Raw genomic sequence first — 461,373 nt, forward strand, 5'->3', positions numbered from 1 at the left:
CGATAAAGTCGCTGGCTCGGGTGCCGATGTCACAGCAGAATTTTTTGCGGCTCTATTGCTCCAGGTCGACCCCACTTTGAATAAAAATAAAGTCTGGTCCGTCATTGCGGCAAAAGAAAATCAAGTGTTAACAAGGGCTCAAGTGGCTGTTGTGCTGGATCTTATCCTAAAGCCGTTTGAACGGCCGGTGGATTTTACCGGCCAATTTATAGCAACAAAAAAATGATTTCCGAACGCATAGAAAAACGAGATGATCCCAATTTTACCAAATTCTACAACGACTCCACAGCAGCGAAACGATAGTTTGGATGTTCTGCGGGGAATTGCCATCCTTTTAATGGTGCTTTCATCGAGCATTTCATTTGGAAACCTTCCTGCTTGGATGTACCATGCACAGGTGCCCCCGCCCAAACATGTATTTGATCCCAGTATAGCAGGTATAACCTGGGTAGATGTGGTTTTTCCGATTTTCCTTTTTACGATGGGGGCGGCCATCCCATTGGCTATGCGGAAAAAAGTGGCTAACCTAAACGCTTTGCCTATCGTGGGTACAATTTTTAAGCGTTTTGTTGCTTTATTCTTTTTCGCCTTATTTTCTTTTTATATGCGCGCTTGGGTTATGAGTGGAGAGCCTGCTACGTCACAGTATATCTTGTCAATCGTGGGGTTTGTCCTGCTCTTTGCACTCTATGCCGATTTAAAGTCGTATTTACCGATGCGGACCGCGAGACTTGTTCACATAGTGGCCCTGTTGCTATCTGTAGGGATGCTATATCTGTTGTATGCACAAACGGATAGATTTACCCTCCAGAAGACAGATATTATTATTCTGGTACTGGCCAATATGGCTTTGTTTGGAACGCTGTGGTGGTGGCTGACGGCAAAATCCATCTGGTTACGTATGGCGATTTTACCATTTATTATGGGCGTTTTTTTGGGATCCAAAGAAGTTGGTAGTATCAACGAATTTATCTACAAACTCAGCCCTGCGACTTGGCTTTATCAATTTTATTACCTCAAATACCTCTTTATTATCCTTCCGGCTACAGTTGTCGGCGAGTGGATTATTGCTGATACGTCGTTGGCCGACAAACCCAGGATGCAGCGGTCTCAACTGGCATTACAAGGCTTGCTCTGTGCACTTCTAATTGGGCTGAATGTCTTCAATCTATACATGCGCTATCTCGATATCAATATGGGAGTTACCCTGATGTTGATCTTTTCGCTATGCTTCTGTTCAGGTGTTTTTCGGAAGGGCGAAGTACTGACACTGCAGGCAAAAATGGCTGTGCTCGGAAGCTATCTGCTTTTTTTAGGACTGATCTTCGAAGCGTATGAGGGGGGGATAAAAAAGGATTATTCCACATACAGCTATTATTTTGTCTGTACGGGCTTAGCCTGTTATGCGCTAACAATGCTGTGTTGTATCGAGAAACTTGCTTTTGGAAAATCGCTGTTTCGAGGTATAGCACTGGTTGGTAAAAATCCGATGGTCGCCTATACCGCAGGAAATCTATTGTTGATCCCACTATTGGCGCTTACGGGACTACAGAGCGCTCTTGATCAGATGGGGGCGCAGGGTGTTTTTGGGGGAGTGATGCGCGGTGTATTATTCACTGGAATCGTGGCGCTGTTGACGATCGTGAGCAGCCGGTTAAAACTTTATTGGAAGTCATAAAATGAATGAATTATTAGAACAAACGGTGGAGCTTCGCAAAGGGCGTAAGGCACTTCCGCCTATTTTTTGGATCTCCACAACGTGGTTTGCCATGGGGCTACCTTTTGTTGCCCTTTCGGGTGCGAGCTCCATTATGTATAAAAATTTGGGGGTTTCGGACGCACAGATTGCTTTTTGGACCTCATTGATTATGCTGCCCTGGACAATAAAACCTTTATGGGGGCCTTTTTTGGAGCTGTATAAGACCAAGAAATTTTTTGTCTATACCACGCAGATACTCACGGGGCTACTCTTTGGTCTGCTTGGTCTTACGCTACAGTTGGATCATTTCTTTAGCTTCTCCATTGCCTTATTGACACTGATCGCATTCAGTGGCTCCACACATGATACCGCAGCCGACGGGGTATATTTGAATGAACTGAATGCAAAACAACAGGCAAAATATGTCGGCTGGCAAGGTGCCTTCTATAATGTGGCCAAAGTTTTTTCTGGCGGCGTACTCGTTTATTTGGCGGGGCAATTGGAGCAGGAAATCGGCATTAAATCCGCGTGGATGGTGGTGATGTTTGCTTATGGATTTATTATGTTGGGGATAGGATTGTACAGCATACGTGCTTTACCTGCTCACGATGAAGCTCCCAAATCCACTTCTTTAAAGGAGGGAATGGATACGCTTAAAGACGTTATCATAACTTTTTTTCAGAAAAAGAATATTTGGTTTAGTTTGCTTTTTATTGTCTTTTATCGTTTTGCTGAAGGGCAGGCCATTAAGATCACCCCCTTATTTTTTAAAGCGCAACGTACCGAAGGTGGCCTTGGCCTGAGTACTTCGGAAATTGGATTGCTTTATGGTGTATTTGGTGCCATAGCTTTTGTGTTGGGGTCGATTGTCGCAGGGCACTTTGTATCCAAAAAGGGCTTAGACCGGAGGACACTTATGATCCTTTGTGCCTTCTTTAATGTTCCATTTGTAGCTTATGCATTTCTTGCCATCACATTGCCGACGAACCTTTATCTCATAGCTGCTGCTGTCGCCATCGAGTACTTTGGATATGGTTTTGGCTTTATCGGAATTATTCTTTTTATCATGCAAAATATTGCCCCAGGCAAATATAAGATGGCACACTACGCTTTCGGAAGTGGACTTGTTAATCTGGGGTTTATGATTCCTTCGATGATCAGCGGCTGGCTGAGTGATCATTTGGGCTATAAAGAATTTTTTATCTGGGTGTTGATTTCTACTATTCCAGCCTTTTTGGTTTCCTGGTGGGTGCCATTGCGAAAACCCGAAAAAGAGCATACCGACGAAAATAATTAATGCATATGAACAGACTTTCTTATAGGAACTGGAAGGCCCTATTGTTGCCTTTTTTTTTACCGGCATTGACTTTAGCGCAATCAAAGGGTATTGATTCTACGTTTGATAATCAGCATTATCGCGCAAGGCTTGAGTTTTTTAAAGCGATGCCCAATCAGAAGGACGAAATCGTTTTCCTTGGCAATAGCATTACCGAAGGTGGAAAATGGCAAGAAATCCTCCAGCGGAAGCATGTGATCAATCGTGGGATTAGCGGCGATGTGACTTACGGTATTTTAGCACGACTAGACGAGATATTAGCGTCCAGACCACGAAAAATATTTCTGCTCTGTGGGGTGAACGACATGAAAAGAGGAATACCACTTTCCATTATTTCAACGAATATAGAGCGGATAATAAAGCAGGTTAAAAAGCAGTCGCCAAATACAGCGCTTTTTGTGCAGGGACTTCTACCTGTGAATGAATCTTTACTGCCAAAAATCTATGAAGAGGTTCGGAATGACAAGATCGTGCTATTGAACAAAGCTTTGAAAGAATTGTGTACGGCACATCAAGTTCGTTTTGTAGACTTACAGCCGATATTGGTAGATGGTAAAGGGGAACTAAAAGCTGAGCTAACAATTGATGGCTTACATCTGAAGCAAGCCACCTATTTAATTTGGGCCAATTATTTAAAACAGCAAAAACTATTATGAGATCATTGGAATTTTTTAAGCGGTATCGTGTTTTCCAAGGTTGCTTCCTCATTGGAATATGTCTATCGGTATTTTCCCAGTCCCTCTCAGCTCAGGAGACTAAAATAGATAGCAGTTACGCCAACTGGTATTATCAACAACGAATGGCCTATTTCGAACAAAGTCCAACAATTAAAGGAGCAATCGTGTTTTTGGGAAATAGTATTACTGAACGGGCAGAATGGCAGGAATTGCTTGCAGATTCAAGATATCCTGTACTGAACAGGGGGATAGGCGGAGATAATTCGTTTGGGATTCTTGCGCGTATAGATGAGGTGTTGCGCGGACGTCCACGGGCAATTTTTCTGATGGATGGCATTAATGACCAATTCCGAAAGCTTCCGCAGGAAGTGTCGGTCAATAACTACAAGCGTATCATTAAACGAATAAAAAAGATCTCACCAAAGACCCTTATCTATCTTCAGAGTGCTTTACCGATCAATGAAGAACGAACAAAAGAGCCTTATACAAAAGGTAGAAATGTGTTGGTTCCGATCTTAAATGAAAAACTAAGACAGCTTGCAGCAGATGAAAATATCCCATTTGTTGATCTCTGCCCACTTTTTCAGGACAATGAGGGAAAACTTAACGCAATTTACTCAGCTGATGGTGTGCATCTGATACCCAGTGCCTATATAAAATGGGTACAATTATTAAAAGAAAAGAAATATTTATGAGAATTACAGGAACATTTATTGACGAGATTTCCCACGATATTCCGCACCAGAATTGGGGTCCGGAAGAGTGGGATCGGGATTTTGCATATATGAAGGCAATTGGTATAGACACTGTTATTATGATTCGCAGTGGCTATCGTAAATTTATAACCTATCCATCGGCTTATCTGATGGACAAATATGGCTGTTTTAAACCATCGTTGGATCTTGTAGAGCTTTATCTGCAGCTTGCAGACAAGTACGACATGAAATTCTATTTTGGACTTTATGACAGCGGTATTTATTGGGAGACAGGAGATCTGAGTCACGAAATCGATGCCAATCAATATGTAATTGAAGAGGTTTGGGCTAAATATGGGCATTATAAAAGCTTCGGTGGATGGTATATCAGTACGGAAATCAGCCGTAAAACGAAAGGGGCTGTTCATGCTTTTCGTACACTTGGGTTACAGTGTAAGGCCGTCAGTGGGGGCTTGCCGACATTTATATCGCCCTGGATTGATGGGAAAAAAGCTGTGCTTGCCGCTTCTCCCGAGCTTAGTAAAGCCGATGCAGTTTCGGTATTGGAACACGAACGGGAATGGGGCGAAATTTTTGAAGGTATACAAGGAGCTGTCGATGCAGTGGCCTTTCAGGATGGACACATTGATTACGATGAGCTTCCCGATTTCTTTGAGGTCAATAAGAAATTGGCTGATAAATATGGTATGGCCTGTTGGACGAATGCCGAATCTTTTGACCGGGATATGCCGATCAAATTTTTGCCGATCAAGTTTGATAAACTAAGGCTAAAACTTGAGGCTGCAGCAAAGGCGGGTTATGATAAGGCTATTACTTTCGAATTTGCTCACTTTATGAGTCCACAGTCCGCTTATTTACAGGCAGGACACCTTTACAATCGGTACCGGGAATATGCCTTGAACCACAATTGGTGATAGGGATCGCGTGTTTACAGCACGCGAAATGACGACAAAAGCAATCTCGAAGAAGTCAGAGAACAAGAAATAGCATTATTGATAAGAGTAGGCCAGAGATTTTAAATGGCCTTTAAAGAGCAAATTCATTTATACATGAATCATTATAGTACAATTTATAAAGACGAATTATTTAATCATATTCTTCCTTTCTGGACGGAGCATTCGCTCGATAGGGAGTATGGGGGCTATTTTACCTGTCTGGATAGAAGAGGTGGAGTTTTTGATACGGATAAGTTTATGTGGCTGCAGGGGCGGCAAGTTTGGCTCTTTTCGAGTATTTACAACAAAATTGAAACACGGTCATCCTGGTTGGATATTGCAGTTCATGGTGCCAGCTTCATGGAAAAACATGGACGTGACGAAGATGGAAACTGGTATTTTTCGCTTGATCGACAAGGGAAGGCACTTGTGCGGCCCTATAATATTTTTTCCGATTGCTTTGCTGCCATGGGATTTGGTGCCCTGTATACAGCAACCCAGGAGCAGCGTTACGCGGAAATTGCGCAAGACACCTTTCATAATATATTGAAACGTCGAACACATACCAAGGGCATATACGATAAGGCTGTATCAGGGACACGTCCATCAAAGAATTTTGCTTTGCCTATGATCTTGAGCAATCTCTCCATCGAACTGGAGCATTTATTGGAACCTAACCTGGTGCAGGAATTGATTGAGGATATCGTGGTGGAGGTAATGGATGTATTTTATAAAGAGGAGCAGGGGCTTGTCTTTGAAAATGTAAGTCCCAATGGTTCATTGCTGGATAGTTTTGAAGGAAGATTGCTCAATCCGGGACATGCGATAGAGGCCATGTGGTTTATGATGGATCTGGGAGAAAGATTGCAGCGACCAGCGTTGATTGAAAAAGCCATGCGTATTGGTCTTCGTATGTTGGAGCATGGATGGGATGAGAAATATGGAGGTATATTCTACTTTATGGATGCGCAGGGTAAACCGACCCAGCAGTTGGAATGGGACCAGAAGTTATGGTGGGTGCACTGTGAAACACTGGTATGTATGGCGAAAGCTTGGGTACTAACGGGAAATGAAGAGGCTAAACGTTGGTTCGAACGGGTTCATGAATATACCTGGACGCATTTTAGGGACCCCGAACATGGCGAATGGTTTGGCTACCTCAATCGAAGAGGTGAGGTATTGCTCGATCTCAAAGGCGGAAAATGGAAGGGATGCTTTCATGTACCTCGTGCCTTATGGAAGGTATATGAGGTGTTTGAAAAAGCAAAAATAATCGTGTAACTTAACTGGTATGGATGCTCTCAATGGAATAAATGCGTTGACCTTAGTTTTCGCAGCGATATTGATCTTTGCGATCGCGTATCGTTTTTATGGCTTGTTTCTAGCAAATAAGCTGCTCAGGTTGAATGGAAGTCGCCAGACACCGGCGGTGGAGTTTGCTGATGGCCATGATTATGTGAAAACCGATAAAAAAGTGTTGTTTGGCCATCATTTCGCAGCGATAGCTGCGGCAGGACCACTAGTTGGTCCAGTTCTCGCGGCACAGTTTGGTTATCTGCCGGGCGCTCTGTGGATATTAATTGGTTGTGTATTAGGTGGCGGTGTGCACGATATGGTCGTGCTTTTCGCTTCTGTACGACATAAAGGAGAAAGTTTGGCAACCATTGCCTCCAAGGAGGTCAGTAAACCTATTGGCACTATTGCTGGTATCGCCGTACTTTTCATTCTGATCCTAACGTTGGCTGGACTATCGCTGGCCTGTATCAGTGCAATGCACGAGGCACCATGGTCTTTATTTACGATTGTACTGACAATGCCCATTGCTATTTTAATGGGCTTGATGATGCGCTATCGGGAGGGCTCGGTGACCTTGGCGAGTATCATTGGTGGTATCTTGCTTATTGCAGGTATTATAGCCGGTCATCACCTGATGCAGGTTCCAACTTTTCACGCACTTTTCAACTGGGATGTGAAAACGATCTCTATCGGTATTACTGTATATGGTTTCTTCGCTTCAGTATTGCCCATCTGGCTATTATTGGTTCCGAGAGATTACCTGTCGACCTATCTCAAAATAGGTACAATTATTATGCTGACGGTAGGAATATTTTTTGTTGCACCAACAATTCAGATGCCCGCCTTGACCTCATTTATCCATGGTGGCGGACCTGTAATTTCAGGACCTGTCTTGCCCTTTATCTTTATTGTGATTGCCTGTGGAGCCATATCAGGGTTCCACGCTATTATCGCAACCGGGACGACGCCCAAAATGATCGGTAATGAACGTGAGATCTTGTTTGTGGGGTATGGCGCCATGCTTGTTGAGGGCTTTGTTGCCTTGATGGCCTTGATTGCAGCTTGTACGTTGATGCCTGGTGATTATTTTGCAATCAATACGCCGGTAGCCGATTATGCACAGTTTCTAACGCAGCACCCCCATCTTTCAGCTGTGGATTTACCACATTTTATAGACAGAATAGGTGTAGATCTGCACGGTAGGACGGGCGGGGCAGTGTCGTTGGCTGTAGGGATGGCTCATATCTTCGATAAGGTTCCTTTTATGAACGATATAATGGCCTATTGGTATAATTTTGCTATCATGTTTGAAGCTGTTTTTATTCTTACAGCGATTGATGCAGGTACCAGGGTGGGACGTTTTTTTCTACAGGAAATGCTTGGAACTGTTTTTCCTAAATTTAGCGATAAAAACTGGAAACCAGGTGTATGGATTTGCAGTGCCCTGTTTACGTTTTCCTGGGGATATTTGGTTTATACCGGTAACGTAAGTAGCATTTGGCCATTATTTGGTATTAGCAATCAGCTCTTGGCAGCCTGTGGTCTGATTGTATGTACAACGATGCTCATCCGGATGAATAGACGAAAATATGTCTTGTTTGCAGCCGTTCCCGGTGTCTTTATGGCCGTGATTACATTTTGGGCCGGCTATCTTCAGGTGGTACAAGGATATGTGCCTAAAGGACAGTACCTACTGGCGGGCTTGGCCGTAGCAGCGATGTCATTGATGGCGATTGTATTTATCGGAACGTTTAAGAAGTGGATATACCTTGCACAAAGGAAAGAGCAGGTGAAAGATCAATATGGAGAGGTTGTGAAGGAGATTGTAGAAAGATAAAGTAGCGTGGATTTCAGTGAAATCCACGCCTTATGTCTTAATCGATAATAGAAAGCAGACGGTCCCGAATGAGAAGGCAAGCTCCAAAGGCCGCAAGTTTTTCCCCATTATTTGAATAAGCAAGTTTGGTGTCCTTGTTGACAATGGATAATGAAAACTTATTGACTGCATTTTTCAGCGGTAACATCAGGTATTCCTCACTCTTGGCTAAAATACCACCTACGATGATGATTTCTGGATTGAAAATATTGATCAATGTAGCAAGTCCACGACCTAATTTTTCCCCAAGTTCATTGATCAACTCAATAGCGAGATTGTCATCTTTTTTTGCAGCAGCGATAATATCGCTGAGCCGGATATCTTCCAGATCATTGAATTTTTTTGTTAGGATGCTCGTTGCGCCATTTTGCAGTGCTGCTATTACACGGTTTCTAAGTGCAAAACCAGATGCTTCCGTTTCGAGGCAACCCTTTTTTCCGCAGCGACAGATGATATCGTTGTCAAAAATGGGAATATGTCCAAATTCACCCGAGAAACCCGATTTCCCATAATAGATCTTTCCGTTGATTAAAATACCCAATCCGATACCGTTGTCTACATTGACAAAGAGTGCATCTTTCTCGTCTTTTAAAATTCCGCTGGAAAATTCGCCATAAGCAAGCGCCTTACTATCGTTTTCAAGATAGGTGCGCAATTGCAGCTCCTGTTCGAAATATTTCGATAAAGGATCTTCATAAAAATTAAAATAACTGTAGGAATAACCTGTTCGATAGTTGATACGACCAGAAAGATTGATACCTACACCCAATATTTTATCCTTTTGAATCTGATGTGTGGCAATAAACTGATTGATCTCCCGGCATATATTCTGGAGTGATTCCTGATTATTCTCCAAACGATGTGGAATTTCCTCCTGGCTGGCAATAATGTCTTTTTTCATATTCATGACCACGATACTGAGATGATCATGGCTTACCTGAACACCGACAAAAAATGCTGCATTTGGAAGTAGACCGTAGGAATTCGGTTTTCTGCCAATTCCCGAAGTCGATTTTCCATTGTCCTGAACCAATGCGTCTTCGATGAGTTCATTGATGCATTCGTTAATCTTGGGAATGCTAATGTTGAATTCCTTGCTTAATTCAGGAATTGTCGAAGGACCTTTGGTCGCAAAAAAGGTTAAAATTTCCTTTTTAAGTAAAATGTTTTTATACGCTACACCGCTATAGCTCGCATCATGTAAGTCACTCAAAAATTTTATACCCATAACTTTGTTACGTTAACTTCAGGGTAAATATAGTAAATATCTCATCATCGCAAATTAAGTTTATGTTTTTTCTTCTTTAGTCTGTTTGAATTAATAAAAAAAATTAGAAATAATTTGAATATTTAAAATTTTATTTCTTATTTAGTGTTGTATAAATAATATACCTAATAATTGTAAACCAAAATACGTTGCCTTGTCCGTGTCAGAACGTTGCGTGTTTTATCCAATGGAAAACGTCTGATCATGGTGTAGGTAACCGAGTGACCATAAATACTATTTTTTAACATAACACTATTTTTTCATTCCTAAATTATGAAACCAACACATGTAAAACGCAGGTATCTTTTTAAGGCATTGGGATTACTTATTGTTTTTATGCAATCCGCAATAAGCTTTGCTCAATCCATTGTAAATGGTACCATACGAAATCGCGATGAACAGCCTATTGCTGGGGCGACGGTTAAAGTAGTGGGGACTTCTGTAACAACACGTACGGATCAAAAAGGGAGTTTTACCGTGCAGGTAGACCGACTTCCGGCTGAACTTCAGGTTAGTTATATCGGCTATTTGTCGCAGTCGCGGAAGATCACAGTTGCCGGTACACAAAGTTTTGTTTTGCAGTCCGATGAACGTCAGATTGACGAGGTCGTTGTTGTGGCTTATGGTACGCAAAAGAAGAACAACGTTGTTGGTTCTGTCGTACAGATCGGAGGTGATCAGCTCAAGAAAGCCCCGTCGATGAATTTGACCAATGCACTTGTCGGACGTGTTCCCGGATTGACAGCATTACAACAATCAGGACGCCCGGGGGCAGATAATGCGACCTTGTATCTGCGCGGAGTTGGAACTTACGGCGGTAATCGAAGTCCTTTGGTGATTGTCGATGATATCGAAAGACCGCTTTCTACCTTGGCTTATCTGGACCCAAGTGAGATAGAAACGATTTCCTTTTTAAAGGATGCAGTTTCCACGGCCGCTTATGGTGTACAGGCCGCCAATGGTATTATATTGGTTAAAACAAAAAATGGACGAAAGGAACAGACCAAAGTAACCTATGACTTTGGATACAGCATTGGCCAAAATACCCGCTTTCCAAAATTCCTCAATGGACCGGATTATATGAACTGGTATAACAAAGGAACAGAACTGGACAATGATTTTCTCCGAAATACGAAGCAGACTGAAGCACCTTACATCTACACGCAGGAACTCATCGATGCTGTGGCAAATGGAACCAATACCAATCCGTTATTTGGGAATACAGACTGGATTGGCCTATTGGCAGATAATAATAGCTATTCGCAACATCATGCCGCAACAATTTCTGGTGGAGCGAGCAAAACGCAGTATTTTGCTTCGGTCAGCCATATGAACCAGGACGGGGTGATCGACAATACCAATTTTAAACGCTACAATATCCGTACAAACCTTAAAAGTGAGCTTAACGAATACCTGACGGTTGGTTTGAACATTGGTTTGCGTAATCAGAATACCAATTTACCCGGTATTTCACCCGATAACTCGGCCTATATGAATCCATTTTACCAGGCTGTTCGGATGCTCCCGAATCTGCCTATGTATGCCCCAAATGGACTTCCGGTAGCATATCAGGCCGGAGCAGGTTGGGTCAACCCAATTGCTTCCGTTGCAAATTCGGGATACCAGAAGCTCAAAAGCAATATCTTTCAGGGAACAGCAAACATCGATTTTAAAGTTCCGGGAGTAACAGGTTTGCTGGCAAAAGTTCAGGGCGCATACGACTATAATTCGGATGAATCCAAATCTTGGCTGACACCCTATCCGACGATGGGAAGACAGCGGGACCAGGTTGCAGGCGATTTCGTGGCCATGACCACTTTGCCTGGAATCACGAAGACTTCTCTTCGTCAGAGCTTTGCTGCAAGCTATCGCAGCACCTGGCAGGCCAGTTTAAATTACAACCGCACTTTTGGTGATCATAGCATCGGTGTGTTAGGTTTATATGAATATGCAAAAACTCATGGTAATCAATTTAGTGCCGGCGCAAGTAATTTTCCGATCAGTATTATTCAGGAAATAAACTATGGTTCGGCTTCCCAAGAAGACATCATCAAGTCTACAGGCTCCAGCGATCCAGAATCTGCACGGGCGGGATTTGTGACGCGGCTGAATTATGCTTTCCGCGATCGTTATTTGGTGGAGTTGGTGTCGCGTTGGGATGCCTCCGCTAACTTTGCCAAGGAAAACCGCTGGAAATCTTTCCCGGCCATTGGATTGGGTTGGGTTGTCTCAAATGAGTCTTTCTTTAAGGAAGCTGTCCCTTTTGCAGATTTCCTTAAATTAAAAGGGTCTATTGGGCGTACAGGCAACGATCGTGCACAAGTGGGTAGTTTCCCTTACATTAATACCCTTTCGCAAAATACAACACCAGTCATCGTCATAGACGGCAAGCCGGCCAAAGCCTTATATACCAATGCACCTCTAAATCCACTATTGAAATGGGAAGAATCCACCACATCCAATGTTGGATTTGAATCGCGGTTTTTAAATGGAAAATTTGGTTTTGATTTCGAATGGTTTTACCGTTATACTTCCGGTATTCTGGGACAGGTAGGAAACCTTTATCCAGCGTCGATGGGTGGTTATTTTCCGAGTTTGGCTAATATTGGCGAAGTTGATAACCGGGGTTTTGATGCTCAATTGCGTTATAGCGACCGTTTTGGTGAATTCAAACTGGGCGTAACCGGCAATATCAACTGGGCGAAAAACAGGTATCTGAAACTGGATGAAGCGAATGGTATCCCTTCTTGGCAGAGTCTCATTGGCAAGCCTATCGGAACAAAAATTGGATTTGTCAAAGAGGGGATGATACAGACCTGGGAGGAAGCACGCAATACCCCTTCACCAAGTTCGGGATTTATGGCGCCCGGTTTTTTCAAATTTAAAGATTTGAATGGCGACGGCCGGATTACCCGAACAGATGATATGACCTATATTGGACGCTCCAATGTACCTGAATTAACATTCGGTTTGAATTTCGATATGGCTTATAAAGGCTTCGACTTTTCAGCATTGTTGCAAGGTGCTGCACGTGTTGATGTTGCCCTAGCAGGAGCCTACGAAGGATCGTCCGGAACTTCAGGGGTAGAGGATAATACACCTTTTACGCGACCTTTTTATAATTATGGAAACTCCCCTTATTTCTTGGTTGAAAACTCATGGCGCGAAGACAATCCGAATGCCGAATTTCCACGAATGAGTGCCTATAAAGCAACAGGCATGTCGACGAACAATGCAAATGCCAATTCAGGATGGATCAGAAAAGGAGATTATCTGCGGCTTAAATCCGTGCAGTTGGGCTACACTTTCCCGAAAGGATTGCTGAATGCAGCGAAGATTGAACATGTACGTGTGTTTGCTTCGGGCTCAAACCTTTTCACATGGGATTACTTGAAATACCTCGATCCCGAAATGCCAAATGTCAATAATGGATTTTATCCGCAGCAACGGATTTTTGAATTTGGTTTAAGCGTTACTTTTTAATCTCCTAAAAATTATTATTACAGATGAAATCAACTCTATATACCAGCTGTCGGCAGCTTTCATTTTTAGGCCTGTTGTTTATGGCGTTGGAAGGTTGTTCTGTCGATCTAATTCCACAGGACCGGATCGCAGAAGAGAAAGTGTGGGCTGACCCCAATTCGGCCGAACTATATGTGTCGGGTATCTATGCTGAATTTAAAAAATTCCAGTTTGGTCAATTTCCCAATTTAGGCTATGACAATGCAATGGATGCCTTAGCCGATGGAATGAAATTTACCTCAAATACGGCTGGGAATGGTACCGTCAATATTCTTGTATCCAACTCAAACCAGTTTTCTTCCGCAAGTGTGGGCCTGAATTATTGGGCGAGCGGATATGAACGTATCCGTCGTATCAATGAAATGATCAATGGGATTAACACCAAGTCCAGCCTTTCCGATGCTCAAAAACAGGTTTATGAGGCTGAGGGCAGGTTCGTGAGAGCATATGCTTATTTCTGGCTGGTAAAGATCCATGGAAGCGTGATTCTATTCAAGAGTATGGATCAGTATACTGAAAAAGATCACGAACGCTCGAGTGAGGAAGCCGTTTATGATTTTATCCTGGAGGATCTCCAATATGCGGTGGATCATCTTCCGCTCAACAATCTTGCTGGCCGGGCTACCCAGGGCGCGGCCTATACCTTGATGGCACGTGTAGGACTGTATGCAGGCTCTATTGCTAAATATGATCTCAAGCAGTTCAATCAGGATCCTTTGACGGGCATTTCACAGGCGAGGAGCGCGGAGTATTTTAAAAAATCAGCCGATGCAGCGCAAAAAGTCATCGATATGGCTAATGGGGGACTCTATGCCTTGGACGATAATTTTGCAAGCATTTTTACCAATAAAACTACAAAGGAAGCAATCTTTCGGGTAGATTTTGCAGCACCTGATGTCACGCATCAATACGACCTGGGCTATGCCCCACCTCGAGATGCTCCGGGTAATACATTGGTTTATGGTGTACCAACCGCGGAATTGGTCAATGAATTTGAAATGGCCGACGGATCCAAATTCTCCTGGCAGAATGCTGCGCAGGCAGCGGCTCCCTATACAAATCGTGAACCTCGTTTCTATGCGACGATCTTATACAATGGTGCAACCTGGAAAGGAAGAACACTGAATACGTCGACGACCGATGCGATAGAAGGATTTACAACATTTGGCGCGAGTGGTGACCCCAAACGTACCGTTACGGGATACTATGTACGCAAAATGCTTGATCCTACAAATACGACATTCGTTCAAAATAAAAGTACACAAAGCTGGATCGAAATGCGCTATGCCGAGGTCTTGTTGATTATGGCGGAAGCGAAAGCGCAATTGGGCGATTTTGCGACTGCAACTACCTACATCAATCAGCTCCGTCAGAAGCGTGGACTTAATGCCCTTAGCCTTGCCAACAATAATCAGGCAATGGCCGCAGTGGAGCACGAGCGCAAAGTTGAACTGGCTTTCGAGGGACATCGTTTCTGGGACTTGCGCCGTTGGAGAAAAGCTCACCTCCTGTTAGATAATGTGAAGTTTACAGGGCATAAGATCAGTCCGAACGCAACAGGATTAACGTATGAAGTTGTCTCAGCAGACGCAACCAACAGAAGTTTCAGTACAAAATTATATTATCTGCCCATACCTGAAAATGAAGTGCAGTTGAACGGCGCTTTGACTCAAATTAAAGGTTGGTAAAAACATGAAAGACTAGCAATGGACAAAATAAAATTTTACAGTTTATGGGCCTGTGCGAACCTTTTGGGAGGATGTCAAAAACCTAATTATCTGGAGCGGAATGTGAAAAATCAATTGATGGATTTTTACGCTACGATTGATGGGAAAGGGCAAGATCGGCTCTTCTTGAGCACGATCAGCAATGATACGGTGTATTTGCACGTAGATTATTATTATCCGATCGATTCGGACAATGAAGTAGATCTTTCACGACTGATGTTACGCGCTTCCGTTCCGGCTGATGCCCAGGTGACGCCGGGATTAAATGGATTTACAGACTTGACGGCACCCAAGAAAATTACTGTCACCGCGGGAAACGGTGACGCAAAGGATTATGTGGTTATTGCCGAGAAGAAAGGCAATACAGATATTTCAGGAATCAAAATTACATTTAAAGACAGCGAACAAAAGGAAAATGAGGTTGAGGGGATCTTAAATGGGAATACGGTGACGTTTTATGTGGTGCCGGGTATGGATCTTTCACAATCTACGCTGAGTTACGTTATTAATAAACATTCCAGTGGTTCTATAGCAAGCGGAGCTCAGGTCAATTTAGCAAACGGTGCAGAAGTACCCCTGACGATTTCTGGAGCCGGAAATATCAAGCGGCAGCTCAAATTGGTTGTCAAAGAACCTGTCAAACTTGAAAAAGGGGTGGGCATTAACCGGCGCTTGTTCCTGAAGAAAGCGGCAGACTTGGGCTTCACTGCAAATAGTGAAACGTCCTGTTTTGTGAGTGGCGATTACTTGGTGATTGTGAGCCGGACTTCACCATCTGTATTTAAGGTATATAACCGTTTCACAGGAGCTTATTCCCATAACCTAACAAATCCTTTCCCGGCAGGTCGTTTGATCTTCCAAGGCGTGAGCGATGAAAAAGGACGATTTATGTTAGGAACTTATACGCCGAATGGACAGAGCTTTGTGCTATACAAATACAGAGATGTTTTTGATACCAGTCCTGCCAAGCTATTGGATCTACCTTATAGCAAACCTGCTGCGGTAGCTGCCGGCGATGGCAATATCGGTCGTAAACTTAACTGGGTAGGGGATATGGACGGAAACGGTCAGTTACTTGCTTCGGTTGCAACCAGTCGTTACCTCCTGCGTTGGACAGTCGAAAATGGCCAGATAAAATCTACTGCGGCCGATGTCCTGGAATATAAGGATGGTGCGACATCATTGGGCTTCCTTCCGGAATATCTTCCTTTAGGGGTCGGCGCTAACGCCGAACTGATCGCGAGCACTAACGCCGAACTTGCTTATGTTTCGGGAAGTACCTGGGGGCGGCTAGCAGCATTCCCGGCAATTACCGGTACTGCTATGAATGGTGGTATCGCCTTTCAGCGTTTTAACAACGCAGATATTTTGGCTCAGGTCAAATTGTTTGGAAGCAATGAGATTGGTCAGATGTATGTTTATGATATTAGCGATCGAGCCCGCATTGGTACCACACTGAGTTCACCGACCTATAACCAATTACGTGTTTATGAGTCCGAACTGTTTACTGGCGGTACCAATGGTAATGCAACCAGCGACATCTGTATGGGAACTTCAGAAAATGGACAAAGGCTTCAGGTGTATATGTTGACGACCTTTGGTTATCTCGTTGCGCAGGAGTTTACAATTTATGCCGATTCAAATTAAAATAATCGTTCCTTCACGCAGCTTGTGTTGCAGTGGAGGAACATTGTATTCATTCGTAAAAAAATAAAATTATGAACAAGCACATCAAAACAAGCTTATTGTTGATGTTAGGTTTAGTTTCGTGTAAAGTTGGATTTGCACAAAAAAATGATTTAAGTAGCGTGTCCAAAAAGATTGTAAGCGCAAATAAAGGCGATATCGTCTTATTGGAGGATTTTCTAAAAACGGACTTTCCCAAGTTGCCTTACACAAAGACCGTATTACCGGGGCCGCAGTATATCATATCTGATGATCCCGAGTATATCCGTGTTCCGGAAGCCATTGCACTACAGGAGACGGTTGATCCCGGAGCAGTTAGGTTGTATGTCTATAACGTCAATGGTGTCAAAGAACCTCAAAAAATGCCCCGTAAGATTTCGGCGGTCATAAAAAACCTGGGGCATGAAAATATGCATTTTCGCATGTTGAAGTATGCTTCACAAAAACCGAGTTCAAACTATTTTGAAATTGGAAAGAAAGGGCTTGAGGACTACTTTTTATCTGCTGTAGACAATCAGGTGAAAGTGCTTAAACCGGGGGAAGTGATGGCTATCGATGAAAAACTGGAAAAACAGCTGGTACAATACGATGAACTTGTCCATGGATTCTATGAATTTGTGGTAGACCAGCCCGCGCAGATCGCTGTCATACAATTTGCCCCAAATGAGTCTGGACCAAAAGTGTTTCCGCGGATAAAGACCCTGATTCCACATAGTCACGCAAACGCTGGGCGTGGTATTTTTCCAATTTCCAATTATCAGATTAATCCGAAAGATACGCTTGACACCAAAAAAGGAGCAGTGCAGCTGATTGTTGCCGACGGGCAGGACGATCCATGGATCACGGGAACGATTGGCGCGAAAAAGGAATTTGCCAAGAATGCCGGAAACTACGGTGTGCTGTATAAAACAAAGATCAAATGGAAGAGTACAGACGGAAAAGGATTGGCTTTGGTCAGCTGGAACAGCCGATCTGGTGACAACCAATGGTGTGGAGGTATGGGGCTGACAATGGAACTTGTGGGGCAAGACGGTCAAAAGACGGTGATGCAATATCCCAGAAATGCGCTGATTACAAAAGGTTATCCAGAGGCAATTCTCATCGAAACTTATTGGCCCGACCCGAAGAAGGAAATACAGGAAATTGAATTTACCTATTCTCCTCCGGGAGCTTCCTGCCTACCGACCCCATTAATTTTTGTACCCATTGATCCGAAGAAATAATGAAACATATGCTCTTACTTTTTTTACTAGGCTTGACCGCCTGTAGTGCAAAAAATGAATTTGTTAAACCAGAATTTCCGGTTGTAGGTGTTGATGGAAATGAGTATCTCAAAAATGAGGTGCGTCCGGCTTCTTCAAAAGCTTGTTTTCAAGGAGCCTACTATCGAAAAGTCGTTTCCAGTACAGATGTTTGGGTCGGCATTCAGGCCGAAGTTACCTTACCAAAGATGGAATTTGATCCAGCGCGGTTGAACCCGAGTAAACCCAAGCAATACCTGGATAATCCCTCTGTTTATATGGGTGGTAACATGGGGGGACAGGAAACGGATATTGGTCTTACCTGGGAAGTTATTAAGGATGAAAAAGGAAATGTGACCGAAGACAGGCGAGCTTTCAGACCATTTTTACGAAGAGCTGCACATAGCTCTGGCCAGGCAAGTCTTTACCAAAATGCACCCGCACAGGACGAATATTATTGGTATCCTGGAGAAAAGGTGCTGATGACATTGGAAATTGTTGGTCCGGGTATGTTAAAATTTGCTATACAGGGTAACGGCAAGAAATATGAAGCTACGTTTGAAAGTGCTGGATATACCCTGGGTGGATTGGGTGAGTTTAAGCGGGTGAACGCTATCGATCAGGTGGCCAATGAAGGCAAACCTGTACAGGCAACAAAAACGAAAGTATTGGAAGCGATTTGGTCCTACACCACTTTACTCCGCTATGATGCAAAGCAAGTGATCGAAGTGCCTATGCATGCGGGACGGATGACGCAGATGGCCTGCCCAGCGGCACAATATTTTAAAATCCAACAGGATGCAGCTAACCTCAAAAAAGGAGGGGAGAATGTACAGATAAATGGAGCTGGTTTTTAAATATTGCTCACAAAAAATATAAACGGTCAAAGCCAGCTGCATGCAGCTGGCTTTTTTTTGAAAAGCCTAATTTTTTAAAAAGGACAGTTATCATTAGCGTTATCGCAAATTTAATGTAAAATAAATTTGTCTTTATGTAAAATATATTTGTCATAATGTACGATATTTTTTACATTTGAATGAACTGATAAACTTATAGTATTATGAAAAAAATCCCTTTATTGCCCCGTTATTTTCGCTGGATTGGCTTCTTGTTTGTTGCAATCAGTCTAGGACTGTACTTTTTGGATTCGTTTCGGGATCGATCTGATCCGGGTGGAATATTTATTAAAACCTTTGTTTTCATCAATGATACGCCACTGACTCCAATTGGATTCTTTGAGATTATGGAAGTTGATGTTTTGTTGACCCTGATCATGTTGACAATGCTGCTCGGATTATCATGTTTTGCTTTTACACGACGTAAAGTGGAAGATGAAATGATCAATTCAATACGCTTGTATAGTTGGTCATGGGCAGTAATCGTCATGATTGTATTGAGTACGCTTGTTATGATATTTGTTTATGGAAAAACGTTTGTTAGTTTTTCGTTTCTATTTGCACATTTATTATTGCTTGCCTATATTACGATTTTTAAGGTAAATATTTGGAAGATGAATAGGAGATCGGAACATGAAGAATAAGATAAGAATCCATCGATTAATAAAAAACTACTCGCAGGAACAGCTCGCAAATTTGGTGGGTGTAAGCAGGCAAACCATCAATGCGCTGGAAGCCGAAAAATATATTCCTTCCACTGTACTTTCGTTAAAAATCTCCCATGTACTTGAGCGTAGTGTGGAAGAATTGTTTGAACTTGAAGACAAAGATTAAAGTCATTTTGCAAATGGTTCTTGTCATGAAGAAGTTGCAGGGAAGTTAGATTTCAATTGGCAGGGGATGCTGATATTTTATCAAAGAATAAGTAAGTACTGTTGTCATCGAAACAGTCCTTACTTATTTTTTGATTAGTTTATTGCTAGGAATTGCGCAATAGCGCAAACAAAGCTTTAGCAGTTTCTTCCGAAGACCCAGGGTTTTGCCCGGTAATGAGATGACCATCTTTGACTACATAACTATGCCAATCTTCCCCTTTGCTGTACTGACCACCCAATTTTACGAGTTCATCTTCCACTAAAAAGGGAACAACATCCGTTAGTTGAACCGCCTCTTCCTCGCTATTTGAAAATCCGGTAACTTTTTTGCCTTTGACCAGTGGCTGACCATTACTATCCTTGACATAGCGAAATACAGCTGGGGCATGGCATACGGCGGCGACAGGTTTGTTGTGAGCCCAAAATGATTCGATCAATGCAATGGATGTCTTGTCGTTGGTCAAATCCCACAATGGACCATGGCCCCCAGGATAGAAAACGGCATCATAATCCTGCTCATTGATATGATCCAAAGGAATGCTATTTGACAATTTTATTTGAAGCTCCTTATCGGCATCAAAACGTTTGGTTGCTTCGGTTTGAAAATCTGGAAGTGCACTTTTAGGGTCTATCGGAGGCTGTCCTCCTTTTGGAGATGCGATTGTGACGTTCACTCCTGCATCTTGTAAAACATAGTAAGGCGCTGCAAATTCCTCAATCCAAAAACCTGTTTTTTCTCCTGTATCTCCCAATTGGTCATGTGATGTCAATACAACCAATACTTTTAATTTGTCTTTTTTCATATTAAATAACCAAGTCTGTTAAAAAATTATATGTTTAAAACGATAGTACAAAGTAGGGGATAAATTGCCAGAGCCCTATGTGATATACATCACAATTTAGCGAATGGTTTTGCTTTTGTGATATAGATCACATTATTTGGCTTGGTATAGCCTGCTCAGTGTTTCGCGCGAAACACCCAGATATGCTGCAATCAAATGTTTGGGAACGAGATTATAGAGTTCGGGATATTGCTGCATGAGTTCCTCGTAGCGGCTCCGAGCATCATTGTTCAGCAGTGACAGGATTCTTTTTTGTAGCCCAATATATCCTTTATTGGAACGCCATCTAAAAAAGGTTTCAACTTCGTGAATTTCCTTACATACTTTTTCACGGTCCTCGTTCGATAAGCAAAGAGTGTCTGCATCGCTGACACAATCTAAATTGACTGTAGCTGGGCCTTGGTTATGCAATGCATTATAATCGGAAGCCCACCAGGTTTTTGTGGCGAACTGTAAGATATGCATCTTTTGTTCATCGTTGGTGAAATAGGTCTTTAGACAGCCATTGAGCACAAAATACTCTTGTTCCACAAAGTCTCCTTGACGGATAATCATTTGTTTCTTTTTAAAGGAGATCGGTTTAAAAAAAGAAAAGAAGTAGTCGAATTGTTCGTCGTTTAACTGGACGGTCTTGTCGATATGTTGTCTCAGAATTTCACGCTCGGTCATAGCTAATAGTTACTTGATCGATTTAAAATTAAACAAAATCTCACAATGATAGCGAAGGGCTGCATCAAGTTCTCCTCAGATTCAAAATTAAGAAGGGAATAACACTACTTTTACAGGGGAGTAACAAGGGGTTAGTAGGGGGGATACCCCTGCTAACCCCTTGTTATACCCCTGTTAACCCCCTGTAATATCCCTGTTAATCTAAAAGATTATATGAATTTAATTTTAACTTGTACAAAGACAAAAAGAAGGGCTTGACAACGTTAGCCGCGCCGCTAAATTTCCCTGTTTAACCGGTTTAGTGATTTCAGAAAAAAGATTTTTTTTCGATTTTATTTTGTTTATACAAAGTTATTTTCTATTTTAGTGTTGCCCATTCAAGGGCACTTTTCATAAAATAGGTTAATAATATGGCTAAAACACCCGGAGTACCCCATGCTTTCGGGTGTTTTTTTTTAAAACTATTTTTATCTACTCCTTGTTTCTACAATCTTATAATACCTGCAAGTAGCTTTAACAACAAAGATCGGGATATTTTTGCTTGAGCTTTGTCGCTGTGAAAACCTATATTCCGACCTGTGAATCCTAATCATTGGACTTGTCATAGATTGGTACTCAATACATAATTGGGCCTGCTCTTATCCAACGGCTTCTCTTGCTTGTAGATACAAACCCTTCCCTTTATTTGTGACGAATTCAGTAAAGTTCATCTATTTTTTGAACGGTGTCGCTGAACTCTTTTTTGTACCACATAAAATATTTTTAAAAAAAACACAAAACGTATTAGGGATGCCAGTCCTTCAATCGTCTACTCAATTAAGGAAGATAGACCCGGGTGTCGATTTACTAAATATAACCTGTATAAAACTACATTTAAACCAATATATAACCTTTGATTAATACTAATTTAATATTAGTATATTTACTTTGCCTTTCAATTAATAATAACAAATATTTATGAAAAAACAACAATTTCAATCCTTAGGGAGGAATCGCAATTTCAAGTATCGGCTGGGGCTGGTAGTTGGAGCCGTTTGTCTTGCAGGTGTGGTTCATGCACAGGACCTTGAAACACATGGTAAGGTAACGGATCGAAAAGGAGAGCCCATTCGTGGGGTGACGATTTCCATAAAGAACATTCCGAATTCGGGTATGTCGACGTCAAACAAAGGAACCTACGAATTGAATAAACTCAAAAAAAATCAAGTATTACTATTTACTTCGGTCGGCTATAAAAGTATAGAGTTAACCTATCAAGGGCAGAAAGAACTGAATGTACAGTTAGAGGAAGATTTGGCTAATTTGGACGAGGTTGTTGTGGTTGGTTTTGGTACAAAGCAAAAGAAGAACCTTACAGGTGCTGTTGATCAGATCTCGGGCAAAGTATTGGAATCTAGGCCTATTTCTAATGTGATGCAAGGATTACAGGGGGTAAGTCCGGGTTTGAATATTACCTATGGTAATGGTACACCAGGGGGAATTCCAAATATCAATATTCGTGGAACCACTTCCATTAATGGTGGATCACCTTTGTTTGTAATTGATGGCATTCCAGCTACTGATGCTAACGATTTAATTCGCTTAAATCCCACTGATATTGAATCATACACGGTATTACGTGATGCAGCTTCATCAGCAATTTATGGTGCCAGAGCGACCTATGGTGTAATTTTGATTACCACCAAATCCGGAAAACTAGGTAAGCAATCCGTTTCTTTTAATACAAATTCGGCTTGGGGAAAACCAACAGAAATGCCCGATCCAGTCACTGATCCGTATATCTTCTCTAAACTTTTGGAATTATCGACAAATAATACCCCTTGGGACTATGTCAATTATAGTGATGAACACTACCAATGGGCAAAGGAACGTTCTGATAATCCTAGTTTGGAAGATGTACGTCTAGATCCCAAAGATCCAAAGCGCTGGGCTTATATGGGAAATAACAATTGGAATAAGTATTTTCTAAATAACTCTGCGCATTCTCAGTCCTACAATTTGACTTTTTCAGGTGGAGCGAAGGTGAATGAACTTCCTTTTAAATATTATTTGTCCGGTGACTATACGAAGGAAAACGGTTTGAGTAAATTGGCCGCCGACTATTGGACACGTAAAGGACTACGTGGAAGGATAAATATTGCACCATTCAAATGGTTGCAGTTGGATAACAATGCTAATTTGTACAATACGCACAGAGAGAGTCCGGCTGCAAGTTTGACCGATATCTATTATTTAACGCCTATTCAGGTTGCTAAAAACCCGGATGGCACTTGGGCAAATACGGATGCGGGAAGATTGGCTGCTCGTCTATCTGACGGTGGAAAAAGCAATGGTGACATGTTTGGTTTCCAAAATACCTTCAATGCGACAGGTACATTTTTAAATGGCGATCTAAAAATCTCTGGCGATGCAAGTGTTAAAAGGGAATACTACAAAGGCAATGGTTATGCCAAAAAATTCAAGATTGGTTTTGGTCCGAATGACATCCGTGAAGAGGGGGGGACTGGCTATGTGAATGAATCGCGAGCCGATATGAAAAATACAGTATTTAATCTATATGCGAATTACAACAAAACAATTGGCAAACACAATTTTGGTGCAATGGTGGGGTATAACCAAGAAGAATATATTTATTCGTCTACCTATGTCAACCGAAATAATCTAATTTCTTCTACTTTACCTTATTTAGGTTTGACGACGGGAGAAATGACACTCAATGCTGGTTATAGTTCTTATGCGACGCGAAGCTATTTTGGGCGATTGAATTATACGTTTAATGAGCGTTATATCTTGGAAGGTACAGGTCGTTACGATGGGTCTTCCCGTTTTCCTAAGGCAAGTCGCTGGGGATTTTTTCCGTCCGTTTCAGGGGCTTGGATCGTTAGTAATGAATCCTTTTTCGAATCACTAAAACCGAAAGTATCCAATCTAAAGTTAAGAGCATCATACGGTAGTTTAGGAAATCAAAATGTAGGTGACTTCTCTTATATCCAGACAATGGGAACCAGCCTTTCGGGGTACCTCATTAATGGAAATCAACAATATGTCGTGAATGGGGCGCCGCCGTTGACAATTGATCCAAACTCATATACATGGGAAAATGTGTCTACTTTAAACTTCGGTGCTGATTTGGGGCTATTCAATGATAAGTTTTTTGTTGGCTACGATAATTACATCCGTAATACAACCGGTATGTTGACTGCTGGGCAGGAGCTTCCAGGTGTATTGGGAACAAGCGTGCCAAGGCAGAATGCAGCTGATTTGCGTACAAAGGGTTGGGAGCTTTCAGTGACTTATAAGGATCAATTTGAATTAGCAAATAAGCCATTTTCTTTTGATGCAAAGGTTGTTTTGTCTGATTCACGTGCTAAGATTACAAAATTCAAAAATGATGAACGTCTTCTTTCGACGTATTTCAATGGCTATGAATTCGGTTCAATCTATGGCCTACAGGGAGATGGTCTGTTTAAAAGTGCCGATGAAATCAAAGCATTGGATGAATCAGGCATAGTACCTTGGGGAGCGTTAAATATTGTAAATGGTTGGCCAAAATTTAAGGATATCGACGGAAATGGTAAAATTGAAAGAGGGCTGACTGAAACGAATTTGAAAGATCTTCAGGTAATTGGTAATTCTGCAGATCGTTATCGTATCGGTTTTAACCTCAACATGAACTGGGGCGGATTTGATGCCTCAGTATTTCTACAGGGTGTATTAAAACGAGATTTCTATCCGCGGCATTATTTGTTCTGGGGACCTTATCAGCAACCTTACGCAAATATATACCCATGGCATTTGGATTTTTATAGAGAAACAAGTGATACAGCAGAAGAACGAGCAAAACACTCTCAGGCGTACCTGAATGCAGGCTTAGCGGATGCTAATCATGACGCACGTTATCCGGTATTACAATCTTGGTTGGCCGATGTCAATGATGGAAAAGGATTGGCTATTCCCAATACACAGTATATGTTGAACGGTTCTTATCTGCGTTTGAAGAATATCACTTTTGGGTATACCTTGCCACATGAGTTGTTGGAAAAATGGAAAATTCAACGTTTGCGTATTTTCTTTTCGGGAGAAAACCTATTTGAATTCTCACAGATCAAAAAATATGTTGATCCTGAGGCGATCAACAACGGAACCGATGGTAGCGCCTGGGCCTACCCATTCCAACGTAAGTTTTCAGTTGGTTTAAACTTAGATTTTTAACAATTAGCAGTACACAGAGATGAATGTCAAATCAAAAATAATATTGGGAATTATAAGCGGCGGTTTTATATTAACAATGAGCGCTTGCCAAAAGGATTTTCTGGATCGATTTCCCCAAACTTCGATTACACCTGAGGTTTTCTTTAATACCGAAGAGGATCTTTCGCTGTATATCAATGGGATGCTGAGTATGAACGATCGTTGGACTTATGTAGGGGATCAAAGTTCGGACAATGCGGCTACAACAGCTGCCGTAACGCTTAAGACAATGATGACCAGCAAAACAGAGCCAACATCTGAAACAGCTGGAGGGGATTGGTCTTGGGGACGTTTACGCACAATAAATTACTTTTTAGAAAACTATCAGCGTGCGAATGTTGCAGCGGATGTTAAAAACCACTATGCAGGTTTGGCACGTTACTATCGCGCTATTTTTTACCATGGCATGGTCAAGCAGTATTCGGATGTACCTTGGTATAGCAAAACATTAACCCCAAGTGACGAAGCTTTACGTGACGGGCAATCTCCTCGTACATTGGTTGTCGATAGTATCATGGCAGATTTGGATTTCGCAGCAAAAAATGTTAAAGAACAAGTTGCGCTTGGAACGCCAGGTAGAGATGCCGTATTGTTGATGCAGGCTAAGATTGCATTGCATGAAGGGACGTATCGATTGTATCACGGTGAGCTAAATTTGGACAAAACGGCGAAGAATTACTTTGACATTGTAGAGAAAGCAACTTCACAAATCATCGCTACCAATAAATATAGCATATATTCTACCGGTAAACCGAATGAGGACTATGCTGCATTATTTGAATCACAAGATCTTTCCCAAAATAAAGAAGTAATCTTGTTGAATGCTTTTGATCAAAACAAAAATAGGGGACAGGCGCTTAACGGTTATGTTTTTGGTGATTATGAACAATCGCCTTCACGTGACTTGATACAGACGTACCTGATGAAAGATGGCTCGCGTTATACAGATATCCCCAATTACGACAAGATGCTTTATGTCCAGGAATTTGAAAACCGTGATCCACGTCTGATGCAGACTTTGGTCTATCCACAATGGCTGAGACAGCCTGATAAATCAAATTACGTACAAAAGCTGAACAAAAACTTTTCAGGTTATCATCAGTTGAAAGGCTATGTCAATTCATCCGATCAAATTATTATGAATGGCGTTGATTTTCCTGTGCACCGTTATGCTGAGGTTCTATTGATGTATGCTGAAGCAAAGGCTGAACTTGGAACATTGACACAAGCAGATCTCGACAAGTCTATCAATCTATTGCGAAGAAGGGTAGGAATGCCCGATCTAAAAATGGATATAGCAAATGCGAACCCCGATCCAAAATTGGCGGCTGATTACCCCAATGTGAAGGGCGCCTTCCGGGGAGTAATTTTTGAAATCAGACGCGAAAGACGTGTTGAGTTTGCCTTCGAGAATTCACGTTATGATGACCTGATGCGCTGGAATGTGGGTAAGCTGCTTGAACGTATACCGGAAGGAATGTATTTTCCGGGAGTGGGTAATTACGATATGACGGGCGATGGCGTTGCCGATATCAAATTGATCCCCGATGGACAAACCATTCCTACCGATCGCGAAAAGAATTCACTTGGCGTACCACTTGTCTACTATACCATTGGAAATTTTGGCGGTAATGCCGGTGTTTATCTTAAAAATGGTGTCAATGGTGGAACAATGGTAACAGATGTCAATGTCCGTCGGTTTGTAGAACCGATGTATTATTATCGTCCGGTTCCTGCAAAACAGATCATTCTTAATCCAAATCTCAAACAGGTATTTGGTTGGAAGTAACATATAAATAACATATAATATACATGAAATCAATTTTTTTAACGGTAAGTCTGTTCGTTACAACAGTCTTAGTACATGCTCAGCAGAAATTTTCATTTGCGTTTTTTACAGATTTACACCTTAATACCAGTGCAGAAACACATTGTTTTGAAGGCCTGGATAAAGCTATTCAAAATGCCAAAAGCAAAAAAGTTGACTTCGTGCTAAATGGTGGAGACAATGTGGATGTCGATGCTTATAAGGCCGAACAATTGCCTTTAGCGAAAAGCATGTTTCAAAAGTATAAGGACCAAGTGGATGCATCGAAGCTGAAATGGTATTATGCTATCGGCAATCACGATCGTTTTTGGCATTATGACGGAAAGGATGGGGCCGGCCTTTTTGAATCGGTTTTTGGAAAGAGCTACCACAGCTTTGTGCATAAAGGCTGGCGTTTTATTGTGTTAAACTCTACGGAAATATGCAATGGCAAATACTGTGTGAGCGAAGAACAACAAGCTTGGTTAAAACAGGTGCTTGCTGAAACGCCAAAAACGCAACCAATTGTTGTTGTTGCACATGTGCCGTTTTTGTCTTTGTATTATCCTGTATTGGATGGTCACTATACGGATGCAGATACATTTACCAATCAAAAAGCGATTTTGGATCTATTTGGAGGACATAATCTGAAGCTTGTTTTGCAAGGACATCAGCATCTTTATGAAGAAATCAAAGTGAAAGGTGTACAGTTTATTACAGCAGGAGCGATCTGCGCAAGTTGGTGGGGTGGTGCCTTCAATGGTACCCAAGAAGGTTACCTAAAGGTTGACATCAATGGCGACCAGTTTAAGTGGGAATACATTGATTACGGCTGGACGGTGAAAGGAAAATAGGAGCATCATTCTATCAGGTAGGTAGTTTAAAATGATCGCCCGCCCACTTCAATGTGTGGCGGGTGTTTTTGTATTCTTTATTTGGGTGCAGTGGTTGCAGCAGTAACTAGCCGATATGGGTTTCGATAGATTATCGAACTTGCTGTTAATTGTTGATCACCTCTTGAAATTGCCAGTAAAAATGTGGATAGATCAGCATTCTTACTGGCAATTATAATATAAACTATTTTTTTAAATAACTCTTTAAATGGAATTTTCCTAAGCTGTCTACCAAATAGAGTTTCCATGCTTTGGTGCCAGTTTGCTCCAAATGGTATTGGTTTTCCTCTTTCTGCATTTCTAGTTTAAGTTTTTTAGAGAAAACGTTTGCTTCGCGTGCATTTTCCCATGCGCGGAAAGTGGTGAAAATCTCCTTCTTATATGGATTTTTTTCAACAACATCCTCGCTGATCCCAAACATATAAGTCGCATCCCAGGCAATGGCTTTTGCCTGTAGGTTTTCGACCATTTGCACAGTCCAGTCCGGTTTAAGGTATTGGATACCGAAAGTCGGCGGAAAGTAATTGGATGCCCACGAATACCGGATATCTTTTCCTTCAATGCCCCATTTATTGGTGCGGGGATTGAACATGTGGTCGCCACCACCAATATTACAGGTTGTCATGTAATGCCAGTTCCCTTCAAATACACAGGATCCCATGACCTGAAGATAGTCGCCACCCAAAGATTTGAAATCATCGAACAGTTTACGCATAAATCGCTTAAAGGCATATTGTCCATGTCCCGTATAGACGAAGCTCTCAAAACCATCAAAATCGATATAGTTCATGCCCCCATCGCGAAGCAGTTTGGCATAAAAGTGTGCATACTGATCTTGAAGTCTCATGTCGGGGATAAATCCTGAATAGCAGTTAACTTGTAATTTAGCGATGGTATCACCCTGTTGGTGTGCTGTGGCAATGGTTTTGAAGGCTCCGCGTTCAACTCCGGTCAGCATATAAGGCGGTTTTCGTGTTACTCCTTTATATTTAAGTAGTTCTTTGCCAATTTTTAGCACGTTAGTTCCATTGTCGTCCCAACCACCATGCTCATTGAGATAGGAGGTGTCTTTGACTACAATGGATTTATCATTAGGGCCAATATTTACGGCTAATATGGTCTTGAGTACCGTGCAAAGGCTGTCATTGGCATAGGGATGCACGTCGCTGCTATGCGCTTGGATAAATTCTGTTAGCGTATGGAGGCCATAGGCGATCCCTTGCGGATTGGTTTGTGCTGTTAGTGCAGTAATAGGCTGTTTTTTGCCGTCTAAGGTTACTTTTTTGCCAGCCCAACGATCCCCTGGATTAACATAATACTCGCCTAAACCTTCATCCTGAACCGCCTTCAGATTGAGTTGATTGGCATAGGAAACTAAGCTGTCATGCTTGCCGAACCAGGCAATGTCAACTTTGAAATTCTCTGGCCGGCGGACCCATTTTCCATTGCGTGTAACATAAGGTAGCCCTTCCTTGCGTACAATCTGCTCGATTACATCCAATCCTCTTGTATCAGGGCAAGCGTAGAACGCTATTCCAGATGTACTGAAATCTACTGGTATGGGTTCAACATCCATATGCCGAGGTGCTTTTATCGATGGAAAATCATTGAAGTGAGGGAAGAAGATGGTTTGTCGTCTGCGTCTATTGCGCGCATGCAAAGTGAGCGAGATTCCATATTCCGGCATATATTCGGCACCGTTACCGTTCATAAATCGATAGTATTCTTCTGGATGGGAGTAAAACGCTACGTCATTGATCCCATCGCCGCCGATGCGAAATCGTTGTCCTGCTTTCAACGAAGATGGAATCGGAAATTTATCGGGGTCGGGGCTATGGATGATATAAGAACCTTGTCCCATATCTCCCGCAACTGGAGGCCCACTCGTCGTATTGTCATCCAATGCCATAATCCCAACAGCATATTCATCGTCCCGTGCAACAGAAATAATTTCGCCGATAGTTTTATGGATATTGGTCTGATAGGGTCCCCATATAATATTGTCAATGTCAGCCCCGGTGTTCAGCGACTGAAATTGAAATTTTAAGTAATCGCCCTTCTGCTCAATTTTTATTGTTGCACTATAGGAATCAGGATAACTCAACGTTAGTATTCCTTTTGTAGGTTCATAAATGGCGGTCTGGGGTAACAAACTTTTACCATTTTTGTCCAGCGTAAGGAGCGGAGAAGCATGTCCCTTTACTGCGTAATCTTTTTTACTGCCTTTTCCGATGATGTTAACAATGTAACCACGTTCATCGATGGTTAAGGTCATGTATTTTGTGCCGAATTTGTACAAGGGGCGAGATGCTCCATAAGCACTTAAAAGACAAAAAAAAGCCGATAGAAAGAATAAGATTTTAATACGTTTCATATTGATTTATCCAAAGAATGTTTCTTATGTTAAAGCCTATATATTGAGTCGCTTGAATGCGGCATATCCCTAGCACGAACCTTAAAATTGGGAAGTAAAAGGGCGCTTTTTTCAATTATTTTTATTTCCCGATTAGGGATAGGCGATGTTCAGTCGTCTTAATGAAAAATGATCGATATTTGATATAAGATAAACCTACTATTATCCATGAAACGCAGAAAATTTTATTGTTCTTGTCTCCTTGTGCTCACGACCTTTTTCGCCGTTGGACAGACACCGAATGATGCTGTAAAAAATGATGCTGTAAAAAATGATGCTGTACAAAAGGTACACCTGATCTTCAAAACACATCTCGATATTGGATTTACCGAACTTAGTTCTGTTGTAGAGCAGCGTTATATGAACGAATTTATTCCCAAAGCCATTGCTGTAGCTGAAGAGCTTCGGAATTCCGGAGCCAAAGAGCGGTATGTCTGGACCACGGGCTCTTGGTTGATTGCGACTTACCTGGAACAGGCGAGTCCGGAAAATAAAGCAAAATTAGAGGCTGCAATTCGTCGCGGAGATATTGTATGGAATGCAATTCCCTATACCGTAGAATCCGAATCCCTCAACAAAGCCCTGTTTGGGACAATGTTGCAATTATCCAGGAAGCTGGATCAGAAATATGGTAAACAAACAAGAGCCGCAAAGATGACCGATGTTCCGGGGCATACCAGAGGAATTGTTCCCTTGCTTCAAAAGAGCGGCATAGATTTTTTGCAGATCGGTGTGAATCCAGCAAGTAAAGTCCCCAACGTCCCGGCGTTGTGCCGCTGGAAAAGTCCAGACGGAAGTGAAGTAACCTTGATGTACCAAAAAGATTATGGTAGTGATATGATATTGCCTGATGGAAAGACGGCTATGGTCATTGTTTTCACCGGCGATAACCACGGACCACATACCGTACAACAGGTCAAAGAAATTTATGCGTCTATTCAGAAGCGTTACCCTAATGCTACATTACAGGCTTCGACCCTGAGTGATGTAGCGGCGGTTTTGCGTCCCATGAAGGATAAACTTCCATTGGTGACACAGGAGATTGGCGATACTTGGATACATGGTTTCGGCAGTTCTCCGCTGATGATGGCCCGATTTAGGGCATTGGCAAGATGTTATGAAAGCTGGGTGAAAGATGGACGCATCAATCCAAATAGTGATGCAGCTATTCGATTCGCCATCAAATTGGGCCTGGTCGCAGAACATACCTGGGGATTGGACGTGAAAACTCACCTTCAACATTGGGATACTTATCGTTTTACTGATTTTCAAGCCGCCTTGAATTTACCGGCGTTTAAAAAGATACAAGCATCATGGGCCGAAAAGGAAGCCCATATCAATCAATCGTTGCAATATCTGCCAAAAGACCTGCGTGCCGAGGCCGAAAATGTTTTACGGCAATTGGCATTAGTCCCTAAACCTACTTTTGAAGGAGTGGACGCATCGCAGCAATTTTCAAACGATGGATCGTTCCAGCTGAATAAAGGAGGCTTTCAGATGAAAATGGGAGAACTCAGCTATCAGAGTTTTTCGACAGCTGATTTTGAACGTTTCAGGGATTCCTACATCACCCAAAAAGTAGACTGGGCAATCCAGGATTTTGGAAAACCGGGCCTGACTCCGGACATGGCGGAAAGCCGAACCTTATTGGCTACTCTTCAAAAATCAGTCTATAATAAAGCTAAAAATGAGCTTTATAGCCAATTGAGTTTAACAGGGGCTGGGAAAGTTGAACAGCAGGTTTTACCCAAACAGATCTTTAGCAGTTACCGTTTCGATGAGAATACAAAACATATCGAACTGTGTTATACTTTGGTGGATAAGCCGGCCAATCGTCTCCCGGAAGCATATTGGTTAAGCTTCTATCCAGAAGGTGTTGTGGACATGCTCGTGGAGAAAGTAGGTCAGCCTGTGCGCGTATTGGATGTTGTTGAAGGTGGGAATAGACAGATGCATGGACTGGACCATTATGTAGATATTGTAACGGATGCCGGTAAAATTCGTATCCGTAGCAATGATGCCTTGCTGGTAGCAATCGGCAAACGGGATTTGTTGAACTATTCTACAGATCAACCTGATTTACGTGGAGGGCTGCACTTTTGTCTCTATAACAATGTTTGGGGAACAAACTTTAGCATGTGGTTTGGTGGAACAGTGAATTATAGGTTCGATGTTGAACTGATCCCGAATAACAACTAATCGACTTCTATAGGGTCGTCATCCAATTGAAATAAACACCATGAATGATTATTTATACATGAATAAATTAGATACGCTGAAAAATATTACGTTGATAGCTGGCCTGTTGATTGCTGGATTTGGAAATCCTGTAGTGGCACAAGAAATAAAAACGACTCTGACACAGATACATTTTGACCAGCAGGGTTTCTATACGTCCATTAAGGTAGATGGTAAAGAGCTTTTGGAGGCGGGTAAATATCCGATCGTATCTGTCTATAAAGACAAAAAAATTATACAACCGAAAGCGCTAAAGGTTAATGGCGATCGTTTTTCGCTCACGATGGAAGATGGACAAGCTGTGGAACTGAAGGTGGGCCAACAAAAGGAAGCAATAACATATGAAGTCCTCAAGTTGTCACCTGCCTATAAGGTATTGGTTTTTGGGCCGGTTAAGATCAAGCTTCATGACGTCGTGGGGGAAGTGGTTGGTGTGGCCCAAGGGGAGGATCTCGCATTTGGTATGCAAGCATTGCATGTTAAAACTGTGGCAGGTATTCCCGAAGATTATGTTGCGGCATACAGTACAAAATTTGGCTACCAAGGACAGAATAGCAATCTTTCGGTGGCCAGTATTTCTTTTGGTCATTTTGCAGCAGTAGATGCCGGGAACGGAGCTGTGTTTCAGCTGTCGGCCAAAAATCGAAGTACCAAAGAAGTGCAAAGTGTCAAGGGGCTAAATCATATGGTGACTTTGCCTGTTGAAGGTGCCGATGGTTTAATTATTGGGGCCAAAGTGGCACTTTTCGGAGATAAAAAAACTCAGATATTGTCACGGATAGGAAAAGTTGAAGTAGAACAGGGCTTACCCCATCCAATGATTGCAGGTGAATGGGCTAAGGTATCTCGAAATGCGATGGGCTCCTATCTGATCACCAATTTCTCTGCGGCCAATCTGGATTTTGCACTGGAAAAAACAAAACGTGCGGGATTTAAAAATCTCTACCATCCCGATCCCTTCCTGAACTGGGGGCATTTTGAATGGCGGAAGGAATTGAGTACAGAATCGGATGCAGGTATGAAGAAGTTAGTCGATAGGGCTGCGCAACAGGGGATCAATATCGGTATACATACACTTTCCAATTTTACGACAACAAACGATCCTTATGTGACACCAGTCCCAAGTAAGCATTTGCTAAAACAAGGTGAATTGAAACTTACAGCTGCACTAAACGATAGCCAACAGCAGATTGTCGTGGAGAATACCGAGTTATTTTCACTGCCTTTGACACTCAATACACTTCAGATAGAAGACGAGTTGATCACCTATGGTAAGGCCGAGAAGAAGGGCGAACAATGGGTATTGACAAACTGCGTGCGTGGCGCTTTTGGTACGCATAAGGCAACTCATGGTGTTGACAAAGTCGTTTATAAATTGTGGGACTATCCCTATAAGACATTATTCCCAGATTTAACACTTCAGGACGAATATGCCAAAAGATTAACGGATATTTTTAATAAAACCGGGGTGAAACAGATTTCATTTGATGGTCTTGAGGGGTGTATGTACACGGGGCAGGATTACTATGCAACGGGCAAATTCGTTTCTGATTTCTATCAAGGTCTTACGAATAAGACTGATCTGATCAACGATGCCAGTCGTCTCGATCATTACCTATGGCATATTCATACGCGGATGAATTGGGGTGAACCCTGGGGCGAGGAGATGCGTGCTGGACAGGTTGAAAATCGAATCAAGAATCAGGCTTACTTTCAGCGGAATCTATTTCCGCGCATGCTTGGCTGGTTTTTGGTACGTTTAGCGGATCGTAAATTTGAGGCTACTTCCCTCGAAGATCTCGAATGGGCACTCTCCGAATCTGCAGGTTTTGACTCAGGATATGCGATGAGTATTGATATGAAGACTTTACAGCAGCATGGACAGATAGACTTATTATTGGAAAGCATGAAGAATTGGGATCAATTACGACTTGCCGATGTTTTTACGGCCGGACAGAAACTCAGGTTGAAGGATCCAAAGACCGAATGGCATCTGGAAAAGATGGATGACACTAAATTTATGCTTTATCCATTATTTGTCTCCAAAAGATACCATTGTGATCTCTCTTCGATGCAGCCGGGACAACCTGGGGGAGCAGACTGGTCATGGGAATCTCCGGAAGAGAGTTCGTTTGCCTTACGGATAAAAGTTGAAGGTGACGGTATCATTGAAAATCCATCTTTTAAAACCGATAAGGGGATTGTCAAAATCTTAGGAAAATTAGAAAAGGACCAATATATCCTGTTGGATCATAAAGGGAAAGCAACATTGACAGACAAGAATTATGGTTTTATTGCTGATCTGACTGTACAAGGGACTGCCATTCTACCAAAAGGCGGTTCCGCAGTAGCATTTTCTTGTGATATAAACGGGGATGAAAAACCGGAGGTCATTGTAAGGTACAATACTCGGATGACAGGAGAACCATTGAATTTAGTTAAAAAATAGGGCATTGAATAGGGACAAGGGGAGGGCTTTTATTTAGCTTTGAATAGCCAATATGAAAATTGATTTTGAAATGATCGTTTAGTTTGCTAAGATTGTGACTTAACCAACAAAATTTCATTCGCAGCATGCGCAGATCTACCGTCGTCGATAATGCTAAAGCAACAGTTGAATTGGATATCTCAGCACTTTATCATGAGTATTGGGAGAGCCTATTCAAACAGATGATGCGCATTCTTTTGGACGAAGATGAAGCGGCGGACGTGGTGCAACAAACATTCTTGGACCTCCTTGAAATGAAAGAGAAGATTCCCGAAATCAAATCGGTCAAATCTTTTCTTTTTATCATGGGCAGGAACTTGGCTTTCAAAAAACTCAGAAGAAAACTTTTAAACGATACTTATCGTGACTTTTATGCAAGTCAATATAAAGAAGCGTCCTCTTTAATTGAAGAATGGATTGTGTTTAAAGAGTTGGATGGTCTAATCGAGAAGGAAATCGATAAGTTGCCCAATAAAATGAAGGAAATTTTCATTCTCAGCCGCCATTTTGAGCTTTCTCATGCTGAGATTGCAAAAAAATTAAATATATCTGATAAAACAGTTAAGAAGCAGATTAGTAATGCGTTGAAGCTTGTTCGTCTTAAAGTGGATAAGGATTATCAACCGCTACTTCTTGCGATTTTACTGACAGATTTACTTTTTTAATTTTTTTTCTACTACCTAACCCCTACTTAAGGCTCTTTTCTTTATAGACCTAAAAAATCTGACAGAAGAGACTATGAATAAAGATGAACAACTTAAAAAAGTTCTATCGGACTATGCAGCAGGACGTCTGTCTGCAAGAGAAACAAAAAAACTAGAACATCTAATTCTAAAGTATCCTTCCGGCGAATCTTGGGATTGGAAAGATAGTCGCCACAAGGAGGCTGTGAAGGATCGGATTCAAGCCGGGATAGCAGCACATAACAATAGCAAAGCTAAAATAAGAAGGATTAATATCCGAATTGCTGTCAGCATTGCGGCAGCATTTGTCTGTTTCTTTATCTTTTTATACCTGTATTTAATTCCAAGCGCAACAGATACTTTTTATACAATTGCCCAGTCAAAATCGTATAGCAGTGATAAAGTTGTCCTGATATTGCCCGACGGAAAACAATTTCCGCTAAAAGATTCGGCCTCTTTTACGCAATTAAAGGGCGAATTGGGATTGCAGATGAAATCTTTGGGTTTAGAAAACAGGATAACGGTGAGTGTGCCTGACCAAAAACAGTTTAAGTTGACACTTGAAGATGGAACGAATGTTTGGCTAAACGCAGGATCTACGTTAAGGTTCTCCTCCAACCTTTATAAACAAACAGCAAGAAAAGTACAGCTCGAAGGCGAGGCATATTTCGAGGTCGCATCAGATAAGGTACACCCTTTTCATGTTTTTGGAGGGGGGGCTGAGGTTAAAGTTACAGGAACGAAATTTAATGTACAGGCTTTTGAAAGTGATCATTTCGTCCGGACTTCCTTGGCTGAGGGGATCGTAACCTTCTACATGGATCACAAGGCTTATAAATTGGCGCCCGGTATGGAGGTCATTGCTGATACTGAACGAAAAAATGTAAGCGCTCAATCATTCGACATTGATAAACTCCTGTCCTGGAAAGAAGGATATTTTGTATTCGATAATATTGAGCTTGTGGATGTCATGAAGGCTGTGTCACGTTGGTATAATATAGCTGTAGTGGCAAAGTCGCCGGTCAAAAGCAAGAAAATAGGCGGTACATTTCCTAAGAATGTACCATTGATCGATTTTTTAAATGATTTGACACTCCTTAGTGGCGTTGAGTTTAAAATAAATGGAAAGGAGGTAGAGATTCTAAACTAATACAATCCCTAATTCAAAATCGATCAAATCATATAAAATACAGTGTTTCAAACACCTTTATGGTAATGATGAAGTCGATTTCAATATGTTGAAAACCAATTAATTATTATTAATATCTAAATCAAATGAATAGAAAATATATAGCATATTTCAATCGATACGATTATGCTTTAAAATATCTCAATAGGACTAAGGTCACTGTGCTTACTATGCTGTTGATGAGCAGTCAGGTAAATGCCAATGTTTTTGGACAGCGGGTTAGCCTTACGACAAAGACTGCTTCATTGAAGGAAGTGTTTGCTAAAATTAGTAAACAATCGGGTTACCACTTTTTGTATTTGGAAGAGGACCTAAGGGGCAGTGGAAATAAACTCTCCTTAAAATTGGAGAATGTGCCATTAAAACAGGCTCTTGATAAAGTGTTGGTAGAAAATGGGTTGACTTACGTGATTCGTGACAATAGAATTATTGTTGAAAAAATAAACCATAGCGTATTAACAGCTAAAAATGAAGGTGTCAAAATTCAGAAACGAGTCATTAAAGGGACTGTTTCTGACGATAAGGGAAATAAGCTGTCAGGGGTTACGGTCAAAGTCATTCATGGGGCTGCAACAGCAACAAATGAAAATGGGGAATTTGAAATTCAGGTCAAAGAGGGGGATCAACTTCAATTCGATTTGATCGGTTACGGTCAATTTATAACCACTATTGATAATCGCAGTATTTACCAAGTGACGCTATCCGAGAAGGTCGGTGATTTACAAGAGGTTGTTGTGGTTGGTTATGGAACACAACGAAAAGTCAATTTGACAGGTGCAGTTGCGACAATTTCTCCGAAACAATTGGAAAATAGACCGATCAGCTCACTTTCGGCGGGACTTCAAGGTCTGGTTCCCGGAATGACAATCACACAGGGGAGTGGCCAGCCCGGCAAAGATAATGGAACAATTCGCGTTCGTGGGGTTGGGACATTGAATAACTCCAATCCCATGGTGCTGGTTGATGGGATTGAATCGTCGATGGAAAATGTCGATCCCAATGATGTTGAATCGATATCTGTACTGAAAGACGCGGCTTCTGCGTCAATCTATGGATCTAAGGCTGCTAATGGAGTAATCCTTGTGACAACAAAAAGAGGTAAAGAAGGGAAGACAACCATCAATTATAGCAATTTCTTTGGTAAACAAAATGCGACGAATATGGCCGAGCGCCTGAACTCATGGGAATATGCAGAACTGTATAATGAGGGATTGCGGCTAGACGGGAAAAAGGAGCGTTTTACAGCGGAAGATATTAAAGCATTTAAAGATGGAACAGATCCATATAAATATCCAAATACAAATTGGCACGATTTACTTTTGAAGGGATCGGGCTTTCAGCACCAGCATAATCTTAATATTTCCGGCGGTGCAGAGAAAGTCCGCTATATGGGGAGCGTAGGCTATCAGGGACAAGACGGTATTATTAAGTTGACTTCAAAAAAGCAATTTAATGTCCGTACAAATTTAGATATGACTCCAATAAAAAATCTGGATATCGGTTTGTCAATGTACTTATCGAACCGTAAACTTCAGGAACCCACCAATCCATATGTAGGTGGTATGGGCCAATACTTTCGTCTAGCCAACCAAATGGCACCATGGATACCATATAAAGACGCAAATGGTAACTATGGTACAATTAGTGATGGAAATCCAATTGCCTGGATGGAACAAGGCGCAACTACTGATGAAGTACAACGTCGTTTTAATGCGATCGGTAGTGTGCAATATAAATTTATCGACGGTCTTTCTTTAAAAGCACAGGGATCTTATAGGCCGTCAACGGATGATTCGCATGAATTTAGAAAAGACATCTGGTATAATCCCTCGAAATATCAGGGTCCAAATAAGCTTTTCGAGAAAACAACGATATCAACAATGTACACCGGTGACATTACCTTAAATTTTGATCGTACATTTTCAAATCATCATATTGGTGCATTGGCTGGTTATCATGCTGAGCAATATGATTATAAATATGGAGAGATGTATCGTCAGAATTTTCCAAATAATGATCTAACAGACATTGATGCTGGCGACACAAATGGACAAACCAATAAAGGTGATACAAAACACCTGAACATGCTTTCCTATTTTGGGCGTGTTAATTATGATTATAAAGGTATTTATCTTTTCGAAGCGAATGTTCGCCGAGATGCTTCTAGCCGTTTTTCCGAAGGTTATCGTTGGGGAACATTTCCATCCTTTTCAGCAGGCTGGCGGCTCTCTGAGGAATCCTTTATGGAATTCGCGAAATCGACTTTTAGCAATATTAAACTTAGAGGATCCTGGGGGCGTTTGGGGAATCAGAGTGCTTTAGAATACTATCCTTCAATTCCTGTAATTGGTTTGGGGAAGGATTACGCCTATCCGTTTAATAATGTGATTTATCCGGGAGCGACACTAAAAAAAGCCAATAAACGTAGTATTACTTGGGAGAAGACCCGTACTTGGGATTTGGGATTGGATGTTGGTATCGGAAACAATCTAACACTTACCTTGGATTATTACGATCGCTTGACGACTGACATCCTTATGGACGTTCTGGCTCCGGCGACCTATGGACTGAGTGGATATGTAGATAATGTTGGACGCATGACAAATAAAGGTTTTGAGGCCATTGCGACCTACAGAAAACGTCTAGGTGCAGTTGATTTTAGTGCAACGGCTAATTTTTCTTACAACAAAAACCGTATTCTCGACCTTGGTGGAGATTCTTACCTTTTGGACGGAAGTTGGAAAATCAAGCAAGTCGGAGCACCCATCAATTCTTTTTATGGATACCAGACTGCAGGACTTTTCCAAAGCACAGAAGATATTCAGAACTGGGCACAATATAAAATGGCAAGCAACAAAGTGCTACCAGGTGATCTCCGCTACGTTGACCGTAATGGAGATAAGAATATAACCGCTGATGATCGTACAATACTCGGCTCCACTGATCCGAAGTATACTTTTGGCTTAAACCTCAGTGCCGCATACCATGGTTTTGATATTCAGGCATTTTTTCAAGGTGCATCGGGCGTATACGGTTATGTTGAATCATCGGGTATAGGTGAGTTCAGTGGTGACACAGGAAGTCCATTACGTTTTTGGCTTGACCGTTGGACGCCTGATAATCCAACAAGCACAATCCCACGTATCCAGAACAATAATGGAATAAGTAGCCCTAATCGAATTGTTTCAGATTACTGGGTACAAAACGCAAAATATGTACGATTAAAAAATCTGCAAGTGGGCTACACGTTTCCGGATACCTGGGCAAACCGAATAGGAGCATCCAAGGTCAAGTTATTTTATAGTGGACAGAATTTATTGACAATAACCAAATTCTTAAAGGGTTATGATCCGGAAATGCCTGCGGGGTCTGGGTCGTATTATCCACAGGTAAAGGTAAATACTGTCGGAATGAATATTACATTTTAGTTGAGAGGGTTTATACAAATGAAAAAGATATATTTATTAATTATGCTGGCGACAGCTAGTTTACAGTCATGCTCGGACTTCTTGGACAAGTTTCCCGGAGATGCATTGACACCAGAGACATTTTGGAAAACAGAAGCGGATGCCAAACTTGCTTTAGTTGGTTGTTATCGTGGCTGGGAATCCGAAGAGGTTCTGTATCGCGATTGTGCATCTGATAATGCGTATAGCTTCCACAAACACGAAGGTTGGCAGGTGATCGGAAATGGGGGGATGAGTTCTGCCGATCCAGGTGCTGACCTATACGATTACACGACAATTAATCGTTGCAATGACTTTTTGGAACACATTGATGCGATCAGTTTTAAAGATGCGAGTTTGAAAGAACGGTATAAAGCTGAAGTTCGTTTTCTACGAGCTTATCGTTATTTCCTATTGACCAACAACTATGGTGACGTGCCACTTGCAACTAAAACTTATGCGACTATTGAGGAGGCACGGTTGACGCGTACACCAAAAGCTGAGGTTGAGAAGTTTATTTTAGAGGAATTGAAAGCTGTTGCCGCAGTACTTCCTGAAAAATATAGTGCTGCAGAAATAGGACATATTACGAAAGGCGCAGCGTTGGCCATTCGTATGCGTTTTAACCTCTATTTGGGTAACTATGAGGAAGCTTTGACTGATGCAACAGCAATTAAAGCTTCAAACGTGTACCAATTGTTTCCAACCTATGATGGTACTTTCCAATTGGCGAATGTGAATAACAAAGAGGTTATCCTTGATGTACAATACAAGGCAAATGACTTGGAAAACTGGCTTATCGCAGCATTGTTTCCGAATGGAGACGGAGGTTGGTCTTCTATCGTTCCTATTAAGGCCTTGGTAGACGCGTATGAAATGAAAGATGGAAATACTGTTGACGAAGCTAAATTAACTGGGGCATACGACAGTAGATATCCTTTTCTAAATAGGGACCCACGACTGAAAATGTCTATTCTTTATCCAGGACAGGATTGGAATGGCCGTGTCTTTGATCCATTGGCAAAAAACATCAATGAAGATGGAAAAGCGGTAAGTAATCCAGATTATTTTAATGGAGCCAATAACGCTTCAAAGACAGGATTTTCGTTCAAAAAATATACAGCTCCGATTTCCCAATACGATGATCCATGGAATACAAGCATGAATTTAATTGTTAGTCGTTACGCTGAGGTTTTATTGACCATTGCAGAGGCTAAGATAGAATTGGGACGCTTGGATGAAGAAATGTACCAAAGTTTGGATATGGTTCGTGAGCGTGCAGGTATGCCGAAAGTAAACCGGATTAAATATGCATCGAAAGACAAGTTAAGAGAACTGGTTCGCCGGGAACGTCGGGTGGAATTTGCCTTTGAAGGATTGAGAAGAGCAGATATTATCCGTTGGGATATTGCCAAAAACGTATTGAACGGAAAGACAGAGGGTAGTTGGATGGGAGTTATTAATACGAATGAATCTAATGAGGATAAGCGATTAACACAGATTGGAGAACCTATCTTAGTAGAAACGAGACAATTTCAACCATTTAATAGGTATTTGCCGATTAGCCAACAGCAGATCGATCTCAATAAAAACCTGACGCAAACTCCTGGTTACAATTAGCCTCCAAAATAAAGTTTTACACCGATAAAAAGGTGTAAAACTTTGTTAGATTGCTTACAATCAATTTTAAACCAGATTGGGTTAAAAAAGGCCTAATAAAGATGAATCAACTAACCTGTCAGCGAGAACAACATGTGTAGCAAGAAGCCGTAAAAAGCCCTTAGTATTAAATCAAATATGAATATTTTCAAATTAACTTTTAGTAGAAAGGAGACGCTCTTTTTGGTGTTGCGTTTGACTTTCTGCTCGATTATTTTTTATGCTTCAATGGCATTTGGACAACATGGTGAACAGGTGCGTCCAGTCAAAAAATTTGCCCAGCCAGAACGGATTCGTTACGATGGATCCTGTATGACTATTGAGGGAAAGGACGTTTATATCTATAGCGCGGCTTTCCATTACTTTCGTTGTCCAGAGGAATTGTGGCGTGATCGTTTTCAAAAAATAAAGGAAGCGGGTTTCAATACGGTAGAAACTTATGTACCCTGGAATTGGCATGAACGCCATATTCCAAGAGATATGCAGGACCAATCCAAATTTGATTTTTCCGACCTCAAAAGATGGCTAAAAATGGCGCAGGAAGAGTTTGGTTTTTATACTATTGTTCGTCCCGGTCCTTTTATTTGTGCTGAATTTTCCGGCGGTGGTTATCCGAGATGGCTAGCCAAATACCGCCCCGACAATCTGGAAGGTTTTTGGTTGCGAGGGAATGACGAACAGCATATTGCCTGGTCCCAGCATTGGTTTAATGCGGTATGTAAAGAGCTGGTTCCTGAGCAGATCACACGTAAGGAAAAGGGTAAAAAAGGGATTATCATGATCCAGATTGAAAATGAATATGATGCGCATTGGAGTCCCGGAAAAGATAAAGTGCTGAAGGCCCTCAATGAATCGGTGAAGAAAAGTGGAATGGATATTCCGGTTTTTACCTGCTTGACCAATGAAACAAGAGGGAGCAAAGATCCGGAACTATCGCAGGTTTTCGATTGTGATAATTACTATGTAAGCGGGCCATCGGACGCACCAAGCTGCGCTTATCGCATGATGGATCTACGCCAAAAGCAACCTGATGCTCCGGGGTTTGTGACTGAACTACAAGGTGGGTGGTTTTCGCTGGTCACGGGGAGATTGAGTGAAGAACATTATTCCGACGATCGGCATTTCAAGGCTATTGGTTTAATGACTATGCTAGGAGGTGGAACGGGTATCAATTACTATATGTTTTTTGGTGGTACACATTTTGATGGCTGGGGAGCGCGGGGTATGACCACGAGTTATGACTATAATGCCGCTATTCATGAAAATGGGGCTATTGGCCCTAAATTCCTCGCTGCAAAAGAAATAGGGGCATTCATTCAACAGTTTGAATCCAAATTGGTCCGCACGCAGGGAGGTCCTTGTGAACTGCAAGGCGCGCCAAAATCATTATTTGGAGGAGTGAGAGTGGCCAGTGATGGTACAAAGTTTATATTCCTGCACAATACGGACCCTAAACAAGCAATCAAGGGAAAAGTAACCCTATTGCCAAACAGTGTCAATCTTGTTAAAGATCCGATCTATAATGTCAATCAAAATGGGGAGAAAGTACTAATCAAAACCGATGATCAGCTGGTCAATCAGGTTCAGCAAATGGAGAAAATTGAAGTAGATTATGATCTTGCGGGGTTGGAATCAAAAATATTGGTTGTGGCAAAAGGGCAATCGGCAAATAAGGGCGATTGGTGGCCCAAGAAGGCTGCTGTCATTGAACGGCCTTCCAAAGTACCGGCGGGAATCCGTATCGGTACAGCCCGTAAGGCTGAGGACGCTATAGGGCAGGCCGATTGGAACACGATGCCACAGTTGGTCAGTCTTTCTGATATGGACATCAACGACTTTAGATACAGCAGCTATCGCAGTCATGTGGTCCTGACGGCAAAACAAGCGGAACGTGAACATTATTTACTGTTCAATATGTATACCCGGGATATTGTATCGGTACTCGTTAATGGAAAGCCTGCTAAGCGACTTTTTCCAGACCGTGCCGATGCGCAAAGCTGGACAACGCGCAACGCCTTTGAGCGTATTCGCGCGGACGAATACGACAACCGCTTTGATGTTGCCGGCTTATTGAAAGCTGGAGAAAATGAGATTGTTGTGGCTTACGAAAACCTGGGCCACGCACATGGTTATGTACCGATGGAAGAGTTGGCAGGTATTCATCAGGCGGGACTCTCGTTAAGTGAAACAGCACTTACGCATCCTTTGGAATGGGAGTTTTCGACAGATCTTGCCGGTGTGCAGCAAGGCTGGAACTTACCCGATTTTGATGATACAAGCTGGGCTACAGTTTCTCTGGAAACAAAGAATGAAATTCCACGCAAAGGTAATCAAGTACAACCCAAGGGTAAACAGGACGGTCTCGTTACCTGGTACCGTGTTGAATTTAATCTGGACAAACTCCCGAAAGACCTATGGGTGCCCTGGATGGCTAAGGTCAATGCTTCGGGCAACGGTTATATGTGGCTCAATGGACACAATATTGGACGTCATTGGGAGGCAGGACCTCAACGTGAATTTTTTCTTCCGGAATGTTGGCTGAATTTTGGTGCAAAGAAAAATGTACTCACTTTTGGGCTGAGGCAGACAGAAAACGGAGCACTTTTACAGGCATTGGAAATCGTACCTTATCCTAATACTGCTGAGGTAAGAAAAGGTAAATAATCAATACTTATGAAGAATGAATAAGTTTTTAACAGCATTACCAATCCTGCTTTTATTGGTATGGGGATCCTGCCTCCAGAGTTTTGGGAAAAAGCCAACGAGCCGTATTGAGTATCAATTAAACACGAATTGGGCCTTTTATCGTGGCGATCTTAAGGGTGGGGAAGGTATTGGTTTGGATGACTCCAAATGGATCCCGGCAGTATTGCCACACGTGATGCAGCTCGAGAAGAAGCACAACGGTGGTGATGCGATATATGATGGGATAGGTTGGTATCGACGCTATTTCAAGCTCTCTGATCAGTATCGTGGTAAGAAGGTCTTTGTGCAGTTTGAAGGTGTGATGAACAGCTGTGAGGTATTTGTCAATGGTAAAAGCGTTGGTAAGCACCGTGGTGGATATGTTGGCTTTACGTTGGATATCACGGATCAGCTTCATTTTGATCAGACAAATAACTTGATTGCAGTTCGGGTGTCGGCTGAGTACGATCCATTGACACCTCCGGGTAAGCCACAAGATAGACTTGATTTCTATTATTATAGCGGAATCTATCGGGATGCCAAATTGGTAGTTTCCGATCCCTTGCGCATTACCGATGAATTGGAACCAGATGCAACCCAGAATTCGGGTGTTTTTGTGCATTATCCTAAGGTAGATAAAAGCAATGCCACGGTCGCTATAAATACGGAATTGAAAAATGAGGATAAAGCGGTCAAGAAGGGGTACCTCTTGACCTTACTGAAAGATATCCAAGGAAAAGTTGTGGGCCAGCAGCAGTTACCATTTGAGCTGAAACCACAAGAACGTCGGCGGATAGACCAACTGATAGAAGTCAAAAATCCTCAATTGTGGCATCCCTATCATCCGATCTGTTATAACCTGGAAAATAGGGTGTACCTTGCCAATGGTGTCGAAGTGGATCGCCGTACCGAGCAGATTGGTATCCGCCAGATTCGGTATACCAGAGATGGTGGTTTTTTTATTAATGGCGAACATCTTTATATGGTTGGGGCCAATCGTCATCAAGCCTATCCCTATGTCGGTGATGCAGCATCCAATTCCGTACAGGAACGGGAAGTGATCGATATGAAACGCGGTGGGTATAATGCTGTTCGGGCAGCACATTATCCGCACGACCCTGCATTTTTGGAAGCTTGTGACCGCCATGGCCTCTTGGTTGTCGAATGTGTTCCGGGATGGCAGTATTTTAATAAGGCAGCAGAGTTTACAGATCGTTTGGAATCCATAACGCGCAGTATGATCCGTCGTGATCGAAACCGACCTTCTGTTATTCTGTGGGAGACCGCATTAAATGAAACCAGTTACCCCCTGTCGGTGGTGAAGCGTATTGCTGAAGCCGCACATGCTGAATATCCCGGGGATCAGTTTTATACCGCCGGTGATTATTTTAGTCATGAAGAAACGGAACCTTATTATGATGTTTTCTACAAACAGGTGTCCAAATACCCCAAAGATGGTAACGTGATGAGCAATTATCTTGAAGATCAAATAGCCGTTAAACCTTTGTTGACCCGGGAATGGGGCGATGGTGTGGGGGAAAAGCCAAGGGTAAGCCTGACGGAAAACGAATATGAGCAAATGCGGCAGGGGCGCAGCCGATTACATCAACTGAATGGAAATGGCTATTTCGATTGGTGTATGTTGGATGCCAACCCGCGCATGGGGGGGCACTTTATGTGGAGTTATAACGATTATACCCGTGGTGCCGAGGAAGAGACGATGTATTCAGGAGTGGTCGATGTAAACCGATATCCTAAGTTTGCCTATTACATGATGCAGAGCATGCGTCCCTATCGGCTGAATCAAAAGGACGTCTTTACAGGCCCTATGGTATTTATTGCCTCTTATAATTCGCCGGAAAAACTGAAGACATCAAGTACAGAAATCACGATTTATTCAAATTGTGAAGCAGTTGAACTCTACAGAAATGGAAAGTTTATAGCGCGGCAAACCCGTGAAGAACGAGCCAAGGTCTACCCGTACATCGTGGGAAAAGGCGGTAGTCCAAGTTTTGTTTTTGATGCAGGCGGATATGAAGCCGGTGAACTGAAGGCATTAGCCTATGTAAAAGGCAAAGTGGTCGCACAACATGCTGTGCATACAGCCGGTGTAGCTCATCATATTGAAGTCCTGGTGCCGGAATATGGCATTCAGCCAGTTGCGGACGGATCCGATATGATTCCGGTGTATTTTAAAGTATGTGACAAAGAGGGCAACCTGTTGCATGATGCACAGACAGCGATCCGTATTCAGGTTACAGGTGAAGGATACTTAATAGGGGATGGTTCGGCACGTATCGCAGTAAATCCACAGGTCGTTGAAGGCGGAATTGGATTTGCTTTTGTGCGTACCAGCAAAAAAAGTGGGACAATTCATATCGGCGCAACAGCTGAAGGCTTGGAAAGCGGAAGCAAAGCGATCAGATCGATCCGACCTACATCCAGGGAAATCCCTGATGGTGATCACGCTGTCTTTTGCGGAAAGGAAGAAGATCATGCGGTTATTAAACCCACGAAATGGGACAAAGAACTGTTGGCCCGACCAAAGGTAAAATTCAAAAAGCTGACAGCAACGTCTGCACATGCTGATTTTCCGGTCACTCAGGTGATCGATGGCGACGACTATTCGTGGTGGATTGCAGATCAGGATAAGTTCCCGCAGGTTGTCACCTTTGAACTGGACCAAGCAACCAAGGTGGTCGGTGCTCGTGTACGTTTGCAGAAAGATAGCTCCAAATATCGCTATAAAGTTGAAGGGTCGTTAGATGGGACGACATGGGAGGAACTGTATGAAAAAGAATGTACGGGCTGGGAGTTTAAACCGGTCAAATTGGATAATGTGCTGAAATTTATACGGGTCAGTATTTTGGAAGTTTCAGAAGGGCGCGCAGGATTGGCTGAAGTGACCCTATTTCAATAATTAATAACAAGGAATTAAAAATAACTATGAATACGATTATAACGAAGCGCTATGGTAAGCCGTCCACGAAGCTGGGGCTTGCATTAGCCTTGACACTATCACTTTTTGGTCAAGCGTCGGCGCAGCAGGTATGGAGTCCTGACAATGGTAATGGTACATTCACGAACCCTTTGCTTTGGGGCGACTGGCCCGATCCTGATGTGATCCGTGTGGGAGACGATTTTTACATGATCTCGACGAGTATGCATTATGTGCCGGGAGCTCCGATTGTGAAATCCAAAGATTTGGTAAACTGGGAAATGGTGGGCTATGCTCTTGATCATTATGATGAAGATCCGCGCTATAATATGGAGGGCGGTACATTGTATCTCAATGGTTCATGGGCAGCAACCTTAAAGCATCACAATGGGAAGTTCTATGCTGGATTCTGTACACCGTATGGTTGGGGACGTGAAAAGGGTAATTTCTCGATCTGCGAAGCGGATAAGCCAGAAGGGCCATGGAAACGGACAATCTTTCCCGAATACCTGTATGATCCTGGATTGTTCTTTGATGATAACGGTAAAGTTTATGTCGTACATGGTCAAGGTACATTATACCTAACAGAGCTGAATGCAGACGTTAAATCGGTCAAGAGTGATAAAGTCAAAATCTGGCAAGGTAGCTTCAAAAATGCGAACGAACTTGGTGGTCATTTTGGAATGGAAGGAGCGCATATGTACAAGATCAATGGCAAGTACTATATCACCTGTCCGGCGGGAGGAACACAGGGCTGGCAGATCTGCTTGCGCTCAGATAATATCTATGGACCTTATGAGCATAAATTGATTCTCAATGATAACAGTTCCTATCCTGATAACGGCCTACACCAAGGTGGAATGGTGCAATTGAAAAACGGGGACTGGTGGTTTATTATTATGCAAGATCGTGGTGCAATTGGTCGGGTTCCCCATCTTTTACCTGTCAAATGGGAGGATGGATGGCCAATGCTCGGAACCGGTAACAAGGATGTGATTACCTATAAGAAACCAAATGTCGGAAAGACTTACCCCATAAAAACTCCGGCTACGACTGATGAGTTTAATGGGACAAAACTAGGATTGCAATGGCAATGGAATCATAACCCTGACAATAGCAAATGGTCGCTTCAAGAACGTAAGGGATATATGCGCTTGCATGCCTCCCGTGCTGATTCTTTAAAAACCGCCCGCAATACGCTGACACAACGGGTACAGGGACCGAGTTCGGAAGGGACTGTTGAAATCGATCTGAAAGGATTGAAAAATGGTAATGTGGCTGGTTTTGGCATCTTTGAATTTCCATATGCTTTCGTCGCCGTGGAACAGGTTAATGGCAAACGTAAAATTATTATGAGCAATGATGACAAGATTATCGAAAGCAAAGAAAATTTTGATGGCGATAAACTATGGGTGCGGGCACGCATTACTGATAGGGGGGGCATAGCAAAATTTTATTATAGTACTGATGGTGAAAATTTTTATGTTATTGGAAATGATTTAACGATGCAGCTAGGGCTACCTTGGACAGCAAATCGTTTTGCATTGTTCAATTATAGTAAAACAGCAGAAGGGGTAGATGGTTATGCCGACTTTAATTGGTTTAGGTTTACCAATAAGTAAGACAAAGCCTATTGTGTAATAAATGCTAGTTATAAGAGAGTCTAGTATCATTTGACGATACTGGGCTTTTTTTTCAGAAAGTGTCTGATGTTATTGGCCCGAGAGAATCTTCAGTTCGCTATCAGAGTTGCTGAAGTCTGCGAAATCGTGAAGGTTTTGTCTTTTGTAAACTACATAATTATCCTGATACAGTTTTGTTAATGACAATGACTTTGAGTAAGTTTAAGGAAAGAGCCACAATAAATAAATTATGTCGATCGTTGACAAGCAGACTTTAACGGATTTAAATGTTACCAACAATAGGTATAAGGATATGGTCGATTTCTTCGATTGTACAGTTACACTAGGTGGGCGGGATATGTTGTATAGTTATTTTCTTGAACCTCTTTCCTCTAAATGGGAAATAGAATGCAGACAGCATTTAATTCTTTTTATGCAAGAAGTTGAGATTTCGGATCTACTGGATAAGTATATGATGCAGGATCTCGAGCAATATTTGTCTCTGCCGCGAGAACCCTATTCTCCTTCACGGGCTACTTATTATCTGGAAATGGTGTCAACGAATTTTTTGTCTTTGGATTTTAAAAAACGCGAGATACTTGTTAAGCGATCTATTCACGAAATAGCAAAGATCGCGGATGGTCTTGCTATTTTTTTAGCATCTGCAAAATCAGAAGCTCATAGTTTAGCTATTCTCAAAGAGTACCGTAAGCACATCGATTGTGTTTTGGAAGATATCGATCGGGATGAATTTAAACAGTTGCTGAGTAACAAATTTTCTAAGGAGCTGATGATCAAATACGATTATCTTTTTAGAAATATAAAACGAAATGCAATACGTGAGATTTTTGGTGTTTTGTATCATTTGGACGCCTTATTCAGTGTAGCGAAAAATATTAAAGGAAAGAATCTTGTATTTCCTCAGGTGGAGGAAAAGACAGGCGGTGAGGATATGATCACCATACGAGGAGCCTATAATTTATTTATTGAAGATGCCATTAAAAATGACGTCGAAATAAAAAAAGAAAACAACCTTTGGTATTTGACTGGAGCAAATATGACCGGCAAATCTACCTTATTGAAGACAATTGGAAGCTGTGTATATCTGGCACATCTTGGTTTTCCGGTCCCAGCGGACGCAATGAAGACCGTGCTTTTTGATGGAATATCAGCGACTATAAATTTAGGTGATAATATTAATGCAGGTGCAAGTCACTTTTTTAATGAGGTATTACGGGTTAAACATTTGGCGGAGTTACTGACATCTGGTAAGCACATGTTTGTTCTGATGGACGAGTTATTCAAGGGGACAAACCATAGTGATGCCAGTGAAGCAACCTTGGAGTTAGTTAACTGTTTGAAAGGATACAAGAACAGTGTATTCTTATTGTCCTCACATATTACAGAAATTTGTCCCATACTGTATAAAGATGGTATTGCGCTGAAATATTTGGGAGTCCAGTTGGATGAACAGAAGGGGATTGTCTTTACATACCGACTTTTGGATGGTGTTGCCGAAGAAAAGTTAGGTATGTGGTTATTGCATAAAGAACGGGTATTTGAGATGCTTCGGAAAGTCAATTTGGAGACAGGACAAAATTGAATCCTTTGGATCGTATTCGGATTGTGTTCGTATCAGTTTAGTAAGTAGAGTTATTTACTTTAGATATTGATCAATCCCAAAACAGATTTTTTCTATTTTGAGATTGATCAATATTTTTGTCGGAATCAGGATCTATCCCTGATCCGAAGCTGGCTCTAGTTATTCCGAACGGAACATTGCGGTAGTTGCTTTATATTAGTACTCCACATGGTAGTCTTTTTTGAATGTTTGTCCTGACCAGGCTCTCTTTGCTGTCCGAAGGGAACTGTATTTTGGTCTTCTTCGTGTTAAATAATCTTATTGGTTTTTAAATTTAGCGAGCATTTCTAACATTTTTACCCTACTTATAGAGATAATTCGACCTTATAATTCTTTACTGTTAGGCAACATATTTTATACAGTATCGAGTAGTCCGGTTATTTATTTAACGCGATACCTATATTGATCTATCTTTCTACTGTTTACTAGGGTATAGTATGTTTAATTCGACTTATAGCGGGAGGACTCTACTATAAACTCACTTTTTCAATATATTAAATGCTAATTTATGTTTAGATCGATTTTAATAACCTTATTTATATCCTGTGCTATAATTGTGCAAGGTCAAAAATTAAGATTGGAAAGTCCGAATAAGGTGCTGTCGGCCGAGGTCCACCTTGCTTCGGGTAACAATACGATACATTTATCTTCAGCCTCCCAAACGTTGACGGACATCAGGATCTTGGATTTTGACTGGACCGAAAATATAGTCCAAGGTGACTGGCAGCTGATAAAGAGCGATAAACGGACAGTAAACCGTAAATGGAAGCCTCTTTTTGGCGAGCGTAACACTATCAAAGACAACTATAATGAAATTGAGTTACAATTACAGTCCAGCGGAAATCATAAAAAAATGCGTCTCTATGTGAGGCTTTACGATGAAGGAATCGCGTTAAAATATGGATTTGACAAAAATGACTTTTCTGGATTAACCATCAAATCCGAATCTACGGCTTTCCATTTTAGTAGCGATGCTACAACCTGGGTCGCGGGAGCGGCACAAAGTGCTTATACAAAAACAACCTTGAGCCAGCTGAAGGGTGAGTTTGAAAGACCTTTGGTGGTTAATCCCGCGCCGAAATTATTTATGGCGATTGGTGAGGCTGCTTTGGTTGATTTTGCACGCATGAAGTTTACTTATCAGGCTGACGCGAAAAGTTATATCGTTCAATCTGCATTGTCTGGCCCCGTAGCGCTTGATAAAGCAGCCTACGAAAGTCCGTGGCGCTATGTAATGGTTGGAAAAACAGCGGGAGAATTGGTCGAGAATAACTATTTCGTCCTCAATTTAAATAAGCCGAATGAGATAACGGATAGCTCCTGGATAAAACCAGGTAAAGTATTACGTGAAGTGACATTAACGACAGCTGGGGGGGGTGCTGCGGTGGACTTCGCAGCACGTAACCAGATTGACTATGTCGAGTTCGATGCGGGATGGTATGGCCCTGAAGAGTCTACGGCTTCGGATGCGTCTCGTGTAAATGTCGATCCAGCACGTTCCAAAGGTCCATTGGATTTACAATCGATAATTGATTATGCGCGTAAGAAAAATATAGGCATCTTACTTTATGTCAATAAAAAAGCTTTGGAAACACAATTGGATCAGATCTTACCGATCTATCAGAAATGGGGTGTCAAGGGACTTAAATTTGGTTTTGTCAATGTCGGTAGTCAACAGGCTACAGCCTGGTTACACGAAGCGATCCGTAAGGCCGCCCAATATAAGTTAATGGTAGATGTACACGATGAATACCGACCTACCGGATATTCACGGACTTTTCCCAATCTCATTACGCAAGAAGGCATCCGTGGCGATGAAGAATCACCGAGTTCTGAACAAAGTCTGATTACGATGTTTACACGTGCTATTGCGGGCGCTGGTGACTATACCAACTGTTACCATGCTGTTCGCGTAACGACCAAAATGGGGGGAAAGGCTGCCCAAATGGCTAAAGCGGTGATGTTGTATAGTCCATGGCAATTTATCTATTGGTACGATCGCCCTGCAGATGCGCCACATAAGGCGGGTGGAGCCGGAGGAGAGCACGAAACGCTGATCGATGAATCCGAAAACGCAGTAGCGTTCTATCGTAGCCTTCCTGTCACATGGGATGAAACTAAAGTGCTCAAATCGGACATTGGTGAATGTGGAATTATTGCACGTCGCTCGGGTAATCGCTGGTATATTGCGATGCTCGGAGCAAAGGTAAAACAGGATATCAAAATTGATCTTTCCTTTCTTGGAACACCTGATTGTTTCAAAGCGCAGTTGTGGAGCCAAGATGAGCAGGGATTGGCTAAAAATACGGTCGATAGGAAAGAATTTGGACTTACATCCAAAGTTTTTACCACAACATTGGAGCCCAATGCCGGTGCAGTATTGATCTTGGATAAAATAAAATAAAAGCGTACAACCTTAACAATTCAAAACAGCTGTGGACGTCTTTGTTCGCAGCTGTTTTTTTGCTATTATGGTCTTTTCCTTTTCTATTTTGCTCCTTTCCATTTTTAAATAAAACCATGGATGACCGATGGATAGCAAAAAATAGAGAATAGTTATACGAAGGATGATTAGAGAACTTCCTTTAATTTCTCCCATAATTCGTTTCCTTTTAGATTCCGCCCAATAATCTTACCCTCCTTATCCAGTAAAAAATTCATCGGAACATGTGTTATTCCGTATTTTTTTCCTGTTTCACTTTTTATTCCTTTGAGGTCTGAAAGTTGTAACCAGGAAAGTTTATCTTCCGAGACTGCTTTCTGCCAGGCATGCATATCGGTGTCTACAGAGATGCTGATGATTTTTAAACCTTTAGGAGCATAGTTATGCTGGACCTTGACTAAATTCGGATTTTCGAGCCGACAAGGACCGCACCAGCTCGCCCAAAAATCGATAAGTACATACGATCCCCGATAGTTTGACAATGCATGTAACTGTCCGCTGTGGTCTGGTAAATTAAATGGCGGCGCAGTATGCCCTATTCCAGTGGGTTCCTTTAACAAAACAAACTGCAGTAGCTCTTTCCCATATTTTGATTCTTTGATAGTACTGTCGAGAAGTTCATATATGGCTCGGCTGATAAGGGGATCTGTATTGGCTAGATTTGACTTTGCGATGTAAGCAGCAACTTGTGAAGACGAATTCTGGCTGACATGCATCCGAATAGCATCATTAATTTCATTTTCAATGGATACTAATTCTGCATTTAGTTGATCACTTAATTTCCTTTCGGTCTTTTTTAAATTATTCTTTTTTCTTTTGATTTGCTGTGATCTCTCAAAGAGGACGTGCAGTTTGGATTTATAACTGTTGTATTCATCCTGCTCTTTTGTGCCCGAAAAAGTCCAAAAATTGGGTGATTCAAATTTACCTTCCCCATAGAGTTTTCCAGGCGATAGTATAAATGGCCCTTGATATTGCCTCGATGGAAGTATATTGCCTTTATTATCTTTGAAATGAACCCCCAACATAAAGGGTTCAATACCACTGACTTTTCCATTAAATGTGAATTCTCCATGAATAATTTTGGTAGAGTCAATTTGCTGTCCCTGTTTTAACCCCTCACCATGTCGGAGGTAGATCCAGCCACTGTCGTAGTCCTTTAATTTCCCCGATACAGTGTAATTTCCAGTGGAGTCTTGTAATGATGAGAAATGATTAGCTTGTGCCAATTGGAGAGACAGTATTGCGATCACTGGAATTGTTACTAGTTGAGACAGTGACCTTGTTTGTTTGAATAGGCTTATTTTCTTCATAAAGTTAATTTTGAACTTAGTGCTCATTTTGATTGTTTTGGTCTGTTTTTATTTTAAATTCTATCTAATTGGTTTAATAAAGGTCGATTTGAGCACCTATATCCCTAGTTTATTTTTAATTGAAACGTTAAATAATATGGAGCGGTGTAATTTGCGCTTGCAAATAAAACACCGATAATGGTCAAATTTGACCTAGTTGTGTCGCGTGTATATTTTAAACTTTACATAAAAATAGATGGGATTTGGTTTGCCCTTTCCTATTCCCCAATGATGTAATGAAACAGGTAGCACAGCATTTTGATCAATTATTTAAAGAATATCATCAGCAATCCTTTTTGTTTGCGAAATCTTTTGTCCATATTGATGCCGTGGCAGAGGATATTACTGCTGATTCCTTACTGGCGACCTGGGAACGGATGCAGGTGGAGACCTTACTCTCTCCAAAATGTTTTTTATTGCGTGTTATTAAAAATAAGGCCTTAGATTATTTGAAACACCAACGCATTCATCGCCAACTGATAGAACCGTTGGACAATTGTGATGAAAGAGAACTTCAACTGCGTATTGATGGCTTGAATGAATTAAATGAGGGCCGTATTTTCTTCAAAGAAATCCAGAAAATTACAGCTCAAACTTTAGAGCAGATGCCTACAAAAACAAGGGAGGTGTTTGAACTGAGCCGTCATCAATACATCAGTGGTAAAGAGATAGCTCAACAAATGGGGATTTCCGTAAAAGGGGTGGAATATCATATTACAAAGGCACTTAAAGTCCTAACTGTAAATTTGAAGGATTATACGGTTGCTTCTTAGTAATTTAGATCTTAGAATTCAAATAGAATGCAATGTATAATTTAGGAATCGATAAAGTAATATTAGGTACAGCGGGACTGGGTGGTGTATGGGGGAAAGTAGATCCTGAAGAATCTGTGCAGACTATTCTTGAGGCCTTATCTCATGGCATAGGTGCTTTGGATGCAGCTCCGGCTTATGGAGATGCGGAGTCCATTGTCGGTCAGGCTCTAGAGCTGTGGACCGGTGAAAGGCCTGTAATTAGCACAAAAGTTGGTCGATTAAAAAGTTATGTCGCTACCGAAGCAAAATATGATTACTCGATTGCTGGTATGCAACGTAGCGTCGACGAGAGCTTAAGGACACTTGGGGTATCAACTGTTGATGTACTTTTTTTACATGAACCTGCTGTACTAACTGTAAATAACGCTGAAAGGGTAGTTTCAGCCATAGAGCATTTTAAAGAAAAGGGATTTGCCAAAAAAATTGGCATTGGCGGAAATCCCCCCGATTGGTTCCTGCCATTTTTGGAAGAAGGTCGATTTGATATTCTGATGGAGTACAATAAGCTGAATGCTTGTCGTGTAGATGCGCTCCAAAATAGTATACCGAGATGCCAGCAGACCCAAACGGAATACTATGCGGCGAGCCCACTGAATATGGGACTTTTAGGCTGTAAGTTTCAAGAGTTTTCACGGTGCATACCTGATTGGCTCGACGTTGGAACGGTTGAACAGGCACGACGAATTCAGGCTATTGCAGAACGGAATAACTTACCATTGGAAGTGCTCGCATTACGGTTTCTATTGAATTTGAATGTCGAATTTAAATTAGTCCTGGGAGCTGCTAACAGGCAACAACTGCAGAATTCTTTAGGCGCAATCAATCAGGGCAAATTGCCAGTCAAAATTTATAAAGAAATCCTTCAAACGTTTAATGATAATAAATGAATAAAATAGATCAGGAGATTTTTAATATCCAAAAAGTCAGTATTCGAGTTTTGGAACCTGTAGCTAACATAACTCCTTTTCAGGATGCAACAATGGGACCATTTTCAAGTTTTGGCATATCCGTTATTCGCATTGAAGATGCTGAGGGATTTGTCGGCGAAGCACCTGTTTATAATAGTTATACCAATATCTTGGAAACCTGTATATTCCCCATATTGTTTCATTGTGAAGGTTTAACCTATGCAGAATTTTTTCCTAAGCTATATTGGTCTATTCGAAATGAAGGATTCAAAGGTGCGGCGTCGGCGCTACTGGGACAGGTCGATATGGCTTTATATGATTTGGCAGCCAGGCGCCGCAATCTACCATTATATCGTTATATCGGAGGCAATCGGAATAGTGTAAAAATCTATGGAAGCGGTGGTGGAACCAATTATACATTGCAGGAACTGGATAAGGAAGTTGCGCTTTTCCTGGATGCTGGAGTAGATTGCTATAAGATGAAGATTGGGAAGGAATTCGGTACAAATGTGGCTGCTGATATTGAACGTGTAAAACATGTACGCAAACTGGCGGGAAAAGATATGCAGATCGCCGTGGATGTCAACCAGATCTGGTCTTGTGAGGATGTATTTAGATTTTTAGATGCCATTGGTGAAGATGAATTGGCCTGGCTCGAAGAACCGATACATTCTGCGGCCTATGATCAGATTGAGGAGCTTTGCAAGCGTACTTCTGTTCCTGTAGCTTATGGCGAATCTGAGCGGACCTCTAAAATATTTCCTATGTTGGCCAACTGTGGAGTAAAACACTTACAGCCTGTTCCGACACAGTTCGGTGGAATAAAGGAATGGATGGAAGTCCGGGATTTATGTACAAATCGCAATTTGCAACTTTCTTCTGGTGGTTATTCCTTATATTCGAGCTTTTTAATGACTACAGCTAACGAAACTGGCATGATAGAATACCTGTATTCACTGATGTATGGCTTGGAAAAGTATTTTTTAATTCGCCCATCATTGGAAAACGGGCAGTTCCATTTACCAGAATCGGATGGATTGCCTGTACGTATCGATTGGGAATATTGCCTGAAGGAGAATAAGGTGGTAAGGGAGCAGGTCTGGTTAAAGCAGGATGTCCCAGGATATAATCCATTGGTTAGTATGTAATACAATAAAAAGCGAACCTGATTATGAATTTATCATTTAATTATATTGATTATCTAGTTTTAACAATATATGCTTTAGTTCTTTTGTATGTGGGGTTTCGTTTTTCAAGAAGAGAGAAAAATCAACAGGATATATTTCTGGGCGGGCGTTCGTTAAAATGGTGGCAGATTGGATTTTCTATCTTTGGAGCTAATGCCGGACCAACGATGTTAATTGGCTTTGCCAGCATTGGATTTTCCCATGGAATTGTCGCAAGTAATTTCGAATTATTGGCTTGGATCTTTCTGATGTTATTGGCCATGGTATTCTTGCCTTATTATCTAAAAACCAAGATTAGTACAATACCACAGTTTCTGTTGATCCGTTTTGGTAAAAGGTCTTATAATTTTCTGATCGTCTATAGCCTGATTTCCATTTTAGTCGTTTGGCTGGGCAGTGCCCTATATGCTGGCGGTTTGCTTATCTCAGGTATTTTCGGCTGTCAGTTGTTTACAGCAATCGTCATTATTGGTGTCATCGCAACAAGTTTTACTGCGATAGGGGGATTGAAAGCTGTTGTCCGTACTGGCGTTTTCCAGTCCATTATTATTATTGTATCGTCTATCATTTTGACCTTCCTTGGTTTTCAGAAGATTGGACATCTGGATACGTTGATCAGTCAAACTCCAGCATCCTATTGGAAATTATTTTTACCAGCATCAAATCCCGAATACTCATGGGTTGGGATCGTGTTAGGCTATCCTGTCGTAGCCATATATTATTGGTGCGCTGATCAGACGATCGTACAGAAAGTTTTAGCTGCGAAAGACTTAAAAGAGGGACAGTATGGAGCTCTATTTATCGGTGCACTTAAGATTATCATGCCGATTATATTTATTTTGCCTGGTATCATGTGTTTTGTATTATTCAAAGATACCGCGCCGGATAACGCCTATATAACTATGATCAAACAATTGATGCCGCATGGTCTTTTGGGATTGAGTATTGCAGCGCTGATTGCGTCTTTAGTAGATACGGTATCATCAAGCTTGAATTCATTTTGTACCGTGTTTACGTTGGATGTTGTACCGCAATTTAAAGTGTTGGATAATAATCAGCAGCGGCGTATGGGGAAATGGGTAACTGTTATAGTTGCGTTGGTTGGAATCGGCATAGCGATGCTATTTTCTTATTCCGGAAAAGGTTTTTTTGACCTAACACAAGGTTTGGTTTCCATTTTAGCACCACCATTGGCAGTTGTTTTCCTGTGGGGAGTAGTCTGGCGTGGAATTAATGGGAAAGCAGCCGAAGCTGTCTTATATGGAGGTGGTCTAATTTGTTTAATACTAGGCGTTTGTCATGTCTTAAATTATCCTTACCGAGGCTTTTGGCCGCATTTTCTGATGCTATCTTTTTATATTTTTGTAGCTTTGAGTGTGATCATTGTGCTGGTCTCTTTCTTGACCAAATCCAATGCAAATTCGCAGCTGCCGACCTTATTTGATGGATCGAATGCAAAAGAGGCTGGTCAATCCCGTTCAGTTTGGTTGACTTGGGTTGGACTGGCCTTCGTCATGATCCTGATTTATATTTATTTTAACTGACCTTATTCGTGGATAATGTAGCTGGCCAGTTATTAATATGGCGAAGGAACGATTGAATAGAAGGAGGCTCATTTAGTAAAAAATTAAACAAAAGTAACGATGAAAATGCTTATTCGCCTACTTATATTATGCACTTCAATGGCATTTACTATGTGCAAAGGGGAGGGGCCAAAATCGACTATACCGAAATACGAAGAGCATGTCTTTGTGGTTAATATTGTCGACAATCCAGAAAAATTAAAGGAATACCTGACTTACCATAGTCATGTTTGGCCAGAAGTGGAGGCAGGTTTTAAGAAAGCAGGCTATGAACGGATCGCATTATATCGTTTCGATAAGCTGATTGTCATGACAGTTAGCGTCCCTGCGGGGGCTAACCTTGATCAGATGGGGAAGCTTGCCGAATCCTACAGTCCGAAATGCGCCGAATGGAACGCGTTGATGAATACCTATCAACAAGGTGTCAGCGGTACCGAAGCAGGACAAAAATGGGCTGAAACGAAACTTTTTTACCAATTTAAACGCAGATAGCTTCCGGTGTGCGATACTGCTTTAGAAAATCTCGGGGCGTACTACCCTTAACATCTTTAAAATGTTTGTTAAAATTTGAAATATTATTGTAACCACTTTTGTAGCAGGTCTCTGTGATATTGTATTGTCCTTCCATCAATAATTTTGCCGCGTGACCAATGCGTATCTCTTTGATAAAATCTACTAAGGTCCTGTTTGTTTGCATTTTGAAGAAACGACAAAAGGCAGAGGAAGACATAGGTACTATTGAAGCTACATCCTGTAGGGTTATATCCTCTCTAAAATGCTTGAATATATAGTCGAAAACTCGGTTAATACGATTGGCATCTGTCGAATTTTCAATGATATTGAAGGATGGTGAAGATAATGTCCTATAGGAATTGGATAAGGCCAATTTGTCTAAAAGCTGTAGCATCAATACCGCTCGGGACAGCCCTGAGGCAACCAGCATCTCATTGAGAATATCTTTAGCCTGTCTAACTATAGGCCCTGAAAACAACACTCCTTTTGCTGCATTAATAAACAACTGGTTCAGAAGAATTGCTTCGGGCTTGGTCAGAAAATCTTTACCCAAAAAATCAGGATAAAAATGAACGATGGATGCCGTGGCCGGTTTATCCTTATCGAGTGTATTGTAATATTGCCAGCAATGCGGAAGATAGCTTCCTAACAATACCAGTTCGTCACCTTCAAAATCCTCAATGTGATCCCCTATGAATCGTTTCCCCATACAATTACCCAATAAGACAATCTCAAAGTTTCGATGTGACTTTAATGAAGTGTATTTTTTGATTTCAAGTTCTTCGCTACGGACAGTAAATGACTGATCCGGTGGGAAAGTAAAGTTTTCATAAATATGCTGCATCATAATAAAAGCCTTTAACGGGTTTAAAAATTACCAGATTATAGCAACCGGTTGCATAGCTTAGTTAAAGGTAAGAAAAAAAAATATGAAAGTATAAAATTGGCGCATCTTGTATGTAAAATCTTTAGTGCAAAAAAACATTACAAAAGAGCAAATTACTGGTGGTTCTCGCTATTTAATATCCTGAGATTTATTCCTGTCATCATTTGTGAAAAATAAAGACTTATAAATAACCAAGTTCACTATTGTCTTTTCTTTCGAGACTAGGGGACCCTGAATACAGATAATTATGAAAAAAGCGAAATTAACACAGTTTCAAAATTGGCACAAAAGCACAAAAAATGTTGTGCTCTTTTGTGCTTTGGCTGTCGCCTGCAGCCCTAGAGAGGCGGTAGCGAGAGCATTATTAATGGAGGGCGAGCATCGGGAAATGGTTCCGTCTGAACTTACTCAGGAAGATATCATTGTAAATGGTCGCGTGATTGACAGGGACGGGAAACCGATGATCGGAGTGTCCGTTTCAGAAAAAGGGAAGCGAAATCAACAGACTACGGATAAAGATGGTCATTATCAGATCAAAGTTGCTTCATCGGCAATATTGGTTTTCACCTATGTTGGACATGAAACCGTCGAACAAGCAGTTGCTGGACAGAAGACGCTCAATGTTTCTTTGAAAGTAGGAACGAACGATCTGAATGAGGTTGTGGTAGTTGGATATACTTCGCAGAAAAAATCTTTGATTACCGGATCTATTTCAACAATGAAAGTGGATGAGCGGATGAATGCGATTCCAACGACCTCTGCGGGAAATCTTCTCATCGGTAAGCTATCGGGTGTTAATGTAAGTACAGTTAATGCAATCCCGGGATCACAACCTGCAATCAGTGTGCGGACAAAGTCTTCGCTTAATGATCAAAATGTTATTTATGTAATTGATGGTGTTGTTCGGGGATCGGGAGATTTTAATAACCTGAGTCCAAATGAAATCGATGAGATTTCGGTGTTAAAGGACGCAGCTTCAGCAGCCATTTATGGGGCTCGTTCGGCAGGAGGTGTAATCTTAGTGACCACTAAAAGAGGAACGCAGGGTAGGCCGGTCTTTAACTATTCAGCAGGATATAGTATCGACACGCGAACAAAGAATGTAAATCTAACGAGTGCCGTGCAGGCCGGTGAACTTTATACGCGTATTAATGGTGCTGCTGACCCTGCGGGATGGGCCTGGTCTCAGGAGGAACTAGATCATTATAAGACAATCAATAATGGTTGGGGCTACGATCAGCTGGAAACAGTATGGCGCAATCCATCCACACAAACACACAATCTTAGTGTGAATGGTGGGAGTGATAAGGTGCGATATTTTGGTGCTGCATCATATGTTAAGCAAACAGGATTTTTAGATCCGCTTACCTATGATAAGTATAATATTCGGATGAATGTAACTGCCGATATTACGAAGGATCTTGAAATATTTTCAGGTTTTGCGCTTTATAACAACTTTACTGGAAATGCTGTTTTTGAAGATGCAGCGGCCAATTATGGTAAGTTGCGCGTATGGCAGCCTGATCAGCCGGTATACACGGATAATGGTCAATACATCGATTATGGGTGGATTGCCAATATGGGGGCGAGTGTAGATGGAACTGCTGGTTATAATAAGGCAAAAATGTTGAAACCACAATTGATTATAAGCGGAACTTACAAGGCTCCGTTTTTAGATGGGTTGAAAGCCAAAGTGTCGTATGCAAGAAGCTGGTCTAATGAAATTACTCAAAAGTTTTATAAGAACTATCCATTATTTTTAATGAAAAGAAGTGGTCCAAATAATCGTATTATTTCGACTGCTGACAGCGATATTGTTGGAACGAGAAAATCAACTTGGGTTGGAAAGGATTTTATTGAACGAAAATCGACCTATAGTGACGATAAACAGTTCAATGTTCAGCTGAACTACGATCATGTATTTAATGGTGTACATCGGGTATCTGGAGCTTTGGTTACAGAGTGGTATGAAGGTGGAGGAGCAGGCATCACAGGTGGAAGGGAAACTTTTCCGGTGTATCTAACTGACCAATTTTGGGCGGCTAGTAGTGCACGTGCTGATGGTTGGGCTGATGGTGATACAGACTTTCTCAATGGGCGGATGTCTTATGTCGGACAGTTTAATTATGCCTATGCGGACAAATATTTAGTTAATTTTTCTTTCCGCGAAGATGGTTCCATGCAATTTGCACCGAATGAGCGCTGGGGATTCTTTCCAGCAGGTTCGGTCGGATGGGTTGCTTCGGAAGAGAAATTTTTCAATAAATCAGTGATCCAATTTTTGAAATTCAGGGGATCGGTCGGTTTGACAGGGAATGATGCAGTTGGAGGTGGAGGATGGCAATGGCAGGAAGCTTATAAAGCCGGAAGTTCAGCTTATTTTGGCACAAGCCCTTCTCCTTCTGTCGGAATCGGCTACGGTCCTGTGGTCAACCCTAATTTGACTTGGGAAAAATCATTGAGTTACAATTTTGGAGCGGATATGAATTTTCTGAAGAATTGGAATATTTCACTCGATTATTGGTATCGGAATACCTATGATATTTTGAAGAATCGTCAATTATCCCTTCCGACAACTTTTAGTTTGTCTATGCCAGATGAGAACTACGCAAAAGTCAAAGCACAGGGATTCGATCTGCAGTTGGGGTATCGTAAGGATCGGCCGGATTTCTCCTATTATGCAAATCTGACGATGTCCTATGGCTGGAATAAGGTAATTACACAGGATTATGCGCAGAATGCACAGACGATTGATGTGCCTGTTGGCAAATCGTTGAGTTATATCACAGGTTGGCAGTATGATCGTATCTTGAGAACTCAAGCAGATGTGGATGCCTTTGTTGCCGCAAATCCGAATTATAAGCATAATGGTTTGTCTCCGGCATTAGGGATGATGGTGTACAAGGATTTGAGTGGACCTGATGGTAAACCGGATGGAAATATCGATGATTGGGACCGCGTGATGTTAAAACCAAATAATAATCCTGTTGTATATGGTCTAAACCTAGGTGGGAGCTGGAAAGGATTTCATGTGGATATGATGCTTTCAGGACGTTTGGGAGAGAAAAAATGGATGAATGATCTTGCTGGAGGGGTAGAATGGAACCGCATGTGGGATCAATGGTATTCGGACAGCTGGACGCCGGAGAACCCAAATGCGACTTTGCCGAAGCGTGTGAGTGCCAATAATGCAAGTACATATCAAACAAACAGTGCCTATTGGTTGAAAGATGGCAGTTTTATGCGGATGAAATACCTGACTTTAAGTTACGATTTACCAAAGGGGAAATTTTATAATAAAGTTTTTGATAACATAAGGATTTTCGCTACAGGGACCAATCTCTTTGTGCTTAGCCCATTCAATAAATATTATGATCCGGAGATTGGTGGTGGCAATGCATTCCCTGTATTGCGTTCATACAATTTTGGTATCGATGTTAAATTTTAAATCTTTTGCAAAATGAAAACTAGAAAACTAATATATGGACTCTGTTTGGCGATGCTAACCAGCTGTAGTTTAGATTATAAAAATACGGGTGTCATTAATCCAGACAACGTCTGGATGGATAAGACCATGATTAATTCCTATTTGTCCGATGTTTACGGTAAGATGATGCCAGGGTGGCCAATTGCGGCTAACGGAACAGATGAGGGTATGAATCAACCGACGGACATGGGAAATTTTCCAAGGGGTTTGGTTACGGTAGATAACCAAGGACAAGAGTTAAATTACGCTAATATTGACCGGATCAACTTTTTCCTGGATAAAATGGCAACGGTTACTGTACTTTCTGATGCTGAAAAGAAACCGTTGGTCGGTCAAGCACTATTTTGGCGTGCATGGGATTATTGGGGAAAAGTGTGGAATGTGGGTGGTGTACCGTTGATTCTTCACTTTCAGGATGTGACCAATGTACCTTCATTATTTGTAAACCGTAATTCAACAACGGAATGCATGACGCAGATTTTGAAGGACCTTGATGATGCCATCGCAAATCTTCCGGATGTTTGGACCGGAAGTGACTATGGACGTATTGATAAAGGTACGGCAATGGCATTTAAGGGACGTATACTATTACGTTATGCCAGCCCTTTATTTAATCCTAACAATGATCAAAAACGTTGGGAATCAGCCTATAAGGCTAATAAAGATGCGGTTGATTTCTTAAAGAGCATGGGCAAGGGCTTATACGAAGGTAAATTTGAAGATATCTGGTATAACGAGCGCAATAAGGAAGTCATTATGCTGAATCAGTTTTATAAACCTGATCATAAATTAGATCAAAAAAATGTTCGTCCCGGGCCGCTAACCAAAGATTATGCTAATGATAACCAGGCAATTCTTCCCTTATTGATGGCTTACCCCAAAAAGGATGGAACGCCCTTAAAGTTGGATCTCAATCGCTTGGCCAATGATCCAGTATATAATGAGCAATTTATGACTGATTTTTATGTCGGACGTGATCCTCGATTTTATGCAACAATCTTTAGTCCAGGTACGGCTTATCCGGCAAGCGATAAGTTAGTAGGAGGGATGAAGTATTGGAATACGATGAAAAAGGTGCCGGATGCAAGCTCTGCTACTGGATTTAGGTATGTGAGTTTAATAAATGATGAACTGAAAGTAGGAGATGTATATTCTTCCGGATATTATCAACTTAAAGGAATTGATAAATCATTAACGCAGGCTACTGTATATGATGCAGAGACAGATTGGGTAGAAATCCGCTTCGCAGAGGTATTGATGAACTATGGTGAATGTGCCAACGAAACAGGAAAGTCGGCGGAAGCGCTAGGAGTTTTGTATGATATCCGTAAAAGAGCTGGTATCGAGGCTGGAAGTGGAAATTATGGTATCACGGCTAATTCTCAGACAAGCATCCGCCAAGCCTATATGGATGAGCGTTTTATTGAATTTGCTTACGAAGGGATGCGTTTCACTGATTTGCGTCGTTGGAAAAAATTTGACCTCTTGAATTCCCTTAAATATCGTTCAGGACTTTATGCTGTTATTAAAGATCAAGCAAATATAGCTTCTTTTGATTGGACCAAAGATATGTATGATCCTACCGTACGCAAGCTTTTCCGTTTTGAATATGTTCAGAATTTAGATGGCGATAATCAATATCAATTTAATGTCAACTTACAGCATTGGTTCTATCCACTGCAAAAGCAAGTAATCGATAGAAATTCAAAAATTGAACAAAATAATGAATGGGGTGGAAGTTTTAATCCATTGAAATAATTATAATTTAAAATTAACATAGAGTGGTTTAGGTGTATCCTTTAGTTAGTGTTTTTTTAGTTGGGCTGGCTATGCAGTCCAACTCTTTTACGATTATTTATAGGGAATTATCAAGAGTCCGATGAAAGCGAAAATACTATTATTTATATTCTTAAATTTATTAGGACATGTTTTATTTGCACAGAAGAAGGCATTAAATGATTATGATATAAATTGGACAAGTCCTGGTCTAAATTCTCAAGGTTCTATGCCTATTGGTAATGGTGATATTGGTGCTAATGTTTGGGTAGAAGATAATGGTGATTTAGTGTTTTATATTTCGAAAACAGATGCCTGGAGTGAAGTGGGAAGAATACTGAAATTAGGAAGAGTAAGAGTATCAATCCAACCTAGTTCTATTAAAAAGAGCGGATTTTTGCAAACTTTAAAATTGCAGTATGGTGAAATGAAAATTAATTTGGGGGACACACAAATTAATTTTTGGGTCGATGCCAATAATCCTGTTATTGAAATGGATATTAAGAGCCCGAATGCCACAAAAGTTAAAGTGCAATATGAAAATTGGCATAAAGAAAGAAGATTGATAGCTGGTTCAGAAGGATTTTCAGTCTCTGGATTTGGAGAATCTTTAGGTGAAGTATTCCAAGAACCAGATATCGTTGTATCTAATAATTCTGACAAAATTGTATCGTATCATCACAATAATTATTCGATTTGGAAAAGAAATCTTAGCATACAATCCCTAGAGAACACCTTGCAAAATAACAGCGACCCATTATTAGGTTTAACCTATGGTTTGTTGATTCAGGGAAATGGATTAAAAAATGTTAACGATACTATTTTGGTCTCCAGTCGGGAGAGAAAGCAGCATCGAATTGAAATATTTCCATTTACAAAGAAAATCAATCCTGTTATCTGGCAAAATGAGTTAGTAAAAAGAGCTCATTTTATCGAAAGTCTCTCGTATCAAAAACGGTTGACGGCTCATCGAAAATGGTGGGTGGATTTTTGGAATCGATCTTATATTTTTATTACCGCAAATGATGAAAAAAATAGAGAAGATGCGGAGAAAGTAACTCAAGGTTATATTTTGCAGCGGTTTATCAATGCATGTGCTGGTAGAGGTAACTTTCCGATTAAATTTAATGGAAGTATTTTTACAGTTGATACCTATAACAGAAAGGGAGAACGGCCAAATATGGATGCCGATTACCGCTCGTGGGGTGGTAGTTATTGGTGGCAAAATACGCGACTCATCTATTGGAGTATGCTATTGTCAGGCGATCTTGATTTGATGAAACCCTTTTTCAAGATGTATTTTGATGTATTGCCAATTAGAAAGGAAGCAACGAGAAAATATTATCAACATGAAGGTGCGTTTTATCCTGAAACAATGGATTTTTGGGGGACATATAATATTGGAGATTATGGAAGTAATAGAGCAGGCTTAAAAGAAGGTTTTACGATAAATCCCTATGTAAGGTATTATTGGTCAGGTGGATTGGAGCTGTCACTCATGATGTTAGATTATTATTCATTTACTAAAGATGCCGAATTTTTGAAAAAGATGGTACCTTTTGTATCTGAGATTTTAACGTTTTATGATCAGCATTGGAAAAGAGGTGTTGACGGTAAAATAAAATTTGATCCTGCGATGTCTCTGGAAACCTATCATACTGCAATAAATCCTTTACCGGAAATTGTAGGGATAAGGACGGTTGCTCAAAAAATGATGAATCTTCCGCAGAGTCACATATCAGCTTTAGATCGAGAAAAATGGTCAAAATTGATTGCTGATTTGCCGGCTCTTCCTATACACATTGTAAAGGGAGATACTTTACTTGCCCCTGCGCATGAATTTAGCAATAAAGCAAATGCGGAGAGTCCTGAACTTTATGCTGTGTTTCCCTATCGCGCTTACGGGTTGAAGAGGCCGAACCTAGCATTAGCCAAAAGAACTTTTCGTGCAAGAAATCATAAGGAGAATGGTGGTTGGCAGCAAAGTTCTATTCAAGCCACTCTTTTAGGCTTAACAGAGGAAGCAAAAAATATGATCATACAAAGTTATTCAAGCTGGGATAAGAATTTTAGATTTCCAGCTTTTTGGGGACCAAATTACGATTGGACACCCGATCAATGTCATGGGAATGTTGCCGCGATAGCATTGCAACGTATGATCATCCAATATGAAGATGCTAACGTCGATTTGTTTCCCTCTTGGCCCAAAGAGTGGAATGTACGTTTTAAGTTAATGGGGCCAAATAAGCATATTTATGAAGGAGAATACAAAAAAGGAGTATTAAAACTCAAGTCAAATCCGTAAAAATAAAAGACTAATACGATCTTTTACGTTCATAAATGAGTATAATAATAAAGTGGTTTATATGATTTGTTATTCGAGATTTTCAGTAAATAGTGAGTGTATATTTATATAGTTCTCTAGTTTTAATCAAACTAAAATAAATAAAAGGATGAAAAAAATAGTAGGAAGTTTTCTACTTTGTGCATTAGCGCTAAATAGTTTTTCGCAAGACTGGATCCCTCAAAAGCGGGATAAAAATGTGCTGTTCAGATTGCTGGATTGCCAATATGAAGGAGCAAAATTGGTAAATAGTTCGACAATAGGAGGGCGTTCGGACAATTGGAATGTCACGCAGGAGGTTTTGAAAAAGAAGGGAACCAATGAGGTGACCTACCGATTTACCTTTAAGGCGAAAAGAGCGATGAAGGATGCGGGGGTAGCTGTCGCTTTTGATGCTTATGACTGGTCGAGCGATAATTTTGTGATGATTCCCGCGGTTGTTTATAATGGCAATCGCCAACGGATCGTCAACCGGGAATATGCAACTGGTCTCGACAAAACAGATTATTACCGAAAAGATCTAGCACTAACCTCCAATCCGATCCCACAACTTTCACCAGAATTCGGTGCAAAGTCAAAATTGGAAGTGAATATCAGTAATACAAGTACACCCGTAATGGCCTACTTAGACCGAAAACAACAGAAGGGCGTTTTCCTGTTTACTGATCAGGGAATTACTTGGAAAAATGAGGTAAAAGACCATGCATTGATTGTTGAAGAAAGTAAGGATCGAAGTGTCGCAAGTTTTGTCGTCAGTGCGCCGGGTGTGCGGTCGCGGAAACCCGAATTTATCGGTTTTAGCGAAAGCCCTGATCGGGGAATATCGGTCGCCCAAGGTGATGAATTGCAGATTCGCGTTACACGATTAGAATTTCAGTCCGCAGATGTACCGTATTTGTACACTCGATTTATGCAAGAACGAAAATTGCATATCAAGGAAGCTACTCCCCGCAATTTAATGCCGATGAGTGAGGTTTTTACGCGTATGGCAAAAAATATTGATGAACGCTATTATGCAAAAGACGGTGTTGGATTTTACTGCCCTGAGAATGCAGATTGGATGTCCTATGGCTGGGTGGGTGGATTGATCAATACCTATCCTATGCTGGCTTTGGCAGATACGACACATTTCAATCGTGTAAGGAATACCTTTGATTTTGCCCTGCCAAAAGGCCGGGGAGCAAGCGGATACTACTATGATGTACTTGGTGCGGATGGGAAGGTGATCTACCGTGATGGCGCCAAACTAAATCCAGGTATCGGATTGACGCGTAAAAATGCGGATGTACTGTACTGGATGGTGAAACAATTTATGCTGCTGAAAAAGCAGGGCAAATCTTCTTTGATTTCCAAAGAGTGGGAAAACTCAACCCGGCAACTTGCGGATGCCTTTGTAAAGACTTGGCAAGAAGAAGGAACCTGGGGTAATTATATAGCGGTTGAATCGGGTAAAATTGCGGCGTATAACACGACAGGTGGAGCGATGGCTGTTGCTGGCTTAGCCTTGGCAGCTTCTTATTTCCATAACGATCAGTATCTCAACGTGGCAAAAGAAGCTGCGAATAAATATTACGATGAGTTTGCCCTGGTCGGATTTACTTCGGGTGCTTGCGGGGATATTCTCCAAAATGCCGATTCGGAAACTGCAATTGCATTGACGACTTCACTAATGACGCTTTTTGAACAAACTGGCAAACGCGAATACCTGGATCAGGCCAAAAACCTAGCGAATTATACCGCGTCTTGGACAGTATCTTTTCCTTATCAGCTACCTGAAAATACAGCTTTGGCAAAATTGGGCGCTAATCTTACAGGGGCGGTTTGGGCGAGTACACAAAACAAACATGGTGCCCCAGGGTTTTGCACACAATCTGGCGACGCACTGTTCAAGCTTTTCCGTGAAACTGGAACGAGCTTATATGCCGATTTGATACGTGATGTAATCCACGCACACGCCGAAGGCATACAACCCAATGGTAAGATCACCGAACGTTTGACCTATTGTGATGCGGATAGTCGGGGATCACGTGGCGATGGCGGTAAAACAGGCTGGAACGAAACAAATGGAGCATTGATGGCGCTAGAGATACCCGGACTTTACGTCCGAAAGGACAAAGGGACAGCCTATGCCTTTGACCATATCGTTATCAAGACGATAAAGAAAACGAATCAGGGGCTGTCGCTGACACTATATAATCCCACGAGCTACGATGCAACTGTAACGGTGTTGGCTGAGGATGCCCATGAAGCCGCGCGACCTTTGGGAGAAAATGCTTTTTGGGACTGGAAGAACAAAGTCAACATCAAAGCTGGAGAGTCCGTTGCTGTTGATCTATAAATGAAAGCTAAAAAATACGATACGTTAAAATTAAAGGGAATGAAATTTCTAAAAGCTAAATTGCTATGTCTCGGATTGACTGCCTTGTCAACGATGGGCTATAGCCAAACAACATTAAAAACCAATTATTTCAAAATCGTGATTGACCAGAAAGGTTATATCACGAGCATGCAGAACATTACAAAAAAATCGAGTCCGGAATTTAGTCCCTCCGATAAACCGTCCCCGTTGATGGTGCTATATAATGCAAAAAAGAGGGTATATACCTATCCAAATCAGGCAAGCTATTCTGCAAGTGATAAAATCATGACTTTGCGTTATCCGAACGGTTCGACCGCGCGCATCAGCATCTTACCTCAGGCGAAGTACTTCAAGATGAAACTCCTTTCTTTGACCAATTCGAAAGAAATTGAGGCAATACAATGGGGATCCTATCATACCAACATAACTAATTTACTGGGCGAGATTATTGGTGTCAGTCGGGATACAAGTAAAGCGGTCAATTACGCGATTGGTATGCTGGCGCTCAATGATAATACATTGGGTGGAACAGCAGATATTCAAGGTGATGCAGCGCCATTTCAGTATATTATCCATTCACCGGATGCAGCGCGTTTTCCATTGCCAAATGACTTGCATGAAGGCCAAATATTTACTTTAGGAGGAAATGGTATCAGCGATGTCGCCTTTTATGCACACAAAGAACCATATTATCGGATTATGTACGGAAATGCGGCTGAGGTGGATAAAAATGGACGAATATCTATTAGCTACCAATCTAGGGACCGTAGAAGTCCGCGCGAGGTGTATTATTCGTTGATTCCCAATATGCCTTCAAACAAGCCAAATCATCTGCAGGTTCAACCCCTACCCGGTGTCGATTACATCGGGTCTAGTATCGCTTTTTGGGGCAGTCCGGATAGCACAGCCCTGATGGACGTGGTTCAGGATATTGTGCTTAAAGAGGGTTTGCCACATCCGACAGTCAATGGAAAGTGGATCAAAGATCCGGCGGCCTTTGTACCTGATGTGTTGACTGAGGGGGGACAATATGACAATATGATAGAATATGCTGACCGATTGGGATTTAAGGCAATCAGCCTGTACGACCAAGGGTTTTTGCGGCCTGATCGCGGGAATGCAGGTTATATTGACGGTAAAAACTTCGATCATAAGCCGCTTAAGTTCGCCGATGGGAAAGCACTTTCTCACAAGGAATATGCGATGTTGGCAGCCAAGCACAACCTGGTTATCGGTCGTACCCCGATAACGAATGCCCTGGCTCCGGGCACGAAAGATGCCAGTCCGGTTCCGAGCGATAGTATCTGGTATCAACAAAAACGTCCGCTAGCAAAGGCTATTAGTGCTACAGATACACTCATCTATGTGGATGACCCGACGCATTTGGAGGAAATAGGCAGTTGGGAAGGACACGTCAAAAGCTTAAATATCATTAAAATCGGCAAAGAGCTTATCCATTATTTAGGTGTGAGCGATACCAAACCTTATCGTTTACTCAATGTGAAACGAGGCTACTGGAAAACAACAGCTACTGCGCATAATGCACAGGATACTTTGTACAAACTACAGGTTACCATTGACTATGGTTATGATGGTCTGATTCCGAATATTCAGTTGCAAGATAAAATAGCCGAATATTATGCCGATGTCTGTGCAATCAATGGTTTGGGCTACTATGATTTTGACGGTCAGGAATTCTTGTTCAACAATGGTCATGGTTACTATTCGGCGAAACGTTTTTTTCGTAAAATGTTCGAACGTGCGAAACAACATGGATTGGCAGATATTCGTTTTACAGGGGCTACTTTATCCGAAGGATCATGGCATTATCAAAGTATATGGAACGTAGGTGGCGGTAAAAACTTATATGATGCAGAGACGCGGGAATGGGGAAGTGCGACAAGTCAAGGAAAAGATTTACGTGATGTCTCCTACGCTAATTTTTTCCCTGTCGGAATGGGCGGGAATTTCCCGATTACCGAAAAGTCTACTGTCGAGGAATATGAGCATATGCAGGCCATGTCTGTGGGTACGGGATCAACTTATAGTTTAAAACTGAATCAAAAACAGGTAGAAAGTTGTCCACAGAAAGATGCTATTTTCCAAGCGATCCGCACCTGGGAAAATGCCCGGAGGGCAAATGCTTTCCCACGCTGGGTGAAAGAGTATCTGGTGGATCCAACGCAGAGTTTTAGATTAGAAGAACTCGATAAAGATCACTGGAATCTTTATCGTATCAATAGGGATGGTTCGGGTAAGAGACTATTAACAAAATTGACAAGAGCAAAAGGATATTAAAAAAACTATATCCGGCCTATTCAGGCCGGATTAGTTTTTATAGCATTAAACTGATTAAAATGAAAATTACTTTTTTCTTAACCTGTATTTTCGTTTTGGGATTTGGAACCTCGTCGGCGCAGGTAAAATCGGAACCTCGGGAATACCATGTTGCGATCACTGGAAGTGATACGCAGGCCGGCACTCCTACAAAACCACTCCGTACTATAATGGCTGCAGCCAAACTTGCAATGCCAGGTGATATCATCACGGTTCACGAAGGGGTATACCGCGAAAGTATCGTTCCACCACGTGGTGGTTTTTCGGCAAAACAACCGATTACTTACCGTGCAGCAAAAGGTGAAAAAGTGGTTATTAAAGGCTCGGAAGAAGTGAAGGGCTGGAAGCTGATTGGTGACGATATTTGGCAGCTCGAATTGCCGAATTCATTCTTTGGTACATTCAATCCCTATCAGGAGGAAATCCGCGGGGACTGGTTTTGGCCAACACCGAAAGAAAGAAAATATCACCGCGGGGCAGTTTATCTTCATGGTCATTGGCTGATGGAAGCTTCTTCTAAAGAACAGCTCTTAGCCGATCATTCGCCGAAAGGGGGATGGTGGGCGTCGGTTGATGGGGAAAAAACGGCTATATGGGCCCGGTTTCCAAAGGTTGATCCGAACCTGGAACAGGTAGAAATCAATGTTCGACCTCGGGTATTCTATCCGGATCGTCCTTTTGTCAACTACATCAACGTGGATGGTTTTGTGATGGAACAGGCCGCGACTAACTGGGCACCACCCACTGCCGAACAGGAAGGACTTATCGGTACACATTGGAGTAAGGGCTGGCGTATAGTCAACAATACCATACAATATTCGAAATGTGTTGGAATTGCCCTAGGGAAATATGGTGATGCCTATGATAATAAAGATACAGAGTCCGCTGAAGGGTATGTGGGCAACATAAAAAGAGCGTTGGCTTTTGGTTGGAACAAAGACAGTGTCGGCAGTCATTATGTGGGAAATAACAAGATAGCCTATTGCGAACAGGCCGGTATTGTGGGCAGTATGGGCTGTTCATTCAGCACGGTAGAGCACAATACAATACATGATATCCATATCGAGCGCCTTTTTACCGGCGCTGAAATGGCAGGGATTAAATTTCATGGCGCTGTAGATGTTAGCATTCGAAATAATCGGATTTATCGGACGAATATGGCAATTTGGTTGGACTGGATGGCGCAAGGCGCACAGATTATGAATAACCTGTTTTATCAAAATGATCTCGATATATTTTTGGAGGTAACACATGGGCCTGCGTTGGTTGCCAATAATATTATGCTTTCCCCTAAAAATTTGTCAATGAATGCGCAAGGAGCGGCATTCGCGCATAATCTTTTTGCCGGAAAAATCGAAGTTATTGCATACGATAGCCGATTGACGCCATATCTGAAACCGCATGCAACTGGAATTGTTGCATTAAAGGATAATCCGGCAGGTGATGTGCAGTTTGTCAATAATATTTTTACAAAAGGATCTGATGTCAGTGATTATTATAAAGCGTATCTTCCCGTGTTGTTGGATGCTAATGTCTATACTAAGGGTAGTATTGCTGTTTCAACTGCCAAAGTAAATGCACGAATGGGGGAAATACATGCCAACGCCGAGCAGCAGATGAAGTCTTATGTGAGCAAACTTGCAGTAGAACATAATGCGTTGATCGATACGAATGAGGCTGTTCTTGTCAATTTAGTGGAAAAACAAGGTAAGCTCTACTTGGACTTTCCGTTTCAAGCAAAATGGTTGCAACAGAAGAGAGATTTGGTGACTTCAAGATCGTTAAGTCCAACGGTAATATCCGAGTTGCCATTTGAGGATCGAAATGGACGGCCTTTGCAGATTGACCGGGACTACTTCGGTAAAGCTCGAAAAAAATCCAATCCGTCTCCAGGTCCATTTGAATATACATGGAAGAAGGAAGAAAAAATAACATTGATTTATGAATAGAAACCGAATAATACCATTAAAATCTTACGGGATGCTGTTGAGCATCCTTTTTTGCGTTTTGTTCGAATAGCAAAGTAATAATCGATTTGAAAGGTGATAATTCGTCGCCGTTGGTTGATAAGAAAGTAAATTTATAGTCTTTGGCAAACTTTTGGTCGAACATAACCAATTGTCTGTATCTTATCGGATTCCGAAGAGCGAATGAAGTAATGTAAACCATTTTTTATGATAAATCGTATTCAGTTTAGTATCATTTTATTTTTTGTAGTTTTCAATTGCTATGCTCAGTCCAGGTATGTTAATCCGTTTATCGGTGCAGTTACCAGTGGTGAGAAGGCCGAAACCGGTGGACATGGTTTCGGTAAAACTTTTCCGGGTGCAGCAACTCCATTTGGCTTAACACAGGTTAGCCCCAACACGATCACTGGTGGAGATAATGGTTCTGGATATAACTACGAGCATACCTCCATCGAAGGCTTTGCCTTTACGCAAATGAGTGGGATAGGCTGGTACGGTGATTTAGGTAATTTTTTAGTTATGCCGACTACAGGAGAATTAAAAACTTCGGCAGGTAGTGCCGAACATCCAGAAAATGGCTACCGCTCCCGTTTTTCCAAAAAAGATGAAAAAGCAAGTGCAGGTTATTATGAGGTGGTGCTTTCAGATTATCATATAAAAGCAGAAATGACTGCTGCACCACATAGCGGGATGCTTCGGTTTACCTTTCCCAAACATAAAAAGTCGCGGATTCAGATCGACTTAGCACGACGGGTAGGTGGTACATCTACGGAACAATATGTGAAAGTGGTGGACAACCATACCATCCAAGGATGGATGAAGTGTACGCCCGAAGGTGGCGGTTGGGGAAATGGCGACGGGAAGGCAAATTATACGGTCTATTTTTACGCCCAATTTAGTAAGCCTTTTACCGAAACGGGAGTATGGAGTTGTGCCATTCCCGAGGGACAAAAACGGAAATTGGAGGATGTCACAAGTGCCAGTTATCAAGAGATGGTTTCCAAATCTGTCGTCACAAAAAATATCGGCATTATGGAAGGTAAACATTTGGGGTTTTATACCGAATTCCCTACACAAGCAAATGAGCAGGTCTTAATGAAAGCTGGAATTTCATTTGTCAGTATGGAGGGAGCCAAAAATAACCTTGAAACAGAAATCAAAGATTGGAACTTTAACAATGTATTGGAGCAAACGCAGAAACGATGGGATGATGCATTAGGGAAAATCGAGATTCACGGTGGGACAGAAGACGAGAAAACTGTTTTTTACACGGCTTTGTATCATTCGATGATCGATCCGCGAGATTTCTCGGATGTAGATGGAAAATACGTTGGCGGTGACGGACATATTCACCAAACGAAAGATTTTACCAAGCGAACAGTATTTAGCGGCTGGGATGTTTTTCGAAGTCAGTTTCCTTTGCAAACGATTATTAATCCGACTATCGTAAACGATATGATCAATTCTTTGGTCACATTGGCCGAAGAAAGTAAACAGGATTATTTAGAGCGCTGGGAATTTTTGAATGCGTATAGTGGCTGTATGATCGGAAACCCTGCCGTATCGGTTATTACGGACGCCTATATGAAAGGGATATCCAACTTTGATGTAGAAAAGGCATATAAATATGCACGACAGACAGTTGAAAAATTTGGCAATGGAGAAAAGGGAACTACAGGAGAAATTTCGACGACATTGGAATATGCTTACACAGAGTGGTGCCTGTCTCAATTAGCAAAACGATTAAATAAAACGGCTGATGTGGATTTATATGCTCATCGTGCGCAAAGTTATAGAAATCTCTTTGATCCGACAGTTGGTTGGTTTCGACCGAAAGAACAGGATGGTACATGGAGTAAATGGCCAGAAATGGGACGCTTAACCCAAAATTATGGCTGTGTTGAGAGCAATCCTTATCAGCAGGGATGGTTTGTCCCCCATGATGTGGATGGACTTGCAGGCCTTTTGGGTGGTAAGCAAAAAACCATCGCGGATCTCAACAGTTTTTTTGAACTCGCTCCGCAAGATATGATGTGGAATAATTATTATAACCATGCCAATGAACCGGTACACCATGTACCCTTCTTGTTTAATCGTTTAGGAGCACCATGGCTCACACAAAAATGGACGCGTGAAATTTGTTCACGTGCCTATCATAATTCAGTTTATGGTCTGATAGGTAATGAAGATGTGGGGCAAATGTCCGCATGGTATGTATTGGCGGCATCTGGAATACATCCTATTTGCCCAGGGGACACACGTTATGAAATCACAAGCCCTGTATTTAATACAGTCACCTTTAAACTTGATCCCAAATATGATTCGGGGGCACAGTTTGTAATTAAAACAGAAAATAATTCGCCTGAAAATCGCTATATCCAAAAAGCTGAACTTAATGGTGTCCCTTATAATAGCTGTTTTATAGATCACAATGAAATTATGCGAGGGGGAACCTTGGTGCTATTTATGGGGAGAGAACCGAATAAACAATGGGGGCTGGGTAAAACTTTTGAAACACAATAAATACTAGGGAGATGATGGTTGTTAATCGTCTTATTGTAGAATATGACTAAAGATTTTATTTTATGATAAAAAAACTGAAAGCTTTCCTCGTGGCGGTTCTTCTGCCTGGCGGCACTGCATTCGGACAGCAAGCACCAGCACCATTTTTGCCTATTCCAAATCCCGCACAATTGCGATGGCACAAAGCCGAATATATTATGTTTGTCCATTTTGGCATGAAGACATTTTATCCGAGTGACAACCACATGGGGACGGGAGATGAAGACCCAAACCGTTTTAATCCCACACAATTCAATACCGATCAATGGGCTAAAGTGGCTAAAGAAGGTGGGTTTAAGGGGATGGTGCTAACGACAAAACATCACGATGGATTTGCAAATTGGCAGACTTCAACCACCGACCATGGGGTCGCTTCTTCGGCTTGGCGAGCAGGAAAGGGAGATGTCGTACGCGATCTGGCTAAATCTTGTCGAGAGAATGATCTCTATTTTGGATTATATGTCTCTATTATCGATCATCATTTTAACAAATATGGCTCTTCGAAACATCAGTCCTATGGCGATTATTACTTTAACCAAATTGAGGAGTTAAGTACCAAGTATGGCCCAATCGATGAATATTGGTTCGATGGTTTTAATGCCGATAACCTAAAAATGGACTATCCTAAAATTGGACGGATGATTGTCGAGAAACAGCCCGATGCGGTGGTCTATGATTCGGGTGTTTTGGTCAACACTATCCCTGATCGCTGTATAGCATGGCCAGGAAATCATGGCGGAATTACGCCAGATCAAAACTACCGCCAATTAATCGATGGCGTAATGCGCTGGTACCCCAACGAAGCTTCAATTATTTTGCAAGGCAATTGGTTTCACATTGGTCAACCTGCCGTGAGTCTAGAAAAGATGAAAGAGTATTATTTAACCTCAGTTGGTTATGGCTCAACGCCTTTAATGAATGTTTCTCCAAATGCAGTGGGATTGATGGATGAAGCAACAGAAAAGATTTTGATCGCGTTTAAATCCTGGGTCGATCAATTGCACAATAGTAATCCGGCATTCAAAAAAAAGGCAACAGACGACGGTCATCGTGGCAATTCGAAAAAGTATGCAGCTTCACAGGTCAACGATGGAGATTATAATAGCTATTTCGCAACAGATGATAGCGATGATAAAGCGAGCATAACCATCGACTTGGGTAAGAAAACAAAAATTGATGGTTTTATCTTGCAAGAATACATTCCGCTCGGTCAACGGGTGGATGAATACAGCATTGAATGCCGTGTGGACGGGAAATGGGTTGAAGTTTTCCAAGGAAAGAAAATTGGGTATAAGCGTATCATATTGGCAGGAGCGGCTTCGGCCAAGGATATTAAATTTCCAGTCTCAGATGCGGTGCGACTGCATGTCAATAAGAGTTTGGCTTGCCCATTAATCAATAATTTTCAAGTGATTGCTTTGGGAGGAATCGATAACCAATCGCTTAGATCAAATCCATACAAATGAAATATGTTAGATGGCTTGCCTGCATGGCCTCCTTGTTCTATGCCGGAATAGCTCAACCCGTAGTTGCTCAGCAGGCTACTGCACTTCCTGTAACAATTGAACAAGGAAATCAAGATCGTGAATATTGGACAGAGTTACTTTACAAAATTGTATCTCCAGTGATCCATAACCTCGCTTCGGGAACACTGAAAAAGAATATGCCTCTGGAAAAGGCTCCAGGGTATATGTTAAATGCTGAGCAGGTTACCTACTTGGAAGCTGTGGGGCGTACCATGGCCGGTGTTGCGCCTTGGTTAGCACTTCCTGATGACAATACACAAGAAGGAAAACAGCGTAAAGAATTGCGCTTGGCATTGCTAAAGGGAATTGCCAATGCAGTGAATCCAAAAAATCCCGATTGCTTGGATTTCAGTAAGGAACAACAGCCGATTGTTGATGCGGCCTTTATGGCTCAAGGCTTTTTAAGAGCGCCTCAAGCGCTTTGGGAACCCTTGGACGCAACGACAAAATCAAGGATTATCAATAATTTTAAAAGTCTGCGCAATCGTGCCGCCTACTATAATAATTGGTTGTTATTTTCGGCATTGACAGAAGCCTTTTTGTTACGGATAGGTGAAGATGCTGACCCCATGCGTATTGATATAGCGCTGAAGAAAATGGAGGAGTGGTACCTAGGGGACGGCTGGTACAGTGATGGACCTCATTTTGCCATGGATTATTATAATAGCTTTGTCATTCAGCCGATGTTGGTCGATATTTATCGTACGCTTGCGGAGGTAAAGAAGACGGGGCGCACGGAATATGATTTGGTCCTAAAACGTATGCAGCGTTATGCGACATTTCAAGAACGGATGATCGGTGTGGATGGAAGTTTTTCGCCTTTTGGTCGTTCGATAACCTATCGAACTGGTGCTTTCCAGGCTTTGGCACAAGTGGCACTATTGGGTAAGTATCCAGAGGGACTGTCTCCGGGACAGATTAGAAGCGCAATGACGGCTATGCATCGTCGAATGTTCGATTCCTGTTCGAACTTTGATTCAAATGGATGGTTACTGTTGGGATTCTGCGGCGCACAGCCGGAAGTTGCGGATACCTATACTTCCACAGGAAGTTTATATATGACCACACTCAGTTTTTTACCGTTGGGATTGCCTGCAAATAATCCATTTTGGACAAATAAACCCGAGGACTGGACAACAAAGAAAGCTTGGCAAGGTCAGGCGTTTAAAAAAGATTATAAAGTTGGCTATTAAGTTTTTTTTATAAAAGTACTAGGGATTCGTTAGCCTAAGTCGTCTTTTAAGTAAAGCATGATCATGAAACCGCCAAATCTTAAGCTCGTTTTTTTTACCTGTTTTCTTGGCTTTTGCTCCTTTGGGCAAAGTCTGGCTCAACGAAGTCTGATACCGTCAGGTATGTTGGATAGGAGCAAAGCTGTTGTATCACAATATGTAGCCCAATTCGATCGTCCTGCAATACGAATACCATCCCAAGTAGCCGTGGATGCTCCTTTGTTGGGTAATGGCAGTACAGGGGTAGCAATTGCGGGTACAGCTGATAGGCAGACCTATTACCTGGCGAGAAATGATTTTTGGCGGTTAAAATCTGGATTTAACGAGTCTTATCCTGCCGTATTAGGTAAAGTAGAAGTGGCTATTCCAATGTTAAAGAAGGCGAGTTATCAGGTTGATGTGGATCTATATACAGCAATTGCAACCTCAACCTTTCAGGCAGGAGATACGCTGCTGGAGATCAAATCATTTGTTTCCGAGAAAGATGACTGCTTGATTTTACAATTTCAAAACAAAGGAAAGCAACAAATCAACGGGCAGATTAATCTGCTTCTCCCTGCGGAAGACCAATTTAAAAATAATCCACCAGCCGAGTCACTTTTCCCTGCTGTCACGCAGCAGGAGACGAGAGGAAATGGAACAAAATTGATCAGCAGGGGCTTTAATGAGTTGGTAGATATTCCGACAAAGGCTGCCGCTGCTGGAAAAATAATCGGACAACAGCAAGCTGATTTCAACTTACATGCAGGCGAATCACTAACTTATGTATGTGCCTTATCTTCCAATTTCAAAAGTAAGAATTGTGCGGAAAAGGTGCTTAAGACCGTGGATGGTTTAGATCTGAAAAATGTAAAACTGCTCGAACGCGAACATAAAAAGTGCTGGGCAGATTTTTGGTCGGACTCTTATGTTGAAATTCCTGATAAAGTGATCGAAAAACAATATTACCTGTCTCACTATGTGATGGGATCCTGTAGTCGCGATCCGCAATTTGCCCCACCCATCTTTGGAACATGGATTACGCGGGAGATTCCCAATTGGAATGGTGATTACCATTTGAATTATAACTATATGGCGCCTTACTATGGACTTTATTCTTCCAATCATCTTGCTGCAGCAGGTTCGTATGAGCAACCTTTGCTCGACTTTATGGAACGGGGAAAGTTCTATTCGAAAGAAATAACAGGGATTTCAGAGGGATTGTTATATCCGGTGGGAATAGGCCCGAAAGGGATGGAAACAACCCGTCAAAATGCAATCATGGAAAGTGTATTTGGTGGGTATATCCAAGGTGGACAGGTGGAGCATAAAGGTTTGTTCTTTGGTCAGAAAAGCAATGTGTCCTATGGTGTCACCAATATGGCTACAGCGTTTTATACGACTTATGATCGCAATTATGCACGGAAAATATATCCTTATGTGCGTGGTGCAGCTGTGTTTTGGACCAACTATGTCAAGAAAGATGAAAATGGTCGTTATGTGATTTTTAACGATGCCATTCACGAAGGGACGGTCGGGGATAGTAATCCAATTCTAAGTCTTGGACTGGTAAGGCAGACATTGCAGCTGGCTGCCGATTTGAGTGCCTATTTGGATGTGGACCGTCAGTTGGCGGCGAATTGGATACAGGTAAAGGCGAATCTCGCTACTTTTCCGGTTCAGGAAAAAGAGGGGAAATCAGTCTTCCGTTATACCGAAAAGGGGCCAGCATGGTGGAATGATAATACACTGGGCATACAGCATATTTTCCCGGCCATGCAGATTGATCTGGAAAGTGATCAGCGTTGGATCACTATTGCACGGAACACGATCGAAAAAATGGGACGTTGGACAGATAACAATGGCACCAATAGTTTTTTCCCTGCAGCGGTTCGTGTAGGCTACAGTGCCGATAGTATACTATATCATTTGCATCGATATAGTCAACATACTTATCCCAATGGATTTCAACGGAACAACCCGCATGGTATAGAAAATTGTAGTACAGTACCGACAACCATTAATCAGATGTTGTGTGGTGTCCATCAGCAGGTGCTAAAATTATTTCCTGTATGGCCCAAACAACAGCATGGGCAATTTGGCAACTTACGTGTTGACGGCGCCTTCCTCGTGTCATCAAAACTCGAAAATGGGGCTGTTACTTATGTAGAAATCTTAAGTGAGCAAGGACGGAATTTGATTCTTGACAATCCTTGGCCGGGACGTAAAATTTCCTGGCGCAAAAATGGAAAAATAATGCAGCCTTTGGAGGGCGATCGCTTGCGTATAGCAACGAAAAAAGGGGATCGTATTTACTTGCAAGTTGCTATCTAGTTAAGCCGTAGGGAACTGTTGCTGTTTGAGAAATTAGAAAGGTATACCTGATAAAATAAAACTATAAAATGAAATTTAACCGTTGTTTTTTGAGACTGAATGTCCTGTTTTTGTTGATTATTGCTGGCGGAAAGCAAGTGACCATGGCGCAAAGCAAAAGTTACGCTTTTCTTGATGTAAAAAGAAGTCGGGAGGAACGTATTCAGGATCTGATTGCGCGACTGAGCCTATCGGAAAAGGTGCAAATGATGAAGCACGAGTTTAAGGGCGTTCCACGATTGGGCATTCCAGCATACGATTGGTGGAATGAGGCGCTGCACGGTGTTGCACGGACAGAAGAAAAGGTAACTGTGTATCCGCAGGCTATAGGCATGGCGGCTACTTTCAATTCGGCTGCTGTCAAACAGATGGGGGATTATACGGCAACAGAAGGTCGCGCATTATTCAATGAAGATCTCAAAGCCGGAAAAACAGGTAAACGCTATCGTGGACTGACCTATTGGACGCCCAATATCAATATTTTTCGTGATCCACGCTGGGGAAGAGGGCAGGAGACGTATGGTGAAGACCCTTATTTGACAGGGCAGATCGGAACAGCTATCGTGCGCGGGCTGGAAGGTGATGATCCACAGTATTTGAAGGCAGTTGCGGCAGCTAAGCATTACGCTGTACACAGCGGACCCGAGCATAATCGACATTCTTTTAATGCAGAAGTCTCAGCTTATGACCTTTGGGATACCTACCTGCCAGCATTTCGGCAGTTGGTCATGAAAGCTAAAGTGCATGGGATCATGTGTGCCTACAACCGCTTGGATGGAATGCCCTGTTGCGGCAATAATGTGTTGCTCAATACTATCTTACGCCATCAATGGGGCTTTAAAGGCTATGTAACTTCGGACTGTGGGGGTATCAATGATTTTGCCAGCGGACATAACACACATCCGGATAATACAGCGGCCGTCAGTGCTGCAGTTTTGGCCGGAACAGATCTCGAATGTGGTAATCTCTATCAATTGTTGGAACAGGGGGTAAAACAAGGTGCATTATCCGAAAAGGATATTGATGTTTCATTAGCCCGACTTTTGCAGATCTGGTTTCAATTGGGAATGTTCGATCCACAGGAACTGGTACCATACGCAAAGATTGGTCGTGAAGTAATTGAAAGTAAATCGCATAAGGCACATGCCTATAAAATGGCGCAGGAGGCTATGGTACTGTTGAAAAATGAGCATAACATGCTGCCCCTTGATCCCAATAAAATAAAAAGAATTGCTTTGATCGGCCCCAATGCCGATAATGGACATGCGCAGTTAGCAAATTATTTTGGTACGCCTTCGGAAATTGTCACACCGCTGAGCAGTTTACAAAAGCGTTATGGAAAGCAAATCGCGATAGATTATCTTCCGGGAACAGAAATCATGAAAAAAATTGATGGCGGTCCTTCTTTTGAAGAAATTGTTAAAAAAGCTGCGGTAGCAGATGTTATTGTTTTCGTTGGCGGTATAACGGCAGACTACGAAGGTGAAGCCGGTGATGCTGGTGCAGCGGGATATGGCGCTTTTGTGAATGGAGACCGTTCGACGATGGCTTCTCCTGAAGTGCAGACGACACTTTTAAAAGAACTGAAAAAAACAGGGAAACCACTTGTATTGGTCAATATGTCGGGATCGGTGATGAGCTTTGATTGGGAATCACAGCATGTAGATGCGCTATTGCAGGCATGGTATGGTGGACAGGCGGCCGGCGATGCTATAACGGATGTGCTATTTGGTCGCTATAATCCGGCAGGGCGTATGCCTTTGACGACGTATAAAAGTGATGCGGACTTACCTGATTTTGAGGATTACTCGATGGCAAACCGCACCTATCGTTATTTTAAGGGGGAGGTACGTTATCCATTTGGTTACGGCCTAAGCTATACAAAGTTTGACTATAAACAATTGCATGTGCCTAACCTTGTCGAAACGGGTACTGATGTTCAGGTCACTGTACAGGTAACAAATAACGGCCAGCGCGACGGTGATGAGGTCGTCCAATTATATGTTGTTCATCCAAAAGAAGGCAACTATAAAGTGCCTAATAGTGCTTTAAAAGGTTTTAAGCGCGTATTTTTCAAAAAGGGTCAGTCGCAGAAAATAACCTTCACCTTGACACCGGAAGATCTGGCTTTGGTGAGCGAAAAAGGCGAGTTGATACAAAAAGGTGGCGCTGTCAAAATATATGTTGGTGGTGGTCAGCCGGGGAAATCTGTAGGTGTCGAGACCGAAATGGCAATGCAAGGAACAGCGTATCGACCATATTAAGGCAAAATAGAAGAAGGTTAGTATGGATCTTACTGTTAAATAATCAACGAATAAATAAGAATAAATGAAAGTAATTTTCGGAATGTTTCTCGCTATGTTATCCTTCTCCTTATTTGGACAACAGCAGGAAATTACACGCATGGGAAACGCGCGTGTAGCGCTCTTTGATCGGGACTGGAAGTTTTCCCGCTTTGGTTTGCAGGCTGATGGGAATCAATTGGCTGAACCTAATGATTTGTATAAGACCGAATGTAATGATGATACTTGGCGTAGCTTGGATCTACCGCACGATTGGGCTATCGAAGGGCCATTCCGTATTGAGTTGGCCAGTGAATCCGGAAAGCTGCCTTATAAAGGAATAGGCTGGTATAGAAAACATTTTAAAGTCGAAAACCTTCAGGTTGGCGAGCGTGTTTATCTGGATTTTGATGGCGCCATGGCGAATGCTAAAATTTGGTTAAATGGGCGTTATGTGGGAACTTGGCCTTATGGGTATAGTTCCTTTCGTATGGACTTGACACCTTACCTAAAAAAAGATGGAGAGAATGTTCTGGCGGTACGTTTGGATACCGAAAATTGGGAATCAAGGTGGTATAGCGGAGCTGGAATCTATCGTCACGTATGGATGGTACGTACTTCGGACGTACATGTCGCACATTGGGGAACCTCGATTACAACACCTGTTGTCAACGATCAATATGCAACGGTGAAGAATGAAGTGACACTGGATAACTTTCGTTTTTTTCCAGTACATGCTGAGGTCAAAGCGACTTATTTCGAGTTGGATGCACAAGATAAACCTGGAAAACAGGTGGCCACCGCCAGTGGATTTGTTGATCTGCACGCCAATGCAAGTGGCAAACTGAATCTTGAAACGCGTATCAATCAACCGAAACGATGGGATATTTTATCGCCAAATCGTTATGTAGAAAAGATCGAAGTCATCGTTGACGGCCAAACAAGGGATACGTATTACAGCCCTTTTGGTGTACGGACTATCGCATTCACAGCAAATGAAGGCTTTAAGTTAAACGGCCGTCGCGTAGATATAAAAGGGGTATGTAACCATCATGATTTGGGATCATTAGGGGCTGCCTTTAATAAAAGTGCCTTGGAACGTCAGCTCAAAATGTTACAGGCCATGGGTATGAATTCCCTGCGCACATCACACAACCCACCAGCACCAGAATTATTGGAGTTGGCTGATAAAATGGGGATTTTAATTTGGGATGAAGCTTTTGACGCTTGGCGTACAGGTAAGCGCGCAAAAGATTATAATAAATTGTACGATGAGTGGCATGAACGCGATCTGTTGGCCATGGTACACCGCGACCGAAATCATCCGTCGGTATTTATATGGTCCATTGGTAATGAGGTGCTTGAGCAACAGGATGTCAACATGACTAGGCATCTGGCCGATATTATTCGTCGGGCAGATCCAACACGACCAGTTTCCAATGGTTATAATGACCCGGATGGCGGCCGTGAGTCGGGCGCAGCAACCGCTTTGGATATCATGGGCGTGAATTATTTCTTCAGTCAACAGGGGCGTTGGGATAAAGATTCGCGTTATCAGAATATGCCAACTTTGGGCAGTGAAACTTCTTCCTGTGTTTCCTCCCGCGGCGAATATTTTTTTGGAACCGATTACGATGGCTGGCAGGTCACCTCTTACGACCGCGCTGCTCCGGGATGGGGCTGTTCACCGGATGCACAGTTCCGGATATTGGCTCAGTATCCAAACCTGCTGGGAGAATACGTTTGGACAGGTTTTGATTATCTGGGCGAACCGACACCTTATAATTCGGCGGAGACCAATTTGTTGAATTTTAGAACGGATCCTGCGAAACGTGCTGAATTGGAAGCCGCATTGGAAGAATTGAAGAAGAAAAATCCGCCCTCAAGGAGCAGCTATTTCGGTATTATAGACCTTGCCGGTTTTCCAAAAGATCGGTTTTACCTCTATCAATCCCATTGGCGACCAGACTTACCAGTGACGCATATCCTACCGCATTGGACATGGACAAGCAGAAAAGGAGAGATTACACCGGTACATGTGTATACCTCCGGTACAGAAGCAGAACTTTTTGTCAATGGAAAAAGTCAAGGACGTAAGAAGAAGGTTGCGGGACAGGATTTTCGGTTGCAATGGGATAGTGTGCGTTACGAACCGGGAACGGTCAAGGTAATTGCTTACAAAGACGGCAAGGAATGGTCCAAAGCAGAAATCCAAACCGCTGGAAAGGCCGAAAAACTCCAGATGGAAGCAGATCGTGCGACGATCGATGGCGGACGCTCTGAACTTGTTTTTGTGTCGGTAAAAGTGACTGATAAAAGGGGAACCTTGGTGCCTCAATCGGAGGCGTTGATTGATTTTTCGGTCGAAGGTGCAGGTGAAATCGTATCCACAGATAATGGAAATGCAATTGATTTTACCTCGTTCCAAAGTCATTCGCGTAAAGCGTATAATGGAATGGCATTGGTCATCGTAAGAGCAAAAAAAGGCGCGCAGGGCGCAATCCGGATCAACGCATCGAGTAAGGGTTTGAAAGTGGCTACTGTACAGGTATTGGCAAAATAAAAAGATGAATTACTTTAAAAAACAACTCTATATCCTTTGTCTATTGGGCGTACTGGGCCAGGCAAAGCAGAGCTATAGTCAGCAGCTGCCGCTATTTAGCAAAGAAAGCAACAGCCTGTCTGGAGACTGGCTAATAGGAACTCCCCAGGCGAAAGCAGGGCTTTTCAAGACAAAAGAAGGTCATTTGGTCTTTTCCAATGGTTTGGTCAGCCGTACATTTACGACTTTTCCAAATGTGGCCAGTATTGGTTTGGATGAATTGACTGGAAATACAGCATTTCTACGGTCGATTCGACCTGAGGCCAGCGTAACAATCGATGGGTTTACCTTTGATGTCGGCGGATTGGAAGGACAGAAGGTACATAATTATTTACTGAAAGAATGGATCCCGAGTTTAAAGGCAAACCCTATGGCTTTTAAATTCCATGACTATAAAATTGAAGATACAAAACCCCGTTTTGGCTGGAAAAAGAGACCAAACTGGATGCCCAAAGATATGCCTTGGCCTGTGCCGGGCAAAGAGCTGACATTTACCTATACATTGGATCAGCAGGCGATCGATGCGCTTGCCGCAAAGAGCAAAAGTGACCAAAACAGGGCATTGCTGTTGGAAGATAAATTTCAGCATCTGGATTCCGGATGGAAGTTGATGGTTTCAAAATCACATGCGCGTAATTCCTTTGTCAATGAAGGAAAAGTGGGCGAAATTATGGCACTTGAAAATGCAGCTGTGTTCGCTGAAAGAACAGTTCCTCAGGAGGTAAAGGTACTCGTAGCCAAGATGAATAAAGGTACTGATCACTCCAACGATTGGGGATTGGGTTTTGGACTAAGCCTAACGAATGGTAATCCCAGGCTTTATTGGCGAGCAAGCGAAGGCAAGGTTGTTTTTTTTGATGGCAAACGCGATAACGGAACTTTCGATGTTGGTAAAGCCGATCAGCTATGGTTTAGATATGAAATAGCGGATAAAGAATTAGTGGCACAAGCCTCTTTGGACGGACAACAATGGCGTACTGTTGGTCATCTTCCACTAAAGTCGGGTGATAAGATACAACTGGTCCGTGTTGGAAAAATGGATCCAAACGGCGGGAATAAGGATGGTAAGGCTTCGACAAAGGAAGGTCGCTCCAAAATAGAAGGTTTTTGGGCATACGGTGATTTTCCATCCCAATTTGCAGGCGATCTGTCCAGTAAACTTGCTTATATGAAAAACGTTACGGTACAGGTTCATTATGATCTTTATGATGACATGCCGATCTTTAGTAAGTGGATTACCGTGCAGAATCAGTCGGACCGAGAAATTGTGGTTAATAGCTTTAAGAGTGAGCAATTGGCTGTATTTGAGCCCGAAAGTTCGGTGGACCATAGAAGCCGTTGGTTATACCCTAATATCACCGTGGAAACAGATTATACATTTGGCGGTATGAGCGAGGAAGTCGTTTATTCCTCGAGTCTGGAGTGGAAAAAAGACCCGCTCTATACGACGCAGGTACACTACGACCGGGAGACACCCTGTCTGTTGGAAGTTGCACCTAAAATGGGGCCTGAACAACAGGTTGCCGCCGGTGCGGAATTTGCGAGTTATCGCGTTTGGGAGCTGTTGAACGATAGCTGGGAACGGGAACGTAAGAGCCTTGGATATCGAAAAATGCTGCGCTCCATGGCGCCATGGGCAACTGAAAATCCAATATTGATGCATGTACGGAGTTCGGACAACAAGTCGGTGAAAAAGGCAATTGATCAAGCCGCGGAAGTTGGTTTTGAAATGGTGATTATGACCTTTTGGTCTGGATTCAATGCCGAAGATGATTCTCCCGAAAATCTCAAGCGTATGAAGGAGCTTGCTGACTATGCACATAGCAAAGGAATTGAACTTGGGGGCTATTCGCTCCTTGCCAGTCGGCATATTGATGCTAAAAATGACGTTGTGCTACCTGAAGGCATGCATCCTCGCTTTGGAAGTTCACCCTGTATTGAGAGTGAATGGGGGCAGGCTTACTTCAAAAAGCTGTATAACCTGTATGAAAGTTCGGGATTGGGCGTATTTGAGCACGATGGATCCTATCCTGGAGATTGGTGCTATTCCACCGATCACCCCGGGCATCATAATGAAAAAGACTCGCAATGGAATCAGTTTAAACGGATCACTGATTTTTACAAATGGTGCCGTGAAAAGGGAATCTACCTGAATATTCCGGATATGTATTTCTTGAATGGCGGCAACAAGGTCGGGATGGGCTACCGTGAGGCAAACTGGTCGCTTCCGAGGGCACAACAGGAGATTGTGGAAAGACAGAATATTTTTGATGGTACCTGGGCAAAGGCGCCGTCTATGGGCTGGATGTTTGTTCCTTTGGTAGAATATCAAGGTGGGGGCAAAGAGGCGACGATCGAGCCTTTGAAGGATCACCTACCGCATTACGAGCAACGGCTAGCCAACTTGTTTGGTGCAGGTGTACAGGCCTGTTATCGTGGACCACAGCTTTATGACTCCCCAGAGACGAAAAACGTAGTGGCCAAATGGGTGAATTTTTACAAGAAACACCGCGAAGTTTTGGACAGTGATATTATCCATGTGAGACGTCCTGACGGGATGGATTATGATGCTATTTTGCACGTGAATCCGGCTGGAAAAGAAAAAGGATTACTAATGATCTATAATCCATTGGACGAAGCGATAAAACGAAAAATTAAGGTCAACTTATATTATACCGGCCTGAAAGGAAATGTGCAAGTGGTTGAGCAAGATCAGAACAGTAGGACAATGCCATTAAATGCAGCCTCGGAAGCGATCTTTGAGGTTAATATACCGGCAAAAAGTCAAACTTGGTTTGTCATTAAGTAAGTCGTTGGGCGAACGTTTCGGATCAAGATTTCAATTTTTTAAAGAGTCTTCTCATCATTATGATGAGAGGACTCTTTTTTTGGACTTGAATTACGTGTTATTTTGTGTTCGACTTTATCGGATTGACAAGAATTCACCACATGTGTCTTTTCGGATCAGGTTTGTCGTCGTTTACGCAATGGGATAAGCTATGCGATACGTTATTCAATATGGAGCAATTTTTTGTGCTGTTGCGAATGACCGTTTTCATTAAAAGCCTCTACCGAAAAATAGTAGTCCTGACCGCTGTTGAAACTACGGCCATCAAATTTGTTTTCATAGACCACGATCGCATTGTATAATTTGTCGGATTTAATGCCCCAACGGAGAATATAACCTTTGGCATTTGGCGATGTCGGCCAATGTAGTGTAATCTGGCGACGATCTTTTGTATTGCGTTTTCCTGTCAAGGTGTTGATTCCCTGTGGTTTTTGACCCAAACCATGACCGAATATTCGAAAATCATAAAGCGAAAATTTACCGGGGATCTCTTTCTTATTGGTCAGGCGGACATAACGTGCGTTGACTTTGCGATCGAGGTTAAATAATTCATGCGGGTGATCTTTTGTGTTTTTGCTTTGGTCTATCAGTGGGAGCCATTTTTTGCCATCGCTGGAGTATTCGATCACATATTGGTAGCAATAAGACTGGGGTGCTTTAAGCTGGAAATCTTGATCGGCGAAATTCACCTGTAGGGCACGGATGGACATGTTCTTTTCGAGGTCAATCTGTATATATTCACCGATAGCGCCCGAAGCTGCCGACCACCAGCTTTCTATCCGTTCATCGTTAGCGTAAATTTTGGGGAATTTATCCAGTTCACTGGATACCTGAATGGGCTTGTTTTGTGATAAAAGGTTGTACGGTAGAGAAAGATCTCGCTTCTCGAGATCGACTTTTGTATTGGGGATGTGAAAGGGGAGATCGGTATATACCGTTTGCGCGTAAAGCTGACCTTCCTTGTCAAAAAATGCTGGAAAAAGACCGATACGTCGTTCAAACCAGTCTCGCACCGAAATTTTCATGGTCGCTACATGCCAATAGTTGCCCAGCTTGTCCTGAAAGGTATGTCCATGACCTGCGCCTGCAATAAAACCACCTGGTTTATAAGAAAAAGGACTATTGGCTTCATAGCGAAACGGTCCCAAAGGAGAATTGGCAGTGTAAACACCATCGGCATAACTTCTGAATTGCGTGCCCGGAGATGCGTATTGGAGATAGTACACTCCTTTGTGTTTAATCATTGTCGCCCCTTCGTTCCAACCTGGAGTTCCCAGTTCGTTATGCTCACCCTGTACTTCCCAGCCATATTGTTTTTCATGATGTTGAATCAAGACTTGTGGGGTACCAATGGGTTTGAAACCATCGTTAGGATCTACCTCCACGCCCATGATGGGATCAACGTTTGAACATCCCCAATACAGATAGACTTTACCAGTATCGTCCTTGAAGAAGGCTGGATCTGTCATGCCAATGGTAAATTTGGTCGGTATGGGTTCCCACTGATCCTGATCAGGATTGGTTGTTTTATAAATTTGGGGTTTTCCACCCGAAGCCAAAAAGTAAAGTGCACCATTGTAATTTAATACAGTAGGTGCATAAGCTTCAATGCTGCCAATACTTTTGCAAGGGATATACAGCCAGTCTTTTAAATCTGAGGAGCGCCAATATCCACCGGACTTCGACGCAAATAAATAATATTGGTCGTTGAAAAGCTCGATGATGGGATCTGCTGCTTCCCGTCTACTGGGACTTTCGGGCATAAAACGATATTCCAATGCCAAAGGATTAGCGATGATTTTTGTGGTCTGTTGTCCAAAAACAAGCCCAGAAAGAGCGCTTGTACCGAAAAGAATCGCTATAAAAGTCTTCCTGAACCTATTTTTGATTGCTGTTGCAGTTTGCTGTTTTATGGGTTTATCTATTGGCTTTTGCATAATTTTCTCTTTCTAATAAAGACGATTGAAAGGGGTAGTTCCCTAAAATTTGCAATATACTTCCTGATGTCAAAAATGAAATAAATCCAGGATTTGAAATTTTCCATTGGACTATTTTATCCCTTTTTTGATTTCATCATAAAATGTTGTCAGCTACCTGCTGTCCTCTTTCTTGGGAGGCCAAGCAACAAACACGCCCGTTTCGAGTGTAAGTTCACCAGTTGCAGCATTATAACTATCCTTGGATAGGATAGGGATTTCACCGGCTACTTTACTTTGTTCGGGATTGTGTGTACGGTTATGGTAAGTCGGCACTTTTTCAAGCTTGACCAATTTACCATTGATGCGTAGGTTTTTTTGAATGATGGTTACTTTAGGCAATTTGTCGTATCGGATGACATTCAACCCTTCGAGGTCCCGCGGTCTTTGGGCGAAATCGATAAAATATTTGTATTGCTCCAAGAACGATGTAATATGTTCTTTCATCTGGATCTTTTTACCTGGGAAGGCTAGGGATCCTACATTGACCACTTTTTTTGTGCTTAAATCTTCGACATACATGGTGACCCAGGTATGTTCATAATCGCCCCAGCTGAAATAGGTTTCTTTGGGATTAATTGTATCTGGTACTGCTTTGCCAGCAATATAGCCTTCTTTTTTTAATGTGATGCGATAAGAACCTTTGTGCCAGCCTACGGTATTGCGGACACTGATAAAATCACCCTCCGCATCTGAACTGGCATAATATCCTGTAGTTTTTAATGCCTTTTTTGTCCGTTCAAACCAACGGGAAAAGATGCCATTAAATTTGATATCCTCTTCTTTGCCTGTCTTAACACTGATGCCGCCACCTGCCGATTGAATACCACAATATAAAAGGATATTATTTAGGGATATATTAAAGGGTGAAATATAAAATGAATAGTGGTCGGGGATGTCATCTTTTACAATAATATCAATGGAAATAGAATGGAAATCATTGACGGCAGAGTCCAATACATAATAGGAATTGGTATAATGTAAAGGAGGTAAGATGAGACTGTCGGGATAGACATATTCCGTAGCCATCTTCTTCTTGAGTTCTTCATCTATACTGCTATTTTCATATTTTTTTTTTAAGCTCCTCTTTGGTTTGGGAAAAGGCCGTGCCACTGAATAAGGTAAGCGGTACAAGCACCGTCAAAATATTTTTTATCAATTTCATAAACAGTTTTAATTGTGTCTACCAATATACTTTTTTTTCTTTTGAGGTTAAAGAGCTAATTAACCAGCTGATTAAAATAATACAACAGGCGAATCGTAAATCATTTTTGGCGAATTGTAAACGGTGGGCTGAATCTCTGGTCTAGTACTTTATATTTGGTTCCAAGAAATGCTAAAATGTAGATTGAAGCTTTTTCAAAGAAGGAAATAGGCGGTATTAATTCGCTAATTTGTTGTGTTGTAGGTGTATGTGGGGCATTTTAATTTTAATTGTCATAGTAGATAGTGCCTTATACTTAAGGTGAATGTTTTTCATAGGTAGTAAGCCGTAAAGGACTCCCCGTTCTTACGGCTTTTTTTGTTTACTGGCCATTTTCAGCGTGACTGGTTAGCATATTGCTATATTTCATCGCTGTCTAGACTCTATCTTTTTTTGGTGGTTTGAGACTTGGAAAGAAAAAAATAAAAAAAGTCAAAATTTCTTTAGGACGTTTTGTTTTTCCCGTTGTCATCCTTGTATAAATGGAGATTTTGGCCGTTAAAGATCCATTTGCAATGCAACTACTATGAAATTTTAGCCTATTAATAAATTTAGCATGGCACTGACTAATAAAATATTCCAGCAAAGTGAGATTGAAAGTTTTGAATTCAATCACAAAGTTTTAAAAAATTGCTCATTTATCGACTGTACGATAAAGGGAAAAAATTTCATGAACTCCATGTTTCGTGATTGCAAGTTTATTCGATGTACGTTTGTGGACTGTAATTTTCAGTCTGTTGTTTTTCAGGAATCTGGGCTTTGGGTGGAAAGTACATTCGAAGCGAATGATTTTTCAAAAGCCATCATCGGAAATCTAAAAATTGAAAAGTCGTCATTTCTTCACAATACATTTGACAAAACAACCTTTGACGGTACTGCTTTGGTGCACGTAGTTTTTAAAGGAAAGATCAATTCTTCGTGGTTCTATGGCATTCCTTTTACGGAAGATTTATACTCCACCAATCTTTTTATTCTCAAAAAAGCAAAACCATTAAAGACCCCATTAGTCAATTTTGGTCATGCTGAACTGAAGGACGTTGTGTTTTCTCGAGGCTTAGATCTCTCTAGTACGGTTTTTCCAAACCAGGAACATCTTAAAATCATCAATAATCCAAGACGTTTTTTTGATAGTTTTCTCAAAAGGTCAAAAGAAGTATTTACGGATAATGAGTCGCTGGTTTTTTGTCGGGATCTGGTGGATAACGTATTGTATAAACCGGAAAATAGAGGGATGCCCATCCTATTGGTGGACTTAAATCAGTTTTATCCGTCGTTGAATGAAAATAGGGATCGCTTAATTGTTGATCTCCTGAAAGCAGGATAATCATATCATTCTATATATAATTGTTAGTGCAAAGCCGTTTAGAGTTCCCAGCTCTGGCGGCTTTTTCGCTTCATCCTTGCTTATGGCATTGTTCGCTCTTGCTAGTGCCTTTGTTCGCTCTTGTTCCTGGTAGGCACTTACCTGAGATCTAGTGTTTACCTAGTGAACTAGGTAAACACTAGGTGAACATTAGGTGATTCATAGAGATTTGGTCGATTATTTCCAAAAGCAGGGCAAAAGCAGGGCAGAAGCAGTCCAGTCAAAAGGCTGTACAGGGGCCATAGCTGATGGCGGCGGTCAAAATACAACCTGCTGTATCATAGTTTTTTTATATTTTGTATATATAAGAAAATTAGGTATATTTAGTTAATTGTTTAAGAGGAAAAAATGAAAGATACGAAGTTATTAAAAGGCACTTTACAAACGATTATTCTAAAGCTATTGTCTGGAACAAAAAGAATGTATGGCTACGAAATGACTCAACAGGTAAAACTCTTAACCGAAGGGGAGTTTATCCTGACGGAGGGAGCGCTCTATCCGGCATTACATAAGCTAGAAGCGGAAGGACTCCTGGATACAACAATCGAAGTAGTCGATGGAAGAGCAAGAAAGTATTATTCCTTGACCGTGAAGGGAAAAAAAGCTCAAGTAAGTAAAATGAAAGATGCGTTGACCTTTGTGGAGAAGTTGCAGGTTATCTTGAACACTAAACCAATTGTATCATGACAGAAAAGAAATTGACCAAAGCGGAATTGGGTGTTCTAATGGATTTTATTCGTTCTAAAGGATATCCTTATGTTGATGTTCAGCTTGAAATTTTGGATCACTTTGCTTGTAAGGTAGAGGAACTGATGTCTTCAGATGCCAATATATCTTTCAATCGAGCCGTTGATCTCGCCTATGCCAATTTTGGACCGTCGGGCTTTGGAGGCATCGCAGCCAGTTATGAATTGAATCTGGAACGTAAACAGATCAATAAATTTCCTGCTGATTTTTTACAATTCGTCAAGCATTGGCATAGTGCAATTTATATCCTGTACTTCACATTGTTCTATTATTTTGTGCCGCTCGATGCAGATGCTTTTTGGACGGGATTAAAATTAGGGATGATCGGTACACTGGTTTTTTATATTCCTGTATACGTGTTGCGGCATCGGCCTAGAGGGAGCAAATACTACGTTTATCGCAATTATCTTGGTTTAACGATACCGATTATGGTTTTGATCATTGGGTTGGTTTCTTCGGAATGGATCGTTAATTATATTCCTTTAGCTTTGTATCGTGTTGTTATTCTTATTTTTATGTATGTTGGATTAGGAATTTTGTATATATTTGAGAAGAATCTAAAGGCCATTGTCCGACGGGTAGATGAGATCGAAGTGCTGCACCAGAGCTGACGATTAATTTTTTAAATTATGAAATATCTTTTCCTGTTGTTACTAAGCATTTGTTTTTTGTCCAGCTGTGACAAAGAAGAGGCTGACTTTGACTCCATGGAGATCGATGGTGGAGCTACAGCGAAAAGATATCAATTTGTAGGACGTTCCGTCGGATTTTCGGTTAGTCAGATCTACGTGGATGGTACTACAGACAAGAACTTCTATTTGGGGACAGTTTGGGGATTAAAAGATACCACTCCCCAGCTAAAACTAGCCTCTCTTCGCAATCATTTTAAACCTTTCAAAACCGCAATTTCATCTACACAGCCAACATTAGCTGCTATTCGTACCATTCCTGGATTTGATGCTGTTCGAGTTTTTGCGAAGAAAAGCAAGGGCGAACCGGCTGTTTTGGAGCAGTCGTCAGTAGGGGCATTTTTCGATTATAGGGCGATACGTTACCATCTTAATAATAGCCCCGACGTAGATAGTGTCTTGAAATTGGTCCGTCACCAGGATTCCACCACGATAAAAAGAGCAAATAGCCTGCTGTTGCGTCGCGAACATATTACTTTTAGTCTCCATGTAGACCAAGCGGATTATGCAAAGGCTTTTAACAAGGATGAACTTGGAAAGTTAAAAAAGACAGGATATAATCCCTACTATGTTTCGTCAGTCAACTACGGTACACACTCGATCATGATGGGAGAAAGTGATTTTCCACGTGGTGATCTTAAAATTGTATTGGAAAAATTGCTGTACAATCAATTTCTGACGAAAACCGACGAAACGGTATTAAAAGGATCCGACGTATTGGTTTATCTGCGTGGCGGACGTCAAACAAGTTTTATTAGACGTGCGACAGGTTTAGACGCAATTAAAAAACTTGTGGCTGATTATAAAAATGAACTGGAACTGCAACAAAATAGCTTTGATTACCCCGTTAGCTATAGCTTAAGAGGTCTCGATTCCTATGGGCATCTGAAATTCTGGTACTCTTATGATTTTCTCGTTCGTGAGGAGAAGGAATGATTTTTAATTAAGTGTATAGATAATTAAAGGTTTTTTTTACATTTGGGCTATTGTCGCAAACGGCATTATAGCGTTGTTTTTGTCTATCTATTTTGAACAAGGCATAACCATTAGCCTTTTTGCCTAAATACCATTATTAGCTATAAACAATTATTAAAGAAGAACTATGGAAGAAACAATTAAGACATTGATCTACGTTCACGCATTTTTTGGTGGGGTAGGTTTGATTACTGGCCTGATGAGTGTGGCAATAAAGAAGGGGGGAGCGGGGCATAAAAAAATGGGGATCATATTTTCCTATGCGATGGTGATTAGTTCTTTAATTTCTCTCGTAATTGCGAGGATGCCGGGCCACGAGAACATATTTTTATTTTTGATCGGTATTTTTACTATCTACCTCATTCTGGCGGGTAACCGTGCTTTGACTTTGCGCAGTAAGATTAAAGAACAGGCCGATTGGAAAGACAAACTGATTTCCGGCACAATGCTTCTTGTATCGGCCGGTATGTTATGTCTTGGTCTAATTGGATTGGTACAACAAGTAGGCAATTCGATTTTATATGTTTTTTTTGGTGGTTTTGGTGCATTTATGAGTATTCGGGATTTTCAGTTATTCAAAAGTTTCAAAGAAAAGAAAAATGCCTGGCTGGTGAGTCACCTAGGTCGTATGGTAGGCGCTTTGATTGCATCAGTCACTGCGTTTTTAGTTGCAGGCATTCAGCTTGGTTCCACGCTCGTTTGGGTTATGCCAACGATATTAGGTACCTTATATATTATTTATACCAGTCGAACTTTGAACGGAGGAACGCAAGTTGCTACAGAAAAATAGAATTACTATAAAACTAAAGGGGTTTCCATACAATATTATATGGAAACCCCTTTCGTTTTATACGTTGTTAAAACGAAGCGGATTACCAGCCTGGATTTTGTTTCAGTTTGGGATTCAAAGTTAATCGGCTCGTTGGGATTGGAAGTAAATAATCCTGTTTTTGATCCAATCCAACGCAATAGCACTTGGTTCTGCGGATGCTGAAAGGCTTGTGTTGTGCCCTAGTAAAGGAAATAGACAATACTCAAACGGTTTTCCTTGAACTTTTAGTGCATTTAGATTTCCTATAGATAATCCTACAGGTATTTGGATATCTCTGGATCCAAAAAGCCAGAGACCGGGCGTTGATATCGTTTTGAGCGATGTTATCGGATCGGTATTTGTAAACTGATAACGATCTGGATCATTCTCGATGTGTTGACGAGCCTCGGATTCCGTATGTTTATCCCAAAAATCATTTCTTCCATTGGTGAAGAACTGGAATCGGAGTTGTTCTCGTGCAGGGATAACAGCACCACTATACATTACAAAAAAGTCGACCAACGGATTTTGCTGAGTCGCCAAGGGAATGATCCAACCCGCCTGGCTAAATCCCAGTAATCCCATTGGAATGTTCGGATTTTCCAGTTGCTGATGGAATACTTGTACCGCTGCTCGTGCATCTTTGGCGAGTAGATTGAGATTAGCGGAATCGATATTATTGGTACCGACTTCAGGACCAGCATAAGTTCCCTCAGATTTTCCCGCTCCGCGCTTGTCATATGTAAATACAGCAATGCCATTTTTCGCTAAAAATGAGGCAAATTCCATCATCCTGGCTTCTTTTCCTGAGCCATGCACGAGGACAATGGCTGCGTGAGCTTTACGGGGTTGTAGCATTGAACCGGACAACTTAATCCCCTCACTTTTGAATACGATATCCTTTGTTGACCAGTCTGACGATTGTGCATGTACGCGATCTGAAGCGAGTATAAAAACAATAGCGAGAAATGAGAACAGGGTATGACGTGTGATACGCAGCAAGGTTGTAGAGTCTTCTACGAAATAGTTTAATGAATGGATTTTGGGCATAATGAGTTCGATGATAAATTTATTTTTATCGAATTTACCCACTGGCTTGATCAATGGCTTCTATTTTTCGGCGGATTGTCGGTTTAACTCGGTAAACAGACTTGTTTTTGCCGTAAGCACTTTGACTAAAATAATAACAATGCGAAGACAATGGCCACAAGGATAAAAATAGGGGTAAGTAAGGTTAGAATAGCTTTCGGGATGCTGAAATTATTAACCGTGGCAATACCAACGACAAGGAATACGACCATATTGATTCCAGCTAAAGCATTTACTAGTCTTATTAACCATTTGAAGATAGTCTGAACAGGATTAATATCGATTTGCCAAAATGAATTTGTAAAGAATGGGAGACCATAAAGAATCGCACCAATAACGTAGAATAGTAAAGAAAAAACAGCGGGAAGAGAAGAATAGGAAATGACACGGAGGGTATCGGCCGCGGGCGCTTCTCCTTTAAAAAACTTGCCAACAGCTGAAAGAATATACGCTCCAATAATATAAAAGAGGACTGTCAATCCAGATCCTAAAGTTATGATCTGAAAAAACAATCCTGACCAGCTTTCTATTGTTGTTTTTGTACTTGATATTCTTCCCAACTGACTGACGAGTGCAGCGATATAGAGCAAATGCCAGGCATATTTACCATAGTAGTTTTCCTGCGTAAATTTAAAAAACCAGGTCGTTCGTGTATACAGGTTTTTAATGATAAACTTTAAATCATTACTAGTTTCAAATGGGTCTGAATTCATGGTTAAATGGTCTGCTTTTATTCGTATAGTTAAATATAAACATTTGTATTTATCTTTAGCGTTTTTGATAATCCTTTTTATTTTTTTTTAAAGTAATTAGGGGGACCATCTAGGAGGTATATGGCCTATTATTATTTTTCAACTGTATGAACAACCTTCGTTAACAGTGTTTTAAGTTTTTCTTTCCTGCGGTATAAGGTAATGTTTCCTTCACCCAAAGTTAACATGTGAAAATTACTTTTGAGCTGAATGAAACGCTTGTTCTTCCAGTAGTTGTCCTTAAGGATAGCTCAGGAAAGGACAACCATAAATTTTATGAAAGAATAATATGCAAATTTTCTGCAACATGATTCCCCTTTTGGGTGAAACCGATCTAAGTACTGGACTTCTTATTGTCTTTGCTCTTTGTATACTTGCTGTCGTCGCGTTTGAATTTGTAAATGGCTTTCACGATACGGCAAATGCTGTTGCAACGGTGATTTATACAAAAGCACTTAAACCCATTGTTGCAATCCCTTGGTCTGGTCTTTGGAATTTTCTAGGTGTTTTTGCTGGAGGGATAGCTGTAGCCATGGGAATTTTAAAATTGGTGCCTTTGGATACCTTGATGGTACTACCGGTTTCTGTAGGTGCTTGTCTGGTACTTTCCGTACTGTTGGCTGCTATTATATGGAATTTGGGGACTTGGTATTTCGGTATTCCCTGTTCGAGTTCGCACACCCTGATTGGTGCTCTTATCGGGGCTGGTATTGGCTTTACCTGGTATTATGGTGGAAGTGGCGTCAATTGGCATAAAGCAGAAGAAATTGGTCTTTCGTTGATTTTATCGCCCTTGATTGGATTTGGTCTAGCGGTGTTATTGATGTTGTTTTTAAAGCATGTCGTCCGTTATAAAGCACTTTTTCACATTCCACAAGGCGAGGATGACAGACCTCCATTTTTAGTACGTGGTATTTTGATACTAACCTGTACATTGGTCAGTTTTTTTCACGGGAGCAACGATGGTCAAAAAGGAGTGGGGTTATTTATGTTAATCCTAATTGCATTTCTGCCTGCCCGTTTTGCAATAAATCACACCATTCCAGATGCAGCAGTCATAAAAACGCTCGACCAAACGGAAATCGTATTGCAGACAATTGCATCAACTAATGTGGCTGAGAGAACAATGTTTGTGCAAGTCAATCAGGAGATTGAGCAAGTCAAGTTGCATTTGATGGATAAAAGTGTAACGGATAAAGCCGGGACTTTTAAATTCAGAAAAGAGGTTGAAGGTTTAGTTAAATCCATTGCTACATTAGAGAGCAATAAACAGATCGATATCAATCCTGAAAATCGATTGGAGCTCAACCGTAAGCTTGGCGAATTGAAAAGTCTTACCGACTTTGCACCAATATGGGTCATCTTGACTATTTCAGTTGCTTTAGGCTTAGGAACAATGATCGGTTGGAAACGTATTGTAGTAACGATTGGTGAAAAAATAGGAAATGAACATTTGAGTTATGCTCAAGGAGCCTCAAGCGAGATTGTTGCTGCTTCGACAATTGGTATCAGTACTGTATTGGGTTTGCCCGTTAGTACAACGCACGTGCTTTCAAGTGGTATTGCCGGTTCAATGGTCGCTTCTGGAGGAAAGAGCAATCTGAATAAAGGGACACTCAAAAGTATCGGTCTGGCCTGGGTACTTACTTTACCCGTGTCAATTGGCTTGGCATTAGTACTATTTGTATTCTTCCATCTTTTTATTTAGTTGATTGTTATCTGAATGTTTTTGTCATCCAATGCATGTGTACACATGGCTATTGACAGGTTAATATTAAAAACTTAAAAAATGAAACAAATTCTTGTTGCCTCCGATTTTTCAATCAATGCAAGTCATGCTTTGCGTTACGCCTTGTCTTTGGCTTCTCGTTTGAATATGGAAGTTGCTGTTGTACATGCCATACACCCGACAGAAGGGATCAACAACAGTACTTATAACGCGATCTTTATAGAAGATTATTACGCTAGAAAACGTGCTGCTTTGCAAGAATGGACCAATCAGGTTGTTCAGGAAAATAAATACAATGACCTCAAAGTGCGAACCGTTGTGGAGGTTGGTTATCTGCGTAATGTGGTGACGAAGTATGTTGAATATACAGATGTTTCTTTTTTGGTCATGGGAATTACCGGTGCAACGGGTATTAAAGAAATTGTCGGTAGTAATGCGAGCATGGCTGTGACAAAATTGCGCATTCCGACCCTGATCGTACCACCTGACAGTAGTTTGTCGCCCATTCCTGTGATTACCTTGGCGACGGATTATAAAACAACTAAATTGTCTGTTCGCGATGTCAAAGCGCTCAATCGTATTTTAAAGCTTTCGGAGCCCAAGAAGTTGGAAATTCTACACGTCTCAGAAAGGGATTTGGACGAAAACCTGGTGCGTAATGGGGAGAAAAAAATGCGTCAGTTGCTTCCTAATGTAGCGATTAACTTTAATTATGTGGATGAAGATGATACACGTCCATCGCATGCGATCATTGACTTTGTTGAAAACAATCAGACCGATATTCTGTGTTTGGTCAAACGCAACCACAATATGATTTACCGTTTATTTGCAAGTAGTACGGTGAATGAAGTTTTGAACCGATCAGTTAAAGCGATTTTGGTTTTGCATGAATAATCTGAATGGAAACTTTTTTACGCTATATATCAAGCCGTTTTGGATTTTCCTAACGGCTTTTTTGTTGACTTTACCAATGCTGCAGAACGCGTTGGCGCGGAAAATTCGAGTTGTCTGATCCGTCGTTTATACACGATTGGTACATGTAATGGGTTTACTTGAGGAGCAAGCCTCGGCACTGAGCTTTCGATTTTTTTTTGCATTCTTGGAATGAATTTGTTTAACTTGCAATGCGAATAGCAACGTAACCAATGTATTTGAAACCTTTATCTCCTGAAAATAAGAAGAATATTGCCATTGATCGAGATGAAAGCTCCTTCAAGGCCTATTTCGTGGCTAATTATGGAGTTTTGAAAAGCAATGCTATTTCTTTTATCAAGGATAAACAGCTGGCCGAAGATGTAGTTTCTGAAGTCCTCTGGAAAATTTGGTATTTGGGGCCCGATCTGATGAACATCGCAAATGTCGAGGGCTATTTGCTTCGGGCGATTAAGAACAAATGCCTTAACCTTCTGCGCATTCGCCAGGTCATACTTACCGACGGAACGGAATATCAGGATACGTTGATCGATAAAAATACCCCGGAACAAATTTTAATATCCACAGAAAGCATACAACGTATTCAACGGGCTGTTGAAGGGCTCCCGCCCAAAACTAAGGAGGCTTTTAAACTGGTGAAAGAGGAAAGAAAAACGTATTTGGAAACTGCGGAAATGATGGGGATATCCAAGAAAACGGTAGATAGACACATTCAAATTGCCTTAGAAAAGCTGTGGTCCTGTATTAAAGAAAAAAAATAATTTTTCTATTGGGGGTTTTGGTTTCTTTTGGTGTCTCTACTCCAAATAGACCGAATGCACATGTTTTCATCTGAAGAACAATACTTTTTATTTTTAGCGGCTAAGTTACTAGCGGGAGAACTCACAACGGAGGAGAGAATCGCGCTGGACGACTTGCTACGTGCCGACAAAAGTAAGCGGGAGTTATTGGCCTATTTAGAGCAGAAGCATGGGGAAGAAGATCTGGAAGCTGAAATAAGCTATGAAAAGTCAAGACCAATAGAACTTACTGCTGTCGAGGATGTAACCGCCCGTCCATTTATAGATCGCCATAAAGTTAAGCTACTATCCATTGCGGCTAGCCTATTTATAGTTTTTGGCGTATTGTCCTTTTGGTTTATCAAAAATGATAAAAAGGTAGCTGAAGATACGGAATGGCAGACGATTGCTACCGGAAAGGGCGAGCGTAAATCGATCAAATTGAGCGATGGCTCGGAGGTATGGCTTAACAATGAAAGTGTATTGCGATTGAAGGCTGGATTTGGTAAAACTGATCGCGTATTGGAATTGGTTGGCGAAGGGTATTTTGCTATTGCCAAGAATCCCAATTTACCCTTGAAGATCAAAACTGCCTACGCGGAGGTACAGGTCTTAGGAACAAAATTTAACCTTCGTGCGCTTCCGGATGAGAACATGACGACGACCTCCCTGATCGAAGGGAAAGTACGACTGAAGGTTATGGAAAATAAGCAGGAGAAGTTGTATGAACTCCTGCCGGGTAATAAGGTGTCTGTGATCAATCAACCTGTATCAACGAATGATCATCGGAGCAAGCATGTAGTCCTGCAACCAAAAGTGACCTTTGCAAAGCTTGATCTCGTTGATGCCGAAGTTACTGAAACACTTTGGATGAAAAATAGATTGGTTTTCAATGGCGAAGGTTTTGAAGTGGTTGCGAAGAAGATGGAGCGTTGGTTCGGTAAACCCATTGTCGTCGAAAATGAGCGGCTCGGAAAAGAGCCCATCACCGGTATATTTGACGAAACAACCTGTGAAGAAGTCTTGAATGTCATCAAGCGCACAGGTACTAAACTAAATTATTATACCCAAAATGATACGCTTTATGTAAAGTAATATAAAAAAAGGGTATCCCTCATAGTGAGCAATACCCAATGTTTTAACCAATGGCATCGGACCCTAGGAAAGTAGGATGCCAATCGATTATTTCTTAAATACCAAAATTATGAAAAAAAAATCACATGTTCTTTATCATGTGCCTATCTCGTATTATCTAAAATGGTTGTTAATGGCCAAGTTTGTAATCATTTTCTTATTTGCATGTGTTGCCACTGGATTTGCAAAAGAGTCGAAAGCGCAGAAAACAGTTTCTTTACGTTTTGAAGAGATCCGACTCAAGAACCTATTGACTTCCATTGAAGAGCAGACCAAGATCAATTTTATCTACAACGATAATACGATCAATGCGATTAAAATAAAACAGGTTGACGTCCGCAATAAAAAATGGACCGATCTTTTGTTGCCTATTTTGGCCAAAGAATCCTTGGAAATGGATATGGTCAGCGAAAACCGTATCATTATTCGTTCCATAGCGAAGGTTCAGGACAGGATCGCTTCCGGTACGATCAAAGACCAGCAAGGAAAACCTTTGGCAGGCGTATCTGTACGTATAAAAGGTACAGATAAAATGACGCAGTCGAATAGCGACGGCCAATTTTCGCTGGTTGTTGAAAAAGAAAATAGTATTTTACAATTTTCTTATTTGGGATACCTTTCCCAAGAGATTGCCTATCAGCGACAGGCCATTGATGTCGTTCTCCAGGAAGATCTCGCACAGCTTGAAGAAGTTGTGGTCATTGGGTACGGAACACAGAAGAAAGCAACATTGACTGGCTCGGTGAGCCAGGTTTCAGGAAGTGAGCTGCAGCGATCTCCTGCGCCGAATTTGTCCAATTCCCTAGCAGGAAGAATGCCGGGTGTAGTGGCAAATAATCGCTCAGGTGAACCTGGAAATGATCAATCGCAGATCTATATCCGCGGCAAGGGATCTTTGGGGAACAACAGTCCTTTGTATGTCATTGATGGTGTGGCCAATCGCGGCGGAATAGAAAGGCTAAATCCAAGCGATATCGAGACAATTTCAGTCTTAAAAGATGCTTCGGCGGCAATATATGGTGCCCAAGCTGCGAATGGGGTTATTTTGGTAACTACGAAACGCGGTAATGGTGATAAACCTACGATCACCTATGATGGTAGTTACGGTTTCTCCGAACATACACGAACACCAAAGCTGATGGATTCTTATCAATTTATGGTGTATGACGATGAAATCAATGCACATTTTGGGCGTGCTGAAAAGTATAAAGATATCAAGGGTAAATATCTGGATGGAACAATCGATCCCTTATTGTATGCCAACACCGATTGGATGAAGTCCGTATTTAAATCTTCTCCACAAACGCAACATTCCTTGTCACTTCGTGGCGGAGACGAAAAAGTGCGTTATTATGTTTCTGGAGGATACCTTTATCAAAAGCCGGGATTTAGAAATACAGATCTAAATTTTAGGACGGTTCAATTTCGTACCAACCTGGATGCTAAGGTAACCAAAGACCTTTCGGTCTTAGTGGAGGTAGCTACCAGACAGGAAAATCGGAATAATTCAAACTACGATATGGGAACCTTCTTTTGGGAAGCGTTCCATGCCTATCCTTTTTTGCCTGACTATTATCCGAATGGATTACCTGGTCCAGGTCTTTCGTGGGGTAACAATTTAACGATTCTGGCTTCGGGCAAGACGGGTTATCAGCGTGTAAAGGATAATTTTGTCAATACAAAAGCAGGTTTTGATCTCAAAACACCTTGGTTATTAGATGGATTAAGTTTTTCGGGTTATGCAGCATTCGATTCGCAATATAGACATGAAAAGAAGCTGAATGATATGTGGGATGCTTATCGTTATAATCCTGCAACAAAGAATTATGATAATATCCGTGAAACAACGGGCGATGCAAATATCAACCTTACTGAAAGAAACGATGATATACGTACCGAGACCTGGAATTTTAAAATCGGATACGATAAGAAATTCGGCTCACATAGTGTCAATGCTTTCATTGCTTATGAGCAGAGCAAGAACAGAGGTGATTGGTTTTCGGCGTATCGGAGAGACTTCTTAAGCGATGCCGTAGATTATCTATTTGCGGGAAGTGACAATCAAAAAAATAATGACGGAAAAGCAACGATTTCGGCAAGGCAGAATTATTTTGGCCGTGTAAGTTATGGTTTTAAGGATAAGTACCTGGCTGATATTACAGTGCGTAGAGATGGTTCACAAAACTTTATCAGCAATGCACGTTGGGGCTGGTTCCCAGGGGTATCGGCAGGCTGGCGTATTTCTCAGGAGAATTTTTTCAAGGAAAATGTGCCTTTTATCAATGAGTTGAAAATCAAGGCTTCCTGGGGCAAGCTAGGAAACGATCGGGTAGACCCTTTTCAATATATCAGTACCTATGTTCTTGGCGATGGTGCCATGTTTGGTCTTGACCCCAAAAGAACAAAGGGTTTTACTGTCGGGAGATTGGCTAACCCAAATATTACCTGGGAAAAAGTGGATACGAAAAACGTAGGCTTTGAGTCTGTTTTCTTCAAGAATACCTTGAGTTTTGACCTGCAGTATTTTTATTCGATGCGTACGGACATCCTAACACCCAAACAAGCTTCTGTACCGCGCTATACAGGATTAACGCTACCTGACCAAAATATTGGTGAAATATCGAACAGAGGGGTGGAAAGTAGTTTGCTTTATCGCAATAAGATCAATGATTTTAGTTATTCGGTAGGTGGAAATTTCACTTTTGTACGTAATAAGATTCATTTTTTTGACGAAGCACAAAATACACCGGAATGGCAGCGTCGGACAGACCATAGTATAGACTCCTGGTTAGTGTATAAAACAGACGGTATCTATCAAAATAAGGCTGAGATTGATGCCTCACCACATTTGCTGAATACAATGCCAGGGGATATCAAGTATATGGATGTGGATGGTGATGGAAAAATTACCAGCAATGATATGGTCCGTATCTATGAAAGTCCGATTCCTGAAATTACTTATGGTATAACAATGGGTGCCAAATGGAAAAACTTTGATTTGAATATCCTGTGGTCAGGACAGGGACGTGCAAAACAGATCATTAAACCCGGAAGTTACAACAGAGATGTCACTTATTTTGAGAACAGATGGATTTCTGAAACAGAGACACCCAATGCCCTGTATCCAAGAGCCTTCGACCGTGACGATACATTCAATAGCATGAATTCGACATTCTGGTTAAAAAATGCCTCTTTTTTAAGACTGAAAAATGTGGAGTTGGCGTATTCATTGTCGCCTAAAGTGCTGGAAAAAATCAAAATGAAAAACTTACGGGTATTCATTAGTGGATTTAATTTGTTTTCGATCGATCAGATCAAGATACAGGATCCCGAAGGAACAAATGCGGGGGGTATGTACTATCCTCAGCAGCGGATTTATAGTGCAGGGGTGAATTTGAGTTTTTAAAGAAAATTTATTGACAGATGAATACAAAGATAAAATTATATATAACGATCTTTTTTGCAAGCTGTTTGACATCCTGTTCAAATTATTTGGATGTTAAACCGTTGGATTCCTTTACTGGAGATGCTATATTCTCGGATCTGAAATTGACCGAAACGTATGTAAATAAACGTTATACAGAAATACGGGACGGTTTTGGAAATCTTGGTTTAAGGTATATTTCGGACGAGGCTTATCATAATTTCAATTCGGGAAATCCTTATTTATACAACAGGGGAGAAGTGACGGCAGACCAGTTCGGGGACTATTCCACATGGAATGCTTATTATGAGGCGATTAAGAACTGCAATATCTTCTTTGATAATATTGATAAGTTGAAAGCCGACAAAGGGCAGGTGGATCGGTTGAATGGCGAGATGATCTTTCTTCGCGCATTCTTTTATGCGGATCTTGTCTCACGTTTTGGTGGTGTTCCGTTGATCACAAAAACTTTCGATCTGAACAGCGATATGATGGTGCCGCGTAATTCCTACGATGAATGTATAGACTTTATTGTGAAAGAATTGGATAAAGCTGCTGGGTTGCTCCCTCTCAGTTACGAAGGAAAGGATTTTGGTAGGGCAACTAAAGGCGCAGCATTGGCACTGAAGTCACGGGTAACATTGTATGCTGCAAGTCCATATTGGAATCCATCCAATGATAAGGCGAAATGGCAAAAAGCTGCTGATGCGGCTAAGGCTGTACTGGACCTCAATCAATACCAGCTTGATGCAAATTACAAACAGCTTTTTACGAGCAATAAGAGTAAAGAGATCATCTTCATGAAGCAGTTCAATACTGAATTTGGACATTCTTTTGACTGGACCGATTCTCCGAATGGTTTCACAGGTTGGTCAAGAACCTGTGTGCTTCAGGACATGGTCGATGCCTATGAGATGGAAGATGGTTCTATGCCTTCTGCACAAGCCTATGCGGATGGCAAACCTTGGGAGAATCGTGAGCCTAGATTCTATGCTTCTATTGTTTGTGATGGTCAGCAGTTTAGGGGTAGAGAGATTGAGTTTTATATATCCTCAACAGGAAACCGGGCTAATAGCGGTAAGGATAGCGAATTCGGAATTGATGATTGGAATGCATCGAAGACCCATTATACGATCCGTAAGTTTATGGATGAAAGTTTGCGTAATCCTTGGAATGATAAAAGTGCACAACCGTGGATTTATATGCGTCTGGGTGAGATATATCTAAATTATGCGGAAACTCAGTATCAATTGGGGAATGAAGAGGTAGCTCGCACTTACATCAATAAGATTAGAGAGCGTGCACGTGGTGGGAAGGTAGGCGTACTTCCTGCAATTACGAGCACAGGTGCCGCGCTTTTGGGAAAGATACAGCAGGAACGACGCATAGAACTTGCCTTTGAAGACCATCGTTTTTTTGATGTAAGACGTTGGAAAATTGCTGAACAGACCGAAAACAAACCGGCGCGAAAAATCACCATTGTACGGGACGACCAAACGAAAAAGAAAAGTTATAAAATTGAGGTGCTTCAAGAACGGAAGTTCTTTCCGCAGCATTACTTACTTCCTATTCCACGCAGTGAGATTCAACGAAATGCATTGTTGAAACAGAATCCAAGTTACGACTAATCAACCAACCTCCAAGGGTCTGCGCTGTGCAGATCCTTGGTTTATTAAATGGCTACTCCTTATGAAAACCTTTTTATTATTTGCAGTACAGACTATGCTTTCTGTCAGTGTGTTTGCGCAGAAGCAAGATATTTCAATCGATACGGACCAAAAGGAACTCCAGGAGGTCTTCGACTGGGCTAAGCAGAAAGCACGATCTTTTGTTGTTACCGGAACGCGGGGACCAGTCAATGTTTACAAGAAAAATCAATCCGCAGACATCGCTTCGTATCAACCGGCTTATTGGGCGGGATATCCTCTACGAACGGCCTTCTATTCGCGTGATTTCTGTCACCAAGCGGTGGGAGCGCATCTGTTGGGTTTGGAAGAAGAGAATTTTACGATGCTTCGGGCTTTCGCGGCAAGTGCTACGAAGGAACGAAAGTGGTTTCCTTTGTGGGCGATCAATTTTGATGGGAGCCCTTATACACTAGACTACAGAAATGACGATGACTTTGTCCGTGAGATACCGGCAGTGTTTGAGTTGGTTGAAAAGAATGCGCAGCTCTATGACTGGACCAAAGATCAACGGTATCTTAATGATCCAGCTTTGTTGCTATTCAATACAAAAGCGGTAAGTGATTTTGTGGCATTGCATGATGCTAAAAAGCCAAACGGCGTGGCCGAGAGCGAAGGTTCGGGCAATATTTTCAAAGGTACGGCTACCTACAATGAACACCGTGACCAAACTTTGATTGAGGCCGGTGACGGTATTGGAAGTCAGTACCAGGCTTATTTGGCCTTCGCTAAACTTTCAGCATGGAGTGGCAAGAAAAGCCAGGCTGGAAACTATACTAAAAAAGCCCAAACATTGTGGAACTATTTTAATACAGAATGGGGGGTAAAAAACAATAAAGAACTGTATAATCGAGGCTACGATAAAAATAATCTGCCCGTGTCCGGTTGGGGGAAAGAAAATTCTTGGTTTCTCCCCTTAAAAGAAATTACGGACCAGCGATCAAATCGGCATCTGAATTATTTGGATTATATCGATGCACAGCTTGGCTCAAAAGAAGGACTGCCCGAAAATATCGAAGCAATCACCTATGTTCCTGAATTGTTTTTCAAATATGGGCAGAACGAACGAGGTTGGAAATGGCTGAAATATATTATATCAAAAATTAATACGGCGCATGCCATGGCTACATTGACAGGTACCAATGGTGATTACCCCGAAGTTTCTTTTGTGCTGATAAGCAACGTTGTGCAAGATATGATGGGGATTAAACCTGGGGTAAAAGGTAATTCTTTAGAAACTTGTTCCCACCTTCCTCAGGATATTGAGCGGGTTAAAGTGTCGAATGTGAAGATTGGTCGAGCAATGTATACAGTGAAGCAACAGGGGATATCGGGAACGACTTTGTCGTACTCAGGAGGAGAGGCAACGCAGTACTGGCAGGCTGGTTTTCCGGGAAGCCACCCTTATCTTTACGTTAATGGTATCAAGAAAAAAAGTCATATTGGTCAGAAAAATGGTTTTACTTACAGCTATATCGAGGTGAAGATTGGCCGCGATATGGAATATACCGTAGCAACTCAATTATAGATCGTCATGAAAATTAAATTATATTATTTGGGCATCATTGCCATGAGCCTGTTGCAGTGGAATTTGACGGTAGCTCAAAATTCAAAAAAATGGGCACTATTAAATGGGAATAGGATTGAATGGAAGGTTAAGCAGGGTGAGAATCACGAAGATCATATTGAAATGGCCGGTTTACAATCTGCTGCGGTCCTTTACTACGGTGTTCGCGAAGGTCGTCTGTTATTGGACAAAAAGATCGTATTTCCCATGTTGCGGACAATTCCCAACAATACACATGCAAGTTTAACCGTACCTTTTCAGGATACTAAGTCTTTATTGATAAAAGTAGATGGCGTAGCGGTCGATGAGTATCCGCAACATTTTGTACTTGACGGAAAACTAGCTGTTTATTCAACGACGAATTCAGCACTGGAAGTACAGCGGACGTTATTTCCATCTGTCGATAAACCTGTTTTGATTGAACGCGTTAAGTTGGTGAATACGGGGAATAAACCCCTGCGGATCGATCTGATTAACAAGTATTCGAAATTCCTGTCCGACCCTGCGAAAAGTGTTTATGGACAATATGTTGTACAGGCCTTGGTAAGAGATAGTCTGGTGCCAAATCTTGAGCCAAAGCAGAGCTATCTGTTTGATATTGTGTATGAAGGGAAGAAAATTTCAACACCTGTTTATCAGTATTCTCCTTCTTATGAATTACAGAAAAGGGAGGGTTTTGTAAAAAGTTTAGCCGACGATCTAATTCTGGAAACCCCTAATGATACGATCAATACAGCATTTGCTTTTGCTAAGATTCGTGCAACTGAAAGTATTTATGATACGAAGGGCGGATTGATGCACGGTCCAGGGGGCTTAAGCTACTATGCTGCTATTTGGGCAAATGATCAGGCTGAATATGCCAATCCTTTCTTTCCTTTCTTGGGCAATCGCAACGGCAATGAAAGCGCCATAAACTCTTTTCGCCATTTTACCCGTTTTATGAATTCGGATTATAAACCAATTCCGAGCTCAATAGTGGCGGAGGGCGATAGTTATTGGAATGGTGCTAAGGATAGAGGGGACATGGCTATGATTGCCTATGGAGCATCCCGGTATGCGTTAGCATTGGGAAAGAAAGATATTGCTGTCGAATTATGGCCATTGATCCACTGGTGTTTTGAGTACCTGGAACGACAAAAGACAAGTGAAGGAGTTTATCGATCGGATAGTGACGAACTGGAGGGGAGAGCACCGGCAGGTAAAATTAATCTGTCGACAAACAGTATCGCCTATGGAGCCTTTCAAAGTGCGGCAGACCTCGCTCATGAATTGGGAAAGGAGGATCTTTCACAGCAATACAGACGACGCGCTGAAGAACTCCGTCATTCGATTGTGCGTTATTTTGGTGCCGACGTGCAAGGCTACTCCACCTACCGTTATTACGATAGCAATACCATCTTAAGGGCTTGGATATGTTTGCCTATGACCATGGGGATCACCGAGCGGAGTGCTGGAACAATTGATGCCTTATTATCAAAATATCTCTGGACAAACAACGGTATCCTCACACAATCCGGAGATAAGGTATTTTGGGATCGGGCAACCTTATATGCTTTTAAGGGATTTTTTATGACGGGAGCAACCGAAAGGGCGCTGCCTTATTTTAAGTATTACTCTTCGATGCGTCTTTTGGGCGATCATGTACCCTATCCGGTTGAGGCCTGGCCTGAAGGTGGACAAAGGCATTTAAGTGCCGAAAGTGCCTTGTATTGTCGGGTCATAACAGAAGGATTATTTCATATTGTACCCACAGGTTTTCGAAAGTTCAGTATAAGTCCCAGTTTGCCAAAGGAATGGAAGTATATGCGGCTTAGACGTATAAAGGCCTTTGACCGGGTGTTTGATATTGAGGTATCCCGGAAAGGCAAACAAGAGTTTCTTATCGTGAAACAGCAAGATGGTCAACTCATTCAAAAACCAATTTTGAGTCAGCAGGCAATCAGTATCACCTTAAATTAACCGAAAAAATCTCCACAAGTCGTCGTCCTGTGGAGATTTTTCACTATAGTCCCTTATAGTGCGCTGAAACTTTGCATATTTTTCCACGTACATCTAATTCCATATATTCCGCGGAAAGCGAGTCGTTGACGCTTTTATAGAAAAGTACTATGGAGTTTACGCCCGTAAGTATGTGGTAAAGCTCAAAATGGAGTTCTGGATATTTTTCCAATGCGCTTTTAAAATAAGCTTTTAATTCCTCTTTGTTGTTTATATTTCCAGCCGTATTCACACCCATTTTCTGAATAATGGGGGAGCGAAAGTGAATGTCTTCACTATAGTGTCGCATAATTGCATCTAGATCGTGTTGGTTCCAGGCATCAACCCAATGTTGTGCAAGATCTGCAGGCTGATTAAAATTATCTACTGTATCCATACTGTATTAAAAATTAAACGATGTATCTGACGGAATTGTCAAACCAAACCGTTTAAGGCAATATACATAATTTAACTGTTTTATCGGCGGGAAGGATAGATAAACCGCTATTGACCCGCGATTTGTTGGAATAGCTAAATTGAACAAACGGTTGCGTTTTGATCAGAGTTGTCAATGCTGATAATTCTCGTTATTATCGTAAGGTTATAGTCTGTTCGTAAGCAGATTGACTATAGTTTGTTCGTTTATAAAATAAGAAAATTGTGAAAAAATATCTATTTCTTGCAGGTATTCAGGTAATGTCAGCGCTAGGGCTATCGGCTCAAACGACAAGGTCAAATGTACCATTACAGCTATTGGGTACACGGAGTTGGATCCGTGTAGACATGAAGGATAATCAACCGGGCATGTCTGGAGCGAAAGTCTTTTGGGCAAAAACGAATAAGAAACCGCAGACAGCCAATGCGATATTGGCAGAAGGTGTCAAACGTTATTATATTCAACAGGTAGAGGCTGAAACGACCTATTATATCTGGATAGAATCGGCTACAGGAAAATCCTTGGCAAATGGAAAAGTGTATACGAGCAAGAAATGGCAGTTGGATAATACTGAACGCGATGAAGAGCGAAATCATCCAAGTTCAAAAGCCGTTCCTGTTGGTATGGAAATCTATTGGCAGGATGAATTTAACGATCAATTACTTAATCGGAATAAATGGACGACCAACTATTTTTCATCCTTGAATTATCTGAATGCAATATCCAAGGATGAAATGTTGCATGATCGTTTGCCACAACCTGCATATACTTTAAATGGATCAGCGATCAATCTGTATGTCAATGATACGATTCCGAAGCGAATCTTTACAGAAGGTGGCAACCAGAAGATTTCATCCATCCAAACCTACGATTGGAAGTCCAATGAAAATTTACTGGATAATAGCAAAGGTGGGTACTTTGAAGTTAAGGTAAGACGTAACCGACAGGGGAATCCCAAGGGAACAAATACAGCTTTTTGGTTTGATTCACCCGGACCAGATATTCGTTATTATCTTCAAGAAGGATCCGAAGTCGACGGAATTAAAGGCATTCGCCCCAAGGGACAGCTTTTTGAAATCGACGTTTTCGAATATATTACGGCTCAGTTTGTGATACATGGACATGTTGATCAAAAAGGGGTATTTCAACGTAATCTTGCTACACATATTGCGGAGGGGTATGAACACGTCGGACAATGGGTAACACATGGGGTATTGTGGACACCTACAAGTATTAAACATTATATCAATGGCGAGCTGATCAAAGCGTATACGAATAAAAATCAGATTTATTCACCCAACCACTTTTTGAACGTATTTCTTGGAGCCTATGGATCTGAAGGTGGAGTCAATATGGAGGTCGATTATATTCGGGCGTATAACTGGCCTTTAAAAGATGGTAATGAATTGCCTAATCCAGATTTTGAGGGTAAATCTGGCCTCGCACCTTGGGAAGGAGCAGCGGTCATCGAAGAAGGGCGCGGCGAAAAGGGGAGTAAAGCGGTGGTACTTGCGCCGGGTCAAAAAATAGAGCAATATGTTTATTTGGATCCCCAACAAGACTTCAAACTTATCTATTGGAGTAAAGGAGACAAGGTCCAGGTGGAAGTTGATGATGTCGCTGTCGTAACAGGAAAGTTGTCGAATTTAAAGACGTTAATACCTGATTTAGGAAAAAAAGGTGGAAAGCAGGAGCTTGATTTTGTTACTGGCAAGGAGATCAATCCGAATAAAAAAATTGTCCGGATTGGATTTACCAATATAGGAAAGGAAAAAGCCTTTTTGGATAATATCACGTTGAAAAAAAGTTAGCTATAATGTGGTTTTCTTACTAAATTCTGGCTCCATGTATATTACGTATGAGCCATTTTTATGTTTTTTTATGTGCTAAATGTTTCTTTTGATATGCTGAAGGTGACATGTTTGTCTGTTTTTTGAAGAAATGAGAGAATGTAGCGGGGTCCTCAAAACCCAATTCAATCATAGTAGTCTTGATTGGATTGGCCCCCAAACTCAGCAGGTACAGAGCTTCCTTCAACAAACGATTATGAATCAGTTTGAGGGGGGGAACCCCCATGTATTGCTGTGTTTGCATCCAAAGATTTTTTACAGTTATATTCAGTAAATTTGCGTAATAAGCGACATGGTGTTCTTGTTTATAATGAAGTTCTATTAATTCAAGAAAGCTATTCAGGATGGCTGGATAAGCGTATGGTGCCAAATTATCGATGTGTTTGACTAAGGAGTGGTTAATCTCTATTAAGCTAGTTGTCAAACGTGATAAAATTAGTGATAATGTTGGCTGATAGCGATAGAGTTCATTACGGATCTTATCGAATTCATAGCGGAGCGTTTCAAATTTATATGGCGTGACCCGAAGTATCGGATAATCTTTAAGGAGTTTTATGTTGATTGAAAGCGTATGACATAATTTTTCAAAATTTTGCCAGGGAATTCTAAAATGATAAACAGCGGTTTCTTTGAAAAAATAGAAAGAACTTGATTGACCGGGGAACATTAGATGAATTTGATAACCCATCATATTATGTTCCTCCTGATCAATCTGACGCGTACCTCCTTTCGAATGTATCAAGATAATAGTCACCACCTCTTTGCTTTTGAGCATATGGCAGGTGTGTACCCTGATATTTCGCATTCGATATAAAAAACCGAGATGCTCTACCTCGTCGTCGCATGTTGTTATGTTTGCAGCATTAAACATGGTTATTCTGGTCTGGGGAGCTGTTAAGTGCACGAGTTGTTTTGTTAAGTTTTTACGATTATTATTTAGCGGTTATAGGGATATTCCTGTACCCAATGAAACTTGCGCTGTATTAATTCGAAGGCTTGCATGTCCTGTTTAATAAGTTTAATATGCGCTGTATGGTCATCAAAAGTTTTTGTCAGAAGAATATTTCCGTCAGGGTTGATCTGATAATCAAATTGATAATTGTTAAGGGTAATTTTCTTCCCGGCTGCATCGATAACAACGCTCTCCCTTTGAGGGGTATAGTCTGTGTTGCGTATTAAGACCTTGTTGTTATCAATTTCGAAAACAATAAGTCGCCAATCTTCGGGGATTGATTTGCGTTCTGTTCCCGCTTGTTCAATTCGGTAGATTCCATATAGTGGTGACTTCTTTAGGTACTCAGCTATCATTTTTTTTGTACTTAATATGCCCATGCCCTGTTGCACCATAAAGAGAAGTAGCACGGCCAATTTGGCGATAAACAAACTTTTTCTTTTCCAGCTTTTGTTGAATAGGGGTTGTTGGATAGGGAGTAACTGTACAGGTTTTCCTGAAATAAAAATTGTGAACAATGCTTTTAGGTAGGGAAGCAGTAGGAATATGGAAAGTAGCAGGAGTGCTGTGGAGACCATTTTAACGGGGACGTCATAAAAATAGTTGACGGCCATAATATTGATACTGGTCGCAATGGTAATAAGTGCACCAACAATCATGGTCTTTCTGAAGAGCAATAAGCCTGAAAGTACTTCCACGAGACCTATGAGTAGATTGTAGCCTTGAGAATAACCGATATAAGTCCAGGCTAGCCCCATGGGTGAATATTCACCTAATGGCTGCAGGAGCTGTGTCAGTCTTGGTGGTTGCATTTGCATATAGAAGACTTTGTACAGTCCATAGTTAATAAGCATAAAAGCAACATAATAGCGTATTGCTGTGGTTAACCAATAAAAAAGGATTGTGTAGCTGGCTCTTCTTCGATCCAAGATGGACCATAAAGCTGCCCCGACTACTGCCAGCAGGAATAGGATCAATAGAGATACCCAGGCATAGGAGGTATCACCACTTCCGTTGATGAAGATGCTATGGTCATAGGAGTAGCCCAATATATTTTCTGCAAACCAGGGAGTCAACTTTTGCATAAAATGGGTAAGGGGGATGCTGATATATCCATAAAACGGATAAGCGCCGTTATTGAAAATGAAAATAAACGACAAAACAAAAATAAATGAAAATCGAAAGGCCAATCTTTTAAATACGGACCATGTTTCCGGATTGTTTTCAGTAAGAATATGCATAATTAAAGTTTACAGTATTTAAGTTAATATTTTTTGGTAAAATAGGTCGTATGTTTATTGAAATAAATAATCGATTAAATAGTAAATAATCATTACGAAGTATTTGAACAGAAGTTTTTATCTTGCTCTTAAAAAATAAGAATCATGGACAAGATCAAAGAATATTTTGAATCGCTCGTTGTCATGAATGATAAAGACTGGGAAGTATTTTCCGCTAAGCTTGTTAAGATGGAGTTTCCAAAAAAATCACTGATTTTGGAAATCGGAAAAACTGAACAGTATTTATCTTTTATTGAAAAAGGAATTGTACGTTTCAATATCCCAAAACTGGACTATGATTTTACTTTTGGATTTGCTTTCGAGAATTCTTTTGTGAGTGGCTACGATTCCTTTTTGACGCAACAACCCTCATCGTATCATCTCGAGGCAATAACAGATTGTGTTTTATGGCGGATATCGTACGAGGATCTCCATGCGGTATATCAAACAACAACGGTTGGTAACCTAATTGGTCGGAAAGCAGTTGAGGACATTTTTCTAAAAAAAATGAAACGGGAACTGACGCTGCTGGAAGATTCGGCAAAAACCAGGTATATCAATTTGATGCGTGAGCAACCCGAATTGATTCGCAACATTCCCTTAAAATATCTGGCTTCTTATATTGGTATTAGACCGCAATCGTTAAGCCGGATCAGGAAAGAAATTTAGTAACAAATGTTCATTGATAACAAAAGGATAGGCACCTATTTTTGTTATAAAAAAGATGAAACAATTTTTTGTTTTAATTGTCGTTTGTATTTTTTCCAATCTCATCTTATTGCTGTTGAAGGGGGAGATGGATATTCTTTTAGCGGGTAAAGTTGGATTGGCGGTGATGCTTTTTTTCACTGCATTGGGACACCTACTTTATACCAAAGGAATGATGTTGATGCTGCCCGATTTTGTTACATTTAAAAAAGAAATGATCTATGGAACTGGTTTAATGGAATTCATGGCTGCAATTGGACTATTTGTTCCGCAGGTGAGTCGCATAACGGGAATCCTTTTAATTGTCTTCTTTTTACTGGTATTACCTACAAATATTCGGGCAAACTTAAGACATATCAATTACGAGACGGCTACTTTTGATGGTGCCGGTCCCAACTATTTGTGGTTTCGTATTCCGTTTCAGATCTTGTTGATTGCCTGGACCTATTATTTTGTGGTTCGTTAAAGTAGTTTTCTTAACCAAAGCATAGCAATAAATTAACATATTTTTGTTTAGTTTTATTTAACATTTTTTTATTTTTGCTAAACTTTTAGATTGAATAGAATGAAAGAAGCCATCAAGATGGTCGTATTTGATATGGCGGGTACGACAGTGAACGAAAATAATATTGTTTATAAGACGCTTAGAAATGCAATAAATACGGTAGGGGGATACGAACTGACATTAACAGAGGTATTGGCCCATGCTGCAGGTAAGGAGAAGCTACAGGCGATTAAGACTGTGCTCAAAAATAGTTTGGATGTTGATGACGATGAATTGGCTCAACGGATGTTTGCTTTGTTTTTGAAAGACCTGGAACACGCTTATGAAGTCGAGGAAATTTACCCTAATTCGAATGCGGAAGAACTTTTTGCGATCTTGAAAGAGCGGGGTATCTTGCGTGTGCTCAATACGGGCTATGATCGTAAGACAGCCGAGTCACTTTTGGAGAAGCTTAATTGGAAAGTTGGCAAAGAAATAGATGCATTAATTACTGCTTCTGATGTGCCTCGAAACAGACCTTATCCAGATATGATTCATCTGGCCATGCAAAAATTTGAAATTACGGATCCTGGTTTCGTCGTTAAAATTGGTGATTCTATTATTGACATACAGGAGGGGCAACAAGCGGGTTGCGCTTTGAGTATTGGCATAACAACAGGTGCACATGATGCGGCTCAACTCAGATCGGCAAATCCCGATTATGTGATTGATGATCTACTGGAAATTGTTGAAATACTTGAAAAGAAGAATATATCCAATACAGTCGTCTAGTCTTTCGCGCTGTTTAATAAAAAAGGGGGGATTTCCTACAAGAAATACCCCCTTTTGATTGTGATATGATCCACATGTTATTGCATTTGTATGCCTTCCATTGAATTCTGGTTTTTGTTTTTCTTAAACATATTCATATCCATTTTTCCAAAACGGTAGGAAAGATTCAATTTGATCAACTGTGGATTCGACAGTCGATAATAGGTTTGAGAGAATCCTTCACCCGATGAAACAATGGTATTGCCACGTGTTCTGAAAATATCGTTGATGGCCAATGTTGCTGAGGCAGCCTGATTTTTCAAGAAGCTTTTCTTGATGGCAAAGTCGATACCATAGAATGGTTTGATATAGCCTTGTGAAGAGCTTTGCGCCTGGTTCATTGGTGGACCGAATGTTTGACCCTGTGTCACTGGCATATTTGTTTTGCCTTGATATTCAAACGCTAGCTGTAGATTCCAGTTTTTCTGTAGGTTGAATGTATTGTTCAATTTTCCAAATACTGTCCACATACCTTCCGAAGGCGTTTTCTCATCCACCTCAATTTTGGAATTATAGAAGTTAAGGTCTGCAGTCAGATCCCACCATTTTTTGAGATTATTGGTATAAGTAAATTCTGCCCCATAATTCTTGCTGGAATTTGCATTGATATAGGTATTAATGAAATCCATTTTGTTCGTTACCGGATTGAGTTCCTGTGTCAGGTAACGTGTAATTAGATTGTTTGTGCGTTTATAGTATACCGTTGCCAAAAATGTGCCTTTTCCATGTGTACGGCTGTAGGAAAGTTCGCCGGATGTCGTGAATTCGGGTACAAGGTCAGGGTTACCACGTGTAATATTTAAGCTATCCGTGTAGTCAACAAATGGGATGAGCTGAAAGAAGTTCGGGCGGTTGACACGACGGGTTACGCTCATTTGTATTTGGTCTTTTTCGGTTAGCTTTTTGCTCAAGAACAACGAAGGAAATAAGCTCAGGGGATACTTGTTGTGGAACTTTTCGTTTGTATTCAAAAGTTCACCGTCGTACGTTGAGCTTTCTGCGCGTAGCCCAACTTTATAGGACACCCAGTCTTTGAGGTTTCCTCCAAGTGAGGCATAGGCTGCATAGACGCTGTTTTTGTTGTTATAGTTGGCTGAAGCTGCGGTGATATTCTCAAAATCATCTTCACCTACTGCTTTTAAGGAATTATTGTTGAGATTTTTGAGTTTATTGATCTGTGCACGCACACCAGTTTCGAGTTTCATGCCATTTTTGAATGGTTTGACATAATCTGCCTGCACAGTCATGAACTTATTATCACCGGAACCGATGTTTTTTTGAATCTGAGTTCCGCTGATTTCGCTGCTTGCATTGCGGTAATTGGTGGTATATAAACCATTGGATGTATTGCTGCCGCCAAAATAATTGAAATCGACAGACAGTTCCTCGCCTTCAGTTTTGAATTTTTGGACGAGACCGGCTTGCAATCCGCGTGGTTTAAAGCTTCTTTCTGACTCGGAAATCCGATCGCTGCGTGATTCGATATTGCGAGAGTTGGTTAAGATTGACGAGTTCTCATTCGGCTTAAATTTACCCTGAACCAACACGCCGGCTACAGATAGTGTTGTTTTGGGACTTAAGTCGTAATCTACGCCGAGCCGGCCAAAGGTAATCATACCTTTTGTTTTGCCTTCGATATCTTGATCTACTGTTGATTCTACGCCATTAATTGTACTGGTACGATGGCTGTCGCCCTCGGTGTTGGTGCGCATGCGCATATTCATTCCCGTTAGTGAGATATTGAATTTATTTTGACGCAGATTTAAACTACCCATAAAGTTGGTTCCACCAAAGCGGTCCCCACCCAAGGTGACCATACCATTGTAGCCAGCTTTCTTATTTTTCTTCAGAATAATGTTGAGGATACCGGCCATACTTCCGGAAGCGTCGTATTTGGCAGATGGATTTGTGATAATTTCGATTTTATCGATCACATCGGCCGGGATCTGGTCGGGGGTGAGTGTGGTAGGTTTTCCATCGACAAAAATTGTAGGGGCTGCGTTTCTCAGTTTTACGTTTCCGTCGATATCTACTTGTACAGAAGGCATATTGCGGAGCACATCGATTGCTGTACCGCCAGCTGCAACGATATTTTTCTCTACGTTGAAGACTTTTTTGTCGATGTCCATTTCGAGTAGTGCCTTGCGGCCAGTCACGGTAACTTCATCGAGTTTACGGTTGTCATCGTCCAATTTGATCGCACCTAGATCTTTGTTTGTTGTTTTGCTATCGCTATAGTCTACAGCAAGATCTATCGGCGCATAGCCTACAGAACTAATTTTTAGTTTCCATTTTTCTTTTGGTGAAATGGCTGCGAAATTGAACTTTCCATTTTCTGAAGAGCTGGTACTTTTTACGAGAATTTCCCTTTCTTTCCCTGTAGCTTGATCCTTGATAACCTTCAATAAATTCACGGAAGCTTGTGAGATAGGTTTCCCGTTGTTGTCCACAATTTGGCCCGAGAGCTGACCTTCGGACATGGCGAAAGCAGGACGACCACCTGCAGGGGCTTGAGCGTGTACGGAAGCAACCGCAGTTGCCATTAGTGCTATTGCTATAAATCTTTTCATTTTTTCTTTGCTATTCTACCGGCTACGCGGATTAGGCTGTTCGATAGTACACAAATTTGAAAAGGATTTTTTAGCTATGCAATCATCTGTAGACCGAAGCGGCCAATGTGTAGACGAACGGATAATTGCATCGATTCAATTTGTGGCGGTAGCATTAGATAAACTGTTCAATATTTTTGATATATTTTTTACCGATAGGAAGGGCGGTTTCAGGTAGGGTGAGTTTGCTTTGGGCGACCTGCTCAATACGATTTTTATTGACAATAAAAGAATTATGTATGCGTAGGAAGTCTGTTGTAGGTAATATTTTTTCCATTCCACGGAGGTTGCTGCGCGTAAGAAGGGGCGATTCACGGTCCACCAGGTATATTTTTACATAGTCTTTCAAACCTTCGATGTAGCTGATTTCATGGAGAAAAATTTTCGTCTTTTTATATTCTACATTAACGATAATATGATCCTGTTCGGGGAGCTGTTTTGCACGGAGCAGCATACCTTCTTCTACCTTTCGGACAGCCGCTGCGAGTCGTTCTTTTGAAATCGGCTTAAGCAGATAATCAATGGCATTTAGCTCGAAACCTTCAACAGCATATTGATGATAGGCTGTGGTGAAGATAACCAAGGGGCGGGGAGCTAGTTCGCGAATAAACTGCGTACCCAACTGATCGGGCATTTCAATATCCAGAAAAATCAGATCGATAGCGTGATTTTTTAAATATTCTTCCGCTTCGGCGGTCGCATTAAATTTATGGACGACTTCGATTTGCTTAAAATTCAACAAGTCGTCTTCTAAAATATTGAGCGCGAAGGGTTCATCATCTATGAGTATACATTTAATCTTCATCGGTCATCAGTTTGAGGGTGACTTCGAAATCTCCAGCATCGGTTTTTCTGATCCTGAGTTCATGTCGATTGGGATACAATAATTGTAATCGTCTGCGTACATTGGTCAGTCCTATACCTTCGTTTGGACGCGGTTCTGTATGTTGTAAGATTCTATTGCGGGATATAAAGATAATGCCACCCGGAGTTTCCTGAAATTGAAACTGTATCTGTGGTGCAGTTTTGCTATCTACGCCATATTTGAATGCATTCTCAACAAAATGTATGAAGAGTAATGGGGGGATCATTCTGTTTTTGACCTTGTCTTCGATATCAAGTGTTACATTTCCTTGGATAGGAAGACGAAGGGTCTGTAAGGCGATAAAATTGCGCATATGGTCAATCTCTTTATAAAGTTCGACTTTGGGGCCGTCTACTTCGTAAAGTATATAGCGTAGCATTTCGGATAACTTAACAATCGTGTCTTCGGAATCCGGTGATTGTTTACGAATGAGCCAACGGATATTATTAAGTGTATTGAATAGGAAATGTGGGCTGATCTGTAGCTTTAACATCGTTAGTTCTGCCGTTGTTTTTTCAAGCGCAATCTGTTTGTTGAGTTCCTTTTGTCGCGCTTGCTCATCGTAGAGGAAGATCATTGAAGACGTGATCATACAAAGGGAGTAAATAATGCCTGGGCCGATGACCAACCGTACAAAAAGAATATTTTCCTTCGTCAGATGAGCAAGCTCTCCAGCTGGATTAAAATAGACTATGCAGTAGTTCAGTGCTACGTAGGTGGCAAACCCAAGTGCCATTAATAGCACAAAGATCTTTCTGCGGCCAAAAAAATAGGTGGGGGCTACAACGTAGCAATGCAAGTAAAAATGAGTAGCCAGAAATATAATATTTAGCAAATGCGATAATGCCGAATAAGCTTTGAAATCAGCGATCTTATCCGGCTGATAGAGATACGTTATAAAGGGTAACAGCAGTAATATGGTCCAGATGACAATATGTAAATAAAATTTTCTGAAGAATCTGCCAATCATGTTATGTCTAATTAATCCCTTTGCTTTTGGACAAGACCAAACTTAGATAAATTGCTTTTTATATGCAATATAAATACGTTTCTATGCAAAAACAATTATGCATAGAAGCCTGTTTTCCTAAGATTATCATGATCTGTTGTTAATCGATGTGGTGTTAAAAACATGATCTGTTCTTAATCGATGTAGTGTTAAAACGCGACCTGTTGTTAATCGGTACGGCGTTAGAAACATGATCTGCGGTTAAATGTATAATTTTAAAAAGAGGTTTGCGAAAGAAGACGAAAGCGGAAAATACGCTGGACTGTTGGAAATAGTTTTGTATTTTGCAGGTATAAACTTTGTAACGTGACATTCAATCCAAACCGATATCAGCATATGCCCTACAGACGCTGTGGGAAGAGTGGTATTCTCTTGCCAGCCATCTCATTGGGGCTTTGGCAAAATTTTGGTGAAACCGATATCCAAGCAGTATTCCGGAAAACTTTGCTGACCGCCTTCGATCGTGGGATCACCCATTTTGATCTTGCCAATAATTATGGTCCTCCTCCGGGAAGTGCAGAAGAGAACTTTGGACAGATACTGCGCACCGATTTTGCGGGCTATCGCGATGAACTTTTAATTTCCACGAAAGCGGGGTATACCATGTGGCCGGGGCCGTATGGTGATTGGGGAAGCCGTAAATATTTGATGGCCAGTCTACATAAGAGCTTAAAACGGATGAGTCTCGATTATGTGGATATATTTTACCATCATCGACCGGATCTGAATACACCGTTGGAGGAGACGATGGCAGCATTGCGAGATATTGTTCATCAAGGAAAGGCCTGCTATGTAGGCTTGTCCAATTATCCTCCTGATCTTGCTCAGAAAGCTGCTGCGATATTGCGTGCAATGGGGACACCATGCCTTATTCATCAGCCTAAATATTCAATGCTGGTGCGGACACCCGAGGCGGGACTTTTGGATGTGCTGCAGGCAGAAGGAATCGGAGCGATCGCTTTCTCTCCTTTGGCACAGGGACTGTTGACCAACAAATATCTCGGCGGCATTCCGGCGGATTCACGTGCTTCGAAAGAACATTTTTTGAAAAGTGAAATGATCACTGCTGAATTGATGGAGAAGATCGACCGGTTGAATAATCTTGCGGTACAAAGAGGGCAAACATTGGCGCAAATGGCAATTGCATGGTTGTTAAAAGATGAACGCGTGAGCTCGGTTTTAGTAGGGGCGAGAAATAGTGAACAGCTCGTTGATTCGCTCAAGGCCCTGGATAGGTTGGATTTTACGACGGATGAATTGACGCTTATAGATACTATTCTGAAGCAGAATTAATCACCTAATTGATCGTATCATGTTTGCCTTTGAAGCACAATTGGAAATTATCGGTATCAATCCTTTTGTTTTTGTTCCTACGGATATTCTGGATAACCTATTTAAGGATGCGGGAATAAACAAAGGATATATTCCTGTGAAAGGAAAAGTGAATGAAAAGGATTATGTTCAGACATTGTTGCGGTATAAGGGTGAGTGGAGGCTGTACATTAACACGGTTATATTGTCGGATTCGCCGAAACGAATCGGTGAGACCTTAACCATAACAATTGCTTTTGATCCGGAAGACCGGACTATTTTGCCTCACCCCGAACTCGAAGCAGCATTTGCACTAAATAAGGAAGCTCTGCAGGTATTCGACGGATTGTCTCCATCAAAGCAAAAGGAAATCATCCGTTATATTTCTTCCTTAAAAACTGCGGATAGTAGAAGAAAAAATATTGAAAAAGCAATTGGTTTTCTTTTGGGTAAAAACCGATTTGTGGGGCGTGAAAAGCCCTAAGAAATCAGACCAGTACTTCGATGTGTGTACTGTAATTCTCGCCAGATATGGGGATTATTGGTCAGAATTTTAGCAATAATTTGAATATACTTATGGATAATCCTAAAATTGTATGGGGTATCATCGGCTGTGGTGATGTTACAGAAAAAAAAAGTGGACCAGCGTTTAATCGCATAAATAATAGTCAGCTCATGGCTGTAATGCGAAGAGATGCGGCGAAAGCTGCTGATTATGCTAGTCGACATCAAGTACCCTTGTGGTATTCAGACGCTGATGATTTGCTCGATAATATCGATCTCAATGCGATTTATGTAGCAACGCCACCCTCATCTCATCTCGCGTATGCACTGTCTGCCTTGCGTAGGGGGAAATCTGTTTATGTTGAAAAGCCCGTTACGTTAAATGCGATAGAAGCAGAAATATTGTTGCAGGAAGTAAAAGAAAGAGACGGGAAGTTGGTAGTTGCCCATTATAGGCGGCAATTGCCTTTGTTTCTGAAGGTTAAGGAGCTTGTTGGAAATGGTGAAATTGGTGAGTTAAGGACGGTGCAATTGCGTTTATGGCAGAGTAGAATGCCTGACCTAGTGACCAAAGGTGGCGGAGACTGGCGTACTGATCCTGCTGTTTCGGGAGGAGGTTATTTCTTTGATTTAGCCCCACATCAATTGGATTTGATGCTCTATTTTTTTGGAATGCCGGTTTCATACGATGGTTTTAGCTTGATTCAGGATAAAGAAAGTGCTGTAGCTGATCTGACCACAGGAACGATTTTGTTTGAAAATCAGCTTGTCTTCAATGGAAGTTGGTGTTTTAATGTTGCCAAAGAAAACCAGGTAGATAAGGTTGAAATTGTAGGAAGCCTTGGGCATATTACTTTTTCTATTTTTGGAAATTCAGTTGTTGTCAAAACAAGAGATGGAGAGAAGGAATTTGTATTTGATCATCCTGAAAATATTCAATTGCCGATGATTTCGCGTACAGTAGATTATTTTAGCGGCATCGGGCCCAATCCATCTCCGATTGAGGAAGCCTTGGTTCTGATGAAGATTATCGATAACTTTTCGACAATAAGGCCATAATATTTTACCGTTGCTAGCAAACTTTAGTTTTTTAGCAATGAGGCCGGTATAATGGAAAACCTATTTGGAAGACCGGTATGATACCATGTACGATCTGTTGGGGCTACCAGCAGTGTTTTATTTTGCGCATTACCTTGCAATGCTGCGAGTGACAGTACACTTATAAGGAGTACTGTCAACTGATTAAATTTGTTCATCGCTGAATGTTAGATTTTCGCTAAAGCAAGATTGATGAATGATAGTTCTTCGGCGGTAAGCATGATATCGATGGCTTGAGCATTTGCTATGGCCTGCTCTGCATTTCGGGCACCTGCCAAAACCACAGTGATCGCCGGCTGTAGACTGGTCCAGCGTAATACCAATTGAGAAAGTGTTACACCTTTGTTAGTGGCAATTGGACTGATGGTATCCAAGAAGGTCTTTACCTTGGCCAGATCAAATTGTTGGAAATAACCATTGCGGTGGTCGTTTTCTTTTAATTTACCTGTGTTAAAATACTTACCGGTTAATAAACCGCGTTCCATAGGGCTATATACAATGATACCTAGATCATTTTGCTTTGCATAAGGAACAAGGTCTTGTTCGATACCTCGGTTTAGCATACTGTAACCAACTTGATTACTCGCAATGTTGAGGTTCTTCCGTGCTTCTGAAACTTGATCGACACTATAATTGCTGACGCCGGCGGCACGGATTTTACCTTGTTGTAAAAGAAGATCCAAGGCTTCCATCGTTTCCGAAATCGGCGTCGTGCTATCTGGCCAGTGAATCTGAAGTAGATCGATGTAGTCCGTACGTAAGCGTTTTAGGCTATTCTCTACTTCATGAATTACACTAGTTTTTGACGAGTATTTATAAACTGGAATAGTTTTACCAGCTTCTTCTGCATCAAAGAAAAATTCACCTTTCCCTTGGTTACTACCGTCCCATACCAAACCAAATTTAGTTAAGAGCTGTATTTTGGTCCGATCGTATCCCTGTATTGCCGCACCGATCATTTCTTCACTTAAACCAAATCCATAAAAAGGGGCTGTATCCAATGTGGTGACACCATTGTCGATAGATGCTTTTACAGCATCAATAGAATCTTTCTTTTCATTTCCGCCCCACATGTTGCCGCCAATAGCGAAAGCCCCATAAGTAATTGCTGATAATTCTAAATCTGTTTTTCCTAATTTTCTGTATTCCATATTTTTAATTTTTTATGTTTCCTGTTAAAACTATTTATTACGCTAATGCACCTTTTTTACCAAATAAATCTTTTCGAAATGGCGCTTATTATTATTTGAATGATTGATAGCACAAAGTTATAACCCTCATTTTTATTATTAAAATAATTTAAATTAGGTTATTCTATTATTTTTATAATATTTTAATAGGTGTTTTTTAAGGAAAGAACGACGGTATTGCTGTTAAGTTTTTCTTGTGCAATCCTGCTCAAACTAGTAAATTTATATAAGGCAGTTGGTCTTGTGAGCAATCACATTTTTATTGGGGTAGCTGTTCGGTAAAAGAATAACAATGCAAAAAGTAGAACAATTTAAACCTGACGTGATTATTATTGGAGCTGGCTTGGCAGGACTTACGACAGCAATGGAAATTACCGATGCTGGTAAGAAAGTGCTTCTTGTGGATCAGGAAACGGAAGAAAATCTAGGGGGACAGGCCTATTGGTCCTTCGGGGGGCTTTTTCTTATCAATTCGCCGCAACAACGTCGCATGGGTATCAAGGATTCTTATGAACTAGCCCGACAGGATTGGATGGGGACTGCCGGATTTGACCGCGAGGAGGATTATTGGCCACGACAATGGGCTGAGGCCTACTTGAAATTTGCAACAGAAGAAAAGTCTGCCTACATCGCTAAGCTTGGTATAAAGTTGATGTTTATGGTCGGTTGGGCGGAGCGCGGTGATGGTTCTGCCTCGGGGCATGGTAATTCTGTGCCTAGATTTCATGTCAGTTGGGGGACCGGAACCGGAGTTGTGAAACCTTTTGTGGATAAAGCTTATGCTGCGCAGGAAAAAGGTCTTCTGCAGTTTCGCTTTCGCCATCGCGTTACTGCGTTACTAACGCAGGATGGCACGGTCATTGGAATTGCGGGCGATGTTTTGGAACATGATAACAAAGCTAGGGGTGTTGCAACCAACAGAACTATTCTTAAAGCGTTTGCATATTATGCAGATCAGGTCGTAATTGCTTCTGGAGGGATCGGCGCAAATCATCAATTGGTACGCGAAAATTGGCCTGAACGATTAGGGAAAGCGCCGGCACAGATGATTTCAGGTGTACCCGCCTATGTCGATGGAAAAATGATCGGAATTGCGGAAGAGGTTGGGGCTCATATGATCAACCGCGATCGCATGTGGCATTATACGGAAGGGATTGAAAATTGGAATCCAATATGGCCTAACCACGGCATCCGTATCTTGCCTGGGCCCTCTTCACTGTGGTTTGATGCCCGCGGTAACAGACTTCCCGCGCCTTATTTGCCTGGATTTGATACCTTGGGTACACTCAAACACCTGCAAGAGACAGGCTTTTCTTATTCCTGGTTTATCCTGACACAGAAGATTATCAAAAAAGAGTTTGCCCTTTCGGGTTCAGAACAGAATCCAGATATTACCAACAAGGATTATAGGTTATTCTTGAAACGCATTTTCGGGAAAAATGCTCCCGGGCCCGTTGAGGCTTTTAAGGAAAAAGGAGCTGATTTTATTGTTTCGGACAATCTAAAAGATTTGGTCGATCGTATGAATCGTTTGACCGGGGAGGATCTATTGGACTATGAAGCAATTAAATCGCAAATTGAAGCGCGTGACCGGGAAGTAGATAATAAGTTCTCAAAGGACACGCAAGTGAATTATATCCGGAATACACGGAATTACCGTGGTGATAAATTAGGCCGAGTGGCAGCCCTTCATAAAATTCTGGCGCCGGAAAATGGACCACTCATTGCGGTACGTCTCCATGTATTGACCCGGAAAACCTTGGGTGGTCTTAAAACGAATCTCCAGGCGCAAGTACTAACAAAGGATGATGAGGTGATAAAGGGCTTGTATGCTGTGGGTGAGGTGGCTGGATTTGGTGGTGGCGGGATGCACGGCTATCGAGCGTTGGAAGGCACGTTTTTGGGAGGATGTATTTTCTCCGGCATGAAAGCCGGAAAACACATTGCGAGTTTGCAAAAGGCACCATCTGCCTAAGAAATGTGATGAAACTTAATTCTTTTCTGAATGTTAAAATAGAGGTTCCATAGGCAATCAATGCGATGTTTGCCTATGGAATAAGGAACTATTAAGCTTTTTTTCTGATGGAGCGCATCGTTTGGAGAAGAACAGAAACGAGTACAAGAGCGAGTCCAACATAGAAGGAAGCATTGACTTGTTTGCCTTCGTTGAAGAATAAAAAAGCAATGATAATCGAATAGATGGGCTCGAGATTGAAACTCAAATTGACCGTAAATGCAGATAACTTCTTGAGCGATTCAGCAAAAAGAACATAGAGGCCAACCGTACACAATAAAGCTAGCAAGATTAAATAGACCCCATCAGAAAAGCTCGGTATAAAACGTTCGGTAGGAAATAGATAATAGAAAATGGGCAGCCCAAATCCCAATACAATGGTGCCACTAAGCATCTGATAAAAATTGAGCAATTTACTGTCATATTGTTTGACTAATCGCTCGTTGTAAATGGTATATAGAGCCGCAAAAATAGTTGAAATTACACCCAAAATAATTCCAAGTTGATAAGAGCTATCAAAATGAAAGATTAAACTGATTCCGATCAATGTCAGCATACTTAACATGAGCTGTGCTGCGCTTAATCTTTTCTTGTTGATGATTGGCTCCAATACAGCGGTAAAGAAACTGGTCAGGCAATAGCAAACAACGCCAATGGAAATGTTGGAAAACTTGATGCTACCATAAAAAAATATCCAGTGGATGGTGATTAATACGCCGACTTTCGCAATTTTAAACACATCTTTAGTGGATTTTAAACGCTCAATTTTGAATAATTTGACAACGAGGAATAAGATGATTGTTGAAAGTAAGACCCGAAACCAGACGAGTGGAATTTGATTGAGGGTAATGAGCTTGCCGAAAACACCGGTGAAGCCTGCGAGCAGTACTGCGGTATGAAGTACTAAATATGATTTTTTCATAAGAGAAATGTCTTTCCCATAAAGGGAAATTTAAAAGCTAAATAAATAGTTAATCCTTATATCATCCGAATTTGCTCCTGATCGGAAGCCATTATTCGTTTGACATCGCGCTATATTATTTTGCTGGAGGAGAAAGACAAGTTCTTCGGCCCATGGTTTTATGATTGGTTTTAACAAATATAGAAATTATCTACAGCATTCAAAGTGTTATATTTCAGCTATTTTGTTTGGATTAATATTTTTCATCCTAAAGACTAAATGTTATATTAGTAATCTCGCTAGGGGGGATCCCAAGATAATCGTCTTCCTAGTAATGAATACACAATATCAATATAAACCAAACTAAACAATGAAGAGAAAAGAATTTATCCGAAATACGAGCCTATTGGCAGCATCGGCGCTTTTTGCACAAACAAAAGTATTCGGTTTTCAAGCTGATACGATCCGTGTAGGGCTGATCGGTACCAACGGTATGGGCTGGTCTAATCTGAATGCCATCTTGAAAGTACCAGGTGTGCTGTGTACGGCATTATGCGATGTCGATGAAAATGTTTTAAAGAATCGAGCTGAGGAATTAAAGAAACGCAATATCAATGTGAAGACTTATATCGATTATACAGACCTCCTAAAAGCAAATGACGTTGATGTTGTTATTGTCGCTACACCTGATCATTGGCATTGTATGCAAATGGTTGATGCTGTTGCGGCCGGAAAAGATGTATATGTCGAAAAACCGATTGGAAACTCCATTCGGGAATGCGAAATTATGGTTGCAGCTGCTAAAAAGCATAAACGTGTTGTACAGGTAGGGCAATGGCAACGAAGCCAACAACATTTCAGAGATGCCATGGATTTTGTTCATAGCGGAAAATTGGGGAAAATACGTCTTGTTAAGGCTTGGGCTTATCAAGGTTGGATGAAGAGTATCCCGGTTCAGGCAGACGCTCCTGTTCCTACGGGAGTACATTATGATAAATGGTTGGGGCCAGCACCAAAACGTGCATTTAATCCCAATCGTTTTCACTTCAATTTTAGATGGTATTGGGATTATGCAGGTGGCTTGATGACCGATTGGGGGGTACATATGTTGGATTATGCGCTGATCGGAATGAAAGTATCAGATCCTGTTTCGGTTATGGCTGCTGGCGGTAAATTTGCTTATCCTGACGATGCCGCTGAAACACCGGATAGTTTAACAACGGTATACGAGTTTGATGGATTTAATGTTCAATGGGAGCAGGCAACAGGTATAGATTTGGGTCCTTACCAGAAGACTCACGGAGTTGCTTTCATTGGCAATAATGGTACCTTGGTGGTCAATCGTGAGGGTTGGGAAGTTATCCCGGAGAAAGGGCGAATGGATGCTGTGTCTTTTCAACGTTCACAGGACAATGGATTGGACAAGCATATGGTTAATTTTGTTGAAGCAGTTAGAAAGAAATCCGTGGAAGGTTTACATGCTCCGATAGAAGCTGGGGCACATATCGCGATATTCTCACAAATGGGAAATATTGCTTATCGGGCCAAAAAGAAATTGTTCTGGGACAAACAAAAGCGCAGTTTCAATGATAAGGATGCAGACCAGTACCTGGCGAAAGTTTATCATAATGGTTATAACCTGCCCAAAGTCTAAGATGTTAAAAATAGCTGTTAAAAAGATATTGTTTTGTCTAGCACTGTCGGGGTTGGTTGTGAACCAGGTTTCAGCGCAACAGATGGAACAGATGTGGAATGGTAAAGGGGGAAATAAACCGATCGCCCAAAATAGAGGGAAACTGTTCCGTGAAGGCAAATATGCGATGTTTATCCATTGGGGAATCTATTCGCAGCTGGCAAATACCTGGCAGGGAAAAACGTTTTATGGCATAGGGGAGTGGCTCATGAACAAGAGCATGGCCAATATCCCTGTTGCGGACTATATGGCTGCTGCGGGTTCTTTCCGTCCAGATCATTTTGATGCTAAAGCTATTGTGCAGCTTGCAAAAGATGCGGGAATGCGTTACATCGTGATTACAAGTAAACATCACGATGGATTTTCAATGTTTCATTCTAAGGTGAATTCTTTTAATATTGTTGAGGCTACTGATTTTAAGCGTGATCCAATGATTGAGCTCGCAAAAGCCTGTAAAGAGGGGGGAATTGGTTTTGGGTTCTATTATTCGCAAAATCAGGATTGGACTTATCCTGGCGGAAATGGTGGCCCCAAGGTGAATGCAGCTGGTCAGCCGAAAACATTTGATGATTATTTTTGGGAAAAATGTTATCCTGAGGTGAATCAGATTACAACGGAGTATGGACCGATAGAATTGGTCTGGTTCGATACTCCAGGTGGGATGGATAAGAAATACGCACAAAAACTTGTCGAATTGGTTCATAAAAATCAACCTGGGGCGTATGTGTCAGGACGAGTTGGGCACGGGCTTGGTGATTATTCTACTTTAGGAGATATGGAAGTGCCGCGGCAGAATGTTCCGGGGCTTTGGGAAGCAGTAGATGTAACCAACGATTCTTGGGGTTATGCTTGGTACGACAATAATTGGAAGAGTGCTCGTGAGATCTTGTCACGTACATTGTCGACTATTGGTCGGGGAGGGACCTATATGTTAAATGTTGGGCCTAAACCCGACGGGACTATTCCAGAGCCAGCGAGCTTAGCGTTGCGCGGTGCGGGTGCCTGGATCCGAAAATATCCAGAGACCGTTTATGGCGCACAGGCGTCACCTTGGGGGCATGCCTTACCCTGGGGAGATGCTACTGTACAGGGACATAAAATTTCATTGTTGGTCTATCATTGGCCGACCAATGGAAAGTTGTTTGTTCCGGGCTTAACAAAAGGGATAAAGTCGATTAGCCTTTTAACTTCCAACGGCAAAAAGTCCTTGAATTACACGTTCGATGGAAAATGGTTAAAAATCAATACGCCAGGTGTAGCTCCCGACCCATTGGTTTCTGTCATTGAGGTAGTTATGCAGGAAATACCCGTTATTGATAACATGTTGGGAGTTGATCCGGCCATGGAGACAATTGTGCCTGTTGATTTTGCTGAAGTTAAAGGATGTAATAAAACTGGAAAGTCCTGGATGGAAAAATTCGGTGAATGGAAGCATGTGGTTCAAGTAGGGAAATGGACTGATGAAAGTAAACTAACGTATGCTATAGACATTGTTAAGCCAGGCTATTATCAAATTGATCTCAATTATACGGGGCAGGGGAGAGTGGTGTGGAAGATCGAAAACTCGGCTGGGGAGATCGTGCAGAATCAGCAAGCGGCCTCTTCCGTGTATAATTGGTACCCTTGGGGATGGATGAAATTTAAGGTTCCGGGGCGCTACAAAATTACTGTTTCTTTAGTGGAAGGGGATGGTGATAAACTCAGTCTTACTGCACTTCGATTTAAATCTGTAGAATAGAGCTCAAAAGTCTATTCTACAGATTCTTCAATAATCACCTTTCTGTGCTCTCGGCCCCAGTTAATCATTTCTTGGATGATATTACCAAATGTCCGGCAATAGGCAGTCGGATGATATTCAACCAGTACCGGGCTATCTGGATAGACCTTTCTGTTAACAAGCTTGTTGAGTTCCATATCTTTCAATTCTTTGGACAGCATACGCGTCGTGATACCGGGGATACTTCGTTCAATTTCTCGAAACCGTTTATTACCGTTGCATAGTGAATTGATAATGGGAATACGCCATTTTCCGCCTATAAAATACAGGGTGTCCTGTAATGCTCTTAGTTCTTCTACTTGATTTCTTTCCATGGTAATTTTGGTATACTCTATTATACTGGTATCAAATGTATATCAAATACCCGATATATTTGTCAAAAAAATAGAACAATGGAAAATTTACAAAACAAAGTCGTCTTAGTTACGGGAGGGAATAGTGGAATTGGTTTCGCAACAGCAAAGGAGTTTAGTGAAAATGGAGCACAAGTTATTATTACAGGCAGAAGAAAACAAGCTATTGATCAAGCTGCTGAGCGGATAGGAGCAACAGCCTACGTGGCGGATCAGGCTATACTGCAAGATATTGAAAAACTTGCTCAGGAAATAGAAGATCGGTTTGGATATATTGATGTCCTATTTATCAACGCCGGTATTACAGGTGAAGGAGGTTTTATTGCTGAAGCATCAGAAGCGAATTTTGATGCAGTAATGGATATCAATTTAAAAGGCTCATATTTTATGTTGAGTAGATTTATCCCACTACTTCGCGATGGTGCGTCTGTCGTTATTCTTTCTTCTAATGTAGCTACCTTAAATATGCCAGCGAGTTCGATTTACCAAGCGAGTAAAGCGGCCGTTAATTCCTTTGCCAAAACAGCAGCAATGGAGCTTGCAAACCGTAAAATTCGTGTAAACACGGTGAGTCCGGGTCCGACCAGGACAGATGTGCTTAACAAGAATTATGACCAGCTGACTGTCGAAAATATTTGGAATAAGTTGGCTGCTGAATCTCCACTCAAAAAGATAGGTACAGCGGAAGACGTCGCTAAAATGGTTGTTTATCTGAGTGGTGAACATGCATCTTACATCACTGGCGCTGATTTTGTTTTGGACGGTGGAATGGGTATCAATCATTCTTAAACACCTGACAGCATACTAAGAGATCTCTAGGTGAAGAACTTATCCTTCGTAGATATTGAATTATTATCATACGAAGGATAATCAATCGTTCAGATTCTTTGTCTGATCTCGCTTATTATATTGAGGCGGATTGCATGCTGATTTTACGACATTAAATAGTTTCAGCCATTCTTGCAGCAGCGTCTGTATTTTTTCAATAGAATCCTCATTCTCCAAAAACTCAATATAAGGTAACAATGGTTCAATATCCTTTTTGTCCATTGTTTCTATGTCATCAAATAAAGCATTTACAAAATCAGTGCAAAAAGATTTGCCAAAGCTGTAAGTGTTTATTCTCGCTAGATCTTCACAATTGATTTCGGTAGCATTCAGATTAAATACAAGCTCAGGGATTTCGTAGTCGCCTTCTGCCGGATAGCCGATGTACCTAAACATGCTTTCTTTCCATACGCGAAATAGGATTTGATGTGAGACATGTTTCCCAAAGTATTCGAACACCTTGGAAAGTATATCGTAAGCGGTTTCTTTCTCAAAAACACCAGTAATGCTTTTGTCGATCAATTCGGCATAGGAAATGAAAATTGAACTATCAAAATGAACATCAAAATTAGCGGTCAGCATGGCCACAATATGTTCTCTGGGCTGGATTCTTAAAAGTTGTCTTGCTGTTAATGAGGTTAAGTTATGCTTTTGTTCTCGACCGTGGCTGTCGGGGAGGAGTACGGTGTGTTCTTTGTCGAGGAGGGAGATAACGAATTTCCAATCTTCGGGCCTTTTGAGAATCCTGCAGTTCTGGGCGAGATAACCGCTCCTTTTAGGGTCGGGTTTCTTATCGCCAACAATAACTTCTCCAGGTTGAATAATATGTTCTGGAGGAACTTTAAACCTGCGTATATGCACAAAGAGTTCTTCTCCGGAAGGTAACGCAAGAGTACCAAATCCTTTGTTATTGTCGAACCATTTGACTGCGCCGATAAACATGGCTGGGGTTGAGTTTTGTTTCAATAGTATAAAGGTAATGAATAAATGCCTTTATTAGGTATTGAAAATGAAATATTTGCAATTATTTGTGCTATATCACCTATTTTTCTCGTATTTACCTACTTATTTGGTTGGGGAAAAGATTTTCGGAAGGCCAAAGGAGACATATTTGTCTTCGCTTTGAATAACTTGTTAAATGATTGGGGATGGCCAAAGCCCAAGTCGTAAGCAACTTCGCTTACGGATAGGTTTGTGATGGATAATTTCTCTTTTGCTTTGTCAATTATTTTATCATGGATGAAATGTTGCGTATTTTCACCGGTCTGCAAACGGAGCATATCGCTTAAATAACTGGCCGAAATGTGTAGGCGTTCAGCAAGATACTGTACCGTTGGGATGCCTTGTTTGGTAGAAATATTGTTAGAGAAATATGTTTCCAATATTTCATCAAGTTTGGCTATTAAGTTCGTATTAATCGCTTTTCGTGTGATAAATTGTCTTTTATAAAATCGGTTGGCATAATTTAAAAGTAATTCAATGTGGGAAATAATCACATCTTGACTAAAGTCATCGATTCGGCTAGTTAATTCTTCATCGATGTGCCGGAAGATGGAAATAATTCGGTCTTTTTCTTTTTCGGATAAATGTAGGGCTTCATTTGTGGTATAAGAAAAAAAGCCGTATTGTTTTATTTTTTTTGCTAGCGGATATCCCCAAAAGAAATCAGGATGTATCAAAAGGGTATATTGTGAGCATACTTCGCCTTCATTTGCGCCGTGGTTCCCTATAATTTGATTTGGAGCGGCAAACAGAAGTCCACCTTCGTCAAAGTCATAGTAACCTTGTCCATAGATGAGTTTTCCTTTAACACTCGGTTTGTAGGATATTTTGTAAAAATTCAATACATGCGGTTGAGGAATATTGTTGAGCATCACCTGATGAGTGCTGCCATTCACCATGCTAACCAAGGGGTGGGCCGGTGTTGGAAGGCCAAAAGCACGGTGAATATCCGATAGGGATTCCATCTTTGGAAGAGCTTTTTGTTCTTTTTTCATTTTTGAATTTACGTAATTCTCGTTTACAATAGCCGATAATGTAAACGAGAATGAATTATTGACATAGGGATTACTTACTTGGAAACGCCTTGAGCTTGGGCTGAAACAGTATCCCATTCTTTCCATGTGGTAATCCTTTCGGCATATACACTACTTACCCAAGATAGATTCCCATTTCCTAGATTAAACCGCAAGGGAGGATTTTCTGTGTCAACAATACTGAAGATTGCAGCTGGAGTTGCATTCGGATCGCCTTTCTCCATTTTTCCTAAATCAGTAAAAAATTGGGCTTTAAAATCCTGGTAAGGATCTAATGTTTCAGCAAATTGTAGTGATTCCTGACTCCCAAATTCTGTGGCGTAGGCTCCGGGTTCTATGATGGTTACTCTGATGCCAAACGCTTTGACTTCAAGCGCTAAACTTTCGTGTATTGCTTCAAATGCCCATTTTGAGGAACAATAGTATCCGATCACAGGTAGCGTGACATGGCCTAAGCTACTTGATGTACCTAAGATGTGACCATGTCCTTGCTGACGTAATAATGGTAAAACAGCTTGAATGACAGCGACCGGTCCAAGGATATTTGTTTCATATTGTTTTCGAATATCGTCCATGCTAGCTTCCTCAATAGTTCCAACCAGAGAGTAACCTGCATTGTTAAGGACAATGTCTAACTGGCCAAAGTGATCATATGCCTGTTGTACAACAGTTTTTACTTTTTCGGTATCGGTAACGTCCAATTCCAGTGTCAATACGTTGTCTCCATATTTCTCATTGAGATAGGCGATGGAAGAGAGTCGTCGTGCGGTAGCAATTACTTTGTCGCCTCGCTGGAGCGCTGCCTCTGTCCAGATTTTCCCGAATCCGCGCGAACTGCCCGTGATAAACCAGATTTTACTTTGCGTATTTTGTGTCATGTTTCTTTGTATTTGTAATACAAACTTCCATAAAGCGCGTCTAATAAAAATCGCCAAATTGAGGGAATATGTAGCCGAAAGGAGTTTTGTGAAATTTATTTAGGAGAATAATTCTATGAAATTATTTTTTGTCTCTTAGTCGTAATTTTGAATTAACTTAGTATGTTAAAATCTGTTTTATAAGATAGATTTTCAGTAAACGTAAAGTTCCGTATGCAGCGTGTAATTGCTAAATCCATTCTTAACAAAACAAAACGGAGAGATCCTTGGTTTCTTGATGACTATACTTTAAATCCCTATAGTGGATGCTCTTTTAACTGTCTATATTGTTATATCAGGGGCAGCAAATATGGGGTAAATATGGCTGAAAAGCTAAGTGTCAAACAGAACGCGATTGATTTGTTGGATCGTGCTTTAGCGCTCCGTGCCCGTAAAAAACAATATGGAATAATTGTACTGTCGTCTGCAACAGATCCTTATCTGCAATTTGAACAGACGGAGTTACTGACGCGGCAATTGTTGGAAATTATATTACATTATCGTTTTCCGGTACATATTATCACCAAATCGGATCTTGTCAGTAGAGATTTTGATTTATTGAACCAGATCGATGCTGAAGCGATACTCCCATTTGATCTGCAAGGTAAATTAACCCATGGTGCCATTATTACCTTTTCATTTTCGACCATCGATTCAGAAATTGCCAGAATATTTGAACCGGGAGCACCATCGCCCGAGCTTCGTCTGAATACCTTGAGCCAGGCACGGATGATGGGATTGTGTAGTGGCGTAAGTTTAATGCCTTTGTTGCCTTTTATTTCAGATACAGGAGCTCATCTTGATCAGATGTTTTCGACTTTTCGATCCGTTGATGCAAATTATATTTTTCCAGCAACCTTGGCGTTATATGGTTCTGACCCTGGTGATAATCGGACTTTGGTTATGCGTGCGGTTGAAAAACACTATCCACAGCTCGTGGAAAAATACCAACAATTGTTTGGTCCGGACGGTAAGCTTCCCAACTATTATCGACAGGCATTTGCGGAAAAGATAAAGGAATTATGTGTACAATATGGGTTGCGAGACCGGCTGTTTTAGCTACCAAGTTTACTGATTTTATCTTCAAAAAATCAGATCTCATTTTTGTTTTTATAAGTTGTTGTAAAATAGGTTTATATGGTGTGAAAAAGACGTTTAATTTATTTTTCGTACCTTTGTACTGTCAAAAGACAGAATGGCGTGAATTTATTCCGCTATGGCTTTGTGCCTTTGGCACAGCCTAGGTTGTTCGTTATACTTGTTGAAGTATATTTTGGGGATGCTTTTTTAATGGAGCATTTCGTCTTTAAAAGATTAGTTTCTTTTTCATCATTGCTCTTACCGAACCGAGAGTAAAGTATGTTAGTTAATAAGTTGATTGAACTGTACGAGTAAGATTTCGATCAAACGAACTCAACCGTAGGGATATTTTTATTTGTAAGAAAATAGCGTAGGCGTATGGCCTTAGTGGATTACTCATGCTCTTTTTGTTTACTTATGTTAAAAAAAATTAAAGAATGGATAAAACTAGCAAGGTAAAAGTAAAAGTTGAAGACTTGGTACTTGTTTTCGGAAAACAGAAGAAGCAAGCTTTGAAATTACTAAATGAGGGTTTCTCCAAAAAGGAAATCTTGGCAAAGACAGATTGCACGATCGGAATCAACAAAGCTAATTTTGAAATCTTCGAGGGTGAATTTTTTGTAATAATGGGACTATCGGGCAGTGGTAAATCTACCCTGCTCCGTTGTCTTAATCGATTGAACGAACCTACATCCGGAAAGGTATTTATCAATGGAGAGGATATTACAGGGAAAAATAATAAAGATCTTCTTGAAGTCCGTAGGACAGAAATGAGTATGGTCTTTCAGAAGTTTGGTCTGTTGCCACATCACACCGTATTGAGCAATGCCGCTTTTGGTTTAGAACTAAGAGGAGAAGAACGGGAAAAACGGGAATCCAAGGCTCAGAAAGCACTTGATGTAGTAGGACTGAGTGGATTTGAGCAACAGTTACCGTCTCAGTTATCTGGTGGTATGCAACAGCGGGTTGGACTGGCTCGGGCGCTTGCCAATGATCCCGAAGTATTACTGATGGATGAGGCATTTTCTGCACTAGATCCGCTGATTAAAACAGAAATGCAAGATCAGTTATTGGAGCTGCAGGATAATTTACAGAAAACGATCGTTTTTATTACCCATGATCTTGATGAAGCAATCAAATTGGGCGATCGTATTGCTATTATGAAAGATGGTGTCATCGAACAGATCGGTACCGCGGAAGATATCTTGACAAATCCAGCAAGTGACTATGTTAAAGCCTTCGTCGAAAAAGTGGATCGTAAGTCTATCATTTCGGCAGGTTCACTGATGTTTGAGAAACCTACTGTTGTACGTTTCAAAAAAGATGGCCCTGAGGGGGCTCTACGGAAAATGCGGTCGACAGGAATTGAAATTCTCCCTGTAGTTGATGCTCATGAGACTTTTCTTGGTTTTGTTCACATGAGTGAAGTCATTCAATCTGCAAAGCGTAGGGAACCTACCGTAGAATCCATTATACATACTACCGTTCCAACCGTATCAAAAGAGGTGACCGTTGAAGAAATGTTGCCCCTGATATCGGAGATCCGGTCGCCAATCGCTGTGGTGAATGAACATAATCGTTTGTTGGGGATCGTAACACAGACATCGTTGATTATCGAAGCGACAAAGTATAATGAAGAAGAAATTATTGAATTAAAAGAGAAAGCAAATAATCAGTAGAAATGAATAAAGTAATCGATATAGGACAATACATCGCTGTAGCCGTCAATTGGCTGACAGATCATTTAGAACCATTTTTTAACTTGATAAAAAATACGGGGAATGCATCCATTATTGGACTGGAATGGGTGCTAACAACGATACCTTTTTTTTATTATCATCGCATTATTTACAGGTTTAGCCTGGTGGAAATCTGGGAAAGGGGTTGCATTGACAACGTTGGTGGGATTAACATTGATCTATCTGATGGGATTTTGGATTGCAACGATGGAGACTTTGGCCCTGGTTTTGGTCGCTACACTGACAGCATTGGTTATATCAGTTCCTTTGGGCGTGTGGGCCGCGAAGAATAAACTAGCAGCGAAAATCATTCGGCCCTTACTTGACTTGATGCAGACGATGCCTGCCTTTGTTTACTTGATTCCAGCGGTGTTATTTTTTAGTATCGGTAAAGTCCCGGGAGCTTTTGCTACCATTATTTTCGCCATGCCACCTGCCGTCCGTTTGACGACTTTAGGGATTGATGCGGTTCCAAAAGATATCGTGGAAGCTGCACGTTCATTTGGAGCAACCAATAGTCAGATCTTATTTAAAGTAGAGCTGCCCTTGGCTACAAAAACAATCTTAGCAGGGATCAATCAGACCATATTACTGTCTTTATCGATGGTTGTTATTGCTGGAATGATTGCTGCTGGTGGCTTGGGAGAAAAAGTGCTTGAAGGTATTAACAACTTGGATATTGGTCTTGGTTTTGAAAGTGGTTTGTCCGTTGTGATTCTCGCTATTATTTTGGATCGAATCACGCAGGGCTTTGTAAAAAAGAAAGCATAATATGAGGAAAATAAAAAGTATGGTGTTGTGTCTGATGGTGTTGTTGCTTGCTTCATGCAGCACAGGCCGGAATAAAAATATTATTCATATCGGTATGGTCGATGGCTGGGCCGAAGGAGTCGCAATGACCGAGGTCGCAAAAGTTATTATGGAAGAAAAGGGGTATCATGTCGTTATCCAACGCGCTACACCAGATATGATCTTAGCCTCGATGAACAATGGTGATACAGATCTATATATGGATGTCTGGCTGCCATTGACCCATGGAAGTAAAGTGGCTAAATTCCCCAATATTGAAGAGCTTGGAACGAGTTATAACCATGCGCGAAATGGACTTGTTGTACCGGATTACGTAACAATTGATGGAATTGAAGGGTTGAAAAAACATGAAAAAGAGTTTGATAAACGGATCATTGGAATAGAAAAAGGGGCTGGAATAACACGTGCCGTGGATCAGGTGATCAAAGATTATAGCCTCGATTATAAGCATGTAAATTCATCTACCGTAGCTATGATCACGGAATTGCAAAATGCGATCAAAGCAAAACGTTGGATTGTGGTAGCTGGTTGGCAGCCGCATTGGATGTTTGCTAAAATGAAATTGAAGTTTTTGGATGACCCCAAAAAGACATTGGGTGATGCCGAGCAAATTAAAATTTTTGCACGGGGAGACTTTAACATTGAGCAGCCTGAGCTAGCCCGATTTTTCTCCAAAGTCTATTTTGATGAATCAACAATGGCTGATTTGTTGTCACAAATGCAGGGAAGCCAGGACAAAGCATTTACGGCAAAAGAATGGGTGAAGAAACATAACGATCTCGTGAAGGGCTGGTTATTGTAAACTGAGGTGATTAAATAGTTATGTCACCGCAGTACACTAAACGGCATAACATAAGGAGGGCATTGTCATTATGACAATGCCCTTAAATATTTACGGGCCAGTTGGATTTGTTGTTGTTGTATGCTGGATAAAGGATATCTGCTATCATCAATCCATGTGTCGAGCCCCTTTGGAAATTCCCAGGCGAAATCTAAGACTTTCGCTTTTTCTGCAGCTAAAATAATGTCATGTTTCGTTGCATGTGGATTGGCAATCTTGATGTTATTATAAATGCTATCCTGGATGAGTGGAAAGTTTTCTGCCATATCCTGATTTCTATTTGTATCCATAGTGAAATATTTTTAAAATAATTAAGAATGATTCTAAATAATTTTATACTTTAGTCAAAGATAGCAGTCATTCTATTGTTATGGGGTCTGCTTAAAGGAGTAAAATGTCCGTCGAAGGGAATATTTCTACTAAGATTTATTGCTAATGTGCGTAAGACTATTTGAATCCTAAAAGGAATTAAAAATGGCACTAAGATTATATGATATTGATTCACCCAGTTTATTATTGGAGCGGACTTACCCAAGTACCTGCTTTTCCGTCGACACGGGAATTTATGAATCTGTCACACATTTGGATACTACTTTTGGAAAAGGTTTTTACAAGGAGGTTTTCTTCGACGGTATTCATATTGGTTACGGTCATGCACAGTTATTTAAACGGATGCGGTTTCGTTTTGAAAGTGATTTTGAAACGGTTGAAATGCACTTTGCCTTAAAAGGCAATAGTCGGGCGAGTGGCGAAATGATGCCCTTAGGTGTAAATTTTGAGACCTACCAGCATAATATTATTTACGGAAATTCAATGTGTGGTCAAATGGAGTGGGGGAATCAGGAGTTTCAGATATGTGAAATAAATTTATCGCCCGAATTTTTTAAAAGGTTCCTGCCCGAAGATGCTAAATTCTTTGCAGATTTTCGGAATGCCATTGACCGTGGTAAATCGGGGTTGCTGACCAATATGCATAGACGGATTACCCACGATATGTATCAAATTATCAACGAGATAATTAATTGTCAACGAAAGGGAATTTTTAAGAAAATTTTCCTGGAAGCAAAGATTATGGAGCTCTTGCTTCTTCAATTGGAACAGTTTCAGGAAGAGGATTCTGTAGCAGTTTCGTTAAAAAAAGCCGACATCGATAAGATATATGCCGTTCGTGAGTTTCTTCTAAAAAATATGGACACCAATAGTACCTTGGTCAATCTTGCGCATCTGGTGGGTACCAATGAATTCACATTGAAAAAAGGTTTTAAGGAACTCTTTGGTACGACTGTTTTTGGTTTTTGGCATGACGCAAAAATGGAACATGCCAAGAAACTGATCTTAGATGAAGATCGAACAATCGGTGAAGTTTCTGATTTGGTCGGTTACAAAAATCAACGCCATTTTTCGGACGCCTTTAAACGTAAATTTGGAATCCCACCGAGTAAGCTAAAAAATACCTTGTGATGTGGAATAGCTTTTTTCACACTTTACGGACCTTTTATTCCTTCTTACGGAAGTTTTAATAGCGCATGAATCGGGTTTGATAAAAGTCGAATAATTACCTTTGTTTAGAAAGATTCTTAATAGAAATCTTTTGATCAAATATGTATGTAATTAGAAAATCATGGGAAAAACTGAAATGAAAGTAATACAGCTCGCCCTGACTGTAAGTAGAAAAGAATACCTGACGCCACATTATATTCGTGTTTATTTGACTGGTGATGGTGTAGATCAAATCGCTAATACGACCGTCGGAGTCAATAACAAGATCTTGATTCCGCCAAAGCATGTAGATCGCATTTATTTTCCAGAATTTGATTATGAACGAGGGCAGTGGAAGCCGATGGATGAAGCGATTAGGCCAACAGTTCGAACTTATACACATCGCGGTATCAACCTTGATAGAAATGAGGTATGGATTGATTTCGTTGCCCATGGTGATGAGGGGCCAGCTTCCGCTTGGGCTATGGCTGCAAAACCTGGCGATGCGCTCGGGATTCTGATGAAAGCAGGTAAGACGTCCCTATATGAAGTTGCGGCGAACTATCTCCTAGTTGGGGATGCAACTGCAATTCCTGTTCTGGGAGCAATCTTAGAAGATTTGCCACCTTCGGCAAAGGGAATCTGTATGATTGAAGTACATGGTAGCGAAGATATACAGCAATTGAAGACTAAGGCTGCTATTGATTTTATCTGGTTACATAATGATACGCCACAGGAAGGTAGCCTTTTGGCGGATTTGGTGAAGATCAGATCCTTGCCCCTAAAGGATAAATTTGCTTATGTCGCTGCTGAATTTTCGACAGTTAAGGAGATTCGCAATTATTTGCGTAAGGATCTCGGTTGGGGAAGAGAAGAGCTTTATGCTTATTCGTATTGGAAAGCTGGAGTTGCTGAAGATAAATCTGCTACTGATCGCCGTAGTGAGAGTGAAGAAATCCAGGCCTAACGTTTACGATAGGTTATGGAGAAACAGAAACAACTGATCTTACGTGGCAAGTTAAGTAGGGTGATGTGGCAGATGTCGTGGCCTGCCGTGATTGCAATGGTCCTGTATGGTCTGAACAATTTTCTGGATGGTATTTTTGTTGGTCATCTGATTAACAATACAGCGTTGGCAGCAGTCGGTGTAACCTATCCTTTGGCCCAATTTGCGCAAGGTTTTGGTACCCTGATCGGAACAGGTATGGGGGCGGCAATCAGTATTTGGATAGGTGGGGATCAACAGGAGAAATTACATAGGTCATTTGGTACGGTGCATTTTTTGACGATTATTTTCTCTCTTATAATTACGCTCCCTTGCTATGTATTTGCCGACAAATTGGTCTACATGATGGGCGGTCGAGGTGAGATATTGGCTCTTGGGGTGGATTACTTTCGGGCAACCATATTGGGTAGTTTTTTCTGGATTTATGGCCTGGCACTCAACATGATTATTCGTGCAGAGGGTCGTATGAAAACTGCAGCCTGGATGATTGCAATAGGATTGCTTGTTGATGTCTTACTTAAACCGGTTTTTATAGAACACTTTGGTTGGGGTGTTTCAGGAGCAGCTTGGGCAACCAATATATCGATGATCATCTACACATTTTTAGGTGTATGGTATTACGCTGGGGGAAAGGCTTCGTTCAAAACAAAGTTTTGGTCTTTATCTTGGGATTTATCGATTTTAAAAGAAACGTTTTCGTTAGGAATGCCCGGGTTTGTCATGATGGTCATGATTGTAATCCAGAATATTGTTGTCTTCAACGCATTGGCCAATTACGGAAATGATTTGGATATTACGTTTTTTACAGCGGTCAATCGGTTTTATATTTTATTAAATACTCCACTATGGGGGCTTATGCGGGCTTTGCAGCCTGTAACAGGGATGAACTATGGTGCTGGGCAGTATACGAGAAGTATCAATTCGTACCGTTTATTTGCCATTACTGGACTGCTGATTCTGCTTCCGTGCTGGTTGCTGGTGATGTTGCATCCCGTTGCTGTGATATCGATCATGATACCAGGAGCAATTTTTTCAATACAGCAGCTAATGGATTTCAGAATTTACATGAGTGTTTTATTGGTTCTTCCATTTATTTTTATGGCGATGGTGTGGTTCCCTTCTATTGATGATGCCAAACCTGCAACTTTTATAAGCATATTGCGCCAGATTGTTTTTTATATTCCTATCTTAATTATAGCGCCAAAATATTTTGGTGTACATAGCATTTACGTAGCTAGCGCGGCGATAGATTGGATTATTTTCATTATAGTCATCTATGTAGTTCGACGAAGCACGCGGAAGCTCAAATTACAGGCTGGCCCATAGCGGATATTGCATTGAAACTTATTAATACTAGGTTAAGCAATCCTTAAGATTGTATTATTAATACATGGTTGATCCTCTATTAATAGATGCTTCATTATTTTGGCGAAAATTCAAAATAATGAAGCCTAATAAACTACCTCAATTTAGGAAAACAGCGCCTTCTTTTACGATAGCACTGCAGAGACCGGTTGATTAGAATGTTCAATCGAAATGGGATTTGTGTCTCTTGAGTCAAAACGTTATTTTTATGGTTTGGATCGTAGTTCATTACAGAGAACTACACATCATGACGAATATGGAGGAGCAAAAAATTATTTTGGTTGAAGATGAGCAGGATGTTGCTGATTTGATCGTACAAGGCTTAGGCGAGGATGGCTATAGGGTCATTCATCTGGGGCGTTCGGAAGGTCTGGAACAGCTTTTGGCGAAGCAAGATGTCTCTCTTGTGCTATTGGACATTCTTTTGCCGGGAACTAACGGCTTGGATATTTGTAAGCAGATCAGACAGTGGGGGTATACCGATTTACCTGTTATGATGCTGACTGCACTTGGTACTCCGGAGAATGTGGTGCTCGGACTCGATAATGGTGCCGATGACTATCTTTCCAAGCCCTTTAAGCTAATTGAATTGAAGGCTCGGATACGTTCATTGATACGGAGGCAACAGTCTATTGTACAGGCAACACAACGTGAGTTACAGCCATCGAAAGACACATTTAGTTATGGTTTTCTAAGTATTGATGATTATAAAAAAGTAGCCTACTGTGAGGGGCAGGAACTCAATCTCACAAGTACGGAGTATCGTTTACTCTTGTTGTTTATTCAGAGCCCCAAAAAGGTGTTTGAGAGAACGGAGCTTTTGGACAAAATATGGGGAATAAATTTCGATATTGGATCAAATGTTGTCGATGTTTATGTGAATTATTTGAGAAAAAAGATTGAAAAAATAACGAGCAAAAAAGCGATCCATACGGTTATTGGTATGGGATATGTTCTAAAAATAGAAGATTGAATATTTAAAAATGCACAATTATAATCGAAAGCTTATTTATCTCATTGCAATTCTGGTTATTTATGTGAGTTGTTTTGTTGGCTTTATTTTTTATTCCGTTACAAATTTTGCTTTTACAGATTTTTATAAACGGCTGGATCTGCGGCGAAATATTGCTGCTGAAAAATTTCTGAATAGTAAATCCGCCTCCCAGGCCGATCAGTGGAGCCTTGATTTTATAGAAAATCTCAATAATCAGCATGAATTTTTGGTGGAATTTGATAGCAATGGTACTATTTTAAGAAGCCAGGGATTTCATCAAGAACTTTGGGATAAAATCAATAAAAAAGGAAGCTCAAATTTCAAGTCGGGTAATCAATTCTATTCAACTAAATATTTTTCGCAAAATGGTCGAAAGTATATTGTGGGCGCTTCCGCTGAAAATTATTTTTATACACACCATTTGGCCTACCTTCGTAATCTGCTTATTATAAGTCTGATTTTGGGGATTCTCTTTATATTCGTTGTTTCGGTTTTTATGAAACGTTCGTTCTTAAAGCCAATATTGACCATGATGAAAGAGGTGCAAAAGATTGGTTCGGAAAATCTCTATAAGCGATTGGATGAGGATAAATATAAAGGTGAGCTTCATGGTCTGGCACTCACATTTAATCGGATGTTGACGCGCTTAGAAACTTCTTTCGAAACACAAAAGAACTTTATCAGCAATGCATCACATGAGTTAAATACGCCATTGACATCCATCATAGGACAGGCCGATCTTGCTTTATCCAAAGAACGAACAACAGCGGAGTACCAACGAACATTATTTAAGATCATTGAGTCGGCAGAGCATTTGGAAAAGAAAACAAAAGCACTTTTACTGTTGGCGCGTACAGGTTTTGTGAATAATGCGACCGCATTTAGCCCCGTTCGTATTGATCAGATCGTGATGGACGCCGAGCTGACTGTTAAGGCCATCAATGATAAATTTAAGATTATCACAGATTTCAGCCTTTTACCAGATGATAGTATGCGACTTAAGGTGAATGGAAATGCAATTTTGTTACAGCTTGCGCTATCCAATATTATCAGTAATGCCTGTAAGTATTCATCCGATAGAACCGCTTATATTGCTTTAGGAGCATTGGACAATAAAGTGTTTATTCTAATAAAAGACAAAGGTATCGGAATACCCTCCCGCGAGTTGGATCATATCTACGATCCTTATTTTAGAGCGTCCAATACGAGTGGCATTGACGGCTATGGTATTGGACTTCCTTTGGCTAGAAATATTATTAAGCTGCATGGTGGTACATTGAAGGTCAATTCTGTTGTAAGTGAAGGCACTACGGTAGAAATTGAACTACCCACTTACCTTCGGTTCTAATGTAGTTTTAATTTTGATCGTATTTCTAATCTCATTTTAATCCTATTGCTCGCATTCTAATGGAAAGCTAATTTTAGATTCATTCCGTTGCCATATGTGCATTTTAACTTTGCTAAAAAAAAGCATGGCTAAAACAACGCGTATATTAATACCTAGTGATTTTACAGTTGACTCACTCCATTTTGTGCGTCAAAGTATTGAAGAGTCAATGGCTGATTCTATCGATATTATCCTTGTGTATGGCAATAAAAGCAGCACTTCTGCGAGTGAATTACTCGGAATTGGATTGGAAGATCAATTGGAAACACTTCAGCCTGAATCTTTTTTAAAAGCCTGTAGCGGAATCTATCAGCGCTATAAAAACCGTAAGCTCAGTATTTTTGCAGATATTTTGGGTACCGATAACAGTCATTATTTGCAGCATTACCTCAAAGGACAGTCTGTAAATGAGGTCATCATACCACGTGATTATACCTATAAAAAGAAAACACGCAATTTTTTTAATGTCGCTAGTGCACTCCGTAAAGTCGAGAGTCAAATTCCTTCTACAATTTCATTTAAGGAACAACCAAGTATTAGAAACAGAGAAATCGGACTAATTGAATGATCGATCGGAGTTTTTAACATTGTTTTTAGCTGAAATTCATCATTTATAACTTATCTTCTATCTATTTTTATGGGGCATATACAAGGCGGACCATCACCTTTACAACGGTTGGCCAGCTTATTACATACTGAACGAAAAACGATCAATTTTATATTTATTTATGCTATTGTCATCGGTATCTTTAGTCTGACGATTCCAATTGGAATCACAGCGATTTTCAATTTTTTAAGTAATGGAGCGATGTATAGCTCTACCTATATCTTAATTGCCTTTGTCCTGTTTGGTGTAATCGTAGCGGGTACGTTATTGATCGGTCAACTGACCTTAGTCGAGTATTTAGAGCAAAAAATCTTCTTAAAATCGGCACTTGAATTTTCTTATCGCCTCCCAAGAATAAAACCTAAAGAGTTACTTGGAAAAAATCTTGTGGAGTTGGTTAACCGATTTTTTGATGTTATCATTATTCAAAAGGGAATTATCAAACTTTTGATTGATATCATCGCTGCGGTCGTTACTATATTCTTTAGTGTGGTGCTGCTGTCCTTTTATCATCCCGCATTTTTGGCCTTTGGCCTGGTTGTCATTCTATCGGTTATCGCGGTAATTGTCTTATATTATAAAAGAGGATTAAGGACGAGTATTGAAGAGTCTGAATACAAATATGAGACAGTTGCTTATTTGGAATCTGTTGCCGGAAAAATTGACCATTATCGTGGTGATGAGATGAAAATGAATGAAGTGACAAGAACCACAGATTATATTGTCAATAAATATTTAGGGGCGAGGAACGATCATTTTAAGGTTTTAAAGCGTTTTTTTATGGGTTCTGTCCTACTTCGGACCCTGTTGTTTGGAGCGATGCTCTTGCTGGGTTCTTATTATGTTGTTGAGCGCCAAATGACTTTTGGTCAGTTTGTAGCTGCTGAAGTTGTCATCGTTCAAATTGGTTATGCCATTGAAAAACTGATGACAAATTTGAATACGATTTTTGATATGCTTACTGGCGTTGTCAAATTGGCGGCTGTAACGGATCTTGCGTTGGAGGAGGACGCTGCGGTTTATGTTGATTAATAAGGATCGTTCGACTCAGAAAACGCTCTCATGGAGAGATCTTTCCGATGATGCAGTTGGCAAGTTATTGAAAGAGCGGGGATCCCTCGTCTTGGGGCGAATTCTTGTGTTTTCTGGGATTGTTTTTGTACTAGCACTTTTTCTCCCATGGAGGCAGACAATTCCTGGAGTAGGAGCGGTTACCGCTTTACGTCCACAGGACAGACCGCAGACCATCCAAAATCAGATTGGTGGTCGCATTGAGTATTGGGCGGTTACCGAAGGGCAGGAAGTGAAGAAAGGTGATACGATTTTAGTGCTTTCGGAGACTTCTCAATCTTATTTTGATCCCATGTTACCATTGCGATTAGAAGAGCAATTGAATGCTAAACAAAACGGAGAAGACGCTGCTAATCAAAAAATGAAAGCCACTGAGGCACAGATTGACGCATTGAAAAATGGGCTTGATTTCCAGCTTGCCTCAGCTAAAAATAAGGTGATTCAAGCTCAAAATCTGGTAAAAATAGATAGCGCAGAATTGGTCGCTGTCATGAGCTTTTTTGAGACCAGTGAAAAGCGGCTTAAACGGTACGAAGAGGGCTATCGTGACGGTTTATTTTCCTTAACAGATATCGAAACAAGGCGCTTAAATCTGCAAAATGATCGAGCTAAAGTTGTAAGTGCAGATAACAAGTTGTCGAATTCAAGACAATCATTAACGAATGCCAGTATCGAATTAAACAATATCCGTGCAAAGTACAATGAATCATTGGCGAAAGCGCAGTCCGATTTAAGTTCCGCCTTTTCCTCCAAAGCCTCAGTACAAGGTGATATCGCCAAACTGAGAAATGAGATATCCAATATTGATGTACGACGTGGGTTATATGTCGTGAGGGCGCCACAAGATGGTTTTATTGTAAAAACCTTTAAGGCAGGAATTGGTGAAAATATGAAGGAAGGAGAGTCCGTTGCGACATTACAGCCTAAAAAACCACTGCTTGCCGTAGAGCTTTATGTAAACGCAATGGATGTTCCACTGATTGAGCCGGAAAGTGATGTAAGGCTACAATTTGATGGCTGGCCATCGATCCAATTTTCCGGATGGCCGTCTGTCGCAGTCGGTACCTTTGCTGGAAAAGTTTCAGTCATCGATAAAGTGAGTAGTACGAATGGCCGATTTAGGATTTTGATACGCGCAACAGATCCTGTTCCGGAAGGAGATGAGCCTTGGCCTGTTCAGTTAAATCAGGGCTCAGGTGCTTATGGAAGGGTTATTTTAAATAAAGTCCCATTATGGTATGAGATATGGCGACAGTTGAATGGCTTTCCGCCGAGTTTGGAAAGAGAACCAAAAGAAAGGGAGAAAAAGTAATTGTTATATGAATAAATTGAATTTTATTTTTATCGTGTTGTGCTTTTTTTTCTCTCCTCATCTTTCGGCTCAGGAAAAGGAATATGGAGCAAGGAATACTTTTACAGTGGATGATATGGAAGAGCTTTTAATGGCCAATCATCCCATCGTTAAACAAGTGAATCTGCTGAGTGAAACTGCAAAAGCCCAGGTAACACAGGCGTTAGGGAAGTTTGATCCGACGTTAAATTCCAGTTTTAAAAATAAGCATTTTGGCAATACGGATTATTACAATCAATGGAATAGTGAGTTGAAAATTCCACTTTGGTTAGCAGGCGCAGATCTGAAAATTGCTTATGATCGAAATGTTGGTGAGTATACAAACCCGCAATCCCGAACAAATAATGCCGGGCTTTCCGCAATCGGTTTAAGTATTCCGTTGGGGCAAGGTTTAATTGTCGATAGCAGAAGAAATACGTTGCAGCAGGCAAAGGCTATGATCAGCTACCTCGAAGGTGAAAAGATAAAACAAATAAATGCCATTTGGTTTCAGGCGCTTTCAGATTATTGGAATTGGTATTTTGCCTATCAGCAATATCAGCTTTTATTGGAGGGTGTAAAATTGGCTGATCAACGGTTTAAAGCAATCAGCGAGCAGACGATGCTGGGAGATAAACCTGTAATTGATTCCATCGAAGCTTCGGTCGTTGTAAAAGAACGGCGGATAGAACTTTCAAGGTATGAAGTTGAACTTAAAAACGCGAAAATTGTATTGTCCAATCATCTGTGGAATGACCAACAATTTCCAGTAGAACTTCCCGATCATGCCATTCCGCTTAAGCTCGAAGATCCTGTTATTTTGCCAGATAAAAGTGTGATCGAGGCACTTCTTGATTCGGCGAAAATTGCTCATCCCGAAATGATCAAGTTGGCGAGTAAAAATCAACAACTTCTATTTGAGGAACGTTATCGAAAAGAAATGCTTAAACCTAAATTCAATGTGTCAGGCACGCTCATTTCTAGCCGTCACGGTTTTAATGACTTTGTTCCACCGCAGTATGATTTTAATTGGCAGAATTATAAAGTAGGTTTTGAATTTGCTTTTCCACTTTTTATTCGCGCTGAACGTGGGAAGCTCAAAGAAGTACGGATTAAGCAAGATCAGCTACGATTTGAACAGGTTGCGACCGAGAGAAATATTTACAATGAAGTCGTTAAGAAGTATAATGATTTAAATGCTTACAGTAAACAGATTGAACTTCAATCGATCAATATAAGTAATCAGGAACTGCTTCTTAGGGGTGAATTAAATAAGTTTGAACTGGGGGAATCCACCTTATTTGTTGTTAATAGTAGGGAAAATAAGCTGATCGAAATGCGTATCAAGCAAGAGAAGCTTGTTACAGACTACAGAAAGGCACTAGCGGAATTATATTACAAAGCCGGAACTAAATTTTAATCCCATTTTAATCTGCATTTTATTTTTAATCTCATTTTAATATAAGTCCTAAAATTCTAATAGAAAGTTAATTCCAGATTCATTCGGTTGCCATGGTGACCTATTAATTTTGTATAAAAATAATTGGATATGGCAAAGGCAATGCGTGTATTGATTCCAAGTGATTTTACGATTGATTCACTTTTTTTTGTGATTCATAGTATAGAGCAATCGACAGCTGAAGCACTTGATATTATTCTTGTTTATGGTAATAAGAGCAGTACATCGATCAGCGAACTATTGGGAATCACATTGGATGACCAACTCAGTAATCTTCAATCGGAGGACTTTTTGAAGGCTTGCCAGATGATCTGTCATCGTTATGAAAATCGTAAGCTAAATATCTACACAGATATCATCGGCTCTGACAATCTCAATTATTTACAACATTATTTGCGCGGAGCTCGGATTGATGAAGTCAAAGTTCCCACAGATTATGAATTTGAAAAAAGAACACGGCATTTTTTCGACGTCGGACAGGCTTTGCTTCACTTGAGTAAAAGTAAACAGAAGAATGTATCGATCGTAGCGAGACCTGGGACAAGCAAAACAGGGGGAAATGTCTTGGCGGATTTATTTTTTAACAAGAAATGGGATGTTAACTATTAAGAGAAAAATATTGGCAAGGTTCAACTTCGTGTTGTTGTCCTTTTTGCTTTTAGGAGCTAGTTCGATGGTTATGTTTTATGAAAACCCCGAGCGGCTTTTAGAAGGGGAGTGGGAAGAGCAAGGTTGGTACTTTGAGAAAGTGGAGAAGTCTCCAACGTTCAAAAAACAGGCGGTTATCCATGAGGGAATAAAAGATGCTGCAATCGCTCACCTACCACCCTTGCAGGATGGGTTATGGCATTTTGAAAAAATGGGTGACAAAAATTTTATCGCCCATCATGAGGACAAACAATACAATTGGTTTTTGAAAGGACGAGGACATATCCTTGAGCTTCGGAAAAATGATAAGCTTATAGAGAGCTTTGTCATACAGAAATTAAATAAAAACCAATTGGTGCTGCATCTCAATTTGGATATGCAGACGAAAGGAATTGCACGTATTGTGCTGAAGAAAGGAGGAAAAGAGAAGTATGCTGAGAAAATATAGTAACCATAGGACGATTCAAGATAATATCAAATTAGGGGGAATAACTGCATTTTCTGCAGGAATGGTCAATGTCGCATCTGTCATTGTCTTTTTCTCGTTTACCTCTAATGTTACGGGATATTATGCTGTCTTTGCTCAGGAGCTAGCGAAAGGAAATTGGTATCAAGGTGCAGTAGTGCTATTTTGGATTTTACTTTTTCTAGTCGGGAGTATGCTTTCGAATCTTATCATCATTCATGGTAAAGGACGTTTTAGCTCCTATTTGACACATTCTATTCCCTTGGCATTGGAAATACTGAGTATATTATTTGTCGGGATATATCTTGATGTATTTTATGAAGATTCTTTGAAAGAAACAGAGATACTTGTCGGTGCATTGCTGTTTGCAATGGGATTACAAAATGGTTTAACAGCGAGTATATCGAATTCTGTTGTGAAAACGACACACTTGACAGGACTAACGACAGATTTAGCAATATTGATTTCGATGTTCACTAAGGAGTCCAACCGAAGCAATAAGGCGTTGGTCGACAAATTCCATTTACTGCTGAGTATCGTGGGAGCCTATGTCATGGGAGGGCTTGTGAGCGGTATTTCATTCACCTATTTATCGAATAAGACATTTTACGTGGTTTGTTTTGTTCTTTTAATCATTGGTTTGTACGACCATTACAAATTGTATCTATTAAAAAAGCAATTTGTGAATCGTCATCGTCAGCCAGTGGCAGCTTAGTTGACCGAGAAAGTTCTTGGTTAACTAAGCTAAAGGACAAATATTTTTTAATCGCATTTCAAAAAATGCGATTTTTTTTGTCTGAAAAATGCTTATCTTCAACCTCGGTTATCACGCTCTACCAAAGCGCATGAAAGACTACTTAATCAATTTAAAACCACATCATGATCAAATTCTTTTCCATCCGGCCTTTTTGGGCACTCTCTCTAATTTCTCTGTCAGTATCACCCCTCTGTGTAAAACAGGTTTGTGCGCAAGAATTGCACAACCAAAGATCAGTACATGATCAACATAAAAGCCAACAAAATCTTTTACGAGCAATTCAGTTAATTGATCGATCAATGGAAGTCTATTTTTCCGGTGACGATTTCAAAATGCATCGTTTTTATAATCCATTTACGCAGGCTAGATCGGAAGAAAAAGCGAGTGTATGGATGTACTCTGCGTCCATAGAAGCTGTAAACGCTGTGTTGAGCGGCTTGAAAAAGCAACAAAAGGCGGGTAATAACGAGTTTTACGGAAAGTATTACTCCCGCTATGTGGATTTATTGGCCAAGCTTCATGCAAATGCAGCTTATTATTTAGGGACATTTACGCTAACATCTTTTACACAACATAAAGAATGGACGGTGTATGCTGTCGATCGCGTCCGAGAAAAAGGAAAAGCAAATGTAACTGGAGTACTGAATGTCTATGATGATCAGATGTGGCTGGTCCGGGAATTCTTGGAAGCTTATCACTTGACTGGGCAAGAACGCTATTTGCAAGAAGCTGAATACCTTACTGCTTATGTGCTTGATGGTTGGGATTGTACTTTGGATGAGAAAGGGAATGAGCATGGTGGAATCCCATGGGGGCCAGGATATGTAACTAAGCATGCCTGTAGTAATGCACCGATTATTAGTCCGCTTGTTACGTTGTATGAAATCTATAAAAAGAAAGGCGATCAAATCGTCGCGCATTCCATTGATCCAAAAGATAAATTAACTCGTATTTCTAAAAAAGAGAGGAAGAGCGATTTTTACCTTCGTTATGCTAAAAGGATTTATGACTGGCAAAAGGCATATCTTCTTAACGAAAAGGGTGTTTATGCGGATATGATGGGGGATTGTTTCCCAGATTGTTCGATAGCTTATGAAACGGTCAACGGTGTACAATACCGAAAAAATACCGAGCTCAGAAAAGCAGTTGGAACAGCATTTTCCTATAACAGTGGAACGATGATTTCCGGAGCAGCCGACTTATATCGTGTGACGAAAGCAAAAAGCTATTTAGAAGATGGCAAGAAACTAGCCGATGCGACTTTTACTTATTTTGGAAAGTTAGGGCAGCAGATTCCTGAGCACTATACCTATGCGACAGATGGTTTTAATAATTGGTTTAACGGCGTATTATTAAGAGGATATACTGCTATATATCCGAATTATAGCAAAGCTGGAGTCTATGCAAAATCTTTTCAGGATAACTTGGATTATGGCTATACCCACTTCTTGAAAGATGGATTTCTGCCGAATGACTTGCTTGGAGGCTGGGCAGCTGATAAGAGTAAGAATGATTTGGAAGGAATGTTCATGTTTACATATGCAGCACAATTTGCAACATTAGCGCAAATTGAATCAACAAAATAGGTGTGCGCCCTAGACGGACACCTATTTTTATTCGGATATGACTATTTGCTCGGTCAAGATTTAGATAAAGCAGTTTGAGCGTCCTGAAATTCGGTAGGGCTCTGTCCAAACTGCTTTTGAAAATTACGTGAGAAATGAGTAGCAGAACTGTAGCCCAATAGATTAGAAATTTCGTAAACTTTATGCTGCTTTTGAATGAGGAGCTCAGCGGCTTTTCGAAGTCGCGTTAAATTAATCAGTTCATTGGGTGATAGGCTGGATACCACATTGATTTTGCGATAGAGTGTAGGTCTGCTCATACAGAGAATATCGGCCATTTTATCGACATTGAACTGTGGATCATCGAGATGTTGCATGATGATTTCTTCAATCTTCAGCAAGAACTCTTGTTCACTTTGATTTTGCCCGATATGTTGAATTTGTGACATCGGATTTTTAATAAAAAATTCCTTGACCTTAACTCTATTCTTTAATAAACTGGCTATTTGTGCTCTTAAAAAAGCGGGCGAAAAAGGTTTTTCAATGTAAGCGTCAGCACCAAATTCTAAACCCTGAATTTTTGATTCAATACTATTTTTTGCCGTCAAAAGTATAACTGGAATATGTGCATAGGCGATATCTTCCTTAATTTTTTGACAGAGCTCAAAACCATCCATTTCTGGCATCATTACATCACTGACGATCAGGTCGAAATATTCAGAGGCTAATAAATCTAGGGCTTCTCTTCCATTAGAGCTCGTCGTTATCTGATAATCCTCATTGAGATCATCCGCAATAAATTCAAGCAGTTCGGTATGATCATCTACTAATAATAAATTGGATTTGGCATTCATAATTATGGGTTTGTATTGTGATTCAAAGGTAACGTCAAGCTAAATACGTTCAATTGGAGGTCGTTTGTACTATATAACAAGGTACCTTGGTGTTTTAAGGTTAGGGATCTTGTCAATGCCAAGCCTAGACCACTTCCGGGAACATTCTTATTTTGCTTTAAACGATTGAATGGTTCAAAAATTCTTTCCCTTTCTTCTGAAGGAATTAAAGCTCCGTCGTTTTTCACGGTCAATATAAAGATATTTTTCTGTTTATCCATATTCAAATTCACTTCAATATAGGATGAGGAATATTTAAGGGCATTATTCAATAAGTTGTAACAAATCTTGTCGAAAGCGTCGATATCGACCTGACCTATGATATTTGGCATAATGTGCGAGACCATCTGCTTTCCCTGCGCCTGGAGTGTGACCGTAAAATTGCTGATGATTTCCTGAACCGTTTGGCTTATGTTTTCTGACTCAAAGTGCAATTTGAATCCTTCCGTCTCGACCTTTCTAAAATCCAGTAACTGATTGCTAAGTGCAATCAACTTCTCCGTATTGTTCTGCATGGTCAATAACAGCTTGTCTGTTACAGGATTGGGATCTACCTTATCCATAAGTTTCTCTAAGGGGGCCTTGATCAATGTCAACGGTGTGCGTATTTCATGGGCAACATCGGTGTAAAAATTGATTTTTGAACGGTAGAGTTCTTGCTCACGTAGATTTTGTACAGTTAGAAGGTGTTGTCGATTGCGTTGCTTGATCTTTTCATTGAAATGATGAATAATAAATATAATAAGTCCAGAAAGTATCAATGCATAACAAACAAAGGCTGGTATACTTGCCCAAATGGGAGGGAGAATCGTGATTTTAAGACTAGCAAAGGTGGGTATTGTGTTACCATTTGGATCTTCTGCTTTTACAGTAAAAATATAATTACCAGGAGCTAACTTAGTGAAATAAGCACGTTGATTACTTGTGATGTCTATCCAATTGTCGTCAAGACCGTCCATTTTATAACTATAATGGATAGAGTGGGGGGCTTGGTAGTGCAATGCTGCGAAATCAAGACTGAAGGATGATTCGTCGTGTTTTAGTTTAATATTCTTAGTAAATAAGATTGATTTAGATAGAATATTTGGATCGGTATATTGATTGATCGCTCTATTGTTGATGTAAAAATTAGTGATATAAATGGGTATTTGATTCTTGTAGTTGATTTGGTTTAGCTTTGCGGGGTTGAAACGTATAAGGCCATTGATGGTACCGAAATAGAAGTTTCCGTTGTCGTCGTCAAAAGATGAATTGTAATTGAATTGAATCGTCGGTAGACCTGACTCCAGGTTAAAGATCCTTTTTTTACCATTAGGAAGATGATAACGCACAAGCCCTTTAGAGGTACTCACCCACAGGTTCTGTTGTTTGTCTTCTAAAAATGCGAGCGTTACGTTACTGGGCATTCCTTCTTCCAGACCAATGTTTTCAAAACTGTCCTGCTTTGATTTTTTCTTAGCCATTCCACCTTCGGTAGCGATCCAAATTTGATTTTTTGAATCCTCAAATAGGCTATTGACCCTATTGTTAGGCAAAGAATTGGGATCGTTCTGGCTATGGGTAAAATGCTTGAAATACTTTGTTTTAGGATGATAACAAAATAGCCCATCGCGCCATGTACCTACCCAGATATTTCCCTCTTTATCTTCCAAAATAGACGTGTAAAACATGTATTCAGGGACATTATCAATTAGATGGAAAGATTTTTTTTCGAGATCAAAGCGGTATAATCCACGCGTTGAGGCCGCGAGAATTTCTCCTTTTCGAGTTTTATAGAGATAAAAGAGAAAATTACTTTGGAGATCGGACGATGTGGCACTGTTGCGATCGATATGATAGATTACTTTTTGAAGCTTTGGTGAAAAAATATCCAGACCATTGACGAAGGTACCGATCAATAGTTTATCACCAAGAGGGAGAATACCATGTATATTGTTATTCGCGAGATTCCCCTGTTTATCGGAGAAATTTTGAATTTTACCCGACTTGATGTCCAGTTTGGATAATCCTCCATTTTCGGTGCCTATCCATATATTGTGATCGATATCTTTTTTTATAATGCGCACGACAGATCCTTTTAAACTCCCGGGGCGATCTTGTGGGAGGAATTTTTCGATGATACTATTGTTTTTATGATAATAGTTGATCCCACCAAAGTAGGTTCCCAGCCAAATACCCTCATCCTTATCCTGCAGGATGTTATAAATGGCATTGTCAGATATGCCCCAAGGGTTTTCTTGTTCTTTCTGAATGTTGACGTAACGTCGGCTTGCAATTTGATAAATGAAGAGGCCAGACTCCGTTGCAAACCAATATTCATGATCATTTGGCTGTAAAATATCTCTGACATAGAGAAATTGATGCAGTTGATCCGGGCCAAGTATGGACTTGAGGGATTTATCTTGAAAGTGATAGCTATAAACGCCAGTTTTTGAAGTACCAATCAATAAGTCTCCTTCTCGATTTTCAGTGATTTTTTCAATGCTAAACCAATCCTTCGCCCCATATTTTGCTTGAAAGTCAAGCATGAGTACAGGTTTTCCCGAAGGACCTATTTGGAAGATTTTTCCTTCAGGAGTTCCGAAAAATACATTCCCATTTTTTGTACAACTGATGGATGTAATATAAAGGTCTGATTTTGTAAATTGTTGAATTGCATGACTAACTAAATCATGGCAATAGAGCATTCCATTTGATATAAACCAGATCCTTTTGCGTTGATCGGTAATAATAACGGGGACGTCTGCATTTTCAAATTGTTTACTCAGTAATCTAAATTGTTCATCGACGGGGTTGTAACAATAGATTCCCTGATCTGTACCAATCCAAATTCTCTTTCGAAAATCTTCTTTCAATGAGATGATATTGTTACCACCCAGGCTATTTTTTACAGATTTTGACGCATCAAAATGTTTGAAATTATTACCATCAAAACGATTTAACCCATCTTTTGTACCGAACCAAAGAAAACCCTGACTATCTTGCATGCTACAAATGACAGCATTGTTAGACAATCCTTCATTGATTTGATAATGATTGAAATAATAGGGCTGCGCGTGGAGCAACGAGGGGAGCAACAGAAAAAATAGAAGACGTAAAGGCTTTAGGTTGATCATGATCATTTGGTTATTGATACAAAATAGTGCTAAAATGAAACAATTTAATCTTAAAATTTCTGAAAAATTTAAGACTTTAGCTTATATATTGTAAGCGTTAAAATTATAAAAAATCTAGAAAAGGACGTACGTTCTATCTAAACAAAGATTATAAACCATTTAAAATATTACGAATGAGAGGAAATTTGACCTTGCTTGGTCTTTCTGCAATGCTGGCATTTTGTGTGTCTTGTCAGCAATCGACGGGTTCTAAAACTTCAAAAGCAGATTCTTTATCGACCTTCATGGATACCGCACAGTTTAGCGGAACTATTGATCAAAAACAGGCTTATCTATATGAATTGCGCAATAAAAATGGCGTACAAGCTTATTTTACCAATTTTGGGGCACGTTTAGTGGGATTATGGGTGCCTGACAATAAGGGTGAGTTATGCGATGTTGTTTTGGGCTTTTCTAAAGCGGCCGATTATAATAATCCCAAAGAACCATTTTTTGGTACTATTGTAGGGCCTTTTGGTAATCGGATCGCCAAAGGAAAATTTAAATTGGATGATAAAACCTATACATTGGCGGTAAATAACGGTCCTAATACACTGCATGGTGGTTTTAAAGGTGTACATTTTGCCAATTGGACATTAAAATCGTCAGATAAATCGTCGCTTACTTTTGCTTACACCTTACCTGATGGACACGAGGGTTTTCCAGGGAACATCCAGATGGAAGTGACTTATACACTTAACGATAATAATGAATTGATGATTGCCTATCGTGCTACTTCCGATAAAAAGACGGTGATCAATTTGACCAACCATGCTTACTTTAATTTAAACGGTGAGGGAAGTGGTACAATTCTGGATCATCAGCTTCAATTGTTTGCGAATGAATACACACCAGTGGATAGTACACTCATACCAACAGGGCAATTGGCACCGGTAAAGGGAACAGCTTTTGATTTTACAGGCTTGAAACCAATAGGAAAAGATATTAACGCCAATGATCAGCAACTGAGCTTTGGAAAGGGCTATGATCACAACTTTGTCTTAAGCAAGGAGAAAGATGGCGAGTGGTACAAAGCAGCCCATGTGATTGGAGATAAATCGGGTATTGTTATGGATATTTTGACCGCAGAACCTGGAATACAATTTTATAGCGGTAATTTTATGAACGAACAAGTGCAATTGAAGAATGGGAAAAAAGACTCCTTTCGCACAGCTTTTTGTCTTGAACCGCAGCATTTTCCGGATGCCCCAAACCAACCTAATTTTCCAACAACTGTCCTAACCCCCGGGCAAGTTTATCAAACGAAATCCCTGTATCGTTTTTCGGTAAAATAATACATATTTAATAATGATTGGTTTGAAAGTACACCACTGAAAAGAGGTGTACTTTCTCTTTTTAATAGACTTTAAAACGTTTTAGGTCTATTTTATTTATTTGATACAAATAGGCAGTTTTTTGAGAAAAAACGAAAGTCCATACGATTGAATATACCTTAATTTTGGACAAATCAATTATACAAACTAATCAATCTAGGTATGTTTAAGGGTCTTAAATGTCTGCCAATATCTGCTACATTGCTCTGCTGTGCGAGCAGTTTTATCCCCTTAGCAAAGGGAGCTAATTTAATTCCAGGTTCTTCAGAGGGGATCGAGTTGCAAAAAGCAATAAAAGGGGTTGTTAAGGATAAGGATGGCAATCCGATTGTAGGAGCGACAGTCGCATTGAAATCCAAGCCCAGTACTGCAGTTTCAACAGATGCCAAAGGTAATTTTAACCTGACAGGTGTCAATGTCGGTGAACTTTTGACCGTAAGATCTGTAGGCTACCTTTCCAAAGAAGTGATGGCAATCGCTGACTTGGCAATCACTTTGGAAGATGAAAATGCACGTATAGACGAAGTTGTCGTAGTGGGGTATGGTACGCAAAAGAAAGAATCTGTTACTGGTGCAATCACCGCAATTTCTTCTCAGGATATTTCCAGATCTGTTGCTACAACAACTTCCGGAGCCTTAGTCGGGAAGATCGCCGGTGTTAACAGCCGGATGTCGGATGGGCGTCCGGGAGCTCCAACAGGAATCAGTATCCGTAATATGGGGACACCCTTATATGTGATCGACGGTGTTCAAAAGGATGAAGGACAATTTAATAATTTAGATTTCAATGATATTGAATCGGTTTCGGTATTAAAGGATGCGTCTGCTGCTATTTATGGTGTACGTGCGGCCAACGGTGTTGTTGTGGTGACGACAAAGAAGGGGAAGCGGGGCGATAACAATACCTTTAATATCAATTCGTATTATGGCTGGCAGATATGTTTCGTTTTCCCAAGCCAGCCGATGCCAGTACTTATATCAAAAGCTATATTCAGTCTGATGCTATTCTCGGAACTGAGCATCCACAATTTACGTTGGCAGATCTCGAAAAGTGGCAACAGGGTACAGAGAAAGGGTATCGTCCCTTTGATTGGTATGATTATATTCTTAAAACCAGCCCACAAACCTATATTTCGGGTAATGTCAGTGGTGGGTCCGAAAAAATCAATTATTACCTGAGTGTGGGACATTTAGACCAGCAATCCATCATCCGTAATTACGGCGGCTTCAATCGTACCAATGTGCAGATGAATATTGACGCGAATGTATCAAAACGATTAAAGATTGGGGCCAATTTGAATGGTCGGATCGAACAACGTAAACAGCCGGGAGTACCTGGTGCTGACGATACTTGGCAAGCTTTATTTGCGATATATCGCAACTTGCCCACTGCACGGCCTTTTGCCAACGACAATCCTTTATATCCAACGCAGACATCACCCAATGCGGAAACCAACTTTGCGATGCTGAATTATGATCTGTCCGGTACATTTCAGGAAAAATGGCGGGTGATGCAGTTAAATTTTAATGCGGAATATAAGATCACAAATGATCTGATCGCTAAGGGAACAGTAGGCTATTATCTGGCGAATAAATGGATGGATAATCAGGAGTTTACCTATAAGCTATATGGCTATGATGAGAAGACAGATACTTACCCAGTAACTTTTAGTATGGATAACCCCTGGCGGGAGAGATCTATTTCGCAGGTTGAAGAAATCTCAACCCAATTTACCTTAAATTATAACAAGCGATTCGGTAAACATGGAATCAATGCTGTGCTTGCTGCTGAGTCCATAAAAAGAGATAATCCAGATGTGTATGTACACGATCGTCCAGCCTCCAATGCGTTGAGTTTGATCTATTTTCAGACGATGGACACTTACAATGATACGGGGGTGAATACGCAAGCGAGAGCAGGTTTTGCAGGCAGGGTCAATTATGATTATGATCAGAAATATCTTTTGGAACTTTCTTCGCGCTATGACGGTTCATGGAAATTCGCGCCAGGCAGCCGATGGGGCTTTTTTCCTTCGGTATCTGCAGGCTGGCGTGTTTCATCTGAGAAGTTCTGGTCTAAAGGTATGAGAAAAGTATTTGACGATGTGAAGTTAAGGGGATCTTACGGTGTATTGGGCGATGATAATTTGGATGCCTGGGAATATTTCGCTTTTGGTTATTTAAGTGGATATAATTATTTCCGAAAACCAGTCCGTGATGGCTATCAAAATGTCGTGGGTTCAACAATTGACGGAAAATATGTTATTGGTTCTCAGGCTCGTGGTCTTCCGGTTAAAACGCTTTCTTGGATTCAGGCCCATATGCTAAATGTTGGTTTGGACTTTAGCACACTAAAAGGTAAATTAACAGGTTCGGTAGATATCTTCCGTCGAAAAAGAACAGGGCTGCCCGCCAAGCGAGAAGATGTATTGATACCGAATGAAGTAGGTTTTAGTTTACCTTATGAAAACCTGAATTCAGATATTCACCAAGGTATCGATGGATCATTGATGTGGCGGAGTAGCGTCAATGGATTTAACTATTTCGTAGGCGGTAATTTCACTTTCGCCCGGCAAACAGACGGCGAACAATATAAACCACGTTTTGGAAACTCTTTGGATCAGTATCGAAAATCAATCTATGACCGTTATGCCTTTCTCAATTGGGGATTACATTCCATTGGACAATTCCAGTCGTGGGAAGAAATTGCAAATTATGATGTAGACAATGACCGTAAAGGTAACTCATCATTACGCCCGGGGGATATTAAGTATGAAGATATTAATGGCGATAAAGTAATCAATGAGCTGGATGAACGGCCAATTGGATATCGCCAAGGTGGTCTTCCTTATTTCAATTACGGAATTAACCTTGGCGGTCAATTCAAGGGATTTGATTTGGCGATGGATTTCACCGGAGCAGCTTTTGCTTCCTTTAATCCGAGTTATGAGGCCGTTTTCCCTTTCCATGATGGCGGCAACAATCCGCAATACTATATGGAAAACCAGTGGATGCTGAGCGATATTACGGATCCAAATAGTGCCTTGATCCCAGGAAAGTACCCTACATTAATTAAAGGAAATAGAGATCATAGTAATTATTGGCATAGCGACTTCTGGCTTACCAATGTCAACTATTTGAAATTAAGAAACCTGCAGATCGGATATACTTTACCAGAAAAATGGATGAAACCTCGAGGGATTCAGAAATTGAGGATATATACCATGATGCAGAATCTATTTAGCATAGATAATTTGGGTGATATGAAGATCGATCCAGAAATCACAAGTGATTCGGGCGTTCAGTACCCAACAAATAGAGTTATAAACGTTGGTGTTACTTTAACTTTTTAATATGATGATAAATAAGAAAGTTATTTTATTGGGTGTATGTTTAATATGTGCATTTTCAAGCTGCAATAAATTTTTGGAACGGGAATCACAGGCTATTTTTACGGACGATCAGATATTTTCGGATCAGAATATGATAAAATCTGTGCTAGCGAATTATTATGGGCGGATTAGCTGGGGACAGCAATTTGGTGACAATGGATCTTTTGCGATGTTAGATGAGGCCGGATTTTCAAGCGGTGGTCCCAATACAATGCAGGAATTTCCGAATGACTTTTGGCGTATGTACGACTACGAACTTATTCGAAATCTGAATCAATTTATCGTAGGTGTTCGTCAGTCATCATTGGACGAAAATAATAAAAAGAGCATTGAAGGTGAGGCCAGATTTATTCGTGCTTGGACTTATTTTAATATGATCAAGCGTTTGGGGGGAGTTCCCTTAGTGGGGGATAAGATCTATGATTATACGGGTGGTATGGATCCGGCAGAATTGCAGATACCTCGATCAACAGAAGCAGAAAGTTATAATTATGTGATTAGCGAATGTACCGAAGCGGCTAAAATGCTCGGTATAGAGAAAACAATAAGTTCCGCGCGAGCTAATAAATGGACAGCTTTGGCACTTAAGGCGCGGGCTAGTCTATACGCCGCCTCAATAGCGAAGTATAACTATAAAACGCCAGACGTCAAAACAGCAGGTAACGAGGTGGGGATTCCGGCAGCGGAAGCCAATAAATATTAGCAGATTGCTTACGAATCCGCATTGGATATTATCAACAATAGCCCTTATGCCCTCTATAATGGAAATGCCGATAAAGGAAAGAACTTCTATCTTGCTGTAAGTTCAAAATCAAGTAGCAATGAAGTTATTTGGGCCAAGGATTATGCGTATCCAGGTGAAACACATTTTTTTACCAACAATAACATTGCCTCATCCGTCCGTGGAGATATTGATGCCAACTTTGTTACGCCTGTTTTAAATTTGGTGGAAGCATTTGAATATACAGATGATCGAAATGGAGCATTGAAAACGAAGACTGCTACCGGAGATTACATTTACTACAATAATCCCGAAGAGTTATTTGCCCATAAAGACGCCCGCCTGTATGGTACTGTAATCTATTCTGGTGCTGATTTTGCTGGTACCAAAATCACTTACCAAGCAGGCGTTAGATATAAAGAAGGAGGTGTTTGGAAGACGATGACCGCAATACCCGGTACTTCAGATTCCAAATTCGGAGGAATTATTACAAGTAAAGATGGCCCCACGACTTCCAACGATATGTATGTCAACAAAACTGGATTTAATATTAGGAAATTTATCGACGAAAATAAAGATGCCTCTACTCGTGGGCGTGGGTCGGATATTTGGTTTGTGCGCTTCCGTTATGCTGAATTTTTGTTGATCGCTGCAGAGGCAGGCCTGGAGCTAGGTAAACCACAAGCCGAGTTGACGGGATATGTCAATAAGATCAGAGCGCGCGCGGGGATACAGGCATTGACAACAATTTCCCTGAATGATATTATTAAGGAGCGCCGCGTTGAATTTGCCTTCGAAGATCATCGTTATTGGGATCTGAAGCGTTTACGGATTGCACACGAAATCTGGAACGGAAGTGCTGATAATTACAATGCGGTACACTATGCCCTATTTCCATACAAAATATATGCTCCGGGGGATCCGAACGATGGTAAATGGGTTTTTGAGAAACAGAAATCGAGTCATACGCTCTATCCACGAAATTTTAAATATCAAAACTATTATAATTTCATTGATCAAAATTGGATTAATAACAATCCGAAGCTAGTCCGAAATCCTTATCAATAGCATTACTCTTATGAAAACTTTTTTTTGTAAATTAATAGTCAGTTTGTGTTTGCTCTTGGGTGTTTTTGCTTGTGGCAAAGATAATTATGATGCGCCACAAAGTACATTAAGTGGTCATGTCACCTATAATTCCAAACCTTTGGGGCTGAGAGGATCCAATCAATCGGTCTATCTTCAACTCTGGCAGGACGGCTATCAATTTCGGTCTCCTATTAATGTTTACTTGACTCAAGATGGTTCGTTTTCCGCAAAACTGTTTGATGGAAAGTACAAATTGGTGACGACAAGTGGGAATGGACCATGGTTGAGCAGTACCGATACCTTGCTGGTTGATGTAAAAGGTAATACCTCAGTAGATTACCCGGTGAAACCTTATTACATGATGAGTAATATAATCTATAATGTACAAGGAAATACCCTTAAAGCATCTTTTGATATCGAAACGATAGATGCGTCAAGAACCATTGATTTAGTCACTTTACTGGTCAATGATACAAAATTTGTGGATTTGGGCCAATATACTTATAAGACTGAACAAACTGGAATAAATGCCGGCCATGTCGAATTAGAACTGGATATCAAAGATATTTTGACAAAGAGTGCTGCAGTGTATGCGCGCGTAGGATTGCGGGTAAATGGTATTACTGAAGCCCTGTACGATAGTGAACCAAAGAAACTAAAATAAAAAATGATTAAAAGAATTGGCTTTTTAAACTTATTGATGGGGCTTGGTTTAGCTGCGTCGGCGCAATCCGGAATTGCGACTTCCGTAAAGCAATTACCCCTGACAGGTAACAACTCACAATATATAAACAATAGGACTCCCTTAAAACAAAATGCCTTGCTAAAATTACCCGTGGGTAGTATCGTGCCCGAAGGCTGGTTAGGGAAGTACCTCGAGTTGCAAAAAGATGGTCTTACAGGCCATTTGGGAGAAATTAGTGCTTGGCTGTCGAAGAAAAATAACGCTTGGTTAAGTACGGATGGGAAAGGAGATTATGGCTGGGAAGAAGTTCCTTATTGGTTAAAAGGCTACGCTAATTTGGGCTACATCTTGAAAGATCCTAATATAATAGCAGAGTCAAAAATCTGGTTAGAGGCTGCACTAAAAAGCCAGCGTCCTGATGGATACTTTGGACCATTGATCCTGCGTAATAACAAACCAGATCTTTGGGGGAATATGTTGATGTTGTGGTGTTTGCAGTCCTATTATGAATATAGCGGTGACCAACGTGTCTTAACGTTGATGACCAATTACTTTAAATGGCAGACCAATTTGCCGGATAGTTTTTTTCTCAAGGATTATTGGGAGAACAGTCGTGGTGGTGACAATTTGCTATCTGTATATTGGCTCTATAACAGAACACAAGGTAATGAATGGTTGATGGATTTAGCGGATAAAATCCATCGGAATACAGCCAATTGGCGGCAGAAAGATGATTTGCCCAATTGGCATAATGTCAACGTAGCGCAGTGTTTTAGAGAGCCAGCAACCTATTATCTGAAAAGCCAGTCGACTACAGATCTTAACGCAACCTACGATAATTTTCATTTCGTCAGACAAGTATTTGGTCAGGTTCCGGGCGGCATGTTCGGTGCCGATGAAAATGCACGTCCGGGATATACCGATCCCCGTCAGGGAGTGGAAACCTGTGGAATGGTGGAGCAGATGGCTTCCAATGAAATCCTTCTCGGGATAACAGGCGATCCTTTTTGGGCGGATCATGCGGAGGAAGTTGCTTTTAATACCTACCCAGCCGCTGTGACAGCCGATTTTAAAGCATTGCGCTATATCACGAGCCCTAATATGACTATCAGCGATAGCCATAATCATGCTCCCGGGATTGATAATAATGGGCCATTTTTAATGATGAACCCTTTCAGTTCACGTTGTTGTCAGCATAATCACAGTCAGGGTTGGCCATATTATGCGGAGCATCTGTATATGGCAACGAATGATAATGGTGTTGCGGCAGTACTTTATGCCGCATCAAAAGCTGAAATCAAAGTCGGAAACAATCAATCCATTCAGATCAAACAAGAATCCAATTATCCGTTTGAAGAATCGCTGCGATTTGAAATAGGCACACAGGGTAAAACAGTTGATTTCCCCTTTTATCTCCGTATACCTGCCTGGGCGAAACAAGCCAAAGTAACGGTTAATGGTAAAAGTCAGGCTATAGAAGCTGGAGCAAAATATATTCGGATTGAACGGAAATGGAAAGACGGCGACAAGGTCGAACTCTCCTTACCGATGACCATAGATCTGAAAACATGGACGGCCAATAAAAATTCAGTTAGTATCCAGCGTGGACCATTGACCTATGCACTCAAAATCAAAGAGAATTATGTAAAAAAGGATAGTAAGGCTTCAGCAATTGGAGATTCTAAATGGCAGGAGACTGCAGATCCATCAAAATGGCCATCTTATGAAATCCTTCCTGCAAGTGACTGGAATTACGGACTTGTACAAAATCAGCTACAAGCTGTTGACCAACTAAAAGTGGTCAAACGACCATGGCCTAAAGATGCATTTCCTTTTGACGCAGAAGCAGTACCTATTTCGATTCTTGTGAAAGCGAAACGTATTGATGGATGGAAAATTGATGAAAATGGGCTAACGGGCGTATTGCCTCTGAGTCCGGTGGAAAGCAAGGGTGCGGTGCAGGAAGTTGAACTGATTCCCATGGGAGCAGCACGTTTGCGCATTGCTGCTTTTCCAACTGTAAAATAGTATAAATACGATATAAATAAATGACTTAACGATTTTTTATGATGAAGAAAACCTTACTTTTTGCCAGTTTGATGATGGCAGCACAATTGAACTTTGCTCAGGATTGGAAACCCGCAGGGTCACATATATTAACTCCTTGGGGCGAGAAAGTAACGGCACAAAAGCCACATCCCGAATATCCAAGACCACAATTAACCAGAACCAATAACTGGCAGAATTTAAATGGGCTATGGAAATATGCTGTCACTCCAGTAGGTACTAAAGAGATTCCTCGTCAATGGGACGGAAATATCCTTGTTCCTTTTGCTATTGAATCGGCATTGTCCGGTGTTGGTAAAGAGGTCGGGAAAGATAAAGCCTTATGGTATAATAATACTATAACATTGGACAAGTCTGTCCATAAAAATAAGGTCCTGTTGCATTTCGGTGCCGTAGATTGGCAATGTGATGTTTATGTAAATAACCAATTGGTCGGAAGACATGAAGGTGGATTTGATCCATTTTCGATGGATGTGACAAGCTTCCTAAAGAAAGGAGCGAAACAGGAAATAGCCATTCGGGTATGGGATCCGACTGATGATGGTCCACAACCACGGGGTAAACAGGTGAACAAGCCGAATGGTATATGGTATACACCAGTGACGGGAATTTGGCAGACCGTTTGGTTAGAAAGTGTCCCCCAAACGTACATCGTGCGTACCAAACAGACTCCGCGTCTGGACGATGGAGTCTTGGCCTTTCAGGCTTCCGTAGAAGGAAGTCAAGCCGGTGACGAAATAAAGGTGCGTGCATTGGATGGCGGAAAGGTTATTAAAGAACAAACCGGACAACCGAATACATCTTTCGATCTTTCGGTACCTAATCTGGAGCCATGGTCGCCAAGTAACCCGAAGCTCTATGATCTAGAAATTCAGCTGATTCGAAAAGGAAAAGTCGTAGATCAGGCGAAAAGCTATTTTGCCATGCGGAAAATAGCCATGCAGAAAGATGAAAATGGCGTTCAACGTTTAATGCTAAACAATAAGTTTACCTTCCAATATGGTCCATTGGATCAAGGCTGGTGGCCAGATGGTCTACATACAGCGCCAACGGATGAAGCGCTGAAGTTTGATGTTGTCAAAACAAAGGAAATGGGATTCAATATGATCCGTAAACATATCAAAGTAGAACCTGCGCGCTGGTACCGTTACTGTGATAGTATAGGTATGCTGGTCTGGCAAGATATGCCTAGCGGCGATCTTGGCGGAAACCATTGGGATATGCAACCGGGAAAGATTTCAGGCGGTAATCGGGATAAAGTACGTTCGCAGGAATCTGAAGGGTACTACAGAAAAGAGTGGAAAACCATTATGGAAGTGTTGCATAATTACCCAAGTATTGTCATCTGGGTGCCGTTTAACGAGGCTTGGGGGCAATTTAAAACAAAGGAAATAACGGAATGGACAATAGCCAATGACCCTTCAAGACTCGTCAATAGTGCCAGCGGTGGTAACTTTATGGAAACTGGACATATCTTGGATATCCACAATTATCCCGATGCAGCCATGCCTGATCCAAATTTATTTGGTGCCAAACAAGTGCTTGCATTGGGTGAGTTTGGTGGCCTGGGATTACCGATCGATGGGCACTCCTGGCAGCAGAAAGACAACTGGGGATACCAAAGTTTTAAAAATAAAACGGAATTATTGGAGCGCTATAAACGCCTGATCCATGACTTGACACGTCTAATTCCTATGGGATTGTCTGCCGCTGTTTATACACAGACAACAGATGTGGAAGTAGAAACAAATGGTTTGATGACCTATGATCGTAAAGTTGTCAAAATGCCTGAAGCAGAATTGAACGCTGCACATCAGGCGCTTTATCATGCACCTACCAAATAATTGATAGCGATATGGCCGCAACTCGGGTTGCGGCCTAAATTTATCGCTGAAAATATACCTGTCAACCTAAACCTATTTTATACAAAATCAATGAAATTAAAATTACTAATTGCAACGGCTATTGTATGTCAATCGGTATCGTCGTTTGCACAAAAACAAGTCTTTAAGAATGATCTTCGCGCGCCTGCCTATCCTTTAGTAACAATTGACCCCAATACAAGTGCCTGGTCCTATAGCAACGAATTGAATGCGGATGTTGTACGCCATTGGACCGGAAAATCCTTCCCCTTATTGGGTGTCCTTAAAGTGGATGGGAAATCCTATCGCTTCTTGGGTAAAGAAGAAGCTGAACTTTTGCCTTTGGCACGAATGGGTGAACATGCGGCTTGGACCGGAAGTTATGTTGTCAATGAACCCGCCCCGGACTGGATGAAACCTTCATTTGATGCACGGCAATGGAAGACGGGGGCAGCGCCATTCGGTACCAAGGATAAAGAACCCAATGTGGAGACTGATTGGCAGGAGCCTAAAATTTGGGTTAGAAGGGAAGTTGAACTGAGTGAGGATCTTACGGGCAAATCCGTATATATCGAATTTACACATGACGATGACGCTATTTTGTACGTCAACGGGATTGAGGTTGCTAATACAGGCAATTCAACAGGTAAAAATAGTCGGGTCAAGCTGCCCGATCATGTCGTGAAAACGTTGAAGAAAGGAAAAAATATACTCGCGGGTTATTGCTATAATAGGGTAGCGAACGGATACTTTGATTTTGGACTCTTTACAGAAAAAGAAGGTAGTATTCAATTTGACAATGAAGCGAAGCAGATTGTTTCCAATGTGCAGGCAACACAAACACATTATTCGTTTAACTGTGGGCCGGTCGATTTAAATATTACATTTACTGCACCGATGTTTCTGGATAAATTGGACTTAATGGCAAGACCCGTAAATTATCTTTCCTATACGGTCCATGCGAAGGATGGCAAGAAACATCAGGTGCAACTTTATTTGGAGGCAGCACCAAATTGGGCATTGAATTCTCCACTTCAAGATGCTGCAAGCAGTTCCTTTGTTTCAGGAAATCTCCAGTTTGTAAAGACAGGAAGCAAAAGCCAGCAGGTTCTAGGAAGGAAAGGTGACGACCTACGGATAGATTGGGGATATTTCTATATGGCTGGCGCAAAATCAAAGACAAAGTCCGCGGTCGGAAGTAGCCATCAATTACGGTCTAATTTTCTGAAGAGTGAAAATAGCTCTTCTTCAAATGGAGGGCAACAATTGGCACTGATGCAAACTTTTGATGTCTCATCAAGCTACCAGGATAAGATCTTGTTGGGGTATGATGACCTGTACTCCATCCAATATTTTGGACAAAATTTACGACCTTATTGGAATACCAATGGAAATAGTTCCATTGAGAAACAATTTGAACTGGCCGACAAAGAATATACTGCTCTCAAAAAGGCTGCTGATAAATTTGATGCCGAACTATGGGGTACAGCTTTGCGTAACGGAGGTGAGGACTATGCCGCATTATGTGCCTTGGCCTATAGACAGGCAATTGCTGCCCATAAACTTGTAAAAGCACCTAATGGCGATCTGCTTTTACTGTCCAAAGAAAATGATAGCAATGGATCAATAGGAACTGTTGATGTAACCTATCCTTCGGCACCGATTTTCCTTTACTATAATCCGGAACTGGCAAAAGCACTAATGAACGCCATTTTTTATTATAGTGAAAGCAATAAGTGGACAAAACCTTTTGCTGCACATGATGTTGGGACCTATCCTTTGGCGAATGGCCAAACTTACGGTGGGGATATGCCTGTCGAAGAATCGGGAAATATGTTGATATTAACTTATGCTTTAGCGAAGGTCGAAGGAAATGCAGCTTATGCCAAAAAACATTGGAAAGTGTTGTCCACCTGGGTAGATTATTTAGTAGATAAAGGTCTTGACCCTGAAAATCAGTTGTGCACAGATGATTTCGCGGGCCATTTTGCACATAATGCCAATTTATCAATTAAAGCTATTTTAGGTATTGCATCTTACGGTTATCTAGCCCAAATGCTTGGTGAAGAGGCTACAGCGAAAAAGTATCTGACCGAAGCAAAAGCAATGGCTATGAAATGGAAAGAGATGGCTGAAGATGGGGATCACTATAAGTTGACTTTTGATAAAACCGGAACCTGGAGCCAAAAGTATAATATGGTCTGGGATAAATTGCTTAAGATGGATATTTTTGACCCCTCTATTCGTGAAACTGAAATTAAATACTATCTCGGCAAACAAAATAAATACGGACTTCCCCTGGACAATCGTCAGCCTTATACCAAAACCGACTGGATTATTTGGACGGCGACCATGGCAAATGACAAGCCTACCTTTGAGGCATTTTTAAAGCCGGTATACCGTTTTATGAACGAAACAACAGACCGTGTTCCGATGTCGGATTGGACCTATACAGATCGTCCTAAGAGAGCTGGATTTAAAGCAAGATCCGTTGTTGGGGGCTATTTTATCAAAATGTTGGAAGAGAAATTGGGAAAAGCAAAATAGCTTTTCCTGTGATGAAGAAAATAATATAAAAAAATAATAAGATGTTGAATGCAATGTTGTTCAGATATTGGATCGGCGGAGTTGTCGTACTGAACTTGTTGAGCTCCTGCGGAAGCTCTCCAGGTTCAGTTAAGCAGTCGGGTCAAATAACAAATGCTACGGCTCAGCATAAGACCTACAGCAATCCGGTTTTTGAGCCTATACTTGCTGATCCTACAGTCGTTAGAGATCCTCAGAGCAAAATGTTCTATGCGTACGGGACAGCTGACAATTGGGGCGACGGAAAGGGACAGCGTTTGGTGTCTATTCTACAATCGGCTGATCTCGCCCATTGGACCTGGATTGGCACGGCCTTCAGCTCAAAACCGAGCTGGAAAGACGAAGGGGGAATATGGGCACCAGATGTGGTGAGGTTAAATGGTAAGTATATCTTATATTATGCTTATTCAACATGGGGAGACCCCAACCCCGGTATCGGTGTAGCCCTAGCAGATAGACCGGAAGGCCCCTTTATCGATCAAGGTAAACTTTTTGATAGCAAGGAGATCGATGTGCCGAATTCAATAGACCCTTATTTTTTTACAGAAAATGGGCAGAATTATCTGTTCTGGGGTAGTTTTAGTGATGCGAATACGCAAGGAACATATGGTGTTGAACTCGATGAAAATGGGACCGCGGTACCCGATTTAAATAAAAAATTTAAAGTTGCTGCTGGGGATTTTGAAGCTGTCGTGATCCATAAACGGAAGGGATATTACTACTTTATCGGATCCAAAGGTTCCTGTTGCGAAGGAGAAAAAAGCAGTTATCATGTTCTTGTAGGGCGCTCCCGCAAACTGAAGGGACCTTATATCGATCAAGAGGGCCGCAATCTTACACAGCGGGGGAGTGGAACGTTGTTGTTAAAGGGAAATGATCAATTTGTGGGGACAGGTCATACTTCGCGCATTATTACAGACGATAAGGGAAAAGATTGGATACTCTATCATGGCATGGACCCAAAGCGGCCTCGCGTGGCTACAGGGGGAAATCGCCGGATGCTATTTTTGGATCAGATTATCTGGGATAAGGACTGGCCCAAAATTGAAGGGGCAACCAGCAGTGTTGCAGCGCAACGGGCCCCAACGTTTAATTTTAAATAGAATTTTCAATCGCTAGCATCTGATCGCCCAGCGTTGTCCAACGGAATAGGGGCGGGTATGGTGATTAGTTTGCTAGTGTTGATTTTTTTAGCTTAATTGGTCTTTAAATATTTAGATGAGCCTATTCGAAAATATTACAGCCGGAAACTAAACTAAATGGCGATGAAGCCAGGTACTGATGAACTGGAATACCTCCATTTTACAGTCTTCATTTAAAATTTCATGCCGCATGCCTGCATATAATTTAATGGTTATATCGGTCTGCCCCTGTGCACTTAACTGCGCTACGCTCTTTTCAACGCCCATTCCAAAATCTCCAATTGGATCATCCTGTCCGCTGATAAATACAATTGGTAGATTTTTGGGGATATTCTTGGTAGCTTCGATATCTGTCGCTTGCAAGGAGAGTTCCAGCACGGTATGAAATCCATTGTTGGTAAACAATCCCCCACAGAGGGGATCTTCCAAAAATGAAATACGGTTTGTCTTGCTTACGCTTAACCAATTGCTGTTATTTTGGTTGGGCTCGTTCTTAAATTGAGCATTGTTGCGCTTGTCAAAAATACGGTTGATCAATTTACTTCTTCTTTTTGGGGCAATACTATTGAGCAGCGTGAGTAAAAGGCGAAAAGCTGTGGAACCTTTTTGACGTTGGCCTGAACCCACGATAATGGCTCCCTTAAATTGTATTCCTTTTTTCTGTAACACGCAACGTGTAACAAAAGATCCCATGGAATGCCCTAAAATAAATTGAGGCAGTTGCGGATATGTTTCTCGCAAGAAATTACTCATTGTAATGGCATCATTAATGAGTTGCTCCTTAGCCCCATGCTGTTTAAAATACCCTAATTGATCGGCATCTAGTGCTGTCTTTCCATGGCCCAATTGATCGTAGGTTAAAACCGCAAAATTCTGTGTAGTCAGATAATTGGCCAATTCTTCATACCGACCACTATGCTCCTGCATGCCATGTACCAAGAGTATTGTTGCCACGATCTGATTGTGGTCGGGTAGATACAAACGATAGAAAATTTTATGTTCATTTTCAGTCGTTGCGCTGATTGTGTAAAAATGGGATGCTACCTTGCTCATTATACCTCTTAATTTTAAGTAAACTAAGATAATTTTAGTGCATTTGCAAGTTTAACAATCTTCTTTCAGATTTCATTCAGATGAGACCGAAAGGCTTTAAGGGCAGTTGTTCCATGAAAATTAGCACGATTAATTTTTGTGGTTTGGGAATATTTTTTAGATTTGCATTAATTTAGAATTAATTTAAATAAAGTAGCTATTCTATTTTAAACATGGGCTTGTCTGTATGCAGAAATTGCTGTACAAAATCGAATTCGGAAAGCTTCCATGTTCTTAAAATATACGCATTTACACTTATATTCTGATGAAACCAGCACGAAGTATTTCGACCCAAGTTATCGTATGACTGAAGCTCAATTTGCCGAATAATTGAGTAGGGAATGAATAGGCCATGTTACTTCATCACCTTCAAAAGACAAATAAAAGGATGAAAAAGACACTTTTAGCAGCTTTATTATTCGCTGCAACTTATGCACAGGCGCAAACAAATTCGTTAATGAACGGCGAGTTTTGGAAAGGTAAACCTACCTTAACAGTTGTTAAAGAAGAAATCAGCAAAGGAAATAGTCCTTCTCAGCCTAATGCGGCATCCTTTGATCCAGTCACCATGGCGATATTAAATGGCGCTCCGACGGATGTTGTCAAGTTTATGATCGAACAAGAAGGGAATAGTGTAACGAAGAAGACCCATCACAGCCGTAGTTATTTACATTGGGCAGCGTCAAGTGGAAATGCAGAGCTTGTCGAGTTTTTAATTGCAAAAGGATCGGATGTCAATTACCAAGATAGCCATGGTTACCCAATTATTGCTTATGCAGCTTCGACAGGAAATACAAATACTGCCGTATATGATGCTTTGTTTAAAGCTGGTGTGAATCCCAAACAAAAATATGAAGGTGGTGCTACATTAATGATGCTCGCAGCGTCTGCAGACAAAGACCTTTCATTGACAGATTATTTCATTAAAAAAGGATTATCTATTCAAGATAAAGACGAGTCGGGCCGCACAGTGACGGATTATGCGGCTAAACTTGGAAATACTGAGCTCATGGAGAAATTCATCGCCCGTGGCGTAAAACCAACCAATAATGCGTTATTTTTTGCGACTCAGGGTTCCAGACAAGCATCGAATGGTTTGCCGGTTTATACCTATTTGGTTGAAAAGTTCAAATTGGATCCCAAGGCTGTAAACAAAGAAGGAGCGACAGTGCTGCATGCTTTAGTTCGCAGACCAGATATGGCCGTGATCAATTATTTTTTGGATAAAGGTGTAGATGTCGCAAAAGCGGACAACGAAGGAAATACAGCGCTTATGGTGGCTGCTAGTGGTAAGGATGCTAAATTGGTCGAGCTGCTGCTTACTAAAGCGAAGAACGTAAATGCCGTAAATGAAAAAGGCGAATCTGCATTGACCAAGGCTGTGGCGAATGGAGCTCCCGAAATCGTGGCATTGTTGATTAAAGATGGAGCCGATATCAAGCTATTGGATAAGGAAGGTAATAACTTGGCTTTTTACTGGTTTAATTCCTACAAAGAATTGCCTCAGGGCGGCAGACCCAGTGGACAGGGTAATGCTTCACAGGGAGATGAGTTTAAAGAAAAATTAGCGATCCTTAAGACGAACGGATTGGACGTTGTAGCTCCGCAAAAAAATGGTAGTACATTGTATCATTTGGCCGTAGCGAAAGAGAATGTGAAACTTATCCAGAAAGCCAGCGAACTTGGAGCAGATATTAATGCACAGGATAAAGAGGGAACGACGGCACTACATAAGGCAGCTCTCATAGCGAAAGACGATTCCTTGCTAAAAACATTGGTTTCCCTTGGTGCAAAAAAGGAATTGAAAACAGAATTCGATGAAACAGCTTATGATTTGGCGAAAGAAAACGATTTCTTGTCTAAATCCAATGTGCAGCTTGACTTTTTGAAATAAAATTAGATACAACTGAAGATGAATAACATAGTTAAAACAACGATAGCCACCCTTTTAATTTTGATGGCAGCCCTAAGCTCTTTCGCACAGGCAGCTAAATATAAGTGTATGATCCAAATGAATGCCTATGAAGGTGAGAAAGCCTACGTGGTGATTTCACTGATTAATCCGAGTGGAGCTTACGAAAAAACACTCGCCGTATTGGGATCTGATAAACAATGGTATAATACGATTAAGGAATGGTACAAGTTCCAAAATAAAACCAAAGAAAAGCTAAATGCGGTGACGGGTGCTTCAGTTGGTGGCGGTGACCGTGCCATGCGGACCTTGGATCTTGATGAAACGAAGTTTAACAAAGGGTATAAACTCCGTTTTGAATCCGCAGTAGAGGAACAAAAATACCATACTGCTGATGTTGAAATTCCTTTGACAAAGGAAGCTATCACTGAAAAAGCGAATGGCAAGGGATATATCAAACTTGTTAAGTTAAATAAAGTACAATAAGAAAAGGGGTAAAAATGCTGGTATCTATTTGGAGGTATGCACATTTAGCCTTAGCTATTGTTTCTTCTATCTTTTTACTTTTATTATCGATAACTGGCGTAATATTGGCCATTGATGCCGTCAACGAAAAAATTCCGCCTTATCGGGTTGAACATATTGAAACATTAAACCTTGCGCAGTCAGTAACAGCTTTGCGCAAGGTTTATCCTGAAATCATAGCGATCTCGGTAGATCACAATCAATTTGTGAGCATTGATGCCATAGACGCAGATGGCAACACCGTGAAAGGCTATATCGATCCGAATACGGGGCGTCTGCTTGGTCCCCAATTGAATAAGTCCCAATTTGTTCAATGGGTGACAGCTTTACACCGCTCACTCTTTCTTAAAGTGACCGGTCGGGTGGTTATTGGTGTGGTTTCATTTCTGTTGTTTCTTATTACTATTTCTGGAATTATTCTGATTGTTAAGCGCCAACAGGGCGTTCGACATTTCTTTGCTAAAATCAACCGGGACTTTTTCGCACAGTATTTTCATGTTGTTTCAGGACGTCTATTTTTAATACCAATTTTGATATTGGCCCTAACAGGTACCTATTTATTTCTGGTGCGTATTGAAATCTTAAAAAAGCCGAACCAAACAATTGAATATCCCAATAAGATGGAGGAAGATATCCAATTGGAGGTGGCAAAATTTTCAATATTCCAAAATACAAAACTTGTCGATTTGAAGACGTTGGAGTTTCCGTTTATGGAAGACGATCCTGATGAGTTTTTTATATTGAAGCTTCGCGATCGGGAATTGACCATAAATCAGTTGAATGGAAGCTTGCATAAAGAAGTAAAGTATCCCTTTACTGCATTGGCCGAACAGTTTTCTTTGGACCTCCATACGGGTAAGACCAATATCATATGGGCCATTATATTGGGGCTCGCATCGTTGAATATTGTATTCTTTATTTACACGGGTTTTGCAATCACATTCAAGCGCACGCGTACTAAAATCAAGAATAAATATAAACCTGAAGAAGCAGAGATTGTTATTCTTTTCGGAACGGAAAATGGAAGCACGCTGTTTTTCGCCAATCAGATCCATAAACAGCTCTTAGCGGATGGGCAAAAATCGTTGCTGCTCGGAATGAATCAATATCAATGCTTTCCAAAGGCAAAACACTTGCTTGTGTTTACCTCAACATACGGGCTAGGAACAGCACCATCCAATGCACTTCAATTTGAACATAAGCTCAACAGCCATCCACAAGAACAAGACGTACAATTTTCGGTGCTGGGCTTTGGTTCAAAAGCCTATCCCGACTTTTGTGCCTATGCGCGCAAAATTGATCATTTATTAGAAAAACAAGCCTGGGCTTCTCGACTAACAGAATTACATACAGTTAATGATAAGCATGTTGATGAGCTTATTTCATGGATTCATCAGTGGTCTGCTCAGACCAATATTGCCTTAGCTTCTGCACCGGCTATTTATAGTGCTAAAGTCGTCGGATTGACGAAATTTAAGGTGATAGCGAAGTCTACTGTTTCTGCGAGTAACATGACCTTTACTTTAGTCCTGAAACCTTTAAGTAAAATTAAAATGCAATCGGGCGATTTATTGGCAATCTATCCTGCGCAAGATCAACGTGAACGTTTTTATTCGATAGGTTACAAAGACGGTATGGTTCAGCTTGTGGTGAAATTGTTCCCGGATGGATTTGGATCAAGCTTCCTGTATCGATTGGAACCGAATCAAACCCTGCAGGCACGAGTCATGGTTAATCCAAGTTTTCATTTCCCGAAAGCCGCAAATGCAGTTGCTTTAATTGCGAATGGTACGGGGGTAGCACCTTTTCTAGGCATGATTTCAGCGAATGAAAGTATGACTCCTTTGCGTCTGTATGCTGGTTTTCGCCATCGAAATGAAATGACAGCACACTATATAGATTTTGCTGATGAGCAGATAAAGCTGGGACATCTGAAACAGCTCGAACTGGCTTTTTCACGCGAGGAAAATGCACAATATGTCATGGATTTGATTCGTCGGGATGCGCTATATTTTGTCGAATTGCTTGATAAAGGAGGTTATATATTGCTTTGTGGTGCGTTGCGTATGCAGCATGACGTTGAACATACTTTAAATGAGCTACTTTTGGAACATGTCGGCAAAACTATTGCAGTCTACAAAGAAAATGGACAGATCTTAACCGATTGTTATTAGTAAATTGGTGACGCAATAGCATATCGCATCGATAAGACTGCTTTTGGTACGCATCGACTTTTTAATCCCTTTTGCAGATCAATCTCATGAAGAACAATAAACAATGTGGCCTGCTTTTAATACTCTGCTTTGTATCCATTACTTCAGGGATTGCGCAGGTCTTGGTAAAGCGGCAGGTTACCCTTATGGGCTCTGTTTTCGAAATTAGCTTGGTAGATCGGGATAGCTCGATTACAAATCAGCATATCGATGAAGTCATCTCCGAAATAGATCGAATAGAAAACCTGATTTCAGAATGGCGTCCGCAAACCCAAATCGCAGCGGTGAACCGCAATGCCGGAATTAAGCCAGTTCAGGTGGATAGAGAAGTGTTTGATCTAACACAACGTGCAATCGAATATGCTCAAAATTCAGGTGGTGCTTTTGATATCAGTATTGTTGCCTTAGATAAAGTTTGGCTATTTGATGGCAGCATGACCACGATGCCCTCGGAAGAACTGATTAAGAGGTCTGTCGAGAAAGTTGGTTATCAACACATTCGCCTCGATAGTGCGGCTTCGACAATTTTTCTGGAGTTACCGGGTATGAAGATCGGTTTCGGTTCTATTGGGAAGGGGTATGCAGCAGATAGGGGCAGGGAAATAATGAAAGCAAAAGGGATTGAAGCAGGTATAGTGAATGCTTCTGGTGATCTGTCGGCTTGGGGAAGACCACCCCAGAACGATGCATGGAAAGTGGGCGTAAACAATCCGTTCAAACCCCATCGAATGGTCAAAGTTCTTCGTTTGAATGAAATGGCCGTAGCAACATCGGGCAGCTATGAGAAATATGCGGAGATCAATGGAAAACGTTATTCACATATTATAAATCCGGTGACAGGATATCCAGCTACGGGATTAACTTCAGTGACGATTTATGGACCCTCAGCGGAAATCGCAAATGCACTCAGTACCTCCATCATGGTATTGGGCGAGAAAGAAGGAAAAAAATTGATTCAGCGTTTTCCAGCATACCATTATATTTTTATTACCGATAAAGGTAAGGTCATTCAGCAACGCCGGAAGTCTTAAACCATGGAACTACTTTTTTATGTTGCATAAAGTGTATAGAAAGCATAGCCTATTAGCTGATTATCTAGTATATTTATGCAAACAAAGCGTATACGAAAGAAGACGAAAAGGAATGTGTCATGTTGTTCATGCGGTGGAAGTCAGCAAGAAAGTAGATCCATGAAAATAATTTAAAGTAAAAGTTCGACTAGTTCGTCTATGCTGCTATGGACATTGCATACCAAAATCATATGGCAGAAAAAAATTCCAGATCATTTACGGATATCGTTAAGACTTATGGAAGTCAACTGCTACGTTTTGTTAAGGGAAAAGTAAAGAAAACGGAGGATGCAGAAGATATCTTACAGGAGGTCTGGTATCAATTTAGCCGTTTGACCAATATGGACGAACTGGAGAATGCGGGCGCATGGCTCTATGCTGTCACACGGAATAAGATTACCGATAGCTATCGGAAAAAGAAAAATGAATCACTTGACGATATGATAGCAGGTGATGATGATAGTGAAAGTACTTTTCCTGTTCGTCAGTTCCTTTTAGCCGACGACTCCAACAATCCCGAGCTAAAATTATTTAAGGATATTTTTTGGGATGAGCTGATGAAAGCATTGGAGGAATTGCCGGACAAGCAACGTCGGGTGTTTGTGCTGAATGAGCTGGAAGAGAAAACTCTTCAAGAAATTGCTGTTATGGAAAATGAGAACCTCAAGACAATTATCAGTCGAAAAGGGTATGCCGTGAAGCACCTTCGGGTACGGTTGCGAAGTTTGTATGAAGAATTAAAATTTTAAAAGGATTAAGCTATGAATGGAAGAATGAATAGACAGCGAAAGGGTAAATTCGCTTTTATGTTTGTCGCTATTATCATTGGTGTTTTTTTGTTGGTAGCCTTACTACAATATTTATGGAATACATTAATGGTTGATATTTTCAATTTAAAAACAATTACCTATTGGCAGGCATTGGGACTCTTTGTTTTGTCAAGAATTCTATTCGGTAGGGGTTTTGGTAAACCTGGAGGGGGGAGATTTCGAAAAGGTTTTCCACGTCAGATGGATAAAGGAGAAGATCTTTCCGATGAGGAAAGGGAGCGTTTGCGGGAAGAATGGAAGCGTCGTTTTGGAGGACGATGTGGATTCTAAAAAAAGAATAAAAATTTTAAAGTAAAAACTGTTGTTGGGCGTCATCTTCTATAAAGGCGCCTTTTTTTATGTCGGTATCCTGATGCTAAGGAAATAGCAGAACGCGATGTTCTGTCAGAATGGATGTTGGACAGCATAATAATTAATTACAAAATATGAATGGTCATGGTAAAATGTCGTTTTCAATCAGATGAAAAAGGAGGAGGCCAGCAGCCATTTTACAAAAAAAATGTATTCAAATGAAAAATAAACTTCGATTTATATTGCCACGCCTGATCGTGCTTACGGCAATAGCGGGATTAGCAACCTTGATTATTGGGACGATCTTTAAACTCTTATTGTTTGGGACAGTTCTCTTCGGAATAGGAAGCTTCGCAGCAGCAAGAATGCGTAGGAGAGATAGACAAGCATTCAAAATGGATAGGACTCCGGTATATCCGAATGTTCACCGTCATTACAACACAGTGGTCGCTATCGTACCATTACAAGGGCAAAAACGTGCTCGGAAAGCAACGATTGTTCCCGTTTATTAAGCTTAAAAAATTGCAAAGACGAAGCTTTCGTCATGCATTAGTTCAACGAATTATTCAATATTAAAAATTAAAGACATGTTTAAAAGAGATCATTATACCAGAGGATATTCAAATCATAACAAATTTTGCGGGCAACATTTTAAAGACCGTTTTGAAAAATTTCAACAACATTTTTTTGAAGGTGAAGCTGCACACAGTGGTAGCGGACAGCAATCTGTTCCTGTAAATATTGTAGAGAATCAAGAATTCTATGAAGTACAGCTTTTTGCTGCTGGCCGTAAGAAGGAACAATTCCAAGTCAGTATAAATGACGGAATACTAAAAATTTCATGTACAGAGAATGCTCAGGACAATGCCATAGATTATATTTATAGAGAGTACGATGGAATGGCATTTGAACGTGAATTCCAATTAAATGAACAGGTGCTTACAGATAATGTGCATGCGAGCTTCGAGGATGGGGTATTGACCGTCATTCTTCCAAAAGATCTTGAAAAAGTAATACGGCCACAAGAAGTCATCATTGATTAACAAGGGAAGTAAACGCAAGTCAGGATAAGATCTGAAAACAAAGAGGGCAGCATGGAAATTTGCTGTCCTTTTTTGTTTTATACTGAAAGATCAAATGAAACCGGCGCATATGTTATAAGCATAATCTCTTTATTGCGATAAAGTTTTAATTCTTTTAATATAGGAAGAGCTGTTTCATTAGATTCAATGGTTTGGCAGCTATTAAGTTCTTTTAAGTTTTTTATGTAGTTGTTCTCTGCCAAATCGCCAGAAGAAGTAAAACAAGCCAATAACAACGATTATAGCCATAAAAGGTACAAATATGGCGAGTATGGTTAATATCGTGGAACCGATGGTTTCCATTGTCGAAATCATAAAATTACCAAAACCGGCCGTTCCGATCGAAGAGGCGGCTCGGGTGCCTGCCAGGGCCGTACTAATGGTTGCTGCAGTACCGCCACCGGCGATTATGGCCATAGACCAGCGGAAAAAAGGAGAAATATCTGTAAACTGTATAGCGAAAAGTAAAGTACCCGCTATGGTTGCTAAGGGGATGGATAGGCTGTCCAATATATTGTCTATAAAAGGGATGTAATACCCCGCTATTTCCAAAATCATGGCTATACTTGTTGCCGCTAAAACAAGCGGTGAACCCGCCCAGGCTAATTCATTGCCAACTTGGAACAGTTCCAGCCGACAGCCGAGACTCAATAAAAATAAGGGCATGAAAATCCGGAAGCCAGTGGCTGCCGCCAAGCTTAAGCCTATAAAAGCACTCACCAAAAATGTAGAAAGTTCACTCATGGCCAATATTTTTTGATACAACCTAATTGTAGAATAATAAAAGAATGGCTTTTGTTTTAGCAATGCTAAAAATACGCGTTTTCTGGAGTCTCGCTAAAAGATGATTTTCAATTTTTTATATATCTTTTGGTTCTTTGTATAGATTTTGATTATAGTGTATCGAATCATTCGATGTACAAGTGGGGGCGCATTTGTGTAATTTTATGAAAGTGGAAGTCAAACAATTTGATCACTTAAGATATTATATAACTAAACTTTCTTTTCATATGGACAACAACGAAAAAGACATTAGCAAATGCCCATTTCACAATGGTACGATGCGCAACGCCGTTGCGGGTGGGGGAACTCAGAATCAGGATTGGTGGCCAAATAGACTTCGCGTAGATCTGTTGAGACAACATGCGAGCAAGTCAAATCCGATGGACGAAGGCTTTGATTATGCAGAAGCATTTAAACAATTGGATTTAGAAGCCGTAAAAAAAGATTTGCATGCATTGATGACCGATTCACAGGATTGGTGGCCGGCAGATTTTGGTCATTATGGACCGTTATTCATCCGGATGGCTTGGCATAGTGCGGGCACCTATCGGGTAAGTGATGGTCGGGGCGGAGCTGGGTCTGGTCAGCAACGTTTTGCACCCTTGAATAGCTGGCCTGATAATGTGAGTTTAGATAAAGCGCGTCGCCTGTTGTGGCCTATCAAACAAAAATATGGTAAAAATATCTCCTGGGCAGATTTATTGATCTTAACCGGTAATGTCGCCTTGGAGTCTATGGGGTTCAAAACTTTTGGTTATTCCGGTGGTCGGGTGGATGCTTTTGAACCAGAATTGGACGTATATTGGGGATCTGAGACAACATGGTTAGGCGGTGATATTCGTTATGCACATGGTTCAGAAGGCGTAGTTGAAGCACATGGTGTTTTGTCTGCCGATGATAATGCAGATGGTAAGCAACACTCCCGCAATCTTGAAAAACCGTTGGCCGCGGTACAGATGGGGTTAATTTATGTTAATCCAGAAGGACCGGATGGAAATCCTGATCCTATCGCCGCTGCAAAAGATATACGCGATACTTTTGGTCGGATGGCTATGAATGATGAGGAAACTGTCGCTTTGATTGCAGGTGGGCATACTTTTGGAAAAACACACGGAGCCGGACCTGCCGACAATGTCGGAAAAGAGCCTGAAGCTGCCGGTATAGAACAACAAGGGTTAGGTTGGAAAAGTACTTACGGCAGTGGAGTAGGCGCAGATGCGATTACTAGCGGATTGGAGGTTATCTGGACTCAGAAACCAACGGAATGGACCAACCTCTTTTTTAAGAATCTGTTTGAGCATGAATGGGAATTGACAAAAAGCCCTGCGGGAGCACACCAATGGGTCGCCAAAGGAGCAGATTCGAATGTTCCAGATCCTTTTGATCCCAATAAAAAGCGCAGGCCAACGATGCTGACGACCGATTTATCGTTGCGGTTTGATCCAATCTATGAAAAGATCGCGCGTAAATTTTACGAAGATCAAGATGCATTTGCTGACGCATTTTCTCGCGCCTGGTTTAAATTAACACACCGTGATTTGGGGCCAAGAGAGCGTTATTTGGGGTCCGAAGTTCCTGCTGAGGAATTATTGTGGCAAGATCCTATTCCGGCTGTCGATCATGTTTTGGTCGATGCGGATGACATTAGTATATTGAAATCCGCCCTATTGAACGCGGGACTTAGCACTGCCGAACTCGTAACGACAGCTTGGGCGTCAGCGTCTACTTTCCGTGGCTCGGATATGAGAGGTGGTGCAAATGGTGCTAGAATACGTCTGGCTCCGCAGCGGTATTGGCAAGTCAATAATCCGGCGCAACTGCAAAAAGTTCTTACCGCGCTGGAGCAAATTCAGCAGGATTTTAATGGAAAACAACAGGGCGGAAAGAAAATCTCATTGGCGGATTTAATTGTTTTGGGCGGTGTTGCCGCGATAGAGCAGGCAGCTCGTGCTGCTGGGCATGATATCAAAGTACCGTTTCATCCTGGCCGTATGGATGCGACACAGGAACAGACTGATGTAGAATCAATGGGTTATCTTGAGCCAATTGCGGATGGATTTAGAAACTATCGCAAAGGCGCTTATACCGTGTCTACGGAATCGTTATTGATTGATAGGGCGCAGCTACTGACTTTATCTGTTCCTGAATTGACTGTCCTTATTGGCGGGATGCGTGTTCTTCAAGCCAATTTTGATGGTTCTCAACTAGGTGTAATGACTGACCGACCTGGCCAACTGACCAATGACTTTTTTGTTAATCTATTGGATATGGGAACGTCGTGGAAAGCAATCTCTCCGGATCGGGAAGTTTTTGAAGGATCAGATCGTAAAACTGGTATTAAAAAATGGGAAGCCGGAAGAGCAGACCTTGTTTTTGGTTCTAATGCTGAATTAAGAGCCGTTGCCGAAATATATGGCAGTGCCGATGCAAACGAAAAATTTGTACAAGATTTTGTGAAGGCATGGAATAAAGTGATGGAGTTAGATCGCTTCGATTTGCATCGCTAATGAATAAAAATTAAGCCTTTCAAGAAGCCAGTCTCACAACGAGGCTGGCTTTTTATGATTTTGCTAGATGAGAAATATCTTGTATTTAGCTGCGATAAAAAATACCCAATTTTTGCCTCTAATATCATTTTAATCTCACTTTAACCAAATTTTAATTTAATATATATAGAATTATGGAATTTTCTTTGGGTGTTTCCTATTTTGTGAAATAAAATTCAAGATTTGTGCTACTTTTTCTTCTTTGATCGGTAGTAACTTTGTATTGGTTTCAAAGGAATCTTTGCAACTTTGTTAGGTTAAAGCTATGTGGAAGCACTTTATTTTTCTGTTTGCAGCACTGTTATTATCATTTAAAATTTTAAATGCAAACAGTCTTGTACTGAAAAGTGATAGTTTTAAATCCTCTTATTTATCTTCAAAAAGTCCTTCAGAACACGCGGGCGATTCACGCATAACCCATTTTCCAAAAGATCATAGCCACTTTTGTTCACTCTACCCATCGCTTCAATCCATTGTTGCGGAAATGGACGTGGAAGGGACACAAGATTGGTTAATGGAGCGTTGGTTGGTTACTGTTGATTTGCTTTGGCACGAACTACTGCCATCCCCATTGCAGAAAGACTATCGGTATGAACATACCCTAGATCTAGAGCCTATTCCCATCGCTCGATTTTTGCTGTTTGAGCAAATCAAAATTCCATGCTAAAGCGTAAGCTTTTCTTCACATTAGACAGGCAAAGAAAGCTGCCATTTCTTTTCTAAATTTATTTATTTCTTAAAATATACCAATGCACGAGCTAAGTATAGTAAAGGATATTTTTGATACGTTGACCTCGCATTACGAGGTTAGGGTAGATGATATTCAAAAAATTCAGGTTACAGCAGGATTGTTATCCAATGTCCAGCCTGTGTTGATCCAAAATGCATTTGATGCTTTTATTGCTGAAAACATCCAGTACCAAGATATGGAGATGGAAGTTGTTGTAAACGACATTATTGCATATTGTGAACATTGCCAGAAAAATTTCCCTGTTCATTTTCATCGATTTGTCTGTGAATGCGGACAACCCTCCAGTACAATCGTTCAGGGAAATGAACTCTATATATCAAAAGTAATTTTTAAACAAGACTAAAAATCGTTTATCATGTCAGACAATACTCCAAATCCTAAAAGTTTAGGTAACCGTGTAGGTTCGGTTCAATGTGAAAATACAACACTACATTTATTAAAAGCAAATGATTTCGTTGCAAAAGCCATCCGCGATAGACTGAAAGATGTCTGTGTGATCAATGTATGCTCTTCCCCGGGTTCGGGCAAAACAACCTTGATGCAAGAAACCGGTAAACGTTTGTCGAAGGATTTGAATATTGCTGTTTTAGTGGGCGATCCGGAAACTGAACGCGATGCGGTACGTATGCGCGATGTGGGCATCAATGCCTTGCAGATTGTCACTGGAGGAATGTGTCATATTGAGGCACAAATGATCTTACAAGCCCTGGATCATATCGATATTGAAGGAATAGATCTGTTGTTTATCGAGAACGTCGGGAACTTGTTGTGTCCATCCGCATTTGATTTGGGTGAAGATTACCGCGTAACCTTATTGGCGACAACTGAAGGGGATGATAAACCAAAAAAATACCCACGCATGTTTTTAACAAGCGAATTGATGTTGGTTTCCAAAGCGGATTTATTACCATATGTACCTTTCTCCGTAGATGCGGTAACGAAAGATGCGCGCGAGGTAAATCCCAATCTGGAAGTTATTACCATCAGTACATTAAATGGTGACGGCCTTGATACTTGGTGTGATTGGTTGAAAGAAAAAGTTCAGACAAAAAAAGATCAATATAAAGCGCTTGAAGTAAAATAATGAACAACAGATAAAATGAATAGGATAATAATGATCCATGTTTTATTGTTATCCTGTTCAATGTTGTCGCAATAGTGCTGTTTTCTGAGGAAGGAAATAGCACTGAAAACAAAGCCAAAAAGTGCTGTTAATCTGTGATGAAGATAAGTTTACAAAAATGAATAAGCTGCCCATACCAATAGATAAAATTGTCGCAAACAAGGAGTTTGCCCTTAGTGAGGTCGATCAAGTGCATCTTGAGTGGTATGAAGTCCATAAAAGACGCCTGACGCGCAATACAATAAACGGAAAAGCAATCCTTATGCAATTGGAACAAGGAGCGGAATGGCACCATGGTGATGGTTTATTTCATCAGGAAACGCTGCAAGCGATCTTGGTTGTCAAGCCTTCGTTGACGATAAGATTTAATCCAACGGATTTGGTTCAGCTTGCAGATTTCGGTTATTTCATCGGAAACAGACATCTGCCGATATTCAATGTAACAGATGCGGAATCGCTTCGTCTTCCTTACGATGGACGGCTTTATGAACAGGTTCTAGCAAAATATGGAACGTCGATTCAGTTGGAGGAAGCCTTGCTGTTATCCGAAGATTTGATTCGTTTGCAGGCTAAAAATAAGAAGAATCCAGATTTAAAGAGAATAGACGGGCATATCAGTTTGGGTGAACAAGTTCGAAAAGATAATTAAATGAAAGTGAATCGAATTATAGTTGTATTGCTTTTGGTATGCTGTGGTATATGGAGTGCCTGCCAAAATCGGCAATCCGGCACGCTCAACAGTCAAGTGAAAGCAGTCGATAGCAGAGGAAAGGAAGTTGTGTTGGCGCATGTGGCAAAGCGTGTGGTTGTACTATTCCCTTCGCTTGTTGATGAAGTGTATATGTTGGGGGCTGAAAATAGTCTTGTCGGTATCCCTGAGCAGGTTTATCAGCTCGAAGATACCTATAAGTTTTTATCCAAATTGGATCAAAGAATTGCAAAAAAAGAACTGGCAACGCCTACTTTCGCAGGCCAGGCAAATAATGTAGAAAGCATAGTGGGCTTGAACCCTGATCTTGTTTTGACGTTCAATACCGATCAGGATAATATTTCTCAATTAGAAGATCTTGGAATTCCCGTGTTTACTTTTTCTTCCCAGGATGAAAAAAGTATTTTTAATGAACTGATAGGGATGGGAGCATTACTCGGAAAGCAAGCGCGAGCGGAAGAAATTGTTCAATTTGTTTCGGCGGAGATCAAAAAAATGACTGCTCCCAAAGATCAAATACAGAAGAAGGTTTATTATGCCTGGTCTAAAGGTAGAGTACTTTCGACATCCGGTCGTGGTAGTTTGATTGATATGGCAATCCGGCTTTCGGGCGCAGCGAATGCCTGCCCGTTGGAAATGGAAGCCCCAAATGTCGGCGCAGAAACGATTTATAAATGGAATCCGGACCTCATTATTCTTTGGAATTCTAAATTGGCAGACGTATATAATCTGAAGGAACTCGCGGCATTACCTGCAGTGAAAAATAAACAGGTATTTGTGATGTCACCGTCCTTCCCATTCGATCCACATACCGTCAAATTTATGCTTTTTGCCAAACAGATTAGGCATTGGTGTTTTTCGGATTATACGAAACAGCAGCTTGATCAGGATATGACCATAGCTTTTGAAAAACTATACGGTAAAGCAGGACTACTTCCATGATACATCAATTAAAAAAGCTATTTCTGCTAGTTGTTTTACCATCGTTGGTTTTAATGCTTTCCTTACTTGTAGGATCGAGTCAGAACATTGGTTTTGTCGAGCTCTGTCAGCGCATCGGATTGGAAGTGGGGATTTATATCGGCGACCATAATGCTGTATTGAAAGATAACATGGATACCATATTGTGGCAGGTACGTTTACCACGGATTCTGTTGACCTTTATGGTCGGAGCAGCATTAGCTTCTTCCGGCGGAATTTTACAGGCCATTTTTAGGAATCCAATCGTTGATCCCTTTACGCTAGGTATTTCTTCGGGATCTGCTTTTGGGGCTGCCTTGGCCATGTTGTTCCCTTTATTGTCCGTCAATCTATCGGCATTTCTGTTCGGTGTATGTGCTGTAGGTTTGACCTATTTTGTTTCAAATGCGGGCTTAAAAAGCTCCATTGTTGGGATGGTATTAGCTGGAATGGTTATTTCCGGTGTATTTACAGCAATGTTAACCCTGTTACAATACATGAGTGATCCTTATAAATTACAAGCGATTGTGCAATGGACAATGGGTAACCTACATACGGCATCATGGTCGAAAGTACAGCAAGCGTTCCTGCCGATCACAATAGGATTGGGGATCCTGATCCTTTTGCGCTGGAAGCTGAATCTTCTCGCACTTGGTGATCAAGAAGCCATTGCTGTTGGCGTTAATCCGAAAATATTGAAATTGGTCTTCATTGCTGTAGCAACACTAATTACAGCCTCTGCCGTGGCAGCTGTAGGCGTAATTAGTTTATTTGGATTAATTGTACCACATATCAGCCGCATGATCTTTGGACCCAATAACAATATTATTGTGTGGGCAAATATCAGTATCGGGGGAACTTTCCTGCTACTTATCGATGATTTTTCGAGGGCTGTTATGCCATTTGAAATTCCAATCGGTGTTTTTACAATGATTATTGGTGCTCCCTTGTTTATTTATCTGATGCGCCGTAACGAAATCAACTGGAATTCATGAGTAATTCGATTCATATCAAAAAACTTTCTTTTGCCTATGGTAAGGAAATCATTTTAAATGATGTAAACATGTCATTTCCGGAAGGAAAGCTTTCTGTTATTCTTGGTCGAAATGGAAGTGGTAAATCGACTCTGTTCAATATCATTGCCGGGCTGGAAAAAAAATATAATGGATCAGTTTTTATCGGTGAAACGGAACGGCGCGATTGGAAGGTTGGTCGGGCCAATGCATTGAAATTGGGTTTTCTCAACCAGTTCCATCAGACCACATTTCCTTTTAGCGTTGTTGATGTTATTCTGACGGGACGAACCTCATTTTCTCGTTTTTCACCAAGTAAGGAAGACTTTGAGGCCGTTGAACAGATCTTGGATCGATTTAACCTCACACATTTAAAGAACAAACCCTATACCTCTTTGTCTGGAGGAGAGCGACAATTGGTATTACTTTGTCGCGTGTTGGTACAACAGCCTGATTTATTATTGCTTGATGAACCCACCAATCATTTGGATCTGAACTATCAGATTGCGGTTCTGCAGGCAGCCAAGGAGCTGGTCAAAGAGGGGACAACCGTGTTATGTGTGATGCACGACCCCAACATGGCGTACCTTTTTGGGGATCAGTTTTATCTGATGAAGGACAATAGGCTTGTGGATCTGCACGGTCTGGAGCAGGAGCAAGTTCGGGAATTATTGGAACAGACCTATCAACTCCCTTTGATCAGTTTGGAAAATCAAAAGAAATGGATGTTTGTTCCGATGCTGGGCGCGGATAGGGCATTTGACACCATTGGGAGTTCAGCGCATAACGCCGAAACCAAAATTGAAATGAATACGCCATGACGAAGCTGCCTAAATAGGTGCCTTTAGGAAAAATCATGGTTTGTACCTGAGATGCTCAGTTTACTGTGCAAATATTTTAAAAATAGCTATAACGATATGAATACCATCAAAGACAACGGCAATATATTGATTAATAATCAACTGGTAAGCAAACGATGTTTTCCCACGCAACCCCATTTGAAAAATATCAGCATATCTCGTGTTGAAGCGAAGGATATTGATGTCGTACTACCTTATGTCATTGAATTTCGAAAACAGTTGTTCCCGATGTTGGATGCACATAAACTTCCCAAAGATCTACTGGCATTTTCAGCCGTGTATCTTGAGGCTGAAGCTGGTGCATTCCTGCAGGCAAAAGATCAGCAGGGTAAACTGATTGGCGTCGTTGGTATGTCTGCTTATGACTACCGTTTCCCGCATTTGGATATTGATAGAAGGAAAACGGTGGAAGTAGCCCGTCTTTTTGTAGACCCGATTTATCGTAGGTCAGGTTTAGGAACGGCCCTATTCAAGGGTTTGGTCGCTGTAGCTAAAGAGAAAAGTATTGAACGGCTTTATTTACATACCCACCCATTCCTGACTGGAGCCTATGAGTTTTGGGGAAAACAGGGATTTCAATTGAAAGACTTTTGCAATGAATCGAATTTTCCAACCATACACATGGAATTATTCGTTGATCGTATGGCTTAGGTCTAAAAATAGATCAGCCAAAAGAATATATAATTTATTTGAATGAAAAACAATGTGATGAAAGCGCTCGCTTTCGCTTTATTGACAAGTGCTTCCGTACCGGGAGCGGTATATGCACAACAAGGTGTAGCATTATTTGGAAAAATTCAGGACGAAAACGGTAATCCCATCTCAGGGGTCACATTAACCCTGGCAGATCGACAACAACAGACAAGTTCTAATGCTCAGGGCGAATTTAGTTTTACCGGAATAACTTCTTTTCCTGTACAGTTACGTGCAGCTGCAATCGGGTATAAGCCTGTATTGCTGGATTTGAACACGGCCAACTGGAATGCAAAAAAAGGCGTTCGATTGCTTATGGTAGCCGGTGATAATACCTTGGATGAAGTATTGGTTACGGGTAGACGCAACAATTCATATCTGACAAATAATATGGAGCTGGGGGGTAAATTTGCAGGAAAATTAAAGGATCTACCGCAATCTGTCGCTGTACTCAGTAAGGAATTTATCGAAGATAAACAGGCTTTTACTACTGGAGCGCTGGTGCAGGACCTAGCTGGTGTGACAGAAGCATCTTCCTATGATGATGTTGTCATCCGGGGTTTCAAAAGCGGCTACGAAACGGGGGTACGGCTTGTCAATGGTTTACGCTCGGGATATGGTTATGGCAATAGTTATTATAATTCACCATTAACGATCAATCTCGAAAATATCGAGGTTTTGAAAGGGCCTGGGGCTTCACTGTTCGGTGATATCGTACCCGGCGGCACAATTAATATGACAACAAAGAAGCCTCTGGAAGATTTTAAAGGGCATGTGAATTTTGCCGGCGGTAGTTTTGAAACAATGCGAACTACTGTGGATCTCGGTGGACCATTGGATAGTGCCAAGCGTATTTTATATCGTTTTAATGCGGGTTATGAAGATACCAAGACTTTTCGTGACGTAAATCGTCAGAAACGAATGATGATTGCTCCTTCCTTCACCTTCAAACCGGCTGAAGGCACGGTGGTCGATATTGATATGGTCTATAATCAGTTCAACGGTTATCTTGATCGGGGAATGGGGATTAAAGAAAATAACTTTTATGCTTTGCCAAGATCATTTACGTTGAGCCAACCTTCTGATTTTTATAATTCCAAGACTTTTTCATTAAGCGCTCGTTTGTCTCAGCGTCTGGCAGAACATGTTAGTTTGAATCTGAGCTACATGAAATCCATCTATCAGGAAGATGTCAATGAACACCGGACAATGAACACGTTTGCTGATGCTCCACATAATACCATTATGAATATGCGCTTTTTTGACCGCCATGGGCGTGATTATACCGATAATGTTGTCGGTTACGTCAAGTGGGATCTTTTGGGCGATAGAGTTGATCATCATTTGGTTGCCGGGATTGATTTTGCCCAATATCGGGGCGACAAAGAAAACCAATTGCGGGAGGCTAGGCAGCAAACTATAGATGGTAAAGTTGTTCCTTTGACTTTTGATTTGAACAATCCCACTTATACGACTCATGATCTGACGAATTATGTCTGGCGTACGGGAGTCGCTTATCCTTTTTTGAGCCCATATAAAACCACGGGTAAATATATACAGGATCAAATCAGCATTGACGACCGATTGAAACTTATTCTAGGGCTACGTCATGAACACTATTCTTCGGAAACACTTGATGGACAAAATCGTTTTCATGCCACACAAAATGCCTTATTACCTCGTTTTGGTGTAACCTATGGAATTAATAAACAGATTAACTATTTTGCAAGTTATTCACAGGGCTTTGTACCTGTAGGTGCCAATTTTATTCAGAACTATAAAGATTATGGTGCCGATAAACCCTTTGATGCCGAGCGGAGTTTCCAGGTGGAAACCGGGGTGAAGACGGGTTTCTTCAAGGAACAATTGCAAGTTGATCTCTCCTTATTCCGGATTGAACGACGGAATATGCTCATTGCCACAGGGGCTATCAATGATTCAGGGCTGCCGGAGTATAGACAATCTGGCAAAGCGCTATCGCAGGGTGTTGAACTCGATGTGCGTGGGCAGTTGACACGGGAGTTCCAGGTTATGGCCAATTATACCTATAATGATACGGAGGTGAAATCATCTTCGGTTCCTTCTGAAATAGGACAGTCCCTGCCGGGAGCACCCAAAAATATGGCGAGTGCCTGGTTAAAATATGTGTTTTCAAATAGTGCCTTAAAAGGCTTAGGTTTTGGTGCCGGTGTTTATTATGTAGACCGTAAGCGGATGGACAACAGCATCGGAAAGGACAGCGATGGAAATGCACTCTGGGGACAATGGCCATCGTATACAACTGTTAATGCAGCGGCCTATTACCACATTGGTGCGATGAAAATGGCCGTAAACCTGAACAATGTATTCGATAAATATTACTTTTTAGGTGGTTTTGACTACACGAGAGCTTTTGCTGGTGCGCCGAGAAATATCATGGTATCAGTTGGTTACTCTTTTTAAGTTTGAAATATTGATCTAAAATCTCCAAAGCGGGCTTTTTCAACAAATTTGGACTATTTAATTCAAGATTTGTGCTAGTCAAGTAGCCCGCTTTGGTTGTAAATTTGAACAACAAATAATAGAATTGTGAACACAAGAATGCGGTATAGTATGGTTTTTTTAGTTTTCCTTTTGAGCACCCTGCTCATGAAAGGAATAGCTATACCGACGCATTCTACTGTCCAAAGTTTACCCGTTTTCCGGATAAGTCTGGCGGCTTTCCATGCTCAAGTAGAAAAAGGTTCGGAAAATTCCGAGCGGGAAAATTTGGTCGCTGCGGTTAAAGATCGTGATGTCTATGATATCACCGAACAGATGGACCTCAAAGATGAATGGAGCAAGCTGCTCTATTGGGGAGTGCTTTCAATTTGTCTTTTTGTATTCTGCTATCCTGTACGTCTCAAAATTCAGAATAACAGAAGGCCTTATATGGATCGATTGATCCTGCCGCCAAAATATATTCTTTTCCAAAGTTTAAAGATCCCGTTTCTGGGGTAAAAATTTCCATTTCTTACAACGGTTGAGAAGCGACAGACCTTGCGCTGCGTAGGGGTATAATCTGTCCTATTCATCACGATTTTGAACGATTTTTTAAAGTCGTATGTCCTTGTCGTGACCTGTACTCACCGTGACTTGTTTTCATTCGAATAACAACAATTTAAATAATATTTATATGCATTTATTACCTAGAGAGACAGAGAAGCTATTGCTTCATCTTGCCGGCGAACTAGCGAAAAAACGTAAAGCTAGAGGACTTAAATTAAACTATCCGGAGTCTATTGCATTGATCAGTAGTGAACTTTTGGAAGCTGCCCGTGACGGACGTACTGTTGCGGATTTAATGCAATATGGTGCAACGTTGTTGACACGTGAAGATGTCATGGAAGGCGTGCCTGAAATGATTCATGATGTACAGATTGAAGCTACATTTCCAGATGGTACAAAACTGGTTACTGTTCATAACCCGATTCGCTAATTGTTAAAAATATAATCTATGATCCCAGGAGAATTTTTTATTGGAGATGGCCACGTCATCTGTAATGAAAGTAGAGAAGTTACTAAAATCGAAGTTACCAATACGGGTGACAGACCAATTCAGGTAGGCTCACATTTTCACTTTTTCGAAGTGAATAAAATGATGGAATTTGATCGTGAAAAGGCTTTTGGTAAACGTTTGAACATTATTGCCAGCACAGCAGTACGGTTTGAGCCCGGTGAGACAAAAGAGATTGAGCTGGTACCGTATGCAGGTGGCCGAAATATCTATGGACACAATGATTTGGTGAACGGTAATACCGAAACTGAGGTTGCGAAAGCAAATGCAATGAAAAAAGTAAAAGAACAAGGCTTTAAAAATAAAGTATCATGAGTTTGAAAGTTAATAAAATCAATTATAGCGCCATTTTTGGCCCTACAACAGGAGATAAAGTTCGTTTAGGAGACACCGATATCATTATTGAAGTAGAGAAAGACTATGCTCATTATGGTGATGAAGCGAAATTTGGCGGTGGTAAAACGGTACGTGATGGTATGTGTCAGTCTTCTATTCAAAAACGTGATGAGGGAACATTGGACCTGGTTATCACCGGTGCCATTGTGATTGACCATTGGGGAATAGTAAAAGGTGATATCGGTATCAAAGATGGTAAGATTGTCGGTGTAGGACGTGCAGGGAATCCCGATACCATGGACAATATTACGCCAAATATGATTATTGGTGCCTCTACCGAGGTACATGGGGGTGCTGGATATATTGTTACACCGGGAGGTATCGATACACACATTCATTATATCAGCCCTACACAGATCGAGACCGCTTTGTATAGTGGTGTAACGACGATGATAGGTGGTGGAACTGGCCCTGCAGATGGAACAAATGCAACTACGGTAACTCCAGGTAAATGGAATATACGCCGTATGTTACAAGCGGTAGAAGACCTTCCAATGAACTTTGGTTTCTTTGGAAAAGGTAATGTGGGTACCGAGCAACCAATTGTAGAGCAAATCGAAGCGGGAGCTTTGGGGGTAAAAATTCACGAGGATTGGGGAGCGACTCCGGCAACAATAGATCGTGCACTTACAGTTGCAGATAAATACGATGTGCAGGTGGCCATCCACACGGATACACTGAATGAAGCGGGCTTCTTGGAAGATACCATTCAAGCAATTAACGGACGTGTCATCCACACATTCCACACGGAAGGTGCTGGTGGTGGCCATGCTCCGGATATCATCAAATCTGCGATGTATCCAAACGTTTTACCAGCATCGACAAATCCAACACGCCCATTCACTAAAAATACCATTGATGAGCACTTGGATATGCTGATGGTTTGTCACCACTTGAGTAAAGAAATTCCTGAAGACGTCGCTTTTGCTGATTCTCGTATCCGTCCCGAAACGATTGCCGCTGAGGATGTACTACAAGATCGCGGTGTATTTAGTATCATGAGCTCGGATTCGCAGGCAATGGGTCGCGTAGGTGAGGTCATCACACGTACTTGGCAGACCGCAGACAAGATGAAGAAACAGGTAGGTCCGTTGCCTGAAGATGAAGGTAAGCAAAACGATAATTTCCGTGCACGTCGCTATGTAGCGAAATATACCATCAACCCAGCAATTGCCCACGGTATTTCGAAATACGTCGGTTCAATTGAGCCCGGTAAAATTGCAGATATGGTGATCTGGCGTCCAGATCTATTCGGTGCAAAACCAGAAATTATTGTGAAAGGAGGAATGATCATCGCGGCTAAAATGGGGGATGCTAACGCTTCTATTCCTACACCGCAGCCTATTATCCTTAGAACGATGTTTGCCGGATTAGGCAAGGCTGTGCACCGTACCTGCTTTAACTTTGTCTCTAAAGTGGCATTTGAAAAAGGCATTAAGGATGAGTATCGTTTGGAACGCTCGTTGTTACCTGTGGAAAACTGTCGAAATATCTCCAAAAAAGATATGGTCCTCAACGATGCTACACCTGAAATTATTGTCAATCCAGAAAATTATGAAGTAAGTCTTGACGGTGAGATCTTGCGGTCAAAACCTGTTGATACCGTTTCGTTGGGACAACGTTACTTCTTGTTTTAACCCTATACTACTTTTTTATGGCGTGATCTGATATCACGCCATAAACTATGAAAAACAATATGTTGATGAAATCATCATGGGCTTATCGAAAGCGCATAAAGAGAGGGAATAATGACCGCTCATGATGCTTCATTACTGCTAAAATACGATTTACGCTAATGAAAAATTTGAAGACATTTTTAGGCTGTTGTATAGCAATAGCGTGCTTTACGATACAATCGGCCTATGCGCAAAAGGGGGGGATCATGGTTTATGGCTCACTGAATTACCACGAAACAACAGCTGGGCATCAATTTAGTGCCGCTCCGGTGGGTGCCGCCTATTTTTTCACCGACAACATGAATGCGGGGCTAAACTATGGATTCAATTCTGCTAAGGATAAAGCACTGGATTTCACAGATCATTCGCATGAAATAGGACCTTTCTATAGTAATACCTGGCCCCTAAGTGAGCATTTCATGCTAATTGGCCAGGTTGATGTGCATTATTTGTGGGGTGATCAACATGTCGCGACCGGTGGTACTATGGTCGATGGTAAATACAATGGCTATCTATTCAGAGTGTACCCGCTTGTGGGTATCGCCTTGGGAAAAGGTTGGGCATTAAAAGCTAAAGTGGCAGAATTGTCTTATAAAAAGAAAAATAGTAAAGATGCTGCTATTCCCAATGATCATGAAGTTATTACTGGAATCAATGGATCTACAGTAGGGTTAGGCTTATCTAAAAATCTATTTATTAAAAATTAAAAAATGATAATCACGGAAATCACAAGGAATATTCAGGGGGAGCAGATCAATAAGCGTCTTGATTCGCTCGCCATTGAATGGTATGAGTCGACCAAGCGGATTCAACGTTTACGTACAGCGGAGGGAATGGATATTGCCGTTAAATTGTTGGGTAATACCTCCAGTTTGCAGGATGGTGATATCTTGTACGAAGATGAAGAAAAAATAGTTGTGGTAACGATCAAACCTTGTGAAGTCATCCGTATCATGGCAATTGATTTCCTGCGAACTGCTTTTGTAGCCAGTGAAATTGGAAACAAACATTTGCCTCTATTTGTGGAGGCAAATGAATTGCTTATGCCTTATGAAAGGTCAATGTACGAGTGGTTAGCGAAACAGGGGTTTGACCCGCAACGTTGCGAGCGCCAACTTTTACGTCAGCTCAATGCAAATGTCGACCCAAAACATCATCAGAAGATGAAGTTTTCGACGAAGAATATACCGCTCTTAATCAGCGATAAAGCCGTCATGAATTCGCAAGAGCGAGCAGCTATGAACGGAGATTGAAGATCCTCTGTCCAATAACCGAGCTTAGCGAGCTCATTGATGCCTTAATGGAAATAATAGGGATCAAAGGAAAAACCTGGTCAGCTTGAATGCCCAATGATAGAGAAGATTACGCAAGGGGCTGATTGGTCCTTAAAGATTTATACTTACAATAAAAAATAATGTCAATGAAAAATACATTTCTAGGCAAGTTACTTCATCTAGCAGATCCTACATTACCCATTGGTGGGTTTACCCATTCCAATGGACTGGAAACCTATGTGCAACAGGGCCTGGTCTGTGATAAGGCCACGGCGGACAATTATGTGCGCCATAACCTCTGGTATAATCTGAAGTACAATGATGCTGCTTTGATGAAATTGGCCTATGAAGCAACTTCTTCGCAGGACATGGATGCATTGATCGCCCTAGATCAAGAATGTACAGCATTAAAAAGTCCAAGAGAAATTCGCGATGCCAGTAAAAAACTGGGCGTCCGTATTTATAAAATATTCAGTCGGTATCAGCAACAGGATTTTGTGCTGTCCTGGGGTGAATTAATCCAAAAGAAGGAAGTCGATAGTCATTACTGTTTGATGTATGGCATGTTGGCGTCACTTTTAGAAATTCCTTTGGAAGAAGCGTTACACGGCTTTTATTATAATGCCGCTATTACGATGGTGACCAATGCCGTTAAACTGGTGCCATTAGGGCAATTGGATGGCCAAGATATACTTTTTGGTTTACATGATGATATACTTGATCTCTGCAAAGAGACCTTAACAGTTGAACGGAATTTAGTGGGCTTATGCAACATTGGATTTGACATCCGTTGCATGCAACACGAACGATTATATTCTAGAGTTTATATTTCTTAAAAAACAATTACCATGGAAAATAGAAAATATGTTAAAATAGGGGTTGGTGGCCCAGTAGGGTCAGGTAAAACAGCATTATTGGAAAGATTGAGCCGACGTTTGATGAATGAAATTGATCTTGCAGTAATTACGAATGATATCTATACAAAGGAAGATGCGGAGTATATGGCCAAAAATAGTTTACTGCCCCGTGAACGGATTATCGGTGTAGAAACCGGCGGTTGCCCGCATACAGCAATACGTGAAGATGCAAGTATGAATCTGGAAGCTGTGGATGAACTGGCAAGCCGCTTTCCGGATTTGGAATTGATATTGATCGAAAGTGGTGGTGATAACCTAACTTCTACCTATAGCCCGGATCTCGCCGATATTACCATTTTCGTAATCGATGTTGCCGAAGGTGAAAAAATGCCACGTAAAGGTGGTCCAGCAATTACAAGATCTGATCTTTTATTGATCAATAAGAAAGATTTGGCACCCTATGTAGGCGCAAGCTTAGAAGTAATGGAGCATGATGCACGTAAAATGCGTAAAGGCTCTCCATTCTTGTTCTCCAACCTAAAAACCGGCGATGGTTTGGAAGAGATTGTAGGCTGGATTAAAAAATACGCACTCCTTCAGGATATTGAGGAGCCTAATTTACTACGTTAATTATGATTTGTTCTTTAGCTATCAAAATAGCACATCGTGAGGGGAAATCCTTTATGAAAGATGCATACGCGACACAACCGTTTCGTATTGTTCCTGTTGGACAGTATCAAAAAGACAATGCTGCATATTTAATGATCATGAGTTCATCACCTGGTCTGTTGGATGGAGATGACCATCGTATTCAAGTTGATATTACTCCGGGGGCTAAATTGCAGTTACAAACGCAAGCTTACCAGCGTTTGTTTCACATGAAAGGTCATTCGTCCCAAACGATGGAAGTGAATATTGGTGAAAATGCTGTTTTTTCTTATGTCCCCCATCCTGTAGTACCACAACATTCGTCGCATTTTTTGAGCCATAACATTGTACATCTTGCCTCAAATTGTCACTTATTGCTGAGTGAAATCGTGACTTGTGGTCGGAAGATGTCTGGTGAAGAGTTTATGTACAATCATTTTCAGAATCTAACAGAGTGTTATGTGAACGGGAGACTTGTTGTGAAAGACAATGTGTTGCTGCAGCCAGATCGGATGCCAATTCAGGGATTAGGTATTTTGGAGGGGTACACGCACCAGGGAACTTTGATCTACCTTAATAGTGCCGGTGTGAATCCTGGCGAATGGATCGAGGCTTTCCATGAAAAATATGGTGAAACCAAAAACGTCGCATTTGGTATTAGTGAATTGGAGCATGACGGTTTTATGGTTCGTGTGTTGGGACATGGCGCCGAACAGCTTTATCTTCTTTTTAAAGAAATGCAGCAAGCGATGTGGGATGTTCTGTTTTTGAATTGATGGGACAAACTCGCTCATGGGTTAGATGTAACCGCGGCGATGAAATTACCGTGGTTATTAGGGAAAGCTTTAAGAGCTTTTGTGAACAAATGATAAACAATTAATTATATTCCAATGAAAAATAACATCCTAGCTTTTATGAAAGCATTTTTTAAAGGATTTGGGCAAATTATGTTACAGGGTAACATTTGGACGGGTATTTTATTTATCGGTGCCATTATTTATGATTCGGCCCTGATGGGGTTTGCAGGGATACTTGCTAATTTAGTTGGCGTTTTGACTGCCAAGTTGATGAAATTTGATGAGGATCATATCAATGATGGACTCTTCGGATTTAATGCTACACTTTACGGTATTGCTTTGGTGTTCTATTTCCAAACCAATGTTTGGGTATGGGGAGCTTTGATCCTGGGGTCTGCATTAACAACGATCTTGATGGGCTTTGCATTAAAGAAAAACCTGCCCGTATTTACATTTCCTTTTATCTTAATTACCTGGATCGCATTGTATGTGTTGAGTATTCCAGAATTGGCCTTACGTACGGTACCCGAACACTTTGTGGATATTCAGGAAATGGATGATTTCTTGATTGAAGGCCATGCCTTTGGTCAGGTTATTTTTCAGGGTAGTTTAATTGCTGGATTGATCTTTTTCATTGGGGTTTTCCTGAGCAATCCCATGGGAGCACTTTACGGTTTCGCTGCTGTTATCATTAGTGTTTACATTTCGCACCATGGCCATGAATCTGCAGATATGACCAATAATGGCATCTTTAGTTTCAATGCCGTGTTGGTTGGCATTGCCTTGAGCGGTCCACGTGTCCGTGATGGCGTATATGTATTAATTGCTGTAATTATCGCCACCTATTTTGATCACTTTTTGATTCACAACGGGTGGACGACATTGACTTTCCCTTTTGTGGTTGCAATGTGGGCGATGCAACCGGTCAAACTTATTGATAAGTGGTTGGTGAATAAATTTTCATCAGCCGAAGGGACTTCTTAGTCCTTTTTGTAAACTAAAATTTTATGTATGTTTAAATTTCGTTTAATAAAACTATTCCCAATAATGCTCTTATTGGGAATTCATGTAAATACAGTTTACGGGCAAGTTAGTCCGCCGGGATTGGGAAAAGCAAGGACCGCATCTTGGTCCGTTCTGGGCTTACGCCGTAAACTGGATAGTGCAGGAACCAAAGAGGCACTAACCTACATCGGTCTGGGTACCAAAAGTACACCCGACGATTCAAATCCATTTCATAAGCAGGCCATTTGGGTGTTAAACCATGAGGTCTATCATAAATTTGCCAAAAATCAACAATATAGCTATGCATTGAGCTATCGTCGCCAAAACATTTATGATGAGGCCGCACCCTACCATAATGAAGGTGTCGAGCAAGAATTTAGGTTGTATGGACGATATGCGTATACATTTACCCTGAATGATCGTTTGAAATGGAAAAATACCTTGAGGCAAGAGTTTCGAAAGTTCTTTACAGCTGATTTTCAGAAAACAGAAGAGAATTTTCAATTTAGGACCCGCTTGAAGTCGCAGCTAAATTTTAAAATTTCAGCTAAGAATAAGCAAGAACTGGCTTTGAGTGCAGAAGGGCTTTTTGCAATCAGTAAGCTCTACGAACCTGTTAGTACCTGGTCCAGCTTTGGCTATAAAGAGACCCGTCTGGGCTTCTATTACATGACAGATATTCCTAAGACACCTTTGCGATTGGATCTGGGGTATATGAACGACTTAATTAAAGGCTATGATAAGGTGGATTTTGGCGTTCATTATCTAGCCGTAGATTTAATCTGGAATCTGCCTTATCGTAAAAAGCATTAGCCGGCCATAAACTTATGTTTTCGATAGTCACTGGGTGAATATCCAGTGATTTTTTTAAATAGCCGAGTAAAATAAGAGGGGGATTGAAATTTCAGCTCAAAGGCTATACCTGCGATATCTCTCGTAGCATCCTGCAGCAGAATCTGGCTATGTAAGATACTGATTTCGCTGATCCATTGTTTCGGTGGTTTATTGGTCGCTTCTTTCACACATTTATTGAGGTAATTTTCTGAAATATGCAGTAAGTTAGCATAGAATAATACGTTTTTATGATCAATGTGGAATTTTTGTACATATTCGCGAAAACGAAAAGCGATATCCAATTGCCTGCTCATCGGAGCCTTTGTCTCGATATCTGATTTTATCACTTTCAATAGGATACATTGCATCATTGAAATGCAAACTTCCATGACACGGCCTTCTGTAAAAAGCTCCTCTTCCAATAATATAAGCATTTGCTGGATCCAATGCGCTACATGGGCTTTAAGTGTGGTAAAAGGATGGGAATTGAAAAATTTGATATCGTTTATACCGAGTTCGATATCCGTTACAATTTCATTTTCATAGACCACAAAAAAACCTTCGACATCATCAGAGATTGCCAGCGTGGCCGTGATATTACCTTGTTTGATGTTGATGACCTGATTTTCGGTAAGGGTATAAGACGCGCTTTCGAGATGCTGGGTTAAGGATCCTTTCGTTACAAAAATGAGAAAATTAAACGTTGTACGATAGGGGATGACAGGCATCAGGATACTGCGTAAGTAATTTTCAATTCGATAGACTTGAATTTTATTCTCATTGAATAAATTATGCTCAGAAACATCAGGTAGAAATAACTTTTTATACTCGTAATTGTTGATGATCTTAATCGAATTTTTCATAGTCTTAAAACAACTTATTTACGCATGAAATCAAATAAAATGGATAGTTGCATGTAGGACAAATATACTCAAAAGTTTGCTAAAAATAGGGTGAAATCCAATGCTTTCATTCAAGTAATTACTGTGCTAATGGAGTGTAAAAGCTTATTTACTACATATTCTCCTGGTTCCCTTTTAGAAACTCGGAGGTGAAATGTTGTTGCTGTTTTTCATGGCTAAATTTCTCGCTGTTATAGGAAGCTGAATGACCTTTAGGTATCGATAGGGAGGACCATTTATCATCCAAACATATTTTTCCGATATAGAGAATCTGCCCGATGTGGTAAGGATAATGTGCGAGTTGCCGCAAGATCGCTTCCATGACGGTATGGCCTTGATTACGGATATAGATGATTTTAGCGAGATCTTCTTCTCCGAGCGATTCAATTGCTCGAAATAGACAAGCCCATCCAGCATTCCAATAGGTAATAAGCTCATCGCGATCTGTCCAGCTGTTCTCAAATTCCTGATCCCGGTTCCTATTTTCTTTTTCGCCATCTGTGCTGAGAAAATCGGTCCAGCGGGAAAGCATATTTCCACTTAAATGTTTTACAATTAATGCAATGCTATTGCTCGATTCATTGGGGTGCCAAAAGAGTTGTTCAGTGCTTAGTTGTGTAAATGTTTTATCACCCAATGATTTGTAATATTGAAATTGCTTTATACAAGCCGCTAAAAAATTATCCATTACGCCGAAAGTTTGTCATTTATATTGCATCTTAATATACAAAAATGTCGTGAAACCGAGACCTAAAATAGTTTTTTTTGAACAGAAATCTGGTATTGCTTTCGATCTCACTAATTTCCTGATACTGCTTTTTTAGGTGATTAGTGTGTAAATATAGAAGGAGAAGGAGAAGGAGAAGGAGAAGGAATGGGGGATGCGAGCAAAAGGTAGACAAAAGCAAAGGTGATACTGGGGTTGTATCACCTTTAAGCTAACTAAACATTAAACATAAATAAACAGTCTTTTTTAAAGACCACACTAAAAATTAGAGCACTACTCTGCCGCTAGTTGATTTGTCAACCTGGACATTTTTTGGCTGATTTTTTAACGCAATTCTTGCAGATGTAGAAACATTTCCCTGTAAGTTTTCTTTCACGCTGAGCGTCACATTGGCAGATGAATTTGCTTGTACTTGGGCATTTGTCGTGGAGAAACGGCTCATATCAACCGATGCCGATGAATTGGTGTTCAAATTTAAATTTGAAGCGCTACCCGCAATTTCCTGCTTAGACGAACTGCTTGCTGCTACTTGCAAGTTTTTACTGCTGACTTCTGTCGTTAACCTACTTGAAGAGCTTGTTGAAAGGTTTATATCATCCGCAATTAATTTTTTTAGCGATATTTTTGCGGAAGAGGATACGTCTACAGAAATTTTGTTTGCCTTAATCGTTTCATCTGTATAGATTGAACTGCTGGATGATGCCGAAAAACGTGTCGGTATTTTGCTTGAGTAAACAGTTACGCGATTGTTTCTCGCATTTCTAATTTGTGAATTTCTCTTATACTGCACATAGAGTGTACCGTTTTTAACAGTCGTTTCGATAAGGGATAAATGCTCGGGATTATCAGCCTCAACAACAACCTCGTTGCGATTAGAATGAATATAATCTACACGTAATGAAGTTGCCGATGAAATGCCATCTGGAGCAGTGATTTTGCGTGTTTCGCGTTCTTGTGCCTGAGCTACATATAAAAATGAAATAAAGGCAATGGTTAAGATTCTTTTCATTATTTTTCTGTTATTAGTTTAAATATATTACTACTGAAAGTTTCATTTTAATTTCCCTTTTTTTATCATTTCTAATGTGCATGTACCTATACCCGATTGTTAACTGCTACCTATAGTATAATAGTGATGCCAAAACTTTAAATTGGCTTAAGGCGTTGATTAACAATACCTTGTTTTATGGGTGATGTTTTAGTTTATGCTCATTTTTGAACATCAACTGTTCGGTATCGGACAGTCGACTGTTTGCAATATTCTTTTTACCATACCCTTCTTGTATAGGCCGCTAACCAGAATTGATACTCTAATTGGGAAGCTGTTACAAATACTTGTCGCATCTTCTCCCGTTTTGTTGCAGTAGTTTCTGCAGCAATTTTGTCAACATAGTTTTTGGCCTTGATCACTCCCTGTGCAAAATCATCACCGCTATAGGTTTCTATCCATTTGGAATAGGGATTTTCCTGTGTATTTGCTGTCGATACAATGTGATCTCCGACCTCCTTATAAATCCAAAAACAGGGGAGTGTTGCCGCCATAGCGACCTCGACGCTCTCGAAAGCGGCTACGCTTTTAAGAAAATGGACATAATGATGGCAGGTTGGTTCGATCTTGTTGCTCTCGTCGGCAGCACTTAAATCAAATTCCCGAAAATAATTTTCGTGTAGCGCGCTTTCAACAAGAAGCGCATTGCGACCAAATTCGAAATAGTCCAATGCTTGTTGGTTATCCGCACTTTTTGCACCTATATAGGCGAGCACACGGCCAAATTCTTCTAAATAGAAAGCATCCTGCTGCATGTAAAATTGAAATTTATCCAGGGGAAGACTACCATCACTAAGCTGAACGATAAACGGCATGGCAAGTATATCTGAATAAATAGTTGTTATAGAATCCCAGGCTTGATCAGTCCAGTTCATATTGAATAAGTTTAAGTGGGTTATGGAAGTGATTTAATGGCCCATTTCCTTTGCCAATAAGAAGATCTTTACTACCGGCTATTGCTGCGTGTATATAGGCCAATGCGAAATCTACCGCGCTATCGAGACCAACGCCTTGTGCCAAATGGCTCGCAATTGCTGAAGAAAGCGAACAACCCGAACCATGTGTATTTTTGCTGTTAATTTTTTGTGATTTGAATTCAATTGGTGGATTCTTTTGCTGGAATAATAGCGATGTTAGCTCTTGACTACGGAGATGTCCACCTTTAATCAAAACGGATTGACAGCCTTTTGCCAGTAAGGTATTTCCCGCTTTTTCCATCTTCAGGACATTGTCTATAACTTCGTCCACCAGGACACCTACCTCATCTAAATTTGGTGTAATCAGCGTTGCTAAAGGAAAAAGAAGTTCTATGCAGGCCTGAATTGTATCATCATGAATGAGCTTGTGTCCACTCGTTGACACCATGACTGGATCAAAGACGATAGGCCCTTTATATTCTTTTAAATAGCTGCTAATAAGCTTCACAAGTTCAATATTGTGTACCATCCCTATTTTGATTGCGCCGGGATAGATATCATCAAAAATCGCATCCAATTGATCCTTGACGGCTGCAGTAGGGATTTCATAAATATTTCTTACACCTTGTGTATTCTGTACTGGCAGGGCGGTTAATACATTCATGGCATAACAACCTAATGCAGATATCGTTTTGGTGTCTGCCTGTATGCCTGCTCCACCACTACCATCGAACCCCGCAATGCTGAGTACGGTAGGGACGCGGTATTTTTTATCTTTTGTCATTTTAATAGTTCTTTTAGTTGTGCACTGGCCTGTCTGGGGTCTTGGCTTCGGCAGATGGCCGAAACGACTGCAATGGAGTCTGCACCTGCTTTCCAAGCCTGTTCAGCGGTTTGCAAATTCATGCTGCCGATTGCAATCAATGGTTTTTCCGTCCTAGTCCTAAGTTGCTTTAAACCCGAAATTCCCCATTCGGTTATCGTATCCACTTTTGTTCTCGTTGAAAAAATGGGGCTTACACCAAGGTGGTCGACAGCGCACATTTGTTGACTTTCTAGCTGTTGAACAGCTTCTATGGACCAGCCTATGGTTAATTTATCACCATATTTTTCGCGAATAGCGAGCGGCTGCACATCATTTTGCCCCACATGTATTCCCCATGCCCCGATCTGGTCCGCGATTGCTACGGCATCATTGATCACGAGCGGAATACCGTAATGATCGGTCAGTTTTTTCAAACGGATGGCTTTATCCAAAAATGTGGCCGGATCGTCAGCTTTTTCGCGCAATTGTATAAGATCGACGCCACCAATAATGGCCTCTTCAGCGACATTTAGCCAATTTTGAGGATAACAGTCGCGCTCAGAAATGACTAAATATAAAGGGTAGGGAAACAGCGGATTAATGCGCATAGTGTTTGATCTTGAGCGTTGATTTTAGACGTTCTGCATTGAGCTGATAGAGTTCATCATAGAGATTTAACTGCAGGCTACCTGGGCCAGCTGCGGTTTGGGCAGCGCGTTCTCCCGCTAAGCTCAAAATGGATACACCGGCAACTGCTGCTTCAAAATAGTGGTCTGTAACACCTAAAAATGCCCCGATGAGTGCAGTAGCGCTGCAGCCAAGTCCGGTAACTTGCGTCATTAAAGGGTGACCATTATAGACTTCAACCCGGTATTCTTCCGAAAGGATATAGTCTACTTCTCCAGAAATACAGATAATGGAGCCGGTTTGCTCTTGCAATAATTGGCCAAATCGGAGGGCATCTTTACTCGCTGTCGTGCTGTCGACTCCTTTTGTGTTCGGTTGGTTGAAATTGTACAGCGTCATGATTTCTGATGCATTTCCACGAATAACCGTTGGTTTGAGATCCAGTAGATTGGATAATAAATCATTGCGGAATGCTGATATCCCCGCACCAACAGGATCAAGTACCCATGGCCGTCCAATGGTATTGGCATGTTCGGTAGCAACCAGCATAGCTTCGGCAGTAGCTTCACTCAAGGTGCCGATATTAATGACAAGAGCTTGTGCAATATCGACAACCTCGCGTACTTCTAATGGACTGTGTACCATCACAGGGGACGCTCCTAGGGCTAAAAGTGCGTTGGCAGTATTGTTCATCACGACTAGGTTTGTGATGTTGTGTACGAGGGGTTTTTCGACCCTCAGCTGCTCTAATAAATTGATAATTGAATCTTCCATTCCTTTTACATATGCTAAGATGTACTGTATGGCCTTGGCGGGAAGAAGAGCGATAGCCTGTGCAGTAAAGGAGTATGCTGTACAGTGGATTTTTGCTTTTCCCTACGCCGGTATAAACCGAATCAGGTTCAAAGGGACTATCTCAATTCTATACAGAATACCCCCAAAGCCAGACCAAACTTAAACAAAAAAGTGGACTTTTCATATCCGTCATTTTTCGATCACTTAGCTTGTTGAATTAATCGACCGTATTTTGATCGGCACTCATTTCAATATATTCAACAGGGGTATAGGTAACCCGGGCAAAATTTTTGGTCAAAAGTTCGGTTTCCAAAATCTTTCCACCCTGAAATTTTAAAAACTTCTCGCGCCAAATCTCATTTTTACGAAAGAACTGATTGTCAATTTTAAGAAATTGATGTTCTTTTTCAAAGACATGATAGGCAAAGTCAAGTTCTTGATCGACCCTCAATTCGCCTTCTAAACATTTGTCTGTAAACCAGAGGTTTATTTGAAAGGTGTAAGGCGTGTTGTTGGTGAACTGATAATCGCGATAGTTATAAAAGACGGTAGCTCCACTACCGAATGGCAAAACACGGCCATCGTCCGGAAAAGGGTCAAAAGAGTGGTGATAACGTTCATTGACGGTGAGTGGACTATGGATAACAAGCCAATGGATGAGGTTGGATATTTGACAGATTCCACCGCCAATACCCGCTCTTGCTTCACCAAAGGATAACTCCATTCCGGGCAGATATCCTTTTTTTACAGTGGGTAGTCCAACGAGTTTACAAAATGAAAAGGTTTCCTTCGGTCTGATCAGAATGCTATTAATCTGTGCAGCTGCAATTTTCAGGTTGGTAACTTTGTTAATCTGCAATTGCATATTATTTTCGCCCAGTTTTTTTAATAAGACAGACTGATGCTTCTTAATACGAAAGGGAAGTTTTTCAGCTGATTTAGCTGTGCTGTATTTTTTGTTGTCAATTAGCCAGATGACTTTTCTTTGTACTCTTCTTACCCATACCGCAAAAAAGTAGAGTATGGGATGGCGTTGACTGATCAGTTTTCTTTTTCTCAATTTGACGTTTTTGTATCGCTATCAAAATTAGTGCAGAAATGTGTTTTTTGCCGTATTTTGTCGCATATTTTTTATCAAAGTCAAGAATCTTATTTCCGGAGTTTAGCGCAGTTTTTCAGTTTGTTTAGTTGGTTTTCCTTACCTGTATGTACTTTGCCGTTAACTGTCCCTCCTTGTTATATATCAAGTTTTCGTAGGTACAGTTTCCGCGGTCTTTTACAATTGATTTTTGTTGTAATACACCCTCATAATAAAACTCATCAATCGTTTCGTTGGCTCGGTAGGATCGCTTGATTTCAGCTGTCAGGCGGTCTGATTGATCGAAGGTCTGACGCAGCGAATAGTCACTTGTTTCCGGACTATCATACTGATAGTGGACGCGACTTTCTCTTTGATCATTTCGGCCCGAAATCTCTTCAGTAATTCGATTCTGTTGATCATAACTGTAAATGGTCCAGTCTTTCCGTTGATAGACAAAATGAATGGATTCACTTTTTATAACCTGGAGTTTACTGTTCAAGTGATAAATCATCGCCGATTCAAATGTAGGATCGTAGGAAATAATGGCATTTGGGAGATACCTGTAAATTGTACTGCTGCTCCATTTACTGTTTTGAAGGTACTGTATGGAGTCGATAAGTCCTACTTGATTATAGAACCTTTTGTTGTAATAATTATTTCCCCCGGAAAGATTGTTCGATGTGATCTCTTTGCCTTCTTGATATACGGTCGTCGTCGTTGCACCGGATTGCACCTCATTTTCGTCCGAAAACTGCTGCATTACATAAGTGCCGTCACATATCTTCTTACGCTGACTGTAATAAAGAGGAAGAGCGGGATTTGCGATAATAGCCGCTGCATATTGACCGGATGGAATAAATTGAACTTGTGCGATTGAATCAAAGAAATGTTGGGCATTATATTGTACCGAAGCTTTCGTTGATGCAATTTGTGCGCTGGTGTTTACTATCGGTTTGGCTGCTGCCAGATAGGTATTACTATCGTATATGATCTTAGGTTTGGCTGATCCATCAAACAAGATCATGGCATGACGTTGCTTCAATGACAATACGTCGATAGTCCATTGGTGATTTTTAACGATGAATGTAAGTTTTTTTGCATCGGTTTTTGTGACCAATAACTTTGTTGTGCTAAAAGGCACTTGTTTGAAAACCTCAGCAGCATTTTTTTCGTGTAGACGCATGATAAAATCAGTTGATTTATCGGACTCATTGGTTACAAAAAGAACTGCATGCGTTGGGCTAGCTATGGTTAGCGATTTTACTGTTTGCGATGCTGCGCTGGGACTATATAACAGCAATATCAACAACTGAATGATAATCGGATAAATGTGCAGTTTCGCGTTATAATTCATTTGGGTCGATATTGCTGTTGTTGATTTTGCTATTTATTTAATACTTCTTTCAAAAATAATAAGGTGTGCTCCCAGGCACGTTTAGCCATTACGGGGTTATATTCGGCTGACTCGGGATTCGTAAACGTATGTCCAGAATTTGCGTAGGTAATTATTTGCCAGTCTGCTTTTCCTTCATTTAATTCCTTGACCAATCCATCGTAATCTTCTTTTGATACACTTTTATCGGCTGCTGGGTGCTCAATGAGTACTTTTGTTTTGATCGCAGTATTGGGTCTATCGGCAGCTTTGGATAGGCCGCCATGGATACTAACCACAGCATTAACGGGTAGGTCGGCTCGCGCTGCTTCTAAAGCACCCGAACCTCCAAAACAATAGCCGATGATAGCAATTTTCTTTGGATCCGCACCCTCTTTTTTCAGTTGTTCCAAGGCTAGTGCGATGCGATGCTGATAAGCCTTGTAGTCTGTTTTGTAGTGGCCGGCAATTTTCGAAGCTGCGGTGTTGTCGGAGGGGATATTCCCTTCACCGTAGATGTCGGCAATGAAAGCGATGTACCCTTCTTTTTCAAGTTGTAATGCGGCTTGCTTCGCTTCGTTGTCAATTCCTTTCCATGCTGGAAGAATTAAAACAGCTGGGCCTTTTTTTGCCGTGTTGGCGGTTATCAATCCGTTGAGTTTCTGTTCACCATCCTGGTAAGAAACCTGTTTTAATTGTTGGGCCTGCGTAGTCATGGTGACCATAGTAAGCATCAATAGTGTCATAACTGTTTTCATCTGTAAATAATTTGTTCCGCCTATTATTTTGTGTGATCAGAAATGAACCTAATTTGGAGTCCATCTCAACTAAATATAATTTTCAATATACATTTTTTTCTCCGTCGCCAACCTGAAGCTACGACTTAATGGATTCAATGATACCGATAACATCGAGCTGTCCGAGACCTTGGTCGTGTGCTTTCCCGTAGGTTTCGAGTAAGGTCTGGAGGAGGGGATAGTCCGCACCGGCTTGTTGAGCCAGTCGAATATCTTTCAGCATAAGGTCTAGCGCGAATGCAGGACTGTAATTTTCTTCCACCAATAATGGTGTTTTCACTTTTGTTGCCCCACTGCCGCTGGCACTATCGTTGATGATTTCGAGCATATCGCTTCGTCGAATTCCCAGTTTATCTGAAAATAAGATCGTTTCTGCAAGACCTTGGTAGATGGTCGAAAGAAAATAGTTGATCGCAAGTTTAGCGGCAATTCCCTGTCCATTTTCGCCGAGATGTTTAATTGATTTGCCCATCTGCTCGAGGTATGGTTGGGCACGATGAACGTCTTCGGGAGCACCACCCACCATAATAATAAGCGTACCCTCAGTCGCTGGTTTGGTACTGCCGGCAACGGGAGCATCGATAAAAGAAGCGCCTTTTTCTTTTAGCTTAGTGGCTATTGAAATACAGCGTTCACGCGATATTGTACTCATATCGACAAATAATTTGCCCTTGATCTCCCTTTGGAGAATTTTTTCATATACTTCGCTGACTGCTTCATCATTTGTGAGCATGGAGAAGATAATGTCGCTATGATCGACTAATTCACCTATATCTTCGCTGATAATTGATTGCTCTTCAAAGCCTGCTGCTTTAGCCTTGTTTCTATTGTAAACAGAAAGGGGGAATCCTGCTTTTTCTAGATTTTTAGCCATGGGATAGCCCATGTTTCCTAATCCTATAAATCCTAATTTTTCTATCTTCATCTAAAAATTACATTAATTGCTCTTGAAATTTACGTATAGCTAAAGATACAAATGTTTTGCTCATTCCACCAATACCCTAATTTCGTTACGTAGCAGCACTATTTTATCTTCCTGTTCGAGTTTTTTTAAAATTCGGGAGACAACGACTCGGGATGTATTTAAATCGGAAGCAATATCCTGATGCGTAAGGGTGAGTATCCGGTCGTCATTCAGCTTCACTTTGGCTTTCAAATAGTTGATGATGCGTTCTTCCATATTGGAAAACGCTAGACTATCAACAGCCTGTAACATTTCGTCCATGCGGCTTGAATAGCTTGATATGATGAAATTTCGCCAGGAAGGGTATTTTCCCATCCAAAGGTTGACAAGCTCATTTGGAATCATGGCTACAGTCGTTGTTTTTTCTGCGAGCGCACGAATTTCACTTTTTTTATTCCCGAGACAACAGGCTATCGACATTGTACAGGTTTGACCTTTTTCTAGGTAGTAGAGCAATAATTCGCCTTGATCTTCATCCTCGCGGACAATTTTTATTGCTCCATCCAAGAGGAGAGGCATCGCCTTGATATATTGATTGGTATCAATGATGAGATCGCCTTCACGGAACGTTTTTATATGCGCGTTTTCCGCTATTTCAGCGATTAACTCTGGTTCAAGAATGCCGGTGTAAGCTTGTTCTATGGATAACATATTTTTTAAATTAGTTAAAGTTAATTATTTATAGACCTATTTCAGCTGTTGTGGGAAGAAAAGGAGGTAGGTGGAAACGACGGATTTAAAGAAACAATTTTTAGCACTTCATGAGAATAAGCCGTAAAATCTTGTATGCAATTCATAAAAATCGTAAAATAGATAAATTTCGATTTATTCAAAACAGACAAAATATTATTCTGATTATTTTTGATGTTTTTCCATGAATAGGATGGATTTGTTGCGTTTATTTTATGTATGCAATGTTTTTATTGCCTCTTTTTGTTGAAATTTGCCGTTTTTATGTAGAAGATTAAAATTTATTCTTTCTATATGAAGATACTGCATCATATTGGTAGTGTTAAAATTAGTTAAAAAGGCAATCAATTCCTAATTTTGCGGCACAAAAACAAAACAATCACATCTAACATGAAAAAGTCTTTACTTTTTTTTGCCCTTGTTTTTGCTAGTTATGGTGCCGTTCAAGGTCAAACAGCAAATACTGGTTCGGTTTCAGGAGTTGTCAAAGAAGCTACTGGACAAACGGTTAAAGGAGCAACCATTAAAATTACCCACATCCCAAGTGGACAAGTTGTAAGTGGCTCAGCCGATGCCCAAGGAAAATTTCAAATTTCAAATCTTCAAGAAGGAGGTCCCTACAAAGTAGAGGTAACTTATATCGGGGAAAAACCAGTTATTTTTGAAAACATCCTATTGAAATCGGGGGAATCGTTGACTATCAATCCGACTTTTACGGGTGGATCTTCAACAAATTTGGATGAGGTTGTTGTTGTCGGTCATGGGGTTATCGATATTGCTGCGGGAAGAAAGACACCGATTGCGGTTTCGACGATCCGTAAGCAGGATTTAGAGGAACGGGTAGGAGCACAGGATATTACTTCCGCATTAGCTAACACTCCTTCGGTTTATATCACCGGTCAGGCAAAAGGTTTTGGGGAGTCTTCCATGACAACACGCGGTTTTGATCAGTCCAATACAGCATTTTTGTTGAACGGTCAGCCTATCAATGGTATGGACAATGGAAGTGTATATTGGTCAAATTGGTCGGGACTTACAGATATTGCCTCTTTGGTGCAGATTCAACGTGGTTTGGGATCATCTAAATTAGCGATTTCATCTGTCGGCGGAACCGTAAATTACGTGACACAATCCACTGCAATGAAAGAGGGTGGTTTTATTCGTACCACTGTTGGTAACGATATGTTTATGAAGGCAACAGTGGGTTACAATACCGGTCTGATGAAAAATGGTTTTGCTGTTTCGGCAATGTTTACACAGTGGTCAGGTAACGGTTATATGGACCATACCGAAGGTGCCGGACAAAGTTATTTCTTGTCTGTTGGATATAAAGCCAACGAAAAACACAACCTGAACTTCATGGTAACGGGTGCTCCACAATGGCATAACCAAGGATATACCTCAAAATTGTCGAACTATCTTGCTAATGGACGACGTTATAACGATAATTATAAGGATGCAAATGGCGTGATGATGAATGCACAAAAGAACTTTTATCATAAGCCAGTAGCCAACTTAAACTGGGACTGGACGATCGATGATAAATCATCTTTGTCTACTGTTGTGTATGCTTCTTTAGCAGCAGGTGGGGGCCAATCTTTGCGAAGCGATAAATACAATACAGGCAAATATTTAGCTGCTGATGTGAACAATCACCAATGGTTTGGGATAGTTTCCAACTATAATCGTAAACTTTCAGAATCCTTGAATTTCAATGTCGGTTTTGATGTAAGGGATTATAAAGGTACACACTATCGTAAATTGACAGATCCACTTGGAAATACAAATGGTGTCGTATTAGGCGGTAATGTTAATTTCCCTAATAAGCCATTGGTTACCAATACATACTCAACGAACCCTTGGAAAGCTTTCTCAAGCAAACCTGATTCGCGTGAAGATCGTTTAGCTTGGGATTACAATCAATACATCCGTTACGGAGGTCTGTTCGGTCAATTGGAATATGCGAAAAATGGCTTTACAGCGTTTTTCCAAGGATCGGTTTCCGAACAACAAAACAAACGTTCTGATTATTTTCAATACACGCCAGGTAATGAGGATTCTAAAGACGTAAACAATTTTGGCTACAATACGAAGGGTGGTGTAAGTTACACATTGGGACATCATAGCATTTTTGGTAATGCGGGGTACTATTCCCGTCAGCCTTATCAAAACAATATTTTCATGAATTTTGCAAATGATATTAATGAAAATGCTGAAAATGAAAAAATCCTTGGTTTAGAGGCTGGTTATAAATTTGCTTCTCGATTCTTGGATGTGAATGTGAATGTTTACCGCACAACCTGGGAAAACCGTGTTACGGGTAGTTCGAGTTTAGCGACGGCAGATGATGTGAAAAAATACAATCCAACAAATGATCCTGGTATTTTGGTCGAAGGTGCCTATTTATATACAACAAATTACGGTGTAAAACAGGTGCATAGAGGCGTAGAAGTTGATTTTGAAGCCCGTCCAATCGAAAAATTAAGCCTAACAGGATTTTTATCGATAGGTGACTGGAAATACGATGGTGCAGTAAACTCGGTCGTACGTAACGATAACCGCGTCGAATTGGGACGTTCTCAGGTTAACTTAACTGGTGAACATGTTGGTAACGCAGCACAAACTTCTTATGGATTTGGGGCTAAATATAAAGTGTTTAAAGGTTTGTCTGTTGACGCAAACTACAGATACTATGAGCGTTTGTATGCGTCGAATTATCGTAGAGAAGTCATAGATGGTCAAACGTATGGACGTTATATGAAATTGCCGTCTTTTAATCTGTTGGATGCCGGTCTTTCATATAACGTAATGGTAAGTGACAAGAACAGTATGAGTTTCCGTGTCAACATGAACAATGTGTTGAATAAGTTCTATATTTCGGAAGCTACTTCGAGTAACTTGGTGACGGATGTGAACAACACTTGGAATGGTATTGATACGTCCAATTTTGTGTTGATCGGACAGGGTAGAACCTGGAATGCATCTGTGAAATTTACATTCTAATAAGATTTATGTCGAATACAAAAGGCCCACAATTATTTTGTGGGCCTTTTTTTGTTTTTTAATAAAAACTTAATAATTTTAGGTGATCTAATTGTCAACCTGATGTTGCATAAATTAATTTGTCTGGAAAATTTACAGATCGGTACTGTCCATTTTTCTGCTTTTGTTGTTAATTTGGATGGTGGAAATACAGGCTTTGCTCTATTTATTAACCAAGAAAATGACCCAATCTTTATTTTTCGAAAAGAAAAGAAAAATGAGGTATCTTTCCATGTAAATGAAGAGCAATTCTTTTGGATTGTAAAAAACAGCCAGTTTACACCAGGAGAACGTCAAGACTTTTTTGCCGAATTTGTTGAATTCCTACGTTTGATGGAAGAGAAGGTCTCCAATTATGTTTTCAAAAAGGAAAAATTAATCAAATTTACAAATTCGAGGGATATTGTCCGCTATAAATACTTATACCTGACTGGTGAAATTAGTTGATAAGAATTGCCGAATACCATACTTGATCTCCTGTTAGATTTCTTTTGTAATAAAATTTAGCTTAGTTTTGGGTATGAAGCATATGTTTTCAAATCTAGCTGTCATTCTACAAAACAATACTTTTGTGGATTCAGATTTTACACTGCCGGTACCCGTACTTCTTGCTAAGTTTTCTTTTTTACCTATTTCATCATTTTTTCCGGAAGCGGGTTTATCTTTTTCCGCTGATTGGTTAGATACCGTCCAACAGAGTGCGCTTAAATCTACATTGGAGGGATTTAATGTCGGAATCGGTGGTGATGGCAATCCTGTCGCTTTACTTGAGCAGGCGATTGCTTTGACTGATCATGCGCTTGCCTATAGTTATCTGGGGCTTTATTATTTTAAAATAGCGGCCTATGACCAAGCGATAGCAACTTTTACTCGTGCAATCGAACAGTATAAAGAGGAACCGTTTTTTTATGCGAGCCGTTGTTTAGTGTATCGACTTATCGATGAAGACGAAGGTGCTTTCTATGATTATCAGATTGCCAAGCGACTGGATTTTAATTACCATAGCGTATTGGAATGGGCAGAAAATCAAGCTGAACTCACTTACTTTGAGGCCGACAATTTGGTTATTCAGGAGCTGGAGTCGAAGCCAAAGCAGCTGAATACTGACGAAATAAATTCATTGGGCCTTGAATATGTTCATTGCTATAGTTATCTAAAGGCAATCGGTCTTTATTCTTCTGCTATTGCGGAGTCTGAGAACAAGGATAGCAACCTGTTTGTTTTTAGAGGAAGTTTGTACCTGAAATTGACCTGTTTTGAGTTGGCATTATCTGATTTCAATCAGGCCATTGCTCTTGATGAGGATCGTTCTGCCGCCTATATATTTCGTGCTAAAGTGTTTGAATCCTATCGGAAATACCAAAGTGCGCTGGAAGACTATGCTAAAGCGGAGGAAATAGATCGTGATTCATCGATCGTATACGAAGAAAGGGCGTCTTTGTTTGAGCGGTTGGGAAATTTTAAGGAAGCATTATTGGATTTTGACCGCCTTGTTACGCTCAATCCGGAAGATTTTTATGTGTATTCATTGCGGGCCGATTTAAATGAAAAGTTGGAGGATCTTTCCGGTGCTTTAGCAGATTACTCGAAAGCGATCGATTTGAATCCATATTATTCTGATTTGTATTCATATCGCGCAGCAATTCGTGAAAAATTGGGTGATCCTATTGGAGCAAAAGCCGATCTGGATAAATTCAATGAATTGGAAGATGAATAAAAAAAGTCCACCTTTTGGTGGACTTTTTATACCTGCTGCTCTAACTAGAGCAGCCTTTATTTAATGATTCTTTTTATCTTATTGGAACGGGTAATAAGTTTGTGCAATTTGTCATAATCCTCCGTGGCAATAGAATCGTACAGGGATTGAAGCTGCTTGATATGTTCTTCGAGTACTTCGAGTACATTTTCGCGATTTTGCTTGAAAATAGGTGTCCACATATCGGGCGAACTTTTGGCAAGACGTACTGTAGATTCAAATCCCGATCCTGCCAGCTCAAAGATACGTCCCTGAGATTTCTCTTTTTCCAATACCGTTAAGGCGAGGGCGAAAGAGGTCAGGTGAGAGATGTGTGATACATAAGCCGTATGTACATCATGTTCGTCCGCATTCATAAAACAGCTGCGCATCTCCAATTGGTCGGTGATGGCATCGGCGATTTCGAAAGCATCTTCATCAGTTTTAAATGCTTCGACATATACCATCATCTTGCCTTTGAATAAGCCTGCTATTGCAGCTTCAGGCCCCGAATACTCTGTTCCAGCCATGGGATGGGCTGCCACGTAACGCCCCCGGTTAGGGTGATCCTTGATTTTGTTGAGAATATTTGTTTTTGTCGATCCCATGTCAATGACGACCTGATCTGTAACCAAATCCAAGATTTGAGGAACAACATGTAAAATGGCATCGACAGGAATTGTGAGCACCAATACTTTACAGCTCTTAATCGCATCTTCTAAGCTTGCTGTTTCGTCAATGAAGCCGATGTGCATCGCTTTATCTAAGTTCTTTTGACTCTTATCTACACCGATAATTTTGTCGCAGAATTTTGTTTCTTTTAGGCGAATGGCAACGGAGCCGCCGATCAAGCCTACGCCTACAATGGCAATGTTCATATGTAAACAATTATATTAAGCGTATTTTTGTTCAAATGTTATACACCGAACGCTTTATACCCTGTTTGTTTGTCGATCAATTATTCTATCGATAATTTCAAGGCAGTTAAACTGCCCCGACATCGAATGTCTTAGAAATTATCTTTAATGCGCTGGATTGATTCTTTGAGTACCTCTACTGTGGCACAGAGACTGATGCGTATATATTGATCACCTTTGTCTCCGAAAATTCCACCCGGTGTAATAAATACCCGTGATTTGTCCAAAACAGCATCGCTCAGCGCATAACCATCCTTATATTTTTCAGGGATGCGTGCCCATACAAACAGACCTACTTGGTCCTTTTGATAAGAACAGTCCAGTAAATCCATAATTTCATACACCTGTTGACGTCTTTCAGCGTAAATTTTGTTCAGATCAGCATACCAGGAGGCATCAAGTTGTAAGGCTTTTGCCGCAGCCAGCTGAACAGGTAAAAACATACCTGAGTCCATGTTGCTTTTGAAACGGAGGACTTGGTTTATACGTTCTTCGGCACCCACGAGCACACCAATTCGCCATCCTGCCATATTGGAAGACTTGCTTAGCGAATTCAATTCAATGGCCACATCTTTCGCGCCAGGGATACTCATAATGCTTCTTGGCGTATCTGTCAAAATAAAGCTATACGGATTATCGTGGCAAATCAGGATATTATGCGCTTTGGCAAACTGAATCAGCTCTTGATAAAATGCATCGGGTGCGGAGGCACCTGTTGGCATATGAGGATAGTTTATCCACATCAGTTTAACCTTTGACAAGTCTTGTTTTTTGAGCTCATTTAGATCAATAAGCCAATTTTTCTCCTGTGTAAGATTATAGGTAATCGCTTCAGCACCGCTCAGTCTCACAGCAGCAGCATAAGCTGGATAGCCGGGGTTGGGTATAAGTGCTTGGTCTCCTTCCTGAAGATAGGTCATACAGATGTGTACAATACCTTCTTTTGACCCAATTAGGGGAAGTATTTCTGTGTTGGGATTAAAAGTCGCATGATAATAACGTTGATACCAATCTGCAACGGCTTGTCGTAGGGCGGGGGCGCCTTTATAGTTTTGATAGCCATGTACATTTGGAAGTTGGGCATTCGTATTTAATGTCTCGATCACCTCCGGGTGTGGGGGCAAGTCTGGACTTCCAATTCCTAGGTTGATTACACGCGCACCCTGTTTGTTCAACTCATCTATTTCTCTCAATTTTTTGGAGAAATAATATTCTTCAGTGTGCTGCAATCTTTTGGCAACGTCTATTTGCATTTTATTTTAATAAATTTGGTATTTGAATAAGGCTAAATTAGGGAATTATCTATTAAAAGGAGATTTTTTTATCGATTTTTCAAGCTGAACAAGCTGAATGCTTTGTTCTTGAGATGCAACAATTTTATAGTCCCTTACCAGGATATGTGCATTTCTTGATTAATTTGTTATTTTTGTTCAATTTCCTCGTCAAAAATCTGAAAGGTAGAGGAGAGACCGACGAATGACTTTTCGTATAAAGGTAATTTGTCTTAGTTCAAAATAAATGAAAACATATTTTAGGCTCTTATCGTTTGCTAAACCCATTGAGAAATTTGCAATCCCCTATGTAATTTGCACGCTGATCACGGTTATATTTAGCACTTTGAATTTAGCATTACTTGCTCCATTACTCCATACACTTTTTAATGCAGGTAAAGAGACCACTGTGGTCGTAAAACCTGAGGCTTATACAGATATTCTCGCCTGGTTTAATTACTACGCCAGTGTTGCCAACAATCAATTTGGAGCCTATGGTGCATTGAAATACGTCTGTATTGTAATTGTAATCTCTGTTTTTATCAGCAATTTATTTCGTTATTTCTGTCAGCGCATTATGGAGAATTTCCGGATTCATACCCTGCTTAAATTGCGTAGAGCAGTGTTTGATAATGTGATGGATCTGCATGTTGGCTATTTTACGGGACAACGAAAAGGTGATATTGTTTCTAAAGTAGCATCCGATGTGCAGGTTGTGCAATATTCTGTTACCGGAACGTTACAGGTGATTTTTAAGGAGCCTTTGCAACTGATCGCGTATATCGTGATGCTGTTTAATATTTCTCCAAAATTGACTTTTTTCTCCCTTCTGGTTATTCCTATATCTGGATTTTTTATTGCAAGAATCGTCAAGAATCTCAAAAGTCAGGCGCATGCCGCACAGGAGTCGTATGGAAATATGATTTCTTATTTGGACGAAGCATTATCTGGGATTAAAATTATCAAAGCTTTCAATGCGGTCTCCTTTATTAAGAACAGATTTCATAATGAGAACGAACGTTATGCGAATATCGGCCGTGCTATGGCTAAAAGACAACAGTTAAGCTCGCCTGTTTCTGAGCTGCTGGGTGTCATTATGGTCGCAATTATTCTTTTATATGGTGGTCATTTGGTGCTTTCAGGAGATAAAGGGTTAACTGCGCCGGAATTTATCGCCTATATCGCTATTTTTTCACAGGTGATGCGCCCTGCTAAAGCGTTAACAGATTCGTTTAGTGGTATACACAATGGTCTGGCTGCGGGAGAACGGGTGTTGGAGCTGATCGATGAAAAGACGGAAGTGAAAGATCGCGCCGACGCGAAGCTTGTGAAAAGCTTTGAGAAGAGTATTGTATTTAATCAGGTTAATTTTTCGTATACCAAAGATAAAGAGATTCTCCAGAACATCGATTTAACGATAGAAAAAGGGCAGGTCGTTGCATTGGTAGGGCCCTCAGGTGGGGGGAAATCAACGTTGGTTGATTTGATTCCGCGCTTTATGGACGTCACTGGAGGGCAAATTTTGTTTGATGGTACTGATTTACGGGATTTTAACCAAGATTCTTTACGGAACATGATTGGTGTCGTCAATCAGGAGTCCATTTTGTTTAATGATACGATCTTCAATAATATCGCTTTTGCTAATCTTTCTGCCAGCCAGGAAGAGGTAGAAGCCGCTGCACGAATTGCCAATGCCCATGAATTTATTTTGAAAACAGAACATGGCTATCAGACCAACATTGGTGATCGGGGCGGTAAATTATCGGGTGGACAACGCCAGCGGATCTGTATCGCACGGGCTGTCTTAAAAAATCCACCGATTATGCTTCTTGATGAGGCGACGTCTGCGCTAGATACCGAATCGGAGAAATTGGTGCAGGATTCCTTATACAAATTAATGGACAACAGAACAACAGTTGTCATTGCCCACCGCTTAAGTACCATCCAGAATGCCGATAAAATTGTGGTTATTGAGGCTGGAAAAATTGTAGAAGCGGGCAGCCATAGTGAGCTGATACAACGCGAAGGATTATATCGGAAATTAATCGAGATGCAGCAATTTACAGATTAGCTTTCTTTTCTAAGAGGTTTGTAAAATTAGTTGTTATCACATTTTTTATTATAACTTTTGTTGCCTTTTCGGTACATTTGATTTAAGATAGGAGATACATTTAATGAACGCAATAGATAAATTGAATTTCTTGATTAACGATAAGAATTTAGCTGTCGAGTTGAGAGATATAGCGGAGAAAGTTTTGCGAGAGGAGCGTATCACTTTTGAGGAAGGAGTGCTTTTATATGAAAAAGGTGAGTTAGGTTATCTTGGTGTGCTTGCTAACTATATTCGGGAGAAACGCCATGGAGATCATACTTTTTTCAATCGTAATTTTCACATTGAGCCGACGAATGTTTGTGTCTATGACTGTAAGTTCTGTTCGTATTCCCGCTTAATAAAAGAACGGGCAGAAGGTTGGGAGATGGAAGTTGACGGCATGATGGATATTGTCAAAAAATATGACAGTGAGGCTGTTACTGAGGTTCATATCACGGGCGGGGTTGTTCCTAAACAAAACCTCGAATTTTATGCCGATTTCTTTCGCAAATGTAAGGCACATCGTCCCGAGTTGCATATTAAAGGACTTACACCTGTAGAATATTACTATATTTTTAAGAAGGCAAAATTAAGCCATTACGATGGCCTGAAGTATTTGCAATCCTGCGGGTTGGATTCGATGCCAGGAGGGGGAGCAGAAATTTTTCATCCAGAAGTGAGAGAACAGATTGCACATGATAAATGTACCGCCGAACAATGGTTGGATATTCATGAGCAAGCGCATAAGCTGGGAATGCATACCAATGCAACCATGCTGTACGGTCATATTGAGCAGTTTTGGCATCGTGTGGATCATATGGAACGCTTGAGACAGCTGCAGGATAAGACTGGCGGTTTTCAGACCTTTATTCCTTTGAAATTTAGAAATAAAGAGAATCAAATGTCCCATATTCCCGAGGTATCCGTGATCGAAGACTTAAGAAATTATGCGATCGCTCGAATTTATATGGATAATTTTGACCACATCAAAGCCTATTGGGCGATGATCTCGAGAGATACAGCCCAGTTGTCCTTAGCTTTTGGGGTCGATGATATCGACGGTACACTGGATGATACGACAAAAATATACAGCATGGCTGGAGCAGAAGAGCAAAAGCCGGGAATGACCACACAAGAGGTTGTTGAGCTTATAAAGAATGTAGGACGCCATCCGATTGAAAGGGATACCCTCTATAATGTAGTTACCGACTATAATGATTTTGTTTTTGATTCAGGTAGCCAAAAGAAAAGTTATTACGCATTGCCTGTTGTCAATTCCTAAAAGATATCGCAATTGAAAAAGACATTTTATTTTATACGACACGGACAGACTGATCTAAATTTAAAAGGCATTGTGCAGGGGCGGGGGGTTAATTCGCCGCTCAATAAAATGGGCCTAGCGCAAGCACAGGCTTTCTTTGATCGTTACAATACAGTGCCTTTTGACAAAATATATACCTCCACCTTATTACGTACACATCAAACTGTACAGGGATTCCTTGATTTGGATTTACCCTGGGAACAGCTTGTTGGATTGGATGAGATCAGCTGGGGTATTTATGAAGGAAAAGAACAAACACCGGAGCTGCTTGCCGGTTTTGAAAAATTGGTAGCAGCATGGCGCAATGGAGAATTGGATGTCAGTATTGAAAACGGAGAATCTCCTAATGCATTGATGGCCCGTCAACAGGTCGCTTTGGATCATATGCTCGCTCAGACAGATGAAAAGAATATACTCGTATGTATGCACGGTCGTGCGCTACGGATTATGCTTTGTCTAATGACAGGTGTCGATGCCCGTTATATGGATGATTTCCCGCATACAAATACTGCTTTATATAAATTGCTGTATGATAATGGTCAATTTGAGATTGTGGACCATTATAATACCGCACACTTAGAAGCATTGATAAATGAATAAAATTAGAGTTTCTGCCGTATCGTATACCAATACTTATCCATTTTTGAATGGAATACGTAAATCGAAAGTGATGGAGCAAATCGACTTGAGCGTTGATTATCCAAGCGCATGTGCACAGAAAGTAATCGATGATCAAGCTGATATCGGTATTATACCGACAGCTGCCTTATTAAGTTTGCCCGAGTATTATATTAATACCGATTTTTGTATCGGCACAGAAGGTGCTGTTGATTCTGTCTTTATTTTTGCCAATAAACCTATTGCAGAGGTAAAAACTTTACGTTTAGATAAGCAATCCCGTACTTCTAATGGTTTGGCACGTGTATTAATTAAGAATTATTGGAAGAAGGAAGTCGAATTGGTCACTGATGAATCTATAGAGCCAGATGCCTATGTTTTAATTGGGGATCGTACTTTCGGTAAGAAGAATGCAGTACCCTATGTTTATGATTTGGGGGAAGAGTGGTTTAACTTTACTGGATTACCTTTCGCTTTTGCCTTATGGGTCAGTAACAAAAAACTTCCCGACTCTTTTGTGGAGCAATTTAATGAAGCTTTAGCCTATGGCGTTGAACATGCAACCGATGTGATAGCCGGTCTCCCAGAATTTGAGGGCTTTGATTATACCAAATATCTGACGCAGCATCTTAATTTCCATTTAACAGATAAGAAGCGTGAAGCTGTAAAATTGTATCTCCGGTATTTAAAAGAACTGGATTAACCTGGGGCGCTTGACCTGAACAGGAACCATGACATACCCTGAAAAATTTTAAATCAGAATTGCCAGGTAAGCCCTCACAATGCCGTGTAAGGCTTACCTGACAATTGATTCCCCGGGTGCACTAACCCCCCGATAAATTCCCTTTATTTCCTGCTTTTGTTTATAACGACTTCGGTAAGGCGTATAACTCCGCTTATACCACGTTTGGAATCAACAGGGTAACAGTACCCTTTTTACAGGGTATTAACAGGGGGTTAATAGGGGTACCACCCCTGTTAACCCCCTGTTATACCCCTGCTAACCCCCTGTAATACCCCTGTTAAAGTCAAACATGATATTAACCAAAAGTTAATCAGGTTCCTATAAAAAAACCACTCATTGAGTGGTTTTTATATCAACTTATTTAAACGACAATGCAGGTCTCCCTATGCATCGAATCACAGTTTGTGATGGATCTGACCTTCGCCAGCGAAATAGGTAAGAAGGATCTCTTGGCGCGTAAAGAACTAGGTACGTCCAATTTTTACTTTACGTCCTTTTATTTTTTGCCCACTAGCCTTATTGATAATAATGGAAGCAAGCTTTCTTTTAACGGCAACATAAGCGACCTTATCTTTCACTTCTATTATACCGATGTCGTCTTTTTCAACACCTTCCAAATGCAGGAGAAAACCTACGATGTCAATTTTATTGACTTTATCTTTTCGTCCAGCACTGATATAAAGTGTGGCGAAGGGTGAATTTTCCGGAAGATCATAGTATTCGGGAAATTCCTCTTCAGGTATTTCTTCCGCTATATAGGGATAGGCTTCTTCAGGCTTTAAGATGACATAGACATCACCCTTTGCCTGCATACGCGCAGTACGTCCATTGCGATGAATAAAGCCATCTTCTTTATGCGGTAGCTGGTAATGAATAATGGCATCGACTTCGGGGATATCCAGCCCTCTTGCAGCCAAATCGGTCGTGATCAAAACATTGTTGGAATGATTACGGAATTTGAGAAGCGCCAGCTCACGATCTTGCTGTTCAAGTCCGCCATGAAATGTGTCGTGAATAATATTGCGATTGTCCAGCAATTCGCTGATGTGATCTACTGCATCGCGATGATTACAGAAAATAATCATTTTTTTCGTCCCAATCTTGCAGATGAGTTTTAGCAATGCCTCCAATTTCTTTTGAACAGGGGCAACGACCTTTTTTATTGTAATGCGGGGTATGTTCTGTGAGTTATTCAGAAAATCAACAAGGATAGGCTCCTTTATCTGTGTAAATGGCGGGATTGCATCCATCATCGTTGCAGAAGTCAATATCCGTGATCTGATGGCCGGTATATGTCGAATAATGAAATCCATTTGATGCTGAAATCCCAGTTCCAACGATTTATCAAATTCGTCTAACACAAGGGTGTGGATACTGGTCGGATCAAAATTTCCTTCTTCGATATGTTGTTTTATCCGTCCTGGAGTTCCAATAATAATCGCGGGAGCATCTTTAAATTCATTTTTTTCGATACGGGTGCTGTGACCGCCATAGGCACAGGTGACTTTCTGACCTGTGGCCACTTTGCGTAGCACTTGTTCTATCTGTAAGGCAAGTTCGCGGGTCGGCACTAAAATCAGTACTTGAACCTCCCGAACGATTTCCTTCAATTGCGCTAAAATGAGCAATGAAAAGGCCAGGGTTTTGCCAGATCCTGTAGGTGAAAGTAAGATGAAATCATGGTCTTTTTGATACGATTCCACTACTTTTTCTTGCATCTCATTTAAGGATGAAATGCCTAATTTATTTAAAATAGCTTCTAGCTGCATTTGACAAAAATACAAAATACCGCTATCTTGAAAGGAACAAACCAGAATGAAAATTTTTCAGGCATTTTATACCTAAAAAAAAGCAAGGTAACCGGTCTATAAAAGATGATTACCTTGCGTTGATTTGTATCGATATACTGGAAAACGCGTTATAGTTGCCGTGTTATTAATTCTTATTAAGTATTGTTTTATAAGATATCAATACCTTCTTGTCTTAGCGTTTCTTTTTTGTCCTCTTCCCAGATACTAACTTGGACTTCTCCAATATGTTGTTTCTTGAGCATAAACATACAGACACGTGATTGTCCGATCCCACCGCCCATAGATTCTGGTAATTGATCATTAAGTAACATGCTGTGGAAGGTCAGTTTGGATTTTTCAGTACAGTTTCTGATTTCCATTTGATGTGCCAAGGCTGTTTTGTCGACACGAATTCCCATGGAAGAAAGTTCAAACGCTGAATTTAAGATCGGGTTCCATACGAGAATATCGCCGTTCAATCCTTTGTGCCCAGCCTCATTTGCTGTACTCCAGTCGTCGTAGTCCGCTGCGCGACCATCGTGAGCCACACCATTGCTGAGCGCCCCTCCGATACCATATAAAAATACTGCTCCGTGTTCTTTTGTGATTGCATTTTCACGTTCTTTTGCCGTTAGATTAGGATATTTTTGTAGCAGTTCTTCTGCCGAAATGAATGTAATGGTTTCCGGAAGAATTGCTTTTACCTGTGGATACTTGCTTTCAACCTGTTGTTCCGTAAATCGTAACGCATCGTAAATTTTTAATACGGTTTCTTTCAGTAAGGCCAAGTTACGTTGATCTTTATCGATTACTTTTTCCCAGTCCCATTGGTCTACATAGATTGAATGGATTGGCGTATAGTCTTCATCAGGTCGTAGCGCTTTCATGTCTGTGACGATGCCTTCTCCAGGTAGCATTTCAAGCTCTTTTAAACGGACTCTTTTCCATTTTGCCAATGAATGTACCACGACAGCTCTTTTTTCATTCAATGATTTAATCGGAAATGATACCGGACGCTCAATTCCATTTAAGTCATCGTTTAATCCTGTGCCGTCCAAAACCACCAATGGTGATGAGATCGGAATTAAATTTAATGCTTTCTTTAGTTGTTGGACAAATGTATCTTTAACGAAGCTGATAGCAACTTCGGTACTTAAAAGTTTTCTTCCCTCCATATGAGTCAAATGAAATACCATGCGCGGATTGATACGCATAGTTTTTTTATTTTTTATTCAGTTATTTCATACAAAAGTATGAAAATATCACTGGTTAATCTGTTTGGTTGTGATTTTTAATATTTATCCATTAAAAAGTTGAAAAAATAAAAAAATTCTAACAAAATGAAGGTAGGTCAATATTTAATTATAAAACTAATAATTTGTTGGTGCGACTAAAAGTGTTTGGTTACTTACCAAAAGAGCCCTGAAATATTTCAGGGCTCTTCTGTTTATGGTGGATCGATTGATTGACTATACGGAGAAGCTTTCGCCGCAAGCGCAGGTGCGGCTTGCATTGGGATTGTGAAATTCAAAGCCTTTTCCATTCAGGCCGTCTGAATAATCCAGTTCTGTACCGGCCAGGTATAAAAACGATTTGATATCCAAACAGACTTTTACGCCTTTATCTTCGAAAAATTGATCACCTTTTTTTTCCTCATTGTCGAAGTTCAGTTTATAACTCAAACCCGAGCAACCGCCACTTTCCACAGCAACACGCACAAAGTAATTGCTGTCATATTGCTCATCCTTCATGATTTCCTCGATACGAGTTTTTGCTTTGTCAGTAACTGTAATCATAGTATTATCCTTTGTATAAAGCAAAGATACGTACAATCTTGCTATATTTCGACTGTTATAAAGTTTTTAGAATGTCATAAATTAGTCGATCAGGCCAGCTTTGAAAAGTTGCCAGATGGGGGATTGATCGCGGATTTTGTGAACCGCTGCTGTGATCAATTGGGCACATTGTATAATATCCTCTTGCGTCGTAAATATGCTTAAGCTAAAGCGAATGGCCGATAATGCATCTTCTTTGGAAATACCCATTGCCATTAAAACATGGGAAGGTTCTCTGGAGCCGGTCACGCATGCTGAACCGGAGGAAAGGGCCAAGGTGGGGCAGGCTGTCATAATTTCGCTGGCCAGGATATGTTTAAAGCTAATGTAACTGGTGTTTGGTAGGCGGGGTGCATTTTTTCCATGAATGATAATTTCAGGAATCTCACTTAAAATTTCTTCCAATAGATTGCGGTTTCGTTCGACCGTATTATAAACTGCTGGTTTAATCAGAGACATGGCTTTTCCAAAGCCGACGATAGCTGGCACATTGTATGTGCCGCCTCTAAATCCGCTTTCCTGACCACCGCCGATAAGGAGAGGAGTAATTTGAATCGGTTTCGATTTTCTTCGGATGTAGAGTGCGCCGACTCCTTTTGGGCCATGAAGTTTGTGAGCACTTAAGCAGAGTATGTCGATATTTAATTTTTGTAGATCAATGTCGATTTTTCCAATGGCCTGTGTCGCATCACAAAAAAATAAGACGTCTTTTTCGGTACAGATATCGGCTATTTGTGCGATAGTAGATAGCACACCTGTTTCATTGTTGGCCGCCATGATACAGACCAGTATTGTCTGGGCTGTGATTGCATTCTTTAAATCATCGAGGGCAATCATCCCTTGTGCGTCGACTGGCAGGTAGGTGATTTCGGCCCCCTGCTTGGCTAACTGTTCGCAGCAACTTAATACGGCTTTGTGTTCTGTTGAAACGGTGATAATATGATTCCCCTTAGACTGGTATTTGTCAAATATGCCACAGATTACGGTATTAATACTTTCCGTTGCACCTGAATTGAAAAATAGTTCTTTTGGAGCGCAATTTAGGGCGACTGCGATTTGACTGCGTGCTCGCTGAACGGCAGCATTGGCTTCGCGCCCCATTTGGTGATAGACACTCGATGCGTTCGCATAGTTTTGGATGAAGTAGGGCGTTATCTCGTTCCATACTTCATCCAAAATCCGCGTAGTGGCATTATTGTCCAAATAAATGATATCCTTCATCAGGATAAAGATAAGGATAATGAAGGTTATGCTGAAGCCTTCACATCAACTTCCTTTTTTTTGACATTTGGATCATATCTCAAGCCCGGCGTTAACCAATACATCAGTACGATACGCGAGTAGCGGTAGTTGAAGGGTGACATCAACACAACGCTCATGATGGCAACTGTTGCATAGAGTATAAAAGAAGAATCGTTTCCTGTCAGAATATAGGTTGCCATGCAAGCAGTAACCATTTCAGCAATAGAGAAAGCATAGGTTACGTACATCGCGCCATAGAAATAGCCCGGTTCACGCTCATAGCGTAGGCCGCAGTAATCACAGTGGCTGTTCATTTTTTGAACTTTCAGACCGTACGCAGGCCCTTGGTACACATGGCCGATTCTACATCTTGGACATTTTGCTTGCCATGCAGCTTTAAATTCAGATAATTCGTATTTAACCTCTTCCATAGTTATAGTTGTTTTCTGAACTCTTCAGGTGTGAGCCCAGCGGATTTCTTGAAAAATTTAGTAAAGTATGAGTTGTCCTTAAATTGCAGCTCATCTGCAATTTCGGTAATGTTTAAATTTCTATTGACCAGGAGCCGCTTTGCTTCAAGGACAATGCGGTTCCGGATGATTTCTCCCGCAGACTGTCCAATATAAGACTTACAGATCGCGTTGAGATGATTGGGCGTGATAAATAGCTGATCCGCATAAATGCTGGGCAGCTTGGTCGATTTAAACTGCTGTTCAACCAATTGCTGAAAGCTGTTGAATATTTTATGATTGTAGGGATTGCCTCTTTCGAGATGTTCCTTCTCTGTAGCAATTGAAATATATAATATAAATTGCAGTAAAAGTGTACGGATATAGTCTTCCGATAATCGCTCGGCTTTGGCGGATAAGATTTGGTCGAGAATAGCAGTCGCCTGGTAACGATACTGTTCAGCCAACACGAATATCAGATGTTCAATTTTACCCTGTAGAAAGCTAAAGCGCTCCAGGTAGTCGGCGCGTAAAAGAAAGGATTGGAAGTAATCAATGGAAAAATTGACGACATAACCTGCTTCATCCCCTACAAAATTCCAGGTATGCACCTGGCCTGGCACCATAAAATAGATCTGATAAGGCGCTATCTTATAATGATTAAAATCAATGATATGCTCACCCGACCCTTTGGTGAAAAGGACGAAATGAAAAAAATTATGCTTATGGGGGAATACCATATCCTGATGCTTGATGATATATTCTTTCAGATCATCAATGTGAATCGTTGTGTTATTGTTGAGATCAATACTACAACTATCAATGATAGGTATGGTGTTTTTTCTAATCATATTACAAAATTAGGGTAAATATTCTTTTATAAGTGGTGTTTATTTATTGTTTTGTGGTATTTTTCAATGATTTTGATGTTTTGGTGTTTTGTTCGTGATGTTGGAACAATCCTTGTTTGTAAAATTTTAAAATATATTTATAAATGGAAAGTAATTTGAATAGCCTAGGAACGAGATTTGGGCGATTAACCGACATTGTGATTGAATCAATACCGGGGATTATTGGGGGAATTATCCTATTAATTCTCGGTAAATATGTCATTGGTTTTGTGGACCGATTATTACATAAACGTTTTGAAAAGAAAAATGTGGATCCGTCGATCCGGGCTTTTATCTCTAGCATCGTCAAGATTGTCATGTGGGTGATGTTGCTTCTCACCGTAGCAAGCCAGATTGGGATTCAGACAACATCTTTTATTGCTGCGTTGTCTGCTTTTGGGTTGGCAGTTGGTATGGCGCTTCAGGGCAGCTTGAGCAATTTTGCTGGCGGAGTGCTCATATTGATGTTTAGGCCTTTTGAAGTAGGGGATTCCATATCAAGTGCAAATGGTACTGCAGGTACGGTAGAACGGATTGATATCTTGTATTCCACGTTAATTGGTGATGATGGGGTGCGTGTTTTTAGCCCCAACGGACCCTTGGCTAATTCAGTGATCAAAAATTATACGAAAATCGTCCAACGGATGTTTGAATATACCATCAGTATCTCTTATGATAAAAACGTAAAAGAAGCGAAAGATATCATATTAAGGGTTCTCCGTTCGAATGAGAATGTGTTGACAAGTCCGGAGCCAACTGTTTTCATCAAAGAATTGGGGGACAGTGCCATGGTTTTGACCGTTCGAGCCTGGACGAAAAGAGAGCACTATGTCGCTGCGCGAAACTCGATGCAGGAAAAGATTATGTTGGAGCTGGAAAGGAACGATATTAGTTTATCTTCCAATCCGACGCAGATTAGCATTGTTTCAAATTCAAGTGACCAAGGAACTGCAAAAGCTTAGTCCTGGTCCGTTTCCAATGCATGTATAAGGACAAAGTACCTGTAGGCAATGATAGCCTGCTGGTACTTTTTTAATTTTAACGGATCCATCTTACCGTATTTTGGTAAGATGGCCTTATTTAAGCTGTTTAAAAGCTGAAAAAATCTTCTTTTCATGGATACACTTCTTTATTGATAATTTGGGGCATTTTTTCGCCTTTGATTGCTGCCAATAAGTTGCTGGCGGCCATCAATGCCATATTATCCCTTGTTTCTACGGTGGCAGAGCCGATGTGCGGCAGGACACAAACATTTTCCATAGTTAACAGTGGATTTTTTGGATCCATCGGCTCCGGGTCGGTTACATCAAGCCCGGCTCCCCATAATTGGCCAGTCTGCAGGGCTTCTGTTAGATCCAATTCATTGACCAATCCGCCCCTAGCCGTATTCACTAATATAGCGGAGTTTTTCATGCGCGTAAACGTATTTTTGTCAAACCGGTTTTTAGTCTCCGCTGTCAAAGCAGCATGAATCGAAAGTACATCGCTCTGCGTGAGTAGATTGTCGAAATTAACATATCGTGCGCCAAGAATTTGTTCAGCTTCCTCATTACGGCTCCGATTGTAATAGATAATTTCCATGTTATACGCTGCTTTGGCCTTTCTGGCGAATTCAAAGCCAATTCGTCCCAGTCCATAGATGCCCAGTGTTTTGTTATTGAGCTCGATACCCAGGTTTGCCGTAGGATCAAAACCTTTCCATTCGCCCTGCAAAATTCTCTTGTGGTTGAAAAATGCTTTCCGCGATACCGATAGCATCAAGAGGAAAGCAACGTCTGCTGTTGCTCCTGAAAGGATGCCCGGTGTATTGCTTACGGGTATTCCATGCTGTGTAGCGGCTGAGATATCCACATTGTCATAGCCTACACTCATGAGGGATAGGGCTTTCAGGTTGGGGCAGTTTTGAAAAAAATTAGCGTCAAACTTTTGCATCCCACCGTTAAGGACGTAGTCGGCCTGTTGGCTAGCTTTGATAAGCTCCGTTTCGGATAGGGGGGTACTTGAATCGTGAATCGTAAGGTCGTGCCCAGCAGATTTTAATAGATCTATGCCTTTTTGTGGAATTTTTTTAGTGATAAATATCTTCATGTAAATAGATACTGTTTAGCTTGTTGTTGGTTGATTCCTCTGAATCCATTTGTTTTGTCCTATCTTCAAAATTAATGATCACTCATCGCTATTACAACAAAAAAAGCCATATTGTTGTTTCAATATGGCTCATTATTCCTTGTTTTTTGAACTTTACTTTTTACGGAGTAGGTAATCCAAAATAGCTTTACCCTTATCATCGGCGGAGATGGCTGAATTGGACAAGATGACTACGCCACTTTTTTTGTCGGGCGATAAGGCTAAATAGGAGCTACTTCCGGCAGTTCCACCATTGTGCCAATAAACCGTTAGGTCGTCAACCAAATTCATATGCCATGCAAGTCCTAGATCCGTATCCGGGGGGAGAAAAAATGTAAATAACCGGGTGTTTGCCATTGCATTTTCCAATGGAGTCTGTGGCATTTTAAATTGCGCATTCGCAAATTTAAGCAGATCCTCCAGAGTTGATTTTAATCCACCAGCAGCACCGAAAGTGTCAAACGACCAAGGAATTACTTCTTGGCCTTCTTTGTTATATACTTTAAAAGTATCTTTTCTCTTAGGGTCTAATACTTGAAAGGTATTACTCATTTCAAGTGGTTTACAGATGATATCTTTTACAAGCTGATCATAACTTTTTTTATAGATACTGCATATAATGTCTCCTAATACGGCGTAACCAAGGTTGCTGTACTCATATTCTTCACCTGGATTTTTTTTATTTTTAAAGCCTGAGAGGTAATTATAAAGTGCTTTTTTGTCGTATGTTTTGTAGGGGTCACTTTCGTTAAATCCTTTGACTTTGTCAAGATTGTCAGGAAGTCGAGGGAAGCCAGAGGTATGATTGGCCAACATTTGAAATGTTATTTTCGAAAGCGCTTCATTTTTTTTGAGTGAGTCAGGAAGAAATAGCGAAATAGGTTGATCTAACGTGACTGTTCCTTCTTCGACAAGATTTGACAAAAGTATAGCGGTAAAAACTTTGCTCAGCGAACCGATTTCATAAATAGATGTTTTTGTTGGTGGAGTTTGGTTGCCTTTGGCCGTCTCGCCATAGAAATAGGTTTTGGTTTGTCCGTTCTTTAAAATGCCAATGGCAAGTGATTGTGTGTTTTGTTGTTTCAGGTACGTATTTGCAACTGAATCGACAAAAAGGTCGTCGTTATCGACAGATTTCTGAGTAGCAGGTACCACAATAGTTTTTTCCACTTGAGGCTTTCCTGCTAAAGGTGTGAATTTTAATGTATTGAATTTTAGGGTAGTATCCGTTGCAAAAAGGACCGCATATGATTTGCTGTCGAAGTCCATTTGATAGGTTGCAAGCCCTTTTTCAAATTCTTGTATCGTTGAACTTTTTACTCTTCCTAAGGGGTATAGCTCTTGGAGTACTTGCGTGAATTTGGATAGGCTAATTTGCTGTTTGAAAGAATCACTGGCCAAATTATAGGCGGAGTCTGTCATCTGGGAATTGATAAAAAATTCCAGCTTATTGTAAACTCCTCTGTTGATCTGTTCCGCAGGATTCGTTTGGGCAAAGGAGTAAGAAGAGATGCCCAGCAATACTATTGTAATTAAATGTTTCATAACTATTGATGGGCACAAATCTACGGAATGTTTAAATTCCAATCAATTGTTTTAATCGTGCATAGCCTGATTTACTGATATTGAGCTTTTCGCCCGAGGTCAGTGCAGCAATATAAGAGTCTTTTTCATAAGGTTCCAATTTAGCCAACTGGTCCACTTTGATGATAAAAGAACGGTGGATGCGGACAAATTGATTTGGATCCAAAGATTTTTCAAAAAAGGACATGGTTTTGTTCTTGAGGTACATGCCATCTTTGGTATGAATCTTAACATAGTCATCGTAGGATTCAAGATATTTGACGGTATCAATTGGGATAATTTTGATCTGGGTGCCTGTTTTTACAACAATACGGTCAATTTTTGTTTCGTCTTGCGCTGTAAGGACTTCGTAATTGGGCTGTACCTTTTTCTCCGGAGCTGAGAAGTTAGCCCTAAATTTTTCCAGGGCTTTTTTGAAGCGCGTAGGTGATACCGGTTTTAACAGGTAATCCAATGCGTTCTTCTCAAAAGCTTTTAAGGCGTACTCATCAAAAGCCGTCGTAAAGATGACAGCTGGTGGATTGTCTATCAGTTCCAGCATTTCAAAACCCGTTAATTTGGGCATTTGTACGTCCAGAAAAATTAAATCAGGTTCATGGGTATGAATAGCCTTAACGCCTTCAAAACCATCGCCACATTCGGCAACGACCGATACATCGGCCTCATTTTTTAAGTAACCGGCAATAATGGAGCGTGCCAAGGGTTCATCATCGATAATAACGACTTTAATCATATTGAGGTATTTTTAGGGTACTGATAAATATATTGTCCTGAATCTGAGTTTCAAGGAGATCATTTCTTCCATAGAGGAGGTACAATCGGCGTTGAATGCTCGAAAGCCCAAATCCAGTGCCTTTTTTCGGTTTTGATTGCTCTTCAGTATCGAATGGATTGGTGATTTGGATCATTAATTGACCTTCATTCGACTGGCATTTTATTTTAATTTCTACTTGATCCGTTACATTATATAATCCGTGTTTAATCGCATTTTCTACCAGTGGCTGAATAATCATGGCTGGTAATCTATTGTTGAAAATTTCTTCTGAGGAAGAGATGGATGTATTTAGTCGATGACCGAAGCGTACTTTTTCAATATCAAGATAAAGTTGAAGGTGATCGAGCTCTTCTTCAAGTGTGATAATTTGATTGTTTTCTTTTCTTAATGTTCCTCTTAAAAAGTCCGATAACTGGAATGTCATGTTTCGGGCTTCATCCGGATTGGCGCCAATAAGTGCTATAATGGAGTTGAGGCTATTGAATAGGAAATGCGGCTGTAACTGTTGTCTTAAATTATACAGTTCGGCTTCCCGAAGTAAATTTTCGGATTCCTGCTTCCGCTTGATATTGTTGATGTTGTCTTCCTGAATATTCCAAACGATATTGATAATGGCAACAGAAGTCAAAATGAGGAAGTTAACGATACCCCTATAGGGTAAGGTTAAATCCAGCAATGGGGTAAAGGTCGATTCGATAAAGTAACTCATCAAAAATCGGCTTAATGCGATGCTTATTGCGCCCATGATTAATCCGATGATGAGTACCTTCCAAATCTCCCGAGGTTGCGGGGTATAGAAATTGAGTGCTGATGACATGCCATAGCAGCAAAACATCATCACCACACTGTTTATAAATGAATCTTTGAATGCGAGTTGTTGGTCGAAACCAGAACGAAGCATCAATAAATATTGTAACGCGAGATATCCGATAAATACGGATATACATATAATGCCAATTAAACGACTTTTAACACTGAGGAACAGTTTGTTTTTCATCTATTAAGCATTTTTTATGGTTAAATTGCCTAAAATACAGGTCCCTGTAATGTATATTTTCTTATCCGTATCAGGATTATAAATTGTTTGAAAGCGGCGGTCATCAACAGATCCTAAGACCGATGCCACGTTGCTAAATACCGTCCAATGTGGTGGAATGATAATACGTGCGCTACCAAACAATTGGAATGTATCGATCACAATGGGTTGTTGAATATCCGCTTTTGTTAAATCCAGTTCTACACTCCCAAATACATTGGTCAAGTTGCCACCTCTAAAATTTTTGGAATAGATTACTTTCTTTTGGCCCGCAAAAATACTGTTCAAGTTGAGGTTATCTTCAAATGACTGTTGAAAAGGATCTTTGTCGCCAAAAGCCTGCTGATTAGGCGAGGCTTGTTGGCTTGATCCATATTGTTCGTTGAAAGGTCTTGATTCCTGATCAGCGGGGCTACTGTCTATAGGTTCTGCTGTCGGAACATGAACTCGTTTATCCCAGTCATAAGAGCCTTGCGGCGGATGAGGATACGTTGGGGGAACCATCGGCGGTTTCCTTTTGCTCATGATAAAGTAAATACCGAGCGAAATGATGATGATCGGGACGGTTACCGAACCAAAGTCTGTGCGCATCATTCTTGAGATCAGGCTTGCTCCACCTATGATCAACAAGATAATTGCCGATTTTTTCTGAAATTGGGAATTTATACCAATAACCAATCCAATGATGATTAATATCGTTTGCCAGCCAAATAACCAATCCGGAAACCAGCTTCCTAAATTGAGGTTATTCAATAATAAGAATATACCTACGATGATCACAATCGCTCCTACAATATTGCGGCTATTATTGCTGTTTGGTATGATGGGTTCTTTTTCCATAATGTTTTTACTATTTATGACTCAAAGATAGAGGCACAAATATATTCTACATATTTGCTTTAGGTAATACAACTTATATTTTCGGTAAATGTAATGATTTCGTCGGTAAAAAATCTTGTTGTTTAATTTTTGTCTTGGTTATAAATAGTAGGGGACTGCCATTTTTACGCGTAATTGTCTTTTTTTTTAATATTATTTGGTGTATTAAAATGAATTATTATATATTTATCAAAGATTAAGATTACTTTAAACTTAAATAACAACCAATGGGAGATTTTGAAAACAAAGAACGTGAAGAAGTTTTTTCAAAAAAGGTGAGAGCAGGTAAGCGTACTTATTTTTTTGATGTAAAAGCAACTCGATCGAACGATTACTACATTACTATCACAGAAAGCAAGAAACGCTTTGAGGATGGCCAGTTTATTAAGCATAAGATTTTCTTATATAAAGAAGATTTTGAAAAGTTCGCTGAAGGTTTGACAGATGTGGTGAATTACATCAAGTCCAATCAGGAAGTAATCGAGAAACGTTATGAGCCTAACTTTGACGATGCATACGCTGAAGAAGCGGGTGCCCGTTCAAAAGACGATTTTTCGTTCTAATATTTGTAGAACGGAATCTTAATGAAAAAAAGAAATAAAAGCCACTAAAGTGGCTTTTTTGCTTTCTGAAAAATGGTTCGTTCTGCAATGTCGTGCTAGGAGGATATAAGCGGTATACTGCGCAGAAAATCATTTAGCACCGCATTAAATTTTTCGGGTTCTTCCAAATTGGGCAAGTGTCCGGATTCTTCAAATTCCATATAGCGGACATCCGGTATATTCTCGATGAGGATATCGGTTTGTTCTGCGCTCATCAATTTGTCGTGTTTACCTTTTATGACCAATGTTGGAATAATGATTGTTCTCAACGAATGCGTTGTATCTGTTCGTGATGCAAGAGCAAGTTGTGTTGCGCAAATGCTGGCGACTTCATTTCTGCGGATACAGCTTTTGATAAGTTCAACAGCTTCGGGGTTTTCACGGATTGTTTTATCGTGAAATACATTGGCGATAAACCCAATGGCAAATGGCCTTCTGCCGTACTTTAACAAGGCCTGGATGGAATCAAAACGCTTTTGTTTAGCTTTATTGTCGTCGGCAAGTGAATTGGTGTCACAAAGGACAAGTCCTTTGAGCTGTTGTCCGATTAGTTCATAAGTCCGGAGTGCTATGTAGCCTCCCATGGAGATTCCACAGAGGATGACGTGATTGAGGTCGAGCTTACGGATAAATTCCACAAGATCTTTAGCAAAAACATCAACGGAGAAAAAACCATGTCCGTTGGTACTCAGTCCATGTCCCCGAACATCGATCGCGATGCCCGTATATTCTTCGTCAAGTTGAAGGAGCTGTTGTTTCCATGTATTTTTGTTGAATGGAAAGCCATGGATAAATAGGACGGTTTTGGGAGAAGGGTAAGCGGTGCTTGGCCGAATGTAGTAGGAGATGCTGATGTCTCCGATGCGGATTTTACTGCGTTTTAATTCTCTTTTGCTCATGAATGCTAATATTTGTCCGTGTCTGAAAAAAAAAGTTGATATTTTAAATATAATATTATCAACGAGATAAAAGAAATGTTGTTCTATAAAGTTGAAAAAAGAGAAAAAATGTTTGTGAAATTGATAAATATACCGATATTTGCATCACCAAAACGGAAAAGGATAACGGATTTGTTTTGGTTGCCTAGCGCTCCTAGCTCAATTGGATAGAGCATCTGACTACGAATCAGAAGGTTAGGGGTTCGACTCCCTTGGTGCGCACAAATACAGTTTTTGTATTGTTAAAAGAGGCATTCCTAGCTCAATTGGATAGAGCGTCTGACTACGGATCAGAAGGTTAGGGGTTCGACTCCCTTGGAGTGCACATCGAAAAGCCAATCAAAGCGATTGGCTTTTGTTTTTAGCGGTGCTGCAGTAGAGCAGTCGATGGAAGGAGGGAACTTCTTTTTGAAAAAAAATTTGTAAAAAAACGAATTCTGACTATATTTGCGTCACCAAAACAAATGGGACAGAGTTCTAAACGTAATGGTTTAATGCGCTCCTAGCTCAATTGGATAGAGCATCTGACTACGGATCAGAAGGTTAGGGGTTCGACTCCCTTGGAGCGCACAACTGAAAAGCCTAGTCATCATCTGTGATTAGGCTTTTATTTTTTAACTCGTTTTAATTTCTTAAATAAAACTATGCTAAACCTTGTAATATTTGGCCCTCCGGGTGCAGGTAAGGGAACCCAATCTGCAAAGCTTATTGAAAAATATCAATTGGTTCATGTTTCAACTGGTGATATTTTTAGAGCACATATTAAAGGTCAAACGCCACTTGGTCAACAAGTGAGCCAGATTATTGCTGAGGGAAATTTAGTGCCAGATTCGATTACGATAGCAATGCTGGAAGAGGAAGTAAAGAAAAATCCGGATGCAAAAGGATTTATTTTTGATGGATTTCCTCGTACTGTTGCTCAAGCTGAGGCATTGGATGCTTTTTTAGAAGGTATCAATACATCAATCTCGGTCGTAATCGCACTGGATGTGAATGAGAATGAATTGAAAGCACGCATCGCTAAACGTAAGGAAATTTCTGGTCGTGCGGATGATGATGCGGATAAATTGGTGAAGCGTATTGATGAATATTTCACGAAGACGATTCATGTGTTGCCGTATTATGAGGCACAAGGTAAACTTTCTAAAGTGAATGGTATCGGTGATATCGATTCTATCTTTAAAAGTTTAACAGATATCATCGATAATTATTAATTAAGATAAGTACTTTTTAGACTGTAATAAATTGTAATGGCGCAAGGCTCGAATTTTGTTGATTATGTGAAAGTGTGTTGTCGTTCTGGACATGGTGGGGCAGGTTCGGCTCATTTGCACCGTGACAAGCACACAGCTACCGGTGGACCCGATGGTGGTGACGGCGGTCGTGGCGGGCATATTATCCTGAAAGGAACGACTAATCTCTGGACGTTACTCCATTTAAAATATCGTAAGCATATTATTGCGTCAAACGGTGAGTCTGGCGGCAGTTCTTTGCGTACGGGGGCAACTGGACGTGATGAGATCTTGGAAGTGCCGTTGGGTACGATTGCGAAGGATGCAGAGACGGGAGAGGTGCTGTTCGATATCACAGAAGACGGTGAAACCAGAATATTGGTCCCGGGAGGAAAAGGCGGGCTGGGCAACTGGCATTTTAAGTCGCCAACGCAGCAGACACCACGGTTTTCGCAACCTGGTCTTCCTGGTAAAGAACAGTGGATGATTCTCGAATTGAAGGTTCTTGCCGATGTTGGACTGGTTGGATTTCCGAATGCTGGTAAATCAACGTTGTTGTCCGTCGTTTCTGCTGCAAAACCAGAAATTGCGAATTATCCCTTTACAACACTGGTACCTAATTTGGGTATGGTGAGCTACCGGGATAACCGTTCCTTTGTTATGGCTGATATTCCGGGTATTATCGAAGGCGCTTCAGAAGGAAAGGGATTAGGGTATCGTTTCTTGCGGCATATTGAACGAAATTCTGTTCTGCTGTTTATGGTGCCAGCCGATACCGATCGGACGATCCGTGAGGAGTACGCGATTCTATTGAATGAACTGACTGCGTATAATCCTGAATTGGCCGATAAACCCAAATTGCTGGCTATTACCAAGTCTGATATGCTCGATGAGGAGCTGGAGAAGGAAATGGAGCAGGAGCTACCGGAAGATGTACCCTATATTTTCATTTCTTCGGTAACAGGTAAAAATATATTACCATTGAAAGATATGATCTGGAAAGCAATCAACTCTTAAAAGTTGAATACATAAACAGAAAAGGCGCTCCACACCGTGAAGCGCCTTTTCTGTTTATATTAAATGCTATATGTTGCTAAAAAAAGAACATTTAATAAGTTTTTTTGTTAATTTCATACGATTATTTTATTCCTGATGGAAGGCTGGTTTTTAGCCCCATTACCAAATTAAATCTAAATGAAAACAGAAAACGAAAAGTATTGCGTAGAATGCGGCAAGTTGATCAATATCAAGGCCGAGGTTTGCCCCTATTGTGGTGTACGACAACCTATTTTTTATGCGAACCAACCCTTTCAACAACAAAATAACACGTTACAGGATGATAGATGGTTGCCGGCATTGTTATTTTGCTTTTTTCTAGGCCCTTTTGGAGCGCATCGGTTCTATTTGGGGCAAATTGGTACTGCCGTTATTCAGCTGCTTACCTTAGGCGGTTGTGGTATCTGGTATTTAATTGATTTGATTATGATTCTTGTCGGAAAATATAAGGATGCAGATGGCAACTATATTAAGAGTCCTATAAACAATAATTAATGATTTATATCCTACTGAAATACCTTAAATATCATTGGATCTATTCGTTGGTATTGGGGTATTTCGGAATTGCTATAGGCTTATATCTTTTTACGGATATCCACATTCTTATTCCTTGCCTTTGGAAGGCTGCAAGTGGCTATGATTGTCCGGGATGTGGTCTTACTACCGCTTTGATTGCTTTGTTGCGCTTGGAGTTTCGAGAAGCCTGGCTAGAGAATCCATTGATTTATATGCTTGTGCCACTATTGACAGGTCTGGTTTTGAGGGATTTTACTCAATTTATGGAGCGGGAATCAATTTCGGAATAAAAAAATAAAAAATGTTTTCACTTTTAAGTGATATGTCGTAACTTTGTCTCCCGTGAAAATTAAAGTAGAGTCTTTATTGGTAGGTGCCTTAGGAAACGGTTTGTCAATCGTGATGATGCATTGTTAATTGATATTTAGCCCATTTGAGGGCTTTTTTTATATCCAATCTGGAACGCTTTAAAATTCATAAAAGTAAGGATACACATTTTATAATATTACATCGATAATGACCAACTACAGCAAATTGCCTGCAATTTTAGTTTTAGAAGATGGTACAGTTTATCACGGTAAAGCCGCTGGTAAAATTGGTACGACTACTGGGGAGATCTGTTTTAACACAGGAACAACTGGTTATCAAGAGATTTTTACAGATCCATCTTATTTTGGACAAATCATGGTAACAACCAATGCACACATTGGTAACTATGGTATTGATGAGGACGATACCGAATCAAATCAAATTCAGATTGCAGGATTAGTTTGTAAAAACTACAACATCAACTATAGCCGCAAAATGGCTGATGAATCTATCCAAAGCTACTTTGAAGAGGGTAATTTAGTTGGTATTTCTGATGTGGATACCCGTTCATTGGTGCGACATATCCGTGATAAAGGTGCGATGAATGCGATTATTTCTTCGGAGACATTGGATGTTGAGGAATTAAAGCGTCAATTGGCTGAAGTTCCTTCAATGGATGGACTTGAGCTGTCTTCAAAAGTAACAACAGCTGAGCCTTATTTCTTCGGTAATGAAAATGCTTCGTTACGTGTAGCGGTTTTGGACTTGGGCATCAAGAAAAATATCTTACGCAATTTTGAGGCTCGTGATGTATATACAAAGGTTTTTCCTGCGAAAACAACATTTGAGGAAATGGAGAAATGGAATCCGGATGGTTATTTCATTTCCAATGGTCCTGGCGATCCAGCACCGATGGATTATGCAATCGATACGGTAAAAGCTATTTTGAATGCAAATAAACCGATGTTTGGTATTTGTTTAGGTCACCAGATCTTAGCATTGGCAAATGGTATCCGCACCAGCAAATTGCATAACGGACACCGTGGTATCAATCACCCGGTGAAGAATATTATCGCTAATCGTTGTGAAATCACTTCGCAGAACCACGGTTTTGGGGTTGTGGCTGAAGATATCCAAAATTCTGAGAACGTCGAAATTACACACGTTAATTTGAACGATCAGTCTATTGAAGGTATCCGTATCAAAGGACAGAAAGCATTTTCGGTGCAATATCACCCAGAATCATCACCGGGTCCACATGACTCGCGCTATTTGTTTGATGATTTTGTAGCGATGATCAAAAACTAATTTGTACAATATTATATAAAAAACCCTTCAGATCTTGAAGGGTTTTTTATTGTGACAATAGTACCAATTATTCAGATTAATACTATTTTATTCATAATAAATAGGGGAATAAATACATTTTTTATTATATTTGGTTGTGAAAAATGTCTGTAGATAAGAGTGTGTCTTATCTACACTAAGTAATGAAAATAAATTATAGTCTAATAAAGAGATGAGTTTAATTATCGATGTTCATGCGCGTCAAATTTTGGATTCGCGCGGTAACCCTACAATCGAGGTAGATGTTACTACACAAAATGGTTTTGTTGGTCGTGCAGCTGTTCCTTCAGGTGCTTCAACAGGTATTCACGAAGCAGTTGAATTGCGCGATGGCGACAAGGCAAAATATTTGGGAAAAGGTGTTTTGAAAGCTGTTGAGAATGTAAACACTAAAATTGCAAAAGCTTTAGAAGGTGTAGATGTTTTCGAACAAAATGCCATCGATAAAATCATGATTGATTTAGACGGTAGCGAAAATAAAGGTAACTTAGGCGCAAATGCTATTTTGGGTGTTTCTTTAGCTGTTGCAAAAGCTGCTGCACAAGAGTCACGTCAGCCATTATACCGTTACATCGGCGGTGTAAATGCAAATACTTTGCCTATTCCTATGATGAATATCATTAATGGTGGTTCTCACTCTGATGCGCCTATTGCATTTCAGGAATTTATGATCATGCCTGTGGGTGCGCCTTCATTCTCTGAAGCTTTGCGTTGGGGTACTGAGGTGTTTCATACCTTGAAAAAAATCTTACATGACAGAGGTCTTTCCACTGCAGTAGGTGACGAAGGTGGTTTTGCACCAACTTTTGAAGGTACTGAAGATGCTATCGAAACTGTTTTGAAAGCGATTGAAATCGCTGGTTACAAACCAGGTCAAGATGTTTGTTTAGCATTGGATTGTGCTTCTTCTGAGTTCTACAAAGACGGTAAATACGACTATACGAAGTTTGAAGGTGATAAAGGTGCTGTACGTTCTAGTGAAGAACAAGCAAGCTATTTAGCTGAATTAACAGCTAAATACCCTATTATTTCTATTGAAGATGGTATGGCTGAAGATGATTGGGCAGGATGGAAAACATTGACTGACAAAATCGGTGACCATGTGCAATTGGTAGGTGATGATCTTTTTGTTACAAATACAAAACGTCTTCAACAAGGAATCGATACACATACAGCAAACTCAATTTTAGTAAAAGTAAATCAAATTGGTTCATTGACTGAAACAATCAATGCGGTTACTTTAGCTCAAAACTCTGGCTATACTTCTGTGATGTCGCACCGTTCGGGCGAGACTGAGGATGCAACTATTGCAGACTTAGCTGTCGCATTGAACTGTGGTCAGATCAAAACAGGTTCTGCTTCCCGTTCAGACCGTATGGCTAAATACAATCAATTGTTGCGTATCGAAGAAGAATTGGGTGGTAATGCCCGTTTCATCGGTAAAAACTTTAAATACGCTAAAAAATAAATTAAAGTTTGATTTTTAATAAAGAAAGCCGAAGTATTTTTACTTCGGCTTTTTTTGAGCACTATTTTTAGCGGCGTTTTCTTTCCCGGATATTACGAAAAAGGCAATTTTGACTATTTCTTTAGAACAAGGTGTTTGGCGTGTTCTTATTTGGATAGGTTAGATCCAAGTTGAATGTTGTATTCAGTTTTTTAATAAAATGTGTCGCCAGTAATGGTGATTCTACCTCAATATTCTGATGGATAAAGAAATATAATTTTTGCAATCCGTTTTCCCGCCATAGTTTCAGAACATCAATCCATTGATCCAGTCGATCATAGTCTGATGCATGATTTGCACCCACATACCGTACAAAAGCAATCGGCGTCGTCAGGCGCATATGAAGCATATCTCTCCGGCCAGCAGTATCGACCAGTACATTCGTTACATTTGTCTCCTCCAGGAGCGTGTATAGTTCTTTCGTGACTTCGGGTTTGGAAAACCAGTCTTTATTTCGGACTTCCAATGCCAGCGGGACTTCTTTTGGCCAGTCATGTAAGAATAGTTTTAACCGGGCCATGTCCTTTGGGTTATAATTGTCGTGCATCTGGAGAAAGGCCATTCCGAGTTTTTCATCGAAATGTACGATGGAGTCTGCAAACAGTTTCACTTTATCGCCGGTATTTAGCAGTCTGCTGAAATGACTGATGGATTGCGGTATTTTTGGAAAAAATTTAAAGGTAGCAGGTGTTTTCTTTTTCCAGGTTTCTACCTGATCTATACTGGGTGAGTTATAGAATGTAGCATTGAGTTCAATACTGTTAAACTGCGTGGAATAATAGGCAAGTTCGTCCTTTGTGCCTCGGGGATAAAATCCTTTTAGATCTTGTTTATTCCATTTTGCACAACCTACGGATACCTCAAAAGGCTTATCAATTTTGAAATGCTGTAATAAGGTTAGGGTTTCTGGTGCAGTAGGAGGAAGGGTAAAATCAATTTCCTCAGGGTGCTCTACTTGGCCGAATTTCATATTAGTTTTTTCTTAATTTATAATCAAATAATAGATGAGCCAACAATGCCAAGAGCGTATAGCATGTACCTACAAAAATAACGCCGGGCCATTGGAAGTGTTGCCATGCTTGTGCAGCAAAAAAGGTGCCTGTTGATCCGCCAATAAAATAGCTGACCATATATACGGTGTTTAGCCGGTTATTGGCGCCCAGGTTCAGCGCATAGAAGTCACTTTGATTGAGGATATGCATCGACTGTAGACCAAGGTCGATAAAAATAACGCCAAGGATCAGTCCCCAATAATAATTACCAAAGAGGGCGAATAATAACCAGCTGAATAGCATCAATAGGATCGCGTACAAGATGATTTTTGCTTTGCCTATATAAATGGTTAGTTTATTGACAAAGGCAGCGGCAAGTGCCCCACAGGCACCTACGAGACCAAAGGCTCCTGCAGTTGCGGGACCATCGAAGAAAGGGGGAGCTGCCAGGTGAAACACAAGTGTTGTAAAGAATGCGGAAAAGGCCCCAAAGCCCATGGCACCGCGAAAAGCAGCCAACTGTAATACAGGTTGTTTCCTGGCAAAGTTCCAGACCGAACGCATCAATTCCTTATAGGAGCCTTTGAAATTTGGTAATACCTCAGGTAGCTTGATTGCAATAGCAAGGGCTGTAACGACCATGATTACTGCCGCTATCCAATACATTTCGCGCCAGCCAAAGTAGGAACCAATAAACCCACTGACAACCCTAGAGAGTAATATACCGATCAGCAGACCCGACATAACCATACCTATCGCTGAAGCTTGCTTTTCTTGGCTTGCAAGTTCGGCAGCCATGGGCACAAAAACCTGTGGAATAACGGACGTGAAACCTATCAGAAAGCTGAATAGCAAGATAGATAGGATAGAAGTGGACATGGCCATGCCTACCAAAGAAAAAATAATGAAAAAGAAATCGATCAAGATCATTTTTTTTCTTTTAAACATATCCCCTAAGGGAACGATTAGTAACAGGCCAAAGGCATATCCGATCTGCGTTAACATAGCCGAATTACTGACCATGGCCTCGTCAATATGCAGGTCTTTGGCAATCAGGCCCAATAGTGGTTGATTGTAATAATTATTGGCGACAACTAAGCCCGTGGCGATGGTCATCAGCCACAAGGTTGCTTTGGATATTTCGTTTTTTGAATCTATTGTTTGCGACATGGGCAATTAATGTAATTCATCCCAGAGATCCTGAAATTGCTGTTTCAATGCTGCAACTTCCTGCTCTAATTGTGTAACGCGATCAAGTAAGACCTGGTCGTTCGAGGAGCCGCTCACCGGACCACTATTTTCATAGGCTTCCAGATTGATTTCTCCTAATAAATGGATGTAGCGGACTTCTTTATGGCCCATTTGTTTCGGTAGGGATTTAAGATAGCCTTCTTGTGCCAATTTTTCCAATTGTTCATTAATTTCGCTTAACGATTCAAACTCATAAAGTCTTCCAGAGTTTGAATTAATTTCGCCGGCGGTCATTGGTCCTCTGAGTAGCAATAAACAAACAATGGTTAATTCAGATGGAACGAGTGGAAACTGTATAGCAAAATTATGCTTATACTTCGTTACGCGAGATCCACCGCCAACAACTGTCGAAATTAAGCCCTTTTTCTTTAATATATCTAGTGTCGACACAATATCGTCTTCCGTATAATGTACGACTGGTTTTCGGGAAGTTTTTTGATTACAAGCAGCCTGTAGACTATTGATCGTCATGGGGTAATATTCTGGGGTTACTTTAGATTTTTCGATTAGTGCGCCTAGTACACGTTGTTCCATGGCAGACAATTGGGGCAAATTAGTTGTTTCCATTTATTTTTAAGAATATAAATTTATGATCGAATACAAGTAGGCTGTTATGGTGACATAACATGGGCTTGCTGTTTGTTTCTTCTCAAAGATGCCCTTTTTCTCCTATAACTCCAAAAGATCTTTTTCTTATCTTCGCATGGAGTAATAGAAGATTTTAAGGTGCTTAAGATAGCTTTTCGTCAAGAATTTGTCCACCCCGTCAAAGAGGGACATCGTTTTCCGATGCTGAAATATGAGTTGATTCCCTTGCAGTTAAAACATGAGGGGCTAGCGGATGAATCTAATTTTTTCAGTCCCGGACTCGCGAGTTTTGAAACCTGCTGTTTGGTCCATGACCCGGGATATGTAAGGCAGTTATTTGAGCTTACACTGGATCCCAAAATCATCCGTAGGATAGGTTTTCCATTAAGTCAAAGCCTTGTTGATCGGGAACGCTTTATCCTTGATGGAACAATCCAAAGTGCAAAGTATGCACTGGAATATGGTGTTGCATTTAGCATTGCCGGAGGAACACATCATGCGGGTTATGATTTTGGTGAAGGTTTCTGTTTGCTGAATGATCAAGCGACTGCCGCAGGCTACTTATTGAAGTATAAATATGCTAGCCGTATCCTCATCATTGACCTGGATGTACACCAAGGAAATGGTACTGCCCATATTTTTGAGGGGCATAATCAGGTGTTTACCTTTTCAATGCATGGTGAGAAAAACTATCCCTTTGTCAAACAGCGTTCCCATTTGGATATTGGCTTAGCAGATCAGGTTACTGATGCGGAATATCTCACTTTATTGGAACAGAGCTTAGTTGATGTATTTCGGAAATTTGAGCCTGATTTCGTTTTCTACCAGGCTGGGGTAGATATTTTGGAAACGGATAAGCTGGGCAAATTGAACTTAAGCAGCAGTACCTGTCATCGAAGAGATGAATTGGTCTTTCAAATGTGCCATAAACACAATATCCCTGTTCAAGTAAGTATGGGCGGAGGTTATTCTCCTGAAATTAAAGATATTGTCAATGCACATTGCCAGACTTTTAGAATAGCAATAGATTTATATAATTTATAAGATAAGAATATGTTTTTTCACCAAGATGCAACTTTTGAAGCGTTATCTATTCATCGCGTAGGCAATAAAGCGCAAGATGAATTTTATATTTTGTCAGATGCCCCAGTCTCTCTTGAAGGCGATGAAGTGTTACCTGGGCTCCTGATGCAGTATTTTATGAGTCCTTTTGCAAAGGTGAATGAGGTGTATCGCTTATATCATCCCAACGGAGAATTGGAGCTGAATGAGATTTTCTATTTTGTAAGGCAGTACTTTAAGGAGCAGCTTCCATTTCATGATTTCTCCCAGCAAATTTCAAAACACCTTTATGAGGTATCCAACCATCCTAAAATTAAAGCCGGCGAGGTATATGTTGTTGCGTTGAAGAATGTGCAGATCGAAGGGGAAGAACATGATGCGATTGGTATCTTCAAATCTGAGAATAAAGAGACTTATCTGAAAGTTTATCCAGAGCAAGGTGCATTTATGTTGGAGTATGAGCAGGAAGCAATTAATATCAATAAACTGGACAAGGGCTGTATTATTGTCAACGTAGAAGAAGAGGAAGGGTATAAGGTGCTGGTTCTCGATCAAACAAACCGGCAGCAGGAGGCTGTGTACTGGAAAGATGAGTTTCTGCAGCTGCGTGTGCGTAACGATAATTTCAATCAAACGGGCAATTATTTGAAAGTCTATAAAAATTTTGTTCAGGAAAAATTAGATGAGACGTTTGAATTGGAGAAAGCAGACAAGATTGATCTGATGAACAAATCCATGAACTACTTTAAGGAAAAAGAGACTTTTGTCCAGGAAGAGTTCGAGGAGGAAGTATTGGGTAATCCACAAGCAATTGCTTTATTTCAGGATTTTAAAGCCGGTTTTGAGGATGAATTTGACTCTCCATTTCAGGCAAGTTTTGAAATAGCAGATAAAGCCGTGAAAAAAATGGAATCTTCTTACAAGTCCGTTTTAAAGCTTGATAAGAACTTTCATATTTATGTTCATGGTAAACGTGAATATCTTGAGAAAGGTTACGATGAGGATAAAGGAATGAATTATTACAAGGTCTATTTTGAGAACGAAAGCTAATCGTTTTATAGTTTATTTGAATGGAAAAGCGCGATAAGATAGCTGTTTTTACGCTGGTGTTACTTCTGATTGGAATTTTTCTCTTTTCCCTGATCGAGAAAAATAGCCAATGGATTGAGGTATTTTATGCGCGTGGGTTTTACCGTTTCTATAGCCATGTGCCGAGATTTATTTTGGGTTATATTCCCTTTAGTCTTGGCGATCTATTTTATGTCGTAGTTGTTGCTTTTCTAATCTATTTAGTTGTCAAATTGATTGGAAATTTATGGAAGAGAAGATGGAAAAATTCTTTTCGTTCGGTTTTGCTCGTTATCAATTTGTTATTGGGGGTCTATTTTTTCTTTTACTTATCGTGGGGTTTAAATTACTATCGGAAGCCAATCAGTGCAAATGCCCATTTAGAGGTTGATAGTTTAAAACTTGCTGATTATCTTGTGGTTCTAAATGGATTTTTGGACAGCACAAATACGTTGCGTGAACATGTGGATCCATCGCATTGGGAAGGGAGTAAAGAAGCTATTCAAGAGGATTTGAATCAATGGGTGCAACGGGATACAGCTTTTGCAGCGTTTTTATCAAGGAGACTAATTAAGGCAAAATCGCCAATAAATAGTAAGATAGTTTCCTTTTTTGGTGTATCGGGCTATTTTAATCCTTTTACCCATGAAGCGCAGGTTAATAAAGCCATGCCGGTAACTTTTCTACCTTTTACTACGGTGCATGAACTTGCCCACCAACAGGGAATCGGTTTTGAAGATGAGGCGAATTTTATTGCTTTTGTTCGTTTACAGCAGCATCCCCAATCTTTTTACCGGTACTCGGCTTACCTTCAGACGACGCTTTATATGTTACGTGAGCTGCAGGGTATGTACCCCGATTTGGGAAAAGATTATAAAGGAAAATTAAGTGTAAATGTATTGAAAGACTTGGAAAAAGAAAAGCAGTTTTGGCGTGAATATACGGGTTGGGTCGACGATGTGATGGGATTGTTTTATAATCAATACCTGAAACATAACAATCAACAGGAAGGAATAGCACGGTACGATCGGATGACGCGATTGGTATTAGCTTATGAGCTTAAGAGAAAAGGATGTAATTAGCATATGAAATCCTAAAAAAGCCGTATTACAAAAAATAATACGGCTTTTTTAGGATCTTAAGAAGATTACTTTTGTGTTGAAATTAGTTCAAATGAACCTTCAGTTCCGGGGCTGCCCGAATAAATTTGTCCTTGCGGCAATCCTCTTAATCCAGTGGGAGCGGTTTTAATCCGATCATAGATGTTTCTCAAGTCTGTGTTTGCATTGACAGCTCGTCCACCTGCAGCTACGTCTCCATAAATATAGTTCACAGCCTTTTTGTTGGTTGTTTGAGGTTTGAGACTGCCATCTGTTAAAGTGACTTTAATTTTTCCTCCGTTCCCATTTGGAAAGGTTTTCGTGCCATTAAAAGCGTCATCTCCTTTTGCAATAATATAAAGGGAACCTAATTTTTGAAAATTAGCATTGATGTCAAAGTTGGCACCGTTATTCTTTCCATCGGTTCCATAGATGGTTGCCTTATTTCCAATTTCAGCATAACCAATCGTTAGCTTGACATTTTTCTTACCATAGAACGAAAGGGTAGCATTGTCTTTCATGATTAAAGTATCGATGTGCATGACGACGGTTGAGTCTCTATTATCGATATTTTTTTTTGCCTTTTTGCCAATTTCCAGTTTAGAAATATGTTGTGTTTCTTGTGCTTTCCCAGTGAAGGTCATTGCAAAGCAAAGAAAAAAGCCTAGAATAAATTTAAATTTCATAAAACTTTTAATTAATTGTAACTAACTAGTAGTTTGACAAATAAAAGGTCAAAGAGTTTAAATTTTAGCGAGATATTTTACAATTAATTTGGCCGTTTTCTCAGATGCGCCGGGAGAACCTAGTTTTTCTGCCAGAATATCGTAGTTTTCCATCACACTTGCACGATGGGCTTTATTATTGATAAGTTCACCTACTTCATAGGAAATATCGTATGGCGTGCAGTCGTCTTGAATCAATTCCCTCACTGATAGGAAATTATTAATTAGATTCACTAGAGAGATAAATTTAACCTTGATGACTAATTTGGCTATCCATACAGATAGTTGGTTAGCCTTATAAACGACAACCTGAGGTACCTTCAGAATACCTGTTTCAAGAGTAGCCGTCCCACTTGTAACGACTGCGGCTTCTGCGTTATGGAGAATATCGTAGGTTTGATCGAAGATCACGGGAATGTCGATGCCTTTAAAAAACTGCTTGTAATAGGCTTCGTCAAAATTGGGAGCACCGGCGATGACAAATTGATGAACAGGAAAGAAAAACGGAAGTTCGGCCATGATAGGGAGAAGCTTGGAAATTTCCATTTCCCGGCTTCCCGGTAACAGCGCGATCATGGGTTTTTCTGATAATCCATTTTGTGCTCTAAATTGGGGATTGAAATTATAGGTTGAAATCGCATCCAAAAGCGGGTTTCCAACGTAATCAACGGGCATGCGCCATTTCTTATAAAAATCTACCTCGAATGGCAAGATACAAAACATATGGTCGACAATCCGTTTTATTTTCTTTACACGACCTTGATTCCAGGCCCACACTTTTGGGGAAATATAATAGCAGGTTTTGATTCCGTGTTTTTTTGCAAAATCAGCGATTTTCAAGTTGAACCCCGGGAAATCGATCAGAATGACGGTGTCTGGTTTTTCTTTTAATAGATCATTTTTAACAAGTTTGAGATTCCTAGATATCTTTGGCAGATTTTTTAAAACTTCTATAAAGCCCATAAAAGCCATTTCTGAAGTATGTATCAATGTATTTTTTTCGGCCTCTGCTTGCATCAGATTTCCCCCGACTATTTGGAAAGTCGCATTGGGGTCTTCAATTTTTAATGCTTTAATAAGATTGGCACCATGTAAGTCCCCTGAAGTTTCACCTGCAATAAGATAGTATTTCATATGTCAACGATTTATTCTTTAATGATCATTTGGAATATCTTTTTATCGTTAAAACTGCGTTTCGTCTTAACGATGAATATTTCATTGGAATGATCGTTTTTGAACTGTTAAAGATAAGATTATTCTAGTTATATGATGACTTTGAACATATTATTCCATATCTTTAATTAAAGATGTTCAACTTTTGAAGAAAATATCCTAAGTATAAAAGCTAAATAGTATTTTTGTCTTATGCAACGATTGTGGTCTTTAATAAGAAATAAGTATTTGTTAGCCGCTTTGGCTTTTCTCGTGTGGATGTTATTTTTTGATCGAAATGACTTTGCCACGCAGTACAGTTATCAAAAGCAGAAAGCAAATCTGGAAAGTGAACGATCTTTCTATCTGAAAGAAAATGCGGCTATCATTAAAACAATTAATGATATTCGATCAAATCCGCAAGAAGTGCAACGTATCGCCCGGGAGAAATATAAGATGAAAAAAGACAATGAAGATATTTATGTGGTTACTAAAGTAGCAGCTAAAGGGAATCATTAACAGCTAAAGTTTAGTATAAAGTAAAGAATAACGGCCATCATGTTTACATGACGGCCGTTTTTATAACGTATATAGATATGGGTATTTTAATTTGCGGCTTGGGCTACTAGACCAATATATAGTGGTTTATTTTCATCATTGGCTTTGCCGATAAGGATCAATGAATAATAATAGCCTTCAACCAATTTAATGTCGCTACGTGTAGCAATTGTTTTTCCTGCTTTATCACGTGCCGTAACAGTGAATGTGCCGCTTTTTTGAGCGATAAAGCCCTGATGTGCACTTGCTGAATTTTGTGTTTCTTTTGCTCTATTTGTCCATTCTGTTGGAGAGGTCAAATCCCCTATTTTAAGGCTAACCAAATCTGTACCTTCCGCAAAATTAAAGAAGCGTAACCCAGATTCTGTATTTTTGATGTCTTTATTGATCCGATCTGTCGTGACCACCTGCACTGGTTTAGACTTTGATCCAAATAAAAAGGACGTATATATTGTACTATCTTTGACCGTTATTGTTGTATCCGTCAAGATTTTGTTATATTCTGCGGAAACTGCTATTTTACGTGCTCCTGTAAATAAACCGATTTGAGTATAACTCTTAAATCCCAATGGATAGCTGGGGTTTTGAAGTGAGCCTCCGTCCGCATAATAGATGACTGCATTGGCATCACTGTAGCCATTGACCATGGTAAACAATGCACCGGGAATTGGCTGATCATCATTATCTTTTAGGCAGCTTGTTAAAAAGAGTGCCGCTAAAGCAATAGCAATAAAATTGAATAATCTATAGTTTTTCATAACCGTGTAATATTAAAATCTATTTTTTTGTGACACACGTTGCGCTTGTGTTGTCTATTATACGGAGAAGACGCACACTTTGCTACAGCGATTTGTAAAAATAATAAAAATCTATGTTCAGACGTCGTTTTTTATTCCGATAGCCTTTGCAAGCCAATTTTTGAAGATGGTGGTTAATCGGATCGGCGGCAGATGAATATGGTTCCTAGACAAAATTTAATCAGTCTGAGGGAAAGAATTTGCTCATGTTGCGATTTACAATTCGATTTTGACCCGAGTTTTGTTTAGCGCGAGGATTTGGATTGTTAAACTAGTAATCCTAATTTTGAGGTATGAACAATAGAATCAAAAGAATTGCGAAGGGAATGTTTGAGCAGTTTAGGCATCGTAAAATTACGGAATCTGAATTTGTACAGGCGGAGGCAAAAGCGAGGAATCTAGGGAGCTATATGGACGACTTCAACGTATTAATTGCAATGTGTAAGGACACAATTACGGGGAAGTATAAAATGGATAGATGGAATTTATCGATTATTATTGGAACGATACTTTATGTGGTTTCGCCGATTGATGCGATTCCTGATTTTATTCTCGTGGGCGGGTGGATCGATGATGTGGCTATTGTTGGTTATGCGATTCGCAAACTTAGCGCGGAGATGGAACAGTATAAGCGTTCAAAGTTTCCTGTAGAAGCGAGATAAATAAAAAAAGCTACTTTTCTAAAGTAGCTTTTTTTATTTATTATTGAAGTTCAACTAGTGCTTAAAGTGTCTAACACCCGTTGTTACCATGGAGATTCCTTTTTCATTGGCCATATCAATTGACAATTGATCTTTGATTGAACCACCGGGTTGCAATACCGCCGCGATACCAGCTTCTGAAGCAATTTCCACACAATCAGGGAAAGGGAAGAAGGCATCCGATGCCATCGCACAGCCTTTAAGGTCAAAACCGAAAGAAATGGCCTTCTCAATAGCTTGTTTCAATGCATCTACACGTGAAGTTTGCCCTACACCTGAAGCTAACAAAGTGCCATTTTTAGCAAATACGATTGTATTTGACTTGGTGTGTTTTACAATTTTGTTCGCAAAATAAAGATCCTCCAGTTGTTCTGCAGTTGGCTGTACTTGTGTTACTGTAACCATTTGTTCAGGTCCTTCAATCGTATTGTCTTTATCTTGAAGAATGACGCCGTTCAATAGAGTTTTGAACTGTTGTACTGGCAATGTAACCTCTTTACGAACCAAAATAATTCTGTTTTTCTTTGCGGTAAGTATAGCGATCGCTTCTTCAGAATAAGAAGGTGCAATCAACACCTCGAAGAATAATTTATTGATCTCTTCAGCTGTTGCAGCATCAACTTGGCCATTCGTTATTAAAACTCCACCGAAAGCTGAAACAGGATCACATGCTAAAGCATCTAACCAAGCTTGTTTGATTGTTGAACGGGAGGCAACTCCACAAGCATTCGTATGTTTTAAGATCGCGAATGTAGGTTCTGTGAACTCATCAATCAAAGCAACGGCAGCATCAACGTCAACCAAATTGTTGTAAGATAACTCTTTACCGTTTAATTTATCAAACATCTTATCTAAATCGCCGAAGAAAACACCTTTTTGGTGTGGGTTTTCACCGTAGCGCAACACCTGCGCTTTTTGCTCAGATTGTTTAAAAACCTGAAGCGGATTTTCTTGATTGAAATAGTTGAAGATTGCTGTATCGTAATGCGAGGATGTATTGAATGCACGTTTAGCAAATTCTTTACGTTGTTCCAATGAGGTATTACCTTCTTGGTTTGCTAGTATTTCCTCCAATTCTTTGTAATCATTTTTGGATGAGATAATAACGACATCGTTAAAGTTTTTAGCGGCAGCGCGGATCAATGAAATTCCACCGATATCTATTTTCTCGATAATATCTTTTTCCGATGCACCGGAAGCAACAGTTTCTTCAAAAGGGTACAAATCCACAATAACCAAATCGATCTCAGGTATTTCATACTGAGCAAGCTGTTGTTGATCCGACTCAAGTGGGCGACGCGCCAAAATACCGCCAAATACTTTTGGATGCAATGTTTTTACACGCCCTCCTAAAATAGAAGGGTAGCTGGTGAGGTCTTCAACTGGAACAACATCTATCCCTAAATCTTTGATAAATGTTTCTGTTCCGCCAGTGGAATAGAAAGTAACACCGTATTTGTTTAATAATTCAACTAAAGGAGCAAGGCCGTCTTTATAATAGACTGAAACCAATGCATTTTTAATCTTTACAGGATGGTTCATTATGATGGATTTGTTTCGTGGCGCAAAGATAGGTATTTAAAATCTTGATACCAATAAATCAAGTACTTTAAATAGAAAGGAGAATCTGTTTACGAGATTCTCCTTTCTACATTGTTTTAATTTTATACCAAATTGAGCTTTAATTTTAGCTCTTCAGAAATTTGGTTGGTGATATCCCAGATTGGTTCTGGTTCATCGGTATTATTAAATATAACCTGATCGCAAGTATCCCGGTAGGGAAGTAGGAATTCGTTGTAGGAAGGCAGCACATGGTTTACCCATTTGTACATAACATCATCTTCAAAGTAGCCACGTTCAACCAGATCACGGTGTAGACGTCGTCTTAATGCGATATCCTGATCTGCGCTTAAAAATATCTTATGATTGATTAAATTATTAATTTCCGTATAATAGAAAATGAATAGGCCCTCAATAATTAAAATGGGTGCCGGTTTAATCTCTAGTATCTTGGGGGTTAATGCCGGGTTGTTAAATGTATACTCTTCTTTATGTATTGTCTCACCGTTAAAGAGTGCCTTGATATCTTTATAAAAAGCATCTCTGTCGATTGATGTCGGAATATCGAAGTTATACAGCCTATTTTCCTCCTGGGTTTTAGTATTTGCAGGGATGTAATAATCATCTTGGGAAATTAAGGTTACCTCATTAGGCTTAAAATGTTTTAAAAAACTATTTAAAAAAAAAGTCTTTCCAGAGCCACTACTTCCGGCAATACCTATGACATACGGTTTGTTATTCATTCTTACTATGCTATAAAAGCTATTTTATTCTGTTAATTTTCTAGCGGTAATCCATACGCAATTTCGACCTGGAAGCGTTTATCAAGTGCGCCTATGCTTGCGGCAGCAGACTTTGACAACACAACAATTGCATTTTGGTTTTCGGCATTATCATTAAATTTACCGACCACTTTTGCGTAAGTAACACTTTTGGTCATTGGGTTGGTAATTTTTAGAATAGTACCTACTGGAGCGCTCTTATGAAGAGCAAGGTTGCTTGTACCCTGGGATGAAAGTCCATCAATCCACACACCAATACCACGTTCGGACTTTTCGCGTATTCCGTAGCGGTTTGTTGAAATTTGATTTTCTTCTTTATCGTCAACGTCTGTCGAATCAGGCGTTACAATTTCGATTCCTTTAGGTTCAACTAATTTTGGTCGTTCTGGAGGTAGGGGCTGATTGGGGATCATGAGCTTCATTCCACCGCCAATAACGTTATTTTTTAAGTTGTTTGCTTTTTTAATATCTTCAACAGAAATACTGAATCTTTTAGATATGGCATAAAGTGTCTCTTTCTCTCCAACGATATACTCCGTAAAACCTTCTTGCTGTTGCGGATTACGCGGGTTTTGCACTGTCGTATTTCCACGGTCGTTGCTTACTGTTGATTTCGCTTTTCGACCTGTCGGAATCTTCACAATTTGCCCCAGGCTTAATGTTCCATTACCATTTATTTGGGTCAATTGGCCCACCGTTGTTTTATACTTTTTACTTAACTGGTAATAATTGTCGCCTTTTTCAATTTTGAACAACACGTATTCTTCACCATTGATAGCTTCAGTTCCTACTGAATCAGGGATAAAATCAGTACGTAAAGAGGTTGAATTCTTTGCTTCAACTTGTTGGATAGCTAATATCGCGATGGATAGAATAGCTATCTTTTTATATGTTTTTAATTCGAATAAAACTTTCATATATTTTGCAATTATACTAAATACGAAACAAACTCCCGTTTATTATCTGTCAAAAGGAATATTTGTTCGTGAATAAGAAAATAAATGTTGAAGAGCTTTAGTTCCAGCTCGGAAACTGCAATAATAGACTCTGTCAATTTTTCTCTTGTGGATTGCACTAGCCTGATTTGATAACGATTGTTTCTGTCTTTTTCATAGAAAGCCCAAATAAAGTAGTCATTCACCGTATTTATCCAGATTTCACCATCAATTGGGAAGTCCTTTAAAAAAAGGGGAATTTCACCATTGTAGATAATAGGATAGACGAGCGCGCTGGCATAAGGTTTAAAGGGAATTTCATTTTTGCTTTCAATCGACATCGATTGGAGGTTCAAAAATAACTGGAAGCCTTCTGCTATTACTTTTGGTCTAATAAGCACACCCTGGTCAACTATACCGATGAATATGTAGTTGAACCAGGTTTCTTGAAGTTGTGGATTGTAGCAATCGATTACCTGTATGCCTGCGTCGATAGGTGAATTATTGGCAATCTTCTTAAGTATTAATCTTTTGCATTGAATTCCAGCTAGAACCCACTCTTTGGCTATTGCCTTGAAGTCTTGTAATACGTAAGTTCCTTCAAAAGTGACTACATTAAAATAGGGCAGGGTATCGTCTGGGTTTCTGGTCTCCACAGCGATCAATTTATTCTCCGCATCGATTTCTATCCGCCAAATGGGGTATGTAAAAATGAAATTGAATGCTTTTGAAATTGTGTGATTTGCCATGTAATTTTCAATCCAAGGGGACAAACTTAGATAAAGTTGGCTTTACATACAAGTATAATTATGAGATAAGTCGGTTTAAGCAGAATTTTTCAATATGGGAAGGGAATTTTGGCGACGTGATCTTCAGATATTGGTTTTTATCATTCGCCTTGATCTGGCTGACTGTGATAAACGGAGAACGTCCAGGCTTGCTGGACGTTCTTTTAAATAATTAAAACTTGGAACCGATGGTCAAAATGACACTCGTTCTTTGATTTTTGATATCTGCTAGTGGGCTGGATGATTTCCAGTGAGCCTCATCAATAATATATGGGCTTTCTTTAAAATTTACGGCATTATAAGCACCTGTTAAATCGATGTACATACCGCGACCAAGTTTAGCTCCAACACCTAGTGAAGCTGTATAGTCTGTATAATCAGCATTTTTGTAAGGATTACCTTTGTAGTTGAAACCGGCTCTTCCACTAAATACATTATTTAATAGAACTTCACCACCGATTCTTGCATTAATTGCACCTTGGTAAGTATTTTTGATACTTTGATTCATTCTATCTTCTTGCATTTGGTTGTAACCGCCAGCATCTTTATAGCGAATCGCAGCATAATCTACCCACTCCACATCGGCTGTAATCAAACCTTTTGAAAATAATTGGCTAGCCCCTAAGGAAAGGCGGTAGGGAGTATTCATGTTATATTCCCATGAACTATTACCTATTTTGTCGTTTGTTACGAATTGAGCACGGGCTTCATTTGCATTGGGCAAAAAGTAATTAATTTTAGTATAATTTTCGGAATCATCCTTGATATTCATAAAGGTCGGTGACTTGGCAGTGAACCCCATACTAAAAGTAGGCGTAAACTTATAGATCATACCTAATTTAAAATCAATTCCTGTGCCATCCGTAATCTGATTATAGGTTTCAAATAGCTCGTAATCGTTGTCGAGATATTGATACTCAGGGTTTTTTGGGTTTAAAAACACAGACTTGCTATTGTAATCCTTTAATTGTGCTTCGGTCATTGTTTGACCATATTCAGTGAATACGTTAGACGTATTATAGTGGAAGCTGGTGAAACCTAGGGATGCACCTAAGTAAAGCTTGTTGCTATAATTTGCTCCAAAAGACAATACAGATTCCGATTTACTGCCTTTTTCATAAATAGAATTGACTTGTTCGTTCCCAGGATATGATCCCATCTTTTTACCGATGGCAATCGGATAGAAATCCTTTGAATTATTTGGGTCGTCATCAACCATAAATGAATTTTGATAGAAATCCTGTCCCCAACCTCCGGCATTGCCTTCAGTTGCTAAACGATCGGCAAAGGAATGGGTAATGGAATTGTCTGTATTCACTCCTCTATATTCTAGACGGTTATCATATACATAGTTTCTGTTATAGGCGATACCGACGTTGAAATTTAACCAGCCTCGATCGAGGTTGCCACCATTGCGGTAAGTCGGCAGGTGAAAAACAATTCCGGCATTGTCTAAATTGAAATTATTCTTACTGCTGTTCGAATTCTGACCGAAATAGTCTGTTTTATTTTTATTGTTAAGGTATCTGGCTGTTACGGATATATCAGACTGATTGAAGTAGCCCAAACCTGCAGGGTTACTCGTAATTGAACTAATATCTCCACCTAATGCGGTAGATGCATTTCCCATGGCTTTAAAACGAGCTGTTCCGCCATTGTCCCCTTGGGAAAATAAAAGTACATCTTTCGTATATTGCGCTTGAGTAGTCCCTGCTGCACCTAAAATGAATGCAGTTCCAAAAAGTAATTTTTTGATTGTCATATGCTAAAATGTCGTCAATACTAAATTAGTAGCATACAAGAAATTGTATGCTACTATTTAAAATGCTTTTAACTATCGAGTACGTCCTCCACCTGATCTTGAGCTACCGCCTCCAGAGAAGCCTCCTCCCGAAGATCTAGAACTACCACCTCCAGAGAAACCACCACTGGAGCGGGATGATGAACCACTATCATAGCTTCTTGTTGGTGGAGTATATGATGGTCTCGACGTTGAGCTTGGGTTGCTGGAACGTGTTTCCATCGAACGGCTCATCGGACGAGATACCTCACCTGAGCTGTTTCGTGATCTGGAATCATTATTATAATATCCACTAGAGGTGCTACGTGTGTTGTTTGGATAAGAACCATTGACTCTGTCCGATGTTCTTGAACGTGTACCGTCTGAATAAGCTCTATTCGATACACCATCCGATGTTCTTGTTCTACCGTTTGATCGATCATAAGAAGAACCCCGTGTTACAGAACCGTCAGAAGTTCTTGACCTGTTGGAAACAGAGGTAATGCGGCCTCTTGAATCGCGAGCTACCCCAGTACGATCGTACCCCCCAGAATTTCGGGCAACACCATTACGGTCATATCCTCCTGCTGTGCGGGATCTTGATGATGAACTACGTGTGTTATAGTTGTCTCTGTATACAGACCTATTCGAAGCATAACGTGGTCTTGAGTTACCCCAGTAACCACCACCCCAGTAGCCGTTTCCATACCAACCAGATCCCCAGTAGCCACCGCCGTACCAGCCACCCCAAGGTCTGTAACCGCCATACCATGGAGATCCCCAGCCCCAGCTAGAACCCCATCCCCATCCGAGGCCGATAGACCAAGATGAACCCCATCCAGAGTTCCATCCCCATCCCATTCCGAACGATGGGCCGTATCCGTACCAACCGCCGAAACCATAACCATACCATGGATCAAAAAATGGGTCGAAATACGTCATGCCCGGACTAGCGTAATAGAAACGGTTGATACGATTGGCATATTCAAGATCTTCATAGGAATCACTGTTGTAATCCTGATCAGAATACTCATCATCATAGTAACCGCCTTGTGCCTGTCCATTTGGTTGGGACTGATCTACATCTGTGTAATAATAGTCTGGGCTTTGGTAAACTTTTTGTCTCGCTTGCCCGTTATTGCCATAGACATCGTCGCCATAGATTTGCCTACTCGTACCGCAGGAACCCAGCATGAACGCTCCTGTTATGGCAAGTGCTCCGATAAATAATCTATTTTTTTTCATAATATCCTAAATCGTTATTTTCGATTATACAGCCTTATTTACTATCTTAGACGCAAATTTCTCAAGGGGGTTTAATCGAAGTAATCAAAAATACAAATATTTTTTATTGAACGCTTTTCGTATTAGAATTACAGACGAGATTTAACGTAATAATGTTACAATAATTTATCAATTTCATATGAGTAAAGGAATAACAAGTCGTGCTGAAGATTATTCACAATGGTATAACGAGCTTGTGATTAAAGCTGATCTAGCTGAAAATTCAGCTGTACGAGGCTGTATGGTGATCAAACCATACGGATACGCTATCTGGGAAAGGATGCAGGCAATCTTAGATAAGAGATTTAAAGAAACAGGTCATAGCAACGCTTATTTCCCTTTATTCATTCCCAAGTCGTTTTTTTCTAAAGAGGCGGCGCATGTGGAAGGTTTTGCTACCGAATGTGCGGTGGTAACACATTATCGATTAAAAAACGACGGTACAGGTAAGATCGTAGTGGATGAAGAGGCGAAGTTGGAGGAAGAGTTGATCGTACGCCCGACTTCGGAAACGATTATATGGAATACCTATCGTGGATGGATTGAATCTTATCGTGACCTCCCAATTTTGGTCAATCAATGGGCGAACGTTGTACGTTGGGAAATGCGGACACGTCTTTTCTTACGTACAGCTGAGTTTTTATGGCAAGAAGGGCATACGGCGCATGCAACAAGTGAAGAGGCTATTGCCGAAACTGAGCGTATGCTTGATGTCTATGCCGAATTTGCTGAAAATATTTTGGCAGTGCCTGTCGTACGTGGTAGAAAAACCGAAAACGAACGTTTTGCGGGAGCGTTGGATACCTATTGTATCGAGGCTTTGATGCAAGATGGAAAAGCACTGCAAGCAGGGACGTCGCATTTTCTTGGCCAAAATTTCGCAAAAGCATTTGACGTAAAATTTACCTCTAAAGAAGGTAAGTTGGAGCATGTGTGGGCAACTTCCTGGGGTGTTTCTACTCGTCTGATGGGGGCATTGATTATGGCGCACTCGGATGACCAAGGATTGGTATTACCACCAAAATTGGCTCCAATTCAGGTTGTCATAGTTCCAATTTTTAAGACTGAAGAAGAAAAAGCACAAATTGATGTATTTGTGAATCAGTTAACAAATGAATTGAGGGGGAAAGATATCTCGGTGAAATATGACGATCGGGATACTCAGCGTCCGGGCTTTAAATTTGCAGAGTGGGAATTAAAGGGCGTTCCTGTTCGTGTGGCTGTTGGAGCAAGAGATATGCAAAATGGTACTGTTGAATTGGCGCGTCGTGATACCCAAACGAAGGAGACGGTTGCTCAGGAGGGACTGGCTGGTACGATTGTACAGTTGCTAGATACCATACAAGAAAATATATACCAAAAAGCATTAGATTTCAGAACCTCTCATTACACTGAGGTGAATTCTTATGATGAGTTTAAAGAAGTGTTGGAAGGTAAAGGTGGGTTTATTTCCTGTCATTGGGACGGAACAACCGAAACGGAGAAACGTGTAAAAGAAGAAACTAAGGCGACAATCCGCTGTATTCCTTTGGATGCGAAGGAAGAGGATGGTATTTGTATCTTTACTGGAAAGCCTTCTAAACGCCGTGTACTGTTTGCAAAAGCCTATTAATCGTTTTGTCCTATGAGGGTACTCATTTTAGGATGTGGCTGGCTCGCAGAGTCTTTTGCGATATATATGAAGCACCGAGGTCATGAGGTCTGGGCAAGTACGAGAACATATGAAAAATACCATCGGCTTAATGCTGATGGTATTTTTTCGTTTATCCTGGATTTTGATAAGGAAAGTTTTCCTGAGATGAGTGACATACCTACTCACTTTGACTTCGTATTGAACAGTATACCTGCAAGTCAGAAAAATAGTGTAGCGATCCTTGAAAATAGATTTTCGAATATCAGCTTGTTTTTTGGTCACATTACATGGAGTAAACATGTTTTCTTAAGCTCTATTGGTATTTATCCGGATAAAGATGGCGTATTTGATGAATCCTATGCAGATACAACCTTACTTTCATCAAAACTTTTGCTTGCTGAAGCAAGTATGTTGGGATTGGCTGATACACTCATTTATCGTCTGGGAGGTTTGTTTGGAAAAAATCGTGTTTTTGCCAAATATTTTTCTGAGCGTATCTGTACGACCGGTGAGCAGCCGGCTAATTTTGTTCATATCGACGATGTGGTCAGGTTATTGGAGGAGGCATCTTGCCGCGCGCTTAGATATAGGGTTTATAATGTTGTTGCTCCCTTACACCCTAAGAAAATGGATGTTATTCTGGCATCGGCAAAAAAATATGGCTATGCTTTACCTCTTGCGTTCGAAGCGGCGGATGCAACTCAAAAAATAGTTAGCGGAAAATTACTTCTAGAGGAACTTGATTATCAATTTGTCCTGCCTGATCCTTTGCAATTTTAATTCATTTTTATTTTAAAAAGAAAAATGAATTTATGATTGTCAGCGTGAAAAAATTAAATAATTTCATTATTTTAACATCAATTCTACGAAGGAAAATTTAAGTAGAAAGTCATATTTGTTGAAATTTATTGATATCGATGGATTTTTTCAAGATATCGACATATTCCTTTAAACAAACCGATAATAGATTTAGTATTTTAACAGCTTATTAGAAATAGAGCCATGACAAATGTAGAAAGACATCAATATATCTTAAAACAATTAAAGGAGGTCGGCGTAGTTCAGGTAATTGATCTATGTGAGGAATTGGGCGTTTCCTCTGTAACCATTCGGAAAGATTTGACCTTGTTGGAAGATAGTGGATTGTTGTTTAGAACGCATGGCGGGGCAACACAATATAATCCTTATACGACTGACCGTACAGTATTTGAAAAAGAGAAGCTTCGTTCGGACGATAAAAGTCGGATCGGAAAAAAAGCGGCTGAAATGATTGAGGAAAATGATTCAATCATTATCGCTTCAGGAACGACTATGCAGTCGCTGGCAAAGCAGATCACTCCTAAAGGAAATATCACTGTCGTAACTTCGGCATTGAATGTTGCGATGGAATTGATCAAATATCCTTCGGTTGAAATCATGCAGATGGGCGGAACGCTTCGCAAGACTTCAACATCGGTAACTGGAAAGTATGCGGAAAATTTATTGCAGGATTTTTATTGCAGTAAATTATTTTTGGGTGTGGACGGTATTGACCTAGAATATGGTGTGTCAACGTCAAGTGCGCAGGAGGCACAATTAAATCGCATTATGATCGATACGGCTCAAAAGGTTGTCGTACTAGCAGATTCGTCTAAATTCGGACGGCGAAGCTTCGGGCGGATTTGTGGTTTTGATAAAATTGATATATTAATTACCGATGATAAAGTAAATACAAGCTTTGTGGAATCGTTAGAAAAAGCTGGGGTAAATGTTATTGTTGTTTAACACGGCTTAATTAAAAATCAAAGCGGAGCTGCTTATTTTTATCATAAAAAATGTCCCCAAAAGAGTTTTTAACTCTTTGGGGACATTTTATTTATGGATAGTTTTTTTAGCTCAGTGCCGGCTCTTGCTGGCTTAAACAGTGGAAACTTCCCAGCCCCCAAATAATGTCGACGGAATTTATTCCTATGACTTTACGTGTAGGGAAACAGCCTTGGATGATATCCAGTGCTCTTTGGTCATTTTTATCGTTGAAGATCGGTACAACAACAACATCGTTTGCAATGTAGAAATTAGCATAAGATGCCGGTAGCCTTGTGTCGTCATAGATAACAGGAGCTGGCATTGGGAGCTCAATGACATGCAGAGGCTCTCCATTTAGGAGTCTAAATGAACGAAGCGTTGCTAGATTTTCTTGAAGTATTTCGTAGTTTTCATCTGTCGGATCTTCCTCAACAACCGTTAAAACTGTGTTTTCGTTGACGAAACGTGTGATGTCATCAATATGCCCATCTGTATCGTCTCCAACGATACCGTCTCCAAGCCATAAAACTTGTTCCTGACCATAAAATTCTTTCAAATAGGTTTCTATTTGTTCTTTTGTCAGGTGTGGATTTCGGTTTTCATTCAGTAGGCAAGCTGTTGTAGTCATAATAGTTCCTGCACCATTAAACTCAACGGAACCGCCCTCCATGACGATATCAGGGGTGAATAAAGGGAGATTAAATTCTTTGGCAATGCGTGTTGGTACGACATCGTCTAAATCGAAAGGCGGGTATTTTCCACCCCAGGCATTATACCCCCAGTCGACAACTGCTTTTTGATTTGTTGCTTGGTTAATTATAAAAGCGGGACCGTGGTCTCTACACCAAGCATCGTTTGTCGGATTAAAATAGAATTCGATATTGCTAAAATCGGTTGTCACTTCTTTGAGCGCGGTAATAGCAAAATTTTGCATTTCCTCGTTAGCGACGTTAATCCTTACTTTTTGCCCGGTTGCTACGACTTTAATAAATTCGCAATAGGGTTTGTATATTGTTTCGATCTTCCCAGGCCAGGATTCCTCTTTATGTGGCCAGCTCAACCATAAGGCTTCTTGCTTTGCCCATTCTGCGGGAAATGAGAAGCCCTGTTGTTTCGGGGAATTGTCAAAATAGTCCTGTGTGAATGTCTTTTTTTGTTCCATACTTATTTTAATGGGATTAAAAAAAGCCATTTCAGTTCGTTTCAGCACAGTTGTGTGCGTTCGAAACTGAAATGGCTAGAATATTCAATATTAGTCTTCGTCAATAAAACGTTTGGTGATAGGTGCGTATGTTTCGATTCTTCGGTCTCTCAAAAATGGCCAATGTTTTCTGAAATAATCCGATTCATTTAAGTCCAATTCGACAACCTCAATTTCCTCCTTGTCGTGGGAAGCGAGGTAAAGCAGTTTTCCTTGTCCATTTGTTACGAAGCTTCCACCCCAGAATTTCATCGCACCATCCTGTTCAAATCCGACGCGGTTAACAGATACCACAGGGACGCCATTTGCAACAGCATGGGAGCGTTGTATTGTTTGCCACGCATTGTATTGATCTTTGTTGGTTTCTTCATCTTGATCTGTTGCCCATCCAATAGCTGTAGGGTAGAATAAGATTTCTGCACCCATCAATGCGGTAATTCGAGATGCTTCAGGGTACCATTGATCCCAGCAAATTAAAATGCCTATTCTTCCAAATTTTGTTTTGAATACCTTGTAGCCTAAATCTCCTGGGGTAAAATAGAATTTTTCATAAAATGCAGGGTCATCTGGAATGTGCATTTTGCGATATTTCCCTAAGTAGGAACCATCTGCATCTAATACAGCAGTTGTATTATGATACAGTCCTTCTGCTCTTTTTTCAAATAATGAAGCGATAATTACGACGCCTGCTTCTTTAGCAACAGCCGATAGGGCGTCCGTTGATGGGCCGGGAATGGATTCAGCCAGTGCGAAATTGTCGTAATCTTCCACATCGCAGAAATATAAAGAGGTAAATAGTTCTTGCAGACACACAATTTGCGCACCTTTTGCAGCGGCTTCTTTTACTTTAGCGATAGCTTTTTCGAGATTCTCTTGTTTGCTTGCGGTACAGCTCATCTGTACAACTCCAACTTTTACTTTGCTCATTCTTTAATGCTTATTTTAATACAGCACAAAGATACTATTCTTAATTTGGATTTGGTCTGTGGGAAAAACAAAAAGAGCTCTTAGAGCTCTTTTCGTAATCTTGCTACAGGAATATTCAATGCTTCCCGATATTTTGCTACCGTTCGCCGCGCAATATTGTAGCCTTTTTCTTTTAGGATCTCAGTTAGTTTTTCGTCAGCCAAGGGTTTCCGTTTATTTTCTTTTGAGATGCACTCTTCTAATATTTTCTTAACCTCTTTATTGGATACTTCTTCGCCAGAATCTGTTTGAATGGCTTCGGAGAAAAATGATTTTAGGAGAAAGGTTCCAAACTCTGTTTGTACATATTTTGAATTTGCTACCCGAGACACAGTAGATATATCCATATCGATTTTATCAGCGATGTCTTTCAATATCATGGGTTTTAATTTTCGATCATCACCGGTAAGGAAATAATCATATTGGTATTCCATGATTGCATTCATCGTTTTGAGTAAGGTTTGCTGACGTTGTTTTATCGCATCAATAAACCATTTGGCTGAGTCGAGTTTCTGTTTGACGAATTGTACGGCCTCTTTCATTTTTTTATCCTTTTGATCAGATTTCTCGTAATGTTCAAACATATGCTGGTAATCACGACTTATACGGAGCTCGGGTGCATTTCGGCCATTTAACGTCAGATGTAATGTGCCATCATTATTACTGATATGGAAATCCGGGATAATATGAAGTTGTTTGCCAGCGACAGCGCCGGAGTCTCCTGGTTTTGGATTAAGTTTTAGGATCTCGTTGACAACATTTTTCAAATCCTCCGATGAAACGCCTAAGGATTTTTCTAATTTATCATAATGCTTTTTCGTGAACTCTTCAAGGTAATTTGCCACAACTTTAATCGCAAGTTTGATTGTAGGATTTTGTGTGTCCTTTTTCTGTAACTGGATTAACAGACACTCTTGCAAATCCCGCGCTCCAATCCCAGCAGGTTCAAAATCTTGAATTACTTTTAGCATGTCAAGTACTTCCTGCTCATCAGTCATTACATTTTGACCAAAAGCGAGATCGTCGACAAGATTGATAATCGGACGCCGCAAATAACCGTCATCATCTAAACTGCCAATAATTTGTTGGCCAATTAAAAAATGTTTGTCATCTAACGCCAAAAGGTCTAATTGTTGTTGTAACTGCTCGTAAAAAGAGTGCTGAATAGCAACAGGCATTTCTTTCCGGTCATCATCGTCGTCTCCATAGTCATAGCCACTGCCGTAATCTTTGAAATCATCTTCCTGAATATAGTCTTCTAAACTAAAGTCTTCAGAGTCGAACCCATCTTCATTGTCAAAATTATCATCTGGATCTTTATCGGGATATTCTTCTATAGGATCCGTCATATTCGTCAAGCTACCATCTTCTAACGCAGGATTTTCTTCTAATTCTTCCTTGATTCTAGCATCTAATGAAACCGTCGGAACCTGCAACAATTTTATAAATTGGATTTGTTGCGGCGACAATTTCTGTAATAGCTTTTGTTGTAATGTTTGTTTTAACATGCTAATAGTTGACTTTTTTACATCTAAATTTAAACAAATATCATTATTATTTTAAAATAAAATCGATAATAAATGAAAAATGGGTATAATATTTGTGGAACGCGAAGCCAAATTTATAAAAAAGAGTAGATTCGGCTTGTTTTCCCAGACATCCCCTTTGCTATTTAATTGTCGTGGTAATTTTCAAAATCAATCCTTTGGAACCATGTCATATTTTACAGTTGATTATGGTCTGTTTTTTATTGTTAAAAAATGTAAATAGTTGATTACAGCGATTTATTTAGTTGTATATTTAGCCCCTGAAAATAGATATAGAGGCATATTTGATGGGCATAAAACCTTTTGCTTGTCGGATGTGTTGAATATAAGATAAATTTCCATTTATGTTTAAACGTATTAAGAATAGGATTCTTCGTTATCTCGTTATAGCAATATATTTTATCATTATATTGGTTTGTGCTATACAATTGAATTTTTTGTGGCTTTTCGGTTATTCTCCGACAAAAAAGGATATTGTTATGCCAAGTGTTAATATTTCAACGGAGTTATATACCGCAGACAGTGTTTTAATCGGGCGGTATTTTGATGAGGATAGGAATCCAATTCCATTTGATAGTATTCCGAAGTCAGTGACGAATGCGTTGATCGCAACTGAGGATGTTCGTTTTTATAGTCATAATGGTGTTGATTTTTTCGGACTTGGGTCCGGTATTATCTCTACATTAAAAGGAGATAAGCGTGGCGCGAGTACCATTACGCAACAATTAGCTAAAAATCTTTATCGTACACGTTATAATAAGGCAGGCGGTTTGTTGACACGTCTTCCTGTCGCGGGCTTGGTGGTGACAAAGTTCAAGGAGTGGATGACGGCTTATAAATTGGAACAACGCTATTCCAAAAATCAGATATTGGAAATGTATTTAAATACAGTATCCTTTAGTAACAATGCGTATGGTATTGAGACTGCTGCAAAGCGCTATTTTTCAAAGGGGGCTAATCAATTGAATCAAAATGAAGCTGCTGTTTTGATCGGAATGTTAAAAGGTACGACCTTATATAACCCTATTCGCAATCCCGAAAATGCTTTTGTGCGGAAAAACACGGTTTTAAGCCAGATGTATAAAGGCGGTTTTTTGAAAAAAGAGGAATATGATCGTCTGGTTAAAGAGAAGATTGTTTTGAATACGAATAGTCAAGACCTGAATGCTGGGGGAGATTCTTACTTGCGTGCTGCTGTTGCTAAGTGGTTGGAGAAATGGTCTGAGGATAATAATTACGATATCTATACAGACGGTTTGAAAATTTACACCACGATAAATTCTAAGCTTCAAAAACATGCTGAAGAGGCTGTGGCGAAACAAATGGTCGAATTGCAGCAACGTCTAAATAATACCTGGGAAGGACAGGAGCCTTGGCGCGATTTATCAGGTAAGGTTATTCCGAACTTTTTGGATAATTTGGCAAAGAAAACTCCTTATTATGCTTTTTTAAGCAAAAAATATGCAAATACCCCGGATAGCATCAATTACTTCTTGAATAAAAAGAAGAAGATCGAAGTCTATAATTGGAGGGATGGTAGTAAGATCGAAAAAGATATGTCCACAATGGATTCTTTGAAGTATTATGCTATGATGCTAAATGCGGGAATGATGTCTATGGATCCATATTCGGGTGAAATTAAAGCGTGGGTGGGTGGTATAAACCATCAATATTTTAAGTATGATCACGTGATGCAGGCGAAGAGACAGGCTGGTTCTACATTTAAACCCTTTGTATACCTGGCTGCTTTGGAGTCGGGGATGTCTCCGTGTGACAAGATTACAGATAAACCTGTTACAATCAAGATTGATAAAGGGGATTCTGTGGAGATATGGGAGCCTAAAAATGCAGACTGGAACTTTTCCTATCGTGAAATGTCTTTGCGTCACGCAATGGCGCGTTCAATTAATTCAGTAACGGTACAATTGACTGATATGGTTACGCCTGCGAAAGTAGTCGATGCAGCGCATCGTTGTGGTATTACGAGTAAATTAAATCCAGTTGCCTCGGTGGGTTTGGGACCAAATGATGTTTCTGTATTTGAGATGGTGAATGGGTACTCAACAATGATGAATCATGGCGAGCGTGTTACTCCTTTATTGGTGTCTAAGATCGAAGATCATGACGGTAATGTGATTGCGACCTTTCAGGCGGAACGTAAACAAGTTGTGGATAAGCAAGATGCCTGGTTGATGACCTATATGCTTCGTGGTGGCATGGAAGAACCTGGGGGTACCTCTCAGGGATTGTGGGAGTGGGACTTGTTTGATAAGGAAAATGAAATTGGAGGAAAGACAGGTACTTCGTCTGAATATGTGGATGGTTGGTATATGGGGGTGACGAAAGATTTGGTCACAGGTGTATGGGTTGGTTGTGACGAGCGGAGTATTCACTTTAAAAATTCCCATTCGGGAGAAGGTTCCCGTACAGCATTGCCGATATTTGGCGTATACATGGAGTCAGTATATAAAGATAAGCAGTTGGGGTATACGCAAGGTAAGTTTCCTAGCCCGACTGTCGAAATTACAAAATCTTACAAATGCGAAACTCCCCGCTATAGCGATCCAGAGCCAGAGCAGAGTGATTCTACGCAGGTAGATGAGCCCGCTGATGAAGGATTAATAGGGCCACAGGAAGAAGGCGCTGAAGAAAATCATGTTGAGCGTAACCATACTGAAGGCGGAGATAACAGTGTTCAGTATGAAGGATTATTACCCTCGGAGAAGGATAGTAGCCGAAATTAAATACAACGCTTAAAGATTTATAATTAAAAATATAAGATGGCCGCCTAGTTTACTAAGGTGGCTTTTTTTATGCTAAGCGGCGTAGTGGGAGTCTCTTTTGGTGAAAGCGTGGTGTTGCTGTGGGAAAAGGTTGTTCCAGTTTGGGTTGGATTTACGGATGAGCCTTTCAATCTGCATAGTTGTGAAATGCTGCAGTTCGTTTATTTTTTTGTTGGCTATCTCCAAGCTAGTAAAAGCTTCTGTGTAGATTATCCGATTTAACCTTGGGCCTTGGTTGAAAATAAAGCTATTAGATTGCTCCAATTCCAATACTTTGCTGAATATGTTGGAACTAAGCCCAATTTCAAAGTGTTTACGATTGCTGTCTGTTAATATATATACAATAAAATTATTCATAATGCTAAATTATTTGGACGTTTAAAATATATTTACTAATTTTATTGGCACAATATTACTAATAAAATTAGTTTTTGCAAAATATTTTTTTGAAAAAATAATATGTCAAATATTTCGTCCAATCTAAAGTTCCTTCGAAAAGGAAAAAAAATTACGCAGCAACAATTTGCTGATATTATGGAAATTAAACGTGCGTCGGTGGGTGCGTACGAAGAAGATAGGGCTGAGCCTAAATATGAGTTGCTGAAGAAGATTGCTGAATTCTATGGTTTGACTATGGATGAGTTGGCAAATGATGTTATTGATGAAAAATGGAAGCCGGTTCCCAAAAGCAATGCATCTAATTTAAGGGTGCTTAGTGTGACGGTGGATGCGGTTGATCGTGAGAATATCGAACTCGTTCCGGTTAAGGCAAGTGCGGGGTATTTAAATGGGTATGGAGATCCGGAATATGTCGCTGAATTGCCTAAATTTTCACTTCCTATGTTTGGTCAGGGAACATTTCGTGCTTTTGAAATAAAGGGCGACTCTATGTTGCCATTACCTTCAGGATCCATTATCGTAGCGGAGTATGTGGAGAATTGGCATGATATTAAGCCTGGGAGTACCTATGTTGTGGTTTCTAAGGAGGATGGAGTGGTTTATAAACGTATCGCTTTTAAATTTAAAGAGGATAAAGGTTTGAAGCTTGTTTCCGACAATAAGACCTATGAGCCTTATTGGGTGGAGACTGCAGATATTCTTGAGGTATGGAAAGCAAAGGCTTTTATCAGTACGCAGTTGCCTGAGCCTACTCCAGAGCCGACAATGGAAACGCTGACAAGTATGATGGCGCAGATGCAGAAGACAATTAATGCAGTTGTGGATAGTTCAAAATAGTGAAAAATTAATTGCGTGTTTTGGCGTTGGCTACTTTGAAAGAATTTTAATGCACCCAAAAAGAGCGAAACATTGTTTTTATAAGGGGTAGAGGTATGTTGAATATAAAAACAATGTTTATAAGTTTGTTTTTTATTTTATAAAATGCTATATTTGCATATCTGAAAGGAAGGGGGCTCGTATTGCCCCCTTTTTTTAATTCAATTAATTAGCATTTCTAGAAACAGAACAATGCAGCATGTAGAAAAACGAGTTATTGAACTCATCGAGGAGAAAATAGCAGATCGCGAGGATTTGTTTATTGTCAGTGTGAAAATGCGTCCAAATAAAATTCTTGAGATTCTTTTGGATGGGGACAATGGGGTTAGTATTGATGATTGTGCACAGGTGAGCCGTCATGTTGGTTTTCATCTGGAAGAGGAAAATGTAATTGATAATGCCTATCGTTTAGAGGTATCATCCCCTGGAATTGATGCTAATTTTGTCAATATAAGACAGTATCAAAAGAATATTGGTCGCACAGTTCAGGTGAAATTGAACGATAATGAAAAAATTGAAGGCGCATTGTTGGCCGTAGACGATACGAAGATCAATGTTCTTCAAAAGGTAAAAGAAAAAGGTAAAAAAGCACAAGAGGTAGAAAAAGTACTTCCTTTTGATCAAATAAAAGCAACAAAAGTGGTAATTTCATTTTAATAATAATGAGTAACAGCAACATCAATCTGATAGACTCTTTTCAAGAGTTTAAGGAGTTTAAGAATATCGATAGACCTACTGTTATTACAGTATTGGAAGAGGTTTTTCGTAGTATGATCCGCCGCCGTTTTGGTACGGATGAAAATGTGGATGTTATCGTGAATCCAGATAACGGAGATTTGGAGATTTGGAGAACGCGCGTCGTTGTTGAAGATGAATTTTCAGAAGATGATGATCTTGAAATCGAATTGGCGGAAGCTAGAAAACATGATGAAGATTTGGAAGTAGGCGATGATTTTATTGAACAGATCACATTAGAAAGCTTTGGTCGCCGTGCAATTTTAGCTGCGCGTCAGACGCTTGTGTCTAAGGTTTTAGAATTGGAAAAAGATGAGGTCTTTAAAAAATATAAAGATAGAGAAGGGGAGTTGGTTATTGGTGAAGTTTATCAGATTTGGAAGAAAGAGATCTTGGTATTGGATGAGGACGGTAATGAATTAATTCTTCCTAAATCAGAGCAAATTCCAGCTGACTACTTCAAAAAGGGCGATGGTATTCGTGCTGTTGTACATAAAGTGGATATGATGAATAATAACCCAAAGATTATTATTTCACGTACTGCGCCTGCATTTTTACAACGTTTGTTTGAACTTGAGGTTCCTGAAATTTTTGATGGTTTGATTACGATCAAGAAAATAGTCCGTGAACCAGGAGAAAGAGCAAAGGTTGCAGTTGAGTCTTACGATGATCGTATTGATCCTGTAGGAGCTTGTGTGGGTATGAAGGGATCCCGTATTCATGGTATTGTTCGCGAATTGCGTAATGAGAATATTGACGTGATTAACTTTACAACGAACCATTCGTTGTATATCGCTCGTGCGTTGAGTCCAGCAAGGATTAGCTCAATCAAAATCGATGAAGAAAATAAGACTGCGGCTGTATATTTAAAATCGGATCAAGTTTCTTTAGCAATTGGACGTGGAGGACACAATATCAAGTTGGCTGGGAAATTGACTGGTTATGAAATTGATGTTTATCGCGAAAATGACGAGTTTGATGAAGATGTTGATATCGAAGAATTCAGCGATGAGATTGAAAGCTGGGTTATTGATGAATTGAAACGTGTAGGTTTGGATTCAGCGAAGTCAGTGTTGTCTCTGAGTGAGGAAGAATTGGTTAGACGTACCGATTTGGAAGAGGATACTGTTCGTGAGATTGTACGTATTTTACAAGCTGAATTTGAATAAAATTCAGCTCGTTAATTTTTTTCTATCTAACATTCGGAATAAATTGTTTATGGATGGAAAAAAACATATTTTTGTAATTATATTAAAATAGTTTATATTATAGATGACTGAAGGAAAAGGAACAAACTTGCTTAAAGCAGCAAAGGAACTCAACATCGGGATACATACCGCCGTGGAATGTTTAGTGAAAAAAGGATATGATGTAGAAGCAAAGCCTAACACTAAATTGAGCGGAGAGATGTATGGTGTGCTGTTAAAAGAGTTTCAGGGAGACAAATCACTGAAAGATGAAGCTAAACAAATTGTTATTGGCAAAATTCGTCGTGAGGAGTCGCCGTCCACTTCTCCTAAGGAATCATCTAAGAATGAGGATTTCGAAGATCATGATGAATCAAAGGAAATCTTGGTCAAGAATACGGTAGAAATCCCTTCTGTTAAAGAAGCTACTCCTGAAAAAGCGGAGGAACCCGTTCATCAAGGTGGAATGAAGGTGGTTGGTAAAATTGATCTTGACGCATTGCATAGAGGTGGAAGTAAGATCAAGAAGGAAGAGCCTGTAAAGGAAGAACCGAAAGCCGTCAAAGAAGTTCCTGTAGAGGTTAAAGCTGAAGTTAAGGTGGAAGAAAAGAAGGAAGCCGAAGTCAAAGCGCCTATTGTTGAAGCGAAAAAAGAAGAACCAAAGGTTATTGAGAAAAAGCCGGAAGCTGTAGTGCCAAACGCTGAAATTCAAAAGCCCGAAGTAAATAAAACTGAAGTAAAAGCAACTCCGGTTGTAGAGACAAAAACTGAACCTGTGAAGGTAGAAGACAAGAAAAAAGAAGAAACAGCACCTAAAGCTGTATCAGTAACTCCAATAGTGGAGCCTGTGAAAAAACAAGAAGATGAAATTATTTCTGCTCGTGCAGAAAGATTGACAGGGCCTAAAGTCATTGGTAAGATTGAATTACCATCTGCTAGACCTTCCCACAAACCGGTGGCTTCATCTTCAAATGCTGGAAATAATAATGAGAAACGTAAGCGTAAGCGTACGAATCCAAATGGTCCAGTAAACCCAAATGCGGGGCAAGGTCAAGGTCACAATAATCAAAACCGTGGACCGCGTGATGGTAACAATCCCAACAATCGAGACCAACAAGGTAACCGCGGTGGGAATCATGGTAATAACAACAATCCGAACAATCGTCAAGGACAAAACAGCAACCAACATCATGGTAGACCGGGACAAGGTGGTAATAGCCAACATCCAGGTAGACCAGGACAAGGTACGAGACCGCAACACGGAAATCGTTTTGATAATAGAGGAAAGGGAAGACCTGTTGAGAATAAGGAAGAGCCTACTGAAAAGGAAATCCAAGATCAAATCAAGGCAACACTTGCTCGTTTGAGTGGTGCAGGTAAATCTGGCAAATTTGCGCAACGTGCCAAATTGAGACGTCAGAAACGTGACGATGTTGCTCAACATGCTGAAGAAGCAGCAATGGAGCAAGAAATGATGGCGAAAGTATTGCGTGTTACAGAATTCGTAACTGCAAACGAATTAGCTAATTTGATGGACGTTCAGGTAACCCAAATTATTGCAACTTGTATGAGTTTGGGTATGTTTGTGTCAATTAATCAACGTTTAGATGCGGAAACTTTAACAATTGTAGCGGATGAATTTGGTTATCAGGTAGAGTTTATCAAACCTGAGGACGAGGAGACTGCTGAACTTGAGGAACCGGATAACGAAGCGAATTTGATATCAAGAGCCCCTATTGTAACGGTCATGGGACACGTTGACCATGGTAAAACATCTTTATTGGATTATATCCGTAAGGCGAACGTTACTTCAGGTGAGGCTGGTGGTATCACCCAACATATCGGTGCATACGCGGTGAAATTGGAGGATGGTCGTAAAATTACATTCTTGGATACTCCCGGTCACGAAGCTTTTACGGCTATGCGTGCCCGTGGTGCTAAAGTGACGGATATTGTTATTATCGTTATTGCAGCGGACGACGCAGTCATGCCGCAAACAAAAGAAGCAATCAACCACGCGCAAGCAGCGGGAGTGCCAATCGTATTTGCATTTACTAAAGTAGATAAACCGGGAGCAAATCCTGATAGAATCCGTGAGCAGCTTTCTGCGATGAATATCTTAGTTGAAGACTGGGGCGGTAAGTTCCAAGCGCAAGAGATTTCAGCAAAAACGGGAGAAAATGTTGACCTATTATTAGAGAAAGTTCTATTGGAAGCTGAGATGTTAGATCTAAAAGCTGATCCGACAAAACGCGCTGTTGGTTCAGTAATTGAAGCAGCTTTGGATAAAGGTCGTGGTATCGTGACAACGGTATTGATACAAAGTGGTACATTACGTGTTGGAGATCCAATTTTAGCGGGATCGCATTCAGGTAAGGTGAAGGCTTTGACGAATGAAAGAGGTGAACGTGTTAAAGAGGCAGGGCCTTCTGTTCCAGTCCAAATCTTGGGTATGGCAGGAGCGCCAACAGCAGGGGATAAGCTTTATGTTCTTGAAAGCGAGTCTGAAGCTAGAACTGTAGCCAACAAACGTCTTCAGTTACAACGCGAGCAAGGCATGCGTGCAACTAAACATATTACCTTGGATGAAATCGGTCGTCGTTTGGCCATCGGTAACTTTAAAGAACTTAATATTATCGTTAAAGGTGATGTGGACGGTTCTATTGAAGCATTATCAGATTCATTGTTGAAATTGTCTACTGACGAGATCCAAGTTAATATTATTCATAAATCAGTGGGAGCGATCTCTGAATCAGATGTATTGTTAGCTTCTGCTTCCGATGCGATCATCATAGGTTTCCAAGTACGTCCAACACAGAATGCACGTAAGTTGGCAGAGAACGAGCAAATTGATGTACGTTTATATTCGATCATCTATGACGCGATTGATGAAATCAAGTCTGCAATGGAGGGTATGTTGGCTCCGAAATTTGAAGAGAAAATTGTTGCTGAGGTTGAAATCAGAGAAACCTTCAAAATTTCTAAAGTTGGTACGATTGCTGGATGTATGGTTCGCGAGGGGAAAATTAACAGAAACAATGATATCCGTGTAATTAGAGATGGTGTCGTTATTCATACAGGTAAGTTGGCATCTTTGAAACGTTTCAAAGACGATGTGAAAGAAGTTTCAATGGGGTATGAATGTGGTTTAAATATTGACCGTTTCAATGATATTCAAGTAGGAGATATTGTTGAAGCCTACGAACAAGTTGAAGTAAAGCGTAAATTGTAATCACTTAATTATACAGTAATAAAACAGAAAGCGGCATTGATTTAAATCAATGCCGCTTTCTGTTTTAACGTTCGTATAGTTCTATTGGAACCTGATCAGGATCAAAAAAGAATGTAAAGCGTTTATTTGTTAACTCGTCTATTCTGATCCCTTCATGTGATACACCTGCTTTTTCGAGCTTATTTAATTCTAGGTCGAGATTATCGACTTCAAATGCAAGATGTCTTAAACCGGCCGCTTCTGGAAAGCTAAGCCGATTGGGTGGTGATGGGAACGAAAAAAGTTCTATAATGTAATGATCATTGAGTTTGAGATCCAGTTTGTAGGAATCACGTTCCACACGATAGTATTCTCTAGCAATCTCTAGCCCCAGTATATCAGTATAGAATTTCTTTGAACGCTCATAGTTGCTACAGATAATGGCGATATGATGTATCTTGTTGAGGTTTAATTTCATTTTTAATCTTATCTCATTGCATTTGTTATACGAGGTTGTTCCTTAATGATATGGAGCATATACAGCTATTTTTACAATTTTTCATCTTATTTTGCTCTTTCATATTGTTTAGGCCAGTGGATGTCAGCATCTAATTCTTTGGCAAAATGTAATGGAAGATGTGGGTCATCAAGAAATCCCCGTGCGATTAAGATTAAATCTGCTTGCTTTTGTGCGATGATCTCGGCCGCTTGAATAGCTGTTTTGATTAAACCTACTGTGGCAACGTTATTCTTGGTATGTTCCTTAATCGCAATGGCGAAAGGGAGCTGATATGCTGGCCCGATATCTATTTTTTGATAGGAGACCAAGCCTCCGCTCGACACATCAATTAGATCTACCCCCAATGTATACAGTAGTTGTGATAAGGCTATAGACTGCTGTAAATCCCAGCCTGCTTCGGCCCAATCCGTTGCTGAAATACGTACCCATAAACTTTGGCTTGTTATTTCTTGTTTTACTCTTTTCACAATTTCAATAAGAAAACGTATCCTATTTTCAAAGGTGCCACCGAAAGAGTCTGTCCGTAAGTTGCTCAGTGGTGAAAGAAATTGATGGATCAGATACCCATGCGCAGCGTGGAGTTCAATAATTTCATAACCAGCTTGTATTGCTCTTTTCGTTGCTGTTCCGAATTGTTCAATCAGATTCTCAATGGCGTCTACATCAAGTTCCTGTGGTTCATAATCTCCAGCATGGAAAGGTATCGGAGATGGGGCGACTGTTTGCCATCCCTGCGGATCTGTCGGCGAAAATTGATTACGCCCCAACCAGGGTTTATTACTGCTTGCTTTGCGGCCTGCATGAGCAAGTTGTATGCCCGGTATGGAATCATTTTCTTTAATGAACTCGGTTATTTCTTTTAATTTTTCGATATGCTGGTCGTCCCATAAACCAAGGTCTCCATCACTGATTCGACCTTCAGGACTAACTGCGGTTGCTTCTTGTATTACTGCTGCAGCTCCACCGATTGCAAATTGGCCCAAATGGACCAAATGCCAGTTATTAGCAAAACCATCCTTTGCGGAGTACTGGCACATCGGAGATACGACCAAACGATTTTTAAATTGCAGTTTTCCAATATTTACTGATGAAAATAATTGACTCATAATTGCTTGTTTATAGAAGGCAGGAGCAAGGAATACTCCTGCCATGATCAATTCTTTGTTTTGTAGAGAGAGGCCGTCAAAAGCCTTTATTTAAATCCTTGCGAACCGTGGTTCAACTGTTAAGGATTTGTAGACCATAAAGATGCTGATTTTAGCATTGCTCTTCTTGGCAGTTTTAAATTGGCAACCACCAACTCCGCGAAATCTTCAGGTTGGAGAACTTTCTCCGGATCGCCATCGGTGAGTCCAAGATCTTTGGACATATCTGAGGCAATCGTACTTGGCATTAGCGTACATACACGGATATTGTTTTTTCGTACTTCCCGCATTAAAGAATCGGCGAAACCGATGACGCCAAACTTTGAGGCACTATAAGCGGAAGTGGTGGCGGCGCCATTTAATCCGGCTGTCGAAGATACCATAATGATATCGCCTTGATTCTTTTCAATCAGTTGTGGAAGGATAGCTTTTGTAACAAAGTATGTACCCAAGAGATTTGTCTGAATGATCGATGTCCAATCGGCAACGTCCATATCGAGCACAGCGGAAAATGATGCCACTCCAGCATTGTTAATTAATATATCAAAGCTACCGAAAGTGTTTTTCAATTGCTCGATCTCCTGCTGTACAGCACTATAATTTGATACGTCAAAGACGGCATAAGTGACCTCAGTGCCTAGCTCGGCAAGTTCCGCGACAGTATCCTTCAAAGCAGCTTCATTTCTCCCGGTAATTGCGATATGAACACCTTCTTTCGCTAATGCATAGGCCACCGCCTTTCCTAATCCCCGCGCACCACCTGTAATTAAGGCTCTTTTTCCTGTTATATTTTCCATAACATAAAAATAGGTATGATCTTTTTTATTCGTGTCAGATGAACCTCAAAAAGGTAACTTATTTTGCCTTTTTGAGGATATTTTCGATGATGGGGTAGGTGTTGGCCCTGATGTCCTCAAATTGGTCCACATGACGCCATTCCGCTTTTGTAATATCTTCTGCGGTTTGTGGAATCAATTTAGGGACTTTGTTGACGCCCATTTCGTACCAGTTTGTTGCTTTAAGGACAAATTCTCCGTTTCGCAAAAAATAGGTGTGGTACGATGTGGTAATTTTCTTTCCTAAGTAGTTGATTTTGATACCACATTCCTCTTCGACTTCGCGTACTGCAGCTTCCCGCATTTTTTCATTGTCTTCCACTTTACCCTTAGGAAGATCCCATTTTCCTAGTCGGTAGATAAAAAGATAATCCCCATCTCCGTTTTTGACCAATCCACCAGCTGCTTTGATGATCTTAATTTTGTTTTTCAAGTTTTGAAATACAGTTTCAAAATCCTTGTTAATGTAGAGATATGTTTTTGGAACTTTATCAATTTCAGATTGTTTGAAAAGTTTTTGGAGGTCAATCTCTTGAAAACTAATTGTTTGTGGGTTTTTGGTTTTCGATGGAACAAAATCTGCTAAAATTAGCACGGTTTCGTTCATATAAATTTTATAAATTTGCGCCATGAATAATTTAAATGAGGTTGAACAAAAAGTTGCTGAATCCTTATTGCAAATTAAAGCAATAAAATTGCAACCTAAAAGTCCTTTTACATGGGCGTCGGGTTGGAAGTCTCCAATTTACTGTGATAACCGTATCACTTTATCTCATCCTGCGATTCGTACATACATTCGTCAAAAGCTTTCTAAGCTTATTCAAGAAGAGTTTGGATCAGTGGATATGATTTCTGGAGTTGCTACGGCAGGTATTCCACAAGGCGTTTTGGTAGCACAGGATTTGGGATTACCATTTTCTTATGTTAGAAGCTCAGCTAAGGACCATGGTCGTCAGAATTTAATTGAAGGTGAAGTAGTTAGCGGTCAACGTGTAGTTGTAATTGAGGATCTAATTTCGACAGGTAAGAGTAGTTTAGTGGCTGTAAAGGCATTACGTGAGGCTGGCTGCAATGTTGTTGGGTTGGTGTCTATTTTTACTTATGGATTGCAACAAGCTACTGATAATTTTGCCGATGCAAAATGTCCTTATTTCAGTTTATGTAATTATGATGCTTTGATTCAGGTCGCTGCTGAAAATAGTTATGTATTGGAAGAGGATATTGAGATCTTGAAAAAGTGGCGATTGAACCCTGCAACTTGGGGAGATAATTTTTAATAAAAAAGATTAATTTATCGTTATGACTACTATTCAGAACACAACAGAAATCAACAAAAATGTCAGCGAGGTGTATGCATTTTTGGCGGATCTCAACAATCATGAACAGTTGATGCCGGAAAATATCTACAATTGGTCATCGACTACGGACGAAGCTCGATTTACAATACAGAATATGGCAAAATTGGCCCTTAAGGTAGAAGAGCGTAGTGAGCATCAATTCATTAAGTTGGTTCCTTCGGAGAAGGCGCCTTTTGAGGTTACTCTTCGTTGGGAATTGCAAGTTGTTGCTGATACGGTGACAAAGGCAACCTTTGTTATAGATGCTGATCTTAACATGATGATGAAGATGATCGCTTCTGGACCACTTCAAAAATTAGTTGATTTTCAGGTCAACAAATTAAAAGAAAAGTTAGGATAGGTTGTTCATAACGGATATAAAAAAAGCTCGATTATTACTAATCGAGCTTTTTTTATGCTAGCCTTTCATTGACTTTTTTCCAATTCACAACATTCCACCAATTTTTAATATAATCAGCTCTTTTGTTTTGATAGTGCAGGTAATAAGCGTGCTCCCATACATCGAGGCCTAAAACGGGGATACCTTTTACCTCTGCAACATCCATTAAAGGGTTGTCTTGGTTTGGAGTAGAGGTAATTTTTAAGTTACCTGAATCATCCAAAATCAACCAGGCCCATCCCGAACCGAATCGTGAGGTTGCTGCTGCGGCAAATTGTTCTTTGAATTTATCTAAAGAACCAAATGTCTTATTGATCATGGTCAATAATTTTTCAGAGGGCTGACTCGGCTTATCGGACAGACTTTCCCAAAAAAAGTTATGGTTCCAAGCTCCACCAGCGTTATTCCTTGCTTTAGGAGAGTACTTAGATATGTTTGCTAGAAGTTGCTCCTCTGAGGCTTCTTTGATATTTTCAGCAAGAATAGCTTCGTTAACGGCGTTTATATAGGCCATATGGTGCCTTGTATAATGGATTTCCATTGTCAACGCATCAATATTAGGCTCCAAAGCGGCATAACTGAAAGGTAATTTTACTTGAGAAAACTTTAAGGTAGCGGCATTTAATTCAGTAGCTTTCGCGGAAGCAATATCTTGTAATATTGATCCAGATACAGCGATGCCTAGTGTAGCCTTTGCTGCATTTTGAAGGAAGTTTCTGCGTGTTTGCATATAATCTTATTGTGATTAGTTTTGATATAAATATAACGTGAAATTTTACAAATATTGTGCAAGAATTGTCTGTTAATTGTAATACAACAAAATTGTTATAAATTCATCTTTTAGGGTGGTATATATTGTTTTGAATTTTGGTTTACGGCATTTACGTAACATATAATTTGCATTCTTTTAAGAACGCTTCAAGGCAGTCTTAGGGCAGGGTAACTAGAGAATTATAATTGTTTATAAAGTCAAATTTAGCTAAGTTTGATTTATGTATACATTAAGGATTTCAAAAATTATCCCCCAACCTAATAATAACATTACTTTTCAGCTTGAGTCTATAGCAGGAGACTATCCTCCCTATAAAGCTGGGCAGTTTATTACACTTTCTTTTGTGTTTGGTGATCGTGAGGTACGTCGTTCTTATTCTTTTAATAGTTCGCCCGATAATAATGAGCCTTTGAGTATCACTGTTAAGCGTGTCGAAAATGGGGAAATATCCCGACTGCTCCACCATACTATTGTGGAGGGGGATATCGTGAATGCAATGGAACCTCAGGGTTTATTTGTATATGAACCCGAACCGGAAAAGGTTCGGACCTTGTTTTTGTTTGCTGCAGGAATTGGCATTACACCCTTGTATGCTATTCTGAAAACAGCGCTTCTTGCTGAAAGTAAGTCTAAAATAGTGTTGATTTACAGTAATAGTACGCTGGAGTTAACACCGTTCCGATCGGAACTGGAGCACTGGGCAGATCAATTTCCTGATCGCTTAACTATTGTGTGGATTTACTCCAATAGTAAATACTTGATGAAAGCCAGGCTAAATAGAGATTATATACATGCTATTGTTAACGATCATTTGTTTGGAAATAAGGAAGATGCTTTGTTTTATACTTGCGGTCCTGTGATTTATATGGACTTATGTCGTTTTACACTTTTGGGGATGGGGTTTGATTCCAATCAGATTAAACGAGAGACTTTTCTATTGCCCGAAAATGAAGAAGATGATGATGATGAGACCGAAAAGGAAGTCGATAGAACAACCTATACCATCGAACTATCTTTTCAAGGTAAAACTTATCATCTAGAGGTTCCCTACAATAAATCTATTTTAGATATAGGGCTGGAGCATAAAATTAAGTTGCCTTATTCTTGTAAATCCGGTATGTGTAGTACGTGTATTTCGCAGTGTACAAGGGGGAAAGTAAGAATGGACTATAATGAGGTGTTAACAGACCGCGAAGTTGAACAGGGAAGAATACTGTTGTGCACGGGGCATCCGTTAGAAATGAATACCGCTATTGAAGTGCTATAATTGAGCATTCGTATTTAATCCAAAAATATGCTGTTCAGTTATAGGGCGCCAGAAATATTTAAAATTGCATATACAAGTAAATTTATCTAAGTTTGGATATAACCGTTTTATATCTAACTATTATGGGGAAATTACTCTGGAGCCCAACAGAAGAGCAAAAATCTCAATCTGAGATCAATAAGTTTAAACAATATGTCGAGAAGGAGCATGGCTTATTCTTTCCATCCTATCAGGAGCTTTGGGCATGGTCTATGACTGAACTGGCTAGTTTTTGGAAGAGTATAGCCACCTATTTTAATATAAAGTTTCATTCAGGCTTTACAACTGTTGTTGATTCGCCAGCAGATGCTACAAGCTTTATCGGAACAAAGTGGTTTTCTGGGGCTACCTTGAATTATGCTGAACACGTATTTCGAAACACAACGGAAAAGCGTCCGGCATTAATCTTTCAATCTGAACAGCAAGTTAAAAGAGAGGTGTCATGGACTGAGTTGGAATCCATGGTTCTCAAACTTCAGGTCTATTTGAAAGAACTAGGGGTACAAAGTGGAGATCGCGTCGCTGGTGTATTAATTAATGGCATTGAGGCTGTTGCGTTATTTTTGGCTGTTAATTCCATTGGTGCTGTTTGGTCCTGTTGTTCGCCCGATTTTGGGGAGGCGAGTATTCAGGATCGTTTTGAGCAGATTGAACCCAAAGTGCTCTTCGCAAATTCCAGTTATTACTATAATGGCCGTCTTTTTGAAAAAGGGGAGAGTATTAAACAGCTTTCTCTGCGGCTACCATCTTTACTGGCTTGTGTTTTGATTGATGACAATATTTGGGAAGAGATTCTGAAAAAGGATCTTACACAGGCTGAGCTCCAATTTACGGCAATGCCTTTTGATGCGCCAATATGGATTTTGTATTCTTCGGGAACAACCGGGAAGCCTAAAGCCATTACACATAGAGTTGGTGGTATGCTGCTGGAACATATGAAAGCACTTGGCCTGCATCAAAATGTGCAGGACGGGGATCGATTCATGTGGTATTCCACTACTGGATGGATGATGTGGAATTACGCGCTTTCGGCCCTTTTAATGGGAAATACATTGTGTATCTATGATGGGGCTACGAATTATCCCGATAAATTGAGTTTATGGAATTTTGCACAGGAAAGCAAGGTGGACCATTTTGGCGTTGGTGCTGCTTATCTTATCTCCTGTCAGGATCAAGATTTAAAATCCTTGGCTTATCAGCCGAAAACAATAGGGTCGACAGGTTCACCACTACCACCGGATGTATTTGAATGGCTAAATGTACAGTTTCCAGAGAGTCAAATTGTCTCGCTAAGTGGTGGTACAGATGTTTGCAGTGCCTTTCTTTCGGGCTGTACATTGCTTGATGTTTATGCTGGGGAGATTCAATGTCGCACCTTAGGAGCTAAGATAGAAGCATTTGATGAGAATGGTCATCATCTTTATGGAGAGGTGGGAGAGCTTGTTATTTTAGCTCCCATGCCCTGTATGCCCATCTATTTTTGGAATGATTTGGCGAATAAAAAATACTTTGATAGTTATTTTGATAAATATAGCGGTGTTTGGAGTCATGGTGATTGGATTAAGATCACTGCACATGATGGCATAATTATGTACGGTCGTTCAGATGCAACGCTGAACCGGGGTGGCGTACGTATCGGTACTGCAGAGATCTATAATGTTTTAAATAGAACCGAAGGGGTCTTGGATAGTTTGGTTATCTGTGTAGATCATGAAAATGGATCATCTGATATGTTGCTTTTTGTTCAATTGGACAATGGTTTATTGAATGATGCGTTAAAAGGGGAAATTAAAAGGGAGCTTCGGCAGCAATATAGTCCGCGACATGTGCCTGACGATATTTTTCAGGTAGCGGCTATTCCTTACACGTTAAGCGGTAAAAAACTGGAGCTGCCTATTAAGAAGATTTTTTCGGGAATGCCTGTAGAAAAAGCGGTCTCAGTAGATATTATGCGGAACAGAGAATCCTTGGCAGACTTTGAAGCGATCAGTAAAATCTGGAGAAGATCTTAAGTATAGTATGCTATAAAAATACCTAATTAGAAAACCCCTCGGATGATGAAGTTTATCGTTTGAGGGGTTTTCTAATTTAATTTTACTCCACTCAAACCTGTATAACACCTACATTATACCGTTCTAGAATAGGCTTTTCGTTGGCCGCTTCAATTCCCATGCTGATGACTTTTCGTGTTTCTTCAGGTGCTATAATTCCATCAACCCATAATCTTGCAGCAGCGTAATACGGACTCAGTTGCTCGTTGTACCGATCTTCGATTGATTTAAGGAGACTGTTTTTTTCTTCTTCATTTATTTCTTGACCCTTGGCTTTTAACGCTGATTCTTGGATTTGAAACAGTGTCTTGCCTGCAGCGGCACCGCTCATGACAGCCATTTGGGCGGTAGGCCAAGCGTAGATTAGTCGTGGGTCATACGCTTTTCCACACATCGCATAGTTTCCAGCGCCATAACTATTTCCAACAATAAAGGTAAATTTTGGGACTACGGAATTGGCCATTGCATTTACCATTTTTGCTCCGTCTTTGATAATCCCCCCTTGTTCTGATCGGCTTCCTACCATAAATCCAGTGACGTCCTGAAAAAATACAAGCGGAATGTTCTGCTGGTTGCAATTCATGATGAATCGCGCTGCCTTATCTGCTGAATCACTATAGATAACCCCGCCCATCTGTATTTCCATTGCGTTGCCGGGTTTCTTGGCTTTGATAATTTCACGTTGATTGGCAACAATGCCGACAGCCCAACCGTCTACACGTGCGAGGGCGCAGACAATTGTTTTTCCATAATCGGGTTTGTATTCCTCTAAAGTGTCTGCATCTACAATTGCATCCAAGATATCCTGCATGCGATAAGGTTTTGTCCTGTCTTCGGGAAGAATCTCTACTATTTTACTCGGATCTGTTTTTGGAGGAAGGCTTTTCTTTCTGTTGAAATTAGCTTTTGTATTTCCACCTATTTTATCGATAACATTTTTTATAGCCTCTAAACAACTTTGGTCGTCGGGAAATTTATTGTCTGTCACGCCGGATATCTCCGAATGGGTAGAAGCTCCGCCGAGTGTTTCAGCATCTACGGTTTCACCTATCGCAGATTTGACCAGGTATGGGCCTGCTAAAAATACAGAGCCTGTTCCTTCGACGATAAAAGCGTAGTCGGACATGATCGGGAGATAAGCACCACCTGCCACGCAGCTTCCCATGATTGCTGCAATTTGAGGGATACCCATGGAAGACATTCGGGCATTGTTACGGAATATGCGGCCAAAGTGTTCTTTATCGGGAAATATTTCATCCTGCATCGGTAAAAATACGCCTGCAGAATCTACCAAATAAATAATTGGAAGATTGTTTTCCATGGCAATTTCCTGTGCACGTAAATTTTTCTTGGCAGAAATAGGGAACCAGGCTCCTGCTTTTACGGTTGCATCGTTAGAGACGATGACACATAGCTTGGATTTTACATAGCCCAGTACCGCTGCACAGCCTGCATTTGTGCATCCACCATGTTCTTTATACATTCCTTCGCCGGCAAACATGCCTATTTCCAGATATTCTCGGTCTGGGTCCAGTAGATATTCTATTCGTTCCCAGGCTGACATTTTGCCCTTTTCTTTCAGTTTTTTTATTTTATCGATGCCACCACCTAGTTTTAAATTTTCTCTTTTTTGGCGAAGTAATGCGAGTAGCTCCTTCATAATTTATAATCTTGGTTTTAAAAAGCTGTTGAATTAAGAATTTCTTATTTTTAGATAAATTTAAAATAAAATTTTAAAATATTTGCAATTTTATTCCTAAATATTTTGATATATTTGAATTGAATTACCGATTGTAAATTTAATATTCATGCTTATGTTTATTGAAAATAAACAACAAATGGATATGATCAGACAAAGTGCGCGAGATTTTGCACAGTATCATATCAAACCTCATGTGATGGAATGGGACGAAGCCCAAATATTTCCAATAGAAGTTTTTAAAAAGTTAGGCGAGCACGGTTTCATGGGTGTGATCGTTCCTGAAGAATATGGTGGATCGGGACTCGGATACCAGGAGTATATTACCGTTTTGGATGAGATTTCCAAGGTGTGTGGCTCAATCGGGCTTTCCGTAGCGGCGCATAATTCGTTATGTACAAATCATATATTAAGCTTTGCCAGTGAAGAACAGAAGAAACGTTATCTTCCAAAGTTGGCGACTGCTGAATGGATCGGTGCCTGGGGACTTACAGAGACAGGTTCTGGTTCGGACGCTGGTGGAATGACGACATTTGCTGAGCGAGATGGTGATCACTACGTGTTAAATGGTTCTAAAAATTTTATTACGCATGCCATCAGTTCTAGTGTTGCTGTCGTTATTGCGCGGACGGGGGCTAAGGGAGATAAAAAAGGGATGTCAGCTTTTATTGTTGAGAAAGGTACACCTGGATTTACAGCAGGAAAGAAAGAAAATAAATTGGGGATGCGCGCCTCAGAAACTGCCTGTCTGTTTTTTGATAATTGTCGGATTCATCGGGATCAACTCATCGGTGAAGAAGGGCAGGGCTTCGTGCAGGCCTTAAAATTATTGGATGGCGGACGTATTTCTATTGCGGCACTTTCTTTGGGTATTGCACGCGGAGCTTACGAGTGCGCGTTGAAATATGCACACGAGCGTGAGCAGTTTGGGAAAAAGATTTACGAATTTCAGGCGGTTTCTTTTGCGCTTGCAGATATGGCTACACAAGTAGAAGCCAGTGAACTGTTGACGAGGCAGGCGGGTTATTTAAAGGATCATGGAGATCGTGTTTCTAAAATTGGTGCGATGGCTAAACTTTATGCGTCAGAGGCTGCCGTTAGTGTCTCGAATGAATCTGTACAAATCTTTGGTGGTTATGGATTTACAAAGGACTATCCTGCCGAAAAGTTTTTTAGAGATGCCAAGTTATGTACAATAGGTGAAGGAACTTCAAGCATTCAGAAAATGGTGATCGCTAGAGAGATTGAGAAAGATATTTTATAGCATATTATGAGGGATCAAGTTGTATTGGTTGATTGCCCAAGAGACGCTGTTCAAGGGCTTCATAACTTTATTGAGACAGATAAGAAAATAAAACATATCAATACGTTAATCGAAAGTGGGCTGTTTGATGTTATTGATTTTGGATCTTTCGTTTCGCCGAAAGCAGTTCCGCAGTTGGCGGATACAAAAGCAGTACTGGAAGGGATCAGAACGAATGAGCATGTGAAGTTATTGGCGATTGTTGCCAATCTTCGGGGTGCGCAGGAGGCGGTTCTAGAGGAAAAAATCGACTTTATAGGGTATCCATTTTCAATATCGGAAACATTTCAACTTCGAAATACCAATATGGGCTTGGCGGCTTCTTATCAGCAGGTAAAAGAAATGAAAGCTTTGGCCGACTCGCAGCATAAATCTCTAGTCGTTTATATTAGCATGGCTTTTGGAAACCCATACAGTGACCCTTGGTCCTCGCTTTTGGTTGAAGAGTGGATTGGAAAATTAGGCGATCTTGGCATTCTGGAATTTTCTTTGGCAGACACAACTTCAGAAGCCGATGCAAATCAGATTTCAGAATTATTTAGTTTTGTTAAAACTCGTTTTCCAACACTGGAAGTAGGTGCGCATTTTCATGCAAGGCGAGAGGAAAGTCTTGCAAAGATTGAAGCAGCTTACCTAGCGGGGTGCCGTAAATTTGAAGGCGCATTGCTCGGTTATGGCGGCTGTCCATTTGCAAAAGATGATTTGGTTGGTAATATACCTTCAGAGCTGTTGTTGCATTATTTTGGACGAGGGACTGATGCTGAAATAATCGGATTGGAGCATAGCTTCAGACAAATGATTTTGTAGATGGAAAAACTGAATTTTATTAAAGTGCATGTTGAGGGGCATGTGTTAAACTTGACCTTAGCCCGTTCGGATAAAAGAAATGCTTTTAGTCCGACAATGGTGAGCGAAATAGCCTATGCATTGAATCTGGCGAATAGCAATCCTGATGTTTGGTTAATACAAATAGAGGCTGAAGGTCCGGTGTTTTGCGCCGGTATGGATCTTAAAGCTTTTGAGGATCCTACATTGGATATTGGTAATCCGGCAATTCCTAAGGTTGAAAAGTCACTGGCGGAGATATTTGCCTGTTTAGATAAGCCTTCAATCTGTGTTGTTAGGGGAGATGTTATTGCAGGTGGTTTTTTGATAGCATTATCCTGTACGTATTTGTTTGCCCTCCCTCAGGTACGTTTTTCTTTGCCTGAAGTGAAAATTGGGCTCTTTCCATTTCAGGTGTTAGCGTTGCTTACAGAATACATGCCTGAAAGAAAAGCGATGGATCTCTGTATCAGCGGTCGGTCTTTTTCTGCGGAGGAGGCTTTGGAAAAGGAAATCTTGTATGGCATGCTGGATCCTGAAGAAACAGTATTGACAGAATTGAAAAGGACGATTCTGGAAAATGCTCCCTTGGCTATATCACGGGGATTTGTAGCACTGCGAAAATTAAAAGAGCAAGATTATGATGATAAGTATAACTTTCTATTGGAGAGCTTGGCAGATTTGCGTAAAACCAATGATTTCAAAGAGGGAATGGATGCAATGCGAAATAAAAGAAAAGCCAACTGGCAAAATAGCTAATTAAAATGATCGAAAACTAGGTCTGCTTGTCAGCGGCGAGAATTCCCAGGGAATGGAGCTAAGAGCGATCAGGAGAGCTAGTCCAAACCAGATTAATAATATTTTAAAACGTCGATCGTTTGTATCGGCGTTTTTGCTTTTAAGGGCACCTAATGTTAAGCAGATCGCGGCAATAATCATCATGCTACTGTGCTCCATGCCAAAGAAGCGAATTTGCCTGAGGTGAACAGCCTCGTCGAAATGTTGCAGGAAGTACTGTGTGATGGGGCTCAGTACATAGAGGCTAAAACCTAAAACTAGCTGAATATAAAAAGAAATAACCGTAGTTTTTACAAGAAATTGATCGGTAGGGGAGAATGGAAGTCTCTTTTTTCTTTTGTAAAAAAAGTTCACGAGACTAAAAGTTAGTACAATCAGTACCTCCCATCTCCATAAAGAATGCATCGCTAGAATGAAAGGATAAATGTGATTCATCATACAGACAAAGATGGTAATAAAATAGATTTAAAGCTATTTTAAGCAATAGCATCGCCTAAATAAAAGGCAGTTTTTTATCAGTTGACTAATCTGTTGTTCAAGGGGTGTCATATTTATGTGTATTTATTGTTTATGTAAGTTTTTTATTGTTTTGATTATTAGTCTGTTTTGTGTTTTGTTTAACTCTTGGTTAATACTGCTGTTGCGTGTAATTTGGTATTTGTCGGTCAGATGGAGAATAACGATTAACTGGTCCAAATAGACAGCTCAAATGATTGCAAGAACAAAGGTGTTTCCTATTGAACAATCAATACTGCTCTTGTGTGTTTTATTTTTGGCTGTTTTTAGCCTCTCTGAGGTGGTATTTATCCTTTTCAAGGGGTTTTGTATGGTTTTGATTTATTTCGTGCTTAGAATGGGGGTTATTTTAGTTTTGGCGGATAGTTATAATTTGCTCAGTTTTTTAACACGGATAACGTATGTCGTTAAAGTTGCGTTTTGTTTATTACGAATTTTATAATTTATTTAAATAACTATTTGTTTGTCAATTTATTATGTTTATTACATAAATTGAGTGTTTATGTTATCCTATGCGCGATTGGCGGTATTAAAATAAATTAATGCCTGAGCGTAAGCAAAGCTCTGCCTGTGTTTTTTTAAAATATTTTTGGAATTATATAAAATTCGTTTCTATATTAGTGTATTAATTAAATAATACAGTAGTATGGTTACTATCCAAAATCTAAATTTCAGCTATAGTAAATCAAGGCCACTCTTTCTTCATATGGATCTTGAATTGAAGCAGGGGCATATCTATGGCTTATTGGGGAAGAATGGTGCTGGCAAATCGACTTTGCTTAAGAATATCGCCGGTTTGGTATATCCTGTTTCGGGGCGAGTTGATGTGCTGGGGCATAACCCTAATCGAAGGGAGCCCTCCTTATTAAGGGAGATTAGTTTTATTCCGGAAGAGTTTTATCTCCCTGCCGTAAAATCAGAACAGTTTCTGAAAGCTAATGCAGGGTTCTACCCCAACTTCGATCAGGTATATTTTGATCAGCTTATTCGTGAGTTCGATATTCCCATTGAGCAAAAATTAGCAAACATGAGTTATGGACAGAAAAAGAAATATATTATTTCTTTCGGTTTAGCGTCTAACACAAAAGTGATCATCATGGATGAGCCAACGAATGGTTTGGATATTCCTTCTAAGGTTCAGTTTCGAAAGATCATGGCTTCTGCCATTACTGACGATCGATGTGTGATTATCTCCACACATCAGGTGCGTGATCTGGATAATCTTATTGATGCTGTTATTCTACTTGATGATCATAAGGTCGCACTCAACGCTTCGATGCATGTGATTACGGATCGTTTATACTTTAAAAAAGTAAGAGAGTTGCCTTTGGATACACTCTATTCCGAAGAAGGGGTGGGCGGTTTTAATGTTATTCTCCCAAACCCGGCGGTAGAAGATTCGAAACTGGATTTGGAGTTGCTATTTAATGCAGTGTTACAGTGCAAGGAAAAAATTACGGACCTTATTAAACATGATGAATATGTCAAATCTATTTAATGCTACGCGTTTAGTTGGACTGATTCGAAGACAATGGATTGGTTTTGGACGGATTTATCTGATGTCAATAGGGATTATTGCTGGGGTAATTTTTGGTTTTTATGCAGTTAATTTGGGATCAAATTATGATGATATCAAAAAGAATACTGTTTATTCGTTGCTAAATTTCAGAGCACCGTTGTTTTGTATCTTGGGACTCTTTTTTGTAACGGTTATCTCGAGCAGTTATTTTGCTGACCTAGGGAAAAAGACCCGGGCGATTTTTGAGCTGATGATTCCTGCTTCACAATTGGAAAAGTTTCTGGTCAGCTTATTCTATACGGTTGTCGTGAGTATTGGTTCATATTTATTGGTCTTTTATTTGATCGATTTGGCATTTGTTTCTTATTTGAGGAGCGTTGGTTCTGTTGTTTTAAATGAAGCACAACCATCAGGAGAGGTGGTTAGTGTGGATTTATGGCAGTACTTTTTCAAGGTTCAATACCCTGAACCAGCTTATTATTTTTGTTTTGTACCAATTCTTCTGAATGCAATTTTCTTACTTGGTGGGATCGTCTACCAAAACTATCAATATGTCAAGACGGCTATTTTTCTTGTGCTCTACTGTGTTGTTTGGATGTGTCTTTTTGTTTACTTAATGAAAACTCAGACCCAGGATACCGTAAGTACAATGGATCATAATTATTGGTCTGATTCAAATCACATTTTTGCGTTGATCAGCGCTGTCGGAGTGTTGCTTACCATAATGATTTGGGCAGTTGCTTTTTTAAGATTAAAAGAAAAGGAGATTTAATATGGAGTTCAGCGCAAATAAAGCCATTTACCTCCAGATTGCTGAGTACGTATGTGATCATATTTTGCTAGCGACCTGGAAAGTGGATGAAAAACTCCCCTCGGTAAGGGAATTGGCCGTTCAGATGGAGGTCAACCCCAATACTGTTATGCGGACCTACGATATGTTGCAGCAGAAAGAAATTATAGCCAATAAGCGTGGGATTGGTTTTTTTCTGACAGAAGATTCAGTGAAGAATGTGAAGTTGTATAGAAAGGCAATTTTTCTAGAAGAAGATCTTCCTTTATTTTTTCGTAATATTTATTTATTGGAAATTGGTCTGGATGAGTTAGAACAACGTTATAAACGGTTTGTTAGTCAGAATTTTAATCAAAATGAGTCATGAAATTAAGTACAAAAATAATAATGGGATTAGCAATAGGCTTATTCGCGGTTCCGATGCTTGTCGCATCGTACCTTGTTCGTATAAATCGAGTGGATGCGAAAAAGTATCATGCTGATGTGGAGCAGGAGGTCTCTAAACCGGTTGCAAAGGATGTTTATTATCGCTCGTTTCTCTTGGCTGCTTTCGATAAGCTTTATATTTCAGGTGCCAAAGCAAGCGGTATAGGTTTATATTGGGTGAAGAGCGATAAGTTTATGGTTAAGGTTAATAAAAGTCAGGCCGACTTTGTGAAAGCGAATGTCGATCAATCTGGCAATCTTACCTTAGATCTTTTATCGGGAGGAGAGGGGTTTTATAAGTCAATTTATATTTTTTCACCTGATCTTAAGGTTTTAAAATTAAAAAATGCGGGTATTAACGAGTTATCCGCCAAGTTGAACGAGTTGACTGTTGTAGGTGATAGCGTTGAGGTATTTTCCCTTGCGGAAAAATCCGTTATAAATACATTGAACCTGAACCTGACAAATTCCACTATTGATGATCTTGGAGGGACGGACAGTAAGGGGAATTCTCTTGTCGGTCGTTTATTTGTAAACACGACGAATAGTGTTTTGGGGCTTCCGCGTACGAATTATCAAAGTGCAGATATTGTTGCAAATAATTCAGAAGTATATTTCAATAGGAAAGGACCTGAGGCCAAAGTTGGTCTTCTGAATATTAAAACTGAAGGGAAATCATCTGTCCGTTTAGATAGTTTGCAATGGGGAACATTGAACGGGAATCTATCCAATGATACTAAAATAGATTTGCCCGTCCATGCATTACGATCATTGATTAAGTAGGGTTTAATTGGTGGATGTTGGGGGCGATCGTTAATAGTAGAGATCGGTATTTTCTGAAAAGGTCAAAATTCCATAGCGGAATTTTGACCTTTTCTTTAAAGGGATGATGTAGATTTTCGGTGTTCGATACTACAGTCCAAAAAAAACGTCTCGAATTCGAAATAATTCTTTTTGTTTTTTTTCTTTAACATCTGCAAGAGCAATTCTACCGATTTTTCTGCCATCAGCTGTGTTGGCTGGGTGATTGTTGTTAAAGATGGGTTGAGACTGTTGGCAAAAGGGGTGTTGCTAAAGCCAATTAAGTTCATGTCATCAGGAATCTTTAACTTCAATTTATTTAATATGTGCAAAACTTTCAGCGATAACGTGTCTGTTGTTGAGAGGAGTGCGTTTGGGGCAGAGGGCCTATTTAATAACGTGCTTATTTTGCTTTCTAGTTCATCATCGATATTGTCTTTGGGACTTGAATAAGAAATTTCTATAATATTTTCTTCTTTAAAGGGTACGCCGGCGTTGAAGAGTGCATCTTTATATCCTTTTATTCGGCTTACATTGCCACCGATGTCTTTACATAGTAAAAGGATAATATTTTCTCTTCTGTTTTTGATCATTTCTTCTGTTGCCTGATAGATGACCTTGTTGTTTTGAATTCCGATTTTGAATGTCTCGAGCTGATGGTTTATGCGATCGAAAATAATAACAGGACAAACCTGCTCCATCATATAAAACAAAAGCGATAAGCTTGAATCATTTTTCACAGGGGAAATGATCACTCCTTCGATATTGCTTTGTATGCAAAGTTCCAGCGCTTCTTTTTCTTTTTTTTCGTCGTTAAAAGTCTGCAATAGGATCAGTTTATAATTCGTTTGCGATAGAATGTGCGAGATCTCTTCGTAGAAATCAAAGAAAAATGAGCTTGAGATAAATGGAACAATGATTGCTAAGGTGTTTGAGCGCCCCGTCTTTAAGCTTTTTGCAGAGAAATTTGGTATATAATTGATTTTCTGCGTAAAATCTAAGATTAGCTTTTTTGTTTCTGCACTTATTTCATGGCTATCGTTTAGTGCTTTGGAAATGGTTCCTGGAGATAGGTTTAACTGTTGGCCAATCTCTTTTAACGTAAATCTCTTCATGTGCTCGATCCTCTTTCATTGATTACAAATGTTCTAGCGTCAATACGATGGTAAGATAGCGCTAGAATTATTCTTGAATTATCGGTTACTATTTTTAATGTATTGAGCCCGTAAATTCTTGAAATTATAAAGATAAGATAAAAAACATGTTTTCAAATGGAGATCAAGAAAAGCGTGGTAATGTGAATTGATGAGATGTTTGTTGGTATTCGGGCGAAAGGTGTCCAAAAGTTTGTTAAAAGAGGGGACTGTTATTTGGTGCCACCGAAAAGTTTACTGATGAGCCAAAGGACAAGGGCGACTATAACAACTACAATGAGGATACCCGTCCAAACACCAGCCTTAAATATCCCTTCTATTACGGAGCAGCTTGTAATAAGGAAAAAAGAGGATGACATTATTATGTATGTTAATTGCCTTTTCATCATTTAAATTTTTGTCTGTATAAATAGATACAATTGATAATGAAAATAGTTTTGTGAAAACAGTCCAATATTAGATTATCGGTAAACTATAGGCTGAATGGGGTTGTGCATTGGTTTTGTTGTAGCTTTTCGGTTTTACCGGTAATTTTTTCAGAACAAAAAGAAGTTCCCGTGAGTGTTAAACAAGAAAAGCTAATCCTGCGATTAGCTTTTTTTAGTGATCCCGCTGGGATTGGCTCAGCCCCTCATTTCCCAAGCACAGCCCTAAGCCTGGATCAAGCAGAATTCTTGGGGGAATACAAAAAATTTCCTAGTTTAGTTTGTTTAATACAGATATCCCTTGCAAGACGCCGAACGTAAATTACTATCCCTATTGATGCCCGAAGGGCTTTTAGAATACTTTCAGATTTTAGAAGTCGATCAGGTTGACAATCAGCTCCACATTTATCTAGACGAGCTTAATATTGCTCCAACGGGCTATGAGAACAGCAAGTTGGAGTCAAAGGGCTTTATGCCTTCCACAGAGATTTCAGACTTTCCCATTAGAGGTCAGAAAGTTACTCTACATATCCGCCGCCGCCGCTGGACAGTGTTAGATACGGGAGATATTATCACAAGAGATTGGAACCTGGTGCGTGAGGGTACTCGAATGACGACTGAATTCGGGCTTTTTTTAAAGAAGATATTTGGATAACTATCCTGTCAGTGCCCAATTGGTAGGGTTATTCTTCCAGGTGGACGGCAAGCAACTTCAGGATCAATACAAGAACCATCTCAGTGACTTCCATGACTGGAGCCAAAAGCCACATGCAGAGCGATGGACTCTTTTCCCCGGGAACATCTCTGAACGCTTGAGCATCGATGAGACCAGTTTTAGCAACGGTGAATTATATACCATTGTTAGCAGTAAATCGGCAAAAGGAGGTAAAGGGACGATCCTAGCGACTATCAAGGGCACCAAGGCCGAAGATATCATCACTGTTCTTGAGTTAATACCTTTACGGTCAAGGAATAAGGTAAAGGAGGTGACCATGGATATGGCGCCGAACATGGCCAAGGCAATCCGTAGATGTTTCAGGAATGCCAGGCGTGTGGTCGACCGGTTCCATGTCCAAAAGTTAGCTTACGATGCAGTGCAGGAACTTCGTATTAAGTATCGTTGGGAAGTATTGGATGCGGAAAGCAAGAAGATAATGGAATCGCGAAAGGGAGGAATCCCATATGAACCCGAGTTGTTGCCTAATGGAGACACGCTCAAACAGCTACTGGCTAGATCCAGACACCTCTTGTTCAAACACCCAAGCCGATGGTCCGAAAACCAGAAACACCGAGCTGAATTGTTGTTCATGCGGTTTCCCAAGCTAAAGCTCGCTTATGACCTTGGAATTGCCCTGGGTGACATATTCAATAAATGCCAGGACAAAAAGATAGCATTTACCAAACTGGGACTGTGGCATAATCAGGTTGAAAATGCGGGCATCGCTTCATTTGAGAGCGTAGCAAGATCCATTGCAGCGCATCATCAATACATTCTACACTACTTCGACAATAGAAGCACCAATGCTTCAGCAGAATCTTTCAATGCAAAGCTCAAAGCGTTCAGGAGTGTCTTTCGCGGTGTAAGGGACACCACATTCTTCCTATATAGAGTAATGAAATTGTATGCTTAAAAACTTCTCCTCCCCCAAACTTTCGGTATGATCCCTAAGCCTCCATTGGATCGAACCCGGCCGACCCTTCTTTCGAATCCTAATCGCTTTAAAACAAGAAAAGCTAATCCTGCGATTAGCTTTTCTTTTGTGATCCCGCTGGGATTCGAACCCAGGACCCATACATTAAAAGTGTATTGCTCTACCAGCTGAGCTACGGAATCCTTTCTGTTTTTGAAAGTGATGCAAAGGTAGAATTTCTTTTGATATATGCCAAATTATTGCGTGCAAATTTTGACGAAAAGGCCTTAACTGCTTAATAAATAAACGGATTATTTTTTATCGCGCTTTTTTTGCATGGATTATTCGGTCTGCTCCATTGATGTCTTTTATGAGTTTGACCTGCTCAAATCCTTTTTTGACCATAAGTTCTTTCATTTCTGCACCGAGATATTGATTGATTTCAAAATATAGATCTCCATCTGGAGCTAAATGTTTCAGTGCAAAGGATGAAATAACATCATAAAAAATCAGCGGAGCACTTTCTTCAATGAATAATGCGAGCTCAGGTTCATAAGCCAATACGTTTTGATTCATATGCTGCTTTTCTCCCGGGGTTATATAGGGTGGATTGGATACAATGATATTGTATTGTTGGTCGGAGAAAATGTATTCCCATTCAAATATATCCGCATTGATAAATTGAACCTGAGTTTTTAAATCTCTAGCATTTTCCTGTGCCGTCTTTATCGCCTCTTTTGAGATGTCCATCGTGGTTACTTGGGCATTAATAAGATGCTTTGATAAGATGACAGGGATGCAGCCAGATCCAGTTCCGATATCTATAATTTTTAGGCTTTGAGAAGATTTGTGGTTTTTGATGATCAGATCGACAAGTTCTTCAGTTTCCTGGCGTGGAATGAGGACAGATTCATTGACCTGGAAAACTTCACCATAAAAATCTGCTTTATTGAGTATATACTGTATAGGTCTGTTCTTTTTTAGATCCTGAAGGATGCTAAGTACTTCAGCCTTATCCGCCTCGTTGACGATAGCTGTTTTTCTCAATTGATAATTGGTTCTATTTAACCCAAACTTTTCGGCAACAACCACTAAGAATATAGCTTTTATTTCATCCTCATCATATAACTCCTGAAGCTCATGTTGAAATAATAATTCGAAATCTTGAAGTATTTTCATGTGTCAAAGGTACGATTTTCATAGATTTGTATCTATGGATATGCACAGGCAATATATGCATCGTTGTTTGGAACTGGCCCAAATGGGGGCGGGTTCAGTGAGTCCCAATCCAATGGTTGGGGCTGTCATTGTTTTGGACGGTAAAATTATCGGTGAAGGGTATACTTCTCCGTATGGTGGGCCGCATGCTGAGGTCAATGCTGTACAACAGGTTATGCAAAAGTATGGGGAAGAAGCAAAACGGCTTATCGCAGAAAGTACTTTTTATGTCAGCCTTGAACCTTGCGCGCATTATGGAAAGACACCGCCTTGTGCAAATATGATTGCGGAGCTGAAACCGTTGAAAGTTTTTATAGCCTGTTTGGATCCTTTCGCAAAGGTCAATGGCAAAGGAGTAGAAATACTACGGGAAGCTGGTATTGAGGTTGAAATTGGTTTACTGAAAAAAGAGGCCGTATGGCTCAACCGTCGGTTTTTTACCCGTATCGGTCAATTTCGTCCCTACGTTATTTTAAAATGGGCACAAACCAAGGATGGTTTTATAGGGCAAGAAGGTAAGCAGGTTTGGATAAGTAATGCTGCAAGCCAACAGTTGGTTCACCGTTGGCGAGCGGAGGAAGATGCTATTTTGGTCGGTACAAATACTGCAATCGTAGATAATCCCAGTCTGACCGTAAGAGAATGGCAGGGCAAAAACCCATTGCGTATTCTTTTAGATAGAGATCTTGCTATTCCGCTAGATGCCAATATTCTCAATGAGCAAGCTGATACAATTGTGTTCAATGCTAAAAAGACAGAATGGACAGCAAATGTGAAGTATATTGAGCTTGAAAACTATGGGTTATATCTACCGCAGAGTATTCTTTATCAACTTTATTTAATGGATGTTCAGTCAATAATCATAGAAGGGGGGCGTGCTACCCTGCAAATGTTTGTCGATGCGGGCCTCTGGGATGAGGCAAGGGTATTTGAGTCTGAAACAACATTATTGAACGGGATTGAGGCGCCTCAATTTAAGGGACAACTGCTAGAAAGCAAATTGGTTTCCAATGATCTTTTAAAAATCTATAAGAAACAGTAATTATTAAATTGTATATTTAAGATATTATAAGCCATAGCCGGTTAGTTTAATCTTAAAATTACAATTATGTTAGTTACAGAAAACTTAATGCAGTTTATCTGGAAACTTCGGCTATTCCGTGCAAATGGGTTGAATTCTACCGATGGAGAGCCCTTGGCCGTTGTTCATGTGGGGCAATACAACACAGATTCAGGTCCCGATTTTCTCATGTCACATATCAGGTATAAAGGCGATGATTGGTTTGGTCATGTCGAGATGCATATCCAATCTTCGGATTGGGATCGACATGGTCATCAAGAAGATGTCGCTTATAACAACGTTATTTTACATGTAGTTTGGAAAAATGATAAGGTTAGCTTCCGGAATGATGGGACATCGATACCGACATTGGTGCTTTCGGAATATGTGGAAAAGCATCTGTTGGAACGGTATTCAGCGATGATGAATACAAAAAGTTCGATACCTTGTGAATTTCAGCTTGGTTCTATTGATCTTTTTAAAAAATCCATGTGGCTAAGTACTTTAGCTATTGAACGCCTGGAAATGAAGGTTCAACAAATGTTGGTGATTTTAAAGCAATTTAATACGGATTGGGAAAAAACTCTATGGGTATGGATCTGCAGATGTATGGGATTGAAAGTTAATGCAGATACATTTCAGGAGCTTGGGGAAAAATTACCCTGGAGCATTCTACAAAAATATCGTTCAAACCTGTTTAAAATAGAGGCTCTTTTCTTTGGGATCAGCCGGCTATTAATTCAAGGACAAGAAAGCGAGTATATGGAACGGCTAGTTGGTGAATTTGAGTATCAAAAACATATTCACGGTATAGAGACTATTTATGGGGTATGGAAAAGGATGAGAATGAGGCCTTATAATTTTCCCGAACGGCGAATCACGCAATTAGCTCTTTTGTTTAGTAAGAACGAGCTGGGAGTTGCTAAGATTTTGGCTGTGGATGATTTGGAGGCTGCTCGAAAATTATTTAAGATAGAGTCGCCGGGTGATTATTTGGGGGGATATTTATCTTTCGGTACCAAAACGAAGGTAAAAACATCGCTTCGTCTAGGTAAAGAAACTATTGACACGCTTGTTATTAATGTGATTATCGTATTTCTTTTTTCATACGGGAAATATTTTAGTATTCAATCCTATATGGATAAAGCTTTAGATCTTTTGGAGCAGCTTCCTGCAGAAAAAAATGTTGTTGTGAGACAATTTGCTCAATATGATTGGCCTGTTCAAAGCGCATTGCAAAGTCAAGGAATTTTGCAGTTAAAGCGATTTTATTGTGATAGGAAGCGCTGCCTTCATTGCAGCATTGGAACCGAAATTTTAAAAAGAAATTAATTCTTTAAAATTTCTGCAATCTCCTTATGGCCTTTTTCATATGCCATATCCATTGGAGCTAATCCTGAGATATTGATGACTCTGGTATCGGCCCCATTTTCGAGTAAGGCAACTATAAAATCGATATTACCAAATTGCGCAGCGAAATGAAGTGGGGTTTCGCCAGTAGCTTGAATGGCATTGACATCTGCATTAGCATCGATAAGCAACTTACCGATCTCTTCATTGTTGTTTGCCGCAGCAATATGTAACGCGGTGGTGAGTTGCTCATTTTTGGTTACGACATTTGGATTAACTTTTTTGGATAGTAAAAGACGGACAATGTCTGCTTTGTTGAAATAGGTGGCTAAGGTCAATGGCGTAAAACCCTGTGATGACCATTCGTTGACAACAGATGGAGCTTGCGAAATAATAGCCTCCACGTATGAGGTTAACCCAGCCGCACAGGCCTCATGGATAGTCATGGATTTGGTGTGTTGTAAAAGTACCCGAATGATCTGGGGTTTGTTATAATAGCAAGCTAATAGGAGGGGAGAAATTCCATGACTCGTTGTTTCTTGTAAAAGCTCGGGATTTCCAATCAATAATAAGTCGATATCATGGCTTCTGCCTTCTTCAATATATTGTTCTAAAACGGAAAGGTTCATGTCTTAACAAATTGTCTAACGTTGTCACTAAAATAGACTTTATTGATGAGAATAAATGTCTGATTTGCGAAAATATTTGTATTTAATTTTGCCTGGGATTGAACTGAAATTTAGAAGAAGGGTGGTTTTACGAGGTGAATTGGATCTTAAAATCCGGGAAAAAGTTATTTTTGGGGTATTTTATATACACAAATGTGTAGTAATGCGCATAATGTTTTTGTAAATTAAAAAGTAGATGTACTTTTGTTAAGCCCCTCCCAAGGGCATGTTTTTCATAGGTAGATGTAGGGTCGGGTGTTTCTCACTACGACCCTTTTTTTATAGCTTTGTTTTTATTATTTTAAAAGAGATGTCTAAGAGAAAAATTGTTATTGCCATTACCGGAGCTAGCGGCTCAATCTACGCTAAAGTTTTACTTAAAAAACTATTGGTATTAAAAACACAGATCGCAGAAGTTGGAATTGTAATGTCGAATAATGCGAAGGATGTATGGCGTGCGGAGTTAGGCGATGAGAGTTATCAGGATGTACCGTTCAAATTTTACGATAAGGGTGATTTCTTTGCTCCTTTTGCATCCGGGTCGGCTCGCTATGATACGATGATTGTCTGTCCGTGTTCAATGGGGACATTATCAAGGATCGCCCACGGAATTTCTTCTGATCTGACAACTCGTGCGGCAGATGTAATGCTAAAAGAACGACGAAGATTGATTTTGGTTACCCGTGAGACACCGCTAAGTATTATACATATTCAAAATATGAAATTGGTGACAGAGGCGGGAGGAATCATTTGTCCTGCATCTCCTTCATTCTATAGTTTGCCAAAGACACTGGAAGATGTAGCAGAAACTGTAGTTGATCGCATTTTGAGTCTTGCCGGATTTGAATTTAAACATTATCAGTGGGGAGAAAATGCCTAGCTATTCCTCGTTGAAATCTATTTTTAATGTTCTTTAATAAATTTGTATTTTGTAACTTTGTTTCTCGAAATGAAGCAATCACAGGCATCACGCGAAAAAGTTATTTTCAGCTATATGATTTATAGTGATAAAGCCACCGTTTGTCTGTTAACACTACGCACGCTATATGCTTCGATAAATAAGTTGTATCCTTTTAAATTCAATCACATTCATATATGAAAAGCTTATTGATTACTTCTGTTAAAGTAATTTTACCTGGTCATGAATTTCATCAGCAGCAAGTTGATGTATTTATTGAAAAGGGGAAGATTGCGCAGATTGGAAAATCTGTCAAAGTAGCTGATAAAAACATAGAGACCATCGATGGTGCCGGAAAAATTTTAGCGCCAGGTTTTTTTGACTTACATGCCAATTTTGGGGAACCTGGACTAGAAACCAAGGAAGACATTGTAAGTGGGACCGCAGCAGCAGCAGCGGGAGGATTTACTGGAGTAGCTGTAATGCCGAATACTGAACCCGCTATTCAAAGCCGGTCTGAGGTTGCACTTATTGTCAATACGGCGAAAGGGAATGTTGTTGATGTACACCCAATAGGGGCCATCAGCAAAAAGCGAGAAGGAAAAGAACTGGCTGAGTTATTTGATATGAAACAGACAGGTGCTGTTGCTTTTAGTGATGGAAACAGAAGTGTGCAACAAGCGGGATTAATGAGCAGAGCATTGCTATATGCTAAGGGATTTGAAGGGTTGATTTTTTCACATGCCGAAGATGAGTCTATGGCCGGTGGAAACAAAATGAATGAGGGCGCAATGAGTACTTATTTGGGAATGAAGGGGATTCCCAATCTTGCTGAATCGTTAATGGTTTCTCGTGACCTCTATTTGGCGGAATATACCGGAGCTCCTATTCATTTCGCATCCATTAGTACACCAGAGGCTGTTGATCTGATAAAAAAGGCGAAAGCAAAAGGTCTCCCAGTGACATGTGATGTCGCTGCGCATCAATTGGTTTTTACGGACGAAGATATTGTCGGTTTTGATAGTAATTATAAGGTGAGCCCGCCTTTACGCACAAAAGCTGATCTTAAGGTATTACTGAAGGGAATTAAGGACGGTACTATCGATGCCGTTGTTTCGCAACATACACCGCATGAAATAGAATTTAAAAATGTCGAATTCCATATTGCGAAAAATGGTATTATTGGATTGCAGACTGTATTACCGCTATTAATTCGCGCCGGATTAAATGAAGAACAGATTGTAAATAGTTTGTCAGTACGACCGAGACAAATTTTAGGACTTGAAGTGCCTCAGATTGAAGTGGGGGCAATAGCTAATCTTGTCTTATTTGACCCATTGAAAACATGGAATTTCGATGAGAAAACCAATAAATCCAAATCAAAAAATTCTCCCTTATTTGGGCAGACCTTAAAAGGAGCTGTCGAATTGGTCATCAATAATAGTCAAATCATTAAAAACGATTAAAAACCATGGAAGCAAATGTTAAAGCAGCCGTTGAGGCAGGTATATTAAATTATGGCAAGGTTGATGGAATTTCGACAGCCCCAGAGTTTCTTGATAAGATTCTTAACGTATTCAATACGGAGGCCAGCTATCTAGAGAAATTAGAACTGTTGGATCAGTCTTTTGATGACTATCCATTGTTTGACGAACTTCGTGAAGTATATGTCGATCTTTTATTGATGAACTTTTTCTCCAATGACGTATTAAAATTGGAAGACGATTATTTGGATTCTGAAGAATGGGAAGCGATCGAAGATGAAACAATCGATCGTGGAACGGAATTGTTGAATATTTTTCTTTATTTAGGGGAATGTAAGGACGATGAAATTGAGCCTGAACTGGATGATTTCTTAAAAGAATTTTTATTGGTCGATGAAGATGAATTCCAAGACGAACATGAAATTTATGAAGATATCATTGCTAATCAAATCGTAGTAGATAGTCCGTATGCTGAAATAGCAAAAGTAGGTAAAGGAATAAATCCGAGAAGCGAAGTTTATGAGCTTTTCTATCCTATTATGAGTTTCTTTAGTGAGTTGAAACCAACCGAAAAGCAATTTGAAGAGTATGCTGAGGCTTCTTCCAATAAGGCTTTCGATATCGCCCTTTACCAAATAATTAGTACTTACTATAACAAATAATTTTATGGCAGATTCATTCAACCAAAGTAATGTAGGATTTGATGCGGTAATCGACAAAAAGAAAAGTATTATCTATGGTGTTATTTTAGGAATAATTTCTTTTATCCTAGGATTAGTTGTTTTGTTTGTTGTCAAAGACTTAAATTCCTTTTGGGGGGTGATGTCGATGTCATTTATTGTCAATACTGGTGTTTTTGTTATTATTTCTGCATTGTTTGCGTTCTCTCTCAGGAAAGCAAATGGCGGATACTGGAATTTTTCCATCGCATTGAAATCGATCTTTATGATGCTTGCGATTTCTACGATTATTTCCACTATTGGTACGCAACTGTATGTTAATTTCATTAACCCAACTTTACAAGAAAAGGTGGTGACGCATACAATTAACGTTACTATAGAGTATATGGAGAAAAACAATGTGCCAGATGAAGTTATAGATTCAAAAATCGCAGAACTTGAAAAGCAAGTTGATTCAATTGGTAAAATTACTTTAGGACAGGTGTTCAAAGGACTGGCGATTACATTAATGTTTCAATTTGTTTTTGCGTTGCTGTTATCGGCCCTGACAAAACGAGAAAAATTGGTGATTAAACAAGAAGCCAATTAGTGGCTAACAAAATAACATTGTTCCTACAAGGTATTACTGAAAAAGTAATACCTTTGTTGGTATTATAATACTACATTTTTAGCATGATTAACATTCACATGGATATTTCTGTTGTTGTCCCTTTATTTAATGAAGAAGAATCCTTACCCGAATTGACAGCTTGGATCGACCGTGTTATGGCGGCCAATCATTTTTCCTATGAAATTATTTTAGTTGATGATGGGAGTAAAGATAATTCTTGGAAAGTTATTGAAGAGTTGAAGTTAAAGAACACAAATATTTCTGCGATCAAGTTCCGACGCAATTATGGGAAATCTGCCGCTTTGAATGTAGGCTTTGCTGCTGCGCAGGGTGATGTGGTTATTACCATGGACGCGGATCTCCAAGATAGCCCGGATGAGATTCCTGAACTATATGACCGGATCGTGAACAAGGGAGCGGATTTAGTATCGGGTTGGAAGCAAAAGCGCTATGATCCATTGACCAAAACAATCCCAACCAAATTGTTTAATGGGGTAACCAGATCCATGTCTGGTATTCATAACCTGCATGATTTTAACTGTGGTCTTAAAGCGTATAAAAAAGATGTTGTTAAAAACATCGAGGTGTATGGCGAGATGCATCGTTATATACCCGTTATTGCGAAATGGGCTGGATTTACCAATATACAGGAACAGGTTGTTCAGCATTATCCACGTAAATATGGTACAACCAAATTTGGACCGGGCCGTTTTGTCAAAGGTTTCTTAGATTTATTGTCCATATTTTTTGTCGGCAAATTTGCGAAAAGGCCAATGCACTTTTTTGGTGTTATGGGAGTGATTAGTTTTCTTGCAGGTTTATTTATCTCCATTTATCTGATTTGCCACAAACTGATGAGTATAGCTAGCGGTACACCATTTAGAGATATAACCGATCAACCATTATTTTTCTTTGCGCTGACAGCGATTATTTTGGGAACACAATTATTTCTGACTGGTTTCTTGGCAGAGTTAGTCTCTAGAAGCAGCTCCGATCGGAATGATTATCAAATTGAGAAAGTCATCTAAATAATTATGCGAATTGTGATTTTAGGATCCGCCTATCCATTGAGGGGAGGGGGGATAGCGTCTTTTAATGAACGATTGGCATTCCATTTTCAGGAGTTAGGTCATGAAGTGGATATCTATTCCTTTAGTCTACAGTATCCCAGTTTTCTTTTCCCCGGGAAGTCGCAATATTCCGATGAGCCTGCACCAACCGGTCTTCATATTAAAACAACAGTGAATTCTGTTAACCCAATTAATTGGATAAAGGTTGGTAGAGAGCTACGGAAGGCGAACTATGATTTGCTTATTGTGCGATTTTGGATGCCATTTTTTGGGCCTTGTTTGGGCACGATCCAGCGGCAGGTTCGAAAAAATAAACATACTAAAATTGTATGTATCGCTGATAATATAATCCCTCATGAACAACGCATAGGTGATAAGACGTTGATCCGCTACTTTTTGAAATCTGTTGATGCTTGTCTCACGATGAGTAAAAGTGTGCTGGCAGATCTGAAAATGTTAAGCCCGAAAATGCCAGCGGTATATACGCCGCATCCACTCTACGATAACTATGGTGCGCATCAGAGTAAAAAGGAAGCACGTCGATTACTTAAGATTGCCGAAGAGGATAAAGTCGTATTGTTTTTTGGTTTTATTCGTCAATACAAGGGCTTAGATCTCTTGCTCGAAGCATTAGCTCATTCCAAGGTTCGCGATCTCGGTGTTAAATTATTGCTTGCCGGAGAATTTTATGGCGATCCTGCTCCCTATCTGGAGCTTATAAAAAAGTATAAACTCGAAGAGTTTATTTATATGCATACCGATTTTATTCCAAATCAGGAGGTGGGACGTTATTTTTCGGCTGCGGATTGCGTTGTGTTGCCTTATCGTAGCGCTACGCAGAGTGGAATTACCCAAGTTGCTTATCATTTTGATCTTCCCATGATTGTGAGTAATGTTGGGGGATTGCCGGAATTGGTTCAAGATGGCTATGTTGGTTATGTTGTGGAGCCCAATCCTGATGAAATTGCTTCAGGTATTTTCTCTTTTTACCATTACAACAAAGAAGAGCAATTTAGAACGAATATTATCGATGAAAAAAGGAAATACAGCTGGGATACTTTTGGCAATGAGATTCTTAAGTTGGCGCGTTGATGAGTAGCAGTGATTTTATTTGTATATAAAATCAAATTTATCTAAGTTTGGAATACTGAGGTAGAAATTTAAAAGGAAGGAGAGATTTTGTTGCCGTTTACACAAAGCAGTTTAACTAAGTTAGAAGAGTTTTTTAAGGAGCAAGGGTATAAAGTTAGATACGAGAAAGGCTCATTCCGTACAGGCGCTTGTATGTTGCAGACGACAAAAGTTGTAGTAGTCAATAAGTTTTCGAATCTTGAAATAAAAATCCAGTCATTATGGAATATATTATTGGATATTGAAATTGATTCGGAGGCCATTTCTGAAAAACTTCTTCCGATTTATGAAGAAGTATTGAAATCAAAAATTGTAGCTTGAGAATAACATTTTTAGGAACCGGAACATCACAGGGGGTGCCTGTAATTGCATGCCAATGTCAGGTCTGTCAATCTGAAGACAGACGTGATAAGAGATTACGTTCTTCTATTCTTATTGAATACAATCAACACACAATGGTTGTGGATACTGGCCCAGACTTTAGGTATCAGATGTTGCGCGAGAAAGTTATGCATTTGGATGCGGTGCTGATGACACATTCGCATAAAGACCATATTGCCGGTTTAGATGATGTAAGGGCATTTAATTATCAACAGCATAGCTCAATTTCTATTTACGGTACAGCTGCCCTCCATGAAGCGATCAGACGAGAATTTTATTATGCGTTTACTGACGTTAAATATCCCGGAGCTCCGAGCTTAGATTTGGAGGAGATAAAGGCCGGTGTACCCTTGTCTTTATTTGGAAAAGAAATTATGCCTATTGAGGTTCTCCATTATAAAATGCCAGTCTTGGGTTTTAGGATCGGCGATTTCGCCTACATTACTGATGCGAAATTTATCAGCGCAGAATCACGGAAATTATTGGAAGGAGTAAAGGTTCTTGTTGTAAATGCTTTGCAAAAGGAATCTCATATTTCACATCTAACATTGGACGAGGCGATTGAATTTGCCTATGATATTCATGCCGATAAAACCTATTTTACACATATAGGGCATCGAATGGGACTACATGAGGCTGTTTCCAGAGAATTGCCCGAAAATATGTTTCTAGCTTACGATAGATTACAGCTTCAAATTAGCTAATCCATTTAAAATAAAACTATAGTTCTTTTTTCGTTGTTATACCTGTAAAAAATAGATTTAGGTATTAAATTATAAAGAAATGGGAAATTTACTGTATATCATCGCCGTTATCTTAGTGATCATTTGGGCGATAAGTTTTTTTGGAGGTTATGCGGCTGGCAATAACATTATCCACATCCTTTTAGTCATTGCAATTATTGTGGTTTTATTACGCGTTATTCGTGGCAATGCTTAACCCATTAAATTAAATTCAGATAGAACTGGGCAATTTGTAGGTCTTGAGGGTAGGTGATTTTTATATTTCTGGGGTCACCTTCAACGATAGCGATACGCTTGCCCATTTTCTCTACCACCGAGGCATCATCTGTAAAAAGGGGATCTTCAGCTTGTTTATAGGACTTTAGAAGCAATTCTCCATGAAAAACCTGTGGAGTTTGTACTAACCAGGTATGATTTCTATCGACAGCAGAGTTGGTTGTGGTGTCTCCCATCCGAACTGATTCAATGCTCTTTTGTGCTAAGACAATTGCCTGATGGTCATACGCCCCCTGGAAGGCTTTTTTAATGAGAGCTTCAGTGATGATAGGCCGCGCTCCGTCGTGCACCGCAATATAGTCTTTTGGACCGATATCAAAATTTTGCTCAATGTAATCTATTCCGTTCCTTACACTTTCGAAGCGGGTTTGTCCGCCAAAGGCGATATGTATAGGGCGATCAAACTGATGCTTCAAACACAATTCGGTCCAAAAACTTTCCATTGGCTCGCTGATGACCAGAATAACTTCCGAAATAGTTTCTGATTGGCAAAAACGATTAATTGTATGCATAACAATCGGCAGTCCATTTAAGTCAAGAAACTGCTTTGGAAGATCGCTATTCATTCTATTTCCGGTTCCGGCAGCAACGATAATTATAAAGTTCATGTTAGTATTGAAAGGTTATTATTTAAAAAACGTGGATAGTTTGAGGCTATCCACGTTTTTTATTTTATCTTTTAAGCCACGTTATTAAACAATTAACATGGCGTCACCGTAGCTGTAGAATCTGTATTTTTCTTTTACAGCAACTTCATAGGCATTCATTACATTTTCGTAGCCTGCAAACGCAGCAATCATCACTAAAAGAGTGGATTCTGGCGTATGGAAGTTTGTAATCATCGAGTTTGCAATACTAAAATCGTAAGGAGGATAGATGAATTTACTTGTCCAGTCAGCTGCCGCTTTTAAGTGATGGTCTGCAGAAACAGAAGATTCTATTGCGCGCATAGAAGTCGTTCCTACAGCACACACACGACGTTTGTTGTCGATAGCTTTATTGACAATGCGTGCAGCTTCGTCGGTAATGATGAACTGTTCGGAATCCATTTTATGTTTGGTTAAATCTTCCACTTCAACAGTACGGAAAGTTCCAAGACCAACGTGAAGGGTCACCTCTGCAAAATCAACGCCTTTTAGTTCCAGGCGTTTCATTAACTCTCTTGAGAAGTGAAGTCCTGCTGTAGGCGCTGCAACAGCACCTTCATTCTTTGCGTAAATAGTTTGGTAACGGAATTTGTCTTCCGGTGTAGCTTTACGTTTGATATATTTAGGAAGTGGAGTTTCACCTAAGATTTCAATATTACGGCGGAACTCTTCGTCGGTACCCTCAAATAAAAATCTAATTGTACGGCCACGCGAAGTTGTATTGTCAACCACTTCGGCAACCAATAAGTCATCATCACCGAAATATAACTTGTTGCCCACACGGATTTTACGTGCAGGGTCTACCAATACATCCCAAAGACGAAGTTCATTGTTCAATTCACGCAACAAGAAAACTTCAATCGTAGCTCCAGTTTTTTCTTTATTACCGTAAAGGCGTGCTGGAAAAACTTTAGTATTGTTTAAGATCATGACATCTTTGTCATCGAAATAATCCAATACATCTTTGAAAATTTTGTGTTCAATTTTACCAGTATCTTTATGTAGGACCATCAAGCGCGATTCGTCACGATTTTCAGAGGGTTCAGAAGCAAGTAATGATTCTGGTAAGTTGAATTTAAATTGAGATAACTTCATCTTTAATAATATATATATTAATGTCTGCCTTTCAGTGCATTACAGTGCACCAAATACTAGGTTGCAAAAAGCATACAAAGTTATAACTTTTTCGGGTATAGAAAGGGCATATTTCTAATTTATGTATATATTTTTGACGATTTTGACATTAAATCAAAACTATATTGTATTTTAGAATACAATTATGCTATTCTTTAGATTGATATTGGAGAGTTGTCAGTTTGCATTTTCGGCATTAAAAGACAATCGTACACGCACCCTACTGTCGCTGTTAGGTGTAACTATCGGTATTTTTACGATTATTGGTGTTTTTTCTGCAGTAGATACTCTTCGGAATAACATCGAGGAGTCGGTAAAGAAAATAGGTAGCAAAACACTTTATATAGAAAAATGGCCCTGGGATGGCGGACCAAATTTCCCTTGGTGGAAATACTTGAATAGACCCGAACCCACATACAATAATTATCTGGACTTAAGAAGTCGAATGACGACGGCCGAGTATATGGCGTACATGATCAATATCGGTAATACGACTATAAAATATAAAAATAATTCGGCCGAAGGTTCATCGGTCAATGCAGCCACCTTTGAGAACCTGTACATTCAAAATTTAAATATTGTGGATGGTCGTTACTTTGCTGAAAGTGAGTCGAGAGGTGGTGCGCTTGTAACGGTACTGGGCGCAAATATTGCAGAAGGGCTTTTTCCGAATGAGGAACCCGTTGGCAAATATATCAATATGTTAGGCCGAAAAATACAGGTTATCGGTGTATTAAAGAAAGAAGGAAATGGAGTATTGATCAATACTTCACCCGATGATACCGCCTTTATTCCGTTTGAGCTTGCAAGAAATTTGGTCAACTATGATAATTTCTCCCCAAGCATAGCGATGGTTATTAAGTCGAACTATACGCTTGGCGAGGCGGAAAGCGAAGCGAAGACACTCATGCGTTCGATTCGTCGTATAGCGCCACAGCGGGAGGAAAACTTTTCCATTAATCAGACAACAATGATTACAGGTGCACTGGATCAGCTTTTTGGAATAATTAATCTTGCAGGTTTTTCGATCGGTATTTTTTCGATCTTAGTAGGTGGCTTTGGTATTGCCAATATCATGTTTGTCAGTGTCAAAGAGCGTACGCATATCATCGGAATCCAGAAAGCGCTGGGGGCTAAAAATTTCTTTATTCTTTCGCAATTTTTAGTCGAGTCTATCGTACTATGTTTGTTGGGAGGAGGAATAGGCCTCGTTGTTGTTTATTTTTTGGCGTTTCTAGTGCAAGCTGCGACTGGCGTTGCTATTGTCGTAAGTTTGAAAATGGTTATGCTTACCGTTTCGCTTTCGACGTTTATTGGTCTCATATCAGGTATTGTTCCGGCGCTAATGGCTTCTCGATTGGATCCGGTAGAAGCGATCCGGAGTAAATAGAAAGCGATATGTTTAAAAAAGCGCAATTTTCGATATTACAAGGATTTTGGCTTTTAATTTTTGCCTATAGCTGTATGCTGATGGCAGAAATTACACTTCGCTATCGTGGTTTCTCACTCGATGCCAATTTCCTGATGATTAAGCAAACAGAAATTGAAGAACTTTGGTGGTATCGCTACGTGTTTTATGTCCATGTCTGCACCGCTATCTTTGCCTTGCCTGCAGGCTTTACCCAGTTTAATACTAATCTCTTGAATAAATATCCGCGAGTCCATCGAAGTATCGGGTATTTGTATGTATTTGCCATTTTGGTTTTTGCAGCTCCTTCAGGTTTGCTTATTGGATCCGTGGCAAATGGCGGGTTAACCTCCATTATTGCCTTTGAATTATTGGGGCTTGGATGGTTCTATTTCACCTGGCGGGCAGTTCGTTTGGCGAGCCAGCGAAAATTTGATAAACACCGTGATTTTATGATCCGTAGTTTTGCCCTAACCTGTTCTGCGTTGACCTTGCGTTTTTGGAAGCTCGCTTTAGTATACCTGTTTCAGCCCAATCCAATGGATCTCTATCAAATTATTGCCTGGTTGGGATGGATCCCTAATTTGTTGTTGGCGGAATTTATTATTTATCAAAAAAATCATAAATTATGAAGAAGAACCTTTGTTTAATGTTAATGCTTGGAGCAATCCTTGGTTGCAAGGACGGGAAAAGCAAAAAGAATGAAGCCACCGAAACAAAAGATACTGTTGTGGCCGAAGCTGAGGCACATCAGGAACTTTATGGTAACTGGGTCGGCGAATTTGTTGTGGATGAAAACACCTTGGAAGAAGGAGAAGGGCTGCCCACGACAGATTATTCTCCGAAGATAAATTTGACCATAAAAAAAATTACGGATAAGGGTAATATCTTCGGACAGAATGTTGTCAAAGGAAATCTGCGTTCTTTTGTGGGTAAGCTGGAGGAAAATGGTGCCGATATCCGGTTATTATTGGATGAGCCCGGTGACAAAAAATCTGACGGGCGTTTTGAAATTAAGCTTAATCACGATACCTTAATAGGCAATTGGACCGCATATGACCAAGGAGTAAAGATCAAAAAGCGAAGCTTTAAATTGTTGAAAAAGCAGTTCGCCTATAATCCAAATCTGATGCTAAAAAATCAGGATGGAGAAGACGGAACTTTGGTCGACTGGATTAACGAAAAAAGAAAGGAGGAGACTGATGTGGATGGAGATTCAACTTATACTTACATTATTCAATACTATCGATCGGCGTCCCCTGCGGTCTTTACTGTAAATGCATCTAAACAAAAGTTGACGGAGAAAGACCTGAAAAACCTCAAGAAATTAGATCTGGAGATCATTCGGAATACGATTTTTGCCCGACATGGCTATGCGTTTACCAAACCTAGCATTCGTCAGTTTTTTGAGCCTGTAGATTGGTATGTGCCTATTTCAAAAGATGTGACTGCTGACTTAAGTCCCTTAGAAAAAGATAATATAGCTTTGCTGACTAGATTTGAAAAATATGCAACGGATAATTATGACACCTTCGGAAGGTAATGCAGTCAACATTAGTCATGAATATTCGAAAGATCAGTATCACAAAAAAGGCTTTACATCGTAAAGCCTTTTTTGTGATATCAAGAGTTTCTATTTTATCCTTTCTTCCGAATAGAAATTGCATTTTTATGCGCTTGCAGGCCCTCGAGTTCAGCGAGTATTTCAACTACCGACCCGATTTGTTGAAGTCCGGTTTCGCTTATATGCTGAAAAGTAACTTTTTTCACAAAAGAATCTACCGATACGCCGGAGTAGGAGCGTGCATATCCCGATGTAGGAAGCGTGTGATTTGTACCTGAGGCATAATCTCCTGCGCTTTCAGGGGTTAAGTGACCTAAGAAAACCGAACCAGCGTTACTGATATAGCGTGTTAGGGACTCCCATTGGTCGGTCTCCAAAATAAGGTGTTCCGGTGCATAGTCATTTGAAAACTGTAAGGCCTCCTGAAGATTTTCAACAGTTATTGCGTAGGAATTTTCAATCGCTTTTGCAGCAAGTTCCTTGCGCGGTAAAACCGCTAATTGGGCTACCAACGCTGTATTGACGGCATCAACTATAGTGGTGGAAGTTGCAACCAGGACAGCTTGACTGTCGGCTCCGTGTTCGGCCTGTGCCAAAAGATCTGCGGCGACAAATGCTGGATTAGCCGACTCATCAGCGATGACCAGTACTTCCGATGGCCCGGCCGGCATGTCAATGCTAACATTTGCAAGACCTTGTATAATGGATTTTGCTTTGGTCACAAACTGATTGCCTGGGCCAAATATCTTATCGACTTTTGGTATAGTTTCTGTCCCAAAACCCATAGCAGCAACGGCTTGAGCGCCTCCAACGAGGTATATTCTGTTTATTTTAAGTAATTTCAAACAAAAAGCAACGAAGCCATTGATTTTCCCATTGGATTGTGGAGGAGAACAAACGACAATCTCTTTACATCCAGCTATTCTCGCAGGAATACCGAGCATTAAAAGTGTGCTAGGTAACACCGCTGATCCCCCTGGGATATAAAGGCCAACTTTTTCAATAGGGCGAACCTCGCGCCAGCATTTTACGCCGGGCATCGTTTCAACAGTGCGCTCCCTTTTTAATTGTGTACTATGGAATTTATGTATATTTTGAAACGCGATTTCCAAAGCTCTTTGTTGATCGCGGTCGATGGTAGATGCCAGTGCGTCGATATCTTCCTCGTCTAAATATAATCTGTCAAGTTCAACTTTATCAAATTTGGCCGCATATTCGCGTAATACGATATCACCTTGGTGGCGTACTTGTTGGATAATTTCCTGGACAACCTCTTGTATTGCATTGTTTGGATCCGTATTCCTAGCAACCAGTTGCTGGATTTCGGTTTTTCCTAACGTTTTGTAATCATATTTTTTTAACATGGTTGTATACGTGCATCAAGTTTAAAGAATGATTTTTTCAATGGGCATCACAACGATACCTTGGGCACCTTCAGCTTTTAACTTATTGATCTTATCCCAAAAGTCATCTTCCGTGATAACGGTGTGTACGGCTACCCAACCTTCTTCTGCCAATGGAACAACCGTAGGGCTCTTAACACCGTGCAATAAAGAAGTGATGGCTGGCAAATTTTTCTTTTCGACATTCAATACCACATATTTCGTTTCTTTTGCTAAAAGAACAGATTCAATACGTTGTACTAACTCAGCCAAAACCTCATTGCCTTCTAATCCCTTTCTTCCCACCAAGATGGCTTCTGAATTTTTGACATCAGCAAAGGGTTTCAAACCGTTGCTTTTTAGTGTTCCTCCGGTAGATACGATATCGCAGATCGCATCACTAAGACCCAAGCCAGGTGAAATCTCAACTGAGCCGGATATCAAACGGATGTCTGCATTAATCTTATACTCGTCTAGAAAATTCTTTAGTATATTTGGATAAGAGGTTGCGATTGCTTTGCCGTTAAGGTCTTTAATGTCTTGGATGGTGCTATCTTTGGGAATAGCCAGTTTCAAAGTACATTTTCCAAAACCAAGCCGTTTGATGTATTCTACTTTGGATTCGGTCTCATCGATGATGTTTTCACCGACGATGCCCAGGTCGGCTATGCCTTGTTCCACATATCCCGGAATATCATCATCTCTCAGAAATAATATTTCCAGTGGGAAATTCCCAACAGTTGTGATTAAAGAGCTTTTGTAGTTCTCGAAGTCTAATCCACAATTTTTCAGTAATTGAACAGATTTTTCGTTTAACCTACCCGATTTTTGGATAGCAATTTTAAGATTTTTCAACGCTTTATAAATGTTAGCAGTAAATTATTAATAATAAGAAATCAAACAAGAGGGAAGGTATTCTACGTAAGAACACATTAAATTAACATATCGCCACAATGGCGATGATGCAAATGAAAATGATGTACGTAAGTATAAACCATGTTTGTATTAATAACTGCAAGCAAATGTATAGTAAATTAATGGGAAATGCAAGACTATCATTTTAAAATTCTTATCCTAATGGACTTGTTGTTGAAATGAATTCAATTTTCTTGAAAAAAATGTGAAAACAATGCTGTTGATTGGAGGAATATACCATAATTTAGAAAAAGGTAATGCTGATTTCCTATCCTATAGTAAGCTTTTTGAATCAGGCCAATAGCAAGTTGGGAGATCTTGTCCAATCGAAACGCTTTTTATAGGCTGACAACTCACATAAATTTTCTTATTTTTAGGAATTGGGGGGGACATACCAAATTAGCAGCGAATAAGAGTTACAGTGGTAGGAAGTATAAGTTGTTGTTTAATAATAGGAGGAATGTGTTTATTGATACATGTTTCAAAGAGATTGTAAATTAGATAGATTATTTGTTTGATGAAAAGATTAGCTTTTATTTTTATTTGTTGGATTAACTGTCTATATGGTCCTGTTCTAGGGCAGGAAAAGCCAGCGTCTACGTTAGATATCCGTATATTGGAGTCCATAGCCGAGACTCGGACAGCGCCACAAACACAATCATTTAAAGTGCTTTCTGATATCAATAACTATGTTCAGATAGCCGTTCCGGTTGGTTTACTGGTTGCAGGTGCAGTCAACGATGATAAGGCAATGCGTCAGAATGCCTTGTATGTTGCTAGCAGTACGGCTGTAACAGCGCTCGTGAATGTTGGGTTAAAACATATTTTTAAGCGCAGCAGGCCATTTAAAAAATATCCTAATTTCATATCGGTTCGTACGGCCGGTGGTTATTCCTTTCCCTCTGGTCATACGTCATCTGCTTTTGCTACTGCTTCTGCTTTGTCTCGGGCTTACGGAAAGTGGTACGTCGTCGCGCCATCGCTTTTATGGGCGAGTAGCGTGGGGTATTCAAGGATGTATCTGGGCGTACATTTTCCCTCCGATGTGTTAGCAGGTGCTGTATTGGGAACAGGAGCGGCCTTTGCTTTAGATGGATTAAAGAAATAATATAGCAATAGAAAAAATGATGGAACAGGTTATTAAAATATTGGTTGTTGGATGTGGAAATATGGGCGCATCTCATGCGAAGGCATATCACGATTTAGATGGCTTTCAAATTGTGGGGCTAGTAGCTCGTGGGGAGAGCAAAAGTAAACTGAATGAACAATTGGGAGGTAACTATAAATTGTTTGAATCTTATGAGGATGCACTTCAGGAAACGAAACCGGATGCCGTTTGTATAGCGACCTATCCGGATACTCACAAAGCGTATGCTATAAAAGCCTTTCAGGCCGGTGCTCATGTTTTTATTGAAAAGCCTTTAGCTGAAGATGTGATTTCCGCGCAGGAGGTCGTCGATGCAGCTGTGAAATATGATAAAAAATTGGTTGTTGGATATATTTTGAGATATCATCCCTCCTGGATCAAATTTATTGAAATAGCTAAAACGATGGGAAAGCCACTTGTTATGCGTATGAACCTGAATCAACAGAGCCATGGGTATATGTGGGATGTGCATAAAAATCTAATGGCTAGTTTAAGTCCCATTGTTGACTGTGGAGTTCATTATATTGATGTCATGTGTCAAATGGTAGGTGCAAAACCACTGTATGTATCTGCAATCGGCGCGCGGTTAAGCGATGAGATTCCTGCATGGAACTACAACTACGGACAATTGCAGCTGCATTTTGAAGATGGGTCCGTAGGGTGGTATGAAGCCGGATGGGGACCAATGGTTAGTCAGAACGCTTTTTTTGTAAAGGATGTTTTTGGGCCTAAAGGTGCAGTTTCCATTGTCGCAAATAAAGCGAGCGACGAAGGTAAATCGGATTCGGTAGCATCCCATACACAAACAGAAAGCCTTCGCGTACATTACGCCGATTTAGATTCGGCAAATGAATTTAAGAAGGTCGATGAGTGGGTCAACTTATCGGATGAGCCCGATCATCAGGAATTATGTAACCGGGAGCAGTTATTCTTTCAGCAGGCGATTGTAGATAATTTGGACCTCTCTGATTCGATGGAAGATGCTGTTAATAGTCTACGAATTGCTTTGGCATGTGACGAAGCGGTGAAAACTAAGCAGATGATAAAATTGTAGTTCATTTTGCTTAGTGGTCTTTTTTTGCTTTTTATGGAAATATGAAGAGAAAAAAGTAAATAAATAAAAAAATAGCGTAAAAGATAGGCTTTTTGGTCTGTCTTTTGTTATTTAGCTACATATTTATCATTCTTATGAATAATTTACTCAACGTTGCACTTTTATTTGGATTATCAATTTCGACAACTTATGCACAAGATAAGCAATGGCAGATGGAGTTGGTGTTTAAAGGTGAAGTTTCCCCTGAAAAATTTGAAAATGAAGTTCCGGAATTTGCAAAAGAGTTTTATGAACCATTTTTGAAAGGAAAAATGGCTTATCGGAATGTGGAGATTTTGGCTGATGCCGATTATTCTTCTACTGTGGTGAATCAAAAAGCACATGCTATTTTAAATCGAAAATTAGCAAAAACATATTCGTATTCGGTCGGTGATGATATTGTCACTGCCGAAGCATACAATCCATCCTATAAGATTGTAAGTACAAAGTTAGGGGAATCGGAAGGGCCTTATGTGCAGCTGCAAGATATGGGCGAGATCGAATCAATAGCAGGAATTACCTGTAAGAAGGCAAAGTTATTTATAAAAAACCATGCCGATTCTGCAGTTGCAACAGTATGGTATTCGGAAGCAGTGCCCACGTATTATCTGACGGCATTTTCATTTATCAATGATTTACCCGGAGCTGTGCTCAAATTGTCTTTAGGGGAGAACAATGACCTTGGTTTTGAAACAACAAAAGTGATCAATGTCTCCGCTGTGGCAGATTTCGAGCTTCCTAAAAATGCAAAGGTGATTGATATCTCAGGGGGAGGGAATACGAGTGAAGGGGAAGATGTGAGTCTATTTGAAGACACTTTCCCATTGGATAAATCGCTTAAATGGACGATGGTCAAGGATAAAGATACCAATGATGAATATTATGGTATAAAAAACATGGCTGGAGAAGAGGTGTTGCCTTGCTCTCTTTTCTCTTTAGCTTATTTTAATGAGCAAACTGCAATTGTTTCAGATAAGGATAATTATTTCTGGTTGTTGGATAAGAAAGGAGGGAAGGTGAATAAAGAAGGGTTTGACTGGCTTACGCCTGCAAATCAAAAACTGGCCATTTTTCAGAAGGACGGTAATTTTGGATTGGTCACGCAGGAAGGGAAAGTTCTGCTTGACAAGAAAGAAAATATCAGTAAATTTTTAGACAATTATTTGATGTTTTCTGAAAATGGAAAAGTTGGATTGTTGGATGAAAATGGGAAGATTTTATTAAAGGCGAATTTACTGTTTCTAGATGCTGATAATGCCGGAAATGTGCTGGTCCGGGAGAAGGAGGGTGAAGAAACGAAAACGTTAGATCTGGAAGCTTTTTTAAAGACTTATGTGAAGTGATTTTAAATTACATGCATTAATATAAATTTATTATTTATAAAAAAGGCCTTCGATACTATCGAAGGCCTTTTTTATGTTTATTTAATCATGTATCTGCACGATTAAGGAATGTTCAAGAACTTATGTGTTTGTAGTGAAATATCCCATTTAGGGTTTTCTTTTACATAGTCAATAATAGCAGGTGTCATCTCTTTAGATTTCGACCATTCAGGTTGAAGGTATAATCTACAGTTTGGTCCTACTAGTTGTGCATATTCTTCTCCCCAGGCGAAATCGCTTTTATTGAAAACGATAACTTTAAGTTCACCAGCAGCTTCTAACACATCTTTGCGTGGAGCTTTGAATTTTTTGGGAGATAAACATATCCAGTCCCACTCGCCACTCAAAGGATAGGCACCGGAGGTTTCAATAAACGTTTTAATACCCGCCTCATGAAGTCCTTTTGTTAGGTAATCCAAATTATAAATAAGTGGCTCGCCACCTGTAATGACAACTGTTTTTGCCGGATATTTCTTTGCATTTTCGATAATCGAATCTGCGGTTGTAAGGGGGTGGATAGATGCATCCCAACTTTCCTTCACATCGCACCAGTGGCAGCCTACATCGCAACCACCCAATCGTATGAAATAAGCAGCAGTCCCGGTGTGGTAGCCTTCTCCCTGAATGGTGTAAAATTCTTCCATTAAGGGTAATAGTGTTCCGTCTTCTGGTACTTGATTTGACATAGTTAAAATTTCAGTCTGCAAAGGTAGCAAATATTAATGAGATGCTCAATTTGTGTTGCGGCTTTTAAGTAGCTGTCCTGTCATTTTTTAGCGATCCTAATCACTGGTGTAAGCTGCCATACACCCATATTTTAAATTGTTTTTGAAAAAAGCACCTAGGTGATACTCTTTGCTTATCAAGTTGATGTTCCATTCTCTATTAACATCGTAAAAACACTCCTTTTACAGGGGGTTAACAGGGGGTTAACAAGGGTATACCCCTGTTATACCCCTGTTAACCCCCTGTTAACCCCCTGTAATTACCCTGTTATTATATAATCTGATTTCTATTAAATGTTAGGATGCTCATCGGTACAATAGTGGGGGACTGTCAAACAATACGATCAGATTATCGATAAGCAATATGAGGATGTAAAGTGTGTGAAGCTGATGAATTTAGCGCATTTAAACTATGGGTAAGAGGGGTGTAGGTTCGGCTTTCTATTTTTGGCGGGTCATAAATTATAAAAGCTGAAAACAGCTTTGTTAAATTGTGACGATAGAATGCGTTGAATAGCGCAAAAACCCTGTTATTTTATCAGAATTTTTACTAAATTTGTGTCACAATTTATTTATTGAAAACGTAAGTGTAATAACATAATTGTACATGTTGTTTTATGTTTTCTATTTTTTAACAATTTAAAGATCATAGTTGTAAATGATTAAAATTACACTACCGGATGGTTCCGTAAGAGAGTATCAACAAGGGATCACTGCTGCAGGGATTGCGTTATCAATCTCAGAAGGGCTTGCAAGAAACGTCCTTGCTGCCGAAGTAAATGGTGAAGTGTGGGATTCTGCCCGTGCTATTGAAAATGACGCTACTGTCAAGTTATTGACCTGGAATGATACCAAAGGTAAATCTACTTTTTGGCATTCTTCAGCACACTTGTTGGCTGAGGCTTTGGAGGCATTGTATCCTGGGATTAAATTTGGTATTGGTCCCGCGATTGAAACCGGATTTTACTACGATGTTGATTTCGGTGATCGTGAATTCTCGTCTGATGACTTTAAAGCGATCGAAGACAAGATGCTGGAGCTGGCTAAACGGAAAGAAACATTTGAACGTAAAGCTGTTTCGAAATCGGATGCCTTGGCTTATTTCACAGAGAAAGGTGATGAGTATAAGCTAGATTTAATCAAAGACTTGGAAGATGGAAAGATTACTTTCTATACACAGGGGGAATTTACAGATTTATGTCGTGGTCCTCATATTCCAAATACTGGGTTTATCAAAGCGATTAAATTGACGAATGTTGCCGGTGCTTACTGGAGAGGTGATGAGTCTCGCAAACAGTTGACACGTATTTACGGTGTTACTTTTCCGAAGGCATCTGAACTTACAGAATATTTGAAGTTTATTGAGGAAGCGAAAAAACGCGATCACCGTAAACTTGGAAAAGAACTTGAACTTTTTGCTTTTTCTGAAAAAGTTGGTGCAGGTTTGCCTCTTTGGTTGCCTAAAGGAGCTGCATTACGTCAAAAGCTGATAGACTTCTTACAGAAAGCACAGTTAAACTCAGGGTATGAGCCTGTTGTTACGCCGCATATCGGACACAAGCAGTTATATGTGACTTCTGGACACTATGAGAAATATGGCGCGGATTCATTTCAACCAATAAAAACTCCTATCGAAGGAGAAGAGTTTTTGTTAAAACCAATGAACTGTCCGCATCATTGTGAAATTTATAAAGTAAAACCACGCTCGTATAAGGACCTACCGGTTCGATTTGCTGAGTTTGGTACTGTATATCGTTACGAGCAATCTGGTGAGCTTCACGGTTTAACAAGGGTGCGTGGGTTTACTCAGGATGATGCCCATTTATTTTGTCGTCCAGATCAGGTCAAAGACGAATTCAAAAAGGTAATCGATTTAGTACTTTATGTTTTTGGAGCCTTAGGCTTTAATGATTATACAGCGCAAGTGTCGTTACGTGATCCTGAGAATCGTACGAAGTATATTGGTACGGACGAAAACTGGGCTTTGGCTGAATCCGCAATTATTGAAGCGGCGGAGGAAAAAGGCTTGCCGACAGTCGTAGAGTATGGTGAAGCGGCTTTCTATGGTCCAAAATTGGATTTTATGGTGAAGGATGCTTTAGGTCGTAAATGGCAGTTAGGTACTATACAGGTGGATTACAATTTGCCTGAGCGCTTTGAGTTGGAATATACAGGAAGTGATAACATGAAACATCGCCCTGTGATGATTCACCGTGCACCCTTCGGATCTTTAGAACGTTTTGTGGCTGTATTGATTGAACATTGCGCTGGACAATTCCCATTATGGCTTGCTCCTGAGCAATTTATCGTCTTGCCAGTGTCAGAAAAATATGAAGAATATGCTCAAAATGTTTTGAATTCGCTAAATAATTCCGATATTCGCGGACTGATAGACTTACGTGACGAGAAAGTGGGCAGAAAAATCAGAGACGCCGAAGTGAAAAAGCTTCCTTATATGTTGATTGTAGGGGAAAAAGAGGTGGAAAATGGCACAGTTTCTGTACGTAAACATGGCTCAGTAGAATTAGGAACTATGACTGCTGACGAATTTAGAGATATATTAATTAAGGAAATAACCGTTTAATTTTTAAACATTTGGCATTAAAAAGACCCGGTGGTCCAAGACCACCAATGAGAAAGAAAGAACCAGATCACCGCATTAATGAATTAATCAAGGTACCTGAGGTGCGCTTGGTAGGAGATAATGTGGAGCAAGGAGTTTTCCCTACGCGCAAAGCGTTAGAGTTGGCTGATGAGTTGGAACTTGATTTAGTGGAGATTTCGCCAAATGCTGTACCGCCGGTTTGTAAGATTATCGACTACAGTAAGTTTGTTTACGAACAGAAGAAGAAACAAAAGGAAATCAAAGCTAATGCAAAACAGACTGTTATTAAAGAAATCCGTTTCGGACCTAACTCTGGTGAGCATGATTTTGAGTTCAAATTGAAGCATGCGATTAAGTTTCTTGAAAGTGGAGAGAAAGTTCGTGCTTATGTACACTTCAAAGGTCGTGCTATTGTACACAAGGATCAAGGTGAAATCTTGTTGTTACGCTTTGCTCAGGCTTTAGAGGATTACGGTAAAGTAGAGCTTTTACCGAAATTAGAAGGTAAACGCATGTTTTTAACAGTAGCTCCAAAGGCTCCTAAAAAATAATAAGAATTCTAACAGATTGATATAAAATTTATAAGTATTATGCCAAAAGTTAAAACCAATTCCAGCGCAAAGAAACGTTTCAAATTGACTGGAACAGGTAAAATTGCAAGAAAAAACGCTTTCAAAAGCCACATCTTGACAAAAAAGAGCACAAAACGTAAACGTAACTTAACACAAACAAGTTATGTATCTGATGGCGATATGGGCAACGTAAAACGTATGCTTGCTATCGGTAAATAAGTTTTATTCGATTTTATTAATAATAATTTTTTAACCGGGTATAAGGTTGTAAGTTCATTGAAATACATGACACCTTCTACCAAACTAATTTTAAAAATATGCCACGTTCGGTTAACGCAGTAGCTTCTAGAAGAAGACGCAAAAAAATCCTAGGCCTTGCAAAAGGTTACTTTGGATCACGTAGCAAAGTTTATACTATTGCTAAAAATACAGTAGAAAAAGGTTTACAATACGCTTACCGCGATCGTAAAACCAAAAAACGCGAGTTTAGAGCTTTATGGATTCAACGTATCAACGCTGGAGCTCGTCAACACGGAATTTCTTATTCCCAATTGATCGGTAAATTAAACGCTAAAAACATTGGTTTGAACCGTAAGGTTTTAGCTGACTTAGCTTTAAATAACCCAGAAGCTTTCAAAGCAGTTGTAGACGCAGTAAAATAGAGTTTTTAATCCGCTGTCAATTTGTTAGAGATATTAAAGGAGCCTTTTAGGCTCCTTTTTTTGTTATGACGGTTACTGTATCTTTTTTGGGACGTTATGTGCCAGGTAAACCCAATTCAATGCTATGTTTCATTTTAGTTCTTACTCCCCAATTATACTCTTGATGCAATTGACGCTGTATATTATAACTTATATCTCTTTTAGATTTGAAATTAGGTTTGATTTTTGTCGATCTGTAGAAAACATAACATTATGAAACTAAGAACAATTACAGTTGGATTTTCACTTCTTTTGATCGGAAGTTTGGTGATGGCGGCCAAAGAGCCAGTTTCCAAGGCTCTAACGAACGATGTGGTTAATCAGCAGGGAAAAGTTATCTCAATTGAAGGGGTGAACAATAATCGTACGATAGAGGCCAAAGGGGGGGAGATTGTACAAATAGAAGGTGCTGACAATAAAGTTGTGATCCGTGGCAATGTGAGTAAATTGATTATTGAGGGGAAAGGGAATACTGTAACAGGGAATGACATCACAACGGTGACGATAGAGGGGGCAGACAATATGGTTAATATTGGTTCAGTAGAGACTGTTCAAATTGATGGGGTCAAAAACCATGTCCACTATAAGTCTACGAAGAACAAATCTGGTCAGGTAAAAGTGTCTACTGAAGGCGCGGATAATATGGTGATGAAAATGAAATAATGTAAATCAGATTTCCATAAAAAAGGGTTGTGTATATTATTTACAGAACCCTTTTTCATGAAAATGGTAGCTACGGTTTGTCTTGATCGTCCTCGGTATGACTGCGATCAGCTCTATCGCTCTGGGATTGAAATTCCGCTCCAGCTTCATTTTCTCCTTGTTTCATCATTGAATAAGGCTTTAGAAAATCTTGATCAAAAGGATGCCCTGTCGCAGCCTTCTGCATAATCCCATCGTTCTGATATGGCCGAACACAGGTACCTTTTACGCGTTCCGATTTGTAGACATAAGTTCCCCAAATGCAGAAGAAAAGCATCGCTCTGATGTGATCTGTATAATTTGAAAATGAATCATCCGTGATACCCATATATTGTTTGGACATATAATGGTATCCTATTGCATGGACGAGATAGAATATAGCCATAAACAAAGTAACTAGAAAAAATGTCTGGGCAAAAATATCCCTTTTTTTGATCATAAGGATGAAACTATAAACGAACCCGACCAGAATTAAAAGATGAGCTGTCATTTCAGATATGAGTAGCATTTTATAGAATGTAGGTGCACCACCATCGATATGGTCTATTGCCCGCCAGGTATTAAGGTTAAAGAAGGATTCCCTAAGGAAAAGAAAAGTGAATTTCGTAAATATACTTGTAACTATTAAAAGAAGTAAAAAAATCATCCAGCCCCCAATTTGGTCATGATAAATTTCGTTATAGGGTTTGATGATAAAAGGTTTGCTCTTCCTGTACTTTTTTGCGATATACAAAAGCAAAGAGGATAGTAATAGAATAAATAGGATTAATGAAAACCAATTAATTTCATCGACTGTAGAAGGGGGGCCTAAACGAGGTATCCCATCTGTTACATATCCATCATTGTCAAGATAGAAACCATTATAAAAGATATGATCGCGATCTGCAAAATCTGTATAATACTGTTTCAGGTCTTTTTGTTCGACAAAGGGTTCGTGGAAACTTAACGTGTATGCAACCTTTATACTATCCTGTTCTACTTCCAGTGTTTTGCCGAAAACATACGCAGTTCGGTCGAAATAACTATTGTCTCTATAATTGCCAAATTCCTTTTTCCCTTTGTTGACGATATACATTTCGTAGGTTAGATCTGTTGGAAAAGAAAGGCTTAGGGGAGCAATACGATCCTCCATAATCTCTGGAAGCTTGTCATTTATATTTGTTCCCAACAAAGGAATATATTTTTTAGTAGATCCGCTTTCTGTCTTTCCAATGTTTTTTATTTTATACTTTTCGATGATCTCCACAATATTGTTCTCCAGATCATCTTTGTATTGTATTTGACCAATTTTATTGATCTTCGGATAGATCTTGGCATAATACTCCAAGTATTGCTTCTGTATGTCATTTTTTGCACTACTTTGAATATAAGTACGCATATCGTCCGCTTCATTCCCAACATAAGTTGTGTGGACATCAAGGGTAGCCTCAAATTTGCCTTCCATTGTCAATGTTTCCTTGACTTTAATATTGCCGGTAACATGCTGCGCTACGTCTGTAAGCTTTCCACTACCCATAGTCGAGAGTACTTTTCCATAAGCTGGGAAATACCTGTTTTTGATATCTCCACCCTGATTGGTTATGGTTGGGTCAATATATTGGGACCGTCCACCAATATTAACTTCAATAACCATATGGTTGAAAGCATAAGGCGAGGGGAGTTCATTCTGCAGACCTCTATTCTTATAGGTATTGGCCAATACGAGTCCTACATCAATATTCTTGTTTTTGAGCATTGTCGCCAGCAGCATTGATTTATCTTTGCAATCGCCGTAGCGCTGGGAAAATACTTTTTCTGGAACATTTGCCCGGTGGGAATATTCTCCCATCTCAATACCCATATAGCGTATCTCATTTTGTACAAAGTCGCAGGCCTTTTTCAGGTACGCATAGGGTTGCCCGTTGGACTCTTTCCAAAGTTGATTGACGAAGGTTTGAAGTGTACTTGTGGTTGCTATTTGTGGAATGGGATTAATTTTACGGTTCCATTGATCAACTTCCTGCCAGGTATTGAATTCCGAGCATTGGATATATTTTAAAGGGCTGTACCACGACGGACTATAATCTTCGTACTGAATTGTTTTGTCCGCCGTCAGCTCCCAGAAAAAATTTGTTGTATTTCCTGTTGACTGTTGCTGTACCTCAGGTGCGCCATTGAAACTCTTAAACTGCAGTTTGCGACCATGGGGTACAATATAGTTGAGATGGACCAGCCCAGTGGGTTCATACCCCTGTAAGTAATAACTGTCGAAAAATTTCTGTTCAAATACCGGATTTGCACCTATTATTGAATAAGCGAATACAATCTTATCGTCTTTACGTAAATCCTCCAAAACATAATGGGCCATCTGGCTTCCGTTGTAGATGGATCTCGAAAGCTCCGTTTCAGCGGCAAGCAGCTTAAATTTTGCCTGCGGTAATAGGTTAATATCTTTGCCGTTACGAATAACCTTTAGCTCATGTAGTTGAAGTTTTTGGAAATGCGGGTCAAAGGTTACCTGAACTTGTCCCAGATTTTCGATTCCAGTCTGATCAAAGAGAACTTTGATGTCCTTATAATATTTCGTTTGGGTAGCTAAGTTTATTTGATGTTCGATTAACTCATAGTAATATCCAGCACTAATATCATCCAAATTTGGCTTTATGGCCTTTTTTGTAGTGGAGCGCAGCCAAGCTGGCGATGCTGTTTTTTGGATGGTTGTTTGGCTAAAAGACCAGGAAAATGCAGCTAGTACGAGTACAAAGGCAAATAGAAGATGGCTAAATCTTTTCATTAATTCATAATTTAGCCTAAGATAAGTAAAAATTGGAAGCGACGATAGTCGAATTTGGGGAATATTGGAAATTCGACTTTAGTTGAGTCTAGGTTATTTGGCAACTAAAAGGGGTGTCCATATATAACGGACACCCCTTTTAGTTGCTGATTCGGTAACCTTATAATTTACTTTCTCTTTTTTTCTTTTTCTTAACAACTTTAGGCATTTGAGCCTGTTTTGCTTCATATTGTCGCTCAATATATTGTATAATTTCTGAGGCAATATCTTTTTTTGTCGCTTTTTCGATGCCTTCCAAACCTGGAGATGAGTTTACTTCCAGTACCAGAGGGCCTCTGTCAGAAGGAATCATATCGACACCGCAAACCGTAAGTCCTAATTGTGCGGCAGCAGCGATTGCTGTCTCTCTTTCTGCTTTACTTAACCGGATAATCTGGGCAGTGCCACCCCGATGGATATTTGACCGAAACTCGCCCTCTTTGGCTGTGCGTTTCATCGCTCCAACAACTTTGCCGTCGACTACAAAAGCCCGGATATCTGAGCCTTTTGATTCTTTGATAAACTCTTGAATCAGGATGTTATTGCCCAGGCCGTAGAACGCTTCAATAACAGAAGAGGCTGCTTTTTTAGTTTCGGCAAGTACAACACCGATACCTTGTGTTCCCTCAAGTAGTTTAATGACTAAAGGAGCTCCACCAACCATGCTAATAAGGTCGTCCACGTCAGAGGCCGTGCGTGCAAATCCCGTAATCGGGAGTCCGATTCCTGCACCGGATAAAATCTGCAGGCACCTCAATTTGTCCCGAGATCGCGTAATGGCTTGACTGGGATTCGCGGAAATGACATCCATCACCTCAAATTGTCTAACGATGGCAGATCCATAGAATGTTACCGATGCTCCTATTCGGGGAATAATGGCATCAATATCACTCAGATCCTGTCCTTTGTAATGGATACTTGGTTTACCTTGCTGAATACCGACATAACACTTGCTGTGATCAATGACAACACATTCGTGTCCTCTTTGTTGTGCGGCTTCTACGAGACGACGAGTCGAGTATAAACTCTTTACTGTCGATAATACGGCAATTTTCACGATTTGTATAATGAGTATATTTTGTGCTAAGATAACAAAATTGCTTGGCTATTTGTTTTATTTTACCAAGGTCTTCATCGAGAGGTTTTCTTTGGAAACATCAACCAAAAATCTTTTGTTTAAGAAATTTTTACCCAAAAGCATAGGGTAGGTCATTTGTGATCTATTTCTAAAGGAGATCTTAATGCTAAAGACCTGGTTATATAATGTTGCTGTTGTGCGGATATAGTAACGCTTTTCTTCTTGACCGAAAGAGCTTTTTACCAGTTTTGTTCGATAGAGCTTTAACTTTAGCGTTTTTGTCTCTTTTGTCTTAAAATTTATGATCAGCTCACAGATGATCCAGTCTTGACCATCCTCGTTAATGATCTTGTACGAGTTGCAGTGTAGTACCGACGAGGCAGCACCGGTATCGACTTTTGCTTCTATACCATATATTCCCAATTCAGGTAAATCAAGGGTCTCTTTCCAGCCCACAAGAAGTTTTTCTTTCATGTATACCAAATTGAAAAAAATATCCTTGTCTCCTAGGTAAATAGGAGACAAGGATAAAAAACTTTTATTCGTAGATAAATTCTCCGTAAGGGGAGGTTATAGTTACTTTTTTGGATGCAGATTCCTCTACACGGCCTATGATCTGGGCCGGAATCCCGAATGACTCTGAAATGGCGATGATATCCGATGCAATCGATTCAGGAACATATAATTCCATACGGTGTCCCATATTGAATACTTTGTACATTTCTTTCCAGTCTGTATTGGATTCTTTCTGTATTAATTCAAAAAGAGGTGGAATCGGGAAAAGATTATCTTTAATGACATGCACATTATCGACGAAATGCAAGACTTTTGTTTGCGCTCCCCCTGAGCAATGTACCATTCCGTCAATTTGTGAACGGTACTTGTCTAGTATCTGTTTGATAACAGGCGCATAAGTACGTGTAGCGGAAAGGACTAGCTTACCTGCGGTTATTTTTTCTCCAGTTTCAACTTCGATTTCAGTTGTAAGATCTTGGTTTCCCGCGAAAACCAGTTCGTAAGGAACAGCTGGATCATACGCTTCAGGATATTTTTCAGCTACTTTTTTGTTAAATACATCATGACGTGCAGAAGTTAGTCCATTGGAACCCATTCCGCCATTGTATGCCTGTTCATAGGTTGCTTGTCCATTTGATGCTAAGCCAACAATAACGTTACCCCCTTTGATACGATGATTTGAAATAACGTCTTCACGTTTCATCCGACAGGTTACTGTACTATCAACAATGATGGTACGAACAAGGTCGCCAACGTCGGCAGTTTCACCACCAGTAGAATAGATGCCGATTCCCAAACCTCGAAGTTCCGCCAGAATCTCTTCTGTGCCATTGATGATTTCAGCAATCACATCACCAGGAATGAGATTTTTATTTCTGCCAATCGTTGAGGATAAAAGAATGTTATCGATGGCGCCTACACAAAGTAAGTCATCAATATTCATGATAATTGCGTCTTGTGCGATACCTTTCCAAACTGAAATATCCCCAGTTTCTTTCCAATAGACATACGCCAATGAAGATTTGGTGCCAGCACCATCCGCATGCATAATATTACACCAGTCTGGGTCTCCACCCAAAATATCTGGAATTATTTTGCAAAATGCTTTGGGAAACAGACCCTTATCTATATTTTTTATCGCATTGTGCACATCCTCTTTCCCTGCGGATACGCCTCGTTGATTGTATTTTAAATCTGACATCTTAGGGCAAAAATAAGCAATAGGACTGAATTAACGAATCTAATTCGTGTAATTTAATCACTTATTATTATGCGCCACTGTTGAATTAGATTTTCGAGATTACTTATCGCATTGGCTGGACTTGTGCTGGGTAGGCATCGGTAAATAATGTCTTCCCTTTTGTTGAAATGCTTTACGTATAAACTGTATGCTTTTTGCCCGTTGAAAATAATTTTTGTGATTTTAGGGTGGGTTTCTAGCAGTTCAACAATCTGATTCGGAACTTCATTTTGTATGGCTAGATCCATGCTACCGGGACGAGAGGCTTCTGCGCAAACATCCCAAAGACCGATGTTATTTTTAAGCAATAGATCTATCTTCTCCATATAATTTGTTTGTTCCGGCGCATTGAACAAATATTTGATTACTTTCCAGAATCGATTTTGTGGGTGTGCATAATATTCATTCTCTGCCAAAGACTTATCTCCAGGCAAAGAGCCAAGGATGAGTATTTCTGTGGTAGAGTTTACTAAAGGTAGAAAGGATCTTTTGCGCATAATCAAAAATAGTAATTTTAAATTTTCATTTGAAATATGAAAAATATTATAGTATATTTATGATATTAAAATGATATCAAATATATATTAACAAATTATGGAAAAACTAATTAAACCAATGTCAGGCTATTTAGCTTTATTGATAGCTGTCGTTTCGTTTGTGGCGGCTATATTCTCATTTGCCAGCGTAGAAGCAAGTTCACTTTATGTCGTATTGGGGGTTGTACTGATGATCGCTACTTTTTTTATTCTGAAAGGATTGATGATTATTAATCCAAACCATTCGCGTGTACTGAATTTCTTCGGAAAATATGTAGGTACAGTTAAGGAAAACGGTTTGTTTTTTGTCAATCCCTTGTATTCAACGATTAAAATAAGTCTTCGGTCGGATAACTTACAGGGACAGACACTGAAAGTCAATGACAAGATGGGAAACCCAATTGAGATCGGAGCAGTGATTGTATGGCAAGTGGGAGACACGTATAAAGCTGCTTATGATGTAAGTAATTATACCTCTTATGTACGTACGCAGAGCGAAGCAGCGGTAAGACATTTGGCTGGAAGCTTTCCTTATGATAACTTGGAGGATGAAGGAGCGGAGATCACTTTGCGTGAAGGTGGCGATACCGTAAATCATATTCTTGAACAAGAATTGTCTGATCGTTTGGCGCCTGCCGGGGTTATTATTAAAGAGGCTAGAATCAGTCATTTGGCTTATGCTTCCGAAATAGCAGGTGCTATGCTTCAAAGACAGCAAGCAGCTGCTATTGTGGCTGCAAGAGCAAAGATTGTAGACGGTGCTGTTGGGATGGTGGAAATGGCCTTGCATAAGTTGTCTGAAAAAGATATTGTAGAGTTGGACAACGAGAAAAAAGCAGCAATGGTCAGCAATTTAATGGTGGTACTTTGCGGAGAAAAAGCAGCGACACCAATTGTAAATACAGGTACTTTGTACCAATAAACGAAATAAAATGGCGGATAAGAAAAACTTTATGCTACGCTTAGACGACCAGATGTACAAAGCATTGGAAAAATGGGCTGCAGATGAGTTTAGAAGTGTTAATGGGCAGATCGAATATCTTTTACATAAAGCGCTGCAAGAAAATAAAAGATTGGGCACAGAAAAAAAGACTGCCGATAAGAAATAGCCTATAGTAAGGAATGCCTATAGTAAGGAATGAAAACTGTACCTTTGGCCTCGCAATTGACAAAGCCAAAGGTACTTTTTATTTAATGTTTTAACGATAGAAGATGAAGATTAATCCAGCGTACAAGTTATTGGTCGTAAGTACAAGCACGATCCATGCTAGTGAGTTTTTAGCTTATATTAAGCAAGATTTTGTAGAATTTATTCAGTCAGACGAATTATTATTTATTCCATTTGCGCGACCTTCTGGAATTTCGTTTGATGCCTATACTGTTAAAGTGCAAGATGCGTTGAAAGATAAGGGGGTAACGGTTAGGGGAATACATGAGTTTCATAACATGAAGAAGGCTATTCAGGATGCTAAGGCTATCTTCATTGGCGGCGGAAATACATTTCTACTCTTAAAAACACTATATGAGCTTGATTTGGTACAGCAATTGCGTGTGCAAGTGGCAAAGGGTATTCCATACGTCGGTACATCGGCGGGGTCCAATTTGACCGGACTAACAATAGGAACTACAAATGATATGCCTATTGTTTATCCGCCTAGCTTTGACGCACTTGGTTTCTTACCTTTTAATATCAATCCACATTATTTGGATCCGGATCCAAATTCTACACATAAAGGAGAAACAAGGGAAACGCGAATCCAGGAATTTCATCAACTTAATCCTCAGCCAGTCATAGGCTTACGTGAAGGGAGCTGGCTGCAGGTAAATGAAGGAAATGTAGAACTGAAAGGTAATTTAACAGCCCGGCTATTTAAAGCTGGTTTCGAGCCCGAGGAGCTAGCGCCTGGATTAATTAATTTTTAAGATAGTGTAAAGTTCATGGGCATTTCAAGTCAAATGTACTCTTCAATGTAGTAGTAGACGATTTTACGAAAGACTAGCAGCAATTCCCATTAGAAAAAATAGTTTTTCAGATTGTTGAAAATCATACAAAATAAGCTACTTTTGCGCTAAATCCATTAAAATTTTCTTCCAATGGAACAAAATTCAGCATTACACCCAGCCGATATCGCGGAAGAAATATCGCGTTTAAGTAAAGGGGAGCAACATCAAGAGTTTATGGACTATCCTTTGGAGGATAGATTGGAGATCTTTTCTTTTTTTGAAATGGATGTCCAATATACGTTGATCAAATCCATGACGGAACATGAGCTGTCTGAATTGCTGAATAACCTGAAGCCGGATACGCGTAATGAATTGTTGTCGGAATTGCCGGATGACCTGATCAAATATCTGATCAATCTTTTGAATGAGCGCGAGAAGCAAATGGCTTTGGAGCTGATTGGTTATAAAGAGGACAGTATTGCCCGGCTTATGACACCAATGTATGTGCAGGTACGCCCTTATTATACCGTCGATGATGTTTTTCGGCATATCAAGGTGTTTGGAAGAAAGGCCGAAACGCTTAATTTTATTTATGTAGTCGATGAGAAAAATGTGTTGATCGATGACTTGAAAATTGGTCAATTACTACTATCGGATTCTTCTACCAAGATTTCCGACTTAATTGACTACAATTTTGCCGCGATTAAGGCTTCTACACCCATGGAAGAGGCATTTGAGATTTTTCAAAAATATGACCGTAGTGCTTTGCCTATTATTACTGAGGCAGGGGTATTGGTCGGAATTGTGACATTTGACGACGTGTTGGATCGAATTGAAGATCGGGATACAGAAGATATCCAGCGATTTGGGGGGATGGAAGAATTGGATCTGGCTTATACGAAAACTCCTTTGTTGCAATTGATCCAAAAAAGAGCCGGCTGGCTGATCATCTTGTTTTTTAGCGAAATGCTTACAGCCTCAGCAATGGGGTTTTTTGAAGGCGAATTGGAAAAGGCGGTTGTACTTGCCTTATTTGTTCCTTTAATTATATCCAGTGGAGGTAATTCGGGATCACAGGCGGCATCTTTAATTATTCGTGCCATGGCACTCGGTGAATTAAAGCTGAAAGATTGGTGGTACGTGATGAAGCGCGAAGTTTCTTCTGGTTTAATCTTAGGTGGAATATTAGGGTCGATCGGATTCCTACGGATATTGGCGTGGCATTTTCTTGGTCTGTATGACTATGGTCCTTATTGGATTTCAATTGGTTTTACGGTTGCTGTTTCCTTATTGTTTATTGTTTTATGGGGGACTTTGTCAGGATCGTTTATTCCATTTATTCTACGTCGGTTTGGATTGGATCCAGCGACCGCATCAGCGCCATTTGTAGCTACATTGGTGGATGTTTCAGGATTGATTATCTATTTTACTGTTGCAGCATTCTTTCTGCATGGAAAACTACTGTAGTTTGGATGATAAGATTTAATAAAAAGAGCTTAAAGCATACTTATGATTTAGGCTCTTTTTATCAAAAAATCTTTCTCATGTCTTTATTGAAGTCATCTGTCCATTCATTGTGGTCTGCACTCTTCTTCTTAGCATGTTTTTTTGCCTATCCTGTTTTTATTTGAAGTAGTTCATAATGGAATACAAGGAGATAGACTGAGAAGCTGAAAGCGCATTGTCTTGTTTATAAATTGAGTCTGCGGTATAATTTTTCCTTTAAACCGCCTTTTTGCGCAATATAAATTCCTTTTTTCCCGGAAAATAAAAAAGCGACTATACACGCTATTGTTATAAATAAAATAGGTTGAATCCCAAATAATTCATAACCCATTACAATACAGGCGAGCGGGGTGTTTGTAGCGCCTGAAAATACAGCTACAAAGCCCATAGCAGCCAGCAGGCTGATGGGAAGTGGAATAACGGTGCTTAATGCACTCCCTAAGGTTGCCCCGATAAAAAACAGCGGGGTGACTTCTCCGCCTTTAAATCCGGCAGAAAGGGTGAAAGTCGTTAAAAGTAATTTGATGATAAAGTCATAATAATTCGACTGATCGATAAATGCGTTCTGAATCATCGGGATACCAAGTCCAATATAGTTGCTGCTATGGAATAACCTAATGATAAGTACCAAAATAATACCGCCAATTACCGGTCTAAGCAGAGGATATTTAATTCGTTTGAATTGAAGGCTAAAGAAATCGCTGGTAAATGTAAAAAGCCATGCTGTAACACCGAATAGCATGCCTGCGGCAAGGCTAAATCCAATATTGGTCAAAGAAAGCATTGGAATAACATCATGAATTGGATAATGAGTGTGTGGAATATTCCATAATTGACAGCTGAAGTTCGCAAAATAGGCGGTAAATAAACAGGGCAGGATACCGAAATATCTTTTTTTGCCAATTAATAGGACTTCCAGACCAAATATTGTTCCGGCGAGTGGGGTGCCAAACACAGCGGCAAAGCCTGCAGTGATGCCGATGGAAATTAAGATACGGCGTTCAGTTTTATCGAAGTCAAACCAGCGATTGAGCTGATCGGAAACTGCTCCACCTATCTGAACGGCAGTTCCTTCACGGCCTGCCGAACCTCCAAACAGATGTGTAAGTAAAGTTCCGAATAGGACAAGAGGCGCCATGATAAGCGGAATGCGGCGTTGGGGATGAAGGTATTCTTCAATCAGCAGATTATTTCCTTTGCTTGATGGATTGCCCCAATACTTATAGGACAATGCAATGGCAAATCCCGCTAGGGGGAGTCCATAAATTATCCAAGGATGAGCTTCTCGGTACTGCGTTACCCAATTGAGGGAAAAGAGAAAAAATGCACAAATAGATCCTACGATGAAACCTATCGCACTACAGGAGATAAGCCATTTAAGAAAAAAATGAAGATTGCTTTGATTTGAATGTGTTATAGCCATAAGTCTACACTTTATATAAAATTGTTGTTTTATACTAAAATAGTAGACGTCATCAGCTTATTAGGGCGGTTCGGGGCAGACATCATTGCCATATTTATTTCAAATCTACAAAAAGCGAATCATAATAGCAACCCAACCTGCGATCATAAGCAATCCGCCGAGCGGGGTAATTGGGCCAAGAAACTTTAGATTCTTTTTCCAGTATTCGGCAAACGATAGAAAATATATACTTACCGAGAATAAAAGAGTTCCTAATGTGATCAGATAAAATGCAACTCGTTCAGACTGAAGCTCAAAGTGGAAATTAAATCCTAAAATCAATAGGGTTAGCGCAGCATACATTTGATATCGAACGCCGACCTCAAAGGATTCCAGCTTTTCAGCGGATAGGATTTTTTTGAATGCATGTGCTCCAAATGCACCTAGGATAATAGCGAGGCCGCCAAATAGGGCGGCTGTGATGATGACAACGTTTTGCATGCCTAAATTTACTAAATTGCGGGTTTAATCATATCAATATGAAGGATTCCATAATCAGGGTAGGGCTCGGAAATTTGCTCAAAGCCTAATTTTTCATAAAAGGATTTTAAATGAAATTGCGCACCTATCTGTATCTCGCCTTCACCAAATTCTTTGTGGAGCGATTCGATGGAATGCATCATTAATTGTTGACTCAGGCCGGTTCCGCGCGCTTCCTCGGCAACGATAACCCGACCAATGGAAGCTTGTGGGTAGGAAAGGCCCGGAGGAACTAATCTCGTGTATGCTATAATACGATCATCTTGTTCTGTCCACAGATGCAGACAAGCAAAATCTTTATCGTCCAATTCAGGATATAAACATTCCTGCTCCAAAACAAAAACTTCCATGCGAAGCTTTAAAATACGATATAATTCTTTCGTGTTGAGTTCGTCAAAACTCTTTAGGTTCCACTGAAAAGCCATAATTGAAATAAAAATAGAGCCAAATTATACAATCGATATGGTTGGAAAGACATACCCAATTTAATTTGACTCTATTGATTTGAGCGTTTTATGCGAGTAGACTTTTAACAACTTCAGAGATGGTTTTCCCATCTGCTTGTCCAGCAAGCTTTTGATTTGCGGCACCCATTACTTTGCCCATATCTTTAATGGAAGAAGCTCCTGTTTCGGCGATAATTGCTTTGACAATCGTTTCAACTTCTTCCTTGCTTAACTGTTTTGGTAGATAAGCTTCAATAACTTTTTCTTCCTCAACTTCAATTTCATAAAGATCTTCCCGGTTTTGAGTCTTATAAATTTCCGCAGATTCGCGACGTTGTTTTACAAGTTTTTGTAAAACTTTAATCTCCGCCTCCTGGTTAAGATCTTCGGCATGGCCCTTTTCTGTCTTTGCTAAGAGGATAGCTGCCTTAATTGCACGTAAGCCACGTAATTTTGCCGTGTCTTTTGCGATCATTGCGGCCTTAATGTCTTGATTTATTTGTATTTCTAATGACATGATATTTAAATTATTTTCGATTGACAATTGCGCCTGTCGCTTGCGCTGTAGGCATTATTAAGAGATCGTTTATATTCACATGTGCCGGTCTGGTAATGACGAAAAGGATCGTTTCGGCAATATCTTTCCCTGTCAGGGGTTGTACACCATTGTAAACATTTTTAGCTCTTTCCCGATCTCCATGGAAACGAACTTCCGAAAACTCTGTCTCCACCATTCCGGGGTCGATAGAGGTTACTTTAATGCCCTGAGTTAGCAAATCAATGCGCATAGCTTTAGTCAACGCATCAACGGCATGTTTGGTAGCACAGTACACATTTCCATTCGGATAAACCTCTTTCCCTGCAATAGATCCTAAATTAACAATATGGGCGCCGTTTTCGGTATCCATAAGTGGTATCACAGATTTACTCACATACAGTAAACCTTTAATATTGGTATCAATCATTCTGTCCCAATCTCCGATATCACCATCTTGGATAGGATCCAATCCTTGACTCAGACCAGCGTTGTTGATGAGGACATTTATTTTTTTCCATGCTGGAGGCAGGCCCTCAATCTGATTCGCAACTTGTTCTGCATCGCGAACGTCAAGCTCAAAAATATGGATCTGAATAGTAGGGTAGGCCGCTAACAATGCATCTTTTAATGCCTCTAAACGGTTTAACCTGCGCGCGCAAAGTAAAAGATTGTACCCCTCTTTCGCTAAAACTTCGGCACAAGCCTGACCAATTCCTGAACTTGCTCCTGTAATAAAAACTGTTTTAGTCATATAAAGTAACTCGTTGATATTAAAAATTAATCCGATTTGATTCAAAACCAGATCTTAGCTTGCACTATTTTGTAGCAATATAGATGGTACAGATACCAAATGTTTGCGGTCTAACAATAGTGTCATGAAAACCTGCTTTTTTGTTTATGGCAACGAACTTTTGTCCATCTGGAAATTGAGCAACAGATTCTGGTAAATATTCATATGCACTGGAATCTTTTGAAAAGAATTTTCCAATGGTTGGTGTAATAAACTTGAAATAAAAATTATAAAGCTGTTTAATGGGGAATTTCTTCGGATTCGAAAATTCTAAAATAACAGCTTTCCCACCAGGTTTTAACACGCGGTATATGTCTGATAGGCCTTTCTCCAAGTTTTCGAAATTACGGACACCAAATGCTACGGTAACAGCGTCGAACGTATTATCTTCAAATTGAAGCCTCTCTGAGTCTCCTAACGCTACCTCAAATTGATTAGCTAATCCCTTGCTTGCAATTTTTTTCTTAGCGACTTCAAGCATTCCTTGGGAAATATCGACACCAATAATCTTTTTTGGATTCAAGATTTTAATTGATTCCAATGCAAAATCACCGGTTCCTGTCGCTACATCCAACATCAGTTGCGGTTTTATGGACTTTAATGCATTGATGGCTTTTTTGCGCCATATAATGTCAATACCCAAAGACATGAAATGGTTTAAAAAATCATAGGAATGGGAGATGTTGTCAAACATATCTGCCACCTGTTTCTTCTTCCCATCGTTGGTATCTTTGTAGGGTTTTAATGTTGAGGAGTCGTGCGTCATAGTTACAAAGATACAATATATGAATATTTTTTAGAGCTAAAAAAGGGATTTGTTTTCATCTTAAAGTCAGTTTGTATTGATGATAGTGGAGCGTATTGATTTGCTTTTTACCATTTTGCTTATTCACAATGGCTTAAGTTATTAACATTTTTTAATGTGTTGATTTTAAGTGGTAATTTTTTATTTTCAACATCTTTTCAACAGTAAGTGTTGAAAACTCACTATGTAAATCTGTGTCCTTCAAAGCTTTTTGAGGTTTCGGGTGTGATCGTTGAATTTCTCTGTGTGTAACTCCGCATGGTGGTGAATTTTATTTTTTATACATTTGTTATCCTATCTAAAATTTATACGGATAGCAAAGCTATATTTCTGATATAATATCATGATGAACGACAGTAATTTTGAAGCGAATAACACGGATAATAACAAACGGGGTAATTATGGCGAACGTCGTACCAAATTAAATAATTTGGTGAGTGGTTTGGGTAAACTTCCGCCGCAGGCAGTGGATCTTGAGGAGGCTGTTTTGGGAGCTTTGATGCTTGAAAAGAATGCGCTGAGTGAAATTATTGATATTTTAAAAGCAGAATCGTTCTATAAGGAATCACATCAAAAGATCTTTGAAGCGATTTTTGGCCTTTTTCAAAAGACTTCTCCAATTGATATATTAACCGTTACCTCGGAACTTAGACGGATGGGGGCTCTTGAAATGGTTGGCGGTGCTTATTATATTACGCAATTGACAGATCGAGTGGTTTCGGCAGCTAATATTGAGTATCATGCACGTATTATTTCACAGAAATATATTCAGCGTGAGCTGATCAAGGTTTCTACGGAAATTATTAACAGTTCATATGATGAAACCTCAGATATCTTCGATCTGTTGGATCATGCCGAAAAAAGTTTGTTTGATATCGCGCAGAATAACTTGCGGAGAGATTCAAGAAAGATGGACGATATTATGCGTGAGGCGATCTCTAATCTTGAGATGCTGCGTGACCGCACAGATGGTCTGACAGGTGTGCCTTCGGGTTTGACTGCCTTGGATCGTATGACTTCAGGTTGGCAGCCTTCTGATCTGGTTATTATTGCAGCACGTCCAGCGATGGGAAAGACGGCATTCGTACTTTCCGTTGCACGTAATGCTGCAGTGGAACACGGAAAAGCAGTCGCCGTATTCTCTTTGGAGATGTCATCCGTTCAGCTTGTCAATCGTCTAATCGCCGGTGAAACCGAAATTGAGCAAGAGAAATTGAAAAAAGGAAATCTTGCTGATCATGAATGGCAACAATTACATTCGAGAATTGGCCGTTTAACCGATGCGCCTATTATTATTGATGATACGCCGGCGTTGAACGTGTTTGAATTTAGGGCTAAATGTAGACGGTTAAAGGCTCAATACGATATTCAAATGGTGATCGTCGATTACCTGCAGTTAATGCATGGAAAAGCTGAAGGTAAAGGTGGGGGGAACCGTGAACAAGAGATCGGTAGTATTTCCCGTGCTTTGAAATCTGTAGCTAAGGAGCTAAACATCCCCGTGCTGGCATTATCGCAGCTGAGTCGTGCTGTAGAGTCAAGACCAGGAAATAGTAAGCGTCCTATGTTGTCCGATTTGCGGGAGTCTGGTTCTATTGAGCAGGATGCGGATATGGTTCTTTTCTTATATAGACCCGAATATTATGGTTTGACAGAAGATGAAGAGGGGCGTCCTACTGCCGGTGTCGGTGAAGTTATTATTGCAAAACACCGTAATGGGGAGACCGGAATTGTTCCACTTCGTTTTGTGGGTAAATTTGTGAAGTTTGTGGATTTAGAAGATGAGTTTTCGGGTCTTGGTGGTGGAGATGGATTCGGTGATGCGCCGGCTACATTTTCTGCTTCTGCATTAAATCCGTCGCCAAACTTTGCTGATGATTTTAGTGCTGGGGGCTTCAGTGGGGGTATTACGATGCCATCCCGCATGAACGATATGCCTGATGATGCGCCATTTTAGCGATTAATTTTACATAAGTATTCCTAAATAACAGAAAAAACCGAATGATTAAATTCGGTTTTTTCGTTTACGGCGCCTAAGTAATTTATGTGGCTTATGAAGGCGTGTGCTATTTTTTTTACCTTTAAAATTTGTACGTCACACCCGCACCGACAATTTGCCTGATCTGTAAAGCTGAATTTCTCTTTCCAACTTCAACGTCATCTTTAATAATCGGAATAGCCGTATTGTCATCGTAGATCATCTGTACGCCTGCATTTACTGTAATAAACTTATTTACCTTCATAAAAAGATTGGCCGTATAGTCGATATCCACATTTTGAGGTTTATCTAAATAGTTTGAATAGAGTTTTAGTATATTTTCAAATGAAATGTTTTCCATTAGATTCACTTTGTAATAGGCGTCGAATGATGCTCCAAATTCAGTACGGGACTTGCTGCTTGGATCCAATCCATATCGTGTGGATAGGAGTGTATCACTTACGAATACAAACCGCACAGCGGCAGGAGAAAGATTAAATCGGAGGTTGTCGGATCGTTTATACGCAAAACCGGGGCCAAAGCTCAGGTATGCCGGAGCTAAAAATCTGGATATCCTTTTTTTAGGTGATGCGGTGTAATCATAACCATCGGCAAATTGTGTGTTAAAGTTTAGAAAAAAGGTATAAAGCCAATACTGAGATGCCTGATGTCCCAATAAGCTATTTAAAACTAATCGGTCATCATTTTTGCGCCAGTCCGACTCTTTTTGAAAGGTTAGCCCATAGGCCGCAAGGACCTTGTTGTCCCATGACCATTTGCCTTTTTTGTAATTGAAGTCGTAATTAAGAGTTAGGTTGCCGGAGAATGAATTTACCCCACCTGCAGCCCAATTAGAAAATGAACTTTGGTTGATCAGAAAGGTGTTTTCTCCTTTGATAATCCAGGTTTTGGAACTGTCTACTGCGGCTGTTTGGGCATAGGTTTCATATGCTATTAAACTTAAAGCAATAAGGATAATTGATTTTATTATTTTCATGTGTATACTTATTTTGTTTGCATTTCCATGTTATTATAAGCCAAATGAGCCAGCTAGTTTTACATCTTTTTAGACAACTAACGCAACGGCTTTATTTCTGCATGTTGAAGTTGTTGAAATATATTTCATTCCTATTGTCACATATAGTAAATGCGATCTGATCGATGCGCTTAAAACGAGGCTATTATCTATTTTCAGCGTGATATTTTAAGCGTGTACGAGAAAATAAATGTTTTATAACTAAACGAATAAATGAGGTTTATGTTTTTTTGTCCTTTTGATTGTGTTTATTTTAAATAAAATCAGAACTTTGTGCACTTTTGGGTTTGTTAGAATGGTAGCTCTTAACGTTAGAATAGCAGGCCTTAGGCAAAAGTTGGTGAACAGCCTTCGATAATGACAAGAAGCGAATAGAATTCATTATTTTGGATCGAACAAGTTTGCTTTAATTGGGGTATTGATGGCAAAAACTAATAAAATATTTCAATGAAAATAACATTACTTTGTATAGGTAAGACGGATGAGAAATACCTTATTGAAGGTATTGAAAAGTATATTAAGCGATTAAAGTTTTATGTGAACTTCAATATTGTCGTTATTCCCGACATCAAGAATGTCAAGAATCTTTCTGCCGAACAGCAAAAAGATAAAGAGGCTTTGCTGATTTTAAAACAGCTACAGCCACAAGATTTAGTTGTGCTGTTAGATGAACATGGAAAAGAATTTCGCTCGTTGGAGTTTTCTGCTTATTTAGAGAGAATGATGATACAAAGTGTTCAACACCTGGTGTTTATTATTGGTGGCCCTTATGGGTTTGACCAAAAAATTTACGATCGGGCGAAGTCAAAAATCTCTTTATCGAAGATGACGTTTTCGCACCAAATGATTCGTTTGTTTTTTACAGAACAGCTTTATCGTGCTTTTTCCATCATGAAGGGGGAACCTTATCATCACGAATAATATGGAAAAAAGTCCGTAACTTCATCATGAATAAAAACAAGCTTATGAATTTGCCCAACAAACGAGATTATCACTATAAAAGTGACGAAGGAGAGAAAAATAGCCAATTGAATAAATACATTATGATTGCTTGTATTATTATCGTAATCGTATTGGCCTATTTGTTCGCATAGTTTAATACCCTTCCATACGGATCGAGTAAAAGAAATAAATCTCTTACTTAATATCCGTATGGAGGATATCAGCAGATGATTTTAATAAATTTAATGAATTGTCTAAGCAAGAACGCTTAATTTTTGGGAGAAGATTGGCAGGTTTTGCGCGTTCTTTTTGGGGCGGTGTTGTTTACGAATCCCCAGTTGGTCATATAGAACGACAAGGGGTTAATTTCTAATAATTTTTTCATTTTTTCTTTTTTTACCATATAATAATTTATTGATTTGCTAGTAAATGATCAATAATCAAGCCAAACTATATTTTTGTCATATTCTAAAAGAAATATAGTAAATAAGGTCAACAAAAAATAGTTGAAAGTATGTTTTTTTAGGGCCAGACAAAAAAAACGCAGCTCGTTTGAGAGGAGCTGCGTTGAATCGATATATTTATTTTTTATCAATTTTATATAATTTTCCGATATCGGTGATAGCGTAAAGCGCGCCATCTTTGCCCTGTGTGATATCCCGGAACCGTTGTCCTTCATTACCTAGTAGACGTTCTTCTCCAACCACTTTATTATCCTTAAGTATGATTCTGGCAATGTGCATGCTGCTTAGACCACAAATAAAGAGATTATTCTTCCATTCAGGAATATTTTGTCCGGTATAGAAAGTAATTCCGCTAGGGGAGAGTACAGGATCCCAATAATAAACAGGTTGTTCCAGGCCGTCTTTTTGTTGTATGCCTTCACCAACCTTATCGCCTTTATATTCTATACCATACGTAATCGTCGGCCAGCCATAGTTCTTACCAGCTTCAATTCGGTTCAGCTCGTCGCCGCCCCGTGGACCAAATTCGGTTTCCCAAAGATCGCCAGTTTCAGGATGTAAGGCAAGTCCCTGTGGATTACGATGTCCATAACTGTAAATTTCCGGACGTGCATTTGCCTTGCCTATAAATGGATTCCCAGGGGCAGGCTGTCCATCAGTGGTGATACGTAAGATCTTGCCTAATGCTGCATTTAGATCCTGTGCCAATGGTCTTGTGACCAAATCAGATCTTTCACCCGTACTCAAAATAATATTTCCATCTTTATCAAAGATAATACGGCCACCATAATGCAGATTCCCTTTATGAGCAGGAGTAGCTTGGTAGATAACCTTAGCACCTTCTATCGATTTCTCGTCTGCAGACAGTTTTCCTTTCGCAACAGCGGTCAAAGTTCCAGCAGCGGTATTATCAGAGAAAACCCAATATATCATACGGTTTGACTCGAAGTTTGGATCAAGACGTAATCCCAAAAGCCCACCTTGTCCACTGCTATTGACTTGAGGTAAACCTTTAATTGGTTCACTTAATTTACCATCTGCCGTAGCAATGCGAAAATCACCTTCTTTTTCTGAGATTAATAATCGGCCATCCGGTAGCGCAGTTATACCCCAAGGGGATTTTAATCCCTCGGCAATTACTTTACCTTCGAACGGTGTGCTTGTCTTTGCACCATTAATTCTGGTTTGTCCAGGAAACGCTGGTTTATAATTCGTGTTTGCCTTTTGTGTTTCTACCGGAGGATAACTTGTTGTGTCAGTTGCAGCATTTGCACTGCTATCCGAACTTGAACTTGAATTTGCATGGTTGGAATTACATGCAGTTAATCCTAAAGATACTGTTAAGAGGCTTATTGTTAGTTTGGTTTTCATTATCTGTGACTTGTTTTTGGTCTGATTATCTGCTTGAAGATATCAAAAATTAATGAAATATTATTTTTCAGAATGTAATAATATGATTATACATATAACCAGTTAATACGTTAAAAGAGCAATGTTAGCGCTGTTGAATTGTTATGTTGAATCTGTAATTATATATAAGGTGTTACTTTTCTCCTAAACAGTTTTTTACGATCCGCTCGAGCTCAATATCCTTGTTTACATAATAATCACTTACATCTAGAATGGTGTTTGTGTTTAAATTGTAGATACACACAGGTACATAGTCGGGCTGAGCAGAGGTCTCGAAAGTCTTAAAATAATCTGCACTTTCCTGAATACTTGAAAATTCTTTGGATTCGCAATGCTGTGTCTCCTGATTATAAGCAATGGTTATAAAGTTCTTTTTCATTGTACTTGCCTTTTTATCAGAATAACGAAAATTAGGAAGTAAAAGTTTTAAAAATCATTGCCTTTTATTTTTTAAACACTGATGTGGCTTGCGGCTATCGGCTGTCCAAAAAATATCTTAGCTTTACTCTCAAAGTCTCTCGGATCATCTGTGGTATAAAAGGCCAGTTGGCCATTTTGCGAACAAATTGTTTCAATTTCTTGATGTCGGTCAAGATATTCTTTTAAGCTATTGGCTACAATAGGTCCCTGGGAGATGATCGTTATATTACTTGGTGTATATTTTTGGATTACCGGTAGCAACAACGGATAATGGGTGCAAGCAAGCACAATGGTATCGATCTGATCGGATTGCTGCAAAAGTTCCCGTAAGTCCTTTTCAACAAAATAATGAGCGCCCTCAGTATTGATCTCGTTGTTTTCTACCAGAGGGACCCAAAAAGGACAGTCATGTTGAAAAACCTCTATTTCTGGATTGAATTTGTGTATTTCTATTTTATAGGATTCGGATTTCACCGTTCCTGTAGTGGCTAAAATACCTATCTTGTTGGTTTTCGTGAAATTGTGTACGATTTCGGTAGTGGGTCTGATGACGCCAAGGACTTTCTTTCCAGGGGGAAGATCATGTTGTTGAATAGTCCTTAAGGCTTTTGCAGAGGCTGTATTACATGCCAGGATGACAAGATTACAACCTAGGTCAAATAATTTAAATACACATTGTTTGGTGTAATTATAAACGGTCTCAAAGGATCTTGTACCGTATGGAACACGGGCGTTATCGCCTAAATAGATATAATCGTATTGCGGTAAAAGTTGTTGAATTTCCTTAAATACGGAGAGTCCCCCATAACCGGAATCAAAAATACCAATCGGACCTGATTTTGATAGATTATCCATAACACAATGTTATAAGCTCCTGCACTTATAACATTGTGTTACAAGATTCAGAATTATTGAAGCAAAGATGGTTTCTCTTTATATATTTTCCAAATTAATTCGCCAAATAATGTATTTGTCCAAGCAAACCAATGCCTTGTGAATTTTTTAGGATCGTTTTTATGAAAAGACTCATGCATAAATCCAGTTCCACCATGCGTATTGACGAGCGTTTTAATGCAATTACGAATCTCATCATCATTTGTTGAGGTCTGCGCCCGCATAATAATGGACATCGGCCAGATCATATCTCTTCCTATGTGAGGTCCACCAATGCCTTCCGCTGCCGTTCCCTTAAAAAAGAATGGATTTTTATCAGACAAAACAAAGTTACGCGTACGTTGGTAAACTTCGTTATTTAGATCTACAGCCCCTAAATATGGTAGGGCCAACAAACTAGGGATATTTGCATCATCCATCATAAGATGGCTCGAAAAACCGTCTACCTCAAAAGCATATATCCGGCCCAGTGTCGGGTGGTCGATGATACCATATTTATTGACTGCTGCTTCGACCTCATTGGCAAGCGCTTCCATTTTTGCAGCGAGTTCATGTTCATTTTTAACTTTTTTCAAAATTTCGGCAGACTGTCTAAGGCTAACAATCGCAAATAAGTTGGATGGAATTAAAAATGAGAAAATAGTTGAATCGTCTGAAGGTCGAAAACTGGAGCAGATCAAACCAACTGGATTTACAGGATATCCGAAGCCGTCGACCTGTAATGTGTCGGATCCTCTGGAGGTTGTTCGCTCAAATTTATATGGGCCTAGGCTATCTTTACGTTGTTGCTCAACGAAAGTCTGATATATTTTATGTTGTGCTTCTAACCATTCTTCATTAAATGGACTGCTGTCATTTGTTTCTTTCCAATAATGATAAGCTAATCGAATTGGATAACACAATGAATCAATTTCCCATTTTCGTTCATGGATTCCAGGTTTCATATTTGTGTGATCATTGAACCATTCGCCTTTTTTTGTTGGATCGTTATAAAATGCATTGGCATAGGGATCAATATTGATGCATTTACTCTGTTTTTGGATTAAGCCAACAATAAGATCCTGAAGCTTTTTGTCCTTCTTCATAAAAGGGAGGTATGGCCATACCTGCGCACTACTGTCGCGCAACCACATCGCATCAATATCCCCTGTAATCACATAGGTATAATTTCTTCCGTTTTGGACATAAGGAAATACAGTCGTATCTAGGGTATTAGGAAAGCAGTTGTTAAATAACCAAGCCAATTCCTTATTTTTAACATTTTTCTGAAATTCTACAATGGCATCTTCGATTACCTTGCTCGAGAAAAGTCTTTTCTCTCTCGCTGTCCGTACAGTGGGAAAAGAATGTTCTTGAGCAAATGAAAATTTGCTTGTAAGTGCACCTGCGGTTAACAGGGTTGCGTTTTGGATAAATGTTCTGCGTTTCATGCTTATTAGGGCTATTTTTTATGATATAAGGTTATTTACTGATATGCAAGATATAAATATTTTTGAATAAAAGGAATAGCAAATACGATTTAGCATGATAAAATTGACTGAACATATGAATAAAGTCAATTTTATTCGGTTAATTTGCGTTTAGGAATGCATTTTGCTAGAAAAAATAATCTTTGAAATAATTTTATGAGGCTTAATATAACAAAAAATAATAATTTACTCCGAATTGTACTGGCAAGCATGGGAGTAGGTATTACCTTCGGAGGTTTTGCCCAGATTAAGAGTCAGCCCTATTCGTATCATTTTTATCAAAAAATGAACGATGCGGTTTATTCTACTGAAACGAGGATGCATACCTCTGCCAAACCATTCGTCATAAAAGACTCTTTATTGTTAGCCAAGTTTGATTCGATCCAATCCAATAAACCCGTTTCTTCATCCAATTGGTTTATGCGGAAGATTTTTAACGAACATCTTGTGCAGGTTGAGAAAGACGACTACACATTCTATGCTGATTTTTTACCGGATCTTTATATTGGAAAGGACATGTTAGGCGACAAACGTCGAACATGGATGAATAGTCGGGGATTTCAGGTGGGATTGAATGTGGGGAATAAATTTACATTCAATACTTCTGCTTTTGAAAGTCAAGCCGTCTTTCCCAAATATCTGGATGATTATATTGTTGCGCACAAAGTTATTCCCGGGCAAGGAAATACAAAATTTCAGTCCAAGAATAAAATGGACTGGATGTATGCGACAGCCAGTATGACTTATGATGCGCATAAGTATATTCAGGCAACTTTGGCCTATGACAAAAACTTTATTGGGGATGGGTATCGATCGATGCTTTTATCGGACTTTTCCTCAAACTATGCGCATTTGAAATTGACTGGGACCATAGGGAATGTTCAATATACTTCGATTTGGGCCTATATGAATGATCCGACGCATCCTAGACAGGATTTGACCGGTACAATACCTATGGAAGGGCAGAATAATACGCGTTTAGGAGACGGAAAGAAATGGGGAGCTTTTCAATATCTTGATTGGAATGTTACCAATAAATTATCTGTTGGTTTCTTCCAGTCTGTGGTCTGGGCAGCTCAAGATGAAGGCGGAAAAAGAGGTTTTGATTTTAGTTATATAAGTCCAATTATTTTTATACGACCTGTTGAAAGTAATAATCGTACTTCGCCTGATAAAATGTTTTTAGGGTTGACCTCTAAATATAAATTACCTTATAGATTGACTGCCTACGGACAGTTTTTACTGGGTGAATTTACAGCGAAAGAGTTCTTTGCTGGGAATGGATATGCGCACAACAAATGGGGAGCCCAACTTGGTGTAAGAGGATATGATGTGTTTGGCGTTAAGAACTTGAATTTTCTTGCCGAGTATAATACCGCTAGGCCGTATACCTATGCGCACTTTAAATCGTATTCAAACTATAGCAACAATGCCGAACCATTGGCTCATCCAAAAGGGGCAAACTTTAGAGAGCTTGTTGGTCTTGTGAATTATGCATGGGATAGATGGGATTTCTCCTTACAGGGGATGTTTACCCAAAACGGACTTGATCTACCTGATGGAAGTAATATGGGGGGGGATATTTTCCAATCCTATAATACAATACCAAATTTATATGGAAACCATATTGCGCAAGGAATAAAGAACAATATCTATTATGCGGATGCTAAGGCTGCCTATGTGCTTAACCCCAAGTATAACCTTCGCTTAGAACTTGGTTATACCCAACGTTACGCAAAAGCACAATATGAAACACCGGTAGTCAATAAGTCTGGCGTTGTTTCATTTGGACTTCGCTCAAGTTTCCGGGCAATTTATAACGATTTATAGAAATGATATAAATCGAACTATATTTGAAATAGGACAAACTATATTGATTCGACTATAGGATCAATATAGTTTGTTTTTAAAACCATGTCTCAGGAAAAATGGACAACATAAGGGAGAAAGCTTTGATACAGTCGACATAAAATATCCGATGGTTGACGATCCCTTATTATGATTTGTTACGGCTTAAAAACGATCTATTTAAACAGAAAATGGTATGGGTTCGCTCCGGTTAGCCAATGGACCAGTACAAAAGTAATTATATTTCAATGAAAAAAATCCTCATTCTGAATGGCCCAAATTTGAATTTGTTGGGTGTAAGAGAGAAATCTATTTATGGTAGCCAAGATTTTCTTAGCTATTTTGAAGAGCTTAAACAACAGTTTGAAACGGTGCAATTGCACTATTTTCAAAGCAATTCAGAGGGGGGGGTAATTGATAAGATCCATGAAGTTGGTTTTGAATTTGACGGAATTGTGTTGAATGCCGGTGCGTATACACATACTTCTGTTGCTATTGGAGATGCAATTGCGGCAGTTACAACGCCTGTTATTGAAGTTCATATTAGCAATGTCCATCAAAGAGAAGAATTTCGCCATCATTCATTTCTGGCAAAGAATTGTAAAGGGGTGATCTGTGGTTTCGGTTTGGATAGCTACAGATTGGGTATCGAGGCGTTTATTAAATAATATCTTCTTTTGCAAGGAAGAGAAAAAATAGCTATAAAATAAAAAAGCGGGAATTCCCGCTTTTTTATTTTATAGCTAACAGACTTGTTCTAACAAATAAGACTTCTGATTTCGACTTCGTCTGCTTTGATCTGAGCTTTCATTTCTTCAAGCGAGTCAAACCGTTCATCATGTCGGATAAAATGAAGGAACTTGACACGTAGTGTCTTGCCATAGATATCCTGATCGAAATCGAAAAGGCTGATTTCAATAGCACGATTCATCCCATCAACAGTGGGTCTGGTCCCTATATAACCCATACCTTTCGCAATTGAAACCGGACTTTCCTCTTTATATTCCCCTGTAGTGATGTTTTGGATATGATTATAGATATATACCTCAACAGCATAGATACCATAGGCCGGTATGAGTTTATGAGGTTCGTGAACCTGCAGGTTTGCTGTTGGAAATCCGATTGTACGCCCAATTTGGTCGCCTCTAATAACAGTTCCCGTTAATTCGAACGGATAGCCTAAATAGAGATTAGCCGTTCTTATATCGCCCTTTATAAGCGCTTCACGTACTCGTGTGGAGGATACCGCAATATCGTTGATATCCTGCTCCGGAATTTCGTCAACACTGTAGTCAAATATAGATGCAAATTGGTCTAAATCGCCCATAGTACCCTTTCGGTCTTTTCCAAAATGGTGATCATAACCTATCACAATCTTTTTTGTACCCAATTTGCCTACAAGAACATTACTAATGTATTCTTCCGGAGTCTGATTTGAAAAATCACGGGAAAAAGGAATGATAATTAAGTGGTCAATTCCCACTTTGCTTAATTGACTGACCTTTTCTTCGATATCGTTGATTAGGCGTAAACTATCATCATCTGGATTGATAATCAATCGTGGATGTGGGAAAAAAGTAAGCAAAATTGTCTCACCATTAATTTTATGAGCTGCTTCTTTTAAGTGAGCCAATATTTTTTGATGGCCAATATGAACACCATCGAAAGTACCGATGGTTACAACTGCATTTTCAACTGGTGAGAAATCATCTAAACTTCTGTAGATTTTCATTTATAGGAGTTTTTGCAAAAATAAGATAAAGAATCAATAAAATGGGAGGGTAAAGTTATTTAATGATTTCTTTATGACGTTTTATTTCAGCGATAAGTTGTTCAAGATTCCAGGCATTTTCTACCGAATAATCTCCACTTTTGGTGCGTCTCAAAGAACTCAGATGTGATCCACTCTGTAAGAATTTTCCAAAGTCATAGGCCAGTGATCTAATGTAAGTTCCTTTCGAGCAGGATATGCGAAAATACACATTAGGAAGCTCGATCTTTTCAATGAGAAAGCTATTGATGCGTACCTGGCGGGATTTTATTTCAACCTCTTCGCCACGACGGGCCTTTTCATAGACACGTTCACCATTAATTTTTATGGCTGAATGGGCTGGGGGAAATTGCTGAATATCGCCTTCAAAGGATTTTGCTGCTTCGAAGATCATTTCCTCTGTGATGTGATCAATTGAAAAGGTTTGGTCAATTTCTGTTTCCAGATCGTAAGAAGGCGTTGTCGCTCCTAATGTGATCGAACCTGTATATTCTTTGTCTTCAGCTTGGTAGCTGTCTATTTTCTTTGTTAGTTTTCCGGTACATACAATCAGTAGACCTGTTGCCAGTGGATCTAAAGTGCCTGCATGACCGACTTTTAATTTTAATGGCTTGATTGAGTTTCTAACTTTACCAACAACGTCAAAACTTGTCCATGTTAAAGGTTTATCGATCAACAACATTTCTCCTTCAACAAAGTTGAACTTTGCTGGGTTTTCACTAACCTCTATATTTTCCATCCGAAGATTTTAGATAATTTGTAAACTATGGCCCGAAAGTAGGAGGGCAAGAATAATAACACCAACGATGATTCGGTACCAACCAAATGCTTTAAAACCATATTTGGTCAAAAAGCCAATAAAAGACTTAATGGCTACAATTGCAACAACGAAACCAATTAGATTTCCAATAATAAGCAAATTAAGTTCTTCTCCTGTGAAGGTGTTACCTTCTTTAAAAAACTTTAAAAGCTTTACTGCAGAAGCACCAAACATCATAGGCAAAGCAAGGAAAAAGGAAAATTCCGCAGCAGCTTTACGGGTTAGTTTCTCGGCCATACCGCCAATAATTGTACTTGCGGATCTTGAGGTACCCGGGATTAATGCAAGACATTGATATACCCCGATCATAAAAGCTTGTTTGTAGGAAACCTTGTCCGAATCTTCAACAGTTGGTTTGTTAAACCACTTGTCGACAAAAAGTAAAACTACACCCCCGATCACCAACATAACCGCGACCATTAAGGGACTTTCTAATAATGCATCGATATAATCGTTGAATAGTAAGCCCAACACAGAGGCCGGAATCGCCGCAATAACCAATTTGTAATAAAATGAAAGCGTTTTAAAAAAACGTTTGTAGTATAATACCAGAACGGATAATATGGTGCCTAACTGGATCACAATTGTAAACAATTTGACAAATGCTGATGGCTGAATACCCATTAAGGCAGTAGCAATGATCATATGACCTGTCGAAGATACAGGCAAAAACTCCGTTAATCCTTCAATGATAGCAAGGATGATAGCTTCAATAATAGACATCTGTTTGAAATAAGATTATGCTTTAGTTGGATTTGTTTTTGGGGCGGTATAGTATTGCAGCGAATCCTAACGCAAACCCGAGAACAACAACAATAGGAGCCAAGGTAATCTTGGTAAAACTATAGATATCAGTTTCACCGGACATCAATGTAAAGCCTATGATTACAACAGCCAAGCTAGCTATGAACAGTTGGTAGTTTACTTTGGAGAATACAAATGAACCTTTGTTGACTGATTCAGTAGATTTCTTTATTTGAGCCATTTTTTATCTGTATAAATCGTTAGATTGTGCCTTTAAATATTTTGTTACAGCGAAGTAGGTACTAAGTCCAGAAATGAGGATCCCAATCAGAATTACCCCTAAAAAGATCACTGCAAATTCAAACCAGTTGCGTAAAAAGACCAGTTCTGGTATTTGCTGTTGTGCAAATTTCAGCGTTAAAATGAGGAGTAAAATCGCGATCAAAGATCCCAGTAAACCATGAATGATACCATACGTTATAAATGGTTTACGAATAAAGTTTTTAGTAGCCCCAATCAATTGCATGCTTTTGATTAAGAAACGTTGTGAATAGATTGCAAGACGTATCGTATTGTTGATTAAAGCTACGGCGATAATCAATAGGATAACCGCAAAAGCAAGAACAATCATTCCGATGATGCGTACGTTTTTGTTGACCATGTCAATTAGTGACTCTTGGTATACAACTTCTTTAATTTTATTGTTTTTGGAGATCTTTTCAATAAAAGTTTTAATGCTATCTGTATTGGCATAATTCTCTTTCATATAAACATCCAAAGAAGGTAGAAGAGGGTTATGCCCTAGGTATTGTACGAAATCCTCGCCAAGATCTTCTTTTAAGTTTTTTGCAGCCAATTCCTTACTGATATATTCGGTACGGAGCACGTAGGGATCTTTTTCCAGGTCTTTTTGTAGAGAAAGGACATCACCTTCACTTGTGCCATCATTTACGATGACATTTAAGACGATATTTTCCTTAACGTATTTCGAAAGATTTTTAGCGTGCACCAAGAGTAATCCCAACATACCTGTTACCAGCAACACGAGAGCGATACTGATAACCGTAGATACATATACAGATTTTGTTTTTCTTTTTTGTGTGCTTAATTCGTATTCTGACATAATAAGCAAAAATTTATTTGCGAAAGTAACTATTTGAGTGGAAGATTTCGAATTAATCTTGTAATTACTTTGATAAAATCAATTCGAAGGCTATTTTCTTCCTTTGTTTAATTAACTTTTCAATACTATAATTTATTGTTCAAACTACAAAACTTTTATCACATTTCAGTATTAAAATCGTAATTTCGCAAGTCATAAAAATTCCTTACGAATAAAAATGGAGTATAATCACAAATCATTAGAGAAAAAGTGGCAGAAGTTTTGGGCTGATCATCAAACATATAAAACGTCCGATACGCATCAAAAGCCAAAATACTATGTATTGGATATGTTTCCTTATCCTTCCGGAGCGGGGCTGCATGTTGGTCACCCGCTGGGATATATTGCTTCGGACATCTTTTCAAGATATAAACGTTTGAAAGGTTTCAATGTATTGCATCCGATGGGATATGATTCTTTTGGACTTCCTGCAGAGCAATATGCCATTCAAACTGGTCAGCATCCTGCTGTGACGACTGAGGTAAATATCAATCGGTATCGTGAGCAAATGGATAACATTGGGTTCTCTTATGATTGGAGTAGAGAAGTACGTACTTCCGATCCGTCATATTACAAATGGACACAATGGATTTTTATGAGATTGTTTGATTCTTGGTATAATAAGGAATCAGATAAAGCTGAACCGATCGAAACGTTAATCGCGAGGTTTGTTGTAAGTGGTTCAACTGGCATTTTAGCAGTTTCGGATGAAGATGTCCTGGAATTCAGCGCTGACGAATGGAAATCTTTTGATGAAGAAAAACAACAACGGGAATTGTTGAAATATCGGATTGCTTATTTGCGTGAAAGTACAGTAAACTGGTGTGCTGCTTTAGGTACAGTATTAGCGAATGACGAGGTCATCAACGGTGTCTCTGAGCGTGGTGGTTATCCTGTGGAGCAAAAGAAGATGATGCAGTGGTCTATGCGTATTACTGCTTACGCAGATCGTTTATTGAAAGGTTTGGATACCATTGATTGGCCAGAACCTTTGGTTGAAATGCAACGTAACTGGATCGGGAAATCGGTAGGTGCCTCGGTGAAATTTCCCGTACCACAATTAAATACAGCAATTGAAGTGTTTACGACGCGTGTAGATACGATATATGGTGTTTCTTTTGTCGTTTTGGCTCCAGAACATGAATTGGTTGCAGCATTGACTACCCCTGAGCAGCAAACAGAAGTAGACGCCTATATCGAGAAAACTTCGAAAAAATCTGAATTGGATCGTATGGCCGATACAAAAACAGTATCTGGTGCTTTTACGGGTTCTTACGCGAAACATCCAATTTCTGGACAGGATGTACAGATTTGGATCGCAGATTATGTACTTGCTGGTTATGGTACAGGTGCTGTAATGGCTGTGCCAAGTGGTGATCAACGTGACTATGTGTTTGCTAAACATTTCGCTCTTCCTATTATTCCTATTTCGGATACTCAAAATATTGAAGAAGAAGCTGATCCAAATAAAGATGGAAAATACATCAATTCCGATTTTATCAATGGTATGACTTACCAAGAGGCGGTCCCTGCTTTGATTGCTAAATTGGAAGAATTAAAATTAGGTAAAGCGAAAATAAACTTCCGTATGCGTGATGCTATTTTTGGGCGTCAGCGTTATTGGGGAGAACCCGTTCCTGTCTACTTTAAAAATGGATTACCTTATTTAATTAAAGAAGAAGAATTACCGCTCTTATTGCCCGAAGTTGATAAATATTTACCAACGGAATCGGGTGAACCTCCTTTAGGAAGGGCCAAAGATTGGAAATATGAAGATCAGTACGAGTATGAACTGAGCACGATGCCAGGATGGGCGGGCTCTTCATGGTATTGGTTTAGGTATATGGATCCGAAAAATGAAGGTAATTTTGCGTCTAAAGAGGCTGTGGATTATTGGAAAGCGGTGGATTTATATATCGGTGGTTCTGAGCATGCTACTGGGCACTTGTTGTATTCGCGTTTTTGGAACAAGTTCTTGAAAGATCTGGGGTATCAAAATGAGGAAGAGCCATTCCGCAAATTGATTAATCAAGGTATGATTCAAGGGCGCTCTAATTTTGTGTATCGTGTACTCGATGACGAAGGGAGAGGTACAAATCAATTTGTGTCTTATGGATTAAGAAATGAATACAAAACTATTCCTTTACATGTAGACGTGAATATTGTTCATAATGATGTACTGGATTTGGAAAAATTCAAAAATTTCAGACCGGACTTTGCAAATGCTGAATTTGTATTGGAAAATGGGAAGTATATCTGCGGTAGTGAGGTGGAGAAAATGTCGAAATCCAAATTCAATGTGGTCAATCCTGATGATATTATCGAATCCTATGGAGCAGATACATTGCGTCTATACGAAATGTTTTTAGGGCCTTTGGAGCAGGCTAAGCCTTGGAATACAAATGGTATTGAAGGGGTTTATAAGTTTTTACGTAAAGTATGGCGACTGTTCCACGATGCTGAAGGTAATTTCAGTGTTTCCGATGAAGATCCATCCAAAGCAGAGTTTAAAGCCTTACATAAAATTATCAAAAAGGTGGAAGATGATATTGAGCGTTTCTCATTCAATACTTCTGTTTCAGCCTTTATGATCTGTGTCAATGAATTGACTGAGTTGAAATGCAATAAAAGACAGATATTGGAACAGCTCGTCGTTATCCTTCAGCCTTATGCTCCACATATTACGGAAGAGTTGTGGGCGCTGTTGGGTAAAGAAGCTGGTACACTTTCTTACGCTTCATATCCTGTGTTCAAAGCAGAATATTTGGTTGAATCTGAATTTGCATATCCCGTATCTTTCAATGGAAAGATGAAATTCAATCTATCACTAGCGCTTGATTTAGATCAAAAAGCTGTAGAAGATACGATTAGAGCACATGCTGATGTACAACGGCATTTAGATGGGAAGGCGATCAAAAAGATTATTTTTGTCAAAGGAAAGATAATCAATATTGTCATTTAACCCACTCAATTAAGTATAAAAAAGCCGTTTTATCAACAGGATAAAACGGCTTTTTTATGCCAATACATCTTGAAAAGCTATTGTTTTATCAAAGATAGCTTTCGCATAGGGACAATTTGGGATAATTTTGGCGTCATTCTTTCGGGCATAGTCAACAGCCTCCAGTACCAATTTTTTTCCCACACTCATTCCCTGATACTCATCGTAGACTTCTGTATGATCAATGGAAAACTCATGATCGTTTTGCCAGGTATACTCTAAAATTCCGGCTTCATTATTTTCAACTTCTGCAATAAAATTGCCTCTCTCGTCCCTTTCGATGTTTCTTATTTCCATAGTTTTTTTTAAAAATAACGTCCAAATGATCTTTTTGTTTTATGGAATTTTTCAATTTTGTGATCGAAATAAATCTTGTTTAAAAAGTTGAAAGATCGGTGGGCGTCAGACGACTGATTGTTGTCAGCCCCATTGTAGGCGACTAGGTTTAAACAATAACTTATGAACCGGATGTGGGCTGTTTAAAATCAAAGGAACGAATCGGTTCCAGATTAAGATCTCTTGGTACAGGATCGCTCACTATCCCTTTTTTAAAGAATTTTTTGTACCTTTGCAATTATCTCCTTAGAACACATCGCATTTTTATCTTTTCAACGAAGCTCTAAAGGTCCGTAACCTCCTCGGGAACATTTATTTTAATCCATATTGAATGAGCAAAAGCCAAATTACATTTAACAAAAAAGAACGAGAAAAAAAGAAACTACTCAAAAAACAACAAAAAATTGAGAAAAAAGAATTCAACAAAACAAACAACGACAAGGGGAAATCTTTGGAAGAATTGTTTGCTTATGTTGATGAACATGGGAATATTTCAGACAGACCTGCGATAAAATTGAAAGAAGGGGAGAGTCCAAGCATGGCCTCAAATCATCATGACGAGTATTCCTTCGGAAAAGTTGTCCATTACAATAACGACTCCAACTATGGGTTTATTAGAGACAACGAAACTCAGCAATCTATTTATTTCAATGACCGTCTTGCTGGACATAAATTGAACCTGAATCAGAAAGTGAAGTTTAAATTTAAAAGTGCTAAACAAGGAGCTCAAGTCACTGAAGTCTTGATCGAGTATTAGCTAAAAAAGTACTCTTAATCGAGTATTGATGATTATAAGGCCTTTTGTTTGATGTCAGGGTATTTGGAGTCAAACAAAGGTTTTTTACATTTATCTGAATGCCTGCTTTTCCGTTAATGGCATTCTTTAAAAGAGAGGCTTTCCGCAGTTTTAGCTTTTAAATCGCTTCATTAATCGCTCGCTTCAGAGCGAAAAGAGTTTTCCCTACCGGTATAATTTCACGATTACCTTTATAGAAAAAGTTCAATTTTTAGAATTCCCCTTTATTTTGAATATGTCGCTGATCTAATTTTGATGTGATGTGTATACTTTTTATATGGTCCTTCTGGGCTTACCCTTGTAGTTTTGTGATATTTTGCCTTAAATGCTGTTGGTTCTAAGTTATCTTTTAAGAATTTATGAGGTAAATATCTGCTTATTGTTCCTCTCTTGTATAAGTTGATGATTTTTTTTGATATAGAAGGGTTGATGGAAACAGAAATAAAATAATCCTCCAGCAAAGTAAGCTACGACGTCAGCAATATCTCCAGTATTATACGTGGTATATTGAGGCATGATCCATTCAAAAAGTAAGGAGGTAAAGAATGAAATTATCCAGATTTGGTAAAGCGGATAACCATGGGCTCTGCCATTGTTGAATACATGACTACCCACGATAGATGAACAATGGATAATGATCGGTACAAAAACGAAATCAGTCAGCCAGTCGTTCAGGAAGGGGATAGGGAAATGATTAGCCCGAGTAAATCGAATAAAGAACCAACAAAACCAGTAGAAGATGAATAAGCCGTCAAACAGCTCCCTGCTTAATGAGCGAAGGAGACGGCGATTAACATTGCTATAGCACCACATGCCATTAAAGTTAAAAACATAAAGAAAGCAGTCTGTTTACCGAATTTCTTCCAAGAACTGTCGTTTGGATGAGCTGGGATTAAAGTTTGTTTTAATTCGAAGTATTGCCTTTTAAGCCAATTTCCCGTTGATTTTTCCATGTATATAATCTTATTTTTAGTTCATGATGCAAAATTAGAACATTTGTTCTAATTTTGCATCATGAATACGAAAGAAAAAATTATTGTGGGTGCGTTGAAGCTTTATAATCGTGATGGTATACGTACGGTAACAACGCGTCAAATTGCTCAGGAACTGAATATAAGTGCCGGTAATCTTCATTATCATTTTAAACATACCGAGGATATTATTTTTCAACTTTTCCAATTATTGCAAAATGAGTATGAAAAGATGATTTTGAAGCCTGAAGATGATGCAAGCACATTTCGCCAGGTGCTGGATAGTTTTATTGATGGCTCTTATGCGCTGATATCGAAATACAGGTTTATTTTTGAGAATTTTGTTGAAATTTGCAACTGGATCCCCAGTATTGCAGAAGCTTACAGAAATTTGGTGGCACAGCGTGAAGAGCAACTTGTCTCTCTATTTTTGTATTACGCTGAGTTAGGCATGTTTCGTTCTGATATACCCTTGGTAAATTTACAGGCGTTCGTGCGCCAACTTTTTATCATTTCAGATTTTTGGAGCTCAAGCTATGCTGTTTTGGGTGCATACCAAAACGGAAATCCACTGGAAGATTATAGACAGACGATTCATACGGCCTTTTATCCATATCTTGTTTAAAGGAACGGGGCAAATTGAATCGCTCCTTGGATTGTTATTCTTTCCTTAATGTGAAAATGGTAACCTCGGGTCGCGCGTTGAATCTGATGGGAATGCTGTGTCCCAGTCCGCGGTTGATATATAATGTTCTGTCTCCGCTTATTTTCTTGATTCCTTGATCGTAGTTTTTATTTTTGACGGGAATAATCGGGGAGCCCCAAAAAGGAATTCTTACTTGGCCAGCATGTGTGTGTCCTGCCAGGATCCAGCCATTGTATCTATTCCAGCCGTCGAGGTCTGCGGCATCCGGATTATGACATAATACTAAACTGGCTTGAGATTGATCGTAGTCTTTCATGGCCTTTATAAGGTCAAAGTTTGTTCCCCAAAAGTCATCTATACCGAATATTCTTAACCCCTGGGTTATTACGCTTTCATTTCTCAATACTTTTATCGAATATCCATGGAGTAGGCTAACGATTGAATCTGCTGCCGCACTGTCCTGAAAATTTTTTCCATAGTCATGATTGCCTAGAATTGCCAATGTTTGAAGTTTGCCTTTTGGGGCATCTTGCATGACTTCATTGAGTTGTTCTAAGCGGATTTTATTGTTAACAAGACGTACAAAATCGCCGGTGTATACCACGATATCGGGCTTTAATGCTCCGATTTCCCGAAAGGTTCTTTTTATAAAATCTTTATCCACATAGTTGCCGATATGGATGTCCGAAATTTGGATCAACGACTTTCCTTCCAATGCTTCTGGTAAATGTTTTACAGTTAGATTGACCTGCTCGTATTTTACCCAATGTGGCTCGATTTTCCAGCTGTAAAAACCGAGCAATGCACCCAATACGAATAAGCATATTGCTATATGCTTTAATTTTCGCTTATTTTTCATAGCGCTAAATTAACTTTTCCAGTCAGATTTGCTAATCTTCATATTGAGACTTTTCCAGGTTTCGTTGCCAATTGTTACTTCCGAAATCATATTTTCGTTAATTCGAAAACCTACGGCTTCATAACATCGGATTGCATTGTGATTCCAGTCATAAACGTTTAAATCGGCTATTTCATAATTGCCTTCAGTAAAAAGCAGCTTGAGTAGTTCGTTTACCGTGCTTCTGCCATAACCTTTATTTCGTTCGGAGCTTTTTGCAATTAGGATGCGGCAAAGTCTTGGAATGTCCCGTTCGAAGCTTAATTCGCAGTGGCCGATTATTTCTTTGGTTGCCGTATCGATTATTTTAAAGGCGTTTCGCTTTGGGTCTTGAATGTATTTTTCAAGTTGGTTATCAGTAAGCGGAAACGAAAAATACGGTCCTGCAAACTGTAATAGTTCCTCTGCTGATCGAATCCATGACTTAAAAAGCGGGAAATCTGATTTTTCGAATTGAAGTAGTGTTATCATGATTATTGTCTATTTGCCATGCGAACGGCAGATCAATTTAGAAAATTCTCGTGTCTGATCCTAAGGAAATTACTGAATTTTACGAAATTCGTGCGAAATATATTGAAAGAGTAATATGCCGCAGCTTATTTTAGATACAATTATAGAAGCTCCTTTATCGGTTGTTTTTGATTTGGCACGTAGTATTGATCTGCATATGTATTCGACAAAGAAAACTGGAGAGAAGGCAATTGATGGGGTGACAATGGGATTAATCGAGGCGGGGCGGCAGGTGCGCTGGCGCGCAAGGCATCTTGGAGTAAAGCAAACATTGACTGTGCAGATAACAGCGATGGAAAAACCTCATTTTTTCGAAGATCGAATGACTCAGGGAGTGTTTCATTCGATGGATCACCAGCATATTTTCAAGGAACTGGAACATGGCAAAGTATTAATGCGCGATGTGTTCAATTTTAAGGCTCCGCTCGGGGTTCTGGGGAGGCTTGCGGAACGGCTATTTTTAACCCGATACATGCTGCGCTTTCTTGAAGAAAGAAATCTGGTGATCAAAGAAGTTGCTGAGTCGGGTAAATACCGGTTGTATCTTCCAGTCTAGTTTCCTTCGGAAATAAGCGATAGGTTGTAGGTGTCGACTTTCAATTTTCGCGAGAAAAATTGGGGTAAATTTTTCAACTAGATCACATTTAGCAGTTCAATAAGCGATGATGTTGGGATGCTCCACTTTTTCGCTGAATTATCTGAAAACTCGTATGTGTTTAATGGTTTCTAGCAACAACAACTATCGTTGGATTTTCTTTCCGAAGTTGCTCCTGTAAGAAATCAAAAGCTCCTTTCTGATTCATGGTGACCTGATAGATTTTGTTGAATTCATTATAGAAATAGATGCGATAGCTGTTGGGCCCCCGGTAGTTTCTGATGATTTTTGTTTCAATGCGATGAATTTGACTAATTGGGATCTGTTTGTTTCCAATGAATGGGAAAAATAAAATTTCATTTTCACAAAAAAGATATGGGGCGATAGCTGAAAAGATGCGGACCAACCGTCTGCTATATTGCTGGTAGATGTCAAGATCGTCGTCGTTTAGTTGTTGCAGTGCATGGATGAATTTTTGGTTTTTAATGTAAGCTATCCAACTCAACAGGCCGAACGCAAAACCTAGATAAACGAAAAGAAAGGATAGGGTAGGGAGTGATTTTGAAAAAAACGACAGCCTGTCTTCACTGTCCGACCATTTCTGAAAAAAAGCCACCAGAAAAAATCCGTAACAAAAAACGAACATCGCGAGGAAGATGCCAATGATCACATTGCGGGTTTTCCTGATTTTTACAAGTTCTGTTTTTAAAAATGATCTCAACATAGAGGGGTCGTTACGCATGGTTTGTTTGGAAAACTTAAATATAATAAAAGCGTTTGTTTTGTTCAGTGTGAATTTGATTTTAATGGATTTGGGTAGTCTTGGTTGTAATGTTTTACTTGAGGTTATTCTGTTTATTTAGCTGTATTAAATCTTCTTATTGTTTATTTTGTTGTTTTTTGACGCTGTTGAGTATACCGAATGGGGGTATCTGACTCATCAAATTCGGGTGGAGTCCCGATCCTGTAAATGTTGTTTTAAGCTCGTTTGTGCCTCTCTTTTTCCTGAGCGACCTGCCCTGCTCAACTCGGAGATGATGTCTTAAATTGATTAAAAGAGGGCCAGAGTTAAGTCGGGTGATTTGGATGGTTGGGCTCGGTCGCCGCAGATCGATTCCGGTGGGAGTTGTGTGTCTATGTAGCGGACAAGTTTTTTAGATCATCCTATAATTTTGCTGAAATGTTGTTATTAATCGTTCTAAGCAATTTTATGCAAATTGTGAGTAGATGAGCGATTGCGGAGAGATGTTGCCTCAGATCGGATTAAAATGGTGTTAAATCCGGTGTTTACTTGTACTTAATGAAGTGGTCTTTACGGATAGACTTGCTTTGGATGTCGAAACGTTTCGCATGATGTTGGGAGAAGCACTAGAAAAATGTAGTAACGTACATGTACGCGCTCTGCTGCATGGGTGCTCTTTTGGGTGGGTGGCCATCTTTAATGGCGGAAACTGTGACCCATGTCATTTTTCAAGTCATTCAATTTTTCGAACTGTGCAATACACGTGAAGAATTAAAGATTGTCGCCTCTTGTATTTTTTTTGTCCGGCACTGGAGGGAATGCCCCCTTTCGCGTTATCCGTGAATAGCAGAAAAGGTGTGGATAAAATTTTATCCACACCTTTTCTGCTATAAAAACAAAGCTTTTTAAATCGTTTTACATGTGTTTTATTTATTTATATAAAGTCTGTAATATGTTGTTGTGTAGATATTAATTTGTATTTTTTTTGATTTTTCATTGTAAGATGGGAAATTGTATGAAAATGGCGTTATAGTCAGGAAATGATCCATATTTTTGGGGTTTAACCCAAAGGAAAGACGTCCAAATAAGAAGGTTTGTTATCTTGGTATAGGCCGACAAAAAGCCTATTTCCTTGTTTCATCGAGCGTATTAAATAAAAAGTGAGGGTTACTTTCAGGGAGTTATATCGAGTTTGGTGGCGACCTTATAAGAAGTTTAGAAATGGTCCTAGGATCATCCTATTTCGCGTAATTTCAATGATTTGAATAATTGAATGGCGGGACGCTTAAATGCGATACATTTTAATGTTTTATAATTTTTATATTGCTTTTAATCAGCTGTATTATGTGGATTATGTGAAGGTGTGGTTTTATACGAAAAAAGCGAATTTTACGTCTTCCGAATTATTTTCAACATGGTACTCAATAGAAAAAATGAAGGAAGAAGCTGAAGAATTAGCCTGTTAATCCAAGGAATTACCTATGGTTTTATCAGGGTTGATATGGCTTTTTTGTTAATAGGATTTTCCCTTTAATCAGGTCGTCGTTGAATTGGCCGACCGTTGTTTTTTGAAGCATTTCCGAGAGGTTGTTGCGTATGCTTTTGAACTCGTGATGCAAGGGACAGGGATATTGTTCGGAGCAGAATTCAAGCCCCATGCCGCAGCCGACAAATAGACTTTCACCGTCGATCGCTCTGACGACTTCGGATAGTGGAGTGGACATATCTTCCCTATCGAGGTAAAATCCACCACCAGGTCCCTTCATGGATCGAATGATACCTGCACGGCTTAGATTCTGTAGTATCTTGCCTAGAAAAGCTTCCGGAGAATGGATACTCTCTGCTATTTCTTTTATGCTCACGCGTTTATTTTCTTGGGAGCTTTGTGCGATAAAAAAAACTGCCCGTAGTCCATATTCACATGTTTTGGAAAAAATACCCATAATCTTTTTGCTTTTTGCAAATGTACAAAATCAAAAATAGCCATCCGCCAATGATTAAAAATTAGGGATGACTATTTGATGAAGCGGGGTAGTGCAATTAATTTAGTTGCAAAGATGCTGGACCAAATTCTTCGAAATGAATGTTCTCTGTTTGGATACCCTGATTCGTTAAATATTGGAAGTGCTTTTTGATAAATCCTGATGGGCCACAGATGTAATAGTTTGCCTCCTGTGGAAGATGCGAAGCATCTATTTTAGCGAGATCAACCCAACCCACAAGTACGTTGGCATCCGCATCCTGAGCTTCGTCATAGAAAGAAAAACTAGTTATGTTTTGATGTTGATTTTCCAATGTTTTTACTCTTTCTTTAAACGCATGTAAATCAGGGTTACGGCAACCGTGGATCCAAGTGATTGGTTTGTCTTCTTTCTTGTCAGCTAAATGTTCTAACATGGCAATTAATGGGGTCTGACCAACTCCACCACTAATAAATACATGTGGTTTTTCACTTTCGATAAGTTGAAAGGAACCTGTAGGTGCTGTGAGTTCCAGTTGTTTTCCAACTTCAAAGTATTGATGTATATAATTACTCACCATACCCTCAGGTTTTCCTTCCGTAGCTTCTCTTTTTACCGAAATCCGAAGGTACTCTCCATTGCTCGCATCGGAAAGACTATACTGTCTTGGTTGGTACAGGTGTAATTCGGGAAGAAATACACGAACACTTACATACTGGCCTGCCTCATGTTTTGGAAGTCTTCCTTGATCTGTTGGCTTGAGATAAATAGACTGAATCTCGGCGGTCTCAGATACCACTTTTACAATGGTGAATGGCTTCCAGCCCGTCCATCCGCCCTCGTTCTGGATCATTTGATCATACATATCCTTTTCGACTCCGATCATCAGATCCGCTAATTGAAAATAGGCAACTTTCCAGGCTTCAATCAGTTCTTCTGTTGCTGCATCCCCCAATACTTCTTGAATGGAGGCCAATAGATGCTTGCCAACAATCTGATAATGCTCCGGACGAATATTGAGGCTACTGTGTTTTTGTCCAATATGTTTCACTGCAGAAAGAAGGACTGCGGGATTCTCGATATGCTCGGCATAGGCCAACACTGCCGTGGCCAACGCCGCTTGTTGCCGCGCATTTTGTTGGTTTCCCATATTGAAGATATGTTTAAGCTCAGGATTGTGGGCAAACATACGCTTATAAAAATAACTGGTCAGCGCCACACCATGTTCTTTTAAAACCGGTACAGTGCCCTTGATTAACTCTTTTTGTGCTTCAGTAATCATAATAAAATATTTAAATACCTTTTTATCTTTTATTTAATCGGAATAAAAAACAAAAAAATCCACCTCGGCTCCGAGGAATTTTGTAAACCTTGATAGGGTTCATTTGCAAGTGACTATCGGGTACAAAAATAGAAATTTATAATAAAAGACAAAAATATCTTTTATTATTTTCTGTCGCTTGTTTGGTCATCACCTGATCGATTGAAAAGGTATTATTATTATTATTATTATTATTATTATTATTATTATTATTATCCAGCTCTGGCTATTCACAAGTTTTTAACCCTGGTTATTCCCAAGTTTTGAGGTTTTTAGGATAAAATGTCCATTCAGGGGTTTTTATAATATCCTGGTCTATATCGTACCAGGGACTAAGCGTGCTGTTGTTCCAATTGTTTAAAATCTGTATTTCTTGCGCCGGCATGTAGCTTTGTGCGAGGAGTACGATTGTTTTTCCAGTACTGTCCTTGGCTAGATCAACTATAATGATTGCGTGGCCAATGGGTGATCCTTTCTGGATAAAAGTATCTCCAATCTTAACTTCCTGAGTCGTTTTTACATTGGGCAGCTCATCGTGTAAAGAGGCTGTGTTGGCATAGGCAAACACATATTCCAGGTATTTCCAATAGGTTGGGTAGGAATAGTCTCCTTTTGCATAGTTTGTATAAGCGCGGGGTTTGCTATCGGAAAGGAAGTTGAATTTGATGTCCTTATACCGCTTTTGTTGGTATAAGTAATCTGCCCTGAGTCGCATGACAGCATCGGCGCATTGGTGTAAATCGCGCTTTCCTATATCTAGTTTCACAACACTGTTGTAGATGTTATTTCTAGGTTTAATTTTTCCATCATAATAATGTACTTCCTGGTCGATGGGGTATAATGGAAGATTTTCGAGAAAATTTCCAAATTCTTCGACCCGGTAGGCAGGCCTTTTAAAGCCTTTTGGTAACAAAATGCGCGATTTGATCGTCATCCCATCGGGGTTGATAAACTGGTTCCCGTCAGGTGCTATTGACTCAGTAGTTGCCGGATTCAAAGTTTTGTTATTAGGTGCAGCAACATTTGGCTGCCCACATCCACTGAAAACCTGACACGAGAGGAGTGGAATGAGTACATATATCGATCTCATATAAAAGTTTCTGAGCTAGTGTATTGCGTTTCATCGAATATACTTAAATTTAGATAGAATTCGAAGTGTGAATCGTCTGAAAAAATTAAGGAATTTTTAAGCTATTCATCCACTTTTTGGATCATTTTCTGATGTAGCTTAGCCGAAGTTAATAAGAATACGATTATGTCAGGAAAACAGATTTTTCAGACGTCAAGCAAAAAGCGCTGGTACGCTTTTTCATGGATGAGCAGAGCATTGGTGATCAGTTTGATCATTGGTGTTATCTGTGTGGTTTATACATTGGGAAAGATTCAGATTCCTCCTTTTCCAACAATTAATACCAACACAGCATTGACTGAAAAGTCCACCGCCAGATTAAAAAAATCCAAACAATTTAAGGAGTTTACCATTGTAAAATCCGAATTAGAGAAGATTAAACGTGACCGCGAGCTGAAGCATTTGAAACATATTGGTACCAAAGATAGAATCAATATGGGGTTTTATGTCAGTTCTTGGTCTAATGAAGTCCGAGAGCAGTCTTTATCGGATCTACGCCGCAATATTGGTCATTTGGATATGGTTGCTATGGAATCCTTTTTTACTGTGCCTAATCAAGATACAGTAGTGGATAAAGCAGATACTGCTGCACTTAAGGTCATTCATCAATATAAGCGCAAAGCTATTGCACAGATTTCCAATTTCAGTGGTAATGATTTTGACGGGCAGACTGTAAAGGCTATTTTACTTAATCCGGATAAACAACAGCGTTTTATAGACGACATCCTTCTTAAAGTGAAGCGCAATGGCTTTGCCGGTATAAATATTGACTTTGAGAATTTACAGTTGGATGATCACAAGCCATTAAACGATTTTATGGCGCATATCTATACTGTATTTCATACGGAGGGCCTACTTGTCACACAGGATATCTCACCTGAAAATGATGATTACGATCCCATTGCCTTACAAAAATACAACGACTATATTATTTTGATGGCTTATGATCAACATTCCATTGAAAGTAATGCCGGCGCCATTTCACATCAGGCATGGGTCGAAAAAAATCTCGATGAACTTTGCAATAAGATCGATGCAGACAAGGTGATTCTGGCTTTGGCCTGTTATGGATATGATTGGCCAAAAGGCAGTGTCGGCAAGACATTGACTTATGATAATGCTGTTATTTTGGCGCATAATTACAATGCTAAGATTACTTTTGATCCCGAATCTGCAAATCTCAACTTTAGCTATAAAGATGGGGCAGGGATGCATCATGATGTGTATTTTACAGACGCTGCAACCTATTTTAATCTTATCCGCAAAGCAGATGACTGGGGGCTAGCTGGTATTGCACTTTGGCGTTTAGGAAGTGAAGACTCCCGTTTATGGTCATTTATTTCGAGATCATTGGACCGAGAAAATCTGCAAAAAGAACCTTTTGACTTTAGAAAGATAAGCCAGATCAATGTCGGTGGTATTCAATATATTGGGGATGGGGAAATTTTGGACTTGGTCAATAGTCCCGCTCCGGGAGAGGTGAAATTCACTTACGACCCATCAACGCTTATGGTTCAGAATCAGGAGTATGTAAAGACGCCAAGTAATTATGTAATCAAACGCTTTGGAGAAAAAGATAATACTGTGGTCCTGACCTTTGACGACGGTCCCGATCCTACGTATACACCACAAGTATTGGATATCTTAAAAAAGGAACATGTTCCCGGAGCTTTCTTTCTTGTTGGTGTTATGGCTGAGAAAAATATGGATCTGGTTCGGAGAGAATATCAAGAAGGACATGAACTCGGTAACCATACCTTTTTTCATCCTGATATGTCTACAATAGGGCCGAATCGCGTTAAGTTTGAACTGAATGCCACCCGAAAGATCATCGAATGCATAACCGGTCATAGTACAATTCTTTTCCGGGCTCCTTTTAATGCTGATGCCGAGCCACAGACTGTTGCTGAAATTCTGCCTGTTGCTCAGAGCCGGAAAGAGAACTACATCAATATCGGCGAGTATATTGATCCCAACGACTGGTTACCTGGTCGTACTGCAGATGAAATCTATAATGAAGTCATAAAACAACGCGATAATGGAAACATTATTCTATTACATGATGCCGGAGGCAATCGAGAAGCGACTATAGCCGCCTTGCCGCGTATTATTCATTATTTTAAATCTCATGGTTATAAATTTGCGACGATTGGAGATTTAATGGGGAAAAAACGTGATGAACTGATGCCTCCTGTAGAAAATGCTTCCGATTCGGGATTTAGTGGATCTTCCAACCGCTTGTTCTTAGGAACATTGTTTTACGGTAACATCTTCCTTAACTTGGTTTTTTCCATTGCAATTGTATTGGCAATTTTTAGAACAGCAATGATTGCTTATCTGGCAATCCGACAAAAACAAAAAAGTAAAAAAGAGCGATCTCAATTGGTTGTGGAGCCTCGTGAAAAGGTAAGTGTGATCATTCCTGCCTATAATGAGGAAATAACAGTTTTGGCAACGATAAAAAGCCTGTTGAATTTGGATTACCCCAACTATGAATTGATTTTTGTTGATGATGGATCAAAAGACAAGACTTTTGAGATTGTCAGTAAGGTGTATGGCGATCATCCTAAAGTAAGGTTATTTACAAAACCAAATGGGGGGAAAGCGTCTGCGCTTAACTATGGTATCCAACAATCCGAAGCACAGTTTGTGCTTTGTATCGATGCCGATACACAACTGAAAACAGATGCGTTAAAACAGTTGATGAAATATTTCAATAAACCTCAGGTCGCCGCTGTTGCGGGTAGTGTTAAAGTGGGAAATGTGCATAATATATTAACACATTGGCAATCGATCGAATATATCACCTCACAGAATATGGATCGGAGAGCGTTCGATTTGCTCAATATGATATCGGTCGTACCAGGAGCAATTGGGGCCTTCCGTAGAGCTGTTATTTTGGAAGTGGGTGGATTTACTACGGATACCTTAGCGGAAGATTGTGATTTAACCATGCGTATATTAAGAGCGGGTTATACCGTGCGAAATTCATCTGAAGCAATCGCTTATACGGAAGCACCAGATACGGTCAAAATGCTCTTCAAGCAACGTTTCCGTTGGAGTTTTGGTGTGTTGCAAAGTTTTTGGAAAAATAAACAGACCCTGTTGAATCCCAAATATGGCTATTTTGGTATGGTCGGAATGCCTAATATTCTGATTTTTCAGATTATACTGCCTTTATTTGCTCCGTTGGCCGATATTTTTATGTTATTCTCTCTCGTGAGTGGTCTTTTCTCCTTAAGCGAGGTAAATGGTATCAGCTGGACAGGAATTGCAGGATTATTTTCACTGCATAACGGTTTCGGTCAAGTGATGTTTTATTACTTCCTTTTTGTACTCGTGGATATGTTCTTTGCAGGTATTGCCTTTAAAATGGAAGGCGAGAAGCTTAGCAATTTAATTTATTTGTTTCCGCAGCGTTTTTTCTGGCGTCAACTGATGTACTTCGTTTTATTCAAGTCTGTCAGAAAAGCGATTAAAGGTGAATTAAATACTTGGGGTACTTTGAAACGGACAGGGGGAGTAAAGCAGGTAATAACAAGTGAATAAGAAGCAGGTAATAGCAAATGAATAAGAAGCTGGTAACAACAAGTGAATAAAAAGCAGGTACGTGCATGAGCTAAACGATAGCGATCCAATGTGGTTCCTCTGTGGGATCCTACACGAGGATCACTATCGCTAGCTCGCCAAAAAATGATACCGAAATTTTTAATTGACCTTGAGAATAGGTACTTTCAATAAAAATAGCAGCCACATGAAGATACTTTCCGCTCAGCAGATAAACAAAATTGATAGTGAAACCCTAAAGGATCAAAAAATTAGCGGTATAGACCTGATGGAACGAGCTGCAACAGTTGTTTTTGAGGAAATTAAAAAGCGTCATCCCCGATTGGAGTACAGTACCTTTTTCATCTTCTGCGGTAAAGGAAACAACGGCGGCGATGGCTTGGTGCTGGCCCGTCTGTTGGACCAACAACAGGCCCAAGTCAAGGTCTATTTAATCGATGTGGAGGATTACTCCGCTGATAATCTTGCCAATCAGAAGCGTTTACCCAATCATATCATTCAAAAAGTTGCTGCGCAAGACCAGGTTGCTATCCCTTCCGATGCAATCGTACTGGACTGCTTGTTTGGTTATGGATTAAAGCGTGTATTGACAACTGATTGGAGCGGTATAATTTCCAGTATAAATGGATGTGGTGCAAGAATCTATTCCGTCGATATGCCTTCTGGACTACTGGCAGATAGAAAGACTGCTGCAGATGTTCCAATTGTAAAGGCAGATTTGGTTTATACCTTTCAGTTTCCAAAGCTGGCCTTGCTGCTGCCCGAAAACCAATGGTATGTAAAAGACTTCAAGGTATTGGATATCGATCTTAGCCAACGAGCAATTGAAGCGGCAGAAACCAATCTTTTTTATGTCGACGAGCCGCTTGTCAGGTCCTTTTATCGGCAACGAAGGAAATTTGATCATAAGGGAACATTTGGTCATACCCTGATTATTGGCGGAAGTAAAGGTAAAATGGGGGCTGTTCAGCTTGCGTTAAAAGCGGCTCTCCGAGCGGGCTGCGGTTTAGCTTCCGCTTATGTGCCTGACGGTGGCAATACCATCTTACAGACCGCTGTGTCCGAAGCGATGGTGATAACAGATCCTGAGCAGGATTTTATTAGCCAATTCCCGGCAATCGATGGCTACCAGTCTGTGGGTATCGGAATCGGCATGGGAACAGCGCCGCAGACAATTGATGCGCTAAAGGTATTTATAACCCGTGTTAATGATACTCCTTTGGTATTAGATGCTGATGCCTTGAATATTCTTGCCCGCGAACCGAATCTTTGGGCTTTCGTTCCGGCGCACAGTATATTGACTCCCCATCCCAAAGAACTTAGCCGGATATTGGGTGCTTGGCAAGATGATTTCGAAAAGATGGAGAAAGTGAAAGTTTTTGCGCGTAAACATCAGTTTTACGTGTTAATAAAAGGAGCTAATAGTGCTATGGTTATGCCCGATGGAATGGTGTACTTCAATAGTACAGGCAATGTTGGGATGGCAACAGGAGGCAGTGGCGATATCCTGACGGGGATAATTACCTCCTTGCTTGGACAGGGCTATTCTTCCAAAGAGGCTTTAATTATGGGGGTATATATCCATGGGGGCGCGGCAGATATTGCCGTAAAGACCATCGGTACCTATTCCCTGTTACCGTCGGATACCATTAGTCATCTTTCCAATGCATTTCTCGAATTAGAAAAGGATTATGATGGATTGGTACATTGAACAAGTCTTTGCTGCCCGGACCTGGAAACTTCGAAAAGAGGTTTTCTCTCCCGAAGGTAAGCTGGCTGAAGTGATGTTGGATGGCGATTTTGAAGCGACGCATTTTGCGGCCTACGATGGAAACGACGTGGTAGGCGTGCTGAGCCTGATTAGTTTAGGTGATACTTATACAATCCATTTCCTCGCTGTTGCTCCACATGTAAGGCTGAAAGGTGTAGGTACAGCATTATTGAAGCATGCGCGACTATTTATCCATACGTTTGCTGGTAAATATCTTCTTGCAAATGTGACCGGCGATCAGCAACATTTTTGGACAAGTAATGGATTTGTTCTTCTAAAACAGCATGAAGATACCGTCACCTATTCATTATCTATAACAGATGATCCTATAGATTAATTGTAAGTGGGAATTTAGTGTAAGCGGGAAGATAGATCCTTTTCCCCATAAATGTGACCTATGTTATCCCTTGTGACCTGTGTTATCCCTACAGATTTTCAGTGTAGGTGATCCGATCCGCTTCGGTGATGTTACGTATGACCCGGCAGGGATTACCTGCAGCTATGACATCCGCTGGTATATCTTTTGTGACGACCGATCCAGAACCAATGACCGAATTTTTTCCGATTCGCACACCGGGGTTGACGACAACATGTCCACCGATCCATACATTATCTTCGATAACGATCGGCAAAGCAAATTCCCAACCTTGATTTCTTGCTTCAAAATGGAGCGGATGACCCGCTGTGAAGAGGCTTACATTAGGCCCAAATAATACATTCTCACCTATGGTAACCGGTGCGCCGTCTAAAATCGTACAGTTATAATTGCTGTAAAAGTTCTCACCGATCGTAATATTATATCCATAATCGCAACGAAAAGGAGGTTCGAGAAAGAATCGAGTTCCCGTCGCTTTAAACAGCTTTTGAATAATCTGTTTTCTGAATTTCAGTTGTTTAGGCTCTGAATCGTTAAATCGCTTCAGTTCTTCTTTTGCGTATTGTCTTTCCTTAAATAATTGCCCCTCCGAATCGATGTAAGGAAGGCCGGCAATCATTTTTTCCTTTGCTGATTTCATTCAATGGCCATTTTTCTGCAACAAACTTAGATAAATTGATGTTTAAATACAATAGCAATCTACGCGTTAAGACGTTAGGTTTTAGGTTCTCTTATTTCGCAGAATCAGTGAAACCCTTGTTTTTTGCTAAGCATAACCAAAGCATAGCCTGTTTCCATCAAATTACTCTGTTTCCATCAACTGGACAGCCTTGCCACACCAAGTTTTATAGCACCGTACGGATTTGTACAAGGTATCATTAAACCCTCTTCCGATTTAAATCATACAGTTGTGACAAACAATTTGGGGTCGAGAAGCATTTAGATAGTGGAGCACACGATGCTATTGCCTTTGTCCGGGCTATATTCAAAATTATTATTTCAATGAAGATTGCTTATATAAGTACCTACTTGCCCAAAGAATGTGGAATTGCCACTTTTACATCAGATTTGTTGCATGCTGTAGCACTGCATAATCAGGAGCTGACACAACATGTGTTTGCGGTCGCGGATCGGGACTATGTTTATCCCAGTGAGGTCGTGTTTAAAATAGACCAACATGATCAATTGTCCTATATTGAAGCCGCAAATTATATTAATGAAAACGGCTACGATTGTGTAATACTGGAGCACGAATATGGCATATTTGGCGGAAACAGTGGAACATATATATTGTCCTTGATTAACGCGTTACATATTCCCTTGCTGGTAAATTTTCACACCATTCTTGAGAAACCCAATGTTGATGAAAAGGCTATTCTTATTGAAATTGTTAAGCGAGCATCCATTGTGATCGTTATGAGCAATTATGCAATCACTTTACTCAAATCGATTTATCGGGTAAATACCTCTAAAGTGAGATTGATTCAGCACGGGGTTCCAGAGTTTACTTTGGATCATGAGCTTGCAAAACTAAAGAAGGGTCTTTCTGGAAAGAAAGTTTTATTGACTTTCGGTTTTTTGGGGCGAAACAAGGGAATTGAAATGGTGATCGAAGCTCTCCCCGAGGTCGTCAAGGATGAACCGGACCTGTTGTACCTCGTTATTGGTAAAACGCATCCTAATGTATTGGCGCATTCCGGGGAGGAGTACCGGGAATACCTGGGCAGTCTAGTCGAAGCTTATCAGTTGCAGGAACACGTACAATTTGTGAATTCCTTTGTGAGCCAGGCCGATCTTGTGGATTATCTAAGCGCCTGCGACGTTTATGTTACACCTTATGTTAATGAGGCACAGATCACAAGTGGAACATTATCTTACGCCATCGGTGCCGGAGCTGCGGTGGTTTCCACTCCTTATTGGCATGCCAAGGAATTGCTAGCTGATGGAAGGGGTGTACTCGTAGAATTTAAAAATTCCAGCAAGATGGCCGAGGTGCTCAAAAATTTGTTTTCAAATTTGGACTATCGAACAACATTGCGGGACAATGCCAGCGCATTTGGGAAAGAGATGACCTGGAAAAATATAGGCCTCCGGTACACGCGAATTTTAAATAAAATTATTCCTACCTACGATAGCCTCAAAGAAAATGTCGGATTTAGCAAAGAGGAAATGCCTAAATTCAGCTGGAAGCATATCGACAGACTGACCAATCAGGTCGGTATCGTACAGCATGCAACCTATTCTCTCCCGAACTACAAAGAGGGCTATTGTCTTGACGATAATGCAAGAGCGCTTTTAGTTACTTTATTGGCGCAGCAAGATTTTGCCGACAAAAGGCTCGACCGTCGTATTTCGACCTACCTGAGCTATATCTATTATCATCAGCGCGAAGACGGCCTTTTTCACAATTTTATGAATTTCCAACATAGTTTCCTCGATGAAGTCGGTTCGGAAGATTCCTTTGGACGGACGATATGGGCATTGGGACTGCTTCTTCGGGAAACAAAACTAACAAGTTATTATCAATTGGGACATGAGCTTTTCTATCGTGCTGTTCCAAATTTTGGCAAGTTGCGTTCCAACCGGGCGATTGCATACACTGTATTGGGTATTGCGGAATATTTGCATCATCAATCCAATGACGAGCTGATGATAGAGTTGATGCGGACACTTATCGGCAAACTGGTAAAGGAATACGAGGCAAGTTCAGATGAACATTGGCAATGGTTTGAAGGGGTACTGAGTTATGATAACGCAATTTTACCTTATGCCTTATTGATGGCTTATCCTTTTTTGAACGATGAAGCAATAAAACAGTTGGGACTATCGACTTTAAAGTTTCTCGAAAGTATCACTGTCCAAAACGGTGCGCTCTCATTGGTCGGAAACCAAGAATGGGCCAAGCAAGGAAAGCATATCAGCAAGTTTGGTCAGCAGCCACTTGATGTCACGGCAATGGTATTTATGTATCGTGAAGCTTTTCGACTCACGAATAAAAAGGTCTATTTTACCCGTATGATTGCTTCCTTTCGCTGGTTTTTGGGCGAGAATGACCTTCGGCTCGCTTTGTATGACGAGGAAACCAAAGGTTGCTGTGATGGGCTCGAGTCCTATGGCATCAATAGAAACCAAGGGGCGGAGAGCACCCTTTGTTTCTATTTGGCTTATATCGTAGTTTATCGTGCTTTTATTGATAACGATCAGGATTCAAGATAGCGAGCAACAAATCTTCGAGCTTGATGGTTGCATAAGTTGATGCATAATCGGACATCGCATAAGGTAAAATCAGGTGTTCGTTGTGTACAATGGCTCCGCAGGAATAAATGACATTTGGTACATAGCCTTCTCGCTCTTCGTCATTGGGTGTCATCAGTGGGCTGTGTAGACGTCCAATTTCGACATGCGGGTTGTCCAAGTCCAAAAGCGCTGCACCTAGGACATATTCACGCATTGGTCCAACGGCATGGGTTAAAATCAGCCAGCCGTATTGTGTTTCTATCGGCGAACCGCAATTGCCAATCTGAACAAATTCATACGGATATTCTGGCTGCTGAATCCGGATTGCCGTTTCCTGCCATATATTGATATTATTGGAGTAGGCGATGTAGTTGTTCTCACCATCAATCCGGCAGAGCATGGCATAACGTCCATTTATTTTACGTGGAAATAGTGCCGCCCCCTTATTGGCAATTTCACCATAAATAGGTTTCACTTTGAAGTGGTAAAAATCTTTTGTGGTGAGTAATTTCGGGAGGATGCTGAATCCATCGTACGCAGTGTAAGTTGCATAGTAGGTATTTTCCCCTTTTTCGTTTTTGAACTGAACAAAACGCGCATCTTCAATCCCCCTTTTTTCGGTATCGGCAATTGGAAATATCACGCGTTCTGAAATGGAAGTATCCAGGGAGAAGGTCATTTCATAATGCGAGGAAGCGAGCCAGAGCGCCTGTTGCAGAAAGGTGACATTCTCTAGATTTTCGTCACTATCCTTTCGAACTTCATCGATGTACCGTTTGAGTTCTTCGTAAGTAAATGTTTCCGTTAGTTTTTCCTCCAATTTGGACTTGACTTCCGTTGGCTCGGCATGTAGCTCATTCATCTTCTTTAAGAATGACTCCTTGTGATAACGGTGATTTTTGACTTGCATAGGTTTGTCCAATAAACTGCCGACGTAATCGATATGTATATTGTTGTCGACATCCAATGTGCCGGACCGAAAAACGATCGAAGAGACATGGCCTTCTCCTGTAGCCCTGAAACTCAAAATAACACGTTTTTCACCTCGAAATAATTCTGTTTGATCCGGATGTTCGATAATGGAAGGATTAAACAATGCCGCCGATTCTATGGAATATTCCATCGTGAAATAAGAGCCGATCAGCAGCTTGTCGATATGACTTAGCTTATCTTTTGAAAATGGAATCTTCTCCAATAGGTGGCTAACCCGGTCAAAGTTCCGTTCAAAGATATGGACAATGCTGCGATGTCTTTTCGTATAACTTCGTAAGACCTGTCCAAAAACTTCTTTTCGTTGCGCCTCGTTAAGGGATAAAATGCGTTTAATAACTTTTATCGTGCGATCATCTCCCAACGAAAAAAAACGTGCTAGCACTCTCTTTTTATCAGGTTTAAAATAAATATCCTTTCGTTCAACTTGTACTGGTCTATGCATATTAATTTGTTCATGTTTATACCCTTTATTAGAACGAACAGCGATTGGCTTTTGTTTTTATTCTAAACCAATAATCACCGAATTTCTAATAAAAATGGAGTAACTTTGACCAAGGAAAAATTTTAGATATGATTGAAAATAGTTTAGAACCAAAAGCAATTTGGAAAAATTTCTCTGCATTGAATGCGGTCCCGAGAGCTTCTAAAAAAGAAGAGCGCGTGATCGCCTTTATGGTAGACTTTGGTAAATCCTTGGGTTTAGAAACAAGCGTTGATGAGATTGGCAACGTGCTCATCAAAAAATCCGCTACTCCGGGAATGGAGGACCGTAAAACGATTGTATTGCAGTCGCATTTGGATATGGTGCACCAAAAAAATAACGATACTGTTTTTGACTTCGATAATGAAGGTATTAAGATGTATGTTGATGGGGATTGGGTGAAAGCTGAGGGCACCACCTTGGGGGCAGATAATGGTCTTGGTGTTGCGACAATCATGTCGATTTTGGAATCATCCATTATTGAACACCCTGCTATCGAAGCCTTGTTTACCATTGATGAAGAGACAGGCATGACGGGAGCTTTAGGTTTAAAAGGCGGTGTGCTTTCGGGTGAAATCCTGTTGAATCTTGATACAGAGAATGATACTGAAATTGATATTGGTTGTGCTGGGGGCATTGATGTAACGGCAACGCAGTCCTACGTTGCAGAGCCTTGTCCTTTTGATACGTTATCTTTTGAAATTACCGTAAAAGGACTACATGGCGGGCATTCTGGTATGGACATTCATAAAGGTTTTGCCAATGCCAATAAAGTGATGAACCGTTTGCTCTTTGGCGCCAATGCACATTATGGATTGCGTATTGCCTCTTTGTTGGGCGGAAGTCTACGCAATGCCATTCCGAGAGAAAGTGTTGCAAAGGTGGTTATCGCGAAGGATAAAGCAACTGACTTTGTTCAGAATTTGACACAATTGGCTCAGGATATTAAATTGGAGTTTGCAACGAAAGAACCAGCTATGGAAATTGTCGTAAAGCAAACTGATGCTGCTTATGCAACAGTAGTTCCAGTAAACGTGCAGGAAAACCTGATCAACAGTGTTTATGCGGCCTTAAATGGTGTGTATCGTGTGAGCGCCGATTTTGAAGACTTGGTAGAAACCTCCAATAATATTGCTAAAGTAGAAGTAGGCGGGGAAAAGGTTTCCATCAAATGTCTAACCAGATCTTCTGTTGAAACGTCTAAATTTGATTTAGCCCATTCTTTAAAAGCCGCATTTGAACTAGGTGGTTTTACTGTCAATTTTTCGGGCAATTATCCAGGATGGGCACCTAATCCGAATTCTGAAATTTTAGAAGTGCTCAAATCAATTTATACAAGACAACATGGTGAAGCTCCAGAAGTCGTCGCTTGCCATGCCGGACTTGAGTGCGGTATCCTGGGAACAAACTATCCCGAAATGGATATGATTTCTTTTGGACCTACAATCTTGGGTGCACACTCGCCTGCAGAGCGTGTCTCCATTTCTTCGGTGCAGAAGTTTTGGAGTTTTGTGCTCGAAATTCTCAAAGAGATCCCTAAAAAATAAATTTTCAACAAGGGCCTATTGCTGGTTTTTTTTGACGATAGGTCATGAAAGCAAAAAGAGATAGGTCAAGGAAACAGAAAGGTATGGTGTAAGCCATACCTTTTTTATTTTCATTAATTTTTCATTTTTCTTGCAAAAAATGAAAAATTACCTTACTTTCAGGATGAAAAAATGATTTAATAGACCAAATTTTATACAAGCTCTCAAATTGAGGGAAAACCTAATAGTGATATAATGACTATACTCCTCATTGTAATCAGCATTTGTTTGCTTATCCTTTGCATAACTTATTTTAAGATCAATGCCTTTCTCGCTTTTTTAGTTGTTTCCTTACTCAGCGGACTTTGTTTGGGTATTCCACCGGCACAGTTGGTGGGTACAGTTGAAAAAGGTGTTGCAGGCGTCATGGGAAGCCTAACTTTAATCATTGTTTTGGGCGCAATGTTGGGGAAAATTGTTGCTGAAAGTGGGGCCGCTGAGATAATTGCTGAGCAAATGGTCCGCCTGATGGGAGAGCGATACCTACAGTGGGGGCTTATGTTGACGGGTTTTATCGTTGGAATACCGCTATTTTATGGAATCGGATTTGTCTTATTAGTCCCCTTGATATTTTCGATTTCCTACCGCTATAAGTTGCCGACAGTATATATTGGATTACCGATGCTGGCAGCCCTGTCTGTGACACATGGCTTTATTCCGCCGCATCCTTCCCCGGTTGCATTAGTTGCCCTGTTTCACGCTGATATGGGACTGACACTTATCTATGGTCTTTTGATCGCCATACCCGCTATTATTTTGGGTGGGCCAATTTTTGGAAGAAGCCTCAAAAATATACGGGCAAGTCAGGAATCAATTTTCCGCGAGAAAGATCACTCGAAATCAGCGCAGTATCTGCGCCCCACAGTGGCCGTGAGTTTGGTTGTAGCCTTGCTGCCGGTATTGCTCATTGTCTTATTTACATTGCTTCCTTATTGCTATCATACAAGCAATATAGCGCTGCAGCAGGGAGTTAAGTTTATCGGCAACCCCACCGTTGTTATGGTTATTGCGGTCAGTGTAGCAACCTATTTATTAGGATTGAAATTGGGGCGATCGATGGCCAATGTGATGAAAATCTATGAATCTGCAGTGAAAGATATTGCCATGATCCTACTGATTATTGCTGGCTCGGGAATCTTTAAACAGGTGATGGAGGATAGTGGTGTGAGTCTATTATTGGCCAATACCCTGCAGCAGCTGTCGATTTCACCGCTACTATTGGCTTGGTTAATTACAGCTGTTATCAGAGGTTGTGTCGGCTCGGCCACAGTAGCCGCTCTAACGGCGGCTGGTGTGCTGCTACCGATTGTTACAGGGGGAAAAGTGGATCCCAACCTTATGGTGTTGGCGATAGGAGCCGGCAGTTTGATGTTTTCCCATGTTAATGATGCCGGATTTTGGCTATTTAAAGAGTACTTTGGACTTAGCATAAAGGATACCTTATTTTCCTGGTCCATCATGGAGGCGATTGTTTCCATTGTTGGGCTGCTTGCTGTTTTACTATTGCAATTAATTTTATATTAGCTATTATTTTAAACTTTAAAATCGTTAAAGATGTACAACGCAGATGAACAATTCGAAAAATTAGGTTTGACATTACCACCAGCACCGGCACCTAAAGGTGTCTATAAACCATACGTCATTGACGGCAAGTACCTGTATCTTTCTGGTCATGGTCCTGTACAAGATGATGCTACATTAATTATCGGTCGAATTGGAAGTGATATCAGTCCTGAAGAAGGCAAACTTGCGGCGAGACAAGTTGGTCTAACCATGTTGTCGACCATTAAAACCAACTTGGGCTCATTAAACAAAATCAAGCGTGTGATCAAGGTATTGGGTATGGTCAACTGTACCTCGGATTTTCTTTATCATCCAGGCGTAATTAACGGCTGTAGTGAGCTATTCGCTGCGGTTTGGGGAGAAGAGAATGGTATTGGAACACGTAGTGCAGTTGGATTTGGTTCTTTGCCCGATAATATTCCCGTAGAAATCGAAGCATTATTTGAGTTATACTAATCGGAATTGTATGGAAACTTGGTGCCATATACATGATGTCGATCGGGTCGATTCGCCAGCTTTACTGGTCTACCCTGATCGCATTGTCAAGAACATAGATCGCGCTTTACATATTGTGCATGGGCGGGCTGATCGATTGCGGCCGCATATCAAAACGAACAAGTGTCGGGAAGTATGCCAACTGATGATGGATAGGGGGATTACAAAGTTTAAGTGTGCAACCATTGCAGAAGCTGAACTATTGGGTGTTATCGGTGCAAAAGATGTTTTGCTGGCATACCAGCCCGTAGGGCCAAAGATAGATCGTTTTTTGAATCTTGTAACCGCCTTTCCGGAGACACATTTTGCCTGTCTTGTGGATCATGTCGATGCAGCACAGGAGATTTCAAAGCGTAGTCTGTCGAAAGGCTTACTCAGCGCTGTTTATCTCGATGTTAATATTGGCATGGGCCGTACAGGAGTATCTTTAGAAGGGATTGAGCGTCTCGTTATGGATATCCATCTTTTGGAAGGTATTCAGTTGGTAGGTGTGCATGGTTATGACGGTCATATTCATGACAAGGATTATAAACTTCGCGAAAAGCAATCCCAACATTCATATGGTATACTCGAAACCGCCTACCTTATGGCGCAGGTGTCCACCTCTAAACCGTTGACTAAAGTTATTGGCGGTTCGCCAAGTTTCCCTTTTCATGCCGAACGCAGCGATGTAGAATGCAGTCCCGGAACGTTTGTGTTTTGGGATTTTGGCTATGCCGAAAATTACGCAGAACAGGATTTTATGCTTGCAGCGGTACTTCTGACGCGTGTCGTCTCGATTGTTGATCACAAGCACCTTTGTTTGGATCTGGGGTATAAATCAGTTGCATGTGAATCACCGCAACCCCGCGTCAAGTTTTTTGATCCGCGTATTGGCGAAATAAAAATGCAGAGTGAAGAACATTTGGTCGTTGAGGTAGCAGATAGTGCCCAGTTTAACTTAGGCGATGCCCTTTATGCCGTGCCAAGGCACATCTGCCCAACAGTAGCTTGTTATGGCGAACTTCAAGTTGTCAATGAACGGCAGGCAGATCAAATTTGGACTGTTTATGCGCGAAATAAAAAAATAAATTATTGATATGTACGAATTTGAAATGCCATTTTTGGTCGATGCACATTTGGATTTGAGTATGAACGCCATGGAATGGAATCGGGATCTTCGATTGTCGATTACCGAACTGAACCGTAGGGAAAAGGGAATGGATGACAAGCCCGATCGGGCTAAGGCAACCGTCACTTTTGACGAATTGCGTCGTGGTCATATTGGTTTGGTTGTTGCTACACAAATCGCCCGTTTCGTAAAACCCGATAGTGCTTTGCCAGGCTGGTACTCGCCGGAACAGGCATGGGCACAAACACAGGGGCAGCTTGCATGGTATAAAGCGATGGAAGCCGATGGACAAATGAAAATGATCTGTACAAAAACTGATTTGGACCAGCATTTGGCGCTCTGGTCGGATGGCAGCGATCATGCCGATAAGCCAATCGGATATCTGCTGAGTCTGGAAGGTGCCGATTCCATTGTTGATATCAGCTATCTCGAAACAGCCTATAACTATGGCTTAAGAGCGATTGGGCCAGCACATTACGGACCGGGTCGATATGCCAATGGAACAGACTCGTCGGGTAAGCTTAATGAGCAGGGAATAAGGTTATTGGAAGAAATGGAGCGATTGGGGATGATATTGGACGCGACACACCTGAATGATGATGCTTTTTGGGATGCTGTCCAACGCTATCAGGGTGCGATTTGGGCCAGCCATAATAACTGTCGCAAGTTTGTGGACCATAACAGGCAGTTCAGTGATGAAATGATCAAGGCTCTTGTAAAGAAAAAAGCAGTGATCGGGGTAGCGCTCGATGCTTGGATGATGGTACCGAATTGGGTACGCGGTGTATCCGATCCTAAAACAAGCAATTGCTCCATGGATATCATGGCCAACAATATTGATCATATTTGTCAATTGGCAGGAAATGTCGATCATGTTGGCGTGGGGAGCGACTTAGACGGCGCATTTGGCCGTGAGCAGTGTCCTTATGATCTGGAAACGATTGCTGATATCCAAAAAGTATTTGGCATCCTGTCAAAAAGAGGGTATAATAACACCGATCTTGAAAAGATTGCCAGCAAGAACTGGCTTAATTTTATGCGAAATGCATTGCCCGAATCATAAGAATAAAATAGAGCTCTATTTGAGCTTGTATAGAGCAATGACAACCGAAGACAATAGCCTGTTTAAGCGATAGTCACTCGAGGACAACGAGCACGTTACTTCAGCGGTCGTATCGCTCGCTGTCGTTATGTGTATCAATAACATAAGGCTTCTACGTGGTCATTGAAACCGATGAAATAAATCAAAACAAACACCTCCAACACGAATTAATCGATGAAACCAGTATTACGCGTCCAATTGTCCCTGATGATGTTTTTAGAATATTTTATCAAAGGGGCCTGGTTTGTTACTTTGGGAACATACCTTATTAAATCGCTCAATGCCTCGGGTATGGAGGTCGCGAATATTTTTGCAACACAATCCCTTGGTGCTGTATTTGCTCCTTTTTTTGTGGGTTTTGTCGCCGACAGATACTTTAATGCCGAGCGGGTACTTTCAGCATTACATCTCATTGGAGCTGGACTACTTTACGGGATGTCGCAGGCACCGGATGCGACACATTTTTATCCCTATGTATTTGTCTATTTTATGGCTTACATGTCTTCGCTATCCTTATCCAATGGGATCGCATTCCGGCATATTGAAGACGCGAAGAAGTATTTTCCGGGGGTACGCGTGTGGGGAACGATCGGTTGGATCTGTTCGGGACTTGTGATCAGTTATTTGTTCCGTTGGGATGCTCCCGAATCGATACAGGCAGGTGCCTTGCATAATACCTTTATTATGGGCGCGGTTTGTTCGGTGTTACTGGCATTCTTTAGTTTGGCCCTGCCAAAAACTCCACCTCAGGTGAAACTCAGGGATGAAAAATTTGATTTTGGAAAGGCAATCGGTTTGGATGCATTGAAGCTTTTAAAAAAGCGGAGTTTTCTGATTTTTTTTGTAACAGCAATTGTCATTTGTATTCCCATTTCGTTCTATTATCAAAATGCGAACCCATTTTTGGTCAATGCCGGAATACCGAACCCCACAGCAAAAATGGCATTGGGGCAATTTTCCGAAGCCATTTGCTTGTTGTTGATTCCATTTTTCTTTAGACGCTTGGGGTATAAAAAGATGATTTTACTGGGCATTGCGGCCTGGGCACTTCGCTATTTGTTTTTTGCCTACGGCGACGGACAGGAACGGTCATTCTTATTGCTATCCGGAATTTTATTGCATGGCATCTGCTATGATTTTATGTTCGTAGTGGGGCAGATCTATACCGATCGAATTGCTGGTGAAAAATACAAGGCTTCTGCACAGGGGCTTATTACCATCGCGATGTATGGTGTAGGGATGCTGATCGGATTTTGGGTTGCCGGTGCTGTTTCAGATTACCTGAAAACAGCTTATGCTGCTCAATTTTGGGAATATCTTTGGTTTATTCCGGCAGGTATTTCTGGTTTTTGTCTTTTGCTATTTGCCCTATTTTTTAAAGAGGAGAAAACGATGCCGGATATGAAAGCCAGTTAAAGATGCGCTATGTTCAATTAAAGGCAGAACGTCCGTAAAAAACGATAACATGGAGCATCTATGATGGGAAGGTGCTCCATGTCTTTAAAATGCCTATTAGATCATATTGAACCATTCCTGGTATTTTTCACCGATGAAGGGGAGTGGTTTCCGCTCTCCGGAAAATGCGGACATTAATCCTAGTATAAGAGCAATAAGTAGGAGCAATCCAACAATACTAATGGCGATTCCGCCAATACCCGGAATAAAACGTAACAATCCCAAAGCCATTCCTGTTACTGAAATGCCTATACTTTGTCGGATATGGAATTGCGCTAAAGCAGTCTTTTCCTTGTTGTTCATGATGATGGCTGCAACAAGACCGATGATGGTTAAGTAAGAAATAATAGCAATTGTTTTTCCGTCATTTGACGTAGCCTTCTGAATAGGGGTTCTCTCCATGATCCTTTATTGTAAAATGTTTGACTTAAATATTTAAGACAAATTTAGGAGAGATATCCCTTCTATCCTTTAGCTGAATTCAGGGATATTTTAATTATCCTTCGACACTTTCCAGTAATTGCTTTTCATGGAGTTCAAAATATTCACCTCTTTTCTCCATCAATTCAGCATGTGTACCCTGTTCTACAATTTCGCCTTGATCCATCACCAATATATGGTCTGCATTCTTGATCGTCGAGATGCGATGGGCAATAAAAATACAGGTCTTGCCTTTCATGATGCGGCTTAGCGAACGTAGAATTGTTTCTTCTGTTTTTGTATCCACGGCGGAAAGACAGTCATCAAAAATCAATACTTTGGGTTCCTTAATTAAAGCGCGTGCGATGGATACCCGTTGTTTTTGTCCACCGGAGAGGGTGATACCACGTTCCCCAACGGCAGTTTCAAATCCATCTTCAAAAGCTATAATATTGTCGTATACAGCGGCATCTTTGGCGGCCTGTTCCACTTGTTCCTGTGTAAAGTGGTCTAAACCAAAGCCTATATTATTGGCAATGGTATCTGAAAATAGGAAAACATCTTGTGGGACAAATCCAACTTGTTGGCGCAAGCTTTTGAAATCAAGGTTTTTAATTTCTAGACTATCATAATGAATACTTCCTTTGTCAATATCATACATCCGAAGGAGTAAGTTGGCCAGCGTTGATTTTCCGGAGCCTGTTTTTCCGATAATAGCAAGTGTTTTGCCGATCGGAATTTGGAACGATATATTTTTAATCGCCTGAATACCTGTTTCGGGATAGGTAAAGGAGATTCCATCAACCCTGATCTCACCCGCGAGTTCTTTGGTAGCTGTTCCGTTAACAATAGGAGATTCCGTTTGAAGGAATTCGTTGATGCGTTTTTGCGAGGCCGCAGCACGTTGTACCAATGAGGTAACCCAAGCCAAAGACATGGCCGGGAAAGTCAACTGGTTGACATAGATGATAAACTCAGCGATGTTTCCGGCAGTCACTGTTCCTTTGGCAACTTCAATTCCACCGATATAAATGGTGATTACCGTACTGAGCCCAATAAGCAATAGAATAAGCGGAAAGAAAACAGCCTGTACTTTGACGAGATCAAGAGCCGTGTTGCGGTAAATGGTACTTTCCTTCTCAAATTCCTGCATTTTATTTTGTTCTCTGGTATAGGTCTTGATGACGCGGATACCTGCAAAAGTTTCCTGCACGAAAGAAGAAAGCTTCGCCAGTTGTTTCTGTATTTTTAAGCTACGCTTGTTAATAATCTTGTTGACAAATAAAATAATAACCGATAGGACCGGTATTGGCGCCAATGCATAGGTAGCCAAGCGTCCATTGACGCTATACATCGCATAGATGACCATGATCGATAAAACTACCGTATTGATCGCATACATGATAGCGGGGCCTAAGTAGTTACGTACCTGATTGACATCTTCGGTGGCTCGGCTCATGAGATCTCCGGTATTGTTCTTCCGAAAGAAACCGAAGTTTAAATCTTGGTAGTGATTATAGATCTCATTTTTGAGGTCGTATTCAATATAACGCGAGGTTAAAATAATCGTCTGACGCATAAAGAATAAAAATATGCCCCGCAAGAGCGACAGTAGGAGGACGACGAAACCAAAAAACAGGAGGCTGGTGCCAAATACCTTGTAGATGAGTTCCTGTCTGTCGAAACCATCAAATAGACGGTATAGATAGATGTTTTCCTGTACCAAATCAAATGCTTCGCGAATTACCTTTGCCGGCAATACCCCGAAATAGTTGGAGATGATAACAAAAATAACCCCTGGAACCAGTTTCCAGCGGTATTTATAAAAGTACTTATTTAAGTAGGCGAGATCCTTCATATTACGAATACAAAAGTAGGACTAATTCATCAAAATGCTTTACGATTTGAGTGAATTTACTGTCATTCGGAAATCAAATGTTAAGTCTTGGATAAAAAAAGTTGTTATGCACAACGAATAATTTTCCTACTTTTGCATCAAGTACCTTAAAAAATTAAAACAAATTAGAGTAGTACATTTTATGTCAACATCTCAAAATTCTATTTTTGAATTGATGAGCCAGTCTGGCCATCAAAACTTATTTTTCTGTAATGATGAATTGGTGGGCTTGAAAGCTATCGTTGCGATCCATGATACAACCTTAGGGCCAGCGATAGGAGGGGTTCGTATGTTACCTTACGAAAGTACAGAAGAAGCTATTGAGGATGCTTTACGTTTATCCAAGGCCATTACGTATAAATCAGCCATCACTGGATTGAATTTAGGCGGTGGTAGTGCTGTTATTATTGGGAATAGCCGTTTGGACAAATCTGAGGTTTTATTGCGCCGTTTGGGCCAGTTTATTGAAGGATTGAATGGAAATTTCATTGCTTCTTTGGATGTAGGTACCACACAACGCGATTTAGAACATATTTATACCGAAACTGACCATGTTGCTGGTTTACCAAAAGCAATTCATGGCAGTGGTGTCGGTGATCCTTCAATCTTTGCAGCTCAGGGTGTTTATTTTGGTATAAAAGCCTGTTTAAAGGAATTGTACGGATCGGAAAATGTTGCTGGTAAAAAAGTTATTGTGCATGGCGTCGGTGGAGTTGGTGAGCGTTTAATTGCCATGTTACGTGAAGAGAATGCGCGTGTATATGTCAGCGATATTACGGAAGAAAAAATGTTGAAAGTAGCGGCCAAGTACAAAGCTGAGCCAATACCTTACGGTGAAGTATTTGATCACGAATTTGACGTATATTCTCCCTGTGCATTAGGTGGTACGGTAAATCCAGAATCCGCGCAGAAAATGCAATGTAAAATTATTGCCGGTTCGGCGAATAATCAATTGAAAGACGAACATGTTACAAGTTCTATCCTTCATGAAAGAGGTATATTATACGCCCCTGACTATTTGATCAACGCCGGTGCATTAATTGGCTGTTATTCAGAAATTCAAAATTATGGCGTAGATCACACTGAATTTGTGATCAAAAATATTTATAATGCGACTAGAGACGTATTGAAAAAATCAAAAGAAGAGAATATTTCTACTTTTGAAGCGGCTAATCGCATCGCGGAGAAGCGTATCCAAGATATTAAAAAAATCAAGAGATAGTCTTCATCCCAAAATCGTTCTTATTTATTATTTTATAAAAAAATCGTTCTTTAAATTACTATGTTAAACAGGAGACACCTGAGGGTAAAAGTAGTGCAAACGCTTTATGCGTACAGTCTTTCAGAAGATAAAGACATCAAAACATTTGAGAAAGCACTATTAAAAAATGTGGATGAAGTTTATGAGATGTATATGTGGACACTGAATCTTTTAGATGAAGTATCTGATTATGTCTTAATAGATGCAGAGGGTAGGGCTAATAAGTTTTTACCAACTGAAAAAGACTTGTCTTTAACGACCAAGTTAAGTACAAACACTTTTATTGAGTCATTGAGACAAAATCCACAATATGGAGAAGGTGTCAAAAAATATAAGATTTCCTGGAGCTTTGATCCGGAGATCGTGCGTACTGTATTTTTGCAGTTAAAGGACTCTGAAGCTTATTTGGAGTACTTGCAACAAGAAGATCGCTCGATCGGTACGGAAAAGGATATCATCAAGCATATCTTTAAAAAGATCATCTTAAAATCGCCGGTTATTGAGCAGGTTTTTGAAGAAAAATTCATCAACTGGCCGGTAGATAAAGAAGTATTGCAAGCTTTGATCGCGAAGACTTTTAAGAATTTTAGTTCTGAAGATCCACGTAAAAATAAACTTGCAGAAATTACGCAAAACTGGAATGATGATAGCGACTATATTATTGGATTGTTGGGTAAAACAATCCGCAATACAAATGAGTATCAAAAGCTTATCTCGGAGAAAACCAAGAATTGGGAATCAGATCGTATTGCTTTAATGGATACATTGTTGATGCGTATGGCAATATGTGAGTTGGTTAATTTTCCATCAATTCCTGTGAAAGTAACAATAAATGAGTATATTGAAATTTCTAAGGTATTCAGTACATTGAAAAGTAATACATTTATTAATGGTATCTTAGATAAAATATTGAACGATCTGAATCAACAGGGACGAATCCAGAAGGCAGGTCGGGGTTTAAAAGATTAAAACCAAACGCGCATAAATAATTTATACGAATGAAAAACTTTGGGAAATATTCAGTTTTAGCGTTGTCGACAGTACTTTTATTTTCTTGCGGAAATGCACAAAAGGGAAAGGAAGAAGGAACCAAGACAGCGACTGAAACAGCAGCTGCAGATAGCCTTTCTAAGGCAGCAGCACAATTGGGAAAAGTAGAATTTGAAGAGTCTGCATTTGATTTCGGTCAGGTAAAGGAAGGCGCACAGGTAAAACATACCTTTGTGTTGAAAAATTCGGGTGACGCGCCTGTTATTATCTCGAAAGTGACTGCTTCATGTGGTTGTACACAGCCTGAGTTTTCGAAAAGTCCTATTTTGCCGGGTGGAAAATCTGAGATCCATGTAACTTTCAATAGTGAAGGACAAGTTGGTAAACAGCAGAAGATCATTACGGTTCAATCGAATGCCTCTAATGGCCTGACGACAGTGCAGCTAAAAGGCGAAGTATTAGCAAAATAACACATTATTAAACGATATAATAACAAATGAATACAGTATTATTACAAGCAGCAGGTGGCGCCGGTTATGGTCAACTGATAATGATGGTTGGTCTAGTTGTGGTATTTTATTTCTTCATGATCAGACCACAGATGAAAAAGCAAAAAGACCATAAGAAATATATTGAGCAATTAGGTGTAAATTCAAAGGTGGTAACTACAGCTGGTATTCATGGCCGTATTGTAGAAGTATCAGACACGACTTTCTTAGTAGACGTAGGTTCGGGTGTAAAAATCCGTTTTGATAAATCAGCAATTGCTTTAGATGCTTCTAAAGCTGTTAACAACACGGAGAAGAGCGCTTCTTAAGCTTTTTCCTAAAAGAAATGAAAGCCAGTTTTCGTAGAAAACTGGCTTTTTTATGCTGTTAATAGAAAGCCCAGACGGAGCGTTCATATAAATTGCTAGCATAACAATGCTTTAGATTACTCCACAATAAATGGAATTCGAAAAACCGCCATCTAAGGTATCCCATATTCCGACATAGACATGGAAATCAGTGGTTTTTCGCTTTAACCGGTCAAATTGAAGGGAACAAGAACCTTCACTTACGCTTGCGATAGAAGTTCTTAAATGGGATTCATTAAACGGGTCCAATAATACCAGGTTGATTTTATATACGCTATCACTATATTGATCATCTGCTTCCCAGTTTAGGTCGATTACATCATTGTTGATACTGACTTGGCAGTTGGATAATGGGGTTAGCGGACCAGAAAATAGAAGCAGTCGTTCTGGATTAACAAAAGGGTTATTATCAGCGTCTATTTCGATGGCCTCCTTAAAAATATGTCGTTGTGCCAATTGGAATGCACCTACTCGACTTCCTTTTTCCGCTAAAAACTGGTAACCAAATTCGAGAAGCCGCTTATTATGGCCGGCAAACTTACCGGCTACTTGCTGTTTTTTTCTGTTTAAGAGCTCCGCAGCACTTGGTGGGGAGCTGCGTTTTCTTTTTGGGCCGCGCACCACATTTTGATCCTTCAACATGTAGGCACTCACCGATCCAAATTTACCAATAATAGGTCCATTCGGACCGTTTTGTAAAATTGCCATAGCTATTCCTCTTTTAGTTTATAATTCTTGTATTGAGCTTATTATCAATTTACTACTATTTTCTTAATTACTTCAGTAGTAACACTATTTTTACAGGGGGGTAGCAGGGGGTTAGCAGGGGATTGACCCCCGTTATACCCCTGTTAACCCCCTGTAAAACCCCTGTAAACCTTAAACATAATAGTTGTCAAATACAATCGTTTTTGGGATGTTATTCTCAACTGTTTTTCATTTGTTTTTAGTGTTTAATCCACTGCTGACATCGAGCTGTCGATTGAGGGAGTAACTTTATGAAAAAAAAACGATATGAAAAATCTTAGACCATTTGATGGACAGCATTGTGAAACAACGGCAACAGGTACATTACTTGCCCATATAGGCATTGAACTTTCCGAGCCGATGCTTTTTGGACTGGGGGAAGGCCTCAGTTTTATTTATTGGAAAATGAAAACCATGGATTTTCCATTTTTAGGCGGACGAATAAAACCAGATCTCCTGACGCAGCATATCTGCAAAAATCTCGGTCTAAAGCTCAGTGTTCATGAAACTTCTTCAAAAGTAAAAGCTTGGCAGGCTGTAAAACAGCTCTTGGATGGGGGGCAACCGGTAGGCTTAAAACTCGATGCCTATCACCTGGAATATTTTACAAAACCCTTTCATTTTGCGGGTCATTATGTAGCAATTTATGGTTATGACCATGATAATGCCTATTTAGTGGATACGAGGCAGCAGGGTGGAAGCGTACGTACATCTCTAGCTAGTTTGGCGCTAGCCAGGGCAGAGAAGGGGCCTATGGCGTCTAAAAATCTGTATTACACGATAGCAGGTACTGGCGGGGATTTGGACCTGAAAGAGGTGCTGATTGCTGCAATGGTCAATAATGCAAAGGAATATCTTGCACCGCCCATCAGCAACATTTCATATAAAGGAATTTTGAAAACTGCTGAGGAATTGACCAAATGGTACAAGACGAGCCATGCGATTGAAAGTGAGTTTAAAATGGCTGCAAATTTGATGGAAAAGGCAGGTACTGGGGGCGCTATGTTTCGAAATCTATATCGTGACTTTATTAAAGAAAGTTATGATCTGCTCGGAATAGAGCAGATCGCCGCGGTTCATCATGAGTTTGTGCAGATTGCATTATTGTGGACATCCTTGTCGGAATTGTTTAGTAAAATTGCGGAGACAGCCAGTTTTGATGATGTGCAGCAGGCATCAGAAATTTTCAGAACTCTTGCCACAAAAGAGAAAAATGCAATGGAAATATTGCTGTCTTTAAGATGAAATGCAGATAACAACACAGATTTTTACGCAAATTGATTAAGTTTGTATCATGGCGAATGCAGTTCGAATAAATAAGACCCAACGGCGTAAGATTAATGTCTTCGTGCGTTGTGTTGGAATTTCGTTGTTAGCTTGGTTATTGTTTTCGATCTCCAATCAATATACTGTTTCTGTCAAGGCGGCGATTGAATATGTCAATCTTCCCGAGAAACGCGCATTTCACCCCCAGCAATCCGATACGGTAAAAGTGAAGCTGGAGATGACAGGATGGCAATTCCTGTTTTCCAAAGCTGCTTTGGAAACCCCAAAGGTTCAGGTGGACCTAAGCTCTTTAAAAACCAAAGACTGGATTGTTTTTTCCAACCAATTGGGTTTTATCAACCGGCAGTTTCCGCATGAACAGCGCGTGGTGTCGGTCAGCCCGGATACCTTGTTTTTTGATTTTTCCAAACAGACCCAACGTAAGGTACCCGTAAAACCCCTTGCAAATATCGGATTTAAACGCGGTTACGGTTTTATCGCTGATACCAAAGTTACACCAGCTTATGTGACAATAACCGGACCTTACGAGGATGTTTCGGCGATTGAGTATTGGGAAACGGATACCGTTCGTGGAAAGGAAGTCGAAACCGACGTTCGGACCGTGGCCAACCTGGCACGTAACCAAAAAGCGAATATCAATGTTTATCCGACTTCGGTCGAGGTGCTCATGCCTGTAGGTGAATTGACCGAGAAAATAATCGAGTTGCCCGTAAAAGTAGAGAATGGCCAACGTTATAGTTCGGTCAGGCTTAGTCCGAGCAAAGTTGTCGTCACGGTGTTGATGTCCGTCAAAGATTATAATAACTATACATCGCGTGATTTTGAGGCTGTGGTAGACCTGGCAGACTGGGAGAAGAATGAGGTGCAATATCTACCCATTTTGCTGACCAAAGTACCTGACTATTGTAAGGTAATCAGTATTGTCCCTCAAAACGTGGACTTTTTTGTACGTAAATAAAAATATTTTCATGAAGATTGGAATAACAGGCGGAATTGGGTCAGGTAAGACATTTATCTGTCAGCTTTTTAAAGCCATGGCTGTACCTGTTTATAATGCTGATGAGGAAGCCAAGAAGCTAATGAATACCGATTTGCGGATCAAAGCACGCTTGATTGCGGAGTTCGGCGAAGAGACCTATAAGAATGGGAAACTGGATCGGGCTTTTTTGGCTGAACAGATATTCTCCGACAAGGCGAAGCTCGAACTTGTGAACAGCATTGTACACCCCATCGTTATTCAGGCGGCAAAGGACTGGGCCGAACAGCAAAAGTCACGTTATTCACTCAAAGAGGCTGCTTTGCTTTTTGAAAGTGGGTCCTACAAAGATCTTGATTATACCATACTGGTTACTGCGCCTTTACCCATACGCGTTAAACGTGTCATGGAGCGTGATGCTGTTACTGAGGAACAGGTCATGGAGCGAATTAATAAGCAACTATCTGACGAAGAAAAATTAAAATTGGCAGACTTCGTCATCATTAATGATGGAACCACTCCGCTATTACCGCAGGTGTGGACTTTGCATCAAAAGTTTCTAAAATAATATGATGTCTACACTATTGGCTGACTTCTTAGTCAGAAAGCCAGAAGGCTATTACTGCCGTTATGGTGATTTTTTTATTGATGCCAGCAATCCCGTTATGCACAATGTCGTTTCTCATGCTCATGGCGATCATGCCAGTTCAGGACACGACTATGTTTATGCCACACAGGCGACCTCACTGTTTATGACTTATCGGTATAAACAAAATCGCAAAGATTCTTATCAGGTCAAATTGTTTAATAGTCCCTTTAAAATAGGCGCGGTCGAAATCACATTTTTACCAGCAGGTCATATACTGGGTTCAGCACAGATTCTAATGGAATATCGGGGGTACGTTACTTGTACACCGGCGATTATAAATTACAAACTGATGATACCTGTGAACCGATCGAAGTGCAGCAGGCCGATGTCCTCATTACGGAAAGTACCTTTGCAAATCCCGAGATTATCCATCCCGATCCGGCGGAGGAGATAAAAAAACTTGATGGACATGCCAGTAATATCTTATTAGGTACTTATGTGTTGGGCAAGGCGCAGCGAATTACTGATTTGATCAACAGGTACTGCCCAGATCGAAAAGTGCTTGTGCATAGTGGAATATTGCCCTACCATCGCCTTTATGATCAACACGGGCTGAAGAAGTTAGACTATGAGCCCTACAACAGAAAAGAAATGAAACAGGGCGAACAGAACAAAGTGTACTTGGTACCGCCGATGACCTTCAATAGTTATTTTAGGGCGACCAAAGTATTACGCGCATTTGCCTCAGGCTGGAAACGTTTACAGGCACAGAATGATATCGAGCTGTATATTTCTGATCATGTGGACTGGAATGACATTCTTCAGTACATTAAAATGGTAAATCCCAAAGAAGTTTGGACACTACACGGTGACGGAAGCATTTTAAAACGTTATTTTAACGAAAAATTGATCGTCCGGGATGTGCTTTCTGCATAAATAGGCCTTTTCGAAAAATCTTCTATCGGAAACGCAAATGCGGCGGACAATAAGCAGCTCATGGAAGGGGGCACCCCTACAATAGCGTACTGATGTAGTTTAACTTATTTAAACGGAACTTCGATAACTCCGCTGGTAAACACGGCGGAGTTCGCTATTTCATATTGACAATTTTGTCAACGATATAAACCGTGTTTCCACGCCAGGGAAGCACACCATGGTATTCTTTGTAGCGCAGATCGAAGTATTTTCCACTATTGAGCTCCAATTGACGGAATATAGAATCATCTTCAATGGAAAATTCAAATTGATTGCTGGCGATACCACCCGTTTTGATACTTCCAAATCCCTCCTGAATGAGCTTGCCTTCGTAGGTCTTGAAAATATTGCCCTTTTTTACAGCATAATTAAGATAGCCAGATTTTACACCTTCACCGAATACATAGTAATATTTCCAGTAAACGTAGGAACCGGCCCCCACAAGGAGGAAAAGGATCAGCAGGAGTAAGAACTTCTTAAATCCGGATTTTTTCGGTTTTTGTTCGGGTAAATTTTCCATCATGTGTGCTAATTAAAACCATTTAATGCAGTGCCTGGGACTATGCGCCGGAACGATGATTTTTCTGTCCAACGGATAGGTTCACCTAAAGATAAATAATTAACAGCATAATGACGAATGCATTATACCTAGATTAACGCTTGGCGAGCCTAGTGATTGTCGTTTTTTGCTGTGTTGCTAATTCTATTAGTTATTTTTTGGTTTTCTTAGTCTATAATGCTAATTTTTGTAAATTTGGATCATGGATTCCGAACAGGTACATCGCAAGATTATTCATTTGGATATGGATGCATTTTATGCCTCTGTAGATCAGCGTGATTTTCCCGAATATCGGGGAAAAGCGATTGCAGTAGGTGGTTCCCCGGATGGGAGGGGAGTAGTTGCAACGGCCAGTTACGAAGCGCGAAAGTTTGGCGTCAAATCTGCTATGAGCTCCCGAAAGGCTCTTCAGTTGTGCCCCCATATTATCTTTACCTATCCTCGCTTTGATGTTTATCGTCAGGTTTCCTACCAAATTCGGGAGATTTTTCTCCGTTATACGGATTTAATCGAGCCGCTTTCCCTGGATGAAGCTTTTTTGGATGTGACCATAGACAAACAGGGGATTGGTTCGGCTATTGATATCGCCAAAGCCATTAAAGAGGCTATCAAAGAAGAGTTGAATCTGACCGTCTCTGCTGGTGTTTCCGTCAATAAATTTGTTGCAAAGATTGCCTCAGATATGGACAAGCCCAACGGCTTAACATTTATAGGTCCTTCGAAAATTGTCAAGTTCATGGAATCATTGCCCGTGGATAAATTTTTTGGCGTAGGAAAAGTAACCGCGAAAAAAATGCACGAACTGGGGCTTTTTACCGGGCTCGATTTAAAAAAACAACGCGAGGAGGATTTGGTGCGCTGGTTTGGAAAGACTGGGCACTTTTTTTACCGTATCGTACGCGGGATCGACGACCGTCCTGTTGTTCCCAATCGCAGCAGTAAATCGGTTGGGATTGAGGATACGTTTGGCGAGGATGTAGAAGCATTTGAAGAATTAAATACCATTTTGCAACGGCTCTGCAAACAGTTGTGGACACGCATCGGGAAAAAGGAAATCTCTGGAAGAACCTTAACCATAAAAATTAAATATGCCGATTTTGTTCAGTTGACACGGAGTATAACCTTAGAAAATAGTTTTGATTCGGAAGACAAAATTTACGCCACTGCCCATAGTTTGTTGAGTAAGGTTGAGCTGGTGAACAAAGTGAGGTTGTTGGGTGTTTCGATATCAAATTTTGTGGAAGAAGCTGATTTTCCAAAGGAAGGTATTCAGCTAAAACTTTTCGAACATCGTCCTTAGCAAGGAATCATCCGGTTTAATCAAGTCTTTGCTAAGCCATTATGGTACGCGCAATCTGAATTAAGCTTGTTACAGGCAAAATCGTCGTTATTTGCCACAATTCTTTATCTTAGCCAAAATAATTAATAAACATATCCAAAAATTAATGAATACGGTATCAAGAGTACTCTTAGGTGCGTCTATCGTTTTTTTAGTGCATGAGGTTGGTTTTGCACAAAAGAAATTGGATTTTGCACAGTCCTGGGGGCAAAAGCCATCGTTGACAGTTCGTACGAATCAGTATCCTGGCTGGGCGGACGCGACAGCTTATCTGGAAAATGATGTAAATGATGGTCGTTTATATCAGGTTAACATTAAATCAGGTCACAGAAGCATTTATACAGTTCCTCCTAAAGAAGGGACGGTTGTCTATGTCGAAAACAATGATATCTTCCTGAAAAGTACAGATGGTGTAGCCAAGAAGTTGACCAACTCTCCTGATGTTGCGGAACAGAATCCGACCTTATCGCCGGATGGTAAATATGTTGCCTTTACCCGCAAAAGCAATTTGTATAGCGTGGACGTGACATCGGGAAAAGAAATGCAATATACAAATGATGGTACCGACGTGATTTACAACGGTTGGTCATCTTGGGTATATTACGAGGAAATTCTTGGGCGTCCAACAAAATACAAAGCCTTTTGGTGGTCTCCGGACAGCCGTAAAATCGCCTTCATGCGTTTCGATGATACCAAGGTTCCTATGTTTCCGATCTATTCGTCCAAAGGCCAGCATGGTTACCTGGAGGAGACAAGATACCCCAAAGCCGGTGATCCAAATCCGGAAGTGAAGGTGGGTATCGTTCATCTCGATGGGGGGAACGTTACCTGGGCTGATTTCAACGAAAAAGATGATCAGTATTTTGGGCAGCCTTACTGGGCCTTTGATAGCAAAAATGTGATGGTGCAGTGGATGAACAGGGATCAGACCAATTTGAAGTTTTATCAGGTGGATCCGAATTCTGGCTCGAAAAAAGAAATCTACGATGAGCGCCAGGCTTCATGGATCAATTTGGATCACGATGAGCGTATCACCTATCTTGCGGACAACAAGTATTATATCTTAAAATCGGATAAGACTGGCTGGGCGCATTACTACCTCTATAAATTGGATGGAACATTGGTCAATCCAATTACTTCCGGCGAATGGCAGGTAACCGAATTAAAACGGATTGATGAAAAAAATAAGGTGATCTATTTTACCGCACGTAAAGAAAACTCGGCACGTTTTGATTTGTACCGCGTGGATTATTCGGGTAAAAACTTAAAACGTTTGACTTTCGGCGAATACTCACACGATGTCAATGTATCGCCTGATGGCAAGTACTTTATTACCAAATACTCCAATGTGAGTACACCCGATCGGTTTGCTTTGTTGGATAACCAAGGTAAAGTCGTCCGTCAGTTAGCAGATAGTAAAGCGGCTGATTTTGCTTCCTATACCTACGGTAAAACCGAATACTTACATCTTAAATCAGATGACGGTTTGTTCGATCTTCCATTGACAATTACTTACCCGACAGATTTCGATAAATCAAAAGTTTACCCTGTTGTTTTCAGTATCTATGGCGGTCCAGATGCTGGAACGGTAAAAGATACCTGGAAAGGAACGAATAATCAATATTGGGCTAATGAAGGAATCATTCAAGTCTCTGCAGATCACCGGGCATCTGGTCATTTTGGTAAACAAGGTGTTGCTTATATGCACCGCAATCTTGGCCACTGGGAGATTATTGATTATTCAACGATTGTTAAATGGTTAAAATCTCAACCTTGGGTAGCTAAAAACAAAGTGCTTATCACCGGGCATAGCTACGGAGGTTATATGACTTGTTTAGCGATGACGAAGGCTGCAGATGTATTTGATTTCGGTATTGCGGGTGCACCCGTAACCTCATGGGATCTGTACGATAGTCATTATACTGAAAGATGGATGGATACGCCTCAAGACAATCCTGAAGGCTATAAAGCGGGTTCTGTGTTGACCTATGCAAATAACTATAAAGGCGTTTTGCGTATTATGCATGGCGATATGGATGATAATGTTCATTTACAGAATACAATCCAACTTGTCGATAAATTGACAGATCGAAGTGTTCCTTTTGAGTTGATGATCTATCCGGGAAGCCGTCATGGATTTGACCGTTCGAAAAGTAAATATGATTCTAATGAGCGTGCACGTTTCTACTACCAATACTTATTGGAGAAGCCGCTTCCCAAAGAATTTAAATAGGCATAGTTCGATATACCCTATAAAATCCCCTGTCCATTCGGATAGGGGATTTTTTTATGTTAAATATTATAAAAAAAATGATTTTTATGGGAGTGTAAATTGTTGAAAATTAAAAAATATGGCATCTTTGTAGAAGTTTATTCAAAGAAAAAATGATTCAATTCCTAAAGGAAAGTACTTTTGCCGTTAATGAGGTTTTTAATAAGTCATGGGAGCTGCTGAAAAGACATTATTTTTCAGTGGCAGGGCTTTGTTTTTTATTGTTCGTGACCTCCGGACTCTCCAATTATCTTGCGACTACCATCAGTGATTTCAATGTGGTGTTGAGTGGTTTCATGGCGTTTTTTTTCATGGTGATGTATTTCGGATTGAATATGACTTTATTTAAGTATATCTTAAGTCTGATTGATGGAAATCATGATAAGAAACTGATTCAATGTATTCCCAGCTCAAAGGAGCTTGTCTATTTTTTTGGTGCCATGTTAAGTATAATGGTGCTCTCCATAGCACTGCTGATGATTTTAGGAGCCGTTTCTTTACCATTCCTTTATCTATTTGAAAATGGTGACAATCGGATGGAGCTGATGAGTAACTTTACGATGTTTGTTGTTTTTGTCGCGGCAATATTGACTTTCATCTTGATTATTAGAGTGGCATTTTATCCATTTTTCATTATCGATAAACACGCGGGCACATTGAGGTCATTACGATTCAGTTTTGCACTGACAAAGGGCAATGTATTCAAACTATTATTGATTTTGGCTGTATTTGCTTTTTTCCAGTTATTACAGATGTATTTTAATTATTTAGAATATTACATAATTTTTATTATTTTGAACCTCGTGAGTTCTTTCTTGGTGGTACCTTTGGCTAGTATTGTTGTTTCGGTCGCTTACCGATCCATGATGGCGGATTACCATGGGGGAGAGGATCCAAAGATTTTAAATAATATATTTTAATTAATAGCAAAGGTTTTGAGTAAAAAAGGAATTGCCATTTTAGGGGCAACGGGAAGTATAGGTACACAAGCCTTGGATGTGATTCGAGCCTTTCCTACTAAATTTAAAGCAATCGTTCTGACCTGTGGTAGCAATGCCACATTGTTGGTTAAACAGGCCTTGGAGTTTAAGCCCAAGGCGGTTGTCGTAACAGATTCCCTTCAGTATAGTTATGTGCAGGATGCTTTAAAAGGACATGATATTGCTGTTCTTTTGGGGGAAGCTGGACTGGTTGAAGTGGTGCAGTACGAAGAAGTAGATGTTGTTTTGAATGCGATCGTTGGATCTGCGGGATTAAAACCTACTGTTAAAGCGATTCAATCGAAAAAAGATATTGCGCTGGCCAATAAGGAGACGCTGGTTGTCGCCGGTGAGCTGATTATGGCTTTGGTGAAAGAATATGGTGTACGCATGCTTCCTGTCGATTCGGAGCATTCGGCGATCTTCCAGTGTTTGGCTGGCGAGGAGCATAATCCAATCGAGAAAATATATATCACAGCTTCCGGTGGACCCTTTCGTGGTAAAAAGAGAGCAGATCTTCTCGCAGTGACCAAGGCTGAAGCCTTGAAACATCCCAATTGGTCGATGGGTGCCAAAATTACGATTGACTCAGCTTCCTTGATGAATAAAGGGCTAGAAGTGATTGAAGCAAAATGGCTCTTCAATCTGTCAATAGATCAGGTCGATGTGATTGTACATCCCCAGTCTATTGTACATTCGCTGGTTCAGTTTCAGGATGGATCCATGAAGGCCCAAATGGGGGTTCCTGATATGAAATTGCCGATCCAATATGCACTGACCTTTCCGGCACGTTTTGAAAACAGTTTTGAGCGATTTAATTTCATGGACTATCCAACGCTCAGTTTTGAAAAAGCAGACATGGAAACTTTTCGGAATTTGGCACTTGCTTATGAGAGCCTTCGTGCCGGCGGAAATAGAAGCTGTGTATTAAATGCAGCCAATGAAGTTGTTGTGGATGCCTTCCTGAAAGATCAAGTTGGTTTTTTGGAGATGAGTGATATTATTGAACAGACATTAGATAAAGTAGAATTCATTACGACACCGACGCTGGATGATTATCTGGAGACGGATCGTGTCGCAAGATTAATAACGAAGGAAATAATCAAAGATTAAATTTTAAAAAGCATACATGGGTGTTTTAATTATGGTCGGACAAGTGATTTTAGGCTTGTCAATTTTAATTGTTCTACATGAGTTAGGACATTTCTTAGCAGCGCGTGCATTTGGTATCAAGGTGGAAAAATTTTATCTGTTCTTTGATGCCTGGGGAGTGAAATTATTTAAATTCAATTATAAAGGATGTGAATATGGTATTGGCTGGTTGCCTTTAGGTGGTTATGTCAAGATTGCGGGTATGATCGATGAATCGATGGATACCGAGCAATTAAAGGGTGAGCCACAACCTTGGGAATTTAGATCAAAACCAGCTTGGCAACGTTTAATCGTTATGCTTGGGGGGATTATTGTCAATATTGTGGTCGGCGTTGTTGTTTTTTGGATGCTGACTTTTAAAATGGGCAATACAGATATCAAAATGGATCAGCTGGTAAACGGTATTGTTCCGGGATCCATTGGTGAATCCATCGGTTTGAAAGCTGGTGATAAAGTGATTTCAATAGACGGTCACCGTATCGAAAATTACTCGGAGTTGATCAGTTCTAAAGTATTGATGGGCGGAGTGGCGCTTACAGTTGAACGCAACGGTGCAACAACAGAAGTAAAAGTTCCGGCCGATTTATTGAATACGCTTTCAGATAAGAAAGGGGAAAAGTTTATCGAGCCACGTGTTAAAACAACAAGTGTTGCTGAAGTATCACCTGGGTCGGCAGCAAGTAAAATGGGTTTTGTGAAAGGCGATAGCATTATTGCAGTGAATGGGGTACAGGTTCCTTTCTTCGACGAGTTTAAAGCACAAATAAAAGCGAATATTAATAAAGCTGTAGCAATTAAAGTCGTACGCAAAGGTGATGAAGTTTCCTTGCAAGGCAATGTTCCTGCGGATGCCATGCTGGGAATAGGCATTAACCGTGATTATTCCATCAAATCTTTTACAACGCAATATAGCTTGATGGAGGCATTTCCAATCGGCGCTAAAAAAGCTTTCACCGTGATTACCGACAACGCCAAAGGATTTGGCAAGATTTTCAAAGGGGAGGTACGTGCCGATAAAGCATTATCTGGCCCAATTGGAATTGCTACCTTGTTCGGCACAGAAGTGGACTGGATCCGTTTTTGGTCCTTAGTAGGGATGTTGTCTATGGCATTGGCATTTATGAACCTATTGCCTATTCCAGCTTTGGATGGCGGTCACGTATTGTTCTTGTTGGTTGAAATGATACAAGGCAAACCATTGAGCGAAAAATTCCTGGAGAAAGCACAAATGGTCGGTTTCTTTATTTTATTGGCTTTAATGGTCTTTATATTCGGAAACGATATTTTTAAGCTATTTAAATAAATGAAATTTGTCAGCCAGCCGAAAGGCTGATGACTTGCATACCATAAAAAGGACTTAAAGCCAATCATGGTCGGAAGAAATTCCGACCATTTTTTATGGTATGGAAGTGTAGTATAGAATAGGATTACGTTCGGTTTATACCATTCATCTATACTATTGGCTTTCATTTGATTTCATAGCGCCTGTTCCATAGAGCAAGATGAAGGATTTTCTAACAATAAATTGTTTATTTATATTGCATTTAAAAAACAATTTTTCTAAGTTTGACCATGGATGGAAGAAATAGAGCAGATGTAAAGCCAGGTATGTTGGTGAATATAATCTTAAAAAAGGACCAACGTACAGGAAATTTAACAGAAGGCATAGTGAAAGACTTGCTGACATCATCCTCATATCATTCGAGGGGAATTAAAGTCAGGTTGACGGATGGCCAAGTAGGAAGAGTGGCTGAAATTATTGAAGATGATTTTTAAGGTATAGGCTACCGATCTTTATTTCTCTTTACTTAATCTTTTCTAACGGTATTGACACGGAGAGATTTACTACCTATGATGTTCTTATTGTATAAATCAAACTAAAAGCTTGTTGGATTGTTAATAGGGAACATTTTGAAATAAAATTTGTATAATAACATAATTATTGCTAACTTTTTTCTGTATTTTTTATTTTATTACATATTTATATAATATTGTTTTTATAATTATTAAAATGATAGCTTTTTCAAATGGATACCAAAAATAAATGTACGGTTGTCTACGCAGATGATGCGCTGATTCATCATGTGTTGATGCGAGCTATGGCTCAATCTCATTTATTGGATTTGGTTTATTGTGCTTCCAATGGTAGGGATTTAATCGACTACCTCGATGAAAACGAGCACGAACTTCCTGAAATATGTATATTAGATCTGCATATGCCTGTATTAAACGGGATAGAAACGGCAAAAATCATACGGGAGCGGTTTCCCTCTATTCGAATATTTGGGCTGACATCAAGTAGTGATGAGAATGAACGGATGGAATTGCGGGACGCTGGGGCAGAAGAGATCTTTTCGAAAGAACAGATGCCACTATTAATGAAACAACTTGCTCCTAGCATATAGCTATAAATAAAGAAGAGGTCTAACAGATGTTAGGCCTCTTCTTTATTTTCTAAAGCATCCTTGAATTTAAGAAGTCTAATCCAGGATGGACATTTGTTTAGATCTTTTTTCCATAATCCAACATGGATAAAACTTGTGCTCAAGAAACGTTGTACGTCGAAGACCTGCATATCTTGCTGTATTTCTAACGATTCAGGCAAGTCTTTGGATTGAAAATAGTGTTGTAATTCTTCTGGAGTCATACCACAAAAATAACGTTTTAAATCCTTATCTCCAACCTCCTCCGAGTGCCCGGTACAGATCCACAAATGCATCTAAATGCTGTTGCCTTAACTCGACGAGATCGAGGTCACTGTTTAGGGCATTGCTTTGCGCGGTAATCACCTCTAAATATGTGGCGTAACCACTTTTAAAGAGTAAACCCGCATTTTTAACGGCAAGATGTGCATTATCGACTCTTTCTTTGGCCAAAGACAATTGCTCCCGTTGCTTGTCGACCGTGACCACTGCATTAGAGACTTCGGCTACGGCTTCCACGACCTTTTGTTGCAATTGGATTTCGGCTTTATCACGTTCCAATTTAGCGACCTCATACTGTGTTTTCAAGGTTTTGTTTTTGAAAATAGGTGTGGTCAAATTCCCGGTTATTCCACCGAGCAATGCCCCTGGTATATTGAACCAATTTTTGGGGAGCATACTATTTACCCCCAATACGCCGCCTACGGTCAATGAAGGGTAACGCATGGCCTGTTGGATATTGGCATTTGCATTGGCTGCCATCAATTGAAATTCAGATGATCGGATATCTGGTCTATTGCGCACAATTTCGATTGGGGAACCTAAGGAGATGTCTTTGCTTTCAGCGAAGAGATGCTCGTAAGAAGTGCCTCTTTTGATGCTATCGGGTAATTTTCCGGTCAGTGTCTGTAGCGCATTTTCCTGGATGACAATTTCCTTTTCGATTTCGGGAACGAGGGAGGCCGCCAATAGACGCTGTGATTGTGTTTGTTGGATCGCCAAGGCGGTGATCTCACCCGCTTCATATTGAAGCTTGATCATGCGCAGCGTACTGTCGTTTAATTGGACGTTACGTTTGGCAACCTCAATCTTGGCATCGAGCATCAAAAGATTGAAGTAACCTTTTGCGACAGCAGTTATGATAGAGGTCTGTATCGCATTTTTTGCCTCCTGTGTATCCAAATATTCGGCTAAAAGTTGTTCTTGTTTACTTCCTATTTTCTTCCAGATATCTATTTCCCAGCTAAAATTAATATCGGAACCAAACATAGATTGATAGACAAACATATTTTGCGGTGCCTTTTCACCTTTATGATCGTAATATTTGGTCAGCGGACCACTGCCGAAGTCTTTCGATCGCCAGGTGCGGTTTCCATTGGCAATTGTCGCATTGACACTCGGCAGATAATTGGCTTTGTTCTGCGCTAAAACCCGATTTGAAATCTGCAGGTTGAGTAGTGCAGTTTTCATCTCAAAATTATTGGCCAAGGCAGAATCAATCAGTAGTTTCAAGGTAGGATCGTGAAAGAAGGATTTCCAATGGATCAGTCCCATACTGGAGGTATCTCCAAAGTAGTCCAATGTATCGCCGCGAAAGTTTTCGGGAAGTTTGAGTTTGGGCTGCACATAATCTTTGCCAATCTTACAGGCATTCATCAGACCTAAGAGACTAATGATGATCGATATTCCCGAAAGGTATTTTTTTATGTTTTTCATTATTCTTCCTCTTCTTTAGCTAGTTTATCATGTAGTTTTTCATCCAGGCTTTTGAATACGACAAAGAGTACAGGGATGATAAAGATGCCGAAGGCTACACCAAAGAGCATGCCGCCGGCAGCGCTGAAACTGATCGAATGGTTACCGATCGCCGACGGGCCAACCGTCCACATCAAGGGCACCAGGCCCGCAACAAAGGCTAAACTGGTCATCAAGATTGGCCGTAATCTCAGTTTGGAGCCGCTAATGGCTGCTTCGACGATACTTTTTCCGTTTTTACGCTCCTGGACGGCGAATTCGACGATCAGAATAGCGTTTTTGGCCAATAAGCCAATGAGCATAATAAGCCCCACCTGCACGTAGATGTTGTTTTGAAGTCCCACAAGGTTGATCACAGAAAATACGCCGATCAGTCCTACTGGTATAGATAATAGCACGGCCCAAGGAAGAATGTAGCTTTCATATTGAGCGGAAAGCAGGAAGTAGACGAATAGGATACTAAGTGCAAAAATCAAGATGGTCTGTGAACCGGATTGACTTTCTTCATAACTCATGCCCGTCCATTCAAAACCGTAATTCCCCGGAAGTTTGTTGTCGGCCAATTTTTGGATAGCCTGCATGGCATCATCCGTACTATAGCCTTCCGCGGGTGTAATATTTACTGCAATTGCATTGTATAGATTGTAACGCGTAATGGTTTCTGGACCCACCGTCTTTTCTAAGGTCAATATGGTGTTAATAGGCACCATTTCGCCTTTACTGTTGCGCACAAAAATTGAATTGAAGGATTCGGGATCTTTGCGGAAGTCGAAATCTGATTGGACATAAACCCGGTATTGGCGACCAAACCGATTAAAATCGCTCGCCTGTACACGTGCAAAATAAGATCGGATTGTGGACATGAGATCTTTGATCTCAACTCCCAGAGATTTTGCCTTTACGGCATCGATATTTACCTCGTACTGAGGGAAGTTTGATTTAAAACTTGTGTAAGCACTTCGTATTTCCGGTAAGGTATTGAGTTGGTTAATAAAGGTATCTGCAATGGTGTTAAAGTCCCGAATGTCACCACCCATTCGATCCTGAAGAACCATTTCAATTCCGGCAAAGTCGCCAAAACCCTGTACGGTAGGGCGGGGGAATACTGTAAACGTTGCTTCATTAATCTGGGATAGATCATTTCTGATGGTATCCATAAACGCATTGATATTTTTGATGTGCTCGCGTTTGGCATGTGGTTTTAAGGTAATGTAACCGGCGGCAAATGCCGGGCTTGAACTTCCGTCCAGGGCATTAAAACCAGAAACAGTTGTCATTCCATTGATGTCCTGTCTTTTCTTCAAAATACTATCGGCACGATGAAGAACCTCAGTTGTTCGGCTCAATGAAGCGCCGGGAGGGAGGGCAATGTTGTATGTGATAAATCCATCATCTTCTGTCGGAATAAAACTTTTGGGTGTTTTAATCATAAACACTATGCCAAGTGCTGTAATTAAAATTAAACCTGCCCAGGCTATTTTCTTATTCTTGATCAGTATTTCTACAATCGAGACATATCGGGCAGTCAGTCGATCAAAAGAGGTATTGAATGCTTTGAAGAAGCGATCTTTAAATTGATTGATTTTGCCGTTTTTTTGATTGGTATGCTGTTGCGGGGCTTTCAGGAGTAGCGCACATAGGGCTGGACTTAAAGTCAAGGCATTGAGCGCTGAAATCAGAATCGCTGTTGCAAGGGTGTAAGCAAACTGGCGATAAAAGATACCTGCTGGCCCTTCCATAAATCCTACAGGCAAAAATACAGCCGCCATGACCATGGTTATGGACAGGATAGCACCCGTAATTTCGGACATCGTCGATAATGTAGCGGCTCTGGGTTTCATTCCTGTGCTGTGCATTTTTTCGTGGATGGCCTCGACGACGACAATGGCGTCGTCCACTACGATTCCAATAGCCAACACCAGGGCGAACATCGTCAGGACATTGAGCGAAAATCCAAAAAGCTGCAGAAAAAAGAAGGTTCCCACCAATGAAACAGGGATTGCAATTGCAGGGATCAAGGTGGATCTAAAATCTTGCAGGAAGATAAAGACAATAATAAATACCAGGATAAAGGCTTCAAAAAGGGTGTGCTCAACCTGGTTGATCGATTCATCGATCTGGTCACGTACCGAGTAGGTCACCTCGTAGTGTATGCCTTTTGGAAATGTTTTGGATTGTTCTTCGAGAACCTTTCTGACGGCAATATCAATATCATGGGCGTTGGAACCACTGGTTTGTGTTAAGTTGAGTGTAAGACCGGGATGTCCATTTACCTTATTGTCGCTGCTTAGATTGGTGGCGCCGAATTCGACGCGTGCCACATCTTTTAAATAGAGCACTGAACCGTCGCTGTTGGTTTTGATGACAATACTCTGGAATTCCTCCGGTGTGGTGAAACGCCCTTTATGACGGATCACTGTTTCGAAAGCTTCATCTGAGGTTTCTCCAAATTTACCGGGGGCAATCTCAAAGTTTTGATCTTTTATAGCGTTGGTTACATCTTGCGGGACGAGGTTATACAGGGCTAGTTTTTCGGGGTTCAACCAAAGTCGCATCGCATAATCCCGTGCTCCCAAACGGGAAACCTGGGCTACGCCATCAACACGCAGCAAAGGCCGCATCAGGTTAATCTGTGCATAAGCCTGGAGAAAGGTTTCGTCGTAGGCACTATCCTGGTGATCGGAGTAGAGATTGATGGTCATAATGACACCCGTTTGCCGTGGCATGACCGTGATTCCGGCCTCATTTACTTCTGCCGGAATGGAACTGATTGCTTTGGAAATCCGTGTCTGTACATTGACCGAGGCAATATCAGGATTTGTACCGGTCTTAAAATAGACCGACACACTTCCCGATCCTGAATTGGAGGCCGACGACTTGATATAGGTCATATCCTCTACACCATTGATGGCTTCTTCGATAGGTAGCAAAACACTTTTTGCTACAGTTTCGGCATTTGCTCCCGGGTAACTTAGAGAAACAAGCACACTTGGTGGTGCAATTTCCGGAAAGCGCGAAACAGGCAGCAGTTTTAGCCCCACTAAGCCCAAGATTACCAGGATAATGGAAACCACCGTGGCTAATACAGGCCTATTTATAAATGTTTTTAGCATATATATGGAATTTTAAACACGCTACATGAAGTGTACAGTATGCCCGACACCTTGTAGCATGTAAAAATGATAGATAATTATTTCTGTAAAATCGGGGTTACTGGTGAACCGTCGGTCAATTTGTCAAATCCACTGGTAATAACGCGATCGTTTTCCTGTAGTCCTGAGTAGACGATATAATTGTTTTTACTTTTGCCTGTCAGTTGGATATTTCGTTTCTGTGCTTTGTTGTTTTGGTCCAGTATATACACGAAGGATTTATCCTGCAATTCATTGACTGCAATCTGGGGGATTTGAAGAACGTCTTTTTTAACCTCTGCAATTTTAAGCGTGCCACTACTTCCGGATCGAAGTATATTGTCGTGATTTTGAAATGTCGCACGCAAGGAGATCGCACCTGTAGTACGGTTGATCTGGCCATTGACGGCATCCACTACACCTTTTTTTGCGTATTCTTCACCATCTGCAAGGACGAGCGTAACTTCGGGAAATACAAGCTTCTGATTCTGGTTGTATTTTTTTCCTTCTAGGCTATCTTTTTTTGCCTGTGCTTTGGAAAAATAAAGAAAGTCAGATTCATTCATGGAGAAATAAACATACACTTCCTGGATGTCTGAAAGATAGGTGAGGGGTTCTTTGTCACCTTTTGAGACCAGATTCCCAATGCGTTTTGGAATCCGGCCAATATAACCGCTTACCGGAGCGGTGATCACTGTAAAATCCTTGCTGATCTGAGCCGAACGTACGGCAGCGATGGCTTGATCCAGTGTTGCCTTGGCTACTTGGTAATCTGATTTGGCCGATGCCAGTCTGACATCGGAGATAACGTCGTTTTGAACCAGTGGTTTCAGTCGGTCGACTTCGAGCTGTGCATTTTTAAGTTTGGCTCTGGCGACCTGCTCTGTAGCAACCATGTTATTGAGGTTTTCCTGATAAGTTGAGGGGTCTACTTTGAACAGCTTCTGACCTTTTTGTACAAAAGAACCTTCATCAACATAAATTTCCTGCAGCAGACCTTCGACCTGCGGGCGAACTTCGACATTGACTTTACCTTCAATAGTCCCTAAATAATCCTTGATGGTGATCGCATCTGATTTAGTGACGGTATAAACGGGTAAGGCTACGGCTTTTTCATTGGTTTTATTTTCTTTTGAAGAACTTGAAGAACAACTTACCTGCGTGGCTAAGGCTGAACAAATCAATACGGATACTTTGAAAATAGATAATGTTTTTTTCTTCACAATGTTTGATTAATTTTTACGATATATATGTAGTGTAATATGATTATTACAATATAAACGTCAAATAGTTTAATTATTGTGAAGATTAACATTTGTTAACATCTCAAATCATAATTAATAACTGTTCAATTATTAATCAATAATAATGTTTAATAGTTTAAGGGTTTGGTAGTTATGGTTTTATGGAGGGTAGTACATCATATTTTCCAGCCAAAGGAAAATATGATGTTGATTGCCTTGTACCTTAGAATTTAAGGTGCTTCACGGTTAATCCGTTATTGATAAGCTGTTTTAAGGCATCGATGCCTATACTGATATGTGCTTCGACATATTTTGCTGTAACTGTTACATCACTGACAGAAGTTTTGACACCTTCTGGTACCATCGGTTGATCCGAAACGAGCAGTAAAGCACCTGTTGGAATCTTATTGGCAAATCCGACGCTGAATATCGTTGCGGTTTCCATATCAACGCACATGGCACGGATTGATTTTAAATATTTTTTGAAAGCTTTGTCATGTTCCCAAACCCGTCTATTGGTGGTGTATACCGTTCCAGTCCAGTAATCACGTTGGTGATCCCGAATTGTAGTGGATATGGCCTTTTGCATGGCGAAGGCTGGTAATGAGGGTACTTCAGGTGGAAAGTAGTCATTCGATGTTCCCTCGCCGCGGATAGCGGCAATTGGAAGAATCAGTTCACCTACAGGAATTTTTTTCTTGATACCCCCCGTCTTACCCAAGAATAGAACGGCTTTTGGAGCAATCGCTGACAATAGATCCATAATGGTTGCGGCCATTGGACTTCCCATACCGAAGTTGATAATGGTGATACCTCCGGCAGTGACGGATTGCATCGGTTTGTCTTCGCCATAAATAGGCGCATTATCATGCATTTCAGAAAATAGGTGGATATATTTTGAAAAGTTCGTTAAAAGGATATACTCCCCAAACTCTTCCAAAGGCCTTCCCGTATAACGAGGAAGCCAGTTGTTCACGATTTCTTCTTTGGTTTTTAAACCTGGTGTGATCGGACTATTTACGGTATTCTTTGCACTTTTCTTTGTTGTCATAGTCATTAAATTTAATTTCTTGAATCTCTTATCTTCCTGTCAACATTCCGTTATGGCTATGTTATTATTGTAATATAAGATTTTTAATTCTTTTCTAAAAAAAAATCCCGTTCAGCGAACGGGATTTTTTTTAAGCGACTTTAAGCTTTTTTAAATCGGACTTTTCGAATTTTGTCTTCGCATAGTCCAAGGTAATTTCTAATGCTTTCTGTCCCGTTTGCTCTTTTGTTGACGGAATCTCAAACATGGCGTCCAGCATAATGGCTTCGCAGATACTGCGGAGGCCACGGGCTCCAAGTTTAAATTCGTCAGCTTTATCAACAATAAACGTATATACGTCAGGATCAAATTTTAGTTCGATACCTTCGTATTCAAACAACTTCTTATATTGTTTTACCAATGCATTTTTTGGTTCAGTCAAAATGCTCAGTAAAGTTTCCTTATCCAATGGATTTAAGTAAGTCAATACAGGAAGACGGCCAATTAACTCTGGAATTAAACCAAAGTTCTTTAAGTCTTGAGGTGTAATATACTTGTATAGATTGTTCAAGTCAATTTCCTCTTCGTCTTCGTTCATTTTATAACCTACTGTTTGCGTGCGCAGACGGTTTGCAATTTTCTTTTGAATACCGTCGAATGCACCACCACAGATAAATAGAATATTACTTGTATTGACTGCGATCATTTTTTGATCCGGGTGTTTACGGCCGCCTTGAGGTGGAACGTTTACAACTGTACCTTCCAGAATCTTCAATAAAGCTTGCTGCACACCTTCACCCGATACATCTCTTGTAATAGACGGATTGTCGCTTTTACGAGCGATTTTATCAATCTCATCGATATAGATAATACCGCGTTCTGCAGAGGCTACATCATAATCTGCTGCTTGCAATAAACGTGTTAATATACTTTCTACGTCTTCCCCTACATACCCTGCTTCTGTCAATACAGTTGCATCCACAATACAGAAGGGGACGTTGAGTATCTTGGCAACAGTTTTTGCCAGCAAGGTTTTACCTGTACCTGTTTCACCAACGATAATCAAATTGGATTTTTCGATTTCAATCTCGTCTTTATCCACTTTCTGATTTAAACGTTTATAGTGATTATAAACTGCTACTGAAATTACTTTTTTCGCATCATCCTGACCGATTACATATTGATCCAGGTGAGTTTTAATCTCCAAAGGACGGATCAACTTTAAAGCAGTCTGTAAAGTTTTACTTTTTCGTTGTTTTAATTCTTCGGCCAAGATTTCGCCTGCCTGCTGGATACATCTGTCACAGATGTGTGCTCCGTTGCCTGCAATAAGCATCTGGGCCTCATTTTTGCTTATGCCACAAAACGAACAGTGAATGTCTCTATCGTTATTCTTTGCCATTGTTATTTAATAATCTCCTTCTTAGGAAGTAAAATCTCGTCAATCATACCGAATTCTTTGGCTTCATTGGCTCTCATCCAGTAATCGCGATCTGAAGATTTTTCTACCCATTCGTAAGTTTGTCCAGAATGATCTGAAATAATGGTGTATAATTCTTCTTTCAATTTCATCATCTCACGTAAGTTGATTTCCATGTCGGCAGCAACTCCTTGTGCACCACCGGAAGGTTGGTGAATCATGACGCGTGAGTGACGTAAGGCTGCACGTTTGCCTTTTGCACCAGCAACTAAAAGAACAGCTCCCATAGACGCAGCAATACCTGTGCAGATCGTCGCTACATCTGGCGTGATATATTGCATGGTATCATAAATTCCTAATCCAGCGTATACGCTTCCACCTGGTGAATTGATGTAGATCTGGATATCACGTTGTGCATCGGTAGATTGTAGGAACAAGAGCTGTGCCTGAATAATGTTGGCTACCTGATCATCAATACCGCTGCCTAAAAATATGATACGGTCCATCATCAAACGCGAAAACACATCCATCTGAGCAACGTTCAATTGACGCTCTTCAACGATGTAAGGTGTAAGGTTTGTCGGAATGCTTGTCTCTGTACGAGCAATGAAGCTATCAACATGTTGGCTTCCAATACGGTGATGCTTTACTGCATATTTTCTGAATTCGTTTTTATCTATATTCATCTTTTTATTTTTTCTATTCTGTAGGACTAATATAAAACTATATTTTAAAAATCAAATAAATTGAAAAGATGTTTTACATCTACTTTACATTTTTTCGGTGATCCCCTTTCAGGACCTGGAGGATACTGTATCTCCGGATTAATTCTTTATCTATTTCATGCATAGCTCCTTAGTCAATTTCGTTGTAGTTGGGGAGGTCTTCCAAAAATTCGTAAGACGCGTTTATAAAATCAATTTTACAATAGTAATGATTCATACCATTGCTCACTAACAGGTATGGTATACGGTGAACCGTATTATAATTTGCAATTTGCTCAAATACTTGTTGTGTGATTTTTATATGTGGCGCTTTAAACTCGGCTAAGACGACCTTATGCCCGCTACTGTTGTAAATCAATAAATCACTTCGTTTCTGAAGGTTATTTAATTTCAATCCGCCTTCAATATGCATCAGTGTTTTGGGGTAATTTTTCATGAGCGACAAATAGTTGATCCAATGCTGTCTAACCCATTCCTCCGGTGTTAATACCAAGTCCTTTTTTCTGAGCTCATCAAAGATGTAAATCGCATTGTTCTTTTTGGATATTTTAGCTTTAAACGGCGGTAAGTTCAGTGGAGTCGGTGAAAACATACACAAATATACTAAAATTTTAGCAAAAGAAATAAATTCGTGAAGTCTGAAATATGTGTTTTTTTGACTAGTCTGATTTTTTAGGTTAGGGAAACCCGAGGTCTGTATTTATGATGCGATTACTTAACGAGATGGTGAAAGCTATGTTGCTGAATGTTCATGGCATTAAATCAATAGTTTAATGTAATCGCGGTGCAGGAGTCAATTATAAAAGCGTAATTTTCGGAGTTTACTCGGTTGAATTGCCATTAAAATCGTAATTTTGCTTCGCATAAAATGCCCATGCTCGAGTTCGATAGACGTTTTGATGTGCGGTGACATGGGATGATTTTAGCGCTAGCAGATCGCTTGGATGCCGGAAACAAATGGGGGGCAACTGATCTACAGCGGGCGAATAAATAGACTATATATGAACATAAATCCGATCTTATCCGATATTAAGAACAGGTCTTTTAAACCAGTGTATTTATTGCAAGGGGAGGAGAGTTATTTCATTGATACCATTGCCGACGCTTTGGAAGCAACAGTATTGAATGATGCGCAGAAGGGCTTTGATCAATCGATTTTCTATGGAAAAGATATTGATATGTCTACCGTTGTCAATGCAGCAAAACGGTATCCCATGTTGAGTGATTATCAGTTGATTATTATCAAGGAAGCGCAGGAGCTGAAATGGAAATCGGATACGGAAGAACTGTTGACCAAATACCTGGAGCATCTTACACCGACAACCATTCTTGTGTTTTGTTTTAAACATGGGAAATTTGACAAACGCAAAAAGATCTATAAGGTATTTGAAAAAAAAGGACTAGTTGTTGATGCGGCCAAACTATACGACGATAAGGTGGGCCCTTGGATCGGAGCGTATGTGAAAGATGCCGGCTGGCGCATTCATCCGCAAGCGACGATGATGATTGCGGACTATCTCGGTAATGATCTGTCCAAAGTGTCTAATGAACTTGACAAGCTGATGCTTAATGTTCAAAAGAGTCAAGAGATCAGCATGGAAGATGTTGAACGAAATATTGGCATCTCCAAAGATTACAATGTTTTTGAATTAAATACAGCATTGGCTAAACGCAATGCCCTAAAAGCTTATCAGATTGTTGATTATTTTGTGGCCAACCCCAAAAATAATCCGCTGGTAATGGTCATTGGACAAATTGCTACCTACTTCACGAAGATTCTCAAATACCATTATCTGATTGACAAATCGGTCGCGGCAAAAGAATTGGGGGTACATCCTTTCTTTTTGAAAGAATACGAGCTTGCTGCAAGAAATTACAACAGACGGAAAACTTTCGATGTGCTCAATGTGTTGAAAGAAACAGATTTGAAATCCAAGGGAGTCAATGTCCCGAGCAATTTCAGCAGTGAGGAAATTCTAAAAGAAATGGTCTACAAGATCCTCAACTGATTCCATCCGCATAGCAAACACCAGAAATGGTGTTTTTTTTTACACAAATTTAATAATTAAACACTTGTTTAAATTAAACGTTTGTTTAACTTTGTCGCGCATTTAGCGAGAATGTATTTTATAATCGCTACGAATCTGCGATTGTATCTATAAAAGATAGAGGTTTAAAATGGAATTTAACGAGAAACAGATTGATATCCTGCTTGCAGCTGAGCGTCTTTTTGCAACAAAAGGGTTTGATGGAACTTCCGTTCGTGATATCGCCAATGAGGCGAATGTAAATGTCGCGATGATCAATTATTATTTTGGTTCTAAAGACAAGCTACTGGATACTTTCTTTGAATGGCGTGTTCCTGATTTTATGATCAATGTGGATGAGCTGGCGCTTATTGATAATGCATTGGACAAAATTGACGCCATGGTCGATAGGTCGTTTAAGTCCATGAACTCCCATCGTAAGCTATATCATATCATTACCATTGAAAGTTCGTTAAAACAGCGCATGCTGATCTCGGAGGCTTTTCGCAAACTCAAGCTGCACAATCTTGAAGTGATATCGTCTGTTATCAATGCGGGGGTAGAACAAGGGGTATTCAAAGCAGGATATGATCCCATCTTGATCCACTCCATGATGATGGGCGTATTTATGAATTTTCAGATGAACCATTGTTTTTTACAGGATCAGTTGCATATCGATAACGATGAGGACTATGCAAATTATATTGAAACAACTTTAACAGAATTTATACAGAAAACAATTAAAGCTTTATTGACATATGAAAAATAAGTTGGCCAATTTGAGTGCTTTATTGCTTTTAAGTCCTATGGGTCTGTTGGCGCAAGACAACAAACACATGACTTTGGAAGAGATAATTCACTTGGCCGCAAATCAAAGCGTGGAAGCAAAGTCTACCGATACGAAGATATTGGGGAGACAGCTCGAAGTTGAAACGGCCAAATCGAAACAGCTTCCTGATGCAAAATTGAGTGGACAATACATGGCTATGACTACTCCAAATGTGAATTTAAAGTTGGCTTTAGGTGAGGGGGGCTCTGCTCCGGATATTGCTGCAAACCAATTGTGGTTAGGACAGGCTTCGGTGAGCATGCCAATTTATACAGGTGGACGTATTAAAGGCGGTATTGATATTGCAAAAGATGCATTGAAAGCTGAGGAATACAACGCTGTAGCAAGTAAAGAACAACTGGCTATACGTGCAGTGAATCTTTATCTAAGTCTTTATAAGGCTCAGCAAACCAACTTGTTGATTGCTGAAAATATCAAGCAGTCGGAGCAGCGTGTTTCGGATTTTAAAGCGATGTTGGACAATGGTTTGATCGCGCGTAACGACCTGTTAAAAGCAGAACTGCAGCTTTCAAATTATCAGGTTTCGCTTCAGGAGGCGCAGAAAAATATCAAGGTGCTGAACTATCAATTGGCTAATTTTTTGAAAATTGATGAAAATACACAGCTGGATCAGATCAATCTTGCTGAGGTGAACGGTGTTGATTTGGGTTTAAAAGCATCTTATGACGCTGCGAAAACCTCGCGTTCTGATGTGAAATCTTTGGAGTCTCAACGTTTGCTTGCAGAAGACCAGTTGAAGGTAACAAAAGCATCCACATTGCCACAGGTTTCTGCAACGGCAGGTTACAATGCTTTTGGTTTGCAAAAAGTGGTTACTGTAACAAATGCGGCCATGGTGGGTGTAGGTGTATCCTACGACATCGGTTCACTTTATAAAAACAAAAGAGAAGTGAATGTTGCGAAAAATCGTATAAAAGAAATTGATGAGCACATTGAATTATTAAATGATAAGGTGAAAGTTCAGGTTCAACAGGCCAATGAAAACTATATGCTGGCACAAAAGCAGGATGTGGTGTACCACCAAGCGGTGGATCAGGCGGTTGAAAATTATCGGATTACAAAAGATAAGTACGATAATGGTATAGCAGATACAGACGACTTATTAACCGCCGATGTACAGCAGTTACAGAGCAAGATCAATCTGGCAATTAGCAAAGCAAACACCATTGAAAAATATTACGACCTTCTATTGGCAAATGGGTCTTTAAACATTAAATAGCAATTAATCTAGACATGGAAAATACAGTAGAAAACGCACCGGAAAAAAAAGGTACAAATAAAAAATTTACAATTATTTTGGCGGCATTGGTCATCTTCGGAGGAGCTTATGGCGGGTATAAATATATGCACGGCCAAGCGCATGAGACCACCGATGATGCACAGGTAGAGAAAAATATGAGCCCGATCATTCCACGTGTTGGCGGGTTTATCTCGAAAGTGTATGTAAAAGATAATGATTTGGTGAAAAAGGGCGATACGTTGTTCACCATTGAGAGCCAGGATTATCAGGTTCGTGTGGATGAAGCGTTGGCCGCCTTGGCAGCAGCTCAAAGCAGCTTTGATGTTTCAAAGGCAGATGTATCTGCATCTTCAGCAAATGTGGCTATCTCTGATGCAACGATCCAATCGAATTTGGGAAGCATTGATGCCGCACGTATCCGTGCGAAACAAGCAAACAATGATTATATCCGTTACCAAAACTTATACAACAACCAATCGATCACCAAACAACAGTATGAGCAGGCATTAACGGCTAAATTGGAAGCTGATAAGCAGGTTGAAATCTTACAACAACAACGCAACGCCAGTGCTTCACAACGTAATGCAATCGTGAGTAAGACTACAGTAGCTGCAAAGCAAACTTCTGTTGCTGAGGCAAATATAAAGAGAGCGAATGCGCAACTTGAAGCGGCTAAATTGAACCTTTCTTATACTGCAGTACTTGCTTCTGTGGATGGCCAGGTATCGAATATCAAGGTACAACCAGGGCAGATGGTCAATCCAGGTCAATCTTTGTTCTACATTGTAGATAATATTGAAACTTGGGTCGTTGCCAACTTTAAAGAGACGCAATTGGAAAAAATGAAACCTGGACAAAAAGTCGGTATTAAAGTGGATGCTTATCCTAATATTGAGTTTGAAGGAGAGGTAAACTCCTTCTCGCCAGCCACTGGTTCACGTTTCTCTTTATTGCCTCCAGATAATGCAACGGGTAACTTTGTAAAGACGGTTCAGCGTTTACCCGTAAAGATCAAATTGACAAAAGACAATAAAGCAGAAAATGTGGCTTTGCTCAGACCGGGCATGAATGCTGACGTAGATGTGCATGTTCAATAACTATGGAAAATTTAAATCAACAAGATAGTCTGGTTGAATATGGTTTTCGACGTGTTGTAATCACGATTACAGCGGTACTTTGTGCGCTGTTGGAAATCGTGGATACAACCATCGTCAACGTGGCTCTGAACGATATGAAAGGTTCACTGGGCGCAACATTGACGGATGTCGCATGGGTTATCACAGCTTACGCAATTGCCAATGTAATTGTGATTCCGATGACAAGCTGGTTGTCCCAACAGTTTGGGCGTAGAAATTACTTTGCGGCTTCTATTATCATATTCACAGTATCTTCATTTTTATGCGGTAATGCGACCAACATTTGGGAGCTTGTTGCATTTCGTTTTATACAAGGGATGGGCGGTGGAGCCTTGTTAGTAACAGCACAAACCATCATCACAGAGAGTTATCCGAAGGAAAAACGTAGTATGGCTCAGGCTATTTATGGTATGGGAGTAATTATTGGTCCAACGCTTGGTCCACCTTTAGGTGGGTATATTATCGATAATTTCTCCTGGCCATATATATTCTATATCAATGTGCCGTTAGGGATTATTGCGACCTTGTTGACCTTATCTTTTGTGCGCAGTCCTAAATATAGCCAAAAGCAATCTGCAAAGGAAGTGGATTGGTTTGGTATGATCTTTTTGATCATGTTTATTGGTTCCCTTCAGTTTGTATTGGAACATGGACAACAGGATGACTGGTTTGACGACCCCTTGATTTTAGGCTTATCAATCTTGTCTGTTTTCGGGTTATTGTTCTTTATCTGGCGGGAACTGGTGTATGACAAACCCATTGTTAACTTGCGTGTATTGAAGGATAAAAATTTGCAGGTGGGTGTAGTGATGAGCTTTATCCTCGGTTTTGGCTTGTTCGGCTCGACCTTTATTATTCCAATCTATACCCAGTCAATTTTGGGATGGACAGCGACCGATGCGGGTTTGCTCTTATTACCAAGTTCGATTATGACCGGTATCATGATGCCTTTTATAGGAAAGATGATCCAAAATGGTGTTCCTCAAAAATATATGGTTGCCGTGGGGCTTAGTATCTTTTTTGGCTTCTGTTTTTGGATGTATAGTCTCATGACCAATGATACGGGATCTGAGCATATGTTTTGGCCACTGATTCTACGTGGCGTTGGCTTAGGATTGTTATTCGTGCCTGTGATGACACTCTCGCTATCGACATTACATGGTAAGTCAATTGGTGAAGGTGCAGCTTTTACAGGGATGATGCGCCAGTTGGGTGGTTCATTTGGAATTGCCTTGATCACGACATTTATTGCCCGTGATAGCCAAAAACATCGTGTTGACCTGGTTGCCAATTTAGATCCAAGCAAGTTTGATGTGCAACAACGGGTGCAACAATTGCAAATGAGTTTTCAGTCGAAAGGCTTTTCGCCTAATGAGGCGCTGGCCAAAGCGCATCAAATATTAGACATGAGTGTAATGAAGCAAGCGACCGTTTTATCTTATATGGATGTGTTTTTGTATCTCGGGGTAGTGTTTTTGCTGTGTGTGCCCTTTGTATTGATGATCAAACAAGGGAAAACGCAGATCGATATGTCCAGTGTACATTAGTATTGGGTTCGTCTGCTGCGCTGTTATCATAGTGCACCATCCGTGAAGAACAATTTATCGTTCAATCAGAAGTCCTCAAAAAGTGTTTAACTTTTTGAGGACTTTTTTTGTGCAGGTTCTTTTTTGGTAGAAAAGCACTTTGGGTTGACGTTTCTTCTTGTTTGGACATGATGTAGCATTGATTTTTGGCAATTGAAAAACCATAAATTGAAAAACCTGATTTAAAATTGATTGTTTAATAATAAAGAGTTTGGAAGAATTGATCTTTTGGCATCAGAAAAGACGGTTCTTGTTGAATTGCGATTAAGGTAGATTTTTTGTCTTCAAAATAGCGACTGCATGTATACGGAAAAACTTAATTTTTTGGCGTTTATCATTCCCTTATTTTTAATCTTGATGGTGTTGGAATATTGGTATAGCCTCAAAAAACAGAAACGTTTTTATTCTTTTGATGAATCGATCTCAAATCTCAATGTTGGTATCGTCGAGCGTATGTGTGATATGTTTTCTGTTAGTTTATTTTACTTTTTTTTCGTTTGGGTGTATCAAAACTTTGCGATATTTCACATTGAAGCGAATGTTTGGACCTGGGTTATACTTTTTCTATTTACAGATTTTCTCTGGTATTGGTATCATCGCTATAGCCATGAAATAAACTTGTTGTGGGCAGCTCATGTTGTACATCACCAAAGTGAAGATTATAACTTTACCGTAGCAGCCCGGATTACCATATTTCAAGCCGTTTTCCGTTCGTTATTTTGGGCTTTTATTCCCCTTTTGGGATTCCCGCCCTTTATGATGACCGCTATTTTGTTGATTCATGGCGTATATCCATTTTTCTCCCATACGCAGACCGTCGGAAATTTGGGTATTTTGGAGCGTATATTTGTAACGCCATCTCACCATCGGGTGCATCATAGCAGCAATGAACTCTATTTGGATAAGAATTATGGGGATATCCTGATTATTTGGGATAAGCTGTTTGGAACATTTATCTCGGAACAAAAGGATGAACCCTGTGTCTATGGTCTTACCAAACCTATTCATCGCTACACTTTTCTTTGGCAGCATTTTCATTATTTATTTGAAATAGGCTTGTCATTTAAGCGGGCGGAAGGATTTAAAAACAAAATGCGGACGATATTTGGTCGGCCCGACGACATACAGCCTGAAATTCGGGAAGAACTGGAAGAACGCATTTTTGCAGGAGCTCGGCCGCAAGTTCACGCACAGGTGTTAAGCCGCTATATTTTTTTTCAGTCCATGTTGACGGTAACGCTTCTTTTTTTCTTTTTGCTTTATGGGAATTATCAGCAACTCATACAACTCCTTATTGGCGGAGGATTTATTCTCTGTAGCGTCATTTGTATTGGGGGGCTCCTGGAACATGAAGACTGGGTTTTTCCACTTGAGATGCTTCGGCTGTTCTTATTGCTACTGTATATCGGTCTAACTTTTTATTCACCATTGGGGCTTGTTTTGGTAGGATGTTTCGCTTTGATTCAATTGATTTTTTATAAAACGTTAGCAGGTCACTATAAAAAAGTTTTGCGTCTTGAAAGATGTTGAAAATTGCTTTCTGGAGAGCCATTTCCTCTAAATGGTAGATGCAGTCAAATCTATGAAGTGTTACTGTCAATTATTGGTCTGCTGCTGTAACTAAGTCCGCAAATGATTGACAATAGGATCTGGCCATAATATCCCAGCTATATTGTTTTAGGGTATTTTGTTTAAATTGTAGGCTCAGGCTTTTATAATGGACTGGATTTGCTAAAATGGCTTGAAGTTGTTCGATCCATGCATTTTGGTTTTTGCTTGCCAGGAGCAGGCCATTGCAATGATGTGTCACGGCGCTTGTAATTCCTTCTAATTCGGCGGCCACAACAATGGTGCCTGCTATAGAAGCCTCCAAACAGACGAGCCCAAAGCCTTCCATATCTCCGGGCACTTCAATATTGGGCATCAAGAAGGCCTGTGCGTTGGTCAAGAGGCTTTGCAGTTGTTCGAATGGGACTTTTCCAAGATGTTCAATTTTTTCGGGGTACGCTTTCAGTAATTTTCTGATCTCGCCCTGATCGGTCGGAAATCCGAGGAATAAGGTGATTAAATGATTTATCTTTTTGGGCATAAGCCGCAATAGGCGTTCTTTCCATGTAGGTTTGTGATCGAATGGACCTACCATCAGTAATTTGAAATCACCCTGGATAGCGGGAATGACATGTTTCATCAACCACGAGAAGCCCTTCCGTTTAACAGGGCGTCCCAAAGTGATAAAATAGGGCTTGCTTTCGCAGACTGGTTCATTGTTTTCAGTGGAGTGGTGTATCGGATCTACACCGTTGGGTATAACAATAATTTTGGATGGATCGATACCACGTAAATGGGCGGCGTCGGCGGTAGCTTGGCTAACCGCAATAAGCTGATCAAATGTGTTAAACCGCGGTATGATCTTACGCTGAAAATAGCGAAAGGGAAATACAATATCCAGTCCGTGAAGCGTGGCAACTCGTTTTAAATGGGAATATCCTTTGTGAAAAGAGGCTAAAGAGGCAATTAATCCATCATTAAAGTGAATAAGCTTGATGCCGGGGTTATCGTTAATTTTGGCTAGAATTCGGCGATTCAGCTGGAAGAAGAAAGCTAAAAGAGGTTCCCGGTTGTCATAGACTAAGGTGTGTACCTTCAAGTAAAGAGCCGCAGTATTGATCAGTTCAAAGCTTTGTTTTTCCATACCGCCAACACTTGGGGGATATTTGTGGCTGACAAATAGTATTTCTATTTCAGATGGGTACATGTACTGGTTTCTTTTTGATGCATAGATAACATATAAAACCCAACGCTACCCAGGTGAGCTGTCGGCCGCGACGTAGTAATGAAGCACTGAGCCAGATACTACCTCCAGTAATACCGATCATATGGAGTAGGAGCTTATTGGCGATTTCTTCAATGCCCAGTTGCCCTGGAATAAAAGCACCGATGCTTTTCAGCACAATGACACTCATATCTACTATTAGACCATGTATTGGTTGTACTGCAACATCCAAAAATTTTAGAATATAATAGAATTCAAGGCTGCCAATAATCCAATGTAGTGCAAAAAGTAAGTAAGAATACCAAAAAACCTTATTTTGATGCCGATAAAAGTCTTTAACGTTCCAAAGTAGTGACTGAAAATGCGCTTTTGCTTTTCCAAAAAGTGTTGCTGTTGAAGCCTTGGTTTGCGAGGGACTTTTTGCAACCATTAACCAATAAAGTATCAGGATCATCAAAAGGAACAAAAATAGACAGATCATATATATTACTGGGCCTGCGTAGCGTATAATTTCATTTTTTAAAGGAGAAAATACCAACCAAAGCATAGCAATCAAAAAGAGTGTCAATTGAGACAGTACGGCGGTAATACGGGATATTGCAACTGAATTCAATCCTTCTTTTAAGGGAATGTCATAACGGGTTATCAATTGTGCCTTTAATAAATCACCACCTATAATGCTTGTAGGGTTAAATAGTCCAACGGTTTCCCCGATTTGACGGATGGCAAAGAGTTCGATCAAATTGACCTTCTTTTTTGCGGAGCCCAAGCATATCCACCAAGCGAATGTGCCAACAAAATAGGCCGCGAAAGTCGTAAACAAAATAATTATAAAGCGATAACCAACTGAGGAGAGCTCTTTTTTCAAGGCATTTAAGTCGCTTTTCGCTAAAAAGACAGTGATGGACGCCAGAATCAAAAATAGAAAAATACCTTTGATGAGCTGGCTTGGGTTTGTTAGTTTGCCCATGCCAAATCGACTTCCTGTGTTTTGTCAACCAATAGTTCAATGTCATTAAAATAGCATCCAGATAGTCTATTCCAATCCAGTTGTCCGACATAGGATAGACCTTCAGTGATGAGATTCTTTTTTAAGCTCGCGTCAGAGAGAATTTTTTTGAGGTAGTAAACATATCCAGCTGCATTTTCAGGTTGACACTTAAATCCATTTTTCCCGTGCTGAATCAAGGAAGCCGAACCCCCACCATCGGCGATAACACAAGGAAGTCCGGATGCCAATGCTTCGACAACGACATTTCCGTACGTTTCTGAGACCGACGGAAAAACAAAGGCATCTGCCGAAGCATATAGAATTGCAAGCTCATCATGGCTTTTCTTTCCTAAGAAAATGGCATTAGGCATCTCTTGCATTGCAATTATTTTGGCTGTTCCTTCACCGACAACAATGAAATTATAGTCAAGATTCTGAGCTTGTATCTGTTGATAGATTTCAATAAGCGTTTTAATGTTTTTTTCCCAGACGATACGACTGACAAAGAGGATTGTTGGTTTGTTATTCTTTGTGATAGTCTGCAGCTGAGATAGATTCTTTTTATTGGGATTAAACAAGGCTGTGTCTATTCCTCTTTGCCACAGTTTTAATCCTTCTTGTTGTAAGCCGATCTGCTGTAATTCGTTTAGAATAGATTTGGTGGGTACATAGACAATATCACATTTGTTATAAAAGTTATTCATTGCTTTTTTCATCCATTGTTCAGTTGGCTTGACCAAGGGGAGTATGTTTTTGAAATAATAGGCAATGTATGAAATGAAGTGTGTATGATAGATCGTAAGGACAGGAATACCTTTTCGTTTGGCATAATTTAATGCAAAAAAACCTAAAAGGGAAGGCGTAGCAATATGAATCATGTCGGGAGCAAATTTATCTAAGGCGAGCTCAAGTTTCTTTTTAATAAGCTGTGGAATAGCGAGACAATAATCGTCGTTGACCGGTATTTTGAATGTGGGTACCTTGTAAGAATGAAAGTTGCGAAATTGCGTAGGGCCGCCACCATAAATAAAAAAATAGTTGAATTTCTGCTGATCTATACGGTTTATTAGCTGAAACATTGTCCGTGATGCACCGTCGAAATCCTCGACGAGTATCTCTGTAAAGAAGGCTACCTTTCTCATATTATTCTTATTAGGGATTGTATAAAAATAGCTGAAAGCTGTAACTCCTATGCTATGCAGGTATTAACCTTTTGTCATTATAGTGTTTATAAATTATTAGTGTTTAATGATTTGTGCATAATTATTAAAAATAGAATTAATTGAATATAATAATAGAGCTAATGTTGGCGCAGTAGCTTTGGAGTGAACGAAATATTCAATCCATGCTATTAGATCTGTTGTTCGAAAAAAAAATTAGACCTAAGGGGTTTCGAAAGATTGTCATCTTATTTATTTGTGCGTCTACCGGCGTTATGCTCGGTTTTAAGTTGAAACCAAAACAACAGCCAAAGCTCAGTAATGCTGTGTATGCAGCTATGCCGGAAGCGACTTACGGAAAACTAAATTTGTTAACGTACAATATAGCTGGCCTCCCTGAATTGATTTCCAGTGCTGTAACCGAGCGGTCTTCCAGTATTACGTCGATCGGCAATCGGATCAACGGATTTGATATTGTCAATGTGCAGGAAGATTTTAACTACAACAAGTTCCTCTACAGCGAAAATAAGCATAGCTACCGAACGGAAAATATGGGTGGGGTACCTTTTGGGGACGGGCTGAGTACACTTTCAAAATATCCTATCGTTGAGTTTGAGCGGGTGGGCTGGACTGATTGCAATGGTGCAGATTGTCTGACTCCTAAAGGCTTTTCTTATGCTCGAATTCAATTGGCCAAAGCGGTATTTATTGATGTTTATAATGTACATGCGACAGCTCAGGATGATCCGAATGCAACGATTGCCCGGCAGAAGAATATAAATCAGCTAAAAGCCTATATTAAAAAGTATTCGGCTGACAGACCACTTTTGATTATGGGCGACTTTAATGCACATTATGCTTACGAGCTGGATAACATCAGTTCTTTTCAGAAGGACTTAGGTTTGGTAGATGCATGGGTAAGTTTACGCAACAAAGGTAATATTCCTGGGCATCAAGTGAATTTTGAAGCGAAAACAGCATTGGAGTTGACAGAGGATTGCGAAGGTATTGATAAAATTTACTATCGCAATAACCATCATTTGCTATTTGAGGCAAAGAATTATCAGGTTCAAAAAAAGCTTTTTCAAAACGAAAAGGGACAGGATTTATCCGACCATTGTGCGGTGTCCTTACAATTAGGTTGGCGTGTTGTCAAACATTCGGTTCAGTAAAGTAAAACTTTCTCAATTCTTTCATATCAATCGCGATTAGCACTGAACCCCTCAGTGCTTTTTTATTGCGCATCAAAAAAGCCCCATAAAATGAATTATGGAGCCTTTATTAAATTGGGATAAATTATCTTATTTATACATTTCTTCACGTTGCGCTTTCACCACATCGCTATTAATGTATTCATCGTAAGTCATCAATTTGTCGATGATACCTTTCGGAGTCAATTCGATGATTCTATTTGCAACAGTTTCAGTCAATTCGTGGTCACGGGATGTGAACAACATTGATCCTTTAAAATCAGACATTCCATTGTTCAATGCAGTGATAGATTCCAAATCCAAGTGGTTGGTTGGTTCATCAAAGATTAGGAAGTTGGCGCCTTGAAGCATCATACGAGAAAACATACAACGCATTTTTTCTCCTCCTGAAAGCACAGATACTTTCTTCATAACTTCTTCACCAGAGAACAACATTTTCCCTAGAAATCCACGTATAAATTGTTCGTCCGCCTCCGGGTTAGTCGTATAGTTTCTCAACCAGTCCACTAAATTCTCATTTTTTCCTTCGAAGAATGCGGCATTTTCAATCGGCATATCGGCAGGAGTGATGGTAACGCCCCATTTGAATTCGCCACCGAAATCGGTGTCTCTACCAGTTATAATGTCATAAAATGCTGTGGTTACCAATGAATTTGGACCTAGAACAGCGATTTTATCGCCTTTATTAATCATAAAGGTAATATCCTTGAAGAATACCTCGCCATTGACCGTTTTGCTTAAGCCTTCAACTTGTAGCGTTTGATCTCCTGGTTCACGATTCATGGTATTGAACATGATGGCCGGATATTTACGGTTGGATGGTTTAATCTCGTCAATATTAATTTTATCCAATGCTTTCTTACGAGAAGTAGCTTGTTTGGATTTGGAAGCGTTGGCAGAGAACCGACGGATAAACTCCTGAAGTTCTTTTACTTTATCTTCCATTTTCTTGTTTTGATCAGAACGTTGCTTTAACGCTAATTGGGAAGATTCGTACCAGAACGAGTAGTTACCCGTATAGATTGTCATCTTACCAAAATCAATATCCACCGTATGCGTACATACAGCATCCAGGAAGTGACGGTCGTGGGATACAACTAAGACGATTGCCTCGTAACTCGCTAAAAAATCCTCTAACCATGCGATGGTATTAATATCCAAATCATTGGTAGGCTCATCGAGAATCAAAATATCTGGTTTGCCAAATAATGCTTGCGCTAAGAGTACGCGGACTTTTTGGTTACCGTCAATTTCAGAAACTAACTTATAATGTAGTTCTTCTTTAATGCCTAAACTGCTCAATAAAGTTGCGGCATTAGATTCGGCATTCCATCCATCCATTTCAGCAAAAAGACTTTCCAGTTCGCCAGCGCGTTCGCCGTCGGCATCAGAGAAATCCTCTTTCATGTAAATGGCATCTTTCTCTTTCATGATTTTGTAAAGCTCTTGGTTACCCATCATGACAGTTTCAAGAACAGTAAATTCATCGAAAGCATAGTGATCCTGACTTAAAACAGACATGCGTTCGCCTGGCGTGAATGCCACTGAACCTGTCGAAGGATCAACTTCCCCTGAGATAATTTTTAAGAAAGTAGATTTACCTGCTCCATTAGCACCAATAATACCGTAACAGTTTCCAGGTGTGAATTTTAGATTGACATCTTCGAATAGTACACGTTTACCAAAACGAAGGGAGAGATTTGACACATTAATCATTCAGCAATGAAATTTTTGTATTTTTTATTGTAAATATTCTGTTTATCAGAGTTTTATGTATATTAAGTAAGTAGTTCTTTTGTTGTGTTGTACACGATTGTACAATAATATTTGTATATAATTGAAACATATAATTTACAAATCATTTACAAAGAACGATGGCTACTGTCGCAGCAGTTATACTTAAACACCATAAAAAAACAAGACGGCACTTTTAATGTAAAAATTAGAATACCACATAAAGTATCTACTGTTTACATAGATACAAGCATCATTGCCGGCAAGTCTGATGTTGACACAAAGATACGATTAAAAAAGGTATTTATCGACACATACTTGACTTCTACAGTGAATGATTATCGAAAGAAATTAAACGCCTTGGGGCCTAAAGTTGACTACATGTCAGCATCTGATATTAAGGAGTATTTTTCGTTGGAAGATGAGCTTATTGATTTTATTAAGTTTGCCGATGAAAACGTCCAGACGTTAATAAATAGCACTAGAAAGAGTACCGGATTAAGAAGGAAAAAGAGAATTATTTTTTTTCACAAAGTTCTTAAATAAAGCTTAGTTTAGTGTTGATCTTATTAATTCTAAGTTACTTCGTGCATTTGAAAAATATTTATTCGATAATAAATATGCAGTTAATACTGTACGAAATACAATGGCAGATATAAGGGTATTTTCCCATCTTGCAAAGTAAGATTTAAGCCCGCTTGATACAATGAAATATATCCTCCTTGGGCAAGTACAAAACTATTAAATGACGTAATAAAAAAGACAAGAGATAAAATGTATTTTAATACATATTTCATAGCGTGATAGTATTTAGGGTTGAAATCATATCAACGAGTTTGTATTCGCCAGTATACCCCTTCAGATATAGACTTTGATTTTCAGGTGAATAGCCAATAACATCTTTTTCTAAACCGAAAAACTTTGCCATCTTAGCTTTTAAAATATCTATTTCATATTTTGTTCCGTCGATGATGACATACTTAGAACTATCGATGGTTTCTTGATCTGGTTTAGATGGTTGATCCTTCTTGCACGCGCCAAAGCCTAGCCCTAGCAGCGCAACAAATACTAAATATCTTTTCACTTGGTAATATAATTAGGGTGAAAGATAAATAATTTTATGGTGAAGAATAAGGGGGCAGGGAAGTTCTACACAAAAGTGTATACGTACAGAAATAGAAAAGCCTAGGCTTAACAGTTTAATTTATATAGTATTCTATTGCAGCCCAAGAGGGGGGATAAGGGAATTCCCATACTTAGCATAATTCGATAATAAATCCCATCCAATTACTGGAACAAATGCGAAATCTGCTTGATTGTAAAAATGATACCATAAATTGTGGCTTATTACATAGTCTATGTACGAATCCATAGTTTCCTCTGGCGTTTTACATAGAGTGTTTACATTCCTTATGACAGTTAATGCTACACTAAATAAATTTTCGAATTTATTTATCTGTTCGGACGGTGAATTTATTGAAATGATTGATGACACGTCGAAAATTTGACCAAAAGTGTAATTATTAATCCAGTCACTTGTTTCATCTATTGGGCCATCTGGTGTTCCTTGTTCTTGATCACCAACTGCACCATTTCCTGTGCCCCCTCCCGTTCCACGAACTTTCGAAATACAATTTTGATAATTGCTTGAGGCAGAAGTATTGCCTAAATGTGCTTCAGAAATAAATTCAACAATACGTCCTTTGATTGATTGTGCATCTGCACTGTTAGATTGCGGAAATAGGAATAGCGATACATGTCTTGAACTTTGATAATTCCCAGTTATGAGTGAAAATTACATAGATTTTACCAGTAAGCCTTGAGTGCTTTGGCCTACACAATTCCTCTGAAAGCTTGTGCAGTAACACCACCCAAAAGACTGTTAGCATTCCTAGCTCCTTTCTAAACTTCAGTTTTATTTTTATTTTTGTGATGCTAACAGTGGGGGGGCAACCTTTCAAACACTTTTAAAGAAAAAGAGCGAGAAATTCCTCCGTACAGCTATTACGATATTAAGATGTATTATATACATTCTGCAAATAGTTCAGGCCATCATTAGTCTATGATCTACTTTAATGCAGGCGTGCTTTCATTGGCAGTTGATCAAAAAAGATATAAGACCAACTTAGGAGGTAATCGCTTGAAGAGAGTCTTCATTTCCATTTTTAGCTTTTTCTAAACTTTACGTTTCTTCGCAATAACCTCTCTTTACTTGTCAAACTTAAGGCGTGAGTGGAAAGTTATTATTTGTTTGTCTAATTCTTCTATTAAGGAAATAGGACAATCCATTATTAATACTATTTCCTCCTTGCTCATATCTGTTCTGTGCAGATGCTCTATTAATTTTTCTATTTCCTGGGGTGTCATTTTTTTATTATTTTGGTGTTATGAAAAGGCATAAAATTATTTACCTACTTGGAACTATTATTATGATTGCGAACGCGTTGTTTGTAGTTCCATACCTAATTGAAGAATTAGGAAAGTCGATTGATAAATAGCTTATCCATTTCCTTTCTTCGCATTTCTCGATGATTTTAAAGTTTTCACTATCAATACAGAAATGCCATATATAAAAGATCCAACATCCGATATCAGATAGGCTATGTGATAAATTTTAAGAAGACTATTCATTTATAACCTCCTCTCGTTCTGTAGCAATATCATATTCTCAGAGTTTAACTTCACTTGGTTCGATCTTGAGTGTGGTTAGCATTTCTTCTCTTTTTTTGCTTTGTTTCAAGCTCCTCCGAGAATTTGAACAACGGTTTTCTTACCGTATTAAACAGCGCCATTAGAACCTCCTTTCAATATTAATTTGCTGAGTAAAACAACTGGCTTATTTGCAATTCGTGGTCACATAAAGTAACTCTTATGAGTTCTTTAATAAGTAGAGATTAACTAGTTCTGATTTTAAAAAATAGTGTGCTTGGATCCTCCATCAATTCCTCATTGGCCATGCTTGCTTGATCACATTTAAAATGAAATCATTGTAGCTGTCTATTGAATTTGGATTCCAGTTATGCCGTGAAATTTCAATAGATGGAGAGGATCTTTGAAATGAAGCGTGAAATCCAGCAATGTGTGCACATTATGAATTAATAAATTATAAATATTGTGTTGGTGATTTAAATTGGCTTCTTTTTTGTGGACAAGAGCTGAAATGAAATCAATTATGAAAAGAAATAGAATAACGGGTGCCGTTATACTTGCTGTAGCTTTTTTATTTAATATCCAAGGAGCCTCGGCTCAATTTGGAGGGCTATTGGATAAGGCAAGCAAAGCCGTTGCTTCCAAGGGGAGCAAGGTACTTGGATTGGATAAACTTTTAAAAGAGCCAGAAGCAATAAGTACCAGTTTTGAGGACGTCAATAGGAAAGGAGAGCAAATGCCTGATTTTCAAAATACGGCAGTTTATAAACCTTTAGAAAATCTACAAAAGAATGGTAGTGATGGCTATGTATTGGAAGCAGGCCATTTTGAAATGACCAATAAAAGCTATTGCTTGAAAGCGGGTACCTACGCACCATCAAAGGGTGATGGATATATGTATGCACCTACATTGGGCAAGAAGAGAGACGTGGTCATCGCAATTTTGAAAAGCGCTGAAAAGCATCCTGAAGTTGCACAATCAGATATACAGATGCTATTGTGGACGATCATTGCGAAGACAAAATTTATTGATTATTCGGGTCCGGTGAAAGAAACAGCCTTAAAATTGCTTACAGCTGAACAAATTTTGCATTTAGAAGGTGGAGCGCTTGGCGTTTTGCCATTTGATGTTGTCCAAAAAGCCAAAGACCAAATGCCACCGGCAATACAGACAATTTTTGAAGCGGAAAATAATATTCGGCAGCTCGTTTCCTCAGGAAACTATTCGTACGCTGATTTTGAACAATATGCAATCTTAGCTGGTATGGCTGAGCCTCGTACGGACGTGCCAAGTGGTATTTGGACGCTTCACCCCGATGGTTATTATGTTCGTTATTATCCAAGTGGTTATGCGGTTACTAAAGTTCAGGTGTATGTCCCTCAAGAATTGATTACAAAATTGAATGGTAAGAAGCTTGTATACGATGCAACAGATGATATTGCCTGTCCGGCAAATACGGGGTCGCAACGATTAGCACAAACGAATGAACCGATTCGTGATTAATATGTTGAGTCATTGAAAGTTTGATGGGAAGTGAAGGGGATGTGGAAGGAAATTTAATGAATAAGGGAGATCTACTGATCTCCCTTATTCATTAAATTTCCTCTTTTGCCTCCTGTATAATATATAAACAATGACAATGATAGCGATGATTGCTAAAATAATGTAATGGGAACCTGAATGTTGGGTTTTATCCTCTGTCGTCTGCGCATATGTAAAATTTGCTACGAAAAGAAGCACCATGAAAATCCACTTCTTGCACATAATAAACGGTTTATTAACTATAGTAGCAAGCTAAGTATTTTTTGCAACAAAGTCAAATTAATTCGGTAAAAAATAACTAAGATTTTTATAAAATTTTAATGCATAACCTCTGTTTCTCACATTTGATTCGTTATGTTCGAAAAATACAAGGATAGCAGAAGAGCTTTTGTCTTTTTATTCGCTTTTTGGTTCTTTTACCACTAATAAAACACAGCTAATTCACCTTTTTTACATTGGATATAGCTCCGGATATTGTTTAGGGAATTCGGTAAATGGTCCTAAAAATCGTATCTTGTGAACCTTTGTAAGCGTTTTTAGATATTCAAATCATGTCAAAACTTATCAATTTAACTGTCTTTAAAGAATTCTTAAAATCCAGCTTTGCTGGTGGAATTATACTTTTTTCCTGTGTTATTCTGGCATTGATCGTAGCAAATACATCATTGTATGCCAGTGTAATGGAATTTCTGAACCGGGAAGTAGGCTTTGAGAGCGGTCATATTCATTTAAAATATTCGTGGTTATTGTGGCTCAACGATGGTTTGATGGCTATTTTCTTTTTACTAGTGGGGCTCGAGATCAAACGTGAAATTGTAGAGGGTGAACTCTCATCGCCAAGTAAAGCAATTCTGCCCATTTTGGCTGCGGTTGGTGGGGCGCTTTTGCCTGCCATCATTTATTTTGTATTAAATCAGGGAACGGATACTGCAAACGGCTGGGGAATCCCTATGGCAACGGATATTGCATTTGCTTTAGCGGTTATCACGCTTCTGGGAAATAAGGTACCTGCCAGTCTTAAGATCTTTTTGGCTGCGCTAGCGATTGTTGACGACCTACTTGCCATATTGGTTATTGCGATCTTTTATAGCAATGGTATTCATGCGACCTATTTATTTATCGCTTTAGGTATCTTTCTGTTTTTGATCGTGTTAAATAAATTGGGCGTTAAAGCGATATGGGCTTACCTGATTCCGGGACTATTTATTTGGTACTTTGTTCACCACTCGGGTATTCATGCAACAATAGCTGGCGTGCTGGTGGCCATGACGTTACCAACAACACCGGATGCGGAAGAATCTCCCTTGGAAAAACTTGAGCATCTATTGACCAAACCTGTCAATTTCATTATCATTCCGCTGTTTGCATTTGCGAATACGCTTATTCCAATCCATGGGGAAATGATTGGTGGTTTGACTTCAAAATTGGGGATCGGTATTATCCTTGGCCTAATCGCTGGTAAATCAATTGGGATATTTTTGATCTGTTTTATTGCTAAAAAATTGAAGATTGCGCAATTACCGGAAGGGGCTGGCTGGAAACAGATTTTTGGTGTAGGCTTGTTGGGGGGAATCGGTTTCACGATGTCGATCTTCATCTCGATACTATCTTTTGATGATAGCATGCTGATTGAAGAAGCAAAGTTCGCGGTTCTGATCGCTTCATTATGCGCTGGCTTGCTAGGCTATGTCGTTTTGAGCGCAGTGTCAGCCGCAAAGAAAACAGCGGTTATTGATTAGATTTTGCATAGATAGCAGTCGTATGCTTGGCTTACAGGAATGTGTAGGACAGTTGTTTTTGGTCAAATTCATTTCTGATTCCCTCATGGATTAATCCTATCTGTACATCTATTTGAAAGCGGATAACGAGCTATAGGTATTAAATTTTAGACTTTTATGAATTAGATTTAGTAATTTAGGGCACAACAATAAAAACAATACGTTGAGATTTGATGAATTTGGCTTTGTTCCAGCTTTGGAAGAAGGTTTAGAAAGTATGATGTTTGAGGAGGCTACGCCGATCCAAGAACAGACCATCCCGATTATTAAAGAGGGAAAAGATATGATTGCCTGTGCACAGACAGGTACAGGTAAAACAGCAGCTTATATGTTGCCGATCCTCGATGCAATAGCACGGAATTCAAGGGAATCTATCCTTGCTATTATCCTTGTCCCGACCCGGGAACTTGCTATGCAAATTGACCAGCAGATTATGGGCATGTCTTATTATACGGGTGCAACATCGATAGCCATTTATGGGGGTGGTGATGGTATGGGGTATGAACAGCAAAAACGGGCCATACGAGAGGGGGTAAATATCATTGTTGCTACGCCGGGAAGGTTGATAAGCCATCTTACCTCCATGAAGATTGATCTCTCTCATTTAAAGCACTTTGTTTTGGATGAAGCCGATAGTATGCTGGATATGGGATTTCAAGACGATATTTTACGTATTGTAAGTTATCTACCGAAGAAAAAGCAGATGCTTTTGTTTTCAGCTACGATGCCGATGAAGATCAGGTCTTTTGCCCGAAAAATTCTGCAAGAGCCTGTTGAAGTCAATATTGCCATTTCTAAACCTTCGGAAGGGATAGATCAACGTGTATATCTTGCCTATGATCAACAGAAAATGGAGCTCCTGAAGAATATACTGAAGGATCCCAACTATGTATCTGTTATTATTTTTGCATCTCAAAAAACTACGGTCAAACTTCTCGCTCAGGAATTACAGAAGCAGGGGATTGATGCGGAGGGTTTCCATTCGGATCTCGAACAGTCGAAACGGGAAGATATTATGGCCCGGTTCCGGTCTCGTCAGGTGCGGGTACTGGTAGGGACAGATGTGATATCTCGCGGTATCGATGTGGTGGGAATCAGTTTGGTCGTTAATTACGATGTTCCACCGGATCCGGAAGACTATGTACACCGTATTGGACGTACTGCGCGAGCAGCAACTACAGGAACAGCCATTACCTTTGTCAATGAGAAAGATCAGAACCGTTTCGCTCAGATTGAGAATTTAATAGGTTATCCGATTGAACAACTTCCATTGCCAGAGGGGTTTGAAGCGGGACCTACTTACAATCCTGCCAAAAAGAATCCACAGCATAAGAAGAAGCGTTTCAATAGGAATAAAAATAAAAACTATCAGAAAGCTAAAAGAGCCTGATTTTAAAATACAAAGCCCCCATATGAGAAAAATATGGGGGCTTTGTATTTGAGTATATATTGTATTCAACTTTTATTCAACAGTCCATACGGCCAATTCATATCCGTCAGGATCCTGGAACTGAAATCTTTTTCCTCCGGGAAAGCTAAAAATATCTTTTAATATAGTCCCGCCAGCACGGATAACCTGATCACGCGTAGCCTGCAGATCGTCGGCATAGATAACGACGAGAATACTGCCATTTATGGGGTCACCAAATGTAAAACCACCATCAACATATTTTCCGCCAAAAGCCGTATATGCTGGCCCGTAATCCGTAAACTCCCAACCGAAACTCGTTGAGTAGAATGCTTTGGCACGTTCAAGGTCGCTTGATACAAACTCAAGGTATTGGATCTGCTGGTTAACAAATTTGTTTTCTGTACTGCTATTGCTCATAACGGAACTATCTATTTAATGTCTATATAATAAATTGCTTGATCGGTTGCGTCGGTTTTCAAATTAAAACCCGAACCGTTTTATAAATATAAGGCTTTGTTGAAAATGACACACATTTTTCTTTTCAACATGTTTTTTTCGTGCCGACCTGTTTATCGGGGCTACCTGCCTGGCAAAAGGAGGAAACAACATTCATTTCCCAATCTTAGTTGGACTGGGAAATGAATGTAGGTTGTTAAGCACTCTTTTTACTGCTGATCCAATATTGCAATAACACAGATGAAACAACCAAAAACAGTCCTGCATAGAAGGATAGGTTTAATTCTTTTGCTTCATTCAGAAATAAAAAGGCAATCAAAATAGCATATATAGGCTCAAGATTTAAGCTTAAGTTCAAAGTAAATGCCGATATCTTCTTTAAGATTTCTGTAAATGCCAGATAGACTCCCACAGTGCTACATAACGATAGGATGATTAGATATAAAATATCCAGGACATTGGGAATGAAAGTGCTGATTGGATAGTGCTGAATGTAAAAAGGCAGTAAGCAAGCTAGTCCGAGTGCACCGCCAACCATTTGGTAATAGTTGATGCAGATGGCATTGTACTTTTTGGTCAATCGTTCGTTGTTAATAGCATAAAGAGAAGCAAAAGCCGGAGAAATTATCCCTAAGACTATGCCTAGCTGGTGTGAGGTATCGAAGTGAAATATCAGTGCAATACCGCACAACGTAAGCCCACTCAACAGAATTTCAGACAATCTGAATTTCGCTTTATTGATCATCGGTGCAAAAATAGCGGTGAAAAAACTCGCCATACAGTAGCAGATCACGCCGATGGAAATGTTTGAATATTTGATGCTAGCATAGAATAATAGCCAGGATGCTGTCAATAGTAGCCCATTTTTTGCAATATGCAGTTTCTCTTTGAAAGTAAAATCTGTAGGTATTTTATACCATTTTAGAATAAAAAATAGGATAGTGGCAGCTAAAAATACACGGTACCATGTGAGTATCCCCTCGTTAAGTGAAATCAGTTTTCCAAATACGCCAGATAGTCCCAGGCACAGCACAGCAAGGTGCAGCATGAAATATGAATGTTTCATAAGAAATTGTCTTCCGGTTCCGTCCATGAAGGACGAAAGGTGTTAAATAATGAAATTGATAGAAAATAAGAAGCACAGCAAATTGGTCCATTTCTGGCATTGGGCTTCAGTAATATAGAGAAAAAATATTACGCTATTGGAGGAGGAAGACAACTCGTTCTATTCATCATATTTGTATTTACCCGAAGATAGGGAATTTTGGGCGGAGCTGCAAACAGGGAATGAAAAAGCCCCTAGAAAGTCTTTGGTTCTAGGGGTATCTATTTAGTCAGTTGACTTTATTTTGTGATTTTATGGCGTATTCGAGGGTAAAGTATCTGTTCCGCCACCCAGCGCACGGTAAAGATCTATGGCTGCATTGAGCTTTTCCCGCTTTACTGTAATACGTTCTAAATCATTTTGGAGCGCATTGTTTTGGGCAGTTATCACTTCCAAATAGTTTGCCATCCCACTTTTGTAAAGTAGGGCTGCATCAGCGGTGGCTTTGGCGAGGGCATTTGATTTGGCATGGATAAGTTGCAGGCGCTGTTCCGTATGTTTGATTTTTGCCAAGGCATCCGAAACTTCTGAAACGGCGACCATAACCGACTGTTTAAACTGCAGTGCTATCTTTTCGCGTTCGATGACCGATATCTCATAGTTTGTTTTTAAAGCACCTTTCTGGAAAATTGGCTGTGCAATATTCCCCGCTATTGTTTTTACGATCGAACCCGGTAGATCAAACCATTTGTTAAATTGAATGGAGTTTGTACCAATGGATGGTGTCAAGCTTAGGGAAGGGTACATCGCTGCTTTGGCGAGTCCCATTCTGCTTGTAGCTGCCACAACCGCGTATTCAGCTGCTCTGACATCTGGTCTGCGGCTCAAGAGTTCGGCCGGCACCCCTGCGGCAAGTCCGTCTCCAACAATCGTATCATCTAAACTTGCTGTACGTTGAATACCCTCGGGGAAACCTCCGCAAAGAATGCTCAGTGCATTTTCTTCTACAGCCATGTTTTGATGGGCTAGAGGAATTAACAATTCAGCAGTTTTCTTCTGAGCTTCGGCTTGCTCCACGGCAAGCGAACTGACCAGTGATGAGTTGTATTGCAAACGTATCATGCTAAGTGTACTATCGCTCAATTGAACATTTCTTTGTGCAATCTTAAGCTGCTCATCCAAAGCAATCAGATTATAATAGGACTGGATGACCTGTACAATAACCCGGGTTTTCAGGGCCGATAAATTTTCCTTTTGGCCAAAAAAATTGGCCAAGGATTCCTCTTTTTGCATTTTTACCTTTCCCCAGATATCGGCTTCCCAAGACAATCTGAGCGTGGCGCTATAATCGTCCATATAAGGCGTCCCAATAAATTGGTCGCTCAGTGAGCCATTCAAGGAGTTGCTCGATAACCATGTTCTGTTCGCTCCAATGCTTAAATCAGCTGTTGGCAGTAATCCTTTCTTAGACTGCTTGTACGCGAGTTCCAATTGTTGCATGTTGAGGAGTGCAACATTGACGTCTGTATTGTTGGATAATGCCTTCTCAATGATTGAGGTCAACAAGGGATCCTGTACAAATTTACGCCAGGATAACTGTAGCGTATCAGACGTCAGGACAACCTCGCTGTTTTTGAAATTTTCGGGCATTACTATCTCCTGACGTGTGTATTTTTTTCCCACGCTGCATGCGGACAACAACAGGGTAGTGCTTGCGAAAATTGTTATATAGTGATGAAATTTTTTCATTTTAATCGTTTGTATTGTGTACTGTATTGTCCGTAAGTTTTTTACCCGAAACTTTTTCTTGCAAATATTGGAACACCAGGTACAGTAATGGTATAATAATTACCCCAAGGATAACACCGCTTAACATACCCATTGCTGCTCCGGTACTGATGGAATGGTTACCTGTAGCCGTCCCGCCGGTCGCAAACATCAAGGGTACCATGCCGGCAATGAAAGCCAATGAAGTCATCAAGATTGGGCGTAGACGAGCTCTTGCTCCTTCTAAAGCCGAATCAATGAGTGAGGAGCCTGCTCTTCTCCGCTGTAAAGCAAATTCAACAATCAAAATGGCATTTTTTGCCAAGAGACCGATGAGCATGATCAAGCCGACCTGGACGTAGATATTGTTGTCCAATCCAATGGCCCGTGTTCCTAGGAAAGAGCCGATCATACCTGTTGGGATTGATAACAGTACGGCAAGGGGCAATAAATAACTTTCATACTGTGCTGATAGTAAGAAATATACAAATAGTAGGCTTAATGCTAGGATAAGTACGGTTTGATTGCCCGAAGACTTCTCTTCCAAGCTAAGTCCCGTCCATTCGTAGCTATAGTCTCCCGGTAACTTGGTCAATACATTTTTCTCCAATGTTTCCATGATCGCACCATTACTGATACCAGGCGTGCTAACCACGTTTATCGTGAGTGAATTGTATAAATTATAACGAGTCACCGACTCAGGACCATACACTTTACGAAGTGTAACCAAAGTGTTCACCGGAACCATTTGGCCAAGATTATTCTTGACAAATATTTCGTTGAAGGCTTCTTTATCGGTTCTATAGATCCCATCCGCTTTAACTGCTATCCGATAGAATTTACCGAAACGATTGAAATTCAATGATTGGTCACCTGCAAAGTAAGTTTGAACGGACGAAAGCATTTCACTGACATCTACACCAAGTTGGGCAGCTTTGTCTTCATCGACTTCTAACTCCATCTGTGGATAATCTGCTCTGAACATGGTATAGGCAAACTGTACCCCGGGTTGTTTCATAATCTGCGCAATAACGGAGTCGGACATTGCTTTGAGCTCTACCGGCGATTTACCAGCCCTGTCCTGCAAAACGAGTTCCGCGCCATTCATCATACCATAACCATCAACAGGAGGGGAGCGAAAGGCCATTGCGTTACCTTCTTTGACACTGGATAATTTTTGTGAGATCACTTGGTGAATCTGATCGATATCGTTCATCTCACCACGTTTCTTTTTATCTTTCAGGCGTATGAATCCTGTTGCATAGGCTGCGCTGGAGTTGTTGCCGATCATATTGAATCCAGTAATACTTGTATGGCTTTCAATAGAAGGGATATCGGCTAGTAGTTTTTCGATTTTTTCTACTGCTTTTGTGGTTCGATCAAGTCCCGTTCCTGGGGGCATTTCTAAACTGTATACGACAAAGTTATCGTCTTCCATTGGTACAAAACTTTTGGAAGTGCTTGTCATGAGGTATCCGGCAACACCGATCGTAGCCAGTATCAAAAGTGCCGAAATCCATTTTTTCTTTGCCAGGAATTTTAATGAACCAACGTATCGATTGGTCATGTTTTCGAAGCCAGCGTTAAACGCTTTGAAAAAACGTTGAGAAAATCCCGTGTTCGGGGTCTGCCCGTCGTGATTTTCGGCGTGCGTATTTTTAAGCAATAATGCGCAGAGTGCTGGTGTCAGTGTCAAGGCATTGATCGCAGAGATCACAATGGCGATAACAAGGGTATAGGCAAACTGTTTATAAAACATGCCCGATGAACCTGTCATAAATCCAATGGGAATAAAAACTGCACACATAACCAAGGTAATGGAGATTACAGCCCCTGTGATTTCACTCATGGCACTATGGGTAGCCTGCTTACCGGTTAAGTTGGAAGTCTCCATCTTTCCATGTACTGCTTCGACGACGACAATTGCATCATCGACAACAATACCAATGGCGAGTACTAGGGCAAATAACGTCAATATATTGATTGTAAAGCCAAACACCAGCAGGAAGAAGAACGTACCTACGATAGCTACTGGTACAGCGATTGCTGGAATAATAGTCGATCGTATATCCTGCAGGAATAAGAAAACAACTAAGAAAACCAAAATAAAGGCTTCAATCAATGTCGAACGTACTTGAGCTGTACTTTCATCCAAGCGTTCTTTGGTACTGATCAATTTAAAAATCTTGATTCCTGGAGGGAAGGAGCGTTGCGCTATTTCAATCTGTTTGTCGATTCCGATTTCAATTTCATTGGCGTTGGAGCCTGATGTCTGAAATATACCAATGGTAACGGTATTGAGTCCATTATTTTGCGAATTACCGCTATAACTGATCGAGCCAAACTCGATACGTGCCACATCCTTTAAGCGTACGATCTGAACGTCATTGTTTTTAACGATAATGTTCTCATACTGTTCTGGAAGGTTCTTTTTCCCTTTATAGCGTATGACATATTCCAGTGGTGCTTTTGATTCTTCCCCTAATTTTCCAGGTGCAGATTCCAGACTTTGTTTGGAAATTGCAGCAATGACTTCTTGTGGCACGAGTCCATAGCTCGCCATTTTTTGCGGATTCAACCATACACGCATCGAATAGTCTTTGGAACCGAATACCATGGCCTGACCGACTCCAGGTACACGCTTGATCTGTGGGATCAAGTTGATGTTCACATAATTCTGTAAAAATAGTTCATCATATTTTTTATTATCTTCTGTATAGATATTAAATATCATGATCATACTATTTTGTTGCTTGGAAGTCGTTAATCCCATTCGGACAACTTCCTGTGGCAGGATAGGAGTAGCCTGTTGTACTCTGTTTTGCACATTTACGGCTGCCTGATCTGGATTTACACCTGCTTTAAAGACAATACGCACAGAGAATGTACCATCGTTACTTGCAGTTGATGTAATGTATTCCATGTCCTCCACACCATTGATTTGCTCTTCAAGGGGTGTAACAACTGACCTCAATACTGTTTCGCTATTTCCTCCGGGATAGCTTCCGGTAACTTGGACCGTGGGCGGGGCGATATCCGGGAATCGCGTTTGAGGCAGCCTAAAAAGACCGATAACCCCCAGTATGACAAATATGATAGATATAACAGTTGCCAAAACTGGCCTGTCAATAAATTTCTTTAACATTTTAGTTTAAATTTTATAAAGCTTTTAGTACCGTTTTTTTTCAAAAGTGAATACTGAATGTATAGGCTTGTTGCCTTTCTTTGAGCAGTTCAGCTTTTGCCATACCTGCTATCCTTGTTACATGGTGGATTTTTTGGTCGGTTGAACTTGCATTCCATCATTAAGCATATCAATTCTATTCATAACGATTTTTTCACCAGCTGTGAGTCCCGATTTAAGTAAGTAGGCGTTAGCGGTATTTCCTGCAATTTCAATCTGTTTCATGGAAATTTTATTTTTCTCACCAATAACATAAACGAAATAGCGGTCTTGAATATCCTTGACAGCAGCCATAGGGACCAACAATACGTTTTCATGCGCTTTTTTCAAGATTACTTTTGCTGAGCCACCCGAACGGAGAATTTTGTCAGGGTTGATGAAACTTGCTTTAAGTGCCATGCTTCCGGTTGTTCTGTCGATGTTACCGCTGGCTAACGCTACTTTCCCCGAATGGTTGTATGCTGTTCCATCAGCCAATAAGAGCGTTGCTTGTTGATTGGATGATTTGTTATTCTGATCTTTGATAAAGGCTATAAAGTCGGCCTCACTCAATGAAAAATACACATTTACGGTATTAATTTCAGATAGCGTCGTTAAAGGTGTCGCATCTGCTGCGGTAATTAAATTTCCGATCCGATTAGGGATACGGCCGATATAACCACTCACTGGTGCATTGATCAACGTAAATTTGGCATTTATTTGCGATGAACCGAGTGCAGCCTGTGCTTGTGCTACTTGCGCTTTAGCTGCGGCATAATTGGCCTCTGCAGTTTTTAACTGTAATTCGGTATACACTTTACCTTCAACCAGTGGTTTGATTTTGTCAATCTCCAATTTTGCATTTTGTTCTGCCGATAAAGCAGCTTGGTAAGCTGCCTTGCTGTTGTTTACTTGTTCGTTGTAGACGTCAGCTTTTATTTTGAAAAGAGGTTGCCCCTTGGATACATAGTCTCCCTCTTTGACATAAATCTGCTCGAGGTACCCCGTTACCTGCGCTTTGACATCGACGTTGACGGTCCCCTCTAAAGTACCAGGATATTTTTTTTCGGTCTCCGCGTGGGTAGGAGATAATTCGATAAAGTCAACAGTAACTGCCTGCTCTTGCGGTTGTTCTTGGTTGCCTCCACAGGACGATAATAATGCTGCTGCTGTAATAAGTGTAAGGAAAGGTTTTAAAGTCATCGTTCTTTGTGCCATTTTATCATTTTATAATGAAACAAAGAAAAGAATTCTTTTAAGCCATAAGGCAAAGAAATCTACCGAGACGTTACAATTGCTTACTGAAACGTATCAGTGATGATCTGAATTTTACGATATTAAATGGTACGATCCAATTGTGTTGAAGATATTGGTCTTATCCATTGACATTCCCTTGTTCATCGCGAAAAACTTATTTTACCTTTCTGACGTAAAAGGAGCAAACGGATCCGTTTGAACATCAATAGTCTAACCAAGTTTTCAGCAGTTGAGCCTTTTCTCTGCTCACAAGGATTTCCACTTGGTCGTTATTTTTAATTTCTATTTTTAGTTTTCCGTTGAAGTGGTTATGTAATCTTTTGATCGCATCTATATGTACAATGAATTGCCTGTTGGCGCGAAAAAATACTTTTGGATTTAATTGCTGTTCGAGTTCTTCCATTGTTTGAGGTACAATTTCGACAGTACCACATTTGAGTTGCGCATGGGTAAGTTTAAATTCGGAATAGAAGTATAATATCTCTTCAACAAGAACGGTTTTATAGCCGTCTTTGAATGGAATTAGAAAGCGTGAGCGAAAATCTTTCGGATAGATAAAATCCAATAAACCTTGAAGCGGTTGTTGGTTGATCTGAAGATCTTTTTGATAGTCAAGTTTTTGGATGGCATTTTCCAGCTCTGTTTTTTCTACAGGTTTAAGCAAATAATCTATGCTATTGAATTTAAAGGCCCTCACAGCGTATTCGTCAAATGCTGTTGTAAATATGATGGGGCAATCTATTTTTATAGTCTCTAATATTTCAAAGCTTAAACCATCGGATAGACGAATATCCATCATCACCAGGTCGGGAAGTTCATTGCCATTGAACCAGTTGATGCTATCAGCGATATTATCCAGCACATCTAAAATAACGATGGATGGCTTTATTTCCTTCAAAAGTCGTTTTAAACGATCGGCATTGAGTTTTTCGTCCTCGATGATTAATACTTTGGTTATATTCATTATGCTTGGGCTAAAAGTGGGAGGATAACGTTAAATGTTTTGCCATCGTTCTTTATTTGCAATTTTAAGTTGGATAGCAAATCGTATCTTTTAATGATGTTTGAAATCCCGATTCCCGATGATTCGGATACATTCTCAATAGGGATTAATATATTTTCAACAACAAGTTGATTCTGAGAGTTGGTGTATACCTTTATTTTCAGCGGTTTTTTCTTATTTGTCTGATTATGCTTTAATGCATTTTCTACCAATAATTGTAAGGTAAGGGGAGGTAATTGACAATTGCGTTTGGCGGGATTGACGTTTATTTCGAAGTTTACCCCATCGCCGAATCGGTTTTTGATGAGAAATATGTAGGAATTTAGAAAGTTGAGTTCTTCTTCGAGTGAGATAATGTCCTTTTTGGAATTGACAAGAAGGTAGCGATATATTTTGGAGAAGTTTTCTGCATATTCATAGCCTAATTGTTGGTCTTCGAGGATGATTTCTGAGAGCACGCTCAGGTTATTAAAGACAAAATGGGGATCGATCTGTAATTTTAACGATTGAAGTTCTGTTTCAAGAATGACCTGATCAAGCTTTGCTGCGCGCATGGATTCATTCTTCCAGTTGGTGATTAAATGACTACCAATATTGATCCCCATGATCATGAGCGCAATCAATACACTGATGGTAATGTTTTGAATCATCCCCCTTTTTTCCTCCAAAGATGGGGCTATAGTAACATTTTGAGGTCCAAAATAATATTTTGAAATCAGGTACTCCAGAAGTAAATTGATAAAGAGTACTGCAAAGAGGTTGATGACGGTTTCAAGTAGAAGTCGCTCTGTCGGACTATCTTTCCAGGTTAAGAACTTATTAAGCTTGTCATGGACAATGATACTAAATTCGGAAATGATAAAGCTGTAAATGATCGTAAATGTCCATTCACCGAGTATTTCGAACATATTCCGTTTAAAATAGCCATCCCAGCAACTCGAGAAAGGATCAATAATATAGGCGACGAGATAAATAAGCAGAAAGGACAGAAAGGTAAATATCAGCCTTTTTTTATTTGTACTAATAAGAGTCTTATCGTTTTTATAGATCGCTATATCCTGCATTCTTTTAACTTATATGTATCGGTGAAATCTATGCAAATTTCGTAATTCCTTTTAGTATTGGACGACAAATTTCTGCTGAAGCGTATAAAGCCCCGACTGAAATATCAATTTGATGTACTCAGACGTATATTGACGAAGGTCGATAGATTATCTTGCCTTGGCATATCAGAATATAATTTTTTATGAAATTCGGATGTTCTGTTTTTTTAATGGATTGTAAATCTTGTTGTTATTGACTTTTTGTGATCGGTTGATCTAACAGTGTCAAAGAATGACTTTGGAGATGAGGTTCGTTTTTAGCTATAAACAGAAAGGCTTGACATCATTTCGTCAAGCCTTTCTGTTTTATTGAGGTAACTATTTTTTCGATGTGTTATCCTGTAAATTATTTTGGCTCTTGATGTGTTGTTGGTGTATGGATAATATCGAAATAGATTGTTTTGTCATTAGCGTTTGGATAAACTCTATACGTGAATTCTTTCTTCGTTAATACGGTAATATCAACCACACGGGTAAACAATGTTTCACCAGCAGCATTTTTAGCAACAATTGTTCTCGTTTTACCATCTGCAGATACGGTCCAGTCGCCGTGCATTTTGGGAGAATTGTCAAGATTGAACATGGTAAATGTGCCGTCAGATTTGAAATAAGCAAATCCTACAAAATTTGACACGTTAGCATCTGTTAACACTACACTTTCTCCTTTATTATTTTTTGCGTTTGTTGTTTCCCAGGGTGTACTGGCCAATATTTCACTTGGTATAAGCTGTGGTTCAACAACAGTTTCTTCATCTTTACTGCAGCTCATCGCTACTAATGTGCTTAAGGCGATACATACCGCTAATGCAATCTTTTTTAAATCTCTCATTTTATAAAATTTATATGATGTCACAAAAGTAATCGCATTGTTTCAGCTGTATTTGTCTCTTTTATTCCAAGGTTTGAAGGATTTATAAATTGAATGAGATTTCGCTGTAGAAGAGGGTTAAACAAAAGAAAAAGCTTTCTTTTAGCTTGCTTTGAAGTCTGCTTTACATGGAAACAAATTAAAGGTGATCGAAGCATGCGCTTTGGATAAAATAAAACAGGGGACCCTAAGGCCCCCCATCTACCAGATATGTATAATAAAATTAGAAAATTGCTTTTTTACAGCATTAATTGTTGCTCCATCCACCACCTAATGAACGATACAGGTCAACAACTGCAGAAAGCTCCGCTTTCTTTACCTGAGCAAGTTCGAGCTCACTTTGCAAGATATTGCTTTGTGCCGTAATTACTTCCAAGTATGTGGCCATTCCTGTTTCAAATAAAAGATTGGCGTGCTTTGTTGCTTCCTTTAGACGCGTCGTTCTATCCGAAGTAATCTTTTGTTTTTCTTTCAATTTTTGAATTGAAATTAAAGCATCGGAAACTTCTCCAGCTGCTGAGATTACTTTTTGCTTGAAGATCAATACGTTCTTTTCTTGTTCGACACGTGCCAGTTCATATTGAGTTTTCAATTCCTTCCGCTGTAAAATTGGCTGCGTAATACTTCCTGTAATTGCCCCAAATAATGAAGCCGGTAAGTTGAACCAATTGCTTGCTTTGAATGCATTTACGCCTGCTTCGGCGCTAATAACCAAGGAAGGATACATACGTGCCTTTGCGTATTGTTGATAAGCTTGTGAGGCTGTAATAGCCAGTTCAGCTTGTTTTACATCCGGACGATGACTTAACAAATCGGCTGGGACGCCAGTTGCTAATTCTTCGGGGAATTGAATATTCGACAATTTCTCCGCTATTATAATTTCCTGCGAGAGTTTTCCGCTAAGAATCTGAATGGCATTTTCCTGAATACGGATCTGTTGTTCAAAGTCGGGGATCAAGGCAGCTGCAGACAATCGCTGCGCATCGACCTGTTCCAATGCAAGCAGCGTAATGTCACCAACTTCATATTGTTGCTGGACAATACGTAAAGTTGTATCGCTTAATTGCAAGTTTTGTTTGGCGATATCACGCAATTGATAAAGCATCAGTAGTTGATAATAACCTTGTGCAACTTGTGCAATTAATTGGGTTTGAATTACTTTTTTCGCTTCTTCTGTCTGTAAATAGGAAGCTAAAGCAGCGATATTTTGATTTTTGATTTTACCCCATATGTCGGCCTCCCAGGATAAACCTAAGGATGCCGTATAATCTTCTACATGGTTTTGACCTAAAAACTGCCCCAGGCTCAATCCATTCATACTGTTATTGGATGGGTTGGTGCTATTTCCGCGGATCTGTAGTTGGGCCGTGGGAAGATAGTTGGCTTTTGCCTGTTTCAGGCTCAGTTGAGACGCTTCTATATTTTTTAGTGCCAGTTGCATATCTAAGTTATGTTGTATAGCACTATCGATCAAGGTTTGTAAGACTTGATCCTTAAAGAAATCGCGCCATGGAATAGAACCTATGCTAGTTTCCTGTGGAGCTTTGGCCTGGTCGCGGTACTGTTCAGGTAAGTTGGGGGCAAGGTGTTGATTGCTGACCAACTTATCTGTTTTGCAAGACCATGCAACAAAAGATAAGATGAAAACCGTCAGTAATTTTGATTTACTATTGATATATTTAAATGCTGTCATGATGTACTAATTGTTTGTATGCACGGGTATTTCCAATGAAACGACATCGCTTTCATGCTGTTTTTGCCGTGGAGTACCTCCGATTTTCTCTTGGATAAATTGGAAGAAAATAAAAAGAATAGGGATGATAAAGAGTCCTAAAACTACTCCAGTGAACATCCCACCCGCAGCGGCGATACTGATTGAGTGATTTCCTTGCGCTGATGGACCTACCGCTGTCATCATTGGAATCATACCAACGATAAAAGCTAAGGAAGTCATAATAATAGGTCTCAAACGTAATCTCGCTGCTTTAAGTGCGGCACTAGGAATTGATAGTCCCTGTTTACGCCCTTGGATGGCAAATTCTACGATCAGAATGGCATTTTTGGCCAATAAACCAATCAACATAACGAGTGCGACTTGTACATAGATGTTGTTGGCAATATCAGTGAAGCTAATTGCTGCGAAGACCCCAAATATACCTGTAGGAATAGAGAGAATAACCGCCAATGGAATGATATAGCTTTCATATTGTGCTGCAAGCAGAAAATAAACGAATATCAGACAGAGAATAAAAATCAATGTGGATTGGCCTCCGGAGACAATTTCTTCTTTGGTCATACCTGAGAACTCATAAGTAAATCCAGTCGGCAATTGTTGTTTTGCAACTTCTTCAACTGCACGGATAGCATCTCCGGAACTATATCCTGGTTTTGGTATCGCATTTATTCCAATCGAATTGAATAAGTTGTAACGAGATGCTGTTTCCGGTCCATATACACGCTCTAATTTGACTAATGTATTGATGGGAACCATGTCTCCTAATCTGTTCTTTACAAAAATTCCGTCCATTGAAGTTGGTTCACTTCTATCCTTGGCATCAGCTTGGACCATCACACGATAATACTTTCCAAAACGATTAAAATCTGAGGCTTGGGCACTACCAAAATAGGCCTGCATAGTCTGTAAAATGCTTTTTGTGCTTACGCCAAGTTGTTCTGCTTTGATATCATCTACCTGGAGTTCATATTGTGGATAATCCGCCTTAAAGGTTGTGAAAGCCATCATAATTTCTGGACGTTTCATCAATTCGCCAATAAACTTTTGGCCTATGCCACTGAATTTTCCGAGTTGTCCACCGGTCCGGTCCTGCAGTACCATATCCAGACCATCCACGTTACTGAATCCAGGTACAGTAGGGAAGGTAAAGACAAAGAAATTTGCGCCTTTGATATTTGCCAGGCGCTGATTGACATCGGCCATAATAGCATTGATGTCTTTTATCTTACCACGTTCTTCATGTGGTTTGAGGAGGATAAATGCAACACCTGCTGATGGACTTGTGGATTGTGTCAAAATATTGAAACCGGCAAGTACATTTAAAGTTTTGGTAAAATCAGCATGTTGAAGTTGTTTCTCCGCTTCGGCTAATGCTCCAGAGGTACGATCCAAAGAGGCCCCTGCTGGCATAGATAAGGATACAGCAATGAATCCTTGGTCTTCTGATGGGATAAATCCAGTAGGTGTTCTACGGATCATAAACACGGTCAAAAGCAGGGTAATTCCCAATCCTGCAAATGCAACCCACTTATAACGGATCAAGAAGCGTAAACTACCTAAATAATTCTTCGTCAACCGATCAAATCCGACATTGAATCCAGCGAAGAAACGCTCTTTGAAATTAAGTTTCTTGGCATCAGAATGACCATGATGCGTTGGTTTTAAGAAGAGCGCACATAACGCAGGGCTTAGTGTCAAGGCATTAATTGCTGAAATAACAATTGCAATCGCCAGGGTGAAAGCAAATTGTCTATAAAACACCCCGGTAGAGCCTTCCATAAAGCCGATGGGAAGGAATACGGCAGACATCACCAATGTAATCGAGATGATGGCGCCTGTAATTTCACTCATGGCAGATGTCGTTGCCAATTTAGGTGGGAGGTTCTCATGTTCCATCTTGGCATGAACAGCCTCCACGACGACAATCGCGTCATCGACGACAATCCCAATGGCTAGCACCAGAGCAAACAAAGTCAGTAGGTTGATTGAAAAGCCGAAGAGCTGCATGAAGAAAAATGTTCCCACGATGGCTACCGGAACCGCAATCGCTGGTATCAATGTCGATCTAAAATCCTGAAGGAATAGAAAGACAACTAAAAATACCAGTATAAATGCTTCAACTAGTGTATGTTTTACTTGGTCAATGGATTGATCCAGTGCATCTTTTGTGTTGTATAAAACGAGATATTTGACCCCTTTTGGAAAGCTTAAAGAGGCTTTCTCCATGAATTTTTGAATGGCAATCTGAATTTCATTTGCATTCGAACCCGCAAGCTGCATGACCCCAATATTCAATCCTGCTTTACCGTTGATGCGCGTATGACTCGCATAGGTATAAGATCCCAGTTCGACACGAGCGACGTCTTTGAGTTTTAGTACAGAACCGTCTGTATTGGAGCGGATAATAATATTTTCGTAATCACTTGGCTGGTTGAGTTTACCTTTATATTTGATTACAAATTCAAAAGCTTCACGGCTGCTCTCTCCGAATTTACCCGGAGCAGCTTCGACGTTTTTATCTTGGATGGCGGCCATTACTTCCTCAGGCGTTAATTTATAGGTCGCCATTTGATTTGGATTGAGCCATACACGCATGGAGTAGTCTTTGCTACCACCAAATGCCAATGCTTGTCCCACGCCGGGTATCCGTTTCAATTCAGGAATGATATTGATCTGCGCATAATTGGTAATAAAAGTCTGATCGTATTTACTCTGATCTTCCGTGTAAAGGTCCAATACCATGATCAAGCTGTTTTGCTGTTTTGCGGTGGTGATCCCGGCTTGTACAACTTCAGCAGGCAATTGGCTGGTTGCCTGAGCCACACGATTTTGGACGTTAACAGCAGCTTGGTCAGGGTCTGTACCAAGTTTAAAATATACCGTAATCATTAACGAACCGTCGTTGCTGGCGGTAGAGCTCATGTAGCTCATATTTTCAACACCATTAATTGACTCTTCGAGTGAAGGGGCTACGGCACGAAGGACCGTTTCGGCATTTGCCCCGGGATATAAAGCCGTTACCTGCACCGCGGGCGGTGCAATATCGGGAAACTGCTGCAAAGGCAGTTTTAGGATACCAATCACCCCCAATATGACAAGTAATATGGAGATAACGGTAGCAAGTACAGGTCTTTCTATAAATTTCTTAAGCATGTGATTTTCTAATATTATAATGAATTGATGCTATCTCTTGATAAGGCTTGTGGTGTAATTTTCTGACCATCCTGAAGCAAGTCAATGCCTTTGTAGACAATTCGATCTCCCGCATTCAGTCCTTTACTTACAAGGTAATTTGCACCACTTTTTCCAATGACAGTAATAGGCTGTTGAACAACTTTATTTTCTTTACCAACGGTATAAACGAAGATTTTATCCTGCATTTCAAGGGTAGCAAGTTGTGGTACCAATAATGCTTGTGCATACTTCTTCTGTAGTCTTACACGACCCGTATTTCCGTTGCGTAAAACTCCTTCTGGATTGTTGAACGTTGCACGAAGTGTAATCGCACCGGTATTTTTATCAAACTGTCCATCCACCATATCTATTTTTCCTTTCTGATCATAAATTGTCTGATCCGAAAGAACTAGGCTGATCGGAGGGAGGTTGTGAAGCTTTTGTTGTAAATTGCTCCCTTCTGTATTGTTTTTGAATGCGATAAAGTCATTTTCTCCCAGTGAGAAATAAACATGAAGATCTCTTACATTTGACAATGCGGTAAGTGGTTGTGGGTCTGTAGGACCAACCAAACTCCCTTGCTTGCGCTGTAATCTACCGATGTATCCTTCGGCTGAAGCCCGTATTAGCGTATATCCGACATTGATTTTTGCAGTTTCAACGGCCGATAGTGCCAATTGTACGTTTGCTTTAGCGGCATTACGTGCGCTAATAGCTGTTTTTAGCTGGAAGTCTGTCAGTACTTTGGTATTCACCAGTTTTGTTTTCTTTTCGACTTCTAATTCGGCGTTTTCCAAGCTAGCTTTTGCTGCCAGTAAATTTGCCTTCGCTTGGTTTAATTGTTCCTGATAGGGGCGGTCGTTGATCTTGAAAAGTGCTTGACCTTTAGTTACTTTGGCTCCTTCATCAACATAGATATTTTTAAAAATTCCCTCTACCTGAGGTCTGATCTCAATATTGGCGGAAGCTTCAATAGTGGCTGGATACTCCTGGTAAACCGTCTCGTTACCGTTCTCGATGGTAACGACCGGGAGGTTAACGGGTGGTGGATCAATGGGTTTACTAGTTCCGGTTGAGCAACTGTATAGAAAGATTGCACTCAACACATATGCAGTCTTTACGATATTAATTCGTTTAACACTGTTAAGTGCTGGAACGTAAATCTTTTTAAGACTTGGTGATAAATTTGTTTTCATGTGATATTAAAAATTGAAGTTTTGGTATATTTAACGGTGTTAGATTTCTTAACGTTGTATTTTTTGCTGTAAAAAAATTTAGTCAGTCAGGGAGCGCGTGATGCCATAAATAGCATCCTTTAATACTTCTTGATTGGTATTGTCGCCATTGCCTTGGTTTACCAGATTGATCGAAATCAATCCATGTATAATAGACCAGTACGTAAAATACTTTCTACAGATCAATTCTTCGGATGGATTTTTCTCTTTCATGATTTCACGGATGACATCACTTATCAATTTTCCATGGGATTCTGCACATTTATAGGTTTTTTCAAAACCACAACAGGCAGTTCCCACACCGAACATTAATTGGTACAATTCGCGTTCTTCGAAGGCGAAATCCCAATAGCTAAACCACATTGCTTCCAATTGTTTCTCCAGATCGGTTTCAGTTGATTTCGCTTGCTTTACTTTTTTGGCAAGCAGGAGATAGCCTTGGTTGGCAAGTTCCATCAAGATGGCATCTTTATTGGCGAAATACTCGTATATCATGGGGGCAGTATATTCGATGATATCTGCAATTTTGCGCATACTTAAGGCCTGCCATCCTTCTTCTTTGACGATTTGGAGCGCAGCATCTAGAATATTGGTTCTATTCTCATCTTTGAGCCGTTGTATACGTTCTTTACTACCCATGCTAATGCGTAAATAATTTAACAGTGTTAAGCAAAAGTGATACTTTTAATTTTATTTATTGACATCTAAAAGTCATTAAATAAAAATGTATTATTTTTTCTAAACGGAAGAAGCGTGGTCATCGTTTGCAGTGCGGGTTATAATCTGTTTTATGCGATTCTTTTCTTTGTCAGTTAGCGGAAGTGCCTGTTCGATGATAGGGAGGATTTCCGTGCTTTTTTCCGACTGCAATAACAGGTCGATGAAACCGAGATAGGTGCGGATAAGGTCTGTCTTAATGCCGAAGAAAATGCGTGGATCTACAATATATAATTCCTGTACTAATGCTAACAATAGGGTTTTTCTTTTTTTATCCTTTTCCGAGTTGTTGTATGCGGGTAGTAGGCCCTTTCTTTCAAGATCTGTTAATTTTACCGCGACAGCGTGCTCTAGTACATATTTTTTTTGTTTTCTATCGAGTAAATCACGTAACTCGGCAAGTAAATTTCGATAAATAACTTGTTTGGCTTTCCCCGAGAAAAGATTATCTTCTGTAGATAGGAGGATATCTTGTCGTTCGAAATGATCAAAGAAAGTAGATTCCACATAGACGGAGTGGTGGAAATTGATCGCGTTATTATTGAAACTGCTAAGTACTTTGGCAATTTCCTTTTTATCACTATTAAGAAAATAATAATAATATCGATCACCAATTTGCTGGTTCCAGCGAATGTAATTGATGGTGAAACTATAGGACGTATCCTGGTCAGGGCTATAGCCAGTCCACGATAGTTGATCAGTTTCCTGGATTAAATGATCATAAACCAACAGCCTTCCATTGACGCGTATGGCATAATTCCTATCTTTATTCAAGTAGAGAAACCAACCGAATTCTTGTGCGAGGAAATTGTTAAAGTCATCACTTTCAAAAAATGTAGCATTAAGTCCAAAAATTCCTTCAAGTGTAACTTGCGTCCCCGTCCTTTTATGTCCTACTGGTGTGCTTTCACTGATATCGTATTGCTCTTTACTTTCGCGATCGATTTGAATTCGGTAGTTTGAGAAATATTCATCCTTCTGAAAAACAGTATTCCAAATTGCACGTGTTGCAAAAAGCGAGAACGAAAATCGGCCCTTTCCCTTTTTTCCTCTTGTATAGGAGCTGCGTTTGAGGCTGTTCTTTTTTATAGAATCCAAAAAGTTTCCAAATGAGGAAGAAAGCGTTTCTAGGGATATGCCTTCGCCATTGTCCTGTATGCTTATACGATTTATATAGCCTAATTCATTACTGTCTATGGAGAGTTCGATCTGTGTGGCTTTTGCATCAAATCCATTCCAGATATATTCAGCAATGGCATGTTTAGGGTCTTTGGGAAGTCCTGCAGATTCGATACTTTGGTTGGTTATTTTTGTGCTCCTCTTCATCGTAAAAGACGGTTTAGCTTAAAACTTGTAAAAAAGATGGAAATAATTTGGTCGATTAATTCCATTCCAATGTACACTATTTTTTAGATCTCTTGATTAAAAATATGAAAAAATAAGCAAGTCCAAAATAGATAATAAGATCGAAAACTATCTTCATGGTAATTGGGCTTTAAGTAGTTTAAAATTACATAATATCATGTGGAAATGTATACTTCTTGATTCGTATACATATGGCCATTGACGGCTAAAGTTGATGTGTTGATATCGAAGTTGCTTTTTTGGTAGAAAATATTCCTAAATTTAGTCTATGCTTATAGAAACTTTAAAAAGCCTTTTCCAACGGGACTTAAACCGACTGCGTGATGAAATTTCATTGTACAAACAAGAGGAAAATATATGGCTTATTGAACGTAATATTTCCAATTCAGCGGGCAATCTATGTTTACACCTGATCGGAAATCTTCAAACATATATTGGTGCTGAAATAGGCAAGACGGGGTATATCAGAGATCGAGCGGCCGAGTTTTCGTTAAAAGACATTCCTCGAACACGATTAATAGATCAGATAGATGATACGATTGATGTGGTTACACGTTCTCTGGATCTGTTGTCAGAGGAGAATCTTCTTGAGATATATCCCATACTCGTGTTTGAGGAAAAAACAACAACGCAGTATTTGCTGGTTCATCTGACCACCCACCTAACTTATCACCTTGGCCAAATAAACTATCACCGGCGACTGCTGGATCAACCTGAGGTATAGTTAATGTATTGGTAAACCTATTCTTATTCTAAAACATAGGAAACAAATTTATAGTATGGATGTAAGAAAAGCGGTGTTATCTGATGCTGCGGAGCTCGCAACCTTGACCGAACAGCTGGGTTATCCAGCCGATATTCAACTTCATCAGGTCATCAGTCTGGAGACTGGTGTTTATGTAGAAATCATTGGCTTGGTTGTCGATGAAGAATATCGAGGTCGGGGGCTAGGCCGATTTTTACCATTTGCGTGCCAGATGCAATAGCATTCGGACCGAGAGCCATAAGTTTTATCAAAATAGCGGTTTTATACTAAAAAAGGAGCAGAAAGTTTTTGATTCTTTGCTTTAAAAGGTGAACTTTAGCCCAATTAGATATCGAGACCATCAAACATTCTATCTGTATCGACTGTTGATTTCTCGAAGACCCGACTTAGATAAAATGAGAAGAATCTTTACATTAATTGCCTGTTGCTGTGTTTTTAGTTCGCATGCACAACGTATGGACAGTATTACCACGGTGATCGCACCTGAATATGACCGAGTGGGTTTACTGCATCGATTTTGGCTTGGAGATAGTTACCGTAAATTATATAATACGCCTGTTAAGATGCGTGTGATGGATCTCGCTACAGAGCGAGGCGGGCTTCAGATTGTTAAGTTGGGTGGTGGCATGCAGACACAGTCACTTCGACTGGTAGATTCTATGGGTAGGGAGTGGGTTCTTAGGTCTATTCAGAAATACCCTGAACGTAGTCTACCGGAAAGCCTTCGAAAGACATTTGCAAAAGATATCGTACAAGATCAGATTTCGATACATCATCCCTTTGGTGCATTGACCGTTCCGCCATTTAATAAAGCCTTAGGTATTCCATCAGCTTCGCCAGAACTGGTTTTTGTAGGAGATGACCCTAGGTTCGGCGAGTATCGTGAGGTATTTAAAAATAGGGCCTATATGTTTGAGGCGCGCACCCCTTTTGAGGATCAAAAAACAGATAATAGCGCAAAAGTAATGCGTAAAGTGTTGGAAGACAACGATACGCAGATTGATCAGAAGCTCACACTACGTGCGCGGATGCTCGACTTTACGCTTGGGGACTGGGATCGTCATCAGGATAATTGGCGTTGGGATCCCGAAAAAGAAAAAGGTAAAAATATCTATACTCCCGTCCCAAGGGATCGGGATAAGGTATATTATAAAACTTCGGGTATATTTCCCACATTACTTTCCTATCAATGGCTGAAGGCTCATTTGCAACCCTTTAGTCCACATATCCGAAATGTGCCCCATTGGAATTTTAATGCGAGTACTTTTGATCATTTTTTTCTCACTCATCTTACAGAGGATGAATGGATTGACGAAATACAGTTTGTTCAGAAAACACTGACGGATTCGTTGATTCATCAAGCGATGTTAACGATGCCTGATACAATTGTGAAAATGAGTGCGAATGAATTGGAAACAAATATTCGTTCAAGAAGAGACGAGCTGATGGAAAGCGGACTGACCTACTATCGATTTCTTGCGCGTGTCGTTGAACTACCATTGTCCGCCAAATCTGAATTTGTGGATGTCGATTACAATAAGGATGGCTCGGTCACTGTCAATATCCACAACAAGAAAAAAGATGGTACCGAAGGGCGAAAACTGCTAAAACGCACCTTTGTACCTGATCAGACCAAAGAAGTTCGTATATATGGCATATCGGGCACTGACGAATATAAGTTACATGGATCAGGTAAATCGCCCATAAAGATCCGGCTGATTGGGGGGGATGGACAGAATCTATATCGTACAACTGATAAATTTGCCAATGGCAGCAAAGTTTATATCTATGATGGTAAAAATCAGGAGCGGGGTGCTATGCAGGTTGATGATGCTATTCATCTGAAGTTGAGCCAAGACAGCGCTGTCCATAAGTTTGACTATGAAAATTTTATCTATGATCGTAAAGGGGTCGTTTTTAACCTAGATTATGGGGTTGATCGTGGACTTATTTTTGGACTGG

The 461,373-nt window shown here is 40.2% G+C and carries 389 protein-coding genes, 4 tRNA genes, 3 pseudogenes and 2 riboswitches (2 of these 398 cut by a window edge); of the genes and pseudogenes, 246 read left to right on the plus strand and 150 right to left on the minus strand.

Annotated features, from left to right (window positions below):
- From OK025_RS15675 to OK025_RS15710, 8 genes are all read left to right on the plus strand, one after another.
- Positions 1 to 226: the 3' portion of an FAD-dependent oxidoreductase gene (locus OK025_RS15675; protein WP_317665127.1), read on the plus strand. The gene continues 1,625 nt to the left of window position 1, outside the view; only the last 226 of its 1,851 coding nucleotides appear in the window; its start codon lies off the left edge, out of view; it ends in the stop codon at positions 224 to 226.
- A gap of 24 nt (positions 227 to 250) precedes the next feature.
- Positions 251 to 1,678: a DUF5009 domain-containing protein gene (locus OK025_RS15680; RefSeq protein WP_317665129.1), complete on the plus strand. Its 1,428-nt coding sequence runs from the start codon at positions 251 to 253 to the stop codon at positions 1,676 to 1,678.
- Position 1,679: 1 nt separating this feature from the next.
- Positions 1,680 to 2,996 (plus strand): MFS transporter, encoded by a 1,317-nt coding sequence (locus OK025_RS15685; RefSeq protein ID WP_201667666.1) that lies wholly within the window; start codon positions 1,680 to 1,682, stop codon positions 2,994 to 2,996.
- Positions 2,997 to 3,001: 5 nt separating this feature from the next.
- Positions 3,002 to 3,691, plus strand: coding sequence for a GDSL-type esterase/lipase family protein (locus OK025_RS15690; RefSeq protein ID WP_294182870.1), 690 nt, complete (start codon positions 3,002 to 3,004; stop codon positions 3,689 to 3,691).
- Positions 3,688 to 4,407 carry a GDSL-type esterase/lipase family protein gene (locus OK025_RS15695; protein WP_310079609.1) on the plus strand — a complete coding sequence of 240 codons (720 nt, stop codon included), beginning with the start codon at positions 3,688 to 3,690 and terminating at the stop codon, positions 4,405 to 4,407. The genes OK025_RS15690 and OK025_RS15695 overlap by 4 nt, the downstream gene beginning before the upstream one ends.
- On the plus strand, positions 4,404 to 5,342 hold the full coding sequence (locus tag OK025_RS15700; protein ID WP_286771158.1) for a DUF4434 domain-containing protein: 939 nt from the start codon (positions 4,404 to 4,406) through the stop codon (positions 5,340 to 5,342). Before OK025_RS15695 ends, OK025_RS15700 begins: the two co-directional genes overlap by 4 nt.
- 135 nt (positions 5,343 to 5,477) lie before the next feature.
- A complete protein-coding gene (locus OK025_RS15705; RefSeq protein ID WP_317665134.1) occupies positions 5,478 to 6,644 on the plus strand; it encodes an AGE family epimerase/isomerase in 1,167 nt (388 codons plus the stop codon).
- A gap of 10 nt (positions 6,645 to 6,654) precedes the next feature.
- The gene (locus OK025_RS15710) at positions 6,655 to 8,496 is read left to right on the plus strand and encodes a carbon starvation protein A (protein WP_317665136.1); all 1,842 of its coding nucleotides are present in this window, start codon (positions 6,655 to 6,657) and stop codon (positions 8,494 to 8,496) included.
- Positions 8,497 to 8,533: 37 nt separating this feature from the next.
- On the opposite strand, the gene OK025_RS15715 is transcribed toward OK025_RS15710, so the two are convergent.
- Entirely contained in the window at positions 8,534 to 9,763 is a 1,230-nt protein-coding gene (locus tag OK025_RS15715; RefSeq protein WP_286771161.1) for an ROK family protein, read from the minus strand.
- Between the two features lie 164 nt (positions 9,764 to 9,927).
- A complete protein-coding gene (locus OK025_RS15720) occupies positions 9,928 to 10,050 on the minus strand; it encodes a hypothetical protein (RefSeq protein WP_262896106.1) in 123 nt (40 codons plus the stop codon).
- Positions 10,051 to 10,075: 25 nt separating this feature from the next.
- Here OK025_RS15720 and OK025_RS15725 point away from each other — a divergent pair, with 25 nt between their 5' ends.
- The 7 genes from OK025_RS15725 (at position 10,076) to OK025_RS15755 (ending at position 19,708) form a co-directional block, all read left to right on the plus strand.
- Positions 10,076 to 13,285 (plus strand): TonB-dependent receptor, encoded by a 3,210-nt coding sequence (locus OK025_RS15725; protein ID WP_317665139.1) that lies wholly within the window; start codon positions 10,076 to 10,078, stop codon positions 13,283 to 13,285.
- 23 nt (positions 13,286 to 13,308) lie between these two features.
- Entirely contained in the window at positions 13,309 to 15,012 is a 1,704-nt protein-coding gene (locus OK025_RS15730; RefSeq protein WP_317665141.1) for a RagB/SusD family nutrient uptake outer membrane protein, read from the plus strand.
- Between the two features lie 18 nt (positions 15,013 to 15,030).
- Positions 15,031 to 16,698 carry a DUF5018 domain-containing protein gene (locus OK025_RS15735; protein ID WP_317665143.1) on the plus strand — a complete coding sequence of 556 codons (1,668 nt, stop codon included), beginning with the start codon at positions 15,031 to 15,033 and terminating at the stop codon, positions 16,696 to 16,698.
- Positions 16,699 to 16,769: 71 nt separating this feature from the next.
- On the plus strand, positions 16,770 to 17,960 hold the full coding sequence (locus OK025_RS15740; RefSeq protein WP_317665145.1) for a copper amine oxidase: 1,191 nt from the start codon (positions 16,770 to 16,772) through the stop codon (positions 17,958 to 17,960).
- A gap of 8 nt (positions 17,961 to 17,968) precedes the next feature.
- Positions 17,969 to 18,835 (plus strand): hypothetical protein, encoded by an 867-nt coding sequence (locus OK025_RS15745; protein WP_317665147.1) that lies wholly within the window; start codon positions 17,969 to 17,971, stop codon positions 18,833 to 18,835.
- A 203-nt stretch (positions 18,836 to 19,038) separates the two neighbouring features.
- A complete protein-coding gene (locus OK025_RS15750; RefSeq protein WP_120332486.1) occupies positions 19,039 to 19,518 on the plus strand; it encodes a hypothetical protein in 480 nt (159 codons plus the stop codon).
- Positions 19,508 to 19,708: a helix-turn-helix transcriptional regulator gene (locus tag OK025_RS15755; RefSeq protein ID WP_046675319.1), complete on the plus strand. Its 201-nt coding sequence runs from the start codon at positions 19,508 to 19,510 to the stop codon at positions 19,706 to 19,708. The genes OK025_RS15750 and OK025_RS15755 overlap by 11 nt, the downstream gene beginning before the upstream one ends.
- Positions 19,709 to 19,853: 145 nt before the next feature.
- On the opposite strand, the gene OK025_RS15760 is transcribed toward OK025_RS15755, so the two are convergent.
- The gene (locus OK025_RS15760) at positions 19,854 to 20,552 is read right to left on the minus strand and encodes a type 1 glutamine amidotransferase domain-containing protein (protein ID WP_317665151.1); all 699 of its coding nucleotides are present in this window, start codon (positions 20,550 to 20,552) and stop codon (positions 19,854 to 19,856) included.
- Positions 20,553 to 20,684: 132 nt separating this feature from the next.
- The gene (locus OK025_RS15765; protein WP_317665153.1) at positions 20,685 to 21,260 is read right to left on the minus strand and encodes a Crp/Fnr family transcriptional regulator; all 576 of its coding nucleotides are present in this window, start codon (positions 21,258 to 21,260) and stop codon (positions 20,685 to 20,687) included.
- Between the two features lie 957 nt (positions 21,261 to 22,217).
- Between OK025_RS15765 and OK025_RS15770 the strand changes: the two genes are divergently transcribed.
- From OK025_RS15770 to OK025_RS15780, 3 genes are all read left to right on the plus strand, one after another.
- Positions 22,218 to 25,472: a TonB-dependent receptor gene (locus OK025_RS15770; protein WP_317665154.1), complete on the plus strand. Its 3,255-nt coding sequence runs from the start codon at positions 22,218 to 22,220 to the stop codon at positions 25,470 to 25,472.
- Positions 25,473 to 25,548: 76 nt separating this feature from the next.
- Entirely contained in the window at positions 25,549 to 27,300 is a 1,752-nt protein-coding gene (locus tag OK025_RS15775; RefSeq protein ID WP_317665156.1) for a RagB/SusD family nutrient uptake outer membrane protein, read from the plus strand.
- A gap of 23 nt (positions 27,301 to 27,323) precedes the next feature.
- A complete protein-coding gene (locus OK025_RS15780; RefSeq protein ID WP_317665158.1) occupies positions 27,324 to 28,172 on the plus strand; it encodes a metallophosphoesterase family protein in 849 nt (282 codons plus the stop codon).
- A 223-nt stretch (positions 28,173 to 28,395) separates the two neighbouring features.
- Here the strand turns inward: OK025_RS15780 and OK025_RS15785 are convergent, their stop codons facing one another.
- Positions 28,396 to 30,585 (minus strand): hypothetical protein, encoded by a 2,190-nt coding sequence (locus OK025_RS15785; RefSeq protein WP_317665160.1) that lies wholly within the window; start codon positions 30,583 to 30,585, stop codon positions 28,396 to 28,398.
- Between the two features lie 207 nt (positions 30,586 to 30,792).
- Here OK025_RS15785 and OK025_RS15790 point away from each other — a divergent pair, with 207 nt between their 5' ends.
- The 11 genes from OK025_RS15790 to OK025_RS15840 all read left to right on the plus strand — a co-directional run bounded on the left by OK025_RS15790 (position 30,793) and on the right by OK025_RS15840 (position 53,618).
- Positions 30,793 to 32,823, plus strand: a complete 2,031-nt coding sequence (locus tag OK025_RS15790) for a DUF5054 domain-containing protein (RefSeq protein ID WP_317665162.1) — start codon at positions 30,793 to 30,795, stop codon at positions 32,821 to 32,823.
- 40 nt (positions 32,824 to 32,863) lie between these two features.
- Positions 32,864 to 35,311: a hypothetical protein gene (locus OK025_RS15795; protein WP_317665164.1), complete on the plus strand. Its 2,448-nt coding sequence runs from the start codon at positions 32,864 to 32,866 to the stop codon at positions 35,309 to 35,311.
- A gap of 125 nt (positions 35,312 to 35,436) precedes the next feature.
- Positions 35,437 to 36,015, plus strand: coding sequence for a sigma-70 family RNA polymerase sigma factor (locus OK025_RS15800; RefSeq protein ID WP_317665166.1), 579 nt, complete (start codon positions 35,437 to 35,439; stop codon positions 36,013 to 36,015).
- A gap of 73 nt (positions 36,016 to 36,088) precedes the next feature.
- A complete protein-coding gene (locus OK025_RS15805) occupies positions 36,089 to 37,183 on the plus strand; it encodes a FecR family protein (RefSeq protein ID WP_317665168.1) in 1,095 nt (364 codons plus the stop codon).
- 125 nt (positions 37,184 to 37,308) lie between these two features.
- On the plus strand, positions 37,309 to 40,650 hold the full coding sequence (locus tag OK025_RS15810) for a TonB-dependent receptor (RefSeq protein ID WP_317665170.1): 3,342 nt from the start codon (positions 37,309 to 37,311) through the stop codon (positions 40,648 to 40,650).
- Between the two features lie 18 nt (positions 40,651 to 40,668).
- Positions 40,669 to 42,288, plus strand: coding sequence for a RagB/SusD family nutrient uptake outer membrane protein (locus tag OK025_RS15815; protein ID WP_317665172.1), 1,620 nt, complete (start codon positions 40,669 to 40,671; stop codon positions 42,286 to 42,288).
- 177 nt (positions 42,289 to 42,465) lie between these two features.
- Positions 42,466 to 44,991, plus strand: coding sequence for a beta-galactosidase (locus OK025_RS15820; protein WP_317665174.1), 2,526 nt, complete (start codon positions 42,466 to 42,468; stop codon positions 44,989 to 44,991).
- A gap of 16 nt (positions 44,992 to 45,007) precedes the next feature.
- Positions 45,008 to 47,932, plus strand: a complete 2,925-nt coding sequence (locus OK025_RS15825) for a glycoside hydrolase family 2 TIM barrel-domain containing protein (RefSeq protein WP_317665175.1) — start codon at positions 45,008 to 45,010, stop codon at positions 47,930 to 47,932.
- 26 nt (positions 47,933 to 47,958) lie between these two features.
- Positions 47,959 to 49,572 carry a glycoside hydrolase 43 family protein gene (locus OK025_RS15830; RefSeq protein ID WP_317665176.1) on the plus strand — a complete coding sequence of 538 codons (1,614 nt, stop codon included), beginning with the start codon at positions 47,959 to 47,961 and terminating at the stop codon, positions 49,570 to 49,572.
- Between the two features lie 250 nt (positions 49,573 to 49,822).
- On the plus strand, positions 49,823 to 51,175 hold the full coding sequence (locus OK025_RS15835; protein WP_317665177.1) for a MutS-related protein: 1,353 nt from the start codon (positions 49,823 to 49,825) through the stop codon (positions 51,173 to 51,175).
- A 547-nt stretch (positions 51,176 to 51,722) separates the two neighbouring features.
- Positions 51,723 to 53,618: a glycoside hydrolase family 97 protein gene (locus OK025_RS15840; protein WP_317665179.1), complete on the plus strand. Its 1,896-nt coding sequence runs from the start codon at positions 51,723 to 51,725 to the stop codon at positions 53,616 to 53,618.
- 167 nt (positions 53,619 to 53,785) lie between these two features.
- Here OK025_RS15840 and OK025_RS15845 read toward each other — a convergent pair whose 3' ends face one another.
- Positions 53,786 to 54,970: a TlpA disulfide reductase family protein gene (locus tag OK025_RS15845; RefSeq protein ID WP_317665181.1), complete on the minus strand. Its 1,185-nt coding sequence runs from the start codon at positions 54,968 to 54,970 to the stop codon at positions 53,786 to 53,788.
- A gap of 275 nt (positions 54,971 to 55,245) precedes the next feature.
- Here OK025_RS15845 and OK025_RS15850 point away from each other — a divergent pair, with 275 nt between their 5' ends.
- The 5 genes from OK025_RS15850 to OK025_RS15870 all read left to right on the plus strand — a co-directional run bounded on the left by OK025_RS15850 (position 55,246) and on the right by OK025_RS15870 (position 59,994).
- The gene (locus tag OK025_RS15850) at positions 55,246 to 55,782 is read left to right on the plus strand and encodes an RNA polymerase sigma-70 factor (RefSeq protein ID WP_317665182.1); all 537 of its coding nucleotides are present in this window, start codon (positions 55,246 to 55,248) and stop codon (positions 55,780 to 55,782) included.
- 32 nt (positions 55,783 to 55,814) lie between these two features.
- Complete coding sequence (locus tag OK025_RS15855) at positions 55,815 to 56,711, plus strand: aldo/keto reductase (RefSeq protein ID WP_317665184.1); 897 nt, start codon at positions 55,815 to 55,817, stop codon at positions 56,709 to 56,711.
- Complete coding sequence (locus OK025_RS15860; protein WP_317665186.1) at positions 56,708 to 57,880, plus strand: enolase C-terminal domain-like protein; 1,173 nt, start codon at positions 56,708 to 56,710, stop codon at positions 57,878 to 57,880. Before OK025_RS15855 ends, OK025_RS15860 begins: the two co-directional genes overlap by 4 nt.
- A 23-nt stretch (positions 57,881 to 57,903) precedes the next feature.
- Positions 57,904 to 59,463: a sodium:solute symporter family transporter gene (locus OK025_RS15865; RefSeq protein WP_317665188.1), complete on the plus strand. Its 1,560-nt coding sequence runs from the start codon at positions 57,904 to 57,906 to the stop codon at positions 59,461 to 59,463.
- Between the two features lie 138 nt (positions 59,464 to 59,601).
- Positions 59,602 to 59,994, plus strand: a complete 393-nt coding sequence (locus OK025_RS15870) for an L-rhamnose mutarotase (protein ID WP_317665190.1) — start codon at positions 59,602 to 59,604, stop codon at positions 59,992 to 59,994.
- Here OK025_RS15870 and OK025_RS15875 read toward each other — a convergent pair.
- Positions 59,981 to 60,862, minus strand: a complete 882-nt coding sequence (locus OK025_RS15875) for an AraC family transcriptional regulator (protein WP_317665192.1) — start codon at positions 60,860 to 60,862, stop codon at positions 59,981 to 59,983. The genes OK025_RS15870 and OK025_RS15875 overlap by 14 nt on opposite strands.
- A 286-nt stretch (positions 60,863 to 61,148) precedes the next feature.
- On the opposite strand from OK025_RS15875, the gene OK025_RS15880 reads away from it, so the two are divergent.
- From OK025_RS15880 to OK025_RS15940, 13 genes are all read left to right on the plus strand, one after another.
- Positions 61,149 to 64,349: a TonB-dependent receptor gene (locus tag OK025_RS15880; protein ID WP_317665194.1), complete on the plus strand. Its 3,201-nt coding sequence runs from the start codon at positions 61,149 to 61,151 to the stop codon at positions 64,347 to 64,349.
- A gap of 12 nt (positions 64,350 to 64,361) precedes the next feature.
- Complete coding sequence (locus OK025_RS15885) at positions 64,362 to 66,146, plus strand: RagB/SusD family nutrient uptake outer membrane protein (RefSeq protein ID WP_317665196.1); 1,785 nt, start codon at positions 64,362 to 64,364, stop codon at positions 66,144 to 66,146.
- A gap of 121 nt (positions 66,147 to 66,267) precedes the next feature.
- Positions 66,268 to 68,469, plus strand: coding sequence for a DUF5703 domain-containing protein (locus tag OK025_RS15890; RefSeq protein WP_317665198.1), 2,202 nt, complete (start codon positions 66,268 to 66,270; stop codon positions 68,467 to 68,469).
- A gap of 148 nt (positions 68,470 to 68,617) precedes the next feature.
- A complete protein-coding gene (locus tag OK025_RS15895; protein ID WP_317665200.1) occupies positions 68,618 to 70,846 on the plus strand; it encodes a hypothetical protein in 2,229 nt (742 codons plus the stop codon).
- 39 nt (positions 70,847 to 70,885) lie between these two features.
- A complete protein-coding gene (locus tag OK025_RS15900; RefSeq protein ID WP_317665202.1) occupies positions 70,886 to 73,165 on the plus strand; it encodes a hypothetical protein in 2,280 nt (759 codons plus the stop codon).
- Between the two features lie 59 nt (positions 73,166 to 73,224).
- Entirely contained in the window at positions 73,225 to 75,153 is a 1,929-nt protein-coding gene (locus OK025_RS15905) for a right-handed parallel beta-helix repeat-containing protein (protein ID WP_317665204.1), read from the plus strand.
- Between the two features lie 225 nt (positions 75,154 to 75,378).
- Positions 75,379 to 77,694, plus strand: a complete 2,316-nt coding sequence (locus OK025_RS15910; protein ID WP_317665206.1) for a GH92 family glycosyl hydrolase — start codon at positions 75,379 to 75,381, stop codon at positions 77,692 to 77,694.
- A gap of 62 nt (positions 77,695 to 77,756) precedes the next feature.
- The gene (locus OK025_RS15915; RefSeq protein ID WP_317665208.1) at positions 77,757 to 79,199 is read left to right on the plus strand and encodes an alpha-L-fucosidase; all 1,443 of its coding nucleotides are present in this window, start codon (positions 77,757 to 77,759) and stop codon (positions 79,197 to 79,199) included.
- Positions 79,196 to 80,452, plus strand: a complete 1,257-nt coding sequence (locus OK025_RS15920; protein WP_317665210.1) for a DUF2264 domain-containing protein — start codon at positions 79,196 to 79,198, stop codon at positions 80,450 to 80,452. The genes OK025_RS15915 and OK025_RS15920 overlap by 4 nt, the downstream gene beginning before the upstream one ends.
- Positions 80,453 to 80,515: 63 nt before the next feature.
- Positions 80,516 to 82,804, plus strand: a complete 2,289-nt coding sequence (locus OK025_RS15925) for a glycosyl hydrolase family 95 catalytic domain-containing protein (protein ID WP_317665212.1) — start codon at positions 80,516 to 80,518, stop codon at positions 82,802 to 82,804.
- Positions 82,805 to 82,872: 68 nt separating this feature from the next.
- Positions 82,873 to 85,107: a glycoside hydrolase family 3 C-terminal domain-containing protein gene (locus OK025_RS15930; RefSeq protein WP_317665214.1), complete on the plus strand. Its 2,235-nt coding sequence runs from the start codon at positions 82,873 to 82,875 to the stop codon at positions 85,105 to 85,107.
- 64 nt (positions 85,108 to 85,171) lie between these two features.
- Positions 85,172 to 87,688 (plus strand): beta-galactosidase GalB, encoded by a 2,517-nt coding sequence (gene galB, locus OK025_RS15935; RefSeq protein WP_317665216.1) that lies wholly within the window; start codon positions 85,172 to 85,174, stop codon positions 87,686 to 87,688.
- Between the two features lie 4 nt (positions 87,689 to 87,692).
- Positions 87,693 to 90,536, plus strand: a complete 2,844-nt coding sequence (locus OK025_RS15940; protein ID WP_317665218.1) for a hypothetical protein — start codon at positions 87,693 to 87,695, stop codon at positions 90,534 to 90,536.
- Positions 90,537 to 90,736: 200 nt separating this feature from the next.
- Here the strand turns inward: OK025_RS15940 and OK025_RS15945 are convergent, their stop codons facing one another.
- The gene (locus OK025_RS15945) at positions 90,737 to 92,512 is read right to left on the minus strand and encodes a family 43 glycosylhydrolase (RefSeq protein ID WP_317665220.1); all 1,776 of its coding nucleotides are present in this window, start codon (positions 92,510 to 92,512) and stop codon (positions 90,737 to 90,739) included.
- Positions 92,513 to 92,665: 153 nt separating this feature from the next.
- Entirely contained in the window at positions 92,666 to 93,664 is a 999-nt protein-coding gene (locus OK025_RS15950; protein ID WP_317665222.1) for a hypothetical protein, read from the minus strand.
- A 647-nt stretch (positions 93,665 to 94,311) separates the two neighbouring features.
- Between OK025_RS15950 and OK025_RS15955 the strand changes: the two genes are divergently transcribed.
- The 5 genes from OK025_RS15955 to OK025_RS15975 all read left to right on the plus strand — a co-directional run bounded on the left by OK025_RS15955 (position 94,312) and on the right by OK025_RS15975 (position 98,319).
- Positions 94,312 to 95,079 carry a pentapeptide repeat-containing protein gene (locus OK025_RS15955; RefSeq protein WP_317665224.1) on the plus strand — a complete coding sequence of 256 codons (768 nt, stop codon included), beginning with the start codon at positions 94,312 to 94,314 and terminating at the stop codon, positions 95,077 to 95,079.
- 387 nt (positions 95,080 to 95,466) lie between these two features.
- Complete coding sequence (locus OK025_RS15960; protein ID WP_317665226.1) at positions 95,467 to 95,805, plus strand: PadR family transcriptional regulator; 339 nt, start codon at positions 95,467 to 95,469, stop codon at positions 95,803 to 95,805.
- Positions 95,802 to 96,476 carry a hypothetical protein gene (locus OK025_RS15965; protein WP_317665228.1) on the plus strand — a complete coding sequence of 225 codons (675 nt, stop codon included), beginning with the start codon at positions 95,802 to 95,804 and terminating at the stop codon, positions 96,474 to 96,476. Before OK025_RS15960 ends, OK025_RS15965 begins: the two co-directional genes overlap by 4 nt.
- A gap of 18 nt (positions 96,477 to 96,494) precedes the next feature.
- Positions 96,495 to 97,490 (plus strand): hypothetical protein, encoded by a 996-nt coding sequence (locus OK025_RS15970; protein WP_317665230.1) that lies wholly within the window; start codon positions 96,495 to 96,497, stop codon positions 97,488 to 97,490.
- Between the two features lie 166 nt (positions 97,491 to 97,656).
- Positions 97,657 to 98,319: a hypothetical protein gene (locus OK025_RS15975; protein WP_317665232.1), complete on the plus strand. Its 663-nt coding sequence runs from the start codon at positions 97,657 to 97,659 to the stop codon at positions 98,317 to 98,319.
- 82 nt (positions 98,320 to 98,401) lie between these two features.
- Here OK025_RS15975 and OK025_RS26805 read toward each other — a convergent pair whose 3' ends face one another.
- From OK025_RS26805 to OK025_RS15985, 3 genes and pseudogenes are all read right to left on the minus strand, one after another.
- The gene (locus OK025_RS26805; RefSeq protein ID WP_411567674.1) at positions 98,402 to 98,560 is read right to left on the minus strand and encodes a RagB/SusD family nutrient uptake outer membrane protein; all 159 of its coding nucleotides are present in this window, start codon (positions 98,558 to 98,560) and stop codon (positions 98,402 to 98,404) included.
- 119 nt (positions 98,561 to 98,679) lie between these two features.
- Positions 98,680 to 99,390, minus strand: a pseudogene (locus OK025_RS15980) (alpha/beta hydrolase); the annotation flags it as partial.
- Positions 99,391 to 99,515: 125 nt separating this feature from the next.
- Positions 99,516 to 100,142, minus strand: coding sequence for a YIP1 family protein (locus tag OK025_RS15985; protein ID WP_317665236.1), 627 nt, complete (start codon positions 100,140 to 100,142; stop codon positions 99,516 to 99,518).
- 346 nt (positions 100,143 to 100,488) lie between these two features.
- Between OK025_RS15985 and OK025_RS15990 the strand changes: the two genes are divergently transcribed.
- From OK025_RS15990 to OK025_RS16025, 8 genes are all read left to right on the plus strand, one after another.
- Positions 100,489 to 101,889 carry an inorganic phosphate transporter gene (locus OK025_RS15990; protein WP_317665238.1) on the plus strand — a complete coding sequence of 467 codons (1,401 nt, stop codon included), beginning with the start codon at positions 100,489 to 100,491 and terminating at the stop codon, positions 101,887 to 101,889.
- A gap of 81 nt (positions 101,890 to 101,970) precedes the next feature.
- The gene (locus tag OK025_RS15995) at positions 101,971 to 102,804 is read left to right on the plus strand and encodes a universal stress protein (protein WP_317665240.1); all 834 of its coding nucleotides are present in this window, start codon (positions 101,971 to 101,973) and stop codon (positions 102,802 to 102,804) included.
- A 251-nt stretch (positions 102,805 to 103,055) separates the two neighbouring features.
- Entirely contained in the window at positions 103,056 to 103,604 is a 549-nt protein-coding gene (locus OK025_RS16000; protein ID WP_317665242.1) for a sigma-70 family RNA polymerase sigma factor, read from the plus strand.
- 60 nt (positions 103,605 to 103,664) lie between these two features.
- Positions 103,665 to 104,717 carry a FecR family protein gene (locus OK025_RS16005; RefSeq protein WP_317665244.1) on the plus strand — a complete coding sequence of 351 codons (1,053 nt, stop codon included), beginning with the start codon at positions 103,665 to 103,667 and terminating at the stop codon, positions 104,715 to 104,717.
- Positions 104,718 to 104,826: 109 nt separating this feature from the next.
- Complete coding sequence (locus tag OK025_RS16010) at positions 104,827 to 108,162, plus strand: TonB-dependent receptor (RefSeq protein WP_317665246.1); 3,336 nt, start codon at positions 104,827 to 104,829, stop codon at positions 108,160 to 108,162.
- A gap of 17 nt (positions 108,163 to 108,179) precedes the next feature.
- Positions 108,180 to 109,808, plus strand: coding sequence for a RagB/SusD family nutrient uptake outer membrane protein (locus OK025_RS16015; protein WP_317665248.1), 1,629 nt, complete (start codon positions 108,180 to 108,182; stop codon positions 109,806 to 109,808).
- Between the two features lie 61 nt (positions 109,809 to 109,869).
- Positions 109,870 to 111,393: a hypothetical protein gene (locus OK025_RS16020; protein WP_317665250.1), complete on the plus strand. Its 1,524-nt coding sequence runs from the start codon at positions 109,870 to 109,872 to the stop codon at positions 111,391 to 111,393.
- A gap of 6 nt (positions 111,394 to 111,399) precedes the next feature.
- The gene (locus OK025_RS16025; protein WP_317665252.1) at positions 111,400 to 113,391 is read left to right on the plus strand and encodes a hypothetical protein; all 1,992 of its coding nucleotides are present in this window, start codon (positions 111,400 to 111,402) and stop codon (positions 113,389 to 113,391) included.
- Positions 113,392 to 113,434: 43 nt separating this feature from the next.
- Here OK025_RS16025 and OK025_RS16030 read toward each other — a convergent pair whose 3' ends face one another.
- A complete protein-coding gene (locus OK025_RS16030; protein ID WP_317665254.1) occupies positions 113,435 to 113,806 on the minus strand; it encodes a nuclear transport factor 2 family protein in 372 nt (123 codons plus the stop codon).
- A gap of 263 nt (positions 113,807 to 114,069) precedes the next feature.
- On the opposite strand from OK025_RS16030, the gene OK025_RS16035 reads away from it, so the two are divergent.
- The gene (locus OK025_RS16035) at positions 114,070 to 115,656 is read left to right on the plus strand and encodes a glycoside hydrolase family 16 protein (RefSeq protein WP_317665256.1); all 1,587 of its coding nucleotides are present in this window, start codon (positions 114,070 to 114,072) and stop codon (positions 115,654 to 115,656) included.
- 58 nt (positions 115,657 to 115,714) lie between these two features.
- On the opposite strand, the gene OK025_RS16040 is transcribed toward OK025_RS16035, so the two are convergent.
- On the minus strand, positions 115,715 to 116,470 hold the full coding sequence (locus OK025_RS16040) for a helix-turn-helix domain-containing protein (RefSeq protein WP_317665258.1): 756 nt from the start codon (positions 116,468 to 116,470) through the stop codon (positions 115,715 to 115,717).
- Positions 116,471 to 116,631: 161 nt separating this feature from the next.
- Positions 116,632 to 117,888, minus strand: coding sequence for a hypothetical protein (locus OK025_RS16045; protein ID WP_317665260.1), 1,257 nt, complete (start codon positions 117,886 to 117,888; stop codon positions 116,632 to 116,634).
- A 144-nt stretch (positions 117,889 to 118,032) separates the two neighbouring features.
- Here OK025_RS16045 and OK025_RS16050 point away from each other — a divergent pair, with 144 nt between their 5' ends.
- From OK025_RS16050 to OK025_RS16060, 3 genes are all read left to right on the plus strand, one after another.
- Positions 118,033 to 118,596, plus strand: a complete 564-nt coding sequence (locus OK025_RS16050) for a Crp/Fnr family transcriptional regulator (RefSeq protein WP_317665262.1) — start codon at positions 118,033 to 118,035, stop codon at positions 118,594 to 118,596.
- 55 nt (positions 118,597 to 118,651) lie between these two features.
- Complete coding sequence (locus tag OK025_RS16055; RefSeq protein ID WP_317665264.1) at positions 118,652 to 119,101, plus strand: hypothetical protein; 450 nt, start codon at positions 118,652 to 118,654, stop codon at positions 119,099 to 119,101.
- A gap of 99 nt (positions 119,102 to 119,200) precedes the next feature.
- A complete protein-coding gene (locus OK025_RS16060) occupies positions 119,201 to 119,911 on the plus strand; it encodes an HAD family hydrolase (protein WP_317665266.1) in 711 nt (236 codons plus the stop codon).
- Positions 119,912 to 119,988: 77 nt separating this feature from the next.
- Here OK025_RS16060 and OK025_RS16065 read toward each other — a convergent pair whose 3' ends face one another.
- From OK025_RS16065 to OK025_RS16075, 3 genes are all read right to left on the minus strand, one after another.
- Positions 119,989 to 122,520, minus strand: a complete 2,532-nt coding sequence (locus tag OK025_RS16065; RefSeq protein ID WP_317665268.1) for a TonB-dependent receptor domain-containing protein — start codon at positions 122,518 to 122,520, stop codon at positions 119,989 to 119,991.
- Between the two features lie 154 nt (positions 122,521 to 122,674).
- Positions 122,675 to 123,364 (minus strand): LytTR family DNA-binding domain-containing protein, encoded by a 690-nt coding sequence (locus tag OK025_RS16070; RefSeq protein ID WP_317665269.1) that lies wholly within the window; start codon positions 123,362 to 123,364, stop codon positions 122,675 to 122,677.
- Positions 123,354 to 124,394, minus strand: coding sequence for a sensor histidine kinase (locus tag OK025_RS16075; RefSeq protein ID WP_317665270.1), 1,041 nt, complete (start codon positions 124,392 to 124,394; stop codon positions 123,354 to 123,356). Before OK025_RS16075 ends, OK025_RS16070 begins: the two co-directional genes overlap by 11 nt.
- A gap of 375 nt (positions 124,395 to 124,769) precedes the next feature.
- Here OK025_RS16075 and OK025_RS16080 point away from each other — a divergent pair, with 375 nt between their 5' ends.
- The 3 genes from OK025_RS16080 to OK025_RS16090 all read left to right on the plus strand — a co-directional run bounded on the left by OK025_RS16080 (position 124,770) and on the right by OK025_RS16090 (position 127,307).
- Entirely contained in the window at positions 124,770 to 125,726 is a 957-nt protein-coding gene (locus tag OK025_RS16080; RefSeq protein WP_317669777.1) for an aldo/keto reductase, read from the plus strand.
- 19 nt (positions 125,727 to 125,745) lie between these two features.
- On the plus strand, positions 125,746 to 126,228 hold the full coding sequence (locus tag OK025_RS16085; protein ID WP_317665272.1) for a YdeI/OmpD-associated family protein: 483 nt from the start codon (positions 125,746 to 125,748) through the stop codon (positions 126,226 to 126,228).
- Positions 126,229 to 126,320: 92 nt separating this feature from the next.
- On the plus strand, positions 126,321 to 127,307 hold the full coding sequence (locus OK025_RS16090) for a Gfo/Idh/MocA family oxidoreductase (protein ID WP_317665274.1): 987 nt from the start codon (positions 126,321 to 126,323) through the stop codon (positions 127,305 to 127,307).
- A gap of 23 nt (positions 127,308 to 127,330) precedes the next feature.
- Here the strand turns inward: OK025_RS16090 and OK025_RS16095 are convergent, their stop codons facing one another.
- A complete protein-coding gene (locus OK025_RS16095) occupies positions 127,331 to 127,504 on the minus strand; it encodes a hypothetical protein (protein WP_317665276.1) in 174 nt (57 codons plus the stop codon).
- Positions 127,505 to 127,513: 9 nt separating this feature from the next.
- Positions 127,514 to 128,497: an aldo/keto reductase gene (locus tag OK025_RS16100; protein ID WP_317665278.1), complete on the minus strand. Its 984-nt coding sequence runs from the start codon at positions 128,495 to 128,497 to the stop codon at positions 127,514 to 127,516.
- Between the two features lie 331 nt (positions 128,498 to 128,828).
- Between OK025_RS16100 and OK025_RS16105 the strand changes: the two genes are divergently transcribed.
- Positions 128,829 to 130,511, plus strand: a complete 1,683-nt coding sequence (locus tag OK025_RS16105) for an FAD-binding dehydrogenase (protein WP_317665280.1) — start codon at positions 128,829 to 128,831, stop codon at positions 130,509 to 130,511.
- Between the two features lie 91 nt (positions 130,512 to 130,602).
- Here OK025_RS16105 and OK025_RS16110 read toward each other — a convergent pair whose 3' ends face one another.
- Entirely contained in the window at positions 130,603 to 131,472 is an 870-nt protein-coding gene (locus tag OK025_RS16110; protein ID WP_317665282.1) for a DMT family transporter, read from the minus strand.
- A 349-nt stretch (positions 131,473 to 131,821) separates the two neighbouring features.
- Between OK025_RS16110 and OK025_RS16115 the strand changes: the two genes are divergently transcribed.
- Together OK025_RS16115 and OK025_RS16120 are read left to right on the plus strand one after the other, a co-directional pair.
- The gene (locus OK025_RS16115; protein WP_317665284.1) at positions 131,822 to 133,105 is read left to right on the plus strand and encodes a Gfo/Idh/MocA family oxidoreductase; all 1,284 of its coding nucleotides are present in this window, start codon (positions 131,822 to 131,824) and stop codon (positions 133,103 to 133,105) included.
- A gap of 1 nt (position 133,106) precedes the next feature.
- Positions 133,107 to 134,882, plus strand: a complete 1,776-nt coding sequence (locus OK025_RS16120; protein ID WP_317665286.1) for an alpha-L-fucosidase — start codon at positions 133,107 to 133,109, stop codon at positions 134,880 to 134,882.
- Between the two features lie 11 nt (positions 134,883 to 134,893).
- On the opposite strand, the gene OK025_RS16125 is transcribed toward OK025_RS16120, so the two are convergent.
- Positions 134,894 to 135,235 (minus strand): helix-turn-helix domain-containing protein, encoded by a 342-nt coding sequence (locus OK025_RS16125; protein ID WP_317665288.1) that lies wholly within the window; start codon positions 135,233 to 135,235, stop codon positions 134,894 to 134,896.
- 78 nt (positions 135,236 to 135,313) lie between these two features.
- On the opposite strand from OK025_RS16125, the gene OK025_RS16130 reads away from it, so the two are divergent.
- Positions 135,314 to 136,063, plus strand: a complete 750-nt coding sequence (locus OK025_RS16130; protein WP_317665289.1) for an SDR family oxidoreductase — start codon at positions 135,314 to 135,316, stop codon at positions 136,061 to 136,063.
- A gap of 81 nt (positions 136,064 to 136,144) precedes the next feature.
- On the opposite strand, the gene OK025_RS16135 is transcribed toward OK025_RS16130, so the two are convergent.
- From OK025_RS16135 to OK025_RS16145, 3 genes are all read right to left on the minus strand, one after another.
- Positions 136,145 to 137,068 carry a cold shock domain-containing protein gene (locus OK025_RS16135; RefSeq protein ID WP_317665290.1) on the minus strand — a complete coding sequence of 308 codons (924 nt, stop codon included), beginning with the start codon at positions 137,066 to 137,068 and terminating at the stop codon, positions 136,145 to 136,147.
- A gap of 95 nt (positions 137,069 to 137,163) precedes the next feature.
- Positions 137,164 to 138,099, minus strand: a complete 936-nt coding sequence (locus OK025_RS16140) for a helix-turn-helix domain-containing protein (protein ID WP_317665291.1) — start codon at positions 138,097 to 138,099, stop codon at positions 137,164 to 137,166.
- A 74-nt stretch (positions 138,100 to 138,173) separates the two neighbouring features.
- Positions 138,174 to 139,016, minus strand: coding sequence for an SDR family NAD(P)-dependent oxidoreductase (locus OK025_RS16145; protein WP_317665292.1), 843 nt, complete (start codon positions 139,014 to 139,016; stop codon positions 138,174 to 138,176).
- Positions 139,017 to 139,229: 213 nt separating this feature from the next.
- Between OK025_RS16145 and OK025_RS16150 the strand changes: the two genes are divergently transcribed.
- The 5 genes from OK025_RS16150 to OK025_RS16170 all read left to right on the plus strand — a co-directional run bounded on the left by OK025_RS16150 (position 139,230) and on the right by OK025_RS16170 (position 143,486).
- Positions 139,230 to 140,114, plus strand: coding sequence for a radical SAM protein (locus OK025_RS16150; RefSeq protein ID WP_411567675.1), 885 nt, complete (start codon positions 139,230 to 139,232; stop codon positions 140,112 to 140,114).
- A gap of 458 nt (positions 140,115 to 140,572) precedes the next feature.
- A complete protein-coding gene (locus OK025_RS16155; protein WP_159727732.1) occupies positions 140,573 to 141,814 on the plus strand; it encodes a glycine betaine/L-proline ABC transporter ATP-binding protein in 1,242 nt (413 codons plus the stop codon).
- 2 nt (positions 141,815 to 141,816) lie between these two features.
- Positions 141,817 to 142,167, plus strand: a complete 351-nt coding sequence (locus OK025_RS16160; protein WP_317665297.1) for a hypothetical protein — start codon at positions 141,817 to 141,819, stop codon at positions 142,165 to 142,167.
- A complete protein-coding gene (locus tag OK025_RS16165; protein ID WP_317665299.1) occupies positions 142,061 to 142,645 on the plus strand; it encodes an ABC transporter permease in 585 nt (194 codons plus the stop codon). The genes OK025_RS16160 and OK025_RS16165 overlap by 107 nt, the downstream gene beginning before the upstream one ends.
- Before the next feature lies 1 nt (position 142,646).
- Positions 142,647 to 143,486 carry a glycine betaine ABC transporter substrate-binding protein gene (locus tag OK025_RS16170; protein ID WP_317665301.1) on the plus strand — a complete coding sequence of 280 codons (840 nt, stop codon included), beginning with the start codon at positions 142,647 to 142,649 and terminating at the stop codon, positions 143,484 to 143,486.
- A gap of 68 nt (positions 143,487 to 143,554) precedes the next feature.
- Here the strand turns inward: OK025_RS16170 and OK025_RS16175 are convergent, their stop codons facing one another.
- Complete coding sequence (locus OK025_RS16175) at positions 143,555 to 143,815, minus strand: hypothetical protein (protein WP_317665303.1); 261 nt, start codon at positions 143,813 to 143,815, stop codon at positions 143,555 to 143,557.
- A gap of 184 nt (positions 143,816 to 143,999) precedes the next feature.
- Here OK025_RS16175 and OK025_RS16180 point away from each other — a divergent pair, with 184 nt between their 5' ends.
- The 13 genes from OK025_RS16180 (at position 144,000) to OK025_RS16240 (ending at position 157,680) form a co-directional block, all read left to right on the plus strand.
- Entirely contained in the window at positions 144,000 to 144,986 is a 987-nt protein-coding gene (locus OK025_RS16180; RefSeq protein ID WP_317665305.1) for an AraC family transcriptional regulator, read from the plus strand.
- A 160-nt stretch (positions 144,987 to 145,146) separates the two neighbouring features.
- Positions 145,147 to 145,971 (plus strand): siderophore-interacting protein, encoded by an 825-nt coding sequence (locus tag OK025_RS16185; RefSeq protein WP_317665308.1) that lies wholly within the window; start codon positions 145,147 to 145,149, stop codon positions 145,969 to 145,971.
- 15 nt (positions 145,972 to 145,986) lie between these two features.
- Positions 145,987 to 147,336: an MATE family efflux transporter gene (locus tag OK025_RS16190; RefSeq protein ID WP_317665310.1), complete on the plus strand. Its 1,350-nt coding sequence runs from the start codon at positions 145,987 to 145,989 to the stop codon at positions 147,334 to 147,336.
- 247 nt (positions 147,337 to 147,583) lie between these two features.
- Positions 147,584 to 148,348 (plus strand): response regulator transcription factor, encoded by a 765-nt coding sequence (locus tag OK025_RS16195; protein ID WP_235032803.1) that lies wholly within the window; start codon positions 147,584 to 147,586, stop codon positions 148,346 to 148,348.
- A gap of 10 nt (positions 148,349 to 148,358) precedes the next feature.
- On the plus strand, positions 148,359 to 149,717 hold the full coding sequence (locus tag OK025_RS16200; RefSeq protein ID WP_317665314.1) for an ATP-binding protein: 1,359 nt from the start codon (positions 148,359 to 148,361) through the stop codon (positions 149,715 to 149,717).
- A gap of 124 nt (positions 149,718 to 149,841) precedes the next feature.
- Positions 149,842 to 150,324 (plus strand): hypothetical protein, encoded by a 483-nt coding sequence (locus tag OK025_RS16205; protein ID WP_317665316.1) that lies wholly within the window; start codon positions 149,842 to 149,844, stop codon positions 150,322 to 150,324.
- A 69-nt stretch (positions 150,325 to 150,393) separates the two neighbouring features.
- Complete coding sequence (locus OK025_RS16210) at positions 150,394 to 151,395, plus strand: ABC transporter transmembrane domain-containing protein (RefSeq protein ID WP_317665318.1); 1,002 nt, start codon at positions 150,394 to 150,396, stop codon at positions 151,393 to 151,395.
- Complete coding sequence (locus tag OK025_RS16215; protein ID WP_317665320.1) at positions 151,385 to 152,746, plus strand: HlyD family secretion protein; 1,362 nt, start codon at positions 151,385 to 151,387, stop codon at positions 152,744 to 152,746. The genes OK025_RS16210 and OK025_RS16215 overlap by 11 nt, the downstream gene beginning before the upstream one ends.
- Positions 152,747 to 152,753: 7 nt before the next feature.
- Positions 152,754 to 154,184: a TolC family protein gene (locus tag OK025_RS16220; RefSeq protein ID WP_317665322.1), complete on the plus strand. Its 1,431-nt coding sequence runs from the start codon at positions 152,754 to 152,756 to the stop codon at positions 154,182 to 154,184.
- Between the two features lie 129 nt (positions 154,185 to 154,313).
- Positions 154,314 to 154,832: a hypothetical protein gene (locus tag OK025_RS16225; protein WP_286898217.1), complete on the plus strand. Its 519-nt coding sequence runs from the start codon at positions 154,314 to 154,316 to the stop codon at positions 154,830 to 154,832.
- Entirely contained in the window at positions 154,819 to 155,319 is a 501-nt protein-coding gene (locus OK025_RS16230; protein ID WP_248932018.1) for a hypothetical protein, read from the plus strand. Before OK025_RS16225 ends, OK025_RS16230 begins: the two co-directional genes overlap by 14 nt.
- The gene (locus OK025_RS16235) at positions 155,303 to 156,052 is read left to right on the plus strand and encodes a YoaK family protein (RefSeq protein WP_286898213.1); all 750 of its coding nucleotides are present in this window, start codon (positions 155,303 to 155,305) and stop codon (positions 156,050 to 156,052) included. Before OK025_RS16230 ends, OK025_RS16235 begins: the two co-directional genes overlap by 17 nt.
- Positions 156,053 to 156,216: 164 nt before the next feature.
- Positions 156,217 to 157,680, plus strand: a complete 1,464-nt coding sequence (locus OK025_RS16240; protein ID WP_317665328.1) for a glycoside hydrolase family 76 protein — start codon at positions 156,217 to 156,219, stop codon at positions 157,678 to 157,680.
- Positions 157,681 to 157,733: 53 nt separating this feature from the next.
- Here the strand turns inward: OK025_RS16240 and OK025_RS16245 are convergent, their stop codons facing one another.
- Both OK025_RS16245 and OK025_RS16250 read right to left on the minus strand, forming a co-directional pair.
- Positions 157,734 to 158,513 (minus strand): response regulator, encoded by a 780-nt coding sequence (locus OK025_RS16245; RefSeq protein WP_317665330.1) that lies wholly within the window; start codon positions 158,511 to 158,513, stop codon positions 157,734 to 157,736.
- A gap of 2 nt (positions 158,514 to 158,515) precedes the next feature.
- A complete protein-coding gene (locus tag OK025_RS16250; protein ID WP_317665332.1) occupies positions 158,516 to 161,668 on the minus strand; it encodes a two-component regulator propeller domain-containing protein in 3,153 nt (1,050 codons plus the stop codon).
- Positions 161,669 to 161,841: 173 nt separating this feature from the next.
- Between OK025_RS16250 and OK025_RS16255 the strand changes: the two genes are divergently transcribed.
- The 10 genes and pseudogenes from OK025_RS16255 (at position 161,842) to OK025_RS16300 (ending at position 176,546) form a co-directional block, all read left to right on the plus strand.
- A complete protein-coding gene (locus OK025_RS16255) occupies positions 161,842 to 163,002 on the plus strand; it encodes an aldose epimerase family protein (protein ID WP_317665334.1) in 1,161 nt (386 codons plus the stop codon).
- Between the two features lie 201 nt (positions 163,003 to 163,203).
- Positions 163,204 to 163,908: pseudogene (locus OK025_RS16260) on the plus strand (TonB-dependent receptor plug domain-containing protein); the annotation flags it as partial.
- 71 nt (positions 163,909 to 163,979) lie between these two features.
- Positions 163,980 to 166,394 (plus strand): SusC/RagA family TonB-linked outer membrane protein, encoded by a 2,415-nt coding sequence (locus OK025_RS16265; RefSeq protein ID WP_317665336.1) that lies wholly within the window; start codon positions 163,980 to 163,982, stop codon positions 166,392 to 166,394.
- A gap of 1 nt (position 166,395) precedes the next feature.
- Positions 166,396 to 167,136, plus strand: coding sequence for a RagB/SusD family nutrient uptake outer membrane protein (locus tag OK025_RS16270; protein WP_317665338.1), 741 nt, complete (start codon positions 166,396 to 166,398; stop codon positions 167,134 to 167,136).
- A 21-nt stretch (positions 167,137 to 167,157) separates the two neighbouring features.
- The gene (locus OK025_RS16275; RefSeq protein WP_317665340.1) at positions 167,158 to 168,222 is read left to right on the plus strand and encodes a RagB/SusD family nutrient uptake outer membrane protein; all 1,065 of its coding nucleotides are present in this window, start codon (positions 167,158 to 167,160) and stop codon (positions 168,220 to 168,222) included.
- A gap of 10 nt (positions 168,223 to 168,232) precedes the next feature.
- On the plus strand, positions 168,233 to 168,907 hold the full coding sequence (locus OK025_RS16280) for a DUF3823 domain-containing protein (protein ID WP_317665342.1): 675 nt from the start codon (positions 168,233 to 168,235) through the stop codon (positions 168,905 to 168,907).
- Positions 168,908 to 168,910: 3 nt separating this feature from the next.
- Positions 168,911 to 170,956 carry a beta-L-arabinofuranosidase domain-containing protein gene (locus OK025_RS16285; protein WP_317665344.1) on the plus strand — a complete coding sequence of 682 codons (2,046 nt, stop codon included), beginning with the start codon at positions 168,911 to 168,913 and terminating at the stop codon, positions 170,954 to 170,956.
- 38 nt (positions 170,957 to 170,994) lie between these two features.
- A complete protein-coding gene (locus OK025_RS16290) occupies positions 170,995 to 172,839 on the plus strand; it encodes a glycoside hydrolase family 2 protein (protein WP_317665346.1) in 1,845 nt (614 codons plus the stop codon).
- Positions 172,840 to 172,929: 90 nt separating this feature from the next.
- Positions 172,930 to 175,404 (plus strand): glutaminase family protein, encoded by a 2,475-nt coding sequence (locus tag OK025_RS16295; RefSeq protein WP_317665348.1) that lies wholly within the window; start codon positions 172,930 to 172,932, stop codon positions 175,402 to 175,404.
- A 41-nt stretch (positions 175,405 to 175,445) separates the two neighbouring features.
- Entirely contained in the window at positions 175,446 to 176,546 is a 1,101-nt protein-coding gene (locus OK025_RS16300) for a family 43 glycosylhydrolase (protein WP_317665350.1), read from the plus strand.
- A 147-nt stretch (positions 176,547 to 176,693) separates the two neighbouring features.
- Here OK025_RS16300 and OK025_RS16305 read toward each other — a convergent pair whose 3' ends face one another.
- Complete coding sequence (locus tag OK025_RS16305) at positions 176,694 to 177,638, minus strand: alpha/beta fold hydrolase (RefSeq protein WP_317665351.1); 945 nt, start codon at positions 177,636 to 177,638, stop codon at positions 176,694 to 176,696.
- A gap of 427 nt (positions 177,639 to 178,065) precedes the next feature.
- Between OK025_RS16305 and OK025_RS16310 the strand changes: the two genes are divergently transcribed.
- The 8 genes from OK025_RS16310 (at position 178,066) to OK025_RS16345 (ending at position 185,561) form a co-directional block, all read left to right on the plus strand.
- On the plus strand, positions 178,066 to 179,571 hold the full coding sequence (locus OK025_RS16310; RefSeq protein WP_317665352.1) for an ankyrin repeat domain-containing protein: 1,506 nt from the start codon (positions 178,066 to 178,068) through the stop codon (positions 179,569 to 179,571).
- A gap of 18 nt (positions 179,572 to 179,589) precedes the next feature.
- Positions 179,590 to 180,075 carry a DUF2271 domain-containing protein gene (locus OK025_RS16315; RefSeq protein ID WP_317665353.1) on the plus strand — a complete coding sequence of 162 codons (486 nt, stop codon included), beginning with the start codon at positions 179,590 to 179,592 and terminating at the stop codon, positions 180,073 to 180,075.
- 14 nt (positions 180,076 to 180,089) lie between these two features.
- Positions 180,090 to 182,288 (plus strand): PepSY domain-containing protein, encoded by a 2,199-nt coding sequence (locus OK025_RS16320; RefSeq protein ID WP_317665355.1) that lies wholly within the window; start codon positions 180,090 to 180,092, stop codon positions 182,286 to 182,288.
- An 86-nt stretch (positions 182,289 to 182,374) separates the two neighbouring features.
- Positions 182,375 to 183,358: an FAD:protein FMN transferase gene (locus OK025_RS16325; RefSeq protein ID WP_317665357.1), complete on the plus strand. Its 984-nt coding sequence runs from the start codon at positions 182,375 to 182,377 to the stop codon at positions 183,356 to 183,358.
- Positions 183,359 to 183,588: 230 nt separating this feature from the next.
- A complete protein-coding gene (locus tag OK025_RS16330) occupies positions 183,589 to 184,146 on the plus strand; it encodes an RNA polymerase sigma factor (protein WP_317665359.1) in 558 nt (185 codons plus the stop codon).
- A 12-nt stretch (positions 184,147 to 184,158) separates the two neighbouring features.
- Positions 184,159 to 184,497 (plus strand): hypothetical protein, encoded by a 339-nt coding sequence (locus tag OK025_RS16335; protein WP_317665361.1) that lies wholly within the window; start codon positions 184,159 to 184,161, stop codon positions 184,495 to 184,497.
- Between the two features lie 239 nt (positions 184,498 to 184,736).
- Complete coding sequence (locus OK025_RS16340) at positions 184,737 to 185,030, plus strand: hypothetical protein (protein ID WP_159727676.1); 294 nt, start codon at positions 184,737 to 184,739, stop codon at positions 185,028 to 185,030.
- 75 nt (positions 185,031 to 185,105) lie between these two features.
- Positions 185,106 to 185,561 (plus strand): Hsp20/alpha crystallin family protein, encoded by a 456-nt coding sequence (locus OK025_RS16345; protein ID WP_317665365.1) that lies wholly within the window; start codon positions 185,106 to 185,108, stop codon positions 185,559 to 185,561.
- A 201-nt stretch (positions 185,562 to 185,762) separates the two neighbouring features.
- On the opposite strand, the gene OK025_RS16350 is transcribed toward OK025_RS16345, so the two are convergent.
- Positions 185,763 to 186,344 (minus strand): DUF4126 domain-containing protein, encoded by a 582-nt coding sequence (locus OK025_RS16350; protein WP_317665367.1) that lies wholly within the window; start codon positions 186,342 to 186,344, stop codon positions 185,763 to 185,765.
- Positions 186,345 to 186,610: 266 nt separating this feature from the next.
- On the opposite strand from OK025_RS16350, the gene katG reads away from it, so the two are divergent.
- The 21 genes and pseudogenes from katG to OK025_RS16455 all read left to right on the plus strand — a co-directional run bounded on the left by katG (position 186,611) and on the right by OK025_RS16455 (position 206,039).
- A complete protein-coding gene (katG, locus tag OK025_RS16355; RefSeq protein WP_317665369.1) occupies positions 186,611 to 188,890 on the plus strand; it encodes a catalase/peroxidase HPI in 2,280 nt (759 codons plus the stop codon).
- 304 nt (positions 188,891 to 189,194) lie between these two features.
- Positions 189,195 to 189,596, plus strand: a complete 402-nt coding sequence (locus OK025_RS16360) for a hypothetical protein (RefSeq protein ID WP_317665371.1) — start codon at positions 189,195 to 189,197, stop codon at positions 189,594 to 189,596.
- 82 nt (positions 189,597 to 189,678) lie between these two features.
- Positions 189,679 to 190,023, plus strand: a complete 345-nt coding sequence (locus OK025_RS16365; RefSeq protein ID WP_317665373.1) for a hydrogenase maturation nickel metallochaperone HypA — start codon at positions 189,679 to 189,681, stop codon at positions 190,021 to 190,023.
- 12 nt (positions 190,024 to 190,035) lie between these two features.
- Positions 190,036 to 190,764 carry a hydrogenase nickel incorporation protein HypB gene (hypB, locus tag OK025_RS16370; RefSeq protein ID WP_317665375.1) on the plus strand — a complete coding sequence of 243 codons (729 nt, stop codon included), beginning with the start codon at positions 190,036 to 190,038 and terminating at the stop codon, positions 190,762 to 190,764.
- Between the two features lie 121 nt (positions 190,765 to 190,885).
- Complete coding sequence (locus OK025_RS16375) at positions 190,886 to 191,452, plus strand: hypothetical protein (RefSeq protein WP_317665377.1); 567 nt, start codon at positions 190,886 to 190,888, stop codon at positions 191,450 to 191,452.
- Positions 191,453 to 192,454, plus strand: coding sequence for an ABC transporter substrate-binding protein (locus tag OK025_RS16380; RefSeq protein WP_317665379.1), 1,002 nt, complete (start codon positions 191,453 to 191,455; stop codon positions 192,452 to 192,454).
- A complete protein-coding gene (locus OK025_RS16385; protein ID WP_317665381.1) occupies positions 192,451 to 193,467 on the plus strand; it encodes an iron ABC transporter permease in 1,017 nt (338 codons plus the stop codon). The genes OK025_RS16380 and OK025_RS16385 overlap by 4 nt, the downstream gene beginning before the upstream one ends.
- Complete coding sequence (locus OK025_RS16390; RefSeq protein WP_317665383.1) at positions 193,464 to 194,306, plus strand: ABC transporter ATP-binding protein; 843 nt, start codon at positions 193,464 to 193,466, stop codon at positions 194,304 to 194,306. Before OK025_RS16385 ends, OK025_RS16390 begins: the two co-directional genes overlap by 4 nt.
- 96 nt (positions 194,307 to 194,402) lie before the next feature.
- Positions 194,403 to 194,996: a GNAT family N-acetyltransferase gene (locus OK025_RS16395; protein WP_317665385.1), complete on the plus strand. Its 594-nt coding sequence runs from the start codon at positions 194,403 to 194,405 to the stop codon at positions 194,994 to 194,996.
- A 42-nt stretch (positions 194,997 to 195,038) separates the two neighbouring features.
- A complete protein-coding gene (locus OK025_RS16400; protein ID WP_317665387.1) occupies positions 195,039 to 197,480 on the plus strand; it encodes a TonB-dependent receptor in 2,442 nt (813 codons plus the stop codon).
- Positions 197,481 to 197,666: 186 nt separating this feature from the next.
- Positions 197,667 to 198,017, plus strand: a complete 351-nt coding sequence (locus tag OK025_RS16405; RefSeq protein ID WP_317665389.1) for a hypothetical protein — start codon at positions 197,667 to 197,669, stop codon at positions 198,015 to 198,017.
- Positions 198,018 to 198,192: 175 nt separating this feature from the next.
- A complete protein-coding gene (ureA, locus tag OK025_RS16410; protein WP_075993440.1) occupies positions 198,193 to 198,495 on the plus strand; it encodes an urease subunit gamma in 303 nt (100 codons plus the stop codon).
- 18 nt (positions 198,496 to 198,513) lie between these two features.
- Positions 198,514 to 198,819, plus strand: a pseudogene (gene ureB / locus OK025_RS16415) (urease subunit beta); the annotation flags it as partial.
- 65 nt (positions 198,820 to 198,884) lie between these two features.
- On the plus strand, positions 198,885 to 200,606 hold the full coding sequence (ureC, locus tag OK025_RS16420) for an urease subunit alpha (RefSeq protein WP_317665395.1): 1,722 nt from the start codon (positions 198,885 to 198,887) through the stop codon (positions 200,604 to 200,606).
- Between the two features lie 158 nt (positions 200,607 to 200,764).
- On the plus strand, positions 200,765 to 201,352 hold the full coding sequence (locus OK025_RS16425) for a hypothetical protein (RefSeq protein WP_317665397.1): 588 nt from the start codon (positions 200,765 to 200,767) through the stop codon (positions 201,350 to 201,352).
- A 3-nt stretch (positions 201,353 to 201,355) separates the two neighbouring features.
- Positions 201,356 to 201,898: an urease accessory protein UreE gene (locus OK025_RS16430; protein ID WP_317665399.1), complete on the plus strand. Its 543-nt coding sequence runs from the start codon at positions 201,356 to 201,358 to the stop codon at positions 201,896 to 201,898.
- 167 nt (positions 201,899 to 202,065) lie between these two features.
- Positions 202,066 to 202,755 carry an urease accessory protein UreF gene (locus tag OK025_RS16435; protein ID WP_317665401.1) on the plus strand — a complete coding sequence of 230 codons (690 nt, stop codon included), beginning with the start codon at positions 202,066 to 202,068 and terminating at the stop codon, positions 202,753 to 202,755.
- 12 nt (positions 202,756 to 202,767) lie between these two features.
- On the plus strand, positions 202,768 to 203,406 hold the full coding sequence (gene ureG / locus OK025_RS16440) for an urease accessory protein UreG (RefSeq protein ID WP_046675418.1): 639 nt from the start codon (positions 202,768 to 202,770) through the stop codon (positions 203,404 to 203,406).
- Between the two features lie 2 nt (positions 203,407 to 203,408).
- Positions 203,409 to 204,200 (plus strand): urease accessory protein UreD, encoded by a 792-nt coding sequence (locus OK025_RS16445; protein ID WP_317665405.1) that lies wholly within the window; start codon positions 203,409 to 203,411, stop codon positions 204,198 to 204,200.
- 114 nt (positions 204,201 to 204,314) lie between these two features.
- Positions 204,315 to 205,205 carry an urea transporter gene (locus tag OK025_RS16450; RefSeq protein WP_317665407.1) on the plus strand — a complete coding sequence of 297 codons (891 nt, stop codon included), beginning with the start codon at positions 204,315 to 204,317 and terminating at the stop codon, positions 205,203 to 205,205.
- Positions 205,206 to 205,232: 27 nt separating this feature from the next.
- Positions 205,233 to 206,039: a DUF2490 domain-containing protein gene (locus OK025_RS16455; protein WP_317665409.1), complete on the plus strand. Its 807-nt coding sequence runs from the start codon at positions 205,233 to 205,235 to the stop codon at positions 206,037 to 206,039.
- Here the strand turns inward: OK025_RS16455 and OK025_RS16460 are convergent.
- The 12 genes from OK025_RS16460 to OK025_RS16515 all read right to left on the minus strand — a co-directional run bounded on the left by OK025_RS16460 (position 206,036) and on the right by OK025_RS16515 (position 216,746).
- Entirely contained in the window at positions 206,036 to 206,923 is an 888-nt protein-coding gene (locus OK025_RS16460) for a helix-turn-helix domain-containing protein (RefSeq protein ID WP_317665411.1), read from the minus strand. The genes OK025_RS16455 and OK025_RS16460 overlap by 4 nt on opposite strands.
- 151 nt (positions 206,924 to 207,074) lie before the next feature.
- Positions 207,075 to 207,650, minus strand: a complete 576-nt coding sequence (locus tag OK025_RS16465) for a DUF1572 family protein (protein WP_317665413.1) — start codon at positions 207,648 to 207,650, stop codon at positions 207,075 to 207,077.
- Between the two features lie 304 nt (positions 207,651 to 207,954).
- Positions 207,955 to 208,698, minus strand: a complete 744-nt coding sequence (locus tag OK025_RS16470; RefSeq protein ID WP_317665415.1) for a GIN domain-containing protein — start codon at positions 208,696 to 208,698, stop codon at positions 207,955 to 207,957.
- Between the two features lie 257 nt (positions 208,699 to 208,955).
- Positions 208,956 to 209,612, minus strand: coding sequence for a thiaminase II (gene tenA / locus OK025_RS16475; RefSeq protein ID WP_317665417.1), 657 nt, complete (start codon positions 209,610 to 209,612; stop codon positions 208,956 to 208,958).
- Complete coding sequence (thiD, locus tag OK025_RS16480; protein WP_317665419.1) at positions 209,599 to 210,438, minus strand: bifunctional hydroxymethylpyrimidine kinase/phosphomethylpyrimidine kinase; 840 nt, start codon at positions 210,436 to 210,438, stop codon at positions 209,599 to 209,601. Before thiD ends, tenA begins: the two co-directional genes overlap by 14 nt.
- Positions 210,435 to 211,067: a thiamine phosphate synthase gene (gene thiE, locus OK025_RS16485; protein ID WP_317665421.1), complete on the minus strand. Its 633-nt coding sequence runs from the start codon at positions 211,065 to 211,067 to the stop codon at positions 210,435 to 210,437. The genes thiD and thiE overlap by 4 nt, the downstream gene beginning before the upstream one ends.
- A complete protein-coding gene (thiM, locus tag OK025_RS16490; protein WP_317665422.1) occupies positions 211,057 to 211,860 on the minus strand; it encodes a hydroxyethylthiazole kinase in 804 nt (267 codons plus the stop codon). Before thiM ends, thiE begins: the two co-directional genes overlap by 11 nt.
- Before the next feature lie 82 nt (positions 211,861 to 211,942).
- Positions 211,943 to 212,035: riboswitch (TPP riboswitch) on the minus strand.
- A 63-nt stretch (positions 212,036 to 212,098) separates the two neighbouring features.
- On the minus strand, positions 212,099 to 212,941 hold the full coding sequence (locus OK025_RS16495; RefSeq protein WP_317665424.1) for a VanW family protein: 843 nt from the start codon (positions 212,939 to 212,941) through the stop codon (positions 212,099 to 212,101).
- Between the two features lie 124 nt (positions 212,942 to 213,065).
- Positions 213,066 to 214,316, minus strand: a complete 1,251-nt coding sequence (locus tag OK025_RS16500) for a hypothetical protein (protein WP_317665425.1) — start codon at positions 214,314 to 214,316, stop codon at positions 213,066 to 213,068.
- A 29-nt stretch (positions 214,317 to 214,345) separates the two neighbouring features.
- Positions 214,346 to 215,092 (minus strand): dienelactone hydrolase family protein, encoded by a 747-nt coding sequence (locus OK025_RS16505; RefSeq protein WP_317665426.1) that lies wholly within the window; start codon positions 215,090 to 215,092, stop codon positions 214,346 to 214,348.
- 118 nt (positions 215,093 to 215,210) lie between these two features.
- Positions 215,211 to 216,056, minus strand: a complete 846-nt coding sequence (locus tag OK025_RS16510; RefSeq protein ID WP_317665428.1) for an NAD(P)-dependent oxidoreductase — start codon at positions 216,054 to 216,056, stop codon at positions 215,211 to 215,213.
- A 60-nt stretch (positions 216,057 to 216,116) separates the two neighbouring features.
- Positions 216,117 to 216,746: a Crp/Fnr family transcriptional regulator gene (locus tag OK025_RS16515; RefSeq protein WP_317665430.1), complete on the minus strand. Its 630-nt coding sequence runs from the start codon at positions 216,744 to 216,746 to the stop codon at positions 216,117 to 216,119.
- Positions 216,747 to 217,175: 429 nt separating this feature from the next.
- Here OK025_RS16515 and OK025_RS16520 point away from each other — a divergent pair, with 429 nt between their 5' ends.
- The 3 genes from OK025_RS16520 (at position 217,176) to OK025_RS16530 (ending at position 221,544) form a co-directional block, all read left to right on the plus strand.
- A complete protein-coding gene (locus tag OK025_RS16520; protein WP_317665432.1) occupies positions 217,176 to 219,788 on the plus strand; it encodes a TonB-dependent receptor in 2,613 nt (870 codons plus the stop codon).
- 102 nt (positions 219,789 to 219,890) lie between these two features.
- Positions 219,891 to 220,274, plus strand: coding sequence for a hypothetical protein (locus OK025_RS16525; RefSeq protein WP_088162243.1), 384 nt, complete (start codon positions 219,891 to 219,893; stop codon positions 220,272 to 220,274).
- Positions 220,275 to 220,356: 82 nt separating this feature from the next.
- Entirely contained in the window at positions 220,357 to 221,544 is a 1,188-nt protein-coding gene (locus OK025_RS16530; RefSeq protein WP_317665433.1) for a tetratricopeptide repeat protein, read from the plus strand.
- 56 nt (positions 221,545 to 221,600) lie between these two features.
- Here the strand turns inward: OK025_RS16530 and OK025_RS16535 are convergent, their stop codons facing one another.
- Together OK025_RS16535 and OK025_RS16540 are read right to left on the minus strand one after the other, a co-directional pair.
- Positions 221,601 to 222,440 (minus strand): prephenate dehydrogenase, encoded by an 840-nt coding sequence (locus tag OK025_RS16535; protein WP_317665434.1) that lies wholly within the window; start codon positions 222,438 to 222,440, stop codon positions 221,601 to 221,603.
- A gap of 131 nt (positions 222,441 to 222,571) precedes the next feature.
- On the minus strand, positions 222,572 to 223,732 hold the full coding sequence (locus OK025_RS16540; protein ID WP_317665435.1) for a pyridoxal phosphate-dependent aminotransferase: 1,161 nt from the start codon (positions 223,730 to 223,732) through the stop codon (positions 222,572 to 222,574).
- A 265-nt stretch (positions 223,733 to 223,997) separates the two neighbouring features.
- Here OK025_RS16540 and OK025_RS16545 point away from each other — a divergent pair, with 265 nt between their 5' ends.
- From OK025_RS16545 to OK025_RS16560, 4 genes are all read left to right on the plus strand, one after another.
- Positions 223,998 to 225,821 (plus strand): ABC transporter ATP-binding protein, encoded by a 1,824-nt coding sequence (locus OK025_RS16545; RefSeq protein WP_317665436.1) that lies wholly within the window; start codon positions 223,998 to 224,000, stop codon positions 225,819 to 225,821.
- A 103-nt stretch (positions 225,822 to 225,924) separates the two neighbouring features.
- The gene (mqnE, locus tag OK025_RS16550; protein ID WP_317665438.1) at positions 225,925 to 227,124 is read left to right on the plus strand and encodes an aminofutalosine synthase MqnE; all 1,200 of its coding nucleotides are present in this window, start codon (positions 225,925 to 225,927) and stop codon (positions 227,122 to 227,124) included.
- 12 nt (positions 227,125 to 227,136) lie between these two features.
- Positions 227,137 to 227,763: a histidine phosphatase family protein gene (locus OK025_RS16555; protein WP_317665440.1), complete on the plus strand. Its 627-nt coding sequence runs from the start codon at positions 227,137 to 227,139 to the stop codon at positions 227,761 to 227,763.
- Positions 227,756 to 228,484, plus strand: a complete 729-nt coding sequence (locus tag OK025_RS16560; protein WP_317665441.1) for a menaquinone biosynthesis protein — start codon at positions 227,756 to 227,758, stop codon at positions 228,482 to 228,484. The genes OK025_RS16555 and OK025_RS16560 overlap by 8 nt, the downstream gene beginning before the upstream one ends.
- Positions 228,485 to 228,990: 506 nt before the next feature.
- On the opposite strand, the gene OK025_RS16565 is transcribed toward OK025_RS16560, so the two are convergent.
- The 6 genes from OK025_RS16565 to OK025_RS16590 all read right to left on the minus strand — a co-directional run bounded on the left by OK025_RS16565 (position 228,991) and on the right by OK025_RS16590 (position 234,693).
- Entirely contained in the window at positions 228,991 to 230,244 is a 1,254-nt protein-coding gene (locus OK025_RS16565) for a DEAD/DEAH box helicase (RefSeq protein ID WP_333574712.1), read from the minus strand.
- Positions 230,245 to 230,483: 239 nt separating this feature from the next.
- Entirely contained in the window at positions 230,484 to 231,530 is a 1,047-nt protein-coding gene (gene asnA / locus OK025_RS16570; protein WP_317665445.1) for an aspartate--ammonia ligase, read from the minus strand.
- A gap of 255 nt (positions 231,531 to 231,785) precedes the next feature.
- Positions 231,786 to 232,112, minus strand: a complete 327-nt coding sequence (locus OK025_RS16575) for a HesB/IscA family protein (RefSeq protein ID WP_046675441.1) — start codon at positions 232,110 to 232,112, stop codon at positions 231,786 to 231,788.
- An 81-nt stretch (positions 232,113 to 232,193) separates the two neighbouring features.
- Positions 232,194 to 233,372, minus strand: coding sequence for a cysteine desulfurase family protein (locus OK025_RS16580; RefSeq protein WP_317665448.1), 1,179 nt, complete (start codon positions 233,370 to 233,372; stop codon positions 232,194 to 232,196).
- A gap of 26 nt (positions 233,373 to 233,398) precedes the next feature.
- Entirely contained in the window at positions 233,399 to 233,707 is a 309-nt protein-coding gene (locus OK025_RS16585; protein WP_317665450.1) for a DUF983 domain-containing protein, read from the minus strand.
- A gap of 119 nt (positions 233,708 to 233,826) precedes the next feature.
- Positions 233,827 to 234,693: an AraC family transcriptional regulator gene (locus tag OK025_RS16590; protein ID WP_201669205.1), complete on the minus strand. Its 867-nt coding sequence runs from the start codon at positions 234,691 to 234,693 to the stop codon at positions 233,827 to 233,829.
- 143 nt (positions 234,694 to 234,836) lie between these two features.
- On the opposite strand from OK025_RS16590, the gene OK025_RS16595 reads away from it, so the two are divergent.
- On the plus strand, positions 234,837 to 235,694 hold the full coding sequence (locus OK025_RS16595; protein ID WP_317665452.1) for a mechanosensitive ion channel family protein: 858 nt from the start codon (positions 234,837 to 234,839) through the stop codon (positions 235,692 to 235,694).
- Here OK025_RS16595 and OK025_RS16600 read toward each other — a convergent pair.
- The 6 genes from OK025_RS16600 to OK025_RS16625 all read right to left on the minus strand — a co-directional run bounded on the left by OK025_RS16600 (position 235,691) and on the right by OK025_RS16625 (position 241,094).
- Entirely contained in the window at positions 235,691 to 235,849 is a 159-nt protein-coding gene (locus tag OK025_RS16600) for a hypothetical protein (protein ID WP_167450500.1), read from the minus strand. The two genes, OK025_RS16595 and OK025_RS16600, sit on opposite strands and share 4 nt — an antisense overlap.
- On the minus strand, positions 235,846 to 236,820 hold the full coding sequence (locus OK025_RS16605) for a D-glycerate dehydrogenase (RefSeq protein ID WP_317665455.1): 975 nt from the start codon (positions 236,818 to 236,820) through the stop codon (positions 235,846 to 235,848). Before OK025_RS16605 ends, OK025_RS16600 begins: the two co-directional genes overlap by 4 nt.
- A gap of 153 nt (positions 236,821 to 236,973) precedes the next feature.
- A complete protein-coding gene (locus OK025_RS16610) occupies positions 236,974 to 238,404 on the minus strand; it encodes a serine hydrolase domain-containing protein (RefSeq protein WP_317665457.1) in 1,431 nt (476 codons plus the stop codon).
- 31 nt (positions 238,405 to 238,435) lie between these two features.
- Positions 238,436 to 239,176 carry a LytR/AlgR family response regulator transcription factor gene (locus tag OK025_RS16615; protein ID WP_075993408.1) on the minus strand — a complete coding sequence of 247 codons (741 nt, stop codon included), beginning with the start codon at positions 239,174 to 239,176 and terminating at the stop codon, positions 238,436 to 238,438.
- A complete protein-coding gene (locus OK025_RS16620) occupies positions 239,169 to 240,215 on the minus strand; it encodes a sensor histidine kinase (RefSeq protein WP_317665460.1) in 1,047 nt (348 codons plus the stop codon). The genes OK025_RS16615 and OK025_RS16620 overlap by 8 nt, the downstream gene beginning before the upstream one ends.
- A 3-nt stretch (positions 240,216 to 240,218) precedes the next feature.
- Positions 240,219 to 241,094 carry a LiaF transmembrane domain-containing protein gene (locus tag OK025_RS16625; protein ID WP_317665462.1) on the minus strand — a complete coding sequence of 292 codons (876 nt, stop codon included), beginning with the start codon at positions 241,092 to 241,094 and terminating at the stop codon, positions 240,219 to 240,221.
- A 266-nt stretch (positions 241,095 to 241,360) separates the two neighbouring features.
- Between OK025_RS16625 and OK025_RS16630 the strand changes: the two genes are divergently transcribed.
- Entirely contained in the window at positions 241,361 to 241,696 is a 336-nt protein-coding gene (locus tag OK025_RS16630) for a DUF3276 family protein (protein WP_209574768.1), read from the plus strand.
- A 95-nt stretch (positions 241,697 to 241,791) separates the two neighbouring features.
- Here the strand turns inward: OK025_RS16630 and OK025_RS16635 are convergent, their stop codons facing one another.
- A complete protein-coding gene (locus OK025_RS16635) occupies positions 241,792 to 242,634 on the minus strand; it encodes an alpha/beta hydrolase (RefSeq protein WP_317665467.1) in 843 nt (280 codons plus the stop codon).
- Between the two features lie 187 nt (positions 242,635 to 242,821).
- Between OK025_RS16635 and OK025_RS16640 the strand changes: the two genes are divergently transcribed.
- From OK025_RS16640 to eno, 9 genes are all read left to right on the plus strand, one after another.
- Positions 242,822 to 242,895: transfer RNA gene (locus OK025_RS16640), tRNA-Arg, on the plus strand.
- 29 nt (positions 242,896 to 242,924) lie between these two features.
- Positions 242,925 to 242,998, plus strand: a tRNA-Arg gene (locus tag OK025_RS16645).
- A 171-nt stretch (positions 242,999 to 243,169) separates the two neighbouring features.
- Positions 243,170 to 243,243 (plus strand) — tRNA-Arg (locus OK025_RS16650).
- 74 nt (positions 243,244 to 243,317) lie between these two features.
- A complete protein-coding gene (locus OK025_RS16655) occupies positions 243,318 to 243,887 on the plus strand; it encodes an adenylate kinase (RefSeq protein ID WP_317665469.1) in 570 nt (189 codons plus the stop codon).
- A 36-nt stretch (positions 243,888 to 243,923) separates the two neighbouring features.
- Positions 243,924 to 244,922: a GTPase ObgE gene (obgE, locus tag OK025_RS16660; protein WP_046675449.1), complete on the plus strand. Its 999-nt coding sequence runs from the start codon at positions 243,924 to 243,926 to the stop codon at positions 244,920 to 244,922.
- Between the two features lie 177 nt (positions 244,923 to 245,099).
- Positions 245,100 to 245,456 carry an NINE protein gene (locus OK025_RS16665; protein ID WP_317665471.1) on the plus strand — a complete coding sequence of 119 codons (357 nt, stop codon included), beginning with the start codon at positions 245,100 to 245,102 and terminating at the stop codon, positions 245,454 to 245,456.
- On the plus strand, positions 245,456 to 245,767 hold the full coding sequence (locus OK025_RS16670; RefSeq protein ID WP_317665473.1) for a DUF2752 domain-containing protein: 312 nt from the start codon (positions 245,456 to 245,458) through the stop codon (positions 245,765 to 245,767). Before OK025_RS16665 ends, OK025_RS16670 begins: the two co-directional genes overlap by 1 nt.
- Positions 245,768 to 245,993: 226 nt before the next feature.
- Positions 245,994 to 247,094, plus strand: a complete 1,101-nt coding sequence (carA, locus tag OK025_RS16675) for a glutamine-hydrolyzing carbamoyl-phosphate synthase small subunit (RefSeq protein WP_075993402.1) — start codon at positions 245,994 to 245,996, stop codon at positions 247,092 to 247,094.
- A gap of 211 nt (positions 247,095 to 247,305) precedes the next feature.
- Positions 247,306 to 248,601 carry a phosphopyruvate hydratase gene (eno, locus tag OK025_RS16680; protein WP_317665477.1) on the plus strand — a complete coding sequence of 432 codons (1,296 nt, stop codon included), beginning with the start codon at positions 247,306 to 247,308 and terminating at the stop codon, positions 248,599 to 248,601.
- A gap of 121 nt (positions 248,602 to 248,722) precedes the next feature.
- Here the strand turns inward: eno and OK025_RS16685 are convergent, their stop codons facing one another.
- The 3 genes from OK025_RS16685 to OK025_RS16695 are packed head-to-tail and all read right to left on the minus strand — an operon-like array spanning position 248,723 to position 251,450.
- A complete protein-coding gene (locus tag OK025_RS16685; RefSeq protein ID WP_317665479.1) occupies positions 248,723 to 249,610 on the minus strand; it encodes a DUF72 domain-containing protein in 888 nt (295 codons plus the stop codon).
- A 1-nt stretch (position 249,611) separates the two neighbouring features.
- Entirely contained in the window at positions 249,612 to 250,802 is a 1,191-nt protein-coding gene (locus tag OK025_RS16690; RefSeq protein WP_317665481.1) for an MFS transporter, read from the minus strand.
- Positions 250,803 to 250,808: 6 nt separating this feature from the next.
- Positions 250,809 to 251,450 carry a YceH family protein gene (locus OK025_RS16695; RefSeq protein WP_317665483.1) on the minus strand — a complete coding sequence of 214 codons (642 nt, stop codon included), beginning with the start codon at positions 251,448 to 251,450 and terminating at the stop codon, positions 250,809 to 250,811.
- A gap of 159 nt (positions 251,451 to 251,609) precedes the next feature.
- Here OK025_RS16695 and OK025_RS16700 point away from each other — a divergent pair, with 159 nt between their 5' ends.
- The 3 genes from OK025_RS16700 to OK025_RS16710 are packed head-to-tail and all read left to right on the plus strand — an operon-like array spanning position 251,610 to position 254,683.
- Positions 251,610 to 252,515 carry a histone deacetylase gene (locus tag OK025_RS16700; protein ID WP_317665485.1) on the plus strand — a complete coding sequence of 302 codons (906 nt, stop codon included), beginning with the start codon at positions 251,610 to 251,612 and terminating at the stop codon, positions 252,513 to 252,515.
- Between the two features lie 9 nt (positions 252,516 to 252,524).
- Positions 252,525 to 253,583, plus strand: coding sequence for a nucleoid-associated protein (locus OK025_RS16705; protein WP_317665487.1), 1,059 nt, complete (start codon positions 252,525 to 252,527; stop codon positions 253,581 to 253,583).
- A 20-nt stretch (positions 253,584 to 253,603) separates the two neighbouring features.
- Positions 253,604 to 254,683, plus strand: coding sequence for a DUF3810 domain-containing protein (locus OK025_RS16710; RefSeq protein WP_317665489.1), 1,080 nt, complete (start codon positions 253,604 to 253,606; stop codon positions 254,681 to 254,683).
- A gap of 65 nt (positions 254,684 to 254,748) precedes the next feature.
- Here the strand turns inward: OK025_RS16710 and OK025_RS16715 are convergent, their stop codons facing one another.
- Both OK025_RS16715 and lpxB read right to left on the minus strand, forming a co-directional pair.
- Positions 254,749 to 255,387: a hypothetical protein gene (locus OK025_RS16715; RefSeq protein ID WP_317665491.1), complete on the minus strand. Its 639-nt coding sequence runs from the start codon at positions 255,385 to 255,387 to the stop codon at positions 254,749 to 254,751.
- Positions 255,388 to 255,444: 57 nt separating this feature from the next.
- Positions 255,445 to 256,560: a lipid-A-disaccharide synthase gene (gene lpxB, locus OK025_RS16720; protein WP_317665493.1), complete on the minus strand. Its 1,116-nt coding sequence runs from the start codon at positions 256,558 to 256,560 to the stop codon at positions 255,445 to 255,447.
- Positions 256,561 to 256,791: 231 nt separating this feature from the next.
- Between lpxB and OK025_RS16725 the strand changes: the two genes are divergently transcribed.
- Entirely contained in the window at positions 256,792 to 257,097 is a 306-nt protein-coding gene (locus OK025_RS16725) for an FtsB family cell division protein (RefSeq protein WP_317665495.1), read from the plus strand.
- An 86-nt stretch (positions 257,098 to 257,183) separates the two neighbouring features.
- Here OK025_RS16725 and OK025_RS16730 read toward each other — a convergent pair whose 3' ends face one another.
- Entirely contained in the window at positions 257,184 to 257,894 is a 711-nt protein-coding gene (locus tag OK025_RS16730) for a DUF4397 domain-containing protein (protein ID WP_317665497.1), read from the minus strand.
- A gap of 332 nt (positions 257,895 to 258,226) precedes the next feature.
- Between OK025_RS16730 and OK025_RS16735 the strand changes: the two genes are divergently transcribed.
- A complete protein-coding gene (locus OK025_RS16735; RefSeq protein ID WP_317665499.1) occupies positions 258,227 to 258,595 on the plus strand; it encodes a YkvA family protein in 369 nt (122 codons plus the stop codon).
- A gap of 54 nt (positions 258,596 to 258,649) precedes the next feature.
- On the opposite strand, the gene purH is transcribed toward OK025_RS16735, so the two are convergent.
- From purH to OK025_RS16765, 6 genes are all read right to left on the minus strand, one after another.
- The gene (gene purH, locus OK025_RS16740; RefSeq protein ID WP_317665501.1) at positions 258,650 to 260,176 is read right to left on the minus strand and encodes a bifunctional phosphoribosylaminoimidazolecarboxamide formyltransferase/IMP cyclohydrolase; all 1,527 of its coding nucleotides are present in this window, start codon (positions 260,174 to 260,176) and stop codon (positions 258,650 to 258,652) included.
- A 122-nt stretch (positions 260,177 to 260,298) separates the two neighbouring features.
- Positions 260,299 to 260,937 (minus strand): uridine kinase, encoded by a 639-nt coding sequence (locus OK025_RS16745; RefSeq protein ID WP_248931986.1) that lies wholly within the window; start codon positions 260,935 to 260,937, stop codon positions 260,299 to 260,301.
- Positions 260,938 to 260,969: 32 nt separating this feature from the next.
- Complete coding sequence (locus tag OK025_RS16750) at positions 260,970 to 261,893, minus strand: LysM peptidoglycan-binding domain-containing protein (RefSeq protein ID WP_317665503.1); 924 nt, start codon at positions 261,891 to 261,893, stop codon at positions 260,970 to 260,972.
- A gap of 11 nt (positions 261,894 to 261,904) precedes the next feature.
- Positions 261,905 to 262,660 carry a hypothetical protein gene (locus OK025_RS16755; protein WP_317665504.1) on the minus strand — a complete coding sequence of 252 codons (756 nt, stop codon included), beginning with the start codon at positions 262,658 to 262,660 and terminating at the stop codon, positions 261,905 to 261,907.
- A 211-nt stretch (positions 262,661 to 262,871) separates the two neighbouring features.
- Positions 262,872 to 264,461, minus strand: a complete 1,590-nt coding sequence (locus OK025_RS16760) for a hypothetical protein (RefSeq protein WP_317665505.1) — start codon at positions 264,459 to 264,461, stop codon at positions 262,872 to 262,874.
- 72 nt (positions 264,462 to 264,533) lie between these two features.
- Positions 264,534 to 265,724 carry a hypothetical protein gene (locus tag OK025_RS16765; RefSeq protein ID WP_317665506.1) on the minus strand — a complete coding sequence of 397 codons (1,191 nt, stop codon included), beginning with the start codon at positions 265,722 to 265,724 and terminating at the stop codon, positions 264,534 to 264,536.
- A 178-nt stretch (positions 265,725 to 265,902) separates the two neighbouring features.
- Between OK025_RS16765 and proS the strand changes: the two genes are divergently transcribed.
- From proS to agaR, 3 genes are all read left to right on the plus strand, one after another.
- Complete coding sequence (gene proS, locus OK025_RS16770; protein WP_317665507.1) at positions 265,903 to 267,375, plus strand: proline--tRNA ligase; 1,473 nt, start codon at positions 265,903 to 265,905, stop codon at positions 267,373 to 267,375.
- Between the two features lie 12 nt (positions 267,376 to 267,387).
- Entirely contained in the window at positions 267,388 to 268,176 is a 789-nt protein-coding gene (locus OK025_RS16775; RefSeq protein ID WP_317665508.1) for a GDP-L-fucose synthase, read from the plus strand.
- 222 nt (positions 268,177 to 268,398) lie between these two features.
- Complete coding sequence (agaR, locus tag OK025_RS16780) at positions 268,399 to 269,160, plus strand: transcriptional repressor AgaR (protein WP_317665509.1); 762 nt, start codon at positions 268,399 to 268,401, stop codon at positions 269,158 to 269,160.
- Positions 269,161 to 269,266: 106 nt separating this feature from the next.
- Here agaR and OK025_RS16785 read toward each other — a convergent pair whose 3' ends face one another.
- From OK025_RS16785 to rpoN, 3 genes are all read right to left on the minus strand, one after another.
- A complete protein-coding gene (locus OK025_RS16785; RefSeq protein WP_317665510.1) occupies positions 269,267 to 270,343 on the minus strand; it encodes an agmatine deiminase family protein in 1,077 nt (358 codons plus the stop codon).
- A 90-nt stretch (positions 270,344 to 270,433) separates the two neighbouring features.
- Complete coding sequence (locus tag OK025_RS16790; protein ID WP_286779664.1) at positions 270,434 to 271,309, minus strand: carbon-nitrogen hydrolase; 876 nt, start codon at positions 271,307 to 271,309, stop codon at positions 270,434 to 270,436.
- A gap of 80 nt (positions 271,310 to 271,389) precedes the next feature.
- On the minus strand, positions 271,390 to 272,856 hold the full coding sequence (gene rpoN, locus OK025_RS16795) for an RNA polymerase factor sigma-54 (RefSeq protein ID WP_286779665.1): 1,467 nt from the start codon (positions 272,854 to 272,856) through the stop codon (positions 271,390 to 271,392).
- A 518-nt stretch (positions 272,857 to 273,374) separates the two neighbouring features.
- Here rpoN and OK025_RS16800 point away from each other — a divergent pair.
- Positions 273,375 to 275,639 carry a penicillin-binding protein 1A gene (locus tag OK025_RS16800; protein ID WP_317665511.1) on the plus strand — a complete coding sequence of 755 codons (2,265 nt, stop codon included), beginning with the start codon at positions 273,375 to 273,377 and terminating at the stop codon, positions 275,637 to 275,639.
- A 72-nt stretch (positions 275,640 to 275,711) separates the two neighbouring features.
- Here OK025_RS16800 and OK025_RS16805 read toward each other — a convergent pair whose 3' ends face one another.
- Positions 275,712 to 276,035, minus strand: a complete 324-nt coding sequence (locus OK025_RS16805) for a hypothetical protein (RefSeq protein WP_317665512.1) — start codon at positions 276,033 to 276,035, stop codon at positions 275,712 to 275,714.
- Between the two features lie 102 nt (positions 276,036 to 276,137).
- On the opposite strand from OK025_RS16805, the gene OK025_RS16810 reads away from it, so the two are divergent.
- The 4 genes from OK025_RS16810 to infB all read left to right on the plus strand — a co-directional run bounded on the left by OK025_RS16810 (position 276,138) and on the right by infB (position 282,107).
- Positions 276,138 to 276,914, plus strand: coding sequence for a LexA family transcriptional regulator (locus tag OK025_RS16810; RefSeq protein WP_317665513.1), 777 nt, complete (start codon positions 276,138 to 276,140; stop codon positions 276,912 to 276,914).
- 231 nt (positions 276,915 to 277,145) lie between these two features.
- Complete coding sequence (gene rimP, locus OK025_RS16815) at positions 277,146 to 277,610, plus strand: ribosome assembly cofactor RimP (protein ID WP_317665514.1); 465 nt, start codon at positions 277,146 to 277,148, stop codon at positions 277,608 to 277,610.
- A 5-nt stretch (positions 277,611 to 277,615) separates the two neighbouring features.
- The gene (gene nusA / locus OK025_RS16820; RefSeq protein WP_070567754.1) at positions 277,616 to 278,857 is read left to right on the plus strand and encodes a transcription termination factor NusA; all 1,242 of its coding nucleotides are present in this window, start codon (positions 277,616 to 277,618) and stop codon (positions 278,855 to 278,857) included.
- Between the two features lie 103 nt (positions 278,858 to 278,960).
- Positions 278,961 to 282,107, plus strand: a complete 3,147-nt coding sequence (gene infB / locus OK025_RS16825; RefSeq protein ID WP_317665515.1) for a translation initiation factor IF-2 — start codon at positions 278,961 to 278,963, stop codon at positions 282,105 to 282,107.
- Between the two features lie 64 nt (positions 282,108 to 282,171).
- On the opposite strand, the gene OK025_RS16830 is transcribed toward infB, so the two are convergent.
- From OK025_RS16830 to OK025_RS16845, 4 genes are all read right to left on the minus strand, one after another.
- Entirely contained in the window at positions 282,172 to 282,564 is a 393-nt protein-coding gene (locus OK025_RS16830; protein WP_288061501.1) for a VOC family protein, read from the minus strand.
- Between the two features lie 86 nt (positions 282,565 to 282,650).
- Positions 282,651 to 283,757, minus strand: coding sequence for an NADH:flavin oxidoreductase/NADH oxidase (locus OK025_RS16835; RefSeq protein ID WP_317665518.1), 1,107 nt, complete (start codon positions 283,755 to 283,757; stop codon positions 282,651 to 282,653).
- 74 nt (positions 283,758 to 283,831) lie between these two features.
- Entirely contained in the window at positions 283,832 to 284,548 is a 717-nt protein-coding gene (locus OK025_RS16840; protein ID WP_317665519.1) for a 3-ketoacyl-ACP reductase, read from the minus strand.
- Positions 284,549 to 284,606: 58 nt separating this feature from the next.
- The gene (locus OK025_RS16845) at positions 284,607 to 285,194 is read right to left on the minus strand and encodes an NUDIX domain-containing protein (RefSeq protein ID WP_317665520.1); all 588 of its coding nucleotides are present in this window, start codon (positions 285,192 to 285,194) and stop codon (positions 284,607 to 284,609) included.
- Between the two features lie 22 nt (positions 285,195 to 285,216).
- Between OK025_RS16845 and pyrE the strand changes: the two genes are divergently transcribed.
- Together pyrE and OK025_RS16855 are read left to right on the plus strand one after the other, a co-directional pair.
- Positions 285,217 to 285,864, plus strand: coding sequence for an orotate phosphoribosyltransferase (pyrE, locus tag OK025_RS16850; protein WP_317665521.1), 648 nt, complete (start codon positions 285,217 to 285,219; stop codon positions 285,862 to 285,864).
- Positions 285,865 to 285,886: 22 nt separating this feature from the next.
- Positions 285,887 to 286,285: an SRPBCC family protein gene (locus OK025_RS16855; RefSeq protein ID WP_317665522.1), complete on the plus strand. Its 399-nt coding sequence runs from the start codon at positions 285,887 to 285,889 to the stop codon at positions 286,283 to 286,285.
- A gap of 52 nt (positions 286,286 to 286,337) precedes the next feature.
- Here OK025_RS16855 and OK025_RS16860 read toward each other — a convergent pair whose 3' ends face one another.
- Positions 286,338 to 287,054 carry a superoxide dismutase gene (locus OK025_RS16860; RefSeq protein ID WP_075993370.1) on the minus strand — a complete coding sequence of 239 codons (717 nt, stop codon included), beginning with the start codon at positions 287,052 to 287,054 and terminating at the stop codon, positions 286,338 to 286,340.
- A 262-nt stretch (positions 287,055 to 287,316) separates the two neighbouring features.
- Between OK025_RS16860 and OK025_RS16865 the strand changes: the two genes are divergently transcribed.
- Both OK025_RS16865 and OK025_RS16870 read left to right on the plus strand, forming a co-directional pair.
- Positions 287,317 to 288,363 carry a ferredoxin--NADP reductase gene (locus OK025_RS16865; protein WP_317665523.1) on the plus strand — a complete coding sequence of 349 codons (1,047 nt, stop codon included), beginning with the start codon at positions 287,317 to 287,319 and terminating at the stop codon, positions 288,361 to 288,363.
- 122 nt (positions 288,364 to 288,485) lie between these two features.
- The gene (locus tag OK025_RS16870) at positions 288,486 to 290,414 is read left to right on the plus strand and encodes an acetoacetate--CoA ligase (protein WP_317665524.1); all 1,929 of its coding nucleotides are present in this window, start codon (positions 288,486 to 288,488) and stop codon (positions 290,412 to 290,414) included.
- A 91-nt stretch (positions 290,415 to 290,505) separates the two neighbouring features.
- Here the strand turns inward: OK025_RS16870 and OK025_RS16875 are convergent, their stop codons facing one another.
- Positions 290,506 to 292,113 carry an acyl-CoA carboxylase subunit beta gene (locus OK025_RS16875; RefSeq protein ID WP_317665525.1) on the minus strand — a complete coding sequence of 536 codons (1,608 nt, stop codon included), beginning with the start codon at positions 292,111 to 292,113 and terminating at the stop codon, positions 290,506 to 290,508.
- 154 nt (positions 292,114 to 292,267) lie between these two features.
- Here OK025_RS16875 and OK025_RS16880 point away from each other — a divergent pair, with 154 nt between their 5' ends.
- From OK025_RS16880 to OK025_RS16890, 3 genes are read left to right on the plus strand one after another with little or no spacing between them, the layout of a single operon-like run.
- Positions 292,268 to 293,416: an acyl-CoA dehydrogenase family protein gene (locus OK025_RS16880; protein ID WP_317665526.1), complete on the plus strand. Its 1,149-nt coding sequence runs from the start codon at positions 292,268 to 292,270 to the stop codon at positions 293,414 to 293,416.
- A 6-nt stretch (positions 293,417 to 293,422) separates the two neighbouring features.
- A complete protein-coding gene (locus OK025_RS16885; protein WP_317665527.1) occupies positions 293,423 to 294,262 on the plus strand; it encodes a hydroxymethylglutaryl-CoA lyase in 840 nt (279 codons plus the stop codon).
- Entirely contained in the window at positions 294,263 to 295,039 is a 777-nt protein-coding gene (locus OK025_RS16890) for an enoyl-CoA hydratase/isomerase family protein (protein WP_317665528.1), read from the plus strand.
- On the opposite strand, the gene OK025_RS16895 is transcribed toward OK025_RS16890, so the two are convergent.
- Complete coding sequence (locus OK025_RS16895; protein WP_317665529.1) at positions 295,040 to 295,516, minus strand: hypothetical protein; 477 nt, start codon at positions 295,514 to 295,516, stop codon at positions 295,040 to 295,042.
- 724 nt (positions 295,517 to 296,240) lie between these two features.
- Here OK025_RS16895 and OK025_RS16900 point away from each other — a divergent pair.
- From OK025_RS16900 to OK025_RS16915, 4 genes are read left to right on the plus strand one after another with little or no spacing between them, the layout of a single operon-like run.
- A complete protein-coding gene (locus OK025_RS16900; protein ID WP_317665530.1) occupies positions 296,241 to 297,092 on the plus strand; it encodes an ABC transporter ATP-binding protein in 852 nt (283 codons plus the stop codon).
- Entirely contained in the window at positions 297,076 to 297,885 is an 810-nt protein-coding gene (locus OK025_RS16905) for a hypothetical protein (RefSeq protein WP_317665531.1), read from the plus strand. Before OK025_RS16900 ends, OK025_RS16905 begins: the two co-directional genes overlap by 17 nt.
- A gap of 1 nt (position 297,886) precedes the next feature.
- On the plus strand, positions 297,887 to 298,270 hold the full coding sequence (locus tag OK025_RS16910; RefSeq protein WP_317665532.1) for a GntR family transcriptional regulator: 384 nt from the start codon (positions 297,887 to 297,889) through the stop codon (positions 298,268 to 298,270).
- On the plus strand, positions 298,267 to 299,112 hold the full coding sequence (locus tag OK025_RS16915; protein WP_317665533.1) for a hypothetical protein: 846 nt from the start codon (positions 298,267 to 298,269) through the stop codon (positions 299,110 to 299,112). Before OK025_RS16910 ends, OK025_RS16915 begins: the two co-directional genes overlap by 4 nt.
- Before the next feature lie 95 nt (positions 299,113 to 299,207).
- Here OK025_RS16915 and OK025_RS16920 read toward each other — a convergent pair whose 3' ends face one another.
- Positions 299,208 to 300,245, minus strand: coding sequence for a LacI family DNA-binding transcriptional regulator (locus tag OK025_RS16920; RefSeq protein ID WP_317665534.1), 1,038 nt, complete (start codon positions 300,243 to 300,245; stop codon positions 299,208 to 299,210).
- Positions 300,246 to 301,010: 765 nt separating this feature from the next.
- Between OK025_RS16920 and OK025_RS16925 the strand changes: the two genes are divergently transcribed.
- Positions 301,011 to 301,364 carry a transposase gene (locus OK025_RS16925; protein WP_286851555.1) on the plus strand — a complete coding sequence of 118 codons (354 nt, stop codon included), beginning with the start codon at positions 301,011 to 301,013 and terminating at the stop codon, positions 301,362 to 301,364.
- Positions 301,357 to 302,340 carry a transposase gene (locus tag OK025_RS16930; RefSeq protein WP_286896806.1) on the plus strand — a complete coding sequence of 328 codons (984 nt, stop codon included), beginning with the start codon at positions 301,357 to 301,359 and terminating at the stop codon, positions 302,338 to 302,340. Before OK025_RS16925 ends, OK025_RS16930 begins: the two co-directional genes overlap by 8 nt.
- A 130-nt stretch (positions 302,341 to 302,470) precedes the next feature.
- Here OK025_RS16930 and OK025_RS16935 read toward each other — a convergent pair.
- Positions 302,471 to 302,543 (minus strand) — tRNA-Lys (locus OK025_RS16935).
- A gap of 115 nt (positions 302,544 to 302,658) precedes the next feature.
- A complete protein-coding gene (gene prmC / locus OK025_RS16940; protein ID WP_317665535.1) occupies positions 302,659 to 303,519 on the minus strand; it encodes a peptide chain release factor N(5)-glutamine methyltransferase in 861 nt (286 codons plus the stop codon).
- A 34-nt stretch (positions 303,520 to 303,553) separates the two neighbouring features.
- On the opposite strand from prmC, the gene ribD reads away from it, so the two are divergent.
- Both ribD and OK025_RS16950 read left to right on the plus strand, forming a co-directional pair.
- The gene (gene ribD, locus OK025_RS16945) at positions 303,554 to 304,600 is read left to right on the plus strand and encodes a bifunctional diaminohydroxyphosphoribosylaminopyrimidine deaminase/5-amino-6-(5-phosphoribosylamino)uracil reductase RibD (RefSeq protein WP_317665536.1); all 1,047 of its coding nucleotides are present in this window, start codon (positions 303,554 to 303,556) and stop codon (positions 304,598 to 304,600) included.
- A 66-nt stretch (positions 304,601 to 304,666) separates the two neighbouring features.
- The gene (locus OK025_RS16950; protein WP_317665537.1) at positions 304,667 to 305,950 is read left to right on the plus strand and encodes a DUF2851 family protein; all 1,284 of its coding nucleotides are present in this window, start codon (positions 304,667 to 304,669) and stop codon (positions 305,948 to 305,950) included.
- Here OK025_RS16950 and OK025_RS16955 read toward each other — a convergent pair.
- Positions 305,947 to 306,597, minus strand: a complete 651-nt coding sequence (locus OK025_RS16955; RefSeq protein WP_317665538.1) for an ankyrin repeat domain-containing protein — start codon at positions 306,595 to 306,597, stop codon at positions 305,947 to 305,949. The two genes, OK025_RS16950 and OK025_RS16955, sit on opposite strands and share 4 nt — an antisense overlap.
- Positions 306,598 to 306,946: 349 nt before the next feature.
- Between OK025_RS16955 and OK025_RS16960 the strand changes: the two genes are divergently transcribed.
- The 8 genes from OK025_RS16960 (at position 306,947) to OK025_RS16995 (ending at position 313,829) form a co-directional block, all read left to right on the plus strand.
- A complete protein-coding gene (locus tag OK025_RS16960) occupies positions 306,947 to 307,516 on the plus strand; it encodes a UbiX family flavin prenyltransferase (protein ID WP_075993357.1) in 570 nt (189 codons plus the stop codon).
- 215 nt (positions 307,517 to 307,731) lie between these two features.
- Positions 307,732 to 309,000: a dihydroorotase gene (locus OK025_RS16965; RefSeq protein ID WP_317665539.1), complete on the plus strand. Its 1,269-nt coding sequence runs from the start codon at positions 307,732 to 307,734 to the stop codon at positions 308,998 to 309,000.
- Between the two features lie 5 nt (positions 309,001 to 309,005).
- Positions 309,006 to 309,680, plus strand: a complete 675-nt coding sequence (locus tag OK025_RS16970) for a hypothetical protein (RefSeq protein ID WP_317665540.1) — start codon at positions 309,006 to 309,008, stop codon at positions 309,678 to 309,680.
- Positions 309,681 to 309,684: 4 nt separating this feature from the next.
- The gene (locus OK025_RS16975) at positions 309,685 to 310,287 is read left to right on the plus strand and encodes a DUF4199 domain-containing protein (protein WP_317665542.1); all 603 of its coding nucleotides are present in this window, start codon (positions 309,685 to 309,687) and stop codon (positions 310,285 to 310,287) included.
- Between the two features lie 98 nt (positions 310,288 to 310,385).
- Complete coding sequence (locus OK025_RS16980) at positions 310,386 to 311,336, plus strand: glycosyltransferase family 2 protein (RefSeq protein WP_075993353.1); 951 nt, start codon at positions 310,386 to 310,388, stop codon at positions 311,334 to 311,336.
- Positions 311,337 to 311,342: 6 nt separating this feature from the next.
- The gene (locus tag OK025_RS16985) at positions 311,343 to 312,470 is read left to right on the plus strand and encodes a glycosyltransferase (protein WP_317665543.1); all 1,128 of its coding nucleotides are present in this window, start codon (positions 311,343 to 311,345) and stop codon (positions 312,468 to 312,470) included.
- Positions 312,471 to 312,826: 356 nt separating this feature from the next.
- A complete protein-coding gene (locus tag OK025_RS16990; RefSeq protein ID WP_317665545.1) occupies positions 312,827 to 313,594 on the plus strand; it encodes an MBL fold metallo-hydrolase in 768 nt (255 codons plus the stop codon).
- Between the two features lie 79 nt (positions 313,595 to 313,673).
- On the plus strand, positions 313,674 to 313,829 hold the full coding sequence (locus OK025_RS16995; RefSeq protein WP_104382583.1) for a lmo0937 family membrane protein: 156 nt from the start codon (positions 313,674 to 313,676) through the stop codon (positions 313,827 to 313,829).
- Between the two features lie 4 nt (positions 313,830 to 313,833).
- Here OK025_RS16995 and OK025_RS17000 read toward each other — a convergent pair whose 3' ends face one another.
- Together OK025_RS17000 and queA are read right to left on the minus strand one after the other, a co-directional pair.
- On the minus strand, positions 313,834 to 314,517 hold the full coding sequence (locus OK025_RS17000; RefSeq protein WP_317665549.1) for a 2-C-methyl-D-erythritol 4-phosphate cytidylyltransferase: 684 nt from the start codon (positions 314,515 to 314,517) through the stop codon (positions 313,834 to 313,836).
- A gap of 84 nt (positions 314,518 to 314,601) precedes the next feature.
- Positions 314,602 to 315,651 carry a tRNA preQ1(34) S-adenosylmethionine ribosyltransferase-isomerase QueA gene (gene queA / locus OK025_RS17005; RefSeq protein WP_317665551.1) on the minus strand — a complete coding sequence of 350 codons (1,050 nt, stop codon included), beginning with the start codon at positions 315,649 to 315,651 and terminating at the stop codon, positions 314,602 to 314,604.
- Between the two features lie 184 nt (positions 315,652 to 315,835).
- On the opposite strand from queA, the gene OK025_RS17010 reads away from it, so the two are divergent.
- The 3 genes from OK025_RS17010 (at position 315,836) to OK025_RS17020 (ending at position 318,641) form a co-directional block, all read left to right on the plus strand.
- Positions 315,836 to 317,080, plus strand: a complete 1,245-nt coding sequence (locus tag OK025_RS17010) for an ABC transporter permease (protein ID WP_317665553.1) — start codon at positions 315,836 to 315,838, stop codon at positions 317,078 to 317,080.
- A gap of 80 nt (positions 317,081 to 317,160) precedes the next feature.
- Entirely contained in the window at positions 317,161 to 317,730 is a 570-nt protein-coding gene (locus tag OK025_RS17015) for a DUF2306 domain-containing protein (RefSeq protein ID WP_317665555.1), read from the plus strand.
- Positions 317,727 to 318,641, plus strand: coding sequence for a YARHG domain-containing protein (locus OK025_RS17020; RefSeq protein ID WP_317665557.1), 915 nt, complete (start codon positions 317,727 to 317,729; stop codon positions 318,639 to 318,641). The genes OK025_RS17015 and OK025_RS17020 overlap by 4 nt, the downstream gene beginning before the upstream one ends.
- Positions 318,642 to 318,736: 95 nt before the next feature.
- Here OK025_RS17020 and hisD read toward each other — a convergent pair whose 3' ends face one another.
- Together hisD and hisG are read right to left on the minus strand one after the other, a co-directional pair.
- A complete protein-coding gene (gene hisD / locus OK025_RS17025; RefSeq protein ID WP_317665559.1) occupies positions 318,737 to 320,026 on the minus strand; it encodes a histidinol dehydrogenase in 1,290 nt (429 codons plus the stop codon).
- 21 nt (positions 320,027 to 320,047) lie between these two features.
- Entirely contained in the window at positions 320,048 to 320,899 is an 852-nt protein-coding gene (gene hisG / locus OK025_RS17030; protein WP_046674456.1) for an ATP phosphoribosyltransferase, read from the minus strand.
- Between the two features lie 577 nt (positions 320,900 to 321,476).
- Here hisG and OK025_RS17035 point away from each other — a divergent pair.
- The 3 genes from OK025_RS17035 to OK025_RS17045 all read left to right on the plus strand — a co-directional run bounded on the left by OK025_RS17035 (position 321,477) and on the right by OK025_RS17045 (position 324,542).
- Positions 321,477 to 322,067 carry a phosphatase PAP2 family protein gene (locus OK025_RS17035; RefSeq protein ID WP_317665563.1) on the plus strand — a complete coding sequence of 197 codons (591 nt, stop codon included), beginning with the start codon at positions 321,477 to 321,479 and terminating at the stop codon, positions 322,065 to 322,067.
- Positions 322,068 to 322,083: 16 nt separating this feature from the next.
- Positions 322,084 to 323,160 (plus strand): Gfo/Idh/MocA family oxidoreductase, encoded by a 1,077-nt coding sequence (locus OK025_RS17040; RefSeq protein ID WP_317665565.1) that lies wholly within the window; start codon positions 322,084 to 322,086, stop codon positions 323,158 to 323,160.
- Between the two features lie 134 nt (positions 323,161 to 323,294).
- Positions 323,295 to 324,542, plus strand: a complete 1,248-nt coding sequence (locus OK025_RS17045; RefSeq protein WP_317665567.1) for a hypothetical protein — start codon at positions 323,295 to 323,297, stop codon at positions 324,540 to 324,542.
- Positions 324,543 to 324,643: 101 nt separating this feature from the next.
- Here the strand turns inward: OK025_RS17045 and OK025_RS17050 are convergent, their stop codons facing one another.
- The gene (locus tag OK025_RS17050) at positions 324,644 to 325,267 is read right to left on the minus strand and encodes a 7-carboxy-7-deazaguanine synthase QueE (protein WP_317665569.1); all 624 of its coding nucleotides are present in this window, start codon (positions 325,265 to 325,267) and stop codon (positions 324,644 to 324,646) included.
- Between the two features lie 697 nt (positions 325,268 to 325,964).
- On the opposite strand from OK025_RS17050, the gene thrS reads away from it, so the two are divergent.
- The 5 genes from thrS (at position 325,965) to OK025_RS17075 (ending at position 329,847) form a co-directional block, all read left to right on the plus strand.
- Positions 325,965 to 327,890 (plus strand): threonine--tRNA ligase, encoded by a 1,926-nt coding sequence (gene thrS / locus OK025_RS17055; protein WP_317665571.1) that lies wholly within the window; start codon positions 325,965 to 325,967, stop codon positions 327,888 to 327,890.
- A gap of 11 nt (positions 327,891 to 327,901) precedes the next feature.
- Positions 327,902 to 328,462 (plus strand): translation initiation factor IF-3, encoded by a 561-nt coding sequence (gene infC / locus OK025_RS17060; RefSeq protein WP_075993338.1) that lies wholly within the window; start codon positions 327,902 to 327,904, stop codon positions 328,460 to 328,462.
- A 39-nt stretch (positions 328,463 to 328,501) separates the two neighbouring features.
- Positions 328,502 to 328,702: a 50S ribosomal protein L35 gene (gene rpmI / locus OK025_RS17065; protein WP_002993964.1), complete on the plus strand. Its 201-nt coding sequence runs from the start codon at positions 328,502 to 328,504 to the stop codon at positions 328,700 to 328,702.
- A 98-nt stretch (positions 328,703 to 328,800) separates the two neighbouring features.
- Positions 328,801 to 329,145 carry a 50S ribosomal protein L20 gene (gene rplT, locus OK025_RS17070; RefSeq protein ID WP_046674462.1) on the plus strand — a complete coding sequence of 115 codons (345 nt, stop codon included), beginning with the start codon at positions 328,801 to 328,803 and terminating at the stop codon, positions 329,143 to 329,145.
- Positions 329,146 to 329,397: 252 nt separating this feature from the next.
- A complete protein-coding gene (locus OK025_RS17075) occupies positions 329,398 to 329,847 on the plus strand; it encodes a DUF3060 domain-containing protein (RefSeq protein ID WP_317665575.1) in 450 nt (149 codons plus the stop codon).
- A 70-nt stretch (positions 329,848 to 329,917) separates the two neighbouring features.
- Here OK025_RS17075 and OK025_RS17080 read toward each other — a convergent pair whose 3' ends face one another.
- The 5 genes from OK025_RS17080 to OK025_RS17100 all read right to left on the minus strand — a co-directional run bounded on the left by OK025_RS17080 (position 329,918) and on the right by OK025_RS17100 (position 336,029).
- On the minus strand, positions 329,918 to 332,659 hold the full coding sequence (locus OK025_RS17080; RefSeq protein WP_317665577.1) for a DUF3857 domain-containing protein: 2,742 nt from the start codon (positions 332,657 to 332,659) through the stop codon (positions 329,918 to 329,920).
- Between the two features lie 160 nt (positions 332,660 to 332,819).
- A complete protein-coding gene (rimK, locus tag OK025_RS17085) occupies positions 332,820 to 333,755 on the minus strand; it encodes a 30S ribosomal protein S6--L-glutamate ligase (RefSeq protein WP_070565651.1) in 936 nt (311 codons plus the stop codon).
- 57 nt (positions 333,756 to 333,812) lie between these two features.
- Positions 333,813 to 334,250 carry an ATP-dependent zinc protease gene (locus tag OK025_RS17090; protein WP_317665582.1) on the minus strand — a complete coding sequence of 146 codons (438 nt, stop codon included), beginning with the start codon at positions 334,248 to 334,250 and terminating at the stop codon, positions 333,813 to 333,815.
- A gap of 64 nt (positions 334,251 to 334,314) precedes the next feature.
- Positions 334,315 to 335,493: an AIR synthase related protein gene (locus tag OK025_RS17095; protein ID WP_317665584.1), complete on the minus strand. Its 1,179-nt coding sequence runs from the start codon at positions 335,491 to 335,493 to the stop codon at positions 334,315 to 334,317.
- Positions 335,494 to 335,546: 53 nt separating this feature from the next.
- On the minus strand, positions 335,547 to 336,029 hold the full coding sequence (locus OK025_RS17100) for a DNA-deoxyinosine glycosylase (RefSeq protein WP_317665586.1): 483 nt from the start codon (positions 336,027 to 336,029) through the stop codon (positions 335,547 to 335,549).
- 97 nt (positions 336,030 to 336,126) lie between these two features.
- On the opposite strand from OK025_RS17100, the gene OK025_RS17105 reads away from it, so the two are divergent.
- From OK025_RS17105 to mgtE, 4 genes are all read left to right on the plus strand, one after another.
- The gene (locus tag OK025_RS17105) at positions 336,127 to 336,990 is read left to right on the plus strand and encodes an SPFH domain-containing protein (RefSeq protein ID WP_201667805.1); all 864 of its coding nucleotides are present in this window, start codon (positions 336,127 to 336,129) and stop codon (positions 336,988 to 336,990) included.
- 10 nt (positions 336,991 to 337,000) lie between these two features.
- On the plus strand, positions 337,001 to 337,177 hold the full coding sequence (locus OK025_RS17110) for a ribbon-helix-helix domain-containing protein (protein WP_075993331.1): 177 nt from the start codon (positions 337,001 to 337,003) through the stop codon (positions 337,175 to 337,177).
- 103 nt (positions 337,178 to 337,280) lie between these two features.
- Positions 337,281 to 337,991: a dipeptidase PepE gene (gene pepE / locus OK025_RS17115; RefSeq protein ID WP_317665589.1), complete on the plus strand. Its 711-nt coding sequence runs from the start codon at positions 337,281 to 337,283 to the stop codon at positions 337,989 to 337,991.
- Positions 337,992 to 338,162: 171 nt separating this feature from the next.
- Positions 338,163 to 339,479, plus strand: coding sequence for a magnesium transporter (gene mgtE, locus OK025_RS17120; protein ID WP_317665591.1), 1,317 nt, complete (start codon positions 338,163 to 338,165; stop codon positions 339,477 to 339,479).
- A gap of 223 nt (positions 339,480 to 339,702) precedes the next feature.
- On the opposite strand, the gene OK025_RS17125 is transcribed toward mgtE, so the two are convergent.
- The 6 genes from OK025_RS17125 to ubiE form a co-directional block, all read right to left on the minus strand.
- Complete coding sequence (locus tag OK025_RS17125; protein ID WP_317665592.1) at positions 339,703 to 340,941, minus strand: voltage-gated chloride channel family protein; 1,239 nt, start codon at positions 340,939 to 340,941, stop codon at positions 339,703 to 339,705.
- 36 nt (positions 340,942 to 340,977) lie between these two features.
- A riboswitch (Fluoride riboswitch) is annotated at positions 340,978 to 341,040 on the minus strand.
- A 6-nt stretch (positions 341,041 to 341,046) separates the two neighbouring features.
- Positions 341,047 to 341,421, minus strand: coding sequence for a DUF423 domain-containing protein (locus OK025_RS17130; RefSeq protein ID WP_317665594.1), 375 nt, complete (start codon positions 341,419 to 341,421; stop codon positions 341,047 to 341,049).
- 11 nt (positions 341,422 to 341,432) lie between these two features.
- Complete coding sequence (locus OK025_RS17135; protein WP_317665595.1) at positions 341,433 to 341,885, minus strand: GNAT family N-acetyltransferase; 453 nt, start codon at positions 341,883 to 341,885, stop codon at positions 341,433 to 341,435.
- 88 nt (positions 341,886 to 341,973) lie between these two features.
- A complete protein-coding gene (locus OK025_RS17140; RefSeq protein ID WP_317665596.1) occupies positions 341,974 to 342,423 on the minus strand; it encodes a GatB/YqeY domain-containing protein in 450 nt (149 codons plus the stop codon).
- Between the two features lie 10 nt (positions 342,424 to 342,433).
- Positions 342,434 to 343,195, minus strand: a complete 762-nt coding sequence (locus OK025_RS17145; RefSeq protein ID WP_075993324.1) for an SDR family oxidoreductase — start codon at positions 343,193 to 343,195, stop codon at positions 342,434 to 342,436.
- A gap of 64 nt (positions 343,196 to 343,259) precedes the next feature.
- Positions 343,260 to 344,000: a bifunctional demethylmenaquinone methyltransferase/2-methoxy-6-polyprenyl-1,4-benzoquinol methylase UbiE gene (gene ubiE, locus OK025_RS17150; protein ID WP_317665598.1), complete on the minus strand. Its 741-nt coding sequence runs from the start codon at positions 343,998 to 344,000 to the stop codon at positions 343,260 to 343,262.
- 385 nt (positions 344,001 to 344,385) lie between these two features.
- On the opposite strand from ubiE, the gene dnaB reads away from it, so the two are divergent.
- Complete coding sequence (gene dnaB / locus OK025_RS17155) at positions 344,386 to 345,996, plus strand: replicative DNA helicase (protein ID WP_411567704.1); 1,611 nt, start codon at positions 344,386 to 344,388, stop codon at positions 345,994 to 345,996.
- A gap of 124 nt (positions 345,997 to 346,120) precedes the next feature.
- On the opposite strand, the gene OK025_RS17160 is transcribed toward dnaB, so the two are convergent.
- The gene (locus OK025_RS17160; RefSeq protein ID WP_317665601.1) at positions 346,121 to 347,014 is read right to left on the minus strand and encodes a DUF3078 domain-containing protein; all 894 of its coding nucleotides are present in this window, start codon (positions 347,012 to 347,014) and stop codon (positions 346,121 to 346,123) included.
- 486 nt (positions 347,015 to 347,500) lie between these two features.
- On the opposite strand from OK025_RS17160, the gene rlmH reads away from it, so the two are divergent.
- Positions 347,501 to 347,974 (plus strand): 23S rRNA (pseudouridine(1915)-N(3))-methyltransferase RlmH, encoded by a 474-nt coding sequence (gene rlmH / locus OK025_RS17165; RefSeq protein WP_317665603.1) that lies wholly within the window; start codon positions 347,501 to 347,503, stop codon positions 347,972 to 347,974.
- A 44-nt stretch (positions 347,975 to 348,018) separates the two neighbouring features.
- Positions 348,019 to 348,147, plus strand: a complete 129-nt coding sequence (locus tag OK025_RS17170; RefSeq protein ID WP_317665605.1) for a hypothetical protein — start codon at positions 348,019 to 348,021, stop codon at positions 348,145 to 348,147.
- Positions 348,148 to 348,576: 429 nt separating this feature from the next.
- Here the strand turns inward: OK025_RS17170 and OK025_RS17175 are convergent, their stop codons facing one another.
- The 4 genes from OK025_RS17175 to OK025_RS17190 form a co-directional block, all read right to left on the minus strand.
- Entirely contained in the window at positions 348,577 to 349,830 is a 1,254-nt protein-coding gene (locus OK025_RS17175; RefSeq protein WP_317665607.1) for a PQQ-dependent sugar dehydrogenase, read from the minus strand.
- Between the two features lie 172 nt (positions 349,831 to 350,002).
- Entirely contained in the window at positions 350,003 to 350,248 is a 246-nt protein-coding gene (locus OK025_RS17180) for a hypothetical protein (RefSeq protein ID WP_317665608.1), read from the minus strand.
- Positions 350,249 to 350,319: 71 nt separating this feature from the next.
- Entirely contained in the window at positions 350,320 to 351,144 is an 825-nt protein-coding gene (murI, locus tag OK025_RS17185) for a glutamate racemase (RefSeq protein ID WP_317665610.1), read from the minus strand.
- 53 nt (positions 351,145 to 351,197) lie between these two features.
- Entirely contained in the window at positions 351,198 to 352,613 is a 1,416-nt protein-coding gene (locus OK025_RS17190) for a glycoside hydrolase family 125 protein (RefSeq protein ID WP_317665612.1), read from the minus strand.
- A gap of 195 nt (positions 352,614 to 352,808) precedes the next feature.
- On the opposite strand from OK025_RS17190, the gene OK025_RS17195 reads away from it, so the two are divergent.
- On the plus strand, positions 352,809 to 354,482 hold the full coding sequence (locus OK025_RS17195) for a gliding motility protein RemB (protein WP_317665613.1): 1,674 nt from the start codon (positions 352,809 to 352,811) through the stop codon (positions 354,480 to 354,482).
- 266 nt (positions 354,483 to 354,748) lie between these two features.
- A complete protein-coding gene (gene aroQ, locus OK025_RS17200) occupies positions 354,749 to 355,168 on the plus strand; it encodes a type II 3-dehydroquinate dehydratase (protein WP_317665614.1) in 420 nt (139 codons plus the stop codon).
- An 89-nt stretch (positions 355,169 to 355,257) separates the two neighbouring features.
- Here aroQ and OK025_RS17205 read toward each other — a convergent pair whose 3' ends face one another.
- From OK025_RS17205 to OK025_RS17225, 5 genes are read right to left on the minus strand one after another with little or no spacing between them, the layout of a single operon-like run.
- Positions 355,258 to 356,232, minus strand: coding sequence for a bifunctional riboflavin kinase/FAD synthetase (locus OK025_RS17205; RefSeq protein WP_317665615.1), 975 nt, complete (start codon positions 356,230 to 356,232; stop codon positions 355,258 to 355,260).
- A gap of 55 nt (positions 356,233 to 356,287) precedes the next feature.
- Positions 356,288 to 357,010: a tRNA pseudouridine(55) synthase TruB gene (gene truB, locus OK025_RS17210; RefSeq protein ID WP_317665617.1), complete on the minus strand. Its 723-nt coding sequence runs from the start codon at positions 357,008 to 357,010 to the stop codon at positions 356,288 to 356,290.
- A gap of 9 nt (positions 357,011 to 357,019) precedes the next feature.
- Entirely contained in the window at positions 357,020 to 357,814 is a 795-nt protein-coding gene (locus OK025_RS17215; protein ID WP_317665618.1) for an undecaprenyl-diphosphate phosphatase, read from the minus strand.
- Positions 357,815 to 357,836: 22 nt separating this feature from the next.
- The gene (locus tag OK025_RS17220) at positions 357,837 to 358,076 is read right to left on the minus strand and encodes a DUF3098 domain-containing protein (protein WP_317665619.1); all 240 of its coding nucleotides are present in this window, start codon (positions 358,074 to 358,076) and stop codon (positions 357,837 to 357,839) included.
- A 3-nt stretch (positions 358,077 to 358,079) separates the two neighbouring features.
- Positions 358,080 to 358,958 carry a cell division protein FtsX gene (locus OK025_RS17225; protein WP_046674489.1) on the minus strand — a complete coding sequence of 293 codons (879 nt, stop codon included), beginning with the start codon at positions 358,956 to 358,958 and terminating at the stop codon, positions 358,080 to 358,082.
- A gap of 217 nt (positions 358,959 to 359,175) precedes the next feature.
- On the opposite strand from OK025_RS17225, the gene leuS reads away from it, so the two are divergent.
- On the plus strand, positions 359,176 to 361,959 hold the full coding sequence (gene leuS / locus OK025_RS17230; RefSeq protein WP_317665620.1) for a leucine--tRNA ligase: 2,784 nt from the start codon (positions 359,176 to 359,178) through the stop codon (positions 361,957 to 361,959).
- A gap of 54 nt (positions 361,960 to 362,013) precedes the next feature.
- Here the strand turns inward: leuS and OK025_RS17235 are convergent, their stop codons facing one another.
- Positions 362,014 to 362,295, minus strand: coding sequence for a GNAT family N-acetyltransferase (locus OK025_RS17235; RefSeq protein ID WP_070565582.1), 282 nt, complete (start codon positions 362,293 to 362,295; stop codon positions 362,014 to 362,016).
- A gap of 370 nt (positions 362,296 to 362,665) precedes the next feature.
- Here OK025_RS17235 and OK025_RS17240 point away from each other — a divergent pair, with 370 nt between their 5' ends.
- Entirely contained in the window at positions 362,666 to 363,091 is a 426-nt protein-coding gene (locus OK025_RS17240; RefSeq protein ID WP_317665621.1) for a cold-shock protein, read from the plus strand.
- An 806-nt stretch (positions 363,092 to 363,897) separates the two neighbouring features.
- Here OK025_RS17240 and OK025_RS17245 read toward each other — a convergent pair.
- Entirely contained in the window at positions 363,898 to 364,083 is a 186-nt protein-coding gene (locus OK025_RS17245; protein WP_317665622.1) for a hypothetical protein, read from the minus strand.
- A gap of 61 nt (positions 364,084 to 364,144) precedes the next feature.
- On the opposite strand from OK025_RS17245, the gene OK025_RS17250 reads away from it, so the two are divergent.
- Positions 364,145 to 364,726 (plus strand): TetR/AcrR family transcriptional regulator, encoded by a 582-nt coding sequence (locus tag OK025_RS17250; protein ID WP_317665623.1) that lies wholly within the window; start codon positions 364,145 to 364,147, stop codon positions 364,724 to 364,726.
- A gap of 34 nt (positions 364,727 to 364,760) precedes the next feature.
- Here OK025_RS17250 and OK025_RS17255 read toward each other — a convergent pair whose 3' ends face one another.
- Together OK025_RS17255 and OK025_RS17260 are read right to left on the minus strand one after the other, a co-directional pair.
- On the minus strand, positions 364,761 to 365,606 hold the full coding sequence (locus OK025_RS17255; protein WP_317665624.1) for a metallophosphoesterase: 846 nt from the start codon (positions 365,604 to 365,606) through the stop codon (positions 364,761 to 364,763).
- 9 nt (positions 365,607 to 365,615) lie between these two features.
- Complete coding sequence (locus OK025_RS17260; protein ID WP_317665626.1) at positions 365,616 to 366,116, minus strand: GNAT family protein; 501 nt, start codon at positions 366,114 to 366,116, stop codon at positions 365,616 to 365,618.
- 115 nt (positions 366,117 to 366,231) lie between these two features.
- On the opposite strand from OK025_RS17260, the gene OK025_RS17265 reads away from it, so the two are divergent.
- Positions 366,232 to 366,711, plus strand: a complete 480-nt coding sequence (locus tag OK025_RS17265; RefSeq protein WP_317665628.1) for an SRPBCC family protein — start codon at positions 366,232 to 366,234, stop codon at positions 366,709 to 366,711.
- A gap of 160 nt (positions 366,712 to 366,871) precedes the next feature.
- Here the strand turns inward: OK025_RS17265 and OK025_RS17270 are convergent, their stop codons facing one another.
- The 4 genes from OK025_RS17270 to OK025_RS17285 all read right to left on the minus strand — a co-directional run bounded on the left by OK025_RS17270 (position 366,872) and on the right by OK025_RS17285 (position 371,864).
- On the minus strand, positions 366,872 to 367,474 hold the full coding sequence (locus tag OK025_RS17270; RefSeq protein WP_317665630.1) for a hypothetical protein: 603 nt from the start codon (positions 367,472 to 367,474) through the stop codon (positions 366,872 to 366,874).
- A gap of 1,508 nt (positions 367,475 to 368,982) precedes the next feature.
- Complete coding sequence (locus tag OK025_RS17275; RefSeq protein ID WP_317665632.1) at positions 368,983 to 369,435, minus strand: Rrf2 family transcriptional regulator; 453 nt, start codon at positions 369,433 to 369,435, stop codon at positions 368,983 to 368,985.
- Between the two features lie 97 nt (positions 369,436 to 369,532).
- On the minus strand, positions 369,533 to 370,735 hold the full coding sequence (hmpA, locus tag OK025_RS17280; protein ID WP_317665634.1) for an NO-inducible flavohemoprotein: 1,203 nt from the start codon (positions 370,733 to 370,735) through the stop codon (positions 369,533 to 369,535).
- Between the two features lie 289 nt (positions 370,736 to 371,024).
- A complete protein-coding gene (locus OK025_RS17285) occupies positions 371,025 to 371,864 on the minus strand; it encodes a DUF4846 domain-containing protein (protein ID WP_317665636.1) in 840 nt (279 codons plus the stop codon).
- A gap of 165 nt (positions 371,865 to 372,029) precedes the next feature.
- Between OK025_RS17285 and OK025_RS17290 the strand changes: the two genes are divergently transcribed.
- The 3 genes from OK025_RS17290 (at position 372,030) to OK025_RS17300 (ending at position 377,578) form a co-directional block, all read left to right on the plus strand.
- Positions 372,030 to 375,452, plus strand: coding sequence for a glycosyltransferase (locus tag OK025_RS17290; protein ID WP_317665638.1), 3,423 nt, complete (start codon positions 372,030 to 372,032; stop codon positions 375,450 to 375,452).
- 205 nt (positions 375,453 to 375,657) lie between these two features.
- On the plus strand, positions 375,658 to 377,181 hold the full coding sequence (locus tag OK025_RS17295; RefSeq protein ID WP_317665640.1) for an NAD(P)H-hydrate dehydratase: 1,524 nt from the start codon (positions 375,658 to 375,660) through the stop codon (positions 377,179 to 377,181).
- Complete coding sequence (locus OK025_RS17300; protein ID WP_317665642.1) at positions 377,162 to 377,578, plus strand: GNAT family N-acetyltransferase; 417 nt, start codon at positions 377,162 to 377,164, stop codon at positions 377,576 to 377,578. Before OK025_RS17295 ends, OK025_RS17300 begins: the two co-directional genes overlap by 20 nt.
- Positions 377,579 to 377,666: 88 nt before the next feature.
- On the opposite strand, the gene OK025_RS17305 is transcribed toward OK025_RS17300, so the two are convergent.
- Entirely contained in the window at positions 377,667 to 378,257 is a 591-nt protein-coding gene (locus OK025_RS17305) for a sugar O-acetyltransferase (RefSeq protein ID WP_317665644.1), read from the minus strand.
- 362 nt (positions 378,258 to 378,619) lie between these two features.
- Between OK025_RS17305 and OK025_RS17310 the strand changes: the two genes are divergently transcribed.
- Entirely contained in the window at positions 378,620 to 380,833 is a 2,214-nt protein-coding gene (locus OK025_RS17310) for a glycosyltransferase family 4 protein (RefSeq protein WP_317665646.1), read from the plus strand.
- Here OK025_RS17310 and OK025_RS17315 read toward each other — a convergent pair.
- Positions 380,805 to 382,289, minus strand: coding sequence for a glycoside hydrolase family 130 protein (locus OK025_RS17315; RefSeq protein WP_317665648.1), 1,485 nt, complete (start codon positions 382,287 to 382,289; stop codon positions 380,805 to 380,807). The genes OK025_RS17310 and OK025_RS17315 overlap by 29 nt on opposite strands.
- Before the next feature lie 128 nt (positions 382,290 to 382,417).
- On the opposite strand from OK025_RS17315, the gene OK025_RS17320 reads away from it, so the two are divergent.
- The 6 genes from OK025_RS17320 (at position 382,418) to OK025_RS17345 (ending at position 389,601) form a co-directional block, all read left to right on the plus strand.
- The gene (locus tag OK025_RS17320; protein ID WP_317665650.1) at positions 382,418 to 383,875 is read left to right on the plus strand and encodes an aminoacyl-histidine dipeptidase; all 1,458 of its coding nucleotides are present in this window, start codon (positions 382,418 to 382,420) and stop codon (positions 383,873 to 383,875) included.
- Between the two features lie 234 nt (positions 383,876 to 384,109).
- Complete coding sequence (locus OK025_RS17325; RefSeq protein ID WP_317665652.1) at positions 384,110 to 385,438, plus strand: gluconate:H+ symporter; 1,329 nt, start codon at positions 384,110 to 384,112, stop codon at positions 385,436 to 385,438.
- A gap of 30 nt (positions 385,439 to 385,468) precedes the next feature.
- Positions 385,469 to 385,933 (plus strand): RidA family protein, encoded by a 465-nt coding sequence (locus OK025_RS17330; protein WP_046674510.1) that lies wholly within the window; start codon positions 385,469 to 385,471, stop codon positions 385,931 to 385,933.
- A 10-nt stretch (positions 385,934 to 385,943) separates the two neighbouring features.
- Positions 385,944 to 387,050 carry a D-TA family PLP-dependent enzyme gene (locus OK025_RS17335; protein ID WP_317665655.1) on the plus strand — a complete coding sequence of 369 codons (1,107 nt, stop codon included), beginning with the start codon at positions 385,944 to 385,946 and terminating at the stop codon, positions 387,048 to 387,050.
- Position 387,051: 1 nt separating this feature from the next.
- Positions 387,052 to 388,146, plus strand: a complete 1,095-nt coding sequence (locus OK025_RS17340; protein WP_317665657.1) for a dipeptidase — start codon at positions 387,052 to 387,054, stop codon at positions 388,144 to 388,146.
- 213 nt (positions 388,147 to 388,359) lie between these two features.
- Positions 388,360 to 389,601, plus strand: a complete 1,242-nt coding sequence (locus OK025_RS17345; protein WP_317665659.1) for an MFS transporter — start codon at positions 388,360 to 388,362, stop codon at positions 389,599 to 389,601.
- Between the two features lie 96 nt (positions 389,602 to 389,697).
- On the opposite strand, the gene OK025_RS17350 is transcribed toward OK025_RS17345, so the two are convergent.
- Positions 389,698 to 390,042 (minus strand): hypothetical protein, encoded by a 345-nt coding sequence (locus OK025_RS17350; protein ID WP_317665661.1) that lies wholly within the window; start codon positions 390,040 to 390,042, stop codon positions 389,698 to 389,700.
- Between the two features lie 94 nt (positions 390,043 to 390,136).
- Positions 390,137 to 391,918 (minus strand): ABC transporter ATP-binding protein, encoded by a 1,782-nt coding sequence (locus OK025_RS17355; protein ID WP_317665662.1) that lies wholly within the window; start codon positions 391,916 to 391,918, stop codon positions 390,137 to 390,139.
- 181 nt (positions 391,919 to 392,099) lie between these two features.
- On the opposite strand from OK025_RS17355, the gene OK025_RS17360 reads away from it, so the two are divergent.
- Genes OK025_RS17360 through yajC form a run of 4 tightly spaced genes read left to right on the plus strand, consistent with a single transcriptional unit; the run spans position 392,100 to position 395,025 of the window.
- Complete coding sequence (locus tag OK025_RS17360) at positions 392,100 to 393,179, plus strand: Glu/Leu/Phe/Val family dehydrogenase (RefSeq protein WP_294182569.1); 1,080 nt, start codon at positions 392,100 to 392,102, stop codon at positions 393,177 to 393,179.
- Positions 393,180 to 393,239: 60 nt separating this feature from the next.
- Positions 393,240 to 394,187 (plus strand): transcription antitermination factor NusB, encoded by a 948-nt coding sequence (gene nusB / locus OK025_RS17365; protein WP_317665665.1) that lies wholly within the window; start codon positions 393,240 to 393,242, stop codon positions 394,185 to 394,187.
- 29 nt (positions 394,188 to 394,216) lie between these two features.
- On the plus strand, positions 394,217 to 394,678 hold the full coding sequence (locus OK025_RS17370; RefSeq protein ID WP_317665667.1) for a DUF1573 domain-containing protein: 462 nt from the start codon (positions 394,217 to 394,219) through the stop codon (positions 394,676 to 394,678).
- A gap of 26 nt (positions 394,679 to 394,704) precedes the next feature.
- Entirely contained in the window at positions 394,705 to 395,025 is a 321-nt protein-coding gene (gene yajC, locus OK025_RS17375; RefSeq protein WP_317665669.1) for a preprotein translocase subunit YajC, read from the plus strand.
- A gap of 111 nt (positions 395,026 to 395,136) precedes the next feature.
- Here the strand turns inward: yajC and OK025_RS17380 are convergent, their stop codons facing one another.
- The gene (locus OK025_RS17380) at positions 395,137 to 395,772 is read right to left on the minus strand and encodes a hypothetical protein (RefSeq protein ID WP_317665671.1); all 636 of its coding nucleotides are present in this window, start codon (positions 395,770 to 395,772) and stop codon (positions 395,137 to 395,139) included.
- Positions 395,773 to 396,078: 306 nt separating this feature from the next.
- On the opposite strand from OK025_RS17380, the gene OK025_RS17385 reads away from it, so the two are divergent.
- The 5 genes from OK025_RS17385 to OK025_RS17405 are packed head-to-tail and all read left to right on the plus strand — an operon-like array spanning position 396,079 to position 399,599.
- Complete coding sequence (locus OK025_RS17385) at positions 396,079 to 397,056, plus strand: BtrH N-terminal domain-containing protein (RefSeq protein ID WP_317665673.1); 978 nt, start codon at positions 396,079 to 396,081, stop codon at positions 397,054 to 397,056.
- A 49-nt stretch (positions 397,057 to 397,105) separates the two neighbouring features.
- A complete protein-coding gene (locus tag OK025_RS17390) occupies positions 397,106 to 398,056 on the plus strand; it encodes a hypothetical protein (protein ID WP_075993280.1) in 951 nt (316 codons plus the stop codon).
- Between the two features lie 10 nt (positions 398,057 to 398,066).
- A complete protein-coding gene (coaE, locus tag OK025_RS17395) occupies positions 398,067 to 398,642 on the plus strand; it encodes a dephospho-CoA kinase (protein ID WP_317665676.1) in 576 nt (191 codons plus the stop codon).
- A gap of 1 nt (position 398,643) precedes the next feature.
- The gene (locus tag OK025_RS17400) at positions 398,644 to 399,117 is read left to right on the plus strand and encodes a hypothetical protein (protein ID WP_317665678.1); all 474 of its coding nucleotides are present in this window, start codon (positions 398,644 to 398,646) and stop codon (positions 399,115 to 399,117) included.
- Positions 399,036 to 399,599, plus strand: a complete 564-nt coding sequence (locus OK025_RS17405) for a hypothetical protein (RefSeq protein WP_317665680.1) — start codon at positions 399,036 to 399,038, stop codon at positions 399,597 to 399,599. The genes OK025_RS17400 and OK025_RS17405 overlap by 82 nt, the downstream gene beginning before the upstream one ends.
- A 154-nt stretch (positions 399,600 to 399,753) precedes the next feature.
- Here the strand turns inward: OK025_RS17405 and OK025_RS17410 are convergent, their stop codons facing one another.
- Positions 399,754 to 400,161, minus strand: coding sequence for a hypothetical protein (locus OK025_RS17410; protein WP_075993279.1), 408 nt, complete (start codon positions 400,159 to 400,161; stop codon positions 399,754 to 399,756).
- Positions 400,162 to 400,399: 238 nt separating this feature from the next.
- Between OK025_RS17410 and dinB the strand changes: the two genes are divergently transcribed.
- The 7 genes from dinB to OK025_RS17445 all read left to right on the plus strand — a co-directional run bounded on the left by dinB (position 400,400) and on the right by OK025_RS17445 (position 408,345).
- Positions 400,400 to 401,497, plus strand: coding sequence for a DNA polymerase IV (gene dinB / locus OK025_RS17415; protein ID WP_317665683.1), 1,098 nt, complete (start codon positions 400,400 to 400,402; stop codon positions 401,495 to 401,497).
- Positions 401,498 to 401,642: 145 nt separating this feature from the next.
- A complete protein-coding gene (locus OK025_RS17420) occupies positions 401,643 to 403,769 on the plus strand; it encodes a DPP IV N-terminal domain-containing protein (protein WP_317665685.1) in 2,127 nt (708 codons plus the stop codon).
- Positions 403,770 to 403,921: 152 nt separating this feature from the next.
- Positions 403,922 to 404,728 carry a beta-carotene 15,15'-monooxygenase gene (locus tag OK025_RS17425; RefSeq protein WP_317665687.1) on the plus strand — a complete coding sequence of 269 codons (807 nt, stop codon included), beginning with the start codon at positions 403,922 to 403,924 and terminating at the stop codon, positions 404,726 to 404,728.
- A gap of 15 nt (positions 404,729 to 404,743) precedes the next feature.
- Positions 404,744 to 405,901 (plus strand): 1-deoxy-D-xylulose-5-phosphate reductoisomerase, encoded by a 1,158-nt coding sequence (locus OK025_RS17430; protein ID WP_317665689.1) that lies wholly within the window; start codon positions 404,744 to 404,746, stop codon positions 405,899 to 405,901.
- Positions 405,902 to 405,917: 16 nt separating this feature from the next.
- Complete coding sequence (rseP, locus tag OK025_RS17435) at positions 405,918 to 407,243, plus strand: RIP metalloprotease RseP (RefSeq protein WP_317665691.1); 1,326 nt, start codon at positions 405,918 to 405,920, stop codon at positions 407,241 to 407,243.
- Positions 407,244 to 407,512: 269 nt separating this feature from the next.
- The gene (locus OK025_RS17440) at positions 407,513 to 407,716 is read left to right on the plus strand and encodes a YwbE family protein (protein ID WP_046674525.1); all 204 of its coding nucleotides are present in this window, start codon (positions 407,513 to 407,515) and stop codon (positions 407,714 to 407,716) included.
- Between the two features lie 251 nt (positions 407,717 to 407,967).
- Positions 407,968 to 408,345 (plus strand): response regulator, encoded by a 378-nt coding sequence (locus tag OK025_RS17445; RefSeq protein ID WP_088162127.1) that lies wholly within the window; start codon positions 407,968 to 407,970, stop codon positions 408,343 to 408,345.
- Positions 408,346 to 408,374: 29 nt separating this feature from the next.
- Here OK025_RS17445 and OK025_RS17450 read toward each other — a convergent pair whose 3' ends face one another.
- The 8 genes from OK025_RS17450 to OK025_RS17485 all read right to left on the minus strand — a co-directional run bounded on the left by OK025_RS17450 (position 408,375) and on the right by OK025_RS17485 (position 418,260).
- Positions 408,375 to 408,587 carry a DUF6965 family protein gene (locus OK025_RS17450; protein ID WP_317665697.1) on the minus strand — a complete coding sequence of 71 codons (213 nt, stop codon included), beginning with the start codon at positions 408,585 to 408,587 and terminating at the stop codon, positions 408,375 to 408,377.
- 25 nt (positions 408,588 to 408,612) lie between these two features.
- A complete protein-coding gene (locus OK025_RS17455; protein ID WP_317665699.1) occupies positions 408,613 to 410,079 on the minus strand; it encodes an efflux transporter outer membrane subunit in 1,467 nt (488 codons plus the stop codon).
- Complete coding sequence (locus OK025_RS17460) at positions 410,079 to 413,231, minus strand: efflux RND transporter permease subunit (RefSeq protein ID WP_317665701.1); 3,153 nt, start codon at positions 413,229 to 413,231, stop codon at positions 410,079 to 410,081. Before OK025_RS17460 ends, OK025_RS17455 begins: the two co-directional genes overlap by 1 nt.
- 77 nt (positions 413,232 to 413,308) lie before the next feature.
- Positions 413,309 to 414,472: an efflux RND transporter periplasmic adaptor subunit gene (locus OK025_RS17465; protein WP_317665703.1), complete on the minus strand. Its 1,164-nt coding sequence runs from the start codon at positions 414,470 to 414,472 to the stop codon at positions 413,309 to 413,311.
- A gap of 244 nt (positions 414,473 to 414,716) precedes the next feature.
- Positions 414,717 to 415,550, minus strand: coding sequence for an AMP nucleosidase (locus tag OK025_RS17470; protein ID WP_070565520.1), 834 nt, complete (start codon positions 415,548 to 415,550; stop codon positions 414,717 to 414,719).
- 124 nt (positions 415,551 to 415,674) lie between these two features.
- The gene (gene clpX / locus OK025_RS17475) at positions 415,675 to 416,925 is read right to left on the minus strand and encodes an ATP-dependent Clp protease ATP-binding subunit ClpX (protein WP_317665705.1); all 1,251 of its coding nucleotides are present in this window, start codon (positions 416,923 to 416,925) and stop codon (positions 415,675 to 415,677) included.
- A gap of 2 nt (positions 416,926 to 416,927) precedes the next feature.
- The gene (gene clpP, locus OK025_RS17480) at positions 416,928 to 417,629 is read right to left on the minus strand and encodes an ATP-dependent Clp endopeptidase proteolytic subunit ClpP (RefSeq protein ID WP_046674530.1); all 702 of its coding nucleotides are present in this window, start codon (positions 417,627 to 417,629) and stop codon (positions 416,928 to 416,930) included.
- A gap of 169 nt (positions 417,630 to 417,798) precedes the next feature.
- On the minus strand, positions 417,799 to 418,260 hold the full coding sequence (locus OK025_RS17485) for a type I restriction enzyme HsdR N-terminal domain-containing protein (RefSeq protein WP_317665708.1): 462 nt from the start codon (positions 418,258 to 418,260) through the stop codon (positions 417,799 to 417,801).
- 409 nt (positions 418,261 to 418,669) lie between these two features.
- On the opposite strand from OK025_RS17485, the gene holA reads away from it, so the two are divergent.
- The 6 genes from holA to OK025_RS17515 all read left to right on the plus strand — a co-directional run bounded on the left by holA (position 418,670) and on the right by OK025_RS17515 (position 426,037).
- Positions 418,670 to 419,677 (plus strand): DNA polymerase III subunit delta, encoded by a 1,008-nt coding sequence (gene holA / locus OK025_RS17490; RefSeq protein ID WP_317665710.1) that lies wholly within the window; start codon positions 418,670 to 418,672, stop codon positions 419,675 to 419,677.
- A 169-nt stretch (positions 419,678 to 419,846) separates the two neighbouring features.
- Complete coding sequence (locus OK025_RS17495) at positions 419,847 to 420,464, plus strand: TetR/AcrR family transcriptional regulator (protein ID WP_317665712.1); 618 nt, start codon at positions 419,847 to 419,849, stop codon at positions 420,462 to 420,464.
- Positions 420,454 to 421,764 (plus strand): TolC family protein, encoded by a 1,311-nt coding sequence (locus OK025_RS17500; protein ID WP_317665714.1) that lies wholly within the window; start codon positions 420,454 to 420,456, stop codon positions 421,762 to 421,764. Before OK025_RS17495 ends, OK025_RS17500 begins: the two co-directional genes overlap by 11 nt.
- Positions 421,765 to 421,778: 14 nt before the next feature.
- Positions 421,779 to 422,882, plus strand: coding sequence for an HlyD family secretion protein (locus OK025_RS17505; protein WP_317665716.1), 1,104 nt, complete (start codon positions 421,779 to 421,781; stop codon positions 422,880 to 422,882).
- Positions 422,883 to 422,884: 2 nt separating this feature from the next.
- Positions 422,885 to 424,468: an MDR family MFS transporter gene (locus OK025_RS17510; protein ID WP_317665718.1), complete on the plus strand. Its 1,584-nt coding sequence runs from the start codon at positions 422,885 to 422,887 to the stop codon at positions 424,466 to 424,468.
- A gap of 339 nt (positions 424,469 to 424,807) precedes the next feature.
- Positions 424,808 to 426,037, plus strand: a complete 1,230-nt coding sequence (locus tag OK025_RS17515; protein ID WP_201667849.1) for a sterol desaturase family protein — start codon at positions 424,808 to 424,810, stop codon at positions 426,035 to 426,037.
- 70 nt (positions 426,038 to 426,107) lie between these two features.
- On the opposite strand, the gene OK025_RS17520 is transcribed toward OK025_RS17515, so the two are convergent.
- From OK025_RS17520 to OK025_RS17530, 3 genes are read right to left on the minus strand one after another with little or no spacing between them, the layout of a single operon-like run.
- The gene (locus tag OK025_RS17520; protein ID WP_317665721.1) at positions 426,108 to 427,262 is read right to left on the minus strand and encodes a glycosyltransferase family 4 protein; all 1,155 of its coding nucleotides are present in this window, start codon (positions 427,260 to 427,262) and stop codon (positions 426,108 to 426,110) included.
- Positions 427,249 to 428,250: a lysylphosphatidylglycerol synthase transmembrane domain-containing protein gene (locus tag OK025_RS17525; RefSeq protein ID WP_317665723.1), complete on the minus strand. Its 1,002-nt coding sequence runs from the start codon at positions 428,248 to 428,250 to the stop codon at positions 427,249 to 427,251. Before OK025_RS17525 ends, OK025_RS17520 begins: the two co-directional genes overlap by 14 nt.
- Entirely contained in the window at positions 428,238 to 429,413 is a 1,176-nt protein-coding gene (locus OK025_RS17530; RefSeq protein WP_312330457.1) for a glycosyltransferase family 1 protein, read from the minus strand. Before OK025_RS17530 ends, OK025_RS17525 begins: the two co-directional genes overlap by 13 nt.
- A gap of 203 nt (positions 429,414 to 429,616) precedes the next feature.
- On the opposite strand from OK025_RS17530, the gene OK025_RS17535 reads away from it, so the two are divergent.
- Positions 429,617 to 430,603, plus strand: coding sequence for an endonuclease/exonuclease/phosphatase family protein (locus OK025_RS17535; protein WP_317665728.1), 987 nt, complete (start codon positions 429,617 to 429,619; stop codon positions 430,601 to 430,603).
- A gap of 129 nt (positions 430,604 to 430,732) precedes the next feature.
- Here the strand turns inward: OK025_RS17535 and OK025_RS17540 are convergent, their stop codons facing one another.
- Positions 430,733 to 432,358, minus strand: coding sequence for an ABC-F family ATP-binding cassette domain-containing protein (locus OK025_RS17540; protein WP_075993261.1), 1,626 nt, complete (start codon positions 432,356 to 432,358; stop codon positions 430,733 to 430,735).
- 111 nt (positions 432,359 to 432,469) lie between these two features.
- On the opposite strand from OK025_RS17540, the gene OK025_RS17545 reads away from it, so the two are divergent.
- Positions 432,470 to 432,922 (plus strand): hypothetical protein, encoded by a 453-nt coding sequence (locus OK025_RS17545; protein ID WP_317665731.1) that lies wholly within the window; start codon positions 432,470 to 432,472, stop codon positions 432,920 to 432,922.
- 247 nt (positions 432,923 to 433,169) lie between these two features.
- Here the strand turns inward: OK025_RS17545 and OK025_RS17550 are convergent, their stop codons facing one another.
- Entirely contained in the window at positions 433,170 to 433,460 is a 291-nt protein-coding gene (locus OK025_RS17550) for a hypothetical protein (RefSeq protein WP_317665733.1), read from the minus strand.
- Positions 433,461 to 435,548: 2,088 nt separating this feature from the next.
- Between OK025_RS17550 and OK025_RS17555 the strand changes: the two genes are divergently transcribed.
- The 3 genes from OK025_RS17555 to OK025_RS17565 all read left to right on the plus strand — a co-directional run bounded on the left by OK025_RS17555 (position 435,549) and on the right by OK025_RS17565 (position 439,736).
- On the plus strand, positions 435,549 to 436,529 hold the full coding sequence (locus tag OK025_RS17555; protein ID WP_317665735.1) for a hypothetical protein: 981 nt from the start codon (positions 435,549 to 435,551) through the stop codon (positions 436,527 to 436,529).
- Between the two features lie 590 nt (positions 436,530 to 437,119).
- Positions 437,120 to 438,307: a Na+/H+ antiporter NhaA gene (gene nhaA, locus OK025_RS17560; RefSeq protein ID WP_294347120.1), complete on the plus strand. Its 1,188-nt coding sequence runs from the start codon at positions 437,120 to 437,122 to the stop codon at positions 438,305 to 438,307.
- Between the two features lie 202 nt (positions 438,308 to 438,509).
- The gene (locus OK025_RS17565; RefSeq protein ID WP_046674542.1) at positions 438,510 to 439,736 is read left to right on the plus strand and encodes a DEAD/DEAH box helicase; all 1,227 of its coding nucleotides are present in this window, start codon (positions 438,510 to 438,512) and stop codon (positions 439,734 to 439,736) included.
- A 72-nt stretch (positions 439,737 to 439,808) separates the two neighbouring features.
- On the opposite strand, the gene OK025_RS17570 is transcribed toward OK025_RS17565, so the two are convergent.
- From OK025_RS17570 to OK025_RS17630, 13 genes are all read right to left on the minus strand, one after another.
- Positions 439,809 to 440,174 carry a VOC family protein gene (locus tag OK025_RS17570; RefSeq protein WP_317665739.1) on the minus strand — a complete coding sequence of 122 codons (366 nt, stop codon included), beginning with the start codon at positions 440,172 to 440,174 and terminating at the stop codon, positions 439,809 to 439,811.
- 235 nt (positions 440,175 to 440,409) lie between these two features.
- Positions 440,410 to 441,279: a DMT family transporter gene (locus OK025_RS17575; RefSeq protein ID WP_317665741.1), complete on the minus strand. Its 870-nt coding sequence runs from the start codon at positions 441,277 to 441,279 to the stop codon at positions 440,410 to 440,412.
- 291 nt (positions 441,280 to 441,570) lie between these two features.
- Positions 441,571 to 443,007: an efflux transporter outer membrane subunit gene (locus OK025_RS17580; protein ID WP_317665742.1), complete on the minus strand. Its 1,437-nt coding sequence runs from the start codon at positions 443,005 to 443,007 to the stop codon at positions 441,571 to 441,573.
- Position 443,008: 1 nt separating this feature from the next.
- Entirely contained in the window at positions 443,009 to 446,170 is a 3,162-nt protein-coding gene (locus OK025_RS17585) for an efflux RND transporter permease subunit (protein WP_317665744.1), read from the minus strand.
- Between the two features lie 117 nt (positions 446,171 to 446,287).
- Positions 446,288 to 447,406, minus strand: coding sequence for an efflux RND transporter periplasmic adaptor subunit (locus OK025_RS17590; RefSeq protein WP_317665746.1), 1,119 nt, complete (start codon positions 447,404 to 447,406; stop codon positions 446,288 to 446,290).
- Positions 447,407 to 447,647: 241 nt separating this feature from the next.
- Positions 447,648 to 448,409 carry a LytR/AlgR family response regulator transcription factor gene (locus OK025_RS17595; RefSeq protein WP_182331308.1) on the minus strand — a complete coding sequence of 254 codons (762 nt, stop codon included), beginning with the start codon at positions 448,407 to 448,409 and terminating at the stop codon, positions 447,648 to 447,650.
- Positions 448,409 to 449,512, minus strand: coding sequence for a sensor histidine kinase (locus tag OK025_RS17600; RefSeq protein WP_182331310.1), 1,104 nt, complete (start codon positions 449,510 to 449,512; stop codon positions 448,409 to 448,411). The genes OK025_RS17595 and OK025_RS17600 overlap by 1 nt, the downstream gene beginning before the upstream one ends.
- Before the next feature lie 385 nt (positions 449,513 to 449,897).
- Positions 449,898 to 450,380: a DUF4822 domain-containing protein gene (locus OK025_RS17605; RefSeq protein ID WP_317665750.1), complete on the minus strand. Its 483-nt coding sequence runs from the start codon at positions 450,378 to 450,380 to the stop codon at positions 449,898 to 449,900.
- A 286-nt stretch (positions 450,381 to 450,666) separates the two neighbouring features.
- Complete coding sequence (locus OK025_RS17610) at positions 450,667 to 452,112, minus strand: efflux transporter outer membrane subunit (protein ID WP_317665752.1); 1,446 nt, start codon at positions 452,110 to 452,112, stop codon at positions 450,667 to 450,669.
- 6 nt (positions 452,113 to 452,118) lie between these two features.
- On the minus strand, positions 452,119 to 455,307 hold the full coding sequence (locus OK025_RS17615) for an efflux RND transporter permease subunit (protein ID WP_317665754.1): 3,189 nt from the start codon (positions 455,305 to 455,307) through the stop codon (positions 452,119 to 452,121).
- Positions 455,308 to 455,321: 14 nt separating this feature from the next.
- Entirely contained in the window at positions 455,322 to 456,524 is a 1,203-nt protein-coding gene (locus tag OK025_RS17620; RefSeq protein ID WP_317665756.1) for an efflux RND transporter periplasmic adaptor subunit, read from the minus strand.
- 78 nt (positions 456,525 to 456,602) lie between these two features.
- A complete protein-coding gene (locus tag OK025_RS17625; protein WP_046674552.1) occupies positions 456,603 to 457,202 on the minus strand; it encodes a TetR/AcrR family transcriptional regulator in 600 nt (199 codons plus the stop codon).
- 99 nt (positions 457,203 to 457,301) lie between these two features.
- Positions 457,302 to 458,606 carry an ATP-binding protein gene (locus tag OK025_RS17630; protein WP_317665759.1) on the minus strand — a complete coding sequence of 435 codons (1,305 nt, stop codon included), beginning with the start codon at positions 458,604 to 458,606 and terminating at the stop codon, positions 457,302 to 457,304.
- Positions 458,607 to 458,913: 307 nt separating this feature from the next.
- On the opposite strand from OK025_RS17630, the gene OK025_RS17635 reads away from it, so the two are divergent.
- The 3 genes from OK025_RS17635 to OK025_RS17645 form a co-directional block, all read left to right on the plus strand.
- Positions 458,914 to 459,369, plus strand: coding sequence for a DUF1572 family protein (locus OK025_RS17635; protein WP_317665761.1), 456 nt, complete (start codon positions 458,914 to 458,916; stop codon positions 459,367 to 459,369).
- A 55-nt stretch (positions 459,370 to 459,424) separates the two neighbouring features.
- Positions 459,425 to 459,631, plus strand: coding sequence for a GNAT family N-acetyltransferase (locus OK025_RS17640; RefSeq protein ID WP_317665762.1), 207 nt, complete (start codon positions 459,425 to 459,427; stop codon positions 459,629 to 459,631).
- A 175-nt stretch (positions 459,632 to 459,806) separates the two neighbouring features.
- Positions 459,807 to 461,373 carry the 5' portion of a BamA/TamA family outer membrane protein gene (locus tag OK025_RS17645; protein ID WP_317665764.1) on the plus strand. It continues 989 nt past the right edge of the window, so 1,567 of the gene's 2,556 nt are visible here — the first part of the coding sequence; the start codon lies at positions 459,807 to 459,809; the stop codon falls past the right edge of the window.

It is taken from the genome of Sphingobacterium sp. UGAL515B_05, assembly GCF_033097525.1.
Lineage (GTDB): Bacteria > Bacteroidota > Bacteroidia > Sphingobacteriales > Sphingobacteriaceae > Sphingobacterium.

Bases quoted from the DNA above. Each gene is read 5' to 3' on its own strand.
- OK025_RS16025 (WP_317665252.1), top strand. From the start codon at position 111,400: ATGAAAATTAAATTATATTATTTGGGCATCATTGCCATGAGCCTGTTG.
- purH (WP_317665501.1), bottom strand. From the start codon at position 260,176: ATGAACCATCCTGTAAAGATTAAAAATGCATTGGTTTCAGTCTATTAT.
- OK025_RS17630 (WP_317665759.1), bottom strand. From the start codon at position 458,606: ATGAAGAGGAGCACAAAAATAACCAACCAAAGTATCGAATCTGCAGGA.
- ureA (WP_075993440.1), top strand. From the start codon at position 198,193: ATGCATTTATTACCTAGAGAGACAGAGAAGCTATTGCTTCATCTTGCC.
- thiD (WP_317665419.1), bottom strand. From the start codon at position 210,438: ATGACAAAAGATAAAAAATACCGCGTCCCTACCGTACTCAGCATTGCG.
- OK025_RS17510 (WP_317665718.1), top strand. From the start codon at position 422,885: ATGGAAAATTTAAATCAACAAGATAGTCTGGTTGAATATGGTTTTCGA.
- OK025_RS17305 (WP_317665644.1), bottom strand. From the start codon at position 378,257: ATGAAATCAGCAAAGGAAAAAATGATTGCCGGCCTTCCTTACATCGAT.
- OK025_RS17000 (WP_317665549.1), bottom strand. From the start codon at position 314,517: ATGAACTTTATAATTATCGTTGCTGCCGGAACCGGAAATAGAATGAAT.
- OK025_RS15795 (WP_317665164.1), top strand. From the start codon at position 32,864: ATGAATGATTATTTATACATGAATAAATTAGATACGCTGAAAAATATT.
- OK025_RS16315 (WP_317665353.1), top strand. From the start codon at position 179,590: ATGAATAACATAGTTAAAACAACGATAGCCACCCTTTTAATTTTGATG.
- OK025_RS16910 (WP_317665532.1), top strand. From the start codon at position 297,887: ATGGAGTTCAGCGCAAATAAAGCCATTTACCTCCAGATTGCTGAGTAC.
- OK025_RS16445 (WP_317665405.1), top strand. From the start codon at position 203,409: ATGATTTGTTCTTTAGCTATCAAAATAGCACATCGTGAGGGGAAATCC.
- OK025_RS16625 (WP_317665462.1), bottom strand. From the start codon at position 241,094: ATGGAAAAAGAACCCATCATACCAAACAGCAATAATAGCCGCAATATT.
- OK025_RS16345 (WP_317665365.1), top strand. From the start codon at position 185,106: ATGTTTAAAAGAGATCATTATACCAGAGGATATTCAAATCATAACAAA.
- OK025_RS17135 (WP_317665595.1), bottom strand. From the start codon at position 341,885: ATGGCTTTTCAGTGGAACCTAAAGAGTTTTGACGAACTCAACACGAAA.
- OK025_RS16050 (WP_317665262.1), top strand. From the start codon at position 118,033: ATGGACAAGATCAAAGAATATTTTGAATCGCTCGTTGTCATGAATGAT.
- OK025_RS16435 (WP_317665401.1), top strand. From the start codon at position 202,066: ATGAAAAATACATTTCTAGGCAAGTTACTTCATCTAGCAGATCCTACA.
- OK025_RS17500 (WP_317665714.1), top strand. From the start codon at position 420,454: ATGAAAAATAAGTTGGCCAATTTGAGTGCTTTATTGCTTTTAAGTCCT.
- obgE (WP_046675449.1), top strand. From the start codon at position 243,924: ATGGCGCAAGGCTCGAATTTTGTTGATTATGTGAAAGTGTGTTGTCGT.
- OK025_RS16885 (WP_317665527.1), top strand. From the start codon at position 293,423: ATGAGGGATCAAGTTGTATTGGTTGATTGCCCAAGAGACGCTGTTCAA.
- OK025_RS17125 (WP_317665592.1), bottom strand. From the start codon at position 340,941: ATGGCTATAACACATTCAAATCAAAGCAATCTTCATTTTTTTCTTAAA.
- OK025_RS16105 (WP_317665280.1), top strand. From the start codon at position 128,829: ATGCAAAAAGTAGAACAATTTAAACCTGACGTGATTATTATTGGAGCT.
- OK025_RS16005 (WP_317665244.1), top strand. From the start codon at position 103,665: ATGTTTTCATCTGAAGAACAATACTTTTTATTTTTAGCGGCTAAGTTA.
- rseP (WP_317665691.1), top strand. From the start codon at position 405,918: ATGGGTGTTTTAATTATGGTCGGACAAGTGATTTTAGGCTTGTCAATT.
- OK025_RS16460 (WP_317665411.1), bottom strand. From the start codon at position 206,923: ATGAAAAATTCGATTAAGATCATCAACAATTACGAGTATAAAAAGTTA.
- OK025_RS17390 (WP_075993280.1), top strand. From the start codon at position 397,106: ATGGCGAATGCAGTTCGAATAAATAAGACCCAACGGCGTAAGATTAAT.
- mgtE (WP_317665591.1), top strand. From the start codon at position 338,163: ATGGAACAAAATTCAGCATTACACCCAGCCGATATCGCGGAAGAAATA.
- eno (WP_317665477.1), top strand. From the start codon at position 247,306: ATGAGTTTAATTATCGATGTTCATGCGCGTCAAATTTTGGATTCGCGC.
- rpmI (WP_002993964.1), top strand. From the start codon at position 328,502: ATGCCAAAAGTTAAAACCAATTCCAGCGCAAAGAAACGTTTCAAATTG.
- OK025_RS15870 (WP_317665190.1), top strand. From the start codon at position 59,602: ATGGCATTTACTATGTGCAAAGGGGAGGGGCCAAAATCGACTATACCG.
- prmC (WP_317665535.1), bottom strand. From the start codon at position 303,519: ATGAAAATACTTCAAGATTTCGAATTATTATTTCAACATGAGCTTCAG.
- OK025_RS16905 (WP_317665531.1), top strand. From the start codon at position 297,076: ATGTCAAATCTATTTAATGCTACGCGTTTAGTTGGACTGATTCGAAGA.
- OK025_RS16840 (WP_317665519.1), bottom strand. From the start codon at position 284,548: ATGGAAAATATAACAGGAAAAAGAGCCTTAATTACAGGTGGTGCGCGG.
- OK025_RS16340 (WP_159727676.1), top strand. From the start codon at position 184,737: ATGAAAAATAAACTTCGATTTATATTGCCACGCCTGATCGTGCTTACG.
- OK025_RS16620 (WP_317665460.1), bottom strand. From the start codon at position 240,215: ATGAAAAACAAACTGTTCCTCAGTGTTAAAAGTCGTTTAATTGGCATT.
- OK025_RS16500 (WP_317665425.1), bottom strand. From the start codon at position 214,316: ATGAATTATAACGCGAAACTGCACATTTATCCGATTATCATTCAGTTG.
- OK025_RS15705 (WP_317665134.1), top strand. From the start codon at position 5,478: ATGAATCATTATAGTACAATTTATAAAGACGAATTATTTAATCATATT.
- OK025_RS16670 (WP_317665473.1), top strand. From the start codon at position 245,456: ATGATTTATATCCTACTGAAATACCTTAAATATCATTGGATCTATTCG.
- OK025_RS17170 (WP_317665605.1), top strand. From the start codon at position 348,019: ATGAATTTGCCCAACAAACGAGATTATCACTATAAAAGTGACGAAGGA.
- OK025_RS16325 (WP_317665357.1), top strand. From the start codon at position 182,375: ATGAAGAACAATAAACAATGTGGCCTGCTTTTAATACTCTGCTTTGTA.
- OK025_RS16965 (WP_317665539.1), top strand. From the start codon at position 307,732: ATGAAAAGCTTATTGATTACTTCTGTTAAAGTAATTTTACCTGGTCAT.
- OK025_RS17555 (WP_317665735.1), top strand. From the start codon at position 435,549: ATGAAAAGAAATAGAATAACGGGTGCCGTTATACTTGCTGTAGCTTTT.
- OK025_RS16790 (WP_286779664.1), bottom strand. From the start codon at position 271,309: ATGAGCAAAGTAAAAGTTGGAGTTGTACAGATGAGCTGTACCGCAAGC.
- OK025_RS17110 (WP_075993331.1), top strand. From the start codon at position 337,001: ATGGCGGATAAGAAAAACTTTATGCTACGCTTAGACGACCAGATGTAC.
- OK025_RS16220 (WP_317665322.1), top strand. From the start codon at position 152,754: ATGAATAAATTGAATTTTATTTTTATCGTGTTGTGCTTTTTTTTCTCT.
- OK025_RS16775 (WP_317665508.1), top strand. From the start codon at position 267,388: ATGAGGGTACTCATTTTAGGATGTGGCTGGCTCGCAGAGTCTTTTGCG.
- OK025_RS16125 (WP_317665288.1), bottom strand. From the start codon at position 135,235: ATGGAAAGAAATCAAGTAGAAGAACTAAGAGCATTACAGGACACCCTG.
- OK025_RS16425 (WP_317665397.1), top strand. From the start codon at position 200,765: ATGAAAAATTTGAAGACATTTTTAGGCTGTTGTATAGCAATAGCGTGC.
- dinB (WP_317665683.1), top strand. From the start codon at position 400,400: ATGGATTCCGAACAGGTACATCGCAAGATTATTCATTTGGATATGGAT.
- OK025_RS17340 (WP_317665657.1), top strand. From the start codon at position 387,052: ATGTACGAATTTGAAATGCCATTTTTGGTCGATGCACATTTGGATTTG.
- asnA (WP_317665445.1), bottom strand. From the start codon at position 231,530: ATGCGTATCAATCCGCGCATGGTATTTCATTTGACTCATATGGAGGGA.
- OK025_RS17140 (WP_317665596.1), bottom strand. From the start codon at position 342,423: ATGTCATTAGAAATACAAATAAATCAAGACATTAAGGCCGCAATGATC.
- OK025_RS15905 (WP_317665204.1), top strand. From the start codon at position 73,225: ATGAAAATTACTTTTTTCTTAACCTGTATTTTCGTTTTGGGATTTGGA.
- OK025_RS16505 (WP_317665426.1), bottom strand. From the start codon at position 215,092: ATGAAAACAGTTATGACACTATTGATGCTTACTATGGTCACCATGACT.
- OK025_RS16360 (WP_317665371.1), top strand. From the start codon at position 189,195: ATGTGGAAGCACTTTATTTTTCTGTTTGCAGCACTGTTATTATCATTT.
- OK025_RS17440 (WP_046674525.1), top strand. From the start codon at position 407,513: ATGGATGGAAGAAATAGAGCAGATGTAAAGCCAGGTATGTTGGTGAAT.
- OK025_RS17400 (WP_317665678.1), top strand. From the start codon at position 398,644: ATGATGTCTACACTATTGGCTGACTTCTTAGTCAGAAAGCCAGAAGGC.
- OK025_RS16365 (WP_317665373.1), top strand. From the start codon at position 189,679: ATGCACGAGCTAAGTATAGTAAAGGATATTTTTGATACGTTGACCTCG.
- OK025_RS17040 (WP_317665565.1), top strand. From the start codon at position 322,084: ATGATGGAACAGGTTATTAAAATATTGGTTGTTGGATGTGGAAATATG.
- OK025_RS16735 (WP_317665499.1), top strand. From the start codon at position 258,227: ATGAACAATAGAATCAAAAGAATTGCGAAGGGAATGTTTGAGCAGTTT.
- OK025_RS16310 (WP_317665352.1), top strand. From the start codon at position 178,066: ATGAAAAAGACACTTTTAGCAGCTTTATTATTCGCTGCAACTTATGCA.
- OK025_RS15830 (WP_317665176.1), top strand. From the start codon at position 47,959: ATGAATACGATTATAACGAAGCGCTATGGTAAGCCGTCCACGAAGCTG.
- OK025_RS16330 (WP_317665359.1), top strand. From the start codon at position 183,589: ATGGCAGAAAAAAATTCCAGATCATTTACGGATATCGTTAAGACTTAT.
- dnaB (WP_411567704.1), top strand. From the start codon at position 344,386: ATGAACGACAGTAATTTTGAAGCGAATAACACGGATAATAACAAACGG.
- OK025_RS15775 (WP_317665156.1), top strand. From the start codon at position 25,549: ATGAGCGCTTGCCAAAAGGATTTTCTGGATCGATTTCCCCAAACTTCG.
- OK025_RS17320 (WP_317665650.1), top strand. From the start codon at position 382,418: ATGATTGAAAATAGTTTAGAACCAAAAGCAATTTGGAAAAATTTCTCT.
- OK025_RS16615 (WP_075993408.1), bottom strand. From the start codon at position 239,176: ATGATTAAAGTCGTTATTATCGATGATGAACCCTTGGCACGCTCCATT.
- OK025_RS17015 (WP_317665555.1), top strand. From the start codon at position 317,161: ATGGCAGAAATTACACTTCGCTATCGTGGTTTCTCACTCGATGCCAAT.
- OK025_RS17585 (WP_317665744.1), bottom strand. From the start codon at position 446,170: ATGTTAAAGAAATTTATTGACAGGCCAGTTTTGGCAACTGTTATATCT.
- OK025_RS16225 (WP_286898217.1), top strand. From the start codon at position 154,314: ATGGCAAAGGCAATGCGTGTATTGATTCCAAGTGATTTTACGATTGAT.
- OK025_RS16290 (WP_317665346.1), top strand. From the start codon at position 170,995: ATGATGAAGAAAACCTTACTTTTTGCCAGTTTGATGATGGCAGCACAA.
- OK025_RS17275 (WP_317665632.1), bottom strand. From the start codon at position 369,435: ATGGGTATTTTTTCCAAAACATGTGAATATGGACTACGGGCAGTTTTT.
- OK025_RS16385 (WP_317665381.1), top strand. From the start codon at position 192,451: ATGATACATCAATTAAAAAAGCTATTTCTGCTAGTTGTTTTACCATCG.
- OK025_RS16130 (WP_317665289.1), top strand. From the start codon at position 135,314: ATGGAAAATTTACAAAACAAAGTCGTCTTAGTTACGGGAGGGAATAGT.
- ribD (WP_317665536.1), top strand. From the start codon at position 303,554: ATGGATATGCACAGGCAATATATGCATCGTTGTTTGGAACTGGCCCAA.
- OK025_RS15820 (WP_317665174.1), top strand. From the start codon at position 42,466: ATGAATATTTTCAAATTAACTTTTAGTAGAAAGGAGACGCTCTTTTTG.
- OK025_RS16160 (WP_317665297.1), top strand. From the start codon at position 141,817: ATGAATAAAGTAATCGATATAGGACAATACATCGCTGTAGCCGTCAAT.
- OK025_RS16455 (WP_317665409.1), top strand. From the start codon at position 205,233: ATGTTTAAATTTCGTTTAATAAAACTATTCCCAATAATGCTCTTATTG.
- OK025_RS15855 (WP_317665184.1), top strand. From the start codon at position 55,815: ATGTATAATTTAGGAATCGATAAAGTAATATTAGGTACAGCGGGACTG.
- OK025_RS15845 (WP_317665181.1), bottom strand. From the start codon at position 54,970: ATGAAGAAAATAAGCCTATTCAAACAAACAAGGTCACTGTCTCAACTA.
- OK025_RS15960 (WP_317665226.1), top strand. From the start codon at position 95,467: ATGAAAGATACGAAGTTATTAAAAGGCACTTTACAAACGATTATTCTA.
- OK025_RS17635 (WP_317665761.1), top strand. From the start codon at position 458,914: ATGCTTATAGAAACTTTAAAAAGCCTTTTCCAACGGGACTTAAACCGA.
- OK025_RS16155 (WP_159727732.1), top strand. From the start codon at position 140,573: ATGGATAAAACTAGCAAGGTAAAAGTAAAAGTTGAAGACTTGGTACTT.
- OK025_RS16970 (WP_317665540.1), top strand. From the start codon at position 309,006: ATGGAAGCAAATGTTAAAGCAGCCGTTGAGGCAGGTATATTAAATTAT.
- OK025_RS15780 (WP_317665158.1), top strand. From the start codon at position 27,324: ATGAAATCAATTTTTTTAACGGTAAGTCTGTTCGTTACAACAGTCTTA.
- OK025_RS16520 (WP_317665432.1), top strand. From the start codon at position 217,176: ATGAAAAAGTCTTTACTTTTTTTTGCCCTTGTTTTTGCTAGTTATGGT.
- OK025_RS16120 (WP_317665286.1), top strand. From the start codon at position 133,107: ATGTTAAAAATAGCTGTTAAAAAGATATTGTTTTGTCTAGCACTGTCG.
- OK025_RS17145 (WP_075993324.1), bottom strand. From the start codon at position 343,195: ATGACTAAAACAGTTTTTATTACAGGAGCAAGTTCAGGAATTGGTCAG.
- OK025_RS16595 (WP_317665452.1), top strand. From the start codon at position 234,837: ATGGAAAGTAATTTGAATAGCCTAGGAACGAGATTTGGGCGATTAACC.
- OK025_RS16295 (WP_317665348.1), top strand. From the start codon at position 172,930: ATGAAATTAAAATTACTAATTGCAACGGCTATTGTATGTCAATCGGTA.
- OK025_RS16575 (WP_046675441.1), bottom strand. From the start codon at position 232,112: ATGATTACAGTTACTGACAAAGCAAAAACTCGTATCGAGGAAATCATG.
- OK025_RS16610 (WP_317665457.1), bottom strand. From the start codon at position 238,404: ATGAAACATTTAATTACAATAGTATTGCTGGGCATCTCTTCTTACTCC.
- OK025_RS16010 (WP_317665246.1), top strand. From the start codon at position 104,827: ATGAAAAAAAAATCACATGTTCTTTATCATGTGCCTATCTCGTATTAT.
- OK025_RS16880 (WP_317665526.1), top strand. From the start codon at position 292,268: ATGTTTATTGAAAATAAACAACAAATGGATATGATCAGACAAAGTGCG.
- OK025_RS17385 (WP_317665673.1), top strand. From the start codon at position 396,079: ATGAAAAATCTTAGACCATTTGATGGACAGCATTGTGAAACAACGGCA.
- OK025_RS16140 (WP_317665291.1), bottom strand. From the start codon at position 138,099: ATGAAAAAAGAACAAAAAGCTCTTCCAAAGATGGAATCCCTATCGGAT.
- OK025_RS16810 (WP_317665513.1), top strand. From the start codon at position 276,138: ATGTCAAATATTTCGTCCAATCTAAAGTTCCTTCGAAAAGGAAAAAAA.
- OK025_RS17360 (WP_294182569.1), top strand. From the start codon at position 392,100: ATGTCAACATCTCAAAATTCTATTTTTGAATTGATGAGCCAGTCTGGC.
- OK025_RS17460 (WP_317665701.1), bottom strand. From the start codon at position 413,231: ATGCTAAAAACATTTATAAATAGGCCTGTATTAGCCACGGTGGTTTCC.
- OK025_RS16605 (WP_317665455.1), bottom strand. From the start codon at position 236,820: ATGAAGATATTTATCACTAAAAAAATTCCACAAAAAGGCATAGATCTA.
- OK025_RS15730 (WP_317665141.1), top strand. From the start codon at position 13,309: ATGAAATCAACTCTATATACCAGCTGTCGGCAGCTTTCATTTTTAGGC.
- OK025_RS16215 (WP_317665320.1), top strand. From the start codon at position 151,385: ATGTTGATTAATAAGGATCGTTCGACTCAGAAAACGCTCTCATGGAGA.
- OK025_RS15810 (WP_317665170.1), top strand. From the start codon at position 37,309: ATGAATAGAAAATATATAGCATATTTCAATCGATACGATTATGCTTTA.
- OK025_RS17235 (WP_070565582.1), bottom strand. From the start codon at position 362,295: ATGGAAATAAGAAACATCGAAAGGGACGAGAGAGGCAATTTTATTGCA.
- OK025_RS16805 (WP_317665512.1), bottom strand. From the start codon at position 276,035: ATGAATAATTTTATTGTATATATATTAACAGACAGCAATCGTAAACAC.
- queA (WP_317665551.1), bottom strand. From the start codon at position 315,651: ATGAAGTTATCTCAATTTAAATTCAACTTACCAGAATCATTACTTGCT.
- OK025_RS15915 (WP_317665208.1), top strand. From the start codon at position 77,757: ATGATAAAAAAACTGAAAGCTTTCCTCGTGGCGGTTCTTCTGCCTGGC.
- OK025_RS16545 (WP_317665436.1), top strand. From the start codon at position 223,998: ATGAAAACATATTTTAGGCTCTTATCGTTTGCTAAACCCATTGAGAAA.
- OK025_RS17315 (WP_317665648.1), bottom strand. From the start codon at position 382,289: ATGCATAGACCAGTACAAGTTGAACGAAAGGATATTTATTTTAAACCT.
- OK025_RS16095 (WP_317665276.1), bottom strand. From the start codon at position 127,504: ATGAACAAATTTAATCAGTTGACAGTACTCCTTATAAGTGTACTGTCA.
- ubiE (WP_317665598.1), bottom strand. From the start codon at position 344,000: ATGACGCACGACTCCTCAACATTAAAACCCTACAAAGATACCAACGAT.
- ureG (WP_046675418.1), top strand. From the start codon at position 202,768: ATGGAAAATAGAAAATATGTTAAAATAGGGGTTGGTGGCCCAGTAGGG.
- OK025_RS16175 (WP_317665303.1), bottom strand. From the start codon at position 143,815: ATGGATACAAATAGAAATCAGGATATGGCAGAAAACTTTCCACTCATC.
- OK025_RS16515 (WP_317665430.1), bottom strand. From the start codon at position 216,746: ATGTTATCCATAGAACAAGCTTACACCGGCATTCTTGAACCAGAGTTA.
- OK025_RS15790 (WP_317665162.1), top strand. From the start codon at position 30,793: ATGAAACGCAGAAAATTTTATTGTTCTTGTCTCCTTGTGCTCACGACC.
- OK025_RS15835 (WP_317665177.1), top strand. From the start codon at position 49,823: ATGTCGATCGTTGACAAGCAGACTTTAACGGATTTAAATGTTACCAAC.
- OK025_RS16890 (WP_317665528.1), top strand. From the start codon at position 294,263: ATGGAAAAACTGAATTTTATTAAAGTGCATGTTGAGGGGCATGTGTTA.
- OK025_RS15900 (WP_317665202.1), top strand. From the start codon at position 70,886: ATGAAATTTCTAAAAGCTAAATTGCTATGTCTCGGATTGACTGCCTTG.
- OK025_RS17525 (WP_317665723.1), bottom strand. From the start codon at position 428,250: ATGGGCAAACTAACAAACCCAAGCCAGCTCATCAAAGGTATTTTTCTA.
- OK025_RS15750 (WP_120332486.1), top strand. From the start codon at position 19,039: ATGAAAAAAATCCCTTTATTGCCCCGTTATTTTCGCTGGATTGGCTTC.
- OK025_RS16950 (WP_317665537.1), top strand. From the start codon at position 304,667: ATGTTAGTTACAGAAAACTTAATGCAGTTTATCTGGAAACTTCGGCTA.
- thrS (WP_317665571.1), top strand. From the start codon at position 325,965: ATGATTAAAATTACACTACCGGATGGTTCCGTAAGAGAGTATCAACAA.
- OK025_RS17255 (WP_317665624.1), bottom strand. From the start codon at position 365,606: ATGAAAAATAAGCGAAAATTAAAGCATATAGCAATATGCTTATTCGTA.
- leuS (WP_317665620.1), top strand. From the start codon at position 359,176: ATGGAGTATAATCACAAATCATTAGAGAAAAAGTGGCAGAAGTTTTGG.
- holA (WP_317665710.1), top strand. From the start codon at position 418,670: ATGAACATAAATCCGATCTTATCCGATATTAAGAACAGGTCTTTTAAA.
- OK025_RS16265 (WP_317665336.1), top strand. From the start codon at position 163,980: ATGTTTCGTTTTCCCAAGCCAGCCGATGCCAGTACTTATATCAAAAGC.
- OK025_RS16180 (WP_317665305.1), top strand. From the start codon at position 144,000: ATGGCACTAAGATTATATGATATTGATTCACCCAGTTTATTATTGGAG.
- OK025_RS17625 (WP_046674552.1), bottom strand. From the start codon at position 457,202: ATGGGTAGTAAAGAACGTATACAACGGCTCAAAGATGAGAATAGAACC.
- nusA (WP_070567754.1), top strand. From the start codon at position 277,616: ATGAGTAACAGCAACATCAATCTGATAGACTCTTTTCAAGAGTTTAAG.
- OK025_RS15925 (WP_317665212.1), top strand. From the start codon at position 80,516: ATGAAACCGCCAAATCTTAAGCTCGTTTTTTTTACCTGTTTTCTTGGC.
- OK025_RS15725 (WP_317665139.1), top strand. From the start codon at position 10,076: ATGAAACCAACACATGTAAAACGCAGGTATCTTTTTAAGGCATTGGGA.
- OK025_RS16855 (WP_317665522.1), top strand. From the start codon at position 285,887: ATGACTACTATTCAGAACACAACAGAAATCAACAAAAATGTCAGCGAG.
- OK025_RS17335 (WP_317665655.1), top strand. From the start codon at position 385,944: ATGGAAACTTGGTGCCATATACATGATGTCGATCGGGTCGATTCGCCA.
- OK025_RS17350 (WP_317665661.1), bottom strand. From the start codon at position 390,042: ATGGAGAGAACCCCTATTCAGAAGGCTACGTCAAATGACGGAAAAACA.
- OK025_RS15690 (WP_294182870.1), top strand. From the start codon at position 3,002: ATGAACAGACTTTCTTATAGGAACTGGAAGGCCCTATTGTTGCCTTTT.
- OK025_RS17180 (WP_317665608.1), bottom strand. From the start codon at position 350,248: ATGAAAAAGAACTTTATAACCATTGCTTATAATCAGGAGACACAGCAT.
- OK025_RS15985 (WP_317665236.1), bottom strand. From the start codon at position 100,142: ATGAATTCAGACCCATTTGAAACTAGTAATGATTTAAAGTTTATCATT.
- OK025_RS15745 (WP_317665147.1), top strand. From the start codon at position 17,969: ATGCTCTTACTTTTTTTACTAGGCTTGACCGCCTGTAGTGCAAAAAAT.
- OK025_RS15930 (WP_317665214.1), top strand. From the start codon at position 82,873: ATGAAATTTAACCGTTGTTTTTTGAGACTGAATGTCCTGTTTTTGTTG.
- OK025_RS17570 (WP_317665739.1), bottom strand. From the start codon at position 440,174: ATGAGCAATAGCAGTACAGAAAACAAATTTGTTAACCAGCAGATCCAA.
- OK025_RS16920 (WP_317665534.1), bottom strand. From the start codon at position 300,245: ATGAAGAGATTTACGTTAAAAGAGATTGGCCAACAGTTAAACCTATCT.
- OK025_RS16090 (WP_317665274.1), top strand. From the start codon at position 126,321: ATGGATAATCCTAAAATTGTATGGGGTATCATCGGCTGTGGTGATGTT.
- OK025_RS17535 (WP_317665728.1), top strand. From the start codon at position 429,617: ATGCTATTAGATCTGTTGTTCGAAAAAAAAATTAGACCTAAGGGGTTT.
- OK025_RS15800 (WP_317665166.1), top strand. From the start codon at position 35,437: ATGCGCAGATCTACCGTCGTCGATAATGCTAAAGCAACAGTTGAATTG.
- rplT (WP_046674462.1), top strand. From the start codon at position 328,801: ATGCCACGTTCGGTTAACGCAGTAGCTTCTAGAAGAAGACGCAAAAAA.
- OK025_RS16380 (WP_317665379.1), top strand. From the start codon at position 191,453: ATGAAAGTGAATCGAATTATAGTTGTATTGCTTTTGGTATGCTGTGGT.
- OK025_RS16985 (WP_317665543.1), top strand. From the start codon at position 311,343: ATGCGAATTGTGATTTTAGGATCCGCCTATCCATTGAGGGGAGGGGGG.
- OK025_RS17195 (WP_317665613.1), top strand. From the start codon at position 352,809: ATGAGGCTTAATATAACAAAAAATAATAATTTACTCCGAATTGTACTG.
- OK025_RS16715 (WP_317665491.1), bottom strand. From the start codon at position 255,387: ATGAAATTTAAATTTATTCTAGGCTTTTTTCTTTGCTTTGCAATGACC.
- OK025_RS17495 (WP_317665712.1), top strand. From the start codon at position 419,847: ATGGAATTTAACGAGAAACAGATTGATATCCTGCTTGCAGCTGAGCGT.
- OK025_RS17205 (WP_317665615.1), bottom strand. From the start codon at position 356,232: ATGAAAATCTACAGAAGTTTAGATGATTTCTCACCAGTTGAAAATGCA.
- OK025_RS17370 (WP_317665667.1), top strand. From the start codon at position 394,217: ATGAAAAACTTTGGGAAATATTCAGTTTTAGCGTTGTCGACAGTACTT.
- OK025_RS17640 (WP_317665762.1), top strand. From the start codon at position 459,425: ATGGATGTAAGAAAAGCGGTGTTATCTGATGCTGCGGAGCTCGCAACC.
- OK025_RS16955 (WP_317665538.1), bottom strand. From the start codon at position 306,597: ATGAACCTTTCCGTTTTAGAACAATATATTGAAGAAGGCAGAAGCCAT.
- OK025_RS16755 (WP_317665504.1), bottom strand. From the start codon at position 262,660: ATGGCAAATCACACAATTTCAAAAGCATTCAATTTCATTTTTACATAC.
- OK025_RS17470 (WP_070565520.1), bottom strand. From the start codon at position 415,550: ATGACTATGACAACAAAGAAAAGTGCAAAGAATACCGTAAATAGTCCG.
- OK025_RS17035 (WP_317665563.1), top strand. From the start codon at position 321,477: ATGAAAAGATTAGCTTTTATTTTTATTTGTTGGATTAACTGTCTATAT.
- OK025_RS15865 (WP_317665188.1), top strand. From the start codon at position 57,904: ATGAATTTATCATTTAATTATATTGATTATCTAGTTTTAACAATATAT.
- OK025_RS16465 (WP_317665413.1), bottom strand. From the start codon at position 207,650: ATGGATAATTTTTTAGCGGCTTGTATAAAGCAATTTCAATATTACAAA.
- OK025_RS16185 (WP_317665308.1), top strand. From the start codon at position 145,147: ATGGGAAAAACTGAAATGAAAGTAATACAGCTCGCCCTGACTGTAAGT.
- OK025_RS16565 (WP_333574712.1), bottom strand. From the start codon at position 230,244: ATGCAAGAAAAAGTAGTGGAATCGTATCAAAAAGACCATGATTTCATC.
- OK025_RS17215 (WP_317665618.1), bottom strand. From the start codon at position 357,814: ATGTCTATTATTGAAGCTATCATCCTTGCTATCATTGAAGGATTAACG.
- rpoN (WP_286779665.1), bottom strand. From the start codon at position 272,856: ATGTTAAAACAAACATTACAACAAAAGCTATTACAGAAATTGTCGCCG.
- OK025_RS15710 (WP_317665136.1), top strand. From the start codon at position 6,655: ATGGATGCTCTCAATGGAATAAATGCGTTGACCTTAGTTTTCGCAGCG.
- OK025_RS17610 (WP_317665752.1), bottom strand. From the start codon at position 452,112: ATGACAGCATTTAAATATATCAATAGTAAATCAAAATTACTGACGGTT.
- OK025_RS16075 (WP_317665270.1), bottom strand. From the start codon at position 124,394: ATGATTGGCAGATTCTTCAGAAAATTTTATTTACATATTGTCATCTGG.
- OK025_RS17045 (WP_317665567.1), top strand. From the start codon at position 323,295: ATGAATAATTTACTCAACGTTGCACTTTTATTTGGATTATCAATTTCG.
- lpxB (WP_317665493.1), bottom strand. From the start codon at position 256,560: ATGAAATACTATCTTATTGCAGGTGAAACTTCAGGGGACTTACATGGT.
- OK025_RS16200 (WP_317665314.1), top strand. From the start codon at position 148,359: ATGCACAATTATAATCGAAAGCTTATTTATCTCATTGCAATTCTGGTT.
- OK025_RS17160 (WP_317665601.1), bottom strand. From the start codon at position 347,014: ATGAAAATAATAAAATCAATTATCCTTATTGCTTTAAGTTTAATAGCA.
- OK025_RS17250 (WP_317665623.1), top strand. From the start codon at position 364,145: ATGAATACGAAAGAAAAAATTATTGTGGGTGCGTTGAAGCTTTATAAT.
- OK025_RS16725 (WP_317665495.1), top strand. From the start codon at position 256,792: ATGCAACGATTGTGGTCTTTAATAAGAAATAAGTATTTGTTAGCCGCT.
- OK025_RS16535 (WP_317665434.1), bottom strand. From the start codon at position 222,440: ATGAACATTGCCATTGTAGGCGTAGGCTTGATCGGCGGCTCCGTTGCC.
- thiM (WP_317665422.1), bottom strand. From the start codon at position 211,860: ATGGAAGATTCAATTATCAATTTATTAGAGCAGCTGAGGGTCGAAAAA.
- proS (WP_317665507.1), top strand. From the start codon at position 265,903: ATGAGTAAAGGAATAACAAGTCGTGCTGAAGATTATTCACAATGGTAT.
- OK025_RS17330 (WP_046674510.1), top strand. From the start codon at position 385,469: ATGTACAACGCAGATGAACAATTCGAAAAATTAGGTTTGACATTACCA.
- rimP (WP_317665514.1), top strand. From the start codon at position 277,146: ATGCAGCATGTAGAAAAACGAGTTATTGAACTCATCGAGGAGAAAATA.
- OK025_RS16690 (WP_317665481.1), bottom strand. From the start codon at position 250,802: ATGTCGCAAACAATAGATTCAAAAAACGAAATATCCAAAGCAACCTTG.
- OK025_RS15760 (WP_317665151.1), bottom strand. From the start codon at position 20,552: ATGAAAAAAGACAAATTAAAAGTATTGGTTGTATTGACATCACATGAC.
- OK025_RS17300 (WP_317665642.1), top strand. From the start codon at position 377,162: ATGATGGATTGGTACATTGAACAAGTCTTTGCTGCCCGGACCTGGAAA.
- OK025_RS15880 (WP_317665194.1), top strand. From the start codon at position 61,149: ATGAAAAAAGCGAAATTAACACAGTTTCAAAATTGGCACAAAAGCACA.
- OK025_RS17075 (WP_317665575.1), top strand. From the start codon at position 329,398: ATGAAACTAAGAACAATTACAGTTGGATTTTCACTTCTTTTGATCGGA.
- OK025_RS16540 (WP_317665435.1), bottom strand. From the start codon at position 223,732: ATGCAAATAGACGTTGCCAAAAGATTGCAGCACACTGAAGAATATTAT.
- OK025_RS16560 (WP_317665441.1), top strand. From the start codon at position 227,756: ATGAATAAAATTAGAGTTTCTGCCGTATCGTATACCAATACTTATCCA.
- OK025_RS17540 (WP_075993261.1), bottom strand. From the start codon at position 432,358: ATGATTAATGTGTCAAATCTCTCCCTTCGTTTTGGTAAACGTGTACTA.
- OK025_RS17190 (WP_317665612.1), bottom strand. From the start codon at position 352,613: ATGAAACGCAGAACATTTATCCAAAACGCAACCCTGTTAACCGCAGGT.
- OK025_RS17265 (WP_317665628.1), top strand. From the start codon at position 366,232: ATGCCGCAGCTTATTTTAGATACAATTATAGAAGCTCCTTTATCGGTT.
- OK025_RS16205 (WP_317665316.1), top strand. From the start codon at position 149,842: ATGGCTAAAACAACGCGTATATTAATACCTAGTGATTTTACAGTTGAC.
- OK025_RS17590 (WP_317665746.1), bottom strand. From the start codon at position 447,406: ATGGCACAAAGAACGATGACTTTAAAACCTTTCCTTACACTTATTACA.
- OK025_RS17620 (WP_317665756.1), bottom strand. From the start codon at position 456,524: ATGAAAACAAATTTATCACCAAGTCTTAAAAAGATTTACGTTCCAGCA.
- OK025_RS16530 (WP_317665433.1), top strand. From the start codon at position 220,357: ATGTTTTCAAATCTAGCTGTCATTCTACAAAACAATACTTTTGTGGAT.
- coaE (WP_317665676.1), top strand. From the start codon at position 398,067: ATGAAGATTGGAATAACAGGCGGAATTGGGTCAGGTAAGACATTTATC.
- OK025_RS17310 (WP_317665646.1), top strand. From the start codon at position 378,620: ATGAAGATTGCTTATATAAGTACCTACTTGCCCAAAGAATGTGGAATT.
- OK025_RS16630 (WP_209574768.1), top strand. From the start codon at position 241,361: ATGGGAGATTTTGAAAACAAAGAACGTGAAGAAGTTTTTTCAAAAAAG.
- OK025_RS15720 (WP_262896106.1), bottom strand. From the start codon at position 10,050: ATGTTAAAAAATAGTATTTATGGTCACTCGGTTACCTACACCATGATC.
- OK025_RS15975 (WP_317665232.1), top strand. From the start codon at position 97,657: ATGGAAGAAACAATTAAGACATTGATCTACGTTCACGCATTTTTTGGT.
- OK025_RS17220 (WP_317665619.1), bottom strand. From the start codon at position 358,076: ATGGCTCAAATAAAGAAATCTACTGAATCAGTCAACAAAGGTTCATTT.
- OK025_RS16430 (WP_317665399.1), top strand. From the start codon at position 201,356: ATGATAATCACGGAAATCACAAGGAATATTCAGGGGGAGCAGATCAAT.
- OK025_RS16280 (WP_317665342.1), top strand. From the start codon at position 168,233: ATGAAAACTTTTTTTTGTAAATTAATAGTCAGTTTGTGTTTGCTCTTG.
- OK025_RS15970 (WP_317665230.1), top strand. From the start codon at position 96,495: ATGAAATATCTTTTCCTGTTGTTACTAAGCATTTGTTTTTTGTCCAGC.
- OK025_RS16060 (WP_317665266.1), top strand. From the start codon at position 119,201: ATGAAAGAAGCCATCAAGATGGTCGTATTTGATATGGCGGGTACGACA.
- pepE (WP_317665589.1), top strand. From the start codon at position 337,281: ATGAAGATTAATCCAGCGTACAAGTTATTGGTCGTAAGTACAAGCACG.
- OK025_RS16655 (WP_317665469.1), top strand. From the start codon at position 243,318: ATGCTAAACCTTGTAATATTTGGCCCTCCGGGTGCAGGTAAGGGAACC.
- OK025_RS15955 (WP_317665224.1), top strand. From the start codon at position 94,312: ATGGCACTGACTAATAAAATATTCCAGCAAAGTGAGATTGAAAGTTTT.
- OK025_RS16835 (WP_317665518.1), bottom strand. From the start codon at position 283,757: ATGGCAGGAGTATTCCTTGCTCCTGCCTTCTATAAACAAGCAATTATG.
- OK025_RS16470 (WP_317665415.1), bottom strand. From the start codon at position 208,698: ATGAAAAGAATCTTAACCATTGCCTTTATTTCATTTTTATATGTAGCT.
- OK025_RS16895 (WP_317665529.1), bottom strand. From the start codon at position 295,516: ATGATGAATCACATTTATCCTTTCATTCTAGCGATGCATTCTTTATGG.
- OK025_RS15825 (WP_317665175.1), top strand. From the start codon at position 45,008: ATGAATAAGTTTTTAACAGCATTACCAATCCTGCTTTTATTGGTATGG.
- OK025_RS16320 (WP_317665355.1), top strand. From the start codon at position 180,090: ATGCTGGTATCTATTTGGAGGTATGCACATTTAGCCTTAGCTATTGTT.
- rlmH (WP_317665603.1), top strand. From the start codon at position 347,501: ATGAAAATAACATTACTTTGTATAGGTAAGACGGATGAGAAATACCTT.
- OK025_RS16975 (WP_317665542.1), top strand. From the start codon at position 309,685: ATGGCAGATTCATTCAACCAAAGTAATGTAGGATTTGATGCGGTAATC.
- OK025_RS15940 (WP_317665218.1), top strand. From the start codon at position 87,693: ATGAATTACTTTAAAAAACAACTCTATATCCTTTGTCTATTGGGCGTA.
- OK025_RS17245 (WP_317665622.1), bottom strand. From the start codon at position 364,083: ATGGAAAAATCAACGGGAAATTGGCTTAAAAGGCAATACTTCGAATTA.
- OK025_RS16255 (WP_317665334.1), top strand. From the start codon at position 161,842: ATGAGAGGAAATTTGACCTTGCTTGGTCTTTCTGCAATGCTGGCATTT.
- OK025_RS16165 (WP_317665299.1), top strand. From the start codon at position 142,061: ATGGGATTTTGGATTGCAACGATGGAGACTTTGGCCCTGGTTTTGGTC.
- OK025_RS17595 (WP_182331308.1), bottom strand. From the start codon at position 448,409: ATGAATATAACCAAAGTATTAATCATCGAGGACGAAAAACTCAATGCC.
- OK025_RS16685 (WP_317665479.1), bottom strand. From the start codon at position 249,610: ATGAAATTCGGCCAAGTAGAGCACCCTGAGGAAATTGATTTTACCCTT.
- OK025_RS17080 (WP_317665577.1), bottom strand. From the start codon at position 332,659: ATGAAAAGATTTAGCCATCTTCTATTTGCCTTTGTACTCGTACTAGCT.
- OK025_RS16405 (WP_317665389.1), top strand. From the start codon at position 197,667: ATGAAAGGAATAGCTATACCGACGCATTCTACTGTCCAAAGTTTACCC.
- OK025_RS17260 (WP_317665626.1), bottom strand. From the start codon at position 366,116: ATGATAACACTACTTCAATTCGAAAAATCAGATTTCCCGCTTTTTAAG.
- OK025_RS17090 (WP_317665582.1), bottom strand. From the start codon at position 334,250: ATGAAAGAAAAACTTCTTGTGGGCTGGAAAGAGACCCTTGATTTACCT.
- OK025_RS16860 (WP_075993370.1), bottom strand. From the start codon at position 287,054: ATGCAAACACGCAGAAACTTCCTTCAAAATGCAGCAAAGGCTACACTA.
- OK025_RS15945 (WP_317665220.1), bottom strand. From the start codon at position 92,512: ATGCAAAAGCCAATAGATAAACCCATAAAACAGCAAACTGCAACAGCA.
- yajC (WP_317665669.1), top strand. From the start codon at position 394,705: ATGAATACAGTATTATTACAAGCAGCAGGTGGCGCCGGTTATGGTCAA.
- clpX (WP_317665705.1), bottom strand. From the start codon at position 416,925: ATGGCAAAGAATAACGATAGAGACATTCACTGTTCGTTTTGTGGCATA.
- OK025_RS16245 (WP_317665330.1), bottom strand. From the start codon at position 158,513: ATGAATGCCAAATCCAATTTATTATTAGTAGATGATCATACCGAACTG.
- OK025_RS17290 (WP_317665638.1), top strand. From the start codon at position 372,030: ATGTCAGGAAAACAGATTTTTCAGACGTCAAGCAAAAAGCGCTGGTAC.
- OK025_RS16190 (WP_317665310.1), top strand. From the start codon at position 145,987: ATGGAGAAACAGAAACAACTGATCTTACGTGGCAAGTTAAGTAGGGTG.
- OK025_RS16590 (WP_201669205.1), bottom strand. From the start codon at position 234,693: ATGATTAGAAAAAACACCATACCTATCATTGATAGTTGTAGTATTGAT.
- OK025_RS17505 (WP_317665716.1), top strand. From the start codon at position 421,779: ATGGAAAATACAGTAGAAAACGCACCGGAAAAAAAAGGTACAAATAAA.
- OK025_RS16585 (WP_317665450.1), bottom strand. From the start codon at position 233,707: ATGAACAGCCACTGTGATTACTGCGGCCTACGCTATGAGCGTGAACCG.
- OK025_RS15895 (WP_317665200.1), top strand. From the start codon at position 68,618: ATGAAAAAAATAGTAGGAAGTTTTCTACTTTGTGCATTAGCGCTAAAT.
- OK025_RS15715 (WP_286771161.1), bottom strand. From the start codon at position 9,763: ATGGGTATAAAATTTTTGAGTGACTTACATGATGCGAGCTATAGCGGT.
- pyrE (WP_317665521.1), top strand. From the start codon at position 285,217: ATGAATAATTTAAATGAGGTTGAACAAAAAGTTGCTGAATCCTTATTG.
- tenA (WP_317665417.1), bottom strand. From the start codon at position 209,612: ATGAACTGGACTGATCAAGCCTGGGATTCTATAACAACTATTTATTCA.
- OK025_RS17515 (WP_201667849.1), top strand. From the start codon at position 424,808: ATGTATACGGAAAAACTTAATTTTTTGGCGTTTATCATTCCCTTATTT.
- OK025_RS15920 (WP_317665210.1), top strand. From the start codon at position 79,196: ATGAAATATGTTAGATGGCTTGCCTGCATGGCCTCCTTGTTCTATGCC.
- OK025_RS16145 (WP_317665292.1), bottom strand. From the start codon at position 139,016: ATGACACAAAATACGCAAAGTAAAATCTGGTTTATCACGGGCAGTTCG.
- OK025_RS17425 (WP_317665687.1), top strand. From the start codon at position 403,922: ATGATTCAATTCCTAAAGGAAAGTACTTTTGCCGTTAATGAGGTTTTT.
- OK025_RS16305 (WP_317665351.1), bottom strand. From the start codon at position 177,638: ATGAGCAAGGTAGCATCCCATTTTTACACAATCAGCGCAACGACTGAA.
- OK025_RS16065 (WP_317665268.1), bottom strand. From the start codon at position 122,520: ATGAAAAGATTTATAGCAATAGCACTAATGGCAACTGCGGTTGCTTCC.
- OK025_RS17285 (WP_317665636.1), bottom strand. From the start codon at position 371,864: ATGAGATCGATATATGTACTCATTCCACTCCTCTCGTGTCAGGTTTTC.
- OK025_RS16170 (WP_317665301.1), top strand. From the start codon at position 142,647: ATGAGGAAAATAAAAAGTATGGTGTTGTGTCTGATGGTGTTGTTGCTT.
- OK025_RS16845 (WP_317665520.1), bottom strand. From the start codon at position 285,194: ATGAACGAAACCGTGCTAATTTTAGCAGATTTTGTTCCATCGAAAACC.
- OK025_RS16270 (WP_317665338.1), top strand. From the start codon at position 166,396: ATGATGATAAATAAGAAAGTTATTTTATTGGGTGTATGTTTAATATGT.
- mqnE (WP_317665438.1), top strand. From the start codon at position 225,925: ATGAACGCAATAGATAAATTGAATTTCTTGATTAACGATAAGAATTTA.
- OK025_RS16830 (WP_288061501.1), bottom strand. From the start codon at position 282,564: ATGAAATTAAACCTCAACAAGATACATCATATCGCCATTATCTGTAGC.
- OK025_RS16635 (WP_317665467.1), bottom strand. From the start codon at position 242,634: ATGAGCAAAAGAGAATTAAAACGCAGTAAAATCCGCATCGGAGACATC.
- OK025_RS17420 (WP_317665685.1), top strand. From the start codon at position 401,643: ATGAATACGGTATCAAGAGTACTCTTAGGTGCGTCTATCGTTTTTTTA.
- OK025_RS16695 (WP_317665483.1), bottom strand. From the start codon at position 251,450: ATGGAAACAACTAATTTGCCCCAATTGTCTGCCATGGAACAACGTGTA.
- hmpA (WP_317665634.1), bottom strand. From the start codon at position 370,735: ATGATTACTGAAGCACAAAAAGAGTTAATCAAGGGCACTGTACCGGTT.
- OK025_RS15965 (WP_317665228.1), top strand. From the start codon at position 95,802: ATGACAGAAAAGAAATTGACCAAAGCGGAATTGGGTGTTCTAATGGAT.
- OK025_RS15805 (WP_317665168.1), top strand. From the start codon at position 36,089: ATGAATAAAGATGAACAACTTAAAAAAGTTCTATCGGACTATGCAGCA.
- OK025_RS17270 (WP_317665630.1), bottom strand. From the start codon at position 367,474: ATGTTGAGATCATTTTTAAAAACAGAACTTGTAAAAATCAGGAAAACC.
- OK025_RS16710 (WP_317665489.1), top strand. From the start codon at position 253,604: ATGGAAAAGCGCGATAAGATAGCTGTTTTTACGCTGGTGTTACTTCTG.
- OK025_RS16865 (WP_317665523.1), top strand. From the start codon at position 287,317: ATGTATACATTAAGGATTTCAAAAATTATCCCCCAACCTAATAATAAC.
- OK025_RS17380 (WP_317665671.1), bottom strand. From the start codon at position 395,772: ATGGCAATTTTACAAAACGGTCCGAATGGACCTATTATTGGTAAATTT.
- OK025_RS17575 (WP_317665741.1), bottom strand. From the start codon at position 441,279: ATGAAACATTCATATTTCATGCTGCACCTTGCTGTGCTGTGCCTGGGA.
- OK025_RS16980 (WP_075993353.1), top strand. From the start codon at position 310,386: ATGGATATTTCTGTTGTTGTCCCTTTATTTAATGAAGAAGAATCCTTA.
- OK025_RS16250 (WP_317665332.1), bottom strand. From the start codon at position 161,668: ATGATCAACCTAAAGCCTTTACGTCTTCTATTTTTTCTGTTGCTCCCC.
- OK025_RS16745 (WP_248931986.1), bottom strand. From the start codon at position 260,937: ATGAATAACAAACCGTATGTCATAGGTATTGCCGGAAGTAGTGGCTCT.
- OK025_RS17175 (WP_317665607.1), bottom strand. From the start codon at position 349,830: ATGAAAACCAAACTAACAATAAGCCTCTTAACAGTATCTTTAGGATTA.
- OK025_RS16350 (WP_317665367.1), bottom strand. From the start codon at position 186,344: ATGAGTGAACTTTCTACATTTTTGGTGAGTGCTTTTATAGGCTTAAGC.
- OK025_RS16030 (WP_317665254.1), bottom strand. From the start codon at position 113,806: ATGGATACAGTAGATAATTTTAATCAGCCTGCAGATCTTGCACAACAT.
- infB (WP_317665515.1), top strand. From the start codon at position 278,961: ATGACTGAAGGAAAAGGAACAAACTTGCTTAAAGCAGCAAAGGAACTC.
- galB (WP_317665216.1), top strand. From the start codon at position 85,172: ATGAAAGTAATTTTCGGAATGTTTCTCGCTATGTTATCCTTCTCCTTA.
- OK025_RS16085 (WP_317665272.1), top strand. From the start codon at position 125,746: ATGTTTGCCTTTGAAGCACAATTGGAAATTATCGGTATCAATCCTTTT.
- OK025_RS16070 (WP_317665269.1), bottom strand. From the start codon at position 123,364: ATGAAGATTAAATGTATACTCATAGATGATGAACCCTTCGCGCTCAAT.
- nusB (WP_317665665.1), top strand. From the start codon at position 393,240: ATGTTAAACAGGAGACACCTGAGGGTAAAAGTAGTGCAAACGCTTTAT.
- OK025_RS16580 (WP_317665448.1), bottom strand. From the start codon at position 233,372: ATGAAGGATATCATTTATTTGGACAATAATGCCACTACGCGGATTTTG.
- OK025_RS16765 (WP_317665506.1), bottom strand. From the start codon at position 265,724: ATGAAAAAAAATAGATTATTTATCGGAGCACTTGCCATAACAGGAGCG.
- OK025_RS16335 (WP_317665361.1), top strand. From the start codon at position 184,159: ATGAATGGAAGAATGAATAGACAGCGAAAGGGTAAATTCGCTTTTATG.
- OK025_RS17455 (WP_317665699.1), bottom strand. From the start codon at position 410,079: ATGAAAAACATAAAAAAATACCTTTCGGGAATATCGATCATCATTAGT.
- OK025_RS16000 (WP_317665242.1), top strand. From the start codon at position 103,056: ATGTATTTGAAACCTTTATCTCCTGAAAATAAGAAGAATATTGCCATT.
- OK025_RS16210 (WP_317665318.1), top strand. From the start codon at position 150,394: ATGGGGCATATACAAGGCGGACCATCACCTTTACAACGGTTGGCCAGC.
- OK025_RS16870 (WP_317665524.1), top strand. From the start codon at position 288,486: ATGGGGAAATTACTCTGGAGCCCAACAGAAGAGCAAAAATCTCAATCT.
- OK025_RS15910 (WP_317665206.1), top strand. From the start codon at position 75,379: ATGATAAATCGTATTCAGTTTAGTATCATTTTATTTTTTGTAGTTTTC.
- OK025_RS16705 (WP_317665487.1), top strand. From the start codon at position 252,525: ATGTTTTTTCACCAAGATGCAACTTTTGAAGCGTTATCTATTCATCGC.
- OK025_RS16230 (WP_248932018.1), top strand. From the start codon at position 154,819: ATGTTAACTATTAAGAGAAAAATATTGGCAAGGTTCAACTTCGTGTTG.
- OK025_RS16665 (WP_317665471.1), top strand. From the start codon at position 245,100: ATGAAAACAGAAAACGAAAAGTATTGCGTAGAATGCGGCAAGTTGATC.
- OK025_RS16285 (WP_317665344.1), top strand. From the start codon at position 168,911: ATGATTAAAAGAATTGGCTTTTTAAACTTATTGATGGGGCTTGGTTTA.
- murI (WP_317665610.1), bottom strand. From the start codon at position 351,144: ATGGATAATCTATCAAAATCAGGTCCGATTGGTATTTTTGATTCCGGT.
- OK025_RS16900 (WP_317665530.1), top strand. From the start codon at position 296,241: ATGGTTACTATCCAAAATCTAAATTTCAGCTATAGTAAATCAAGGCCA.
- OK025_RS17240 (WP_317665621.1), top strand. From the start codon at position 362,666: ATGAGCAAAAGCCAAATTACATTTAACAAAAAAGAACGAGAAAAAAAG.
- OK025_RS17605 (WP_317665750.1), bottom strand. From the start codon at position 450,380: ATGAGAGATTTAAAAAAGATTGCATTAGCGGTATGTATCGCCTTAAGC.
- OK025_RS17050 (WP_317665569.1), bottom strand. From the start codon at position 325,267: ATGTCAAATCAAGTACCAGAAGACGGAACACTATTACCCTTAATGGAA.
- OK025_RS16300 (WP_317665350.1), top strand. From the start codon at position 175,446: ATGTTGAATGCAATGTTGTTCAGATATTGGATCGGCGGAGTTGTCGTA.
- OK025_RS16015 (WP_317665248.1), top strand. From the start codon at position 108,180: ATGAATACAAAGATAAAATTATATATAACGATCTTTTTTGCAAGCTGT.
- clpP (WP_046674530.1), bottom strand. From the start codon at position 417,629: ATGAATATAGATAAAAACGAATTCAGAAAATATGCAGTAAAGCATCAC.
- ureC (WP_317665395.1), top strand. From the start codon at position 198,885: ATGAGTTTGAAAGTTAATAAAATCAATTATAGCGCCATTTTTGGCCCT.
- aroQ (WP_317665614.1), top strand. From the start codon at position 354,749: ATGAAAAAAATCCTCATTCTGAATGGCCCAAATTTGAATTTGTTGGGT.
- carA (WP_075993402.1), top strand. From the start codon at position 245,994: ATGACCAACTACAGCAAATTGCCTGCAATTTTAGTTTTAGAAGATGGT.
- OK025_RS17485 (WP_317665708.1), bottom strand. From the start codon at position 418,260: ATGTTTTCACCGACTCCACTGAACTTACCGCCGTTTAAAGCTAAAATA.
- OK025_RS17600 (WP_182331310.1), bottom strand. From the start codon at position 449,512: ATGCAGGATATAGCGATCTATAAAAACGATAAGACTCTTATTAGTACA.
- OK025_RS17615 (WP_317665754.1), bottom strand. From the start codon at position 455,307: ATGCTTAAGAAATTTATAGAAAGACCTGTACTTGCTACCGTTATCTCC.
- OK025_RS17530 (WP_312330457.1), bottom strand. From the start codon at position 429,413: ATGAGAAAGGTAGCCTTCTTTACAGAGATACTCGTCGAGGATTTCGAC.
- OK025_RS17225 (WP_046674489.1), bottom strand. From the start codon at position 358,958: ATGTCAGAATACGAATTAAGCACACAAAAAAGAAAAACAAAATCTGTA.
- OK025_RS15735 (WP_317665143.1), top strand. From the start codon at position 15,031: ATGGACAAAATAAAATTTTACAGTTTATGGGCCTGTGCGAACCTTTTG.
- OK025_RS16240 (WP_317665328.1), top strand. From the start codon at position 156,217: ATGATCAAATTCTTTTCCATCCGGCCTTTTTGGGCACTCTCTCTAATT.
- OK025_RS17355 (WP_317665662.1), bottom strand. From the start codon at position 391,918: ATGAAGGATCTCGCCTACTTAAATAAGTACTTTTATAAATACCGCTGG.
- OK025_RS17105 (WP_201667805.1), top strand. From the start codon at position 336,127: ATGGAAAAACTAATTAAACCAATGTCAGGCTATTTAGCTTTATTGATA.
- OK025_RS16800 (WP_317665511.1), top strand. From the start codon at position 273,375: ATGCCAAGTGTTAATATTTCAACGGAGTTATATACCGCAGACAGTGTT.
- OK025_RS15860 (WP_317665186.1), top strand. From the start codon at position 56,708: ATGAATAAAATAGATCAGGAGATTTTTAATATCCAAAAAGTCAGTATT.
- OK025_RS16055 (WP_317665264.1), top strand. From the start codon at position 118,652: ATGAAACAATTTTTTGTTTTAATTGTCGTTTGTATTTTTTCCAATCTC.
- OK025_RS16450 (WP_317665407.1), top strand. From the start codon at position 204,315: ATGAAAAATAACATCCTAGCTTTTATGAAAGCATTTTTTAAAGGATTT.
- OK025_RS16525 (WP_088162243.1), top strand. From the start codon at position 219,891: ATGTTGCATAAATTAATTTGTCTGGAAAATTTACAGATCGGTACTGTC.
- OK025_RS16760 (WP_317665505.1), bottom strand. From the start codon at position 264,461: ATGACAATCAAAAAATTACTTTTTGGAACTGCATTCATTTTAGGTGCA.
- OK025_RS15685 (WP_201667666.1), top strand. From the start codon at position 1,680: ATGAATGAATTATTAGAACAAACGGTGGAGCTTCGCAAAGGGCGTAAG.
- OK025_RS16510 (WP_317665428.1), bottom strand. From the start codon at position 216,056: ATGAAGATAGAAAAATTAGGATTTATAGGATTAGGAAACATGGGCTAT.
- OK025_RS17010 (WP_317665553.1), top strand. From the start codon at position 315,836: ATGCTATTCTTTAGATTGATATTGGAGAGTTGTCAGTTTGCATTTTCG.
- OK025_RS15890 (WP_317665198.1), top strand. From the start codon at position 66,268: ATGAAAGCGAAAATACTATTATTTATATTCTTAAATTTATTAGGACAT.
- OK025_RS17450 (WP_317665697.1), bottom strand. From the start codon at position 408,587: ATGACTCCAGAAGAATTACAACACTATTTTCAATCCAAAGACTTGCCT.
- OK025_RS16235 (WP_286898213.1), top strand. From the start codon at position 155,303: ATGCTGAGAAAATATAGTAACCATAGGACGATTCAAGATAATATCAAA.
- OK025_RS15840 (WP_317665179.1), top strand. From the start codon at position 51,723: ATGTTTAGATCGATTTTAATAACCTTATTTATATCCTGTGCTATAATT.
- OK025_RS17580 (WP_317665742.1), bottom strand. From the start codon at position 443,007: ATGAAAAAATTTCATCACTATATAACAATTTTCGCAAGCACTACCCTG.
- OK025_RS15785 (WP_317665160.1), bottom strand. From the start codon at position 30,585: ATGAAACGTATTAAAATCTTATTCTTTCTATCGGCTTTTTTTTGTCTT.
- OK025_RS15700 (WP_286771158.1), top strand. From the start codon at position 4,404: ATGAGAATTACAGGAACATTTATTGACGAGATTTCCCACGATATTCCG.
- OK025_RS16390 (WP_317665383.1), top strand. From the start codon at position 193,464: ATGAGTAATTCGATTCATATCAAAAAACTTTCTTTTGCCTATGGTAAG.
- OK025_RS15815 (WP_317665172.1), top strand. From the start codon at position 40,669: ATGAAAAAGATATATTTATTAATTATGCTGGCGACAGCTAGTTTACAG.
- OK025_RS15755 (WP_046675319.1), top strand. From the start codon at position 19,508: ATGAAGAATAAGATAAGAATCCATCGATTAATAAAAAACTACTCGCAG.
- OK025_RS17520 (WP_317665721.1), bottom strand. From the start codon at position 427,262: ATGTACCCATCTGAAATAGAAATACTATTTGTCAGCCACAAATATCCC.
- OK025_RS16995 (WP_104382583.1), top strand. From the start codon at position 313,674: ATGGGAAATTTACTGTATATCATCGCCGTTATCTTAGTGATCATTTGG.
- OK025_RS15695 (WP_310079609.1), top strand. From the start codon at position 3,688: ATGAGATCATTGGAATTTTTTAAGCGGTATCGTGTTTTCCAAGGTTGC.
- OK025_RS17445 (WP_088162127.1), top strand. From the start codon at position 407,968: ATGGATACCAAAAATAAATGTACGGTTGTCTACGCAGATGATGCGCTG.
- OK025_RS15995 (WP_317665240.1), top strand. From the start codon at position 101,971: ATGAAACAAATTCTTGTTGCCTCCGATTTTTCAATCAATGCAAGTCAT.
- OK025_RS15850 (WP_317665182.1), top strand. From the start codon at position 55,246: ATGAAACAGGTAGCACAGCATTTTGATCAATTATTTAAAGAATATCAT.
- hisD (WP_317665559.1), bottom strand. From the start codon at position 320,026: ATGTTAAAAAAATATGATTACAAAACGTTAGGAAAAACCGAAATCCAG.
- OK025_RS16150 (WP_411567675.1), top strand. From the start codon at position 139,230: ATGCAGCGTGTAATTGCTAAATCCATTCTTAACAAAACAAAACGGAGA.
- OK025_RS17345 (WP_317665659.1), top strand. From the start codon at position 388,360: ATGAAACCAGTATTACGCGTCCAATTGTCCCTGATGATGTTTTTAGAA.
- OK025_RS16020 (WP_317665250.1), top strand. From the start codon at position 109,870: ATGAAAACCTTTTTATTATTTGCAGTACAGACTATGCTTTCTGTCAGT.
- OK025_RS15770 (WP_317665154.1), top strand. From the start codon at position 22,218: ATGAAAAAACAACAATTTCAATCCTTAGGGAGGAATCGCAATTTCAAG.
- OK025_RS16960 (WP_075993357.1), top strand. From the start codon at position 306,947: ATGTCTAAGAGAAAAATTGTTATTGCCATTACCGGAGCTAGCGGCTCA.
- OK025_RS15885 (WP_317665196.1), top strand. From the start codon at position 64,362: ATGAAAACTAGAAAACTAATATATGGACTCTGTTTGGCGATGCTAACC.
- OK025_RS16730 (WP_317665497.1), bottom strand. From the start codon at position 257,894: ATGAAAAACTATAGATTATTCAATTTTATTGCTATTGCTTTAGCGGCA.
- OK025_RS16750 (WP_317665503.1), bottom strand. From the start codon at position 261,893: ATGAAAGTTTTATTCGAATTAAAAACATATAAAAAGATAGCTATTCTA.
- OK025_RS16195 (WP_235032803.1), top strand. From the start codon at position 147,584: ATGGTTTGGATCGTAGTTCATTACAGAGAACTACACATCATGACGAAT.
- OK025_RS17100 (WP_317665586.1), bottom strand. From the start codon at position 336,029: ATGCGCAAAAGATCCTTTCTACCTTTAGTAAACTCTACCACAGAAATA.
- hypB (WP_317665375.1), top strand. From the start codon at position 190,036: ATGTCAGACAATACTCCAAATCCTAAAAGTTTAGGTAACCGTGTAGGT.
- truB (WP_317665617.1), bottom strand. From the start codon at position 357,010: ATGGAAAATATAGAGGTTAGTGAAAACCCAGCAAAGTTCAACTTTGTT.
- OK025_RS16045 (WP_317665260.1), bottom strand. From the start codon at position 117,888: ATGCATATTCTTACTGAAAACAATCCGGAAACATGGTCCGTATTTAAA.
- OK025_RS16875 (WP_317665525.1), bottom strand. From the start codon at position 292,113: ATGAAGGAGCTACTCGCATTACTTCGCCAAAAAAGAGAAAATTTAAAA.
- OK025_RS16915 (WP_317665533.1), top strand. From the start codon at position 298,267: ATGAAATTAAGTACAAAAATAATAATGGGATTAGCAATAGGCTTATTC.
- OK025_RS17325 (WP_317665652.1), top strand. From the start codon at position 384,110: ATGACTATACTCCTCATTGTAATCAGCATTTGTTTGCTTATCCTTTGC.
- OK025_RS16110 (WP_317665282.1), bottom strand. From the start codon at position 131,472: ATGAAAAAATCATATTTAGTACTTCATACCGCAGTACTGCTCGCAGGC.
- agaR (WP_317665509.1), top strand. From the start codon at position 268,399: ATGACAAATGTAGAAAGACATCAATATATCTTAAAACAATTAAAGGAG.
- OK025_RS16600 (WP_167450500.1), bottom strand. From the start codon at position 235,849: ATGAAAAGAAGATTTTTTCAGCTTTTAAACAGCTTAAATAAGGCCATC.
- nhaA (WP_294347120.1), top strand. From the start codon at position 437,120: ATGTCAAAACTTATCAATTTAACTGTCTTTAAAGAATTCTTAAAATCC.
- OK025_RS16115 (WP_317665284.1), top strand. From the start codon at position 131,822: ATGAAGAGAAAAGAATTTATCCGAAATACGAGCCTATTGGCAGCATCG.
- OK025_RS16400 (WP_317665387.1), top strand. From the start codon at position 195,039: ATGAAAAACAATGTGATGAAAGCGCTCGCTTTCGCTTTATTGACAAGT.
- OK025_RS16100 (WP_317665278.1), bottom strand. From the start codon at position 128,497: ATGGAATACAGAAAATTAGGAAAAACAGATTTAGAATTATCAGCAATT.
- OK025_RS15740 (WP_317665145.1), top strand. From the start codon at position 16,770: ATGAACAAGCACATCAAAACAAGCTTATTGTTGATGTTAGGTTTAGTT.
- OK025_RS15680 (WP_317665129.1), top strand. From the start codon at position 251: ATGATCCCAATTTTACCAAATTCTACAACGACTCCACAGCAGCGAAAC.
- OK025_RS17095 (WP_317665584.1), bottom strand. From the start codon at position 335,493: ATGTCAGATTTAAAATACAATCAACGAGGCGTATCCGCAGGGAAAGAG.
- thiE (WP_317665421.1), bottom strand. From the start codon at position 211,067: ATGCGCATTAATCCGCTGTTTCCCTACCCTTTATATTTAGTCATTTCT.
- OK025_RS15875 (WP_317665192.1), bottom strand. From the start codon at position 60,862: ATGATGCAGCATATTTATGAAAACTTTACTTTCCCACCGGATCAGTCA.
- OK025_RS16080 (WP_317669777.1), top strand. From the start codon at position 124,770: ATGCCCTACAGACGCTGTGGGAAGAGTGGTATTCTCTTGCCAGCCATC.
- OK025_RS15765 (WP_317665153.1), bottom strand. From the start codon at position 21,260: ATGACCGAGCGTGAAATTCTGAGACAACATATCGACAAGACCGTCCAG.
- OK025_RS16785 (WP_317665510.1), bottom strand. From the start codon at position 270,343: ATGGAACAAAAAAAGACATTCACACAGGACTATTTTGACAATTCCCCG.
- OK025_RS17295 (WP_317665640.1), top strand. From the start codon at position 375,658: ATGAAGATACTTTCCGCTCAGCAGATAAACAAAATTGATAGTGAAACC.
- katG (WP_317665369.1), top strand. From the start codon at position 186,611: ATGGACAACAACGAAAAAGACATTAGCAAATGCCCATTTCACAATGGT.
- OK025_RS17410 (WP_075993279.1), bottom strand. From the start codon at position 400,161: ATGATGGAAAATTTACCCGAACAAAAACCGAAAAAATCCGGATTTAAG.
- OK025_RS16395 (WP_317665385.1), top strand. From the start codon at position 194,403: ATGAATACCATCAAAGACAACGGCAATATATTGATTAATAATCAACTG.
- OK025_RS16040 (WP_317665258.1), bottom strand. From the start codon at position 116,470: ATGCTCAAAAGCAAAGAGGTGGTGACTATTATCTTGATACATTCGAAA.
- OK025_RS17020 (WP_317665557.1), top strand. From the start codon at position 317,727: ATGAAGAAGAACCTTTGTTTAATGTTAATGCTTGGAGCAATCCTTGGT.
- OK025_RS17130 (WP_317665594.1), bottom strand. From the start codon at position 341,421: ATGCAAAACGTTGTCATCATCACAGCCGCCCTATTTGGCGGCCTCGCT.
- OK025_RS15990 (WP_317665238.1), top strand. From the start codon at position 100,489: ATGATTCCCCTTTTGGGTGAAACCGATCTAAGTACTGGACTTCTTATT.